Source organism: Microbacter sp. GSS18, assembly GCA_029319145.1.
Classification (GTDB): Bacteria; Actinomycetota; Actinomycetes; order Actinomycetales; family Microbacteriaceae; genus Microbacterium.
Genome location: CP119753.1, coordinates 3,278,491 through 3,739,863, shown reverse-complemented (window position 1 = coordinate 3,739,863; position 461,373 = coordinate 3,278,491). Strand labels below are relative to the sequence as shown.

General features: G+C 70.2%; 421 protein-coding genes, 7 tRNA genes, 3 rRNA genes and 1 pseudogene (1 of these 432 only partly in view). 167 read left to right on the top strand and 265 right to left on the bottom strand.

All coding sequences use genetic code 11. The features are described from left to right. Positions 1-669, top strand: partial view of a sulfotransferase gene (locus P0L94_17315; GenBank protein WES64210.1) — the 3' portion only. It extends 186 nt beyond the left edge of the window; 669 of the gene's 855 nt are visible here — the last part of the coding sequence; the start codon falls outside the window, past its left edge; its stop codon occupies positions 667-669. Positions 670-675: 6 nt separating this feature from the next. Here the strand turns inward: P0L94_17315 and P0L94_17310 are convergent, their stop codons facing one another. Together P0L94_17310 and sigJ are read right to left on the bottom strand one after the other, a co-directional pair. Then, positions 676-2,769 carry a S9 family peptidase gene (locus P0L94_17310; GenBank protein ID WES64209.1) on the bottom strand — a complete coding sequence of 698 codons (2,094 nt, stop codon included), beginning with the start codon at positions 2,767-2,769 and terminating at the stop codon, positions 676-678. Between the two features lie 42 nt (positions 2,770-2,811). Beyond that, a complete protein-coding gene (sigJ, locus tag P0L94_17305) occupies positions 2,812-3,696 on the bottom strand; it encodes an RNA polymerase sigma factor SigJ (protein ID WES64208.1) in 885 nt (294 codons plus the stop codon). Positions 3,697-3,807: 111 nt separating this feature from the next. Between sigJ and P0L94_17300 the strand changes: the two genes are divergently transcribed. Then, the gene (locus P0L94_17300) at positions 3,808-4,596 is read left to right on the top strand and encodes an SDR family oxidoreductase (GenBank protein WES64207.1); all 789 of its coding nucleotides are present in this window, start codon (positions 3,808-3,810) and stop codon (positions 4,594-4,596) included. Between the two features lie 15 nt (positions 4,597-4,611). On the opposite strand, the gene P0L94_17295 is transcribed toward P0L94_17300, so the two are convergent. From P0L94_17295 to P0L94_17285, 3 genes are all read right to left on the bottom strand, one after another. Beyond that, positions 4,612-5,445 carry an aldo/keto reductase gene (locus tag P0L94_17295; protein WES64206.1) on the bottom strand — a complete coding sequence of 278 codons (834 nt, stop codon included), beginning with the start codon at positions 5,443-5,445 and terminating at the stop codon, positions 4,612-4,614. 72 nt (positions 5,446-5,517) lie between these two features. Continuing rightward, the gene (locus P0L94_17290) at positions 5,518-6,789 is read right to left on the bottom strand and encodes a cation:proton antiporter (protein ID WES64205.1); all 1,272 of its coding nucleotides are present in this window, start codon (positions 6,787-6,789) and stop codon (positions 5,518-5,520) included. Positions 6,790-6,848: 59 nt separating this feature from the next. Continuing rightward, positions 6,849-7,469 (bottom strand): TetR family transcriptional regulator C-terminal domain-containing protein, encoded by a 621-nt coding sequence (locus P0L94_17285; GenBank protein ID WES64204.1) that lies wholly within the window; start codon positions 7,467-7,469, stop codon positions 6,849-6,851. 78 nt (positions 7,470-7,547) lie between these two features. Here P0L94_17285 and P0L94_17280 point away from each other — a divergent pair, with 78 nt between their 5' ends. Then, the gene (locus P0L94_17280; GenBank protein ID WES64203.1) at positions 7,548-8,576 is read left to right on the top strand and encodes an agmatine deiminase family protein; all 1,029 of its coding nucleotides are present in this window, start codon (positions 7,548-7,550) and stop codon (positions 8,574-8,576) included. Positions 8,577-8,736: 160 nt separating this feature from the next. After that, positions 8,737-10,449 (top strand): amidase, encoded by a 1,713-nt coding sequence (locus tag P0L94_17275; GenBank protein ID WES64202.1) that lies wholly within the window; start codon positions 8,737-8,739, stop codon positions 10,447-10,449. A gap of 290 nt (positions 10,450-10,739) precedes the next feature. Here the strand turns inward: P0L94_17275 and P0L94_17270 are convergent, their stop codons facing one another. Together P0L94_17270 and P0L94_17265 are read right to left on the bottom strand one after the other, a co-directional pair. Beyond that, positions 10,740-11,153 (bottom strand): hypothetical protein, encoded by a 414-nt coding sequence (locus P0L94_17270; protein ID WES64201.1) that lies wholly within the window; start codon positions 11,151-11,153, stop codon positions 10,740-10,742. Between the two features lie 524 nt (positions 11,154-11,677). Further along, positions 11,678-13,195: a SulP family inorganic anion transporter gene (locus P0L94_17265; protein WES64200.1), complete on the bottom strand. Its 1,518-nt coding sequence runs from the start codon at positions 13,193-13,195 to the stop codon at positions 11,678-11,680. A gap of 175 nt (positions 13,196-13,370) precedes the next feature. Between P0L94_17265 and P0L94_17260 the strand changes: the two genes are divergently transcribed. Then, complete coding sequence (locus tag P0L94_17260) at positions 13,371-14,159, top strand: hypothetical protein (GenBank protein ID WES64199.1); 789 nt, start codon at positions 13,371-13,373, stop codon at positions 14,157-14,159. Between the two features lie 18 nt (positions 14,160-14,177). After that, positions 14,178-16,451 (top strand): heavy metal translocating P-type ATPase, encoded by a 2,274-nt coding sequence (locus P0L94_17255; protein WES64198.1) that lies wholly within the window; start codon positions 14,178-14,180, stop codon positions 16,449-16,451. Positions 16,452-16,499: 48 nt separating this feature from the next. Here the strand turns inward: P0L94_17255 and P0L94_17250 are convergent, their stop codons facing one another. Beyond that, positions 16,500-17,309, bottom strand: a complete 810-nt coding sequence (locus tag P0L94_17250) for a Cof-type HAD-IIB family hydrolase (protein WES64197.1) — start codon at positions 17,307-17,309, stop codon at positions 16,500-16,502. A gap of 202 nt (positions 17,310-17,511) precedes the next feature. On the opposite strand from P0L94_17250, the gene P0L94_17245 reads away from it, so the two are divergent. Further along, a complete protein-coding gene (locus tag P0L94_17245; GenBank protein WES64196.1) occupies positions 17,512-18,405 on the top strand; it encodes a hypothetical protein in 894 nt (297 codons plus the stop codon). A 51-nt stretch (positions 18,406-18,456) separates the two neighbouring features. Here P0L94_17245 and P0L94_17240 read toward each other — a convergent pair whose 3' ends face one another. From P0L94_17240 to P0L94_17230, 3 genes are all read right to left on the bottom strand, one after another. Further along, on the bottom strand, positions 18,457-20,493 hold the full coding sequence (locus P0L94_17240; GenBank protein WES64195.1) for a glucose PTS transporter subunit IIA: 2,037 nt from the start codon (positions 20,491-20,493) through the stop codon (positions 18,457-18,459). A 135-nt stretch (positions 20,494-20,628) separates the two neighbouring features. Beyond that, positions 20,629-21,339, bottom strand: coding sequence for a tyrosine-protein phosphatase (locus P0L94_17235; protein ID WES64194.1), 711 nt, complete (start codon positions 21,337-21,339; stop codon positions 20,629-20,631). 363 nt (positions 21,340-21,702) lie between these two features. Beyond that, positions 21,703-23,520, bottom strand: a complete 1,818-nt coding sequence (locus tag P0L94_17230) for a DUF2207 domain-containing protein (GenBank protein WES64193.1) — start codon at positions 23,518-23,520, stop codon at positions 21,703-21,705. A gap of 98 nt (positions 23,521-23,618) precedes the next feature. On the opposite strand from P0L94_17230, the gene P0L94_17225 reads away from it, so the two are divergent. Then, positions 23,619-24,056 (top strand): MarR family winged helix-turn-helix transcriptional regulator, encoded by a 438-nt coding sequence (locus P0L94_17225; protein ID WES64192.1) that lies wholly within the window; start codon positions 23,619-23,621, stop codon positions 24,054-24,056. Positions 24,057-24,076: 20 nt separating this feature from the next. Here P0L94_17225 and P0L94_17220 read toward each other — a convergent pair whose 3' ends face one another. The 3 genes from P0L94_17220 to P0L94_17210 all read right to left on the bottom strand — a co-directional run bounded on the left by P0L94_17220 (position 24,077) and on the right by P0L94_17210 (position 25,840). Beyond that, the gene (locus P0L94_17220) at positions 24,077-24,625 is read right to left on the bottom strand and encodes a hypothetical protein (GenBank protein ID WES64191.1); all 549 of its coding nucleotides are present in this window, start codon (positions 24,623-24,625) and stop codon (positions 24,077-24,079) included. 48 nt (positions 24,626-24,673) lie between these two features. After that, complete coding sequence (locus P0L94_17215) at positions 24,674-25,249, bottom strand: hypothetical protein (protein ID WES64190.1); 576 nt, start codon at positions 25,247-25,249, stop codon at positions 24,674-24,676. 135 nt (positions 25,250-25,384) lie between these two features. Continuing rightward, entirely contained in the window at positions 25,385-25,840 is a 456-nt protein-coding gene (locus P0L94_17210; GenBank protein WES64189.1) for an Hsp20/alpha crystallin family protein, read from the bottom strand. Between the two features lie 420 nt (positions 25,841-26,260). Between P0L94_17210 and P0L94_17205 the strand changes: the two genes are divergently transcribed. Then, positions 26,261-27,295 carry a hypothetical protein gene (locus P0L94_17205; GenBank protein WES64188.1) on the top strand — a complete coding sequence of 345 codons (1,035 nt, stop codon included), beginning with the start codon at positions 26,261-26,263 and terminating at the stop codon, positions 27,293-27,295. A gap of 258 nt (positions 27,296-27,553) precedes the next feature. On the opposite strand, the gene P0L94_17200 is transcribed toward P0L94_17205, so the two are convergent. Beyond that, positions 27,554-27,913 carry a hypothetical protein gene (locus P0L94_17200; protein WES64187.1) on the bottom strand — a complete coding sequence of 120 codons (360 nt, stop codon included), beginning with the start codon at positions 27,911-27,913 and terminating at the stop codon, positions 27,554-27,556. 65 nt (positions 27,914-27,978) lie between these two features. On the opposite strand from P0L94_17200, the gene P0L94_17195 reads away from it, so the two are divergent. Beyond that, a complete protein-coding gene (locus P0L94_17195) occupies positions 27,979-29,883 on the top strand; it encodes an amylosucrase (protein ID WES64186.1) in 1,905 nt (634 codons plus the stop codon). Between the two features lie 63 nt (positions 29,884-29,946). Here P0L94_17195 and P0L94_17190 read toward each other — a convergent pair. Together P0L94_17190 and P0L94_17185 are read right to left on the bottom strand one after the other, a co-directional pair. Next, positions 29,947-30,019 (bottom strand) — tRNA-Arg (locus P0L94_17190). A gap of 84 nt (positions 30,020-30,103) precedes the next feature. Then, on the bottom strand, positions 30,104-30,733 hold the full coding sequence (locus P0L94_17185) for a hypothetical protein (protein WES64185.1): 630 nt from the start codon (positions 30,731-30,733) through the stop codon (positions 30,104-30,106). Positions 30,734-30,831: 98 nt separating this feature from the next. On the opposite strand from P0L94_17185, the gene P0L94_17180 reads away from it, so the two are divergent. Both P0L94_17180 and P0L94_17175 read left to right on the top strand, forming a co-directional pair. Then, complete coding sequence (locus P0L94_17180) at positions 30,832-31,695, top strand: SDR family NAD(P)-dependent oxidoreductase (protein ID WES64184.1); 864 nt, start codon at positions 30,832-30,834, stop codon at positions 31,693-31,695. An 86-nt stretch (positions 31,696-31,781) separates the two neighbouring features. Beyond that, positions 31,782-31,979: a hypothetical protein gene (locus P0L94_17175; protein ID WES64183.1), complete on the top strand. Its 198-nt coding sequence runs from the start codon at positions 31,782-31,784 to the stop codon at positions 31,977-31,979. A gap of 79 nt (positions 31,980-32,058) precedes the next feature. Here the strand turns inward: P0L94_17175 and P0L94_17170 are convergent, their stop codons facing one another. Further along, positions 32,059-33,042, bottom strand: a complete 984-nt coding sequence (locus tag P0L94_17170) for an aldose 1-epimerase family protein (protein WES64182.1) — start codon at positions 33,040-33,042, stop codon at positions 32,059-32,061. A gap of 112 nt (positions 33,043-33,154) precedes the next feature. Between P0L94_17170 and P0L94_17165 the strand changes: the two genes are divergently transcribed. From P0L94_17165 to P0L94_17145, 5 genes are all read left to right on the top strand, one after another. Continuing rightward, positions 33,155-33,472: a hypothetical protein gene (locus tag P0L94_17165; GenBank protein WES64181.1), complete on the top strand. Its 318-nt coding sequence runs from the start codon at positions 33,155-33,157 to the stop codon at positions 33,470-33,472. A gap of 142 nt (positions 33,473-33,614) precedes the next feature. Next, entirely contained in the window at positions 33,615-34,604 is a 990-nt protein-coding gene (locus tag P0L94_17160; protein ID WES64180.1) for an alpha/beta hydrolase, read from the top strand. A gap of 140 nt (positions 34,605-34,744) precedes the next feature. Next, positions 34,745-36,001 carry an MFS transporter gene (locus tag P0L94_17155; GenBank protein WES64179.1) on the top strand — a complete coding sequence of 419 codons (1,257 nt, stop codon included), beginning with the start codon at positions 34,745-34,747 and terminating at the stop codon, positions 35,999-36,001. Between the two features lie 60 nt (positions 36,002-36,061). Next, complete coding sequence (locus P0L94_17150) at positions 36,062-36,907, top strand: NAD(P)-dependent oxidoreductase (GenBank protein ID WES64178.1); 846 nt, start codon at positions 36,062-36,064, stop codon at positions 36,905-36,907. Positions 36,908-36,912: 5 nt separating this feature from the next. After that, the gene (locus P0L94_17145) at positions 36,913-37,542 is read left to right on the top strand and encodes a DUF1992 domain-containing protein (GenBank protein ID WES64177.1); all 630 of its coding nucleotides are present in this window, start codon (positions 36,913-36,915) and stop codon (positions 37,540-37,542) included. A gap of 7 nt (positions 37,543-37,549) precedes the next feature. On the opposite strand, the gene P0L94_17140 is transcribed toward P0L94_17145, so the two are convergent. The 3 genes from P0L94_17140 to P0L94_17130 all read right to left on the bottom strand — a co-directional run bounded on the left by P0L94_17140 (position 37,550) and on the right by P0L94_17130 (position 39,997). Further along, complete coding sequence (locus P0L94_17140) at positions 37,550-38,578, bottom strand: alcohol dehydrogenase catalytic domain-containing protein (GenBank protein ID WES64176.1); 1,029 nt, start codon at positions 38,576-38,578, stop codon at positions 37,550-37,552. Between the two features lie 53 nt (positions 38,579-38,631). Then, positions 38,632-39,123 carry a bifunctional nuclease family protein gene (locus P0L94_17135; GenBank protein ID WES64175.1) on the bottom strand — a complete coding sequence of 164 codons (492 nt, stop codon included), beginning with the start codon at positions 39,121-39,123 and terminating at the stop codon, positions 38,632-38,634. A gap of 118 nt (positions 39,124-39,241) precedes the next feature. Next, a complete protein-coding gene (locus P0L94_17130) occupies positions 39,242-39,997 on the bottom strand; it encodes a maleylpyruvate isomerase N-terminal domain-containing protein (GenBank protein ID WES64174.1) in 756 nt (251 codons plus the stop codon). Between the two features lie 88 nt (positions 39,998-40,085). On the opposite strand from P0L94_17130, the gene P0L94_17125 reads away from it, so the two are divergent. Further along, positions 40,086-40,439: a DUF2834 domain-containing protein gene (locus tag P0L94_17125; protein WES64173.1), complete on the top strand. Its 354-nt coding sequence runs from the start codon at positions 40,086-40,088 to the stop codon at positions 40,437-40,439. A gap of 22 nt (positions 40,440-40,461) precedes the next feature. Here the strand turns inward: P0L94_17125 and P0L94_17120 are convergent, their stop codons facing one another. Together P0L94_17120 and P0L94_17115 are read right to left on the bottom strand one after the other, a co-directional pair. Continuing rightward, positions 40,462-41,145, bottom strand: coding sequence for an aquaporin family protein (locus tag P0L94_17120; protein ID WES64172.1), 684 nt, complete (start codon positions 41,143-41,145; stop codon positions 40,462-40,464). Then, complete coding sequence (locus tag P0L94_17115; GenBank protein WES64171.1) at positions 41,142-41,492, bottom strand: metalloregulator ArsR/SmtB family transcription factor; 351 nt, start codon at positions 41,490-41,492, stop codon at positions 41,142-41,144. Before P0L94_17115 ends, P0L94_17120 begins: the two co-directional genes overlap by 4 nt. Before the next feature lie 84 nt (positions 41,493-41,576). On the opposite strand from P0L94_17115, the gene P0L94_17110 reads away from it, so the two are divergent. The 4 genes from P0L94_17110 to P0L94_17095 all read left to right on the top strand — a co-directional run bounded on the left by P0L94_17110 (position 41,577) and on the right by P0L94_17095 (position 44,837). Next, positions 41,577-42,887 carry an FAD-dependent oxidoreductase gene (locus tag P0L94_17110; protein ID WES64170.1) on the top strand — a complete coding sequence of 437 codons (1,311 nt, stop codon included), beginning with the start codon at positions 41,577-41,579 and terminating at the stop codon, positions 42,885-42,887. Then, the gene (locus P0L94_17105) at positions 42,878-43,396 is read left to right on the top strand and encodes a GNAT family N-acetyltransferase (protein ID WES64169.1); all 519 of its coding nucleotides are present in this window, start codon (positions 42,878-42,880) and stop codon (positions 43,394-43,396) included. The genes P0L94_17110 and P0L94_17105 overlap by 10 nt, the downstream gene beginning before the upstream one ends. 51 nt (positions 43,397-43,447) lie before the next feature. Then, a complete protein-coding gene (locus tag P0L94_17100) occupies positions 43,448-44,356 on the top strand; it encodes a metalloregulator ArsR/SmtB family transcription factor (GenBank protein WES64168.1) in 909 nt (302 codons plus the stop codon). Positions 44,357-44,420: 64 nt separating this feature from the next. Beyond that, complete coding sequence (locus tag P0L94_17095; GenBank protein ID WES64167.1) at positions 44,421-44,837, top strand: arsenate reductase ArsC; 417 nt, start codon at positions 44,421-44,423, stop codon at positions 44,835-44,837. Positions 44,838-44,953: 116 nt separating this feature from the next. Here P0L94_17095 and P0L94_17090 read toward each other — a convergent pair whose 3' ends face one another. Then, positions 44,954-46,339 carry an aminotransferase class V-fold PLP-dependent enzyme gene (locus tag P0L94_17090; protein WES64166.1) on the bottom strand — a complete coding sequence of 462 codons (1,386 nt, stop codon included), beginning with the start codon at positions 46,337-46,339 and terminating at the stop codon, positions 44,954-44,956. A gap of 85 nt (positions 46,340-46,424) precedes the next feature. Here P0L94_17090 and P0L94_17085 point away from each other — a divergent pair, with 85 nt between their 5' ends. Genes P0L94_17085 through P0L94_17075 form a run of 3 tightly spaced genes read left to right on the top strand, consistent with a single transcriptional unit; the run spans position 46,425 to position 47,679 of the window. Further along, positions 46,425-46,778 carry a DUF202 domain-containing protein gene (locus P0L94_17085; GenBank protein WES64165.1) on the top strand — a complete coding sequence of 118 codons (354 nt, stop codon included), beginning with the start codon at positions 46,425-46,427 and terminating at the stop codon, positions 46,776-46,778. Continuing rightward, complete coding sequence (locus P0L94_17080; protein ID WES64164.1) at positions 46,778-47,119, top strand: DUF202 domain-containing protein; 342 nt, start codon at positions 46,778-46,780, stop codon at positions 47,117-47,119. Before P0L94_17085 ends, P0L94_17080 begins: the two co-directional genes overlap by 1 nt. 41 nt (positions 47,120-47,160) lie before the next feature. Next, positions 47,161-47,679 carry a ribonuclease HI gene (locus tag P0L94_17075; GenBank protein ID WES64163.1) on the top strand — a complete coding sequence of 173 codons (519 nt, stop codon included), beginning with the start codon at positions 47,161-47,163 and terminating at the stop codon, positions 47,677-47,679. Between the two features lie 24 nt (positions 47,680-47,703). Here the strand turns inward: P0L94_17075 and P0L94_17070 are convergent, their stop codons facing one another. The 4 genes from P0L94_17070 to P0L94_17055 form a co-directional block, all read right to left on the bottom strand. After that, a complete protein-coding gene (locus P0L94_17070; GenBank protein WES64162.1) occupies positions 47,704-48,717 on the bottom strand; it encodes a tocopherol cyclase family protein in 1,014 nt (337 codons plus the stop codon). A 98-nt stretch (positions 48,718-48,815) separates the two neighbouring features. After that, complete coding sequence (locus P0L94_17065) at positions 48,816-50,198, bottom strand: hypothetical protein (protein WES64161.1); 1,383 nt, start codon at positions 50,196-50,198, stop codon at positions 48,816-48,818. A 62-nt stretch (positions 50,199-50,260) separates the two neighbouring features. Further along, complete coding sequence (locus P0L94_17060; protein WES64160.1) at positions 50,261-50,722, bottom strand: MarR family transcriptional regulator; 462 nt, start codon at positions 50,720-50,722, stop codon at positions 50,261-50,263. Between the two features lie 43 nt (positions 50,723-50,765). After that, positions 50,766-52,547, bottom strand: coding sequence for a hypothetical protein (locus P0L94_17055; protein ID WES64159.1), 1,782 nt, complete (start codon positions 52,545-52,547; stop codon positions 50,766-50,768). An 80-nt stretch (positions 52,548-52,627) separates the two neighbouring features. On the opposite strand from P0L94_17055, the gene P0L94_17050 reads away from it, so the two are divergent. Beyond that, positions 52,628-53,320, top strand: a complete 693-nt coding sequence (locus P0L94_17050; protein WES64158.1) for a response regulator transcription factor — start codon at positions 52,628-52,630, stop codon at positions 53,318-53,320. Continuing rightward, positions 53,317-54,333, top strand: a complete 1,017-nt coding sequence (locus tag P0L94_17045) for a HAMP domain-containing sensor histidine kinase (GenBank protein ID WES64157.1) — start codon at positions 53,317-53,319, stop codon at positions 54,331-54,333. The genes P0L94_17050 and P0L94_17045 overlap by 4 nt, the downstream gene beginning before the upstream one ends. On the opposite strand, the gene P0L94_17040 is transcribed toward P0L94_17045, so the two are convergent. Genes P0L94_17040 through P0L94_17030 form a run of 3 tightly spaced genes read right to left on the bottom strand, consistent with a single transcriptional unit; the run spans position 54,299 to position 57,122 of the window. Continuing rightward, the gene (locus P0L94_17040) at positions 54,299-55,111 is read right to left on the bottom strand and encodes an FAD:protein FMN transferase (GenBank protein ID WES64156.1); all 813 of its coding nucleotides are present in this window, start codon (positions 55,109-55,111) and stop codon (positions 54,299-54,301) included. The two genes, P0L94_17045 and P0L94_17040, sit on opposite strands and share 35 nt — an antisense overlap. Further along, positions 55,108-55,668 carry an FMN-binding protein gene (locus P0L94_17035; GenBank protein ID WES64155.1) on the bottom strand — a complete coding sequence of 187 codons (561 nt, stop codon included), beginning with the start codon at positions 55,666-55,668 and terminating at the stop codon, positions 55,108-55,110. The genes P0L94_17040 and P0L94_17035 overlap by 4 nt, the downstream gene beginning before the upstream one ends. Positions 55,669-55,682: 14 nt before the next feature. After that, positions 55,683-57,122, bottom strand: coding sequence for a ferric reductase-like transmembrane domain-containing protein (locus P0L94_17030; GenBank protein WES64154.1), 1,440 nt, complete (start codon positions 57,120-57,122; stop codon positions 55,683-55,685). Positions 57,123-57,260: 138 nt separating this feature from the next. Here P0L94_17030 and P0L94_17025 point away from each other — a divergent pair, with 138 nt between their 5' ends. Next, positions 57,261-58,169, top strand: a complete 909-nt coding sequence (locus P0L94_17025; protein ID WES64153.1) for an oxygenase MpaB family protein — start codon at positions 57,261-57,263, stop codon at positions 58,167-58,169. Between the two features lie 45 nt (positions 58,170-58,214). Here P0L94_17025 and rrf read toward each other — a convergent pair. From rrf to P0L94_16990, 7 genes are all read right to left on the bottom strand, one after another. Next, positions 58,215-58,331: ribosomal RNA gene (gene rrf, locus P0L94_17020) — 5S ribosomal RNA — on the bottom strand. 109 nt (positions 58,332-58,440) lie between these two features. Then, positions 58,441-61,547 (bottom strand): 23S ribosomal RNA (locus P0L94_17015). A 432-nt stretch (positions 61,548-61,979) separates the two neighbouring features. Beyond that, positions 61,980-63,502 (bottom strand): 16S ribosomal RNA (locus P0L94_17010). Together the 16S, 23S and 5S rRNA genes form the textbook arrangement of a ribosomal RNA operon. Before the next feature lie 605 nt (positions 63,503-64,107). Beyond that, positions 64,108-64,353: a hypothetical protein gene (locus P0L94_17005; protein WES64152.1), complete on the bottom strand. Its 246-nt coding sequence runs from the start codon at positions 64,351-64,353 to the stop codon at positions 64,108-64,110. Between the two features lie 53 nt (positions 64,354-64,406). Beyond that, positions 64,407-65,048: a DUF2461 domain-containing protein gene (locus P0L94_17000; protein WES64151.1), complete on the bottom strand. Its 642-nt coding sequence runs from the start codon at positions 65,046-65,048 to the stop codon at positions 64,407-64,409. A gap of 49 nt (positions 65,049-65,097) precedes the next feature. Continuing rightward, positions 65,098-65,622: a ferritin gene (locus tag P0L94_16995; GenBank protein WES64150.1), complete on the bottom strand. Its 525-nt coding sequence runs from the start codon at positions 65,620-65,622 to the stop codon at positions 65,098-65,100. 125 nt (positions 65,623-65,747) lie between these two features. Next, the gene (locus P0L94_16990) at positions 65,748-66,551 is read right to left on the bottom strand and encodes an SDR family NAD(P)-dependent oxidoreductase (protein ID WES64149.1); all 804 of its coding nucleotides are present in this window, start codon (positions 66,549-66,551) and stop codon (positions 65,748-65,750) included. A 129-nt stretch (positions 66,552-66,680) separates the two neighbouring features. Between P0L94_16990 and P0L94_16985 the strand changes: the two genes are divergently transcribed. Both P0L94_16985 and P0L94_16980 read left to right on the top strand, forming a co-directional pair. Beyond that, a complete protein-coding gene (locus P0L94_16985; GenBank protein ID WES64148.1) occupies positions 66,681-67,433 on the top strand; it encodes an ABC transporter ATP-binding protein in 753 nt (250 codons plus the stop codon). Further along, positions 67,415-68,992, top strand: coding sequence for a hypothetical protein (locus tag P0L94_16980; GenBank protein WES64147.1), 1,578 nt, complete (start codon positions 67,415-67,417; stop codon positions 68,990-68,992). Before P0L94_16985 ends, P0L94_16980 begins: the two co-directional genes overlap by 19 nt. Before the next feature lie 9 nt (positions 68,993-69,001). On the opposite strand, the gene ppk2 is transcribed toward P0L94_16980, so the two are convergent. Both ppk2 and P0L94_16970 read right to left on the bottom strand, forming a co-directional pair. Then, on the bottom strand, positions 69,002-69,907 hold the full coding sequence (gene ppk2, locus P0L94_16975; GenBank protein WES64146.1) for a polyphosphate kinase 2: 906 nt from the start codon (positions 69,905-69,907) through the stop codon (positions 69,002-69,004). An 85-nt stretch (positions 69,908-69,992) separates the two neighbouring features. After that, positions 69,993-70,616: a hypothetical protein gene (locus P0L94_16970; GenBank protein WES64145.1), complete on the bottom strand. Its 624-nt coding sequence runs from the start codon at positions 70,614-70,616 to the stop codon at positions 69,993-69,995. Between the two features lie 192 nt (positions 70,617-70,808). On the opposite strand from P0L94_16970, the gene P0L94_16965 reads away from it, so the two are divergent. Both P0L94_16965 and P0L94_16960 read left to right on the top strand, forming a co-directional pair. Then, on the top strand, positions 70,809-71,261 hold the full coding sequence (locus tag P0L94_16965) for a MarR family winged helix-turn-helix transcriptional regulator (protein ID WES64144.1): 453 nt from the start codon (positions 70,809-70,811) through the stop codon (positions 71,259-71,261). A 37-nt stretch (positions 71,262-71,298) separates the two neighbouring features. After that, positions 71,299-72,870: an MDR family MFS transporter gene (locus P0L94_16960; GenBank protein WES64143.1), complete on the top strand. Its 1,572-nt coding sequence runs from the start codon at positions 71,299-71,301 to the stop codon at positions 72,868-72,870. A gap of 71 nt (positions 72,871-72,941) precedes the next feature. Here the strand turns inward: P0L94_16960 and hutI are convergent, their stop codons facing one another. Genes hutI through hutH form a run of 5 tightly spaced genes read right to left on the bottom strand, consistent with a single transcriptional unit; the run spans position 72,942 to position 79,911 of the window. Further along, positions 72,942-74,120, bottom strand: a complete 1,179-nt coding sequence (gene hutI, locus P0L94_16955; protein ID WES64142.1) for an imidazolonepropionase — start codon at positions 74,118-74,120, stop codon at positions 72,942-72,944. 1 nt (position 74,121) lies between these two features. Next, positions 74,122-75,462, bottom strand: coding sequence for a formimidoylglutamate deiminase (locus tag P0L94_16950; protein WES64141.1), 1,341 nt, complete (start codon positions 75,460-75,462; stop codon positions 74,122-74,124). After that, entirely contained in the window at positions 75,459-76,670 is a 1,212-nt protein-coding gene (locus P0L94_16945) for an allantoate amidohydrolase (GenBank protein WES64140.1), read from the bottom strand. The genes P0L94_16950 and P0L94_16945 overlap by 4 nt, the downstream gene beginning before the upstream one ends. Further along, positions 76,667-78,331, bottom strand: coding sequence for a urocanate hydratase (locus P0L94_16940; protein ID WES64139.1), 1,665 nt, complete (start codon positions 78,329-78,331; stop codon positions 76,667-76,669). The genes P0L94_16945 and P0L94_16940 overlap by 4 nt, the downstream gene beginning before the upstream one ends. A gap of 23 nt (positions 78,332-78,354) precedes the next feature. Next, positions 78,355-79,911 carry a histidine ammonia-lyase gene (gene hutH / locus P0L94_16935; GenBank protein WES64138.1) on the bottom strand — a complete coding sequence of 519 codons (1,557 nt, stop codon included), beginning with the start codon at positions 79,909-79,911 and terminating at the stop codon, positions 78,355-78,357. 122 nt (positions 79,912-80,033) lie between these two features. Between hutH and P0L94_16930 the strand changes: the two genes are divergently transcribed. Further along, positions 80,034-80,864 carry an IclR family transcriptional regulator gene (locus tag P0L94_16930; GenBank protein WES64137.1) on the top strand — a complete coding sequence of 277 codons (831 nt, stop codon included), beginning with the start codon at positions 80,034-80,036 and terminating at the stop codon, positions 80,862-80,864. Between the two features lie 27 nt (positions 80,865-80,891). Here P0L94_16930 and P0L94_16925 read toward each other — a convergent pair whose 3' ends face one another. The 7 genes from P0L94_16925 to P0L94_16895 form a co-directional block, all read right to left on the bottom strand. Then, positions 80,892-81,173: a 2TM domain-containing protein gene (locus P0L94_16925; protein ID WES64136.1), complete on the bottom strand. Its 282-nt coding sequence runs from the start codon at positions 81,171-81,173 to the stop codon at positions 80,892-80,894. 38 nt (positions 81,174-81,211) lie between these two features. Further along, on the bottom strand, positions 81,212-81,454 hold the full coding sequence (locus P0L94_16920) for a phosphopantetheine-binding protein (GenBank protein ID WES64135.1): 243 nt from the start codon (positions 81,452-81,454) through the stop codon (positions 81,212-81,214). Next, positions 81,451-82,872, bottom strand: a complete 1,422-nt coding sequence (locus P0L94_16915; protein ID WES66337.1) for a 2-oxo acid dehydrogenase subunit E2 — start codon at positions 82,870-82,872, stop codon at positions 81,451-81,453. Before P0L94_16915 ends, P0L94_16920 begins: the two co-directional genes overlap by 4 nt. A 7-nt stretch (positions 82,873-82,879) precedes the next feature. Further along, positions 82,880-83,860 carry an alpha-ketoacid dehydrogenase subunit beta gene (locus P0L94_16910; GenBank protein ID WES64134.1) on the bottom strand — a complete coding sequence of 327 codons (981 nt, stop codon included), beginning with the start codon at positions 83,858-83,860 and terminating at the stop codon, positions 82,880-82,882. Further along, positions 83,857-84,858, bottom strand: coding sequence for a pyruvate dehydrogenase (acetyl-transferring) E1 component subunit alpha (gene pdhA / locus P0L94_16905; GenBank protein ID WES64133.1), 1,002 nt, complete (start codon positions 84,856-84,858; stop codon positions 83,857-83,859). Before pdhA ends, P0L94_16910 begins: the two co-directional genes overlap by 4 nt. Beyond that, positions 84,855-86,651, bottom strand: a complete 1,797-nt coding sequence (gene acsA, locus P0L94_16900) for an acetate--CoA ligase (protein WES64132.1) — start codon at positions 86,649-86,651, stop codon at positions 84,855-84,857. Before acsA ends, pdhA begins: the two co-directional genes overlap by 4 nt. Positions 86,652-86,743: 92 nt before the next feature. Further along, entirely contained in the window at positions 86,744-88,102 is a 1,359-nt protein-coding gene (locus P0L94_16895; GenBank protein WES64131.1) for a hypothetical protein, read from the bottom strand. Between the two features lie 145 nt (positions 88,103-88,247). On the opposite strand from P0L94_16895, the gene P0L94_16890 reads away from it, so the two are divergent. Next, on the top strand, positions 88,248-89,207 hold the full coding sequence (locus tag P0L94_16890; protein ID WES64130.1) for a LysR family transcriptional regulator: 960 nt from the start codon (positions 88,248-88,250) through the stop codon (positions 89,205-89,207). Between the two features lie 78 nt (positions 89,208-89,285). Then, positions 89,286-90,800, top strand: a complete 1,515-nt coding sequence (locus P0L94_16885) for a serine hydrolase (protein ID WES64129.1) — start codon at positions 89,286-89,288, stop codon at positions 90,798-90,800. On the opposite strand, the gene P0L94_16880 is transcribed toward P0L94_16885, so the two are convergent. After that, on the bottom strand, positions 90,749-91,747 hold the full coding sequence (locus P0L94_16880) for an AraC family transcriptional regulator ligand-binding domain-containing protein (protein ID WES64128.1): 999 nt from the start codon (positions 91,745-91,747) through the stop codon (positions 90,749-90,751). The two genes, P0L94_16885 and P0L94_16880, sit on opposite strands and share 52 nt — an antisense overlap. Before the next feature lie 258 nt (positions 91,748-92,005). Between P0L94_16880 and P0L94_16875 the strand changes: the two genes are divergently transcribed. Genes P0L94_16875 through P0L94_16865 form a run of 3 tightly spaced genes read left to right on the top strand, consistent with a single transcriptional unit; the run spans position 92,006 to position 94,097 of the window. After that, the gene (locus P0L94_16875; GenBank protein ID WES64127.1) at positions 92,006-92,773 is read left to right on the top strand and encodes a DUF4386 domain-containing protein; all 768 of its coding nucleotides are present in this window, start codon (positions 92,006-92,008) and stop codon (positions 92,771-92,773) included. 50 nt (positions 92,774-92,823) lie between these two features. Further along, the gene (locus tag P0L94_16870; GenBank protein ID WES64126.1) at positions 92,824-93,723 is read left to right on the top strand and encodes an NAD(P)-dependent alcohol dehydrogenase; all 900 of its coding nucleotides are present in this window, start codon (positions 92,824-92,826) and stop codon (positions 93,721-93,723) included. Next, positions 93,720-94,097: a hypothetical protein gene (locus tag P0L94_16865; GenBank protein WES64125.1), complete on the top strand. Its 378-nt coding sequence runs from the start codon at positions 93,720-93,722 to the stop codon at positions 94,095-94,097. Before P0L94_16870 ends, P0L94_16865 begins: the two co-directional genes overlap by 4 nt. A gap of 9 nt (positions 94,098-94,106) precedes the next feature. Here P0L94_16865 and P0L94_16860 read toward each other — a convergent pair whose 3' ends face one another. Together P0L94_16860 and P0L94_16855 are read right to left on the bottom strand one after the other, a co-directional pair. Beyond that, on the bottom strand, positions 94,107-94,964 hold the full coding sequence (locus P0L94_16860) for a CPBP family intramembrane metalloprotease (protein WES64124.1): 858 nt from the start codon (positions 94,962-94,964) through the stop codon (positions 94,107-94,109). Beyond that, on the bottom strand, positions 94,961-95,923 hold the full coding sequence (locus P0L94_16855) for an alpha/beta fold hydrolase (protein WES64123.1): 963 nt from the start codon (positions 95,921-95,923) through the stop codon (positions 94,961-94,963). Before P0L94_16855 ends, P0L94_16860 begins: the two co-directional genes overlap by 4 nt. A gap of 81 nt (positions 95,924-96,004) precedes the next feature. On the opposite strand from P0L94_16855, the gene P0L94_16850 reads away from it, so the two are divergent. From P0L94_16850 to P0L94_16840, 3 genes are all read left to right on the top strand, one after another. Continuing rightward, positions 96,005-96,550, top strand: coding sequence for a helix-turn-helix domain-containing protein (locus P0L94_16850; GenBank protein ID WES64122.1), 546 nt, complete (start codon positions 96,005-96,007; stop codon positions 96,548-96,550). Positions 96,551-96,755: 205 nt separating this feature from the next. Continuing rightward, complete coding sequence (locus P0L94_16845; protein ID WES64121.1) at positions 96,756-97,853, top strand: acyl-CoA desaturase; 1,098 nt, start codon at positions 96,756-96,758, stop codon at positions 97,851-97,853. 45 nt (positions 97,854-97,898) lie between these two features. Next, entirely contained in the window at positions 97,899-98,645 is a 747-nt protein-coding gene (locus P0L94_16840; GenBank protein WES64120.1) for a GAF and ANTAR domain-containing protein, read from the top strand. Between the two features lie 63 nt (positions 98,646-98,708). Here P0L94_16840 and arsA read toward each other — a convergent pair whose 3' ends face one another. Genes arsA through P0L94_16825 form a run of 3 tightly spaced genes read right to left on the bottom strand, consistent with a single transcriptional unit; the run spans position 98,709 to position 101,274 of the window. Beyond that, positions 98,709-100,472 (bottom strand): arsenical pump-driving ATPase, encoded by a 1,764-nt coding sequence (arsA, locus tag P0L94_16835; protein ID WES64119.1) that lies wholly within the window; start codon positions 100,470-100,472, stop codon positions 98,709-98,711. A 1-nt stretch (position 100,473) separates the two neighbouring features. Continuing rightward, a complete protein-coding gene (arsD, locus tag P0L94_16830; GenBank protein WES64118.1) occupies positions 100,474-100,866 on the bottom strand; it encodes an arsenite efflux transporter metallochaperone ArsD in 393 nt (130 codons plus the stop codon). 12 nt (positions 100,867-100,878) lie between these two features. Then, positions 100,879-101,274 carry a metalloregulator ArsR/SmtB family transcription factor gene (locus tag P0L94_16825; GenBank protein ID WES64117.1) on the bottom strand — a complete coding sequence of 132 codons (396 nt, stop codon included), beginning with the start codon at positions 101,272-101,274 and terminating at the stop codon, positions 100,879-100,881. 217 nt (positions 101,275-101,491) lie between these two features. On the opposite strand from P0L94_16825, the gene P0L94_16820 reads away from it, so the two are divergent. Continuing rightward, positions 101,492-102,847: an extracellular solute-binding protein gene (locus P0L94_16820; protein WES64116.1), complete on the top strand. Its 1,356-nt coding sequence runs from the start codon at positions 101,492-101,494 to the stop codon at positions 102,845-102,847. A 24-nt stretch (positions 102,848-102,871) separates the two neighbouring features. Then, on the top strand, positions 102,872-104,356 hold the full coding sequence (locus P0L94_16815) for an aminotransferase class V-fold PLP-dependent enzyme (GenBank protein WES64115.1): 1,485 nt from the start codon (positions 102,872-102,874) through the stop codon (positions 104,354-104,356). Here P0L94_16815 and P0L94_16810 read toward each other — a convergent pair. After that, entirely contained in the window at positions 104,351-105,028 is a 678-nt protein-coding gene (locus P0L94_16810) for a TIGR00266 family protein (GenBank protein ID WES66336.1), read from the bottom strand. The genes P0L94_16815 and P0L94_16810 overlap by 6 nt on opposite strands. Positions 105,029-105,171: 143 nt before the next feature. Here P0L94_16810 and P0L94_16805 point away from each other — a divergent pair, with 143 nt between their 5' ends. The 5 genes from P0L94_16805 (at position 105,172) to P0L94_16785 (ending at position 110,059) form a co-directional block, all read left to right on the top strand. Next, entirely contained in the window at positions 105,172-105,900 is a 729-nt protein-coding gene (locus P0L94_16805) for an ion channel (protein ID WES64114.1), read from the top strand. Between the two features lie 161 nt (positions 105,901-106,061). Next, positions 106,062-106,988: a PfkB family carbohydrate kinase gene (locus tag P0L94_16800; protein ID WES66335.1), complete on the top strand. Its 927-nt coding sequence runs from the start codon at positions 106,062-106,064 to the stop codon at positions 106,986-106,988. A gap of 99 nt (positions 106,989-107,087) precedes the next feature. Then, positions 107,088-108,221 (top strand): hypothetical protein, encoded by a 1,134-nt coding sequence (locus P0L94_16795; GenBank protein ID WES64113.1) that lies wholly within the window; start codon positions 107,088-107,090, stop codon positions 108,219-108,221. Positions 108,222-108,231: 10 nt separating this feature from the next. Then, a complete protein-coding gene (locus P0L94_16790) occupies positions 108,232-109,215 on the top strand; it encodes an ABC transporter ATP-binding protein (GenBank protein WES64112.1) in 984 nt (327 codons plus the stop codon). Beyond that, complete coding sequence (locus P0L94_16785) at positions 109,202-110,059, top strand: ABC transporter permease subunit (GenBank protein WES64111.1); 858 nt, start codon at positions 109,202-109,204, stop codon at positions 110,057-110,059. Before P0L94_16790 ends, P0L94_16785 begins: the two co-directional genes overlap by 14 nt. Before the next feature lie 24 nt (positions 110,060-110,083). On the opposite strand, the gene P0L94_16780 is transcribed toward P0L94_16785, so the two are convergent. Then, positions 110,084-111,214: an alcohol dehydrogenase catalytic domain-containing protein gene (locus P0L94_16780; GenBank protein ID WES64110.1), complete on the bottom strand. Its 1,131-nt coding sequence runs from the start codon at positions 111,212-111,214 to the stop codon at positions 110,084-110,086. Positions 111,215-111,354: 140 nt separating this feature from the next. On the opposite strand from P0L94_16780, the gene P0L94_16775 reads away from it, so the two are divergent. Further along, positions 111,355-112,143 (top strand): SDR family NAD(P)-dependent oxidoreductase, encoded by a 789-nt coding sequence (locus tag P0L94_16775; GenBank protein WES64109.1) that lies wholly within the window; start codon positions 111,355-111,357, stop codon positions 112,141-112,143. A 161-nt stretch (positions 112,144-112,304) separates the two neighbouring features. On the opposite strand, the gene P0L94_16770 is transcribed toward P0L94_16775, so the two are convergent. From P0L94_16770 to P0L94_16700, 15 genes are all read right to left on the bottom strand, one after another. Then, a complete protein-coding gene (locus P0L94_16770) occupies positions 112,305-112,913 on the bottom strand; it encodes a sarcosine oxidase subunit gamma family protein (protein WES64108.1) in 609 nt (202 codons plus the stop codon). Next, positions 112,906-115,764, bottom strand: coding sequence for a 2Fe-2S iron-sulfur cluster-binding protein (locus tag P0L94_16765; GenBank protein WES64107.1), 2,859 nt, complete (start codon positions 115,762-115,764; stop codon positions 112,906-112,908). The genes P0L94_16770 and P0L94_16765 overlap by 8 nt, the downstream gene beginning before the upstream one ends. Continuing rightward, positions 115,761-116,108, bottom strand: coding sequence for a sarcosine oxidase subunit delta (locus P0L94_16760; protein ID WES64106.1), 348 nt, complete (start codon positions 116,106-116,108; stop codon positions 115,761-115,763). The genes P0L94_16765 and P0L94_16760 overlap by 4 nt, the downstream gene beginning before the upstream one ends. Before the next feature lie 21 nt (positions 116,109-116,129). After that, entirely contained in the window at positions 116,130-117,371 is a 1,242-nt protein-coding gene (locus tag P0L94_16755; GenBank protein WES64105.1) for a sarcosine oxidase subunit beta family protein, read from the bottom strand. Further along, positions 117,368-118,675, bottom strand: a complete 1,308-nt coding sequence (locus tag P0L94_16750) for a serine hydroxymethyltransferase (GenBank protein ID WES64104.1) — start codon at positions 118,673-118,675, stop codon at positions 117,368-117,370. The genes P0L94_16755 and P0L94_16750 overlap by 4 nt, the downstream gene beginning before the upstream one ends. A 230-nt stretch (positions 118,676-118,905) precedes the next feature. After that, complete coding sequence (locus P0L94_16745; protein ID WES64103.1) at positions 118,906-119,589, bottom strand: GntR family transcriptional regulator; 684 nt, start codon at positions 119,587-119,589, stop codon at positions 118,906-118,908. 445 nt (positions 119,590-120,034) lie between these two features. Continuing rightward, a complete protein-coding gene (locus P0L94_16740; protein WES64102.1) occupies positions 120,035-122,479 on the bottom strand; it encodes a hypothetical protein in 2,445 nt (814 codons plus the stop codon). Beyond that, entirely contained in the window at positions 122,476-123,735 is a 1,260-nt protein-coding gene (locus P0L94_16735) for a hypothetical protein (GenBank protein WES64101.1), read from the bottom strand. The genes P0L94_16740 and P0L94_16735 overlap by 4 nt, the downstream gene beginning before the upstream one ends. 779 nt (positions 123,736-124,514) lie before the next feature. Next, positions 124,515-125,153, bottom strand: a complete 639-nt coding sequence (locus P0L94_16730; GenBank protein ID WES64100.1) for a deoxynucleoside kinase — start codon at positions 125,151-125,153, stop codon at positions 124,515-124,517. Continuing rightward, the gene (locus P0L94_16725; GenBank protein WES64099.1) at positions 125,150-125,626 is read right to left on the bottom strand and encodes a nucleoside 2-deoxyribosyltransferase; all 477 of its coding nucleotides are present in this window, start codon (positions 125,624-125,626) and stop codon (positions 125,150-125,152) included. The genes P0L94_16730 and P0L94_16725 overlap by 4 nt, the downstream gene beginning before the upstream one ends. A 19-nt stretch (positions 125,627-125,645) precedes the next feature. After that, positions 125,646-126,533, bottom strand: coding sequence for an ImmA/IrrE family metallo-endopeptidase (locus tag P0L94_16720; GenBank protein WES64098.1), 888 nt, complete (start codon positions 126,531-126,533; stop codon positions 125,646-125,648). Further along, positions 126,530-127,816 (bottom strand): thymidylate synthase, encoded by a 1,287-nt coding sequence (locus tag P0L94_16715; GenBank protein ID WES64097.1) that lies wholly within the window; start codon positions 127,814-127,816, stop codon positions 126,530-126,532. The genes P0L94_16720 and P0L94_16715 overlap by 4 nt, the downstream gene beginning before the upstream one ends. Before the next feature lie 260 nt (positions 127,817-128,076). Beyond that, positions 128,077-129,159, bottom strand: a complete 1,083-nt coding sequence (locus tag P0L94_16710; GenBank protein WES64096.1) for an alpha/beta fold hydrolase — start codon at positions 129,157-129,159, stop codon at positions 128,077-128,079. Positions 129,160-129,611: 452 nt separating this feature from the next. Further along, positions 129,612-129,700 (bottom strand) — tRNA-Ser (locus P0L94_16705). A 99-nt stretch (positions 129,701-129,799) separates the two neighbouring features. Next, positions 129,800-131,299: a DHA2 family efflux MFS transporter permease subunit gene (locus P0L94_16700; protein WES64095.1), complete on the bottom strand. Its 1,500-nt coding sequence runs from the start codon at positions 131,297-131,299 to the stop codon at positions 129,800-129,802. A gap of 98 nt (positions 131,300-131,397) precedes the next feature. Between P0L94_16700 and P0L94_16695 the strand changes: the two genes are divergently transcribed. Then, the gene (locus tag P0L94_16695) at positions 131,398-132,027 is read left to right on the top strand and encodes a TetR/AcrR family transcriptional regulator (GenBank protein ID WES64094.1); all 630 of its coding nucleotides are present in this window, start codon (positions 131,398-131,400) and stop codon (positions 132,025-132,027) included. Positions 132,028-132,069: 42 nt separating this feature from the next. Here the strand turns inward: P0L94_16695 and P0L94_16690 are convergent, their stop codons facing one another. The 6 genes from P0L94_16690 to serS all read right to left on the bottom strand — a co-directional run bounded on the left by P0L94_16690 (position 132,070) and on the right by serS (position 138,571). Beyond that, positions 132,070-133,380 carry an LCP family protein gene (locus P0L94_16690; protein ID WES64093.1) on the bottom strand — a complete coding sequence of 437 codons (1,311 nt, stop codon included), beginning with the start codon at positions 133,378-133,380 and terminating at the stop codon, positions 132,070-132,072. Further along, positions 133,380-134,663: an LCP family protein gene (locus P0L94_16685; protein ID WES64092.1), complete on the bottom strand. Its 1,284-nt coding sequence runs from the start codon at positions 134,661-134,663 to the stop codon at positions 133,380-133,382. The genes P0L94_16690 and P0L94_16685 overlap by 1 nt, the downstream gene beginning before the upstream one ends. Positions 134,664-134,718: 55 nt before the next feature. After that, a tRNA-Ser gene (locus P0L94_16680) sits at positions 134,719-134,803 on the bottom strand. A 126-nt stretch (positions 134,804-134,929) separates the two neighbouring features. Further along, positions 134,930-136,237, bottom strand: coding sequence for an LCP family protein (locus P0L94_16675; GenBank protein ID WES64091.1), 1,308 nt, complete (start codon positions 136,235-136,237; stop codon positions 134,930-134,932). 154 nt (positions 136,238-136,391) lie between these two features. Next, positions 136,392-137,300: an HAD family hydrolase gene (locus P0L94_16670; protein WES64090.1), complete on the bottom strand. Its 909-nt coding sequence runs from the start codon at positions 137,298-137,300 to the stop codon at positions 136,392-136,394. After that, positions 137,297-138,571 carry a serine--tRNA ligase gene (gene serS, locus P0L94_16665; protein ID WES64089.1) on the bottom strand — a complete coding sequence of 425 codons (1,275 nt, stop codon included), beginning with the start codon at positions 138,569-138,571 and terminating at the stop codon, positions 137,297-137,299. Before serS ends, P0L94_16670 begins: the two co-directional genes overlap by 4 nt. Positions 138,572-138,687: 116 nt before the next feature. Here serS and P0L94_16660 point away from each other — a divergent pair, with 116 nt between their 5' ends. Both P0L94_16660 and P0L94_16655 read left to right on the top strand, forming a co-directional pair. After that, entirely contained in the window at positions 138,688-139,704 is a 1,017-nt protein-coding gene (locus tag P0L94_16660; GenBank protein ID WES64088.1) for a diacylglycerol kinase family protein, read from the top strand. 130 nt (positions 139,705-139,834) lie between these two features. Further along, positions 139,835-141,238, top strand: a complete 1,404-nt coding sequence (locus P0L94_16655; protein WES64087.1) for an aspartate aminotransferase family protein — start codon at positions 139,835-139,837, stop codon at positions 141,236-141,238. Positions 141,239-141,265: 27 nt separating this feature from the next. On the opposite strand, the gene P0L94_16650 is transcribed toward P0L94_16655, so the two are convergent. After that, positions 141,266-142,360 carry an FUSC family protein gene (locus P0L94_16650; protein WES64086.1) on the bottom strand — a complete coding sequence of 365 codons (1,095 nt, stop codon included), beginning with the start codon at positions 142,358-142,360 and terminating at the stop codon, positions 141,266-141,268. Between the two features lie 69 nt (positions 142,361-142,429). Between P0L94_16650 and P0L94_16645 the strand changes: the two genes are divergently transcribed. Next, positions 142,430-142,891 carry a hypothetical protein gene (locus P0L94_16645; protein ID WES64085.1) on the top strand — a complete coding sequence of 154 codons (462 nt, stop codon included), beginning with the start codon at positions 142,430-142,432 and terminating at the stop codon, positions 142,889-142,891. Here the strand turns inward: P0L94_16645 and P0L94_16640 are convergent, their stop codons facing one another. From P0L94_16640 to P0L94_16615, 6 genes are all read right to left on the bottom strand, one after another. Then, entirely contained in the window at positions 142,892-143,215 is a 324-nt protein-coding gene (locus tag P0L94_16640) for a hypothetical protein (protein ID WES64084.1), read from the bottom strand. A 24-nt stretch (positions 143,216-143,239) separates the two neighbouring features. Next, complete coding sequence (locus P0L94_16635; protein ID WES64083.1) at positions 143,240-143,806, bottom strand: helix-turn-helix domain containing protein; 567 nt, start codon at positions 143,804-143,806, stop codon at positions 143,240-143,242. Positions 143,807-143,838: 32 nt separating this feature from the next. Further along, positions 143,839-145,401 carry an SLC13 family permease gene (locus P0L94_16630; protein WES64082.1) on the bottom strand — a complete coding sequence of 521 codons (1,563 nt, stop codon included), beginning with the start codon at positions 145,399-145,401 and terminating at the stop codon, positions 143,839-143,841. Between the two features lie 114 nt (positions 145,402-145,515). After that, complete coding sequence (gene manA / locus P0L94_16625; GenBank protein ID WES64081.1) at positions 145,516-146,673, bottom strand: mannose-6-phosphate isomerase, class I; 1,158 nt, start codon at positions 146,671-146,673, stop codon at positions 145,516-145,518. 52 nt (positions 146,674-146,725) lie between these two features. Beyond that, positions 146,726-148,510 (bottom strand): ATP-binding cassette domain-containing protein, encoded by a 1,785-nt coding sequence (locus P0L94_16620; GenBank protein ID WES64080.1) that lies wholly within the window; start codon positions 148,508-148,510, stop codon positions 146,726-146,728. Beyond that, entirely contained in the window at positions 148,507-149,586 is a 1,080-nt protein-coding gene (locus P0L94_16615; GenBank protein ID WES64079.1) for an ABC transporter permease, read from the bottom strand. Before P0L94_16615 ends, P0L94_16620 begins: the two co-directional genes overlap by 4 nt. A 64-nt stretch (positions 149,587-149,650) precedes the next feature. Between P0L94_16615 and P0L94_16610 the strand changes: the two genes are divergently transcribed. Then, on the top strand, positions 149,651-150,277 hold the full coding sequence (locus P0L94_16610; GenBank protein ID WES64078.1) for a TetR family transcriptional regulator: 627 nt from the start codon (positions 149,651-149,653) through the stop codon (positions 150,275-150,277). Here P0L94_16610 and P0L94_16605 read toward each other — a convergent pair. Next, on the bottom strand, positions 150,249-151,346 hold the full coding sequence (locus P0L94_16605) for a VanZ family protein (GenBank protein WES64077.1): 1,098 nt from the start codon (positions 151,344-151,346) through the stop codon (positions 150,249-150,251). The two genes, P0L94_16610 and P0L94_16605, sit on opposite strands and share 29 nt — an antisense overlap. Positions 151,347-152,304: 958 nt before the next feature. Between P0L94_16605 and P0L94_16600 the strand changes: the two genes are divergently transcribed. Both P0L94_16600 and P0L94_16595 read left to right on the top strand, forming a co-directional pair. After that, positions 152,305-152,496 (top strand): hypothetical protein, encoded by a 192-nt coding sequence (locus P0L94_16600; GenBank protein ID WES64076.1) that lies wholly within the window; start codon positions 152,305-152,307, stop codon positions 152,494-152,496. 105 nt (positions 152,497-152,601) lie between these two features. Continuing rightward, complete coding sequence (locus P0L94_16595) at positions 152,602-152,856, top strand: DUF4190 domain-containing protein (GenBank protein ID WES64075.1); 255 nt, start codon at positions 152,602-152,604, stop codon at positions 152,854-152,856. 93 nt (positions 152,857-152,949) lie between these two features. Here P0L94_16595 and P0L94_16590 read toward each other — a convergent pair whose 3' ends face one another. Genes P0L94_16590 through P0L94_16575 form a run of 4 tightly spaced genes read right to left on the bottom strand, consistent with a single transcriptional unit; the run spans position 152,950 to position 158,544 of the window. Beyond that, positions 152,950-153,933 (bottom strand): nitronate monooxygenase family protein, encoded by a 984-nt coding sequence (locus tag P0L94_16590; GenBank protein WES64074.1) that lies wholly within the window; start codon positions 153,931-153,933, stop codon positions 152,950-152,952. 11 nt (positions 153,934-153,944) lie between these two features. Beyond that, positions 153,945-156,122: a 3-hydroxyacyl-CoA dehydrogenase NAD-binding domain-containing protein gene (locus P0L94_16585; GenBank protein WES64073.1), complete on the bottom strand. Its 2,178-nt coding sequence runs from the start codon at positions 156,120-156,122 to the stop codon at positions 153,945-153,947. Between the two features lie 20 nt (positions 156,123-156,142). Beyond that, on the bottom strand, positions 156,143-157,351 hold the full coding sequence (locus P0L94_16580; protein WES64072.1) for an acetyl-CoA C-acetyltransferase: 1,209 nt from the start codon (positions 157,349-157,351) through the stop codon (positions 156,143-156,145). Positions 157,352-157,368: 17 nt separating this feature from the next. Beyond that, positions 157,369-158,544: an acyl-CoA dehydrogenase family protein gene (locus P0L94_16575; protein ID WES64071.1), complete on the bottom strand. Its 1,176-nt coding sequence runs from the start codon at positions 158,542-158,544 to the stop codon at positions 157,369-157,371. A 127-nt stretch (positions 158,545-158,671) separates the two neighbouring features. Here P0L94_16575 and P0L94_16570 point away from each other — a divergent pair, with 127 nt between their 5' ends. Genes P0L94_16570 through P0L94_16560 form a run of 3 tightly spaced genes read left to right on the top strand, consistent with a single transcriptional unit; the run spans position 158,672 to position 161,626 of the window. After that, positions 158,672-159,880, top strand: a complete 1,209-nt coding sequence (locus P0L94_16570; protein ID WES64070.1) for an acyl-CoA dehydrogenase family protein — start codon at positions 158,672-158,674, stop codon at positions 159,878-159,880. Continuing rightward, positions 159,864-160,886 (top strand): phosphotransferase family protein, encoded by a 1,023-nt coding sequence (locus P0L94_16565; protein WES64069.1) that lies wholly within the window; start codon positions 159,864-159,866, stop codon positions 160,884-160,886. Before P0L94_16570 ends, P0L94_16565 begins: the two co-directional genes overlap by 17 nt. Then, positions 160,883-161,626: an SDR family NAD(P)-dependent oxidoreductase gene (locus P0L94_16560; GenBank protein WES64068.1), complete on the top strand. Its 744-nt coding sequence runs from the start codon at positions 160,883-160,885 to the stop codon at positions 161,624-161,626. The genes P0L94_16565 and P0L94_16560 overlap by 4 nt, the downstream gene beginning before the upstream one ends. A 303-nt stretch (positions 161,627-161,929) precedes the next feature. On the opposite strand, the gene P0L94_16555 is transcribed toward P0L94_16560, so the two are convergent. Together P0L94_16555 and P0L94_16550 are read right to left on the bottom strand one after the other, a co-directional pair. Then, positions 161,930-163,546, bottom strand: coding sequence for an alcohol dehydrogenase catalytic domain-containing protein (locus tag P0L94_16555; protein ID WES64067.1), 1,617 nt, complete (start codon positions 163,544-163,546; stop codon positions 161,930-161,932). Further along, positions 163,546-165,123: a long-chain-fatty-acid--CoA ligase gene (locus tag P0L94_16550; GenBank protein WES64066.1), complete on the bottom strand. Its 1,578-nt coding sequence runs from the start codon at positions 165,121-165,123 to the stop codon at positions 163,546-163,548. Before P0L94_16550 ends, P0L94_16555 begins: the two co-directional genes overlap by 1 nt. 147 nt (positions 165,124-165,270) lie before the next feature. On the opposite strand from P0L94_16550, the gene P0L94_16545 reads away from it, so the two are divergent. After that, positions 165,271-166,482 carry a TetR/AcrR family transcriptional regulator gene (locus tag P0L94_16545; protein ID WES64065.1) on the top strand — a complete coding sequence of 404 codons (1,212 nt, stop codon included), beginning with the start codon at positions 165,271-165,273 and terminating at the stop codon, positions 166,480-166,482. An 8-nt stretch (positions 166,483-166,490) separates the two neighbouring features. Here P0L94_16545 and P0L94_16540 read toward each other — a convergent pair whose 3' ends face one another. Continuing rightward, positions 166,491-167,999 (bottom strand): aldehyde dehydrogenase family protein, encoded by a 1,509-nt coding sequence (locus P0L94_16540; GenBank protein ID WES64064.1) that lies wholly within the window; start codon positions 167,997-167,999, stop codon positions 166,491-166,493. 182 nt (positions 168,000-168,181) lie between these two features. On the opposite strand from P0L94_16540, the gene P0L94_16535 reads away from it, so the two are divergent. After that, positions 168,182-169,420 (top strand): alpha/beta fold hydrolase, encoded by a 1,239-nt coding sequence (locus P0L94_16535; GenBank protein ID WES64063.1) that lies wholly within the window; start codon positions 168,182-168,184, stop codon positions 169,418-169,420. On the opposite strand, the gene P0L94_16530 is transcribed toward P0L94_16535, so the two are convergent. From P0L94_16530 to P0L94_16465, 14 genes are all read right to left on the bottom strand, one after another. Further along, a complete protein-coding gene (locus P0L94_16530) occupies positions 169,388-169,645 on the bottom strand; it encodes a hypothetical protein (protein WES64062.1) in 258 nt (85 codons plus the stop codon). The genes P0L94_16535 and P0L94_16530 overlap by 33 nt on opposite strands. 20 nt (positions 169,646-169,665) lie before the next feature. Next, positions 169,666-171,093 (bottom strand): hypothetical protein, encoded by a 1,428-nt coding sequence (locus P0L94_16525; protein WES64061.1) that lies wholly within the window; start codon positions 171,091-171,093, stop codon positions 169,666-169,668. A gap of 149 nt (positions 171,094-171,242) precedes the next feature. Continuing rightward, the gene (locus P0L94_16520; GenBank protein ID WES64060.1) at positions 171,243-171,959 is read right to left on the bottom strand and encodes a phosphatase PAP2 family protein; all 717 of its coding nucleotides are present in this window, start codon (positions 171,957-171,959) and stop codon (positions 171,243-171,245) included. 177 nt (positions 171,960-172,136) lie between these two features. Beyond that, on the bottom strand, positions 172,137-173,198 hold the full coding sequence (locus tag P0L94_16515; protein ID WES64059.1) for a LacI family DNA-binding transcriptional regulator: 1,062 nt from the start codon (positions 173,196-173,198) through the stop codon (positions 172,137-172,139). Then, positions 173,191-173,715, bottom strand: coding sequence for a gluconokinase (locus P0L94_16510; protein WES64058.1), 525 nt, complete (start codon positions 173,713-173,715; stop codon positions 173,191-173,193). Before P0L94_16510 ends, P0L94_16515 begins: the two co-directional genes overlap by 8 nt. Before the next feature lies 1 nt (position 173,716). After that, positions 173,717-174,955 (bottom strand): D-galactonate dehydratase family protein, encoded by a 1,239-nt coding sequence (locus P0L94_16505; GenBank protein WES64057.1) that lies wholly within the window; start codon positions 174,953-174,955, stop codon positions 173,717-173,719. A gap of 51 nt (positions 174,956-175,006) precedes the next feature. Further along, on the bottom strand, positions 175,007-176,545 hold the full coding sequence (gene uidB, locus P0L94_16500; GenBank protein WES64056.1) for a glucuronide transporter: 1,539 nt from the start codon (positions 176,543-176,545) through the stop codon (positions 175,007-175,009). An 85-nt stretch (positions 176,546-176,630) separates the two neighbouring features. Continuing rightward, positions 176,631-178,415, bottom strand: coding sequence for a beta-glucuronidase (gene uidA, locus P0L94_16495; GenBank protein ID WES64055.1), 1,785 nt, complete (start codon positions 178,413-178,415; stop codon positions 176,631-176,633). 55 nt (positions 178,416-178,470) lie between these two features. Continuing rightward, a complete protein-coding gene (locus P0L94_16490; protein WES64054.1) occupies positions 178,471-179,883 on the bottom strand; it encodes a mannitol dehydrogenase family protein in 1,413 nt (470 codons plus the stop codon). Beyond that, a complete protein-coding gene (gene uxaC, locus P0L94_16485; protein ID WES64053.1) occupies positions 179,880-181,283 on the bottom strand; it encodes a glucuronate isomerase in 1,404 nt (467 codons plus the stop codon). The genes P0L94_16490 and uxaC overlap by 4 nt, the downstream gene beginning before the upstream one ends. A gap of 215 nt (positions 181,284-181,498) precedes the next feature. Beyond that, positions 181,499-182,551 (bottom strand): rhamnose ABC transporter substrate-binding protein, encoded by a 1,053-nt coding sequence (rhaS, locus tag P0L94_16480; GenBank protein WES64052.1) that lies wholly within the window; start codon positions 182,549-182,551, stop codon positions 181,499-181,501. 52 nt (positions 182,552-182,603) lie between these two features. Continuing rightward, the gene (locus P0L94_16475) at positions 182,604-183,671 is read right to left on the bottom strand and encodes an ABC transporter permease (GenBank protein WES64051.1); all 1,068 of its coding nucleotides are present in this window, start codon (positions 183,669-183,671) and stop codon (positions 182,604-182,606) included. After that, the gene (locus tag P0L94_16470) at positions 183,668-184,705 is read right to left on the bottom strand and encodes an ABC transporter permease (GenBank protein WES64050.1); all 1,038 of its coding nucleotides are present in this window, start codon (positions 184,703-184,705) and stop codon (positions 183,668-183,670) included. The genes P0L94_16475 and P0L94_16470 overlap by 4 nt, the downstream gene beginning before the upstream one ends. Then, positions 184,702-186,216, bottom strand: a complete 1,515-nt coding sequence (locus tag P0L94_16465) for a sugar ABC transporter ATP-binding protein (protein WES66334.1) — start codon at positions 186,214-186,216, stop codon at positions 184,702-184,704. Before P0L94_16465 ends, P0L94_16470 begins: the two co-directional genes overlap by 4 nt. A 163-nt stretch (positions 186,217-186,379) precedes the next feature. Between P0L94_16465 and P0L94_16460 the strand changes: the two genes are divergently transcribed. Further along, positions 186,380-187,384, top strand: a complete 1,005-nt coding sequence (locus P0L94_16460) for a LacI family DNA-binding transcriptional regulator (GenBank protein ID WES64049.1) — start codon at positions 186,380-186,382, stop codon at positions 187,382-187,384. Positions 187,385-187,447: 63 nt separating this feature from the next. Here P0L94_16460 and P0L94_16455 read toward each other — a convergent pair whose 3' ends face one another. From P0L94_16455 to P0L94_16440, 4 genes are all read right to left on the bottom strand, one after another. Further along, positions 187,448-188,272, bottom strand: coding sequence for a class II aldolase/adducin family protein (locus P0L94_16455; protein WES64048.1), 825 nt, complete (start codon positions 188,270-188,272; stop codon positions 187,448-187,450). Positions 188,273-188,445: 173 nt separating this feature from the next. Further along, entirely contained in the window at positions 188,446-188,886 is a 441-nt protein-coding gene (locus P0L94_16450) for a hypothetical protein (GenBank protein WES64047.1), read from the bottom strand. 21 nt (positions 188,887-188,907) lie between these two features. Beyond that, on the bottom strand, positions 188,908-189,432 hold the full coding sequence (locus P0L94_16445) for a DUF805 domain-containing protein (GenBank protein WES64046.1): 525 nt from the start codon (positions 189,430-189,432) through the stop codon (positions 188,908-188,910). 102 nt (positions 189,433-189,534) lie between these two features. Beyond that, positions 189,535-191,466: an AMP-binding protein gene (locus P0L94_16440; protein ID WES64045.1), complete on the bottom strand. Its 1,932-nt coding sequence runs from the start codon at positions 191,464-191,466 to the stop codon at positions 189,535-189,537. A gap of 125 nt (positions 191,467-191,591) precedes the next feature. Here P0L94_16440 and P0L94_16435 point away from each other — a divergent pair, with 125 nt between their 5' ends. Further along, positions 191,592-192,116: a GNAT family N-acetyltransferase gene (locus P0L94_16435; protein WES64044.1), complete on the top strand. Its 525-nt coding sequence runs from the start codon at positions 191,592-191,594 to the stop codon at positions 192,114-192,116. A gap of 84 nt (positions 192,117-192,200) precedes the next feature. On the opposite strand, the gene P0L94_16430 is transcribed toward P0L94_16435, so the two are convergent. Both P0L94_16430 and P0L94_16425 read right to left on the bottom strand, forming a co-directional pair. Continuing rightward, positions 192,201-192,434, bottom strand: coding sequence for a hypothetical protein (locus P0L94_16430; GenBank protein ID WES64043.1), 234 nt, complete (start codon positions 192,432-192,434; stop codon positions 192,201-192,203). A 38-nt stretch (positions 192,435-192,472) separates the two neighbouring features. Continuing rightward, positions 192,473-193,759: a S8 family serine peptidase gene (locus P0L94_16425; GenBank protein WES64042.1), complete on the bottom strand. Its 1,287-nt coding sequence runs from the start codon at positions 193,757-193,759 to the stop codon at positions 192,473-192,475. Between the two features lie 123 nt (positions 193,760-193,882). Here P0L94_16425 and P0L94_16420 point away from each other — a divergent pair, with 123 nt between their 5' ends. The 6 genes from P0L94_16420 to P0L94_16395 all read left to right on the top strand — a co-directional run bounded on the left by P0L94_16420 (position 193,883) and on the right by P0L94_16395 (position 199,192). Continuing rightward, entirely contained in the window at positions 193,883-195,637 is a 1,755-nt protein-coding gene (locus tag P0L94_16420; protein WES64041.1) for a SulP family inorganic anion transporter, read from the top strand. 108 nt (positions 195,638-195,745) lie between these two features. Then, positions 195,746-196,510 (top strand): DUF2520 domain-containing protein, encoded by a 765-nt coding sequence (locus tag P0L94_16415; GenBank protein WES64040.1) that lies wholly within the window; start codon positions 195,746-195,748, stop codon positions 196,508-196,510. A gap of 14 nt (positions 196,511-196,524) precedes the next feature. Next, positions 196,525-197,406, top strand: coding sequence for a pantoate--beta-alanine ligase (gene panC / locus P0L94_16410; GenBank protein WES64039.1), 882 nt, complete (start codon positions 196,525-196,527; stop codon positions 197,404-197,406). Continuing rightward, positions 197,403-198,290, top strand: a complete 888-nt coding sequence (gene panB, locus P0L94_16405) for a 3-methyl-2-oxobutanoate hydroxymethyltransferase (GenBank protein ID WES64038.1) — start codon at positions 197,403-197,405, stop codon at positions 198,288-198,290. Before panC ends, panB begins: the two co-directional genes overlap by 4 nt. Positions 198,291-198,410: 120 nt before the next feature. After that, entirely contained in the window at positions 198,411-198,836 is a 426-nt protein-coding gene (locus tag P0L94_16400; GenBank protein ID WES64037.1) for a DUF6325 family protein, read from the top strand. A 38-nt stretch (positions 198,837-198,874) separates the two neighbouring features. Further along, on the top strand, positions 198,875-199,192 hold the full coding sequence (locus tag P0L94_16395; protein WES64036.1) for a carboxymuconolactone decarboxylase family protein: 318 nt from the start codon (positions 198,875-198,877) through the stop codon (positions 199,190-199,192). Between the two features lie 3 nt (positions 199,193-199,195). Here P0L94_16395 and P0L94_16390 read toward each other — a convergent pair whose 3' ends face one another. Beyond that, the gene (locus tag P0L94_16390) at positions 199,196-201,439 is read right to left on the bottom strand and encodes a LuxR C-terminal-related transcriptional regulator (GenBank protein ID WES64035.1); all 2,244 of its coding nucleotides are present in this window, start codon (positions 201,437-201,439) and stop codon (positions 199,196-199,198) included. A gap of 24 nt (positions 201,440-201,463) precedes the next feature. On the opposite strand from P0L94_16390, the gene P0L94_16385 reads away from it, so the two are divergent. Beyond that, the gene (locus P0L94_16385) at positions 201,464-202,012 is read left to right on the top strand and encodes an SHOCT domain-containing protein (GenBank protein WES64034.1); all 549 of its coding nucleotides are present in this window, start codon (positions 201,464-201,466) and stop codon (positions 202,010-202,012) included. 61 nt (positions 202,013-202,073) lie between these two features. Here the strand turns inward: P0L94_16385 and P0L94_16380 are convergent, their stop codons facing one another. Next, the gene (locus P0L94_16380) at positions 202,074-202,436 is read right to left on the bottom strand and encodes an SHOCT domain-containing protein (GenBank protein ID WES64033.1); all 363 of its coding nucleotides are present in this window, start codon (positions 202,434-202,436) and stop codon (positions 202,074-202,076) included. 159 nt (positions 202,437-202,595) lie between these two features. Between P0L94_16380 and P0L94_16375 the strand changes: the two genes are divergently transcribed. Together P0L94_16375 and cls (P0L94_16370) are read left to right on the top strand one after the other, a co-directional pair. Next, entirely contained in the window at positions 202,596-203,735 is a 1,140-nt protein-coding gene (locus tag P0L94_16375; GenBank protein WES64032.1) for an AI-2E family transporter, read from the top strand. Between the two features lie 61 nt (positions 203,736-203,796). Further along, a complete protein-coding gene (gene cls / locus P0L94_16370; GenBank protein ID WES64031.1) occupies positions 203,797-205,269 on the top strand; it encodes a cardiolipin synthase in 1,473 nt (490 codons plus the stop codon). A gap of 11 nt (positions 205,270-205,280) precedes the next feature. On the opposite strand, the gene P0L94_16365 is transcribed toward cls (P0L94_16370), so the two are convergent. The 5 genes from P0L94_16365 to P0L94_16345 all read right to left on the bottom strand — a co-directional run bounded on the left by P0L94_16365 (position 205,281) and on the right by P0L94_16345 (position 210,514). Continuing rightward, complete coding sequence (locus tag P0L94_16365) at positions 205,281-206,132, bottom strand: LLM class F420-dependent oxidoreductase (GenBank protein ID WES64030.1); 852 nt, start codon at positions 206,130-206,132, stop codon at positions 205,281-205,283. A gap of 104 nt (positions 206,133-206,236) precedes the next feature. Continuing rightward, on the bottom strand, positions 206,237-207,811 hold the full coding sequence (locus tag P0L94_16360; GenBank protein WES64029.1) for a molybdopterin-dependent oxidoreductase: 1,575 nt from the start codon (positions 207,809-207,811) through the stop codon (positions 206,237-206,239). Positions 207,812-207,942: 131 nt separating this feature from the next. Further along, complete coding sequence (locus P0L94_16355; GenBank protein WES64028.1) at positions 207,943-208,611, bottom strand: fasciclin domain-containing protein; 669 nt, start codon at positions 208,609-208,611, stop codon at positions 207,943-207,945. A 196-nt stretch (positions 208,612-208,807) separates the two neighbouring features. Continuing rightward, complete coding sequence (locus tag P0L94_16350) at positions 208,808-209,599, bottom strand: alpha/beta hydrolase (GenBank protein ID WES64027.1); 792 nt, start codon at positions 209,597-209,599, stop codon at positions 208,808-208,810. A 57-nt stretch (positions 209,600-209,656) separates the two neighbouring features. Beyond that, a complete protein-coding gene (locus P0L94_16345; GenBank protein WES64026.1) occupies positions 209,657-210,514 on the bottom strand; it encodes an N-acyl homoserine lactonase family protein in 858 nt (285 codons plus the stop codon). Between the two features lie 223 nt (positions 210,515-210,737). On the opposite strand from P0L94_16345, the gene P0L94_16340 reads away from it, so the two are divergent. Beyond that, positions 210,738-211,568, top strand: a complete 831-nt coding sequence (locus P0L94_16340; protein WES64025.1) for a tryptophan-rich sensory protein — start codon at positions 210,738-210,740, stop codon at positions 211,566-211,568. Between the two features lie 32 nt (positions 211,569-211,600). Continuing rightward, complete coding sequence (locus tag P0L94_16335; GenBank protein WES64024.1) at positions 211,601-211,843, top strand: tail fiber protein; 243 nt, start codon at positions 211,601-211,603, stop codon at positions 211,841-211,843. 21 nt (positions 211,844-211,864) lie between these two features. On the opposite strand, the gene P0L94_16330 is transcribed toward P0L94_16335, so the two are convergent. Continuing rightward, positions 211,865-212,395 carry a MarR family winged helix-turn-helix transcriptional regulator gene (locus P0L94_16330; protein ID WES64023.1) on the bottom strand — a complete coding sequence of 177 codons (531 nt, stop codon included), beginning with the start codon at positions 212,393-212,395 and terminating at the stop codon, positions 211,865-211,867. A 32-nt stretch (positions 212,396-212,427) separates the two neighbouring features. Continuing rightward, positions 212,428-213,921 carry an aldehyde dehydrogenase family protein gene (locus P0L94_16325; protein WES64022.1) on the bottom strand — a complete coding sequence of 498 codons (1,494 nt, stop codon included), beginning with the start codon at positions 213,919-213,921 and terminating at the stop codon, positions 212,428-212,430. Positions 213,922-214,067: 146 nt separating this feature from the next. Here P0L94_16325 and P0L94_16320 point away from each other — a divergent pair, with 146 nt between their 5' ends. Genes P0L94_16320 through P0L94_16295 form a run of 6 tightly spaced genes read left to right on the top strand, consistent with a single transcriptional unit; the run spans position 214,068 to position 219,713 of the window. Next, positions 214,068-214,958: a transketolase gene (locus P0L94_16320; protein WES64021.1), complete on the top strand. Its 891-nt coding sequence runs from the start codon at positions 214,068-214,070 to the stop codon at positions 214,956-214,958. Further along, positions 214,955-215,923: a transketolase C-terminal domain-containing protein gene (locus P0L94_16315; GenBank protein ID WES64020.1), complete on the top strand. Its 969-nt coding sequence runs from the start codon at positions 214,955-214,957 to the stop codon at positions 215,921-215,923. The genes P0L94_16320 and P0L94_16315 overlap by 4 nt, the downstream gene beginning before the upstream one ends. Continuing rightward, positions 215,920-216,993: an alcohol dehydrogenase catalytic domain-containing protein gene (locus P0L94_16310; GenBank protein WES64019.1), complete on the top strand. Its 1,074-nt coding sequence runs from the start codon at positions 215,920-215,922 to the stop codon at positions 216,991-216,993. Before P0L94_16315 ends, P0L94_16310 begins: the two co-directional genes overlap by 4 nt. A gap of 16 nt (positions 216,994-217,009) precedes the next feature. Then, complete coding sequence (locus P0L94_16305) at positions 217,010-217,795, top strand: SDR family NAD(P)-dependent oxidoreductase (GenBank protein ID WES64018.1); 786 nt, start codon at positions 217,010-217,012, stop codon at positions 217,793-217,795. After that, complete coding sequence (locus tag P0L94_16300; protein ID WES64017.1) at positions 217,795-218,751, top strand: sugar phosphate isomerase/epimerase; 957 nt, start codon at positions 217,795-217,797, stop codon at positions 218,749-218,751. Before P0L94_16305 ends, P0L94_16300 begins: the two co-directional genes overlap by 1 nt. Before the next feature lie 23 nt (positions 218,752-218,774). Next, complete coding sequence (locus tag P0L94_16295) at positions 218,775-219,713, top strand: LysR family transcriptional regulator (protein ID WES64016.1); 939 nt, start codon at positions 218,775-218,777, stop codon at positions 219,711-219,713. Here the strand turns inward: P0L94_16295 and P0L94_16290 are convergent. The 5 genes from P0L94_16290 to P0L94_16270 all read right to left on the bottom strand — a co-directional run bounded on the left by P0L94_16290 (position 219,636) and on the right by P0L94_16270 (position 224,264). Beyond that, positions 219,636-220,700 carry an MBL fold metallo-hydrolase gene (locus P0L94_16290; protein WES64015.1) on the bottom strand — a complete coding sequence of 355 codons (1,065 nt, stop codon included), beginning with the start codon at positions 220,698-220,700 and terminating at the stop codon, positions 219,636-219,638. The genes P0L94_16295 and P0L94_16290 overlap by 78 nt on opposite strands. Then, positions 220,697-221,509: an ABC transporter ATP-binding protein gene (locus P0L94_16285; GenBank protein WES64014.1), complete on the bottom strand. Its 813-nt coding sequence runs from the start codon at positions 221,507-221,509 to the stop codon at positions 220,697-220,699. Before P0L94_16285 ends, P0L94_16290 begins: the two co-directional genes overlap by 4 nt. A gap of 30 nt (positions 221,510-221,539) precedes the next feature. Next, positions 221,540-222,334 (bottom strand): ABC transporter permease, encoded by a 795-nt coding sequence (locus P0L94_16280; protein WES64013.1) that lies wholly within the window; start codon positions 222,332-222,334, stop codon positions 221,540-221,542. Then, entirely contained in the window at positions 222,331-223,173 is an 843-nt protein-coding gene (locus P0L94_16275) for an ABC transporter permease (GenBank protein ID WES64012.1), read from the bottom strand. Before P0L94_16275 ends, P0L94_16280 begins: the two co-directional genes overlap by 4 nt. A gap of 80 nt (positions 223,174-223,253) precedes the next feature. After that, the gene (locus P0L94_16270; protein ID WES64011.1) at positions 223,254-224,264 is read right to left on the bottom strand and encodes an ABC transporter substrate-binding protein; all 1,011 of its coding nucleotides are present in this window, start codon (positions 224,262-224,264) and stop codon (positions 223,254-223,256) included. 202 nt (positions 224,265-224,466) lie between these two features. Here P0L94_16270 and P0L94_16265 point away from each other — a divergent pair, with 202 nt between their 5' ends. Next, positions 224,467-226,146, top strand: coding sequence for a DUF389 domain-containing protein (locus tag P0L94_16265; GenBank protein ID WES64010.1), 1,680 nt, complete (start codon positions 224,467-224,469; stop codon positions 226,144-226,146). A gap of 3 nt (positions 226,147-226,149) precedes the next feature. Here P0L94_16265 and deoD read toward each other — a convergent pair whose 3' ends face one another. Beyond that, positions 226,150-226,848, bottom strand: coding sequence for a purine-nucleoside phosphorylase (deoD, locus tag P0L94_16260; GenBank protein WES64009.1), 699 nt, complete (start codon positions 226,846-226,848; stop codon positions 226,150-226,152). 108 nt (positions 226,849-226,956) lie between these two features. On the opposite strand from deoD, the gene P0L94_16255 reads away from it, so the two are divergent. The 5 genes from P0L94_16255 to P0L94_16235 all read left to right on the top strand — a co-directional run bounded on the left by P0L94_16255 (position 226,957) and on the right by P0L94_16235 (position 232,081). Further along, positions 226,957-227,847 (top strand): aldo/keto reductase, encoded by an 891-nt coding sequence (locus tag P0L94_16255; GenBank protein ID WES64008.1) that lies wholly within the window; start codon positions 226,957-226,959, stop codon positions 227,845-227,847. 166 nt (positions 227,848-228,013) lie between these two features. Beyond that, positions 228,014-229,063, top strand: coding sequence for a homocysteine S-methyltransferase family protein (locus P0L94_16250; protein WES64007.1), 1,050 nt, complete (start codon positions 228,014-228,016; stop codon positions 229,061-229,063). A 42-nt stretch (positions 229,064-229,105) separates the two neighbouring features. Beyond that, positions 229,106-229,489, top strand: coding sequence for a TIGR03618 family F420-dependent PPOX class oxidoreductase (locus P0L94_16245; GenBank protein ID WES64006.1), 384 nt, complete (start codon positions 229,106-229,108; stop codon positions 229,487-229,489). 178 nt (positions 229,490-229,667) lie between these two features. Continuing rightward, positions 229,668-230,912 carry a serine hydrolase gene (locus P0L94_16240; GenBank protein ID WES64005.1) on the top strand — a complete coding sequence of 415 codons (1,245 nt, stop codon included), beginning with the start codon at positions 229,668-229,670 and terminating at the stop codon, positions 230,910-230,912. Continuing rightward, on the top strand, positions 230,909-232,081 hold the full coding sequence (locus P0L94_16235) for an AI-2E family transporter (protein WES64004.1): 1,173 nt from the start codon (positions 230,909-230,911) through the stop codon (positions 232,079-232,081). Before P0L94_16240 ends, P0L94_16235 begins: the two co-directional genes overlap by 4 nt. Before the next feature lie 27 nt (positions 232,082-232,108). Here the strand turns inward: P0L94_16235 and P0L94_16230 are convergent, their stop codons facing one another. The 3 genes from P0L94_16230 to ald form a co-directional block, all read right to left on the bottom strand. Next, the gene (locus P0L94_16230) at positions 232,109-232,870 is read right to left on the bottom strand and encodes a hypothetical protein (protein ID WES64003.1); all 762 of its coding nucleotides are present in this window, start codon (positions 232,868-232,870) and stop codon (positions 232,109-232,111) included. Between the two features lie 18 nt (positions 232,871-232,888). Next, positions 232,889-234,205 (bottom strand): C45 family autoproteolytic acyltransferase/hydrolase, encoded by a 1,317-nt coding sequence (locus P0L94_16225; protein ID WES64002.1) that lies wholly within the window; start codon positions 234,203-234,205, stop codon positions 232,889-232,891. Positions 234,206-234,362: 157 nt separating this feature from the next. Further along, a complete protein-coding gene (ald, locus tag P0L94_16220) occupies positions 234,363-235,448 on the bottom strand; it encodes an alanine dehydrogenase (GenBank protein ID WES64001.1) in 1,086 nt (361 codons plus the stop codon). Between the two features lie 174 nt (positions 235,449-235,622). Between ald and P0L94_16215 the strand changes: the two genes are divergently transcribed. The 9 genes from P0L94_16215 to P0L94_16175 all read left to right on the top strand — a co-directional run bounded on the left by P0L94_16215 (position 235,623) and on the right by P0L94_16175 (position 242,605). Continuing rightward, the gene (locus tag P0L94_16215) at positions 235,623-236,093 is read left to right on the top strand and encodes an Lrp/AsnC family transcriptional regulator (protein ID WES64000.1); all 471 of its coding nucleotides are present in this window, start codon (positions 235,623-235,625) and stop codon (positions 236,091-236,093) included. Between the two features lie 51 nt (positions 236,094-236,144). Next, entirely contained in the window at positions 236,145-236,792 is a 648-nt protein-coding gene (locus P0L94_16210) for a YigZ family protein (protein ID WES63999.1), read from the top strand. A gap of 265 nt (positions 236,793-237,057) precedes the next feature. Then, positions 237,058-237,360 carry an urease subunit gamma gene (locus tag P0L94_16205; GenBank protein WES63998.1) on the top strand — a complete coding sequence of 101 codons (303 nt, stop codon included), beginning with the start codon at positions 237,058-237,060 and terminating at the stop codon, positions 237,358-237,360. Positions 237,361-237,369: 9 nt separating this feature from the next. Beyond that, on the top strand, positions 237,370-237,705 hold the full coding sequence (gene ureB / locus P0L94_16200; protein WES63997.1) for an urease subunit beta: 336 nt from the start codon (positions 237,370-237,372) through the stop codon (positions 237,703-237,705). Continuing rightward, on the top strand, positions 237,705-239,408 hold the full coding sequence (locus P0L94_16195; GenBank protein WES63996.1) for an urease subunit alpha: 1,704 nt from the start codon (positions 237,705-237,707) through the stop codon (positions 239,406-239,408). The genes ureB and P0L94_16195 overlap by 1 nt, the downstream gene beginning before the upstream one ends. Next, entirely contained in the window at positions 239,408-240,082 is a 675-nt protein-coding gene (locus P0L94_16190; GenBank protein ID WES63995.1) for an urease accessory UreF family protein, read from the top strand. The genes P0L94_16195 and P0L94_16190 overlap by 1 nt, the downstream gene beginning before the upstream one ends. After that, on the top strand, positions 240,075-240,851 hold the full coding sequence (ureG, locus tag P0L94_16185; protein ID WES63994.1) for an urease accessory protein UreG: 777 nt from the start codon (positions 240,075-240,077) through the stop codon (positions 240,849-240,851). Before P0L94_16190 ends, ureG begins: the two co-directional genes overlap by 8 nt. Then, positions 240,848-241,582 (top strand): urease accessory protein UreD, encoded by a 735-nt coding sequence (locus P0L94_16180; protein WES63993.1) that lies wholly within the window; start codon positions 240,848-240,850, stop codon positions 241,580-241,582. Before ureG ends, P0L94_16180 begins: the two co-directional genes overlap by 4 nt. A 12-nt stretch (positions 241,583-241,594) precedes the next feature. Further along, the gene (locus P0L94_16175) at positions 241,595-242,605 is read left to right on the top strand and encodes a hypothetical protein (GenBank protein WES63992.1); all 1,011 of its coding nucleotides are present in this window, start codon (positions 241,595-241,597) and stop codon (positions 242,603-242,605) included. A 1-nt stretch (position 242,606) separates the two neighbouring features. Here the strand turns inward: P0L94_16175 and P0L94_16170 are convergent, their stop codons facing one another. From P0L94_16170 to urtA, 8 genes are all read right to left on the bottom strand, one after another. Beyond that, a complete protein-coding gene (locus tag P0L94_16170; GenBank protein WES63991.1) occupies positions 242,607-243,191 on the bottom strand; it encodes a helix-turn-helix domain containing protein in 585 nt (194 codons plus the stop codon). Continuing rightward, on the bottom strand, positions 243,188-243,760 hold the full coding sequence (locus P0L94_16165; GenBank protein ID WES63990.1) for a helix-turn-helix domain containing protein: 573 nt from the start codon (positions 243,758-243,760) through the stop codon (positions 243,188-243,190). The genes P0L94_16170 and P0L94_16165 overlap by 4 nt, the downstream gene beginning before the upstream one ends. Continuing rightward, complete coding sequence (locus P0L94_16160; protein ID WES63989.1) at positions 243,757-245,454, bottom strand: hypothetical protein; 1,698 nt, start codon at positions 245,452-245,454, stop codon at positions 243,757-243,759. The genes P0L94_16165 and P0L94_16160 overlap by 4 nt, the downstream gene beginning before the upstream one ends. Before the next feature lie 81 nt (positions 245,455-245,535). After that, positions 245,536-246,216: an urea ABC transporter ATP-binding subunit UrtE gene (gene urtE / locus P0L94_16155; protein WES63988.1), complete on the bottom strand. Its 681-nt coding sequence runs from the start codon at positions 246,214-246,216 to the stop codon at positions 245,536-245,538. Then, positions 246,216-247,028 carry an urea ABC transporter ATP-binding protein UrtD gene (gene urtD, locus P0L94_16150; GenBank protein WES63987.1) on the bottom strand — a complete coding sequence of 271 codons (813 nt, stop codon included), beginning with the start codon at positions 247,026-247,028 and terminating at the stop codon, positions 246,216-246,218. The genes urtE and urtD overlap by 1 nt, the downstream gene beginning before the upstream one ends. Then, the gene (gene urtC / locus P0L94_16145; protein ID WES63986.1) at positions 247,025-248,137 is read right to left on the bottom strand and encodes an urea ABC transporter permease subunit UrtC; all 1,113 of its coding nucleotides are present in this window, start codon (positions 248,135-248,137) and stop codon (positions 247,025-247,027) included. Before urtC ends, urtD begins: the two co-directional genes overlap by 4 nt. Continuing rightward, the gene (urtB, locus tag P0L94_16140) at positions 248,134-249,018 is read right to left on the bottom strand and encodes an urea ABC transporter permease subunit UrtB (GenBank protein WES63985.1); all 885 of its coding nucleotides are present in this window, start codon (positions 249,016-249,018) and stop codon (positions 248,134-248,136) included. The genes urtC and urtB overlap by 4 nt, the downstream gene beginning before the upstream one ends. Before the next feature lie 84 nt (positions 249,019-249,102). Next, positions 249,103-250,398, bottom strand: coding sequence for an urea ABC transporter substrate-binding protein (gene urtA, locus P0L94_16135; protein ID WES63984.1), 1,296 nt, complete (start codon positions 250,396-250,398; stop codon positions 249,103-249,105). 562 nt (positions 250,399-250,960) lie between these two features. Here urtA and P0L94_16130 point away from each other — a divergent pair. Further along, positions 250,961-251,698 carry a DUF2202 domain-containing protein gene (locus P0L94_16130; protein WES63983.1) on the top strand — a complete coding sequence of 246 codons (738 nt, stop codon included), beginning with the start codon at positions 250,961-250,963 and terminating at the stop codon, positions 251,696-251,698. Between the two features lie 94 nt (positions 251,699-251,792). Here P0L94_16130 and P0L94_16125 read toward each other — a convergent pair whose 3' ends face one another. From P0L94_16125 to P0L94_16025, 21 genes are all read right to left on the bottom strand, one after another. Then, positions 251,793-252,917 carry a HAMP domain-containing sensor histidine kinase gene (locus P0L94_16125; GenBank protein ID WES63982.1) on the bottom strand — a complete coding sequence of 375 codons (1,125 nt, stop codon included), beginning with the start codon at positions 252,915-252,917 and terminating at the stop codon, positions 251,793-251,795. Further along, positions 252,914-253,645 carry a response regulator transcription factor gene (locus tag P0L94_16120; GenBank protein WES63981.1) on the bottom strand — a complete coding sequence of 244 codons (732 nt, stop codon included), beginning with the start codon at positions 253,643-253,645 and terminating at the stop codon, positions 252,914-252,916. Before P0L94_16120 ends, P0L94_16125 begins: the two co-directional genes overlap by 4 nt. A gap of 127 nt (positions 253,646-253,772) precedes the next feature. Beyond that, on the bottom strand, positions 253,773-255,314 hold the full coding sequence (locus P0L94_16115) for an SPFH domain-containing protein (GenBank protein ID WES63980.1): 1,542 nt from the start codon (positions 255,312-255,314) through the stop codon (positions 253,773-253,775). A gap of 123 nt (positions 255,315-255,437) precedes the next feature. Beyond that, the gene (locus tag P0L94_16110; GenBank protein ID WES63979.1) at positions 255,438-256,826 is read right to left on the bottom strand and encodes an aldehyde dehydrogenase family protein; all 1,389 of its coding nucleotides are present in this window, start codon (positions 256,824-256,826) and stop codon (positions 255,438-255,440) included. A 191-nt stretch (positions 256,827-257,017) separates the two neighbouring features. Then, positions 257,018-257,308 carry a hypothetical protein gene (locus tag P0L94_16105; protein WES63978.1) on the bottom strand — a complete coding sequence of 97 codons (291 nt, stop codon included), beginning with the start codon at positions 257,306-257,308 and terminating at the stop codon, positions 257,018-257,020. Then, positions 257,305-257,649, bottom strand: coding sequence for a metalloregulator ArsR/SmtB family transcription factor (locus P0L94_16100; protein ID WES63977.1), 345 nt, complete (start codon positions 257,647-257,649; stop codon positions 257,305-257,307). Before P0L94_16100 ends, P0L94_16105 begins: the two co-directional genes overlap by 4 nt. 83 nt (positions 257,650-257,732) lie before the next feature. Beyond that, positions 257,733-258,350 (bottom strand): hypothetical protein, encoded by a 618-nt coding sequence (locus tag P0L94_16095; GenBank protein WES63976.1) that lies wholly within the window; start codon positions 258,348-258,350, stop codon positions 257,733-257,735. A 65-nt stretch (positions 258,351-258,415) separates the two neighbouring features. Next, positions 258,416-259,393 carry a zinc-binding dehydrogenase gene (locus tag P0L94_16090; GenBank protein ID WES63975.1) on the bottom strand — a complete coding sequence of 326 codons (978 nt, stop codon included), beginning with the start codon at positions 259,391-259,393 and terminating at the stop codon, positions 258,416-258,418. A 58-nt stretch (positions 259,394-259,451) separates the two neighbouring features. Next, positions 259,452-259,721: a hypothetical protein gene (locus tag P0L94_16085; protein WES63974.1), complete on the bottom strand. Its 270-nt coding sequence runs from the start codon at positions 259,719-259,721 to the stop codon at positions 259,452-259,454. 34 nt (positions 259,722-259,755) lie between these two features. Further along, on the bottom strand, positions 259,756-260,709 hold the full coding sequence (locus P0L94_16080; protein ID WES63973.1) for an NADPH:quinone reductase: 954 nt from the start codon (positions 260,707-260,709) through the stop codon (positions 259,756-259,758). A 113-nt stretch (positions 260,710-260,822) separates the two neighbouring features. Further along, positions 260,823-261,593, bottom strand: coding sequence for an enoyl-CoA hydratase-related protein (locus tag P0L94_16075; protein ID WES63972.1), 771 nt, complete (start codon positions 261,591-261,593; stop codon positions 260,823-260,825). Between the two features lie 9 nt (positions 261,594-261,602). Then, positions 261,603-262,790 (bottom strand): phenylacetate-CoA oxygenase/reductase subunit PaaK, encoded by a 1,188-nt coding sequence (gene paaK, locus P0L94_16070; protein ID WES63971.1) that lies wholly within the window; start codon positions 262,788-262,790, stop codon positions 261,603-261,605. 1 nt (position 262,791) lies between these two features. Continuing rightward, complete coding sequence (gene paaJ / locus P0L94_16065; protein ID WES63970.1) at positions 262,792-263,277, bottom strand: phenylacetate-CoA oxygenase subunit PaaJ; 486 nt, start codon at positions 263,275-263,277, stop codon at positions 262,792-262,794. Next, on the bottom strand, positions 263,274-264,116 hold the full coding sequence (gene paaC, locus P0L94_16060) for a phenylacetate-CoA oxygenase subunit PaaC (protein ID WES63969.1): 843 nt from the start codon (positions 264,114-264,116) through the stop codon (positions 263,274-263,276). The genes paaJ and paaC overlap by 4 nt, the downstream gene beginning before the upstream one ends. Then, a complete protein-coding gene (gene paaB, locus P0L94_16055) occupies positions 264,113-264,418 on the bottom strand; it encodes a 1,2-phenylacetyl-CoA epoxidase subunit B (protein WES63968.1) in 306 nt (101 codons plus the stop codon). The genes paaC and paaB overlap by 4 nt, the downstream gene beginning before the upstream one ends. After that, complete coding sequence (gene paaA, locus P0L94_16050; GenBank protein WES63967.1) at positions 264,415-265,383, bottom strand: 1,2-phenylacetyl-CoA epoxidase subunit A; 969 nt, start codon at positions 265,381-265,383, stop codon at positions 264,415-264,417. The genes paaB and paaA overlap by 4 nt, the downstream gene beginning before the upstream one ends. A gap of 36 nt (positions 265,384-265,419) precedes the next feature. Next, complete coding sequence (paaI, locus tag P0L94_16045; protein WES63966.1) at positions 265,420-265,854, bottom strand: hydroxyphenylacetyl-CoA thioesterase PaaI; 435 nt, start codon at positions 265,852-265,854, stop codon at positions 265,420-265,422. Beyond that, positions 265,851-267,956 (bottom strand): phenylacetic acid degradation bifunctional protein PaaZ, encoded by a 2,106-nt coding sequence (gene paaZ, locus P0L94_16040; protein ID WES63965.1) that lies wholly within the window; start codon positions 267,954-267,956, stop codon positions 265,851-265,853. The genes paaI and paaZ overlap by 4 nt, the downstream gene beginning before the upstream one ends. A gap of 1 nt (position 267,957) precedes the next feature. After that, positions 267,958-268,809, bottom strand: a complete 852-nt coding sequence (locus P0L94_16035; GenBank protein WES63964.1) for a 3-hydroxyacyl-CoA dehydrogenase family protein — start codon at positions 268,807-268,809, stop codon at positions 267,958-267,960. After that, positions 268,806-269,546, bottom strand: coding sequence for an enoyl-CoA hydratase/isomerase family protein (locus P0L94_16030; protein ID WES63963.1), 741 nt, complete (start codon positions 269,544-269,546; stop codon positions 268,806-268,808). Before P0L94_16030 ends, P0L94_16035 begins: the two co-directional genes overlap by 4 nt. Beyond that, positions 269,539-270,867, bottom strand: a complete 1,329-nt coding sequence (locus P0L94_16025; protein WES66333.1) for an acetyl-CoA C-acyltransferase — start codon at positions 270,865-270,867, stop codon at positions 269,539-269,541. The genes P0L94_16030 and P0L94_16025 overlap by 8 nt, the downstream gene beginning before the upstream one ends. Between P0L94_16025 and P0L94_16020 the strand changes: the two genes are divergently transcribed. Together P0L94_16020 and P0L94_16015 are read left to right on the top strand one after the other, a co-directional pair. After that, positions 270,866-271,507 (top strand): TetR/AcrR family transcriptional regulator, encoded by a 642-nt coding sequence (locus P0L94_16020; GenBank protein ID WES63962.1) that lies wholly within the window; start codon positions 270,866-270,868, stop codon positions 271,505-271,507. The genes P0L94_16025 and P0L94_16020 overlap by 2 nt on opposite strands. Beyond that, positions 271,504-271,902, top strand: coding sequence for a PaaI family thioesterase (locus tag P0L94_16015; protein WES63961.1), 399 nt, complete (start codon positions 271,504-271,506; stop codon positions 271,900-271,902). Before P0L94_16020 ends, P0L94_16015 begins: the two co-directional genes overlap by 4 nt. A gap of 370 nt (positions 271,903-272,272) precedes the next feature. On the opposite strand, the gene P0L94_16010 is transcribed toward P0L94_16015, so the two are convergent. Next, positions 272,273-272,464 carry a hypothetical protein gene (locus P0L94_16010; protein ID WES63960.1) on the bottom strand — a complete coding sequence of 64 codons (192 nt, stop codon included), beginning with the start codon at positions 272,462-272,464 and terminating at the stop codon, positions 272,273-272,275. A gap of 108 nt (positions 272,465-272,572) precedes the next feature. Further along, positions 272,573-273,016 carry a hypothetical protein gene (locus P0L94_16005; GenBank protein ID WES63959.1) on the bottom strand — a complete coding sequence of 148 codons (444 nt, stop codon included), beginning with the start codon at positions 273,014-273,016 and terminating at the stop codon, positions 272,573-272,575. A 305-nt stretch (positions 273,017-273,321) separates the two neighbouring features. Here P0L94_16005 and P0L94_16000 point away from each other — a divergent pair, with 305 nt between their 5' ends. Further along, positions 273,322-273,831, top strand: a complete 510-nt coding sequence (locus P0L94_16000; protein ID WES63958.1) for a DUF1990 domain-containing protein — start codon at positions 273,322-273,324, stop codon at positions 273,829-273,831. Between the two features lie 96 nt (positions 273,832-273,927). Here P0L94_16000 and P0L94_15995 read toward each other — a convergent pair whose 3' ends face one another. The 10 genes from P0L94_15995 to P0L94_15950 all read right to left on the bottom strand — a co-directional run bounded on the left by P0L94_15995 (position 273,928) and on the right by P0L94_15950 (position 281,595). Next, positions 273,928-274,281, bottom strand: a complete 354-nt coding sequence (locus P0L94_15995; GenBank protein ID WES63957.1) for a hypothetical protein — start codon at positions 274,279-274,281, stop codon at positions 273,928-273,930. Positions 274,282-274,605: 324 nt separating this feature from the next. After that, a complete protein-coding gene (locus P0L94_15990) occupies positions 274,606-275,043 on the bottom strand; it encodes a hypothetical protein (GenBank protein WES63956.1) in 438 nt (145 codons plus the stop codon). A 122-nt stretch (positions 275,044-275,165) separates the two neighbouring features. Further along, positions 275,166-275,981, bottom strand: a complete 816-nt coding sequence (locus P0L94_15985; protein WES63955.1) for a hypothetical protein — start codon at positions 275,979-275,981, stop codon at positions 275,166-275,168. Continuing rightward, the gene (locus P0L94_15980; GenBank protein ID WES63954.1) at positions 275,978-276,214 is read right to left on the bottom strand and encodes a helix-turn-helix transcriptional regulator; all 237 of its coding nucleotides are present in this window, start codon (positions 276,212-276,214) and stop codon (positions 275,978-275,980) included. Before P0L94_15980 ends, P0L94_15985 begins: the two co-directional genes overlap by 4 nt. Further along, a complete protein-coding gene (locus P0L94_15975) occupies positions 276,214-276,669 on the bottom strand; it encodes a DUF2975 domain-containing protein (protein WES63953.1) in 456 nt (151 codons plus the stop codon). The genes P0L94_15980 and P0L94_15975 overlap by 1 nt, the downstream gene beginning before the upstream one ends. A gap of 238 nt (positions 276,670-276,907) precedes the next feature. Next, positions 276,908-278,110: a hypothetical protein gene (locus tag P0L94_15970; protein ID WES63952.1), complete on the bottom strand. Its 1,203-nt coding sequence runs from the start codon at positions 278,108-278,110 to the stop codon at positions 276,908-276,910. A 259-nt stretch (positions 278,111-278,369) separates the two neighbouring features. After that, positions 278,370-278,807, bottom strand: coding sequence for a hypothetical protein (locus P0L94_15965; protein ID WES63951.1), 438 nt, complete (start codon positions 278,805-278,807; stop codon positions 278,370-278,372). A gap of 87 nt (positions 278,808-278,894) precedes the next feature. Then, positions 278,895-279,338, bottom strand: coding sequence for a hypothetical protein (locus P0L94_15960; protein ID WES63950.1), 444 nt, complete (start codon positions 279,336-279,338; stop codon positions 278,895-278,897). Between the two features lie 256 nt (positions 279,339-279,594). Then, entirely contained in the window at positions 279,595-280,278 is a 684-nt protein-coding gene (locus P0L94_15955; protein ID WES63949.1) for a response regulator transcription factor, read from the bottom strand. A gap of 9 nt (positions 280,279-280,287) precedes the next feature. Continuing rightward, positions 280,288-281,595 (bottom strand): histidine kinase, encoded by a 1,308-nt coding sequence (locus P0L94_15950; GenBank protein ID WES63948.1) that lies wholly within the window; start codon positions 281,593-281,595, stop codon positions 280,288-280,290. A gap of 197 nt (positions 281,596-281,792) precedes the next feature. Between P0L94_15950 and P0L94_15945 the strand changes: the two genes are divergently transcribed. Both P0L94_15945 and P0L94_15940 read left to right on the top strand, forming a co-directional pair. Then, positions 281,793-282,422 carry a hypothetical protein gene (locus tag P0L94_15945; protein ID WES63947.1) on the top strand — a complete coding sequence of 210 codons (630 nt, stop codon included), beginning with the start codon at positions 281,793-281,795 and terminating at the stop codon, positions 282,420-282,422. Further along, positions 282,419-283,087 (top strand): DUF4166 domain-containing protein, encoded by a 669-nt coding sequence (locus tag P0L94_15940; protein ID WES63946.1) that lies wholly within the window; start codon positions 282,419-282,421, stop codon positions 283,085-283,087. Before P0L94_15945 ends, P0L94_15940 begins: the two co-directional genes overlap by 4 nt. Positions 283,088-283,195: 108 nt before the next feature. On the opposite strand, the gene P0L94_15935 is transcribed toward P0L94_15940, so the two are convergent. Beyond that, positions 283,196-283,729 carry a hypothetical protein gene (locus tag P0L94_15935; GenBank protein WES63945.1) on the bottom strand — a complete coding sequence of 178 codons (534 nt, stop codon included), beginning with the start codon at positions 283,727-283,729 and terminating at the stop codon, positions 283,196-283,198. Positions 283,730-283,879: 150 nt separating this feature from the next. Between P0L94_15935 and P0L94_15930 the strand changes: the two genes are divergently transcribed. The 3 genes from P0L94_15930 (at position 283,880) to P0L94_15920 (ending at position 285,530) form a co-directional block, all read left to right on the top strand. After that, positions 283,880-284,143 carry a hypothetical protein gene (locus tag P0L94_15930; GenBank protein ID WES63944.1) on the top strand — a complete coding sequence of 88 codons (264 nt, stop codon included), beginning with the start codon at positions 283,880-283,882 and terminating at the stop codon, positions 284,141-284,143. A gap of 144 nt (positions 284,144-284,287) precedes the next feature. After that, positions 284,288-284,695 (top strand): hypothetical protein, encoded by a 408-nt coding sequence (locus tag P0L94_15925; protein WES63943.1) that lies wholly within the window; start codon positions 284,288-284,290, stop codon positions 284,693-284,695. 199 nt (positions 284,696-284,894) lie between these two features. After that, positions 284,895-285,530 (top strand): hypothetical protein, encoded by a 636-nt coding sequence (locus tag P0L94_15920; GenBank protein WES63942.1) that lies wholly within the window; start codon positions 284,895-284,897, stop codon positions 285,528-285,530. 121 nt (positions 285,531-285,651) lie between these two features. Here the strand turns inward: P0L94_15920 and P0L94_15915 are convergent, their stop codons facing one another. Further along, on the bottom strand, positions 285,652-286,050 hold the full coding sequence (locus tag P0L94_15915; protein ID WES63941.1) for a hypothetical protein: 399 nt from the start codon (positions 286,048-286,050) through the stop codon (positions 285,652-285,654). Positions 286,051-286,173: 123 nt separating this feature from the next. Here P0L94_15915 and P0L94_15910 point away from each other — a divergent pair, with 123 nt between their 5' ends. After that, a complete protein-coding gene (locus tag P0L94_15910; GenBank protein ID WES63940.1) occupies positions 286,174-286,773 on the top strand; it encodes an RNA polymerase sigma factor in 600 nt (199 codons plus the stop codon). Beyond that, complete coding sequence (locus P0L94_15905; GenBank protein WES63939.1) at positions 286,736-287,917, top strand: hypothetical protein; 1,182 nt, start codon at positions 286,736-286,738, stop codon at positions 287,915-287,917. Before P0L94_15910 ends, P0L94_15905 begins: the two co-directional genes overlap by 38 nt. 263 nt (positions 287,918-288,180) lie before the next feature. Here the strand turns inward: P0L94_15905 and P0L94_15900 are convergent, their stop codons facing one another. Both P0L94_15900 and P0L94_15895 read right to left on the bottom strand, forming a co-directional pair. Continuing rightward, a complete protein-coding gene (locus tag P0L94_15900) occupies positions 288,181-288,672 on the bottom strand; it encodes a hypothetical protein (protein ID WES63938.1) in 492 nt (163 codons plus the stop codon). Positions 288,673-288,751: 79 nt separating this feature from the next. Next, positions 288,752-289,069: a helix-turn-helix domain-containing protein gene (locus P0L94_15895; protein WES63937.1), complete on the bottom strand. Its 318-nt coding sequence runs from the start codon at positions 289,067-289,069 to the stop codon at positions 288,752-288,754. A 382-nt stretch (positions 289,070-289,451) separates the two neighbouring features. Here P0L94_15895 and P0L94_15890 point away from each other — a divergent pair, with 382 nt between their 5' ends. The 11 genes from P0L94_15890 to P0L94_15840 are packed head-to-tail and all read left to right on the top strand — an operon-like array spanning position 289,452 to position 300,222. Further along, complete coding sequence (locus P0L94_15890; protein WES63936.1) at positions 289,452-290,183, top strand: hypothetical protein; 732 nt, start codon at positions 289,452-289,454, stop codon at positions 290,181-290,183. Position 290,184: 1 nt separating this feature from the next. Beyond that, positions 290,185-290,799, top strand: a complete 615-nt coding sequence (locus tag P0L94_15885; protein ID WES63935.1) for a M23 family metallopeptidase — start codon at positions 290,185-290,187, stop codon at positions 290,797-290,799. A gap of 22 nt (positions 290,800-290,821) precedes the next feature. Next, on the top strand, positions 290,822-291,115 hold the full coding sequence (locus tag P0L94_15880) for a hypothetical protein (GenBank protein WES63934.1): 294 nt from the start codon (positions 290,822-290,824) through the stop codon (positions 291,113-291,115). Continuing rightward, complete coding sequence (locus tag P0L94_15875; GenBank protein WES63933.1) at positions 291,115-292,611, top strand: hypothetical protein; 1,497 nt, start codon at positions 291,115-291,117, stop codon at positions 292,609-292,611. The genes P0L94_15880 and P0L94_15875 overlap by 1 nt, the downstream gene beginning before the upstream one ends. Then, entirely contained in the window at positions 292,608-294,101 is a 1,494-nt protein-coding gene (locus P0L94_15870; GenBank protein WES63932.1) for a hypothetical protein, read from the top strand. The genes P0L94_15875 and P0L94_15870 overlap by 4 nt, the downstream gene beginning before the upstream one ends. Next, positions 294,101-295,699 (top strand): hypothetical protein, encoded by a 1,599-nt coding sequence (locus P0L94_15865; protein ID WES63931.1) that lies wholly within the window; start codon positions 294,101-294,103, stop codon positions 295,697-295,699. Before P0L94_15870 ends, P0L94_15865 begins: the two co-directional genes overlap by 1 nt. Beyond that, positions 295,696-297,018, top strand: a complete 1,323-nt coding sequence (locus P0L94_15860; GenBank protein ID WES63930.1) for a ParA family protein — start codon at positions 295,696-295,698, stop codon at positions 297,016-297,018. Before P0L94_15865 ends, P0L94_15860 begins: the two co-directional genes overlap by 4 nt. Positions 297,019-297,033: 15 nt before the next feature. Continuing rightward, the gene (locus P0L94_15855) at positions 297,034-298,887 is read left to right on the top strand and encodes a TraM recognition domain-containing protein (protein WES63929.1); all 1,854 of its coding nucleotides are present in this window, start codon (positions 297,034-297,036) and stop codon (positions 298,885-298,887) included. Beyond that, positions 298,880-299,272, top strand: a complete 393-nt coding sequence (locus P0L94_15850) for a hypothetical protein (protein WES63928.1) — start codon at positions 298,880-298,882, stop codon at positions 299,270-299,272. The genes P0L94_15855 and P0L94_15850 overlap by 8 nt, the downstream gene beginning before the upstream one ends. Continuing rightward, entirely contained in the window at positions 299,265-299,735 is a 471-nt protein-coding gene (locus P0L94_15845) for a hypothetical protein (GenBank protein ID WES63927.1), read from the top strand. The genes P0L94_15850 and P0L94_15845 overlap by 8 nt, the downstream gene beginning before the upstream one ends. 43 nt (positions 299,736-299,778) lie before the next feature. Then, entirely contained in the window at positions 299,779-300,222 is a 444-nt protein-coding gene (locus P0L94_15840; GenBank protein ID WES63926.1) for a single-stranded DNA-binding protein, read from the top strand. 112 nt (positions 300,223-300,334) lie between these two features. Here the strand turns inward: P0L94_15840 and P0L94_15835 are convergent, their stop codons facing one another. Then, the gene (locus P0L94_15835; GenBank protein ID WES63925.1) at positions 300,335-303,349 is read right to left on the bottom strand and encodes an AAA family ATPase; all 3,015 of its coding nucleotides are present in this window, start codon (positions 303,347-303,349) and stop codon (positions 300,335-300,337) included. 533 nt (positions 303,350-303,882) lie between these two features. Between P0L94_15835 and P0L94_15830 the strand changes: the two genes are divergently transcribed. The 5 genes from P0L94_15830 to P0L94_15810 all read left to right on the top strand — a co-directional run bounded on the left by P0L94_15830 (position 303,883) and on the right by P0L94_15810 (position 308,488). Continuing rightward, positions 303,883-304,686 carry a hypothetical protein gene (locus P0L94_15830; GenBank protein WES63924.1) on the top strand — a complete coding sequence of 268 codons (804 nt, stop codon included), beginning with the start codon at positions 303,883-303,885 and terminating at the stop codon, positions 304,684-304,686. 198 nt (positions 304,687-304,884) lie between these two features. Continuing rightward, a complete protein-coding gene (locus P0L94_15825) occupies positions 304,885-306,549 on the top strand; it encodes an FAD-dependent monooxygenase (GenBank protein ID WES63923.1) in 1,665 nt (554 codons plus the stop codon). Between the two features lie 590 nt (positions 306,550-307,139). Further along, positions 307,140-307,754 (top strand): GyrI-like domain-containing protein, encoded by a 615-nt coding sequence (locus P0L94_15820; protein ID WES63922.1) that lies wholly within the window; start codon positions 307,140-307,142, stop codon positions 307,752-307,754. Positions 307,755-307,988: 234 nt separating this feature from the next. Next, entirely contained in the window at positions 307,989-308,252 is a 264-nt protein-coding gene (locus tag P0L94_15815; GenBank protein WES63921.1) for a ribbon-helix-helix protein, CopG family, read from the top strand. After that, a complete protein-coding gene (locus tag P0L94_15810; GenBank protein WES63920.1) occupies positions 308,249-308,488 on the top strand; it encodes a hypothetical protein in 240 nt (79 codons plus the stop codon). The genes P0L94_15815 and P0L94_15810 overlap by 4 nt, the downstream gene beginning before the upstream one ends. 206 nt (positions 308,489-308,694) lie before the next feature. Here P0L94_15810 and P0L94_15805 read toward each other — a convergent pair whose 3' ends face one another. The 4 genes from P0L94_15805 to P0L94_15790 form a co-directional block, all read right to left on the bottom strand. Beyond that, positions 308,695-310,746 (bottom strand): hypothetical protein, encoded by a 2,052-nt coding sequence (locus P0L94_15805; protein ID WES63919.1) that lies wholly within the window; start codon positions 310,744-310,746, stop codon positions 308,695-308,697. A gap of 107 nt (positions 310,747-310,853) precedes the next feature. Next, a complete protein-coding gene (locus P0L94_15800) occupies positions 310,854-313,832 on the bottom strand; it encodes a type III restriction-modification system endonuclease (GenBank protein ID WES63918.1) in 2,979 nt (992 codons plus the stop codon). A gap of 1 nt (position 313,833) precedes the next feature. After that, on the bottom strand, positions 313,834-315,618 hold the full coding sequence (locus P0L94_15795) for a DNA methyltransferase (protein WES63917.1): 1,785 nt from the start codon (positions 315,616-315,618) through the stop codon (positions 313,834-313,836). Between the two features lie 345 nt (positions 315,619-315,963). Continuing rightward, positions 315,964-316,884 carry a hypothetical protein gene (locus P0L94_15790; GenBank protein ID WES63916.1) on the bottom strand — a complete coding sequence of 307 codons (921 nt, stop codon included), beginning with the start codon at positions 316,882-316,884 and terminating at the stop codon, positions 315,964-315,966. Between the two features lie 349 nt (positions 316,885-317,233). Between P0L94_15790 and P0L94_15785 the strand changes: the two genes are divergently transcribed. Next, the gene (locus P0L94_15785; GenBank protein ID WES63915.1) at positions 317,234-317,446 is read left to right on the top strand and encodes a hypothetical protein; all 213 of its coding nucleotides are present in this window, start codon (positions 317,234-317,236) and stop codon (positions 317,444-317,446) included. 54 nt (positions 317,447-317,500) lie between these two features. On the opposite strand, the gene P0L94_15780 is transcribed toward P0L94_15785, so the two are convergent. Continuing rightward, a complete protein-coding gene (locus tag P0L94_15780; protein WES63914.1) occupies positions 317,501-317,698 on the bottom strand; it encodes a hypothetical protein in 198 nt (65 codons plus the stop codon). 114 nt (positions 317,699-317,812) lie between these two features. On the opposite strand from P0L94_15780, the gene P0L94_15775 reads away from it, so the two are divergent. The 3 genes from P0L94_15775 to P0L94_15765 all read left to right on the top strand — a co-directional run bounded on the left by P0L94_15775 (position 317,813) and on the right by P0L94_15765 (position 319,828). Next, positions 317,813-317,995, top strand: a complete 183-nt coding sequence (locus P0L94_15775; GenBank protein WES63913.1) for a hypothetical protein — start codon at positions 317,813-317,815, stop codon at positions 317,993-317,995. A 292-nt stretch (positions 317,996-318,287) separates the two neighbouring features. Then, positions 318,288-319,286 carry a zeta toxin family protein gene (locus P0L94_15770; GenBank protein WES63912.1) on the top strand — a complete coding sequence of 333 codons (999 nt, stop codon included), beginning with the start codon at positions 318,288-318,290 and terminating at the stop codon, positions 319,284-319,286. Beyond that, positions 319,283-319,828 carry a recombinase family protein gene (locus P0L94_15765; GenBank protein ID WES63911.1) on the top strand — a complete coding sequence of 182 codons (546 nt, stop codon included), beginning with the start codon at positions 319,283-319,285 and terminating at the stop codon, positions 319,826-319,828. The genes P0L94_15770 and P0L94_15765 overlap by 4 nt, the downstream gene beginning before the upstream one ends. A gap of 170 nt (positions 319,829-319,998) precedes the next feature. On the opposite strand, the gene P0L94_15760 is transcribed toward P0L94_15765, so the two are convergent. Genes P0L94_15760 through P0L94_15740 form a run of 5 tightly spaced genes read right to left on the bottom strand, consistent with a single transcriptional unit; the run spans position 319,999 to position 322,332 of the window. After that, positions 319,999-320,280 (bottom strand): hypothetical protein, encoded by a 282-nt coding sequence (locus tag P0L94_15760; GenBank protein WES63910.1) that lies wholly within the window; start codon positions 320,278-320,280, stop codon positions 319,999-320,001. Next, on the bottom strand, positions 320,277-321,326 hold the full coding sequence (locus P0L94_15755; protein WES63909.1) for a hypothetical protein: 1,050 nt from the start codon (positions 321,324-321,326) through the stop codon (positions 320,277-320,279). The genes P0L94_15760 and P0L94_15755 overlap by 4 nt, the downstream gene beginning before the upstream one ends. 3 nt (positions 321,327-321,329) lie before the next feature. Then, the gene (locus tag P0L94_15750) at positions 321,330-321,788 is read right to left on the bottom strand and encodes a hypothetical protein (GenBank protein WES63908.1); all 459 of its coding nucleotides are present in this window, start codon (positions 321,786-321,788) and stop codon (positions 321,330-321,332) included. Next, positions 321,785-322,051 carry a glutaredoxin family protein gene (locus P0L94_15745; GenBank protein ID WES63907.1) on the bottom strand — a complete coding sequence of 89 codons (267 nt, stop codon included), beginning with the start codon at positions 322,049-322,051 and terminating at the stop codon, positions 321,785-321,787. Before P0L94_15745 ends, P0L94_15750 begins: the two co-directional genes overlap by 4 nt. Beyond that, the gene (locus P0L94_15740; GenBank protein ID WES63906.1) at positions 322,048-322,332 is read right to left on the bottom strand and encodes a helix-turn-helix domain-containing protein; all 285 of its coding nucleotides are present in this window, start codon (positions 322,330-322,332) and stop codon (positions 322,048-322,050) included. The genes P0L94_15745 and P0L94_15740 overlap by 4 nt, the downstream gene beginning before the upstream one ends. 111 nt (positions 322,333-322,443) lie before the next feature. Between P0L94_15740 and P0L94_15735 the strand changes: the two genes are divergently transcribed. Then, positions 322,444-323,046 (top strand): hypothetical protein, encoded by a 603-nt coding sequence (locus P0L94_15735; protein WES63905.1) that lies wholly within the window; start codon positions 322,444-322,446, stop codon positions 323,044-323,046. Then, positions 323,039-324,145: a tyrosine-type recombinase/integrase gene (locus P0L94_15730; protein WES63904.1), complete on the top strand. Its 1,107-nt coding sequence runs from the start codon at positions 323,039-323,041 to the stop codon at positions 324,143-324,145. Before P0L94_15735 ends, P0L94_15730 begins: the two co-directional genes overlap by 8 nt. A gap of 193 nt (positions 324,146-324,338) precedes the next feature. Here P0L94_15730 and P0L94_15725 read toward each other — a convergent pair. The 3 genes from P0L94_15725 to P0L94_15715 form a co-directional block, all read right to left on the bottom strand. After that, positions 324,339-324,429 (bottom strand) — tRNA-Ser (locus tag P0L94_15725). A gap of 54 nt (positions 324,430-324,483) precedes the next feature. Continuing rightward, positions 324,484-324,945: a pyridoxamine 5'-phosphate oxidase family protein gene (locus tag P0L94_15720; protein ID WES63903.1), complete on the bottom strand. Its 462-nt coding sequence runs from the start codon at positions 324,943-324,945 to the stop codon at positions 324,484-324,486. A gap of 34 nt (positions 324,946-324,979) precedes the next feature. Then, positions 324,980-325,729 carry an SDR family oxidoreductase gene (locus P0L94_15715; GenBank protein ID WES63902.1) on the bottom strand — a complete coding sequence of 250 codons (750 nt, stop codon included), beginning with the start codon at positions 325,727-325,729 and terminating at the stop codon, positions 324,980-324,982. A 180-nt stretch (positions 325,730-325,909) separates the two neighbouring features. Between P0L94_15715 and P0L94_15710 the strand changes: the two genes are divergently transcribed. From P0L94_15710 to radA, 6 genes are all read left to right on the top strand, one after another. Beyond that, the gene (locus P0L94_15710; GenBank protein WES63901.1) at positions 325,910-326,728 is read left to right on the top strand and encodes a universal stress protein; all 819 of its coding nucleotides are present in this window, start codon (positions 325,910-325,912) and stop codon (positions 326,726-326,728) included. A 72-nt stretch (positions 326,729-326,800) separates the two neighbouring features. Next, a complete protein-coding gene (locus P0L94_15705) occupies positions 326,801-328,426 on the top strand; it encodes a GAF domain-containing protein (protein ID WES63900.1) in 1,626 nt (541 codons plus the stop codon). Beyond that, positions 328,423-329,082, top strand: coding sequence for a response regulator transcription factor (locus P0L94_15700; protein WES63899.1), 660 nt, complete (start codon positions 328,423-328,425; stop codon positions 329,080-329,082). Before P0L94_15705 ends, P0L94_15700 begins: the two co-directional genes overlap by 4 nt. Before the next feature lie 109 nt (positions 329,083-329,191). Then, on the top strand, positions 329,192-330,568 hold the full coding sequence (locus P0L94_15695; protein ID WES63898.1) for an MFS transporter: 1,377 nt from the start codon (positions 329,192-329,194) through the stop codon (positions 330,566-330,568). A 334-nt stretch (positions 330,569-330,902) separates the two neighbouring features. Then, positions 330,903-331,853, top strand: a complete 951-nt coding sequence (locus tag P0L94_15690; protein WES63897.1) for an L-lactate dehydrogenase — start codon at positions 330,903-330,905, stop codon at positions 331,851-331,853. 311 nt (positions 331,854-332,164) lie between these two features. Further along, the gene (gene radA / locus P0L94_15685) at positions 332,165-333,547 is read left to right on the top strand and encodes a DNA repair protein RadA (protein WES63896.1); all 1,383 of its coding nucleotides are present in this window, start codon (positions 332,165-332,167) and stop codon (positions 333,545-333,547) included. 318 nt (positions 333,548-333,865) lie between these two features. Here the strand turns inward: radA and P0L94_15680 are convergent, their stop codons facing one another. The 8 genes from P0L94_15680 to P0L94_15645 form a co-directional block, all read right to left on the bottom strand. Continuing rightward, positions 333,866-334,270, bottom strand: coding sequence for a hypothetical protein (locus P0L94_15680; protein ID WES63895.1), 405 nt, complete (start codon positions 334,268-334,270; stop codon positions 333,866-333,868). Positions 334,271-334,503: 233 nt separating this feature from the next. Beyond that, entirely contained in the window at positions 334,504-335,205 is a 702-nt protein-coding gene (locus tag P0L94_15675) for a hypothetical protein (protein ID WES63894.1), read from the bottom strand. 67 nt (positions 335,206-335,272) lie between these two features. Next, complete coding sequence (locus P0L94_15670; GenBank protein ID WES63893.1) at positions 335,273-335,776, bottom strand: amino-acid N-acetyltransferase; 504 nt, start codon at positions 335,774-335,776, stop codon at positions 335,273-335,275. A 238-nt stretch (positions 335,777-336,014) separates the two neighbouring features. After that, positions 336,015-338,540, bottom strand: a complete 2,526-nt coding sequence (locus tag P0L94_15665; protein WES63892.1) for an ATP-dependent Clp protease ATP-binding subunit — start codon at positions 338,538-338,540, stop codon at positions 336,015-336,017. Positions 338,541-338,699: 159 nt separating this feature from the next. Further along, positions 338,700-339,416, bottom strand: coding sequence for a hypothetical protein (locus P0L94_15660; GenBank protein WES63891.1), 717 nt, complete (start codon positions 339,414-339,416; stop codon positions 338,700-338,702). A gap of 103 nt (positions 339,417-339,519) precedes the next feature. Next, positions 339,520-340,578 carry a MauE/DoxX family redox-associated membrane protein gene (locus P0L94_15655; protein ID WES63890.1) on the bottom strand — a complete coding sequence of 353 codons (1,059 nt, stop codon included), beginning with the start codon at positions 340,576-340,578 and terminating at the stop codon, positions 339,520-339,522. 29 nt (positions 340,579-340,607) lie between these two features. Beyond that, positions 340,608-341,777 (bottom strand): glycosyltransferase, encoded by a 1,170-nt coding sequence (locus P0L94_15650; protein WES63889.1) that lies wholly within the window; start codon positions 341,775-341,777, stop codon positions 340,608-340,610. Then, positions 341,774-342,433: a hypothetical protein gene (locus P0L94_15645; GenBank protein WES63888.1), complete on the bottom strand. Its 660-nt coding sequence runs from the start codon at positions 342,431-342,433 to the stop codon at positions 341,774-341,776. The genes P0L94_15650 and P0L94_15645 overlap by 4 nt, the downstream gene beginning before the upstream one ends. 115 nt (positions 342,434-342,548) lie before the next feature. Here P0L94_15645 and P0L94_15640 point away from each other — a divergent pair, with 115 nt between their 5' ends. The 4 genes from P0L94_15640 to P0L94_15625 are packed head-to-tail and all read left to right on the top strand — an operon-like array spanning position 342,549 to position 348,950. Beyond that, positions 342,549-344,519, top strand: coding sequence for a glycosyltransferase (locus P0L94_15640; protein WES66332.1), 1,971 nt, complete (start codon positions 342,549-342,551; stop codon positions 344,517-344,519). Beyond that, positions 344,516-345,658: a glycosyltransferase family 4 protein gene (locus tag P0L94_15635; protein WES63887.1), complete on the top strand. Its 1,143-nt coding sequence runs from the start codon at positions 344,516-344,518 to the stop codon at positions 345,656-345,658. Before P0L94_15640 ends, P0L94_15635 begins: the two co-directional genes overlap by 4 nt. Continuing rightward, positions 345,655-347,823 carry a glycosyltransferase family 4 protein gene (locus P0L94_15630; protein ID WES63886.1) on the top strand — a complete coding sequence of 723 codons (2,169 nt, stop codon included), beginning with the start codon at positions 345,655-345,657 and terminating at the stop codon, positions 347,821-347,823. Before P0L94_15635 ends, P0L94_15630 begins: the two co-directional genes overlap by 4 nt. Then, positions 347,820-348,950: a glycosyltransferase gene (locus P0L94_15625; GenBank protein WES63885.1), complete on the top strand. Its 1,131-nt coding sequence runs from the start codon at positions 347,820-347,822 to the stop codon at positions 348,948-348,950. Before P0L94_15630 ends, P0L94_15625 begins: the two co-directional genes overlap by 4 nt. Before the next feature lie 19 nt (positions 348,951-348,969). Here the strand turns inward: P0L94_15625 and P0L94_15620 are convergent, their stop codons facing one another. Next, complete coding sequence (locus tag P0L94_15620) at positions 348,970-349,593, bottom strand: hypothetical protein (protein WES63884.1); 624 nt, start codon at positions 349,591-349,593, stop codon at positions 348,970-348,972. 229 nt (positions 349,594-349,822) lie between these two features. Next, positions 349,823-350,401, bottom strand: coding sequence for a hypothetical protein (locus P0L94_15615; GenBank protein WES63883.1), 579 nt, complete (start codon positions 350,399-350,401; stop codon positions 349,823-349,825). 288 nt (positions 350,402-350,689) lie between these two features. On the opposite strand from P0L94_15615, the gene P0L94_15610 reads away from it, so the two are divergent. Further along, entirely contained in the window at positions 350,690-352,501 is a 1,812-nt protein-coding gene (locus P0L94_15610; GenBank protein WES63882.1) for an ABC transporter ATP-binding protein, read from the top strand. Here P0L94_15610 and P0L94_15605 read toward each other — a convergent pair. From P0L94_15605 to P0L94_15560, 10 genes are all read right to left on the bottom strand, one after another. Continuing rightward, positions 352,494-354,362: a glycosyltransferase gene (locus tag P0L94_15605; GenBank protein ID WES63881.1), complete on the bottom strand. Its 1,869-nt coding sequence runs from the start codon at positions 354,360-354,362 to the stop codon at positions 352,494-352,496. The genes P0L94_15610 and P0L94_15605 overlap by 8 nt on opposite strands. Continuing rightward, positions 354,359-355,306, bottom strand: coding sequence for a glycosyltransferase family A protein (locus P0L94_15600; GenBank protein WES63880.1), 948 nt, complete (start codon positions 355,304-355,306; stop codon positions 354,359-354,361). The genes P0L94_15605 and P0L94_15600 overlap by 4 nt, the downstream gene beginning before the upstream one ends. Further along, complete coding sequence (locus tag P0L94_15595; GenBank protein WES63879.1) at positions 355,303-356,412, bottom strand: glycosyltransferase family 4 protein; 1,110 nt, start codon at positions 356,410-356,412, stop codon at positions 355,303-355,305. The genes P0L94_15600 and P0L94_15595 overlap by 4 nt, the downstream gene beginning before the upstream one ends. After that, complete coding sequence (locus P0L94_15590) at positions 356,409-357,518, bottom strand: glycoside hydrolase family 99-like domain-containing protein (GenBank protein WES63878.1); 1,110 nt, start codon at positions 357,516-357,518, stop codon at positions 356,409-356,411. The genes P0L94_15595 and P0L94_15590 overlap by 4 nt, the downstream gene beginning before the upstream one ends. A gap of 106 nt (positions 357,519-357,624) precedes the next feature. Next, positions 357,625-359,145: a polysaccharide biosynthesis tyrosine autokinase gene (locus P0L94_15585; GenBank protein WES63877.1), complete on the bottom strand. Its 1,521-nt coding sequence runs from the start codon at positions 359,143-359,145 to the stop codon at positions 357,625-357,627. A 134-nt stretch (positions 359,146-359,279) separates the two neighbouring features. Continuing rightward, entirely contained in the window at positions 359,280-360,668 is a 1,389-nt protein-coding gene (locus P0L94_15580; protein WES63876.1) for an O-antigen ligase family protein, read from the bottom strand. 58 nt (positions 360,669-360,726) lie between these two features. Beyond that, complete coding sequence (locus P0L94_15575; GenBank protein WES63875.1) at positions 360,727-360,984, bottom strand: PqqD family protein; 258 nt, start codon at positions 360,982-360,984, stop codon at positions 360,727-360,729. Next, positions 360,981-361,841, bottom strand: a complete 861-nt coding sequence (locus P0L94_15570) for a hypothetical protein (GenBank protein WES63874.1) — start codon at positions 361,839-361,841, stop codon at positions 360,981-360,983. Before P0L94_15570 ends, P0L94_15575 begins: the two co-directional genes overlap by 4 nt. A gap of 56 nt (positions 361,842-361,897) precedes the next feature. Continuing rightward, positions 361,898-363,376: a cardiolipin synthase gene (gene cls / locus P0L94_15565; protein WES63873.1), complete on the bottom strand. Its 1,479-nt coding sequence runs from the start codon at positions 363,374-363,376 to the stop codon at positions 361,898-361,900. Between the two features lie 51 nt (positions 363,377-363,427). Beyond that, on the bottom strand, positions 363,428-363,640 hold the full coding sequence (locus P0L94_15560) for a hypothetical protein (GenBank protein WES63872.1): 213 nt from the start codon (positions 363,638-363,640) through the stop codon (positions 363,428-363,430). Positions 363,641-363,745: 105 nt separating this feature from the next. Between P0L94_15560 and P0L94_15555 the strand changes: the two genes are divergently transcribed. Beyond that, positions 363,746-364,930, top strand: coding sequence for a DUF4192 family protein (locus P0L94_15555; protein WES63871.1), 1,185 nt, complete (start codon positions 363,746-363,748; stop codon positions 364,928-364,930). A gap of 11 nt (positions 364,931-364,941) precedes the next feature. On the opposite strand, the gene P0L94_15550 is transcribed toward P0L94_15555, so the two are convergent. The 13 genes from P0L94_15550 to tilS form a co-directional block, all read right to left on the bottom strand. Further along, a complete protein-coding gene (locus P0L94_15550; protein WES63870.1) occupies positions 364,942-368,337 on the bottom strand; it encodes an ExeM/NucH family extracellular endonuclease in 3,396 nt (1,131 codons plus the stop codon). A 140-nt stretch (positions 368,338-368,477) separates the two neighbouring features. Then, positions 368,478-370,004: a lysine--tRNA ligase gene (lysS, locus tag P0L94_15545; protein WES63869.1), complete on the bottom strand. Its 1,527-nt coding sequence runs from the start codon at positions 370,002-370,004 to the stop codon at positions 368,478-368,480. A gap of 80 nt (positions 370,005-370,084) precedes the next feature. Beyond that, positions 370,085-370,795 (bottom strand): DUF2520 domain-containing protein, encoded by a 711-nt coding sequence (locus P0L94_15540; GenBank protein WES63868.1) that lies wholly within the window; start codon positions 370,793-370,795, stop codon positions 370,085-370,087. Between the two features lie 147 nt (positions 370,796-370,942). Continuing rightward, on the bottom strand, positions 370,943-372,562 hold the full coding sequence (locus P0L94_15535) for a PH domain-containing protein (protein ID WES63867.1): 1,620 nt from the start codon (positions 372,560-372,562) through the stop codon (positions 370,943-370,945). Further along, positions 372,559-373,155, bottom strand: a complete 597-nt coding sequence (locus tag P0L94_15530; GenBank protein ID WES63866.1) for a PH domain-containing protein — start codon at positions 373,153-373,155, stop codon at positions 372,559-372,561. The genes P0L94_15535 and P0L94_15530 overlap by 4 nt, the downstream gene beginning before the upstream one ends. After that, entirely contained in the window at positions 373,094-373,594 is a 501-nt protein-coding gene (locus tag P0L94_15525) for a DUF3180 family protein (GenBank protein WES63865.1), read from the bottom strand. The genes P0L94_15530 and P0L94_15525 overlap by 62 nt, the downstream gene beginning before the upstream one ends. Then, the gene (folK, locus tag P0L94_15520; protein ID WES63864.1) at positions 373,591-374,124 is read right to left on the bottom strand and encodes a 2-amino-4-hydroxy-6-hydroxymethyldihydropteridine diphosphokinase; all 534 of its coding nucleotides are present in this window, start codon (positions 374,122-374,124) and stop codon (positions 373,591-373,593) included. Before folK ends, P0L94_15525 begins: the two co-directional genes overlap by 4 nt. Further along, positions 374,121-374,504, bottom strand: coding sequence for a dihydroneopterin aldolase (gene folB / locus P0L94_15515; GenBank protein ID WES63863.1), 384 nt, complete (start codon positions 374,502-374,504; stop codon positions 374,121-374,123). The genes folK and folB overlap by 4 nt, the downstream gene beginning before the upstream one ends. Next, positions 374,480-375,301 (bottom strand): dihydropteroate synthase, encoded by an 822-nt coding sequence (gene folP / locus P0L94_15510; GenBank protein ID WES63862.1) that lies wholly within the window; start codon positions 375,299-375,301, stop codon positions 374,480-374,482. Before folP ends, folB begins: the two co-directional genes overlap by 25 nt. Positions 375,302-375,309: 8 nt before the next feature. Beyond that, on the bottom strand, positions 375,310-375,900 hold the full coding sequence (locus P0L94_15505; GenBank protein ID WES63861.1) for a GTP cyclohydrolase I: 591 nt from the start codon (positions 375,898-375,900) through the stop codon (positions 375,310-375,312). Positions 375,901-375,909: 9 nt separating this feature from the next. After that, positions 375,910-377,919 carry an ATP-dependent zinc metalloprotease FtsH gene (gene ftsH / locus P0L94_15500; protein WES63860.1) on the bottom strand — a complete coding sequence of 670 codons (2,010 nt, stop codon included), beginning with the start codon at positions 377,917-377,919 and terminating at the stop codon, positions 375,910-375,912. Between the two features lie 142 nt (positions 377,920-378,061). After that, positions 378,062-378,613, bottom strand: a complete 552-nt coding sequence (gene hpt, locus P0L94_15495) for a hypoxanthine phosphoribosyltransferase (protein WES63859.1) — start codon at positions 378,611-378,613, stop codon at positions 378,062-378,064. Between the two features lie 39 nt (positions 378,614-378,652). Then, positions 378,653-379,651 (bottom strand): tRNA lysidine(34) synthetase TilS, encoded by a 999-nt coding sequence (gene tilS, locus P0L94_15490; GenBank protein ID WES63858.1) that lies wholly within the window; start codon positions 379,649-379,651, stop codon positions 378,653-378,655. A 177-nt stretch (positions 379,652-379,828) separates the two neighbouring features. On the opposite strand from tilS, the pseudogene ppa reads away from it, so the two are divergent. Then, positions 379,829-380,293, top strand: a pseudogene (gene ppa / locus P0L94_15485) (inorganic diphosphatase). A 78-nt stretch (positions 380,294-380,371) separates the two neighbouring features. Then, complete coding sequence (locus P0L94_15480) at positions 380,372-381,721, top strand: DUF2254 domain-containing protein (GenBank protein WES63857.1); 1,350 nt, start codon at positions 380,372-380,374, stop codon at positions 381,719-381,721. A 16-nt stretch (positions 381,722-381,737) separates the two neighbouring features. On the opposite strand, the gene P0L94_15475 is transcribed toward P0L94_15480, so the two are convergent. Beyond that, on the bottom strand, positions 381,738-383,132 hold the full coding sequence (locus tag P0L94_15475) for a peptidoglycan DD-metalloendopeptidase family protein (GenBank protein WES63856.1): 1,395 nt from the start codon (positions 383,130-383,132) through the stop codon (positions 381,738-381,740). 220 nt (positions 383,133-383,352) lie between these two features. On the opposite strand from P0L94_15475, the gene P0L94_15470 reads away from it, so the two are divergent. The 4 genes from P0L94_15470 (at position 383,353) to P0L94_15455 (ending at position 384,450) form a co-directional block, all read left to right on the top strand. Further along, positions 383,353-383,428 (top strand) — tRNA-Glu (locus P0L94_15470). A 26-nt stretch (positions 383,429-383,454) separates the two neighbouring features. Then, positions 383,455-383,528, top strand: a tRNA-Asp gene (locus P0L94_15465). A 65-nt stretch (positions 383,529-383,593) separates the two neighbouring features. Next, positions 383,594-383,666 (top strand) — tRNA-Phe (locus P0L94_15460). Positions 383,667-384,234: 568 nt separating this feature from the next. Next, positions 384,235-384,450 carry a hypothetical protein gene (locus tag P0L94_15455; protein ID WES63855.1) on the top strand — a complete coding sequence of 72 codons (216 nt, stop codon included), beginning with the start codon at positions 384,235-384,237 and terminating at the stop codon, positions 384,448-384,450. Between the two features lie 160 nt (positions 384,451-384,610). Here the strand turns inward: P0L94_15455 and P0L94_15450 are convergent, their stop codons facing one another. The 12 genes from P0L94_15450 to P0L94_15395 all read right to left on the bottom strand — a co-directional run bounded on the left by P0L94_15450 (position 384,611) and on the right by P0L94_15395 (position 399,412). Then, a complete protein-coding gene (locus tag P0L94_15450; GenBank protein WES63854.1) occupies positions 384,611-386,356 on the bottom strand; it encodes a beta-galactosidase in 1,746 nt (581 codons plus the stop codon). Between the two features lies 1 nt (position 386,357). After that, a complete protein-coding gene (locus P0L94_15445; GenBank protein ID WES63853.1) occupies positions 386,358-386,975 on the bottom strand; it encodes a bifunctional 4-hydroxy-2-oxoglutarate aldolase/2-dehydro-3-deoxy-phosphogluconate aldolase in 618 nt (205 codons plus the stop codon). Continuing rightward, positions 386,972-387,862, bottom strand: coding sequence for a sugar kinase (locus P0L94_15440; GenBank protein ID WES63852.1), 891 nt, complete (start codon positions 387,860-387,862; stop codon positions 386,972-386,974). Before P0L94_15440 ends, P0L94_15445 begins: the two co-directional genes overlap by 4 nt. A gap of 10 nt (positions 387,863-387,872) precedes the next feature. Further along, the gene (gene kduI, locus P0L94_15435) at positions 387,873-388,592 is read right to left on the bottom strand and encodes a 5-dehydro-4-deoxy-D-glucuronate isomerase (protein ID WES66331.1); all 720 of its coding nucleotides are present in this window, start codon (positions 388,590-388,592) and stop codon (positions 387,873-387,875) included. A gap of 142 nt (positions 388,593-388,734) precedes the next feature. Beyond that, positions 388,735-390,705, bottom strand: coding sequence for an SDR family oxidoreductase (locus P0L94_15430; GenBank protein WES63851.1), 1,971 nt, complete (start codon positions 390,703-390,705; stop codon positions 388,735-388,737). Beyond that, on the bottom strand, positions 390,702-392,192 hold the full coding sequence (locus tag P0L94_15425) for a carbohydrate kinase (GenBank protein WES63850.1): 1,491 nt from the start codon (positions 392,190-392,192) through the stop codon (positions 390,702-390,704). The genes P0L94_15430 and P0L94_15425 overlap by 4 nt, the downstream gene beginning before the upstream one ends. Positions 392,193-392,215: 23 nt before the next feature. Continuing rightward, positions 392,216-393,868, bottom strand: a complete 1,653-nt coding sequence (locus tag P0L94_15420; GenBank protein ID WES63849.1) for a glycerol-3-phosphate dehydrogenase/oxidase — start codon at positions 393,866-393,868, stop codon at positions 392,216-392,218. Between the two features lie 51 nt (positions 393,869-393,919). After that, on the bottom strand, positions 393,920-394,792 hold the full coding sequence (gene lsrF, locus P0L94_15415; GenBank protein WES63848.1) for a 3-hydroxy-5-phosphonooxypentane-2,4-dione thiolase: 873 nt from the start codon (positions 394,790-394,792) through the stop codon (positions 393,920-393,922). Beyond that, positions 394,785-395,837, bottom strand: coding sequence for an ABC transporter permease (locus tag P0L94_15410; GenBank protein WES63847.1), 1,053 nt, complete (start codon positions 395,835-395,837; stop codon positions 394,785-394,787). Before P0L94_15410 ends, lsrF begins: the two co-directional genes overlap by 8 nt. Next, the gene (locus P0L94_15405) at positions 395,834-396,808 is read right to left on the bottom strand and encodes an ABC transporter permease (GenBank protein WES63846.1); all 975 of its coding nucleotides are present in this window, start codon (positions 396,806-396,808) and stop codon (positions 395,834-395,836) included. Before P0L94_15405 ends, P0L94_15410 begins: the two co-directional genes overlap by 4 nt. Then, entirely contained in the window at positions 396,805-398,241 is a 1,437-nt protein-coding gene (locus tag P0L94_15400) for a sugar ABC transporter ATP-binding protein (GenBank protein WES63845.1), read from the bottom strand. Before P0L94_15400 ends, P0L94_15405 begins: the two co-directional genes overlap by 4 nt. 88 nt (positions 398,242-398,329) lie before the next feature. Then, on the bottom strand, positions 398,330-399,412 hold the full coding sequence (locus P0L94_15395) for a substrate-binding domain-containing protein (protein WES63844.1): 1,083 nt from the start codon (positions 399,410-399,412) through the stop codon (positions 398,330-398,332). A gap of 203 nt (positions 399,413-399,615) precedes the next feature. Here P0L94_15395 and P0L94_15390 point away from each other — a divergent pair, with 203 nt between their 5' ends. Then, positions 399,616-400,359 (top strand): GntR family transcriptional regulator, encoded by a 744-nt coding sequence (locus P0L94_15390; GenBank protein WES63843.1) that lies wholly within the window; start codon positions 399,616-399,618, stop codon positions 400,357-400,359. A 336-nt stretch (positions 400,360-400,695) separates the two neighbouring features. Further along, positions 400,696-403,968: a carbohydrate binding domain-containing protein gene (locus P0L94_15385; GenBank protein ID WES63842.1), complete on the top strand. Its 3,273-nt coding sequence runs from the start codon at positions 400,696-400,698 to the stop codon at positions 403,966-403,968. A gap of 409 nt (positions 403,969-404,377) precedes the next feature. Here P0L94_15385 and P0L94_15380 read toward each other — a convergent pair whose 3' ends face one another. The 5 genes from P0L94_15380 to P0L94_15360 form a co-directional block, all read right to left on the bottom strand. Continuing rightward, the gene (locus P0L94_15380) at positions 404,378-405,358 is read right to left on the bottom strand and encodes an NAD-dependent epimerase/dehydratase family protein (protein WES63841.1); all 981 of its coding nucleotides are present in this window, start codon (positions 405,356-405,358) and stop codon (positions 404,378-404,380) included. 2 nt (positions 405,359-405,360) lie between these two features. After that, the gene (locus P0L94_15375) at positions 405,361-406,821 is read right to left on the bottom strand and encodes a four-carbon acid sugar kinase family protein (protein WES63840.1); all 1,461 of its coding nucleotides are present in this window, start codon (positions 406,819-406,821) and stop codon (positions 405,361-405,363) included. Then, positions 406,818-408,812, bottom strand: a complete 1,995-nt coding sequence (locus P0L94_15370; GenBank protein ID WES63839.1) for an FAD/NAD(P)-binding protein — start codon at positions 408,810-408,812, stop codon at positions 406,818-406,820. Before P0L94_15370 ends, P0L94_15375 begins: the two co-directional genes overlap by 4 nt. A gap of 114 nt (positions 408,813-408,926) precedes the next feature. After that, positions 408,927-409,553, bottom strand: coding sequence for a DapH/DapD/GlmU-related protein (locus P0L94_15365; GenBank protein WES63838.1), 627 nt, complete (start codon positions 409,551-409,553; stop codon positions 408,927-408,929). Between the two features lie 78 nt (positions 409,554-409,631). After that, a complete protein-coding gene (locus P0L94_15360; GenBank protein WES63837.1) occupies positions 409,632-410,120 on the bottom strand; it encodes an Lrp/AsnC family transcriptional regulator in 489 nt (162 codons plus the stop codon). A gap of 119 nt (positions 410,121-410,239) precedes the next feature. Between P0L94_15360 and P0L94_15355 the strand changes: the two genes are divergently transcribed. Further along, positions 410,240-411,457, top strand: a complete 1,218-nt coding sequence (locus P0L94_15355; GenBank protein ID WES63836.1) for an aminotransferase class I/II-fold pyridoxal phosphate-dependent enzyme — start codon at positions 410,240-410,242, stop codon at positions 411,455-411,457. Here P0L94_15355 and P0L94_15350 read toward each other — a convergent pair. Beyond that, entirely contained in the window at positions 411,429-413,396 is a 1,968-nt protein-coding gene (locus P0L94_15350) for an amidase (protein WES63835.1), read from the bottom strand. The two genes, P0L94_15355 and P0L94_15350, sit on opposite strands and share 29 nt — an antisense overlap. 183 nt (positions 413,397-413,579) lie before the next feature. Here P0L94_15350 and P0L94_15345 point away from each other — a divergent pair, with 183 nt between their 5' ends. Then, the gene (locus P0L94_15345) at positions 413,580-415,421 is read left to right on the top strand and encodes a phosphoenolpyruvate carboxykinase (GTP) (GenBank protein ID WES63834.1); all 1,842 of its coding nucleotides are present in this window, start codon (positions 413,580-413,582) and stop codon (positions 415,419-415,421) included. A gap of 54 nt (positions 415,422-415,475) precedes the next feature. Here P0L94_15345 and P0L94_15340 read toward each other — a convergent pair whose 3' ends face one another. Next, positions 415,476-416,699 carry an oxygenase MpaB family protein gene (locus P0L94_15340; protein WES63833.1) on the bottom strand — a complete coding sequence of 408 codons (1,224 nt, stop codon included), beginning with the start codon at positions 416,697-416,699 and terminating at the stop codon, positions 415,476-415,478. Positions 416,700-417,003: 304 nt separating this feature from the next. Between P0L94_15340 and P0L94_15335 the strand changes: the two genes are divergently transcribed. Beyond that, positions 417,004-417,948, top strand: coding sequence for a glycosyltransferase (locus tag P0L94_15335; GenBank protein WES63832.1), 945 nt, complete (start codon positions 417,004-417,006; stop codon positions 417,946-417,948). Between the two features lie 27 nt (positions 417,949-417,975). On the opposite strand, the gene P0L94_15330 is transcribed toward P0L94_15335, so the two are convergent. Further along, the gene (locus tag P0L94_15330) at positions 417,976-419,043 is read right to left on the bottom strand and encodes a polysaccharide pyruvyl transferase family protein (protein ID WES63831.1); all 1,068 of its coding nucleotides are present in this window, start codon (positions 419,041-419,043) and stop codon (positions 417,976-417,978) included. After that, positions 419,040-419,900: a hypothetical protein gene (locus P0L94_15325; GenBank protein WES63830.1), complete on the bottom strand. Its 861-nt coding sequence runs from the start codon at positions 419,898-419,900 to the stop codon at positions 419,040-419,042. Before P0L94_15325 ends, P0L94_15330 begins: the two co-directional genes overlap by 4 nt. A gap of 167 nt (positions 419,901-420,067) precedes the next feature. On the opposite strand from P0L94_15325, the gene P0L94_15320 reads away from it, so the two are divergent. After that, positions 420,068-421,681 carry a Na+/H+ antiporter NhaC family protein gene (locus P0L94_15320; GenBank protein ID WES63829.1) on the top strand — a complete coding sequence of 538 codons (1,614 nt, stop codon included), beginning with the start codon at positions 420,068-420,070 and terminating at the stop codon, positions 421,679-421,681. A gap of 16 nt (positions 421,682-421,697) precedes the next feature. Here the strand turns inward: P0L94_15320 and araA are convergent, their stop codons facing one another. The 6 genes from araA to P0L94_15290 form a co-directional block, all read right to left on the bottom strand. Then, positions 421,698-423,209 (bottom strand): L-arabinose isomerase, encoded by a 1,512-nt coding sequence (gene araA / locus P0L94_15315; protein ID WES63828.1) that lies wholly within the window; start codon positions 423,207-423,209, stop codon positions 421,698-421,700. A gap of 199 nt (positions 423,210-423,408) precedes the next feature. Further along, on the bottom strand, positions 423,409-424,995 hold the full coding sequence (locus P0L94_15310) for an FGGY-family carbohydrate kinase (protein WES63827.1): 1,587 nt from the start codon (positions 424,993-424,995) through the stop codon (positions 423,409-423,411). After that, positions 424,992-425,705: an L-ribulose-5-phosphate 4-epimerase gene (locus P0L94_15305; protein ID WES63826.1), complete on the bottom strand. Its 714-nt coding sequence runs from the start codon at positions 425,703-425,705 to the stop codon at positions 424,992-424,994. The genes P0L94_15310 and P0L94_15305 overlap by 4 nt, the downstream gene beginning before the upstream one ends. A gap of 94 nt (positions 425,706-425,799) precedes the next feature. After that, the gene (locus tag P0L94_15300) at positions 425,800-426,780 is read right to left on the bottom strand and encodes a substrate-binding domain-containing protein (protein WES63825.1); all 981 of its coding nucleotides are present in this window, start codon (positions 426,778-426,780) and stop codon (positions 425,800-425,802) included. 81 nt (positions 426,781-426,861) lie between these two features. Further along, a complete protein-coding gene (locus tag P0L94_15295) occupies positions 426,862-428,736 on the bottom strand; it encodes an alkyl sulfatase dimerization domain-containing protein (GenBank protein ID WES63824.1) in 1,875 nt (624 codons plus the stop codon). Positions 428,737-428,857: 121 nt separating this feature from the next. After that, positions 428,858-430,597: a hypothetical protein gene (locus P0L94_15290; protein WES63823.1), complete on the bottom strand. Its 1,740-nt coding sequence runs from the start codon at positions 430,595-430,597 to the stop codon at positions 428,858-428,860. Between the two features lie 166 nt (positions 430,598-430,763). On the opposite strand from P0L94_15290, the gene P0L94_15285 reads away from it, so the two are divergent. Next, a complete protein-coding gene (locus tag P0L94_15285) occupies positions 430,764-431,438 on the top strand; it encodes a GAP family protein (protein ID WES63822.1) in 675 nt (224 codons plus the stop codon). A 10-nt stretch (positions 431,439-431,448) separates the two neighbouring features. Here P0L94_15285 and P0L94_15280 read toward each other — a convergent pair whose 3' ends face one another. Both P0L94_15280 and P0L94_15275 read right to left on the bottom strand, forming a co-directional pair. Then, on the bottom strand, positions 431,449-433,149 hold the full coding sequence (locus P0L94_15280) for an AMP-binding protein (GenBank protein WES63821.1): 1,701 nt from the start codon (positions 433,147-433,149) through the stop codon (positions 431,449-431,451). Positions 433,150-433,279: 130 nt separating this feature from the next. Next, positions 433,280-434,767, bottom strand: coding sequence for a multicopper oxidase family protein (locus tag P0L94_15275; GenBank protein ID WES63820.1), 1,488 nt, complete (start codon positions 434,765-434,767; stop codon positions 433,280-433,282). A gap of 264 nt (positions 434,768-435,031) precedes the next feature. On the opposite strand from P0L94_15275, the gene P0L94_15270 reads away from it, so the two are divergent. Next, a complete protein-coding gene (locus P0L94_15270) occupies positions 435,032-436,168 on the top strand; it encodes an aminotransferase class I/II-fold pyridoxal phosphate-dependent enzyme (GenBank protein WES63819.1) in 1,137 nt (378 codons plus the stop codon). A gap of 87 nt (positions 436,169-436,255) precedes the next feature. Here the strand turns inward: P0L94_15270 and P0L94_15265 are convergent, their stop codons facing one another. Beyond that, positions 436,256-436,897: a dienelactone hydrolase family protein gene (locus P0L94_15265; GenBank protein ID WES63818.1), complete on the bottom strand. Its 642-nt coding sequence runs from the start codon at positions 436,895-436,897 to the stop codon at positions 436,256-436,258. Further along, positions 436,894-437,817 (bottom strand): VOC family protein, encoded by a 924-nt coding sequence (locus P0L94_15260; GenBank protein ID WES63817.1) that lies wholly within the window; start codon positions 437,815-437,817, stop codon positions 436,894-436,896. Before P0L94_15260 ends, P0L94_15265 begins: the two co-directional genes overlap by 4 nt. A 215-nt stretch (positions 437,818-438,032) precedes the next feature. Here P0L94_15260 and P0L94_15255 point away from each other — a divergent pair, with 215 nt between their 5' ends. The 4 genes from P0L94_15255 to pgi all read left to right on the top strand — a co-directional run bounded on the left by P0L94_15255 (position 438,033) and on the right by pgi (position 442,331). Then, complete coding sequence (locus P0L94_15255; GenBank protein ID WES63816.1) at positions 438,033-438,821, top strand: glucose 1-dehydrogenase; 789 nt, start codon at positions 438,033-438,035, stop codon at positions 438,819-438,821. A 69-nt stretch (positions 438,822-438,890) separates the two neighbouring features. After that, positions 438,891-439,418 carry a 2'-5' RNA ligase family protein gene (locus P0L94_15250; protein ID WES63815.1) on the top strand — a complete coding sequence of 176 codons (528 nt, stop codon included), beginning with the start codon at positions 438,891-438,893 and terminating at the stop codon, positions 439,416-439,418. A gap of 102 nt (positions 439,419-439,520) precedes the next feature. Then, positions 439,521-440,564 carry a hypothetical protein gene (locus tag P0L94_15245; GenBank protein ID WES63814.1) on the top strand — a complete coding sequence of 348 codons (1,044 nt, stop codon included), beginning with the start codon at positions 439,521-439,523 and terminating at the stop codon, positions 440,562-440,564. Positions 440,565-440,651: 87 nt separating this feature from the next. Continuing rightward, positions 440,652-442,331 (top strand): glucose-6-phosphate isomerase, encoded by a 1,680-nt coding sequence (gene pgi / locus P0L94_15240; protein ID WES63813.1) that lies wholly within the window; start codon positions 440,652-440,654, stop codon positions 442,329-442,331. Positions 442,332-442,375: 44 nt separating this feature from the next. On the opposite strand, the gene P0L94_15235 is transcribed toward pgi, so the two are convergent. After that, a complete protein-coding gene (locus P0L94_15235; GenBank protein WES63812.1) occupies positions 442,376-442,891 on the bottom strand; it encodes an ACT domain-containing protein in 516 nt (171 codons plus the stop codon). A 95-nt stretch (positions 442,892-442,986) separates the two neighbouring features. Between P0L94_15235 and P0L94_15230 the strand changes: the two genes are divergently transcribed. Then, on the top strand, positions 442,987-444,075 hold the full coding sequence (locus P0L94_15230) for an SDR family oxidoreductase (GenBank protein WES63811.1): 1,089 nt from the start codon (positions 442,987-442,989) through the stop codon (positions 444,073-444,075). Here the strand turns inward: P0L94_15230 and P0L94_15225 are convergent. Next, complete coding sequence (locus tag P0L94_15225; GenBank protein ID WES63810.1) at positions 443,982-445,127, bottom strand: glycosyltransferase family 2 protein; 1,146 nt, start codon at positions 445,125-445,127, stop codon at positions 443,982-443,984. The two genes, P0L94_15230 and P0L94_15225, sit on opposite strands and share 94 nt — an antisense overlap. Before the next feature lie 73 nt (positions 445,128-445,200). Between P0L94_15225 and P0L94_15220 the strand changes: the two genes are divergently transcribed. The 6 genes from P0L94_15220 (at position 445,201) to P0L94_15195 (ending at position 452,913) form a co-directional block, all read left to right on the top strand. Continuing rightward, positions 445,201-445,458 (top strand): glutaredoxin domain-containing protein, encoded by a 258-nt coding sequence (locus tag P0L94_15220; GenBank protein WES63809.1) that lies wholly within the window; start codon positions 445,201-445,203, stop codon positions 445,456-445,458. Between the two features lie 36 nt (positions 445,459-445,494). Continuing rightward, positions 445,495-446,466: a hypothetical protein gene (locus P0L94_15215; GenBank protein ID WES63808.1), complete on the top strand. Its 972-nt coding sequence runs from the start codon at positions 445,495-445,497 to the stop codon at positions 446,464-446,466. A gap of 86 nt (positions 446,467-446,552) precedes the next feature. Further along, entirely contained in the window at positions 446,553-448,019 is a 1,467-nt protein-coding gene (locus P0L94_15210) for a hypothetical protein (GenBank protein WES63807.1), read from the top strand. Positions 448,020-448,072: 53 nt separating this feature from the next. Beyond that, positions 448,073-449,488, top strand: coding sequence for an MFS transporter (locus P0L94_15205; GenBank protein WES63806.1), 1,416 nt, complete (start codon positions 448,073-448,075; stop codon positions 449,486-449,488). A 57-nt stretch (positions 449,489-449,545) separates the two neighbouring features. After that, positions 449,546-451,285, top strand: coding sequence for an aldehyde dehydrogenase family protein (locus P0L94_15200; protein ID WES63805.1), 1,740 nt, complete (start codon positions 449,546-449,548; stop codon positions 451,283-451,285). Then, positions 451,282-452,913 carry a GMC family oxidoreductase N-terminal domain-containing protein gene (locus P0L94_15195; GenBank protein WES63804.1) on the top strand — a complete coding sequence of 544 codons (1,632 nt, stop codon included), beginning with the start codon at positions 451,282-451,284 and terminating at the stop codon, positions 452,911-452,913. Before P0L94_15200 ends, P0L94_15195 begins: the two co-directional genes overlap by 4 nt. A gap of 509 nt (positions 452,914-453,422) precedes the next feature. Here the strand turns inward: P0L94_15195 and P0L94_15190 are convergent. After that, positions 453,423-454,919, bottom strand: coding sequence for a DEAD/DEAH box helicase (locus P0L94_15190; GenBank protein WES63803.1), 1,497 nt, complete (start codon positions 454,917-454,919; stop codon positions 453,423-453,425). A 277-nt stretch (positions 454,920-455,196) separates the two neighbouring features. Next, complete coding sequence (gene pip / locus P0L94_15185) at positions 455,197-456,171, bottom strand: prolyl aminopeptidase (GenBank protein ID WES63802.1); 975 nt, start codon at positions 456,169-456,171, stop codon at positions 455,197-455,199. Between the two features lie 196 nt (positions 456,172-456,367). Here pip and P0L94_15180 point away from each other — a divergent pair, with 196 nt between their 5' ends. Both P0L94_15180 and P0L94_15175 read left to right on the top strand, forming a co-directional pair. Further along, the gene (locus P0L94_15180; GenBank protein WES63801.1) at positions 456,368-457,381 is read left to right on the top strand and encodes a malate dehydrogenase; all 1,014 of its coding nucleotides are present in this window, start codon (positions 456,368-456,370) and stop codon (positions 457,379-457,381) included. A gap of 171 nt (positions 457,382-457,552) precedes the next feature. After that, complete coding sequence (locus tag P0L94_15175) at positions 457,553-457,996, top strand: hypothetical protein (GenBank protein WES63800.1); 444 nt, start codon at positions 457,553-457,555, stop codon at positions 457,994-457,996. A gap of 36 nt (positions 457,997-458,032) precedes the next feature. Here P0L94_15175 and P0L94_15170 read toward each other — a convergent pair whose 3' ends face one another. From P0L94_15170 to P0L94_15160, 3 genes are all read right to left on the bottom strand, one after another. Continuing rightward, on the bottom strand, positions 458,033-459,628 hold the full coding sequence (locus tag P0L94_15170) for an ATP-binding cassette domain-containing protein (GenBank protein ID WES63799.1): 1,596 nt from the start codon (positions 459,626-459,628) through the stop codon (positions 458,033-458,035). After that, positions 459,625-460,551 (bottom strand): hypothetical protein, encoded by a 927-nt coding sequence (locus tag P0L94_15165; protein ID WES63798.1) that lies wholly within the window; start codon positions 460,549-460,551, stop codon positions 459,625-459,627. The genes P0L94_15170 and P0L94_15165 overlap by 4 nt, the downstream gene beginning before the upstream one ends. Before the next feature lie 142 nt (positions 460,552-460,693). Further along, on the bottom strand, positions 460,694-461,266 hold the full coding sequence (locus P0L94_15160; GenBank protein WES63797.1) for a DNA-3-methyladenine glycosylase I: 573 nt from the start codon (positions 461,264-461,266) through the stop codon (positions 460,694-460,696). Positions 461,267-461,373: the final 107 nt, after the last annotated feature.

Sequence of the window (461,373 nt, the reverse complement as noted above, 5' to 3'; positions counted from 1 at the left end):
ACGATCCCCGGCGTCGTCGGGCTCGGCGGCAGCAGCGAAGGCCAGTGGCTGGTTCCCCCGCTTCGCGAGGCGGACCGGTGGTGGCCCGAGAAGTACGTCGACTACGCCGCGGTGGCGAGCACGTGGGCGCGCCGCATCGACGAGATCCGCGCCGAGCGGCCGGTGGAGTTCGTCCTGGAGAAGAGCCCGCCCAACATGGTCCGCTACCGCGACCTGCTCGGCATCCTCCCGAATGCGCGCGTCGTGGTGAACAACCGCGACCCCTACGCCAACGTCGCCTCCCAGATCAAGCGCTACCACGAGGCCCACTACCCGGGGGCGCCGCGGCTGGATGTGATCGCGCACCTGGCCGACCAATGGCGGTTCCGCAGCCGCATCCTGCGCCGCGCGCACCTCGAGGACGGCTTCCCGGTCGTGGGGTACGAGCGGTTCTGCGAGTCGCCGCGCGACATCCTGACGGCCTTCGGCCTCGAGGCCGGCGACGACTTCGCCGAGGACGCCGAGATCCGCGTGAAGGACTACGAGCCGCAGGCGATCCGGAACATGAACGCCGAGCAGACCGCGCGGCTGTCACCGGAAGAGCTCGACACCGTCTCACGACGACTCGAGGCCGAACCCGACCTGCTGGAGTTCTTCGGCTACGCGCTCGCCGATCCGGCTCGAGGCTGACCGGGCTCAGCCGAGCATCGCGGGCCGCGTCCACTCCTGGCCGCGGACGTGCTGGTCCAGGAACGCGAACACCGTCTCGTACCAGACCTTCGCGTGCTGGGGCCTCAGGATCCAGTGGTTCTCGTCGGGGTAGTACAGGAACCGGTGGGGCATCGTGCCGTCGCCTGCCGCATGGTGCTCCGCGAGGTCGCTCCACAGCCGCAGCGCCTCGCCGATCGGCACGCGGTAGTCCTTGTCGCCGTGGATGACGAGCAGCGGCGTGCGGATGCTCGCCACGTGCCGGTGCGGCGAGTTCTCGACCATCGCCTCGGGGGTGAAGATGCGCTGCCAGTACACGGAGTGATCCGTCGTCCCCTGGAACTGGTCGAGCGCCCACAGGCTCGCGTGGGTCACGATGGCCCGGAACCGGTCGGTGTGACCGGCGACCCAGTTCGCCATGTAGCCGCCGAACGATCCGCCCATCGCGGCCGTCCTGGTCTCGTCGATGTCGTCGCGAGCCTCGACGGCATCGGTGATCGCCATGAGGTCGGTGAACGGCTCGGCGCCCCACGCGTTCCAGCCGCGTGCGATGTGGTCGAGGCCATAGCCGGTCGAGAGCCCCGGGTCGGGAAGCAGCACGGCCCAGCCGCGTGCGACGGCGAGGGCCGGGTTCCAGCGCCAGCTCCACGCGTTCCAGCTCGCGATCGGGCCGCCATGGATCCACAGCAGCAGCGGCACGGGGTGCTCTGCCGACGCGCCGTCGGGCAGCATCAGCCAGCCGCGGATGCGGGCGCCGTCGGCAGCCGTCGCCTCGACGTCCGCGATGGCGCCGGGGATCGTCGGCAGCGGCGCGGGACTCGCCAGCGGCGTGACGGCCCCGTCGGGGGCGATGCGCACGGGATGCGGCGGCGCGATGTACGACGAGCGCAGCGCGACGTACCCGTCACCGGCGCGGTCCACAGCGACGTGGGTGTAGGTGAAGTCGTCGTGGGTGAGCTGCTCGACGTCGCCGCCGTCCAGCGGGAGGCGGAAGATCGGGCCGCGGCCGTCCTGGTCGGCGGTCACGATGAGGGCCGAGTCGTCGGCGGCGAACGCGGCCGAGGTCGCCCACCGATCCCAGTCCGTCGCGATGCGCCGTGCGCCGGCGCCGTCCAGCGCCGACACCCACACCTCGGCGTCTGCGGGTCCCGCCGGAGTGCTCCGCGCCGCACGGCCGAAGGCCAGTACGGTGCCGTCGTGGCTGATGACCGGCGAGCCGATGTCGAAGCCGGGCTCGTCGATGAGAATCGTCGACGCGCCGGAGACGGTGTCGATCGCGACGAGGATGCTGCGGCCGCCGCGCTCCTCGGGACGCGTGATCGCTGCGACGAGGGTGCGCCCGTCCGGAGTGACGGCCGCCTCGGCGTTGTCGACGGAGCGGCCGGGCTTCGGCGTGAGGTCGGTCGGGCGCGGCAGCGTGGCCGGGTAAGGCTTCGGCTCGCCGGCGTCGCCCTCGCCATCGGCATCCGTCGCCTTCTCATCCGTTGCCGGAATCACGTCTTCGAAGCCGTCGAGGTCCAGGCCCAGCAGATGGGGCTCGGCGGGGCCGAGGTCGTGGTCCCAGAACCGGATGGGATACGCCTCGTGCAGCATCGCCGCGACCTTGGCGTCCGCGCGCTTCTCGCGCAGCGCCGCGTCGGCCCCGAGCGAGTCGGCGGAAGGGAGCAGTGACGCGGTCACGACGACGCGGCCGCTCTGCTCCGCGACGGCGGCGATGCCGTCGACGCCGCCGGCCAGTCGCGTGACGGGCCGGGCCTCGCCGCCGGCGACCGGCAGCTGCCACAGCTGGGCCGACTCGTCCTTCTCGCTTCCCTCGGCATCCGCTCGCGATGACACGAACAGCACGTCTCCGTCGGGCGTGAACGCGGCGCCGGTTTCTCCCTTCGCCGAGCGCGTCAGCCGCTGCGGCGTTCCCGAGCCGTCGGCGGGCACCGCCCACAGGGCGCGCTCGTAGCCGGTGCCGTCCTTCTTGAGGGTGGCGATCGTCAGGACGGCTCGGGAGCCGTCGGGCGAGAGTGCGAGCGCCTCGACGCGGGGAAGGGCGAAGCAGTCGTCGAGCGAGGCGAACGGGGTGTGGGACATGGCCTCCACGCTAACCCGGGCGGGGCCGCGAGACGGCGTCGATCACTCCCACGCGGTCAGCTTGTCGGGATTGCGCATGATCCAGACATCCGTCACCGCGTCGCCGCCGACGCCGAGCGTGACGACGCCTTCGACGGCACCGGCGTCGTGGATGACGAAGCCGAGGCCGTCGGCGGTCTGCACCGGCGACAGCGTCGCGCTCGGGCGCATCCGGATGAGGCCGAGGAGGAACCGCGCGACGTCGTCGGCCCCCCGCACCGGCCGGCGGGCCGCCGAGACCTTGCCGCCGCCGTCCGACCGCAGCACGACGTCGGGGGCGAGCACCGCCGTGAGCGCGGCGAGGTCGCCGGTGGCGCACGCGTGGGCGAACGCCGTCACCAGCTCGTCGTGGGCGGCGCGGGATGCCCGGCCCTCACGCCCGGCGCGCACGCGGGCGCGCGCGGCCACCGCCAGCTGCCGGCACGCAGCCGGGGTCCGCCCCACGGCATCGGCGACCTCGTCGAAGGGCATGCCGAACACGTCGTGCAGGACGAACACCACACGCTGAGCCGGCGTGAGTGCCTCCAGCACGACCAGCAGCGCCGTGCTCACCGAGTCGTCGAGCGTGACGCGGTCCAGGGGGTCCGGCGGCACAGCGGCGGCCATCGGCGACGTCGCCGGCACCGGCTCGGGCAGCCACTCCCCCACGTAGTGCTCGCGCCGCACGCGCGCGCTGCCGAGGACGTCGAGGCACACGCGGCTCGCCACACGTGTGAGCCACGCGGCCGGGTTGTCGATCGTCTCGCGCTCGGCCTCGGACATCCGGTACCAGCGCATGTAGGTCTCCTGCACCGCGTCCTCGGCGTCGGCGACCGTGCCCAGCATCCGGTACGCGAGGGCCATCAGCCCGCTGCGCTCGCCGGCGAGGTCGGACAGCTGCTCCTTCATCGACACCCCCTCAGACACTCGACGACGCAGCGCACCGATTCGTGAGCCTCCTCACATTCTGACGGGCCGCGTCGTCGGTGATGCAGTGACAGGATGCACAGGAGGACCCTCATGAGGATCGCGATCACGGGCGGCACCGGAACACTCGGCCGCCATATCGTCCAGGCGGTGCGGGCGCGCGGGGACGAGCCGGTCGTGCTCGCCCGCGCGACGGGCGTCGACCTGACGACCGGGGGTGGCCTGGATGCCGCGCTCGACGGCGTCGACGCCGTCATCGACGCCGTCAACCTCTCTACCCTGTCGGCGGACGAGGCTGCGAGGTTCTTCACGACCACGACGGCGAACCTGACGGCCGCGGCGGCTCGTCGAGGGGTGGCGAACATCGTGGTGCCCTCGATCGTAGGCATCGACCGCGTGCCGCACGGCTACTACGCCGGCAAGCTCGCTCACGAGCGGGCGGTGCAGGCATCCGCGACGCCGTGGACGATCCAGCGCCTCACCCAGTTCCACGAGTTCGCCGGTCAGATCTTCGCCGCCGCGACGATCGGCCCGTTCCACGTCGCGCCCCGGGCGCGGATCCAGCCGATCGCGGCCGCCGACGCGGCCGCCCGCCTCGCGCTCCTCGCGGGCGCCCCCGCCGCGGGTCGCACGCGCGACGTCGCCGGCCCGCGGGAGGAGCGCCTGGACGACATGGTGCGCGACTACGCCCGTGCCGCCCGCCACCGCGGGTGGCTGCCGAGCGTGAGCGTGCCGGGCGCCCAGATGAAAGGCATGCGGGCCGGGCTCGTTCTGCCCGGCGCCGACGCCGAGCTCGTGGGTCCGCCGTTCGCCGAGTGGCTCGCCGCCCAGCCGGTCCGCGCTGTCGCGGCATCCGCTCCCCCGGCCCCGGCCGGGACGTGACGGCGTCGCCGGTCCCTACATCTCCTCGTGCGTCAGGGGATCCGCCCCGAACAGGCGACCGCGCTCGAGGCGCGAGATCGCGACCATGTGGTCCTCGGTGAGCGAGAAGTCGAACACGTCGGCGTTCTCACGCTGACGTGCAGGGTCAGCGGACTTCGGGATCGGCGTCGCGCCGAGCTGCACGTGCCACCGCAACACGAGCTGGGTGGGGCTGACCCCGTAGGTCTCGGCGAGGTCGGCGATGAGCGGTTCGCCGAGCAGCTCGCTGCGGCGCGCCAGCGGACTCCAGCTCTCGGTGCGGATGCCGTGGGCGTGGTGGAAGGCGCGCAGCGCCGCCTGCGTGAAGTACGGGTGCAGCTCGATCTGGTTGACCGCGGGCATGACGCCCGTCTCGCCCTCGAGTCGCGTCAGCATGTCCTCCGTGAAGTTCGACACGCCGATCGAACGGACCAGACCCTGCTCGCGCGCGTCGATGAGGCCGCGCCATGTGTCGAGCCACTTGCCGACACTCGGGTTCGGCCAGTGGATGAGCTGCAGATCGATGCGCTCCAGCCCCAGCCGCTCCAGCGACCCGCGGATGCTGGCGACCGCCTCCTCGCGGCCGTGGTGACGCCCGGGCACCTTCGAGGTCACCAGAAGCTCGTCCCGATCGACGTCGCTGCGGCGCACCGCCTCGCCGACCTCGGACTCGTTGCCGTAGTTGACCGCCGTGTCCAGCAGCCGATACCCCGAGCCGATGGCGGTGACGATGGCGGTGATGCCCTCCTCACCTGTGAGGTTGTACGTCCCGAGTCCGAGCTCGGGGAAGGAGGTGCCGTCGTTGAGGGTCACGGTGGGGATCGTCAGCATGGCTCCATCCTCCCCCCGGAGCGGGCCGAGCGGGCCCGCATTGCACGCGCGCCGCCGACGGTGGGGCGCCTGTCACCGCTCGTGGTTCTCGCCCGGTGCACCGGTGGGCGACGGGGCCTCGCCGCGGTGCGCCAGGTCATCGCGGTGGCCATCGAGCCACCGCGCGTAGCGCGCGGTCAGCCACGGCGCCGTGAGCCCGTGCGCGATGACGCTGAACAGCACGACGACGACGGCGGTCTGCATGATGACCGGGGCCTCGGACAGGTCCGACTCGTCGATGATGATCAGGGCGAACACGATCGTCGCGAGTCCGCGCGGGCCGAACCAGCCCGCGAAGAGCACCGTGGGCATCGAGGCGCCGCTGCCGAGCAGCGACACCGCGACGGGGAGCATCCGCACGACCGTGAGGCTGAGCACCGCGTAGACGACGACCCGCACGTCGAGCCCCGCGAGAGCCGGACCGACCATGACCGCACCGAACAGCAGGAAGGTCGCGGCGCTCAGCATCTGACCCACACGCTCGTCCAGGTGGATCGTGGCCGCGGCGCGCGGACCGAGTCCTCGGCCGTAGACGATCCCCGCCGTGAAGGCCGCGATGAAGCCGCTGCCGTGGAGATGATCGGTCGCCGTGTAGGCCAGAAGCGCGGTGGCCGCCGCGAGGATCATGGCCCAGTCGTCGCTGATCCACCCGCGACGATCGGCGACCCGGACGATCCCGACGGCCACGAGACCGATGGCGATCCCCACGGCGAGCGCGATCGAGAGCTCGCGGACCAGATCGACGAGGATCTGTCCTTCCAGGCTCGGGGCCTCTTCGACCTCGGCGAACGCGATCGCGGCGACGAGGATCGGAACGCAGATGCCGTCGTTCAGACCGCTCTCGGCGTTGAGGCCCTGGCGCAGCATCGTGGGCAGTCGCCGGTCCGACACGACCGCCTGACCCAGGGCGGCATCCGTCGGCGCGAGCATGACGGCGAGCGCCAGGGCGGAGAAGATCGACAGCTCGGGGAACAGGGGAAGCGCGAGCAGCGCGCCCAGCACGATCGTCAGCGGCAGGGCGATGAGCAGCAGCCGCGCGGGCAGCGTCGTCTGGCGCCGGAGGCGCCGGACATCGAGCGAGGCGGCATCCGAGAACAGCACGAGCGTGAGCGACAGCTCGGCGATGAGGCGCAGGCCCGACGAATCGATCGCCGGATCCAGCACGCTGAGCGCGGACGTGCCCAGCACGAACCCCACACCGGTGAACACGATGGCGGGCGTGATCGGCGTGCCCGCGAGCCGCTTCGAGAACGGCGCGAACGCGATCAGCGCCCCCAGGATGATGACGAGTCCCCAGCCCTCCACGTTCCCAGTTGTATGCCCGCGCGGCGGGTGCGCGCCACCTCGCGCGCGGATCGCCCGCTTCAGCCGTCCCCGCGCAGCGCTCCCTGCTTCGCCTCGACGAGCGCTTCCGCCGCGCGCGCGACGCGCTCGGCGAAGGCCGCGGCATCCGCGCCCCGCGCGAGCGACTGCGCGTTGATGCCGTCGATCATGCCGAGCAGCTGCCACGCGACGTCGCCGGGCTCGGGCGTCGAGAACGCACCGGAGCGGCATCCGTCGGCGACGAGATCGTGGACCATGTCCTGCCAGCGCGCCATCTCGGCGCGGACCGCATCGGCGAGCGCCGGGCTGCGCCGCGCCATCGCCCAGCCCTCGACCCACACCACCGTGATGTCGTCGCGGTCGCCGGCCACGAGCGTGTCGATGAGCAGGCGCAGCCGCGCGGCGGGGTCGGCGACCGCGGCGAGCGCGACCTCGACCTCGCGCAGCTCGGCTCCGACGAGGTCGAGGTAGACCTCGGCCACGAGCTGATCCATGGGCCGGTAGTGGGCGACGAGGCCGACGGCGACACCGGCGCGGGTGGCGACCGCGCGCTGTGTGAGGGCACTCAGTCCCTCCGCGCGCGCGAGCTCGGTGGCCGCCGCGACGATCTCGGCGGACCGCTCGGACGGCGCCTTGCGGGTGCGGGCCCGGGTGGTTGACATGATTCCCCTCCGCTGGCTACCTTAACCCTTATTGATCGACTGATCAATAAGTTTGCCCAGCCCCGACCGGAGACCTCGATGACCTGGATGATGCCGCCCGAGTGGGCGCCGCACGACCGCCTGTGGATGGCCTTCCCCCGCGTGGGCCAGACCCTCGGCGACGACCCCGCGTCCGCCGACGAGGCCCGCGACACGTGGGCGGCCGTGGCCAACGCGGCAGCCCGATTCGAGCCCGTCACGATGGTGGTCGACCCGTCGGCTGTCGGCGAGGCCCGCGCGCGCCTGGCGAGCGAGGTCGAGATCGTCGAAGCACCGCTCGACGACTTCTGGATGCGCGACATCGGCCCCACCTTCGTGCTCGACGAGGTCGGCGCCCTCGGCGCCGTCGACTGGACCTTCAACGGGTGGGGCGCGAACGCGTGGGCGACCTGGACGCGCGACGACCGCATCGCGTCGTTCGTCGGAGCGCACGCCGGCGCGCAGCATCTCGTCTCGGCGCTCGTTAACGAGGGCGGCGGCATCCACGTCGACGGCGAGGGCACCGTGCTGGTGACCGAGACGGTGCAGCTCGACCCGCGACGCAACCCGTACGCCACGAAGGAGCGCGTCGAGGCCGAGCTCGAGCGCACCATCGGCGCGACCCACGCGATCTGGCTGCCGAAGGGGCTGTGGCGCGACTACGCCGGCTGGGGCACCCGCGGGCACGTCGACATGGTCGCGACCTTCGCGAAGCCCGGCACGGTGCTGTTGCACTGGCAGGACGACCCGGCGCACCCCGACTACGCGGTGTCACGCGAGGTCCGCGCCGCGCTCGAGCGGGCGACGGATGCCGCGGGACGCTCGCTCGAGATCATCGAGCTGCCCGCGCCGGCGACGCTGACCGACGAGGACGGCTTCGTCGACTACAGCTACGTCAACCATGTCGTCGTCAACGACGGCGTCATCGCGTGCGGCTACGGTGAGCCCGAAGCTGACGAGCGCGCCGCGGCCATCCTGCGCGAGGCCTACGGCCGCGACGTCGTCACGATCGACGCGCGCCCGATCCTCGCGCGCGGCGGCGGCATCCACTGCATCACGCAGCAGCAGCCGGCGGCGGTCGCCCGATGAGCGCCTGGCACCCCGGCCCGCAGCCACGACGCGCCGGTGCGGAACGGCGGGAATCCTCCGCGACACGCGGGGTTGCGGCATCCGCCATCCGGCGTGTCCGGCACGATCCCCGCCGTTCCGCACGCGGGACAGCGGATGCGTCAGCCTGGGCGGTCGCCCGATGAGCGCGCACTTCCCCGTCGTCGAGGCGTCTATCGCCGACCTGCGCGCGGCGCTCGAAGCAGGTGCGGTGACCAGCGTCGGGCTGGTCGAGGCCTACCTCGCCCGCATCGACGCGTATGACGCGCCGGGCACCGAGACCGCCCTCAACGCCGTCGTCGTGCGCAACCCCGACGCTCTCGCCGAAGCGGCGGCGTCCGACGCGCGCCGAGCGGCGGGCGAGACCCTCGGCCCGCTGGACGGCATCCCGTACACCGCGAAGGACTCGTACATGGCAGCGGGCCTGACGGTCGCCTCCGGCTCCCCCGCGTTCGCCGACCTCATCGCCCAGCACGACGCGTTCTCGATCTCGCGGCTGCGTGGGGCAGGCTGCATCCTGCTCGGGCTCACCAACATGCCGCCCATGGCGAACGGCGGCATGCAGCGGGGCGTCTACGGGCGCGCCGAGAGCCCCTACAACGCCGACTACCTCACGTCGGCCTTCGGCTCGGGCTCGTCCAACGGCTCGGGTACCGCCACCGCCGCGTCCTTCTCGGCGTTCGGCCTCGGCGAGGAGACGTGGTCGAGCGGCCGCGCTCCGGCGTCCTGCAACGCGCTGTGCGCCTACACGCCCTCGCGCGGCGTCATCTCGGTGCGCGGCAACTGGCCGCTCGTCCCGACGATGGACGTCGTCGTGCCGCACACCCGCACCATGGCCGACATGCTCGAGATCCTCGACGTCATGGTCGCCGACGACCCCGAGACCCGCGGCGACTTCTGGCGCGCCCAGCCCTGGATCGAGGTGCCGTCGGCATCCGCCATGCGCGCCGCGCCGTTCGCTGCGCTTGCGGACGCGGCATCGGGCTCGCTGCGGGGGAAGCGCTTCGGCATCCCCCGCATGTACATCAACGCCGACCCGGATGCCGGCACCGGCACCACCATCGGCGGCTCGACGGGCGAGCGCATCGTGACGCGCGACTCGGTGATCGAGCTGTGGCGGGCGGCGCGCCGCGACCTCGAGGCCGCCGGCGCCGAGGTGGTCGAGGTCGACTTCCCCACCGTGACGAACTACGAGGGCGACCGGGCCGGAGCGCCGACGCTCATGACGCGGGGGCTCGTGAGCCCCGCGTTCCTGAAGTCCGAGATCGTGGACCTGTCGGCGTGGGCATGGGACGACTTCCTGCGCGCGAACGGCGACCCGAACCTCGACCGGCTCGACGGCGTGGACGGAACGAGGATCTTCCCGCAGCCCGAGGGCGCCCTGCCCGACCGGTACACCGGCTTCGACGACGACATCGTCACCTATCCGGCGCAGGTGCGCGAGCATCCGCACGCCTCGTTCGCCGACATCCCGCACCTCGAAGAAGGTCTGCGCGGGCTCGAGGAGACCCGCCGCCTCGACCTCGAGGACTGGATGGGAGAGCTCGCGCTCGATGCCGTGGTGTTCCCGGCGATGGCCGACGTGGGGCCCGCGGACGCCGACGTGAACGAGGCCTCGGCTGACGCCGCGTGGGCGAACGGCGTGTGGGTCGCCAACGGCAACCTCGCGATCCGGCACCTGGGCATCCCCACCGTGACGGTGCCGATGGGCACGATGGCCGACATCGGGATGCCGGTGGGCCTGACGTTCGCCGGCAGCGCCTACGCCGACCGCGACCTCCTCACGTGGGCGCTCGCTTTCGAATCCCTCCGGCCGCGCCGGACGGTGCCGCCCCGCACGCCCGAGCTCGGCTGAGCAAGGTTCAGGGGCCCGGAACGCGCCGGGCGTGGTGCCCGTTGCGACCGCAGCAGCGAGCCGATGCTGCCCGCTGACCCCGGGCGCCCCCGATCACGTGGCGTCCGATGCCGCAACCACGGACTCGTGCGACCACGACCGCCGACCGACTCGAGCCACCAGGAGCTTGCTTGGCTCCCGCTGCCGGAAGAGCCGCCCTCTGCGGCGTCCGCAGCCAAGCGATCGCGCGCGTGGGCGGGCGGGCGCGGACGATGCGCTCGACGGCCGTCGTGGTCGCGAATCCCCCGCCGTCAGACCGTGCAGTCGGGGTTGATGTGGGCCGCGAGGTCCACGCTGAGGGCCTGCTGCGCGGTTGCGCTCTGGTAGCGCCACAGCACCTCGCCGGTCGGCGCCGCGCAATCGGCCGCACCGGGGAACGAGACGTTCGCGCGCTGATTGGGTTCGAGGAGCCGCGGCGACGTCGGCGGCCAGATGCGCCCGGCGGCGTCGCGCCAGCCCTCGACGATGATCGCGTCGGGCGAGCACGGCATGTTCGACACCGACACCTCGAGGTAGCCAGGGTCGCAGCACAGCAGGCTGCCTTCGGCCTGCGGCGCACAGGGATCCTCCGAGGCCGCCGCCTGCGGAACGGCCGCCGCGATGGCGATCGCGGGTGTCGCCCAAGCGATGCCCTTGGCTACTGTGCGTCTCGAGATCTCGTTCATGTCACTCCGGTTCCGTATATGCGCAGGCGGCAATCCGACCCAAGCTAGCGGAACGCGCGACGGGCGGGCAAAGCATGCGGGACCGCTACGGCCGCCCCTTCGGTTGGCGCGCACTGTCGCCCGCAGGCTCCGTCGCGACCGGCAACGCCAACCGAACGCCCCGAGCCGACGCTTGCTTGGCGCCGGATGCCGCGATACGTGCCTCGGGCGGCATCCATCGCCGAGTGAAGCGGATGCCGGGGCGCGCCGACATCCGCGCGAACCTCACCGGCAACGCCGACCCGGCGACGCGAGCCCCCGCTCGCTTGGCGCCCGATGCCGCCATAACGCACCTCGGGCGGCATCCATCGCCGAGTGAAGCGGATGCCGGGGCGCGCCGACATCCGCGCGAACCTCACCGGCAACGCCGACCCGGCGACGCGAGCCCCCGCTCGCTTGGCGCCCGATGCCGCCATAACGCGCCTCGGGCGGCATTCATCGCCGAGTGAAGCGGATGCCGCGACGCGCCGACATCCGCGCGGACCTCAGTGGCCGCCGCCGAGGTTCCCCGAAAGGCGGCCGTGGAAGTCGATCGTGGCCTCGTTCATGCCCTGGATGTCGACGGTCTTGCCGCGGTGCGCGTACTTGGTGACGATCGCGTCGAGAGCGGCGACGGTCGAGGCGTCCCAGATGTGCGAGTTCGACATGTCGATCACGATGCTGTCGGGGTCGTGCGAGTACTCGAACTGGGTCGTCAGGTCGTTGCTCGATGCGAAGAACAGCTCGCCGTTGACCGTGTAGTGCGCGGTCTCGCCGTCCTTCGAGATCTCGCGCTTGACCGACGTGAAGTGCGCGACGCGGCGCGCGAACAGCACCATGGCGGTCAGCACGCCCAGCACGACGCCGATCGCGAGGTTGTGCGTCCAGACGGTCGCGATGACGGTGACGAGCATGACGCTGGTCTCGCTCCACGGCATCCGCTTGAGCGTGGAGGGGCGGATGCTGTGCCAGTCGAACGTCGCGACCGAGACCATGATCATGACGGCCACGAGCGCGGCCATCGGGATGATCGCGACGATGTCGCCGAGGACGACCACGAGGATCAGCAGGAACACGCCCGCGAGGAACGTCGAGATGCGCGTGCGCGCGCCCGAGACTTTCACGTTGATCATCGTCTGGCCGATCATGGCGCAGCCGCCCATGCCGCCGAACGCTCCCGAGAGGACGTTCGCGACGCCCTGACCCCACGCCTCGCGCGACTTGCGCGAGTGCGTGTCGGTGATGTCGTCGACGAGTTTCGCCGTCAGCAGCGACTCGATGAGGCCGACGAGGGCGACGCCGAGCGCGAACGGAGCGATGATGCCGAGCGTCTCGAGCGTGAGCGGCACGTTCGGGATGAACAGCTCGGGGAGGCTCTCGGGCAGCGCGCCCTGGTCGCCGACGGTCGGAACCGCCAGGCCGAACACGACGGCGGCGGCGGTGACGAGCACGATCGACACCAGCGGCGCCGGGACGATCTTGGTCAGTCGCGGCAGGAACACGATGATGACGAGGCCGACGGCGACCATGGGGTAGACCAGCCACGGCACGTCGATCAGCTGCGGCAGCTGAGACATGAAGATGAGGATCGCCAGCGCGTTGACGAAGCCCACCATGACGCTGCGCGGGATGAACCGCATGAGCTTGGCGACCCCGAGCGCGGCGAGCACGATCTGCAGGATGCCGCCGAGGATCACCGTCGCGATGAGGTAGTCCATTCCGTATTCGCGGGCGACCGGCGCCACGACGAGCGCGATCGCTCCGGTGGCGGCCGTGATCATGGCCGGGCGCCCGCCGACGAACGCGATGGCCACGGCCATGACGAACGACGAGAACAGGCCGACGCGCGGGTCGACGCCCGCGATGATCGAGAACGCGATCGCCTCGGGGATGAGCGCGAGCGCAACCACGAGGCCGGCCAGCACCTCGCGCGTGAGGATGCGGGGGCTGCGCAGCGCCTGCAGCACCGTGGGCTCGATGCGGTAGCGGGCGGCGGGGTCCTGGGTGGGGACGACGGCGGTCATGTGGCGCTCCGGGGTCTCGGGTCCGCCCGGGATCAGGCGGGCTCCGCGCGCACCGGTGCGCACGAAGTCGGGGCTTCGGTGTGGTGTGTGTGGGTGTGGCGGCCGAGGGGCCGTGCGCGTCAGTCTACCGGGCGTGAAAGACCTGATCGGATGCCCGAACCACTAGGGTGGCGGCGTGAACCCCGTCCGCCGCCTGCTGTGGTGGGCCGCCGACTACCTGTACGCGGGGCGGCATCAGCTCGCCGTCCTCTCGCTGCCGTGGACGGTGGGCCTGCCCCGGCCGACGCCGCCCCCGTGGCGCACCGGAGACCCGTCGCTGCCCGAGATCGTGCTGCTGCCCGGCGTGTACGAGCACTGGACGTTCCTCCGCCCGCTGGGCGACGCCATCGCCGCCGCCGGGTACCGGGTGAACGTCATCCACGGGCTCGGGATGAACCGCCGCAGCGTTCCCGACACCGCCATGCGCCTCACCCGCGCCCTCGCGAAGGACCCGGTTCCACCCGCGGGACGCGTGCTCGTCGCCCACAGCAAAGGCGGCCTGATCGGCAAGCGCGCGCTTCTGGACGCGGATGCCGCCACCGCGGCCGGCGCCGTGGACCAGGACCGGCTTCGGCCGGCGTCGCCCGCTGCGAACCTCGGCCTGCGCGGCCTCGTCGCGGTCGCGACGCCGTTCGCCGGTTCGTGGATGGCGCGCCTCCTGCCCCTGGACCCGAGCATCCGCGAGTTCCGACCCGATGACGCCACGATCGTCGCGCTCGCGCATGAGAGGGCCGTCAACGCGCGCATCGTGTCGATCTTCGGCCCGTACGACCCGCACATCCCCGAAGGCAGCCGCCTCGAGGGCGCGAGGAACATCGAGGTGCCCGCGCCGGGGCATTTCCGGCTGCTCGGGTCGTCGAGCACCCACGCCGCGGTGCTCGAGGGCATCCGACACCTGCAGGAGGTGGGAATAGATACCCCCTAGGGGTATGTTCGGATCATCATGAGCACCGGACACGGTCACGACGAGCACGCGGAACCGACCCACCCGCACAACCACCCCGGCCGCACGCAGAGCGCACACGACGACGTGTCGCGCGAGCACCACCGGCACACCGGGCATGACGCCCCTACCGACGTCGCCGCCCCCGCCGCGCAGGACGAGCACGCCGCACACGAGAACCGCGACGCGCGCGCCACCGCAGGCCACGACGCCCACACCGGCCACGCTGGGCACGACGCCCACGCCGGAAACGACGCACACGCCGGGCACGGTTCGCACGGCGGCGGGCACGACCACATGGGCCATGTGGCGCGCTTCCGCCGCCTGTTCTGGATCATGCTGGCGATCGCGCTGCCCGTCGTGGCGTTCTCGCCGATGTTCGCGATGCTGCTCGGGTACCCGCTGCCCGATGCCGCGTGGGCGTCGTGGATCTCTCCCGTCCTCGGGACGGTCATGTACGTGTGGGGCGGGAGCCCCTTCCTGACCGGCGCGGTGAGCGAACTGCGTGCGCGACAGCCCGGCATGATGCTGCTGGTCGGACTGGCCATCACGGTGGCGTTCCTCGCCTCGTGGGGCGCGACGCTCGGCATCCTGCACCACCAGCTCGAGTTCTGGTGGGAGCTGGCGCTGCTGATCGTCATCATGCTGCTCGGCCACTGGATCGAGATGCGCTCCCTGGCCCAGACGACCTCGGCGCTGGACTCGCTCGCCGCGCTCCTGCCCGACGAGGCCGAGCGCGTCGACGGCGACACGACGGTGACGGTCTCGCCCGCCGACCTCGCGGTCGACGACATCGTCGTGGTGCGGCCGGGCGGACGCGTCCCGGCCGACGGCACCGTCGTGCAGGGATCGGCGAGCGTGGACGAGTCCATGATCACGGGCGAGTCGCGCGCGGTGCGCCGCTCCGAGGGCGACACCGTCGTCGCGGGCACCGTCGCGACCGACTCGGGCCTGCGCGTGCGCATCACCGCCGTCGGCGACGAGACGGCTCTCGCGGGCATCCAGCGCATGGTGTCGGACGCGCAGGCGTCGTCATCGCGCGCGCAGCGGCTCGCCGACCGGGCGGCGGGGTGGCTGTTCTGGTTCGCGCTGGGCAGCGCCGCGATCACGGCGGCGGTGTGGAGCGCGATCGGGCTGCCGGACGAGGCGGTCGTCCGCACGATCACCGTCCTCGTGATCGCGTGCCCCCACGCGCTGGGCCTCGCGATCCCCCTCGTGGTCTCGATCGCGACCGAGCGCGCCGCCAAGGCCGGCGTGCTGGTGAAGGACCGGCTGGCGCTCGAGAGCATGCGCACCGTCGACACCGTGCTGTTCGACAAGACCGGCACCCTGACCAAGGGCGCACCGGCGGTGTCGGCCGTCGAGGTCGCCGGCGGCCGCGACGCCGACGAGGTGCTCGCCCTCGCGGCGGCGGCGGAGTCGGATTCCGAGCACCCGCTCGCGCGGGCCATCGTCGCGGCGGCGGCCGACCGCGGGATCCGCGTTCCGGCATCCGGCGACTTCTCGTCCTCCCCCGCCGTCGGGGTCACGGCCGCCGTCGACGGACGCACCGTGCGCGTCGGCGGACCGCACCTGCTCGCCGAGGAGGGCGCCGCCGAGCTGCCCGTCACACGGGCCTGGCACGACGAGGGCGCCATCGTGCTGCACGTGCTCGTCGACGGCGAGGTCGCGGGCGCGCTGCGCCTCGCCGACGAGATCCGACCGGAATCGCGCGAAGCCGTCGACGCCCTCCACGCCCGCGGCGTCCAGGTCGTCATGATCACCGGCGACGCCGAAGCGGTCGCCGCATCGGTCGCGGGCGAACTCGGCATCGACCGCTACTTCGCCGGCGTCCGCCCCGAGGACAAGGCGAACGCGGTGAAGGAGCTGCAGACCGAGGGCCGTCGCGTCGCCATGGTGGGCGACGGCGTCAACGACGCCCCCGCGCTCGCCCAGGCCGACGTCGGCCTCGCGATCGGCGCCGGCACGGATGTCGCCATCGCGTCGGCGGGCGTGATCCTCGCCGGCTCCGACCCGCGCGCCGTACTCTCGGTGATCGAGCTGTCGCACGCGTCGTATCGCAAGATGACGCAGAACCTGTGGTGGGCGGCCGGGTACAACCTCATCTCGGTGCCGCTGGCCGCCGGCATCCTCGCGCCCATCGGGTTCGTGCTGCCGATGTCGGTGGGGGCGATCATGATGTCGCTGTCCACGGTGGTCGTGGCCCTCAACGCGCAGCTGCTGCGGCGCCTCGACCTGTCGCCCGAGGCCGTCGTCGCCCGCGACCGGGGCTGACGACACCGCATCGCCGGCCGCGGCGCAGACGGCCGCGGCCGACGGCGGTCAGCCGAGCATCCGCTCCACCGTCGTGATGACGCCGTTCTCGGTGTTGGCGGGGGCGCGGTAGCGCGCCCGGGCGATCAGGTCGGGGTGGGCGTTGGCCATCGCGAACGACAGGTCCGCGGCTTCGAGCAGCTCGAGGTCGTTGAGATAGTCCCCGAACGCCGCGGACTGCGCGCGCGTCACACCCGCCGCCGTCTGCAGGCGCTCGAGGGCGACGCCCTTGTTGACGCCCTGGTTCATGACATCGATCCAGTGATGTCCCGACACCACGACCTGATGGGTCGCCGTCCAGTCCTCCAGCGCCGGGGCGGTGGCGGCCGCTTCGTCGAAGTCGAAGATCGCGAGCTTGAGGATCTGGTCGTCGACGGTGAGCAGGTCGTCGGTCTCTTCGAGCGCGGCGTAGTACCGGTCGGCCTCGGTCCGGAACGCGTCGCCGGTGCGCTCGATGTACGCCGAGCGCTTGCCGCACACGACGAGCCCGAGGTCCGAGCCCGCCGCTACGAGGTCGCGCACGCGACGGATGACGGTCTCGGCGAACGCCGGGTCCATGGCATCTGAACTGATCTCCTCGTCGCCGTGCACGACATAGGCGCCGTTCTCGGCGATGAAGACCATGTCGGCTTCGTGCCCCTCGAAGATGCGGCGAAGCGTCGCCAGCTGGCGGCCGCTGGACGGCACGAACAGGATGCCGAGCTCGGTCAGGCGCGCAAGCAGCGGCCACAGGGCCTCGGGGACATGCCCCTCGCCGTCGAGGAGTGTGCCGTCCATGTCGACGGCGATGAGCTTCAGATCGGGCGAGGGAAAGGGCATGCGGAACCTCCCCGACAAGCCTAGGCGGGCAGGAGATCCTGCGGATTCACCCACGAGACGTCCGGGCGGCTTTGACGGAATACCCAGTGGAACAGGGGATTTCGTCCAGACAGGCACGTGAGACTCGAGACTTCGCGCCCGACCCGAGGGTGCATCCGCCGCGCACCGCGGCCCTCCCCGACTCTAAGGACCTCCCCCGATCTTGCGCTCCACTTCGTCGCTCGCCCCTGCCCGCAATCGCCGCCGTCGCGTCCCCGCCGCGCTCGTCGCGGGTGGTGCCGCCCTCGGTATCCTCCTCACCACCGGCTTCGTCTCGGCGACGCCGCACCTGGCCGCAGCGGCCTCGTTCGCCCCGCAGGCGGGCTTCGCGCTGACCGCCGCGCCGAGCCCGACGGCCGCGCCCGAGACCGTCGAGACCATTGCGTCCGACGCCCACGGTGCACTGACGTCCGCTCGCGCGGCCGTCGAGGCCGCCGCCGCCCTGTCCTCGGACATCCGCTCCGAAGGGCTCGACCTCGGCGTCGACGACACCTCGATCGACACCGCCGACGTGCGCACCGCGATCGCGGGCCTGTCCGACCTCGACATCATGCCGGCGCTGCTGCTGCCCGAAGCGACCGCCCAGGCCGAGGATGCGGCAGCGGTCGTCAACGCCCGCGTCGCCGACCTCGCCGACCGCCTCGAGCAGGCGCGCGAGAAGAAGGCCGCCGAAGAGGAGGCCGCACGCAAGGCCGCCGAGGCCAAGCGCAAGGCCGAGGAGGCCGCGAAGGCGCTCGCCGCCGGCAACACCGTCGACGGCGCCAAGGCGACGGCGCGCAACCTCGCCGCGTCGCAGTACGGCTGGGGCGCCGACCAGTTCTCGTGCCTGGACTCGCTGTGGACCAAGGAGTCGGGCTGGAACTACCAGGCCTACAACCCCTCGAGCGGTGCGACCGGCATTCCGCAGTCGCTGCCCGGCAGCAAGATGGCCACCGCCGGCGCCGACTGGCAGACCAACGCCACGACGCAGATCCAGTGGGGCCTGGACTACATCGCCCGCGCCTACGGTTCGCCGTGCGCGGCATGGGGCCACTCGGTCGCAACCGACTGGTACTGATCGAGAGCGGGCCGGCCGGCATCGCCCCCACGGATGCCGGCCGCCCGAGACTCAGACCTTCGGCGCCTCCTGCTTGGCGATGACCTCGATGAGCGGAGCGCCGGGCGTGACCGCACCCTTGACCGCCGGACGCACGTCGCCGAACTGCTCGGCGTTGAGCACGATGACCGGCGTGATGAGCGGGTAGCCTGCCGCCTCGATGACCGACCGGTCGAAGGTCACCAGCGGCGTCCCCTCGTCGATCCGGTCTCCGTTCTTGACGTGGACGGTGAACCCCTCGCCCTTGAGGTTCACCGTGTCGATGCCGACGTGGATCAGCAGCTCGACGTCGCCGTCCAGCACGAGGCCGAACGCGTGCCCGGTCGGCTGGGCGGCGGCCACGAGTCCGGGGCCGGGGGCGTAGACCGTGTCGCCGCTCGGCTCGATCGCGGCGCCGGGGCCCATCGTGCCGCTGCCGAACACGGGGTCGGGCACCTCCGACAGCGGCACCACGGTGCCCGCGAGCGGCGACAGCACGTGCAGCGCGACGTCGGCGGGGTTGACGGTGCGGGGAGCGGCGGCCGCGATGAGCGTGTCCGAGCTCTCGCCGCCCTTGCGCGAAGCGATGTCGGCGACCGTGACGCCCGCCTCGGCGACCGCCTTGGCCTCCTTCGGCTTGTAGCCCGACAGCATCACCAGGACCATCGAGGTCGCGAAGGCCGCGCCGATCGCGATCGTGTACAGCAGGATGTTGTCGAACGCGGGGATCGTCAGCAGCGACGTGAACACGAACGCCTGCGTCTTCACTCCGCCGCCGACGCCGATGATGATTCCGCCGACGGCGCAGCCGACCAGCATCCGTGGATAGATGCGCTTGAAGCGCAGATGGATGCCGTACAGCGACGGTTCCGAGATGCCGCCGAACAGCCCCGCGGCGAGCGCGCCGGTCGCCGTCTGCCTCATCTGCTTGTCGCGTTCGCGCCAGGCCAGCACGAGCACGCCGGCGGTGGCGCCGAAGCACGCGAAGTTCCACGCGCCCATGGGCCCCTGGATGAAGTCGTAGCCGAGCGTCTGGATGTTCAGCAGCATGATCGCGTTGATCGGCCAGTGCAGGCCGAGCGGCACCATGAACGGGTAGGCGAGCGGGATGAGGATCGCGAAGACGAACGGCGACCATGTGTTGATGGCGGCCAGGCCCTGCGCGAGCCACGCGCCGACGTACACGCCGATCGGGCCGATGAGGAACGCGGTGAGCGGGATCATCACGAGCATCGCGAGGAACGGCACGAAGATCAGCTGCAGGTTGTCGGGGATGATCTTCTTCAACCCCCGGTAGAGCGGCCCGAGGACCGCGGCCATGAGCAGTGGCGGGAACACCTGCGAGCTGTAGTCGAAGATCGTCAGCGGCACGCCGAAGATCGGGATGACGGTGACCTCGCTGCCGAACGCGACGATCGTGCTCGCCTCGGGATTCGCGGCGAGGGCGGTGAACCCCGGGAGCATGACCACGGCCATGACGGCGAAGCCCACCCACGGGTCGGCACCGACCTTCTTGGCCGCGTTATAGGCGACCAGCAGCGGCAGGAACACGAACACCGACTGCCACATGAGGTTCACGAACTGCCAGGACGGCGGCAGCACGGTGCGCGGGTCGGCCCAGTTGCCGATGACGCCGAGCGTCGACATCAGGGCCATGAAGGTGATGAAGAAGGATGCCCCGAGCAGGGCGCCGAGGATGGGGCGGAACGAGTCCGACAGGAACTCGAACAGGCCGTCGATCCACGCGACCTTGCCGCGCGGACCCTTGGCGCGCTCGCGCGCCTTGATGTCTGCGGCGCTGTCGCCCCCGCCTCCGCCGCCGCCCATCCCGGGCAGCGCCATGATGTCGTTGTAGACGTTCTGGACGCCGCCGCCGATGACGACCTGGTATCGGTCGCCCGCCTGCGGCACGGCCCCCATGACGCCCGGTATCGCCTCGACCGCCCCCTTGTCGACGGCGGCCCCGTCGACGAGCTGGAACCTCAGTCTTGTCGCGCAGTGCGTCAGGCTCTGGATGTTGCCGGCGCCGCCGACCTTCTCGACGATGTCAGCGGCAGGACTTGCAGCCATGGACGTTGCTCCTTCGATGCAGCGTCGGCGACGGCCCGCGGGCCGTTCCGACAGCGCCGTCGTCTCCCCCTGGCCGCGAGCATATTGCAGCCCGGGCGCCGCGTCGATAGGTCCAAGGACCCACCGCGGGTCCCGCTAGGCCACCGCCCCACGCCACGTCCGCACGCCGGCGCGGGCGGCCGCGGAGACGTCCGCCGCGGCGAACCAGGCGTCCAGGTCGATGCCCTCGTAGACGGCGGTGAACGCGGACTCGGGCGTGTGCCCGTGCCGCTCGAGCACCGCCAGACGCTCGGTGACGTGAGATGAGCTGCCGCGCAGCGACTCCATCGCCTCCGCATTGCCGAACGAGGCCAGATAGTCGGCGGCGGCGGCTTCGGTCGTGACGTCGAGCGCTCGCAGCAGCACGGCCGATACGAACCCCGTGCGGTCCCATCCCGCGCCGCAGTGGAACAGGACGGCGCCCTCGCGGGCGGCGACGAGCGCATCCAGCACCGCCCGCATCCGCCCCGGCATCCGCTCGAGGTGGTCGAGGTAGTACAGCGGCGTCCCCCAGCGGCCGTCCGCCTCGAGCGGGTCCCAGAACCCCCGGTCCGTGCCGTCGAGGTCCACCACCACCCGGTCGATCCCGTCGGGCACGGCGGCGGTGCGCTCCTCGGGTCGGCGCAGATCGACGACGGTCGTCACCCCGAGAGCACACAGCGCGGCCCACCCGTCGTCGGTCACGCGGTCGAGCGCCTCCGAGCGGAAGAAGACCCCGGTCGGGGTCGTCGCGCCGCCCGTCCGCGCGAGCCCGCCGAGATCGCGCGCGTTGGCGAGTCCGTCGACGTCGAGATGCCGCAATGCCACGTGCTCAGTCTCCCAGGCCGGGTGACCGGGTCCGTTCAGCTCGGGTCCGGATCCCCGCGAACGGCGTCCTCTCGCGCGTTCGCGATGCCGCGCGGACCCGCCCCGCGACGCCCGATCCTGACCGCTTCCTATGAGCCGGAAAAGAATCACAGAAAGATAACGACAAACCCTTGCCGCCGTTACCTGTCCGTTATAGAGTGCTTGCACGGTAGTTGTTTTGCTGTGGCAGCTACCGGCATGTGATTGCAGGACACTCTTGGTGCAAGGGACAAGGGCCGGTCGGGAGCCTCTCCGACCGGCCCTTACTCTTGCCCCGCGACAGAGCACCCCCGGCGCGGCAACAGTGGCGCGGCAACAGTGCGGTCACACCCCGCCGCCGCCTCCGCCGCCGCCACCGCCGCCCGCCGACCCCCCGCCGCCCGAGCCGCCGGACGACGAGGCCGACGACGACGTGCTCGCCGACAGGTTCGAGATGCCCTGCGAGAACGCCGCGGCGTTGAACGCCCGTGTGCCCGAGTACCAGCCAGGGCTGTTGCCGGGCCCGTACATCACCGCCAGCTGCTCGGCCCACTCCTTCTCCTGCCCGAAGACCACCGCATACGGCAGCAGCGTCTCGTACAGCTTCAGCATCTGACGGGGATCGTCGACGTCGACCCGCACGCGCTCCGCGCCTTGCGGCGACTGCAGCATCCGGATGCGGTCGGCCTCGGCCCACTCGATGAACACCTTCAGCCCGGCGAGGTGGTCGCGCGTCTCGGCACCCTTCGCCGTCAGCGGTCGACGCGAGACCATGCCCACGACGATCAGCACCGCGACGGCCGCGCCCACGATGACGGCGAACGGCGCCAGCGGGTTCATCCCGCGCTCCATGCCCATGAAGCCGAGGAACGCCACCAGCGCTCCCGTCGCGACCACTCCGAGGACCGGCAGCGAGCGCGCCGCCCCCGGGACCCGCCGGCGCAGGCCCCGTCGCCGCAGCTCCTTGGTCGCGGTGGCCAGGATCCGTTGCGCCGCCGACGACAGCCGCTTGTCGCTCTTGCCGAACTCGTACGACTCGCCCGGGCGCCCGTACGGGAAGAGCGCGGCGAGCAGCATCCGCCCGTCGCCGTCCGCACGGGACGGATCGATGAGCTCGGCGGTCAGCCGCGTGCCGCCGAACCAGCGCGGTCGCCCCTCGACGATGCGGATGCTGCCCACGACCGCCTGCTCGAGCACCTCGGCGGGGATGGCCTTGCTCGTCTTGCTGAGCAGCACGGCGCTCTCGAGCGCGTCGATCGCCGGCGGCGGCGTGTACTCGGCGATGATCGTCGGGCGCCCCGGCTCGTCGCTGAGGAACCGGCGGCGCACCCAGATCGTCGCCGCGAGCACCGCCACGAGCGCCGCGGCGGCGAGCGCCTGCAGCCAGCCCCACACCGAGGCGAAGTACGACGTGTCGAAGGGAGTGAACGTCCCGGCTTCGAACGCGACCGCGATCGTCATCGTCTGGTATGGGCCGACATCCGACACGGATGCCGCGATGACCTGGGACCCGTCCTCCGCGGCATCCGCCGTGATCTCGCACTGGTCGGTCGACCCCGTGTACCCGGCGTAGCAGGCCCGGTCCCCGGTGAGCGCGCCCGCGAGCTCGGGCGGCACGATGAGCGCCACCGAGACGCGCCCGAATGGCTGCCGCCACTGGTCGCCGTTGACGTCCCAGTAGAACTCGTCGACGCCGGTGTCGTCGAAGAATCGCGTGACGTTCTCGAGCGTGTACGTGAACACGTAGGTCTGCGAGCCGAGCACGAAGTCGTCGGCGCGCGAGGTCATGGAGTAGTACCCGTCCGAGCTGTCGACCTCGGACGGCCGAGGATCACCCTCGCCGTCGGTGATCGACACCAGATGCGGGAAGAGCGGGATGCCCAGATACGAGTCGGGGATGCTGCGGCGCATGCCGCGGTTCTGGTCGAAGCCGGGGAACTGCGCGACGAACGTCTCGACGACCGTCAGAGTGCTCGTGCCGTCGTCGGCGCGGCCGAGCGTGTACTCGACGTCCATGCTCGCGAACGTGAAGTCGTCCACGCCGGCCGTGACGACGCCGGGCGCCGCAGTGTCGGACGTGGCGGCGGCGGCCGGCGCCGCGCCGGTCGCGAGCAGACCCGCGGCGAGCGCGAGTGCGACCAGGATGCCGGTGAGCACCGGCATCCGCCTCCCCCGCCACGGGCGTGCGCGATCCGGATTCCCCACAAACGTCCCCATGCTCAGAAGCCTACGGCGCGCCCGTTGGTTCTAGTCTTGTGAATATGACTGACCGCCGCCTCGCCGTCGATGCATGGGAGAGCCTGTTCCGGGCGCAGCACGAGGTGTTCGCCGAGATCAGCACCGACTTCGAGGGATCCGAGCTGTCTCAGGCCGAGTACGACGTGCTGCTGACGGTGACCCGCGGCGACGACATGACCGCGAAGCTGCGGGACGTCACGGCGCGGATGCTGATCAGCCAGCCGAGCGTGTCCCGCCTGGTCGACCGCATGGTCACCCGCGGGCTCCTCACCAAGTGCGCCGATCCCGGCGACGGCCGCGGCGCGCTCGTCACCGCCACCGAAGAGGGCGCGGCCGCCTTCCGCAAGGTCGCGTCGCAGCACGCCCGCTCCATCGCATCGCGCATGTCGAAGCTCACCACCGACGAGCTGACACAGCTGCGCGACCTCACCGCGAAGCTGCGCGACGGCGACGCGGACTGAGCCCGGGAGCCGACGGCGGGTCAGCCGCCGATCGGGGTGAGCTGGACGACGGCCCAGACGACCACGAGCGCGACCGCCGCGAGCGCCGCGACGGTGAAGGTGAGCGCGACCGCACGGGAAGCCGCGACGGCCGGCAGGAGGAACGCCGCGAGCAGGCCGGTCAGCGCCGAGGGGAGAATCAGCGCGAGCAGGGCGAATGCCGCCCCCGCGCCGACGTGGCCGCTGCCCAGCGCGATGAACACGCCCGGGATGACGGCGGCACCGGCGCCGATCACCGTGAAGACCGCGGCGGCCCTGCGCGGGTAACGCGCCGACGCTGCGAGCGGCCGCGCGAGGATCAGCGAGACGACCGGGACTCCGACCACGGCCGTGAAGACCGAGACGAGCGCCGTGGCGACCATGGTTCCGGCCAGCACGGTCGGATGCTCGACCTCGTCCGCGGCCATCGCGGTCCACGCGAGCGAGCCCAGCCACAGGCCGAGCGCCCCGAAGACGGTGTAGAGGGGGACGCCCACCGTGGCCGCAGCCCATCCCGACGCCGCCTTGACCGCCACCGCCTGCTCGCTCATCGCGTCCTCCTCCGTCGTTCGATGCCCGCTCATCATGCCCTACGGGGCTCAGCCGACGCTGCAGGCGAGGAGCATCCAGCGGTCGAGCGGCGCGAAAGAGAGCACCGCCCACAGCGCGACGAGCACGACGGAGAGCCACTTCGCCAGCCCCAACAGCCGCCGCAGCGACGGCGACTCCGCGACGGGTCGAAGCAGCGCGACGCCGACCGCGCCGGTGAGGGCGCTCGGGATAACGAGGCCGATCAGCGTCGCCGCCACCCCGGCGAGGACGTGGAGGCATCCGGTCACGATGAGCACGCTCGGGCCGACGGCGGCGAGCGCGCCGATGCCCGCACCCTCGAGGATGCCGCGCCCGGACGCGCCCGAGACCCCGCCCTGCACACGCTGCGCGATCGACGACACCCCCGCGACGCCGATGACCACGGCGACGGCGCTGGTGGCTCCGATCGCGGCGGTCGTCCCGCCGAGAACCGACGGGACGAGCACGTCGTCGCACACCAAGCGGTTCCACACCGCCGTCGCCATCCACAGTCCGATGCCGCCGAATATCGTGTAGAGCGGGATCCCGATCAGCGTCGCCAGCCGGGCACGCGTGGCGCCGACGGCGAGTACCTCGCTGGCCACGATCCCTCCCGGCTTCGCGATGCGCCGCTGCGCGCACCCTCACGTGCATTCTGCCTTCAAGACGGGGGATGGCGCACCCCCCTTTCGAGGGTGCGCCATCCGGTCGCGCTGCGAGCGCTGTCTAGGTCGCCGTCATCACTGGTCGACGGGCTGGGGTCCCTCGGCGGACTCGTGCGCCTTGATGACCGGAGAGCCCTCGTCGGTGGCCACCTCGATCTTGCGCGGCTTGGCCTTCTCGCTCACCGGGATCGTGACGCTGAGCACACCGTTGCTGTAGGTGGCCGCGATGCGTTCGGTGTCGATGCCCTGGCCGAGGTTCAGCTGGCGGATGAAGCTCGCCGCCTCGCGCTCGCGGGTGATCCACTTGACGCCCTCGCCGGTGGTGAGCGTGCGCTCGGCGCGGATCGTCAGCAGCTGGCCGTCGACGTCGATGTCGACCGAGCCCGGGTCGATGCCGGGCAGGTCGGCGGTGAGCACGTAGTGGTCACCGTCGCGGTACAGGTCCATCGGCATGCGGCGCGGGCCGCGACGCACGTCGAAGAAGCCCGAAGCCAGTCGGTCGAGGTCGCGGAACGGGTCATAGGTTGCCATGTCGTCTCCTTCTATCGTGAACGGACTGTGGTCTGTAAAGTTGAGCCCTCTCGGCTCAACTAGGACCAGATTAGCACTCTCTGCATGCGAGTGCTAATGCTTTCACCCCCATTCGCGCACGGCGAACGCGGGGCCTTGACGCCTCATCAGCGCGGCCCTCGAGGCGGTTCATCCCAGTTGTCGTTTGATGCCGCCCCCAGCACCCAAGCCGACAATCCGCGCCAAGTGAAGCCCTGCGACACGCGGCTTACTTGGCGGCGACTGCCGCTCCGCGCGGTCTCAGCGACAGCCAGCGCCAACTGTGCGCGGGCGCATAGCGCCCTTGTGGTCGGCTCCTCCCCAGCGACGGCGCGCGGGCCCTCCTCCCCAGCGCGACCCATGTGAGCACGATGACGCAGCCGACGGGCGAGCATGGCGACCATGCCCCCGCATCCGAAGCCCCTGCCCGACGAACTCGGACCGCAGTTCTCCGTGCGCGATGCGCGAACCGCCGGTGTCTCGCTGCGTCGGCTCCGGCACAAGGACCTCGAGCAGCCGTTCATCGGGGCCCGGATGCGCCGCACCGACGGCGTCCTGATCGCGGACTCCGGTCGTTCGTCGCACGCGATCGCCGCCGACGAAGCACGCAGCGACATCCGGCGACGTGCCCGCGCCTACGCGACGGTGATGCCCTCGCACGCGTTCTTCTTCGGGGTGACGGCTGCCGTCGTGTGGGACATCCCGCTTCCGCTTCGAGTGCTGCGCACGGCCACGAGCGTCGGCGGGCGGATGCCGCAGCACGCGCGGCGCTTGGATGTCGCGGTGCATCCCCCTCACCGGGCACCACGGGCGCGCGGTCTCACCTCGCGCCAGCTGAGCCCACGGCTGACGACGACGCGCGAACACGACGGTCTGCGGCTGGCGAGCCCGGCCACCGTCTGGGCTCAGCTCGCAACCGAGCTGTCCGTCGACGAACTGATCGCCGCGGGTGATGCCATCGTCCAGCCGCCACGCCGGCCGAACGGCGCGCGCGACGCGGCATCCGCCCTCGCCGACGTCGCGCAGCTCGAGGCGGCCATGACCGCGGGCCGGCGGACCGGCGCGGCGCGCCTGCGCGAGGCTGTCCCCCAGGTCCGCGTCGGCAGCGACTCGAGCGCCGAGACCGGCCTGCGGCTCGCGATCGAGCGCGCCGGGCTGCCGGACCCCGAGCTCGACTTCACCGTTCTCGACGCTCGGGGCCGGGTCATCGGATTCACCGAACTCGCCTATCCACGATGGCGTCTGCTGCTGGAGTACGAAGGGGATCATCACCGAACCGACCGTGCCCAGTGGCATCGAGATGTCGAGAAGCACGCCGCGTGTACAGATCTGGGCTGGACGGTGCTGCGTTTCACCTCCGCCCACGTCTACCCGTCGCCACGCCCGGCGATCGAGCGGATCCGGACCGCGCTCCGGCGCGCCGGATGGTCAGGCTGACTGCGTCTCCGCCCAGTTGGCGCCGGACGCCGCCCCTCACCCACCACGCGACACCCAGCGCCCACCGAAGCCCCTCCAACCCCGCTCACTTGGCGCCAGACGCCGCCGCCCAGCCACCACGCGACACCCAGCGCCCACTGAAGCCCCTCCGATCCCGCTCACTTGGCGCCAGACGCCGCGCCACCCTTCGCGGGCGACAGCCGGCGCCAACCATGCGGAAGGATGCGCGGAGTCCGGCGCAACAGCGCGGCGTGCGGTTCAGGGGCGCTGGAACGCCACCAGGCCGACGGGGTTGCCGTCGGGGTCGCCGACGAAGGCGTGCCACTCGTCGAATCCGGCCGGGCCGAGGGTGTCGTCGTCGTGGTGGAAGATCACATGCGGCTGGGCCAGCGCCTCTGCCGCGACCCGGTCGAGCGCTTCGTGGACGTTGTCGACCTGCAGATAGATCAGACCGGCCGGTGCGTTGCGGTTCAGCAGCAGCCGGGTCCCCTCGAGGTCGAAGAACACCAGGCCCGCGTGGTCGAAGCGGGCGGTGGGGCCCGCGCCGAGCAGTTCGGCGTAGAACGCCGCGGCCCGGTCGAGGTCCGTCGCGTGCTGAGCGACCTGAACGAGTCTCACATCGTCAGTCTCGCACCCTCGCCCCGTTCACGACAGCGCGCTAGCATCGCGACAGGAGGGGATCGATGACGATGCTCGACACGGATGCCGCCGCGGACGGCGCCCGCATTCTCGCGCGCCTCGAGGACGCGCATGGCACCGATGCCGACCTGCGGCGACGGATCGAGGAGCACCTGCCGACGCTGCACGGCCTGTTCGCGGAACTCTACGGCGACCGCGAGGACGCGTTCGAACAGCTCACGGCCGTCGTCGATGAAGCCGCGGCATCGTGGCGCGCGCGATCGCTCGAGCTGCGGGCCCGGGATCAGCAGCGCGAGGACGATCCGGAATGGTTCCGATCGCAGCGGATGCTGGGCGGGGTCTGCTACGTCGACCGCTACGCCGGCTCGCTCGCCGGCATCCGCGAGCAGATCCCCTACTTCCGCGAACTCGGGCTGACCTACCTGCACCTGATGCCGCTGTTCGAGTGCCCCGAAGGCAACAGCGACGGCGGGTACGCGGTCTCGAGCTACCGCCGGGTCGATCCCAGGCTCGGCACGATGGGCGATCTCGCGTCCCTCGCCGCGGACCTGCGCATGGCGGGCATCTCGCTGGTGGTCGACTTCATCTTCAACCACACCAGCGACGAACACGAGTGGGCCCGGAAGGCGGTGGAGGGCGTCGCCGGGTACGAGGACTTCTACCTGATCTTCCCCGACCGCTCGATGCCCGACGCGTACGAGCGCACCACCCGCGAGATCTTCCCCGACGACCACCCCGGATCCTTCATCCAGCTGCCGGACGGGCGGTGGATCTGGGCGACGTTCCACTCGTTCCAGTGGGATCTGAACTACGCCAACCCGGCGGTCTTCCGGGCCATGGCGGGCGAGATGCTGTTCCTGGCGAACCAGGGCATCGAGGTGCTGCGGATGGATGCCGTCGCGTTCATCTGGAAGCAGCTCGGCACGCCGTGCGAATCGCTGCCCGAGGCGCACCTGCTGCTGCGGGCGTTCAACGCCGTGCTGCGCATCGCGGCGCCGTCGCTGCTGTTCAAGTCGGAGGCGATCGTCCACCCCGACGAGGTGATCCAGTACATCTCTCCCGGCGAGTGCCAGCTGTCGTACAACCCGCTGCAGATGGCACTCACGTGGGAGGCGCTCGCGACCCGCCGGGCCGCGCTCCTCCAGCAGGCCCTGGACACCCGGCACGCTCTGCCCGAGGGCACGTCGTGGGTGAACTACGTCCGCAGCCACGACGACATCGGCTGGACCTTCTCGGACGAGGATGCCGCCCAGTACGGCATCGACGGCTTCGCCCACCGGCGGTTCCTCAACGACTTCTACGTCAAGGGCATCCAGGAGTCGTTCGCGCGCGGCGTGGCATTCCAGGAGAACCCGCGCACCGGCGATGCGCGCATCACGGGGACCACGGCGTCCCTCGCCGGCATCGAGGCGCACGATCGGGGCGGCGAGGACCGGGTCGTGCTCGCGCACGCGATCGCCCTGTCGACCGGCGGCATCCCGCTGCTGTATCTCGGCGACGAGGTGGGCCAGCTCAACGACTATTCGTATCGCGACGACCCGGCCGAAGCCGGCGACAGCCGGTGGGTGAACCGGCCGCGCCGGTCCGAGGAGCTCTATGCGCGGCGCAACGACCCGTCGACGGTCGCCGGACGCGTCTACGCACGGCTCTCGACGCTCATCGCCGCCCGCAAGGCGACACCCGAGTTCGCCGGCAACGCGCTCATCCCGTTCCACGCGCCGCATCCGTCGATCGTGGGCTACCAGCGTCCGGCACAGGATGACGGGATGCACCGCGTGCTCGTGCTGGCCAACATGGGCGACGACCCCGCCGTCGTCGATCCCGTGACGCTCTCGGGCTTCGAGCGGCGCGCGCGCGACGTGCTCACCGGAGCCGCGGTCGATCTCGACGACGGACTGCTGCTCGGCGCCCACAAGTTCGTGTGGCTGCGCGTCGACGCGCTGTGGTGACCGGCGCCGGAAAAGCGAAACGGCCCGCGATGCGGGCCGTTCGTCTACTGTCTCAACACAGTGCGCGCCTCGAGGGACTCGAACCCCCAACCTTCTGATCCGTAGTCAGATGCTCTATCCATTGAGCTAGAGGCGCCCGTGCGCTCACTCGCGCACAAGAGACCAGAATAGCCCATGCGCGGCCTCTGCGCGAATCGGGCGCGCCCTCCGGGCGCGCCGCTCACGAGTCGAGTTCGCTGAGGTCGATGCCGCCCGCGCGCCGGGCAGGCGGTGCGTCCTCGACGACCGGCGGCGCCGACGGCGTGGGGTTCTGGACATGACGTCGATGGGCGGCGAGCTTGGGCAGATCCACCAGCCGCAGCGACTGCATGCGGGCCGACCGCATCCGGTCGTAGTCGGGGTCGAGATCGGGCCGCATGGCCTCGACCTTGAGCCGGCGCTGCAGGTTCGCCTCGACGTCTCCCCATGCGGACTCGCGCGCCTGCTCGATGAGAACGCGCAGCGCCTCGAGGTCGTCGGCGAGGTGGCGCAGCTCACGGGCGACGCCACGGTACTGCTTCTGCCGTCGGCGCAGGTTGCGGGTATCGCGGTCCCGGTAGTCGTGCGTTCCGTCCGGGTCGCTGAACTTGCCCCACGCACGCCGCCGCTGCTGGCCGGTCAGGTCGGCGGCGGCATCCTGCTCATCGGCGAGCGCGACGATCGTCTGATGCGCCAGTCCCACGAACGCATCCGCGTCGAAGGGTGCATCATGCGCGATGACCTCGACCAGGATCTGATTGCGCAGCGTGAGACGCGCTGCGGCAGACGCGATCGAGACGCCTTCGGCAACGGCATCCGAGGTCTTGCCCATCCCCGCCTCCTCAGGTAAGAGGCTACCGGCAAGACGCCCGGCAGGACTGAGCGAGAATAGTCGGACGACCTGCGAAGAACGACGAGAGGCAGCATCCTGTGGCGAAGGCGCGACTGGACATCCACGGCAAGACGACGGTGATCACCGGCGCGGCGAGCGGAATGGGCGCCGAGGTCGCCCGGCAGCTGGCCCGGCGCGGGGCGCGGCTGGCGCTGATCGACCGCAACGCCGAGGGGCTCGACGCCCTCGTCGCAGGCCTCGAGGGGCGCGACCACACGGTGCACGCGGTCGACCTCACCGACGACGCCGCCGTCGCGTCGGCCGCCGAGGACATCATGGCGCGGCATCCGCACGTCCAGGCGCTGATCACGTGCGCCGGATCGTCCATGCTCGGCGGCATCGACCAGCTGACGATGGACGAGATGCGCTGGCTGATGGACGTCAATCTGTGGGGCACCGTCAACATCACGCAGGCGCTGCTGCCCGCCATGCGCCGCGAGCTGGCGGCCCACATCACCCACCTCGTCAGCATCTACGGCCTGGCGGCGCCCGCGGGCCGCATCCCCTACGCGATGAGCAAGTTCGCCGTGCGCGGCTTCACCGAGGCCCTGCGCCACGAGCTCGAGGACACGAACGTGACCGTCGGCGCGGTCTACCCGGCCGGCGTGAAGACCGGGATCATCCTGCACGGACGCTATGCCGCGGCCCTCGATCCGGCCATCGCCCAGCGCGCCGCCGCCGCCCAGGCGGCGATGTACCACACCGACCCCGTCGACGCCGGACGACGGATCGTCGAGGCGACGGTGCGGCGCCGTGCGCGCACGATGATCGGGCGCGAGGCACGGCTGGTCGACGTTCTCGCGCGGATCACGCCCACCCGCTACTGGGTTCCGATGCGCCGGCCGTTGCGCGAGGCCATCGACACGACGACCCCCGTCGCCGCAGTTCGCGGCACCGGCTAGCAACGCCGCCACCGCCGCGCAACCCCCTGGGCACGATGGCCGACGCGACGTACCGTCGGAGGACATCCATCGCGAAGGAGGACATCATGGGATTCCTGGACGACGCCAAGAAGACCGCCGCCGCTGTCGGCGAGTCGATCAAGGACACGTGGGATGACGCCGCCGACCGCATCGGCGACAAGGCCGACGAGGTCGAGGCCGAGGCCGAGGTCAAGAAGGCGGAGGCGGAGCGCGACTCGGTGAAGACGCGCAACGACATCAAGGAGAACCTCCGCGACAGCTGACGCCTCGCGGCTGCACCCCCGGACACGGAGGGCCTTGGAGCGTACTCCGGGGCCCTCTGTCATGCCCCGCCCGGCGGGGTCAGACGATCGCGGCGATGCGCCACGAGGCCGTCGACGACGCCCCCGGCTCGACGACGATCAGGCCGGCGTCGTAGTCGTACTTCGCGGCGTTGAACGCGTCGGGCGCGCACGTCATGGGCTCGACCGCGAGGCCGATGCGCGACGTCGCCGGATCCGGCTTGTCGGCGGTGTGCACCTGGACCCAGGGACACGCCGCATCCCACGACATCTCGACGCCGCGCCCGGCGTCGTCGGTCACGCGCACGGTCGCGACCCCGTCGGCGTCGCGCTCCAGTCCGGTGTAGGCGTGGTCGATCTCAGCGGCCCCGATGCGACGCGCGGCGCGGAAGTCGAACCGCTGCGGGTCGTCGGCGTCCACGTCGCGCAGCTCGATCGGGATGAGGCGCTCATCGGTCACCGTGAGCACCTGGGACGCCGGCAGCTCGAGGGTCCACGCGTCGACGAGCCCATCGCCCGCGACGAGGTAGGGGTGCGGCCCCGTGCCCCACGGCGCCGGGGTGGACGCGGTGTTGGTCACCGTGACCGACTGCGTCAGCCCGTCGGCGGTGAGCGAGAAGGTGGTCTCGATGTCGAGGCGCCACGGGTAGGCCGTCTGCGCGGGGATCGTGGCCGCGAGCGTCACGTGGCTGGGTCCCTTGTCGACGGCCTCGTAGTCGAGCCACACGGCGAGGCCGTGCAGCGCGTGGTGCCGGGCCGGCTCGGTGAGGGCCAGCCGCCGTTCGACACCGGCGAACGTGTACGTGCCGTCGACGACCCGGTTCGGCCAGGGTGCGAGGGTGACGCCTCGGTGGGAGGGCCGTACCTCGTCCGCTTCGAACGGGACGACCAGGTCGCGTCCGTCGTAGGTGAGCGTGCGCAGGGTCGCGCCGACGCTGGCGATGATCGCCTCGTAGTTCCCCGCGCGCAGGGCGTGCTGCGTGCCCGACGTCGTGTGCGGCATGCCGGTCTCCTTCTTCTGCACCGCTGCCGCGGAGGGCGACACGCGGTGCATCATCGGTCATCAGAGCGGATGCCCTGCGGCTCACAACCTTACTGACCGGGCGCCGACACGCCCTGCTTGACCGCAAGATACCCCCAGGGGTATGGTGGGGTCCATGCCCCTGACCGCGACCCCCACCGACGACGCGATCCTCGCCCGCGTCCTGGACGCCCAGCGCACGGCGCTGGAGTCCCTGCAGTCGGCCGCCGGGGACCAGTCGCTGTGCACGCTCAGCCACGAGAGGGTCAACGCCGCGAAGTACTTCGAAGGCGCGGTGACCGCGCTCGGCGACGCGGCCCGCGAGCTCCGCTCGGGGGCCGCCCTGCCCGCACCCGAGGACTGGGGCGGAATCGCGGCCGTGCGCGCCGAGACCGACGCCCGCTGGCGCTCGTATCTCGTGGGCGGTCGCGAAGCCCTCGCCGCCGTGCGCTGATCGGGTCCGGCGACGGACGTCCGCCGTCATGGATCCCGGGCCGACGGGTGCTCGGCGGTTCCGTGGCACGGGTGCACGCGAGCGCACCCCGCGATCGGCAGGCAGAATGGCAGGGCACCACATCCCCGTCGCAAGGAAGCCGATGACCTCGCCCGAACCCGCCCCGCAGCCGACATCCGATCGCCTGAAGGTGAGGCCCGCCGCGCGCCCGCTCGCGTGGATCGCGCGCCTCGTGGCGGTGGTCGCCGTCGGTGTGGTCGCGTGGGCGCTGATCACGTCGTGGGGCGCCGTCGTCTACGGCCACCCGGCCTACCTCGTCCTGCTGGCGGTCACGGCCGTCGGCGCGATCGCGACGCTCACCGTCAGCTTCGTGCGTCCGGCGCGTCCCGGTCGCTGGCGGGTCATCGGCCGGGTGGCGCTGGTCGTCGGGGGTTCGGCGTGGGTCGCCCTCACCGCGTGGCTTCGCCCGTACTCCGCCGTCGAGCCCGCGCTCGCGGCGATGATGTCGGATGCCGAGGTCACGGTGACCGCGTCCGCCACCGACATCGTGCTCGCGCCGACCGCCGGCGCGGGGACGACCGGAGTGTTCTTCCAGCCCGGAGCCCTGGTGGATCCGCGCGCGTACGCCGCCGTGCTGCGCCCCCTCGTCGAGGACGGCCACACCGTGGTGATCGCCAAGCAGCCGCTCGGGATCGCCTTCCTCGCCCTGGGCGCCTTCGACGCCGCGCGTGAGTCCAACCCCGAGATCGACGCCTGGATCGTCGGCGGGCATTCCCTCGGCGGCACCGTCGCGGCCATCGAGGCCGCCGACGACGCGGGCGCAGCTGCCCCCGCCGCGGGACTCATGTTCTTCGCGTCCTACCCGGCCGGCGACCTCAGCACGGAGCTGACGATCCCGGTGATCTCGATCTCGGGCACCGAGGACGGGCTGTCGACGCCCGCCGACATCGAGGCGTCGCGAGCGGATCTTCCGGCGGACGCGACCTTCACCGTCGTCGAGGGCGCATCGCACGCGCAGTTCGGCGACTACGGCCCGCAGTCCGGCGACGGCACGCCCACCATCTCCGACGCCCACGCCCGGTACGAGATCACGGCCGCCGCGCTCGGCTTCGTCGCGGCGAACTCCGACTGATCCGGCGAGCGGAGCCCGGCATCCGCTCTCAGGCGACGCTGATGTGCATCCGCTAGGCTCGTCGCCGATCTCTGTGCATCACCTGGCGCGTTCGGCGACAAGGCGGCACGGCACGCCCGTCCCGATTCCAGAACCACAGCATGCACAGCACCACCTCTTCTCTCGCCCAGCGTCCCGCGAGCCTCGTCCGCGCGACCGGCTTCTCGTACTTCCCCGTCGCGCTCATCGCGCGTCTTCCGTTCGCCATGATGGTCGTCGGCCTGCTCACGCTGGTCGTCTCGGCCCGCGGCTCGCTCGCCGTGGCCGGCATGACCTCGGCGATGACGGGCCTGGGCACCGCCGTCTTCGGCCCCCTGCTGGGCGCCGCGAGCGATCGCTTCGGACAGCGGCGCGTGCTGCTGATCGCCGGCATCGCCAACAGCCTGCTGCTGCTCGCGATCGCATGGCTCGCCTTCGCGCCGGTGCGCGACGCGGTCCTCCTCGCGATCGCCTTCGCGATCGGCGCGACGATGCCGCAGGTCGCGCCGCTCTCGCGCAGCCGCCTCGTGTCGATCATCGGACGCACCTTCTCACGCGAACGCCGCCCCAAGGTGCTCAGCGGAACGATGGCGTACGAGTCCGCCGCCGACGAGGTCGTGTTCGTCTTCGGTCCCGTCGTCGTCGGCCTGCTGGCCACCAGCCGCGGGCCGGCCGCACCTGTCATCGGAGCGGCGCTGCTCGCCCTGGTCTTCGTCACCGCGTTCGCGCTGCATCCCACGGCGCGGCCCTCCGCCGACGGCGCTGCTCGAGCGACCGCGGATGCCGCCGCGCCCGACCAGGCGCCGGCGCTCGAGCTGCTGAGCCCCCGCGTGCTCCTGCCGGTGGTCGGCGCGCTCGGCATGGGCCTGTTCTTCGGGTCGATGCTGACGTCGCTGACGGCGTTCATGGCCGACCGCGGCGCGGCCGAGCAGGCCGGCGTCGTGTACGGGGCGATGGGCATCGGCTCCGCGGCGCTCGCCCTGAGCGTCGCCGCGCTGCCCACGCGCTTCACCCTCTCGGCGCGCTGGCTCGTGTTCGGTGCGGTTCTGGTCGCCGGCGCCGCCGCGACGCCGCTCGCCACCGACGTCGCCGGCATGGCCGCGTGCCTTCTCGTGGTCGGCATGGGCATCGGCCCCACGCTCGTGACGCAGTACAGCCTCGCCGCCGATGCGAGCCCGCGGGGGCGCTCGGCGACGGTGATGACGATGCTCGGGTCCGCCGTCGTCGTCGGACAGGCGGCGGCCACCGCGCTCGTGGGCCTCGTCGCCGAGGAGGCGGGGACCGCGACCGCGATGTTCGCGCCGATGATCGCCGCCGGCGTCGTGCTGGCCGCGGCGATCGCGCACGGGGCGCTCGTGCGTCGCCCCGTCGCGGCCTGAGCCGGCCCCGCGGACGCGGTGCTGCGCGACGGGCCGGCCGCGGCGTGGCAGGCTGGAAGCATGCGCATCGCACTGACGGGATCCACGGGAAAACTCGGAGCCGTCGTGCTCCGCGAACTGCGCGCGAACGGGCATGACGTCGTCGCGTTCGATGTCGTCGGAGCGCGGGCACCCGGTTTCGTGCAGATCGACCTGACCGACTACGGCCAGGTCGCCGACGCTCTCGGCGGCGTCGACCGCAGTGACCCGTTCGACGCCGTCGTGCACCTCGCGGCGATCCCCGCGCCGGGTCTGCGCACCGACGTCGCCACCTTCCACAACAACATGGCGGCGACGTTCAACGTGTTCTGGGCGTCCGTGCGCCTCGGCATCCGTCGCATCGTGTACGCGTCGAGCGAGACCGTCCTCGGCCTGCCGTTCGACGTCCCGCCGCCCTACATCCCGGTCGACGAGGAGTATGCGCCCCGGCCCGAGTCGGTGTACTCGATCGTGAAGACCCTCGAGGAGCAGCTGGCCCGCGAGCTGGTGCGCTGGCACCCCGACCTGTCGATCACGGGGCTGCGGTTCTCGAACGTCATGGTTCCCGAGGACTATGCGGAGTTCCCGACGTTCGACGCCGATGCCCGGGCGCGCAAGTGGAACCTGTGGGGCTACATCGACGCACGCGACGGCGCCCAGGTGATCGAGAAGGCGCTCGAGGGTGCGCCGCTGGGCTTCGAGCCGTACATCATCGCCGCCGCCGACACCGTCATGTCTCGCCCCAACGCCGAGCTCATCGCCGAGGTCTTCCCCGACACCCCGGTCACGCGCGAGGTGTCGGACCACGAGACGCTCCTGGGCATCGACAAGGCCCGCCGCGTTCTCGGGTACGCCCCGCAGCACTCCTGGCGCGACCACGTGGAGTAGGCGGGATGCCCGAGGATCCGCGCGTCGCGGCCGCACGCTACCGCATCGAGCAGCTCGAGTCCGAGGCGGAGGACACCGCCGCGTCGGTCGGCTCCCAGCTCGAGGGCGACGCGGATGCCGACGCGACCGGCACCGCGCCCGCCGCGCAGCCGGACCCGACGCGTCAGCCGACGGCGACCGATCGCGCCGCGTACGTCGAGGTCGCGATCCAGCAGGCGATGCGCCGCGGCGAGTTCGACGACCTGCCCGGGTCGGGCAAGCCGATCCCGCATCTGGGCGACCACCACGACCCGGACTGGTGGATCCGCCGCAAGATCGAGTCCGAGCAGCTCACCGGGCTCGGCCCGCCCGCGCTGACGCTGCGCGTCGAGGACGCGCGGCTCGAGGAGCGACTCGACGAACTGTCGACCGAGGACGACGTGCGCGATGCGCTCGAGGACTTCAATGCCCGCGTGCGCCTGGCCCGCATGCAGCTGCTGGGCGGGCCGCCGGTGGTCACGCCTCTGCGCGAGGTCGACGACGAGATCGTCGCGTGGCGCGAGCGCCGCGAAGCGGCTCGACGAGCGGCGGCCGAGCACGAGCAGCCCGCTCCGCGTCGTCGCCGCGGACTGCGGGCGCGACGCGGCGGCCGATGACCACGCGTCAGGGACGCACGAGCACCTTGAGGGACTCGCGCTGGTCCATGCGCCGGTAGCCGTCGGCGATGTCCTCGAGCGGGACCTCGGCGTCGAACACGCGGCCGGGCTCGACGGTGCCGTCGAGGACCCACGGCAGGAGCGTCTCGATGTACGCGCGCACCGGGGCGATGCCGCCGGTGATCGTGACGTTCCGCGAGAACTGCGCGCGGCCGACCGGTCCGTCGGTGTACTGCGGCACGCCGACGCGGCTGATGACGCCGCCCGGGCGGACGATGCCGAGCGCCTGCTCATAGGCGTCGAGGTAGCCCACCGCTTCGAGCACGGCGTGCACGCCGCCGCCGGTGAGCTCCTTGACGCGCTCGATGCCCTCCTCGCCGCGCTCGGGCACGACGTCGGTGGCTCCGAACGCGACGCCGAGGTCGGTGCGCGTCGCGTGGCGACCCATCAGGATGATGCGCTCCGCCCCCAGCTGCGACGCCGAGAGCACCGCCAGCAGCCCCACCGCGCCGTCGCCGATGACGGCGACGGTCTGACCGCGGCCGACATGCGCGGTGTGTGCGGCGTGATAGCCCGTGCCGTACACGTCCGACAGCGTCAGCAGCGACGGCGTGAGGGCGGGGTCGATGCCGCCCGGCACGCTCACGAGGGTCCCGTCCGCGAACGGCACGCGCACGAACTCCCCCTGCGCGCCGCCGGTCGCGGCATCGTAGAACCCGCCGTGGAGGCATGAGGTCTGCAGGCCTTCGCGGCAGAACTCGCACGTGCCGTCCGACCAGACGAACGGTGCGATCACGTGGTCGCCGCGCCGAATCGTATCGACGTCGTCACCGACCTCCTCGACCACCCCGACGAACTCGTGGCCCTTCGGGACGCCGTCGGGATGCGGCTTCATCTTGCGGTACGGATGCAGGTCGCTGCCGCACACGCACGCGGCCGTCACCCGCACGAGCGCGTCGGTCGGCAGCTGGATCTGCGGCTCGGGGGCGTCGATGACCCGTACGTCACCGGCGCCGAACATGTACGCCGCTCTCATCGGCACTCCTTCGAATCGGGATGCCGCGGCGCGCCCGCGACCGGCGGCGCGGCTCAGCCGCGGAAGTCCTCGGGGTCGACGTGCTCGATGAAGTCCTTGAACTCCTCCACACGCTCCTCTTCGTCCTCGTCCGAGAGCATGTCGGGCGTCCCCGCCTCTTCGAGCACGGCGTCGGCGACGAAGATCGGGGACCCCGTGCGCGACGCGAGGGCCACAGCATCCGACGGCCGTGCGTCGATCGTGTAGACGGCTTCACCGACGGTCAGGGTGACGTCGGCGTAGAACGTGCCGTCTTCGATGCGCGCGACCTCGACGCGCGTCACCTCGGCGCCCAGGGTCTCGAGCATGGATCGCATGAGGTCGTGTGCGAGGGGCCGCGGCGTGGCGGCGTTCTCGACGGCGACGAGGATCGACGTGGCCTCCTGCGCGCCGATCCAGATCGGCAGGATGCTCCCCGCTCCGGGGAGCTCGGTGATGGGCTTGAGCAGGATCACGTGCTGGCCGCTCGAATCGAGCGCCACTCCGGCCACGCGCACCTGAACCATGGCGGGCCTCCCTTCGCGAGCTCGTGTCGGTCCTGCCATCGTATGACCGCGTCGCCCGCTCGTGGGCCGTGCGGCTGCCCGACCGACCACTCTCCCACCACTTCCCCATCCGCCCCGGTCAGGGGTGGACGGGAGCCGCGCCGAAGGCCCGCACGACCGCCGGGTCCGGTCCGTCGACGGCGAATCGCGCGGGCGCGGTCCACGGCGTCGCGCGCTCCCACGCGAAGAGGGCGAGATCGCCGGCGGTCGCGGTGACGCGGGCCGCGGCATCCGTCGCGGGCGTTCCTGCGACGGCCCAGTCCGGTGAGATCGACCACGCCCGGTCGATGTCCGACGCGGCGAGGACGAGCGTTCCCGGCAGCGGCTCGAGCGACGCGCGCGAGCGCGGAAGGAACTCCGCGAAGAGCTCGTCGATCCCGTCGGCGTAGTCCACCGGAGACAGTTCGGGCGCGGCCGTCCACTCCCCGCCGCCCGAGGCGCGGATGTCGATCAGGTGCTTCGTGGTCTCGTAGACCATGCGCCGAGCCCAGAACGCCGCGGTGCCGCCGTCGCGTCCGCCGACGACCCAGCAGGGCCGGTCCATCGGCGTCTCGGCGAGGGTCTCGAGCAGCTCGGCGCGGCACCCCTCGTACCACCCGCGCGGGTCCTCGGCCGACGCGCGCGGCAAGGTCTTCCGGTCGACGGGGCCACCCGACCGGACGATGCCCGCCGCCCACAGGTGGTTGCGGCCGAGGTGGTCGATGAGCGTCGCCACGTTCGGCCACAGGGGCCACGGGATCGCGGCATCCGCAGGATGCCGATCGATCTCGGCCGCGAACGCCGCGCCGGCGCGCGCCACCATCGAGGTGCGGATGTCGTCGACGTCACCGAGCATGCGCCCGAGGGTATCGCGTCCGCGGGTATCGCGTCCGCGGCCGGGTTGCGGGTGTCGGCGCCCTCCGATCTTCCGGGATGATCGAGGCATGTCACGCCACTGGAGCCCGCTCGCGATCGTCTACCTCGTCCTGTCCGTCGGCGGCCTCGTCGGGACGTGGTGGTTCAACGCCCTCGCGATCGTCCAGCTGCGCGACTTCGTCGGCGACCTCGTCACGAGCGGACCGGCGGTGTCGTCGATCACGGTGGATCTGCTCGTCGTCGCCGCGGCCGGAAGCGTGTTCCTCATCGTCGAAGCGCGCCGGCTCGGCATGCGCTTCGGCTGGCTGTACGTCGTCGGCTCGGGCCTCACGGCGTTCGCCTTCACGTTCCCGCTGTTCCTCGCGATGCGGCAGCGGCGCCTGAATCAGCTCGCGAGCGAGGTCGCCGCAGGTCCGGTGTGACCGCACATGCCGCGGCGGTCGGTCACACCTCGGCCGGGATCGCCGCCTCGGGCACCCGCACCGGGTAGAGGGTCCGGACGGTCAGCCACGCGATCGCGGCGCCGACCAGCTGCGCTCCGATGAAGGGCAGCACGGATGCCGGCGCGATGCCGGCGAAGGTGTCGCTGATGGCACGGCCGATCGTGATCGCCGGGTTCGCGAAGCTCGTCGACGACGTGAAGAAGTAGGCCGCCCCGATGTAGGCGCCCACGGCGGGCGCTGCCAGGTGACCCCGGCCGGTGCGCACGAGGGCGAAGATCACGAGCACGAGGCCGAAGGTCGCCACGACCTCGGCGAGCAGGTGCGGCCACGTGGCCCGGTCGGTCGTGCTGAAGGCGGTGGGAACGCCGAACATGGCGTTGGCGAGGGCGGCGCCGCCGAGGCATCCGACGATCTGCACAGGGATGTACACGGCGACCGTGCGCCACGGCCGGCCGCCCGTCGCCGCGTCGACCAGGGACACGACCGGGTTGAAGTGCGCGCCCGACACCGAGGCGAAGACGAGGATGAGCACGCCGAGCCCGAGGGCCGTCGCGAACGCGTTCTCGAACAGGGCGAGCCCGACGTCGGTGGGCGAGAGCGTCTGTGCGGCGATGCCCGATCCCACGACGACCGCCGCGAGCCCCGCGCTGCCGAGGAACTCGGCGACCGCTGCGCGCGGGTTCACGAGGTCGCCAGCAGCTGCGCGATGCGATCGAGGGCCCCCGGGACCAGCCGGAAGTACGCCCACGTGCCGCGCTTGCTGCGGGTGAGGAAGCCTGCTTCGGTGAGCACCTTCAGGTGGTGCGACACCGTGGGCTGGCTGAGCCCGATCGGCTCGGTCAGGTCGCACACGCACGCCTCGGCGCCCTCGGACGCCGCCACGATCGACAGCAGGCGCAGGCGCGCCGGGTCGGCGAGCGCCTTCATCGTGTGGGCGAGGTCGTCGGCCTCGGTGGCGGTCAGCGGCTCGCGCACGAGCGGCGAGCAGCACACGGCGGGCTCGGTCACGTCGGTCAGGTCGAGGGAGAGCACGCATCGATGATAATCGATATTGACAGGAATCGATGCACTCCGCACACTGTTATATCGACATCCATCGATATACGGGAGATCCTCGTGACACTCATCGACCTCATCCCCGCCGCGCCCCGGGCGGGCCACCTCGCCTCGCTTCCGATCGCGGTCATCGGCGCCGGCCCCATCGGGCTCGCCGCAGCGGCAAACCTGATCGAGCGCGACCTCGACGTCGTCGTCCTCGAAGCCGGCGACCACGTCGGCGCGAGCGTGCGCGAGTGGGGGCACACGCGTTTCTTCTCCCCGTGGCGCTACCTCGTCGACCCCGCGGCCCGGCGCCTGCTCGAGGGCGCGGGGTGGACGCCGCCGGCACCCGACGGCATGCCCACCGGCGACGAGCTGATTCACCGGTACCTCGCACCGCTGGCCGCCGTGCCGGCGATCGCCGCGAGCCTGCGCACCGGCGTGCGGGTGACCGACGTGTCGCGCGAGGGCATGGACCGCACGCGCACGCGCGGCCGGTCGGCCGCCCCGTTCGTCGTGCGCACCCGCCGCGCGGACGGGAGCGTCGAGCGCCTCGCCGCGCGCGCGGTCATCGACGCATCCGGCACGTGGACGACCCCCAACCCGCTCGCGAGCGACGGGCTCGAACTCGACGGATTCGACGAGATCGCGGACGCCGTCACCCACGCCCTCCCGGACGTGCTGGGACGGGACCGCGAGCGGTTCGCCGGGCGGCACACGACGGTGGTGGGCGCCGGGCACTCGGCGGCGAACACGCTGCTGGATCTGGTCGAGCTCGCCCGGCAGGTGCCGGGAACGCGAGCGACGTGGCTGATCCGCAACCCGCAGGCTGCGCGCGTCGCTGCATCCGCCGAGGACGACCTCGCCGGACGGGCCGCCCTGGGCAGCCGAGTCCACCGCGCCGTGACCGATGGACTCATCGACCTGCTCGACGGGTTCGAGATCCTGCGGGCGCACCGCCACGAAGACCGCGTCGCGCTCATCGGGCACCGACGCGGCGCGATCGCGACCCACGAGACGGACACGGTCGTGAACGCGACGGGTTTCCGCCCCGACCTCGCGCCGCTGCGCGAACTGCGCCTGGACCTCGACGACATCGTCGAGGCCCCGCGCAGGCTGGCACCTCTCATCGACCCCAACATCCACTCGTGCGGCACGGTCGAGGCGCACGGGTTCCGCGAGCTCGCGCATCCGGAGCAGGGGTTCTTCCTCGTCGGCATGAAGTCGTACGGCCGCGCGCCGACCTTCCTGCTCGCGACGGGCTACGAGCAGGTGCGGTCGGTCACCGCGTGGCTGGCCGGCGACGCCGCCGCGGCGGAGGCTGTCGACCTGTCGCTTCCCGCGACGGGCGTGTGCTCCACCGGCCTCGGTGGATCGGGATGCTGCTGACGGCCGTGCGCACCATGGTCGCCGCCGACTGGCCGGCCGTCGCCGAGATCTACCGGCAGGGCATCGAGGACGGCGAGGCGACCTTCGAGGCCGCGGTGCCGTCGTGGGAGACGTTCGACGCGGGCCGGCTGGCCGCTCCGCGGCTCGTGGCGATCGACGAGACGGACGCCGTGGCGGGCTGGGCCGCCGCGGCACCGGTCTCGTCGCGCGCGGTGTACCGCGGCGTCGTCGAGCACTCGGTGTACGTCCACCGCGAGGGCCGCGGCCGGGGCTTCGGACGGGCGCTGCTCGACGCGTTCATCGACGCGGCCGACGACGCCGGCGTCTGGACGATCCAGTCGAGCGTGTTCCCCGAGAACGCCGCGAGCATCCGGCTGCACGAGCGCGCCGGATTCCGCGTCGTCGGCCGGCGCGAGCGCATCGCGCGGTCGAGCGTCGGCCCGCACGCGGGGTCCTGGCGCGACACCGTGCTCATCGAGCGGCGCAGCCTGCGCAACGGGCTCGCCTGAGAAGACGGCCGGCCCGCGCCCCGTGGTGACGAGGCCAATAGACTGCCGTCTATGGATCGCGAGCCCGGAACCGCCGCCGTGACGGGCGCGCGCGGACTGGCATCCCTCGCCGACCCGACGCGCGTGCGGATCCTCCACGAGATCCGGCGGGCCCCGGACGGGCGCGCGATGGTGAGCCGCCTGGCCGAGACGGTCGGGCTGCGCCAGCCCACGGTCAGCCATCACATGCGGGTCCTGCTCGCCGAGGGCATCGTGACCCGCGAGCAGGACGGCCGGCGCGCGTGGTACGGCATCGCGCCCGGGCACGAGCAGCGCATCGCCGCGCTCCTCGACGCCGAGGCGACCCCGACGGCAGACCCCGACCTGGAGCGGATCGCCGGCGACCTCGCGGCGCGCTTCCGCGGCATCCTCTCACCCGAGACGGTCACGCGGTGCGTGCAGGAGTCACGTGATCTGCTGCTCGCCTCGTCGTCGGGCCCGCTGCTGACATCGCGCATCAGCGCGTTCGCCGCGAGCCGCCTCGACGCCATCGTGCGCGCCGAGGGCCGACGGACCGGCGATCGCCCCGATGTGCTGTTCGTGTGCGTCAAGAACGCCGGCCGCTCCCAGATGGCCGCCGGGATCCTGCGACACCTCGCGGGAGACCGCGTGGTCGTGCGCACGGCCGGCTCCGCGCCTGCGGCATCGCTGCCGTCGACGATCGTCGCGGCCCTCGACGAGATCGGGGTGCCCGTGGGCGGCGAGTTCCCCAAGCCCCTCACCGACGAGGCGGTCCGCGCGGCCGACGTCGTCGTGACGATGGGCTGCGGCGATGCGTGCCCCGTCTACGCCGGCCGCCGCTACCTCGACTGGGAGCTGGATGATCCGGCGGGCCTCCCGCTCGACGCCGTGCGCGGCATCCGCGACGACATCGCGATGCGCGTGCGCGCCCTGCTGTCGGAGCTGCTGCCGGCGACGTGAAGCCTCGGTGGACATTCCCATAGATGCTGATCTATGATTTGCTCGTCGAGAGAAGGAGTCCCCCATGGCCGACAAGCCGACCGTCCTGTTCGTCTGCGTCCACAACGCCGGACGCTCCCAGATGGCCGCGGGCTTCCTGCGCGAGCTGGGCGCGGGTCGCATCGAGGTGCTGTCGGCCGGCTCCGCGCCGAAGGATCAGATCAACCCCACCGCCGTCGAGGCCATGGCCGAAGAGGGCATCGACATCGCGGGCAACACCCCGAAGGTGCTCACGGTCGAGGCCGTGAAGGAGTCCGACGTCGTCATCACGATGGGCTGCGGCGACGCATGCCCGATCTTCCCCGGGAAGCGCTACGAGGACTGGGTCCTCGACGACCCGGCCGGTCAGGGCATCGAGACCGTGCGCCCCATCCGTGACGAGATCCGCCGCCGCGTCGAGGAGCTCGTCGCAGAACTCGTGCCCGCGGCATCCGCTTCCTGACACCCGCCGCGCGGCCCACGAGCCGCGGCGTTCGGATCCGCGCGGCCCACGAGCCGCGGCGTTCGGATCCGCGCGGCCAGGAGCTGCGGCGTTCGCGCAGGCGACCGCGCGCCCGGCTACGCCAGCGTGTCGAGGATGCCGGCGAGCAGCTCGAACGTCGTCAGCGGGCTGATGATCGCGAAGCGCAGCACCGGCTCGCCGCGATGCGAGCTCGGAACGACGAACCCGGCCTGCTCCTCGAGCAGCTGATCCGACCACGCGGCGTAGTCGGCCTGGCTCCACCCCTCGCGGCGGAACACCACGACGGACAGCTGCGGGTCGCGCACGAGGGACAGCCCCGGTCGCCGCTCGATCTCGTCGGCGATCTCGCGCGCGAGGTCGATGCCGTGCTCGATCGCCGCGCGGTACTCGTCGGTGCCGTGGGTGGCCAGCGAGAACCACAGCGGCAGGCCGCGGGCGCGGCGGGTGAGCTGGATACCCAGATCCGACGGGTTCCAGTCGGCGCCGCCGGTCAGGGTGTCGAGGTACTCGGCCTTCTGCGTGTGGGCGAGCAGCGCCTCGTTCGGGTCGCGGTAGATGAGAGCGCACGCGTCGAACGGGGCGAACAGCCACTTGTGGGGGTCGACGATGAGCGAATCGGCCTTCTCGACACCGGCGAACACCGGACGCATGCGATTGACGAGCATCGCCGCGAGGCCGTACGCGCCGTCGATGTGGAGCCACACGCCGCGCTCCTTCACGACCTCGGCGACCGACGCGATGTCGTCGACGATGCCGAAGTTCGTCGTTCCCCCCGTCGCGACGACCGCGAAGACGGCGTCGCCGTGCTCGTCGAGGGTGCGTGCGACGGCGTCGCCGTGGAGGCGCCCGTCGTCACCCGTCGGCACATCGACCACGTCGACGTCCATGACCGCGGCCGCCGACGCGATCGACGAGTGGGCCTCGGCGCTGCCGACGACCGCCCACCGGGCGGGGTCCGGCCGCCCGAGGTCTCGGTTCCGCCGCCGCGCGGCATCCCGCGCCGTCACGAGCGCCGACAGGTTGCCGATCGTGCCGCCCTGCATGAACACGCCTCCGGCGCCGGCGGGCAGGCCGAACTCGGCGGCCAGCCAGTGCAGCACCTCGTTCTCGGCGAAGACCGCTCCCGAGCCCTCCATCCACGAGCCGCCGTACACCGATGACGCCGACACCACGAGGTCGAACGCGATCGCGGCCTTCGTCGGCGCGGACGGGATGAACGACAGGTAGGCCGGGTGGTCGGTCGTCACGCACGCCGGGGCCAGCACGTTCTCGAACAGGGCGATCGCGCGACGCGCCCCGATCCCGTCGGCGCTGATCGAGCCCGACGCCAGCCGCGACAGGTCGCGCGGGGTCAGCGGCTTGTCCAGCGGGACGTTCTCGTACACGGCGCGGCGCCGCGCGTAGTCGAGCACGTCGTCGACGATCGCGCGGGTGTCGTCCGAGATCGCGTGCATCTTCTCGGGCGGGACGGATGCGGTCACTGCTGCTCCTTCGGGTCACCTCACAGTAGGGAGGGGAGGATGCGAGAATCAACATGCCCACCTCGCCCGATCCGAAGGAGCCCGGATGAGCCGCTTCCCCCGTTCCGTGTTCGACCATGGCACGGAGCCGGACATCCGGTTCACCCTCGCCAACGAGCGCACGTTCCTGGCGTGGATCCGCACGGCACTGGCGCTGCTCGCGGGCGGTGTGGCGCTCGAGGTCCTGGGGCTCGATCTCGTGCCCCACCTGCGGCTGGCGGCGTCGCTGACGCTCGTCATCTCGGGCGCGCTCACCCCGGGTCTGGCGTGGGTGAACTGGATGCGGACCGAGCGTGCGCTCCGCCTCGAACAGCCGCTGCCCGGTTCGCTGCTCGGACCGGTGCTGTCCGTGGCCGTCAGCGTCTCGGCTGTGCTCGTGCTGCTCGCGGTGCTGCTCTGATGGCGCTGTTCGACCCGGGCCTGCAACCGGAGCGCAACGAGCTCGCGTGGCGTCGGACGACGCTCGCGATCGCGGCGGGCTCCCTCGTCGCGCTGCGGCTGCTGCCCGAGGTGTTCGGCCACGCCCTGTGGGTGATTCCCGGCGCGGTCGGTCTCGTCGTCTCCGGCGGCGTGTGGATCGCGGCCCGCCGCCGCTACTCCACGGTCTCGGCGTCGGCGATCGCGCACGGCGACCGCGTCCCGCATCCCGACGGGCGGCTGCCGCTCGTCCTCGCGGTGTTCGCGACCTCGGTCGGCGCCCTCGGCCTCGCGATCGTGGTCGCGATCGCCCTCGCCGGCTGAGCCGCGGAAGTGCCCCGCCGTGAGAGGGTAGCCTTTCCCGAGTGACTGAAGACCGGCCTTACATCGTGGCAACAGACGGAGCGTGCAAAGGCAACCCCGGCCCGGCGGGCTGGGCGTGGGTCGGCGAGGACGGCCAATGGGCCGCCGGGTCCATCCCGAAGGGCACCAACAACATCGGCGAGCTGATGGGTCTGCTGCGCGCCATCGACGACCACCGGGACGTCCGCAACCTCGTCGTGCAGGCGGACTCCAAGTACGCCATCGACACGTACTCGTCGTGGATGGACGGCCACCGGCGCCGCGGCTGGAAGACCTCGACGGGGTCGCCCACCAAGAACCGCGAGCTGCTGGAGCAGCTGATCGCCGCTCGCGACGCGCGGCGGGCGGCGGGGATGCCGGACGTCGTGCTCGAACATGTGCGCGGGCACTCCGGGCACGTGCTGAACGAATGGGCCGACGAGCGCGCCGTGCGCGCCTCGACGCACGCCGCGAAGGGCGTCGAGAGCGCGTGGTCCTCGCTGTCCGGCCAGGACCGGCTCGACGTCACGGCCGCACCCTAGATCGCCGCCGCGGCGGCGTCCGCTCTAGGTCTTGAGCGAGAGCAGGCGCTCGGTGTCGCCGAAGACCTCGAGCCCGGCGACCTCGGCGACGCCCTCGAGGAGCGTACGGCCGTCGTGATCGCGATGGCGGAACGCGACGCTCGTGTCGAGCGTCTCTTCCACGCGCTGATGCATCGCGGTGCGCAGCGGCGCGTGCAGCAGTCCGCCCCGCGTCCGCTCGGCATCGAGCTCGAGCGTGCCGTCGGGCCCCTCCACGGCCCATCGGACGTGCGTGTCGGTGATCTGCAGCCGGCGTTCGCGTGATCGGTTGTAGGTGGTCCACTTGTGCAGGCGCCCGCTGTGGCGGAAGCCGATGATCGAGCCGCGGAACGACGACCCCAGCCACGGGATGATCGCCACCGATGCGATGAGCGAGGCATCCGCGCCGTCCCCGACCGCGGCGTCGACGTGGTTGCTCGCGAGCCACACGTAGCCCGAGGGGAACGCCTGTCCCCAGTCCTTCTCGATGTAGCCGCGGCCGCCCTCGAACGACGTCGGCGCTCCCTCGACCTCGACCGTTCCGCTCAGCCGGTGCCCGAATGAGACGATGCCGTGGAAGCACTCCATGAACGGCACGAGCCCGTACCACCCCATGATGCCCGGCTCGCGCAGCGTGACCGGCCACGGCTCGAAGGGGGACGTCACGTCGATGCGACCGCGCAGCTGCGGTACGTCGAGCGTGAAGCCGCCGGCGTCGAAGGTGTTGGGTCCGACGGCGACCTCGAACCGGTCATCGGCCGCACGGAAGGCCTCGACCGGGTACCGGTGGTACCAGGACCGGCCGGTCAGCCCGTCGAGCACCTGGACGAAGGCCTCGTCGTCCTGCGTCCCGGCGGCATCGAGGCCTTTGAAGACGCCGGGGATCACCGCCCACCGCTGCGCTCGATCGGCGCTGATGAGTTTGACGTACCACCCCTCGAAGAATCCCTTGTGCACGCCGCGGCCGTGGAAGGCCTCGGGATGCCGGACGCCTCGCAGCCATGCCGCCGGGGATCGCATGGTGCCCACTGTAGGGGGTGTGCGGCGGTGCGGACCTCGTCGGGCCGCACCGCCGCATCGGGCCGGGTGACGCGCGCCGGGCGTCCCCGGCCGTCACCTCACGGCTGGTAGCGGTCGGCGAGGAACTCCAGCGGAGGATCGCTCACGAACGCCGACCCGCTGTCGTCCAGCGAGGCGGCGAGCTTGTTGAGCTTGGGCACCGAGCTGCTCGCGCCGCTCCAGTGACCGGTGACGACGCGCTCTTCGAGCACGACGATGCCCGCGGCGACCTCGGCCGGCGTGAAGGCGCAGTGCCCGTCGCGCTCGACGAGCATCTGGCGCAGCAGGCCGTTGTCACCCTGGCCGCGCACGTCCTCGGCGTACTCCTGCTCGACCTGGACGGGGGCGAGGATGTCGACCGTGGTGTGCAGGCTCAGCACCGGCATCTGCAGGTCCCCGGTCAGCCCGGAGTGGCCGAACAGCGTCTCGAGCGAGCCCGGGTCGGCGGTGATGTCGGCGGTCTCGGTGAGGAGCTCGAGGTCGGCCTTCAGGTCGAGACCCGCCTCCTTGTAGAGCTTGGCGACGTTCTGACGGTCCGCGGACTTCTGGAACAGCTTCGCGTAGTCCACGCCGGCGTTCCACGTGGCATTGCCGCCCGCTGCCGTCTCGATGTCGTAGCGCCCCGCCGTCACGAAGCCGATGGTCTGCGTGAGCAGGTCGTACATCGACTCCTGCCACTGGTCGAGGTCGCCGGAGTCGTCGCCCGGCAGGTGGAACAGCGCAGCGGCGAGCGCGTTGCGCGCCTGCCCCTCGGGAGTCGCCTGCGCCGCACCGACCGCGCCGAGCAGCGCACCCGTCGCCGCGAAAGCGGAGCCGAGCCCGGTCGCGCCGTAGCCCTCGATCTGGATGTCGTGCTCGGGGTCGATGAGCTGGTTGATGGCGTGCGCCGCGTCGAGCTGATAGTTGTTCAGGTCGACGCCGCCCTCCATCAGCCCGCACGTCGGGAGCGCGCCCTCGATGATGTCTCCGGCCGTCTCGGCGATGCGCCCCGTGACAAGGCCGCCCATCGACGTGCCGTAGGCCATGATGTGCTCCGGCTCGATGCCGCTGGCCTCGAGCGCCGCGTCGAGCGAGCCGAGCTGGTCGTCCACCGCCGTCGGCAGCGCCCAGCCGCGCTCTGCATACCCCGAGCCGACCAGGGCGTAGCCCATGTCGAGGAGAAGATCCTCCGTCGCCCCGTTCGGCGCGATCTGCGCGGGGTTGGCGGAACCGGCGAACGACGGACGGTAGCCGTGGCTGTACAGCAGCACCGTGCCGTTCCAGTCGTCGGGGACGGCGAAGCTCCACTCGGTGCCGTTGGGCAGCGTTCCGCTGTAGTCGTCGGTCGCGGCGAGGGCGGGTGCGGCGGGGAGGGCGACGGCGAGCAGGGCGCCGGCGGCGACCGCGACTCCTGCCGTCCTCATTCGGGTGCGCCCGCGGGCGGGCGCGCTGGACTCGGGCATGCGAACTCCTTCGTTCGAAGCGGGATCTCCTGCACTCAATTAACAGGAAACTTGATGGTTGCTCAAGTCCCGCGTCGGAACCGCTCGAGTCCGTACCGCCCTTCGCCCAGCCAGTGGGCGAGCGTTGCGCGGTCCTGCGGACCGAGGGAGCCGAAAGCGGCAGTCTCGATGCGTGCGACGTCGGGTCGGATCTCGGCCAGCAGCGACCTCGCTGCGGGCGTGAGGGAGATCACGAGCCGGCGCCGATTGTCAGGATCACGGTGGCGCTCGATGAGCCCGGACGCCTCGAGCGCGCGGACCACCCCGTCCATGGCCTGGGCCGAGACGAACGAATGGCGCGCCAGCTGGGCCGCGCTCTGCTCGGGATGCTGCTCGAGCACAGTCAGCGCCGTGTACTGCGTCACCGTGATCCGTCGGGCCCGCAGCACCGCGTCCAGAAGCGCGCGGATCACCGCCTCGAGCTGCTTGACGAGATAGATCAGCCGCGGCCCCTCGGGCTCACGCCCGTCGGATTCATCCCCCATGTGCACTCACCCTATGGCGCGCGCCGCCGCGTGCACACCGCGGTCAGCCGTGGTGCTGGGACGCGTGGGCGTGCGAGGAGTGCTCGTGGACGTGATGGTCGCAATCGCATCCGTCGCCGGCCATCGGCAGGAGCGGACGTCCGGCGACCGGCGTATCGGCATCCGTCGTGTCGAGCCGGCAGAAGCACGACGCCTCGATCGGCACATCCGCCAGGGCCTTCGCGAGGGTCAGCTGTCCACCGACGATGCGCGCCTCGCCGTGCCGGCCGAGACGGCGCAGGCACTCGTGGTACCCGTGCAGACTCCACACGTTCGCGGGGTGCTGCAGGGCGCGGGGAATCGTGCCGTCCACCCCGAGGTCGGCCTCGTAGACGGCGCAGGCCTCTGCGACCCTTCCCTGCTCGAGCAGCAGGGCTCCGTAGGCGTGGCGCGTGGGCTGCATCCAGCCCCACGGCTCGTCGTAGGGCAGGTGGTCGTCGAGGTCGATCGCGCGGCGCAGGTGGTCGAATGCGGCGTCGATCTCGCCGCGCCGGTACGCCAGTTCCCCGGCCAGCATCTCCTCGGCGACGCCCAGGATGTCCCGGCAGGTGTTGTTGAACAGCATCCGCGATTCGGGCACCGCTTCGAGCGCGTCGGCGAACAGACGCTGCTCCTCCTCGGCGCGGACCACGTCCCCCGACGCCGCCGCGGCCACTCCCCTGCCGTAGCGGATCATCGCCGTCGTGACCGCGTACAGCTTCGGATCGGCCGGCAGGGGCAGCGCGAGCAGGTCGTCCCATCTCCCGAAGCGGACGAGCACGTGCACCCGCATCCCCACGAACCCTTCGAGCCAGTCCGCCATCGGGGGCGACTCCACCCGCAGCAGCTCCTCGGGGATCGAACGCTCGAGGCGCCCCGCGGTCTCGAGCGCGACGGCCGACTGGCCGAGGAAGAGCGCGCCGTACACGCAGAAGTGGTAGTCGTGCGACCGGTACAGGGTGTAGAAGTTCATCGGCCCGCGGCGCTCGAGGTAGCGCTCATCGACGGCGATCGCCTCGAGGTTGCCGGCGACCACGCGCCGGTAGTCGCCGCACAGCACGTCGAGATGCGTGGGCATGTGCTGCAGATGCCCCGCGTCGGGCACCAGACCGCGCAGCCGATCCGCGACGGTCAGGGCCTGCTCGGGGGTCGCCGACATCTCCATCAGGTGGATGTACATGTGCAGAACGCCCGGATGCCGCGTGCCGCCGGGCCGGGCGAGCGCCCTGTCGAGCACCGCCCGCGCCTCGATCGCCCGCGAACCCGGGGCCGGCTCGCCCGTGGCGAGATCCCACAGCTGCCACGGCGTGAGGTTCATGAGGGCGTCGGCGTAGAGCGTGGCCACGTCCGCGTCGTCGGCGTGGGCCTCGTACACGGCGCGCATCGCGTCGGCGTAGGGCGGGTCCCAGATCGAGCAGTCCTCGGCAGGGACCCCCGCGGGGTAGCGCGCCCGGAGAGCGGCGACGAGCGCTCGCTCGACGGGCGACGCGCCCTCGGCCAGTTCGCCGGCGCGCTCCACGGCGGCATGCGTGCGCTCCACGCTCGAGACGAGATCCTCCTCGTCGAACGCCTCCCACGGCTTGTTGTAGTTCGGTCCGAGCGCGTACGCGATGCCCCACCACGCCATCGAGCATTCGGGGTCGAGCTCGGCGCAGCGTTCGAAGCACCGTACGGCCTCTTCGTGGTTGAATCCGTACGTCCAGTTCAGTCCGCGATCGAACCACACCTGCGCCTCGGGCGACGACGTCGTCACCATTCGCGAATATCTCCCCAGGTCGAAGGGGTAGTCCTCGTCCGCAGCCGTCATGCCCCCGGCCTACCAGCGCGTTGCGGGAGGTTCAAGAGCTGCGGCGCGCGAACGGAGCCGTCTCCGGGAAGAATGGAGCCGTGACGCGCGACCTCCCCGGGGCGACCGGACCGGACCACCCCGCCCTGCTCTACGTCGAGGACGACGCCGAGATCGCCGAGATGACGATCGAGGTGCTCTCGGACGTGTACCGCGTCGACCACGCGACCGACGGGAGCGCGGCGCTGGATCTGGCGCTGCACCATCGATACGACGCCATGGTGGTCGACCGGCGGCTGCCCGGCATGGACGGGGCGGCGTTCATCGAAGCGGTGCGCACGGCCCGCATCACCACGCCGGTGCTCATGCTCACTGCGCTCGGCTCGGTCGCCGATCGCGTCAGCGGATTGGATGCGGGCGCGAACGACTACCTGGTCAAGCCGTTCGACTACGACGAGCTCCTCGCTCGTCTGCGCGCGCTCCGGCGCGGTTTCCAGGCGACCGGCCGCAGAAGGACGCTCGGTGCGTGGCTGTTCACCCCCGACTCCTTCGCGCTGTACAGCCCGACCGAGTCGCGGGTCGCCCTGACCGCCACCGAGGCGGCGCTGCTCGAGCTGCTCTCCGCGAGCCCCGAGCACGTCTTCAGCCGAGACGAGATCCTCAGCTCGGTCTTCGCGGCCGGGGATGCGCCGGGATCGGTCGACACGTACGTCCACTACATCCGCCGCAAGTCCACCCCCGAGATCATCGAGACCGTCCGGGGACGCGGGTACCGGGCGGGAGCGCCGACGTGAGCGACATCGACGACCGCCGGCGCGTCCGCTCGGCAGCAGTGCGGGTCGGGCTGTGGGTCGGCGCCGCCTCCGCCCTCATCATCGCCGCGGGTGTGGCGATCCTGGTCACGGTTATCCTCGTGCGCGCCCGCCCCGAGCGCGAAGAGGAGCACCACACGCTCCCCGCAGGCGGTGCAGGAGGCGGCGACGAGATCGTGGTGGATGTCGACCGCATCCTCCCCTGGGTCATCGCCCTGGGCGTCCTCGGCGTGCTGCTGCTGACCGTCGTGGCGTGGCTCGCCGCGCGCCGGTCGGTGCATCCGCTCGCCGAGGCGCTGCGCGCTCAGCGCGCCTTCGTGTCGGATGCCAGTCATGAGTTGCGCACGCCGCTCACCGCGCTCGACAGCCGGATCCAGATCGTCCAGCGCCGCTACGAGCGCGGCGATCCGATCGATGACGCCCTGGTGGATCTGCGTCGCAACGCCTCCGCGATGGACGACGTGCTCACCGACCTGCTTCTGACCGCCGAGTCGGATGCCGCCGGCGAGCTTGCCGTCTCGGATGCTGTGGCGTGCGCGCGCGATGCCGCCGCCGCGCTGGCTCCGGTCGCCGACGAGCACCACGTCTCGATCGTCGTCGACGCGCCGCCCCACGCCCCGGCGGCCATGGCATCCGTGACGCTGACGCGCCTGTGCATCGCGCTCGTCGACAACGCCGTGCAGCACTCCCCCGACGGCGCCAGTGTGCGCGTTCGCGTCGAGCGCGCCGACGGTCGTGTGCTCCTCCGCGTCGAGGACGAGGGGCCGGGGATCGAGGACGATCAGCGGGAGCTGATCTTCGAGCGGTTCGCACGGTCGGGCGAGAGCGGCCGCAGACGGGGATTCGGCTTGGGACTGGCGCTCGTCCGCGATGTCGCAGACCGACACGGCGGGGCGGTGAGCGTCGAACGGACCTCGCCCGCCGGGACGACGTTCCTGCTCGAGCTTCCCGCGGAGGACGCTACGCCGAAACGCCGGCGACGGTCTCGACGCTGACGGGGGTCGCGCCGGTCCATCGCCGTGTGCGACCGGCGTCGTCGACGAGGATCCCCATGCGTGTGCCGGCGCCCGCCAGCCACGTCAGGTCGTCGAACCCCGCGACGGTCGCCGCCGTCGCCCACACGTCGGCGGCGGTCAGCGCGTCCGCGACGACGGTGGCCGAGGCGACTCCGGTGACGGCGGCGCCGGTTCGCGGGTCCAGGATGTGGCTCCCCCGCTCGGCCGACCCGCTCGTGGCGACAGCGCCGGTGCGCACGTCGACGGTGGCGACGAGATCACCGGGCCGTGCGGGATCGGCGATGCCGACGTGCCACGTCCAGTCGGCACCCTCGGCGGTGAACAGCTGCATGTCGCCGCCGGCGTTGATGCCGACCGCGATGACGCCCGTCCGCGAGAGAAGAGGTTCGAGGTGTCGGCGCGCGGCGCGCTCCACCGCCCACCCCTTGACGTAGCCGGTCGGATCGAAACCGCCCTGCCAGCTCGCCGAGAACATGCCGTTCGTCGCGCGCTCCCACTGTGCGCATGCCGCGAACACCTCGGCGACGTCGGGCCCCGCGTCGGCGAGCGCCAGGTCGCCGCGTCGGATCCGCGAGATCTCGGAATCCTCCCGGTAGGGCGAGAATCGTCGGTCGACCGCGCGGAGATCCGCGAAGCACGCCTCCATCGCCGATCCGGCGTCGATCTCCGAACGCCGGTCGGTGAGCACGTGGATGCTGACCGCCGTGCCCATGATGTGGCGGACCTCGACCTGCCGCCCGGGTCCGATGTCCATCATTGCTGCGCCTGGTCGATCGCGCTCTGCAGCGACTCGATGTAGCCCCGGCTCGTGTACGTGGCGCCGGACACCATGCTGATGGAGGAGGACTGCGCGCTGACGGTCTCGTCGGCCAGGATCGGCAGCGAGTACTGACTGATCTGGAGGTCGCGCCCGTCTCGCGACGGGTACTGGGGGACGTCCACCGACGTGATCTTCCCGCCGGACACCGTGATGGCGACCTGGACCGCTCCGTAGCGCGTGCTCACGGCCGAGCCCGTGTACGTCCCATCGGCGAGGCTCGACGACGAGTCCGCCGAGGACGAGCTCGACGCGGAGCCGCTCGATCCCGACGTCGTCGATCCGTCGTCTTCGGCGGACTCGTCGTCCGCCGATGACTCGGAGCCCTCGTCGTCGCCCGACGACGAGGTGCTGTCCGCTGCGGTGCTCGATGTCGTGTCGCTGGAGATGGTCGCGGCGGATGCGTCGACGGCCGTCTCGTTCCACGACGTCTTGTAGCTGAACAGCAGGACGAGTCCGCTGAGGGTCGCGAGCACGCTGTAGATGATCTTCTTCACGGTGACTCCAGGGGCTAGACAGCGAACGCTTCGCTGTGGATGCGGTCGGGGGCGATGCCGGCGGCGCGCAGGTCGCGCGTGACCTCGTCCATCCACGGAACGGGCCCGCACAGGTAGACGTCGTACGCGGCGAGGTCGGGCGCGAGGCTCCGGATCACATCGGGGCCCTTCGATGTGATGCCGGCCGGCAGCCAGGCCGAGCCGCGGTGCGAGCGCGGCCCGTTGAGCGTGAAGTGGCGCACTCCGCGCTGGGCCACCAGCCGCCCGATCGCCTCGAGCCGGAGGGCATCGGCATCCGAGTGGTCCCGTGTGAGCAGCGTGGCGGATCCCGGGGCGAAGGCCGCCCCTTCGAGGATGGAGACGAGCGGTGCGACACCGGCGCCGGCGCCGATCATGAGCAGCTTGGTGCCCGTCCGCGCACTCTCGGTCATGTGGCCGTAGGGCCCCTCGAAGAGAACGCGCGTGCCGGGCTTGAGCTTGGTCATGCGTCGTGTGCCGTCACCGACGATGCGGGCCGAGATGGTCAGCTCGTCGGCGTCGGGAGCGGCGGCGAGCGAGAACGGGTGGCCGCGGGTCCACCCGGTCCCGTCGAGGAAGCGCCACACGAAGAACTGGCCCGGTTCGGCGCGGAGTCCCGAGACGTCGCGGCCGGTCATGCGCACCTCGATCCCGTTGCGGCCGTCGCGCCGCACGCCGGCGACCCGAAGTCCGTGGCGCCACGACCGTCCCAGCGGCACGCCCACACGCCAGACGAGCACGGCGGCCGCGGTCGTCGCCCACAGACCCCACCAGTAGGCCGTGGCGAGGGGCGAGGCCAGGAAGTCCGCGCCGGTCCAGAGCATGTGCGGGATCGCCAGCCCCACGCCGAGGTAGCCGTACAGGTGCAGCAGGTGCCACGACTCGTAGCGCAGCTTGCGTCGCGCTCGGCGGATCGATGTGATCACGATCATCACCAGCAGGATCGTGCCCGCCGTCGCGAGCAGCATTCCCGGGTACTCCCAGATGAACTGCCACAGCTGGACGAACGGATTGATGGCGGCCTGCGCGGCGTATCCCGCGACCAGGAGCACGATGTGCGCCATGAGAAGCCAGAACGACCAGAAGCCCACGAGGCGATGCATCCGCGTCATGCCGTCGTGCCCGAAGCCGCGCTCGAACAGCGGGATGCGGGCCATGAGGAGCACCTGGTACAGCAGCAGGTTCGCCGCGACGAGTCCGGTGACCCGCCCCAGCGTGTTCAAGGTCTCAGCCGACCCCGAGAGGAGGTCCTGCACGCCGCCTCCGGTCACCCACAGGGCGACGACGACGAGGCTCGTGAGCCAGATGACCGTCACGGCGAGTACGTTCCACGCCGTGCGGGACCGAGCCGATCGCCGGCCGACCGGGAACGGCGGCGCCGTCGGTGCGGTCCGCGCGCCGGGAGCCGCGATTCGAGGGGAGGTCAGGGTTGCCATGCCCTCATGCTGGAGCGCCGGCTCTGAGACGACGCCAAGAATCGACCGTTCTCGGCGATCTCATAGGACCGTCATAGGCTCCGCATCGGCCCAGCGGCGCGCTTTGCCTGCGGCGGGGGCGGATGCGATGCTGACAGCATGTCGCTGCGAGCTCGACTGCTCACGGCCCTGTCGGGAGACCCCGAGGGCGCACCGCCATGGGTGCTGCGCCTGGCGGAGGGCGACGACGAGGGCTACTTCGCCGAGGACGGGCCGGCGTGGACCGTCCACGCCGGCATGGGCACCCTCGTGGCCGGCATCCGGGCCCTGCTCGTGCAGGCGCTTCATCCCGGACCGCTCGCCGGCGTGCAGGACTGGTCACGCTACCGCGAGGACCCGCTGGGGCGGCTCGCAGGCACGGTGCGCTGGGTCATGTGCGTGACCTACGGCTCGCGTGGGCAGGCGGACAGCGAGACCCGGCGCATCGGCCGACTCCACCAGCACGTCCAGGGGACGTACACCGCCGGCGACGGCACGGAGCGGCCGTACGCCGCATCGGACCCGCGGATGCTCGAGTGGGTGCACTTGGCTTTCACGGACGCGTTCCTCACGTGCCACGAGAAGCTCGTGGGCGCCGTTCCAGGCGGCGCGGACGCCTACGTCGCCGACTGGGCGACGGCGGGTGCGCTGATGCGCGTCCCCTCTCCGCCGACGACGAAGGCCGCGCTGCACGCGCGCATGGACGAGTTCCTCGAGCGCGGCGACCTCGTCGGCGGCGCGGACGTCGACGAGGTGGTGCGGTTCCTGCGTCGTCCGACGTTCACGGGACCGATGATGAGCCTCGGCTACCGTGTGCTGTTCGCCGCGGCGGTCGCCACGATCCCGCGACGGTATCGATCGCTGCTGGGCCTGCGGCGATCGCCGCTGCCGGTGATCACCTTGTCGAGGATCCTTCTGCCGATCATCGGACGAGCGCTCGAAAGCGGCGGCCCGCGCGCGAACGACCGCGCACGCGAGCGTCTCGCTCGGCTGCGCGCAGAGCGCACGGACCTGAATTCGTCGTGTTAACGCCGAATGGCCACCCTGCGTTGGGTGGCCATTCGGTTAATGGAAGTCCGGCGGTGTCCTACTCTCCCACAGGGTCCCCCCTGCAGTACCATCGGCGCTGAGAGGCTTAGCTTCCGGGTTCGGAATGTGACCGGGCGTTTCCCTCTCGCTATGGCCGCCGAAACACTATTGATGTTTCAATCAGTCGCAATAGCGAACATGGTTCGTTGATTGCTGATCCCCGACCGTACATCGGGAACCACTCAGTGGACGCAAGCACCAGAAACGGTGTGTTATCAAGTCATCGGCTTATTAGTACCAGTCAGCTGCACGTGTTGCCACGCTTCCACATCTGGCCTATCAACCCAGTAATCTGGCTGGGAGCCTCTCACCCGAAGGTATGGAAGTCTCATCTTGAGGCCGGCTTCCCGCTTAGATGCTTTCAGCGGTTATCCATCCCGAACGTAGCTAATCAGCGGTGCTCCTGGCGGAACAACTGACACACCAGAGGTTCGTCCAACCCGGTCCTCTCGTACTAGGGTCAGATCCTCTCAAACTTCCTACGCGCGCAGCGGATAGGGACCGAACTGTCTCACGACGTTCTAAACCCAGCTCGCGTACCGCTTTAATGGGCGAACAGCCCAACCCTTGGGACCTACTCCAGCCCCAGGATGCGACGAGCCGACATCGAGGTGCCAAACCATGCCGTCGATATGGACTCTTGGGCAAGATCAGCCTGTTATCCCCGAGGTACCTTTTATCCGTTGAGCGACAGCGCTTCCACAAGCCACTGCCGGATCACTAGTCCCGACTTTCGTCCCTGCTCGACCTGTCAGTCTCACAGTCAAGCTCCCTTGTGCACTTACACTCGCCACCTGATTGCCAACCAGGTTGAGGGAACCTTTGGGCGCCTCCGTTACTTTTTGGGAGGCAACCGCCCCAGTTAAACTACCCACCAGGCACTGTCCCTGAACCGGATCACGGTTCGAAGTTAGACATCCAGAGTGACCAGAGTGGTATTTCAACAACGACTCCACGAACACTGGCGTGTCCGCTTCAAAGTCTCCCACCTATCCTACACAAGCCACACCGAACACCAATACCAAGCTGTAGTAAAGGTCACGGGGTCTTTCCGTCCTGCTGCGCGTAACGAGCATCTTTACTCGTAATGCAATTTCGCCGAGTTCGCGGTTGAGACAGTTGGGAAGTCGTTACGCCATTCGTGCAGGTCGGAACTTACCCGACAAGGAATTTCGCTACCTTAGGATGGTTATAGTTACCACCGCCGTTTACTGGGGCTTAAATTCTCAGCTTCGCCTTGCGGCTAACCGGTCCTCTTAACCTTCCAGCACCGGGCAGGCGTCAGTCCGTATACATCGTCTTGCGACTTGGCACGGACCTGTGTTTTTAGTAAACAGTCGCTACCCACTAGTCTCTGCGGCCTCCAAACGCTTTCGGAGCAAGTCCTAATACGTCGAAGGCCCCCCTTCTCCCGAAGTTACGGGGGCATTTTGCCGAGTTCCTTAACCACGATTCTCTCGATCTCCTTGGTATTCTCTACCTGACCACCTGAGTCGGTTTGGGGTACGGGCGGCTAGAACCTCGCGTCGATGCTTTTCTCGGCAGCATAGGATCACCCACTTTTCATCCGCATCGTGTCTCAGCCTGTATGAGTCACGGATTTGCCTATGACTCGGCCTACGCACTTGCCCCGGGACAACCATCGCCCGGGATGGGCTACCTTCCTGCGTCACACCTGTTAATACGCTAGCCGCACCAGCATGGGGTCGAGCGTTCGCTCAAGCGTCTTCACCCCGAAGGGATCCGTACATCCTGAGTTAGGACTCTTAGCACCACTGGATTAGCTTGGGCGGTTCTTCGCCGGTACGGGAATATCAACCCGTTGTCCATCGACTACGCCTGTCGGCCTCGCCTTAGGTCCCGACTTACCCAGGGAAGATTAGCTTGACCCTGGAACCCTTGGTCTTTCGGAGGACGTGTTTCTCACACGTCTTTCGCTACTCATGCCTGCATTCTCACTCGTGTAGGCTCCACGGCTGGTTCACACCGCCGCTTCACTGCCCACACGACGCTCTCCTACCCATCAACACGGCTGGACCACGAAGGCCTACCAATAATGTCAATGCCACAACTTCGGTGGCGTGCTTGAGCCCCGTTACATTGTCGGCGCGGAATCACTTGACCAGTGAGCTATTACGCACTCTTTCAAGGGTGGCTGCTTCTAAGCCAACCTCCTGGTTGTCTAAGCAACTCCACATCCTTTCCCACTTAGCACGCGCTTAGGGACCTTAGATGGTGGTCTGGGTTGTTTCCCTCTCGACTATGAAGCTTATCCCCCACAGTCTCACTGCTGCGCTCTCACTTACCGGCATTCGGAGTTTGGCTGACGTCAGTAACCTGGTGGGGCCCATCGGCCATCCAGTAGCTCTACCTCCGGCAAGAAACACGCAACGCTGCACCTAAATGCATTTCGGAGAGAACCAGCTATCACGAAGTTTGATTGGCCTTTCACCCCTATCCACAGCTCATCCCCTCAGTTTTCAACCTAAGTGGGTTCGGCCCTCCACGACGTCTTACCGTCGCTTCAGCCTGGCCATGGATAGATCACTTCGCTTCGGGTCTAGGACACGCGACTGAATCGCCCTATTCAGACTCGCTTTCGCTACGGCTACCCCACACGGGTTAACCTCGCCACGTATCGCTAACTCGCAGGCTCATTCTTCAAAAGGCACGCTGTCACACCTACCAGGGGTGCTCCAACGGTTTGTAAGCAAACGGTTTCAGGTACTATTTCACTCCCCTCCCGGGGTACTTTTCACCTTTCCCTCACGGTACTTGTCCGCTATCGGTCATCTGGGAGTATTTAGGCTTATCAGGTGGTCCTGACAGATTCACACGGGATTTCTCGGGCCCCGTGCTACTTGGGATACGCTCCACGCCAGAACACGCATTTCGACTACGGGGCTGGCACCCACTATGGCCCGCCTTTCAAGACGGTTCGTCTACACGCTTCTGTCACGCCGGCTGCTCGGCAGAACAACCAGGAACGTCCCACAACCCCCCACACGCAACCCCTGCCGGGTATCACACGCATGAGGTTTAGCCTGATCCGCGTTCGCTCGCCACTACTGACGGAATCACTGTTGTTTTCTCTTCCTGCGGGTACTGAGATGTTTCACTTCCCCGCGTTCCCTCTACCCGCCCTATATATTCAGGCGGGAGTCACCAGGTCGGCACGCCGCCTGGCGGGGTTTCCCCATTCGGACATCCTCGGATCAAAACTTGCTTATCAGTTCCCCGAGGCTTATCGCAGATTGCTACGTCCTTCTTCGGCTCCAGATGCCAAGGCATCCACCGTTTGCTCTTAAAGACTTGAAATCACATGAGTTTCATCAAGAATCGAACCCAGACCCCGAAAGGCCCAGGTCAGAAATTGACTAATGATCTTTAAGATCATCTATAACGAACCAGCCGAAAAGCCGGTTCGAAGATGCTCGCGTCCACTGTGTAGTTCTCAAAGTACGGGCGGTACCCACCCCGCTGCCGACAAACCCGCCGGCACCAAAGATGGGCCCTGAGGATTCAGTCACGCCACAACCCCGAAGGATCGCAGCGCACCCGGTCCCTCAGGACCCAACAGCGTGCATGCCCCCACCCGACGGGCCCAGACCGTTCCAGCCACCGAAGTGACGTACTAGCTCCAAACCCCTCACGATGAGGGCCTTGTCAAATGTTCCACCCATGAGCCCCGGTCGAGAACATTCGTCTCGAATCCGGCTCTGTCACTCCGAAGAGTGCAGTGCTCCTTAGAAAGGAGGTGATCCAGCCGCACCTTCCGGTACGGCTACCTTGTTACGACTTAGTCCTAATTACCGATCCCACCTTCGACGGCTCCCTCCACAAGGGTTAGGCCACCGGCTTCAGGTGTTACCGACTTTCATGACTTGACGGGCGGTGTGTACAAGACCCGGGAACGTATTCACCGCAGCGTTGCTGATCTGCGATTACTAGCGACTCCGACTTCATGAGGTCGAGTTGCAGACCTCAATCCGAACTGGGACCGGCTTTTTGGGATTCGCTCCACCTCGCGGTATTGCAGCCCTTTGTACCGGCCATTGTAGCATGCGTGAAGCCCAAGACATAAGGGGCATGATGATTTGACGTCATCCCCACCTTCCTCCGAGTTGACCCCGGCAGTATCCCATGAGTTCCCACCATTACGTGCTGGCAACATAGAACGAGGGTTGCGCTCGTTGCGGGACTTAACCCAACATCTCACGACACGAGCTGACGACAACCATGCACCACCTGTTCACGAGTGTCCAAAGAGTTCTACATTTCTGCAGCGTTCTCGTGTATGTCAAGCCTTGGTAAGGTTCTTCGCGTTGCATCGAATTAATCCGCATGCTCCGCCGCTTGTGCGGGTCCCCGTCAATTCCTTTGAGTTTTAGCCTTGCGGCCGTACTCCCCAGGCGGGGAACTTAATGCGTTAGCTGCGTCACGGAATCCGTGGAAAGGACCCCACAACTAGTTCCCAACGTTTACGGGGTGGACTACCAGGGTATCTAAGCCTGTTTGCTCCCCACCCTTTCGCTCCTCAGCGTCAGTTACGGCCCAGAGATCTGCCTTCGCCATCGGTGTTCCTCCTGATATCTGCGCATTCCACCGCTACACCAGGAATTCCAATCTCCCCTACCGCACTCTAGTCTGCCCGTACCCACTGCAGGCCCGAGGTTGAGCCTCGGGTTTTCACAGCAGACGCGACAGACCGCCTACGAGCTCTTTACGCCCAATAATTCCGGATAACGCTTGCGCCCTACGTATTACCGCGGCTGCTGGCACGTAGTTAGCCGGCGCTTTTTCTGCAGGTACCGTCACTTTCGCTTCTTCCCTGCTAAAAGAGGTTTACAACCCGAAGGCCGTCGTCCCTCACGCGGCGTTGCTGCATCAGGCTTCCGCCCATTGTGCAATATTCCCCACTGCTGCCTCCCGTAGGAGTCTGGGCCGTGTCTCAGTCCCAGTGTGGCCGGTCACCCTCTCAGGCCGGCTACCCGTCGACGCCTTGGTGAGCCATTACCTCACCAACAAGCTGATAGGCCGCGAGCCCATCCCAGACCGAAAAATCTTTCCAGACACTAACCATGCGGTTGCGTCTCGTATCCAGTATTAGACGCCGTTTCCAGCGCTTATCCCAGAGTCCGGGGCAGGTTGCTCACGTGTTACTCACCCGTTCGCCACTGATCCACAGAGCAAGCTCTGCTTCACCGTTCGACTTGCATGTGTTAAGCACGCCGCCAGCGTTCATCCTGAGCCAGGATCAAACTCTCCGTAAAGAAAAATTGCATACAACACCGGGAAAAACAGTGCCGCAGCGAGTTTGATCTGACCAAAGAGATGTCATTGCTGACTATCCGTTGCCAACCCCACAAAGGGAGTTGGTCTTTGATCCAAAAGGAATTCTCAACCAGCCGAAGCTGGACGAGGATTATTTGGCATTTGACAAGTGCACGCTGTTGAGTTCTCAAGGATCGGATGCTCCCACCACTGACCCCCTCACCAGGAGGAGACCAGCCCCGCGGGGCAACTTCACTATCTTATCCCATCCGCGCTCCGTGTCAAATCGACCGGCGGCGCGTCCTGCGCTGTTCTGCGGCTCGTCGAGCTGCTTCCCAGACAGGGGGAATCCCTCACCTCACGCCGGCCAGACGTGCGTCTGTCCTGCGGATTTCGGTGGGGGTTGGTCCGCTGCTTGAGGGGGCGGGGCCTTCCGGCCGCTCCGCTCTTCCCTTTGGGGCGAACAAGAAATACTTTACGTGCCGTGGGCCCCTCTGGCGAATCCACCCCGCATCCCGGGCGTGTCGCACCCGGAGGGCATCGAGAATGTCCTGGTCAGCACGGTTGACGGCACTGACTGGCCGTTTCCGGCGGTCCGGAGCGATCAGCGCTCCGGAGCGTCGTCGACCCCCGCGGGGAAGTCCTCCTCGAGCTCGTCATGGTTCATGTGAGCTCCCGGAACCGGTCTGCGGAACGGAGGCGGCGGCGCGGTCTCGTCGAACGACGGCCCTCCGGCCGACCCATCCTCCTCGTCGAAGATGACGTCCTCGTCGTGGTCGATGTCCACGTCGGTATACGGCTTCGGAGGCGGCGGCTCGTGCGCCGGCATGAAGGGTTCCGCGCTGGACATACGGCCAGTTTCCCATCCGCTCCCCGGCGGTGGTAGAGGTCGACACGCCCTGATCAGTCGGCGATCGCGTCACCGAGGTTGTCCGTGAGCCAGTCGCACCAGATCGACACCGTGCGCCACCGCTCGCGGACCTCATCCAGCGCCTGCGGCGTCCACATCCAGTCCGCCGGGGCCTCGCGTCGTCCGACCGCCAGGCGCTTGAGTCGCAGCAGCCCGATGTGCGGATGATCGGCCGTGAACCCGCGCGGGGCTGTGCGCAGCGCATCGCCGGACATCACGTCGAACCCCGACTCCCGGACCTCGTCCAGCGTCGCCTCGAGGTCGCCGACCAGCCGATTGTCGTCGACGATCGCGCGGAACCGCGCGAGCACGCCCGGCGAGACGTCGTACAGCCCGCCCCCGGTCATGAGCCCGTCCGCGGAGAGCTGCAGGTAGTGGGCCGGCGACGACCGCGACACCAGGCCGATGTGGAGCTTGTAGGGCGACTTGTCCGCGCTGAAGCGCACGTCGCGGTATGGGCGGAAGATCTTCACCGGCCCGAACTCGCCGGCCAGTTCGTCGCCGATCGCCTCGAACGGCGCTCGCACGTTCTCGTCGTAGCGCGCCTTGTTCGCCGTCCACCATTCCTTCGTGTTGTGCGCCCCGAGGTCGGCATAGAAGGCGAGCGCGTCGGGATTCATGCCGGAGAAGCTCACGGGGCGATGCTAGCCCCGACAGCGCAGGACGGCGAGGGGCGGTGCGCGGTCAGAGCGCGCCGCCGGCAGCGGGCGGGGCGTCCGCTTCGACAGCGGCGCCCGAGGGCATGTCGCGGGCCACGAAGTTCTCGATGTCGAACAGGTTCGTCGTGCGCTCGGCGATGTTGAGCAGCGTCGCCATCGACGCGACCTCCTCGACCTGCTCCTTGAGGAACCACAGCATCGCCTGCTCGCCGAGGCCGTCGCCCTCGGCGCGGGCCGCGGCGAACAGCGCCTGGATCTGCTCCGACACGCGCTTCTCCTGCTCGAGCGAGAGACGGATCGGCTCGGTGTGGTCGGAGAACTCGGTCTGCACGTCGGGGACGCCGGGGATCGTGACCCCCATGTCGCGATCGAGGCGGTACTGGACCAGCATCATCGCGTGGTTGCGCTCTTCGACGGACTGGCGGTAGAAGTGGCTCGCGAGCTGGGGGAGATCGTGGTCGTCGAACCACACCGCGATCGCGATGTACTGCTGGCTCGCGGCGAACTCGTGGCCGATCTGCTCGGTGAGAAGCTGGTCGAACGTGGTCATGGTGCTCCGATCTCGAGGGCTCACGTGCTCGGCATCCGCGGGGGACGCGGTGCCACCTGCAGGATATCGACCCCCTCCCGCGGGCGCCCCGCCGACAGGGACGGGCGCCCGCGGGCGCGGGGCGTTCAGTTCAGCAGGTCCGCCATCTGCTTGCCGATCATCTCGGTCGCCATCTTCGGGTTGAGCCGCGAAAGCCGGTCCATCATGGCGGCATCCGAACCGATCGTGGCGCGGAAGCGGCCCTTCTCGATCGCCTCGACGATGACGCGCGCAGCCTCGGTCGGGCTGGTCATCTTGCGCTTGCTCTCGGCGCCCGCCTCGGGGGCGGCCTGAAGCCGCGCGCCCGAGTTCGCGGCGATGTTGGTGTCGATCGCGCCGGGGTAGATCGCCGTGACGGCGACGTTCGTCCCGAGCAGCTCGGCGTAGAGCGCCTCGGAGAGCAGCGACACGGCCGCCTTCGACGCGCCGTACACGGCCTGGCCGGGGACCGGCGCGTAGGCGCCCATGCTGGCGACATTGAGCAGCGATGCCTCGGGCCGCTCGGTCAGCAGCGGGAGGAACGCCTTGACGGTGTTGATGACGCCCCAGAAGTTCACGTTCATGACCTTCTCGATCTCGGAGTAGTCCAGATCGATGACGCGCTCGAACTTCTGGATCACGCCGGCGATGTTCGCCAGGCCGTCCACGGTGCCGTGTGCGGCGACGACGGCTGCGGGAAGCGCCTCGACCGCGGCGCGGTCGGTGATGTTGACGGCGTGGGCGGTGAAGCGGTCGCCGGCCTGCGCGAGCTCGCCGGTCTCGGCCAGGCTCTGCTCGTTGAGGTCGACTCCGGCGACGGACGCCCCGCCCGAAAGAAGCCGAAGCGCGACGGCGCGTCCGATGCCGCTGCCGGCGCCCGTGACGACGAAGACCTTGCCTGCGATGTCCATGATCTGATTCCTCTCCGCGCGCGCCCTCCGCTGGGCGCGCGCCCAAACTCACGCAACCGGACATAGTCGTCCGGATATTTCCATGGTACGCCACGCAGGGCCCGGCGGGGCGGGAGTAGGTTGTGCGTCATGCCCGCGCTCGAGCTGAGAGGCCTCACGAAGCGGTTCGGCGCCCGCGCGGCTGTCGACGACGTCACGCTCGAGGTTCCGCGCGGATCGTTCTACGGGCTGGTCGGCCCGAACGGGGCGGGGAAGACCACCACCCTCGCGATGGCGACGGGGCTGCTCCGGCCCGATCAGGGGACGGCGCTGGTCGAGGGGATCGATGTGTGGCGCAGTCCTCTCGAGGCGAAGCGACTGATCGGCAACCTCGCGGACGGCGCGGATGTCTACGATCGGCTCACCGGCGAACAGCTGATCATCTTCTCCGGACTTCTCTTCGGACTCGACCGGGCGACCATCCGCCGGCGCGCCGCCGATCTGCTGCGTGTGCTCGATCTCGAGGATGCCGCCCGGACGATCGTGGCCGAGTACTCCGCGGGAATGGCCAAGAAGGCGTCTCTCGCCGCCGCCCTGGTCCACTCCCCCCGCGTGCTGGTGCTCGACGAGCCGTTCGAGTCCGTCGACCCGGTCTCGACCGCGGCCATCCGCGACCTCCTCCGTCAGTTCACGTCCGGCGGCGGCACCGTGGTCCTCTCGAGTCATTCGATGGATCTCGTGCAGCGCACGTGCGATCACGTCGCCGTCCTCGCCGACGGACGCGTCCTCGCCGCGGGACCGATCGACGACGTGCGCGGTGACGACGACCTCGAGTCCCGATTCCTGGAGCTGGTCGGCCGACGGGACCACGGGGAGAGCCCGGCGTGGTTGCTGCCCTCCTGAGCCTGCGGTTCCGCGTCCTCGCGAACACGCTGCGCCGCAACCCGGTGCAGCTGGCGGCGGTCATCCTGGGCGCCATCCCGCTCCTCGCGCTCCTCGCCGCGGAGATCGCGGGCTTCGCGCTGTCGTCTCAGGCTCCGCCCCACGCGCGTCAGCTGATCGCCGTCGCCGCCGGCGCGGCGATCGTCGCGGGATGGCTCATCGTTCCGCTCTTCCTCGACGGCGTCGACGACACGCTCTCGCCGCGGCGGCTCGCGCGGTTCCCGATACCGACGGGGCGGCTCATGACGGCGACCGTGGCGGCAGGGCTGACGTGGATTCCGGGCGCCGCCACACTGACGGCATCCGTGGCGATGGCGCTCGCCTGGATCGACGATCCCTGGGCGGCGACGGCCGCGGTGGCGGCCGGCGTGCTCGGCACTCTCACCTGCATCGCGGGATCGCGGGCTCTCACGGGGCTCGCCGACATGCTCCTGCGGGGACGGAGCGCGGCACGAGCCGCGGTGCTGGCGCTCCTGATCGGGGTGCTCGTCGTCCCCGCAGGGATCGCGCTCATGGCCGCCGCCGATCCACGGACCGACATGGTGGGCCCCGCCGTGGCGTTCATCGAGTCGACGGCATGGACGCCGCTGGGTGCGGCATGGTCGATCGCGGGGCACGTGTCGGCGCGGGACGCCGGAGGCGCCGTCGCCGCCACCCTGATCGCCGTGGCGACGGCGATCGCGCTTGCGGCCGTCTGGCGGGTCACGCTCGTCGCCACAGCCCGCGGCGGCAGCGCGTCGACCGGGCTCCGCGGTCGTGCCGGGCCGGGCATGCTCGGCCTCGCGCCGACCGGGGTCGCCGGCGCCGTGGCCGCGCGCTCGCTCATCTACTGGTTCCGCGATGCGCGCCGCGCCCGACAGCTGCTGCTGATCCCGGCGATCCCGGTCACGATGCTGCTGTGGTGGCGGCTGCTCGACAGCGATGCGGTCGCCCTGGCGATCGGCCCGGTCGTGGCCGCACTTCTGCCGCTGTCGGCCTTCGCCGAGCTGTCGTACGACGGCACCGCCTTCGCGGCTCAGGTCGCCGCCGGCATCCGCGGTCGCGCAGACCGGCTCGGCCGTGCCGTCGCGCTGCTGGTGATCGCCGCGCCGACCACGGTCGTCGTCCAGATCGGCGTCATCGCGATCACCGGCCGCTGGGCGGACCTCCCCGCGCTGCTCGGACTCTGCCTGGGTGTCCTGCTCACCGCGAGCGGGGTGGCCGCCGTCTCGTCCGCCGTCGTCGTGGTGCCGGTCCCGCGCGCAGGGCGCAACCCGTTCGCCGCTCCCGCCGGCGCCGCGACGCTGTCGATCGCCGCCTCGTACGCGGTCCTCGGCGCGACCGCGGTCATCGCCTCGCCGGTCATCGCCGTCTTCGTCGCGGCGGTCTGGACCGGTGCTCCGGCACTGGGCTGGATCACACTCGCGGCGGGCGTGCTCGTGGGATGCGCGGGGCTCGCAGGCGGGGTCCTGATCGGCGGCCGGATCCTCGATCGCACGGCTCCCGAGACGCTCGCCCGGCTGCACCTCATGCGTGAATAGCCGCTCGGGTCACTCGTCTGCCGTCTCGCGCTTGCCGCGCATCACCAGCAGCGGATCGGGCGTGCCGATGACCTCGTCGTCGCGGCCCTCGTAGTCGAACTGCGTCAGGAAGTAGCGCATCGCGTTCAGCCGCGCGCGCTTCTTGTCGTTGGAGCGGACGATGATCCACGGCGCGTCCTTCTTGTCGGTGCGGCGGAACATCTCCTCCTTGGCGGCGGTGTACGCCTCCCACTTGTCCAGCGACGCGATGTCCATCGGCGACAGCTTCCACCGCCGAACGGGGTCGAGCTGACGGATCGCGAACCGTGTGCGCTGCTCGGTGCGCGAGACCGAGAACCAGAATTTCGTGACATGGATGCCGGAGTCCACGAGCATCCGCTCGAACGCCGGAGCCTGATCCATGAAGGTCTCGTACTCCTCATCCGTGCAGAAGCCCATCACGCGCTCGACGCCGGCGCGGTTGTACCAGGAGCGGTCGAACATGACGATCTCGCCGACCGACGGGAAGTGCTGGATGTAGCGCTGGAAGTACCACTGCCCGCGCTCGCGGTCGCTCGGCTTCGTGAGCGCCACGACCCGGGCCGAGCGCGGATTCATGTGCTCGGTGAACCGCTTGATCGTGCCACCCTTGCCGGCCGCGTCGCGGCCCTCGAACAGGATGATGGCGCGCCGGCCGGAGTCCTCGAGCCAGTACTGGAACTTCAGCAGCTCCACCTGCAGCTTGTACTTCTCGAACTCGTACTCGTCGCGGCCCATGCGGTCGTCGTACGGATACCCCTCCTGCCACGTGTAGACGGGGTTCCCGTGGGGGTCGATCAGGTCGGGGTCGGGCGAGTGTCCATCGCGGACCGAGTAGCCCAGCTGACGCAGACGCTCGATGTACTCGCGCAGGCTCTCGACGTGCAGCTCTTCCATGCGTGTCCGCTCCTTCGCCGATCATGGCGCCTGTCGGCGCACTGGCATTATCGCGGCCGGTCGTCGCGCCGGCACGAGCCGCGCCTCACTCCGCGCAGGTGAGCGAGACGACGACCTCGCCGGATGCCGTGAACCACCGACTGTAGTGGTCCGGGTCGGCGTTGACCTGCACGAGGTGGATCGCGCGCGAGGCGTCCATGCGCTCCCATCCCTCGACCTGGGCGAGCGCGCGGAAGAAGAGCGTCGCCGCGTGTGTCGGGTCCATGCGCTGCTCGGGCGAGCCCCACCACTCCTGCTGCTGGAAGAGCCCGAGCGATGTGGTCGGCGTGCCGTCGGGATTGCGCACGCCCGAGGTCTCCCAGTCGCCGTAGTCGAGATTGCGCAGGCCCGATTCGCCCATGGCCGCCATCACGCCGAGGCGCTGACCGTCGAGGCCGAAGCCGAGCGCGTTGCCCGCGTCCATGATCGCGCGCGCGTTCTCGAGCTGCTCTCCGGCGTACCCTGCCACCGTGCCGCCGGATGCGGGCGCGACCTCCTCGCAGACCGGCAGGGCGGTCGTCTCGGGTTGATCGGCGAGGACCGAGACCCCCAGGATGCCACCCAGGACGACGGCGCCCACCGGGATGAGCGCGAGGGGAAGCGAGCCGGACCGTGATGGACGGGGGCGGCGCCGCGCGGCGCCCCGCGCGGTGCGGCGGCGTTCTGGCATGGGCACCCCTCACGGGCGACGGGCTGGGCGGGCGGCGGCGGGACGCACAGTCCATCGCACCAGCCTGAGAGCTTCCCGCAGAGATGCAGCCACCGGCGATCTCGGGCGCCGCCTGGAATATGGTTCGTGATACGAACTAGACTCGCCGGAACACGCCGACCGAGGCGGATGCCGAAGAACCGAGGAGCCCCCATGGCCGAAGTCCTGGGACTGACGGCCGCGCTGGTGCGCAGCGCGGGTCTGGTGTCCGACGTCTGCGCGCAGACGGCGGCCGAACACGGGCTGACCACGCAGCAGGCCCAGCTGCTGTGTGTCATCGCCGCGCACGACGTCACGATGGCGCAGCTGGGACCGATGCTGCGGATCGCGAAGTCGAGCACGACCGGACTCGTCGACCGCGCCGAGGAGGCCGGGCTCGTCAGGCGGGTCGCCGACTCGGACGACCGGCGGTCGCAGCGGGTTTGCCTCACACCGCAGGGCGATCGGCTCGGGGCGGCGTACCGCGCGTCCGTCAGCGAGCGGGTGGGCGTGCTGCTGGCCGGGATCCCTGCGGAGCAGCTCGAGACGCTCCAGTCCGCCCTGTCGAGGGTGGTGCTGGTCAACAGCGCCCGCGCGACCTGGCCCGGCACCGAGAGCGCGGCGTGACGCCGCCACGGCGAACAGACTTCGAGGGGACCTCTTCGTGACTTCTGAATCCACTCCCACTCCCGGCTCGGTCCTGCCCGATACCCAAGCGGTCGCCGCCGACCGGCGCCGCTTCGTTTGGACCTTCGTCGGACTGCTGCTGGCGATGCTGCTCGCGGCGCTCGACCAGACGATCGTGGCGACGGCGCTGCCGACGATCGTCGGTGAGCTCAACGGGCTCGAGCATCTGTCGTGGGTCGTCACGGCCTACATGCTCGCGGCGACCATCGGGCTGCCGATCTACGGGAAGGTCGGCGACCTCGTCGGCCGCAAGCCGGTTTTCGTCTTCGCGATCGCGGTGTTCCTGGTCGGCTCGGTGCTCTCGGGGCTCGCGCAGGACATGCCTCAGCTGATCGCCTTCCGCGCCCTCCAGGGACTCGGCGGCGGCGGACTCATGATCAGCGCCCAGGCGATCGTGGGCGACATCGTCTCGCCGCGCGAGCGCGGCAAGTACATGGGGCTGATCGGAGCCGTATGGGGACTGGCGAGCGTCGCCGGGCCTCTCCTCGGCGGGTACCTGACCGACGCCGTGGGATGGCGGTGGGTCTTCTTCATCAACATCCCGCTCGGCGTCGTCGCGCTGACCACCGTCGTGTTCACACTGCACCTGCACCGGCCGGCCGGCAGACGCCCGCGCCTGGACTATCTCGGCACCGCGCTGCTCGCCGGTGTGTCCACGGCGATCGTCCTGCTCTCGACATGGGCCGGCACGACCTACGCGTGGCTCAGTCCGCAGATCATCGGACTCGCGGCCGTCGCCGTCGCCGGCGGCGTGCTGTTCGTCTTCGTGGAGCGCCGGGCCGCCGAGCCGATCGTGCCGCTCAGCCTCTTCGCCGAGAGGAACTTCGTCCTGTCGGCGGGGGTGGCCGTCACCGTGGGGATCACGATGTTCGCGACCGTCGCGTACATGCCCACCTACCTCCAGATGGTGGAGCAGGTCGACGCGACCGCCTCCGGGCTGATGATGATCCCGATGACGGCCGGCATCCTCGTCGCGGCGATCACGACGGGGCGCCTGATCAGCGCGACCGGGCGCTACAAGATCTACCCGATCCTCGGATCGCTCATCAGCGGCGTGGGCCTCGTGATGCTCGGGATGATGACCGTCGACACCCCGTACCTCTACCTCGCGGCGGCGACGACGGTCGTGGGCCTCGGCGTGGGGTGCTCGATGCAGAACCTGACGCTCATCGTCCAGAACAGCGTCCCCTACCGGGATCTCGGCGCCGCCACGTCGGCTCAGAACTACTTCCGGCAGACCGGCGCCTCGCTGGGCATCGCGGTCTTCGGCGCCGTCTTCGTCACACGGCTCACCACGGCCTTCGCCGACAGCCCCACCGGGCCACCCGCGATCGGCGGCGAGGGGATCAGTTCGCTCACGCCCGAGATCCTCGCGTCGCTGCCCGCTCCGGCGCAGCAGGCGATCGCGAACGCGTTCGCCGAAGCGCTCCCGCCGATCTACCTCTACGGGCTGCCGCTGGTCCTCATCGGGTTCGTGCTCGCCCTCTTCATCGAGGAACGGCCCCTCAGCGACGTCCGCCCGTCCGAGGCCGCGCGCGAGGCCGCGTGAGGTCTTCGTCGCGGGGATGAGGACGCGGTCGCGCCGCTCGCCGTTGAACGACGCGACCGCGGATCAGGGGATCACAGGGCCGGGGGAACCGCCACCCGCTCGCCGGCGCGCCAGACGGCGGCGGTGAGCGGCACTCCGGGCCGGTACGCCAGGTGCGAGATCGACGGGGCGTCGAGGACCTGCAGATCGGCCCGTCCGCCGACGGTGAGTGTGCCCACGCCGTCGGGGTGATCCTGAACACCCAGGGCGATGGCGCCGCCGACCGTGGCCGCCCACACCGCCTCCTCGATGCTCAGGTGCATCTGCAGGACGGCCGTGGCGACGCAGTACTGCATCGAGGTCGTGTAGCTGGTGCCGGGGTTGCAGTTCGTCGCGATCGCGACGGTCGCCCCCGCGTCCCACAGCCGGCGGGCGGGCGCGAGCGGCTCGCGTGTCGACAGATCGCACGCGGGCAGCACGGTGGCGACGGTGGATGATCCGGCGAGTGCGTCGACATCGGCATCCGTGAGGGCGTTGCAGTGGTCCACGCTCGCCGCGCCCAGTTCGACGCCCAGTTCGACGCCGCCGCCGTGGCCGAGCTGGTTGCCGTGCACGCGCAGGCCGAGACCCGCGCGGCGGCCGGCCTCGAGCACTTCCCGGGACTGGTCGACGTCGAAGGCCCCGCGTTCGCAGAAGACGTCGATGAACTGCGCCCACGGCGCGACGGCGGCGAGCATGGGGCCGGTGACGAGGTCGATGTAGGAGCGCGCGTCCGTGTCCTCGGGCACGACGTGCGCTCCCAGGAACGTGACGACATCCGCGTATTCCGCGGCGATGCGGGCGGATGCCTCCTCGGATGCGACGTCGAGCCCGTAGCCGGTCTTGGTCTCGAGGAACGTCGTCCCCTGGCGCAGGGCCTCGGTGCGCAGCAGGGCGAGGTTCGCGGCGAGTTCGTCCTCAGCTGCTGCCCGCGTCGCCGCGACGGTGGTCGCGATACCGCCGGCGGCGTACTTCTGCCCGGCCATGCGCGCTTCGAACTCGGCCGAGCGGTCGCCGGCGAACACCATGTGGGTGTGGGAGTCGACCCAGCCCGGCAGCACCGCGCGCCCGGCGACCGACACCTTCTCATCGACCGCGGGAGCGTCTGCGGACGACCCGATCCATGCGATCCGGTCGCCTTCGACGACCAGCGCAGCATCGGTGATGCGCGCCTCGCCTGGCGCCTGGGTGGTCAGCTCGCCGATGTCGGTGATCAGCTGCGAACGGGGCATGTCACTCCTCCTCGGTTTCGACGGGGAAGGCTGCGAGCGCCGCGGTGAGGAGCCGAGCGGGCGTCGCGGCAGGTCCGGGGGGATCCGCGGCGAGGGCGCCCGAATCGGCGCGCACCAAGCCTCCGACCAGGACGCGCCGCACGTCTGTGGCGGTGGCGGCGAGCACGATCTGCGCGGGTTCGGTCCCGACGGTCCGCACCGATGCGGCGTCGAGCTCGACGAGGTCGCACCATGCGCCCTCGCGGACGCCGCCCGCCAGCCCCAGTGACGCGTAGCCGCCGACGGTGAGCGCCGCGGTGAGCTCGGCGGGTGCGAAGCGGCCGCGGCGCCCCGAGGCCAGACGCTCCCCCGCCTCCAGTCCACGCACCTCGAGGAACGGGTCGGTCACGGCGTTCTGGTCCGAGCCGAGGGCGATGCGCGCGCCGGCGTCGGCGAGCGCGCGCGCGGGACCGATGCCGTCGCCGAGGTCCGCTTCGGTGGTCGGACACATCACGATCGTGGCGCCCGCGCCTCCCAGCATCCGCACGTCGTCGTCGGTGAGGTGGGTGGCGTGCACGGCGCTGAGCCGCGGGCCGAGCGCGCCCGCCCGCTCGAGCACGCCGGTCGGCGTCAGCCCGTACGCGCGCACGCAGTCGTCGTTCTCCTGAGGCTGCTCCGACAGGTGCACGTGCAGCGGAACATCCGCGGGGAGCCCGCGGACGATCGCGGCGATGTCACGCGGTTCGACGGCGCGCACCGAGTGCACCGCGGCGCCGAGCGTCGTGCCCGCCGGCAGCACCTCGCGCAGCCGAGCCCAGCGATCGAGCCACCCGGCCGCCGTGTCATCGCCGAAGCGACGCTGCTCGGCCGAGAGCGGGCGCCCGATGCCGCCGGCGAGATAGCAGGTGTCCAGCAGCGTGAGACGGATGCCGACGCTGCGCGCCGCCTCGGCGAGCGCGAGTTCCATCGCGTGGGCCGGGTCATAAGGGGTCCCGCCGGGGCGGTGGTGGACGTAGTGGAACTCGCCCACGGCGGTCCAGCCCGCCGCCAGCATCTCGCCGAACACCCCGAGAGCGAGCGCGTGATAGCGGTCGGGATCCAGCCGCGCGGCCGCGGCGTACATCTGCTCGCGCCAGCGCCAGAAGTCTCCACCGCCGCCGTGCGTGCGACCGCGCAGCACGCGGTGGAACGCATGCGAGTGGGCGTTGCCCGCGCCGGGGATCACCAGCCCGAGCCGCAGATCCTCCGCGCCCGGCGCGACTCCGCGCTCGAGGCGCTCGATGCGGCCGTCGGCGGCGACGTGCAGCCGCACGCCGGTCTCGACGACGCCGTCGACGAGGGCGGTCTCGCAGTGGATCGTCACACGAGCCCCCGCAGCACCTGCGTCAGCGCGACGACGCCCTCGACGCAGTCCTCGAGCGTCGCGTGCTCTTCGGGCGCGTGCGAGACACCGCTGGGGTTGCGGACGAAGATCATCGCCGTCGGCACGTGCGCCGACAGGATGCCGGCGTCGTGGCCGGCGCCGGTGGGCAGCGCCGGGATGCCGCCCAAGCTCGCGGCGAGGCGGTCTCGGAGTCCGGCGTCGAAGACGACCTGCCCGCTCCAGGACTCCTCGGTGACGCGCGCCTCGCATCCCTCCGCCGCGGCCGCCTCACGCACGCGCGCGGTGATCTCGTTGACGAGCGAGCGCGCGTCGACGTCGAGGTCGCTGCGGGCGTCGAGCCAGGTCGTGACGCGGGAGGGGATGACGTTGGTGCCGCCGGGAACCGCCTCGATGCGCCCGACCGTCGCGCGGTCGCCGCCGCGAGCGGCGTCGCGGATCGCCATGATCCCGCGCGCTGCGGCGACCATGGGGTCGCGGCGGTCGCCCATGCGCGTCGCGCCGGCGTGGTTGCCCTCGCCGGTGACGTCGATGCGCCAGCGACCGTGCGCGAGGATGCTCGACGCCACCGCCAGGGGGCTGTCGAGGTCGATGAGACCGCGGCCCTGCTCGACGTGCAGCTCGATGAACACCCCGATGCGCCCGAGCGTCTCGGGGTCGTGGCCGATGTGGCGGGGATCGGTGCCGTTCGCGGCTGCCGCCTCGGCGAAGGTCACTCCGTCGGCGTCGGCGAGAGCGCGCACCCGATCGGCGGAGATCGCGCCGGTCAGGAGGCGCGACCCGAGGCACGCGACCCCGAAGCGCGATCCCTCCTCCTCGGCGAACACGACGACCGCGAACGGGCGCGAGGGCCGGATCCCCTCGGCCTGCAGCATCGCGACCGCGTCGAGGGCGCTGACCACGCCCAGCGGGCCGTCGAACTCACCGCCGCCGGGCACCGAATCCAGGTGGCTGCCGACGACGACGGCATCCGGTCCCGGCGCTCCCCACCAGGCCCACAGGTTGCCGTTGCGATCGGTCTCGACGTCGAGGCCCAGACTCGCCGCCCGGGTCAGGAACCACGAGCGCAGTTCGAGCTCGGAGTGGTCCCACACATGACGGGACCAGCCGCCGCGCACGCGGTCGCGGCCGACCCCGACGATCTCGTCGAGGCCGGTGAGGCGACCGTGGGCGACGGCGGGCCGGGTCACGCCTGCTCCTCCATGGGGATGCGCAGGCCACGCTCGCGGGCGACCTCGCGGGCGCGCTCGTAGCCGGCGTCGACATGGCGCATCACGCCCGTGCCGGGGTCGTTGACGAGCACGCGCTCGATCTTCTCCGCCGCCAGGGGTGTGCCGTCGGCGACCACGACCTGGCCGGCGTGGATCGACCGGCCGATGCCCACGCCGCCGCCGTGGTGCAGCGACACCCAGGTCGCGCCCGAGGCGGTGTTGAGCAGCGCGTTCAGCAGCGGCCAGTCGGCGATCGCGTCCGAGCCGTCGGCCATCGCCTCGGTCTCGCGGTAGGGCGAGGCGACCGAGCCCGAGTCGAGGTGGTCGCGGCCGATCACGACGGGGGCGCTCAGCTCGCCCGACGCGACCATCTCGTTGAACTTCAGGCCCGCGAGGTGGCGCTCCTTGTACCCGAGCCAGCAGATGCGCGCCGGCAGCCCCTCGAAGTGGACCTTCTCGGCGGCGCCCGTGATCCACCGGCGCAGCTTGTCGTTCTCGGGGAAGAGTTCGAGGATCGCGCGGTCGGTCGCGGCGATGTCCGCCGGGTCGCCGGACAGCGCCGCCCAGCGGAACGGCCCCAGACCCTCGGCGAAGAGAGGGCGGATGTAGGCCGGAACGAAGCCGGGGAACGCGAACGCGCGGTCATAGCCGCCCAGCTGCGCCTCGGCGCGGATCGAGTTGCCGTAGTCGAACACTTCGGCTCCCGCGTCCTGGAACCCGACCATCGCCTGGACGTGCTTGGCCATGGAGGCGCGGGATGCCGCCGTGAACGCCTCGGGGTCGGCCTCGGCCTTCGCGTGCCACTCCTCGACGCCGACGCCCTCGGGCAGGTAGCTCAGCGGGTCGTGCGCCGAAGTCTGGTCGGTCACGATGTCGATCGGCACGCCGCGCTCGAGCAGCTCGGGGAAGACGGTCGCGGCGTTGCCGACGAGGCCGACCGACAGGGCGCGACGCCCCGCCTTCGCCGCGAGCACGCGTGCGACCGCGTCGTCGAGGTCGTCGGTCATCTCGTCGAGATACCCGTGCTCGACGCGGCGCTGCAGGCGCGCGGGGTCGACGTCGACGATCAGGACGGCGCCTTCGTTCATCGTGACGGCGAGCGGCTGCGCGCCGCCCATGCCTCCCGCCCCGCCGGTCAGGGTGAGGGTGCCCGCGAGCGTGGCGCCGAACCGCTTGTCGGCGACCGCGGCGAAGGTCTCGTATGTGCCCTGGAGGATGCCCTGCGTGCCGATGTAGATCCAGGAGCCCGCCGTCATCTGGCCGTACATCGTCAGACCCGCCTGCTCGAGGCGGCGGAACTCGGGCCACGTCGCCCAGTCGCCGACGAGGTTGGAATTGGCGATCAGCACGCGCGGCGCCCACTCATGCGTGCGGAAGACGCCGACCGGCTTGCCGGACTGCACCAGCAGCGTCTCGTCGAGCTCGAGCGTCTCGAGGGTGCGAACGATCGCGTCGTACGCCTCCCAGCTGCGGGCGGCGCGACCCGTGCCTCCGTAGACGACGAGGTCGTCGGGACGCTCGGCGACCTCGGGGTCGAGGTTGTTCATCAGCATGCGCAGGGGAGCCTCGGTCGCCCACCCTTTCGTCGTGATCTCGGAGCCGCGCGCTGCGCGGACGGTGCGGGGCAGGTGCTCGGTCATGGCGGATCCTTCGGTGGGGCGGGTCAGGCGAGGGTGTCGACGACGGCTTCGGCGGCGGCGCGCAGGTCACCCGCGGCGACCTCCTCGACGACGGATTCGATCTCGGGGGCGAGGAAGCGGTCGGGGCCGGGGCCCTCGACGCGGGCGCGGATGCGAGCGACCACGGCGGCCGTGGCGGCGGCGGGTGCGAGAGGGGCGCGCATGTCGAGCGCTCGTGCGGCGGTGAGGGCCTCGATCGCGAGCACGCGCGTGAGGCCGTCGACGGCGCGGCGCAGCTTGCGCGCCGCGGCCCAGCCCATGGAGACGTGGTCCTCCTGCATCGCCGACGACGGGATCGAGTCGACCGAGGCGGGCGCGGCGAGGCGCTTGAGCTCGGACACGATGCCCGCAGCGGTGTACTGCGCGATCATCAGGCCGGAGTCGACGCCCGCGTCGTAGGCGAGGAACGCCGGCAGGCCGTGGCTGCGCGCCGGGTCGAGCATGCGGTCGGTGCGGCGCTCCGACATGCTCGCGACGTCGGCGGCGGCGATCGCGAGGAAGTCGAGGACGTAGGCCACGGGCGCACCGTGGAAGTTGCCGTTGGACTCGACGCGGTGGTCGAGGGTGACGACCGGATTGTCGATCGCCGACGCGAGCTCGCGCTCGGCGATGAGCGTCGCGTGGGCGATCGTGTCGCGGGCTGCGCCGTGCACCTGCGGCGCGCAGCGCAGCGAGTAGGCGTCCTGCACGCGCGTGCAGTCATCACTGCGATGACTGGCGACGACGGCGGAGCCCGCCAGCACGCGGAGCATGTTGTCGGCGGCATCGCGCTGACCGAGCTGCGGACGCAGCCGCTGCAGGTCGTCGGCGAAGACGGCGTCGGTGCCCAGCAGCGCCTCGACGCTCATCGCTGCCGTGATGTCGGCGGTCGTCGCCAGCATCCGCAGGTCGTGGATCGCCAGCACGAGCATCCCGAGCATGCCGTCGGTGCCGTTGACCAGCGCGAGGCCCTCCTTCTCGGCGAGCACGACGGGGGCGATGCCGGCTGCGGCGAGCGCCTCGGCGGCGGTCGTCAGGATGCCGTCGGCATCGCGCACCTCGCCTTCGCCCATGACCGCGAGCGCGCAGTGCGACAGCGGCGCGAGGTCGCCCGAGCAGCCGAGCGAGCCGTACTCGCGGACCACCGGGGTGATGCCGGCGTTCAGGATCGAGGCGTAGGCCTCGGCGGTCTCGAGCCGGACACCGGTGCGTCCGGTCAGCAGCGTCGACAGGCGCAGCAGCATGAGCGCGCGGACGACCTCGCGCTCCACCTCGCCGCCCGAGCCGGCGGCATGCGAGCGGATCAGGCTCTGCTGCAGCTGCGTGCGCTTGTCGGCCCCGATGAACGTGGTCGCCAGGGCCCCGAACCCGGTCGAGATGCCGTAGTGCGGCGCGGGATCGGTCGCGAGCTCTTCGATCGCCCGGCGGCTCGCCAGTACCGCGGCGCGGGCGTCCTCGCCGATCTCGACGGGCGCGTTGCGTCGCGCGACCGCGACGACGTCCTCCATCGAGACGGGACCGGTGCCGACGACGACGGTGCGGGCGTGGGCGGTAGTGAGCATGCATCCATCACACGTCACCGCCGCGTTCCCCGTCGGTCGCTGCACCTGGATTCTGTCTCATATATGAGACAGTGGCGGAAAGGCCGGCGTCGCCGCCGGTGCAGCCGGGAGGGAGCCCCGTCATGACCGCCGCCGAATCCTCGCCCGCCGCGCGCCACGCGCTGGCGATCCTGCGACACCTGTCGGCGCAGCGCGGACCCGTGACGGCGGCGAGCATCGCCGCCGAGCTCGAGCTGCCGCGCTCGACGGTGTACCGCCTGCTCGGGGCCCTCGAGGACTTCGGGTTCGCACTCCACCTTCCCGAGGAGCGGCGCTACGGCATCGGGCTCGCCGCGTTCGAGCTCAGCTCGGGGTTCTCGCGGCAGGAGCCGCTGACACGACTCGGCGGACCCGTGCTCGCCGCGCTCGTCGACCGGCTCGGCGAGAGCGGCCACCTCGCGGTGCTGCACGGCCGCGACGTCATCTACCTCATCGAGGAGCGGGCGCCACGGCGCCCCTCCCTCGTCTCGGACGTCGGCGTGCGCCTGCCCAGCCACCTGACCGCGAGCGGCCTGGCGATGCTGGCCGAACTGCCCAAGCCGCAGCTGCGGGCCCTGTTCCCCGACGCGACCGCGTTCGCGCGGCGGGGCGAGCAGGCGATCTCGAGCTACTCGGCGCTCTCGCGCCTGCTCGTGGACGTGCGGGCTCGCGGCCACGCGACCGAGAACGGCGAGATCACCGTGGGGCTGTCGTCGGTGGCGGTCGCGGTGCGCGACCACACGGGTTGGCCCATCGCGAGCATCGCGGTGACGTTCGCGTCCGACCTGGCACAGGAGACGGTCGCCGGGATCGTCGCGCAGGTCACCGCCGCGGCATCCGACTTGTCGCGGCGCGTCCAGGGTCGCCCGGCGGCGGCGAACCGGCTCGCCGCCGGCGCGCAGCCGGGCCGCCGTCTCGCACCGGCCCTCACATGAGAGGTCACCGGGCGACGGTGGCACGGCTCACGGCTTGGCCTGCCGCTCCTTCTCGAGGTAGTGCTGCGTGAGGCGACGCTCGAACTGACGACCGTCGAGGAACCAGGCGAGCACGTGGAACAGCAGCCCGATCCCCCACGAGATCGAGATCCAGAAAGCCCATTGGATCCCCTCGCCCGTCCACCAGTCGAGGAACCACATGAAGCCATTCACGATGATGTATGCGCCGAGGTGCCAGAGCAGGCCCACCAGGGCCTTGGCCCGACGCTCCGCCATCTGTTCGGCGGACATGCCGGTTGTGTCGGACATGGTCTTTCCCTTCTGTTCGTCGATTGCCGCGGAGCGTCTCAGCCGCGCCTCGCGATGTAGTCGATCAGCTGCTGGACGGTCGAGAGCGATGAGTAGTCCTCTTCGGGCGTGTCCACCCCGGTGGCCTCGGAGAGCACCTCCAGCAGCCGCAGGAAGTCGAGGGAGTCGATCTCGAGGTCCTGCCTGAGCCGCCACGACGTGTCGAGGTCCGACGTGTCGACGTCGGGCGCGACCTCGTCGAGCGCCGCGAAGACAGCGGCGCGGGCATCCTGTGCGTTCACAATTCCTCCGGATTCTGGAGCAGTTCGTCGATGAGGGCGAGGAAGCGCCCGCCCTCCATGCCGTCGCTGGCCCGGTGGTCCGCCGACAGCGTCGCGACGACCGTCGGATGCACGCCCAGCAGGCCGTCGCGCGCGACCGGCCGATCGATCACGCGGCCGAAGCCGACGAGAGCCACCTGCGGCGGGTAGATGACGCCGAAGATCGACTCGACGCCGAGATCGCCGAGGTTCGTCACGGTGATCGTCGGGTCGGCCATCTCGGCGCGGTGCAGGCGTCCGGCCTGAGCGCGCTTGGCGAGGTCGCGCAGCTGGGACATGAGGTCGTCGAGGCCGAGCGCGTCGGCGTCGTGGATCGCCGGAGCGACCAGTCCGCCGCCGCGCAGCGCCATCGCGACACCGAGGTTCACGGCCGGGCTCGCCTGGAAACCGCCGTCGACGAAGAAGCCGTTCATGCGCGGCGCACGCTTCGCGGCCTGAGCCGTGGCGGCCAGCAGCAGCGCCGAGGCGACCAGGCGCTTCGTGATCGGGCGGCCGGTGTTCGTCCGCTTCATCCAGTCCATCGCGGCGCGCAGGTCGATGGTCGTGCTCAGGTAGTAGTGCGGGATCTCCTGCTTCGAGCGCGACATGAGCGCGCCGACGGCGCGGTGGAGCTTCTCGGTGCGATCCTCGGGTTCCTCACGCGCGGCGGGGGGCTCGGCGACTGGGGCTGCGGGCGGCGTGACCGGCTCGGCGGCGGCCGGGACCCGCGGGGGTGCCGGCGCGCGGCGCACATCGTCGAGCGTGACCGCGCCGGCCGGCCCCGTGCCGTGGACGGCGGCGAGATCGACGCCGAGCTCGGCTGCGAGCCGGCGGGCCGCCGGCGACGACCGCACACGGTCGGTCCGAGCGGGTGTGTTCGCCGTCGCCGGCACGGGCATGGCGGCGACGGCGTGGTCTTCGGAGGCAGCGGCCTCGACGTCGGCGCGCGTGATGGCTCCGCCTCGTCCGCTGCCGTGGAGGTGCTCGAGATCGACGCCGAGTTCGTGGGCGAGGTGGCGCACGGGCGGCGTGGCGTGCGCGACCGGCTCGTGCGCGGCCGGCTCGGGCGCATGGCCGGAAGCCGCGACGGGCGCGGCCGCGGCCGCGGGCTCGGGCTCGGGCTCGGGCTCGGGCACGGCCTCGGCCTTGGGCGTGGGCGTGGGCGTCGGCGAACCGGCGTCGGCGGCGCCGATGCGCGCGATGGGCGTTCCGACGGGAACCGTCTCGCCTGGCTCGATCAGCAGCTCGGCGACGGTTCCGCCCTCGAAGGTCTCGACCTCCATGACGGTCTTCTCGGTGTCGACCTCGGCGATGATGTCGCCGCGGTCGACGTGGTCGCCGGGATGGACCAGCCACTCGACGAGCTTTCCCTCGGTCATGTCCGCACCGAGGGACGGCATCCGGAAGTCACCCATCGACGCCCACCGCCTCACGCGCCGCGGCCACGACGCCCTCGGCCGAGGGCAGGGCGGCCTGCTCGAGATGGTGCGCGTACGGCACCGGCACCTCGGCCCGGCAGACCCGTCCGACCGGTGCGTCCAGATCGTAGAACGCCGACTCGGTGATGCGCGCGCTGATCTCCGCCGACAGACTGCCGCTTCGCCATCCTTCGTCGACGATCACCGCGCGGTGGGTCTTGGCGACGGTCGCGAGGATCGCGGCATCGTCGAGCGGCCGCAGCACGCGCAGATCGAGCACTTCGGCGTCGATGCCCTGACCGGCGAGGGTGTCCGCCGCCTCGAGCGCGGTCGGCAGCGTGCCGCCGTACGTGATGATCGAGACATCCGCTCCCTCACGGCGCACCGCGGCACGGTCGATGTCGACGGGCCCGGCGTCGTCGGCGAGTTCTCCGGCGACGTTGTACAGCGACCCGTGCTCGTAGATCAGCACCGGATCGGGATCCTCGAGGGCCGTCCAGAGCATGCCCCGGGCGTCCTCGAGCGTCGCGGGTGCGAGCACGCGGATGCCGGGGATGTGCGTCATCCAGCCTTCGAGGCTGTGCGAGTGCTGCGCGGCCAGCTGCCGCCCGCCGCCGGTGGTCATGCGGATGACGAGCGGCACGTTGAACTGCCCGCCCGACATGTGCAGCAGCGCCGCGGCGTTGTTCACGATCTGGTCGAGCGCGAGCAGGCTGAAGTTGACCGTCATGATCTCGACGATCGGCCGCATGCCGCCCAGCGCCGCGCCGATGCCGGCGCCGGTGAAGCCGTTCTCCGACAGGGGGGTGTCGCGGATGCGCGTGGGCCCGAACTCCTCGAGCAGGCCCAGGCTCACGGCGAATCCACCGCCGTAGCGCCCGACGTCCTCACCCATCAGGAAGACGCGGTCGTCGCGCTGCATCGCGTCGCGGATCGCGGCGCGCATCGCTTCGCGGTAGGTGGTCTTCATGATGCGGTCCGTTCACTGTGGACGAAGCGCATGAGCTCCGAGACCGGTTCGAGCGTCCCGGCGTCGGCGAACGCCACGGCCGCCTGCACCTCGTCGTCGGCCTGCTTCTCGATCGCGGCCCAGTCCTCGTCGGTGAGCTCGCCGGCCGCTTCGAGCGCGGCGCGCAGATGCCGGATGGGCCCGCGCTCCATCCACTCCTCGACCTCGGCCTGCGACCGGTAGCGCTCGGGATCGAACATGGAGTGCGCCCGGAAGCGATAGGTGCGCAGCTCGAGGAAGTGAGGGCCCGCGCCCGCGCGGATCGCGTCGACGGCCCGCCGCACGGCGTCCTCGACGGCGAGCACGTCCATGCCGTCGACCGCCCACGAGGCCACCTCGTAGCCGGCGGCCTTCAGCGCCATGTCGGTCTGCGACTCCGAACGGTCCAGCGCCGTCCCCATCGCGTACAGGTTGTTCTCGCAGCAGAACAGCACCGGCAGGTCCCACAGGGCGGCGAGGTTGATGCTCTCGTGGAAGGCCCCCTCGGCCATCGCCCCCTCGCCGAAGAAGCAGACGGTCACGCGATCACGGCCCATCATCTTGTCGGCGAGCCCCAGACCCACGGCGATCGGCAGTCCGCCCGCGACGATCGCGTTGCCGCCGTAGAACCGCGTTTCGGCGTCGAACAGGTGCATCGAACCGCCGCGTCCGCGGCAGCATCCCTCGGCCTTGCCGTACATCTCGGCCATGATGGTGTTCGCCGGCACGCCGCGCATGAGCGCGTGCCCGTGCTCGCGGTAGGTGGCGACGACGGCGTCGTCGGGCCGGAGCACCTCCATCGCCCCCGCCGCGATCGCCTCCTCGCCGATCGAGACGTGGAGGAACCCGCGGATGTTGGTCGCGCTGTACTGCTCGACGCACGCCTCCTCGAAGCGGCGCACGCGCTCCATCTGCGTCAGCAGGTGCCTGGCGTGGTCGGGGTCCGCCGCGATGCGGGCGGCCGTGGTCTCATCGCTCATCGTCCCGACTCCAGCGTCGATGTGTCGCCCTCGGGCAGGCCCAGCTCGCGGGCCTTCAGCAGGCGGCGCAGGATCTTGCCGCTGCGGGTCTTGGGCAGGGCGTCGGTGAACTCCAGCTCACGTGGGGCGACGGCGGCGCCCAGGCGCTTGCGCGCGAACCCGATGAGCTCGCGCTTGAGCGATTCGGATGCCTCGAAGCCAGGCTTGAGTTCGACGAAAGCCATCACCACCTCGCCGGCGACCTCGTCGGGGACTCCGATGACTCCGACTTCGGCGACGGCCGGGTGCTCCATGAGGGAGCTCTCGACCTCGAACGGACCGATGAGGTGGCCGGACGACTTGATGACGTCGCCGGCGCGGCCGACGAACCAGAAGTAGCCGTCCTCGTCGCGTCGCGCGAGGTCGCCGGTCAGGTACCACCCGCCGACGAAGCTCTTCCGGTAGCGCTCCTCTTCGTTGAGGTAGCCGCGGAACATCGACGGCCAGCCCGGCCGCAGCGCGAGTTCGCCGCTCACGTTCGGATCGGTGACGAGGGCTGCCTCGCCGTCGTGCACGATCGGCTCGCCGTCGGCGTCCCGGGCGACGATCGCCGCCTCGATGCCCGGCAGCGGGCGGCCCATGGAGCCCGGACGGATGTCCATCGACGCGTAGTTGGCGATCATGATGCCGCCGGTCTCGGTCTGCCACCAGTTGTCGTGGATGGGAAGACCGAAAGCCTCCTCCCCCCAGACGACGGCCTCGGGGTTGAGCGGCTCGCCGACGCTCGCGATGAAGCGCAGGGACGACAGGTCGTACTGCTTCGCGCGTTCGGCGCCGGCCTTCATCAGCATCCGGATCGCCGTCGGCGCCGTGTACCAGACGGTCACCTTCTGCTCCGCGAGGATGCGGTACCAGCGCTCGGCGTCGAACTCGTCCTCATCGACCACGGCCGTGACGCCGTGGACGAGCGGCGCGATGATCCCGTACGAGGTCCCCGTCACCCACCCGGGGTCGGCCGTGCACCAGTAGATGTCGTCCGGGTGCAGATCGAGGGCGTAGCGGCCGGTCGCGGAGTGCGCGGTCACGGCGTCGTGGACGTGGATCGCCCCCTTCGGCCGCCCCGTCGTGCCGCTCGTGAAGTGCAGCAGCGCCATGTCCTCGGGCCCGGTCTCGGCGATGGGACCGTACTCGGGAACGTCGGCGATCGCCTCGGCGAGGTCGATCGTGTCGGGCTCGGGCTCGCCGTCGGCATCGATCAGCAGCACGTGCCGCAGCGATGGGAGGTCGGCGCGCTGACGGGCGACCTTCCTCTTGTAGAGGGCACGGGTGGTGACGAGCACCGCGCCCGAGCCGAGGTCGAGTCGCTGCCGGACCGGCTCGGGGCCGAAGGCCGAGAACAGCGGGCAGAACACCGCACCGTGCTTCATCGTCCCGAGCGCGGCGATGTACAGCTCGGGCACGCGGCCGAGCAGGGAGTAGACGCGCTCTCCGTGCTGCACGCCGAGGGTGCGCAGCAGGCTCGCGAAGCGATCCGTCTCGTGGGACAGCTGCGCGTAGGTCAGGGCGTGGATGCCGCCGTCCGCACGGACGAAGCGGAACGCGTCACGATGACCCTGATCGCCCTCGGCATGTCGGTCGACCGCCTCGTAGGCGATGTTCACGTGACCGCCCGGAAGACCCGTGAGCGTTCGGCGTTCCTCGTCCCAGCTGAATGCCTCTCGCGTGGCCTGATAGTCCGCGAGGTTGGGGGGAACGGCGCGATCGCTGGTGTCCTTGGCGATCGTCGGCCAGTGTGTCGGCGCCAATGCCTTCATGCCCGGAGGCTACGTCCGCAGCGCGCCCCTGCGAAGGGCCGTAGGTCCCGCGCCGGAGAGGCGGATGCCTCGGCATCCGCCCCTCCCCTCGTTCAGTTCTTGCGGTAGTTCTCGCGGGCGAAGGACGAGTACGGCGCCGGGTAGACCGTCGCCCGGATCTCGATCTGCCGGTGCGGCTCGACGGCGGGCTTGGTCGAGTTCGGCTCCTCGCCCCACACGACGACGACCTCGGTTCCGGGCTCGGCGTGGGCCGCGTCGAGGCTCGCGAGCGAGGCGAACACCTGCTCGCCGGTGATGTAGCCCGCGTCGTGCGAGATCCCCACGTCGACGCCGTCCGCGAGCACGCGGTCGACCTGGTACACGCCGTACCGCGCCTTCGGGAACTCGATGTACTTCGCGGGTGTCCCCGGCTCGTACAGCGATCGCTGCGCCGCCGAGAGGTCTTCGGGATCCCACACGAGGGTGACCTTCGTGCGCAGCTCGCCCGCGGCGTGCTGCTCGAGCGCGGCGCGCCCGATGAAGTCGTGGTCGAAGGCGACGCTGCGGCCGTACCCGAGGTCGTAGGGCGTGAGGTAGTAGTCCTCGATGTCGTCGGAGGTGTAGCTGCCGGCGAGCGATCCGACGCGGTTGGCGGGGAGCCACTGCAGGTACTCGGCGGCGCCCTCGCCGGTGAAGATCGCCGGGAGCGGCGACGGCACCCATGCCGACTCGAGGTTGGCCGAGGAGTACGCCTTCGCGCCGACGAGCACGAGGTCGAACTCCTCGCCGGCGGCGATGATCGCGTTGCGGACCTGCTCTCCCTCCTCCCACGGACCGAACAGCTCGAAGCCGGGCTGGCCGGCCATGCCGTGGCGGAGCGAGCGGACCTCGAGCCCGTCGATGGTGAACGTGGCCATGTGGAAGAACTTCGTCGGCGGAACCGGCGCACCGGTGAGCTTCTCCATCAGAGCGAGCGCGTGCGGGCCCTGCAGCTCATAGCGGTACAGCTTCGGGGGGACGCCGGACTCGCGCATGAGCGAGTTCGCGTCGCGCTCGAAGGTGACATCGTAGTCGCCGGTCTCGCCGATGTACTGCACCCAGTCGAGCACCATGAACCAGCCGACGAGGTCGAAGACCTGCTCCTCGAGGTGGAACAGGATGGCGTCGCCGATGAGGTAGCCCTCGTGGTTGACGGCGATGAACTGCTTCGCCTTGTCGACACCGAAGTTCGCGAAGCTGTTGACGCCGGTGTCGCTCAGGAGCCGCAGGGCGTCGGGGCCCGAGATGAACAGGTCGGTCATGTGATGCGACTGGTCGAGCAGGGCCACGCTCGTGCGCCACGAGAGCTGCTCCGACCGCCAGTTCGTGAACTCGGGCGTGACCGGGAAGATGGTGGGCCGGGCCTGGGCGTTGCGCAGCAGCTCGACGGGGCTGCCGACGCGGGCGATCGCTTCTGCGGCGGATTCGGGCATGAGAACTCCTTCGTTCGTCCGTGGGGGTGCCGGAGCATCCGTCATTCATGTTAGTTATCTGAAGTTCTTTTATGGACGCTTGCACATAAGCTCTGCTTATGCATTGCGAAGAAGTCCTTAGTCGTCGCGAGAGCGCGCGTCGCCGATGGACCTGAACCTCGTACGCGTCTTCGTCGCGGTGTACGAGACGCGCAGCCTCACCACCGCCGCAGCGCGCCTGTTCGTGACCCAGCCCGCGGTGAGCCAGGCGCTCGCTCGTCTGCGCCGCGAGCTCGACGACCCGCTGTTCGAACGCGTCGGCCGCACGATGCGGCCCACACCGCTCGCCGACAGCGTGTTCCCCGGGTTCCGCGACGCGATCGCGGGCATCGATCGCACGATCGACGAGGTGCACGCGTTCGACCCTTCCCAATCACGCCGACGCGTGCGCATCGCCCTGTCCGAGCTGGGAGAGATCGGGTGGCTGCCGTCGATCCTCTCGGCACTGCGCTCACGCGCTCCGCACCTCCGCCTCGAGGTCGTGCCGCTCGACGTCGAGGCGCTACCCGAGTGGCTGTCCAGAGGCACCGTCGATCTCGCGGTGACGACCGCCACCATTCCGGGCGGCTTCGAACGGCGCGTACTGAAGTCGCAGGGCTATGCGGTGGTGATGTCGGCGTCGAATCCGCTCGCAGGACAGCCGCTCGATGTCGACGCCTACGCGGCGGCCGAGCACGTGACCGCCTCCGGGGACTCCGGCGCTCCGCTGCTCGCCACGGCTCAGCGACGCGCCGGTCTCGCCATCGAGCCCGCGGTCGCGCTGCGCCATGTCACGACCCTGCCGGCGGTGCTCGCCGCCAGCCGCGACCTCATCGCGAGCGTGCCGGACACGATCGCCGAAGGGTGGGCGGCGACGTGGCCCCTCGCGGTGCGGCCGCTGCCCTTCGACATGCCTCCCGTGGAGGTATCGCTGTATCGACGGTCGACGACTCAGCACACCGCGGCGCTGGACTGGCTGTACGCGACCGTCGCCTACGCGATCGAGGGTTCGTCGGGCCGGTTCTTCGTCATCCACGGCGACACCGCGGGGGCGGGAGCGCCGCGGGCGACCGACCCCCGGGAGTGACGCTCCGACACTCTGCTCGAGCGGCGCATTGTCATTTTCGTACTTAGTACGATACGCTCGCCAGCGACATGATCGCCTGTGGATGCGCGCGTCCGCATGAGCCTGGGGGACAGTGACCACGTGCTGCGCTTTCTGACGATCCTCGCCATCGGCCTGGCCGCGACCGTGCCGGCGAGCGCTCCGGACGCGGCGATCGAGGAGTTCGTCGACGACGCGATGCCCGCATCCCTCGCGCCAGGCATCGCCTACGCCGTCGTGGCCGACGAGGAAGAGGCGACGGTCGGCGCGCGCGGGGTCCTCCGCAGCGGAGACGACGCCGAGATCACACCCGACACGCCCTTCCTGACCGGGTCGATCTCCAAGAGCTTCACGGCGCTGGCGGTGATGCAGCTGGTCGAGGCCGGCGAGGTCGCGTTGGACGAGGGGATCTCCCGATACCTCGACGGCTTCTCGGGCGCTCCCGCCGGCGACATCACCATCCGCCAGCTCCTGAGCCACACGAGCGGCTTCTCCACGCTGCAGGGGAACGCGTCGCACACGGACGAGGACGGCGGACCGGACGAACTGGCGCGCACCGTCGAGGCGCTCGAAGACGTCACCCCCGACCATGACCCCGGCGAGCGCTGGGAGTACTCGAACACGAACTACCAGATCCTCGGCCGCCTCATCGAGGTCGTCGGCGGGCAGCCGTTCGACGCCTACATCGAGTCGCGCATCCTCGAGCCGGTGGGCATGGAGAACAGCTTCGTCGCCGACGGCGAGGTCCATGAATCGATGGCGACCGGGCATGTTCCGTGGTTCTGGACGAAGCGGCCCGTGACCGACACCGCGACCCACCGGGGGACCGCGCCGCAGGGCGGCGTGATCGCGAGCGCCGCCGATCTCGCGCTGTACATGCAGATGATGCTGAACGGCGAAGACGATGTGCTGAGCGCGGAGGGCAAGGCGCTCATGATGCGCCCCGCGAGCGATGCGTCGCCGTTCTACGGCTTCGGCTGGTTCATCGACTCCGCCCAGGGGACGGTGCGGCACGCCGGCTCGTCCCCCGGGTTCGAGACGCTCGCGACGATGCGCCCGGCAGACGGCACGGGCGCGGTGGTGCTGGTCAACGGCGGCAGCGGAATCGGCTTCGGCGAGACGACCGAACTCCGCAACGGCATCACGGCCATCGCGCTCGGGCTCGACTACGGCGGCGAGGGATCCCGGTGGTCGCAGCAGGCCCTGTTCATCGGCCTCGCGCTGCTGCCCGTCTTCTACGTGATCAGCATGGTCTGGGCCTGGCATCACCGAGCGGCGATCCGGGCCAAGTCGGGGGTCGCCGGCCAGTTCAGCCTGTGGTTCCCGCTGCTGACCACGCTGGTCGCGGCGTGGGTCATGCTGAGCCTCGTGCCGACGATGATGGGGGCGCCGCTGGGCACCGTGACGCTTTTCCAGCCCGACATGGGGCTGGTGCTCATCGCGGGCGCCGTGACCGGGGTCGTCTGGGCGGTTCTCCGGCTCGTCATCGCCTTCACCGGCAGGTCCCGTCGGCCCGACACCGCTCAGGCGGATGCCGACGACAAACGGTACGCCAGCGGCGTCGCGCCGAAGTGAGAGCGGAACGCCCGTGAGAAGGCGCTCTGGTCCGAGAATCCGGTGAGGAACGCGATCTCGCCGAACGAGTTCCCGGTCTGCACGACCAGCGCCTCGGCTGCATCCAGCTGCGCTGCGCGGGCGATCGACTGGAACGACACGTCCTGCTCCGCGAGCCGCCGGTGCAGCGTCCGCTCGCTCATCCCGAGGCGCCGGGCGATCTGGGCGCGCCGCGGCACACCGTCGGGAAGGGCGTCGGTCACGGCCGTGTAGACCTGCGACTCGAGCGAGGCGTCGGGAGTGGCGCGCTTGAGGTTCTCCAACTCGGCCAGGAAGAAGGCCGACAGCCCCTCGTCGGCGAGCTGCGCCGGCATATCGATCGTCGCATGAGTGAAGCGGATCGCGTTGGCGTCGCTGTCGAAGTGCACCGGGCAGCCGAAGAACGCGACATGGTCGGCATCCGACCCGAGCCCGCGATGCGCGAACGTCACGAGCTCGGGCCGCAGCGGCTCCCCCGTGATCGTCCGCAGGACCGACACGACCGCGCCGAGTGCGCATTCGTTCGCGAGCTGGGCGCCGCGCCGGTGGCTCGGGCGCGACATCACGAGCGTCGGGTGGTCGCCCCGGCGAAGCTCGTACTCCAGCGTGTCGCTCAGCACGAGGATGTAGCGGCCGAGGCGCAGCAGGGCGTCGCCGACGGTCGCCGCCGTCTTGAGTCCGAGCCCGAGGGCTCCGAGGTCATCGGGCCGCAGCAGCGCCGCGTACCGCAGAGGCAGCGCACGATCCTCGGGCGGGGTGACGCGTTCCAGGAGGTCGTAGTAGGTCTCTGAGCTGACGACCTCCTTGGCCGCCTCGAGCGGTGTCGCTCCGGGCACCAGTCCGACGCTCGCGAGGAGCTCGTCGCGGGACTCCGGCACGCGCGCCGCGTCGATGACGCGCCGGATGACAGGTCCACGAACGACGCTCACCCGACCCCTCCCTCCCGTCCGGTTCGAAAGCGTAGCGGCGCGGCGCCCGTCAGGGGAAGGCGGCCGCGTGCGGGCGGGGGTGGCCTCGGATGTCAAGAAGCAGGCCGCCATCGGCAATACCCGGCGGCGGCCCCGTTCGTACGGTGAATCCATCCACATCGCGTCGCACAGGAAGGGGAGCACACCATGTCCGACCGCACGCACCCCCGCACCGCCACGAACCGATCCGCCCAGGGCGGATCCCCGACCGGAGGAATCATGTCCACCACGACCCCCACGACCCGCCCGCCGGCCAGGAGCACCGACAGTCGGCTTCGCCGGCTCACCCGCATCGCGGGAGTGCTGTACCTGGCGATCTTCGTCATTTATCCGCTCTCGACCGCCGTGCGCGCAACGCTCGTCATCCCCGGCGACGCCACCGCGACGGCGGAGGGCATCCGCGCCAACGAGACCCTGTTCCGCGTCGGGATGGCCGGGGAGGCATCGATCTTCCTCATCGAGATCGCGCTGGCGGCCGTGCTGTACGTGCTCTTCCGTCCTGTCAGCCGCGCAGGCTCGTTCGCGGCGGCGCTCGCCCGCGTGGCCGAAGGCGTCGTGATGGCCGCGGGCAACGTCTTCACGAGCATCGCGACGCTCGTCGCCGTGGGCGGCGCCGGCTACCTGGCGGTGTTCTCGGCTGGACAGGCCGACGCGCTCGCGCTGTTCTTCCAGGAGGCGAACGATTCGATCGTGCTGGTGTGGGGGCTGTTCTTCGCCCTGTCGCTGGTGCTGACCGGCTGGCTCGCCTACCGCTCGGGGTTCATGCCGAAGCTGCCCGGCATCCTGCTCGCCCTGGCCGGTCTGGGCTACTTCGTGCAGAGCTTCGGCGTCCTGATCGCACCGGCGCTGGCCGGCCCCCTCGAGATCGTCGTCATCGTGCTGGCCATCCCCGGCGAGCTGGTGTTCGCCCTGTGGCTGCTGATCAAGGGCGTCGACACGAGCGCCTGGATCAGCCGCGCGGACGAGGCGCGAGGAGCAGGGCTGTGACGGGCCGCGGGATCCACGCCCAGACGACGGCGCCGACGAGAGGATCGACCATGAAGGCGGTTCGCACGCTTCGTCCGGGGTCATCGGAGCGACTGTCGGTGACCGACGTCCCCATCCCGACCCCCGCGGCCGACGAGGTGCTGGTGCGCGTTCACGCCACGTCGGTGACCCGCGGCGACGTGGTGCTCCGGAAGATGCCCGGGTTCGTCGTCCGAGCCTTCGGCGAGACGCCCAAGCGGGTCCTCGGCCACGAGTTCGCCGGTGTGGTCGCGGCGGTCGGAGACGACGCCGTCGGCCTCGCCCCGGGCTCACGGGTCTTCGGGACGACCTCGGGAACCGAGCACGGCGCCCACGCCGAGTGCGTGGTCGTGGCGGCCGACGGCATGATCGTCGAGATCCCCGACCACATCTCGTTCGACCAGGCTGCGGCGGTCCCCGTCGGAGCGATGACCGCGCTGCATTTCCTCGAGCGGGCCGGCGTCGCGCCCGGGCGCGGCGTGCTGGTCAACGGGGCCTCGGGCAGCGTCGGCACGTTCGCCGTGCAGATCGCACGAGCTCGCGGCGCCCGCGTGACCGCGGTGTGCTCGGGCCGGAACGCCGACCTCGTCCTCGACCTCGGCGCCGACGACGTCATCGACCACACGCAGACGGATGTCACAACGCTCGACCGCACGTTCGACATCGTGCTCGACGCGGCCGGCAACCTGCGCGAGAGGTCCGCGCGCAGGCTGCTCGCCGACGGCGGGAGCTTCGTGACGACCCGCTCGCGCCGCGACGAGACGCTGACGGAGCTCATGGACGTCCGCGACCTCCTCGCTTCCGGCGCGCTGACCGCCGTCGTCGACCGCGAATACGATCTCGATGACATCGCCGATGCGCATGCCCATGTGGAAGGCGGCTGCAAGCGCGGCAACGTGCTCGTGCACGTGATCTCGAAGGAGAACCGATGACCGTGGCACTCGCATCCGTGCTCACCGCCGTGCTCGCTCTGCTCGCCGTCTTCCAGATCGCGCTGGTCTTCGGCGCCCCGCTCGGCCGCTTCGCATGGGGCGGTCAGCACCTGGTGCTGCCGGGGCGCCTGCGGATCGGGAGCGCGGTCACCGTCCTCGTCTACGCGCTCATCGCGCTGATCGCGTGGGATCGCGCCGGCGTCATCGACATCTTCGGCGATGCGTTCTCGCAGATCGCGATGTGGGTGATCTTCGCGTACTTCGCATTCGGCATCGTCGTCAACGCCGTATCGCGCAGCCGGCCCGAGCGGTTCACGATGGTGCCGGTGTCGATCGTGCTGGCGGCGGTCTCCTTCTTCATCGCGCTCGGATAGCGCGGTCGATCAGCCCGCGGGCGTCGGATCCGTCTGCGACGAGGAGGATGCTTCGCCGTCGGCCGATGCCCGCCTGCTCAGCCGCCGCGGGCCCCAGATGAAGACGATGGCGACGGCGAACGCCAGCTGCACGAGGAATCCGGTCCACCGCCCCTGCTCGGTGGTCCAGGTCGGCACAGCCGCCCCGACGACGTTCGCCACCGTGTGGAAGAGGATCGCGACCGACACGGCGCCGCGGGTGTTGGCGAACAGCCACGTGTAGAACACGGCCAGCACCATCTGCTGGAGGACGAACTGATAGATCGGGATGTTCTCCTGCACGGTTCCCGCGATGAAGTGCAGCGGCAGGTGCCACAGGCCCCACGCGGCGCCGAGCACGAGGCTCGCGCCGAGTGCGCCGAGCCGGTTCATCATCGGCTCGAGCGCGTAGCCCCGCCACCCGTACTCCTCGGGGGCGGCGTTCATCACCAGGATGAACAGCGCCATCGGCACGATCGCGACCGCCGACAGTCCGTACTCCCACGCGATCTGCTGTCCGGTGACGGCCATGACGCCGATGGTGACGGCTGCCATCCCCGGCGCGAGCAGCAGTGTCGGCACGAGCCACCGCTTGTCGAAATCGAAGCTCCAGCCGCGGCGCAGCAACTCCCAGATCGCTCCCGGACCGCGGCTTCGGCGCACCATCACGAGGGCTGCGATGAACGGGCCGAACGGCCCGACGATCCCCAGGATGCCGACGGGGTCGGGCATATCGAGCACGCCGGTGGAGTCCAGCACGGTCGGGAACCACGCGAGCCACGAGATCGCGAACGCGAGGACGAAGAACCACACCACGTGGCGGACGGGCACGGGTGCGGATGCGGTCATGACGCTGTGCTTCCTTCACCTTCGGCGGATGGCACCGTCGTGCGGGTCGAGCCGCTGAGCTTCGTGAGCCATTCGACGATGCGCGCCTCGACCTGAGGATCGATCGGGTTGCGGGCCTGCTTCTTATAGTGCTGCACGTTCGAGACCGGCGCGGACTCGGCGCGCAGGATGTGGTCGACGTCGGCCAGCAGGTGCGTCTCTGCCGTCGGGACCGCCGCCGCGATGGCGGTGAGGTCTGCCGGATCGACCTGGACGTCCTTGGACCCCGTCAGCGCGAGGACCGGGACCGAGATGTCGCGCAGCGCCGGCATCGGGTCGTAAGCCATGAACTCCCGCATCCACTTGGCGTTGACGCGAGCGCCCTGCATCCGCACGACGTCGTCGGTCGTTCCCGCGAGCTTGTCGAGCGCCTTGCGCTGCTGCGTCGCGACGTCGGTGCGCATCACACGAAGCACGAAACGGGCGAATGCGGGCAGAGTCTTCGCGATCTCCCGCGCCTGCCAGACCAGAGTGTCCTCTCCGGTCTTCGCGGTCGCCGCGAGCAGGACCGCGCCCACGACCTTCGCGTCGCCGCGCGCGAGCTCGGCAGCCATCGTTGCGCCCGCACTGTGTCCGACCGCGATCACCGGGCCGGTCTCGGGTCGCGCGCTCAGCCAGTCGAGGGCGGCCTCGACATCCGCGAGTTCATCCGAGAAACCCGTGGGCAGGTACTCACCGGTGGAGGCTCCCACACCGCGCTTGTCGAAGCGCAGAGTGGCCCAGCCGTGCGCGTCGAGCATCCGCGCGAGGTCGCGACTGGCGTTCAGCGCCACCCGCTTCGCGTTGCCGTCGCGGTCGAGCGGCCCCGAGCCGGCGATGATCAGCGCGGCAGGGTGCGGTCCGGGGCCGGAGGTCGGCGTCGTGAACGTGCCCGCGAGCGTCGCCCCGGCGGCCGGGATGGTGATGTCGGACTCTGGCACAGCGTTCTCCTCGCCAGTTCGTTATTGGTATCGGTAGTGAGAACATTATCGATTTCGATAACATTACGCTAGTCTGGATTCGTGACGACGAGCAGAAGCGATCTCATCCTCCACCCCGTGCGCCTGCGTCTCGTGCTGGAGTGCTCGTCGAACGATGTGACGGCGAGGGAATTGGCCGACCGCATGCCCGACGTGCCGCAGGCGACGCTGTACCGGCACATCTCCGCCCTGGTCGAGGCGGACGTTCTGCACGTCGTATCCGAACGCCGAGTGCGGGGCGGCATCGAACGCACCTTCCGCATGACCGCCGGTGCAGCCGGCATCGACTCCGCCGACGCGGCCACCATGACCGCGGACGAGCACCGCGAAGGGTTCGCGGTGTTCGCGGGTGCTCTCATCAGCGCCTTCTCCCGCTACCTCGATCAGCCCGGATCGCAGCCGGCCGACGATCCCGTCGGCTATCGCCAGGCGGCGCTGTGGCTTACGGACGACGAGGTGCGCGAGATGGCGGCAGCTCTGAACCAAGCACTCCGGCCCTATCTCGAGAACGAGCAGACACCGGAGCGCCGGCGCATCCTCCTCAGCACGATCCTCATGCCCGAGGCACCGGCCGCGCCCACTCCGTGACGATCACAGCCCGGACTGAGCGCAATGTCGAGCGCATCATCCCCCAGGACTTCCGGCGCTGAACCACACGCTCCGAAGCCGCCTGACAGTCCGCGGTGAATGCGGGCCCCGGCGGCGATCCCGGACGTACAGTGAAGGGGCACGTCCCGGACCCCGACGTGCACGGCACACGCGATGTGCGTAGCCGTGCAGAGCGGGGAATCCGATGACCACCGAACTCACCGCCGGCGATGTCCGGACCACGAGGCGCCCGCCGCGCGCGAACAACGACTTCACGCAGCTGGCGAAGGTCGTCGCCTCGTCGGGCCTCATGCGCCGCCGGTACGGCTACTACTGGGCGAAGCTCATCGCCGCTCCGCTCGCCCTCGCGGCGGTCCTCGCCCTCATGGTGGTCGTCGGAGACACCTGGTGGCAGCTGTTCATCGCCGCCGGGCTCGGGATCGTCTTCACGCAGATCGCGATGCTCGGGCACGACGCCGCCCACCGTCAGATCTTCCGCTCGGGCCGATGGAACGACTGGACCTCGATCCTCCTCGGCGACCTCCTCGTCGGAATGAGCTACGGGTGGTGGCAGCACAAGCACACGCGCCACCACGCCAACCCGAACAAGATCGGATCCGACCCCGACATCGAGCTGCCCGTGGTCGCGGTGACACCCGAGAAGGCCGCGAAGCGCGCGTCACGCCCGCCGAACATGGTGTCGTGGGTGACGGCGCACCAGGGGCTCTGGTTCTTCCCGATCCTGCTGCTCGAAGGGCTGTCGCTGCACGCGTCGAGCGTGCGCCGCGTGCTGTCGCGCGAGCCGATGCGGCACCGGCCCGCCGAGATCGCGTTTCTCGCGCTGCGTCTCGGCGGCTATGTCGCCCTCGTCTTCCTCGTCCTCTCCCCCGGGATCGCCGCGGCGTTCCTCGGTGTCCAGCTCGGGGTGTTCGGCGTCTACATGGGGGCTTCCTTCGCCCCGAACCACAAGGGGATGCCGCTGGTGCCGGCCCACGTCAAGCTCGACTTCCTGCGGCGGCAGGTGCTGATGAGCCGCAACATCCGCGGCTCTCGCCTGCTCGATGTCGCGATGGGCGGGCTCAACTACCAGATCGAGCACCACCTCTTCCCGTCGATGCCCCGACCGCACCTGCGGGCCGCCTCGGGGATCATCCGCGACTACTGCGAGCAGCACGGCATCCGCTACACGCAGACGACCCTGTGGGAGTCGTATCGGATCGTCGTGCGGTACATCAACCGCGTCGGCCTGGGCGAGCGCGACCCGTTCGAGTGCCCCCTGCTCCAGCAGCGCCAGACCGGCTGAGATCACCCCTGGTCGGCGCGTCCGCGCCGTCGTATTCTCACCGGCATGAGACAGAGCCGCGAGGCGAGGCTCGTGGACGCGTTCGTGAGCCTCGCCGACACCCTCGTCGACGACTACGACGTGATCGACCTCCTCAGCAGCCTGTCGCGACTCTCGTGCGATCTGTTCGAGGCGACGGATGCCGGCATCCTCCTCGCCGGCGCCGACGGCAGCCTGTCGGTCGCGGCCGCCTCCACGGAGCGCAGCCGGCTGATCAGCCTGATCCAGGTCGGAGCCGATGAGGGCCCGTGTCTCGAGGCATACCGCACCGGGAATGTGGTGGAGGTGCACGGGTGGGCGGCCGTCTACGCGCGGTGGCCGACGTTCGCGCCGCTGGCCAGCGAGCGCGGCTACGAATCGGTGCTCGCCGTGCCCCTGCGCCTGCGCGAGGACCGCATCGGCTCGCTCAATCTGTTCTTCGACCGCGATGTCGCGCCATCCGCGGCGGACGTGACGGCGGCGCGCGGGCTCGCCGACGTCGCGACCATCGGCATCCTGCAGGAACGGATGCTGAGCGAGACGACGCTGGCACGCGATCAGCTGCAGCGGGCCCTCGACTCCCGCGTGCTGATCGAGCAGGCGAAGGGCATCATCGCGCGCTCGGAGGACGTCGACATGGAAGAGGCCTTCCGGCGCCTGCGCGAGAGCGCCCGAGCCAGCCAGGCGCGCATCTCGGAGACCGCCCGCGAGCTCATCGCGCGGACACTCGGGCCGGGCGGCGGCTCCGGGCAGCCGGGGGCTCCGCTGACGTAGCGGCGGGGCGACGCTCGAGGGCGCCCGGCGGCCCGACCGCGTCGGCGTCCGGTGCCCGCGTGGTCAGGCCGGCTGCGGAACCTCGCTGAGCGCCAGCAGCCGCGGCACCCCGATGGGCTCGGTCGCCAGGAGCGGCACGATCGCGAACCGGTCCGCGCGCTCAGCGACGAGATCGAGCTGCGGTGCTTCGCTGCGCGCACGGGCGCGGAGGAACGGCGATGACGGATGCGCAGCGGCGATCGAGGTGTTCACCACCCACGCCCACGGATGGATGCCGGCGCGCTCGAGGTCGTCCTGGAGCACGGTCGCCTCGAGCACAGGAGTCGTCTCGGCGAGGGTGACGATGACGACCTTGGTCTGCTCGGGATCCTGAAGTCTCATGAGCGGGGTCGTGAATCCGAAGCCGGCCTCGCCCATCTGGCGGGCGATCTCACGGTGGTACGAGCCGGTGGCATCCAGCAGGAGCAGCGTGTGCCCGGTCGGCGCGGTGTCGACGATGACGAACCGCCGGCGCGACTGGTGCACGACGTGGGAGAACTGCTGGAAGACGGCGACCTCTTCGGTGCACGGCGACATGAGGTCTTCGGCCAGCGCCGTGCGACCGTCCTCGTCGAGACCCTTGCCCTTGGTCGCCATCACGTGGGCGCGGTACTGCTCGAGGGCCGCATCGGGGTCGATGCGCGACACGGTGAGGCCTTCGACCTCTCCGTCGAGCGTCGCCGTGAGGTGCGCGGCCGGGTCGGTGGTCGTCAGCAGCACGTCGTGGCCGCGCGCGGCGAGCGCCACCGCGACCGAGGCCGCAACGGTCGTCTTGCCCACTCCGCCCTTGCCCATGAACATCACGAGCCCGTGGCCGTCGGCCTCGATCTCGTCGACGAGCCTCGACAGGTCGGCATCCGGAACCGCGACCTCGCTCGCCCCGTCATCGACGCCGCGCCGGGCGTCCACCGCGAAGAGTTTCCGGAGCGCGTCCACGCCCACGATGTTGTGCGCGGTCAGGCCGATGACGTCGCGCGGCAACGCGGCGAGGCTGTCGGGCATGGCGGCGAGCGCGGCGGTCTCGCGCGCGCGGACGGCCGCGGCGAGCGGCTCGTCGCCGGCCGTCTCGGGCAGCACGCCGTTGACGACCATGCGGCAGTCGGTCATGCCGATGCCCGAGAGCTCACCCCACGTGCGGGCGGCCTCGTCGAGCGAGGAGGTCTGGGGCCGCGCGACCAGGATCAGTCGGGTGCGCGTCGGGTCGGTGAGGGCCGCGACGGCCGCCGCATAGGTGGCGCGGTGCTTGTCGAGTCCCGAGAGCGGCCCGAGGCACGAGGCGTCGCCGCCGGTCGCGAGGAATTCCGTCCACGATCCGGGCAGCTGCAGCAGCCGGATCGTGTGCCCGGTCGGCGCGGTGTCGAACACGATGTGGTCGTACGCGGCGTACGCGGGGTCATCGGTGAGAAGTGCGGTGAACTCGTCGAACGAGGCGATCTCGGTGGTGCAGGACCCCGAGAGGCTTTCGGCGATGCCCGCGAGCTCGACCTCGGGGAGCAGCCCGCGCACGGGGCCGATGATGCGCTCGCGGTAGGCATCCGCCGCCGCTTCGGGGTCGATCTCGAGCGCGTCCAGCCCGGGCACCTCGGCGATCGCGGTGACCGTGTTCCCGACGGCGATGTCGAAGACCTGCCCGATGTTGGATGCCGGGTCGGTGCTGACCAGCAGCACCCGCCTGCCCTGGGCTGCGAGCTCGACGGCGGCCGCGCACGCGACCGAGGTCTTCCCGACACCGCCCTTGCCGGTGAAGAACAGGAACCGCGGGGTCTGATCGAGGAAGCGCATGGCCATGTCAGCAGCAGCCGGAGCCGCCGCAGCAGCTCGAGGCTGCGGCATCCGTCAGTCCGAGCTCGGTGCGGCCCGGCGGCACGGCCGGTGTCGCACGGACACCGGCGACCTCGAGCAGCAGGTCGCGTGACGGATAGCCTCCGGCCGCGACCGTCACGCCGTCGACCACGGTGAGAGGAAGTCCCTTCGACCCCACGGTGTGCATGAAGCCGCGGACGGTCTCGTCGGTCGTGAACGCGACCGGGTCGCTCGCGAGGTTGTGCCGGCTGATGTCGACGCCGAGCTCCTGCAGGCGGCGCACATCGGCGGTGATCGTCACCAGCGCCTCGTCGACGTCGACACCGCACACGCCGGTGTCGCAGCACAGCGCAGCCTCATAGATGCGGATCGCGGTCATCTTCTTCCTCTCTCACGAACAGCACGTTGTCGCGCCGACGTCGGGCGCGGCGATGTCGTCGAACCGCAGGGCGTGACCCAGCGCGCGCAGGGCGTCGGGTTCGGCGGCGTAGTAGACGCTCATGCCGCGCCGCTCCTTCGAGACGAGCCCGGCGCGCTCGAGCGTCTTGAGGTGGTGGCTGACGGTCGGCTCCGAGAGCCCGAGCACCGGCGCGAGCTCGCACGTGCAGGCCTCGAGCGCCGGACGCCCGAGCATGAATGCGATCACGCGCAGCCGCACCGGGTCGGCGAGCGCCTTCAGCCGGACGGCGAGGCGCACGGCATCCGCTTCGGGGAAGTCCGGGGTCGATTCCAGCGGCGCACAGCACACCGGCGACACGTCGTCGAGGACGGGGAGCGCCTTGGGCATGCGACCAGTCTTCTCTTTGATTCGATGAATGTCAAAGAGGTGGTCGGCTTGGGACGAGGACATCGGCGGACTCGCCTCGAGCATGTGACCAACGACTCTGGCCGACGCCGACGCGCGCGCCTAGCGTCGAATGCGGGTCCGAGGGTTCTCTGCAGGCCGATGCCCAGGGGTGCGCAGGCTCCCGGTCTATCTCGAATCGACATCGAGGAGGACCGCAATGCGATCACACAGCGCTCCACGATCGATCCTCGTGACGATCGCGATGGTGGGCGTCGCCATCGCGGGTGCCGCGTGCGGGCCGGCGCCATCCGATCCCCCGGTCCCCACCAGCGACCCCGCCGGCGTCGCGGCGGCGCTCGAGGAGGGCGCACAGCTGACCGTCTGGTCGACCGATCCGCTGTTGGACGCGGCCGCCGAGCGGTTCGAGTCGGATCACCCGGCCGTCGAGATCGACATCCTCGGCCCCGGCGACATGAATGGTCCCGACGCGGGGCTCGAGCTCACCGTGGAGCTCGGGGAGAACATCCCGGATGTCATCGAGCTCTACAGCCCGGACCAAGCCGCGGATTACGTCCGCAACGGATTGCTCACCGACCTCGCGTCCTTCGGCGCGGAGGATCTGGAGTCTTCTTTCGTCGCCGCCGCGTGGGACAGCGTTTCGTTCGCGAACGGCATCTGGGCTCTGCCCGTCCACGCCGACCCGGCGGCCGTCGCCTACCGCGCGGATGTCCTCGGTGAAGCGGGAATCGACGGCTTCCCGGTCACGTGGGAGGAGTTCGCCGAGGCAGCGGCGACGGTGAAGGCCGAGACCGGGTTCTATCTCACCGCCATCGGCGCGGAGGAGGTCGACCTGCTCCTGCGCCAGGATGCGCCGCGTCTGGTGGATTGGGACGGCGGAGACGATGTGGCGGTCGACGTCGTCAACCCCTCCACACTGCGCACCACCGCGTACTGGGACGACCTGCTCGATGATCGTGTCGTACTGAAGAGCGACTTCCCCGACCCCTTCGCGACACTGACTCGGGGAGATGTGGCGAGCCTCATCGGCACCTCCGCCATGGTCGAAGGACTCGCGTACGCACCGCAGATCTTCGGTGCCGCGGGGGAAGTGTGGCGCGTCGCGTCGTTGCCGCAATGGGACGCGGATGCGCCGTCGGTGGTAGGGCGGGTCTTCGAGCAGTGGGCGGTTCCGACGGGTTCCGAGCATCCACTCGCCGCCTACGGGTTCCTGCGCTGGCTCGCGAGCGAACGTGCCGCTGCCGCCGCCGACGACGATCTCGTCTCGAGCGCACCGGCCTCGATCGACGTCCTCTCGGACGTCGGATGGCTCGATGACGAGCCGGCGTTCTTCGGGGGACAGCAGGTGAATCGCGTGTTCGCCGACGCGGCGCGGGAGATGACCTTCTCGGGGCACGATCCCGCGCAGTTCTGGGCGTGGCGGACCATCGGGTCGGCGACCAGCGCCCCGTCGCTGTCCGGCGCGCTGCGCGAAGTGGAGACGGCATGCATCGACTTCTACGTCCGCGAGGGGTACACGGTCACCACTGCCGGTGATGATGGTGGAGCCGGGTGAGGTGCGGCGCACTACCGTGGACGCGTGAGCGAGCACGATCCCCGCGGCCTCGCGCCGGACGCCCCGCTGCTGGCGGCCTGGGCGGGCTTCGTCGACGGCGTCGACGCCGGGTCCGTGACGCCCTTCACGATCCCGGGGCACAAGCAGCGCACGGACCTAGTGGGCGATGTCGTCCGCGGCGACGTGCCGCTGTTCGCCGGGCTCGACACGATGAAGCAGTCCGTCGGGCGGCTGGCGGATGCCGAGCGCCGCGCCGCGGAAGCGTGGGGCGTCGACTGGTGCCGGTTCTCGGTGGGCGGCGCGACCCACGCCAACCAGGCCGCGGTCCTCTCGATCGGCGCACCGGGCCGGCCCGTCGTGGTCTCGCGGACGCTCCACCGATCGGTGCTGCTCGGACTCGTGTACGCGGGACTCACGCCGGTGTGGGTGCGGCCCGAGCTCGATCCCTCGACCGGTCTGCCGGGCGCGGTGCGCCCGGAGGCTGTCGCCGACGCGCTCGCGGCGTATCCGGATGCGTGCGGGGTGCTGATCGGCGACCCCTCGTATGTGGGAACGCGTTCCGACATCCCGGCACTCGCCGGCGTCGCGCATGCAGCCGGAGTGCCGCTGGTGGTGGATGCTGCGTGGGCCGCGCACTTCGGCTTCTCCTCGAGCGTGCCGCAGCACGCCCTCGCACTCGGCGCGGACGTCCTCGTCACGAGCGCGCACAAGATGCTGCCGGCCTGGAGCCAGGGCGCGATCATCGCCGCGCGGACGACACGCGCCGGCGGCTTGGTCGACCCTGACCGGCTCGACCGCGCCTTCGAGGCGGGGAACACCACGAGCCCGTCCGGCGCGATCCTGGCCAGCATGGATGCCGCGCGCGCCCTCATGCAGCGCGACGGCGAGGACCTCATCCGAGGACTGGTCGGCCTCGTGACCCACGCCCGTCGCGCGCTGTCGGCCGTCCCCGGCATCCGCGTTCTGGAGACGACCTCGACGCTCGATGTCGACCCGGCGAAGCTGGTGGTCCTCGTGGCGGGGACCGGCGCGCACGGCCACGACGTCGAGGCCGATCTGCTCGAGCGAGGCGTTCCGCTCGAGATGGCCGACCGCGACGTCCTCATACCGGTGATCACCGTCGCGGACGATGCGGCTTCGGTGGCGCGCCTGATCGATGCGCTGACCGAGTCGATCGGCCGCAGGCGCGGCGCGCCCCGTGAAGTGCGCGGCTCGGCAGCCTGGTCGGTGCAGCCGGGCACCGCCGTCGATCCGCGGGCCGCCTTCTTCGCCGAGCATGAGACCGTCGATGCCGCCGAGGCGATCGGGAGGGTGAGCGCCGAGCTCATCGCGCCGTACCCGCCGGGAGTCCCCGTGCTGGCCCCGGGAGAGACGATCACCCGAGAGGCCCTCGCCGCGCTGACAGAGGCCCGCGCCGACGGCGGGCGGATCGCGTATGCCGCCGACCCGACCCTGCGCACGCTCCAGGTTCTCGCGACTCCGCCCGGCGAGCTCGGCTCGAGGCTATGAGTTCGAGCGCTGCTGCGGATTGACCTTCTTGATCCAGCCGATCAGGTCGAGGCTCGACCGCGTCTGCATCCACACCCGGCCCGGGCCGGTGAAGTCGGTGACGAGGCCCTCGCCGCCCAGCAGCGTCGACTTCCAGCTGCCGGCCTTGCGCACGGAGTACTGCACCGTCTCGTCGAACGCGACCACGTGCCCCGTGTCGAGGGTCAGGGTCTCACCGGGCGTCAGCTCAGTCGCGATGATCGCGCCATAGGACGCCAGCAGCAGGTCGCCGACGCCGCTGCAGCGCAGCAGGATGAGCCCCTCGCCGCTGAAGAACGACCTGCCGCCGCCCCACTTCGAGTCCACGTCGACCGACGGATCCGACGCGCTCCACGATCCCGATTGCACCATGAGTGCACTGTCGCCGAGCGACACCTTCGCCATGTCGCCGGGCAGAACGGCGGCGACGCCGACCTGGCCGCCGCTGTCCGAGTGGTAGTCGTTCACGAAGAAGCTCTCGCCGCCGAGCGCGCGACGGATGCCCTTGAAGAAGCCGCCCTGCGTGGACGTCTCGACCGAGATGTCGCCGCGGGTCATCGCCATCGCCCCGGCTTCCACCCTCACCGACCCGCCCGGCGGCACCGTGACCGTTCCCATCGCGAAGGCCGGTCCTGCCGAGATGTCCACGTCCATGCTCACGCTCCACGTCGTCGTCCGCTGAACGGGCCGAGGGGCGCCGTCGCGCAACACCCTAGCGATACCGCGGCTCAGGCGTGCCGGGACCCGGTCCAGCGGTGCCGTGGCGTCCCGCACGGCACCCGCCTAATGTGACCCTCGTGACGACCGATGACTCCTCCCGATCCCCGTCCGACGAGTACCACGACCTCGCGCGCGTCATGGCGTGGGAGGACCGATGGGCATGGCCCATGTTCGCCGGCTCCCTGCTCATGTTCGCGTGCTCCACATGGCTGCTGGCCGACCTGACACCATCGCCGTGGAGCGTCGCAATCGCTTCGCTCACGATCATCGTGCTCTGGGTGATCTTCATCGTCGACTACCTCGTGCGGCTCCGACTCGCCGGGTCCGCACGCGCGGCGTTCCTCCGTTCGCGTGCGTTCGACCTCGTATCGCTGGCGCTGCCGCTGCTCCGGCCCTTCCTCATCCTCGTCTTCCTGTGGCGACTGCCCTCGGTCCGCTACGGATCGGCGGCGATCCAGCGCTCCATGTTCATCGTGACGACGGTGTTGTTCACGGTGCTGTTCGTCTACACCTCGTCATGGGGCGTGTGGCTGGTCGAGCGGAACGCCGAGGGCGCCAGCATCACCACCTTCGGCGACGCGCTGTTCTGGGGTTTCACCACGATCACCACCGTCGGCTACGGCGACTACGTGCCCGTCACCCTCGTGGGCAGGGTGCTCGCCGTCGGACTGATGATGGGCGGGATCGGGGTCATCGGTGTGACCAGCGCGACGATCGTCTCGGCGCTGAACGATCGCATCCGCCGCGTCGCCGAAGCCGCGCGTCACGGTCGCCCGCCGCATGGAACCGGACCGGACGGTGCCTGACGCCATCGCCGCCGTCGACGCTTCGGGACGACGGACGTCGTCGGGCCCGTCTCGCAGTCCGGACGTCTCTTTCCCGCAACGCCCGCCGGTGCTAAACCGGGTGACGCAGGCCGGTGATTCATCGGCCACCACCGGTTCCGAGGAGGCTGACTGTGGGACGGATGCTGGTCGTCGGCGGGCTGAACATGGACATCCATCTGTTCGGCGTGCGCCAGGCATCCCCGCAGGCGACGCTGGTGGCCGAGAGTCATCTCGCCCAGCCCGGCGGCAAGGCGGGCAACGTCTCACGCGCTGCGGCGCGGATGGGTGTGGCTGCGACGCTGGTAGCCCGCGTCGGCTCGGACGACTTCGGGGAGCACTGCATACAGGCGGCTGCCGAGGACGGCGTCGACGTCGCGGGCGTGATCCGCACTCCGGATCACCACACGGGGTTCGTGGCCATCGATCTGAAGCACGGCAAGCACCGCTCGCTGGTGTTCTCACCCGGGGCGAACGAGCTGCTGACGTGGGAGGACGTCGCGCCGCACGTGGCGGAGCTGACCGCCGATGACATCGTGGTCGCCCAGGCGGAGCTTCCCCCGACCACGCTGAGCGAGCTCGCATCGGCCACGACGACGCGGGGGATCCCGCTGTTCCTCGATCCTGCGCCACCGGACCGCGTGCGCCGCGATCACGTGCTCGCGTCCACCGTCATCACCCCCGATCTCGAGGAGGCGGCGCGCCTCACCGGGCGCCGGGACTCGTCGCTGCTGTGGACCGAGGCCGCAGCCCGTGAGCTGAGAGCCGTCGGCGCACGGCGGGTGGTCCTCAAGACATCCGAGAGCGGCGCGCTGCTGCTCGACGACGACGGCCTGCTCGAGATCCCCACGGCGCGCGTCGACGTCATCGACGAGACGGGCGCCGGCGACGTCTTCCTCGCGGCGCTCGCGGTCAGCCGCCTCGACGGACGCGACTGGGTGGATTCGGTGCGCTTCGCCAACGCCGCCGCCGCCCTGTCGGTGAGCCGCATCGGCCTGGGACTTCCCGGCAGGGATGAAGCGGATGCCGTCCTGCGCGACCTTCCCGAGCCCACGATCCGGAGCGCGTGACGACATCCGGAGCATCGGGCGACGAACCTCAGCCGGCCCCGAACCTGAGTCTTGCCCCTGATCCGAGACGACGCGCCTCGACCGGCGTAGCCTGGTGGTATGAGCGTTCAGCGCCGTGTGCTCGACCGTCGCCTCATCATCGGGGCCTCGGCGATCGGGGCGTCGCTGGTGGTCGGCGCCGCGGTCCTCACCCCGATGGCCGCGAGCGGCGCGGTCGACCTGCCCGACAAGACCGTCGAAGAGCTGATCGAGTTCGCCGGCGCGAGCGACGTGGATGCCTTCAGCGGCACGATCGAGCAGACATCCGAACTGGGACTTCCCGACCTGGGCGCGCTGACCGGCCCCATGGGCGACTCGGGTGACGGATCGGATGCGGCCGACATCGACGACCTGGTCGCCCTGGTCACCGGCTCCCACACGGCGAAGATCTACGTCGACGGCGACCGGTCGCGCCTGCAGGTGCTCGATCAGCTCGCCGAGCGCAACGTCTACGTCGACGGTGCCACGGAGGAGGTCTGGTTCGTCGACAGCGAGTCGCAGACCGCCACCCGGCTGACCATGACCGGGCACTCCGAGCCGGGCACCCCCGACCCCGACGCGCTGGCGCCGAACCCCGACGACATGCTCGATACAGCGTTGGCGCGGCTCGACGAGACCACCGAGGTCACGGTCGGAACCGACGCTCGCGTCGCCGGGCGCGAGGTGTACGAGCTCATCCTCGAACCACGTACCGCCGACACCCTGATCGGCCAGGTGCGCTTCGCCATCGACGGACAGAACGGCGCGGCGCTCGCGATGTCGATCACCGCCCGCGGGGCACAGGCACCCGCCTTCGAGCTCGCGTTCACCGATGTCGACTTCTCGGCTCCCGACCCCGCCGTCTTCGCCTTCGAGCCCGGCGCCGGCATGACCGTCGCCGAGAAGGACCTCGCCCCGCCGGACGGTACGGAGCATGGTGGCGACGGAACGACTCCGGCGGCCACCCCTGTGGTGATCGGAGAGGGCTGGTCGACGGTCGTCGAGATGCAGGCGGCGCCCGCCGGCGAGCAGGGTGCTCTGACGGATCTCGCGCCGGAGCAGTTGGCGATGCTCGAGAGTGTGACGACGGAGGTCGACGGAGGACGGGCGCTGCAGACGTCGCTGATGAGCGTGCTGATCACCGACGACGGCCGGGTGCTGGCCGGATCGGTGCCGACCTCACGCCTGGTCGAAGCCGCGCAGACCGGCCGCTGACGGTCGATCCGTGACGGCCCCGACGCCCGCGCACCCGACGGCGGACCCGACGACGGCGATCGAGACTTTCGCGCTCACCAAGCGCTTCGGAGCGCAGGTGGCCGTCGACGCCGTAGACCTCGCCGTTCCCCGCGGCGCCGTCTACGGATTCCTGGGGCCGAACGGCTCGGGCAAGACGACGACGATCCGGATGCTGCTGGGGCTGATCAGTCCCACGGCCGGTGAGGCACGCGTGCTCGGTTCCCCGGTTCCGCGGGCGCTCGATGCGGTGCTCCCCCGCGTGGGCGCCCTCGTCGAGGGTCCGGCGTTCTCGCCGTTCCTGACCGGAGAGCAGAATCTGCAGCGCTTCGACGCCGCGGCCCGGCACTCCGACGGTCGCTCGCGAAGGGCGCGCGTCGCCGCAGCGCTCGAGCGCGTCGGCCTCGAGCACGCCGCCAGGAAGAAGGCCCACGCCTACTCGCTCGGCATGAAGCAGCGACTCGGCCTCGCCAATGCTCTGCTGATGCCGCGTGATCTGCTCGTGCTCGATGAGCCCACCAACGGACTCGACCCGCAGGGCACGCGCGAAGTGCGCTCGCTCATCCGATCGTTCGCCGCGGACGGCACGACGGTGTTCGTGTCGAGCCACCTGCTCGCCGAGATCGAGCAGCTGTGCACGCACGTCGGCGTGATGAGCGGCGGCCGGCTCGTCGCCCAGGGGACGCTGGACGACTTCCGCCGCGCGGGCGAACCCGCTCGCGCACGCATCCGCACGCCAGACCTCGAGACCGCCCGAGAGGTTCTCGGCTCGCTGAACGCCGTCACCGCGGAGGAGGCCGAGACCGCCGACCGCGAACTCGTCACCGGCGTCATGCCCGCCGGCCTCCCGCCGGAGGAGCTCGTGGCAGCCCTCGTGGCGGCGGGGGTGCGGGTCCGCGGGTTCGAAGTGGTCGGCGAGACGCTCGAGCAGCGGTTCGTGGAGCTGACCGGGGAGGGCTTCGATGTCGTCGCCTGATGCCACCGTGGCGACCTCACGCCCCGGCTCCGGAACCCTCGCGCTGCTCGCGAACGAGCTGGCCACGCAGTTCCGGCGGCAGCGCACGTGGGCAATGCTGGCGGCTCTCGCGCTGATCCCGATCCTGATGGGCGTCGCGATCCGGCTCGTCGGCGGGTCCAGTCCCGGTCGCGGTCCCGCGTTCCTCGACCAGGTCACGAACAACGGCTTCTTCCTGGCCCTCGCGGCGTTGACGGTCGCGATCCCCCTGTTCCTGCCCCTCACCGTGAGCGTCGCCGCCGGCGACGCGATCGCCGGCGAGGCGAGCCACGGCACGCTCCGCTATCTGCTGATCGCTCCCGCCGGCAGGCTCCGGCTCCTCGCGGTCAAGTTCGGCGCCGCCATCGCGTTCTGCGTCGCGGCGACGCTCACCGTGGTGGTGGCGGGCAGCATCACCGGGGGGATCCTGTTCGGGCTCGGCCCCGTCACCCTGCTCTCGGGGGCGCAGGTGTCCGTCGGCGAGGGTCTGCTTCGGCTGCTCGCCGTGGCCGCCTACGTCTCGGTGTCGCTCATCGGGCTGTCGGCGATCGGACTGTTCCTCTCGACGCTCACCTCGGTGCCGGTCGGGGCGATGGCGGCGACGGCGATCCTCGCGGTCGCCGCGCAGATCGTCGGCGCGATCCCCCAGCTCGACGCCGTGCACCCGTGGCTGTTCACCGATCAGTGGCTGGGCTTCGGCGACCTGCTGCGGTCGCCGATCGTGTGGGACTCCTTCGCCAGCAACGCCCTGCTCCAGGCGGGCTACGTCGTCGTCTTCGCCGTAGCCGCGATCGCGCGCTTCACGACCAAGGACGTCCTGTCATAGCGAGGCGGCTTCGGCCCGGCTCTCTCATCGAGGGGCGATCATCGTGATGCCCGCGGCATCCGATCGCTCGAAGCCGGGAAGAGCGGATGCGGCCTCCTCCAGCCCGATCGTGCGCCGGATGAGACGCTGCGGCGCGAGGGCACCGCTGTCGATCATCGCCATCATCGCGGGGTAGTCGGTCGCCGCCATCCCGTGGCTTCCGAGCACGTCGAGCTCCCACGCGATCACGCGGTCCATCGGCATCCGCGGGTGTCCGTCGATCGCCGGCAAGAGCCCGATCTGCACGTGCCTGCCGCGCCGGCGCAGGGAGTGGATGGCGGCTGCGGCCGTCTGCTCGGTGCCGACCGCGTCGATCGCGACATGACTGCCGCCTCCCGTCAGCTCGGCGATGACGTCCGGGGTGTCGTCGGCGGCGAGCACTGCGACCTCCGCGCCGACATCTTCGGCGATCGCCAGCGCGGCAGCGCTGCGATCGACCGCGATGACGCGGGCGTCGAGCGCTCGCGCGATCATGACCGCGCTCAGCCCCACCCCGCCGGCGCCGATGACCGTCACCCACTCGCCCGGCTGGACCCGGGCACGGCCGACGAGCGCCCGGAAGGCGGTCGCGAAGCGGCATCCGAGGCTGGCAGCCGTCTCGAAGCTCACCCCCTCGGGGATGGCGACGAGATTCGCGTCCGCCGCGTGGAGGGCGACGAGCTCGGCCCACGATCCCCAGTGGGTGAATCCCGGCTGCTGCTGGTTCGGGCACACCTGCGCGTTGCCGCTGCGGCACCACTCGCACACACCGCATCCGCAGACGAACGGCACCGTCACGCGTTCGCCGACGTTCCACCGGGTCACCGCAGGGCCTGCCGCCTCGATGACGCCGGCAAGTTCATGTCCCGGCACGTGCGGGAAGGCGATGTCGTCGTGCCCGGCCCAGCCATGCCAGTCGCTGCGGCAGATCCCCGTCGCCATGACACGGACGACGACGCCGTCGTCCGGGACGACCGGATCGGGGACCGATCGCACCTCGGGCGCACCTCGGACCTCGTCGACGACCATCGCTCGCACGAGCCCATTATTCTCCGGCGATGCCGCAGAATGCCGTCGTGGTGATGTCGTCACGCGCAGCGTTGCAGCGCCGCCGCGGCCATGGGCGCGAAGCAGCACCGTCAAACCCTAAGCGACCCCGTGCATTTCAGGTGTGGCGAAGTGCCGACCGTCCCGGCGCCGAGTCGGCGGCTACATTCAGGTGGTGATGGCCGACTCGGATCCGTGACGTCGGACGATCGGACAAGGAAGCCGCGCACATGATCGATTCGCACGACCGAACCGCGCTCGTCACCGGCGCTGGGAGCGCTGACGGGATCGGGTTCGCCGCCGCTCGCGCGCTCGGAGCAGCGGGCCGGAATGTCGTGGTGACATCGACCACGGACCGCGTCTTCGAACGAGCCGAGCAGCTGCGCGCCGATGGCATCGCCGCCGCCGGTGTCGTCGCCGACCTCACCAGCGACGCAGGAGTGGCCGCCGTGATGGCAGGTGCCGAAAGGGCATTCGGCCAGATCCACGTGCTCGTGAACAACGCCGGCATGACATCGGTCACCGACCCCGGACACCCCTCGCCCACCGGTGAGATCTCGCTTGCGGAGTGGAACGCGTCCTTGGAACGGAATCTGACCACGGCGTTCCGAATGATCCGCGCCGTGCTTCCGAAGATGCAGGCGGCGGGGTTCGGTCGCATCGTCAACGTGTCCTCTGTCTCCGGACCCATCGCGGCATATCCCGGGGACGTCGCCTATCACGCGGCGAAGGCTGGGATGGTCGGGCTGACCCGCGCGGCCGCGATCGACACCGCCGCGTCCGGGATCACGGTCAACGCCGTCGCTCCGGGCTGGATCGACACCGGATCCGCCTCGGACCACGAGCGTGAGATGGGACGATCCACACCGGTCGGCCGTTCCGGCACGCCGGAGGAAGTCGCCCACGCGATCGCCTTCCTCGCCGCGGATGGAGCCTCGTACATCACCGGGCAAGTCATCGTCGTAGACGGCGCCAACACCATCGCTGAGGAACGAGGCGCGCGAACGCCGTGGAGGTGACGCCCGCGGGCATCGAGCAAGACCGCAGGATTCGCCGCGCCGGCCCGGCGCTGACTGATCGCAAGGAGGCGACGATGGTCAAGGGATCTCTGCATCCCGATGGCGGCCGCGGCGTTGGCGGGCGCGCTACCCGAACAGATCGAAGACGCTGAGCGGCATCGTCAGAAGCTGGCCGGGTAGGCGAGCGGGTCGGAGGCGGCGTCGAGCACCCAGTCGGCGACATAGCGGGCGAAGGACGTGCGGACCAGCAGCTCGACGCGCGCGTCGTAGCCCTGCTCACGGCTGAGGAAGACCACGACCGCCTGGGCGAGGTGGCTCTGCTGCGCCGCGCCCACGGGGAACGCCGATGGCCCCAGGTCCAGCCCGGCCCCCTTCGCCAGCAGGCCGCGCGCGTCGCCGGAGATCACGAGCGAGATGCGCTGGCCGGACTGCTCGACGACGGCGCCGTCCACGCCGGCCGCGGCGCGCAGCTGTGCCTCGAGGTCCGGCGAGCCCGCCGGATCGATCACGAGCCACTCGTCGGGTCCGAGCCACACGACGGTCTGGCCGCCGGGCGTGCGCGACCACGAGAGCACGGCGGGCAGCGGGATGCCCAGGACCGCCTCGACGTCCGCGCTGGCCGGTCCTGCCGGGTTCAGCCGCAGGTCGTAGTGACGCTGCAGAGGAAGCACCTCGGCGGTCACCGGTCCGGCGATCGACGAGAGGCGTGCCGCGTGCGAGTCGAGCGCGCCGCGGGCGGTGAGGGTACGGTCGGCGCCGGTGTCAGCCATCGCGACGCGCTCCTTCCGGGTCGAGCAGCACGTGGCTGGTGATGGTGGCGGGGACGAGTCGGCCGCCGACGACGGCGTTGATCGTGTCGCCGATGCGGCTGTGGCCGCGGTCGACGAGCGCGAGAGCGAACGTCGTGCCGAGGGCGGCGCTGTCGTAGCTCGAGGTGACGAACCCGTCCATGGGGACCGGCACCGTGTCGATCGCGTCGACGGCGACCAGCTGCGTGCCCTCGGGAAGCTGGACTGTGGCGTCTTCGGGCAGCAGCCCGACGAGCTGGCGGCGATCCTCGCTCAGGTTCGCTTCGCGAGCGAATGAGCGCTTGCCGATGAAGTCCGGCTTCTTCTTGGACACGACCCAGGACATGCCGAGGTCCTGCGGCGTGATGGTGCCGTCGGTGTCCTGGCCGACGATCGGGTAGCCCTTCTCGGCACGCAGCACGTGCATCGTCTCGGTGCCGTAGGGCGTGATTCCGTACGGTTCACCGGCGGCGATGAGACGCTCCCACAGGTCCTTCCCGTACCAGCTGAGCGCGCTGACCTCGTAGGCGAGTTCGCCCGAGAAGCTCACCCGTGCCAGGCGCACCGCAATCCCGCCCAGCTCGGCGTCGCGCCACGTCATGAACGGGAACGCCTCGTTGGACACGTCGACCCCGGGGAACAGGTCGCCCACGACAGCGCGCGACAGCGGTCCGACGACGGGGAAGGTGACCCAGTGCTCGGTGACCGACGTGAGCCGGACCCGCAGCTCGGGCCACTCGGTCTGCAGCCACTCCTCCATCCAGTCGAGGATCTTCGCCGCCCCGCCGGTGGTGGTGTAGACGAGGAACCGCTCATCCTCCAGGCGGAGGACGGTGCCGTCGTCGATGACCATGCCGTCGGCGCCGCACATGACGCCGTACCGCACCGAGCCGACCTTGAGCGAGCTCATCAGGTTGGTGTAGATCCGGTCGAGGAACTCCGCGGCGTCCGGTCCCTGTACGTCGATCTTGCCGAGGGTCGAACCGTCCATGATGCCGACCGTCGTCCGCGCCGCGATGGTCTCGCGGCGCACCGCAGCGTGCATGTCCTCGCCCGGGAGCGGGTAGTACCAGGGACGCTTCCACTGTCCGACGTCCTCGAACCGGGCGCCGCGCTCCACGTGCCAGTCATGCACAGCGGTGACGCGCACGGGGTCGAAGAGGTCACCGCGGGCGCGACCTGCGAGCGCGGCGAACGCGACCGGGGTGTAGGGCGGGCGGAATTTCGTCGTGCCCACATCGTCGATGCGCTCGCCGAGCAGGGTCGCCGCGATGCCCGAGGCGATGATGCCCGACGTCTTGCCCTGGTCGTGCGCGGTGCCGATCGTCGTGAACCGCTTGATGTGCTCGATCGAGCGCAGCCCGGCCGTGATCGCGCGTGAGATGTCGGCGATGGTCGCGTCTCGCTGCAGGTCGACGAAGTGGTGGTCGAGCGTGTCGGCGGTGCCGCTCGCGACATACCAGAGCACCGCGCCGGGGTGGTGGTCGAGATCCTGATCCGCGTAGCTCGCGGGCGCCGCGGTCGGTGTGAGCCCGAGCTCGGCGAGCACGAGGTGGCCCGTTTCGCGCGCGTGAGCGAGTGCGTCGTTCAGTCCGAACCGGCCGGCGGCGGCGCCGGTCACCTCGAGCCCGGCGACAGCCTCACCCGGGACGAAGGCGCCGAGACGCTCGTCGTAGCGCAGGCGCCCACCGGCCTGGCTGTACAGGTGCACCGCGGGGTTCCAGCCGCCGCTGACCAGGAGGGCGTCGGCGTCGATCGTCTGCCGCACACCCAGATCTGCCGCTCCTGCCCGCGTGTACTGCACAGCGGAGACACGCGCGTCGCCGTCCGTGCCGGTGACGACGCAGGCGTGCTCGAGCAGGATGCCGCGCGCGCGGGCACCGCTGATCCAATGCTCACCGATGACATCTCGGCTGTCGATGATCGCTGCGACCTGGACGCCGGCGTCGTGGAGGTCGAACGCGGCGCTGTATGCGCTGTCATTGGTGGTGAAGACCGCGACGCGCTCGCCGACGGCGACTCCGTACCGGTGGAGGAAGGTGCGCGCCGAGCCCGCGAGCATGATTCCCGGACGGTCGTTGTCTTCGAAGACGACGGGGCGCTCGTGCGCGCCGGCCGCGATGACCGTGCGGGCGGCGCGGATGCGCCAAACACGCTGGCGGAGCGCATCCGGCGCAGCGTCGACGCCGAGATGGTCGGTGCGACGCTCCACGCCGAGCGCGAGGCCGTCGTCGTACACGCCGAAGACCGTGGTCCGCTGCAGGTGGGTCACGTCCAGGAGCGACAGCTCTTCGACCGTGTCGGCGATCCATTCGCGTGCGTCGGTCCCGTCGATCGTGCGGACCGTTCCGAGCAGGGATCCGCCGGCCGCGGCCTGATCATCGACGAGCGCCACGCGGGCGCCGGCGCGCGCGGCGGTGAGCGCGGCGACGAGCCCCGCTGGTCCTGCTCCGACGACCAGGACGTCGACGTGCAGGTGCGCGGTGTCGTAGCGGGCCGGGTCGGGCTCGGTGGCGAGCGCGCCCTGCCCGGGCACGCCGTGCGCGCGGATGCCGGGGGCGAGCTCGATGAGGGTGGCGAGCTGCATGGGGTCCGGGAACGGCGCATCGATCTGGATGACACTGCTTGGGTCCTCGGACCCGGCGGCCGCGATCCCCCGGGGACGGCCGAGCTTGATGCTCGTCGTCACCTGGTGCAGTCCGTTCGCCAGCAGGGCGGACGCCAGGGTGTCGCCGGCATAGCCGTCGACCCGGCGGCCGTCGAACTCGAACGAGAGGGGCTTGTCGCGATCGACGATCCCGAGACCGTCGATGCGGAACTTCTGAGCCGTCATGCGTCAGCGCTTTCGAGAGTGGGGATGGAGACGTCGGATGTCGCCGGGTCGGCCACCTCAGCAGCGGCGGACGCGATCGCCGGGCTGCTTCCCACCGGGTAGACGGCCAGGAACCGGTACGACAGCGTGTCGCGGAGCGCGTTGAACCAGCGCCGGCATCCCGCGGAGTGCACCCACCGTTCGGCGAACACCCCCTTCGGGTTGTCGCGGAAGAACAGGTAGTGCGCCCAGGCGACATCGTCCAGGGCGGCGGGGTCGGACGGATAGGCGACGTGCGCCTGTCCGCCGTACGAGAAGTCGATCTCTTCGCGAGGCCCGCACCAGGGGCATTCGATGAGCTGCATGAGGATGCCTTTCTTGCGTGCCTAGTGGGCGACCGCGGCGGCGCCGTGCTCGTCGACCAGACGGCCCGTGACGAAGCGGTCGAGTGCGAACGGTGCGGCGATCGGATGCGGGGTGCCGGTCGCGATGGTGTGGGCGTAGACGTCGCCGAGACCGGGGGTGGCCTTGAAGCCGCCGGTTCCCCAGCCGCACGTGAGGAAGAGGTTCTCGTACGGCGTGAGCCCGATGATCGGTGAGGCGTCGGGAGTGACGTCGACGATGCCCGCCCACGTGCGCAGAAGATGCGCGCGGGCGAAGACGGGGAACAGCTCGACCGCTGCCGCCATCTGGCGCTCGATGATGTGGAACGCGCCGCGCTGCCCGTACCCGTTGTACGCGTCGACGCCGGCGCCCATCACCAGCTCGCCCTTGTGCGCCTGCGAGACGTACACGTGCACGGCGTTGGACATCACCACCGTAGGGTGCACCGGCTCGAGGAGCTCGGAGACGAGCGCCTGCAGCGGGTGGCTCTGGATCGGGACGCGGATCCCGAGGATGTCGGTCAGCGTCGAGGTGTGACCAGCGGCGGCGAGGGCCACGCGTCCCGCGGCGATGTCGCCGCGGTTGGTCTGCACCCCGGTCACGCGGTCGCCGTCGGTGAGGAACCCCGTGACCTCGGTGTCCTGGATCAGATGGACGCCGGCTTCGGACAGCCGCCTGGCGTAGCCCCACGCGACGTAGTCGTGGCGGGCGATGCCGGCGCGGGGCTGATAGGTGGCGCCGAGGACGGGGTAGCGGATGTCCTCCGAGGTGTTGACGATCGGGCAGAGCTCCTTGACCTGCCCGGCGTCCACCCACTGCGCGTCGACGCCGTTGAGCGTGTTCGCCTCGACGCGGCGGCGCGAGTCGCGGACGTCCTGCATCGTGTGTGCCAGATTGAGCACGCCCCGCTGGCTGAAGAGGATGTGGTAGTCGAGGTCGTCCTCGAGACCCTCCCACAGTCCGAGCGCATGCTCGTAGATCGCCGCGCTCTCGTCCCACAGGTAATTGGAGCGGATGATCGTCGTGTTGCGGGCCATGTTGCCGCCCGCCAGCCATCCCCGCTCGACCACGGCGATGTCGGTGATCCCGTGGTTCTTGACGAGGTAGTACGCGGTGGCGAGCCCATGGCCGCCGCCGCCGACGATCACGACGTCATAGCTCTTCTTGGGCGTGGGGTTGTGCCACAGGAAGTCGGGGTGCTCGGGCAGCTCGGCGCCCGGGGTGCGGGGTGCGGCGGTGTTCATGCTCGCTCTTCCACTCCGTCGTAGAGGGGGAATGCGTCGGCGAGGTCGGCGACCTGCTCGGCCAGCGTCAGCATCGCGCCGGCATCGAGCCCCGGCTGCAGCACGGTGGCGATGAGGTCGGCGACGACACGGAACTCCTCGTCACCGAACCCGCGGGCGGCGAGCGCCGGCGTGCCGATGCGCACACCGGAACTGATCATCGGCGGCCGGGGATCGAACGGAACGGCGTTGCGGTTGACGGTGATGCCGATCTCGTGAAGCCGGTCCTCGGCCTGCTGTCCGTCGAGTTCCGAATGGCGCAGGTCGACGAGGACCAGGTGCACATCCGTTCCGCCCGAGACCACACCGATGCCGGCGGCCACCGCATCCGGCCGCTGCAGGCGCTCGGCGATGATCTTCGCGCCGCGAAGGGTGCGCTCCTGCCGTTCCCGGAACTCAGGACTCGCGGCGAGCTTGAACGCGACCGCTTTTGCGGCGATGACGTGCTCGAGGGGCCCGCCCTGCTGGCCGGGGAACACGGAGCTGTTGAGCCGCTTGGCGAGCTCGGAGGTCGCGAGTATGACACCGCCGCGGGGACCGCCGAGCGTCTTGTGCGTGGTCGAGGTGACGATGTGCGCGTGCGGCACCGGGTTCGGGTGCAGGCCGGCCGCGACGAGGCCGGCGAAGTGCGCCATGTCGACCATGAGATACGCCCCCACTCGGTCGGCGATGCTGCGGAATCGCGCGAAGTCGAGCTGGCGGGGGTAGGCGGACCAGCCGGCGACGATCAGCTTCGGTTCGTGCTCGAGGGCGAGACGCTCGATCTCGTCGTAGTCGATGAGGTGAGAGTCCTCGCGCACGCGATACGCCACGGCGTTGTAGAGCTTGCCCGAGAAGTTCAGGTGCATGCCGTGTGTGAGGTGGCCGCCGTGGGCGAGATCGAGTCCCAGGATCGTGTCGCCGGGAGTCAGCAGCGCGGCCATCGCGGCGGCGTTCGCCTGCGCACCGGAGTGGGGCTGGACATTCGCGTACTCGGCGCCGAAGAGCGCCTTGAGGCGGTCGACGGCGAGCCGCTCGATCACATCGACGTTCTCGCACCCGCCGTAGTACCGACGCCCCGGGTAGCCCTCGGCGTACTTGTTCGTGAGCACCGACCCCTGCGCCTGCATGACGGCGAGCGGAGCGAAGTTCTCGCTCGCGATCATCTCCAGTGTGCCGCGCTGCCGCGCCAACTCGGCGTCGATGGCGGCGTGGACTTCGGGGTCGACCTCGGCGAGGTCGGCGGCGAGGCTGATGCCGTCCCGGACTGCGCCGGCAAGTGTCATGAGCGGCTCCATCTCATCTGATCGACGATTGATATATCTACTGCTGATCACAAGGTACGAGGGCCGAACGGCTCTTGTCAACATCCGGGAAGGCCCACCCGGGCGCGCTCACACTCGTCGGCCGGGACGCCGGGGCGGTCACGCGAGCCCACGCGGCGTGTTGCCGCCGAGAACGCCGGACCACCACCGACGGGCGCTGCACCGTCGATGTCGAAGGACGCCGTCCGGCGTCAGAGCACCGTCCGGATCAGCCGCTCGAACTCGGTGACATGCTCGGCCGAATGCGCGGCCGCCACATCGGCGTCGCCATCGGCGATCGCCCGGAGCAGCTCGACGTGCTCGACGACGTTGCCGGCGATGTCGGGGATCCGATCGAGGGCCACGCACCAGATGCGCGTCGCCAGATTGTCGTAGCGCACGAGGACGTCCTCGAGGTGGCGGCTCCCGCAGCTGGCGTAGATCAGCCGATGGACCGCGAGGTCGTAGCGGATCAGGTCGGCAGGTGAGATCGAGGATGCGTCGAGAGCCTCGAGTTCGTCGGCGAGCTCGCGCATCCGGTCCCGCGCTGCGGCTGGGGCGAAGCGCGCGGCGCGCTCGGCGGCGAGCGGCTCGAGGTGCGCCCGGACGTCCGAGATCTCTGCCAGGTCGGTGATGTCCACGTTGGAGGCGAACGTGCCCCGGCGAGAGTACATGGTGACGAGATGCTCGGATTCCAGGCGCTTCAGCGCCTCACGGACAGGCGTTCGGCCGATTCCGAGCTCCTGCCCGATCAGCTCGTCGTTCAGCGGCGTACCCGGCGCGATGTCGAGCACCACCAGGCGGTCCCGCAGCACACGATAGGCACGCTCCGAGAACGACAGCCCCTCACCCTCGTCCGTCAGCGCTGCGCCGACCGTCGTCTGTGCATCCGCCATGCGCCGACCTCCCCGGTTCACGTGCCGCCGATGCTCGGATGATATATCAGCGGCCAACTTGCGGACTCGGCGACGATCTTCAGGCGGTAGATATATCTAATCAATATCAGAAGGATTTCAGTCAGGCAACATCTCGTCCCGGTCGGCGGCGACCGCGCGACCATGGATGTCCCAGTCCGACCCTTTCAGCGCACCAAATCGTCTCTGCTCATGGCTTCTTGCGTCGGAGACGGAGGGATCTTGAACCCCGCCGCTGCGCAGTCACTGGTGGACGGCCAGGGGTGTTCCGGGTGATTGGGCGGTGTTTCCAGCAGGGTACGTGGACGTTCGGAGACGTTCGAGTGCGTTGAGGTTTACGCGATTCTTACGCACGTTTGACCCGCAAACATACCCGCTGGGCTGGCAGGCTCGAGGGCCGCCGCAGCAGACCAACGAGATCCTCTACCTATTGAGCCGAACCCGCGCGGGACCAGATGGACTCGCCAACCGCGGGAGAGGCCGCGGCAGCCGTCAATGGTCCGTCGATCAAGGACGAAACGATGTAGTGCGCGAGGAGCCGAGCGACGGGAGGCAACTCGATGTTTAGCCTTTCCAGGAAGAGGTCAAGGTGGGCGGGGTGGAGCCTGAGTCTCCGCGACGCAATGGCAAGGAGATACTCAACAAGCGGAGACTCCGCCGGGCTTCGCTCGTACCTCTCCACTACGCCATCCAGCACTCCAAGCATGCTTGCGCTGAGACCCGGCGATGCTGAGTAGTCGAGCTCCCACGGGAGCGCACCACGCAGGAGTGCACAGTTGGTGACCGCATCGTTATAGCGGTCGAAGTTGAACGGATGGAGCGCGGTGAGATTGTGCTGGCGCTGCGTCGTGTCCGCATACCTCTCAATCTCCAGCTCGGCGTCTTGGAGGTGGTAGTCCGCAGGGTCCTTCCGCCCGCCCGGGCTTCGCGACCAGTCGAGAACCGCTGCGAAGGTCATGTATACCGCAGACTGTCGAACGCTCGAAGGATCGTAGCCAAACGACCAGAACGCGAAATTCGGATTGAGCCGGAGCGGTTGGGTGGTGTCGTTGATGTCTGATGAGGCCGACAGGAACAGATCGTCCCTGAGTCCACCCGACTCCAGACGATCGCGACGCACTGCGACTTGCTCAAGCGCGCTCGCGAAGTGTCCGCCTTTGCTGCCGTATTCGGAGACACGGGCAATCTTGTCCCAGAATGACAGTTCGTGGTCCCAAACGGACCCAAGGAGTGTCTTCTCGCTCGGAAGCCACGCCGAGATGACTGACTCCACATTCGTCGAACCGGCGGTGTGCTTGCCGACCATGAGGTTACTTCTCACGAAGTTCCAGACGGCGCCATCCTGCGTTCTAGCGAGGAAGACAAAATAGGACACTGATGAGCGCTCGACGAACGGCCGGATGTCCCTGCTAACTGAGTTGATGGCGCTCCCACTTGAAACCGCGGAGGCAACAATGAGGATGCGATTCTCGCGATGCGGGTCAATGCCGGATGTTCCGCTGAGCAGGGCTCGCGCCTCCAAGAGCGTCGGAGTCAGCCCGGACAATCGCTGCGCGCTCCTCGCCAACGCTTCGGACGAAGGATCGGAAAGGTACACGATATGAGTCGGGCGTAGCTTGTCAGTCATCCCCCTCAACTTGGCGACTGTTTCCTCCCGCAGAGTAGTGATTGAGTCGGGCTCGCCCTCGGACTTTGGCGCATCTAGATCGCCGAGAAACGCCTCAAACTCAAGGTAGATCGGTCGGCGGGTAGCATTCTTGCCGCGCGTCTTCGGAACGTAGTGCGCTTGAACTGCATCTAGCGCGACGATGGCTTCGAGATGCCGCGGCTCCCACGCCCGAGCCTGATCGCGAATGAGCAACCGCGAGTAGACGGAGGGGGTTAGCGGTAGCAGTTGCTCGCCATCGATCTTCACTACAGTCTCGTTGTAGTTGGTGCATCGGTGGCATGAGCGTCGGTCCTGAGCCTCGGCATCAACATCGTCGATGCCGTTCTCACTCCCGGCTCGCACGCCGGGCGAGTACATCGCACTTGAACCATGGATTGTTTCGCCGACTGCAACGAGCACGACGATGCGAGCCCCGTCGCGCTCGTCCAGAATGCGCCGGATGAGCGACCCCGTCGAGGATACAGAAACGAGAAATAGCGTAGACCGCGCTGGGTCCAGCGAGAGCCTTTGGTCAAACGCACGGTGGCCGCCGAACGAGCCAACCACCGCCGCCGGCTCGTCTGGGCAATAGACATCCTGAAGGCGACGAAGCTCGTACGCGAGCGCATTGATCGAGGATGTGTCGGTCGATACGTAGCGAATCGAGCCGAGCGAACCAATCTTGTCCAGGATGGAGCAAGCCGCGAACGCCGTGCGTGCCGAGTCAGTGAACATGCTGCCGGCGCGGACGAAAGTGCTCATGTGCTTGCCACCCGGTGCTTCAAAGTGGTACCCCGGCGCGGAACGGATGACAGTCGAACCGCTGTAGAACATCTCCTCAAGCCCGGCAACGAACAACTCATCGCAATATTCCTCGAGCCGTTTCTCGTCCAAGATGCCCTCCGGATTATCACCCCAAATCGTCAACCTACGGTCATGCGAGAGAAGAGCAGTCGCGATCTTGACATCGGGCGGCACCCAGTCCTCTAGGTCGCCCCGGATGTCGGAGAATGCCTCCGCATTCGGCTCAAGTCCCAGCACGAGCACGAGCGCGGGGTCATTTGGGAAGGCCACCGCGGCCTTTAGGCCCTCTCCCAGTCGCTGGCTGTCGAAATAGCGCTCAGCACAGAAGGCGACTGTCACTCCGGCACGGAGTGACTCATGCAATCTCAGATCCGTCTGAAAGTAGAAGAACTCGGAACGCTGGGAAACCGACCCGATCACAGGACATGCTCGCTACTGGCGTCTGGTATCAGCATCGTGATTCGACTCCCTACAACCCTAGATACCGCCGTCCGACGAACAGCTGTGTCGCCGTCCCAACCTCGGAGATCGGTCCAATTCTGCCGTTGCCCCTCGGGCAATGCCGAGTCCGCCGCCTCCCGGTTGCTCGGGTACGGATCGCGCTGGAAGTCACGGTAGACCGAGACCCCACCGGTACGAATCTGCACGATGCCGCCGAGTCGAGTCAGGTTGAGGAACGCGCGGTGGAACCCCATGCCCTTCGTCGGGTCGAGTGAAGTCGTCCTCCGCTTTGCGAGGCTCCAACGTACTAGCGACAGTTCTTCGGAGTCACTCAGGTCAGTCACACGACGGCGGAGGTCAGCCGCCCTCCATCCGGCGATTCCGGGGCCCATGTCCGAAATCGAGATCTCGAAGAACCGCGCGCGGGAGTCCGCGGAGGTGGACGATCGCGTGAGAAACGCCCCGAACTCCGGCGCCTGACCCTCAAGTCGGGCTGCGACCTCCCCCGGGAGGCTATGCCACCGCGCGAAGATGAAACGAGCTGACGGCGAGGACGTGAGGTCCGCTTCGTCGTTGCACGGCAACGACCGGGCCCACTGATCCGTGTTCTGAAAGAGCTCGAGAAGGGTCCAGCTCAAGCTGCTGACGTCTTTCGGGTCCTCGATCGAGCTCCGCCTAGTCTGGCTGAGGCCAATAATCCGGTCAGCGAGAGGTATGTAGTCTGCGTTGAGATCCAGCGGGTAACGCGCGTCCCCATGCCTGTACAGACCGTACGGCGCGAGTTCGGGGCTTTCATCGGACACCAACTCGAGCACACTTCGCATCGATCGCTTGTGCGCACCCCGCTGGCGACTGGAAAGCACCTTGCGAGCTGCACGCCGCACGTCATCAGTGATGTCATGCGACATCCCCTGAGAGAACACGCGAGGCGCGACGCACGCGGCAAACAGGAGGTGCTCCTCCTGATCGAGCAAGTCGACCAACTCACTCTCTGAGAGTCCGTCTCGCAAGTAGGTGCGTAGCGCTCCCGCCTTGCGAAAGAGGCGCGCCCAGGACCCGATCAGCTGCATTGCCGCCGCCTTTGCGCCCAGCGCATCCATGCGGAACCGAGTGGGTATCCGCAGGTCCGCTCCCCGGCCTTCAACATATGCACTCTGAAGGCGAGAGATTAGCTCCTCAACCCGCGCGACGGCGATCGTGCCTGGGACGTCCACCAGCATCACGCTGTCAGCCACCGTCATCTCCCCCCGAACGCCAGTGAGCTCGTTCGGTCAGACTAGTCGCTTCGAAACGCACTGAATGTCCCTCGACACTCTGCATCCACGGCGATCGCGATCCGATCACCCGCATCGCGATCCGTCCGCTGTGAAATGGCGATCGCCTGCGCGCGCGATCTACAGGCCACGCCGCGCCACGGCTTCAACCAGTTGGTCGCGGAACTGAACCGCCCCGCCAAAACTCGGGTGCCGGACAGCTACAGCACGCGTCCCTGCTGTCACACGATCTGGCGCACTCACTGAGATTGCGAGCACGTCTTCGACGCTCTCGACAGCCTTACCGCCGACGCAAACCACGAAGCGCCCGGCCATCGCCAATGAGAGCGCCAGTTTTCCTTCATTCAGTTCCGATTTCGTCGGCGCTCGGTTTGACCTCGGCACACCATGCTTGTGTGGATGCAGTGGGAATGCATTCCAGAGAAGCGCTCGATGTTCCAGCCTCACTTCGGCGAGCGCGCGATGCACGACAGTTGCGCTCGCTTCGCGGGTCCCGACAAGCCCGACAGACGCTGGAGATGTGAACGCCACCCCCGACTGCCGTGCGCCGCGCCAGCCTGCTGCTTCCCCAACAAGGACTACGCCTCCTGCGCTCACGGAACGAAGGTGCTCGGCCAAGCGATCGCGCCGATCGGCCGCTGTGGTCGCGAACCCTCCAGCAGTGTCACTCGAATCCAGATAGAAGTTGACCGCGCTCGCGCCCTCGCGCATTGCGAGCACTGCCTCGAGGAGTTGATGGCTCACCGCGTCGGCTGTCCCAGATGCTCGGCCAGCATTCCAAGTAGGGTCCGCTCGCCGTCAGCGCTTAGAACGTCTACGCTCGCGGGGATTCGCACAACGGGCGTCTTGTCCCAGCTCGCGATGAAAGCCTCGAATGCGCGGTGGATCGCGCCGAGTCGCTCAGCGTCCGCCGACTCCCCATCGCGACCGCGGTTGACGACGCGCTCGACAAGCTGCTCAGAAGTCATCTCGCGGTAGATGAGCAGGTCCGGAAGCAAGTATTGCTTCTCGATCTCGCGCGCTAGGTCATTCAGCAACCCGTACTCGCGGTCACTGATGTAGCCAAGCTCATGCGACGAGGACGCGTAGGCCCCGTTATGCTCAAAGGGCGTGCGATCCTCGATGACGAAGTCCGATTCACTCGCCTCAAGTATCGTCGACAGTTCCGCGTGGCGGACTGCCGATGCGGCCAGGAAATGCGCTTGACTCGCGAATGCCCATCGGTGAGGATCCGCTTGCGCGTCCTTGAAGAACGGGTTGTTCTCCTCGATTTGCCCCTCGAGCAGTGCGTCCGCCTGCCACCGGGTGAGCAACAGGTTTGCCACGGTAGTCGCGCCCGCACCAACGGATCCGGTAACGACTACATACTTGGCCGTCACGCGACAACCCTGCGGTGCGGCGCGATGGAACTCGGGCTCCCAAACCACGCGGGCGGCATCGATAGCCACCGTGCGACGGCACTCCTAAGTTCGTCTTGATGGCCGAATGCGACCACTTCTCCCCCCGTGTCTGAGATGAGGCCCTCGGCAAACCGCGAACCGCGCTCGGAGCTTCGTTTCACACCCAGAACCCGGCGTCCTGACGCCGATGCGAGCGCAATCTCCGCCCCCACGCCCGTTGAAGGTAGGCCGACGTGGGCGATGACCGCGTCTGCCCGGTTGAGAGCTTCAATATCGGCGGTGAACACGGCGTTGGCGGACATGCCGCCCGCCGACTCCGGGTCCGTGAAGTGGTGCGGAACGTAGGCCTCGTGTCCCAGGTCGGCGACCATCACAGCGAGAGCGTCATAGAAACGACGCGCGCTGTCCAGGTCGCCGGCTCCCTGCAACGGTCCAGAAATGTAGACACGCATAGGTATCTCCCCCAAGTGGTCAGTGATCGTCAGCTTTGTAGAACAAGAACACGCGTTCCTCCCGATGCCGGGCGCGATCATCCGCGACCTCCAGCAGTTCGTGCCGGGCGCGAGGGACGTACCACGCTGATACATCTCTCATTGTGGCAACGACACCCTCCAGATTCGCAAGCACTTTGGCAGCAGATGCTTCTCCACGCAGCGCAGCCTCGGCGACCACATCTGGCTGCAGCCGCCTAGATGAGGACTGTCCGGGCGGCAAGTACGGGGCATCATCACGCTGATGCTGGCCCGAGGTTCGCCATGCTTGGCCGCGGGGGTGCGTCGTCGAGAGCTCCCAAAAGATCACGGACCACTCGGGCGACACCTCGACGATTCGTCGCGCAGCTGCTTCGAGTGACACGCGAAAGCGCGTAGCCAAGGCCTCGACACTCTTGCCGGTCGGTGGGAGGAGGGTGCGCAAGGTCTCGGCAACGACGCCTGTGGGCATCAGTACGTGTGCTGCGCCGAGATTGCATAGACGTTCGACATCGGCGAACGTGGCCTTCCCCCGCAGTTGTCGAACCAACGTTGGCTGATCGGCAACCGCCGAGAAGAGGAGGATGTGCCCAATCTCGTGGGCAACGGAAAACCGCCGCCGCTCGATCGAAAGCTCCTTCGGAACACGAATGTGCCAGCGTGATTCGCGCACAGTCAGCTGGCCGTGGTCAGCGAGGCTCCCATCAGCACGTCGCTGCCCTGGAGCGACAGATACTGAAGCCCCGAACCGGGCTGCGACAGCCCCCGGGTCGATTGGGGGAAATCTTGAGAAGTCAGCGGCGGCATGTTCCGCGGCCGCAATCATCGCCGCCTCAGGCGAACTCGCCGACCAGTGGTCGCTGAATACCTCAAGAGCGCTCGAGGTCACGAGCCTCCGCTTTCGCGAACACGGGCCAACGCGTCCGCAACATCCTGAGGCTTGTCCCCAAGTCTTGCCGCGAGGGCGACGTCATCCTGGCGGAGGACCTCTCGAACAGAGACTAGCTCGTCCAGTGTCACAGGTCTTTCTGGGGTGGAGAGGTCGCCAAGAGCTGAGAGAAGCCAGTCGACGTCATCGGCTTTCGACGCTCCCATCGCCACCTGAGCAGCGCCGTGGCCAGCCGTCAGGGGTTCGATTACGTCGAGCGAGAACAGCGCGTCTGTGGAACTGGTGTCGAGCGGTTCAGGCCCAAGAACCTTCTCGATAGCGCCCTTCGCACCGAGCTGAAAATAGCTCGGAATTCGCTCGAACTCCTCCCAAGCCTCTGCTCTCATCCCGCGCTTTGCGAGTCCGTGAACGTAGAGGACGTTGAAGAACCCGGCCCAGTACTCACCCAAGACGTCCCTGGCTTCGTTGGCGAGCTCGACGAGTTCTTCAGCAGTCCCCGCATGCCTAAGCCGTGCCTCATACGCCGCGAGCGAGTTCGCCATCTCGAGCGCCCCTCCCCTGGGCATCTCAGGCATCGTGATTGCCCTCGGCTCCGAAATCGCCAGCACCTGATCTCGCAGTTCATTCTGCGCGTCGATCGTGTGCATCGAGGCAGCCCAGTGAATGTAGCGTTCGAAGGGCACATCGAGTTCTGCGGCGACCATCTCTCCGATCATCGAGAACTCGAAGAAGTTGTACGGCACAAGCGTCACTGCGTTGTTCGATCGCATGACCGTGGTCATCGTCAACGCTCCCGCGCGAACATGGAAGAACAGCCCAAAAGTGCACGGGATGTCGTTCGACGTACGCACTGCATCCTCGGGGAGCCAAACGACCGCTGCAGCTCGGCGACTGTCGGGGTTTGCCTTGAGCTCGTCCACGACGCCGCGCATCTGGTTCGTCCCGGGAGACGCGTTGAAGATTCGCTTGCCGTACGACGAACCCGGCACAGTGAGGCCGTCATCCGTGTAGGTACGTACTCGACTCTCGTAGTAGGCGATGTCCTCGAGCCGGTCGGAACCAGAAACGAGCCACACGAATCGAGCTACAGCGCCAACTGTCGGCAGCGGTCGTTGGCCCGCCCCAATCCTCGCGAGGGGGTTGCTCATGCCGGTCGTGTAACCGAGCAACTCGACGAACCCCCTCCCATCACCGGCCGAATCCACGGCAGAGCCGGTGTCACGCACGTCCTTAACGGTCTTGATCAGCGCCTCAGCGACGTTGGTCGGCAACTCGGTCCCCATCGGTTCCCCTTCCCCCTGTCGATGCATGATAGCGGTCAGGCCGCCATCGATCCGGGCTGCAAATCCACGATCGACTGACCTGGCACCTGCTCAGGCTCCTGGGTGGACAAGATCAGGTGCCATCGCGGAGGTGTGCACGCAGGCTAGCCCACCCGGCGGACACGGGCTTGAAGCCGGGCTTGGGCACATCGGGCCGCAGGATCGGGCGCCATCTCGACCCGAGATCGGCGGGGAACGATACCCGCTGATTGCGCCTGGCCCTATTCGCGCGTCTCAGCGCAGCGACTACGCGCCGCCGCCAGAAAGTCCGTGGCGAGCCGCTTCCACCGAGCTGGATCTGAGTTCCAGACAAGCGTGTGGTCCGCGGCGACCGTCTCAAGCCGTACCGAGCCACGGCGGTCTTCCGCGAGCCGGCGCGCGACCTCGTATGGAGATGACCTGTCGAAGGTTCCCTGCAGGATCAGAGTCGGTACGAGCAGTTCCTCGGCGCGGTCCATCCAGTTGAATCGGTCGAGCGGAACCTCTGCGGCCATCCCGGTCAGGCGCGCGAGGAGACGAGTCCCAAGCCACGGACTCGCGAGTACTCCGACCCGACGCGGGAGTCCTGCTCGGACGCAATTCGCGTCGATCGTTGCCACCCAGTCGAGCACAGGCGAGTCGAGAGCGAGCCTGTCAATTGTGGCGCAGAACTCGTCGTCAGCCGCAATCTGTAGCGCGATCGCTCCGCCCATTGACCATCCGAACAGCACGATCCGCTCGGCGCCGTGCGCGATCGCGTACCTCACGGCAGCGCGAACATCGTCGGTCTCTGTTGCACCGAGCGTGGAGCGACCAGTTCCCACCGTGGGGCCCTCGCCATCGTTGCGATAAGTGACGACGAGTGAGACGAGGCCCGCGTCGGCCGCGACCTTCACTCCACGGAGCGTGCCCGCGCGCGGGCTCGCCAGTCCATGGATGTGGATCGCCCAGTTGTTCGTCGCGTTCCCGGACGGGCGGATCAGCCAGGCGGGCGCGGGGCCGACCGGGGTCTCCACAATCACGTCCTGGGCGACGAGACCAGCGTCGGCGGGATCGCGATAATAGATGCCGCTCCACGACGCGCGCTTGCCAACTGCCAGCGCGTCCGCCGGCTCGGCCGACTCAACCAGCCGCGTCACCGTTCGGGCGTCCTCGCCGACGATCGGGCCGAGCCGAACCCACCCGCCGTCCTCGAGCCACAGGTTGTAGACGCCCGTCGCCACCGTCGATGCGTTGCGGTCAAGGACGACCGCGTCGTGGCCCTCATGGCGCAGGATACCCCGGACGGTGAGATCGTAGACCCTGCCCGACGGCGGTGCCGTCAACCTCCGCGCGATCGCGAACCCGAGGCCTGCCGCGCTGGCGACAAGGGCCAGGCCGATTCCGGCAGCGGCCGCGACTCCTGCACCCGCCCTCAATGAGTCGCCCTCGTCGCGAGGCCGCTGCTCGAGGGACCCGTGCCAGCACCGCGCCCGAGCAGGTGCTCCTCCGCTGCCTCGACGACCACGCCCTCAGCATCACTCAACTCGAACGAAACGCGTGGATCGACAGCGGCATCTCGGATCTCCACGAGTTGGCGGTGCAGCCGCGTCTCCGCATCCGCCGCGCTGAACCCCGCCGCATCCTGTTGGCTCATGTCCGGCCGGGTTCAATCACCGGAGCCCGGGTAGGCAACTTCCCGCGACTTTACGCAATCCTTACGCAAATCGCGTTCCTATGAGAAACCTATGGCCCGCGATCCCAGTGTTTTCAAGGGATTGCGGGCCAGGAAGTTCTGCGGAGACGGAGGGATTTGAACCCTCGGTCCCCTTGCGAGGACTCCACCTTAGCAGGGTGGTGCACTAGGCCTGACTATGCGACGTCTCCAGGTGATCACGGCCGAAGCCGCAGAACACACCAGGTAATCATAACCGGTCGCGGGGCGAGCACCGAACCGGCAGCGCCCGCCCCGCACCGACAGCGCAGTCAGTGTGCGGCCACGGGCTCGCGGTCCTCCTCCGCCGCCGGCGGTGCCGCGTGCGAGAGCGAGAGACCGTGTCCGCGGCGCCGGAACAGCAGCGCCGACATCACGGCGCCGGCCGCGAAGAAGATCGCCGCCCACAGGTACGCGGTGCTGTAGCTCGCGAGCGCGGCGTCCACCCCGACCTCGGGCGTGACAGGCGTGTTCGCGGCGAGGTAGTCCGCGGCAGCTGTCGCGGCGAGGGTGTTCAGCAGCGCGGTGCCGATCGAGCCGCCGACCTGCTGGCTGGTGTTCACCATCGCCGAGGCGACGCCGGCGAACTCGCGGTCGACGCCGAGCGTCGCGGTCTGCATCGAAGCCGGCATGATCGTGCCCATCGCGAAGCCCATCACCATGAGCGGCGGCAGGACGTGAGCGGCGTACGTGCTCGACGCGTCCAGGAAGGTGAGCCACATCATCGCGATCGCCCCGAGGGTCATGCCGATGGGCACCATGATCTTCGGCCCGAGGCGCGGCACTAACAGGTTGGTGCCCAGCTGCGCCGCGAGCACGAGCATCGCGATCATGGGCAGGAATGCCAGGCCGGTCTGGATCGGCGAGTACCCGAGGGTCGTCTGCAGGTAGTAGGTGACGAACAGGAAGATGCCGAACATCCCGGCGCCCGCGATCAGCACCGACAGGTAGGCGGCGGCTCGGTTGCGGTCGAGCACGATGCGCAGCGGCAGAAGCGGATGCGACGCGCGCGTCTGCCAGGCCACGAACGCCACCAGCAGGGCCCCGGCGATCGCGAGCACGCCCCAGGTCAGTGGCGAGTCCCAGCCATCGGTCTCAGCATTCGAGAACCCGTACACGAGCCCGAACAGAGCTCCCGAGACGAGCAGGGTGCCGGGCACATCGAGCTTCGGGCGCCGCCCCGACCGCTCCACGTGGGGCACGAACATCATGGCTCCGACCAGCGCGAAGGCGGCGATGAAGACGTTGATGTACAGGTTCCAGCGCCAGTCGAGCGCTTCGGTGAGGACGCCGCCCAGCAGCAGGCCGACGGCGCCGCCGGCACCCGCGATCGCGCCGAAGACACCGAACGCGCGAGCGCGCTCCTTCGGGATCACGAACGCCGTGGTGAGCACCGCGAGGGCGGTCGGGGCCAGCAGCGCACCGAATGCGCCCTGCAGCGCCCGAGCCAGAACGAGGAGCTCGAACGTTGCGGCCGCACCCCCGAGGGCGGATGCGGCGGCGAAGCCGATAAGCCCGGCGACGAACGTGAGCTTGCGGCCCATGAGGTCCGAGAGACGCCCCCCGAGCAGCAGCAGGCTGCCGAACGCGAGCGAGTATGCGGTGATGATCCACTGGCGCTGGCCGTCGCTGAAGCCGAGGTCGGCCTGCGCCGACGGCAGCGCGATGTTCACGACGGTGGCGTCGAGCACGACCATGAGCTGGGCGAGCCCGACCACGACGAGGGTGATCCAGCGACGACGGTCGGTCGCGGGCAGGGTGGATGAGGTCATGTCGGGTACTCTATACGGTACTGAGCAGTTCCGGATATGGATTGTTCAGGAATTCACCCGCCGGTAACATCGACACGAGCGGAAGGGAGGCGGGTGCGATGACGCAGGTCGAACCCGACGCCAAGCCGCGCCTGGGCCGCAAGCGCGACCACACGCGCGATCCCGAGATCCTCGAAGCCGCGCTCGATGTACTCGCCGAGACCGGCTACGACGGCATGACCATCGACATGGTCGCGGCACGCGCCAAGGCCGGCAAGGCCACGCTCTACCGCCGCTGGGCCTCGAAGCCCGACCTCGTGCTCGACGCCGTGGCATGCATGAAGGCATCCGACATCGACTTCGCCTCACCACCCGACACCGGCACGCTGCGCGGGGATCTCGTCGCTCTCGTGGGAACGCCATCGATCCGTGACGCGGAGCGGAAGCTCAAGGTCATGGCGGGCATCGTCTCGATGATCGCCCGCTCCCCCGAACTCGCCGAGGCCGCGCGCGCCGCGCTCGTCGAGCCGCGCGCCGAAGCCAACCGCATCGCCCTCCGCCGCGCCATCGCGCGCGGCGAGATCTCCCCGGAATGCGACGTCGAGCACCTCGCGCTGGTGGGACCGGCGATGGTGGCGTATCGCGTGCTCATGCTGGGACAGCCGGTACAGCGCGAGGTCATCATCGAGATCATCGACCGCATCATCCTGCCGGCCGCGGGCATTCGCCCCGGCCGCCCGGAGGACTGACCAGGAGCGGATGCCGTTCGCACGCCGCTCCTCGTCACCCCGCTACCCCTCCGGAACCGTGCAGGTGACCTGCGCGGCGGTGGTGCCGGTGATCTGCGAGGGCAGTTCCACCCGCTCCTCGGCGGGCGCGGCGCTCTCGGTCGGCGCGGGAGTCGCGGTCGGCGACGCCGTCTCGCCGGATCCGGCATCCGCATCCGCGGTCGGGGTGGGCGTCGGCTTCTCGGCCTCACCCGTGACCTCGACGCCGTAGCCTCCGCTCGCCTCGCCGGTGAGCGTCAGCGCCTGGTTGTCGCGCAGCGCCTGGAACAGAACGTCGGCGGCATCCGTCACCGGAAGCACGTGGACGAAGTCGCTCGAATACACCGTCGGGTACTGCACGAAGACGATGTCCTCGTACGCGACGTCCTTCACGGCCATGGCGATCTGCACCATCAGCGTCGGGTTCGTCAACGTCGAGCTCAGCACGAGCTGACCCTGCGTCACCTGGCTCACCGCGGTCGTGGCCAGGTTGAACAGCACCGACGGATTCGCCAGCACCGACTCCGACTGGAGCTTGCGCACCATCGACGACATGAACTGCTGCTGGTTCGAGATGCGACCGAGGTCCGACCCGTCGCCGATGCCGTGACGGATCCGCAGGAACTGCAGCGCCTCGGCCCCCACCAGGGTGTGGTTGCCGGCCGTCAGGTTCAGACCCGTGTGGCTGTCCGAGATGTCACCGGCGACACACACGTCGACGCCCCCGATGGCATCGGACATGTTGATGACGCCCGTCCAGCGGATGGCCGCCGCGAACTGGATGTCTTCGCCGGTGAGCTCCTCGACGGTGCGCACGGTGCACGCCAGGCCGCCGTACATGTACGACGCGTTGATCATCTGGGCGCTCATGGCCGAGTACGACCCGCCCTCGCCGTCCGAGCACGACGGGATCGGCACGATCATGTCGCGCGGGAAGGAGACCACGGTCACGCGGCGGGGGTTGTCGCTGATGTGCACGAGCATCGTGACGTCATTGCGCTCACCGCCGTCGTCGTGCGCGCACCGCGGGAAGAGCTCGAGATCCTGGCCCTCGCACGAGTCGGTGCCCACGACGAGGACGTTGACGCCGCCCTCGATCGCACCCAGCGACGGCGGGATCTCCTCGTCCTCATCCAGCACGACGGCGTTGTCGCCGATGGCGGATGCCGCACTCCACACGTTCACGGTGCCGATGCCGACGACGCTGACCGCGACGACGGCGACGAAGACGCCGATCATCGACAGCACGCGCATGATCGGCGCGCGCTCGTCGAGCTGCGCGTGGCGCGCGAGCGGCTTGCGCCCGTTGCGCGGGCGTCCGGTGAATCCTGTCATCAGCCCCTCAAGTTCCCTGCTGAGCATGTCTCGTCGGCGGCGGTCGTCCCCGGGATCGTGCTCGGCAGCTCGACGACCTCATCGGCCGGCGCGGGCGCCTCGGTGGCGCCGGGTGTCGGTGTGCCGGTGGGTGACGGCTGCGGCCTCGGGGTCTCGGTCGGCGTGACCGTGACGACGCCGCCGGTGTTGTTCGGGTCGCTCGTGACCGCGAGCTGGCTGTTGGCGCGGAGCGCCGCCCACAGCTGCTTCGCCGCGTCATAGTTCGGGGCCACGCGGTTCGGGTCCGGCGCGTACTCGACGACCGGATACTGCACGAACACGATCTCGTCGAACGGCACGTCCTTGACCGCGAGCGCGACCTGCACGAGCGTCATCGGGTTGGTCAGGCTCTGGCTCGGCGTCACGTTCTGCACCGCGGTCGTCGCGAGCCGCAGCAGCGTCGTCGGGCTCGAGAGGACCTCTTCGCTGACGAGCTTGCGCGACAGGCGCGACATGTACTGCTGCTGGTTCGAGATGCGCGCCAGGTCGCTGCCGTTCTGCAGCCCGTGGCGGGTGCGCAGGAACTGCAGCGCCTCGAACCCCTTGACGGTGCGCATGCCCGCCGGCCAGTTGATGCCGGTGTGGCTGTCACGGATGCCGCCGTTGCCGATGCACACCTCGACGCCGCCGATGGCGTCGGTGATGGCGATGACGTTGCCGAAGCTGACCTTGGCCGCGAACGGAATGTTCTCGCCGCTGAGCTGCGAGACGGTCTTCACGACGCAGTTCAGGCCGCCGTAGCCCCACGCCGCGTTGATCTGCGAGACGCTGATCGCCGAGGACGGCGTGCCGTCCTCGCTCGTGCACGAGGGGATCGGCACCATCAGATCGCGCGGGAACGAGATCACCGTGACGCGACGGGGCTCGTCCGAGATGTGGACCAGCAGGTTGACGTCGTTGAGCTGGCCGGTCGCCGTGGCGCCCGAGCAGCGGGTCGGGAAGTACTTCGCGTACTTCTCCTCGCACTCGTCGGTGCCGACCACGAGCAGGTTCACGCCGCCTTCGATGGCGCCGATGTCGGGCGGGACCGACTCCTGCCCCTCGAGGGCGACGGCGTCCTCGGTGAACGACGAGGTCAGGTCGTAGGCCGCGAAGGAGACGATGCCCATGACCGAGACGACTCCGACGGCAGCCACGATCGCCGCGACCTTCATGACGATCCCGACCGGGCTCGGAGACGACAGGACCGCGTGGCCGGCGACGGGACGTCGTCGGCGCCTCGGGGGCCGGATCGTCTGGCTCACGGGGTCCTCTCGGGCGGGATTCGGGTGGGGATCTCCCCCCGACGCAGCCCTTGAGCGGAGGGTGTGGGATTCGAACCCACGGGACATTGCTGCCCACTGGTTTTCAAGACCAGCTCCATCGGCCGCTCGGACAACCCTCCCGGCGGATGCCGGAGCACCCGTCGAACGGCGTCGAGTCTAGCCGACACGCTTGTCTCGCCCATTCTGGCAAGGCGATCTGTGGAGGGGCTGTAAGGCGCGCGAACCCCTGTCCACCCGGAGCGGGCTCAGCGCTGGGGCACGGTGCACGTGGTCTGCGCCGCCGTCTGCCCCGCGATCTCCGAGGGCAGCTCGACCCGCTCCTCGGCCACCGGCGTCGCGGTCGGACTCGCGGATGCTTCGCCAGCGGCATCCGTCCCCGGCTCGGGCGACGCGCTGGGGATCGGCGCCGGCGCCGCGGCCTCGCCGGTCACCTCGACACCGTAGCCCTGGCTGGCCTCGCCGGTCAGCGTGAGGGGCCGGTTCTCCTGCAGCGCGGCGAACAGGGCGTCCGCCGCGTACGTCACCGGCATCACGCGGCTCGCGCCCACGCCCGCGACGTAGGCGGTCGGGTACTGCACGAAGACGATGTCTTCATACGGCACATCCTTCACGGCCATGGCGATCTGCACCATCAGGGTCGGGTTGGTCAGCCCCGAGCTGAGCACGAGCTGACCCTGCGTCACCTGGCTGACCGCGGTGGTGGCCAGCGTGAGCAGCCGCCCCGGGTCGGCGAGCACCGCGTCGGACTGGAGCTTGCGCACCATCGACGACATGAACTGCTGCTGGTTCGAGATGCGACCGAGGTCCGACCCGTCGCCGATGCCGTGACGGATCCGCAGGAACTGCAGCGCCTCGGCGCCCACCAGGGTGTGGTTGCCGGCGGCCAGGCTCAGACCGGTGTGGCGATCCGAGATGTCTCCCGCGACGCAGACGTCGACCCCGCCGATGGCGTCCGACATGTTGATGACCCCGGTCCAGCGGATCGCGGCCGCGAAGTCGATGTCGTCGCCGATCAGCTGCTCGACGGTGCGGGCCGTGCAGGCGAGCCCGCCGTAGAAGTACGACGCGTTGATCTGCTGCGCGGTCATGGCGGAGTGGGTGACCCCGTCGCCGTCGGTGCACGACGGGATCGCGACGTTCATGTCGCGGGGGATCGAGACCACGGTGACGCGGCGCGGCGGGTCCGAGATGTGCACGAGCATCGTCACGTCGTTGCGCTCGCCCGGGGAGTCGCCGTTGGCGCACCGCGGGAAGAGCTCGAGGTCCTGCCCCTCGCACGAGTCGGTGCCGACGACGAGCACATTCACCCCGCCCTCGATCGCTCCCAGCGACGGCGGCAGGTCCTCATCGGGGTCGAGATCGACGGCCTGATCGGTGATCGTGGACGCAGCATCCCACACGGCGTACGCACCCACGGCCGTGGCGCTGAGCGACAGCACGACCGCGCCGACGGCGATCAGCGTGAGGATGAGCGACACCGGGTGGGGCGTCGACAGGCGGCCGTGTCGGGCCAGCGTCGGGCGGCCGCGCCTGACCTGGTGGGGTTCTCTCATCCGCGTCCTCCTGGGGGCCTGGGTCGACGTCCCCCCGGACGCTCGTCGAACGGATCCGATTTTACCGGACGGCACCATCCGGACAGACCCATCCGGATCGCGGCCGCGACGCGACCCCGCGGATGGTGCGGCCGATCAGGATCGGGACGCCGCCTCAGAGGTGGCGGAGGACCTCGGCGACGCCGCCCTCGTCGACGGATGCCGTGACCTCGGTCGCGGCATCCCGCACCTCCTGCGGACCCTGGGCCATCGCGACGGCGCGGCCGCCGTTGCGCCGAGCCCACTGGAACATGCCGACATCGTTGCGCCCGTCGCCGATCACGAGGACGTGGGCGGGGTCGATGCCCAGCTCCTCGCGCACGCGCTCGAGCCCCGTGCTCTTGTCGACGCCGAGCGGGGCGATGTCGAGCCACGCCGTCCAGCCGACGGCGTACGAGACCTGGTGCAGGCCGATGCGCTCGACGAGTTCGAGGAAGTCGTCGGACGCCTGCTCGGGCGCGACCACGACGACGCGGCACACCGGGTGCGCCGACAGTTCGGGGAACTCCACGCGGCGCGCCTCGAAGAGGTTCCAGTCGTCGAGGTACTCGGTGTACAGGCGCTCGCCGTCGGGCAGTTCCACGAGGTACCGCGCGTCGGGCAGGTGCCCGTGCAGGTGCGCGAGCACCTCGGCTGCGTCGAACGTCTCGATGTGCCAGCGCTGGTAGCGGAGCTCATCGGCATCCTCGCGCTTGAGGACGACCGCGCCGTTGGAGCACACGATGTACTCGGGCGCGATCTGGAGCACCCGCAGCACTCCGCGCGTCCCCTCCCAGCTGCGGCCCGTCGCGAGCATCACCTGGTGACCGGCGCGGTGCGCGTGCTCGACGGCTTCGACCACGCCGGGGCTGAGCGACTCGTCCTCGAGCAGCACCGTGCCGTCGATATCGAGCACGATCAGCAGGCGCTCGGCGTGCTTGTGCGGATCCTCGGTGTCGCGCGCCACGCGCTCGACGAGACGGGCCGCGCGCCTCGGGCGCACGACCTTCACTTCGCCCGTCGGCGGCAGGTGCGCTTCGGTCACGCGATCGGCTCCATGACCTCGAGTCCGCCCAAGTACGGGCGCAGCACCTCGGGAACGAGGACCGAGCCGTCCGCGCGCTGGTGCGTCTCGAGCAGCGCCACGATCCAGCGCGTGGTGGCGAGGGTGCCGTTCAGCGTCGCGACGTGCTGCGTCTTGCCGCCCTGGTCCGCGGGCAGGCGGTGACGGATGTTGAGACGCCGCGCCTGGTACGTCGTGCAGTTCGAGGTCGACGTCAGCTCACGGTAGGCGCCCTGCGTGGGCACCCACGCCTCGACGTCGTACTTGCGGGCGGCGCTCGAGCCGAGGTCGCCGGCGGCGACGTCGATCACGCGATAGCTCAGACCCAGGTCCTGCAGCATGCCCTCCTGCATCGCGACGAGACGCAGGTGCTCGGCCTCGGCCTCTTCGGGCGTCGTGTAGACGAACATCTCGAGCTTGTTGAACTGGTGCACACGAATGATGCCGCGGGTGTCCTTGCCGTACGACCCCGCCTCGCTCCGGTAGCACGTCGACCAGCCGGCGTAGCGCTTGGCACCGCGGTCGAAGTCGATGATCTCGTCCATGTGGTAGCCGGCGAGGGGCACCTCGCTCGTGCCCACGAGGTACAGGTCGTCGGCGTCGAGATGGTAGACCTCGTCGGCGTGCTGACCGAGGAACCCGGTTCCCCGCATCACCTCGGGGCGCACGAGCGTCGGCGGGATGAGTGGCGTGAAGCCGGCCTGCAGTGCGCGGTCGAGGCCCAGCGACATGAGCGCGAGCTCGAGGCGCGCGCCGATGCCCTTGAGGAAGTAGAAGCGCGCGCCCGACACCTTGGTGCCGCGCTCCATGTCGATCGCGTCGAGCATCTCGCCGAGCTCGAGGTGGTCGCGCGGCTCGAAGTCGTACACGGGCGGCTCGCCGTGCGTGCGCAGCGTGATGAAGTCCTCTTCGCCGCCGGCGGGAACACCCTCGATGATGATGTTCTCGAGCACCGAGAATGCCGTTTCGGCCTCTTCCTCGGCGACGGTCACGGCACGCTGCGCCTCCTTGACCTTCTCGCTGAGCTCCTTGGCCTCGGCCACGAGTGCGGCCTTCTCGTCCTTGGGGGCTTTCGCGACCTTCTTGCCGTGGGCGTTCTGCGCCGCGCGCAGCTCCTCGAACGCCGTGATCGCGGCGCGACGGGCCTGGTCGGCGGCGACCGCGGCGTCCACGGTCTCGGGCGATTCCCCGCGGGCCTCCTGCGAGCGCTTGATCAGCTCGGGGTTGTCGCGGAGCAGCACGGGATCGATCATCCGTTCAGTCTAATCGGGGGTTTTCTCCGTATGCCGCGCGCCGGGGCTGCCGGCGCATGCACATCCGGTATCCGGCTGAGACGGCATCCGATCCCGTCCGGCCCTACTCTGTACCCATGGCGAGCGACTCCGACCGCGCAGGCGAACCCGGCTCGCCCCGGCGCGCGGCCCTGGTCTACAACCCCACCAAGGTCGCCACCCCCGCGATCCGCGCCTCAGTCGAGAAGGCGTCTGCCGCCGCGGGCTGGGGGCCGCCGCTCTTCTACGAGACGACGCCCGAGGACCTCGGCGACGGCGTGGCGCGCACCGCGCTCGACGACGGGGCGGATGCCGTCCTCGTGGCCGGCGGCGACGGAACCGTGCGTGCGGTCTCCGAGGCGATGTGCGGCAGCGGAGTGCCCCTGACGATCGTCCCCAGCGGCACCGGCAATCTGCTCGCACGCAATCTGCGGCTGCCGCTCGAGAACCGCGACAAGATGATCCGCGCGACCTTCGACGGAGACAAGGTCGCGATGGACGTCGGCTTCGCCGCCATGCGGCGCGCCGACGGCACCCATGAGGAGCGCGCGTTCGTGGTGATGGGGGGCATGGGCCTGGATGCCGCCATGATCGCCAACACGAGCCCCCAGCTGAAGAAGACGGTCGGCTGGGTCGCGTACGTCGACGGCGCCGCCCGTTCGCTCGTGAACGCCAAGCCCTTCCGCGTGATGTACCAGATCGTGGGTCACCGGCTGCACGCCGCGAAGGTGCAGAGCATCCTGTTCGCCAACTGCGGGTCGCTGCCGGGAGGGCTCTCGCTCATCCCCGAGGCGTCGGTGGCGGACGGCGAGCTGGACATCGTCGTGTTCGAGCCCAAGGGCCCGCTCGGCTGGATCTTCGTGTGGCGTCGCGTGGCGTGGGACAACAGCGTGCTGCGCAAGTTCCGCGCCGGCCGCGAAGTGCTCAAGCTCCGCACCGAGGACAGCTCCGTGCGGTACTCGCGCGGCGAAGGCCTCGACATCGGCTCCACAGAGGGTCCGCAGGCGGTGCAGCTCGACGGCGACGAGTTCGGCCTCGCCGTCCACGTGACGGTGCGGATCGAGCCGGCATCCCTTGTCCTGGCGCTCCCGAAGGGCCACGCGCTCCCCACCTGACCCCGATGCCGGGCCCCGCAGCGGGCCGGACGGACCGCCGCGGGACGCGACGAGAACGATACGAACCGTCGCCGGTCGCCCCGGGGGCGCGCGGGTATCGTCGATCGGGACACGCCACAGGAGGCCCCGCATGTCCACGACCACCGACCGCCACGCCCGCACCGAGGCAGAGCTGCAGGGGATGGCGCGCGACCACCTCTGGATGCATTTCGCCCGCCAGTCGGTGATGACCGAGGGCCCCGGCGTCCCGATCATCGTCAAGGGCGAGGGCCACCACATCTGGGACTCGCAGGGCAAGAAGTACATCGACGGCCTCGCCGGCCTCTTCGTCGTCAACGCCGGCCACGGCCGCCGCCGGCTCGCCGAGGCCTCCGCCAAGCAGGCCGAGCAGCTCGCTTTCTTCCCGATCTGGTCGTACGCCCACCCGGCCGCGATCGAGCTCGCCGACCGCATCGCCGGCTACGCGCCCGGCGACCTCAACCACGTCTTCTTCTCCACCGGGGGCGGCGAGGCCGTCGAGACTGCGTTCAAGCTCGCCAAGCAGTACTGGAAGCTCGTCGGCCGGCCGATGAAGCACAAGGTCATCTCGCGCGCCATCGCCTACCACGGCACGCCGCAGGGCGCCCTCGCGATCACGGGCCTTCCCGGCATGAAGCAGATGTTCGAGCCGATCACGCCGGGCGGCTTCCGCGTGCCCAACACGAACTTCTACCGCGCCGCGGAGCAGGGCTTCCCCGGCGGCACGGAGGAGGAGTTCGGCAAGTGGGCCGCCGACCGCATCGAGGAGATGATCCAGTTCGAGGGCCCCGAGACCGTCGCGGCGGTCTTCCTCGAGCCCGTGCAGAACTCGGGCGGATGCTTCCCGCCCCCGCCCGGCTACTTCCAGCGCGTCCGCGAGATCTGCGACAAGTACGACGTGCTGCTGGTCTCGGACGAGGTCATCTGCGCGTTCGGGCGCATCGGCGAGTTCTTCGCCGCCGACGCGTACGGCTACCAGCCCGACATGATCACCTTCGCCAAGGGCGCCACGAGCGGCTACTCGCCGCTGGGCGGCACCGTCGTCAGCGACCGCATCTACGAGCCGTTCTCGACGGGGAACGCCTCGTTCGCCCACGGCTACACCTTCGCCGGGCACCCGGTGTCGGCCGCGGTGGCGCTGGAGAACCTCGATATCTTCGAGGAGGAGGGGCTCAACGAGCGCGTGCGCGAGAACTCCCCGATCTTCCGCCGCACGCTCGAGAAGCTCACCGACCTGCCGATCGTGGGCGACGTGCGCGGCGACGGCTACTTCTTCGGCATCGAGCTGGTCAAGGACAAGACCACCAAGGAGACCTTCGACGACGACGAGTCCGAGCGCCTGCTGCGCGGCTTCATGTCGAAGGCGCTGTTCGACGCCGGGCTGTACTGCCGCGCCGACGACCGCGGCGACCCCGTCATCCAGCTCGCCCCGCCGCTGACGATCGGCCCGAGCGAGTTCGTCGAGATCGAGCAGATCCTGCGCGGCGTCCTCACCGAGGCCTGGGCCCGGCTGTAGCCAGGGCGCCCGGACCCGTCCCGGCGCTCAGCCCGCGGCCGGCTTGCGGGCGCGGAGCCCGGGCACGAGGGCCACGAGCATCCCCAGCGCCGAGCCGACGAGCGTGTCGATCACGCGCTCGTCGGCGACCGCGATCGAGCCGATGGAGCCGGTCGCGGCTCCCGTCAGCAGCAGCACCAGCGGCGTGATGAACAGCAGCGCGAGCGCATAGTTGCGCACCACGAGCAGCTCGATCACGAACTGCAGCGTGCCCAGCAGCGCCGCGAGGGCATAGCCCGCCCACGGCACGAGGATGAGCAGGAAGTACAGGCCCGCCCCGGCGACCGTGCCGATCGCACGGTGCAGGCCGCGGCTGATGGCGATGCGGCGCTCGAGCGCGACGACGCCGGCAGCCACGGCGATGCCCGACGTGACGATCCAGTACGCGCGGTCGGGATCCACCCAGATGCCCACCACGGCGCCCACCGCCGCGACGGCCACGGCCCGGAGGATCATCGTGACGGTCGGGGCGTCCCACACCGGCCGCGCCATCAGCTCGGCGACGGGGCGAGCCGGCTCGCGACGGACGCGCGGCAGCACGAGCGGGGTCACGGCGAGCAGGTACGAGAACACGCAGCCGCCCGACAGTGCCAGCAGGAACTCCCCCGCAGAGAACGACGGGGCGACCGCCGAGACGTGGGCCGAGACGCCGAAGACGAGCACGAAGAAGATGGGACCCGGGGGGCCCAGCCGGAACCCGAACGTGAACGCGCTCGCGAGCGCCGTGAGGACGACGAGGCCGACGAGCGTGGCCGCGATCGACGGTCCGACCAGCACGCCCAGGGCGCTGCTCGCGATGAGGGCTGCGGCGACGAACGGGAGCAGCCTCGCGCGCTCGCCCGGGCGGAGCTGACCGACGTGCAGGGCCGTGAAGGCGCCGGTGGCGGCCTGGTACCCGAGCTCGGGGCGCCCGACGAGCGTCATCACCGCGATCGGGACGGCGACCGACAGCGCCGCCTGCAGCGCCAGGGGCCAGCGCGGTCCCGGCGACGGCCGCAGCGTGTAGAGGCTCCGCACCGTCGCGACGGTCGCCGTGGGCCACGGCATCCGCCCCGCACGCCGACGGCCTTCCTCGTCGCTCATGGGCACCTCCCCGATGACGCTACCTCCGGATCGCACCGAAGACCCCGGTCACGCTCTAGTGTTTCCTGCGTGGGCACCATCTATTACGGCGGGTCGGACACCCCGATCCACATCGAGGATCGAGCGCTGGCGCACCTCAAGGTCGTCATCGTGACCAAGCTGCGCCGCAACGAGACCTTCACGCTCTCGTGGCGCCACCCCGACGACGAGCCTCGCGGACGCAGCACGATCTGGCTGCATCCGTCGATCCCGCTCCGCTTCGTCTTCGACGACCCCGAGCCGACCGAGCTCAGCCGCGAGTGGATCGCGGATCTGGCCAATTCGGTGTCCTCGACCGGCGGCATCGTGCTCGTCGCCGAGCACATCGACACCGATCCGTCCGAGGACGGCGCCGGCGGTCAGCCCACTCCCGAGTCGGGGGATGTCATCCTCGGCAGCGTCGAAGTCGAGAACCTCGAGGTCGACCGGCTCCAGGTGTCGGATGCACGCGTGTCCCGGTCTCCGAAGAAGCGAGGCGAGATCTCCGGGTGATCACTCGTCGGTGAGCGGCGCCGCCGTCTCCTCGGCAGGCTCCGGCATGATCGACAGCCCGTTGGGGCCACCCGCCGCGAGCATCATCTCCTCGACCCAGACGCGGTTGATGCGCGGCTGCCGGCTGCCGTAGAAGTGGAACTGCAGGGGCACCGAGGAGTGCATCCAGAAGCTGCGTCGCCCGCTGCCGTCGCCCACCTCGACGTCGAACATGAACGACTCGCCGCGGCGCAGCTTGTTCATCACGACGATGCGCAGATGCGCGAGAGTACGGTCTTCGATGTCGACGCCGTTCGCGACGGTGTCGTAGATGAACCTGCCCACGACAGGAGCATAGATCCCTCGGGCTCACCGCGGGGCGAAAGCCGCCGCGAAGAGAGCCTGCGCGCGCGCCGCGACCCGGGGCCTGTCCGGTTCGGGGGTGTGGGCGAGCTCGCTCGCGAGCATCCCGACGGCCATCGCGACGTCCGCGTCCTCGACGTGTGCGCCGATGCGTCCGGCTGTCCGATCGTTCTCGACGAGGCGCGCGACGACCCGCTGGAACCGCTCGCCCAGAGGCGTCACGCGCGGATCCTCCAGGTCCGATGTGACGAGTCCGATCAGGGCGGTCGAGGCCATCGCCTGGTCGGCCACGCGGGCGAGCAGATCTGCCACCCCCGCGTCCGGGCCGGCGAGCTGCGCGTCGAGCTCGGCGATGTTGTCCTCGAAGACCGCCACGGCCATCGCGATGCGATCCGGGAAATGGCGGTACAGGCTGCCCTGGCCGACACCGGCGCGCTTGGCGATCGCGCTGAACGGCGCCGACGGGCCCTCGGTGGCGTAGATCTCGCGCGCGGCCGCGATGAGCGCACGCCGGTTCTCGGGCCCGGCGGCTCGTCCGCGGTTGGGGCGCGGCGTGGCCGTGTCGTTCGTCACGTCTCCACACTACGCACCGAGGTTCGCGGATGTCAGAAGGGCCAGATCACGGGGACGTAGAGCACCGCCATGACGATGAAGAACAGCGTCAGGGGGATGCCGAGCTTCCAGTAGTCGCCGAACTTGTAGCCGCCGGGATCCATGACCATGAGGTTGGCAGGCGTCGCGATCGGGGTCAGGAATGCCGCGGCGCCCGCGACCGTGAGCGCCATCATGAACGGCAGCACCGAGACCTCCATCGTCGCCGAGATCGCGATGGCGATGGGGGCGATGATCAGGACCGTCGCGGTGTTGCTGATCAGCTGGCTGAGCACGACCGTGACGACGACGAGGACGAGAAGCGCGAGATGCGGACTCGAATCGCCGAGCACACCGAGCAGGTACTCGGCGACGAGGTCGGCGGCGCCGGTCTTGGTGAAGGCCGTCGAAAGCGGGATCATGCCCGCGATGAGGACGATCGTCGTCCACGAGATCGAACGGTAGGCGCGGGTCGGCGTGACGGTGCCGGTGACCACGAGAGCGCCGGCGGCCAGCAGCGCGGCGACGGCCGCCGGCACGAGACCGGTCGACAGCAGCACGACCATGAGCCCCAGGATCACCAGCGCCCGCTTCGCGCCGCTGCCGAGAGGGACGGAGCGCCGCATCATCTCGGGAGCGTCGACGGCCAGCACGCCGGGGGCGGCGGCGTGGCGGCTCAGCTCATCCCACGTTCCCTGCAGCAGCAGCACGTCCCCCATCTGCACGGCGATGTCGGGGCCCTTCAGCAGATCGTCGCCGCGGCGCACCGCCAGGACGACGAGGTCGCCCGACGGGGTCTTCATCCCCGGCGACACCGATTCACCGATCAACGGCGAGCGCGGCGCGACCACGATCTCGCTGACCCCGCTCGAGGCGCCCAGGATCACACCCGTCTCGAGGCTCAGGGAGTACTGGTCGCGCAGCAGCCTCGCGTGCCGGATGAGATCCATCGGCATGATCGCGCCGGTGCGCTCGGGCAGCAGCCGCTTGCTGAAGATCACCAGCAGGATCACCGCGCCGACGACCACGGGGACGCCGACGAGGGCGAACTCCCAGTAGCCGAACGCCCGCGCGCCGCTGCTCGCGGCGAGGTCCGACACGATGATGTTCACCGGTGTCCCGGTCAGCAGCAGCAGAGAGCCCGCGGATGCCGCGAAGGCCAGCGGCATGAGCATCTGCGAGGCCGGCAGGGCGGCCCGCGCGGCCACCACGACCACGAGCGGCAGCAGCGCCGCGGTGGCTCCGTTGACGCTGATGATCGCCGACACCAGGGCCGCCAGCAGCGCGATCACGATGATGAGGGTCGTGCGCTTCGTGCCCGCGCGCCCGATGACCTTCTGCCCCGCCCACGCCATGACCCCCGACGCGTCGAGTGACTCGCTCACCACGAACAGGGCCGCGATGAAGAGCACCGTCGGGTCGCCGAATCCGGCGAGCGCCTCGTTGAGGGTCAGCACGCCCGTGAAGTACAGCGCCAGAGCGACGCCGATCGCCACGATGCCGAGCGGAACGCGGTTGCTCACGAACGCGACGATCGCGAGCACCAGGATCACGAGTGTTGCCACGACCGGGTCCACGCGCCCACTGTATCCAGTCGCCCGCGCCGGACACACGCGCATTCGCGGATCCGGCCGGATCCGGCTCTCCCGGCGCAGCCGCCGTACGGTTCGCGGACGCGGGCGCGGACCGGCTCAGGCGGCGGCGACGAAGAGGCGACCGTGGCCGCGGACGCCGAGGCTCGCGGCATCCGTCACGAACAGCGTCGCTCCTCGGCCCGCCTCGGCCGTCGCGTCCCCGGCCGACACCGTGAACGCGCCGTCGGCCACCAGCACGATCGCCGGGCCCGACGTCGTCACGACGTCGTCGCCGGTGACCTCGAACAACTCGAACGGCACGTCGCGGCCCGACGGCAGCGACGCGGGCCGGTAAGTGACGGTGCGCTCCGAGACCTGGAGGGCCGGCAGGTGGGGCGGCTCACCGGTGGAGAAGTCGAGCACGCGGCTCAGCTCGGGGATGTCGACGTGCTTGGGTGTCAGGCCTCCGCGCAGGACGTTGTCGCTCGGCCCCATGAGCTCCATGCCGGTCCCCCGCAGATACGCGTGGATGTTGCCCGCGGGCAGCCACAGCGCCTCCCCCGCGGCCAGCGTGACGTGGTTCAGCATGAGCGCGATCGCGATCCCCGGGTCGCCGGCGAAGGCGCCGGCGAGCCGCCCCGGCAGCTCGAAGCGCTCGGGGTCGGCGGCGGCCGCGGCCGCCACCTGGGCGATGAGCGAGCTCACGGCGGGACCGCCCGACAGCAGCCAGTCGAACGCGTCACGGACGCCGTCGGGCGCACGCAGCATCCGCTCCCACTCGGCGAACGGCGACGGATCCTCGGCGACGGCCGCGAGCGCTGCGACCGTGGCGAGCGTCTCGGGCAGCGGCCGGAAGCCGCACAGGGCCTCGAAGCCGTCGTCCAGCGCCACGATCAGCTCGGGCTTGGCGTGGGGGTCCTTGTAGTTGCGCTCCCGCGCGCCGGGGGCGATGCCGGCGGCCTCCTCTGCGGCGAACCCGACCCGCGCCTGGTCGGGCGTCGGGTGCGCCTGGAGCGACAGCGGCGACGCCGCCGACAGCAGCTTGAGCAGGAAGGGCACCGTCGCGCCGCTCGCCTGCTCCCACGCCGCCAGGTCGCGAGCACCGGCGGCATCCGCATCGACGAATCGGCTCGGAGCGGACGGGTGCGCGCCCAGCCACAGCTCGGCTTCGATCGCATCGGTGTCGCCGCGACCGAGCGCACGCGAGACCCCGCCGGGCATCCCCCAGGCGTAGTCGCGGACGTCGCCGGTGATCTCGAAGAGCTGAGCGGTCATGCGGGGTTCCTCCGGTGCGTCCATGGTCGTTCAGCACGCCCAGGAAAGCATGTCACGACTCCAGCAGGACCATCGCCTCCTCGAGCGTGGGGGCGACGTCGGCGACCGCCGCGTCGATGCCTCCCAGGGCGTCGCGGACACGGTCGGTGTCGACCCCGGCGACCCGCACGGTGCGGCCGGCGAGCATCGTCGGCAGGCCCGCCTCGCCGAGGGCGGCGAACGCGTCCTGCCATCGCGCCGACCGGACCTCGACGGCGCTGACGCCCGCGATCAGATCGTCGACCGAGCCCATCCCCAGCAGCTTCCCCTGCGACATCAGCGCCAGCCGCGTGCACTGCTCGGCCTCCTGCAGGTAGTGGGTGGTGACCAGCACCCCGCGCCCGGCATCCGCCTGCGCATGGATGATGTCCCACAGCCGCGCCCGCGAGAGCGGGTCCACGCCCGATGTCGGCTCGTCGAGGATCAGCAGATCGGGATCGTGGCCCAGGGCGAGGGCGAAGGCGAGCTGGCGTTCGCGACCGAGCCCGATCTCGCCGACGACGTCCTTGGTCACGGCCGCGAGCGACGCCGGCAGCTGAGCGGGCGGCGTGCCGTACACGCGCGAGAAGAACTCGACGTTCTCGCGCACACTGATCGTGCGGTAGAGCCCCAACCCCTGCGGCACGTAGCCGAGGCGCCGACGCGAAGCGGCGTCGGGCGGGGCGCCGAACAGCTCCGCGTCGCCGGAGTCGGGCCGGTCGAGCCCGATGAGCGCCCGCAGGAACGTGGTCTTCCCCGCCCCGTTCGCGCCGATGAGCCCGACCACCTCGCCGGCGGCCACCTCCAGGCTCACGTCGTCGACGGCGACCTGGTGCCCGAACCGGCGCGTCACGTGCGCACCGGCCGCGAGCGTGGTGCCCTTCTCGAGACCCGACGGCCGCGCATCCGGCATGTCGACGGGCACGTACTCTCGGTGGTGCGTGCGGGCGATGCGGCGGGCGTGCGCCGCGCGGCGCGGGTGCTGCTCGGCGTCCACGCCGTCCACGCGGCGAGACAGCGTCAGCGCGATGAGCGCGTCCTCGAGGTCGGGCTCGGCGATGGGAGCGGAGCCGGCCGGTGCCGTCGCACCGCCGAACCACACGTGCCGGGCCGCGCCCCGCCGCCACGAGTCCGCGACGGCGCGCTCGGGCTCGGGGAGCGTGGCGATGCGCCCGGGCACTCCCGCGATGATCGCGTCCGGCACGCCCGCGGCGATCACCCGTCCCTGATCGAGGGCGGCGACAGATGCCGCGCGCTGCGCCTCGTCGAGGTAGGTCGTCGCCATCAGCACGGCGGTGTCGCCGGCGGCCACAGCCGACACCAGCCGCCACAGCTCGACGCGGCTGACGGGGTCCACGCCCGTGCTCGGCTCGTCCAGCAGCACGAGCGCCGGGCGGTGGAGGATCGCGAGCACGAATCCGAGCTTCTGCCGCATGCCGCCCGACAGCCTCGACCCCAGCCGCGACCGCGCCTCCACGAGCCCTGCGCGCTCGAGCAGCTCGTCGCCGCGCGAGCGGATCGCCGCGCGCGACATCCCGTACGACTGCCCGACGAACTCGACGTTCTCGGCGACGCTGAGGTTGCCCCACACGCCGCTCGTCGCGGGCTGATAGCCGATGTCGGCCTTGCCGAGCGTGTGCACCGTCCCGGCCGAGACCCCGACGCGGCCGGCGAACACCTTGAGCAGCGTGGACTTGCCGGCGCCATCGCCGCCGACCACGCCCGTGACCTCGCCCACGGGCACCTCGAGCGAAACGTCGTCGAGGGCGAGGGTGTCGCCGAACGAGACCCGGATGCCCGAGACGCCGAGCTCGGTCACGTCGCGTCCTTGGCCGCGCGCGGCTTCGCCGGGGCGATGCTCCGGTGCAGGCGAACGACGGCGAGGCCGAAGATGACCACGGCCATGATCGCCAGCACCGTCAGCGGCAGCCACAGCGAGTCCCACGGCGCGTCGCGAAGCATGACGCCCTGAGACAGCATCGTGAAGTACGTCAGCGGCAGCAGATAGCCGATCCAGCGGACCCCGGGCGCCATCGCGTCGAGCGGGAAGATCATTCCCGAGAGCAGGATCTGCGGCAGCAGCGTCATCATCGCCAGCTGGATCGCCTGCCCCGACGTCTGCGACACAGACGAGATGAGCACGCCGATGCCGAGCACAGCGAAGAGGAACAGCGCCGCACCGACGACGAAGATCCACGGATTGCCGTTGAACGGCACGCCGAACAGCCAGATGCCGATGAGCGCGATGAGGGCCATGTCGAACGACGCCAGCAGGAAGTACGGCATGATCTTGCCCAGGATCACCGCCGGCGCCTTCAACGGCATGACGGCGAGCTGTTCGAGGGTGCCCGCCTCGCGTTCGCGGACCAGCCCGATGCTCGTGATGATCGTGCCGATGAACGTCAGGATCAGGCCGATGATCGCCGGGATCATCACCCAGGACGTCTTCAGGTCGGGGTTGAAGAGGATCTCGACCTCCATCGCCGGCGCCTGAGGGTTCTGCGCCAGCTGCTGCTGCACCTGCGCGAAGAGCACCTGCGCGCCCTGCGCGGCGAACAGGTTCGAGCCGTCGATGTAGACCGTGACGCTGTCGCCGTCCGCGAGCATCGCGACGTCGGCCTTGTCCTCGCGAAGCTCTGTCACGGCATCCGTCTTCGTCCCGTCGGTGTCGACCGTGAGGATGTCGAAATGGTCGGCCAGATCGGCGTTGTCCTCGATCTGGGACTGGACGTCGTCGGCGGCGCTGCCGTAGATCGACAGCGTGAACGTGTCGACGGTGAAATTCGCGGCGTAGCCGAAGATCACCAGCAGCAGCAACGGCATGACGATGAGCATCCCCAGCGTCCTGCGGTCGCGGCGCAGCTCTTGGAACTCCTTGAGGAAGACAGCCCGCATGGCCGCATTATTCAACGACTGATGAAATCTTGGCAAGGCCCTTCGCCGCACGTAGCCTGTGCACATGCCCGAGCACCTCGCCCCGACCCCGAGGCGTCGCCGCGGACGCCCGCGCGGAGGCGATTCGGGCGCCCGTGGACGGATCGTCGAGGCAGCCGTGGCCGAGTTCGGCGAGCGCGGCTACGACGCCGCCACGATCCGCTCGATCGCCGCCCGCGCAGGTGTCGATCCGGCCCTGGTCCACCACTACTTCGGGACGAAGGCAGACCTGTTCAGCGCGGCGCTCGACGCACCGCTCACTCCTGCGCTGGCCGTGCCGGGCATGCTCGACGGCGACCTGGAGCATGCCGGCGAACGCATCGCGCGCCACGTGCTCGAGACGTGGGAGGATCCGGCGTTCCGCCGTCGCGGCGTCGCGATCCTGCGGGCGATCGTCGGCAGCCGCCGATCGACGTCCCTGCTCGTGGGATTCATCTCGCGCGAAGTGCTCGGCCGCATCGCCCACCGTCTCTCGGGACCGGACGCCGAGCGGCGCGCCGCACTGGTGGGCAGTCAGCTGGTCGGCGTGCTGATGACGCGCTACGTGCTGGAGCTGCCGCCGATGGCCGCGGCATCCGTCGACGAGCTCGTCGCCGCCGTGGGACCCACACTCCAGCGGTACCTCACCGGGCCGCTCGATCCTCCGTCATAGCGACGTCGGGATCCGCGCGGACGGCCTCCCGCGAATCGACCAGGTGGGAGCGGGAGAGCACGCCGGGAAGCCCCCGCGCCCCGCGTGTCGTGAACACCATGACGACCGCCACCGCCGCGAAGAGCGGGGTCGCCCAGCCCGAGATCGCGGGGATGGCGCTGATCACCTGATAGCCGCCGATGCCGCCGCCGTAGACGAGCAGTCCCGCGAGGACCCGCGGGTACGGCGAGCCGACGTAGCGCAGCTGAACGGCCGCCTGGCCGATCGTTCGGCCCGTCACGAGGAAGAACCCGGTGCTCAGCACGAAGGGGACGAGCGCCACCGTCCACGTCACCCACGCGGCGGACGGGTCGAGGACGTGATCGCCGACGGTGAGTGCCGCGCCGAGGGCGATCACCACCGCCGTGGCGACGGCGGTGAGGGTGACGCTGAGGAAGTCCGACAGCGACGCGACGAGGCGGCGCACGCGGGTCACCGGATGCGGCAGCAGCGCGGCCTCGAGGCGATCGGGCCGCACCCGCAGGCGCGGCGCGATCAGCAGCGACAGCAGCGATCCGACGACCGCGCCGAGCGTGTTCGTCAGCAGATCATCGACGTCGAACAGACGGTACGCGCAGGGGTACAGCCCCCAGACGCCCGTCACCTGCGTGGTCTCGATCAGCAGCGACAGCAGCACCCCCGCGACGAGCGAGACGACGATGCCCCGGCGCCAGATGAGGCGGATGAGGATCCCGAGGGGGACGAACAGCAGCACGTTCAGAGCGAGCTGCAGGAACCCGGCATCGGTCAGGAAGCTCCCGCTCGCCGCGGCGCCGCGCAGGTCGTCGACGAAGGCGAACGGGTCGAGCTGCGGATGCGTGCAGACGATCGCGCCCGGCTCGGGCATGGGAAGCAGCGTGTAGACCCACACGGCCATGAAGTACACCAGCGCCGCGGCCCACAGGGCGAGCGTGGACAGGGCGAGCCGTCCGTGGCGACGATACGAGACCGCGACGGCGGGGACGAACAGGAGCAACCCCGCCATGACTCCGAAGACCACGGCGATCACACCCAGCAGCACCTGTGACATCAGGCGTCCCCTTCCCGGCGCGTTCGGAGCGCTCCCCCATGATGTCGGCGCGCGTCCACCGGCGCCAGCCTCGCTCGCTTGCGGTCAGTGGGCGCCCCTGGCCGCATCCGCGTCCTCCCCCGACAATCAACGCCAAGCAAGCAGGCCGAGACAGCCATCACTTGGCGCTCACGGCCGCATCCGCGCCCTCCCAAGACAACCAGCGCCAAGCAAGCACCAAGCAAGCGCGCCGAGACGCCCATCACTTGGCACCCCTGCCCGCATCCGCGCCCTCCCCCGACAACCAGCGCCGAGCAAGCGCGAAGCAAGCACCAAGCAAGCGCACCGAGACGCCCGTCACTTGGCGCCCCTGGCCGCAACCGCACGCCCACGCGACACCCAACGCCAAGCAACCGCGCCGAGGCGCCCATCACTTGGCGCCCCTGGCCGCAACCGCACATCCCACGACACCCAACGCCAAGCAACCGCACCAAGGCACCCATCACTTGGCGCCCCTGGCCGCAACTGCACATCCACACGACACCCAACGCCAAGCAACCACACCAAGGCACCCATCACTTGGCGCTCACGGCCGCATCCGCGCCCTCCCACGACAACCAGCGCCCAGCAAGCACCAAGCAAGCGCGCCGAGACGCCCATCACTTGGCGCCCCCTGCCCGCAACCGCACGCCCACGCGACACCCAACGCCAAGCAACCGCACCAAGGCACCCATCACTTGGCGCTCCTGCCCGCAACCGCACATCCACACGACACCCAACGCCAAGCAAGCGCCAAGCAAGCGCGCCGAGACGCCCGTCACCTGGCGCTCGTGGCCGCGACCGCACGCCCACACGACGACCAACGCCAAGCAAGCCGGCGCGGTGGGCGCTGGTGGGCGCTCGTGGCCGGTTCGCGGCGCCGGATGCCGCAACGGCCGCCACCTTCATGCGCGGTGCCGCGAAACATAGGCGGATCGAGGTGCCGATCGCCGGCTTCGGCCCGTCCGCCCACCAGGAGACGCAGACCCATGTCTTCGGGGACACGACCCTCGAGCTGGACCTGTGCATCGTGGTCGACGAACCCGCCGGCGGCGGATTCGACCTCGCGGCGGGTGTCCAGGACGAGGCCCGCGACCGGTGCGCGGAGGTGAGCGTCGCCGCGGGCGGCTGAACGGATGCGCGCGGGACGCGGCGCACCCGGACGCTGAGGAAACACTTGGTGGACGCTGTGGAGAAATCCTCGATCAGAGACTCCCGGAGCCGCTAGCGTTCAGCCATGACCTCGCAGACTCCCGCCTCGCAGCCCGGCTTCAACATCTTCGCGATCCTGTCGATCATCTTCGTGTGGTTCGCCGGCGTCCTCGGCCTCATCTTCGGCTACATCGCCCTCTCGCAGATCAAGAAGACCGGCGAGCGCGGACGCGGCCTCGCCCTGGCCTCGGTGATCCTCGGCTGGATCGCGATCGGCTTCGCGGTGATCATCACGATCTTCGTCCTCATCGCCGCCGGAGCGGCCGTCACCCAGGCCTGACGCGCACAACGTTCCCGCACGCACGAAGCGGCGGTGGCACCCGAGGACGTGGGTGCCACCGCCGCTTCGGCGCTTGGTGCCAGGCGGCCGGCTCTAGGCGGCCACGGGCTCGGCGAACAGGGCGAGCCGCTCACGCAGCACGGTCTCGGCCTGGGCCACCGTCCGGCGCACGACGTCGCCGGCGGGCGGCACGTCGTTGATGAGGCCCTGGACCTGACCGACCGTCCAGATGCCGGCATCGAGGTCGCCCTCCTCGAACACCTTGCGGCCGCGGGCTCCGGCGACCAGGTGACGGACGTCGGGGAACTGTCCGCCCTGGGCGAGGATGTCGACGACCTCGTCGCTCACGGCGTTCTTCGCCACACGGGCGGTATTGCCGAGGCTGCGGAAGATGAGGTTCGTGTCCAGCTCGCACGCCTCGACGATCCGGTCCTTCACCGTCTGCGACACCGGGGACTCCTGCGTGCACATGAAGCGCGACCCCATGTTGACGCCGTCGGCGCCCAGCACGAGCGCGGCGGCGAGCCCGCGCCCGTCGGCGAAGCCGCCCGAGGCGATGAACGGGATCGACAGCTGGTCCGCCGTCGCCGGGATGAGGATCAGCCCGGGAACATCGTCCTCACCGGGGTGACCGGCGCACTCGAACCCGTCGATCGAGACCGCCGTCACACCGACCTTCTCGGCCTTGAGCGCGTGACGCACACTCGTGCACTTGTGGATGACCTTCACGCCGTGCTCGCCGAACATCTCCATGTGCGGCTCGGGGCTGGATCCCGCCGTCTCGACGATGGTCACGCCCGCGTCCACGATCGCGCGCCGGTACTCGTCGTACGGCGGCGGGCTGATCGACGGCAGGATCGTGAGGTTCACGCCGAACGGCTTGTCGGTGAGCGCGCGCGCACGCTCGATCTCCTTGACCAGATCGGCCGGGGTCGGCTGCGTGAGCGCCGTGATCATCCCGAGGCCGCCGGCCTCGGAGACGGCCGCGGCGAGCTCGGCGCGGCCGACCCACATCATGCCGCCCTGGACGATCGGATGCTCGATGCCGAGCGCCTCGGTGAAACGGGTGCGAAGCATTCGTGCTCCTCCTACTCGTAGGTCTCGCCGGCGTCGGCCTTGGCGACGAGGGATGCCGGGGGCAGGAACCGGTCGCCGTAGGCCGCGGCGAGCTCGTTGCAGCGCTCGACGAAGCCCGGCAGACCGCCGTCGTACTGGTTCACGTACTGCAGCACGCCACCGGTCCACGCGGGGAAGCCGATGCCGTAGATCGAGCCGATGTTCGCGTCGGGCACGCTCGTGAGCACGCCCGTGTCGAGGCACTTGATCGTGTCGATCGCCTCGGCGAACAGCATCCGCTCCTGCAGGTCCTTCAGCGGCAGCACGGTGCTGCCCGAGTCGTACTTCTCGCGCAGGCCCGGCCAGATGCCGATGCGCTTGCCGTTCTCGTCGTAGTCGTAGAAGCCCTGACCGGCCCGGCGCCCGGGGCGCTCGACGTCGTCGACCATGTAGTCGATGACGGCGTGCGACGGATGCGTGCGGACCTCGCCGCCCTCGGCGAGCACGGCCGCCTCGGTCTCGTGGCGGATCTTCTGCGTCAGCGACAGCGTCAGCTCGTCGAACAGCTGCAGCGCGCCGGCGGGGTAGCCGGCCTGCAGCGCGGCCTGCTCGACCGACGTCGGCTCGACGCCCTCGCCGACCGCGGCGACGGCCTCGGCCATGAACTCGCCGATGACACGAGAGGTGAAGAAGCCGCGCTGGTCGTTGACGACGATCGGCGTCTTGCGGATCTGCATGACGTAGTCGAACGTCTTCGCCAGCACCTCGTCGCTCGTGTTCTTGCCGCGGACGATCTCGACCAGCGGCATCTTGTCGACCGGCGAGAAGAAGTGGATGCCGATGAAGTCCGGCGTCCGGGTCACACCCTCGGCGAGCTCGGTGATCGGCAGCGTCGAGGTGTTCGACCCGAGGACCGCGTCCGGTTCGACGATGTCCTGGATCTCCTGGAAGACCTTCTGCTTGACCGGCACCGACTCGAACACCGCCTCGATGACGAAGTCGACGCCGGCGAAGTCCGCCGGGTCGGCCGTCGGGGTGATGCGCGCGAGCAGCGCGTCGGACTTCTCCTGCGTCGTCTTGCCGCGTGCGAGCGCCTTCTGCTCGAGGCTGCGCGAGTAGTCCTTGCCCTTCTCGGCCGCCTCGATCGTGACATCCTTGAGCACGACCTCGATGCCGGCCTTCGCCGACACGTACGCGATCGCGGCGCCCATCATGCCGGCGCCGATGACGCCGACCTTGGTCGCGGTGAACGTCGGGTACCCGTCGGGGCGACTGCCGCCGGAGTTGATGTGCTGCAGGTCGAAGAAGAACGCCTTGATCATGTTCTTCGCGACCTGGCCGTGGGTGAGCGACACGAGATAGCGGGTCTCGACCTTCGACGCGGTGTCGAAGTCGACGTATGCGCCCTCGACGGCTGCGGCCATCGCCGCGCGCGGCGCCGGCAGCGGCGCGCCCTTGAGCTGCTTGCGCAGCATCGCGGGCATGACGCCGAGGAGTCCTGCGACCCCGGGCGAGGTGGGTGCACCGCCCGGCAAGCGGAAGCCCTTCTCGTCCCACGGCTTGACCGGGGCGGGGTTCGCCGCGATCCACGCGCGGGCGGCGCTGTCGAGGTCGGCCGCTGGGACGACCTCGTCGACGATACCGACGGCGAGCGCGTCCTCGGCCGAGAACTTCGTCGCGGGCAGGATCACGTCGCTCAGCGCGCGCTGCAGCCCCAGCATCCGCACCAGGCGCGTGATGCCGCCGCCGCCGGGGAGCAGCCCCAGCGACACCTCGGGAACACCGAACTGGGCGCGGGGGGCGTTCGTGGCGATCCGGTGGTGGGTCGCGAGCGCGACCTCGAGGCCGCCGCCGAGCGCGGTGCCGTTCATGGCGGCCACGACCGGCTTGCCGAGCTGCTCGAGGCGGCGCAGCAGGTCCTTGACGCCGTCGATGTGCGCGGTCTCCTCCGCCGCCTTCGACGGGTCGGCCGCGCGCAGCTGGTTGAGGTCGCCGCCGGCGAACCAGCTCTTCTTCGCCGAGGCGAGGATCACACCGGCGATCTCGTCGCGCTCGACCTCGAGGCGGTCCACGGTGGCGCCGAGCGCCGCCGTGAAGTGCGCGTTCATGGTGTTGACGGCGCTGTCGGGGTCGTCCATCGTCACCGTGACGATGCCGTCGGCATCCTTCTGCCACGCGTAGCCGGTGTAGACCGCGGTCTCTTCGATCATGCTCATTCTCGTGTCTCCCCTCAGACCCGCTCGATGACGGTGGCGATGCCCATGCCGGCCCCGACGCACAGCGTCGCGAGCCCGCGCTTCTGGTCACGGCGCTCCAGCTCGTCGAGCAGGGTGCCGAGGATCATGGCGCCGGTGGCGCCAAGCGGGTGGCCCATCGCGATGGCCCCGCCGTTGACGTTGACCTTGTCGTGCGGGATGTCGAGGTCCTTCATCCACTTCATGACGACCGAGGCGAAGGCCTCGTTCAGCTCGAACAGGTCGATGTCCTCCGGGGTCAGCCCGGCCTTCTTGAGCGCCTTCTCGGTCGCGGGCGTGGGCCCGGTCAGCATGATCGTCGGCTCCGAGCCGGTCACGGCCGCCGAGACGATGCGCGCGCGGGGCGTCAGGCCCAGCTTCTCGCCGACCTCTTTGCTGCCGATGATCATGAGGGCGGCGCCGTCGACGATGCCCGACGAGTTGCCGGCCGTGTGGACGTGGTTCACCCGCTCGACGGCGTGGTACTTCTGCAGCGCCACCGCGTCGTAGCCGGCCTGGTCGCCGACGCCGGCGAAGGCGGCGTTGAGCCCGCCGAGGGACTCGGCCGTCGTGCCCGCGCGCATGTGCTCGTCGCGCTCGAGGAGCGTCACGCCGTTCATGTCCTTGACCGGCACGATCGAGCCGTCGAAGTAGCCCGCCTGCCACGCGGCGGCGGCGCGACGCTGCGACTCGGCGGCGTACGCGTCGACATCCTCGCGCGAGAAGCCCTCCATCGTGGCGATGAGGTCTGCTCCGATGCCCTGCGGCACGAAGTACAGGTCGTAGTTCGTGCTGGGATCCTGCACGTACGCGCCGCCGTCCGAGCCGATCGGCACGCGCGACATCGCCTCGACGCCGCCCGCGAGGATGAGGTCGTCGAAGCCCGAGGCGACCTTCTGCGCCGCGGTGTTGACCGCCTCGAGGCCCGAGGCGCAGAAGCGGTTCAGCTGCACACCAGCGACACTCTCGGGAAGGCCCGCGACGAGCGCGGCCGTGCGGGCGATGTCGCCGCCCTGCTCGCCGATCGGCGACACGACGCCGAGGACGATGTCGTCGATCAGCTCGGTGTCGAGGCTCGGGTTGCGCTCTTTGAGCGCGTCGATGAGACCGACGACGAGGTCGACCGGCTTGGTGCCGTGGAGCGATCCCCCGCGGTTCTTGCCGCGCGGGGTGCGCACGGCGTCGTAGATGTATGCGTCTGCCATGTGAGTCTCCTGGTGCTTCAGAGTCCGAGGCTCCGGCCGACGATCTCTTTCATGATCTCGGTCGTGCCGCCGTAGATGGTGGTGATGCGCGCGTCCTCGTAGTCGCGTGCGATGCGGTACTCGCGCATGTAGCCGTACCCGCCGTGCAGCTGCAGGCAGCGGTTGACGACGTTCACGTACTGCTCGGTGGTCCAGAACTTCGCCGCCGCGGCGTCCTCAGCGCTCAGCTCGCCCGCGGTGTGGCGCACGATGCACTGGTCGATGTACGCCCGGCTCACCTGGGCGCCGGTGACCATCTCGGCCAGCTCGAACCGCGTGTTCTGGAACGTGCCGATCGGCTTGCCGAACGCCTTGCGGTCCTTGACGTAGGTCAGGGTGCGCTCGAGCACGCCTTCGATGCTCGCGACAGCGGCGGCCGCGATCGACAGGCGCTCCTGCGGGAGGTTCTTCATGAGCCCCAGGAACCCCTGCCCCTCGACGCCGAGCACATTGGCGGCGGGGACCCGGACGTCCTCGAAGATCAGCTCGCTGGTGTCCTGTGCGTGCAGCCCGATCTTCTCGAGGTTCTTGCCGCGCGAGAAGCCGTCGGCATCCGTCTCGATCACGATGAGGCTGATGCCGCGGTGCGGGTCGTCGCCGGTGCGCACGGCCGTGACGACCAGGTCGGCGTTCTGCCCGTTCGAGATGAAGATCTTCGTGCCGTTGACGATGTAGTCGTCGCCGTCGCGCACGGCGGTGGTGCGGATGCCGGCCAGATCGCTGCCGGTGCCCGGCTCGGTCATGGCGACCGCGACGATCAGTTCGCCGGCGGCGATGCCGGGCAGCCACCGCTGCTTCTGCTCGTCATTGGTGAGGTCGGTGAAGTAGGGGATGACGATGTCGTTCGACAGCGCGATGCCGGCCATGCCGTCCGACACCGGGTTGCGAGCGAGCTCCTCGCCCATGATCGCGTTGAAGCGGAAGTCCTCGGCGCCGCCGCCGCCGTACTCCTCGGGGATGCCGAAGCCGAGGATTCCCGCTTCGGCGGCCTTGGTGAACAGCCAACGGTCCACTTTGCCCTCGGCTTCCCAGCGCTCGGTGTTGGGGCGGGCGTACTGCTCGACGAACTCCCGGACGATGTCGCGGAACTGCTCGTGCTCCTCTTCGTAGAGTCCGCGGACCTTCTCCGCGGTGACGGGTGACATCAACGTCATGTTCCTCGATCTCCCTCGATCTGCCAGGGCCGGCGGACGGCAGGGTGCCATCCGCCTGTGATACGGTTATGTTAACCACGATTCACATCGGATCGCAACTTCCGAATCACTCGACACAAGGATGTGCATGAGCGTTCCCGTCCCTTCCGCGCTGACCGAACGAGTCCGGGATTTCATCCGCGACGAGGTGATCCCCGTCGAGGAGCAGGTCGCGGGCGTGGTGCACGGCAACGGCCACGAGGCCGATGAGGCCCTGCGGGCCCGCCTGCAGTCCGCCGCGCGGGCGGCCGGACTGCTCGCACCGCAGCTGCCGACCGAGTGGGGCGGCCACGGCATCACCGCTCTCGAGCAGGCCGACGTCTTCGAGGCGGCCGGCTACTCGCTGCTGGGGCCGATCGCCCTGAACATCGCCGCCCCCGACGAGGGCAACATGCACATGATCGAGCGCGTGGCATCGGTCGAGCAGAAGGAGCAGTGGCTCCGCCCCCTCGCCGCAGGCGACATCCGCTCGGCCTTCGCGATGACCGAACCGCCGCCCGGAACCGGCAGTGACCCGCGCGCCCTGAACACGCGCGCCGAGCGCGTCGCCGGCGGCTGGCGCATCTCGGGCGAGAAGTGGTTCATCACGGGCGCGCGCGGCGCGGACGTCGTCATCTGCATGGCCCGGACCTCCGGCGAGCGCGGCGACGCCGGCGGCGCCACGATGTTCCTGGTCCCCGGCGGCACGCCGGGCATGAGCATCGTGCGCGACATGGAGACCGTCGATGCCGGCTTCTTCGGCGGCCACAGCGTGATGAGCTTCGACGACTGCGTCGTCACCGACTCCGCCGTCCTCGGCGAGGTCGACGAGGGCTTCCGCTACGCGCAGGTGCGCCTCGCGCCGGCGCGGTTGACCCACTGCATGCGCTGGCTCGGCCTCGCCGGCCGCGCGCACGACATCGCCCTCGGCCACGCGACCGCGCGCGAGGGCTTCGGCGCCCGCATCGCCGACCTGGGCCTGGCCCAGCAGCACATCGCCGACAACGAGATCGACATCGCCGCCTCCCGCGCGCTCATCCGTGAGACCGCTCGCCTGCTCGATGCGGGGGCGGATGCCGGCACGGCCTCGTCGATCGCCAAGACGTTCGTCGCCGAAGCGGTCGGCCGTGTCGTAGACCGCAGCGTCCAACTCGCCGGCGGCCAGGGCGTGTCGGGCGAGCTGCTCCTGTCCCGCTACTGGCGCGAGGTGCGCCCGTTCCGCATCTACGACGGTTCGAGCGAGACGCACCGGTGGTCGATCGCGAAGCGCGCCATCAGCCGCTTCCGGAAGGGAGAGCGCCATGACCTCGCTCGCTGACACGACACCCCCCGGCATCCTGCGCGACGAGCTCGAGGCATGGCTGCGCGAGCACACCGCGATCGACACCGATCGGATGCGGATCCGCACGATCTCGGGCGGCAAGTCGAATCTGACCTACGAGCTCGCCGACGGAGCCGTGCGGTGGGTGCTCCGGCGCCCGCCGCTCGGTCCGCTGACGCCGAGCGCGCACGACATGCTCCGTGAGCACCGGGTGATCGCCGCCCTGGGCGACACCGCCGTGCCGGTGGCGCGAGCGATCGCCGCGTGCGAGGACGACGCGGTGCTGGGTGTGCCGTTCGCGATCTACGAGTACGTCGAGGGCCGCACGGTGCGCTCGGCGGATGAGGCCCGCGCCCTCCCGTCTGCGGCGCGGTCACGTGTGGTGGGCGAACTCGTGTCCACCCTCGCAGAGCTCCATCGCGTCGATCGGGCCGCAGTGGGTCTGGGGACCCTCGGCCGGCCGGCGGGCTTCGCAGCCCGCCAGGTGACGCGATGGCGAGGGCAGTGGGAGCGCGTCGCGACTCGCGACGGCGCTTCCGCTGTTCTCCTGGCCGACCGTCTCGCCGACGCCGTCCCCCCCGGCGCCGGCGAGGCGGTCGTCCACGGCGACTACCGGCTCGACAACGTTCTCGTCGCCGAGGACGGCGGCATCGCCGCGGTCGTCGACTGGGAGATGGCCACCCTCGGCGACCCGCTCACCGACCTCGGTCTGCTGCTGGTGTACGCCGACCCGCTCAGCGAGCCGGTGCTCGGCGTCGAACACGTCAGTCGGGCGGGCCTGCCCGACTTCGAGCGCATGGCCGAGCTGTACGCGGATGCCTCGGGACGCGACCTCGGCGATCTCGACTTCTACCTCGCGCTGGCCTACTTCAAGCTCGCGGTGATCGCCGAGGGGATCCACCAGCGGTTCCTCGCGGGCAAGACCGTCGGAGAAGGCTTCGCCTCGATCGGCGAGGCCGTGGACCCCCTGCTGCAGGCGGGGCTGGAAAGGATCGGACGATGACGGATGCTTCAGCTCCCGCTGCCCTGATCACCGGCGGATCGCGCGGCATCGGCCTCGCGATCGCGCGGGCCCTCGCCGCCGAGGGGTACGCCCTGACGCTGTCGGCGCGCACGCCCGAGTCCCTCGCGGCCGCCGCCGAGGACCTGCGCTCCCGCGATGCGGTCGTCGAAACGGTCGCGGCGGATGCCTCGGACGAGGAGGACATCGCCCGACTCGTCGCGGCCCACGACGAGCGGTACGGCCGCCTCGACGCGCTCGTGCTCAACGCCGGTATGGGGCACGGCAGTCCCATCGCCGAGACTCCGCTGCGCCGCGTCGACAAGCACTACAGCCTCAACGTCCGCGGGACCTTCTCGCTCATGGCGACCGCGATCCCGCTCCTGCGGGCCACGGCGGCCGGCAGCGAGCGGGGAGCGCGCGTGATCGCGATCGCGTCGCTGGCGGGGCTCGTGCCCGAGCCGAACCTCGCCGCCTACAGCGCCACGAAGGCGGCCGTCGTGTCGCTGTGCGAGGCGCTGTGCATCGAGGAGTCCGGCAACGGCGTCTCGGCAACCGCGGTGTGCCCCGGGTACGTCGACACCGACATGGCCGCGTGGAAGCACGGCGAGATCCCACCCGAGCAGATGATCCGCGCCGACGACATCGCCGAGCTCGCAGTGAGCATCACGCGCCTGTCGCGGAACGCCGTCGTCCCGCAGCTGGCGGTCTACCGGGCCGGCGACGGCCTGCGCGGCGCCTGACCCCGGGTGCGCGGGTAGGGCCACCCGCGCACCCGGTTCCTCCTCGCGAAGGTGGCAGCAGTCGCCGCATCCGCACGCCCCAGGCGACCCGTAGCGCCACCTACTCAGCGCGCACTCGAGCCTGGCCGCCAGAGGTGGCAGCACATGCCACATCCCCAGCAGCCAGGCGACCACACGCGCCACCTTCACAGGATGGACTCGACCCTCACTCCCCAGAAGTGGCAGCACCCGCCGCATCCCCAGCGATCAGGCGACCACACGCGCCACCTTCGCTGCGACGGGGCCGGCGCCTGGCGCGCGGGGTCAGGCGCCGCGCTCGGGGAGGGCGCCGAACTCGCCGGGCTCGCGCTCGAGGACGAAGTAGTACGGCAGCCCGTGGTCGAGCGTGCCGCGGCCGGCCATCACGCCGAGCAGCGTGTGCTCGTCGACGCGCACGAAGTGATCGTGGATGGGCTTGTTGTCGTACGCCATCGTCGCGGTGACCTTGCCGCGGTGTGAGGCGTCGGCGAGCCATGCTCCCGCATCGCCGGCGAGCCGGACATCGGCGTACAGCTCACCGGCGTCGTCGCGGCACACGATCGGCTGCACGTGCTCGGCGTCGACGAAGTTCTTGCCGAACCAGCCGGACCGCTCGAGCACCTGCTGCGTGGGGTGGCCGGTGTCGATGCCGGTCCCCCGCCACAGTCCGGTCAGGTCCGCTGCGCGAACGGCCGGGAGGATGTCCCACAGCGTCGCGAGCTCCTCGGCGTCTCCGCTGCGCTCGGCGAGGATCGTCCGCACGCGTTCGACCGCCGAGCCCGCGGTCGTCGCGACCGGTTCGGCCGGCCCACGCGAGTCCGGCCCCATGACGAGGACGGCCTTGACCGCCGCTCCGGTCCGCGCCGCCCGCACGGCCTCGTCGAGATCGGCGAACGGGTACAACGTCACGAGCTTCTCGAGCGGGAACAGCCCGGCGCGCCACAGCGCGATCAGCTGCGGGATGCCGGTTGCCGGCACCGCATCGCCCTCGATGACACCGGTCAGCGTGCGCCCCCACAGCATGGCGGTCTGGCTGATCGTCACCGGGTTGGCCCCGCGGCGCAGCGCCACGGTGGCGCACGTTCCGGGGGTCCGGAGCGAGCCCAGCGCGGCATCCAATGCGCGCTGGGTGCCGACCGTGTCGATCGCCAGGTCGTGCCGGACGTCATCGGGAACGAAGTCGTCGGGAGTCACGACCTTCTCGGCGCCGAGCCCCAAGGCGAGCCGGCGCCGCGCCGGATCCGGCTCCACGACGGTCACGCCCGCGCAGCCGACGGCACGCGCGGCCATGAGCGCCGAGAGCCCGACGGTGCCGGCGCCGATGACGAGCAGACGGTCCTCGGCGGTCGGCCTCAGGACGTTCAGGACCGTTCCGGCGCCCGTGAGCACACCGCATCCGAGCGGGGCTGCGAGCGCGAACGGGATGTCGTCGCCGATGGGGACGACGTTCGTCGCACGCGCGATCGCCCGCGTCGCCCACGAGGACTGCGCCATCCACGAGGCTCCGATCGGGGCGCCGGCGGTATCGCGTACCGTGCTGGAACCGTCGGGGCGGGTTCCCCGGTAGTTGCGGCTCGCGAAGTCCCGGCAGTAGGCGGGGTGGCCCTCCCGGCACGACCGGCAGCGGCCGCACGCGTCGAACGTGAGCACCACGCGATCGCCGCGTGCGACATGGTCGACGTTCGCGCCGACCGCGGTCACCGTCCCCGCACCTTCGTGTCCGAACACCGCCGGGTAGGCGAACGGCACGCCGCCGTCGATCGCTGTGAGATCGGTGTGGCACACGCCCGACGCGGCGATCTCGACGAGGACCTCGTCGTCCCGCAGCGCATCGAGGTGCACGCGGGCGCGCACGGGCGCTCGGCCGCGGCCGTCGACGACCGCGGCCAGCGCATCCGGCATCAGACGCTCGCGGGAACGGGGTCGTCCTGGCGCAGCGCGACCTTGTTGACCTTGCCGGCGGCGTTGCGCGGCAGCGCCTCGAGGATGACGACGTCCTTGGGCTGCTTGAACCGCGCGAGGGAGCCGTCGAGGAACTCCGACAGCCCGGCGCTGGTGAGGTGATGCCCCGGCACCAGCGAGACCGCTGCCACGGGAACCTCGCCCCACTTCTCGTCGGCACGACCGTAGATCGCGACCTCGAGCACCGACGGGTGCGCCGCCACGGCGTTCTCGACCTCGGCGCAGTAGATGTTCTCGCCGCCCGAGATGATCATGTCCTTCTTGCGGTCGACGACCCACACGAAGCCCTGCGCGTCCTGGCGCACCAGATCGCCGGAGTGGAACCAGCCGCCCTCGAACGCCTTGGCCGTCTCTTCGGGCTTGCGCCAGTAGCCGCTCATCATCGTCGGCCCGCGGTAGATGATCTCGCCGACCTGGCCGACGGCGACGTCGTTCATATCGTCGTCGACGACGCGGTACATGATGTTCGGGATGGGCCGGCCCACCGATCCGAGCTTGCGCAGCGAGTCCTCGCCGCGCAGGACGCATGTGATGGGCGACATCTCGGTCTGCCCGAACACGGCCACGTTCATGGCGTCGGGGAAGGTGTCCTCCATCGTGCGCAGGAGCGTGTCGGTGGCGGGAGCGGCTCCCCAGCTGATGATGCGCAGGTCGAGGTCGCGGTCCTTGATGCCCGGCAGGGCGCAGATCGCCTGCCACTGCTGCGGGACGTTGAAGACGATGGTCGCCCGCTCGGCCTCCCACGCGTCGACGAGCGCCGCAGGATCGAAGGCGCCGAGCGGATGGAAGACGGTCTTGATGCCGAGCACGAAGTTGGGGGCGATCGAGCCGAGCCCGGCGATGTGGAACAGCGGTGCCGTCAGATACGCGATGTCGGTCTCGTCGACGATGCCGTTCGCGCGGATGCACGTGACCGCCTGCGCGAGCATGTTGTTGTGGTCGAGCATCGCACCCTTGGGGCGCCCGGTCGTGCCCGACGTGTACATGATGAGTGCCGTGGTCTCCTCGGGCACGTCCGGCGCCTCGAAGCCGTCCGGGTCCTCGGCGATGAGCGCCTCGGTGGCCTCCTGACCCTCGCCGGCGGCCTCACCGAGGACGAGGACGCGCTCGACGCGCGAAGTGAACTGCGAAACCGCCCCCACCAGCGGCGCGAGCGGCGCATCCACGATGAGGATGTCGGCATCGGCGTCGTCGACGATGTAGGCGATCTCGGGCGGCGTGAGGCGGATGTTGATCGGGACGGCCATCGCGCCGAGCGTGTTGATGGCGAACACCGACTCCACGACGGCGGGGCTGTTGAGCGTGAGCATGAGCACGCGGTCTCCGAAGCCCACGCCACGACGCGCGAGCGCCGCGGCCAGCGACGTGACGCGGTCCTGGAGCTGCCCCCACGTCGTGTCGGCGCCCAGGTGGCGGAACGCCACGGCGTCGGGCTTGTTCACGGCATGGGTGGCGATCTGGGCCATCCAGTGGTTGCGGCGGGAGGCCGCCGGGATGATCGGGGTGTCGAGACTCATCGGTCTTCCCTTCGTACAACGCTGTATCGCACCGACCGTTGGTGCGCGGGGGTTCTTCGATTATGACCCGCGACCGGGCGGATGTCACGACTTTTGTTAATTTCAATTCACAAGCCCGCAGAGGCGGGACGGGAGTACGCTGATCGAATGGCACCGACAAGCGCGCAGTCTGCGCCGGCCGCCCCGACCCGAACGCGACCGAAGGATCGACGCCAGCAGATCGCCATGGCGGCGGCGCTGGCCTTCTCGGAGCGCGGCTATCACCAGGTCAGCCTGAGCGACGTCGCCGACGCCGTGGGGATCTCGGCACCGGCCCTGTACCGCCATTTCCCGAACAAGTACGCCCTGTTCGTCGACGCGACCCAGCGATTGGCGCAGGGACTGCTCGAGGCGACCGAAGCCGTCGAGGTGCCCGAGGAGCCCGACACGGCGCGCGAGCGCCTCGACGCCCTGTTCGCCGCGATCATCGCCAAGACGAACGAGAACCGGCTCACCGGCGGCCTGTACCGGTGGGAGGGCCGCTACCTCGAACGCCCCGAACGCGACCGCCTGCGCGCCGAGTTCTCGGAGCTGCGGGCCCGCGTTCGCCGACCGCTGCAGATGCTGCGTCCCGAGCTCGACGAGGCGGATGCCGACATGCTCGCGAGCGCCGCACTGAGCGCGATCGCGAGCATCACGGCTCATCACACGACGATGGCGCAGAAGCCGATGACCGAGCTGCTCATCGCCAGCGCCGACCGCATCCTCGAGGTCACCCTGCCGCCGGCGGCGTCGAGCCCGTTCGTCCCCGAGACCGGGCTGACGAGCTCCGCCAAGCGCGAGACGATGATCCGCGAGTCGATCTCGCTGTTCTACCACCGCGGCTACCACGAGACCTCGGTCGAGGACATCAGCGCCGCCGTCGGCATCACCGCCTCGGGGTTCTACCGTCACTTCGCCAGCAAGTCCGAGATCCTCCTCGAGGCGTGCGTGCGCGCCGCAGAGCGGCTCAGCGCCACTACGGCCGGCGCGCTGGCCTCGGCGGCATCAGCGGACGAGGCCCTGCGAAGCCTGGTGGATGCGTACGTCGACTACAGCTTCGTGCACCACGAACTGGTGAGCGTCTACTTCTCGGACGTGGGTGCCCTCGACAAGGTCGACCGGACGCGCCTCCAGGCGATCCAGCGCGACCACGTCGACGAGTGGGTGGGGCTGCTGCAGGCCGTGCGCCCGACGCTCACGCCGAGCGCGGCCCGCTTCCTGGTCCACGCCGGACTCACGATCGTGGTGGACGTGGGACGCACGGTTCGCTTCGACGGCGCACCGAAGACGCGCGCACGGGTGAGCACCCTGGTGCGCGCGTCCCTCGGTGTGGACTGAGAAGCGCCTCAGCTCTTCTTCTTGCCGCCGTGCAGCATGGCGAGCATCTTCTCGGACATGTGCATGTCGCGCTCGGACCGGTCGATCGTCAGAAGGTCGAGCATGGGCTTGCTGGTCTGCACGGCGACCGACTTCGCGACGCTGAACTCGCGCAGCCCGTCGGCACCGTGGATGCGGCCGAACCCGCTGTCGCCGCGCCCGCCGAACGGCAGTCCCGGGATGCCGGCGAACCCGAGCACCGAGTTGACGGTGACCGCGCCGGCGCGCAGCCGCTCGGCGACCGCACGACCCCGGGCGAGGTTCCTGGTGAAGACCGAGGCCCCCAGCCCGTACGACGTGGCATTCGCCCGCTCGATGGCCTCGTCGATCCCCGAGACCCGGTTGACCACCAGGACGGGCCCGAACGTCTCCTCGCGCACCGCCGCGGCGTCCTCGGGCACCTCGCAGATGACGACGGGGTGGACGTAGCCGTCGCCGACCGACTCCGGCCCGCCGAGGACCGCCGTGCCGCCGCGCGCGATGGCGTCCTCGATGTGACCCGAGATGATCGCGCCCTGCTTGTCGAGCGTCATCGGCCCGTAGCTGGAGGTCGCATCCGGTCCGGGCACGAGCTTCTGCGCGGCCGCGACGAGCTTGGCGGTGAAGTCGTCGGCGATCTTCTCGTCGACGTACACGCGCTCCACGCCCACGCACGTCTGCCCGGCGTTGCCCATGCCGCCGAAGACGGCGAACGACACGGCGGCGTCGATGTCGGCATCCGCCGCGACGATCATCGCGTCCTTGCCGCCGGCCTCGACGACGATCGGCGTGAGGTTCTGGGCGCACGCGGCCATGACGCGGCGGGCCGTGCCCGGCGACCCGGTGAACGCGATCTTGTCGACGCCCGAGAGCGCCAGGGCGTGACCGGTCGACCCGTCGCCGATCAGCGCCTGGAACACGGGCTGCTCGGGAACGGCGCGGCTCCACGCATCCGCCATCCACTGCGCCGTCGCGGGCGTGAGCTCGCTCGGCTTGAACACCACCGCGTTGCCGGCCGACAGCGCGTACGAGATCGAGCCCATGGGAGTGTAAAAGGGGTAGTTCCACGGCCCGATCACACCCACGACGCCGTACGGCTCGTAGCCGACCGACGCCGACTGGTTGTAGCTGGCCAGGCCCGACTTCACCTTGCGGCGCTTGAGCACCTTGTGGGCGTTCTTGGACGCCCAGTCGAGGTGGGTGAGCGTGAGGATGACCTCGAGCAGCCCGTCGTCCGGGGTCTTGCCGGTCTCGCGCGAGATGACGGCGGCGAACTCGCGGGCTCCGTTCGCGATCTCGGTCTTCCAGGCCTGCAGATGGCGCTTGCGCCCCGCGAAGCCCTGCGCGTGCCACCACGCGGCGGCCTCTCGGGCGCGGGCGACGGTGGCGTCGACGTCTGCTTCCGACGCGATGGGGTAGGTCGCGATGACCGCACCGTCGCGCGGGTCGCGGGTTTCGAGCAGGGAGGCGGCCTGTGTGCCGTCGGCGATGAGTGTCATGTCCGTGTCCTTCGACGTTGACGGATTCGAACCAGGGGACGAATTCGGGTGTAAGTGAATTCCGATTCACAGTAGGCCGAGCGGCGGAGAAAGGCAATACTGCAGGCGGAGGATGTGAACGCGCTGTCACAGTGTCCTGTGAGTCCGCCCCGCGACCACGCGCCAGCGGCTAGGCTCCCCGCGTGGACGAACCCACCTACCGCTTCGGCGACTACACCCTCGACGGCGCGGGATACCGGCTCGTCCGCTCGGGGGAGCACGTCCACCTCGAGCCGCGGGTTTTCGATGTCCTGCTCCACCTGGTGATCCACCGCGAGCGCGTCGTCCCCAAGGAAGAGCTCATCGACAGCATCTGGGGCAGCCGCTTCGTGAGCGAGGCGTCGCTGACGACCGCGCTGCGGGCCGCGCGGGCCGCGCTCGGCGACAGCGGGGACCGACAGCGGATGATCCGCACCGTCCACGGTCGCGGATACCAGTTCATCGCGTCGACGACGGTCCACGACGGCGAACCCGATGGCGCGGATGCCGACCGGCCGACCGACACCTCACCCGAGACGCCCGACGACGTGACCGTCGCGCCGGAGCGACAGAGCATCCGCGTCTGCCGCGCCGCCGACGACGCGCGCATCGCGTGGGCGTCTGTCGGATCGGGGCCGGTGCTCATGAAGGCGGCGAACTGGATCAGCCACCTCGACCTGGAGTGGCAGACGCCGATCTGGTCGCACTGGCTGCACGGGCTGGCGCGAGGACGCCGTCTCGTCCGCTACGACGAGCGCGGCTGCGGCCTCAGCGACTGGGACGTCGACGGCTTCACGTTCGACGACTGGGTGAGCGACCTCGAGACGGTCGTCGACGCCGCGGGGCTGGACACGTTCCCGCTGCTGGGGGTGTCACAGGGCGGCGCCGTGGCGATCGCCTACGCCGTCCGCCACCCCGAACGCGTCAGCAAGCTGATCCTCGCCGGCGCGTACGCCCAGGGCCGGCATGTTCGCGCACAGGGCGAGGCCGAGCGGGCAGCCGCCGCGCTCGACCTCGACCTCGCCCGGGTGGGGTGGGCTCGTCAGGATCCGAGCTTCCTCCGGGTTTTCGCTTCGCAGTTCCTCCCGACAGGAACCCACGAAGACTGGGAGGAGTTCGTCCGCTTCCAGCGCGAGACCGCCTCCCCCGAGAATGGTGTGCGCTTCCTCGAGCAGTTCGCCGTGATCGACGTCGCCGACCTCGCCCCCCGCGTCGCCTGCCCGACGCTGATCCTGCATTCGCGCGGCGACGTGCGCGTGCCGGCATCCCAGGCCGGAGAACTCGCCGCGGCGATCCCCGACAGCAGCCTGGTGCTGCTCGACAGCGCCAACCACCTGCTGCGCGCGGATGAGCCGGCGTGGCCCGAGTTCCTAGCCCACATCGACGACTTCCTCGCGGAGTGATCCGCTGTCCTCGCCCCGACCCCAGGCCGGGCGCACGAGGTACCACGAGTTCACCGCCACGAGGATGAGGTTCAGCGCCACCATCGACCCGATGCCGAGCACGGCGTTGAAGACGATCAGCACGATGCAGGCGACGATGTTGATGATGCGCAGGCGCTTCAGGTCACGCTGCACCAGGGACAGCACGATGAGCCCCGAGCCCACCCAGCCGAGCAGTTCGATCATGTGCGCGCCCATCGGCCCGGTCACCGCGTCGCCCGGCTGAGCGCACCGGCCGACAGCACGTCGGCGTGCAGCGCGGCCATGCCGCGCACGGAAACCCGCTGCCCCCGCGCCGGCGCCGCGTACGCGCCGGCTGCCGCCCGGTCCGACGCGCGCCGTGACGCCGCCAGCACGCGCACGAGCATCGCCGGCGTCGCCAGCGAGACCGGCGATGCCAGCAGGTTCTGCACGAGCATCATCTGGCGCGAGACCGCGGGCGACGTCGTGCACGCGCGCAGCACGCGCTCGAGGTAGCGGCCGGCGATGCCGGTGCCCGCCGGTCTGTCCCCGGTCGTCTTCGGATGCAGGAAGTCGCCTGCCGCGGCCATGCGCCAGGGCACGTCGACGATGCGCGCCACGCCCCTGTTGTAGGCGCGGACGAACCGTGCGGAGCCCAGTGAGTGCCGTTCGGCGACGACGCCGAGCAGGCGCGCCTCGAGGGCGGCGACGGCCATGCCCTGCCCGTAGATCGGGTTGAAGGCGCACAGGGCGTCGCCGAGGGCGACGAACCCGGCGGGCACGTGCGCCGCGTTCTCGACGCGGCGGCGACGGCTGCCGCGGATCGCGTGCCGCTCGACGCTCCCGCGCGCTGCGGCGGCCACGACGCTCGCGATCTCGTGGGACGGCAGCGAATAGGCGAATCGCTCGAAGGCGATGTCGTCGAAGGGGGCGGTGTCGCCGTGAACCGAGGCTGTCGTCACGATCCACCGATCGCCCTCGACGGGCACCATGGTGCCCACACGACGATGAGGCCCGTCCCCCACGAGCACGACGCTCGTCTCGTCGAAGGTCGCGGCGCGGCGGGGAAGCACCCGCGTACGGTAGGCGACATCGACCCGCAGCGCGTCCTGCGCCGGTTCCCGATACCCCGCTCGGGCGAGGTGGGAGAAGGCGCGGGTGCTGCGCCCGGAGCAGTCCACGACGAGGTCCGCCTGGATGAGCCGGCCGGCCGCCCTCACGCCGACGACGGCGGCACCGTCGACGACGATGTCGTCCACGCGCGTGCCGTCGAGGATCTCGACCGTCGGGCGCTGCGCCAGCAGCCGCCGACGCAGCGCGTGCTCGAGCGCTGGACGCGACATCGACATCGCGACGAAACCGACGTCGGCCGGACGGCGGTGACCGCCGCCCTGGTGCCACACCATCTCGTCGCCGTAGAGCGCGACGGCGCCCTTGAGCTTCAGCTCCTCGGAGAAGCCGGGGAACCACCCCTCGAGCAGGTTCTGGCCGGCGCCGAGCATGACGTGGGCGTGCCGTCCCTGGGGGACTCCCCGCCGAGCGACCGGCTCGCTCGGCAGATGGTCGCGCTCGACGACGATCACCTTCTCGACGTGCGGCGACACGGCGCGCGCGGCCATGAGTCCGGCCATCGACGCTCCGATGATGATCACTGTTCCCGTGGGGGTCTGCATGAGTTCGTCCTCCGATTCGAGCGCGCCCTTGTGGAGCGCCTCGACGATGCTTCCGAATCGGCGGATCGAGTACGTGGCGGAGATCTGAGGGAGTTCTGAGGAACGTGGCGGCGCCGGAGGGGAAGGGCCTCACGCCGGACGCGCCGACGTCAGCGCGTGATGGTCGGCGGCTCGCCGGGCCGGTCGGGGTCCTCGAGGTGCACGCGCGCGCGTCGGTCTCGCAGCGCCTCGACGGCAACCCACACGAGACACGCCACGGCGATCCCCTCGAGCAGCCCGCCGACGACGTCGGTGAGCCAGTGCGCACTGAGATATGTGCGGCTCCACGCCATGAGGAGCGCCCAGAACACCGCGGCCGCCCACACGTACCACCGGCGCAGCAGCAGTGCGAGTGTCAGCATCACGGTGGTGGCCACGGCGGTGTGCCCGGACGGGAACGACGTGTCGACGACCTCGGCCAGCGAGTCCGTGGGCCGCTCACGACCGATGACCGAGGCCATGGGCGCGCCGATCGCGACGACGATCACGATCGCGGCGCCGACGTTGATCGCGTCCCACTTCCGGTGCAGCACCGAGAAGACGACGATCAGCAGCGTGCCCACGAGGATCATGCCGATGGTGCCTCCGCCGACCGCCGGGACATGCGCGACCGCGACGAGCACGTCGCTGCGCCCGTCGACGATCAGATCGTGCCACCACTGGTCGACGGCGAGCGGCTCTTCGCCCTCCAGCGCGATCGTCACGCGGAGCAGGACGAACAGGACGGCCGCGGCGACGCCGGTGACGAGAGCGACGACGCGCCTGTGATCGGGGTGGGGCGCGGCGGGATCCACCACCGGGACTGGGGCGTCGTCGCTTCGGGACATCCCCCAGAGCCTAGACGAGGCCGTCACCGCGGGTCCCGGGGGCTTGCGCGCTCGCTGACAAGCGTGTAGCGGAACCCGATGGCCTCCTCACCGCCCACATCGGAGGCATCGAGTCTCTCTCCCCTTGGGGCTTGACTGCGTCGTGACCGGCAGCAGATGCGACGCCGTCGCGTCCGCTCAGCTCTGCGCGGGCCCCGTGGATCCCCGGACGATGAGCCCGGTCCGGAGCGGCTCGTCGTCCTCGGGCCCGCTCACCGGCACGTCGAGTCGTCGCAGAACACGGCGGACGGCGCGCTCGCCCGCCTCGACGAGCTGCGTGCGCACGGTCGTCAGGGGAGGGACGATGAGCTCGCTGCCGAAGATGTCGTCGAAGCCGGCGACGCTGAGCGCGTCGGGCACCGACACGGCGCGCGCCGCTGCGGCCTGCATCAGTCCGATGGCGAGCAGGTCGTTGAAGGCGACCACCGCGGTCGGACGCGCGGCGAGCACCCGCCGCAGAGCATCACGCCCGCCGTCGATCGTCGGCGAGTTCGGGCCGATCTCCACGAGCGCGATGCCGCGCGATTCGGCGGCGTCCAGCATCCGCTCCCATCGTCGTGTGCTGATCCACGACGATTCGGGACCCGACAGGTACGCGATGGAGCGGTGCCCGAGACCGCTCAGGTGATCCATGAGCTCCAGGACCCCGCGATCGACGTCGGGGAGGACACCCTCGACCCCGTCAACGGCCCTGTTGATGAGCACGAGCGGCTTGCGCGCCGCGATGTCGGCGATCCGGTCGTCCGCCAGACGCGTGGTCGCGAGGATCACGCCGTCGACGCTCGGGATCAGCCTCTCGACCGCCTCGGCCTCCGCCTCGCCGGACTCCTGCGATTCCGCGATGACGAGCGTGTAGCCGGCGGCGCTGGCCGCGTGCTCGGCTCCGCGCACGATCCCGAACACGACCGGGTTGGTGATGTCGGCGACGACCAGCGCCAGGGTGTGACTGCGACCGGTGTGCAGAGCCCGCGCGATCGGGTTGACGCGGAAGTTCAGCTGCGCGGCCGCATCGCGGATGCGCTGCTCGGTCTTCGCGCTGATGCGCCCCGGTTTGGACAGCGCCCGCGACACCGTCGAGGGGCTGACACCGGCCAGTTCGGCGATGTCGTAGATCGTCGCCGCGCCGCCGCGGTCGCGGATGCGGGCGGCGAGGTGCTCGGGCAGGTCGCCGCCGCCGACCGCCCGCGACGGCTCAGGCATGCTCTGCAACCCAGCGCGCGGCGTCTTCGGCGATGTCGTCGACCGACGCCTCGACGTCGATCACCACGCCGCGCTCAGCCGATTCGAGCGGCTCGAGGGTGGCGATCTGGGAGTCCAGCAGCGCGGGAGGCATGAAGTGATCCTCCCGCGCGCCGGCCCGCGCGGCCAGGAGGGCGCGCGGGCCGTCGAGGTGGACGAAGACGGTGGCCGGGCACTCGGCGCGCAGCTGATCCCGGTAGACGCGCTTGAGCGCCGAGCAGGCCATCACGATGCCGCCCGCCGCCGCGCCATCGGCCAGGCGCGCGCCCACGGCGGCGAGCCAGGGGCGGCGATCGTCGTCGTCGAGCGGGATCCCCGACGACATCTTCCTGACGTTGGCCGCGGGGTGCAGATCGTCGGCATCGGCCCACGCCACGCCCAGTCGCGCGGCGAGCGCGGCTGCGACGGAGGACTTCCCGGAGGCCGAGACCCCCATCACCACGACGGCGGGTCCCGGGTCGGCGTTCCGCGTGCTCATCTCACCAATCATGCACCGTGCCGTCGGCGAGGCGGTTGTACGGCAGGTAGGCCTGCTCGTACGGATACTTCCCCGCCTCATCGAGGTTCAGCTCCACGCCCAGCCCCGGCTCGTCGCCCGGGTGCAGGAGGCCACCGGACCAGGTGAACGACTGCTCGAACACCTCGTCGGTCCTGCGCCCGTGCTTCATGTACTCCTGAATGCCGAAGTTGTGGATCGACAGACCCAGGTGCATCGCGGCGGCCATCCCGACCGGCGAGATGTCGGTGGGACCGTGCATGCCCGACTTGATCTGGTACATCGCGGCGTACTCGAGGGTCTTCTTCAGCGGGCTGATGCCGCCCATGTGGGTGACGGCGCCGCGGACGTAGTCGATGAGCTGGTCGCGGATGATGTCCTTGAAGTCCCACACCGTGTTGAAGATCTCGCCGATCGCCAGCGGCGTCGTGGTGTGCTGCCGAACCAGCCGCAGCGCCTCGGCGTTCTCGGCCGGCGTGCAGTCCTCGAGCCAGAACAGGTCGTACGGCTCCAGGGACTTCCCGAGCTTCGCCGCCTGGATCGGCGTCATCCGGTGATGGCCGTCGTGGAGGAGCGGGATGTCGGGACCGAACTCGTTGCGGACCGCCTCGAAGACCCCGGGCAGATGGTTCAGGTAGGCGCGGGTGTCCCAGTCCTCCTGCACCGGCTTCGCGCCGCGGCGCGCCGGCTCGTGGTCGTAGCGCGCTTCGCCGCCGCCGGTGTCGGACGACTGCGACGCGATGCCGTAGATCGCCTTCAGCCCGGGCACACCGGTCTGAATGCGGATCGCGCGGTAGCCCTGCTCGAGGTGCGAACGCACACTGTCGAACAGCTCGGGCAGCTCCTTGCCCGACGCGTGACCGTACGCGAGCAGCCCGGAGCGGGACGCGCCGCCCAGCAGCTGGTACACCGGCATCCCGGCGGCCTTGCCCTTGATGTCCCACAGCGCCATGTCCACCGCGGCGATCGACGCCATCGTCACCGGACCACGGCGCCAGTACGCCGACCGATAGAGGAACTGCCACGTGTCCTCGATCTTCGACGCGTCACTGCCGATCAGCAACGGCACCACATGCTCGGTCAGGTACGCCACGACGGCGAGCTCGCGCCCGTTGAGGGTCGCGTCGCCCAGACCCGTGAGCCCGTCGGCGGTCGTGAGCTTGAGCGTCACGAAGTTGCGGTCGGGGCTGGTGACGATCACCTCGGCCTTGTCGATGATCATGGCGTTCCTCCTTCGTGGTGGGCGAGGTCCGGCCCCGCCCACCGTCTCGTGCTAGTCCTTCTTGCTGCGGCGCCCGAACAGGTGCGGGCGCGCCTTGCCCGTGCGCAGGGCGGCGGTCGAGAGCGAGACATCGCTCGCGGGCTTGGTCATCGCCTCGTCGGCGCCCTCCGGGTGCTCCTCGGCGGCGATGTCGACGACGCCGCCGTGCCCGGCGATCTCGGCTTCTTCGTCGCGGTGGGCCTCGATCTCGGCGACGATCTGCGCGTGGATCCTGTCGGTGAGCGGGTAGAACACCATGATCGCGCCGGACAGGAACACCAGCACGGCCGGGATCAGCGCCGCACCGGTGCGGATGCCCCACTCGGCCGGCGTGCCGACGACCTGCTCGCCCACGGAGTATCCGCCGATGCCGATCGCGTACGCGGCGAGCGCGCCGCCGACGGCCTGGCCGGCCTTGCGCGTGAACGAGAACACCGCATACGTGATGCCCTCGGTGCGCACGCCGGTCTTCCACTCGCCGTACTCGACGGTGTCGGCCTCGAGCGCCCACACCAGCATCGAGACGAACATGATGCCGGGCAGGCCGATCATGCTGCCGGCGAGCGCGACCCACTCGTTCGGGGCGAAGAACGTGATCAGCTGTCCCACCGCGCCGACGACGGCGCCGGCGATGTAGGCGTTGCGCTTGCCGAAGCGGCGCACGACCATCGGGACGAACGGGGCGACGACGAAGATGAGCACCAGCTGCGCGAGCGAGACGACCGGCACCAGGTACAGCGCGTCGAAGACGTCCCGCATCAGGTAGATCTGCGCGGTCGTCGAGGCGATCATGCCCGACAGCAGCAGCAGCGACGCGATGCACAGCATCAGCAGCGGCTTGTTGCCCTTCAGCGTCGCGAACGACTGCTTCATCGACACCTTCGGCACCGCCCGGTACACGCGCTCCTTGGCGGTGAAGAAGGTGAACAGGTACAGCGCCATGCCGATGAAGAAGAACGTGATGGTGACGGTCGTGAAGATCTGCTGCAGGTCGTTGTCGGGCGACAGCAGCGGCGAGATCACGATGCCCAGCGCCGCACCCGTCACCGCCGCACCCATGGTGCGGAAGGTCGCGAGGCGGGCCCGCTCGGCGGGCACCTGGGTCATCGCGGCGGCGAGCGAGCCGTACGGGATGTTGACGAGCGTGTAAGCGATGCCGAGCAGACCGTAGGTCAGGTAGGCGTACAGCAGCATGCCGGTCTCGCCGATCTGCGGCACGTGGAACGTCGCGATCGACAGCAGAAGAAGCGGCGCCGAACCGAAGAGCAGGTACGGCCGGAACTTGCCCCATCGCTTGTTGTACGTATTGTCGACCAGGCGCCCCGCGATGATGTCGGTGAACGCGTCGAAGATGCGCAGCACGAGGAACAGCGTTCCGACCGCGGCGGCGGAGATGCCGGCGACATCGGTGTAGTAGACGAGCAGGAACATCGACGCGAGCGTGAACGACAGGTTGTTGGCCATGTCGCCCGCGCCGTAGCCGACGTAGCTGATCTTGGGGAGCTTCCCCAGTGCCGGGGTCTTCGCCTCGACGCTCTCGGTGGTGGTCACTTCGGCTCCTTTGCCGTGGGGGATGTCGGGAGGGGTCGCGGGGAGGAGACCCGGCGGCGCCTCCCCGCGCCGCCGGGTGGTCGGGTCAGGCCTGGCCGTCGCGGATCGCCGTCCAGCGGGCGCGCAGCGAGTGGGCGGATGCCTTCGGCTTGCGGTCCCGCGTGAAGACGCCCTTCTTGTTCCCGTCGACGCGGAAGATGCCGTTCGAGGTCTGGAAGTCGGCGAAGTTCCAGACCTGCTCGCCGACCATGGTGTCCACGCGGTCGAAGACGCGGTGGTACATGTCGAGCATCTTGGCCTGGTACTCCTCGCTCCACGGCTGGTCCCACACCGAGTGCAGGCCCGCCACGGTGTCGGCGCCGTACTCGGTCATGATCATCGGCTTGCCGTACATCTGCTCCCACCCGCGCAGCTCCTGCTCGAGGTGGATCTCGGCGGTCGCGATGTCGCCGGTGTCGATGTACCAGCCGTAGTAGCGGTTGAGGCACAGCACATCGGCGAACTTCGACACGCGGCACACGTTCGGCGGCGCCATCATGACGTTCACGAACGTGACCGGACGCGTCGGGTCGAGCTCGCGGGTGAGGGCGAACAGCGGCTCGAAGTAGTCGTCGGTGCCCTCCGCCATCGTGTCGGGCTCGTTGGCGATCGACCACATCACCACCGACGGGTGGTTCTTGTCGCGCCCGATGAGCTCGCGGATCTCGCGCCGGTGGGCCTCCTGCATCTTGGGGCCGAAGCCCTCTTCGCCGGCTGTGGTGTTGCCCGACATGAGGTCGGCGATGCCGCCGGAGATGCGCTTGTTCAGCCCCACCGCCGCGGTCTCGTCGATCACCACGATGCCGTGGCGGTCGGCGTAGTCCATGACCTCCTCGGCATACGGGTAGTGCGCCGTGCGGAAGGAGTTCGCACCGATCCAGTCGATCAGCTGGAAGTCGTGGACCAGGTAGGCGTTGTCGTGCCCCTTGCCCTTGACGGCGATGTCCTCGTGCTTGCCGAAGCCGGTGAAGTAGAACGGCTCGCCGTTGATGAGGAACTCGCCACCGCGCACCTCGACGGTGCGGACGCCCACGTTCAGCGCGTACGCGTCGACGACACCGCCGTCTGCGACGAGCTCGATCTCGAGCCGGTAGAGGTACGCGGCGCCGGGCTGCCACAGCCGCACGTCCTCGACGGCGAGGGTGCCGGTCGCGCCCGTGCCGGTGGCGACGACCGCGCCGTCCTCGTCGCGCAGTGTCACCCGCACCTCGGCGTCCCCGGTCGCCTCGACGGTGTAAGCGACCTCGCCGGCCGAGCCGTCGAAGCCGGTCACGACGGTGACGTCCGACACGTGAACCGCGGGGCGGCTCAGGAGCCAGACCGAGCGGTGCAGACCCGAGTAGTTGTAGAAGTCGTGCATGTAGGTCTGCTGCTTGCGGCCGTCCGGCAGGTCCTTGACGAGCCCCGGCGGGATCGTGTGCGGCGTGAGGACGTTGTTGACGCCGATCGTGAGGCGGAACTCCTCGCCCGCGGTCACGTGGTCGGTGATGTCGGCCTCGAACGGCAGGTAGCCGCCCTCGTGCTGCGTCACGCGCTCGTCATTCACGTAGACGACGCCCTCGTGGGTGGCGGCGTCGACGCGGATCACGATGCGCTCGCCGGCCCAGCCGCGCGGCACGCGCACCGAGCGCTGGTACCAGACCCAGCCGACGTGGTCGCGGATCGCTGCGTCGGTGAACAGATCGTTGTAGCTGGCCGGCACGGGAGCCTGGAGCGGGGTGTCGAGGGTTCCGGTCCAGGGCTCGGCGACCTCGGCGGAGTCGAGGGCGAAGTCCCACAGGCCGTCGAGGGAGACGAGCTCGCGGGTGGCGGAGGTCTGGGGCTTGAGCATCGGGTGCCTTTCTGCGCTTCGACGCGCGGGGGTGTGCGCTTCGGTGCGCGGTGGGTCAGTGGGCGCGCGCGACGAGCGCCGGGTCGGGTGTCGGGTCGGTGGCCGAGAGCGCCGCGCAGGCCGACCGGACCCGGTCGACGAACTCGGGCGAGCGGGCGAGGCTTCTCGAGACGAGGCTCAGGAGACTGTAGACCGGGTCGCTGGATGCGGCCGCATCGGCGACCTCGCCGGCGCGGGCGTCGGCTGCCCCGGGTCCGGCCAGCACCCATCGGATCCAGGTCGCGAGGGCGAGGACGGACCCTTCGGGGTCGCGCCCTGCGGCGACGGTGCGCTCGGCGACGGCGGCGAAGCGGAACTGCACCTTCACGGTCGATTCCGCGGCGATCTGGGCGAGCCGGTGGACGATCCGGGGGTTCGCGAACCGCTCGAGGAGCTGCTCGCGGTAGCGATCGTGCTCGGTGCCCGCGGGCAGGCACTGGACGGCCTCGGCCCAGAACGCCTCGACGGCGCCGCGGCACGCGGCATCCGCCACTGCCTCGGCGACGGTCTCGAGACCGCGCAGCTGACCGGCGAAGGTGAGGATGCTGTGCGCTCCGTTGAGCAGCCAGAGCTTGCGATGCTCCCACGGCTCGATGTCGTCGACGAAGCGGGCACCGGCGCTCTCCCAGCGGGGACGGCCTGCCGGGAAGTCTCCCGCGAGCACCCAGTCGGCGAACGGCTCGGCGACCACGGGGGCGCGATCGATCCAGCCCGCTTCTGCGACGGCCGGAGCGTCGTCGGTGTGGGGGGTGATGCGGTCGACGGATGTGCTGACGAACGACACGTTCGCGGCGATCCAGTCCGCCAGCCGCGGATCGACCTGCGCGGCGAGCGTCGTGATGCCGTGCCGGACGAAGGCGCCGTTGCCGGGGATGTTGTCGCACGGGACGATCGCGATGGGGCCCGCATCCGCTCGCCGGCGGCCGTCGAGGGCGGCGAGGAGTCGTCCGGGAACGGTGACCGGTTCGCCGGCGCCGCGGCGCAGCGCCTCGACGTCGCGGCTCAGCTCAGGGTCGTCGGGGTCGGGGGTGCCGTCCGGGCGCAGCCGGTAGCCGCTCTCGGTGACGGTGAGGGTGATGACCGCGACGTCCGCATGCGAGACCAATTCGATCAGGCGCGCGACGTCGGTGCCGGGCACCGCCTCGACGACGCTCGTGACGATCTCGACACGGTCGGCCTCAGGGCCGCGCTCGACGAGAGCGAAGAGTCCGTCCTGCGCGTCGAGCGCCTCGGCCATGTGCGTGCTGCGCCCCGTGACGGCCGCGATGCCCCACTCGGCGGCGTCGGATGCCCGACCGGTGAACCAGGCCTGGTGAGCGCGGAAGAAGTGCCCGAGGCCCACGTGGACGATGCGGACGGGGGCGGGCGCGGCGACGACGCTGTCGTCGCGCCCTGCCAGGGCGGCGCGGGTGAGGGGTACGGCGGTCACAGCTTGAACACCTCGCGGGGGATGGCGTCGACGAGGTCTCGCGCGATGCGGCGGGCCGTCGGCAGACTCGCGCGGCCCTCGACGACGAGACGCGCGAGGAACGCGGCGTCCAGGCGCCGCGCGGTGTCATGCCGGGCCGGGATCGACAGGAACGCGCGCGTGTCGTCGATGAAGCCGCTCGAACGGTAGAACCCGGCCGTCTCGGTGACCGCGGAACGCCAGCGCAGGATGGCGTCGGGTGCGTCCAGGAACCACCACGGCGCTCCGATGTACACGCTCGGGTAGAAGCCGGCCAGGGGCGCGACTTCGCGGGAGTACACCGTCTCGTCGACGGAGAACAGCACGAGGTGGAAGCCGGGCTCGGTGCCGAAGGCCTCGAGGAGCGGCCTCAGGTTCTCGGTGTACTCGGTTCGCACCGGGATGTCGTGTCCCGTGTCAGGGCCGTAGGTGCGCAGCGTGCGCGAGTGGTGGTTGCGCCGCACGCCGGGGTGCAGCGTCATCACGAGCCCGTCATCGACGCTCATGCGCGCCATCTGGAAGAGCAGGTGGCCGCGGAGCATCCGCGCGTCGGCGTCGCCGAGGTCGCCGGCGAGCGCGCGGCGGAACAGATCCTCGGCCGCCGAGGCGCCGAGGTCGGTCGTGAACGGCTCGTACACGCCGTGGTCGGCCGACACGGCACCGTGCTCGATGAAGTAGGCGCGCCGCTCCGCCAGAGCCGACAGGTAGCCGGCGAAGCTCGCGGGCGCCGACGCCGTGGCCAGCATCCTCTCGACGCGCGTGGTGAAGCTCGGGTCCTGAGGGTCGAGATACGGGTCGGGGCGGAAGGTCGGCAGCACGCGGCCGGCGAACGACGGATCCGCGGCGAGCCGGTCATGAGCGGCGAGGTCATCGAGCGGGTCGTCGGTAGTGGCCAGCACCGAGATGCCGAACCGGTCGAAGAGCGCACGCGGTCGGAATGCCGGCTCGGCCAGTTCCGCGGCGATGCGGTCGTAGATTCGGTCCGCGTTCGCCTCGGAGAGCTCTTCGGTGACGCCGAACAGCGTTTCGAGCTCGTGGGTGAGCCAGTACGCGCTCGCGGTTCCCGTGAACCGGTGCCAGTGGGAGGCCAGCAGCCGCCAGGCATCGCGCGGGTCCGCGGGCCGGGCGGGGTCGAGGCCGAGCGCACCGAGAGGCACACCCGCCGCGTGCAGCAGGCGGGTGACGTAGTGGTCGCGGGTGATCAGCAGATCGGCGGGGTCCGTGAAGGCCACGTCGTCAGCGAGGACAGCGGGATCGACATGGCCGTGCGGCGAGATGATCGGCGCTTCCGCGACCTCGGCGTAAAGGTCCTGGGCGATCTCATGCGCCGGCCCCGAGGTGGGGAGGAGGCGTGTCGCCTGAAGGAGGGTCGTCGTCGACATGTCCACCAGTGTGCACGACCGAAGAGAGATTGTCAATCGGTTGCCACATGGGTCCCCTGTCGTTCTTCATCTTAGGTATTTGGGGACTCCAGGTGGGACAACCGATTGCAGGATTGCCGCTTCACGCGGGTCGCTGCAACGGTGGGCGTCGGGCGGGAACGACGGAGCGCCCCGCCGAACTCGTCGGCGGGGCGCTCGCGGGATGCGGCTTCGGCTTAGAAGTCGAAGTCGGCGATGTTGTCGGCGTCGAACACGTACGGGTCGCCGAGCAGGACGGTGGCGTCCGCGTCGACGGTGTACGAGCCCAGCTCGCCGGCCTCGAAGGTGTCGCCCTCGGCGCCGGTGATCTCACCGGTCGCGAGCGCCTGTGCCGCGTAGGCGGCCAGGTAGCCGAGGTCGGCCGGGTTCCACAGCGCGAACGCGGTGACGGTGCCGTCCTCGACGTACTCGCGCATCTGGTTCGGGGTGCCGAGGCCGGTCAGCGCGACCTGGCCCTTGTACTCCGAGGTCGACAGGTAGCGCGCAGCGGCCGAGATGCCGACCGTGGTGGGCGAGACGATGCCCTTCAGGTCGGGGTAGGTCTGCAGAAGCGCCGCGGTCTTGTCGAACGAGATCTGGTCGTCGTCGTCGCCGTACGCGATCTCGACGAGCTCGACGTTCGGGTGGTTCGCCGCGAGCTCCTCCTCCATCATCGCGATCCACGCGTTCTGGTTGGTCGCGTTCGCCGATGCCGACAGCACCGCGATCTGGCCCTCGTCGCCGATCTGCTCGGTGATCAGGTCGACCTGGATCTGGGCGATGCCCTCGGAGGTGGCCTGGTTGATGAACAGGTCACGGCAGTCGGGGTTGGTGTCGGAGTCGAACGTCACGATGGCGACACCCGCGCCGCGGGCCTCGTCCAGCGCGTCGCACAGCGCCTCGGGGTCGTTCGCCGACACGATCAGCGCGCTCGCGCCCTGCTGCGCGGCCGTCTGGATGTACGGCACCTGCGCGGTCGGCGACGCCTCGGTCGGGCCGACCTCCTCGAAGGTCCCACCGAACTCGGCCACCGCGGCCTCGGCACCCCCGGTCGAGGTGTCGAAGTACGGGTTGCCCAGGTTCTTCGGCAGCATCGTGATCGACACGTCTCCGCCGGCGTCACCGCCCGCGTCGCCCGAGTCGCCGGAACCACCGGAGCTCGAGCAGCCGGTCAGCGCCAGCGCGGAGGCTGCCACGAGTGCGGCCAGCCCCATGCCGACGCGCGAGGACTTGCGTCCGAGATTGAACATCGTTGTTTCCTTCCTTGGTGCCGTTTCCGGACCGTGATTGACAGGCGAGTGGTCAGGCGGTGTCGCTGCTGGAGCCCGACCGACCCTTCTTCCTCCCGATCGCCGCGACGCGCTTGGTGCGCATCCAGGCGAGGAAGCTTGCGGACACCACCGACAGGATCAGCAGGATGCCGGTGATGATGTTGATGATGTCGCTGGTGACCCCGGCCAGGCGCAGGGCGCTGGCGAGGGTTCCGATGAGGAACACACCGGCGATGACGCCGTGCATGGCCCCGCGACCGCCGAAGATCGACACGCCGCCGAGGAGCACGGCCGCGATGATCTGCAGTTCCATGCCGATCGCGTTGTCGCCGCGGGCGTTGCTGTACAGCAGCGTGAAGTACACGCCCGCGAAGCCTGCGACCGAGCCGCTCATGACGAACAGCCAGAACTTCGTCATGCCGACGTCGATGCCCGAGAAGGCCGCGGCCTCCTTGTTCAGCCCGATCGCGTAGAGCGTGCGGCCGAAGGGCGTGAAGTGCAGCAGGACGGAGAAGACCAGCGCGAGGACCAGGAACGGGATGATGATCACCGGAACGGGCGTTCCGGGGATGTTCGCCCGCGCGAGATCCGTCCAGAACTCGGGGAAGTCGCTGATCGCGGTGGTGCCGAGAAGACCCACGGCGACGCCGCGGAACAGCGCCAGGGTGCCGATCGTGACGGCGAGCGACGGCAGGCCGACGAAGGTCACGAGCGCGCCGTTGATGGCGCCCGCCACGGTGCCGACCAGGATGGCCAGGAGCGCCGCGACCGGCAGCGGCCACCCCGCCTGCACGCCGAGGCCGGTGACGACGCTCGACAGGCCGAGTGTGCTCGCGACCGAGAGGTCGATCTCCTCGGTGATGATGATCAGCGTCATCGGCAGCGCGATGAGCAGGATCGGCGCGATCTCGCGGATGAGATAGGTCAGCGTGAGGGGGCTGTCGAAGTTCGGCACCACCACGGTGGCGACCACGATCACGAGGGCGAGCAGCCCGATGATGGCGGCCTCGCGGTTCACGATCACGCGGCGCCACAGCGGGTGCTGGTACGCCTTGTATTCGCGGGCGGGCTTCTGAGTCAGAACGGTCACGGTGCTCATGACTTCGTTCCCTCCCTCGCTGCGATGAGTCGTCGATGCTGGCGGACCGCGAGGACGCGGTCGAGGACGATGGCGCCGATGATGAGGATGCCGACCACGGCGCGCTGCCAGAAGTCCTCGATGCCGATGATCGGAAGGGCGCGGTTGATCGTCAGCAGCAGGTAGGCGCCGATCGCGGCGCCCCACACGGTGCCGACGCCGCCCGAGATCGCGACGCCGCCGATGACGGCCGCACCGATCGCCTGCAGCTCCCAGCCGTAGCCGGCGTTGGAGCTGACCGTGCCGTAGCGCGCGGCGTACAGGACGCCCGCGAGGCCGGCGAGTGCTCCGCCGACGATGAACGCGCCGAGAACGCGACGGGTCACGCGCAGTCCGTACAGGTGCGCGGCGTCGGGGTCCGAGCCGATGGCGTAGAGCTCGCGGCCGCTGCGCAGGTTGCGCAGGTACCAGGCCGCGATCACGAGGACGACCACCGCGAGGATCGTCAGCAGCGGGATGCCGAGGAAGTCTCCCGTGCCGAGGGCGCGGAAGCCGGCCGGCATGTCGGAGGCGTTGATCCGGTCGCTGCCGGCCCACGCCACGTTGATGCCGCGGTAGATGTACATCGTTCCGAGCGTGATCACCAGCGCGGGCACCTTGCCGAACGCCACGAGTGCGCCGTTGATGAGGCCGAGCAGGGCGCCGAGCGCGATGCCGGCCACGAAGACGAGGCTCGGGTGGATGCCGGGCACGTCGATGAAGAGGCGGCCGGTGAGGTAGGCGGTCAGTCCCACCGTCGAGCCGACCGACAGGTCGACGTTGCGCGTGATGATGATGACAGCCGAACCGACGGCGACCACCATGAGCAGCGACGGCGTCAGGAGCAGGTCGCGGAAGCCATCCGACGAGAACAGGAAGGTCGGGTTGATGGCGGTCGCGACGACGACGACGAGGACCAGCGCGATGCCGATGCCCGTCTCGCGCGCCTTGAGGATGTGGCCGGTGGCGGAGACCAGGGGGTGCTGCTTGGGCTCTGCCTCTGTGGTGAGCGTCATCGCGCCACCTCCTCTTCTGCCGTCGCGGCGTACATGACGGACTCGGGCGTGGCTTCGGCCCGGTCGAACTCACCGGTGAGCCGGCCCTCGCGCATCACCAGGACGCGGTCGGCCATGCCGAGCACCTCGGGGAGCTCCGACGAGATCATGATGATTCCGAGGCCCTCCTGGGCGAGCTGCGAGATCAGGCGGTGCACCTCGGCCTTGGTTCCGACGTCGATGCCGCGGGTGGGCTCGTCGACGATGAGGACCTTGGGGTGCGTCGCCAGCCATTTGCCGAGAACGACCTTCTGCTGGTTGCCACCTGAGAGGGTTCCGGTCTCGGCGTCCAGCGCCGCGGTCTTGACCTCGAGGCGGCTCGCCCAGACCTTCGCGGACTCGTTCTCGAGCGCGCCCCAGATCAGGCCCATCTTCGCCAGGCGACCGCGGATCGCCAGCGTGATGTTGCGGGTCACCGATGTGTCCAGCACGAGGCCCTGCTTGCGGCGGTCCTCGGGGACGAGGGCGATGCCGCGCGCCATAGCCGCCTTGGGCTTGCCCTTCGGGAGGAGTTCGCCGCCGATCCGCACCGAGCCGGACTCGTAGGGGTCGACGCCGAAGATCGCGCGCACCACCTCGCTGCGCCCCGCGCCGACGAGGCCCGCGAGGCCGACGATCTCGCCCGAGCGCACGGTGAACGAGATGTCGTCGAACACGCCCTTCTGGGTGAGGCCCTCGACGACCAGCAGGTCGTCGCCGACCTCGGCCTCGAGCTTCGGGAACATCTCGGTGACGTCGCGGCCGACCATCTGGCGGACGAGGTCGTCGACCGTGGTCTCGGCGATCGGCATGGAGTCGACGTATGCCCCGTCGCGCATGACCGTGACGGTGTCGCACAGGTCGAACACCTCGTCGAAGCGATGCGAGATGAAGACCAGGGCTCGGCCCTCGTCGCGGAGACTCCGCGCGACGGCGAACAGGCGCTCGACCTCGACGCCGCTGAGGGCCGCGGTCGGCTCGTCCATGATCAGCACCCGCGCGTCGAGCGAGATGGCCTTGGCGATCTCGATGATCTGCTGGTCGGCGATCGAGAGCCCCTCGGTGAGGCGGTCCGGATCGATCCGGACGCCGAGGCGCTCGAAGATCGCCGTCGCCTCCTCCTTCATCGCCTTGCGGTCGATGCGGCCGACGCGGTTCGTGGGCTGGCGGCCCATGAAGATGTTCTCTGTCACCGACAGGTCGGGGAAGAGCGTGGGCTCCTGGTAGATGACCGCGATGCCCGCGGCCTTGGACTGGGCGGTGCTGTGGAAGTCGACCGGCTCGCCCTCGAGGAAGAAGTCGCCGGCGTCGCGGCGATACAGCCCGGCGATGATCTTGACGAGGGTGGACTTGCCGGCGCCGTTCTCACCGATGAGCGCGTGGATCGAGCCCTTCTCGAGGCGGATGCTGCCCGAGCGGAGGGCGACGACGGCGCCGAAGGACTTCACCACCCGAGACAGTTCGAGTGCGGGGGCGGCCTCGCTGTGCGGCATCTCCGACACGGCTACCTCCTCCTTGAGGGATTGCGGGTTTGAAAAGATATGAATCGATTCACGTACGATTCAGGCATACTCTATGGAGCGTCTCGGCAACGGTCAAGTCCGATCTGCCGAACGGTGCCGAATCGATGTGGAGGTAGCACCAGCGATGGCGAGTGTGAGCATTCGTGACGTTGCCCTGCGGGCAGGCGTGTCCGTGGGGACGGTGTCGAACGTGCTCAATCGCCCCGATGAGGTGTCGGCCGAATCGGTGCTCAAGGTGCAGGAGGCCATCGACGCACTCGGCTATGTGCGCAACGAGGCCGCGCGCAAGCTGCGCGCCGGCGTCAGCGCGACCGTCGGCTTCATCGTCCTCGACGGCCAGAATCCGTTCTTCTACGACGTCATGCGCGGCGCCGAGGACGAGGGCACCAAGCAGGGCATCGCGATCCTGTACGGCAGCACCGACGAGAACCCGCTCCGCGAGAAGATGTACCTCGACCTTTTCGAAGAACACCAGGTCAGAGGGCTCCTCATCGCTCCTTACGGCGATGTCCACACACGTCTCGAACGGCTGCGCGCGCGGGGCATCCCGGCCGTGCTGATCGATCGCCACAGCGGGGGGAGCCGCTTCAGCTCAGTGTCGGTGGACAACGTCGTCGGGGGCCGCATGGCCGTCGAGCACCTCATCGCGACGGGCCGCCGACGCATCGCCTTCGTCGGCGGGTCGTTCGAGATCCGGCAGGTGAGCGACCGCCTGGCCGGTGCGCGGGTGGCGGCCGAGAACGCGACGGAGGTGAGCCTCGAGGTGATCGCGACGAGCGCGATGAGCGTGGCGGAGGGCGCGGCCGCGGGCGCGAAGCTGCTCGCCCGTCCGCGGAACGACCGTCCGGATGCCGTGTTCGCCGCGAATGACCTCGTCGCCCTCGGACTGCTGCAGTCTCTGCTCGCCGACGGCACACTGCGCGTCCCCGACGAGATCGCGATCATCGGCTTCGACGACATCGCATTCGCGGGCGCCGCCGCCGTTCCCCTGTCGTCCATGCGCCAGCCCAGCACGACCATCGGCAAGACCGGACTGCGGATCCTCCTCGAAGAGGCGGCCGACCCGGAGTTGATCCCGCGCCAGACCGTCTTCCACCCCGAACTCGTGGTCAGGCGCTCGACTCAGACCTCCTCCTGACGCCGCAACGGCGCGACCGACCGGAGACCGGTCCGGCCGCGCCGGAGGCGCTCACGGGCGCCTTCAGCCGAGCCAGGGCGACGAGACGCCGAACGCCTCTGCCACGGCGCGGATCTCCGCCTTGCTGAGCCCCTCGCCGACCCCGCCCGCACTGAGGTTCATGTGCTCGTACTTCGCGCCCGTCTCGGCGTATTCGATGCGATCCACCGCGCGCGTCACCGACAGATCGGAGCGGGCCATCACGCCGTGCTTGCTCCACAGGACGATCTGGTACTCGCGCAGGCCGGCGACGTTCGCGGCCATCAGCTCGGCCGACCCGGGGACCATGAACTCCAGCACGCCGATGCCTTCCGACAGCGCGACGATGGACTCGGGCTCCCAGCGCAGGATCGCGCCGTTCATCGCCGCATCGGTGCGGTACTTCTCGATGTGGCTCAGGAACGTCAGGTGCGGCGGCTGTGCGTGCACCGTCGCGTGGAACCACAGGTCGCGCGTGCCGATCTGATCGTTGTGGACCGCGAGATGCGAGTTGAACTCGCTCGTCAGCTTCGCGAACTCCCGCCGCGGCGATGTGAGCAGCTCGCCGTGCAGGCCGTCGGCCTCGACGATCACCGCGCCGATGTTCGCCGCCGGGTCGTTCTTGATCTGGCGCAGCCGCCGTCCCGAGCCGGTGACGAGCAGGGTGCGGCCGGCGAGTGCGGGAGCCGGGAGCGGCAGCTCGATCCGCTCGGAGATCGGGAAGACCTCCCGCACGCGGGGCAGCTCGTCGAGGCAGATCGAGATGTTGCCGGCGCCGGCCTCGCTCGCGTCGATCTCGCAGATGCGGCTTCCGGCGACGCCCATGTTCGCAAGGTACTCGTCGATGGTGGGCCTGACGTTATCTCTCATCTCAGTCGTCTCGGCCCCTCTCGATCCGGTCGGAACGTGTCACTCCGACTCCTTTCCGCGGGCCGCCTCTCGAGATCCAGAGTAGCGCTGAATCGTTTCATTATCAATGTGGTCTGACCACATTTTCCGGCGGCCCGTCAGCGCGACCGACGCCCCGTCCCGGGACGACGACGTCAGAGCCGGCGGGCGCTCTGCCCGACGCCCAGACGAATCAGGACCGCGACGTTTCCGACGATGCCCAGGACGATGAGACCCATCAGCACGCCGAGGAGGATCCGCACACCGGATTCCGCCCCGGACTCGGCGGGAAACGCGAAGGGGAAGACATCCCACACCCGCCATACGACGACGAAGCTCAGGATCGACGTGGCGATGTCGCCGACCGCGTGCAGAGCACGACTGTCGAGGACGGCGTTCAGGGTGTTCACCACCGCGCCGAGGATCAGCGAGGCGACGACGAGCGGAATGACGGCGGCGGCTTCGACGGTGACATACGGAATCGCATCCCAGCCCGGCCACACCAGGACGAGCCACAGCAGCACCAGGTTGACGACGACCGCGATCACGTACCCGACGCGCCGCACGGCGGGAGGGGTGCGCCTGCGCTCCGTCATCGCTCCTCCTTCACCGGGCCCTCAGGGCGCGGTCGGCGGCGTCGTCCCCGGGCTCGGCGCGGGGGGCTGCTGACCGGCGGCGGCCGGCGGCGGGGCATACCCCTGCTGCGGCACGTAGCCCTGCGGCGGGGCATACCCCTGCTGGGGCGTGTAGCTCTGCGGTGCACCGTACCCCTGCGGGGGCGCGTACGTCGGCGCGACCTGCGTCGGCTTGGCGCACAGCACGATGAGCACGATCAGGCCGGCGAAGGGCAGCAGCACCCAGAACACGTTCGCCCAGCGGTAGCCGGCATCGCGCAGCCGCCGAACCGTCACCGCCAGGCTCGGCAGCAGCGTCGCGAGGGCCCACAGCCCCGACAGCGTCGTCGTCGTGAGCGCGAGCTGCCCCGAGTCGTCGACCGTGATCGACGGCAGCTGGATCGCTCCGAGTGCGGCCGACACGAGGAAGGTGAAGAGCACCCACCACCAGAACTCCGGGCGTGTCGCCCGACCCGTGAACTCCGCGTACTTGGTGAAGACCGTCTTGATGGACTCGCCGAATGACATGATCCGCCTCCTCGGCCGGACGTCTGATCGGGTGCCGTCGTGGCATCCGTCTGCGACCCTGCTCCCTGAAGCGATACCTCGACAGTGCCAGAGGTCCCGTCGTCACCCCACCTTCTGCGGCGAGCGGCCGACGATCTCGACGAGCGCATCGAGGACGGTCGGGTCCTCGATCGTGGCCGGGATCCGGTAGGTCTCCCCGTCGACGATCTGCCGCATGGTCTTGCGCAGGATCTTCCCGGACCGCGTCTTGGGCAGCCGGTCGAGGATCGTCACGTCGCGGAACGCCGCGACCGGTCCGATGTGCTCGCGCACGAGGGCGACGAGTTCTGCCTCGAGCCGATCGTGATCGACGTGCTCGTGCGCCTTGAGGGTGACGAACCCCGCGGCGCGCTGGCCCTTGAGGTGATCGTGGACGCCGATGACGGCGCACTCGGCGACGGCGTGGTGCATCGTCAGCACCTCCTCGAGCGACCCGGTCGAGAGGCGGTGCCCGGCGACGTTGATGACGTCGTCGGTCCGGCCCATGACGAAGACGTAGCCGTCGGCATCGATGTGGCCGGCGTCACCGGTCGCGTAGAACCCCGGGAAGGCCGTGAGGTAGCTGTCGCGGAAACGCCGCTCGTCGCCCCAGATGCCGGTGAGGGTGCCGGGCGGCAGCGGCAGCGTCAGCGCGATGTTCCCCTCGGGCGACGACCCGCCGGGGCCGGTGCCGGTGAGGTCGCGGCCCGAGGAGTCGAGGATGCGCACGTCGTACCCCGGCATCGGGACCGCGGTGGACCCGGCACGGGTCTCGAGGCGATGAAGGCCCACGGGAACGGAGCAGATCGGCCACCCTGTCTCGGTCTGCCACCAGTGGTCCACGATGGGCACGCCCAGGCCGTCGTTCGCCCAGTGCCACGTCTCGGGGTCGAGACGCTCGCCGGCGAGGAACAGCGTCTCGAGGGATGCCAGAGCGCCCTCGGGCAGCTCCTCCAGGTCGGGGTCGACGCGGCGGATCGCGCGCAGCGCGGTCGGCGCGGTGAACATCGTCTTCACGCGGTAGTCGCGCACGATGCGCCAGAACTCCCCGGCATCCGGCGTGCCGACGGGTTTGCCCTCGAACAGGACGGTCGTCGCGCCGGCGATCAGCGGTCCGTAGACGATGAACGAGTGACCGACGACCCATCCCACATCGGATGCCGTGAACATCGTGTCGCCCGGCCCGATGTCGTAGATGCTGCGCATCGCCCACGCCAGGGCGACGGCGTATCCGCCGGTGTCGCGGACCACCCCCTTGGGGTTCCCCGTCGTCCCGGACGTGTAGAGGATGTACAGCGGATCGTGGGACACGACCGGAACGGGCTCCACCGGCGCCGCCTGAGCCACCCGCTCGTCCCAGTCGAGCCACTGGACGCCCTCGACGGCGCCGGCCATGTCTGCGGCGGATCCCGGCACCGCGGCGCGGTCGCGCACCACGACGGTGCGGACGATCCCCGGCGCCGCCTCGAGCGCCTTGCGCACGATCGGCAGGTACTCCACGGTGCGGCCCGGCTCGAGGCCGCCGGACGCCGTGACGATGACCGAGGGTCGCGCATCGGCGATGCGGACGGCGAGCTCGGAGGCGGCGAACCCGCCGAACACGACCGAGTGGATGGCCCCGAGACGGGCGCACGCGAGCATCGCCATGACGGCCTCGGGCGTCATGGGCAGGTAGATGAGCACGCGGTCGCCGCGCGCGACCCCGAGGTCGCTCAGCATGCCGGCCACCTCGGCAACACGGTCGCGCAGTTCCCGGTAGGTGTAGTGCTTGGCGGTGCCGGTCATGGCCGAGTGGTAGCGCAGCGCGATGCTGTCTCCGCGCCCCGCGTCCACGTGACGGTCGAGAGCGTTGGCGCTCATGTTGAGCCCGGCGTCGGGGAACCATCGTCCGTCCTCACCTCCGGCGTGGGCGGTGCGCGGCGGCGTCGTCCACGTCACGGCATCCGCGGCCTCCAGCCAGAACCCCTGCGGGTCGTCGATGCTGCGTCGCCACAGCGTCGCGTAGTCCTCGGCCATGCTTCCCCCTCGAAACAGTTGTGCGGTCGGCATCGACCGCGTGGGCGTGGCACGACGGTAGTCCGGGCGGCGAACGGCGCGGCACCGCCGAAAGTAGGGAGCCGATGACCGCTATCCTCGGCCGGGTGAGGATCGTGGACGCCGAAGCCGCGGACGCATCCGCGCTCGCCGAACTGGCCGCTCTGACCTTCCCGCTCGCGTGTCCGCCCCACATCACCGAGGAGGCGATCGCCTCGTTCGTCGCGGCGCACCTGACGACAGCCTCCTTCGAGGACTACGTCGGCAGCCCGGCGTACGACGTCCTGGTCGCACGGGAGCCGGACGGGGCCCTCGCCGGGTACGCGCTCGCGGCGCGGCGCGAGCCGCCGGCCGACATCGCGCCGCTCGTGCCCCCGGGGCCGATCACGGAGCTCAGCAAGCTGTACGTCCGCGCCGACCGGCAGGGCGGCGGCGCCGCGGCGGAGCTGCTCACCGCGGTGATGGAGCGCGCGCGTGCGGCCGGAGCGCCGACCGTGTGGCTCGGGACGAATCACCAGAACACCCGGGCGCGACGCTTCTACGAGCGCGAGGGCTTCAGCCTCGCGGGCTCGCGACGGTTCCTGGTCGGCGACCGCTGGGAGGACGACGTCGTCTACGTCCGGACCGCGTGACGCCCGCCCACGCGGTCGGGCTCTGGACGCGCGTGCACACGCGGGCCATCCTGGCTGACGCGACGCCGCGAGAGACGCAGGCGGTCACTGGATGTCGTCGCCCGGCGGGGGCAGACGAACGCTGCGCTCCGCCACCGGAGGATGGATGCCGACGACGTCGCGCAGGGCGCCGGGGTCCTCGATCGTCCCGGTGACCATCCCGAGCGACGGCAGCACCTTCTCGACGGTCATCCCGCACGCCTCGAGCCGCGCGACGACGGCGTCGACGTCGTCGACGTGCTCGTCGTCGACGGAGACGGTGATCCTGGTCCCGGCCACGATCCCGATCCTACGCTCGCGGGTCCCGGTGCCGGCGGTCAGGGCGCCAGCATCAGGCCGGACCCGACGTCGACCGACGGCGCGAGCAGTCGCCTGCTCTCCTGGGTCAGGATCGACCACAGCTGACCACCCCGGTACCCGGTGGCCTCGGCCCACAGTGCCGCGAGTCCGGCGACGTGGGGCGTCGCCATGCTCGTGCCGCTGATCGACCGGTAGCGGGTGGGCATCGGCCACGACGAGTAGACCTGGTAGCCGGGACCGGCGAGGTCGACCTGCCCGCCGCGGGCGTCGGGCAGGGTGCGGGCCGAGAAGAACGCGACGTCGAGCTGCTGGTTCAGCGCCGCGACGGCGACGATGTGCGGGCTGTTGGCCGGGGCGCCGACGAAGCCGAAGTTCAGATCGGTCCGCATCGCGTTGTTGCCGGCGGCGGCGATGATGAGGCTCCCCTTCTCGAGCGCGCGACGGCCGGCGACCGTGTACGGCGGGTGGACGCGCGGGACGTCGGCGCCGAGCGACATCGAGATGACCGCGCATCCCTCGGAGATCGCCCAGTCGATGCCGGCGAGGATGCCGGCGTCGCTCCCCGACCCGGAGTTGCCGAGCACCTTGCCCGAGAAGACCTCGGCACCGTACGCGACCCCGTACCGCGGACCCTCACCGGGGCTCTGGGGACCGCACGACGTGCCGATGCAGTGCGTACCGTGCCCATGCCCGTCCTCGGGCCCTTCGCCGTCGACGAACGACGCCGCCGTGACGCCTCGCGTGGCGAAGTCCGGATGCCCGACGTCGAAGCCGGTGTCGAGGACGGCGACCTTGACACCCGCGCCCGAGTAGCCGGATCGGTCGGCGCCCGTGGCCTGGATGCCCCATGTCAGCGATTCGCTGTCTCGGAAGAACGTCGCCTCGGCGGTGGGCGCCTTGCCTCCGGGCGCGGCCGGCGGCGCGCTCACGCCGAGTCGACCGGCGAGATCCTGCACCCCGTCGGCGTAGCCGCGGACGTAGTCGCCGTCGAGGACGTGATGCACGAGCTCGGGCGAGACCGACACGACGCCCTCGCGCACCGACCGCGCGCCGAGCTGCCCCGGGTCGCTGACGACGGCCATTCCGAGCTCCTCGAACACGGTGTCGGTCTTCGACACGGCCGCTTCGTCCCCGCGCAGATCGCGCGAGCGCGCGAAACCGCGGATGCCGGCGCCGCCGAGGATGCCGGGAGCGTCGGCGCCCTCGTCGAACACGACGATGTAGCGCCCCGTCGTCTCGGGCATCGCCGGCATGGGCGGCCCGCCCGGGGTCGAGAACTGAGGAGCGGATTCGGATTCGATCATGACGTCCTCCCGAACGCGATTGTCTCCCCGGCATCCCAGTCAACACCTGAGGCGTCGCCAGGGCAACGCCACGGCTCCGACGACGAGCTCGGGCGTTCCGATCGGAGACGCCAACCTGCCACCATGATGGGAGCGGAGGTGGCGATGGCTGCGGCGACCGGAATCGGCCGGTGGATCCCCGGCATCGCTGTCGCGCGCGAGTACAAGCGCGCGTGGCTGTGGCCCGACATCCGTGCGGGCATCGTGCTGACGACACTCCTCATCCCCGCGGGCATGGGGTACGCGCAGGTCGCCGGTCTGCCGCCCGAGACGGGCCTGTACGCGACCATCATCCCGCTGCTGGCCTACGCGCTGTTCGGCCCGTCCCGGATCCTCGTGCTGGGGCCCGACTCCGCTCTCGTCCCGATCATCGGCGCCTCGATCCTGCCGCTCGCCGCCGGCGACCAGCAGCGCGCCATCGCCCTCGCGGGTCTGCTCGGCATCATGGTCGGCATCCTCATGGTGCTCGGCGGCATCCTCCGGCTCGGGTTCGTCACCGACCTGCTGTCGAAGCCGATCCGCGTCGGATACCTGAACGCCATCGCGCTGCTGGTGATCGTCTCGCAGATCCCCGGGCTGATGGGGTTCTCGGTCGACGGCGACGGCATCGTCGACGAGGCCGTCGCGGTCGTGCGGGCCATCGTCGGAGGCGAGGCGGAACCGATCGCGGTGGCCTTCGGGCTCGGCTCGATCGTGGTCATCGCGGTGCTCGCGCGCCTGCGCTCCCCCGTGCCGGGCGTCCTCGTCGTCGTCGTGGTGGGGATGGTGCTGACGTGGCTGCTCGGCCTCGGCGATCGGCTGGAGGTGGTGGGCGCCCTTCCCGAGGGCCTCCCGGCCCCGGCGCTCGGGGGTCTGCGTCCCGACGACGTGCTGCTCCTGCTGGCGCCGGCGGCGGGCATCGCCCTCGTGGCGTTCACCGACAGCGCCGTCCTCTCGCGCACCCTCGCGGCGCGGCGCGGCGAGGTCGTCAGCGGCAGCCAGGAACTGTGGGGCATCGGCGTCGCCAACGTCGCCGGCGGGATCTTCGGCGGGTTCGCCGTCTCGGCGTCGTCGTCGCGCACTCCGGTCGCCGAGCAGGCGGGCTCGCGTACGCAGCTGACCGGGGTCGTCGGGGCCCTGCTGATCGTCGTGTTCATCCTCGTCGTGCCGGGGCTGACCTCGGTCCTCCCCCAGGCCACGCTCGCCGCCGTCGTCGTCATGGCGGTCGTGAGCCTGATCGACCTGCGCGGGCTGCTGTCGCTGTGGCGCATGAACCGGCTGGACGCCGTGCTGTCGATCGCGGCGTTCCTCGGCGTCCTCGTCTTCGGGGTCCTCCAGGGGATCGTGGTGGCGATCATGCTGTCCCTGCTGGCGTTCATCGCACGATCGTGGCGTCCCTACCGGACCGAGCTCGGCCGGGTGCCGGGCATCCGCGGCTACCACGACCTGTCCCGCTACCCCGAGACCGGCGAGCGCATCCCGGGAGCGGTGATCGTGCGGTTCGACGCTCCCCTCTTCTTCGCCAACGGCGGCACCTTCGACGACTGGGTCCGTGCGCGCGTGGATGCCGCCGGCCCCGGCATCCGCACCGTCATCCTGGCCGCCGAGCCGATCACCGACATCGACACGACGGCGATCGACGAGCTCGTCGAGCTCGACGAGTATCTGGAGGTGCACGGCATCCGGCTCGTCTTCGCCGAGATGAAGGACCCGGTCCGCGACGTGCTGGAGCGATACGGGGTCACCGACCGGTTCACGCCCGACCGGTTCGCCCCCACCGTCGGTGCCGCCGTCGACGACGTCACCGGAACGCTGCGCGGCGACCTCGAGGGCACCGAATGGGACGAGGATGACCGCTGAGCCCGCCGGGAATACGGCGTAATGGTGAGGGCGTTTTTTGAATCAGGTGCACCAATGGGCGATACTCGACACGCATCCGCACCGACGTCGCCCGGGTGCGCTCCCCCGATGAACACATCCCTGCTGTCCGAGAACCGCGCCGTCGCCACCGTGTCACTCGTCGGCCCCGGCCGCGTCGGCCGCGTCCTGGCCAGAGCGCTGACGGCGGCCGACTACGCGGTGTCGGGACCCACCGGCCGGGACGAGCCGATCGCGGTCGCCGACGTCGTGCTGCTGTGCGTGCCCGATGCCGCGATCGCCACCGCCGCCGGGCGCGCACGAGGGCACAGCCGCTTCGTCGGCCACGTCTCCGGCGCCACGCCGATCGCGGCCTCGGGCGTGGACTTCGGGCTGCATCCCCTCGGCACCTTCGTCGGTGACGAGGCGCCCGACGCGCTGATCGGGGTGGGGTGCGCCATCGGCGCGACGACCCCGGAAGCGCTCGAGATCGCCCGCGAACTGGCGACGAGCCTCGGGGGCCGCCCGTTCGCCATCGCCGACGAGGGCCGTGCCGGCTACCACGCGGCGGCGTCGATGGCTTCGAACTTCGTCGTCACGCTCCTGGGCGCCGCGGAGGACGCCGCCGCGGCGGCGGGACTCGCCGAGGACGACGCGCGCGCCCTGCTCGCGCCGCTGGTGCGCGCCACGGTCGAGAACTGGGTCGCCCACGGCGCCGCGGCGGCCCTGACCGGCCCCATCGCCCGCGGCGACCTCGAGACCGTGCAGCGGCAGCGCGCGGCCCTGACCGCATCCGCCCCGCACCTGGTCGCCCTCTTCGACGAGCTGTGCGTGAGCACCCTCGCCCTCGCCCGGAAAGACGAGACACCATCATGAGAATCGTGCGCAGCGTGACCGAGGTCCGCGCCGCCCTGCGGGACGCCCGCGCCGGGGTCCGGAGCGTGGGACTGGTCCCCACCATGGGCGCCCTGCACGACGGGCATCTGTCGCTCGTCCGCGAGGCGCGGGCCGAGACCGACGTCGTCGTGATGTCGCTGTTCGTGAACCCGACGCAATTCGGCAAGAACGAGGATCTCTCGGCGTACCCTCGCAGCGAGGAGCGCGACGCGGCGCTGGCCGAGGCCGCCGGCGTCGACATCCTGTTCGCCCCGACCGTCGACGAGATGTATCCCGACGGGTTCTCGACGACCATCCACGTCTCGGGCATCACAGAGGTGCTGTGCGGCGCGACGCGCGGCCCCGGGCACTTCGACGGCGTCGCGACGGTCGTGACGAAGCTGCTGCAGATCGTCGGGCCCGACGCCGCGTACTTCGGCCAGAAGGACGCGCAGCAGGTGCTCGTCATCCGTCGTGTCGTGCGCGACCTCGACATTCCGGTCCGGATCGTCGCCTGCCCCACCGTCCGCGAGGCGGACGGGCTGGCGATGAGCTCGCGCAACGCCTACCTCGACCCCGAGTCCCGGGTGCGGGCGCGGGCGATCAACCGCGCGCTGGACGCCGCCGAGACCGCGGTCCGGCGCGGACGCACCAATGCGGCCGGTGTGCTCTCGGCCGCCCGCGCCGTCCTCACCGCCGCGGGCATCGAACCGGAGTACCTGGAGCTGCGCTCGCCTGACGACCTGCGCGAGCTGGACGAGGTCGGCGACGCCGCGCTGCTGGCCGTCGCCGCGCGCGTGGGGCCCGCACGCCTCATCGACAACCGGATCCTGCAGGCGATCGGCGCCGACGGGTCGACGGCGTCGCTCGAGCGTTCGCCGGAACCGGCGACGTGAGCGCCCACACCGGGTCGGCTCCCGCGGACGGCCCCCGCGCCAAGACCACCTTCGCCGGCCTTTCGGCGAAGAAGGCCGCAGGCGAGCCGATCGTCATGGTCACCGCCTACGACTACCCCAGCGCCCAGATCGCCGACGCGGCGGGCGTCGACCTCGTCCTGGTCGGCGACTCGGCCGCGATGACGGTCCTCGGCTACGAAAGCACCATCCCGGTGACGGTCGACGAGATGCTGATGCTCACCGCCGCGGTGCGACGCGGGCTCTCGGGCCCGCTGCTGGTCGCCGACCTGCCGTTCGGCTCGTACGAGACCTCGGATCAGCAGGCCGTCACCACGGCGATCCGGTTCGTCAAGGAAGCCGGCGCCGATGCCGTGAAGATCGAACGCGGTGGATCGTCGGTCGACCGCGCCCGCGCGCTCGTGGCCGCCGGCATCCCTGTCATGGGCCACGTCGGCCTCACTCCGCAGACCGCGGCGAGCATCGGCGGCTACCGGTCGCAGGGCCGCACCGCGTCGGACGCCCTGGCGATCCGCGACAGCGCCGCGGCGCTGCAGGAGGCCGGGTGCTTCTCGATCGTGTTCGAGGCGATCCCGACGCCGGCGACCGACGCGATCATGCCGTACCTCGACGTTCCCGTCATCGGCATCGGCGCGGGGCCCGGCACGGACGGGCAGGTCCTCGTCTTCCACGACCTGCTCGGCATCTACGACGGCCACGCCGCCCGGTTCGTCAAGCGCTACGCCGAGCTGCGCGCGCCGATGGTCGAGGCGGTCGCCGCCTACGCCGCGGACGTCCGCGAGCGCCGGTACCCCGAGCCCCGCCACGGGTATGGAATGCCCGCGGACCAGGTCGCGCACCTCACGGAGCTCCTCAGCGACTACTGACGCGCCATCGCGATCCGGTGAGCGGGTGGCCGTCGGAGCCTCACGTGATCTGGGTGATGTGCCCCGATGCGGCGCGACCTACGTTTGCCTTGACACAGCGGTCACGCGAAAGGCAGAGAGATGGCTGACTACGAGTACGGACCAGTGGAACTGATCCTCGCCGCGTTCGACGGGGACACCCCGAGCCCCGAAGTGATCGATGCCGTCCTGAGCCTCGACGACGCCGGCACGATCCGCGTGCTCGATCTGCTCGAAGTGTCGCGTTCCACGGACGGCGAGCTGACGATCCTCGAGATCGACGCTTTCGCGCCCGACCCCGACGCGATCGATCTGCCCGAGAGCGGCCTGGCCTCCGAAGAGGACGTCGCCGAGCTCGCCGCCGCGCTGGAGCCGGGGACCTCGGCCCTGCTGCTGGTCGCCGAGCACCGGTGGGCCACGCACCTGGCGAGCCGGCTGGCGGAGGCCAACGGCACGGTCGTGGAGTCCGTGCGCATCCCGGCGCCCATCGTCAACGAGGTCGTGGCGGCCGCCGCGGCGGTCGAGTAGGGCCCGCAGCGGCCAGACCCTCGGTTCGGGGGACGACCATGGCGAACTATCGCGAGCTCCTGCGACGACTGGCGGCGAACGAGCCCGGCATCATCGACGCCGAAGGCCCGGGGTCCCTGCGCGCGGCCGGCCTCGACGATCAATCGCGGGCGCTCATCCGGCTCGCGGGGCTCGTGGCCGTCGGCGGGTCGGACGCGTCATACGCCGAACAGGTGGACGCGGCGGTGAGCGCCGGCCTGACCGCAGACGCGATCGTCGCGGTGCTGTTCGAACTCGGGCCGACGGTCGGCGTGCCACGCACCGTCACCGCCGCATCCTCGGTGGCGCGGGGCCTCGGCTACGACCTCGAGGAGTAGCCCTCACGAACCGCCGAGCAGCCCCACCACGGTGGCGCGCTCCACCGCCTCGCCGCGCGACGACACCCCGAGCTTGCGGTAGATCGAGCCGACCTGCGTGCTGACGGTGTTGCGCGAGACGAACAGGCGCGAGGCGATCTCGGGGATCGTGAGATACGTCTGGAGGTAGGGAAGCAGCCTCAGCTCCGCGGGCGTCAGCGGCGGCGGCCCGCCGCTCGCGACGTGGGGATCGGTCACGGTGGCCCGCAGGCGCGCGAACTCCTCGACGAGGACCCCCAGGTCCGGGCGCCGGAGCAGGATGTCCTCCGTCTCGCGCACGAGCTGGCGGGCCGTCGCCGCATCCCCCATCGCCCAGCACGTTGCACCGAGATGGAGCCGCAGCCGGACCGCCACGGTGGGCATCGCGCCGCTCGTGCCGGCGCGCTCGCGCATCGCGTGCGCCACGTCGCGCTCGGCGGCGTGGAGGTCACCGCGGTGCAGGGCGATGCGGGCGGCTGAGGCGTAGACGCCGAGCGACGTCGAATAGGCGTGAAGCCGGTGGGCGTCGATGATCCGGCGCGCTTCGCCGACGAGCCGATCCGCGTCCTCCCACCGTCCGGCCTCGATGGCGATCATCGCCCGCAGCGACGCGTTCCGGACCTCGACGTTGTGGTTCCCCACCTCGGCGGCGCGGGCGCCCGCCTGCGCGAACAGCGCATCGGCCGCATCGACCTGGCCGCCGATCAGCAGCGCGTCTCCCGCGAGCGTCAGCGCCTGATCGCGCCACACGCTCCAGGCGGGTTCGGCGGCGAGCGCACGCGCCGCGTCATCGCGCATGGCCGCGGGGCCGTGGGCGCACATGACCGCCCGCAGCATGGCGCGCGCCGACTCGTACGACGCCGTGCCGTCGGCGGGCACCCGTGCGAACGACAGCGACTCGGCGCAGGCCGCCCACTTCTCGGCGTCGGCCTCGTGGGCCGTGAGGGCTGCGATCCACCCGGCGAGCACCGCGAGCGGCGGGTACGCCCGCACGCTGTCCTCACCCACGGTCTCCACCCACCGGCGAACCGTCGTCAGCCCGCCGGCCTGGTAGGTCGCGTAGCCGATGGCATCGATCAGGCGCGCGGCGCGATCGCGGTCGGGCGTCTGGAGCAGGTGTTCGATCGCCATCGCCGGCTGCTCGTGCGCTTCGTACCAGTCGGCGGCGCTGCGATGGAGGTCGACGACGGCGCCGGCATCCTCGTGGCGCAGCTCGCCGAGGAGGAACTCGCGGTACAGCTGGTGATAGCGGTACAGATCACGCGTGCGATCCAGCGGGATGAGGAAGACGTTCGACTCCTCCAGTTCGCTCAGCCGGTGAGCCCCGCCGGGATCGTCGGCGACGGCGGCGCACACCGCATCCGACATGACGTCCAGAACCGCCGACCGGATGAGGAACCGCCGCGTCCGCGCGGGCAGGGCGGACAGCGACTCGCGGTAGAGGTAGTCGGTGACGAAGCGATCATCGCCCGAGATGTCGAGCACCTCGCCCCGTGCCGCCGAGACCGAGGCGGCGAGGTGGATGCCGACAGGCCAGCCTTCGGCGTGCGCGAGGATCGCGTCGGCGTCGCCGGCCGCGAGATCGATGCCGGCACGGCGGAAGACGGCCCGCACACCGGCGGCGTCGAGCGACAGCTCCTCGGGGCCGATCTCGAAGACCTCCCCGTCCACGCGCCGACTCGCCGCGTACAGCTGGGGGGAGCGACTGGCGGCGACGAACTGCGATCCCGCCGGCACGCCGTCCATGATCACGGAGAGCACGTCGTCGCACGCTCGGGACTCGAGCCACTGCAGATCGTCGATCATGACCACGAACGGAACCGGCGCGGAGCGCAGAGCGGCCGCGAGCAACGGGGCGGCGCGCCCCAGTGCCGCCTCCGGAGGAACGCGCATCCGGTCCGCGAGATCGTCGCCGCCCCCGGTGGCTCGTGAGAACGCGGTCGCGACAAGTGCCAGCACGGTCACGGGGTCGTCATCGAAACGGTCGAGCGACACCCACGCGACGGGGCGGTCCTCGACGGCCGCCCACTCCGCGAGCATGCTCGACTTGCCGTAGCCGGCGGATGCGCTGATGCAGACGAAGCGCTTCGCGTCGCGCCGGGCGGCGTCGATGATCGCACGCCGGCTCACGAACGCCGCTCGCGGCGCGGGCGCGACGAGCTTGGCGTCCAGCGGCACCGGGCCGGCTGCTCGCGCGCTCATCGACGAGCCCCCCGGGCCTGCGCTCACAGGTCCGAGGGTAGCGGCGCGCCGATGATGACGCTGGGCCGAACGTCCCGGAGCCACGGCATGCGCCGGCGGACGCGCGCCCGTCCCGGTTCGTGCGATCAGCATGATGCGCCGGGTGCGGGCGGCGGTTACCGTGAGGCCATCATCAGCCGCGACTGGCGCGGCTCTGGGAGGAAAAAGGGCTGGTCACATGAACTTCTGGGAATTCCTGTTGTGGATGTTCTGGATCTACATCGCCGTGGCGTGCATCTGGATCTACATCACGATCCTCATCGACATCTTCCGGGATCACACGATGGGCGGATGGGGGAAGGCGCTGTGGGTGATCTTCCTCGTCTTCCTGCCTCTGCTCGGCGCGCTGGTCTACCTCATCGCGCGCGGGCGCAGCATGTCGGAGCGCCGGGTGGCCGAGGCACAGCAGGCGCAGCAGGCGACGAACGACTACATCCGAAGCGTCGCCGGGGCGGCAAGTCGCCGACGGCCGAGATCGAGTCGGCCAAGGCGCTGCTCGACGCCGGCACGATCACGCAGGCTGACTTCGACGCGATCAAGACGAAGGCTCTGCACGGCTGACACACCGGAACGACGAAGGCGGGGGACGGCAGTCCGGCCCCCGCCTTCGTCGTGTGGTCTCTCAGCCCAGCAGCTTCGCCTTCGCGGCGGCGAACTCCGCGTCGCTGAGGACGCCGGCGTCCTTGAGGGCTCCGAGCTTCTGGAGCTCGGCGACGATGTCCGTTCCGCCGGCCGGAGCCGCTGCCGGTGCGGGTGCGGGTGCGGGTGCGGGTGCGGCGTACTGGGCCGCGGCGGCCTGGGCGGCTGCATCGATCTGCGCCTGCTGCTGAGCAGCCTCGTACTGCTGCTGCTCATGCTGCGACTGGGCTCTCGCCTGCTGACGTCGGGCGACGCCGCCGGAGACCGCGGTCGCCGTGCCGGCGACCACCGCCGTTCGCGCCGCCATTCCGACCAGGCCCGGCCGGCCCATTCTGCGGAGGGGCATGATGTTCTCCTTGTCGATGGTCCACTGCGGCGCACCGCCGCGATCGTCACGGTAGCCCGCACGGCGTCCGCGCGCGTCATGCCGGTTGCATGAAACAGCTCTCGGATATCGCGCGGATCAGGTGACGCGCACCGCGGATCGCGCCGCCATGCTGAGGCCATGTGGAAGAAGAGCGCACCACGGCCACCCGAGACCGCAGACGTCCCCGACACGGCACGGTCGCCCGGGGCACCCTCGGGTGCGCGCGGCGTCCTGGCGGCGCTCGACCATCCGTTCGGCACCGCGGTCGTCGTCACCTTCGGCGTGCTGTTCTCGATCGTGATGGGGCTCGCGATCGGATCGCTCTCCACGATCCTCATCTACATCACGCTGGCGCTGTTCGTCGCGATCGGGCTCGACCCGGTGGTCCGCCGCCTCGAGCGCGGCGGCGTCGCGCGGCCGTGGGGCATCACGATCGTGTTCGGCTCGTTCGCCCTGCTGCTGGTCGTGATCGTGGTGTTCGTGCTGCCCGCGGTCGTCCGCCAACTCATCGAGTTCGCCAAGGCGATCCCGCAGGGGATCACGGATCTCGAGTCCTCGGACTGGTACGCCGGCATCGAGGCGGACTACGGCGATGTGATCGGGAACGCTCTGGACCAGCTGAAGACCTTCCTCTCGGACCCGTCGACGCTCGCGAACCTGGGAGGCGGCGTCCTGAGCTTCGCGATCGGGCTCACGACGGCGATCTCGGGCGGGCTCATCGTCGTGGTGCTCTCGCTGTACTTCCTCGGCTCGCTGCAGCCGATGAAGAACGCGATGTACCAGCTCGCGCCCGCCCGCAACCGTACGAAGTTCGCCGAACTCACCGACCGCATCACCGACTCCATGGGCGGTTATCTCATGGGCATGGTGGTGCTCGCCGGGATGAACGCCGTGGTCGCGACGGCGCTGCACCTGATCCTCGGGCTGCCGTTCCCCGCGCTCATGGGCCTGATGGCGTTCCTGATCACGCTCATCCCGCTCATCGGCTCGGTGCTGTACTGGATCACCGCCTCGGTCATCGCGCTGTTCACCAGCCCCGTGACGGCGCTGATCTTCGCGATCTGCTACCTGATCTACATCCAGGTCGAGGCGTACGTGCTGACGCCGAAGGTCATGAACCGCACGATCTCGGTCCCCGGCTCGCTCGTCGTGATCGGTGCGCTGGTCGGAGGCACGCTGCTCGGGCTGCTCGGCGCCCTGGTGGCGATCCCGGTCACCGCCGCGATCCTGCTGATCATCAAAGAGGTCTTCATCCCTCGGCAGGACGCGAAGACGTGACCCGGCTCGGGCGCCGGCGCCGGGCGGTGGCAGACTCTGCCCTGACAGAAGGAGCAGACGAGTGCTGACTGCAGTCGCGACAACGAATCTCGGATGGCTGATCGCCCTCGCCGGGACGCTCACGATCGATATCGCGGCGCTGATCATCATCCCCCGACGCCGCAAGCCCACGGCCGCGATGGCGTGGCTGCTGACGATCTTCCTGCTCCCCGTCGTCGGCATCGCGCTGTACCTGCTGATCGGCAATGTGCGGCTGCCGGCCTCGCGGCGCGACGAGCAGGCGCGCATCGACACCGTCATCGCCGCGCGCGTCCGGGAATCGCAGCTGGCGGCGGACCCTTCGGGGTGGCCGCGGTGGTTCCAGCGGGTCGTCGAGCAGAACGAGCGGCTCACGAGCATCCCCGCGGTGAGCGGGAATCGCGCCGTCCTCGAGGCGGACTACACGACGTCGGTCGACACGATGGCTCGCGCCATGGACACGGCCCAGCGCTACGTGCACGTGGAGTTCTACATCGTCTCGTGGGACGACACAACCCGGCGGTTCTTCTCTGCGATGGAAGCCGCCGTCGCCCGCGGCGTCACCGTGCGTCTGCTCGCCGACTACGTCGCCTCGCGCCGCACCGCGCACTGGCAGGAGACCTTCGCCGAACTGGACCGCATCGGCGTGACGTGGGCGTGGATGCTTCCGGTGCAGCCGTTCCAGGGGAAGTTCCAGCGGCCCGACCTGCGCAACCACCGCAAGCTGGTCGTCGTCGACGGCCGCATCGCGTTCGTCGGGTCGCAGAACCTCATCGACCGCAGCTACAACGCCCCGAAGAACATCAAGCGCGGCCTGCAGTGGCAGGAGCTCATGACCTCGCTCGAAGGCCCCGCCGTCGCCGAGGTGGGCGCGGTGTTCCTCTCGGACTGGCTCATCGAGACCGGCGAACAGCTCGACGACCAGGTCGCGGCGACCGAGATCGCCGCGTTCGACGGCGGCGACGCCCTCGTGTGCCAGATCGTGCCCAGCGGCCCCGGCTACACGACCGAGAACAACCTGCGGCTGTTCCTCTCGCTCATCCACGGCGCCACGGAGAAGGTCATCCTGACGAGCCCCTACTTCGTCCCCGACGAAGCCATGGTCTACGCCATCACCACGGCCTGCCAGCGGGGCCTGGACGTGCAGCTGTTCGTGTCCGAGATCGGCGACCAGTGGCTCGTGTACCACGCACAGCGGTCCTACTACGAGGCGCTGCTCGAGGCCGGCGTGCGGATCTTCCTGTACCCGGCGCCGTACATCCTGCACGCCAAGCACTTCTCGATCGACGACGACATCGCCGTCATCGGGTCCAGCAACATGGACATCCGCTCGTTCAGCCTCAACATGGAGGTCTCCACCCTCGTGCGCGGCCGCTCCTTCGTCGCCGCCATGCGCGAGGTCGAGCAGGACTACCGCGACGCCGGACGCGAGCTCACTCCCGAGGAGTGGCGAAACGAGCCGAGAAGCGCCACCTTCATGGACGGCGTCGCCCGACTCATGTCGGCGCTCACCTGACGCGGCGAGCGCTACACCTGCTTCGCGACGTCGGCGATCAGATCGACCACCCGAGCCGGCTCTTTGATGCCGACCGAGAAAACGTACGTCGCGGTGAAGCCGAGCTCGCCGAGCTGCCGCACCTGATCGGCGACGCCCTCGACGCTCGACGCGGGCGAGACCCCGATCATTGCGGTCTTCTCGATGTCGTCGTAGTCGCGGCCGACGTCGTCGCAATGCGCGCGCAGGACGTCCAGCTTGTGCGCGGGCATTCCGGCCAGGGCGCTCAGGTTGCACGCGTCGGCGTACTGGGCAACGAGCTTCAGGGTCTTCTTCTCTCCGCCGCCGCCGATCATGAGCATGGGCTTGGTGAGGTTCTGCGGCGAGTTGAGCGTCCGCTCGAGCTGCCAGATCGCACCGTCGAAGGGCTCGTCGGAATCCGACCACATCTGGAGGCAGATCTGGATGGTCTCCTCGAGCTCGCGGAACCGCTGCGCGACCGGGGCGAACGCGAAGCCGAGTCCGCGGCATTCCTGCTCGTTCCACCCGGCGCCGATGCCCAGGCCGAAGCGTCCGCCCGACAGCACGTTGAGCGTGCTCACCTGCTTGGCGAGCAGGGACGGATGCCGATACAGCACGCCCGTGACGAGGACGTGCAGCATCGCCTTCTCGGTGTGCGCGGCGAGGAAGCCCATCGTGGCGTACGCCTCGAGCATCTCGTTCTCGACCGGCCCGATGCCCGGCAGCTGCCAGAAGTGGTCCATGACCGTGATGCGCTGGATGCCGGCATCCTCGGCGTGCTGAACGTGGCGTGCGAGCGCCGGGCCGAGGTCGGCCGGCCCGCCGTCGAAGGTGAAGTCCGCGATGTGCAGCCCGAATTCCATGACCTCTCCGTCCCGGGTCGGATGCCGCATCCGGCCGCTCGCCCAGGCTACGGCCCTCACCGGCGCTCCGGGCCGGCGAGGGAGATCCTCGATCGTCCCCGGCGTCACACCACGGTGAGCAGCGTGCGTTGCCAGCCGGTGGAGCCGTCCGGGGCGATAGGGGAGCGCTCCTCGATCTGCACCTGCCCGTTGCGGTCGACCGCCCGCACGGACACGTAGTGCGTTCCCGGCTCGGCGTCCCACGGGATCGTCCACTGCACCCACGTGTCGGCGTTGACCGGCGCGGACAGTTCAGCCGCCGTCCACGGGCCGTCGTCGATGCTGACCTCCACCCGTTCGATCCCCACCGTCTGCGCCCACGCGACGCCGGCGAGCGCGACCCGGCCCGCTGCCACCCGGGACCCGGGTCGGGGCGTGTCCATCCGCGAGGAGAGCTTGACGGGAGCTCGCGCCGCATACCCCCGCGGCGTCCAGTACGCCTCGTCCTCCGCGAAGGTGGTCACGGTCAGCCGCGTGAGCCACTTCGTCGCCGACACGTAGCCGTACAGCCCGGGCACGACCATGCGCACAGGAAAACCGTGCTCGAGGGGCAGCGGCTCGCCGTTCATGGCGACCGCGAGGATGGCGTCGATCCCGTCGTCGGTGAGCGCTTCGAGCGGCGTGCTCGCCGTGAAGCCGTCGACGCTCCGCGAGAGCACCATGTCGGCACCGTCCTGAGGACGCGCCATGCGAAGGATGTCGCGCACCGGAACGCCCCACCATCTGGCCGTGCCGACGAGGTCGCCGCCCACCTCGTTCGACACGCACGTGAGGGTGATCGAGTACTCCTGCAGCCCCTTGCCGATCATTTCGTCGAAGCTCAGATCGAGCGGCTCATCGACGAGCCCGTCCACGACGAGGCGCCACGCGGCGGGATCGACGACGGGCACCTCGAGCGCGGTGTCGACGCGGTAGAACGCGTCGTTGGGCGTGTACAGCAGCGAGAGCCCCCGGATGCCGAGCTCCGCACCAGCCGGCACCTCGACGGCGGGAGGCGTCGGCAGGCGAAGGGCCCCGCGAACCGCCTCGACCGAGGTCCGTGCGCCGTCGGCGAGGCGCGCGCCCAGCCCGATCGCGGCCGCCGACACCGCGGCCGCCGCGGTCAGGACGAAGAACGCCCGGCGATCGACCGCCGCGCGCCCGCGGCCGCTGCTGCCCGCGGGCTCGCCTGTCTCGTCGCGACCGGGGAGCCCGAGCCACGCTCGCAGGCGCGCGACGAGCACGGCCAGCACGAAGCATCCGGCGAGCGTCCCGGCCGCGGGTGCCAGGGGCGTGAGCATCGCGGCGCCCGGGCGCGTGACGACAGCAGCCAGCGCTGCCGCGGCCCCCAGCCCCAGCACCGCCACCCCCCACGGCGGGCGTCGCAGCTGGAGTACGCCGGCCACTGCGGCACCGATGAACGCCGCGACGCCCACCGAAGCGACCAGGACCGGCTTGTCGGCCGTACCGAACGCGGAGATCGCGAACTCCTTGACCGGTCGCGGCACGACATCGATGATGGAGCCGGCCACGTCGAGCACCGGGTTCGCACCGGGAGCCACGAGCAGGGCGACAGCCTCGCAGACGGCGAGGTAGACCCCCGCGCCCACGACGCCGGCCACCGCCGCCCACAGCATTCCCTTGGGTCTGCGCGTGGACATGTCGTCCTCCTTCCCTCCCCGCGCCGCTGCTCGCGCGGTCGTCCGCGCGGCCCGGACGATGGCCGGCCCGCCGGCGCCCCCCCCCGTAGGCCGGCGGGCCCGCTCCGGGTCGGCCGCGAGGGCCGACCGGCTCAGGACGCGGGCGGCAGGAGCACCGTGTCGATGAGATAGACGGTCGCGTTCGCCGTCTGCACACCACCGCAGATGACCGCCGCGTCGTTCACCATCAGGTCGTCGCCGCTGCCGGTCACCTCGACCTCGGCGCCGTTGAGGGTGACCTGGGTCCCCTCGATCGCATCGGGCCCGATCTGGCCGGCCACGACGTGGTAGGTGAGGATCGAGGTCAGCAGCCCGGCATCGGTCGACAGTGCTTCGATCGTGTCGGCGTCGATCTGCGCGAAAGCGTCGTCCACCGGCGCGAAGACGGTGAACTCGTCGCCATTGAGCGTGTCGACCAGGTCGACATCGGAGTTCAGCCCACCGCTCACCGCGGCAGTGAGCGTGGTCAGCAGCGGGTTGTTGGATGCGGCGGTGGCGACCGGGTCCTCGGCCATGCCGGCCACCGATCCCGCACCGTCCGGCACCATCGCGGCGTAGTCGGTGCAGCCGGGGCCGACGAGCGCGGCCGCGGGGTCCATGTCGTCCATGGCCCCGTCGTCCATCGCCTCGGCCGTCTCCTCCGTCGCGGGAGCATCGGCGTCGTCGGACGTGCCGGAGGCCCCCATCGAGCAGCCCGCGAGCACGATCGATGAGGCGAAGGCGAGCGCGAGTCCGGCGGTGAGCGTCTTCTTGGTGAGCATGTCTTCCTCCTGATTGGTGAGCCGCATGGAGGGCTCGTGCAGGACGGACCCCGGTGCCGAGGGCCGTACACGTCGCGGAGGCGGCGTGCATGGAGTGTTCGGCGCCCGACGCGAATCGGATTGGACATTCGCCGGAATCGGCCGCGACGTCCGGTCGCGTCCTCTCACCTGCCGAGGACGAAGGCATCCGCCGCTGTCACTGCTGCGGCTGAGTCTCGAGTCGGTCGGCGATGATCCGCGCCGTCGCGTCGGGATCGACGCGGTGTCCGCGGGACTCGGGGACGATCACGAGATCGGCCGACGGCATCGCCGCGGCGAGCCGTCGGGCCGCGACCTCCAGGAACGGGAACGTCTCCACGCCGCACAGCACGGTGGTGGGGATCGCCACGGCGCGCAGGTCGGGCCCCGGATCGTCGTGCGCGCGCGAGAGCGTGGCGTCGTAGACCACCGACTGCGCGAGGGGCACGAGCCCGGAGAACATCGGGCTCGAGCGGATCTGCTCGATCACCTGGTCGGGAAGTCCGACGGCCTCGCGCTGGAAGGTCACCACCGCCTCCTCGGCGTCCCCCTCGTCGACCATCTGCTGCAATCGCTCGGGCAGGTCCGCGGGGACTCCGCGCTCTCCGAATCCGAGCGGAGGCTCCGACAGGAACAGGCGCGTCGCCGGGACACCGCGAGCCGCGGCGAGGAGCGAGAGGATCGCACCCGACGAATGGCCGAGGAGCACCCCCGAGCCTCCGACGGCCTCCAGCACCGCGGCGAGGTCCTCGACCTCCCGATGGGGCGCGTACGGCGACGTGTCACCGCTCTCGCCGCGGGCTCGGCGGTCGATCGTCACGGCGCGCAAGCCGGCCGCCACCAGCGCGGCGGCGATCTCGTCCGCATCCGCGGCTCGCGAGAAGGCGCCCCCGACGATGAGGACCGGGGTGCCGCTCCCCGACTCCCGGTACGCGATGCGCGTGCCGTCGACCGACGTGGTGTGCTCCATGCCGCCGCACGCTATCCGTCGTGGCCGGGAGCGGCAAGGGGCTGCGCCGATGCGGCGTCACGCGCGGCCCCCGACGGCGTCGGCGAGCCTCGCCGCCGCGCCCGGATCGTGAGCGGGCAGCACGACGAGGTCCGGCATGCTGCGCCGCAGCTCCTGCACCATCGCCGTCGTCGACCGCAGCAGACCCGCGTCGCCCACGCCGGGGATGCGTCCGTCCTCGAGCAGGTCGAGACGGTAGGTCAGGTCACCGACGAACAGCATCGGCGGGAACCCCTCGTCGCGCAGCAGCATCGACAGCGACCCGGGCGTGTGCCCGGGAGTGGGCAGCAGCAGCAGGCTCCCGTCGTCGAAGAGGTCGACGGCGTGCGTGAACGGCGCGATCGCCGGGTCGGAGCTGACGCCCGGTGTCACCCGTCGCCACCGGATCCCCGGCAGGTCGATGTGCCGAGTCAGGATCCCGTTGATCTCGGAGCCGGGCCGCCCGACCGTCGCCCATTCGGCTTCGCTCACGATGATCTCGGCCCCCTCGAGCTCGCGGAGTCCGCCGATGTGGTCCTGGTGCAGATGGGACAGAACCGCGAAGCGGACGTCGGCGACGTCGAGCCCGATGCCCGCCAGTCGCGCTGTCAGCGTGTCATCGGGCCCGATCTCGAATCGGGCGAGGCGACGGTAGATCAGTCGCGCGAGCCCGCCGGGGAAGTAGTCGGGGTCGGTGACCGAACGCCGATCCTGTCCGGTGTCGAACAGCACCAGGCCTTGATCGTGCTCGATCGCGAAGAGGCTGATCGGAAGCGGTTCGGTCCACCGGCGGGACGTCGCCAGCCACCACGCGATGGGCGATCCGTGCGACGCCGCGTGCTGCGGATGAATCCACACCGTCCCGGTGCTCAGCGCCGAGACCCGCTTGATCGCCATCGCTCCCCCGTACGTGTCTTTTCATTGAATGACACGACACGTGCGGGTCGAGGTCAAGAGGCCCGCGAAGCGCGCGTCGCGACGGCTGATGCCCGGGACGCGTGACTCGGACACGCCAGGGATCGAAGATGCATTCATCTGCATCCGAATGCGCCCCTGCGACGGAACGAACCAGTGGGTGACGAACGGCGCCCGATGGAGCAGACTCGAACCGGGAGACGCAATGACCGCTGATACCACGACCTCATCCACGCGAGACGGCCTGGACGCGCGCGACACCGTCAGGCAGTGGCTCGTCCTCGTGAGCTCGGTGCTCGCGATCGTCGCCGCCTTCATCGGGTCGGGCGTCATCGTGGGAACCCCGATCCAGGAGGCCGCGGGCGGCTATCTCGACGCGGACTCGACGCTCATCGCGCCAGGGACCGGCGCGTTCCGCATCTGGAGCGTCATCTACACCGGCATGCTCGCCTACGCCGTCTGGCAGGTCCTCCCGAGCCAGCGCCACGACGAGCGCCAGCGCCGCATCGGCTGGTGGGTGCTGGCCTCGCTCGTGCTGAACGCGGTGTGGATCTTCAGCGTCCAGGCCGACCTCCTCTACGCGAGCCTGCCGATCATCGTCGCCCTGCTGGCGGTGCTCGCCCGCATCTTCGTCATCCTGCGCGAGACGGCACCCAAGAACCTCGTCGAGACCGTCGTCGCCGACGGCGCGATCGGCCTCTACCTCGGCTGGGTGATCATCGCAACCGCGGCCAACACCACGGCCGTCCTGGTCGCCGCCGGCTTCGACGGATTCGGCATCTCGCCCGAGATCTGGGCCGGGATCGTCCTCGGCGCCGCGGCCGTCGTCGGCATCGCGCTCGCCCTGTGGGGCGGCGGACGCATCGCGCCCGCCCTCTCGCTGTGCTGGGGAATCTGCTGGGTCGCGGTCGCCCGCATCACCGACGAGCCGTACTCGGTGGCGACGGGCGCCATGGCGATCATCGCCGCGGCACTGATCCTCGCCGCGACCGCGTTCGCCCGTGTACGGCACGATCGCGCGAAGACGGCGTCGTAATCGCGACGACGGAGCCGGAAAGGGAGCTCACCATGGAACCGTTCCTCGGACAGATCCAGGCCTTCGGGTTCGGCTTCGCCCCGCGGGGCTGGGTGGCGGCCGAAGGCCAGCTGCTGGACATCATGTCGAACCAGGCGCTGTTCAGCCTGCTGGGCACGACCTACGGCGGAGACGGGAGAACCACGTTCGGGCTCCCCGACCTGAGGAAGCAGAGCAAGGCCGACGATCTCAATTACTGCATCGCCGTGCAGGGGATCTTCCCGAGCCGCAGCTGACGTTCCGGGCGCGGCCCGGGACTAGGATCGGTCCGCCCCACCGACGCCTCCGTCCCGGGCGCGCGCGAGAAGCCGACGCAGGATGGCGTTCAGAGCCCGAACGTCGTCCTCGCCGAGTTCGGCGGTGATGAGGTCCTGGCCGCGCTGCGCGATCGGGGCCAGCAGATCGTGGACCCGCACGCCGTCCGGCGTCAGGTACATCGGACGCGAGCCGCGAGGCCCGCCGACGAGGACGATGAGCCCCTCCTCGGCGAGACGGTTGACGGTGGGCGAGATCAGCGACTTGTTGATCGACAGCGATTCGGCGATCTCGGACGCCGACTGCCCGGGGGTGGCAGCCACGGCCGCGAGGATCCGCCACTCGTTGGTCGAGCGTCCGGTCTCGGTGCGGAAACCCTGAGCCTGCGCGCTGACCAGGACGTTCGACAGGAGCGTCAGCAGGCGCGGCGTGAACTCCTCGGGCGGGAGCGCGGTCGGCAGCGGTTCGGTCGCCACGCCTTCCAGGCCGCCCGGGTGCTGGAGCACCGTGGCCCGTGGCAGCTCATCCGCCATCGCCCGCCTCCTCAACGCTGTGTCCTCTCACGCTAGCGAGACATCGCCGCGAGCGCCTCGCGGTCCAGTCGAGCAATGGCCCGCGTGTCCTGGAACGCACGGATGCCTTCGATGCCCTGCTCGCGCCCCATGCCGGACTGCTTCATTCCGCCGAACGGCGCGCGGATGTCCAGTCGCGGCGCCCCGTGGTCGTTGATCCACACGTAGCCGCACTCGAGCCGGGCGCCGAGGCGCGCCGCGCGGTCCTCATCGGCCGACCACACCGAGCCGCCGAGCCCCGCCCAGCTGTCATTGGCGAGCTCGACAGCCGTCTCGTCGTCGTCGAACGCGATGAGGGGCACCACGGGACCGAACGGCTCCTCGTGGACGACGCGCAACGACGCGTCGGGATCGACGACGAGGGCGGGGCGGATGAAATGGCCGTCTCGCAGCTCGGGCGCCTCGGGCAGCTCCCCGAACTCGAGGACCGTGGCGCCGGCATCGCGCGCCTCGGCGATGATCTCTCCGACGAACTCCTTCTGTCGCTCCGTGTGCAGCGGTCCCATCGTGGTGGACGGGTCCAGCCCCTCGCCCAGCACGGTGCGCGAGAGCCGATCCGACAGGCCCTGCACCACCTCGTCGAGGCGCGCTCGGTGCACGTAGATCCGCTTGGCGTTCATGCAGATCTGCCCGGTCGAGGAGAAGACCGCGGCGAACAGCCGGTCCAGGTGGTCGTCATCGAGGGGCGCGTCGTCGAGGAGGATCGCGGCGTCGTTCCCGCCGAGCTCTAGCGTGACGCGCGTGAGGCTCTCGGCCGCGAGCGCCATGATGCGCTTGCCGCCGCCGACCGAGCCGGTGAAGCACACCTTCGCGACGTCGGTGTTGCGCACGAGGGCCGTCATGTTCTCATCGACGCCCGTGACGACGTTGAGCACCCCCGGCGGCAGGTGAGCCGCCACGCGCTCGACGATCCGCGTCGTCGCGAGCGGAGCCGTGGGCGGCGGCTTCACCACGACGGTGTTGCCGGCGAGCAGGGCGTAGGGCAGCGCCGTCGAAAGGATGCCGACAGGCCAGTTGAAGGGGACGATGATCGTGACGACCCCCAGGGGCTGGTACCCGATCTCGGTGTTCGTGGGCACGGCCCGCTCGCTCGGCATCGAGCGTGTCGCGTCGACGATGTCGGCGAGCCGCGTGACCTGCCGAGTGCGGCGTTGCAGCATCGAGGTGTCGCGCACGCATTCGGCGAGGATCTTGCCGTTCTCGCGCGACAGGAGCACCGCGTCGTCCCGGGCGTCGGCCTCATCGCGCACGACCGCGGCCTCGAGCAGGTCTGCGCGGGCCTTCGGCGACAGCGCCGCCCAGCCCGGGAACGCCTGCTTCGCTGCGGCGACGGCAGCCGCCACATCCTGGGGCGTCGCCGATGCAGCATGCCCCACCGTCGTCCCGCGTGCGGGGTCCACCACCGGTACGGATGCGTCGGTCGTGCGGTGTTCGCCGCCGATGTAGAGATCGGTGACGACGGTGTCGTCCACGGTGAGCATTGCCATTCCTGCACCTCTCTGTGCTGCGCGACGCCGGCGGATGCGGCGTGCGTCGAGTCTAGATCAGAATCAGTTCAGTATCAATCCAGTTCAGTTTTGAACCAGATTCTGCTACCGTCGATCCATCGAGCCATTCGAGGAGGAGTGAGCACATGAGTCGCGAGGCGCTTTTGACCGCACGGGCCCACACCGTGCCGCAGCTGGAAGAGACGGCGTGGGAACTGCGCCGACTGCTGATGCAGCTGAGCCACAGCTACAACGGGCCCATCCATGTCGGCGGGGATCTGTCCGCAGCCGATGTCTTCACCGCGCTGTTCCACTACGGACTCGCGGTCGATCCCACGGACCTCGCGAACCCGGCGCGCGACCGCTTCGTCCTGAGCAAGGGCCACGCCGCGGTGTGCATGTACCTGACGATGGCTCAGCGCGGCTTCTTCACGGTCGATTCGATCTTCGACACCTACGGCCAGCTCGACAGCGCCTACGGCATGCACCCGTGCAAGGTGCAGCTGCCCGGCGTCGAGGCGTCGACGGGCTCGCTCGGTCACGGGCTGCCCCTCGCCGTCGGCATGGCCCTTGCGGCGCGGCAGGGCCGTAAGCCGCATCGCGTCTTCACGCTGCTCGGCGACGGCGAGACCGGCGAAGGCTCGGTGTGGGAGGCCGCCATGGCCGCCCGCAGCAACCGCCTCGGGAACCTCGTCGCCGTCGTCGACCGCAACCGACAGCTCATGACCACCCACGACGAGGAACTGGTCGTCCTCGAGCCGTACACCGACAAATGGGCCGCGTTCGGCTGGAACGTCGTCCACGTCGACGGCCACGACATGCAGGCCCTCGTCGACGCGATCGACGCGCTCCCGGCACCCGACTCCCAGACCCCGACCGTTCTCGTGTGCGAAACGGTGAAGGGCAAGGGCGTCGACTTCATGGAGGGGCAGATCGCCTGGCACGCCGGTTCGCTCGGCGACGCAGACCTCGAGCGAGCGCTCGCATCGCTCGACGCCCACCGACCCGAACTGGCAACCGAAGGGATCCGCTCATGACGACCGCAGTGACCGGAGACATGGTCTCCGCACGTTCCGTGATCGGCTCGACGCTGGCCGAGCTCGGCGAGGACAACCCCGACCTCTGGGTCCTCACGCCGGACATCGGCGGCTCGCTCGGCGCGTTCCGCTCGCAGTTCCCCGACCGCTTCGTCGACGTCGGGCTCGCCGAGCAGGCGTGCGTCGGCGTCGCCGCCGGACTCGCCTACGACGGCAAGACCCCGGTCGTGTTCGGGATGCTTCCCTTTCTGAGCATGCGCGCGCTCGAGCAGGTGCGCACCGACGTCTGCTACCCGAACCTGCCGGTCAAGATCGTCGGCTCGCACGGCGGCCTCGTCGGCAACGGCGGCTCCACCCACTACGCCGTCGAGGACATCGCCCTGATGTCGGCGCTGACCAACATGACGGTGACCTCCGTCGCCGACCCGCTGATGGCCGGCGAGGTGCTGCGCGCCTCCATGGACCTCGACGGGCCGCTGTACCTGCGGATGGGCGTCGGCAAGTCGGACCCGGTGCTCTACGAGCCCGGCAGCGTGGACGTCACGATCGGCAAGGGGATCGTCGCCCGCGAGGGCACGGACCTGACGATCCTGGCGCATGGCACGACGGTGCGCCAGGCGCTCGACGCCGCCGACGTCCTCGCGGGCGAGGGCATCGAGTCACGCGTGGTCGACATGTTCACCATCAAGCCGCTCGATGAGGAGCTCGTCCTCGCCAGCGCGGCCGAGACCGGCCGCATCCTCGTCGTCGAGGACCACCTCGCCTACGGGGGCCTGGGGTCGCGCGTGGCGGATCTGCTGATGGACCGGGGCGCGGGCGGCGTGGCGTTCGAGCGCCTCGGCATCCCCCAGGTCTACGCGGGATTCGGCCCGGACGAGGCCCTCCGCGAGAAGCACGGCTACGGACCGACCGAGACGCTCGCCGCCGCGCGCCGCCTCGTCCGAGGCGAGGGGAGCAGCCGATGAAGACGGTCGCCGTCACCAAGGTGGGACGTCTCGCCGACCCCGACGAGAACGCGCGCGGGACGGTCGAGGTCATCGACTTCCCCCGGCAGGACGTCGGGCCCGAGGACGTCCGCATCCGGATCGCCTACTCCTCCATCTGCGGCTCCGACCCGCACGTCGCCGAAGGCTTCTTCCGGCGCGACGTGCCGTTCGGGCTGGGGCACGAGGTGTCGGGCGTCATCGTCGAGCTCGGCGAGCGCGCGACGCGGTCGGGTCTCGCCGTTGGGGACCGCGTCGCCTGCAACTTCCTGAAGTTCTGCGGCGTGTGCCGCCCCTGTCTCGACGGCCGCCAGCAGTTCTGCGAGAACCTGCGCAACGAGTACCGCCGCCCGGGCATGAGCGAGGAGGTCGTGTGGCACGAGTCTCAGGTGTACCGCCTCCCCGACAGCGTGTCGCTGCTGGAGGGCTGCCTGCTCGAACCGACGTCGATCGCGGTGCGTATCGCCGACAAGGCGCGCATCCGCGTCGGGGACCGCGTCGCGGTCTGCGGCGGCGGCCCCATCGGTCAGCTGGCGCTCCAGGTCCTGAAGATGGCGGGAGCGACCAGCCTGACCCTCATCGAGCCGATCGCCGAGCGACGCGAGATCGCGCTCGCCACCGGCGCGGAGCACGTCATCGACCCGATCGCCGAGGACCAGGCCGCGCGCGCGGACGAGATCACCGACGGACGCGGGTACGACCTCGTCGTCGACGCCTCCGGCTCGCCGCGCGCCGTCCGCGGGCTGCTCGACCTCGCAGTCAAGGGCGGCACCGTCCTGTACGGCGCCATGTACCCGCACGACTACGAGCTGCCGCTCAACCTCGCCGAGTACCTCTACCAGCGCGAGCTGACGCTCACGGGTGTCTTCGTGGCGCCGTACGCGTTCCCGCGCGCGCTCCAGATCCTGCCGCACCTCGAGCTGACGGAGCTCACGCGCGCCGTGTTCCCGCTCGAGGACGCGGCCGAGGCTTTCCAGGTCCACCTCAGCGGGCGCCACCCCAAGGTCGTCCTGCAGTGCAACGACCTCGACGAGTACGACCTTCACGACTGACGACAGGAGAATCACCATGCGACTCGAAGGCAGAGTGGCCATCATCACGGGCGGTGCGGGCGGCATCGGCCACGCGACCGTGCGGAAGTTCCTGCGCGAGGGCGCCAAGGTCGTCGTCGCCGACCTCGACCTCGAGCGGGCGCAGGCCGTCGTGGACGAGGCGGATGCCGACGGCTTCGCCGGATCCGCCCTCGCCGCGCGTGTCGACGTGTCGAGCTACCCCGACGTCGTGGCGCTCGTCGCCCGCACCGTCGAGGCGTTCGGGCGGCTCGACGTCATGTTCAACAACGCCGGCATCGCCGGTGGCCGCCCCCTTCTCGAGCAGAATCCCGAGAAGGACTACTACCCGATGATCCGCATCGACCAGGACAGCGTGTACTTCGGCATCCTGGCCGCCGCGCACCAGTTCGTCGCGCAGGAGTCCCCCGGCGTCATCATCAGCACGTCGTCGATCTACGGGGAGTCCGCGGCCGAGAACGCCATGGTCTACGGCGCCGCCAAGGCGGCGGTCATCTCGTTCACGCGGTCGGCAGCGTACGAGCTCGGCCCGCGCGGCATCCGCGCCGTCGCCATCACGCCGGGGCGCGTCAACACCCACATGATCCAGCGCCTGGGCACCGAGCTCGGCGAGCTGTTCAAGTCGCAGCAGGTCAGCGGCAAGCTCACCGAGCCCGAGGAGATCGCCAACACCGTCGCCTTCCTGGCCTCGGACGACGCCTCGGCGATCAACGGCACGGTCGTGCACGTCGACGAGGGCTACTCCGCCTTCAAGCAGCGGTTCGCGCCGCCCCGGTTCGACTGATGTCCGCGATGATCGACACGCCGCTCGACGTCGCGTGCCAGCTCGGCATCGTCGGGCCGGGGCTGGACGTCGCGCTGCTCGAGCACGCGCTGCCGCGGCTCGCGGAAGCCGGATTCCGGCGCGTCGTGCTCCCCCGCATCGCACCCGACGCACCTGTCGACGTCGCGCGGATCCGCGGCCTGCTCGCCGACAGCGGCCTGGCGCCGATCGGCATGGCGGGGCAGACGCCCGACGCGGACGTCGGTTCGGCGGATGCCGACGTGCATGCGCGTGGGCTCGCCCTGCTGAGGCACGCGCTCGAGACGACCGTGGGCCTCGGCGGCGACCAGCTCAATGGCGTCCCCTACGGCCCGTACGGCAAGGCCGCGCAGCCGCCCGCACCAGGGGCGTTCGAGCGTGCGGCGAGCGCCGCTGGACTCATCGCCGACGAGGCCCGCGAGCGGGGCATCACGATGACCTTCGAGGTGCTCAACCGGTACGAGACCGCGATGGTCAACACGGCCGCCCAGGCGGTGGACTTCGTCGCCGCCAGTGGCTCGTCGCACCTGCGCATCCATCTCGACGCATTCCACATGTCGATCGAGGAGCCCGGCATCCGGGCCGCGGTCCGCACCGCGCTCCCCCACCTCGCGTACGTCGAGCTCGGCCAATCGGGGCGCGGTGCTCTCGGCGAGGGCGTGATCGACATGGAGGCGACGATCGCCGCCGTCCTCGACGAAGGGTACGACGGACGCTGGGGCATCGAGGCGTTCACCCGCACCCTGCTGCCGGCGCCGGTCGCCGACCGGCTGGCCATCTGGCGGGAGCCCTACACGGACGGACTCGCCCTCGCCGTCGATGCGCAGCGGGTCATCCGCAACGGCTGGGCCCACAGCTCGGCCGGCCGCAAGGCGCTGCGCGAGCAGCGCGCGGCCGAGGCACGCCAAGGGGCGGCGGCGGCGCGACCCGTGCGGTAGCGTCCGAGTATGCGGGCGGAACGATGACGCTGGAGCTCCGACAGCTCACGTACGTGCTGGCGACGGCTCGCGCCGGATCCTTCTCGAAGGCCGCCGCCGACCTCGGCCTCGCCCAGCCGTCGCTGAGCGCGGCCGTCTTGCAGCTCGAGACCGAGCTGGGCGTGCGCATCTTCGAGCGCAGCTCGCGGGGAGTGGTCCCCACGGCCGTCGGCGCCTACGTGGTGCGCCAGGCGCAGCGGGTGCTGCGCGATGTCGACGATCTGCGCTCCACGGTCCGCTCCATGGCGAGCGGCGCGACCGGCGCCATCACGTTCGGCGTGGTCCCCGTGCTGGCGTGGCAGTCGGCTCCCGCGATCATGCGCGCGTTCACCGCCGCGTGGCCGGATGCCGAGCTGTCGATCCGGGAGCGCAACGCCTCCGAGATCATCGAGCTGCTGATCGAGGGGGCGATCGACGTCGGCATGGTGGCGACAGCCTCGAGCTCGCACCTGAAGGAGTTCCACCGCGGCGTGCTCGTCGTCGAATCGCTCGGATCGGTCAACCTCATCGCGGCACTGCCCTCGACCTACGCGGAGAGCCCGGACCCGATCCCGCTCTCCGCCTTCGCGGACGAGGCGATCGCGATCCCGCCGCCCTCGACCCGCACCTTCGGCTTGCGGTCGGGCATGCTGCGGGCATTCGACCAGGCGAATCTGCCCGAGCCGAAGGTGAGGGACGTGCCGTCGCTCTTCGAAGCGATCCCGCTGGCGATGGCCGGCATCGCGGTGGCCATCATCCCCGAGGGGATGCGCGGCGCGATCACGTCGCCGGATCTCGTGCTGCGGTCGATCCTCAACGGGCCGGCACCGCTCGAGATCTCGCTGCTGCGCCGCACCCGCAACACGTCACCGGCTGTCAGCCGCTTCGCGCGCGTCGCCCGCGACACCATGCGCGGCAGCGCGAAGCGCTCCGCCCCGCAGTGAGATGACCTCGAGGTCCTCGGGAACCAGGAACCGTCGCGGGAACGACTCTCCGCTGCGCAGCCACAGCTCGCGTGGCGCTCCGCGCGGAACGAGGTGGTGGAGGGCGAGCTGCCGCGCCCCAGCCGCCTCGGCGATGCGCATCGCATCCTCGGGGGAGGTGTGGGCCGAGTAGTGGTGATCGCGCACCGCGCGGGCCGAGTCGTCCCGCGTCTGCTCGTACTGCTCCTCCACCCACGCGAAGTCGAGCGCCTCGTGCAGCAGAAGATCGGCGTCCCGGGCGAGCCGGATCATGTTGTCGGTCGGGCCGGTGTCGCCCGAGATCGCCACGACGCCGCCCTCGGTCTCGAACCGGAAGCCGAACGCCGGCGCCATCGGCGCATGCTTGACCAGTACCGCCGACACGCGCACCGCGTCGTCCTCGAACACCACGAACGGGTCCATCTCGGGCGTGGGGTTGTCATTGGCGTGGAAGCCCGCCGACGCGGGGATCTGGATCTCCTGCGGGGTGAACCAGTCCAGCGGCGTCGGCTTGAGCGAATCGAGCAGCCGGTCGTTGATGTCGGTCGCGAACCCGCGCAGAAGCTGGTCGACGGTGTCGATCATGCCGGGGGTCGGGTTCTCGGGGAACACCGGCTGCAGGGTCGCTGAGGCGCGGGGGCTCAGACGCGGCAGGACGCCGCGGGGGCCCGGGCCGATGACCGGGATGCGGTGGGTCGGCGGGATCGGCATCCGCATGATCCCGAAGACCATGAGGGCGCCGAGATCCACGATGTGATCCGAGTGCAGGTGCGTGATGAAAACGCCGCGGAGGCTCCCGAAGGGCAGGCCCGCGCGCACCATCTGCCGGCCGACGCCGGAGCCGGCGTCGACGAGGTAGGTGCGATCGCCGACGACGACCGCGGTGGCGATCCCGGTGCGCTGACCATCGGCGCCCCACACGGGTCCGCCGGCGGTGCCGAGGGTGATGACGTGGGGTTCGGCGGTCATGCGCGAACCGCCCGGACGTTCTGCGTCACCGGCTTCTTCGCCTGCTGGATGAGGTCGAAGACCTCTGCCCGCAGCTCGCCGAACCGCGGCAGGTTCTTCGTCTCGACCTGGTGCCGCTCGACGGGCAGGTCGACGGAGATGTCGCGCGCGACCTGCGCCGGCGCGCCCGAGAGCACGATGACGCGGTCGCCGAGGTAGACGGCCTCGTCGATGTCGTGCGTGACGAACAGCACCGTCATGCCCAGGCGCCGGCTCATGTCGAGCACGAGGTCCTCGAGCTCGATGCGCGTCTGCGCGTCGACGGCGGCGAAGGGCTCGTCCATGAGCAGGACGTCGGGCTGGTACGCGAGCCCGCGCGCGATCGCCGCGCGCTGCTGCATGCCGCCGGACATCTCCCACGGGTAGAGCTTGCCCTTGCCGGCGAGTCCGACGTTGGCGAGCGCCTCCTCCACGAGCGCGGCGCGCTCGGCCTTGGGGAACTTCGCCTTGTGCAGCGGCATCTCGACGTTCTTCTCCACCGTCATCCACGGCAGGAGGCTCCGGGAGTAGTCCTGGAAGATGACCGCGAGCTTGGCGGGCGGCTCGGTGACCGTCTCGCCTTCGAACACGACCCGTCCCGACGTCGGACGGGTCAGGCCCGCGATGCACTTCAGGAGCGTGGTCTTGCCCGAGCCCGAGGGCCCGACGACGCAGACGAACTGGCCGTTGTCCACGGCGAAGTCGACGCCGTTGAGGATCTGCGCCCGGGATTCGCCCGAGACGTATGCCTTGCCGAGGTCTTCCACGGCGAGGACGTGTTGCTGAGACATCAGTGAACTCTCTTTCGCTAGGACCCGGGGCTACGCCGCCCCGGTCGCTTCCCGCATCCGGATCTGCCAGCGGAGGACGCGGCGCTCGATGACGACGAACACCGACGTGAGGAGGTAGCCGAGCAGGCCGAGCATGATCGTGCCCGCCCAGGTCTGGGCCACCTGGAACAGCTGCTGCGACTCGAGGACGAAGTATCCGAGCCCGCGTGTGGCTCCGACCATCTCGCTGACGACGATGAGGATGATCGAGATCTGCAGCGAGATGCGGTACCCCGCCACGATCTGCGGGCCCGCGCTCGGCAGCACCACCTGAGATATGGTCTGCCACGGCGTCAGCCGGTAGGACCGGGCCATGTCGCGTACCTGCGTGTCGACGCTGCGCACGCCGTCGATGGTGTTCAGCAGCGTCGGCCATACCGCGCCGATCGCGATCAGCGCGATGCTCATGGAGTTGCCGAGGCCGAACAGCGCCAGCACGATCGGGATGAGCGCCGGTGACGGGAGCGACCGGAAGAAGTTGATGATCGGCGCGAGGAACGCCCGCAGGACGGGGCTGCGCCCGAGGATCACACCCAGGACCGTGCCGGTCACGAGCGCGATCGTCAGGCCCGCGACGAAGTTCGCCAGCGTCGGGAGCAGGTCCTCGACGAGGCGCGGACCGAAGATCCACTGGCCGACGATCTCGTCGACGATCTCCGACAGCGGCGGGAAGTAGAGCGACGGGTTCGTCTCGCTCGTGAACCACCACAGCGCGATGATCGCGATGGGGAGCCACGCCCGCAGCAGGAAGATGTGCAGGTGGTGACGGAGGTCGATGCCGTTCATGCCGACACCCGCTCTCGCTGCGACGCATGCCAGAACAGCAGCGGACCGTTCAGAGCCGCGATGCCCGCGTTGAGCGCGAGTCCGAGCAGGCCCATCGCGACGATGAGGGCGTACATCCGGTCGAGCAGGCCGTTGACCTGCGCCGTCGAGAGCATGGCGCCCAGCCCGGGGATGCCGATGATGTACTCCGTGACGATCGCGGTGACCAGCGCCATCGTGATCGAGATGCGCAGGCCCGTCATGGCGAAGGGCGTGAGGCTCGGGATGACGATGCGGAACGTCCGCTGCAGCGGGCTGAACCGGTAGACCCGGGCCATGTCGAGCGCGACGCCCGAGACCTCGCGCAGACCGTAGACGAGCTGCGTCAGCATCGGCCACAGCGCCGCGAAGACGACGAGGAACAGCTCCACGGACTTCGTCGGACCCCAGATGAGGATCGTCAGCGGGATGAGGGCGACCGGCGGGATGGGCTTGAGGAACTCGATCACGAACCAGGTCGACTCGCGGAAGTACATGCTCCGGTGGATGGCCATCGCCAGTGGGATCGCGATGGCGATGACGAGCACGACACCCAGCAGGGCGACGGTGACGGTGGCGAGCACCGCGCCCCAGAAGGTCGTGTTGATCAGCAGCGCCGCGAATCCGGCCGCGACGTCCAGCGGCGGGGGAACGGCACGCGGGGACAGTGCGCCCGTCATGCTCGCGATCTGCCAGATGGCGATGATGGAGGCCAGTCCCGCGGCTCCGAGTCCGAGCTCGGCGCGGCGCGACAATGTGCGCGGTCCGCTCGGGCGCGGGCCGGCGGTGCGCGGTGCACTCGGCGATATTGCGGTGACCATGTCGACGCCCCTTCTCTGCGTTGGTGGTTTCTGTGGTGCGGTGGCGGGCGACACGTGCGTCGCCCGCCACCGAGCCGTGGTCAGGGCAGCCAGACCATCGCGGATGCTTCGGGCTCGTTCGCGATCAGACCCATCTCGAGCATCGCGTCGGCCATCGCCTGCACATCGGCGGGCTCCACCTCGCCGCGGAAGCCGGGCAGGTAGATGGTGTCGGCGACGGCCTGGTCCAGATCGAGCTCCTGGACGAGCAGCGCACGCACCGCGTCGGGGTTGTTCTGCGCATAGTCGTTGGCGTCGATCATGGCGTTTCGCATGGCGTCGGCGATGTCGGCGTTGTTCGAGAGGTACTCCGTGCTGGCGACGAGGACCGCGTCCGTGAACTCGGCGGGGATCACGTCGATACCGGGAGCACGGTAGGCGTTGAAGGCCGCGACGAAGCCGGCGTCGGCCGCTGCCGCCCGGAACGGCTCGGACGCGATGATGGCGTCGACCTGGCCGTCCTCGAGGGCCGGGATCTGCTCGTTGAGGTTCATGACGACCCAGTTGATGCCGTCGGGGGCGCCACCGTCGGCGAGGTAGTTGGCCATGACCCCTACATACGGACCCGAACCGACGGCGTTGACGGCGACGGTCTTGCCCTCGAGGTCGGCGGGGCGACTGATGTCACTGCCCTGCTGCACCATCACCTGGTCGTCTCCGAGCGTCGGATCGGCGGGCTCGGCTTGGACGCCGGCGACGATCTGGATCGGGAGGTCGTTGTCGATCGCGGTGATGATCGGCGCGGTGGCCGCGTTGGCGAACTGCATCTGACCGTTCAGGAGCGAGGGTGCGGATGCGGCGAAGTTGGGCGACTGGGTGATCGTCACGTCGAGGCCGTACTCCTCGAAGATCCCCTGGTCGTCGGCGATCCACAGCGGGACGGCGGCGGTCGTGAACACCGCCCCGACCGTGATGGGCGTGAGCCCCTCCGTGGATGATGCGGCGGCGACGTCTCCCGTCGGGTCGTCCGAGGTGCACCCGGCGAGGGTGACGGCGAGCGCTGCTGCGCTGACGATGAGAGCCGCGCGACGGATTCGTGCCGCTGCGTTCATGGCGAACTCCTCTTTGTGTTCGTTGCGTCGGTCGGCTGTGACCGGGTACGCATCTGTGCGTGTATCCAGCGTGCGGGGCCCGGACCGCAGGCGGAAGCCGTCGATTCCCTGGCCCGGCCATAGGCCGCGGCTATGGCTCGGTCTCGCCCCGTCGCGCCGATCCCTGCCCGAGACGGACTCCCCGCGGCCCTAGGATGAGCGCATGGCGACGGAAGGGCCGGGGGCGGAGCTCGACGACAAGGCCGACTGGGTCGACCCGAGCGCCGACTCGCACCTGCGCGATCAGCTGAGCGCCTTGACCGGCGCGCTGTCGAACACGGTGGCGCTTCGCGGCCTGGTCGCGATGGGCGCCGGGACCATCGTGCTGCTGCTGCCGGGCGCGACCACGACTCTCGTCACAGCGATCGTCATCGCGCTGCTGGCGTTCACCGGGCTCCAGGACATCTTCTACGCGCTGACCGGCAAGCGCTGGTTCGGCCGACCGATCAACCGATGGCTCGCGGCGCCGCGCGGCCTCGCCGCCATCGCCTTCGCCGCCGCGATGGGCTTCCTCGCATACGCCGGGGCGGGCGAGCTCACGCTCGCCCTCCTCGTCGGGCTCGTCGGAATCTACATCGGCATCCGGGGAGTGATCTCGGTCCTCTCGGCGCTGCTCAAGCGCCGAGAGCGCGACCCCCTTCCGGGCATCGCCGGCGGCTCGCTCGCCGTCATCGCGGGGATCCTGGCGTACGCCGTGCCGCAGACCATCGTCTCGACCGTCATCATCACGACCGCGGCCGCCTCGCTGCTGCTCGGGCTGCTGCTGATCTCATGGAGCCTGCGCCGAGCAGCGCGGGGCTCGGGCCTGAATCCGTCGACGGCCTCGATCCCGGATGTGGTGTGGGACTGGATCGACGGGTCGGACATCGGTCGCAAGGTGCGGGCGGACCAGGCCGGCGGACTCTACTTCGAGCAGCCCCAGCGCCTCACCAAGCTCGGCACGTGGTGGGTCATGCTCGTGCTCTCGGTCGCCATCGCGACGTTCGCCGTGCTCGCCGACTCCACCGCGGTCGTCATCGGCGCCATGCTCGTCGCGCCGCTGATGACACCGATTCTGGGCCTCGCGGGTGCCCTCGTGAACGGGTGGGGACGACGCGCCGCCAACTCCGCCGCCCTCGTCGCCGCGGGGGCGATCGCCTCGATCACCCTCGCGTACGGCATCACCGCGTGGGCCCCCGTGGCCGTCTCGTTCTCCTCGAACACGCAGATCGTCTCGCGGGTGAGCCCGAACACGATCGACATGCTCATCGCGCTCGCGGCGGGCGCCGCCGGCGCGTTCGCCACGGTCAACGCACGCGTCGCCAGCGGAATCGCCGGCGTGGCGATCGCGGTCGCCCTCGTTCCGCCGCTCGCCGTGGTCGGCGTCACCCTCAACGGCGGTCGCTTCGGTGAAGCGGGCGGGGCGGCACTGCTGTTCCTGACCAACTTCGTCGCGATCGTGCTCTCTGCCGCGATGGTGTTCGTCCTGACCGGCTTCGCCCGACCCTTCGCACTGCGCAATCGTCCGCGGCAGATCATCAAGACCGTGACGCCCTTCATCGCCCTCGCGGGCGTCATCCTGCTGCCGCTCATGCTCACGTCCGAAGGAACGCTGCAGACGGAGACCCGTGAGCGGGATGCTCAGCGCACCGTGGAGGAGTGGCTGGGCGAGGCGACGGCGTTCCAGATCACCGATGTCTCGGCCTCCGCCTCTCTCGTCGAAGTGACGATCACGGGGCCCGGGGATCCCCCGGAGGCGAGCGATCTGCTCGCGGCCCTCCAGGACGACTTCATCGGTCCCGTCGGGCTCCAGCTCGTCGTCGTGCCGGTGGACGTCACCGAGCTCCCGCCGCCCGGCTCATAGCGGTCAGCGCAGGGCGCCGAGCGCCACGGCCACCATGTTGCGGAACAGCGTCTCGCGCTCGGCGGCCGTCATCTCCTGACCCGGCTTGTCGCTGACGGTGCCGAGCATGAGCGCCTCGAAACCTTCCTTCGCCGCGACCGCGTACAGCCCCGCGGCCTCCATCTCCACGGCGAGCGTTCCGTAGCGGATGAGGGACTCGACGATCTCGGGATTCGGGCTGTAGAACGAGTCGCTCGTGAAGACCGGCCCGACGTGGATCGTGCGCTCGGTGTCCTTCGCGAACGCGACCGCCCGGCTGAGCAGCGCGAAGCTGGGCGCGTGGCTCAGCGTCACCGTGGGGACCCACCCGCTCGTCATGGCGGAATCGGTGTGGGCCGCCGAAGCGGCCACGACGTCGCCGAGCTGCAGGCGATCCTGCAGCGCCCCCATCGTCCCGACGCGGATGATGCGCTTCACCCCGAAGAAGCGGGCGAGCTCGGTCGCGTAGATCGCGATCGACGGCGTGCCCATGCCCGAGGCGAGCACCGAGATCGGGCGCCCCTCGTAGGTCCCGGTGTAGCCGAGGATGCCGCGCACCTCGGTCACGAGCCGGGGCTGGTCGAAGAACGTCTCGGCGATGAGCCGGGCGCGGCGCGGATCGCCGGGCATCAGCACGTCAGGGGCGAAGTCGCCCGGTTCTGCCGAGATGTGGGGGGTGGCCATGGTCTTCCTTCCGGAGGTGGGACGCAACGAAGACTACGCCGGAGCGCGCGCTCGCGGAGAGTCCACGTGGCAGGCTGAGACCATCCGCCCCCTCCCCAGGAGTTCGCCATGCAGACACGCACCATCGGTCCCTTCACCGTCTCGGCGATCGGCCTCGGCGCCATGCCGGTGTCGATGAACATCGAGAAGGAGTACCCGTCGCGGGAGGACGCGATCGCCACGGTCCACGCCGCCCTCGACGCCGGCGTCACGCTCATCGACACCGCGGACATCTACGCGCCGAGCTGGGACCTGATGGGCCACAACGAGCAGATCGTGCGCGACGCGCTGCGCTCGTGGGGCGGCGACACCTCCGGTGTGCTGGTGACGACGAAGGGCGGCATCACCCGTGGCGAGGGCGAGACGTGGGGACGCGACGGGTCGCTGGAATACCTCCGCAGCGCCGTGCAGGCGTCGTTGCGCAACCTCGACGTCGAGGTCATCGACCTGTACCAGTACCACCGGCCGGACCGCTGGATGGTCTACGGCGAGATCATGGAGAACCTCAGGACGCTTCAGGCCGAGGGGCTCATCCGCACGATCGGCATCTCGAACGCGAGCGTCGAGGAGATCGAGATCGCACGCCAGGTGCTCGGCGAGGGCAACCTCACCAGCGTGCAGAACGAGTTCTCACCGCGCCACCCCGGCAGCTACGACGAGCTGCGCTACTGCGAAGAGCACGGCATCGCCTTCCTGCCGTGGAGCCCACTGGGCGGCACCGGCGGGCGCGGGCGCAGCATCGGCGACCGGTTCGGCGTTTTCCGCGAGATCGGCGAGGACCACGGCGTCAGCCCGCAGCAGGTCGTCCTCGCGTGGGAGCTCTCGCTCAGCCCGGTGATCGTCCCGATCCCGGGCGCCCGGCGGGCGGCATCGATCGCCGATTCGGCGCGCGCCGCCGATCTGAGCCTGAGCGAGGACGACCTCGCCCGCTGCGACGCCGCCGTCGGCATCGAGCGCTGAGGGCTGACGACGCCCCAGGATCCGTCGCTCCCCGCCGCGTCACGTGTGGCGCGCGATGTCACCGGAGGAAAAGATCGCGACAAGCGCGTCGCGGAGGCCTACTCTCGCAGTGTCCGCTCGACGTCCGCCGTCCCCGGACGCCCGAAGCAACGCAGGAGGTCCGGACATGTCGTCATCGAAGTCATTCACCGAGCGCCTTGACGCCGGCCCCGTCATCTGTGCGGAGGGCTTCCTGTTCGAACTCGAGCGCCGCGGCTACCTGACCGCGGGCGAGTTCGTGCCCGAGGTCGCGCTCGAGAACCCCGAGGCGCTCGAAGCGCTGCACACCGACTTCCAGCGTGCCGGGTCCGACGTCGTCGAGGCCTTCACCTACAACGGCCATCGCGAGAAGATGCGCGTGATCGGCAAGGAGGAGCTGCTCGAGCCGCTGAACCGCTCGGCGCTGCAGATCGCCCGGCAGGTCGCCGACCGCGTTCCCGGCAACCTGGTCGCCGGGAACATCTCGAACTCGAACATCTGGGACCCGTCGGATGCGTCGGCTCAGGCCGAGGTGCGGCGCATGTTCGAGGAGATGGTCGGCTGGGCCGTCGAGGAGGGCGCCGACATCATCATCGCCGAGACGTTCTACTACGCCGGCGAGGCGCTCGCGGCGCTCGAGGTCGCGAAGGCGAGCGGGCTGCCGGTGGTGACCACGCTCGCGCCGATGGCCATCGACCGCATGGCTGACGACGTCGACATCGTCGAGACCGCGGTCCGGCTCGAGCAGGGGGGCGCCGACGTCGTCGGGCTCAACTGCTTCCGCGGGCCCGAGACGATGATGCCGTGGCTGAAGAAGATCCGCGCGGCCGTCTCGACGCACGTCGGAGCCCTTCCCGTGCCGTACCGCACGACGTCCGAGGAGCCGACCTTCTTCAACCTGTCGGACCCGCATGCACACGTCCCGTCCCCGCACGGCCGGACCTTCCCCACCGCGCTCGACCCGCTGTTCGCCAATCGGTACGAGGTGCGCTCGTTCGCCGAGGAGGCCCTCGCGCTCGACATCCGCTACCTCGGCGTGTGCTGCGGGGCCGCGCCGATCCACATCCGCGAAGTGGCGGAGGCGGCCGGGCGCACCCCGCCGGCGAGCCGCTTCCACGAGCGCATGGAGAACCACTTCATGTACGGCTCGAACGAGCGCCTGCCCGAGCACATCCAGGCGCTCGGCGGCGACGCATGAGGATCGGGCCCCGGGCCGTCTCGCATCATGCAGGATGAGGTCATGCAGCTGACCGAGGCGGGCACCGCCTTCGTGACCGACCGACACCTCGCGACCCTCTCCACGATCGCGCCGTCGGGCCTCATCCACGCCGTCGCCGTGGGGTTCACCATCGACGACGGCATCGTGCGGATCATCACGAGCGACGGCTCGCAGAAGGTGCGCAATGTCGAGCGCGACGGTCGGGCGACCGTCGCCCAGGTGTCGGGGCCGGCATGGCTGAGCATCGCGGGACACGCGGTGATCGAGCGGGGCGCGGATGCCGTCGCCCTCGCGGAGGCGCTGTACACCGCCCGCTACCGCCCGCCGCGTGTGAACCCCCGGCGCGTGGTCATCCGGCTGACGCCCGGACGCGTCCTGGCGTCGGCGGGGCTCGTCGCCCGCTGACGGTCCGCCGCCCCCGCCCCGCGGGCACGCTGGACCGGCGAAACGGGAGCCGATCGCCACCGGCGGACCAGCCCGCTGCGCTAGCGTGACTGTCGTCAGTGGAGGTTTCGTCCACGGCCTCGACCGACAGGGCGCGGAGCATCGGCACGCGTCCGGACGCACGCAGGAGGAGTCGAGGATGCCCACGGACCCGTACGCCACCGCCGCCGACCTCGGGCTGATGCAGGGCTTCCCGCCCGCGCCCGAGAGGCGCGTCACGAGGACCAACGCGCTCATGACCCCGCCGTTCAACCGGTGGTCGTACCAGCACATGCGCACGATCTACCCGTCCGCCCCGATCCGCCGCGGCGACGTGCCGATCCCGCTCGCCGTGTCGATCGACGATCGCATCGGCGACCTGGCGGTCCGCGGGGTGGACGGCGAGGCGGCCGATCTCGTCGAGGTGCTGCGGACGACGTACACGGATGCCCTGGTGGTCGTCACGCGCGATCACATCGTGCACGAGAGCTATATGAACGGGATGACCGCCGACCAGCCCCACCAGATGATGTCGGTGACGAAGTCGTTCGCGGGGCTCCTCGGCCTGATGGCCGTCGACGACGGCGCCCTGCGCGAGGACGAGGCGATGACCGCGGTCGTGCCCGAACTGGCGTCTGCATCGGCGTTCGCCGACGCGACGTTCGGGCATGTGCTCGACATGGTCAACTCCATGGACTTCGATGAGGACTACGCCGATCCGCATTCGGCGATCATCCGATACGGGCAGACCCTCGGATGGCTCCAGGCCCCCGCCGACGCGTACCCCGCCGACAGCGTCTACGACTTCCTCGTCTCACTGGAGCACGATCCGGCGCACGCGCACGGCGACGTCTTCCACTACCAGACGCCGAAGACGGATGCCCTGAACTGGGCGACCAACCGGGCGACCGGAACCTCGTTCCAGGATCACCTCTCGGATGCCCTGTGGTCGCGGCTCGGAACCGACGGCGACACGTACGTGCTGCTGGACCGCAACGGCACGCTCGTGGCCGGCGGCGGTCTCAACGCCGGCCCGCGGAACCTCGCGCGCTTCGCGATGATGATGCTCAACGGCGGCGCGGTCGACGGGGACCAGATCGTCCCGCGCCGTGTGATCGACACGATCGCCGCCGGCGCCAGCCGGGAGGCGTTCGCGGCCGGCCCCGATGCGACGGGACCGCTCTCGGGGGGCGACTGGAGCTACCGCGCCCAGTGGTGGGTGCGCCACACACCCGGACGCGAGGCGTTCACCGCGATGGGCATCCACGGGCAGTGGATCTACATCGACATCACCCGGGGTGTCGCGGTCGTCAAGCAGTCCTCGCAGCCGGTGTCCCTCGACCTCGCCATGGACCAGGTCAACCTGGACCTCATCGACGCGATCATCGATCTGGTGGCGTCATGACCGCATCGCCCGTGGCAGGCTCGTCGCAGACGCCGGGCGGAGCAGACGCCTCGCGGTCGCGCGCCGATGCCGACGCGATGCGCGGGCGCCGGCGCTCCGCCCTTCTGCGGACGCTGCCGAGCCATCCCCTCCGGACCGGGTTCGCCGTGACCATCGGAGTCGTCCTGGCGATCGCGCTGGCGATCGCCTTCGCGTCGATGTCGACAGTCGTCATGTCGGTGACGCTGGCGATGTTCCTCGCGCTCGGGATGGAGCCGGCGGTGCAGGTACTCGGCCGGCGGGGCGTGCCGCGCCCGTGGGGGATCACGATCGTCACGCTGGCGTTCCTCGTCCTGGTCGCAGCGATCGTGCTGACGGTGGTGCCCGCGCTGATCGACCAGATCGTCGAGCTGATCGAGTCGGCGCCCGCCGCCCTCGCCGCGATCGAGCGCACCGAGTGGTTCCGCTCTCTCGACGATCGCACGCTCATCGATCTGGGTCGCACGCTCGACAGCGCCTGGAACTCGCTGACGAGCCTCTCGGCCTTCCTGGCCATCGCCGGGGGCGTGGCCGAGGCCGGAGTCGGCATCGTCGGCGTCATCTCGAGCAGCATGATCGTCGTCGTGCTGACGCTGTACTTCGTGGCCTCGCTGCCCGCGATGAAGACGGCTGCAGCCTCGCTCCTGCCTTCGTATCGCCGCCCAGGATTCCTGACGCTCACCGAGGAGATCACGGCGTCGGTGGGCGGTGTCGTCGCGGGTGGCATCACGCTGGCGACGCTCAACGCGATCGTCGTGCTGATCCTGCAGCTCCTGGTGGGGTCGCCCGTCGCCGCGCTCCTGGCGATCGGAGCGTTCTTCATCACGCTGGTCCCGCTCATCGGGTCGGTGCTGTTCCTCATCGTCGGAACGATCGCGTCGCTGTTCCTGGGTCCGACAGCCGCTCTCGTGTTCGGCATCGGGTATCTCATCTACATGCAGTTCGAGGCGTACTGGATCACGCCGCGCATCATGGGTCGCGCGGTGGCCGTCCCCGGCGTGCTCGTGATCATCGGCGCGATGGTCGGCGCCACCCTCTTCGGGCTCCTCGGCGCGCTCGTGGCCATCCCCGTCACGGCCTCGATCCTGATCATCATCCGGCGCGTGGTGGTCCCGGCCCAGGACCGACGGACCGAGCCGGACGAGGACTGACGCGGCCCGCGTGACCGGGCCGCGCCCTCACTCCTCGCTGAACGCCGACTCGCAGGCGGGTGCGACGGTGGTCAGAAGCGCGTTCGCACCGTCGACGTCTCCGTCTGCGACGAGGGAGAGCGCCCCGATCGAGCCGCCGGCGCACAGCCGCGCCTGCTCGGCGAGCGCGAGGGCCTGGTCGCGCTCGGCCTGAGCGACGGCCAGATCGCCCTGTGCCTGCTCGAGCGCGGTGTTCGCCGCCTCGAGCGCCGCTGCGGCGTCGGTGACCTGCTGGTCCGATACGTTCAGCCGGTCCGCCGCGACACCGAGGGCTTCGACGGCCTGCGTGAGGGCGGTCGAGGCCTCCTCGCTCAGCTGCCCGACCTGCTCCTGGAGCTGCGCGTTCTGGTCTTCGAGTTCGGCGACCTGTGCGGTGAGGTCGTCGCGCTCCTGCTCGACCGCGGCGAGCGCGGCCGCTGCCGAATCACTGTCCTGCTGCGATCCCTGCAGCAGAACGACGGCCCAGATGGCGAATCCGAGCGTGGTGACCGCGAAGACGGCCGTGAGCACCTTCCACACCGTCGACGGGTCGCGGTTCGACGCGGGCACGAAGACCGGCTCCCCGGCGGGCGGCGCCGGGGCGGTGCCCGCCGGAGCCTGCTCAGGAGGAGTGGGCGGGCTCGGCGCCGCGCCCCCGGAGGGCGCGGCCGCGGGCGCAGCACCCGCGGGTGACGCGGTCGCGGGGGAGGTCGCGTCGGGCGCAGCGCCCGAATCGTCGGCGGGCGGCGTGGGCTGCTCGGGTGTGGACATGGCGCTTCCCCCTCGAACTCATGGTGCTCCGGATCGACGACCGCTCACGCGCAACGCAGGCGGGCGGCCGTTGCGCGAGACCTTATCGGCGCCGGGACATGTCAACAAGGGGGTGCGCGCGTGGCCGGAGCTCTCGGAAACGCACGCGGACGCGAGTTCTGTTCCGCGGTGGATGCCGCCGAGCGCCCGCGTGTGCGCCGCTCCCTGCGCGCCGGTCACACCGCGCCGGCGAGAAGACCGTCCAGCTCGTACGGGGCCAGTCGCCCCCGGCACGGCGACCCGTGAGAGAGGTGGAGGGCGCGGTCCTCGAGGTCCATCACGAGCCCCACCACCGTGGTCCACTGCGACGCGGGATCCGAACGGGGGTCCGGGTGACAGCAGATCGCGCTGGGCCCGTCGGTGTGGTCCGAAAGGGCCTGATGGACGTCGCCGATCGAGAGCACCGGGTGAGCGTCGAGGTGATCGCGCATCCGCTGGAGGCGCACATAGGTGTCCCCGAGCTCCAGGGGGGGCGAGGTCCACGCCGCGCGTGGCCGCGACGAAGTGGTTGGTGTGGGCGATGCGACCGCGCACCGGCGCGATCGGATGGACGCCGGCGACACCACCCGGCTCGCATTCGATGTCGAGCACGGCTCCGCCCGCCGCGCCCACGAGGTAGTTGCCGGAGGAGGCCCGACGGACTCCCGCCAGCAGCTCCACGGCGTCGGAGACATGCTCGATGTCGGCGAGCATCCGCAGCACGACGTGGAATGGCACCCCGCGGGTGTCACGGTCGCGGTCGGTGATGAGCGTGTTGACGGCGATCCCGATCCCCGCGGCGTTCAGCGTGGCCTTGCCGAGAAGGCCTGCCTCCACCAGCGTGAGGTAGTTCGGGGCGTTGTCCCGCTCGACCTCGAGGACGACGATGCTGTCTGTGGCGTGGACGAGCCAGTCCCAGTTCTGCCCGACCCAGGTGTGGCCGTTCTCGGTCGCCTCGGGAGCCAGACCGAACGACGTGCATTCGCCACGCAGGCTCAACGAGCGGCGCTGCGCGAGATCCCACATGATCTCGGTGCGGCAGTTCATCGCGAGGACGTCGTCGAACGGCAGCCCGGCTCCGGCGGCGATCCCCTCCATCTCGGAGATCGCCTCGGGGAACGCGGAGGCGATCGCGTCGCCATACCGGCGGGCGTACTCGACGGCTTCGCGCCAGGGCATTCCCGAGCGCGCGAAGGCCCGTTCATACCCCTCCCGGCTCGCGTTCACCTGGCGCCGCGCCGCCTCGCCGTACGCGCGTCCGCGCTCGGCCGGTCCGCCCGACACCCGCACTCGCGGAAGCGTGTCGTGATGGGCCATCTCGCCCTCCTCTCCGTGGCGTCACGTCCCCGTCGAGACCGATCCGCCCTCGACCCCGCAGCTCGCGAGCGACGAGCCTCGACAGTTCATCCTCCGCGACGGCGGTCGTCCTGCCAACACCGCAGGGGACGGGGGTGGGCATTCCGGAGAGGAGGCCTCAGAACCCGAAGGCCGCGCGCACCCCGTCGTTCACGACGCGACCCGCGCGGACGTTCAGCCCACGGGCGAGTGCCTCGTCGGCGGCGGCCGCGGCGTCCCAGCCCTTGTCGGCGATCGCCGTGACGTAGGGCAGCGTGGCGTTGCCGAGCGCTCGCGTGGAGGTGTGCGGTGCGGCACCGGGCATGTTGGCCACGCAGTAATAGAGCGACTGGTGCACCGCGAACGTCGGGTCGTCGTGCGTCGTCGGGCGCGAGCCCTCGAAGCATCCGCCCTGGTCGATCGCGATGTCCACGAGCACGGATCCCGGCTTCATCGCGGCGACCATGTCGTCGGTCACGAGCTTGGGCGCCGCGGCCCCCGGGATCAGCACCGACCCGACGACGAGATCGGCGTCGGCGAGCTGGTCCGCGATCTCGTACGGGGTCGAGTAGCGCGTCTGGATGGCGCCGCCGAAGCGCGCCTCGAGCGCGCGGAGCTTCGGCACCGAGATGTCGATGATCGTCACGTTCGCGCCGAGCCCGAGCGCGTTCGCCGCGGCGTGCTCGCCGGCGACGCCCCCGCCGATCACCACGACCTTGGCCTTCGGCGTCCCGGGAACCCCGCCCAGCAGCATCCCGCGACCGCCGGCAGGACTCAGCAGGGCGTTCGCGCCGACCGCGATCGACAGGCGCCCAGCGACCTCGCTCATCGGCGCCAGCAGGGGCAGCGCCCGATCCGGTGTCTGGACCGTCTCGTAGGCGATCGCCGTCGTGCCGCCCGCGATGAGCGCATCCGTCAGGGGCCGGTCGGCGGCGAGGTGGAGATACGTGAACAGCGTGAGGTCATCACGCAGGAAGCCGTACTCGGCGGCGATCGGCTCCTTCACCTTCACGACCATCTCGGATTCCGCCCAGGTCTCCTCGGCGGAATCCGCCAGGCGCGCGCCGGCGAGCACGTAGGCGTCATCGGAGAACGCGCTCCCGGTGCCGGCGCCTGTCTGCACCGTCACCACGTGCCCGCGACGCACCAGCGCGTCGACGGCGGCCGGGGTCATCGAGACCCGGTTCTCGTTGTTCTTGATCTCGGTGGGGATGCCGATCCGCATGGCTCTTCCTTCGCTTCGGTCACCTGGCGGCACGCCAGCACGACAGAGAGATTCGCAGATCATGCATCGGATTCTGTTTCACGCCGAATGATCATCGACAGCTCACGCCTTCGTGATGAACAATGTCTGCAGGAGAGCGAATTCCGGTGCCGAGCGCAGAAGGATCTTCAGCCGATGGAAGACAGCCTGGACCCTGTGGACGAACGCATCGTCGACCTGCTCTCGCGCGACGGGCGGATGACCAACGCCGCGCTGGCCGACACCCTCGGGGTTGCCCCGTCCACGGCGCATGCGCGCGTCCGCTCGCTGGTCGACCGCGGCGTCATCACCGGCTTCCACGCCGCGCTCGATCAGCGCGCGCTCGGCCGTGGGCTTCAGGCGGTGATCGGCGTGACGCTCCGCCCCGGAGCCCGGCAGGAGAGCATCCGCTCGTTCACCCACGACATGCGGAGCGTCCCCGAGGTGATCCAGGTGTTCTTCCTCGGCGGTGCGGACGACTTCCTCGTGCACATCGCCGTCGAGGACTCCACCGGCGTGCGCAAGTTCGTCGTCGACCACCTCTCCGCGCGCACGAGCGTCGCCTCGACCCGCACGAGCCTCATCTTCGAATACCACCACAACGTCGTCGTCGCCGACTTCGATTAGCGCGCCCGCCGCGACGAGCGGGCGTCAGGATGAGGAGGCTATCGTCGAGAGGTGAGCCGCTCGTACCCCGCCACCATCGCCGGCGGCGTGGAACGCGAACTCATCGTGCGCAAGTCGCGGTTCATCGCCCGGATCGAGCATGTCGGCTCGGTGGAGGAGGCGGATGCCGTCATCACCGCCGTGCGCAAGCAGCACTGGGACGCCAACCACAACTGCACCGCGATGGTCACCGGTCTGCAGGCCGACCAGGCCCGCTCATCCGACGACGGCGAACCGTCGGGCACCGCCGGCATCCCCATGCTCGAAGTGCTGCGGCGGCGCGAGGTGACGGATGTCGTCGCCGTCGTGACGCGCTACTTCGGGGGCGTCAAGCTCGGCGCCGGGGGACTCGTCCGGGCCTATTCGACGGCCGTGTCGGATGCGCTCGACGAAGCGCGGCTCGTGCACCGTCTCGCCTTGACGCAGGTGCGGGTGGACGTCCCGCACGCCGACGCCGGCCGATTCGACAACCTCCTGCGCGACTGGGCGCACCGCTCCGGCGCGACGATGGGCGAGCCCGCGTACGGCGCATCGGCGACCCTCGAGGTCTGGGCCCCGGCCGAGGCGGTCCCTGCGCTGCGCGGCGAGGTCGCGGCCGCATCGGGCGGAGCCGTCGGCATCGTCGTGGGCGGCGAGCGCGTCGTCGACGTCGCCGACTGAAGCGACGGCCGCCCACGGATCCGCGGCGTGCCGGACCGGCGCGGTCGAAGGCATTACATTGCCATTGCTCGAACGTATCGGGTGTGTAAAAAGTGCGCGCGACTCGCGGCCCTCTTCCGCAGAAAGACGCGAATCTCAGGGAGAACTGTGCGCCGAGACGACGTGCGTTCACCGCCGGGTTGATGACAGAATCCTGACACCCGAGCGCAGCGACGACCTACGCGTCTTCGCCCGGGGGCGGCCACCGACGAGGGGAGGAACGCGGATGCACCTGTCACCCGCCGACACCGAGAAGCTGCTGCTGGCGGTCGCAGGCATGGTCGCGCGCGACCGGCGGGACCGCGGCGTCAAGCTCAACCACCCCGAGGCGGTCGCCCTGCTGTCCACGTGGGTCATCGAGCGCGCGCGCGACGGCGCCGATGTCGCCCACCTGATGACCGAGGGCCGCACCGTCCTGGGGCGCGACGACGTGATGGACGGCGTCGCCGACATGCTCGCCGACGTCCAGGTCGAGGCGACGTTCCCGGACGGACGCAAGCTGGTCACCCTCCACCACCCGATCGACTGAGGAGTCGCCATGGCATCTGGATCATCGTCAGGACCCGGTGCCATCCGGGTCAGACCCGGATGGATCGAGCTGAACGCCGACCGCACCGACGACGAACGCGTGGAGCTGGTGATCCTCAACACGGGTGACCGGCCGGTGCAGATCGGCTCGCACATCCATCTGCCCGACGTGAACGCGGCGCTGCAGTTCGATCGCGAGGCGGCCATCGGCGCCCGGCTCGACATCCCCTCGGGCACGTCGGAGCGCTTCGAGCCCGGTGTCTCCAAGCGCGTCGCCGCGGTGTCGCTGCGCGGTCGCCGCCGCGTCCCGGGCATCCAGGTCCGCACGACGGGGGAGGGCAGCTGATGGTGCGCATCGACCGCGAGCGCTACGCCGCGATCTACGGCCCGACCACCGGTGATCAGATCCGCCTCGGCGACACCGATCTCTGGATCGAGGTCGAGGACGACCTGACCGTCGGCGGAGAGGAGGCCGTGTTCGGCGGCGGCAAGTCCATCCGCGAATCGATGGCCCAGAGCACCGCCTCCCGCGCCGACGGGGCGCTCGACACCGTCATCACGAACGCCGTGATCCTCGACTGGTGGGGGATCGTACGCGCCGACGTCGGCATCCGCGACGGCCGCATCGCCGGCATCGGGCGCGCCGGCAACCCGGACATCGCCGACGGGGTCGACCCGCGGCTCGTGATCGGACCGTCCACCGACGTGATCTCGGGCGAGGGCAAGATCCTGACGGCGGGAGCCATCGACTCCCACGTCCACCTCCTCTCGCCCTCGCAGATCCACGAAGCGCTCGCCACCGGCATCACCACGATCGCCGGCGGCGGGACGGGACCGTCCGAGGGCTCCAAGGCGACGACGGTGACCCCCGGCGCATGGCACCTCGAGCAGATGCATCGGTCGCTCGACCCGCTCCCGGTCAACGTCCTGCTGCTCGGCAAGGGGAACACCGTGTCGGCGGCCGCGTTCGCGGAGCAGGCGCTCGCCGGCGCCGCGGGCTACAAGGTGCACGAGGACTGGGGGTCGACGCCCGCGGCGATCGACGCCAGCCTGAGCGCCGCCGAGGAGTGGGGGCTGCAGGTCGCGCTGCACAGCGACTCGCTCAACGAGGCGGGATTCGTCGAATCCAGCATCGCCGCGATGGCCGGACGCAGCATCCACGCCTTCCACGTCGAGGGCGCCGGCGGCGGCCACGCACCCGACATCCTGTCGATCGCGGGCCTGCCCTACGTCATCCCCGGCTCGACCAACCCGACACTGCCCCACACCGTCAACACCGTCGCCGAGCACCTCGACATGCTCATGGTGTGTCACCACCTCAATCCGGGCGTCCCCGAGGACCTCGCCTTCGCCGAATCCCGCATCCGCGCCACCACGATCGCCGCCGAGGACATCCTCCACGACATGGGCGCGATCTCGATCACGTCGTCCGACGCCCAGGCGATGGGTCGGATCGGCGAGGTGGTCACACGCACGTGGCAGGTCGCCCACGTCATGAAGCACCGGCGCGGACCGCTCGGCGGCGGGCTTCCCGCCGACAACGAGCGCGCCCGCCGGTACGTGGCGAAGTACACGGTCAATCCGGCCGTGGCGCACGGCATCGACGGCGAGGTGGGATCGGTCGAGGCCGGCAAGCTCGCGGACCTCGTGCTGTGGGACCCGCGCTTCTTCGGATTCCGTCCGAGCGTGGTCGTCAAGGGCGGCGGACTGGTGTGGGGTGCGCTCGGGGACCCCAACGCCTCGATCCCGACGCCCCAGCCGGTGCTCATGCGCCCCGCGTTCGCCGACGCGATCGGCGGGCAGCTGTCGGTTTCGTTCGTGGCGCCGGCGGCACTGGACGCCGGCATCGAGGAGCGCCTCGGCCTCACGCGACGCCTGCTCCCGGTCCAGCCCACGCGGCACATCGGCAAAGCCGACATGCGCAACAACGACGCCCTGCCCGACATCGACATCCGTCCCGACACCTTCGACATCTCGATCGACGGCGAGCAGGTGGAGCCGGCGCCCGCCGCGACGCTCCCGCTGGCCCAGCTCTATCAGCTCTTCTGATGCCCCCGCTCGCCCCCTCGACGGCCGCCCTGCTGCTCGCCGATGCTCGACTGCCGTCGGGCGGTCACGCGCACTCGGCCGGCGTCGAGCCTGCGCTGATGGCGGGCGTCGCGGCCCACGAGCTGCCTGCGTTCCTGAGAGGCAGAGCGTCGACGACGACGCTCGTCGAAGCGGGGACCGCGGTTGCGGCGCGGCACGCGCACACCGTCGGCGGGGACCTCGACGCGGTCGAGGCGGCGTGGGCGGCGCGCACGCCGAGCCGCGCGCAGCGCGATGCCGCCCGGCTCCTGGCGCGCGGCTACCTGCGCGTCGGCACCGAACTGCTCCCGGGGGATGCGGTCATCGCGCAGTGGCGCGAGCGCCCGACCCCGCCGCCTCGGCCGTGCGTGCTGGGCGTCCTCGCCGCCGGCCTGGCGATGCCGCCGCTGGAGCTCGCGCGCCTCGTCGTCTACGAGGACATGCAGGCCGCGGCGGCGGCGGTCCTCAAGCTCGAGCCCCGCGATCCGCTCGATCTCGTCGGTCTCGTCGTCACCCTGTGCGCCGAGGTCGAGGACGATCTGATCGCGATCTCGGCGATCACCGACCCCGCCGACATCCCCTCGTTCACCGCGCCGCAGTCCGAAATGTGGGCAGAAGCCCACGCCCGATCCTCCAGGAGGCTCTTCCGTGCCTGACATCACACCATCCCGCGCCCTGCGTCTCGGCGTCGCCGGCCCCGTGGGCACCGGCAAGTCCTCACTCATCGCGACGATCTGCCGCGCCCTCGCCGCCGAGATCCGCATCGGGGTGATCACGAACGACATCTACACCGACGAGGACGCGCGCTTCCTGCGGTCCGCGGGCGTGCTCGAGCCCGAGCGCATCGTGGCGGTCGAGACGGGTGCGTGCCCGCACACCGCGATCCGCGACGACGTCACCGCCAACCTGCTGGCCGCGGAAGACCTCGAGCGCGCCCACGCGCCCCTCGACATGGTCGTGATCGAGTCGGGCGGCGACAACCTGACGGCGACCTTCTCCCCCGCGCTCGTCGACGCGCAGATCTTCGTGCTCGATGTCGCCGGCGGCGGCGACGTCGCCCGCAAGGGAGGGCCGGGGATCGGTCGCGCCGATCTGCTGGTGGTCAACAAGACCGACCTCGCCCCCTACGTCGGCGTCGACGTCCCGCAGATGGTCGCCGACGCGACGGCGGCACGCGACGGACGCCCGGTGCTGGCGCTCTCGCGCACCGATGCGGCATCCGTGGCCTCGCTGCGCGAATGGGTCCTGACGGTGCTGGCCGCCCACCGCGCGGGATCCCACGTGCCGCAGGACCCGGGCCCGATGGCACCGCACTTCCACGCCGACGAGGACGGCACCGGGTACCTCCACACGCATGAGGGCAGCGAGGATGCGCACGCCCACGCCGCGGATGCCCACGAGCACGCGGACCACGTCCACCCGTGAGGCCGACGGTCGTCGAGGTCGCGCCGCGCGGTGACGGCGTGACGTGCTCCCTCGAGGGCGACCTCGTCATCCCGCGCCTGATCCGTCGCCGCGGGCGGAGCGTCGACGTCGCCCTCGTGGCCGGCCGCGCGATGCTGCTGCCCGGCGACGATGTGCGGATGCGGATCAGCGTCGGCGAGGGCTGCACCCTCGGGTTGGTCGACATCGGCGGGCTGGTCGTGTACGGGCGGGACGGCGAGCCGGGCGACGCATCGCAATGGCACGCCGGAGTCGACCTCGGCACCGACGCCCATCTCGTGTGGGACAGCCTGCCGACGGTCATCACCGACGCCGGCGTCCTGACCCGATCGCTCACCGTCCGCCTCGCGGCCGGCGCATCGGCGCGCGTCCGCGAGACCCTCGTCCTCGGGCGGACGGATGAACGCGGTGGACGACTGCGGGCCGACACCGACGTCGCCGATGCGGACGGGCCCCTGCTGCGCGAGACCCTCGAGGTCGGGGGCCGCGACCATGTCCCCGGCGTCCTCGGCGCCGCACGCGTCATGGACGGCATCATCTCCATCGGAGACCACGCGGCCATCGGCGATGCACCCGGGGCGGCGCGCCTCGATCTCGAACGCGGGGGAACGGTGCTCCGCTATCTGGGCGCCGACGCGCACAGCAGCCCGCTGGGAGGCGTCTTCGCCGAGGCGGCGATCGAGCACGAGACGGGGGCCCCGCATGTCGTCTGAGTGGAGCGCCGGGTGCTGGTGCTGACCCCGGCCGCGCGCGGCGTCCTGATCACCGCCGCGTCTCTCCTCGTGGTCAGCTGGACCCTGTTCGCCGCGGTGGTCCTCCCCGGCGACTACCAGGCGGGCACGACCACGTTCGGCATCGGGCTGGCCGCGACCGCCTTCGTCCTGGGCATGCGCCACGCGTTCGACGCAGACCACATCGCGGCCATCGACAACACCAGCCGAAAGCTCATCGGCGACGATCGAGACCCGTCGGGCGTCGGCCTGTGGTTCGCGCTGGGCCACTCCACGGTGGTCGTCGCGGCCGTCGGTCTCGCGACGGCCGGGGTCGGCGCTCTCACCTCCCAGCTCGGCGTGGACGACTCTCCGCTCGCCGCCTTCACGGGCGTGTGGGGACCTGCTGTGTCGAGTCTGTTCCTGCTCACCATGGCGGCGGTCAACCTCGCGATCCTCGTCCGGCTCTTCCGCGGCCGACGCATGGCGCCGGGCACCGACCACGAGCCTGCCCCGGCCGGAGGCGTGATCTCGCTCGCCATCGCGCGGACCTCGGCGCGGCTGGACCGGCCGTGGAAGATGTTCGTGGTCGGCCTGCTGTTCGGTCTCGGGTTCGACACGGCATCGACGATCACCCTGCTTCTGATCGCCGGCGGCGCGGGGATCGTCATGCCCTGGTACGCCGCGATGGTGCTGCCGCTGCTCTTCACCGCCGGAATGGTGGCGTGCGACGGGCTCAACAGCATCGTCACCGCGAGGATCTATCGCTGGTCGGCGGACCGCCCCGAACGGCGACGCCACTACAACGCCACACTCATCTCCCTGTCCGTGGCGGTGGCCTTCATCGTCGGCACGGTCGGCCTGTGCGGTGTGCTGGTCGACTCGATCGGCGTGCGATGGGAACCGGTCAGCGCGGTGGCGGCGACCGACCTCGACGCGTTCGGACTCATCATCGTCGGCGTGCTCCTGCTCGCGGGAGTCGCCGGCTGGGCCTTCGGCCGCAACCCGCGCGGTGCGCCCGCGTGACCTACGCGCCCCGGTCGCCGAGATCCCGGATCGGATCCAGGATGGCCTCGGCGGCCCAGGTCGCGGCGTCGGCGATGTCACGGCCGCTCATGCCGAACTCGCGCCGCATCGTCACCCATGTCGCCGAAGAGTCCAGGTGCGACAGCGCCGCGACGATCTCGCGCTGCTGCTGCTCGTCGAGCGAGGGGGCCTCCCGCTTCAGCATCTCTTCGAAGTGCGCGCGCTGCGGCGCGGGCTCCGAGCCGTTCACCCCGCGCATCGCCGTCTCGGCGACGACGTGGGCCAGTTCGGGTCGACGGTCATACGCCTCGATCGCCTCGCGGATCGCGATCGGCACGTCGAAGATCGACTCGGATTCCTGGCGGGTGAAGATGGTGCGCTCGATCCAGCTCGATGTCGCGAGCAGCAGGTCGACGCGCGTCGGATAGTGACGGAAGACCGTGCGCTCCCCCACTCCCGCGCGCAGGGCGATGAGCCGGAACGACACGTCGTCGGTGCCCACCTCTTCGATGAGCTCGGCGTATGCGGCGAGGATCGCCGCCTGGGTGCCCGAGAGCTCCGGGGCCGACGCGGCGGCCACCGTCATGCCGCCCAGGTCGCCGTCGGCGTCGCTGCGGGAAGGACGCGCTGCATCGAGCGGTCGAACACGCCGAAGATCTCGTCGGCGCTCATGTCGAACCCGGTCCGCATGCGAGCCCAGAACATGGGCGAGGCGAAGTACCGAGCCGTCGCCGCGGCGCGCATCGCGTCGCGTCGGTTGAGGTTGGGCGCCGCAGCCTCGAGCATTCCGACGATAGCCGTGGTGATCGGGGACGGGACGTCGTCGCCTGTCGGCGACAGCGCGGCTCCGCGTGCGGCGACGAACGCGAACGCCGGCTCGGCGTCGAACGCACGGAACCGCAGCAGGACCGCGTCGCGGAACTCGGCCGGAGTGCGGAAGTCGGAGATCGCGAAGTGCTCGGCATCGATCCAGCGCGCCAGGGCCTCGAGCAGGTGCGAGCGCGTCGGGAACCGGCGATAGATGGTGCGCTCGGACACCTGGGCGACCTCCGCGACATCGAGGTAGGAGACATCCTCGAAGGTGCGCTGACGCAGCAGCCGAGCGGCGCTGGCGAGGATCGCGGAGTTCGTGTCGACGACGGGCTCGTCGGTCACCGCTTCCCTCCCCTCCCGTCTCGATCGCGTGACGCCGGCTCGGGAGGAAGGACGTATTGGTCCGAGTCATCGAGCGCCAGAGCCAGGGATGAGACGTACTGCATCTCGCCGTTCGGACCTGGTTCGGCCGACGCGAGCATATCCGGTCGTTCGAAAGTGTACCCGGTGACGTGGCAGCGCAGCCGTTCGCCGGACGGGTTGCCGTCACGATCGAGGATCGGCGTCGGGATCCCGTCCGTCGCCCGCCGCAGGTAGTACCGGCCGCGGGTCGCCACGGCCATCACCGGGGTGACGACGGCGGCGACGCCGATCGCCACGAGCACCGAGAACGGCTGCATCGCGGGACCGAACGCCCCGGCGAAGCAGGCCAGTGACAGCAGCGACGCCAGCCCGACCGAGACGAGGCCGACCGGGTTCCAGTCGTGGAGCATCCCGCGCCGGAACTCGGGGAAGCGCGGCGAGATCCTCAGCAGGAGCTTGTTGACCACGATGTCGGCCGAAATCGTGACCAGCCACGCCATGACGACGTTCGCGTACAGGCTGAGCACGAACGAGATGATGCTGAAGACGTCCAGCAGCATGAGCGCGAGCGCGATCACCAGGTTGAACAGCACGAAGACCGTGCGGCCCGGGTACCGCTTCTTCACGCGCGTGTAGACGTTCGACCACGCCAGCGATCCGGAGTAGGCGTTCGTCACGTTGATCTTCACCTGCGCGATGACGATGAGGATGAGGGCGAGCACGAGCGCCACCCAGTCCGGCAGCAGCGACTGGTACATGCCGAGCAGCTGCTTGACCGGCTCCACGGCGCGGTCGCCGATCGTCGGATCCACCTTCGTCACCAGGTAGACGGCGAGGAAGAGCCCGATCACCTGCTTCGTTCCGCTGAAGATCACCCACCCGGGGCCGCTGAACACGAACGAGGTCCACCAGGACGTGGAGTTCGCCGCCGTGCGTGGCGGCATGACGCGGATGTAGTCGATCTGCTCTGCCAGCTGCGGGATCAGCGCGAAGCACACGGCTGCGCTCGCGACGACGGCGCTGAAGCTCACGGTCCCGTCCGATGCGCCGGTGAACCCGATGAAGCTGGTCACCGCGTCGGGCTGTGTGAACACGATCCAGATGAGCGGAAGCAGCGCCAGAGCCAGCCACAGCGGCGTCGTCCAGAATTGCAGGCGCTCGAGCGCCCGCATCCCGTAGATCACGATCGGGATCACCACCACGGTGGAGATGACGTAGCCGAACGGCAGGGGTATCCCCACAGCGGCCTCGAGGCCCTGGGCCATGATCGCGCCCTCGAGCGCGAAGAAGATGCACGTGAAGCCGGCGAACACCACGGTCGTGATGATCGAGCCGTAGTACCCGAATCCCGACCCGCGCGCGATGAGGTCGAGGTCCATGTTGTAGCGCGCCGCGTAGTACGCCACCGGGAAGCCGACGACGAAGATGATGACCGACGCGAGCAGGATGCCCAGCACGGCGTTGGACGTGCCGTGCTCGAGTCCGATGCTGGCACCGATCGAGAGGTCGGCCAGGAACGCGATCGACCCGAGGGCCGTGCCGCCCACCGACAGGGCGCTCCAGCGACGGAACGAGCGGGGCACGTAGCGGAAGGCGTAGTCCTCCAGGCTGTCCTCGGCGGCGGCGCGCGCGTCACCGGAGCGGGCCCCGGCGCGCACGCGCAGCGTATCCACTTCGACCTCCCGCGCATCCCAGATGTCAGGATTCTGCCGAGAGCGTGTTTCGACCGCGTTGCCGCGAGGAATCGATCTGATTCAGATCGACATGGCTTCGCGGACGGAGTCGAGGGCCGCGGCCCCGCCGTCGCCGGTCATCGTGATCCGCCCCGACTGCAGCACGTAGTAGGTGCTGGTGGATCGCAGGGCGAACCCCACGTGCTGCTCGACGAGCAGCACCGACAGGTCTCCGCGTCGTGTGAGGTCGATGATGACCCGCTCGATGTCGGCGACGATGTTGGGCTGGATGCCCTCCGTCGGCTCGTCGAGCACCAGGAGTCTCGGCTTGGTCAGCAGGGTGCGGGCGATGGCGAGCTGCTGACGCTGACCGCCCGAGAGGAGACCCGCCCGGCGGCCCAGCAGCTCTTTGAGCACCGGGAAGAGGTCGAACACCTCGTCGATGTCGGACTGACGCTTGGCCACCAGCTGGAGGTTCTCGAGCGTCGTCATCTGCGGAAAGGACTGCTGTCCCTGAGGCACATAGCCCAAACCCCGCTTGACGCGCTTCGATGGCGGCATCTTCGTGACATCCTCACCGTCGATGAGCACCTGACCGCTCATGACGGGGAGGAGCCCCGTGGCCACGCGCAGCAGGGTCGTCTTGCCGGCGCCGTTGTGTCCCATGACCGAAACCGCCTGACCGGACGGAATCCGGATGGAGACGTCGTGCAGCACCTTGGTGCGGCCGTAGCCGGCGGTCACTCCCGTGATCTCGAGCATCAGTGCCCACCCTCCCCTTCGACGGCGGCATCCGCCGCGGATCCCAGATAGACCTCCTGCACGCGCTTGTCGGCCTGGACCTGCTCCACGGTCCCGGCCGTGAGCAGCTTGCCGGTGTGCATGACGGTGACCCACTCCGCGTAATTGCGGACGAAGTCCATGTCGTGCTCGATCACGATGATCGTGCGCTCATCTCCGATGCGTCGCAGCAGCTGACCGGTCTCGTCGCGTTCGTCGGCGTTCATGCCCGCGACAGGCTCGTCGAGGAACATCACCTTCGCGTCCTGCACCAGCAGCATCCCGATCTCGAGCCATTGCTTCTGCCCGTGTGCCAGGGTCCCGGCCGGCTTGTCGCGCAGACCGCTCAGCCCGATCGTCTCGAGCGCCGATTCGACGTACTCCGGTACGCCCCGGCGCGTGAACGGCAGTCGCCACGCCTTGCGGTGCATGCCGCCGGCGATGTCGAGGTTCTGCAGCACCGACAGCTCCTCGAAGACGGTCGCGGTCTGGAAGGTGCGTCCCACCCCCGCCCGGACGATCTTGTTCGCCTTCATGGCCACCAGATCCATACCGTTGTAGGTCGCAGTGCCGGTGGAGGGGACGAGGCCGGTCAGGGCGTCGACGAGCGTCGTCTTTCCGGCCCCGTTCGGGCCGATGAGGAAGTGCACCTGCCCCTTGAGCATCAGCAGGCTGACGTCGTCGACGGCCTTGAACCCGTCGAAGCTCACCGTGAGGTTCGACACGTTCACGCTCGTCGCGTCGTCGGGCGTCAGCGTCTCGGCGACCGACGTCGCCTCGGCATTCCCGCTCATGCGGACACCTTCTCCTTCTCGACCGGCGCGGGCAGGTCGGGTCCGGGCTTGTCGGCTCGGGTCCGCTGCAGGAGCGTCTTCGCCCTCGCGTACAGCGAGGCAAGGCCGTTGGGGAGGAAGAGTGTCACCACGATGAAGAGCAGACCCAGGATGTAGATCCAGCCCTCGGGCCAGCTCGAGGCCAGGCTCGACTGGCCCCAGCCGATCGCCATCGCCCCCAGCACGGGGCCGAACAGCGACGCGCGGCCGCCCAGTGCGACGCCGGCGATCATGAGGATGGACGCGGACGCTCCGATCTCGGCCGGCGTGATGATGCCCACGATCGGCACGAACATCGCACCGCCGATGCTCGCCATCACAGCCGCGATCACGAAGGCGGTCAGCTTGATGTTGGCGGGGTCGTAGCCGAGGAACCGCACGCGCTCCTCGGCGTCGCGCGTGGCCAGCAGCAGCTCGCCGAACCGGCTGCGGTACAGCTGCCACACGACGACCATGCAGACGATCAGCAGCCCCACCGTGATCATGTAGATCATCAGCTTGTTCGCATCGTCGTTCAGGACATAGCCGAAGAAGTAGCGGAAGCCGCTCAGGCCCGTGTCACCGCCGGTCTCGCGGATCGTCGAGCTGACCAGGACGGCCATCGCGACGGCGAGCGCCTGGGTCAGGATCGCGAAATAGGCGCCCTTGACCCGCCTCTTGAAGAGCGCGTAGCCGAGGATGCCCGCGACGATCACGGGCAGCAGCACGATCGCCAGCACCGTGAAGCCCGCGCTGCGGAACGGCTCCCAGAACAGCGGGACCGGCGCCAGCGGGTCGTACAGGATCATGAACGTGGGGGTCGCGTCGGGTCCCGTGGTCTCGAGGGTGAGGTGCATCGCCATGGCGTACGCGCCGAGCCCGAAGAAGACGCCCTGACCCATGACGAGCATTCCGCCCCGGCCCCAGGCGAGCCCGATGCCGACCGCGACGATCGCCCACGCGCTGTACTTGCCGATGTTGTTGATCCAGTGCATCGAGAACACCGCCGGGACGACGGCGAGCAGGATGATCGCGAACACCCCGATGCCGATGAGCGACGCCCACGGCTTGAGCTTGGTCAGCATGGTCATGCCAGCCCCCTTGTGCGCACGGTGAACAGGCCCTGCGGGCGGATCTGCAGGAAGATGACGACGAGGACGAAGGCCAGCACCTGCGCGAGGCTGCCGGTCGTCCAGTCGGCGAACAGCGCCATCGCGACGCCGATCACGAGCGCCGCGATGACGGTGCCCTTGATCTGGCCGATGCCGCCGGCGACGACGACGAGGAACGCCGGGATGATGTACTGCGTCCCCATCTGGGAGTTGGTCCCGCCGATGAGGGATGCCGCCACACCGGCGACGCCCGCCAGGCCCGAGCCGACGAAGAACGTGATGCGGTCGACGCTGCGGGTGCGGACGCCCACGGTCTCGGCGAGGTCGCGGTTCTGGACCGTCGCGCGGATCCGGCGGCCGAAGGACGTGTACTTCAGCCACGCGGCGAGAGCGGCGACGCACACGGCCGCGAGCAGGATCGTGAAGGCCTGGCGGTAGGGCCACGCGTATCCGAAGACGTCGATCTGACCCTGCAGCCATCCGGGGTTCTCGACCGGGACGCCCTGGGCGGGGAAGATCTGGAGCGCTGCCTGCTGCAGGATCAGCGCGACGCCGACCGTGACGAGCAGCGTGTCGAGCGGCCTGCGGTACATCCACTGGATGATGCCGATCTCGAGCAGGAGCCCGAGCAGGCCGGCGACGACGAAGGCGACGGGCAGCGCCACCGGGATCGAGATGTCGCTGGAAGGGATGACCTGCTGGGTCAGGTAGGCGACGAAGGCGCCGGCCATGATGAACTCGCCGTGCGCCATGTTGATCACCCCCATCTGCCCGAAGGTCAGCGTGAGGCCGAGGGCCGAGAGCAGCAGCAGCGCACCCAGAGCGGTGCCGTTGAGCAGGGGCGGTATGAGCGCATCCATGTGCGGGTCACTCCCTTCTGTCGGGGATCTTGGGGTGCGGGGCCGCGCGCCGTTCCCGGCACGCGACCCCGCACCCGCAGGGGATCAGCCCGCGGCGGCCACGAGGGACTCGCGGATGTCCTCGGGGAACCAGTCGTACTCGTAGAGGTACGGGTCGGGCTCGATGAACCCGTCGGACTCCCACACGATGTCGAACTGGTTGTCGGCGTTGATGCGGCCGATGTGGCCCGGCTTCGAGATGTGGTGGTTCTCGCCGTCGAGCGTCACGACGCCCTCGGGCGCGTCGACGGTGATCCCGCCGGCGGCAGCCGCGGCGTTGACCTCGTCGACGTCGAACGACCCTGCGGCCTCGACGAGCTCCTTGTAGAGGTACAGCGAGATGTACGCGGCCTCCATCGGGTCGCTCGTCACGCCGCTGGAGCCCGGGTAGGCCTGCCACGCTTCGATGAACGCCGGGTTGTTGGGGGTGTCGAGCGACTGGAAGTAGTTCCACGACGCGTAGTTGCCAGTGACCTCGTGGCCCATCGCCGGGGCCTCCTCCTCGGCGATCGACACCGAGATGATCGGGGTCGTCTCGGGCGAGAGACCGGAGTCGTAGTACGCCTTGATGAAGCCGACGTTCGACGAGCCGTTGATCGTGTTGAAGATGAAGTCCGGCTCCGCCTCGACGATCTTCGCGACCTGCGTGGTCCAGTCGTCCTTGTCGAGCGGCACGTACTCCTCACCGACGATCTCGATGCCGAGCTCGGCCGCGTACAGCTTGATGATCGCGTTCGCCGTGCGCGGGAAGACGTAGTCGGAGCCCGCGAGGAAGAGGGTCTCGACGCCCTCCGCGGCGAGGAAGTCCATCGCCGGGATGATCTGCTGGTTGGTCGTCGCGCCGGTGTAGTAGATGTTCGGCGACGCCTCGAGGCCCTCGTACTGCACGGGGTAGAAGAACAGGCCGTTGTGCTCCTCGACGACGGGCTTGACCGCCTTGCGGGACGACGAGGTCCAGCCGCCGAAGATCGCCGCGACGCAATCCTGCGTGAGCAGCTTCTCGGTCTTCTCCGCGAAGGTGGGCCAGTCGGTGGCACCGTCCTCCTGGATGTACTCGATCTGCTTGCCGAGGATGCCGCCGTCGGCGTTGATCTCGTCGGCCGCCATGTGCAGCACGTTCGAGACCGTCGTCTCGGAAATCGCCATGCCGCCCGTGAGCGAGTTGAGGAAGCCGAGCTTGATGGTGTCGCCCGATGTGTCGACGCAGCTGGCGGAGGCCGACTCGGTCGCCGGGGTGTCGCCGGCGCGAGCGCCGCAGCCGGAGAGGACCAGGGCGGCGCTCGCGGCGAACGCGCCCGTTGCCAGGATCGCCTTGAGGCGCTTCCTGCTCGTGGTGATCATGCTGTGCTCCGTTTCATGTGATGCGGATGCGATCTCCCGAGCGGATGGACGAATCGCCGACGTGGCGCACGCCTGTCACCGCCCGCGATGCGCATCCGTTCGGATGCGCCGATCGCCGGTCAGGAATTGCTCGTGGTGCTCCCGGGGGATCGTCGGTTGCCCTTGCGGATCCGACCCGGCTCCTCGTCGGTGGCAGTAAAACGCCGACTGCTGCAGGTGTTCCCACGATGGGGGTGCGGCATTACACTGCCATTGCTCGAACGTGTCGCGTATGTAAACAGTCATCTTGCCGCTGTCGCTCGATGGCTTGGAAAAACGGGGAACAGGCGCGATCGATCAGCGTGGGGCACCGCGAATCACGACTGGCAGATGACAGCATCCTGACACCTTGCCAATTCGTATGGCAGGAAACTGACGTCAGTGAACCGGCACCGATGCCTCTGATGCGCATCCTGCCGCCGGCCGCCATCTTCATGAACGCTTCACATTCACCGCGCCAGAGCCTTCACCGCGTGCGGGTTCTCTTGAACGTGCAAGCAGACAACCCACAGAGGTGAGAACCATGAACACCACCACACGGACCGCCACTGCTCTCGGGCTCAGCGCCCTCGCAGCTCTCGGTCTCGCCACAGGAGGCGCCGTCGCAGCCTCCGCCGCCCCGACAGGGACGACGGTGACGGCGACCGTGACCGCCGATGATGAACTCGCGGACATGCTCGTCTTCATGCGTGAAGAAGAGCGCCTGGCGCGTGACATCTACGCCGAGATCGCCGAACTGTACGACGGGGCTCGTCCGTTCAGCATGATCACGAACAGCGAGGACAACCACTACGACGCCGTCGGAGTCCTCCTCGACCGGTACGGCATCGACGACCCGTCCGAGGGTCTCGCCGCCGGCACGTACGCCGACGAGGACCTGCAGGTGCTCTACGACGACCTGATGACCGAAGCCGAGACGTCGCTCGCCGCGGCCTACGGCGTCGGGATCACGATCGAAGAGACCGACATCGCGGATCTCGAAGCCGCCATCGCCGCCGACTACCCGGCCGACGTGGACAACGTGCTCGGGAACCTGCTCGACGGCTCGGAGAACCACCTCGCCGCCTTCACCGCCGCGGCCGACGGAACCCTCGGCGCACAGGCCGGGGGCAACGGCCCCGCCGCGGACCGCGGAGAGCGGGGTGCGGGCATGATGGCCGGACAGGGCAACGGCAACGCCAACGGCAACGGCAACGGACGGGGAGCCGCGAACGGCGACCGCGTCCAGCAGTCCGACGGCACCTGCCTGCTGCCGAGCTGATCCACTCCATCACACACGAGGCCGGTCAGGACCATCGCGGTCCGGCCGGCCTCTTTCGCGCGCCGAGGACGGTGATCTGAGACCGCCTCCGGGCTCAGCGAGCCGGGGTCCCGCCGCCGGCGGCCTCCAGCGGCAGGCGCGCGGCGAAGATCGCGCCCCGGCCCGGTCCCGCCGACTGCGCGGTCAGATCGCCGCCGTGTGCGGTCGCGATCCCCCGAGCGATGGTCAGTCCGATGCCCGATCCCGTACTCCCGCCGCGCCGCCCGGGGACGCGGTAGAACCGCTCGAAGATCCGCTCCAGGTCGTCCGGGTCGAGCCCTTCGCCGGTGTCGGCGACGGTGACGGTGGCCCAGTCCCCCGCCGCTTCGACGCGAACGTCGATCGACCCGCCCGGCGCCGTGGCACGGACGGCGTTTCCGATGAGATTGGTGACCACCTCGGCGATCCGGTCGGCGTCCACCTGCACCGGGACGACGTCGCTCCCGATCTGCACGTCGAGCGCGATGCCGCCATCCTCGACCTGCGAGCGCAGGCGCTCCGCGGCGGCCGAGACCACCGATCGCAGATCCGCGGATGCCGGGTGGAGCACGAGCCGCCCCTCTTCGGCACGTGACAGCGCCGAAAGGTCGTCGGAGAGCCGCCGGAGGCGGCGCACTTCGTCGCTGACCTTGCCCAGCTCCTCGGGGCTCGCCGGGAGGATGCCGTCGATCATGCCCTCGACGTAGCCGTCGATGATCGTCAGGGGCGTGCGCATCTCGTGGGCGACCTCGCCGAGCAGACGCGTGCGGCGGCCCTCGGTCTCTTCGAGCGCGCGCCCGAGCGTGTTCACGTCGTCGGCCAGCGCGGCGAGTTCGGTCTCGCGCGGCGGCGTGACCCGCGCGTCGTAGCGCCCCGCGGCGATGCGACGTGTCGCCGCGGACATCTCCCGCAGCGGGCGGGCCACGCGGGACGCGGCGAAGACGCCCGCGGCGGTGGCGGCGAGGACGCCGACGATGAGGCCGACGGCGAGCGCCTGGGTCACGGCCGCGGTGACCTCGGCGTTCAGCTGCTCCCGATACCCCTGCCCTCCGGTGCCGGGGCCCATCGGCCCGCCGCCGGAGCCCATCTGCCGGTCGAAGATGACCGGGGTGAGGATCCAGACGACGACGAAGGTCGCCAGCCCACCGAGCAGCGCGACGACGAGGTGCGAGAGGACGAGGCGCGTCCGCAGGCGCGTCATGAGCTCTCCTCGGGGCGCAGCAGGAACTTGTACCCCACGCCGCGCACGGTCCCGATCATCCGCGGATCGGCGGCATCGTCGCCGAGCGCGCGCCGCAGGCTCCGGATGTGGACGTCGACGACCCGCTCGTCGCCGTAGAAGTCGTACCCCCACACCTCCTCGAGCAGCTGCGCGCGTGAGAAGACGCGTCCGGGCGAAGCGGCGAGCGCGTGCAGCAGGTCGAACTCGAGGGTGGACAGCTCCGTGTCGCGCCCGTTCACGACGAGCTCGCGGCGCTGGTCGTCGAGCGTGAGCCCGGGGAAGCGCAGGACATGCTCGTCGGCCGCGGCCGCGGCTCGCGCCGGGCCGCCGTCGTCGCGCATGCGCCGCAGCACGGTGCGCACGCGCGCCGCCACCTCGCGCGGACTGAACGGCTTGGTGATGTAGTCGTCGGCGCCGGTCGCGAGGCCGATCAGCGTGTCGGCCTCCTCTGCGCGGGCCGTGACGAGGATGACGTAGACGTCCGAGGTCCGGCGCAGGGTCCGCAGCACCTCGAGTCCGTCCAGATCGGGCAGCCGGATGTCGAGCAGCACGAGATCGGGCGCGGTGCCGTCCGTCGCGAGGATGCGGTCGAGGGCGTCGGCACCCGTCGCGGCTTCGGACACCGCGTTGCCGTCCGCCTCGAGGTACGCCCTCAGCACGGCGCGGATCTCACGCTCGTCGTCGACCACGAGCACCCGGCGAGCCATCCGATGACCTCCTCCGCGTGCGAGCCGATTCCTACGCTACCGGCGGCGCGTCGTCGGCGCCGGAACACGCGGATGCCGCGCCCCACGGGACGCGGCATCCGGATTCGGCAACGGGGTCAGTGATGGATCACTTCTTCTTCCCCGGCGCGTTCTCTGCGATGCCCGCACCGAGACCGCGTCCGACCGCCTGGCCCTGGATGATCGCCGCGAGGTCGATTCCGGTGGCCGCCTCGACGCTGTCGAACACCGAGCGCATGGCCTTCGCGCTGTCGCCGCCGACCACGGTGGAGGCGCCGTCCTCGCCGGCGCCGCCGATGATCGACACGCTGCCGATCGTCGAGTACCCCTTGGCGAACTCGGCCATGACCGACGGCAGCACGTCGAGCACCCGCTGGGCGAGGAACGCCTCCTGATTCGAGGCGATCGCCTCGGTCTCGGCCTCGACCGCTGCGGCGCGGGCCTCTCCCTCGGCGCGGATCGCGTCGGCGTCCGCCTGCGCGCGCAGGCGTCGGGCGGCCGCCTCGGCATCCGCGAGAGCGCGCAGGGCGCCGGCCTCACCGGCGGCCTTCGCCTCGGCCGCGGTCGCCTCTCCGGCGGCGCGGGCCTTGTCGGCCTCGGCCTGCTGCTCGGCGATGCGCGTGCGCGCCTCGGCCTGCTTGACCTGCTCGATGGCCGCGGCCTCGGCCGAGCGCTCGCGCGTGTAGAGGTCGGCCTGCGCCCGGGTCTCGGCCTCGTACCGCTGCGCGTCGGCGACGCGCTTGACGTCGGCGTCCAGCTGGGCCTGCTTGTTCTCGGCCTGCTGCTGCAGGACCGCCTGCTCGGCCTTCGCGCGGGCGAGGTTCTCGGCCTGCTCCGCCTCGGCGCGGGCGCGGCCGACGCCGGCGTTCGCGTTGGCGGTGTTGGTGTCCAGCGCCGTCTGCTCGACGAGGTTCGCCTCCTGGTTGGCGATGACCTTCTGGTTGATGGCGCGGTCGGCGTTCGTCTGCGCGATCTCGGCCGCCTGCCGCTTGGCCTGGATCTCGGGCGCACCCAGCGACTGGATGTAGCCCATCTCGTCGGTGATGCCCTTGATCTGGAAGGAGTCGAGGATGAGGCCCTGCTCGGCGAGTTCTTGCGAGACGTCGGCCGCGATCTGGTCGGAGAACTTCTTGCGCTCGCGCATCAGCTCGACGACCGACAGCGTGGCGACGATGCCGCGAAGGGCGCCTTCGAGCTGCTCGGTCGTGAACTGCTCGATCGCCTTGTCCTGCGAGGCGAAGCGCTCGGCGGCGCGACGGACGAACAGCGGGTCGGAGCCGATCTTGACGATCGCGACGCCGTCGACGTTCAGCGTGACGTTGTCGAGCGACTGGGCCTCGGCGTTCAGCGACACCTGACGCGAGCGCAGCGAGATGATCTCGTGCCGCTGGGTGATGGGGTTGACCAGCGACTTGCCGTTGACGATGACGGTGACCGGCGACTCGGTCATCTCCGAGCGGCTCGAGCCGTCGGCGTCGAGGACGGTGCGCTGCACCTTCTGCTTGCGGCCCGAGATGACCAGCGCCTCGTCGGCCCGCGCGACCTTGATCCAGCTGCGCGCGAACAGCAGGGCGATCAGCCCGATGATGATCGCCGCGATGACGGCGATGCCGACGATGATCAGAATGCCGACGAATCCGGCGACTTCCATGGACGACTCCCTCGCAGTGCACGGCGACCGGCGGAGTGCACGGCGGCCCGAAGACCCACCCTGCCAGGTTTCGCGAGGGCGGTCTCGCGCTTGGGGATGGAAGCTCCGCGAGGGAGTGCGGCCTCAGGCCGTGCGGATCATGCGCTGGTTGAGGAACTCCTCCATGCCCCAGCGGCCGTGCGTCCGCCCGAAACCGGAGGACTTGACCCCGCCGAAGCAGACGGGAGCCGTGACGTCCGGCCCCCGGTTGATGAAGCACATGCCCGACTCGAGGCGCTCCGCCACACGTGCGGCGTGATCGGGGTCGCTCGCGAAGACGTACGCGCCGAGTCCGTAGGGCGTCTGGTTGGCTATCGAAACGGCCTCGTCGTCGTCGCGGGCACGGTACGCGATGCCGATCGGACCGAAGAGCTCCTCGTCGTGCACGTCGGCCTCCGCGGGCACGTCCACGAGCAGCCCCGGAGCGAAGACGTTGCCCGCACGCGTGCCCCCGAGGAGCGTCGCGCCCTGGCCGACGGCACGGTCGAGCTGATCCTGAAGGCGATCGGCGGCGACGCGCGAGGAGAGCGTCCAGGTCGCGTCGTCCGGAGCCGCCGGATCGCGCGGGCCGATGGTGTCGCCCTGCGCGATGTACCGCTCCACGAAGTCCTCGTAGAGGGCATCGGCGATGATGAACCTCTTCGCGCAGATGCAGGCCTGCCCGCCGACGAGAAGCCGCAGACCGACAGCCTCGGCCGCCGTCGCGTCCAGATCGTCGCTGGACAGGACGACGAAGGGATCCGAGCCCCCCAGCTCCAGAGAGACCCGGGTGAGATGCCGGCCGGCGATCTCCGCCACGGCGGCGCCTCCCGCCGCCGACCCGGTGAACGAGACAGCATGGACCCGCGGATCCGCGACGATGCGCTCGGTCTGGTCGTGCGTCGAGTACATCACCGTGAACGCGCTCTCGGGGAGGCCGGCGTCGCGGGCGATCTGCTCCATCGCGGCTGCGCTCTCGGGGCACTGCGGCGGCGGCTTGACCAGGACGGTGTTCCCGGCCATCAGGTTCGGGGCCGCGAAGCGCGCGGTGAGCAGGACGAGCGCGTTCCACGGCACGATCCCGAGGACCACGCCCAGCGGGCGCTTGACGACGACGCCTCGGCCGTCGGGCAGGTCGAGCGGTTCGTCGGCCAGGAACTCAGGCCCGTGGTCGGCGTAGTACCGGTACATCGAGACGTCGACGTCCAGCCCCCAGTCAACGCTCTCGGGAGGCGCGCCCATCTCGAGGATCGACAGGCGGCGCAGCTCCCGCGCGTTCTCCTCGTGCAGGTCTGCGATGCGGTGCAGGACCTCCGCGCGCTCCGCGAGATCTGTCTCGCGCCACTCCCGGAAGGCGGCGTCCGCCCGCTCGATCGCAGCCGTCACCTCGGCATCCGTGAACGCCGACCGCGTCGAGATCTGGGTGTCGGTGCGCGGATCGATCACCGAGAATTCGCGATCGCGGGGCGCACTGGTCATCGTCTTCGCGTGCACGGTCCCTCCTCTGGGCCGGCGGAGCGAGCGTCGGCGCGACGTTCCCCAGCGTCGTGCGCCGCCCCACAGTGCGGTTGCCGCCCACAGTAGCGACGGTATCCGCCCGGCTCAAGGCATCCGCCGGGAAGCCGATGCGGCATTCCCGACCTCGATGCCGCCCGGCATCCGCCGACCGTCCCATCGAGCGCGGGTCACATGGGCACGGCTTCGTACACCCACATATCCATGGGGCATCCGGCGAGGAGCGCCACTGCCTCGTCCCACGACTCGGCCTCGATGAGGGAGTACCCGAGGGCGGGATCGCTCGCGGGGCCGAGCGCGGCGACCTCGCCCGCCCGAGTGACGTCGCGACCGTTTATCAGGGGGTTGCCCGAATCGATGACGTGACCCCGCATCGACTCCCACCACGCCTGGTGGGCCTGCCGACCCTCGGGGGTGCTGTCCATCTCGCCGTGGGCGAGGAGGATGAACTTCTTCTTCATTTCGGCTCCTTCGTCGGGGTGACCTGGTGCAGGAAGTGGTCGGCATAGTTGTCGAGGCCTTCGTCGTCTGTTCCCCAGTCGGGGTGGAACCGGCCGACCCATGCCTGGAGCCGGCGCAGCGGGGCCCGTTGCAGGGCGAGGATGGTCGTGCGTCCGACCTTGCGACGTCGGACCATCTCGGAATCCTCGAGGACGGCGATGTGCTTGTGGATCGCCGGCAGCGAGAGCCCCCGCAGCTCCGCGAGCTCACTGATCGAGTGGGGGCGGAGCGCAAGGGCGAGGACGATCTGGCGTCGATGCTCATTGGCCAGCGCCGCGAACACCGAGCTCAGCTCATCCATGGCGAACCTCTAACACTTAACCTGCAGGTTAACCATAGTCAGCTGTGGCGCGCCGTCAAGGGGGTGGAACCGCTGGGCGGGGATCAACCGGGGCAGGCCGCATAGGCCGCCCGGGTGATGTCGACGTGGAGCTGCGCGTGGCCCGCGTACTCGCGGGCGTCGTCGAGAGAGTCCGTTCCGAGTGTCAGCGTCGCCCACCCGACGACGCGCTGCGGATGACTCGGCAGCCGGGGCATCGTGTTGTTGCCGGGCGCCCACTCGGCGAGGGTTGCGGAGAACTCGTCCCAGCGCGCCTCCGGGTCGTCCCATCCGCCGCCGAGGACGTCGCGCTCGACGCAGGGATTCACCGGCGGCTGGGCGAGGCCCGGTTCACCGCCGAGACCGGGCAGCAGCCCGATGTCGCTCGCGCCCTCGATCGCACCATCGCCATCCTCGTCACCGTAGAAGGGCCCGTCCGGCCCGACGATCAGGTTGCGCGCCGCCTCGGCATGCCGCTGCGCCTCGGTCAGGTCCTGCGCGATCCGCCACCCGGCGACCGCTTCGTCCATCGCCTCGAGGCGTGACGCGACGTCGACCGGAATCGGGGTCGACCCGGCATCCGCCCCGCCGCCGGACGCGCAGCCCGCCGCCGTGGACAACACGGCACCGGCGAGCGCCGTCGCGAGCATCGCGCGGTGGCGCATTCGGGGTCTCGCCGTCATGCGGACAGCCTACGGTCCCTCGAGGATGCCGCCGGGGCCGGCGGATCTCCCCCGATCGCCGAGGGCTAGGGGCGGAGCAGGATCTTTCCCGCGCGCCCCGGGCGGAAGCCGGCACGCGCGGCATCCGCGATTCCGGCGAGCGGGTACGTCGCCTCGACGGGCAGGGTGATGGTCCCGTCCTTCACGCGGGCCAGGAGTTCGCCCATGAGGCGGGCGCGGTCCTCCGGCGGCATCGCTGCGCTCACCTTGCTGGCCCAGAAGCCGCGCACGATGGCCTGCTTGAAGATGACGTCGCCCGACGAGATCTCCATCGTCGGTGACGCCATCGCGCCGAACGCCACGAGCGTTCCGTTCTCGGCGAGCTGCGACAGGACGTCTCCGCTGGCCCGACCGCCCACCGAGTCGACGCCCGTCACGATGGGAGCTCCGCCGGTGATCTCGGCGACGCGTGCCTGCCAGTCATCCGAGTCGGTGGCGACGATGCGGCTGATGCCCTGAGCCTCGAGCTCATCGACGGCTTCCGCGCGGCGCACGAGACCGACGACGTTGATGCCGCGCGGGACCGCGAGCTGAGCCACAAGACGCCCGACCGCGCCGTTCGCGGCATTCTGGATGAGCCAGTCGCCTTCGCCGAGGTCGAGCGAGTCGAGAAGGCTGATCGCCGAGAACGGCATCGACACGAGTTGCGCGGCGACCTCGTCGGGGAGGTCGTCGGGGACCGGGATGAGCGCTGCCGCCTTCGCGATGAACTGCTCGGCCCAGACGCCGAACGTGCCGCCCGTCGCGACGCGCTGCCCGAGCGCAAGGTGCTCGACCCCGGCGCCGAGAGCATCGACGACGCCGACCGCCTCGGTGCCGGCACGCGCGGGCAGGGCGGGCTTGAACCCGTAGGTGCCGCGCACCGTCCAGAGGTCGTGGTTGTGGATGGCGGAGAGCGTCAGCCGAACCCGCACCTCGCCCGCGCTCGGCTCCGGAGTGGGAACGTCCTCGACGGCGAGGACGTCGGCGGGATCGCCGAACGCGTGATGAATCAGAGCCTTCATGGCGTGCCTTCCTTCTGCGAGGACCCGAGGCTGGACGCGCGAAGCGCCCTGGGCACGGTCACCAGACGATGCCGCCGCCGATCGAGATGCCGCCCCACGTGAGCAGGATGAAGATGCCGGCGAACACGACCGGCGCGATGCCCTTGCCACTGCGCGCGAGGCCCTTCAGCAGGGCGATGACGGCGAACACCGCGGCGACGATCGACAGGCCGCCACCGAGGATCAGCCCGATGAACAGCGGGATGGGCATGAGGATGAGACCGGCGAGCCCGAGCCAGAAGGCGATCCAGGCTGACGAGTTCGATTGAGGTGCCGAGGCGTTTGACATGGCATCGATCCTCTCAGACGTCGTTCGCTTCGGCTCAAAGGTCGCCGACGCGGATGAGCACCTTCCCGACCGCACCGCTCTGCACCGCGTCGTGCGCGGCAGCGGTCTCGGCGAGCGGGTACCAGTGCAGCGGCAGCCCGGCGTCCTCTCCCACGGGGAGTGCGCCGTCGGCGACGGCCGCGGCGACGTCTGCTGCGGCGGCCTCCAGCGCGGCGTCGCCGATCGTGTAGAGGAGCAGTCCCTGCACACGCACGTTCTTCGCGAAGCTCGACCGGATCGGCATCGCGAAGCTCTGTCCGCCGTCGTCGGCGTAATACGCGACGGACGCGTGGTTGGCGGCGATCTCCGCATCCAGCTCAGCGTTGACCGCCAGGGAGACCTCGACGATCTGGTCGACGCCATCCGGAGCGATCTCGCGCACCCGGGCGGCGACATCCTCGCGCTTGTAGTCGATGACGTGGTCGGCTCCCGCAGCCCGCGCCAGCTCAGCCTTCTCGTCCGAGCTGACGGTCGTGAGGACGGTCGCACCCGCCCAGCGCGCGAGCTGAATCGCGGCGTGGCCCACCGCACCGGCGCCGCCGGCCACCAGCACCACGCGGCCTTCCAGCGCTCCGGGCGCGAGCCGGCTCGGGCCGAACTCGTGGACGGTGAGGGCGCGATGAGCCGTCATCGTCGGGACGCCGAGGCTCGCGCCCAGCGAGAAGTCGGCGTCATCGGCGAGCGGAACGACCCGGGATGCGGGCAGGACCGTGGCCTCCTGCGCGGTCCCTGTGGGCCTGCGGTGGGCGGCCATGTAGACCCACACGCGGTCACCGGGACGGAGCGTCGAGACCCCGTCACCGACGGCGTCGACGACTCCCGCACCGTCCTGGTTCGGCACGATCTCGCCACGCACGGTCGGATTGCCGGCGCGGGCCTTCCAGTCGGTCGGGTTCACTCCCGACACCGCGATCCGAACGCGCACCTCACCGGGGCCGGGTTCCGGCAAGGGCCTGTCCACCGCAGACAGGACAGAGGAGTCACCGGGCTGGGAGTACACGACCGCCTTCACGTTCGGCGCAACCGAGCTGAGATGCGCACTATTCCTCCCTGGGCACGCGCTCACATGCCGCGAAACGCGGGCGTGCGCTTCGCCTGGAAAGCCGCGAAGCCCTCGCGATAGTCCTCCGTCGCACACAGCGCCGCCTGCGCGGTGCTCTCGTTCGCGAGCGACTCCCACAGCCCGAGACGCTCGTCGCGCAGCTGAGAGATCAGTCGCTTGCTCGCCCGGAACGCCTCGGTCGCCCCCAGCGCGGCCTGCCGCGCTGCCTGAGCGGTGTGCTTCGCCACCTCGCCGGCCGGCAGGACCTGCGAGAAGAGACCCGACTCCACAGCCTCGGTGCCGCTCATGAGCCGGCCCGTGTAGATCAGGTCCAGGGTCTTGTGCGCGCCGAGACGCTCGAAGAAGAGGGCGTGACCTCCGGAGTCCAGCGTCGCGCCGAGCGCCGCGAAGGGCGAGCCGATCTTTGCGCTGTCCGCAACGTAGACGACGTCGGTCGCGATCAGCAGTCCGAGCCCGACGCCGAGGCAGGCCCCGTGGGCGACGGCGAAGGTCGGCGCGGGGAAAGCCGACATGCGGCGGAGCACGGGCGTCACGGTGTCGCCGAGATAGCCGATGACGTCGTCGGCGGCGGGATCCACGCCCGAGATGTCGCGGCCGGCGCAGAACGCGCGCCCCTCCCCCTGCAGCAGCAGGGAGCGGACGCCGGCGCTCTCGGCATCCGCGTACGCCTCCCCGAGGTCGCGCACGGCCTGCTCGTCGAGGGCGTTGAGCTTGTCGGGGTTGCGGAGGGTGACGAAGGCGACGCCCTCATCGATGCGCAGGTCGATCACGGTGCTCTCCTAGGCGTCGTAGTCGACGGTGATGTGCTCCGTCGTGGGGTGGGACTGGCAGGTGAGGACGTACCCGCGTTCGAGCTCGTCCGGCTCCAGCGCGTAGTTCTCCGTCATGTTCACAGCACCCTCGACCACGCGCGCGCGGCACGTGCCGCAGACGCCGCCGGCACAGGCGAAGGGAACGTCGGGACGGACGCGCAGCGCGGCGTTGAGGATGCTCTCGTGAGCACTGACGGGACTCTGAACCGTCGCTGACTGACCGTCGAGGGTGAAGTCGACCGAGTAGACGGGGTCGTCCGTGCGCACGACGACGGGTCGCCCGTCGTTTCCCGCGGGACGTGCTTCGTCGCCGGTCGTGAACAGCTCGTACCGGACGTGCTCGCGTGAGACGCCGATGCTCTCCAGGGTGTCGCGACACAGCTGCACGAGGTCGAACGGCCCACACAGGAACCACTCGTCGACGGTCTCCGGCAGCACGAGCGCGTCGAGGATCGTGCGCAGCTTCTCTTCGTCGATGCGCCCGGACAGAACGGGGGCGGAACGCTGCTCGCGGGAGAGCACGTGGTGCAGCGCCAGCCGGGTCGGATACCGGTCCTTGAGGTCGGCGAGATCGTCGAGGAACATGACGTCGGTCGTCGACCGGTTCGTGTACACCAGGGTGACCCGCGATGTCTGCGATCGTGCGAGCACCGTCGACGCGAGGGCCATCAGGGGTGTGATGCCGGAACCGGCTGCGATGCCGCCCACGTGTGCGCCGTCGAGGTCGGAGAGGGTCGATGTGAACGTCCCCTGCGGGCTCATGACGTCGATGCGGTCGCCGGGGCGCAGCTCGGTCTGCGCCCAGGTGGAGAACAGGCCGCCCAGATCGCGCTTGATCGCGACGCTGATCGATCCGCCCTGCGGCGAGCGGCAGAGGGAGTAGGAACGTCGCAGTTCGTGACCCTCGATCGTCGCCCGCAGCGCGACGTACTGACCGGGCAGGTAGTCGTACTCGCTGTGCAGCTCCTCGGGGACCGCGAAGCTCACCTCGACGGAGTCTTCGGTGAGCGCCCGGACGGCCGAAACCGCAAGCGAGTGGAAGCGCGCGCGCTTGCGTTCGGTGGCCGAGGGCCCTCCGACGGCGCTGTGGAGGAACGCCTCGGCGACCTGCTCGGCCTCGGGCGCTTGGGTCCGGGGGACGTTGATCGCCGCCACGTCAGTGCACCTTGAAGTAGTCGAAAGGCTCGAGACAGGCGCTGCACTCGTAGAGGGCCTTGCAGGAGGTGGAGCCGAACCGCGAGACCTCGCGGGTGGCGAGGGAACCGCACCGGGGGCAGGGCACGCTCAGCGCGATTCGGATCGGCCCGGCGGGCCGCGTGCCGGTCGGCGGTGCGATGCCGTACTCGGCGAGCTTTCGCCTTCCCTCCTCCGACATCCACTCCGTCGTCCACGCCGGCGTGAGAGTGGTGCGAATGTCGACGTCGTCGTAGCCCGCGGCCGCCAGTGCGAGTGTCAGGTCGTCCCGGATCGTCTCCATCGCAGGACACCCGGAGTATGTCGGCGTGATGGTGACGGTGACGCGGCCGCCGTCGCAGTCGACGTCGCGGAGCACACCGAGGTCCTCGATCGTCAGCACGGGAACCTCGGGATCGCGCACACCGGCCGCGCTCTGCCAGAGATGCTCCTGTTCGGTCGTGGTCACCATGTCGCTCCCGGATGCCGGCGGGCCAGCACCTGCATCTCCGCAAGCAGATGGCCCAGAGTCGAGAAGTGGCGCCCCTGGCGGCCCCCGGCGGCGGATGGTTCGACCTCGGGAACCGCGAGATCCGCCTCGGCGAACACCGCGTCGATCACCGCACCGAAGCCGTCCCGCAGCGAGGACGGCGCAACGGCGACGCCGGGGAGCGCGTCCACGGGGCGGGAGTCCCGGAAGAGCTCGTCGACGTAGGGCCAGGTGTCGTGGAGCCCCCGGACCATGCGCCGACGCGACTCGTCGGTTCCTCCCGCGAGGCGCAGAGTCCACTGCACGGCATGGTCTCGGTGGTAGTCGATCTCCTTGACGGCCTTCGCGGCGATCGCCGCGAGCGATGCATCGGAGGACGACGACAGCGCGCGGTAGAGCTCGTACATGTACACCGACGCCACGAGTTGGCGGGCGATCGTGCGGGCGAAGTCCCCATTGGGCTGCTCGAACAGCCAGGCGCTGCGGAACTCGGGCTCGTCGCGGAAGTAGGCCAGATCGTCCTCCGTGCGATCGTCGAACGTTCCGGCGTATCTGAGCAGCGAGCGCGCGTGGCCCAGCAGGTCGAGGGCGATGTTCGCGAGCGCGACATCCTCTTCGAGCTCGGGCGCGTGCGCGATCCACGCGCCGAGCTGCTGCGAGAGGATGAGTGCGTCGTCACCGAGCCACAGCGCGTATTGCGCGATCTCCGCGCTGGACGCGCGTCCTTCGCTTCCCGCGAGTTCGGCGGACAGCTCGACGCGGTCGACCGTGACCTCTCCGTGGGGATCGATCTCGTCAGGGGTGGTGGTTTCGATCACAGGTGCGGCACCCCCTCGGACGCCGTGTAGTACACGGCGTGGCGGTAGTTCTTGCCCGCGGGCGACTCGAAGAACGCGCCCTTCGCGTCGGGGTCGCTCGTCGTGATGGCATCGGCCGGCACGACCCACACCGAGGTGCCCTCGCCGCGCCGGGTGTAGAGGTCGCGCGCATTGCGAAGGGCCATCTCGGGATCCGGCGCGTGCAGCGATCCCGCGTGCACGTGCGACAGTCCGCGCCCGGCGCGGACGAACACCTCGAACAGGGGCCAGGTCTCGCGGTCTGAGCCGCCCGGGGTCGTCATTCCGCCACCGCCTTCTCGGTCTGCTTGCGGGCGTATTCGGCTGCCGCCTCGCGCACCCATGCGCCGTCCTCGTGCGCGTCGCGGCGGTTCTGCAGGCGCACGGCGTTCATCGGACCGCGCCCCGCGATCACCTCGTGGAACTCGTTCCAGTCGATCGGGCCGGTGTGCCAGCGCTGCTCCTGCTCGTCCCACCGCAGCTCCGGGTCGGGCAGCGTCACCCCGAGGATCTCGGCCTGCGGGACGAGCATCCCGATGAACCGCTGGCGCAGCACGTCGTTCGAGAAGCGCTTGATCTTCCAGGCCGTGGACTGCGCCGAGTTCGGCGATTCGTCGTCGGGCGGGCCGAACATCATGAGGCTCGGCCAGTACCAGCGGTCCACCGACTCCTGCGCCATCTGCCGCTGCGCGGGCGTCCCCTGCATGAGGGTGAGGAGGATCTCGAAGCCCTGGCGCTGATGGAACGACTCCTCCTTGCAGATGCGCACCATGGCCCGGCCGTAGGGGCCGTACGAGGCCCGGCACAGCGGAACCTGATTGCAGATCGCCGCACCGTCGACGAGCCAGCCGATCGCGCCCATGTCCGCCCACGTGGGCGTCGGGTAGTTGAAGATCGACGAGTACTTCGCCCGGCCTTCGATGAGCTGCTCGGTCATCTCATCGCGGGTGATCCCCAGGGTCTGGGCCGCCGAGTAGAGGTAGAGCCCGTGGCCCGCCTCGTCCTGCACCTTGGCCATCAGGATCGCCTTGCGCTTGAGGCTCGGCGCCCGCGTGATCCAGTTGCCCTCGGGTTGCATTCCGATGATCTCGGAGTGCGCGTGCTGGGAGATCTGGCGGATGAGCGTCTTGCGGTACGCCGCCGGCATCCAGTCCCGCGGTTCGATGCGCGAATCGGCTTCGATGATGGCGTCGAACGCCGCCTGTCCTTCCTCGTCCGTGATCGCGCGCGTCGCGGTCGTTGCGGTCATCGTCGACTCCTTTTACAGAACGCTCGGTCAGTAAGTCTATCGAGGCGCTTCCGACGACACAACGGCGGGCTCCGTCGGCGGTCGGCGATCGGTGGTCAGCGAGCGGCCTCGGACCTCGGCCACCACGTCGCCGGCGTCGTCGGTCACGGTGATGTCGTACAGGCCGCTGCGGCCACGGCGAACGCGGCGGACCGCGTGGGCCGTCAGCGTCTGCCCCGCCGTCGTCGACTTGAGGAAGGCGACGTCGGCACCGCCGGCCACCGTGACCCGGTCGTCCTCGTTGCACGCGATCGCGAAGGCCGTGTCGGCGAGCGCGAAGACCAGCCCGCCGTGGGTGATGTGGAACCCGTTCGTCATGTCCTCGCGGACGGCCATCGACACGACGGCTTCGCCCGGAACGTCCCGCTCCACCACCATGCCGAGCATGTGCGATGCCCTGTCGCGCTGCACCATGGGCCGCTGCGTGGTCACGCCGGCACCTGTGCGCGGCTCGGCGCCGACGCGGAAGCGCCGCCCGGCGTCCACGCCTTCGCGACGAGCGTGAGCACGTCGTACTCCGCCACGACCTCGTCGCGGTTGTTGCGGATGACGGCATCCCAGCGCACTTCGCCGTACTCGTCGGTCTCACGGGGCGTGATCTGCTTCGCGGTGAGGGCGACGCGGATGCGGTCGCCCGGTGACACCGGAGTGACGAACCGGAGGTTCTCCAGGCCGTAATTGGCGAGGACGGGGCCCGGGTCAGGGTCGACGAAGAGCCCCGCCGCCCACGACACCAGCAGGTAGCCGTGGGCGACCCGCCCCGGGAAGAACGGGTTGGCGGCGGCTGCCTCTTCGTCCATGTGCGCGTAGAAGGTGTCGCCGGTGAAGTGCGCGAACGTCTCGATGTCGTCGAGCGTCACTTCGCGCTCGGCGGACTCGACGCGATCGCCGATCCGCAGATCGGCGAGCGGCTTGCGGAACGGGTGCACGCCGCTCGCATCGGCGTCCGCGCCCGGATGCCACACGCCGGTGAGAGCGGTGAGCATGCGCGGCGACCCCTGGACGGCGGTGCGCTGCATGCAGTGGAGCACCGCACGGATTCCGCCCAGCTCCTCGCCCCCGCCCGCGCGGCCGGGGCCACCGTGGACGAGGTGGGGAACGGGGGACCCGTGGCCCGTCGAGGTGCGGGCGTCGTCACGGTCGAGGAAGAGCACTCGGCCGTTGTATGCGCCGATGCGCGTGAGCAGGTCCACCGCGATGTCGGGATCGTGCGTCGCAACACTCGTGACGAGCGACCCGCCGCCACGGCCGACGAGATCGGCGGCTTCAGTGACCGACGAGTAGGTGATCAGGCTCGTGACCGGGCCGAACGCCTCGATCTCGTGGACGGGCGCCGCCGACGCGTCATCGAACCGGACCACGATCGGCGAGAGGAAGGCGCCGTCCGGCGCCGGTCCGGCGCTGCCGTCGGCGCGCACGACCTCGGGGGCATCGGTCGAGCCGACCACGACGCGGCCCCCCGCCGCCTCGAGCACTCCGACCTGGCGCAGCACCTCGTCGCGCTGCGCGAGCGAGACGAGGGGCCCCATCGTGACACCCTCGGCATGCGGGTCGCCGACGACGACGCGCTCGCCGATCTTCTCGGCGAGCGCCTCCGCGACGGCATCCGCCGCCTCGGCCGGCACGATCGCCCGCCGGATGGCGGTGCACTTCTGACCGGCCTTCGTCGTGAGCTCAATCAGGAGCTGCCGGATGTAGGCGTCGAACTCGGGGGTTCCCGGCCGGGCGTCAGGACCGAGGACCGAGGCGTTGATCGAGTCGGTCTCGCTCGTGAAGCGCACGCCGGGCTTCGCCTGCGCGCGGAGCCGCTCGGCTGTCGAGGCACTTCCCGTGAACCCCACCGCGTCGCCGAGGTCCAGCAGGTCGAAGAGCCCCGGAACGCTCCCGCTGACCAGCTGGAGCGCACCCTCGGGCAGGAGCCCGGTCTCGTCGAGCATCCGCACCCACGCCTCGGCGATGTAGGCGGTCGGGGTCGCCGGTTTCACCAGCGTCGGGACGCCGGCGAGGAACGCGGGCGCGAACTTCTCCAGCGCCCCCCAGACGGGGAAGTTGAAGGCGTTGATCTGCACCGCGAGGCCGGGCAGGCGCGTGTACACGTGGCGCCCGAGGAACGATCCGTCCTTGGACAGCGGCTCGGCCGGGCCGTCGAGGACGACCTGGCCGTTCGGCAGCTCACGCCGGCCCTTCGACGAGTAGGTGAAGAGCACGCCGATGCCGCCGTCGACGTCGCTCAGGGAGTCACGACGGGTTGCGCCGGCGCGCAGCGACAGCTCGTAGAGCTCCTCCTTGCGGGCGGAGAGCGCCTGGGCGAACTGCTTGAGCAGCACAGCCCGCTGGTGGAAGGTGAGGGCGCCGAGACGGCGCTGGCCGGCGTCCCGCGCGAACGCGAGAGCGCCGGCGAGGTCGATGCCGCGCGTGCTCACGCTCGTCACGGGTTCACCCGTGGACGCGTCTCGCACGACGACGGCGTCGGGGTCGGATTCCGGGGACCACCACGTTCCCTGCAGGTAGCTCTCGAGGATCATGTCGCTCATCTCAGTCACTCCATTCGTAGAATCCCCGGCCGGTCTTCCGGCCGAGATGTCCATCCGCCACCAGCTGTCGCAGGAGCTCCGGCGGCGCGAACCGTTCTCCCAGCTCCGCGGCCAGCTCCTCGGCGATGCCCAGGCGCACATCGAGGCCGACGAGGTCCGTCGTGCGCAGTGGCCCCATCGGATGCCGATACCCCAGTTCCATCGCCGCGTCGATGTCCACCGCCGAGGCGACACCCTCCTCGAGCATCCGGATCGCCTCGAGCCCGAGCATCACCCCGAGCCTGCTCGAGGCGAAGCCCGGAGAGTCGCGGACGACCACCGGCGTCTTGCCGATGTCCGACACCCAGCCGCGTGCTGCCTCGGCGACGCTCTCGTCGGTGTCGGGCCCGACCACGACCTCGACCAGCGACGAGGCAGGAACCGGATTGAAGAAGTGCAGCCCGAGGAATCGACCCGGGCGCCGCAGCGATCCGGCGAGCGCGCCGATCGAGATCGACGAGGTGTTCGAAGCGAGAACGGCATCCGGGCCGATGACGCTCTCGATGCGGGCCAGGGCATCTTCCTTGAGCGGCCGGTCCTCGGGAACCGCCTCGACGACGAGACCGGCTGGCGCGAAGTCGGATGCGTCAATCCCTGCCGTCAACGCGCCGGCGAGGTCATCGACTGACCGCGGGATGACGCCCTTCTGGGCGGAGCGGTGCAGACTCTGCTCCACACGCCTCCGCGCCGCCTCCGCGGCGGCGGCGTCGCGCTCGACGACGTGAACGCGGGCACCTGCCAGCAGGAACGCGTGCGCGATGCCGGCACCCATGCGGCCGCCGCCGAGGACGCCGACGGTCTCGGGAAGGCTCACCTGGTCTTCTTCCTCTCCAGGAACGCCGTCATGCGGCGATGCTTCTCATCGCTCTCGAACAGCTCGGCCTGCAGCTCGAGCTCGATCGCCGGATGCGCATCCGTCGGGGCTCGCAGCGCCGTCTTGGTCAGCTCGGTCGCGCGCGCACCGTTCGCGGTGATGCGGTCGACCAGCGCATCCGCTGCGGCCATGAGCTCGTCGGGTTCGTGCACCGATGTCAGCAGGCCCCAGTCCAGTGCCTCCTCCGCGCCGAGCACCCGGCCGGTCAGGAGCAGCTCGGTCGCGCGCGCGTGGCCGACGATCTCGGGCAGCCGCCAGGTCGCACCGGCGGCGGCGATGATGCCGAGTCCCGTCTCGGGGTTCCCGATCTTCACGCGCGTCGTCCCGATGCGGATGTCGGCGGCGTACGCGAGTTCGGCACCGCCGCCGAGAGCGTAGCCGTCGACCGCGGCGATCACCGGCATCGGCAGCGCGCGGATGCGGCGGAAAACCGTGGTGTTGATGCCGCGGCGGGCGTCGGATGCGTTGCGCTGCCGAAGCTGTGCGATATCGGCGCCCGAAGCGAAGACCCCGCCCGCTCCGGTGATCACGAGCACACGGGGACGATCCTCGAGTCGCGCGCACAGTCCATGCAGTTCGTCGACGGTGTCCTGATCGATCGCGTTGCGCACGTCGGGACGGTCCAGCATCGCTACGACCCGGTCGTCGCGCTCTTCGACGCGCACGCTCTCAGCCATCGATCCGCTCCACGATCATGGCGGTTCCCTGGCCGACGCCGACGCACATCGTGGCCAGCCCGAATCTCGTGCGCTCGCGCTCCAGGCGACCGAGAAGGGTGACCAGCAGGCGGCTGCCGCTCGACCCCAGAGGATGCCCGAGCGCGATCGCGCCGCCGTCGGCATTCACGATCTCGTGGTCGAGCCCGAGGCGGCGGATGGAAGCGATGGACTGCGTCGCGAATGCCTCGTTCAGCTCGACGGCACCGAGATCTCCCACCTGCAGTCCGGCCTTCTCGAGAGCCTTGCGCGTCGCCGGGACCGGGCCGAGCCCCATGATCTCGGGAGCCAGCGCCGCCGAGGCAGCGGACACGATCCGGGCACGCGGGCGCAGCCCATGCCGCTCCACCGCGGCGGCGCTCGCCACGACGAGTGCCGAGGCGCCGTCATTGAGCGAGCTGGAGTTCCCGGCCGTGACGACCGATCCGCCGGCGACGACCGGACGAAGCTTCGCGAGGGCGCCGATCGAGGTCTCTCGCCGTGGGCCCTCGTCCGTGTCCACCACGGCGCCACGCGCGGTGGGGACCGGCACGATCTCCGGAGCCAGGCGCCCCGCATCGATGGCGGCTATGGCGCGCATGTGACTGCGCAGCGCGAACTCGTCGGCATCCTCGCGCGTTATGCCGTCGACTCGACCTACCTCCTCCGCGGTCTCCGGCATCGAGAACGTCGCCTTGTCACGCGCCGCCATCGCGGGATTCGTGAACCGCCATCCGATCGATGTGTCGTAGGCATCCCCGGGTTTCGCCCAGGCGCGGGATGGCTTGGCCTGCACCCACGGTGCGCGCGTCATCGACTCGACGCCACCGGCGACGATCACATCCATGTCGCCTGCCCGCACCGCGTTGGCGGCGAGAGCGACCGCCGACATACCGGATGCGCACAGCCGGTTCACCGTCAGACCCGGCACGTCGTCGGGGAGGCCGGCAAGGAGAACGGCCATGCGCGCGACGTTGCGGTTGTCTTCTCCCGCCTGGTTGGCCGCACCCAGATACACCTCGTCGATCGCCCCCGGCTCGACGGCGGCGCGCTCCACCGCCGCCCGCACGACCATGGCGGCCAGGTCGTCCGGACGGACATCCGCGAGCGCGCCGCCGTAGCGCCCGACAGGCGTGCGAACTCCCCCGACAAGGTATGCCTCGGACATCGTCGTCCTCTCGAACGCGCGACTTCGCGCTTTTCCGACCGATCGGTCAGTAATAATGCCAGACGACGCGCCCGTCGGGCAAGCCCGGCGGACACGACCGGTTCGGACGGACGGGCGGTGGGAGACTGGCGGCATGGCACTCACCGATTCCCCGTCGCCGCCGGCGCGGAGAGGCAGGCCGGGCTACGACCGCGATCAGGTCCTCTCGGTCGCCGTTCGGGTGTTCAATCAACGCGGCTACGACGCGACATCGATCTCGGATCTCGCCGGCGAGCTGGGGGTGACCAAGTCGGCCGTCTATCACCACTTCGAATCCAAGTCGGCCATCCTCGCCGTCGCTCTGGACGACGCGCTGGGTGCGCTCGAGTCGGCGCTCGACGAGGCGGTCACCCGCAACACGCAGGCATCCGACCAACTGCGGAGCATCGTTCGCGGCGCCGTCGAGGTGCTCATCGCCAAGCTTCCCTCCGTCACGCTGCTCCTGCGCGTGCGTGGCAACAGCGATGTCGAGACGGCCGCGCTCGCACGCCGACGAGCCTTCGATCAGCGCGTGACCACAATCGTTCGGGACGCTCAGACCGAAGGGCTCGTGCGGGGCGACATCGACGCCGCCGTCGCCACCCGCCTGGTCTTCGGCATGATCAACTCGCTCGTCGAGTGGTACCGTCCCGACGGCACGGTCGACCCCGACGAGCTCGCCGAGGATGTCCTGCGCGTCACACTCGATGGCCTGCAAGCCGCGCCGCCCTCGGAAGGAGCAGCAGTCACGACATGACTTCCCCTGTTTGGCGCATCGAGCCAGGCGCACTGGACGAGAAGCTCGGCATCACCGTCGAGGAGCAGTCGGCCGAACGCGTGGTGGCGACCATGCCGGTCAGCGGCAACACCCAGTCCCTCGGCAGACTCCACGGCGGCGCGAGCGCGGCCCTCGCCGAGGCCGTGGGATCCTGGTCTGCCCTCATCCATGCCAGCTCGATGGGCAAGGTCTGCGTGGGCGTCGACCTGAACATCACCCACCACCGGGGGACGCGGGGAACCCTCATCCGAGCGACGTCGACCGCGCTTCACCTCGGCAAGCGCACCGCTACGCACGAGATCCGCATCGAGGACGACCTCGAGGCGCACCTCGCCACAGCGCGCATCACCAATCTGATCATCGATCCGGAGTGAGATCGGCGATCGTCGCTCACCCAGCCTGCGATGGGCGGCTCCACCGCCGGTCTCCCAGCCTCCGATGACACTCGGCCGCGGGCAATTCCCGGAAATGGAAAAACCCCCGATAAACGGGGGTTTTTCTGGCGGTGACGGTGGGATTTGAACCCATAGCCGATCGCATTTCGTCGATGTGCGGGACCGGGTCTTCGTTGATCTTCCGCGGAATTCGACCTTTCGTCGATGTGCCCGTTTGACCCAGGTTCGCCACGATTGTTCTCACGGTTTACTCGGCGATCAGCCGGTTAATGAGGTCTCTTAGCTCCGCTGTCGAGTCCTTGGGCGAGCGTACCTCGGCACTCCTGCGTGCGATCTGCTCGACTGGGGATCAGGGGACGTAGTGGGGAGTTGCGATGAGCTGACCGCCGGACAACATCAGCGTCACGACCAGTCCGACGATCGAAGCGACGAACACTGCCGCTACGCCGAGCCAGAATCCGCGCCGGCGATCGTAGCGGCCCTGGACGCCGACCGCGCAAAGGATCAGCAGACCCGCCACTTGCGCGATCATCAGAGGCACGACGCCGAAGAAGAGCGTTGTGCCAGCCGTGGTCGTGCCGGAAGCGACCGCCGAGACCGATCGCAGGCAAAGTCAGCCCAGGACGTCCGCTGATGAGGCCTACCCTTCTCAGTCCGTTCCGATGCGGTAGACGTTCTCGGATAGCGCCGTGGCGTCGTCGGGCGGTGTCGCACTGTCAGGAATTGCGAGGTAGTTCCCGCCTGGGGCGTTCTCGTCGACCCTCACCCCGCCAGCGGAGGTATCGCAACTCGTAGTCGCCGTGTTCGATCCATTCGCCGATGCGAAGAGGATGAGGCAGACCGAATCGGGTTCGGAGCCGGACGCGATCCATATGGACCAGTCGCCGTCGGTGGTCACGAAACGGATCGTGTCGGGGTCCACCATGTCCGATGGTTGCGTCTCAGCGGGCAGCGCATCCTGGTCGGTTGATGCGCGGTCGAGGTCCGAGTAGCCCGTGCTCTGAGCCGCGCATCCGGCGAGCGTGAACGCCACCGCACCGAGAAGAAGCGGGCGCAGAACGGTGCTGAGCCGCAGTTTGTCCGAGCGCGTCATCTACTCCAGTTCCTCCTGGACTTCGTAGCTTTTCGCTTCTCCTGCGTCCAACGGTCTACTGGACAAGGAGGAGCGCGTGAGAGTGAGACTGCCGGATCTCCCGCGCCGACCCCAACTGAACACGCCGGACCGAGAGCACCCGAAGAAAGTCGCACGCTCGCCGGTCCGTGTGCGCGCGGAGTTGGGCGTGAGTTCTGTCGTGTCCGACCGCTCCAGTGCGAACGCGTCCCGAAACGCCGACGACGATACGCACGCAACCCGCACCTCCGCGGGCGACAGGAGAGACATCGATGGGAGCATCAGGTGTGGTCGACATCGGATCTGGTTCTCTCACGCAGGTCAGCGAAGTTGCCTGGCGAGAGCGGCCTGCCGGGTACCGCGCGTGGGAACGGTCCACCGACATCGGCGCTGGAGAGCAACTCTGGGACTGGGCCACGCTTGAGGTGCTCCGGTGGGGCGTCAAGACCCGCAGCGGCTTCACCGTCACCCCTGATCGGCGAGTCTCGCCTGGTGATCGTCCCGTCATCACCGCCCATCCCTTCGGGCTGTCGATTCGAGAACCAGTAGAGGTGGTCGACGTCATCGAAACCGACACTCGAGTCGGTTTCGCCTCCCGGACACTTCCGCAGCATCCTGTCTCCGGAGAAGAGGCGTTCATCATCGAACGCGCTGGCGACAAGGTCACGCTCACCATCCGCTCTCTCACCCGCGCGAGCGAGACCTGGCGGTGGCGGGTTGTCTACCCGCTCCTGCTCGCGGCGCAAGTGTTCGCCCGCCGCCGATACCTGCACGCCCTCCTCGATGCCGCGCAGTAACCGGTCGGACTGCGGGCATCGCGCGATGGTGGTAGGTCCTGAACGGGCGGTAGCGCGTTCGGTGGCGGTGGGCTGTGCGTGCGTCGCGACCGCTCCTCAGCGCTGGGGAGGGATCGTGAAGCCCTCGGGTAGGGCGTTGTCGTAAACGACGCCGTTCTGATCGCCAACGCTGAGGATGGTGTGTGCGTCGAGGTTGAGCGTGTCGCCGGCGTAGAGGGCATCTCCGTCTCGGCGAACGTAGTTGACCCAGAAGAGCCATTGCTCTCCGACGCAGAACCGCGCACCGATGACCGAGATGACGTCGTTCTGGGCAACTGTGTACGCGACGGGGACGTTCGCGGCGTCGAGGATCGCGTCGCCTGCGGCGTGGGGCATGGGTCCGCGGTCGATGGGCGTGATGAGGGTTACGCCACCAAGTTGCTCAACCTCGGATTCGTCGTCGACGGGCACGGCGGGATCGACGTCATCGCAGGGTCCCGGGTCATCCGCTGGCAGCGCGTCGGGCGTCGGAGTCCGTGAGGCCGTGGGCGCCGCAGGCGATGGCTGGGCAGGGAGTGTTGTGGTGGCGTCGGATGTCTGTGGTGTGGCCGTGCACGCGACCAGGGTCGTCGCCAGGACCCCTACGATCGCGAGATGCAACCACCGTCGAATGCGCACGCGTCGGACACTACCGTGTGGTGGCGCCGGATCAGCGCGACCTGCGTTCGCATTGAGCTGTAGGGGCATTCGTGGCGGCGGGGTGATCGAGGGGACGGTGTGTCTGCGCCGTGATCCTCAGTTCGCGAACCAACCTTCGTTGCTTAGAGTGGCGCTGGTGGGGTGATCGCCGACGTTGGGCGGGCAGTCCAGCGATGTCGAGGTCACGTCGTGTTCGCCGACCGTGTAGATGCGGCAGGCTCGGCCATAGTATGGACGGTTCCAGGCGCCCGAGAACGACTTGTCTTCCCAGTAGGAGAAGACGACGACCGGGAACCTTGCGCCTTGGCGCTCGCCAACGCTGAGGGACTCGTACGAGCCGGGTACGGACGCGCCAGCGACAGACCGCAGCCACACACTGACGCGCTCGGCGCGACCGCTGACCGCGGGATCAGGGGCGTCCGCGACGGCGTTCAATGTCACGAGCAGGTAATCGTCCGCGAAGCCCGCCGCCACACGATCCGCTGGTCGCGGGATGTCGGCGCCGGGTTCGTTGCCCCGTCCGACGACGAACAAGATGACCCCTAATGCCAAGACAGCAGGGCAGAGGGCGACAAGCCTCCGCTTCAAGGTCGCCGCACGTGGCGGCGAATCCGCCTCCCCCGCGTCCCGACCGGCGCGGCGGCTCTCACTTGTCGTCACCGGTCTGCCATCGCGCACGCACTGGCGATGCCCATGTGGATGTACCCGTCGATCGTGGTCTTGTCGCGGATGCTCATCCGTTCCAGCGGGAGGGTTGTGCTGTAGCGGACGTCTTCCTGCATGGCACGGTCGGGGAGGTATCCGGCGCGGTCCCACGCCCCGAGGATCGATGCGAGGGAGCCCGCGTTGTCACCTGTGGTGAGGGTCAGCGCGGCCCAGAGCTTCGCGCCCTGCTCGTCGCACGCGGTGGCACGGATCTCGATGTCGTCGATGATGATCGGGTCGCCGTTCTCGCCGACGACGGGCGGCACCGCGGCGTTGAGGGTGGCTTCCAGCATCCGGGTCATCTCGTCCCGCGCATCCTGCAAGGTGATCGGTTCCGGTTCCGGCTCCGCCGGGGGTTGCGGTTCGATCGCGACGGTGTTGCCGACGGCGGCGATGGCACGGTTCGCGAGGGCGTCGAACTCCGTCTTCGCATAGATGACCCCGATCTGCGCGGCGGCGAGGAGGATGCCGCAGAGCCCGCCGATGATGATCCACACCGTTCGCCTGAGAAGCGCCGCACCGACAGCGACGGCGCACGCGACGATCAGCGCCACGGCGAGGATCGCGGAGAGGGTGAGCAGGTTGCCGGCCGATTGGGCGATCTCGTCGATCCACCCCGCGGCGGTGGTCGGCTCGTTGTAAGTCGTGTCGCCGGTCAGCGCGGCGAACAGCAGGGCGCCGCCGCATAGCGCGAGTGTGACGCCGACCGCTGCGACTGCGGCGAGGACGTTCAGGATCTGCAGCGTGATCCGGACCGCGCGGTTCACGCGGTGGTGTCCGCTCGTGCGTCGGCGCTGTCGGGCACCCAGCGGAGGATGTCGCCCGGCTGGCACTCGAGAACCCGGCAGATCGCGTCGAGGGTCGAGAATCGCACCGCCTTCGCGCGGCCGTTCTTGAGCACCGAGACGTTGACCGGTGTGATGTCGATCGCTGCGGCGAGTTCCGACACGCTCATCTTCTTCTTCGCCAGTTCGACATCGAGGTCGATCACGATGGGCATCACACCACCTCGGCCATCTCCTGCCGCAGCAGCGTCGCCTGCCGCAGCAGCCCCCGCATCACCACGACCACCAGCGCCAACCCGGCGACGGTGATCAGCGCGATGATGCCGGTGATCAGGATGAACGGGCTTCCCGCCTGGGCACGATCGATGACGACCATGCCCGCCACGATCAGGACTCCGGCGATCACGACGGTCGCGATGATCGCGTCCACCCACCGGAACGCGGCAGCGTCGAAGATGCTCTCCCGCGCGGCGAGCGTGAGCAGCCGCCACACGCACACCAGCACCACCTGCACGCACAGCAGCAACGCACCGACCATTAGCACGCCGGGCAGCTCGAGCGCCGCGAACTCCGGCGCCGCCGCCGCGAACCCCGCGGCTATCTGCGGCACCACCCACAGCTGGCAGGCAGCAACAGCGGCGAACAACAGCACGATCAGAGCCTTCGTCACCAGAATCACTACACCGCGCATCCGCCAACCCATCGTTCAACAATCGGTATCTATCGAAAAACGATAGCATCGATGCGCGCACGCAAGACGAAGGGTGGGGGACCAGCCGTGGCGCCGACATCTCCCCAACCAACCATCGCCGCCACCACTGCTGCGAACGGCCTCATGGTGCACGAATCCGGGTCCTCAACCGCTCCTCTCTGGTCGGAGCCAACCAGGTGGCCGCGGGAGCGGACCCTCAATCCCACAGGTGGGTGGGGTTGGTGAGCCGCCACCATCCGGTGGGTGGTTGGATTCCGCCGTCGATGCGGACGTCGGCGGTCGTCGTGTGGGGGCCTGCGGTCCAGGTGATCGTTCCGACGGCCTCGCCGTCGGTGTAGGTGTCGGGAGTTCCGAGGTCCATGGTCATGGTGATGGGCGTGTCAGACCAGGTGTAGATCGATGCGGGGGCGTCGATCACCATGGTGGCGGTGGAGCCCCATGCCGTGGCGATCGTGCCGACCTCCTGCCGGGCTTTCGCGAGCGGGACGGTCTGGAATCCGTAGATGATGCCGTCGAGCAGGAGCTTCACGTCGCGGGCCACGCCCTCGCGGGTGGCGCCGCCGAGTCGGACCCCGAAGACGCGGAGGGGCTCGCCGATGCCGACGTCGATGGCTGCGGTGAACAGCAGACTGTAGGTGCCCTGCCCGAGGTTCCCGGTCTTGAGCCCGTTGATGCCCTGGCTGCCGAGCAAGTTGTTGGTGTTTACCATCGGGCCCGGGCCAGGTAGCGTCAGCGCCCTTGTCGAGGTGATCTGCGCGATCGCGGGGTTCGCGGCGGCGAGCTTCGCGATCGCGATGAGGTCGGCGGGCGTGCTCGTGTTGCGGGGATCGATCCCGGTCGGCTCGTAGATGGTGGTGTCCGTCAGGCCGTGCTCGTCCAGCCAGATCCGCGTCGCCTGGAGGAACGCCCACTGCGACCCGAACGCCCAGGTCGAGATCGCTTCGGCGTAGTTGCTCGCGGACGGGATGAGCATTGTGGCGAGCGCGTCGTGCAGAGACATCGAACTACCCGTCGGCATCGCGGCGATCGTCGCGCCCATCACGTAGTACTTGTCGTACAGATCGTGGGCCGCCTTGGTGAAGGTGATCGTCGGGCCGGGGTCGTCCGCTCCTGTCAGCGGGTGCGCGTCGAGGATGACCAGCGCGGTGATCAGCTTGCTGATGCTCGCGATCGGACGTGGCTCGCCGCTGCCGCTGGTGACCCACATCCCCTCGGCCTCCGGGCCGAAGTACTCCTCGCCTCCTGACACGCTGAGCGCGGCCGCGCCGTCCGTAGGGAGCATGAACGGCGCCGGGTTCATCGCCGGTACTCGCGGCTCCTGCGACGTGATGACCGGCTCCGGCAGCGGCGCCGTCAGCGCCCAGCCGACATAGCCGCCGGTTCCTGCGAGCAGCGCCACGACAACGATCGCGGTGACGATCCATGCCCGGCGTCGGCTGGCCCGCCGTTGCGGGGAGACCATCCGGCGGGCAGGGGTGCCGGCTCGTAGGAGCCGCGCATCAGCTCGTCGAGATCAGCAAACTCGTCCGTCGTCGATTCCGGCGTCACGGCATCCCTCTCATAGGCCGATCCTCATCATCCCTGCAGCGTGCGCCATTCGGTTCCCGATGCAGCGCTCAGTCGCGTTGACAGTCGCAGTCGCCCCCCGCACGCCATCGTCATGGCGTGATGATGTCTGCGGAGTCTCGGAGGTACACCAGTCGTATCTCGACGCCGTCCTGCACCGGTCTGCTGTACACCCAGACGGGACGCCAATCCAATGGGCTCGGACCGATCTGGGTCGGTTGCTCGGACAGCCCCATGTCCTCAATGAGCTGATGAGCCTTCTGGCCGTCTGCCGGTCGAACCTTTACATAGGTGGTGGCACGGTACGGCTGGCGGTCGATATGGGGTTCACCCACGATCGTTGCGTCCGCAGGCACGGTGATCAGCCATGCCGGCGGTGCGACGTCTTTCGCGGTGGCCACACCGAGCAGCTGCACGAGCACGTAACCGCCGAGGATGATTAGCGCGATCGTCCATGCGATGACACGCCGGTCTTTGCCACTAAGCGGTCGCGGCGCGTCGTCGATACCGGCGTCACGTCCCTCCACCATCGTGCTCTCCTCGCCATCGAATGTGTTCCGACCGAGCCACCACCATCCCTCGTCGCTGAGATCGGGTGGCTGAACTCGGACTGCGCGTCAGCCCTGCCCGGGTGCCCCGTACGTCGCGCCGTCGGGAAGGGGCGGGCAGACGGCGGATTCGGTCTGAGCGGCGATCTCCGCTCTTACGGCAACGCCATCACTTCTCCTCAGGATCGTATAGACGATGCCCTCCTGCGAATCCGGGGCCGGAAGGTAGCCGACGGTCGTCGAGTCAATGGCAGGGTCGTCCGCGACAGGCGCGAACGCCGTCGTGACGAGGTCGGCGGTCGGATGCTCGATCAGCCAGTTGGCCGTCTCGCTCACCGTCGCGCCGGGGATCGTCCAGTACGCGCGGAGCTCTTCCACGGGACCGCACGGCCAGCCGGTGTAGGAGTAGAAGCCACTGATCGCCGTATCGGAACGAACGGAGCCCGGCGGGAGGGTGGCGGCGTCGAGCCACGCCTGTGCTTGTTCCCGGGCCGCAGCGACCTCGCTGTCCACTGGCTCCTCGAACGTCGGCGAGGGGGTGGATTCGCTGCTTGAGTCGGGCGCAGCCGGCCCCGCTCCAGCCACGGGAGTCGCACAGCTGGTCAGGGCGAAGGCGAGGACTACTGGGCCGAGTGCGAGAGCTGGGCGAAAGCGCATAGCGACACCGTAAGGTCAGGAACTGCTTCGACGCGGCGGTCTCACCCCTCGAGAGCGCCGGACTCCGGCTTGCGCGCGGCAGGTTCGTGAGATCTCCGCTCGTGAAAATCGCTCAAATGAGTGAGTCCGCGTCGCGGTCGAGGTGATTTCGAGCCCCCCAGAGCGCGAGCTGGGTGCGATCGTCAAGGCCGAGCTTTTTCAAGGCCGACTGCATCTGCGAGCGGACGGTATGCACGGACAGCCGGAGTCGTTCAGCGATCTGCTCGTTGCTGGTGGTGCCGCTGGAGAGCACGGCGACGACTCGACACTCGGCCGCCGACAGGCGCATGACCATCTCGGGATCGGCTGCGCCACGTCGGGCGAACTCGCGCACCAGCGGGGTGCTGACGCGCTGCGACATGTGCGCCTCGCCACGTGTCGCAGCGTGAATCGCCGCGAGAAGCTGGTCCGAGTCGTGGCTCTTGAGGAGGTAGCCGATCGCCCCCGCGTCGAGGGCGTCCGTGACGTACCCATCGATCGCGTAGCTCGTCATCACGATGACAGCGACGGGCGGCCCGCTCATCGACCTCGTGAGTTCGCGCGTGGCGTCGATTCCACTCATCCCGGGCATCTGCAGATCCATGAGCACCACGTCGGCTCGTTCGCGACGCGCGACCGTAACAGCGTCCGACCCGCTGGAGACCTCGCCGAGGACATGGATGCCGCGCGCTGCCTCCAGTTGAAGGCGCAGGCCTTTGCGTACAGAGCGATTGTCGTCGGCGATCAGCACGCGGATGGGGTGGGCGCTGGCGGTCATGACGTGCTCTCAGTCGGTGGTCGCAATGGGGATACCGAACCGCACGATCCAGCCGCCGTCCGGTGTCGCTCCGAAGACGAGTGTGCCCCGCAGCAGGTCGATTCGGTCTCGGATTCCGCTGAGTCCCCAGCCGAGGCCCAGCCCGGAGACGGCCGGCGTCGCCGAAGACGTGGATCCGTTGGCGATCAGCACGCTGAGGCGGTCGGCTGCCGCTGTGATCTCGACGTCGACCCTCGCGCCGGGAGCGTGCTTGGCGGCGTTGGTGATCGCTTCCTGCGCGCACCGGTACGCGGTCGCGGAGACCACTGTGGGGAGTTCCTCGACGGGTCCCGTCGCGGCGAGGGTGATGTTCATCCCGCGCTTCCGCCAGAACTCGATGAGTTCGCCTGCCTGCCGCAGATCACGGGTCAGCTCCCGTGGCTCCGTTCCCACCGCCCGGAGGTCTGCGAGAGCGCCTGCGAGGCTCGCGGCCGCGAAGCGACCCTCGTTGCGGACTTCCTCGACAAGGAGCAACGCGTCACCGGGGCGGTCGGGAGCGATCGCCAGCGCGGCGTCGGCGAGCGTGATCAGGCCGGCGAGATGCTGCCCCGCGACATCGTGCAACTCCTGCGCGATTCGTGTGCGCTCTCGCTGCTGCGCCTCCTCGACACGCCATTCTTGCTCCAGCTTGGCGGACTCAGCCTCCGCACGGGCGACGGCAACGCGACGCATCTGCACACCCCACCACGCGCCGAGCGCGGTGCCGGCGGTCGCGGGCACAGCCAACTGAATCCCCTCCGCCGTCACGAAGCCGACCACCGTCGCAAGGGGCAGCCCTGTCGTCGAGACCCAGAGAGACAGCGCGCCCAGGGTGACAACCACAACCCCCGCCAGCCACGCGATCGAAACGGCAAGGGGCCTTCGCGTCGCGAGCAGGAACAACGCCAACGCGATAACGAGATACATGCCGATCAGCCATCTCGGTACCGACAGCCCGACCGCGAGCCCAATGTAGACAGCGGTCACGATGACGACGGTGGCCTCGGGCGACCGGTCGCTCAACAGGATCGAGGCAGCCTGAACAGCGCACCCAAGCAGGAGCAGCGACAACAGCACCGGAGGCGGGAAGATGAGTGTCCACTCCACCCCACCTTGGATGAGCGCTGCGAGCGGTTGCACAAGAACCTGAACCGTCAAAGTCACGAACACTGTGACCGCGACACTCACCGCGGATCGCGGCGTACTCAGAACCCCGGCATGTCCCGCCCGAGGTTCAGCCCAGCGGGTGGCGGAGGCCACGTCAAACGGCCGGGCGGCGGCAGGTGCAGAAGCAGTCACGCCCACGACCCTAATTGGCCGGTCCCGGACCGCGTTGAACGAGTCGCGCGCAGGCCGGTCGATCTGCGGGCTTTGCGCGTGAAGGGGCCGTCGGGTACAAGGGTTGCGGCACTCGATTGAGGAGCCGGTTGCGAGCGGTCGGGGGTCAGGCCGGGTCGACACGCGGTCAGGCCAGTGGGGTGCCGTAGGTTCGTTCTGTGCGAAGTCGGGCCATCTACGTCGAGGCTTCGATCCGTGCCGACGTGGATGCCGTGTGGGATGCCACGCAGGACCCTGCCCAGCACGTGCGCTGGGATGTGCGGTTCTCGAGCATCTCGCCCGTCGGGGTGACCGCGGCTGGCGCCTCGACGTTCACCTATGAACGGCGTGTCCCGTTCCACACCGTGCGGGGAAGCGGGATCAGCCTGGGCGAGAAGACCGGTCTCGACGGGGCACGGACCTCGGCGTTGCGGTTCCAGACGGAGGATCGACTGTCTCCCATCGCCGCCGGTCGCGGCTACTGGCGGTACGTCGCCGCTGGGCAGCGGGCCACGGTCTTTGTCACGGGCTACGACTACACCCCGGGGTGGGGTGTGCTGGACGTGGTCGTGCGCCCGCTGCTCGGGTGGGCGACGGCGTGGAGCTTCGACCGGTTGCGGATCTGGTTGGAGACCGGTGTCCCGCCCGAGCGTTGGCCGCTGCGGAGCGTGTTCTGGTGGTGGCGGCCGGACCGTCCGCGTGCCGCCCGTTGTCTGCGAGGACCGCGGGGGAGATCCCGGCGCGACGACCATCTCGCCGACGCGCCACCCTCCCTGGCGGCCCTGCCAGACCCGGAGGTGATCCGGTGACATCGATCTTCGAGGTGGCGCTCGGGGCTGATTTCGATCGGCTGCACCCCATGATGCGACGACGGTTCAGCGTGGGGCTGGACTCCGGTGAAGCATGCGTCGGGCGCGGGGTGATGACCAGCATCCGGCGCGGGCCGTGGTGGACGATCCCGTTCCTCCAGATCGGCCGCCTGCGCAACATCCTCATCCCCGACACCGGCACCGACGTGGCGTTCGTGATCGAGAACTTCCCGTACCGCGATCCGCTCGGTCGGGAGACCGTCACGTTCGTGCGCGAGTACACCATCGGAGCGAAGCACCACCGGTTCGACGCCACCATGATCCTCGACGACGGCCGGATCGTCGACTACCTCGGCACCCACCAGCACCTTGCCGTCGACCTCGACCTGCGCGTCGACGACCGTGGAGGGCTCGTTCTCACCTCGGACGCGCAACGCTTCTACGAAGGCCCCTTCGGCTTCCGCTTCCCCATGCTGTTCAGCGGCCGCGCCCGCCTCCACGAGTACTACGACGACAGCGACCAGTCCTTCCACATCGACCTCGAGGTCCATAACCGCCGCTTCGGGTTCCTCTTCGGCTACCGCGGCACCTTCCAGGCAGAATGGATACCCGCCACCGACGCACCCGCCCGGCTCAAGCCCCACCGTCACGAAGCCAGAACCTGACATCAGGCGCTCGCTGCCCGGTCGCTCAGCGAAACGATCGGTGAGGCCCTAAGCGGACCACGCGCGGTCTCGGGGACGCGGGCGATGCCTGCCGAGGGCGAGCCGGCCTCACGTTCCGATCCGCTCGATCCGGCTCGCATCGGGCTCGACTCTCTTCCGCCACAGGGCGGGCCGGGACTCCGCCAGGACCGCCCCCGTGTCCACGAAGGTCCACCCTGATCGCGGGTGACGGCCATTCCAGTCGTCTCGACGCACGACGCGACCGGCCTGCGCTCGTATCCAGTTCGCTGCAGTCGCCGCCATCTCCTCCGGCGTGGCATCCGGCTCGGGCTTCGACGCGTGCAAATTGCCGTCGATAGGGCCCCAATCGTTGAAGCGGGTGTCGTCGCCCCACTCACAGTCCACCGCCAGCCCGTCGGGCGTCTCGAGGAACAGAATCCAGAGCCACCGCAGAGGTGCGGAGAGGTGCGGAAGTTCGACGCCGACGAACGGTTTCGGAACCGGCACGCTCGTTGACAACCCGGCGTCGAGCCCGAGTTCGGTCCAATCCATCGCGAGCTGGCGAAGGCGAGCAAGGAACCGCCCGCCGGCAGTCGTGCCTGCGAGCGCATCAGGGAACCAATCGTCTGGGGCATCACTCACTCAGCCATTCTGGATGAGGCGCCACGCAGCCGTGACCGAGCACGGCCAACGGGGCAACGGACTCGACGTCGGAGCCCGATCACCGGTCGGTGAACGGTCGCGAGACGGCAGCGCATCCGCGGTCACGCGCCGATGCGCTAGCTTCTGGTTGTGAACGCGAAGCAGCACCGCACTGCTGTCATCCTGATTGGCGCGCTGCTCACTGCGTTCCTTGCCTCCCTGTTGCTCGCTCCGCTGGTTTCGGTCCGTGGTTGCGCAGCCTCCGAGGACTCGCTCGACCCGCTGTGTAAGGACTTTTCGCCGCAGTCGGTGTTCGGGTTCGATACGAATATCTGGGTCTGGGCGGCATCATTGATCGCGATCGCAGTCGCCGCCGGATGGCTGATCTGGCGATCCGATCGACCAGGTAGATAGACGCGTCGGCGAGGTTGTCGGCGCTCAACCCATGAATCCGATCACGGTCGGCGGGTGAGCACCCATGGGTTTGAGAACGCGGCCGCTGACCCGATGGTCGCCGAAAGAACGAGCGTGGACGAGACAGCGTGCGATACTCGCCACGTGAACCGCCTCGCCGCTGTCCCGCTCACCTTGGCGACTATCTCCCTGCTCGTCGTCGGGTGCTCTGGCGAGAGTCCCGTTCAGCAAGCAGGCGGAGTCACGGCGATGGTGGCTCAGGAGCGATCAGACGCTGGGATGGCTGCGCAGATCTCAGGAACACTGACGACTACTGACTCGGGATGCTTGGCCGTAGCGATCGAGGATGTCACCTACCCCTTGCAGTTCCCTTTTGGGACTCGGCTCAGCGACGATGGTGCTGAAGTGGTGGTTCCGGGATTGTCCCCGCTTCACGTCGGCGACCATATCGAGGGTGGCGGAGGATACATCCACCTCACCGACGTCCCTGATGAGTGCATCGCGGACAACGAGTACGCCGAGTACGCGATCTGGCAGAGTCTGAGCGGCTAGAAGCAGCGCCGTGGGTCCATAGGACTTCCCCGGTCCACGGCATGCGGTGCCGAACTCACGCGGCGTAGGCGATCGTTCGACTGACGGTCGGTCTTCGTGCGTTGCACGCAGCGCGAAGGTCGCGGGCGGGCTCTATCGGCTTCGGTCGGGGTCCCACGCCGGGCTCCGAGTGCGCGCGGCGGATCGATAGTCTGGGCCGGTGCGGCAGGTGACGAGGACGTGGATCGCGGGTGGCACGGGATTGCTCTTGTGCGGGGTGATCGGGATGCTCCGCACGAGTCTTATGGGCACGCCCGGCGCACAGTTCCTCAATGTGGCGGGGGACGCGTTCTACGCGGCTGGCGTGCTGGTTCTGGCGATCGGCCTGGTGCGTGAAGCGAGCCTCGTTACACGACGGCCGCTCGGAGTGCTGGCGATGGCCGTGGTCGCGGTGTGGCCGCTCCTTACGGGTCTGGCAACGGTACCGCTGGGCATGGTCGAGCCAGAGGGGTATGGCGCCGCGTGGACGGTGTTCGGGTACGTCGGCCTGGTCGTCCCGGCGGCCGCAGGGCTGATCGCTGCCTTGCAGATCTCGCGTGCTGGCGTTGTGGCCCCGCCGTGGAAGTGGGCGCCACTGTGGGTCCTTGGTCTGTACGCACTCGCGTGGTCGGTCCCGCAGCTGGTGATCGCGTCGATCGGTGGCGCGGACGCGCAGCTATACGTGGGCTTGTTCGCGATGCTCAGCACTCTGGCATTCCTCGCGGGGACTCTCGGCCTCGGCACGCTGGCTCTCCTGCTCGCCGCGCGACACCGACCCGCGAGCGTCGATGTGTTCCGATCCACCCCCGAGACCTAGGCAGTCGCCCCCGGTTGCTGCGAGCAGCGGGTCGTACCTCGAGCCGGCCCGCTGTGTGCGCGTGGAAATCGATAGTTGCATTCCCGCAGGCGAACGCCGTGTGCGGTGCGGGTCGTGAGGGTCAACCCTCGGTGACGAGGGTTGACCATGCGATGTCGATCACGCATAGGCCCTCATCAGTCTCTCGGTAGAAGACATCACCCGGGAAGGTGGAACCGGGCGTCAGCCCCTTGGGCAGACCCTCGAGGTTGATGTTCCACTGCGGATCGAGCGGCACCTGCTCGTCCCAATAGTCAGCGAAGAAGTGCTCGGGCTCGCCTGCCGAGAGACCGACCCAATCGCTCGGTTCGCCGAGCTCCGCTACGGAGTCCGCGCAGACGAGATCAGTCGTATCGTCCTCCACCATGGCGTCGATGAGCTCCTCGGTCGTCTGGATCACGCGAGCGCCGTCCGCTCCCCAGATCACCGAGTCGATCGAGCAGCCAGTCAGCGCCACTGACAGCACCAGCGCGACGAACACGAACGCTGCGCCCCGAACACTACCCACGACACGAATCTAGCGATGGATGGACGTAACCCGGGCATCGCCGAGCACATCGGAAGTTGGCGTGAACTCGAGTGGCTGGATCGGACAATACCTAGTGTGACCACCCCTGACGGCGAGATCATCCGCCGCTCGCTTGAGCAGCCGGCGGCGTTCGCTGAGGTGTACGACCGGCATGAGCGAGTTGTCTTCCGTTACGCGGCCCGCCGGCTGGGCGCGTCCCTGGCGGACGACATTGCTTCGGAGACGTTCCTCGTTGCGTTCACCCGCCGCCGTGATTTCACGGGGGGCGGGGATGCGCGACCGTGGCTGCTCGGGATCGCGACGACCCTGATGCGCCAGCACGCACGGACGGAAGCGAGAGCGTGGCGGGGCATGCTCGCGTCGGATCTGGCCCGCGTCGACGTCGATGAGATCGACGCCGCGGACGCTCGCCTCGATGCGAAGCGCCTCGCGCGTCGTCTCGGCCGCGCACTCGCCCGCCTACCTACCGGCGACCGCGACACACTCCTGCTGTACACGTTCGGAGATCTCGACTACGAGGGCATCAGCCAAGCGCTGAACATCCCGGTCGGGACCGTCCGCTCACGACTGAACCGCGCCCGCCGCAAACTGCGCGCCGCAATCGAACTGACCACGAGCCAAGAGAAGGAACAGAGCCATGGACGAGATCTCGCTCCTGCGCCGAGCGCGGACTGACATCCCCGAGCGCACGCCGGCGAATGTTGCTCGCGGACGCGCCGAGCTGTTCGCCCAGATCGAAGCGGAAACACCGTACGCGCCGTTCGCGGCCCTCGGGAACGACACCTCGTTCACCCCGCAACCGTTGCGTCGACGTCGACGCCGCACCTTCGCGTGGACCGGATTCTCTGCCCTCGGGGCCACCGCCCTGACGGTCGCGCTCGTCAGCGGCAATCTGTTCGGGATCGGTGGGTGGCACGGCGGAGCCGATCCGGCCGCCGCCGACGTCCTCAACGCAGCCGCTCTCGCCGCCCTTGAAGTGAGCGACCCCCAGCTCGCGCCCGGGCAGTACCTTCGCGTGCGCACCGACGGGTCGCATCTGACGGAGAGACGGCTCGAGGAGGACGTGGACGCCGCCCGCGTGAACGGCGTCGTGGAGGACCTCGGAACGATTGAACCTCAGTACTACATGCAGGGAGAGCAGTACGAGGTGTTCTTGCCCGCGGATCGCAGTGACTCCTGGTGGTGGATCCAGTGTCGCGTAACGCTCGACCAGACCTTCGGTCCGGAATCCGAGCTGGCGGCACAGCAAGACCCTTCATTCACGGGCGAGGCCGCCGGCCACCTTCAAGAAGCGCCCGGCGGCCTCCGCAAGTACGACCTGCCCGACGGCGAATCCGCGATCGGCGGCCCGGTCGCCGAATACACAACGCTCGACGGCAGCAGCGACGACTACTCACAGCTTCCCTTGGAGCCCCGCGAGCTGCTCAACGAGATCTACCGATTCAACGGAGACTCAGGCCAGTCTCGCGACGGTCAAGCACTCGGCTGGATCATGGACACGCTGCGGATGGGCACCGTGCCCGCCGAGTACCGCGCCGCCATGTATCAAGCGGCCGCGCTGATCCCGGGCGTCACCATCACCGACAACCAAGCGACCCTGAACGGAACCACCGGCATCGCCTTCGGCCGTGATGAGGCGAACAGCAACGTTCGCGAAGAAATGATCATCGACCCCGCAACCGGGCAGTTCATCGGCGAGCGACGCATAGCGCTCGAAAGCTACGGTCCCCTAGCCGCTGGCAGCCCCCTCGGCTGGACAGCTGTGACGACCGAGATCGTGGATACCGCGCCGACCGACGTGTCCACCTGCAGCCAGTGACCGAGCCGCCCACCAAGCAGGAGTGCCCGAACCAGTGAGCTACATCGATCTCGCTATCCCTGCACTCCTCCTCCTCGCAAGCGTGACCGGCGCGATCCTCGCACTACGAGAAGCAATTCGATTCCGCGGGCGATAGCCGGTCGATCACGGGACGGGCGCGACTCGCGGAAGTCAGTACGCCTCGCTATCCACGGATTCGCATCGTATGACCCGCGCGTGGATGAGAACGCTCGGGGTTGGTCGTGCGCGCCGCGAGTCGAGGCTCATGCCCTCGTCGTGACGATTGTCTCTGTCGCGACGGCAAACAGAATTTCCAGCTCTCCTTTGGTCCGCATGAGCGCGAGCGCCCCGCGCGTCGGGACCCGGCCTGCGGGCAACCGGAGGGAAAGCCACAGCACCACATGGTCGCCCGGATTGAGCTCCGTCGCAGAACGCTCAACGACGACCGAACCTGCATAGCTCGCATTCCCCGCGCGCACCACTCCACGCGCACCGATCGCCGGCATCGGCGCCGGCTGCTTCGTCACGTTCGTAAGCAGGAACGTCACCTGCCAGTCCTGCTCGACCACCATGTCGTCGACGACGCGCACATCCTGGCACTCGAACCGGATCCCATCGATGACCGCGGGCATCCGACGCCGGCGCCGACGCGTTCGGACGACGATCGCGAGAGCTACAGCGGCGAGGACGACCGCTACGACGAGGACCAGCCAGAAGTTCGCTGCCACAAGCTGACCGAAGCTGATCTCGCCCATCGCGCTCACCTCGTCACCTGTTCAGTCCCGACCTAGTCTGCGCCGCTTCCCCGCACGGTACCGCGAACGGAAGACACCGTCAGACCTCTCCCAGCGCCTGCCCGAGCTGCAGATACAGCTCGGCGACGGCCTGCTGGTTGATCCGGTATCGCACGCGCTGCCCGCGCTCCCACTGCGAGAGGGGTGGGTCGGAGATGAGCAGCTCTGCGGCGAGCAGCTTCTCGAGCGCGTTGAAGACGGTCGGCGACGGCACGTCGAGGGCAGCGGCGATCTCAGCGCGCGTCTGGTTCGGATGCGCCCTCAGGTGTCCGATGATGCCGGCTCGGAGCCGGTTGCCGAACGCTTCGATGGGATCCTCCGCGCGATCGCTGTTCGCGGGGCGGGCGTATTTGGGCACGCCCCATTCTCTCGGACCTCGCCCTACCGCGTCCAGAGGACAGTATGAAAAAGTCCTTTACTCTTGCGAGTATAGCTATGTATCATGCAGTCATGTCAATGGCATCGAGGACTCAGACCGCAGCGGAACCCCGCCCCAGCTTCCTGCATGTCCCCCGAAATGCCGACATGCGTGCGGAAGTCGACTCGGTTAGGCTTCGCTCGCGACGTGGTACGTGCACGGTCCTCATGACTGTCGCGCCCGCTTTCTCATCTCGCTTTAATCTCCACCGAAATTCTTCGACATCGGCCGTCGGCCTGCGTAGGATCTCGCCACGGCGACGTGCGGTGGGGTCGCTACTGTCCCACTCGATCGCCATTCCGGCAAGCACGGAGGGTGGGCGATGATGGTGGATCGACGTCGGCGAACAGGCCTGGTGTGGGCGATCGTGGGCGGTGGCGTCCTGGTCATCGGAGTCGTCGCGCTCATCATCGGAAGCGTCCTCAACTCCCCGACGCCGGCACCGACGGCATCCGCCGCTCCCACCCCGACGGAGCCGAGTCCCGATCCGACCAGTCCGGACTCGACCGTGGTGGACCCGGGCGCATCGGATCAGGGCTGGGTGCCAGAGCCGATCACGACGGATGCCCAGGTGTACGTGCGCACCGCGCTCTCCGCGGCCGGCAGCTTCGACACCACGAAGTCGTCGTACGAGGAATGGATCGCGTACCTCGGCACCTGGTTCACCCCCGACATCCGGTACACAAGCGAGGAGGACCGGCAGGCGGAACTCGACGCGGCGAAGCTCGAGATGCGCCAGGGGGTGGTGCTGCCCGAGCAGGAGTGGGACTCGCTCGCGAGCGAAGACGGCCGCATGAGCTCGGTCACGACCGGCGAGGTCGTGTTCGTGCCCGTGCCGCAGGACGACAGCGGTGAGATGTCGATCGGCACCGCTGACGTCACCATCACGTTCACCCGCTCCGATGGCTCCGGCGGCGAGACCTCGTACGACGAGTCGACACGCGTGAGCGTGCAGGTGTTGTGCGGCCCGGACTCGGTCCCCGTGCCGGATTCGTCACAGCAGGCCGGGGACTGCAAGGTGGTCCGGTTCTTCACGGAGACAGTGGAGCCCTGACATGGGAGCCCCGATCGTCGCCCTCGCAGCCCTCAGAACGAGGGCCGGGCGCCGGGTCGCGATCGGGGCGGTGAGCGTGCTCGCGCTCCTTGTTGCGTTCGCGCTCACCCCGCTGATCGCGATCCCGTTCATCGTCGCGGGCAGTCAGGTCAGCGCGGCAGCGGTCGAGCCTGAGGCGGCACCGGCGGCGGTCGTGGGCGATTGGGCGTACCCCCTCGCGGGCAGCTACAACAAGGGCCGCGGGTTCGGATACAACCCGGTGATCGGATGCCCGTACTGCTCGACGAATCACATGGGCTACGACATGGCGCAGGGATGCGGCAGCACGATCTACGCCGCCGGCCCGGGCGAGGTGATCACCGCCGGCTCGTATCAGGGCTACGGGAACACCGTCCGCATCGACCACGGCGACGGGCTCGTCTCGCTCTACGGCCACATGGAGTGGGGATCGCTGCGCGTCTCTGCCGGTCAGTCGATCACCGCGGGCATACCCGTGGGTGCCGAGGGCAATACGGGCCGCTCGTTCGGCTGCCACCTCCACTTCGAACTGCAGCGCCACGGCGTCCCCATCGACCCCCAACCGTTCATGGCCGCGCACGGCCTTCCCCTCGTGTGAACCACCAGTGAAGGAGCACAGCATGTCGTACACCGCCCCCACCGAGGTCGACATCCCCGAGATCGAGCCGGACTTCACGGCACCGTTCTTCGCCGGCTTTCAGGTCGTCGCGTCCTACATCCTCGCCGGAGCGATGCTCGTGGTGCTGATCATGCTGATCATCGCCGGAGCCTCGCTCGCGTTCCGCGGCCTGGCGTCCGACCGGATGCGCACCTGGGCGGGCGAGAACATCCTCTGGATCTTCATCGCCGCCGCCATCCTCGGCGCCGCGTCCGGCCTGTTCGCCTGGTTCGTGAACTTCGACTTCGGATTCTGATGTTCCCCGTCCGGACCCTCGCGACAGGACTCGCCCTCGCGGGCATCCTGCTGCTGACCGCCGCCCCGGCGAGCGCAGCCGAGCCCGGCGCTGGAGTCGTCCGCACCGAAGCGTCGACCACGGTGACCGGTGAGCCGTGGTCGGCGCCGGACTACCCGGTGACGTGCGTCGCGGCGGGCGGGCAGGTCTCGTGCACGCCGGATGATCCGACGCTCGTCAAGCCGCAGCAGTGCTACCTCGGCGTCTTCTACGCGGGCGCACGCGCGACCGTCTGCACGACGTACGAGGGGCATGCCGAGGCGCTCCGCGGCGCGGGCGGCAAGGTGGTCCTCGTCGAGTACGGATGCAGCATCGGCGACCTCGTGTGCATCACGTTCGAGAACGCCGGCCGTGGCATGGCGATGAACGCGACCGCCGCGATGTACCTGGTCGCGTCCAACATGCGCTTCGACACCACGACTCTGCTGTGGGATGCCGCCGCGGGCGAATGGTCGTTCTGGCAGTGGGCGGTGCTCATGGTCCTATTCGGGTCGATGGTGTGGGCGATCGGCGCCGCCGTCGTCTCGGGCGACCGCGAGCAGCTCGTCGGGGGGATCATCCGCACGTTCATTGCGATCCCCGCGGTCCCGATCACCCTGTGGCTGACCGGGCATCTGCTCAACGCGATCGACGACATGACCTGGTACATCCTCAACCGCAGCGGGCCGACCGAGTTATTCGCGACGCTGCAGAGCGTGATGTGGGCGGGCGGGCAGGCGAACTACTTCTTCGCGTTCCTGATCCATGGGCTGATCTTGATCGGAATGCTGCTGCTCGGGCTCGTCTTCGCGTTCCGCAACATCGTCCTCGCGGCCCTCATCGCCGTGGGACCGGTCGCGTGGATGCTGTTCCCCGTGCGCGGGATCGGGCCGCAGTGGGTCGTCCGCTACGTCTCGGCCGTGGTGGTGCTGCTCCTGACGGGGCCGCTCACGGTCGGGTTCGTCACTCTCATCATCAACGGACTCGCGAGTGTGAAGACGATCTGGGATCCCCAGTCGTGGCCGCTGCTGGTCGGCCTCGTCCTCGTCGCCTTCGCACCATTCGCGATCTTCGGCCTGTTCAGCTTCGTCGGCGCGGTCGCCGCCGACAGCGTCGGCTCGCGGCTCGGGTCCGGCGCCGGCCGCATGGCGTCGGGCGCCGCCCGCACCGCCGTCCGCGTTCCTACCCGATTGGGGGCCTCCCCCGCGGGCGTCGTCCCCGGCCGCGGCAGTGCCGCGCCATCCGCATCCGCGCCGGGCAGATCGACATTCCAGACCGCACCGGTCGGCTCGTCTGGCCCAACTGGGGCAGCCGGCGCCGCCGGCTCCGCAGGTCGCCCCGGCGCCGGCGCGTCGTCGTCGGCGGCATCCGCTCCCCCGCGCAACGCCCCGGCACCACCGGCACCCGCGCCGAACTCACGACCCGCGGCCGCCCCGCAGCCCCCTGCTCCCGTCCGACCGGAGAGGACACCGAAATGACCGCCACTCCTGACCTCACCCGCCCCGTGCGGCTCCCCCGCCGCTCGAGGCAGGGCGTCGTCCTCGGCATGGACGGCTGGCAGCTCGCGTTCATCGCCGCGGCCGCCATCGTGATCCTGATCAGCGTCAACCGGTTCGGGCCTCCGGGTCTGCTCTACGCGGCACCGATCTACCTGATCCTCGCAGTCACCGCGCTGACGACGATCCACGGGATCTCGGCACCGCGCATGGCGGGCCTGTGGGTCCTCAAGCGCGTGCGGCACGCGATGGGCGCGACCACGCAGGTGTACCGGCCCGAGAAGCCGCGGTTGGCGGGGACCTTGAACCTGCCGGGCACGCGCGCGTCGATCCAGCTCTGGGAGGTCGAGGGCATCGCGTGCGTCTACAACCCGCACGACCGCACCGCGTCGGTGACCGCCGAGCTCGAGGTGCAGGGCTTCCTGATGCACGACAACCCTGAGCGGTTCGATCTCGCCCAGCAGTGGGCGCGCGTCCTGGCATCGTTCACGCAGCGTCCCGGCATCAAGCGCCTCACCCTGCAGGAGCGCACGATCCCCACCACCATCCGCTCTGCGCGAGACCACTATGACGAGATCGTCTCCAAGCGGAAGCTCGACGCGACCTCGCCGGTGGCAGACAACTACTCCGAGGTGATGAACCAGTCCGAGCGCTTCGCGGTCGCGCACCGGAACTACCTCACGTTCACCCTCGACCTGGTGGTGATGGGCCCGCAGCTGAAGTCGCTCGGCGGTGGGAAGGATGCCGTGCAGGCGCTCGCGCGCATCGAGGCGGCCAACCTCGCCGACGCGCTGGGCGCGGCGAAGGTCAAGGTCCGCAAGTGGCTCACGCCGCGCGACATCTCGGCACTGACGCGCATCACCATGGACCCTGAGTTCGCGAGCAACGTGCAGAACCGACCCCCGAAGGATGCCGGTGTCGACTCTGCGGCGATCGGCCCGATGTACCTCGAGGAGCCGAAGGACCGGCACGGGATCGTCCGCACCGACTCCGCCGTGCACACCACGATGTGGATCCACGAGTGGCCGCGCTCCGATGCCCCGATCGGGTTCGTCTCCCCGCTCGTGTACGCCCGGCATCCGAACACCGGCGAAGCAGTGACGCACGTGTTCTCGCTCGTGCTCACCCCCGTGCCGGTGTCGAAGGCGCTGCGGCGCATCCGCGATGAGAAGAAGGTGTGGCGCGGCAACGAGAAGCTGCGCGCCAAGCGCGGCGCCGACGGATCGGCAGCGGATGCCGCGGACTGGGACGCCCTCGAGAAGCAGGAGGAGGAGATCATCGCCGGTCACGGCGAGTTCCGCTACGGCGGATACCTCACCATCAGCGCCGCCGACGAGGCCCGCCTCGACCAAGCCGTCGCCGGCATGCGCAATGCGCTCGCCCGCGCCGGCATGGAAGCGCAGGTCCTCTACTGCCAGCAGGCCGAAGCGCTCATGGTCAACGCGCTGCCCGTCGGGCTGGGGATGAAGTGATGACACGCCACGCCGTCGTCTTCGAACCGGGGGATCTTCCGCGCAAGGAACGCCGCGACCTTCGCCGCGCCATCGCGGATGCCGAACGTGCCGAGCGCCCGCAGCGCACCCGCCGCCGCGACCGGTCACTGCCCGAGGCGGTCGTCCCGGGTCCCTTCGGGCCGGCACTCGTCGACGGCGGCTACTGGAACCTGGCGCGCCCGGACCTGCCGCCGCACCAGGCGACGTCGCAGCACATCGCAGGCATCTACCCGTTCGTCGCGGACGCCGGTCTGGGTGACCGCGGGCCCATCGTCGGGGTCGACATGAACGCGGACGCGCTGTGGCACTTCTCGCCGTGGGAGTCGTACGTCGACCGATCCGACCGCCAGTCGCTGTCGACGAACATCCTCGTCCTCGGCGCGTACCGCGCCGGCAAGTCCGCCGCGGTGAAGACGCTCGTGACCCGGTCGATCGCGTTCGGTCATCAGGCGGTCGTCCCGTCCGATGCGAAGGGCGAATGGGTCGTGGTCGCCGAAGCGATCCCGAAGGGCACCGTTATCCGGCTCGGCGGCGGCACCTCCGCACGGCTCAACCCGCTCGACCGAGGCCCGCGCCGCAGCGACGCCACCGACGACCAGGACGAGCAGATGGTCCGCCAGCGCCGCATCACCACGCTGATCTCGATCGTCGAGATGGCGCTCGGCGGCGGGCGACTGACCGCGGTCGAGCACGCCGCCCTCCACGAAGCGCTCCAGCGCAGCATCCGCAGCACCGCCGACCGACCGACGCTGCGGAGCATCTACGATCACCTGGGCACGATCGTCGAGGACGGCGGCACCGACTTCCGCCTCGCCGACGGCGCGGTGCAACCGCGGTTCGTGCTCCGCCGGTTCGTCGACGGCGACCTGTCGGGTCTGTTCGAGGACGAGTCGACTGTCGCGTTCGACGCCGAGTCGCCGATCGTGGTGGTCGACACCTCGGAGCTGTTCGCGCGTGGCGAGCTCGTCGCGCAGATCACCCAGGTGTGCACGACCGCGTGGATCCAAGCCGTCGTATCGGACCGCTCCGCCAAGCGCACCCGCTACGTCATCCGCGAGGAAGGCTGGCGCGACATGACGTCGCTGGCGAGCCTGCAGATGTACCAGCAGTGGCTCAAACTCTCGCGCCACTACGGCATCAGCAACATCGTCATCCTGCACAAGATGGGCGACCTGGATGCTGTCGGCGACGCAGACTCGCAGGAGCGCAACCTCGCCTACTCGATCGTCGGCGACATCGAGAACAAGTTCATCTTCCGGGTCAACCACCAGGAGCAGACCAGCCTGCGGCAGCGGCTGAACATGCCGGCCCCACACGTCGAGATGGCCCGCCAGCTGCGCAAGGGCGAGTTCATCGCCTACGTCGGCCAGTACTCCTACCTCGTCGACTGCTTCGCGACGTCGACCGGGTGGGAGTACGAGCTGTTCAAGACCGACGACGCGGTCGAAGCATCCGACCGCGAAGACACCGTCTTGTCGCCCGCGTTCGGCACCGCCGAACTCGACGAGATCTGGCCGGACGCCCCCGACGACAGCCTCGACGGCTGGCTCGCCGCCTCGGAGAGGAGCACACCATGACCATCGCCGCCAACCTGCGGGTCTACGCCACCGTCACCGGCCCCACCGCGACCTTCGTCGGCCACGACGGCCAGCGCGAGTCGCTCGTCGCGACCACCGCCGAAGACATCCGCAGCACCGTGATGCGGCGCGCCACGGACGAAGCCCGCAAGGTCGGCGCCCCACTCGAGCTCGTGACCGACGGCGACCGCGGCGAGCACCGGCTCGTCATCGCCGCCGACGGCGCGATCACCCGCCCCGCGCTCCGCGCACTCGAAGCCATCGAGGAGGGCGACGACCTCAGCGACATCGACGATGTGGAGGATCTCGACGACATCGCCGACCCTGACCTGATCGAGACTCCGCCGCCGGTGCACGCGTCGACCACAGCGCCCGCGCCCGAGGAATCGGCGGATGCCGCACCCCGAGCAACCTTCATCGCCGCTGGCCCCGCGCCAACGGCCGCAGAGAGGCGAACCGGCTTCCGCGGCCTGATGCTGCGGCTTGGGTTCCTGCCCACGACCTCGGATGTCGAGACCGCGCGCGCCGAAGCGGTCCGCACCGTCTCCCAGCACTGGGCCGGATGCCGCAGCATCGCCGTCGTCAACGGCAAGGGCGGCGTCGGCAAGACGATCACCACAGCGATGCTCGCCGCCGTCTACGGTCGTTCCGGCGGGGGCAACGTGCTCGCGTGGGACAACAACGACACCCGCGGCACCCTCGGCTGGCGCACCGAGACCGGCCGCTACGACACCACCATCCGCGATCTGCTCCCCCAGGCCGACGAGCTGCTCGCCTCAGGCGCATCGGTCTCGGACATCGCGGCGTTCGTCCATCACCAGTCGGCGGACCGCTACGACGTCCTCCGCTCCAACCCCGAGCTGCTCGCGGTCCATCAGCGGATCGCCCAGGCCGAGTTCGACCGGCTCCTGCAGGTCGTCGCTCGCTACTACCGGCTCGTGATCTTCGACTCCGGCAACGACGAGTCCGCCGACCGCTGGCTGCGGATGGTCGACTCGTCCGCTCAGCTGGTGATCCCCACCCTCACCGCGCCCGAGTCGGCGGAGTCCGCAGCGCTGCTGCTCGACGCGCTCCACGCCCGCGATCACCGCTCGTCGGCACTCGCCGCGAACGCCGTGGTCGTCGTGACGCAGTCCGAACGCTCCAGCATGCGGGACGTGCGGGCGATCGCCGACCGGTTCGCTCCGCTCGTTCGCGCGGTCGAGATCGTGCCGTTCGACCCGGCGCTGAAGTCCGGCCCACTCCGGCATGACGCGCTGCGCCCCGCCACACGTGAAGCCTGGCTGCGGGTCGCGGCGGCCGCGGCATCCGAGCTCTGAGGAAGGGAAGCCATCATGCAGGCTCTGCTGGGCAAGGCCATCGCGATCGGCATCGCCGTCGCGTTCGTCCTCAGCCTCATCTTCGGGTTCGTCGCCGAAGCGACCACCCAGCTACTCTGTGGGGCGCGACCGACGCCCGAGAACATGTTCTCGGGGCTCTGGCTCGCGATCTCCGGTCAGGCGAACGCATATGAACCGCCCGCGGGCTGCGCACTGCCCGTGGTGCCGATCCGCATCGCGGACATCGCCCTCGTGGTGCTCGTCGCAGCTGCCGCGGTGTTCGGTCTGGTGAAGTGGCGGAAGTACCGGGAGTCCAGCCGCTACTTCCTTGCCGAGCTGCGGTCGCGCCCGGGCTTCGCGCATGCGCGCGACCTGCAGGAGTTCCTGTCCGCCAAAGCCGTCTTGCGCCGCGCGAGCCAGCTGCGGCCCGACGTCCCCAACCCGAAGCCGACCGACGTCGGGTGGCGCGTCGGCCGCTCACGCGGGACGGACGTGTATGTGTCGATCGAGGACTCCGTGGCCCTCGAGGGACCACCCCGGTCGGGGAAGGGGTACCGGGTGCTGATCTCGGCGATCCTCGACTGGTCGGGTCCGCTCATCACGACGTCGACGACGAACGACAACCTGACCGCGACGATGCGGATGCGCCAGCGCCGCGGCGACGTCCACGTGTTCGACCCGCAGGGTCTCAGCGGCGTCCGGCATCCGATCCGGATCAGCCCGATCGCCGGGTGCGAGAACCCGCTGGTCGCCACCCAGCGCGGCACCGCCATCATCACCGGCACCGCACTCGGGACCTCAACGACGAACGCCGAGTGGGCACAGGCATCCGGGCTCGTCCTCGGCCGGTTGCTGCACGCCTGCGCTCTCGGCGGCCACGGGGTCGACAAGCTGTACGAGTGGGGTTCGAACCCCATGGTCGCTCGCGACGCGCTTCCGATCCTCGCCGACAACGGCGCACGAACCTGGGCTTCGAGCCTGGACGCGACGCTGTCCGGCGACGAGAAGCTGCTCTCCTCCATCTGGTTCGGCGTCGCGCAGGCCGTCGCGCCGCTCGCAGTGCCGCAGATCCGCGACACCCTCATGCCCCGCCCGGGCGACCCCGTGTTCGACCCGCGCGAGTTCCTCCGCGCCCCGAACACGCTCTACCTGATCGGCTCCGCCTCCGGGGCATCGGCGATGGGCGGGTTCTTGGGCGCCCTCGTCGACGACATCGTCGAGGTCGCCCGCAAAGAGGCGCTCTCGTCCCCCAATGCGCGCCTCACCCACCCGCTCGGACTCATCCTCGACGAGATCGTGAACATGTTCCGATGGGGCAATCTACCCAGGATCATGGCCGACGGCGGCGGACGCGGCATCTGCACCTTCGTCGTCCTGCAGGCCCTCTCGCAGGCCGAGACCTCATGGTCCCGCGCTGAAGCCGACACCATCTGGGCTGCAGCGACCGCGAAGCTGCTCCTCGGCGGCGCATCACACGTCGAACACCTACGGGACGTCGAAACGATGCTCGGCGACCGCGACTTCCGGCGCACGCAGCGATCCTGGAGCAACGACAGCTCCCGCTACAACACCAGCGAGCACCACGAGCGCCGGCCGATCATGTCGGTCGACGAGATCAGGCGGATGCCAGCAGACACCGGACTGCTCGCCTTCCGCAATCTCAGCCCGGTGCTCCTCGAACTCGCTGGCTGGGACGACCGCCGCGACGCCCGCGACATCCAGGCCGGCAAGCGCGAAACCGAGCGCGAACAACGCGAGGTGTTCGCCGAGGCGAACGAGCAAGACATCCGACAGTGGCCCACCACGGTCAAGGCCGACGATGAGGACGCCCGGGAGAGGGTCGCCGCGACGGAGGCCGACGATGAGTAACCGGCGTCGACCCACGTTCAACAGCGGCTACCGGGCAGGGTTCCTGAGGTCTCCGGCGTGGTTCGCGCGCCGCGACCGCTGGTTCCGTGCTCGGGCTGCGACCGGACACCCGATCGTGTGCGCGCTGTGTGATGCCGCAGGCGACCAACGCTCACTCGAGCTGCATCATCTCGACTATGCCGGTGTCGTGAAGGGCGCGCGGGGGTGGCGGTCGCTTGAGCGTGACGAGGACCTCGTCCCGTTGCATCCCGCGTGCCACGAGGTGTTACACCGGCTCATCGACCGCGACACCGTGCTGTCGCGGCAGCGCACCCGCCGCGACGCCACCATGGTCGCGCTCGCCCTGTTGAAGAACGCCATGACCCAGGAGGACTCGCATGCCTGACTCGGACGCCCGCAGCCAAGCCCAACAGGCACTCGTGGACGACATGACACGTCCCAGCCCACCGCCCTCGCCGCCCTCGATCGGGGGCGCGACGAGCTGGCGCACGATGCAGGACCAGCAGGCGCGCGACGAATGGCGCGCGCTGCGCGACTGGGTCGAATGGGTCACCGTCCGCTACGAGATCTCGGTCTCGCTGATCCCGGAGTGCTGGTGGAAGCACGGCGCGCTCGTGGAGGAGCTCTCCGCATTGCACAGCGCGCACCGCGCCGCGTTCCACCCGACCGACAGCGGCAACGGGCCCATCACGTGGCACCAGCACTTCGCCAACGCCATGCCCCGGCTGCGGAACGCCTACAACGGCGGATGCAGCGAGGGCCACTCGTCACGCCGACCCCGCCGATGGAAGGGCGTGACGGACGAGGAGGAGTGGGAGACGTGGACCAACCAGAGCCACGCCCACTGAGGCATCCGCCCGGATGTCTCTCACCGATAGGAAGGAAAGCAGGATGACGACCAGGATCCCGGTCACCCTCGAGGGCAACCTCACCGGTGACCCCGAACACGGCGCCAGCGAGTCGGGCAACGAGTACGCCCGGTTCACCGTCGCCGTCAACGACCGCCGCCTCAACGAGTCGACCGGACGCTGGGAGGACGCAGGCACGGTGTTCCACCGCGTCGTCGTGTTCAACCAGCAGGCCCGTCACGTCGCCGAATCGCTGCACAAGGGCGACTCGGTGCTGCTGGCCGGCGACCTCCGCTTCAGCACCTACACCGACAAGGAGACCGGCCAGACCCGGGAGACCCGCGACGTGGTCGCGGACAACGTCGCCGCGTCGCTGAAGTTCACGAGCGTCGACGTGGCCCGCGCCCCAAAAGCTAACGGCCCCGAGTACGCCTCGGGGCCGGAAGTGGCACCGGTCTCGACCACCGGTGCGGGGCTCGCGCGCTGACCCATCAGATCAAGGTGCGGGCGGGAGTCATCGTACTCCCGCCCGCTTCTTGTGCTCCACCCCTGCGTCCGTTCATCCACCCCGAGCGCTGCCTGACGCCGACCTACGGGATTCAGCTGAGCCCGATCCCGCTTCGCCGGTCGACTGTGCCCGTGGCGGCCGCGGCCAGTGCGCGGTCGCGCTCCTCCCTCGCCCGACCTGCCGGGTCAACGCTGTGGCGCAGCTCGCGCTCCGCGACGACCCGGGCGAGGGTCGCCTCGGCTTCGGCCAGGCCCGCCTCGGCCGTGGCGAGCTCGGCGGCCCGGGCGATGCGTCGCTCCCGCAGTGCCGCGGCGGTGTCGTCGGCCTCGATCTCGATGAGACTTCGGCCGTGGGTATCTGCGACGGTCGTCGCATCTTCGGCCTCGAGCTGGGCGACGAGCATCTCGGTGCCGGCGAGCCACTCCTGGATGGGGTCCGCGTGCGCGCGTCGGCGTGCGATGTCTTCGCGCATCATCGCCTCGAGCCGGTCGATGCCGTCTACCGCACCGTACGGCCGGGCGTCACGATCGCTCCACGCGGCCGCCTCTTCGGGCGGCAGGGCGGCGCGGCGAAGTTCCGTCAGTGCCGCTCGGCGCGCGTCGTCGATCGTGACCTCGATCGTTCCGCGCATCATGCTGTCGGCGATCGCGTCCCGGGCGAGGGCATCGGTGCGCGCGACCGCGATCACCTCGTTGCGGACGCGGCCTCGCGTCATCCCGACGTACAGCCCGGATGCGTCGACGCCCGGCCCGACGATCGATGCATCCGTCGTCTCGCCCTGGATGCCGTGCACCGTCGACGCGTACGCGAGGTGGACGTGATCTGCGACGTAGTCCGCCGACACCGTCCGCACATCGGCGGAGTCGGCGACGCTCGCGAGCACGACTCCCGAAGACGTGATGCTGCGGACCGTCCACAGGGCCCGGTTCTCGACATCCGCCGCGCGATCGTTGCGTCGCGTCTGCACGACGTCGCCCTCGAGGATCCGCTGCTCCCCCTGGCCTACGGCAATGCGCTCCATCCTCAGCTGGCCGAGCTCGAGACGCCGCTCCTGGATCGCGTCGTTGATCGCATCCGCTTCGTCGTTGGTGCCAGTGACCAAAGCCACCCGCTTGTGGTCGGAGCTCCACCGGAAGTAGCCCTCGACCATCGCATCACGAGCGGCGAGCGAGTCCGAAACACGGGTGACCAGCCCCCGTGCGGCGAGGTCGTCGGCCACCGCGAGCGCCGCCTCGCGTGAACCCGGTTCGCGCAGTCGCAGTGTGAGTTCGGCGTACTCGGGGTCGCGGAAGCGATGGACCGCGGTCAGTTCGACGACGGCGCTGCTGCGTCTGGCCATGCACGCCATCGCGCCCGAGTGTCCGACGGGCATCGCCTGCAGGTGGTCTCCGACCATGGCGATCCCCGCTCCGGTCTCGCCGGCGAGCGTCGCGAGGGCCGTCGCGGTGTGGAGGTCGACCATTCCGGCCTCGTCGACCACGATCCGGTCGTCGGCCGCGAGTGGGTACTTCGTTGGCCCGCGGTACTGCATGCCTGTCGCGGCATCCGTCTCGCCGACCTGCAGTCGCTCCCACCGCTCGGCGCCGGCCGCGTCGCGGCTCCACCGCCATCCGTGGTCGGCCAGCAGCGCGTGAAGGCTCGACGCCGTCGCGCCGACCTCTCGCGCTGCGACCGACGCCGCCTTCTTCGTCGGCGCCACCACGACCATCTGTCGTCCCTGGAGCGCGAGCGCGTGCCGAGCGACTCGCAGTGTCGTCGTCTTGCCCGTGCCCGCAGGGCCCGTGACCGTGACGAGACGGTCGCTGCCGGCGATCGCGCCCGCAGCGCTCGCCTGCCCCGCCTCGAGCACAAGATCACCGCCGAGCGCCGATCCCGCGACGAGCTGCATCGCCTCGGGCGACAGCGCCCCTCCGGCACAGTGCAGGGCGTCGAAGCGCGCAGCGAGTTCGACCTTGAGCGATGCGGTCGATGCGGCCATGTGGCCCTTCACGTGCGCGGGGCGGTCGCCGTCGATGAGGTCGACCGTGTGCGCCATCGCACGTTCGACGATGTGGTCGATGTGGTCTTGGAGCTGCTCCCGCGTCGCCACGATCCCCGATGCGGCGAGCGCGCGCGTCGCGCCGGCGCGCACGTCGAACATACTGAAGCGTCCCCCCGAGGCCGCCGCCCGTGCATCGGCGTCGACGATCGCACGCGCCGCGAAAAGGTCGACGTCCACATCGCGCTGCGCCGTTGCGAGCATCGGCGGACGGGGCGCGGTGAGAGCCGGGTCGATATCTGCGAGCTCGTCGAGCACGAGCTGCTCCCACGCGTCCTCGTCGAAGTGCGTGGGCTTCGCGGGCCTCCCCTGCGCCCACGCCTTTCGGTCGATCTGTTGCAGGACGTCTCGCCCCGGCTCCTGGCCCGGATGCTCCTGGCGCCACCGCGCGAGCAGCACCGCACGGTTCTTCTCGATCTGGTTGGACCGCCGCGACAGCGGCCGCACGGCGTGCGCGACCTCGACGACCTCGCCGGACTCGTTGAGGCTGTACCCGTGGCGGGCGAGCGCCGCGATCCACTCGGGATCGGTGCGCGCGGCCAGCTCGCCCTCGGCATTGATGAGCGTGTGCATCTTCATCGCCACGCGCGAGTCGACGTTCGACCATTGCCCGTCCCGCCCCTGCACGCGCACGTTCAGCCACAGGTGCCGATGGATGTGTGGGTCGAGTGCGCGGGACCGCCGGTGCTTGAGCTCGACGACCTCGACCTGCACCAGGTCCTCTCGAATGCGGCCGCCCGCGCCGCGTCGAGCATTCAGCTCCCGCTGCCACATGATGATCACTCGGTCGCGGAGCCGGTCCTGCAGCGCTTCGAACTCTCGTGCAAGTTCCGGGTGGAGGAGCGTCACGAGGCTGTATGACTTCGGGGCGTTGATCGTTCCGTCGAGCACCAGATCCGCGTCCGGCGAGGCGAGCAGCCGTCCACGCCGGTCGCCTGTCAGCGGATCGCATCCGTCGACCCAGCTGCAGAGCTGATCGCGGTCCAGTTCATCCGACGCGATCTGCCCGTCCCGAACCGTGAAGCGCGTGACGGTCGGGCTACCGGCCGAGTAGTCGGCGAGCGCCACCGTCCCACTCGAGAGACGTGATGCCGCGTCACACTCACCATCGAGCGCATACGCGATCGCGGCGCGAACGCCGTGAGATTCGACTCCACGCTTCCACCGCTCAAGACCCCCGCGCATAGCGCCGAGGATACTCGCTCTTACCTATCTATGGTTTGCATTCACAGAAAGTGCCTGCGTGCGTCGTTGATCTTGACTTCCTTGGCCGACGTCATGGGTCAAATCGGGCGAGGTCGCGTGCCGCTCTTGGCGTCTGCGGTGGCGATGCCGCGATCGCCTAACTGGTCCGTCGGGGCATGCGCGCGGTGGACTCGGATGAGGAACCTGCTCTGCACTCTGGAGCGGCCGGGTTCTACGAAGTCCGGGGCTGCGTCGAGTCCACGGTCGCGTAGCGCGGGTGTCGGACCGCGCGCTCAAGGACCGACTTTCGGGCGCGTTCGGATGGACGTGAGGTCCGCCAGCATCCAGGTCACGCGACCCCGACCCCCCACGCCTCGAGCCAGAGCGATCGAACCAGTCGGTGCGAGAATCCGGGGGTGGACAATGCAGCGATACGCCTTCAGGAGATCTCGAAATACTGGCTTGACCTGCGCGACTCGTTCCGCGGAGTGATCACTGCAGGCCTTCCACCCGAGGGATCGGACTTCGAAGCCGATCTGAAGTTGGTACGGCGGACGGTCAGCACGCTTCCACACGCAGCCTTCATGCTCAACAGCACATTCGACTCCGCCGAAGTCCTCGAAATGGCATGGCACGTACCAAGTCATCATGTGCCATCTGACTACATGCTCATGCGTGCAATGCTCGACAACGCGCTGAGGACGATCTGGCTACTGGAGCCCGACGAAGTAGAGGAGCGATTGGTGCGGGCCTGGCTACTCGCCCGGGACGCACCAAACAGAAGCAAGACCCGCGCAACGAAGATGCTAAAGGCAAGCCCCCAGCGTCCCAGCGCTGAGTCATTGAAGGCGACCGCGTCGAACGCGAAGCGATACATAGCCGACCTCGACGAAACGTTCAAGAAGGCGGTCGGCACACTGCCCGCACCTACGACTCTCCAAGCTGAGGACTTCATCACGGCGGCCGAGCGCCAGGACCTCGAACAGGGTGAAGACGGCGGCATCGCGCGGCTGTGGAGCCAACTTAGCGAGCTCGCGCATGGCTCAATGGTGCCGACCGAGCACCGTCGAGTCGCTGACACCCCGACCGGCCACCTGCGCCCAACCCGCCCAAATGTGGAGGACATTGCTCTCTCCGCTGGCCTCATTACGCGGATGCTGAACGGCGCCCTGAACCTCTTCTACGCGCGCTTCGATCCAGGCGATGCACAACGACCGTGACCTTCAGTCGTCGACCCTGTTTCGGACGTGTTTCAGACCTCTCTCGCGCTCCATCGAACGCGAGAGGTCAGAGTTACCTCGCAGTCACGACGGGCGAGGGGCGCAGAAACATGCCTAGCCTATCGTCGCTGAGGATCCCGATGCCGCGCGCGGGATCCCCCGCGCGACGCTCCGACATCCAAGTAAGGAATGCCCGAAATGGACCTCGACATCCCAACCCGTACTAGCGTGCTCATCGTGGGCGGCGGCCCGGTCGGCTGCGCGCTAGCCATCGAACTCGCCCATCGCGGAGTCGACGCGGTCGTCGTCGAGAAGGAGCTCGTAACTCCGGCAGTGCCGGTCAAGGCGATGCTGCTGAACGCGCGCACGCTCGAGCACATGGCGCGCTGGGGCATCGCCGACGACATTCGCGCCGCCGCCGTGACGCCTCAGGGTTGGCTGCAGGGCGTCACTTTCGGTACTTCGCTCACTGGTCGCGATCTCGGGCACTTCCGTGAGGGCTTCGACTTCCACACCGAGCAGGAGTCCGACGACCTGCGCGAGCGCGCCCAGGTCGTGATGCAGCCCGACACGCTCCGGGTGCTGCGTGCGGCGATTCAGCGCAGCGGCGCCACATACGCAGCAGGCTGGGAGGTACTAGAGCTGGCACAGGACGATGAGGTCGTGGCTCGCATGCGCCACGTCGAGACGGGCGAAGAGCGCCGGATCGTCGCTGAGTATGCGGTGGGCGCCGACGGCCCGCAAAGCATCGTGCGCACCACTGCCGGGATCACCCGTTCGGGGCGCGGCGGCATCAGCGCGAACTTGCTGCTGCACTTCCGGGCGCCCGGCGTTCTCGACGACTACCGTCTGACCCCCGCTGCATTCTCGAACCTCACCCACCCCGAGGGCGGGGCACTGGTCGTCCCGATCGGAGGCGATCTCTTCTGCGCGCATGTGCCGGGATACCCGGTCGACGTCGACATCGACGACATCGACCTCCAAGAACTCGGTCGTCGCATCATTGGTCGCGACGAAGAAGAGGTCGAGTTCGTATACGCGGGCGTATACAAGGTGCACGAGCGTATCGCCGATGCATATCGCGCCGGACGCCTGTTCCTCGCCGGCGACGCCGCTCATCTCTACGCCCCGTTCGGAGGCCACAATCTCAACTCCGGCTTCGGCGACGCCGTCGACCTTGGTTGGAAGCTCGCTGCGGTCCTGAACGGCTGGGGCGGCGACGGGCTGCTGGACAGCTACGAGCACGAGCGGCGCCCCATCGCGGTACGCAACGCATCCGAGGCGTCCGGCAATGTCGCCCGTTTCGTCGGCGAGGCGAAGGCGATCATGACGGAGATGAGCGAGACCGACTACCTCGCGCCGGGCGTAGAGGCGGAAGCGCGCCGGCGTGCGTGGGGTGAGCGACTGTGGAGCGCCACGCGTCAGCAGTACATCTCCCGTGGCATCGTCCTCGACCAGCGCTATGCAAGCGACATCATCGTGCCCGACGACGCGACGGTACCCCCGTGGTCTTCGCTGCGATATGACGCCGTCGCGAAGCCCGGCCACCGCGCCCCGCACGTACGCCTGGCCGACGGCACCTCGCTGTACGCCGCCTTCGGCCCGGATTTCACCCTGGTCGTCGCACCAGGTGCGGAGGCAGCGGCCGCACGTGCGCACGCGACAGCTGTCGAGTGGGGCGTGCCGATGAGCTCGGTAGTCGTCGACGACGAGCGTGCACGCGCTCTCTACGGCGCGCCTCTGGTGCTCGTGCGCCCTGATCATCACGTCGCGTGGCGCGGCGACGACGAGGTCGAGTTCGCCGAAGTGCTGGATGTCGCGACCGGGCGTCAGGCCGCCCCACCCGTGGTTGCCGCAGCCTGAGTGAGGTGTACGTGCCCGGTTGAGCCGAACCGGGCACGTACACCTTCCCCCAAACTCGCGTGTGGGACCCGGCATGCGCTCTGCTCGGGCACCGCAACCGACGTCCCGCCGCCCGCTCGACGCATAGCCTGCGGCTCAGATGACAGATACCGATGTCGTGCGCCTGACATTCCTGATGGAGGCGCCGCGTCACGGCGACGAGCGGGCGGAGCACCGATCGCCGCTGCCATGGACTCGACCTCCTTCGGTCTTCCTCGTATCGCATAGCGAAGCGGCTCTACGATCGCGGCTTGATCGGTCAGGGGAGCTCCGCTCTGACGGACGTCCTCATGACCCGCTCGAGCTGGCCGGACGCACGGACCGCGGGTGGCCTGCCCGCCCTCGGCGCGTTCGCGGCCTTTGGTGATCAACACCCCCGCGATCTGTTTCGCTGCGAGCGCAGGCGGTCATCGAACTGGGCGAGGCGCAACGCGTAGGACGCGACGCCACGCCAAGTCCGATCGGACGAGCGATCGTCGAGATCGACATCGCCCGCCACCAAGCCTGAGTGGCCACTGGGGTTCACTCCCACGAGAGCAAGGAGCACGGCAATGAGACATGACTTGAAGCGGGATCTCGGGGACGTTTACAAGCCACCGTTAGGTCGATTCGTCGAGGTGGATGTACCGAAGATGCAGTATCTGAGCATCGACGGACACGGCGATCCCCACAAGGAATCTAGCTGCCGGCGCGCGATCGAGTCTTTGTACGTGTGCGCCTATCAGATCCGTGCCGGGTTCAAGAGGCGGACTGGCTCGGACTTCGTCGTGGGGCCGATCGAGGGGCTCTGGCCCAGCGACGAGTCAGCAGCACACTCCGAGGGCCGGAAGGGACACCGGGACTGGACCATGCTGATTCCTCTGCCCGAGGAGGTGGACGCACAGGATGTGGCGGACGGGCTTTCACCCGCGGCGAGGAAGAAGCCTGATCTCCCGATTGCTCTCGTGCGCCCCGTCACGATCACGGAGGGACGCTGTCTGCAGACGCTCAACATCGGCTCCATAGACGATGAGGCCCGTGTGCTCGCGCGCCTTCATCACGAAATCATGCCGCGTCTCGGGCTCACCCGGATCGGGCGACATCATGAGGTCTACCTCGGCGACCCCCGACGCACCTGTCCAGACAAGCGTAGGACGATCTTGAGACAGCCGGTCTCGGCTGCGTGAGCCTCGCAGACGCACAACCGCGCAGTGCCGTCCGCGCCTTGGCCAGCTGGGCGAAGGTACCGCTAGAAATCTGCCGTCCTCGTAGCGAGGAGAACGTCGCGGTCAGAGTCCCTCCAAAGCCCGCGCCCGCCAAGGCAACGTCGATCGAGTGGACCGCGAAGCGCGAGCGCTCGCCCGTGGACCCGGCTTCGGTCAGCCGTAGTCCAGTCCGCATTTTCGTATTACGATGTCGCCATGGGTGGTGAGGAGACGATCAACGGCGTTCCGGTGACGGAAGAGCAGATCGCCGCGTGGGCGGAGGAGGCCGAGGCCGGCTTCGATGTCGAGGCTCTCAAGCGGCGTGGACGGGGACGTCCCGGGCGCGGAGCTGAGCCCGCGCAGGTGGTCGCGCTCCGGCTCACGTCCGAGGAACTGGCCGCTCTCGACGCTCGCGCCGCGCGCGAGCACAAGACCCGCTCGGAGCTCATTCGCGAAGCGATCGCTGCGTACGCGGCGTGAAGGTCCACGACTCTGCGCTGAAGCACGGCATCGCACCCGAAGACATCATCCGGGCTGCATCGTGGCCGCTATGGATCGACGATCTCGACGACGACTCGCCCGCACGCCAACTTCGGCTCGGGTTCGACAGGCAGGGACGGCTACTCGAACTCGTGGTGCTCGTCATCGACAGCGGCAACGAGCTCGTGATCCACGCCATGAAGGCCAGGCCGCAGATGCTCGACCTGCTGCCATAGCTCGGGCTGAGCCAGGCGACCGCTCGCGGGGCGCTATGCGCACGGGGCGGGTCTCGACACCGCGGGGTGACGCGAGAGCCAGCGAACGCGCGCGTTCCGCGCCCGGATGCGTTCGCTCAACGACCGGGTTGCGGGCGCTCAAGAGTCGGCATTCGCACTTGGGGTTGGCCGGTCGCGACGCACGGGCTTCGGGCTTCGCGCCTCACTCAACTCGACGGCAGGCCGAGCTTGTCGAAGAACGCCCTGTTCCGCTCCGTGGCCGCGTTGACGAGGCCATCGAAGCTGATGACTTCGACGTAGGCCTTGTACGGCTCGACGTAGCCGAAGTACCCGAGCCCGTCATGCGTCTTGGTCAGGTTCGACAGCTTGCACATGCGCTCCATCGTCGGCGTCAGATCGGCGATGACGTAGCAGAAAGCAGGGGGCTCCTGCGCACTCGACGGGATCGGTCGACCGTTTGCAGTCGTCACCTTGCCTTCGCGGACGCGTGCGACGTAGTCGAGGCACTGTGCGATGGGGTTCTTGTCCTCCGTCGTCGCGTCGTTGCGCATGGGGCGCTTGAGCTCGACCACGACGACCGACTGCAGCGGAAACTTCTGCCCTGCGGCTGCGAGCACGGGAAGCCCCGGCTCGAGCACACGGGTCGCCAGAATGTCCGGCCTGTTCGGCGACTCGTCGTCCGTGACGGGCATGCTCTTCAGCGTCTTGTCGGACGCGAGGTAGTCGTGGAAGACCAGCCGCTCGTCGAGGATCCACAGGTTCGACGCTTCGACTTCGACCTCGTTCGAGTCCTTGCGCATCGGGAAGAGCAGCTCGTGGATGCGGTCCTCACGCGTGTACTTGCCGTCGCCGTCCGATTCGATGAGTTTCGCGAGGATGTCGAGCGTTGTCCGTCGCCTGGCGACGTAATTGGCCAGATCCGACCGGTTGAGATCTGTCAGCGTCTCGAGGTACTTGGCGAGGCGCTCGTCGTAGTCTTCGGGCTTCTGGCCGCTCGAGGACGCGAACACGGCCTGACCCTCGGCCAGCAGCTCGGTCTCGATCTTCTGGACCTGCTTGTGCAACTCCAGCTCGAGATCGGAGTCCTTCACCGACGGGTCCACGACGATCCCGGCCGATTCGATGCGCTTCATGAGCGATCGGTACTTCGGCCCCTTCGTGCTCACGAAATGGTTGATCCGCTCCTTGCTCGCGACCTGCGCCGACGCCAGCGGCTCGGCCAGCGCGTTCGAGACCTCGTACAGGACGCCTGCACGGATGTCGTCGAGCGTCGGCTCGTCGAGCAGGGCCTCACCCGGCATGCGATCTGGCAGGTCGAAGTCCGTGCGATCGGCCCTGACATGGTCGTCGAGAAAGGTCGAGGAAAGATAGCAGACGTACGTGAACTCCGCGGAGGCGCGGTCCTTCATGCGGGCGTATAGCCCGGGAAGCTTCCCAGCGATGCTCTCGTCCTTGACGACGCGGTTCGCGGCGCACCAGTGCAGGCGGGGCGTCGCGTTGCGGGCCGAAGCCTTCAGCCGGAGGTTCAGCATCTCGAACGTCTGGCCCTTGACCTCGAACGACGCCGTGGTCTCAGTGTGTCCGAGCTCTTCGACGAAGTCTTTGAGCGAGAACGTCTCGTCGTCGTCCGACACGAACACGTCGGGAGCACCGCCGACGCGGAGGAAGTACCAGATGCAGTGTTCGAAGATCTCTCGCGCGATGAGCTCGGCAGACTTCGCCGCGCTCTGTTGGTACGCCTTCTTGAAGCCGTCCAGACGCACGGTTGTGCCGGCGTCGGTCAGACCTTCGGGTGAGACGTCCTGCACGACGTCCTGGCTGACAGAGAACCTGAACTGACGCCCCGCGAGCGAGTCACCGTCGTAGTATGCGCTGCGCACCTCGACCCGATCGAACGCCACGAGCCAGAGGAGCCTACCCACGCCGCGGCAACCGATGCCGGCCTTGTAGTCGCTGTCGAGCGTCTCGAACGACGCCATGTTCTCGGGAGTGAACCCGATGCCGTTGTCCTCGACGCTGAAGCCGGTGATGATCTTGAGCGGCACGCGGCCAGGGGCGCCCGCGCCGAGATCGAAGGCACCTTGGGCCTCACGGTGGATTCGGACGATGAGGCGGCCTCGGCCGTCAGCGTCTTCGGGGAATCGCGCATCGATCGCCTGGATGCCGTTGACGACGGCCTCGTGGAGCGGGAGGAGTGCGTGGGTCTTAGGCAGCGTCGTGTTCCGCACGCGCCCCGACAGCGACGTCTTCAGCGCCATGTATCAGCCTCCGCTTGTTCATTGTCACGGACAGTAGCTCCGACCGCTGACGTGGCTCGTCGCGCCGGGAACCTCGTCGAGAAGAGCACCGACGTGTTCCTGTCCTACTAGCCGGACATCGCCAGCAGCTGCTTGATCATTGCGGCGATCTCGTCCCGCTTGACCTGCGGCTGGAAGGTGACGTCGAACGACTCCGAGCTCATGGATTCGAAGAACCGCTTCGCCGCCGTCATTTTGAGTTGCTCGCTCTCGCGCATGTCCGAGGTCTTCTCGACGTCCTTCGTCTCGACGACGAAGTTCAGCGAGAGCCTGCCGTCCTCGCGCTTGAGCACGTACATGAAGTCCGGGCTCGTGGTGCCGCCGAAGTAGAGCGGGACCTTGACCGACTTGCGGGGGATCTTGCCGAACACGATCACCTCGGTGAGCTTCGAGTCGCGAATCGTGTCGTGTTCCTTGGGCGAGTCGTAGACGAACGCGTCGTAGAGGAACTTGTCCGGGACAGCTGCCTTGTCATCTCGGTGGATACCGATGTTGCCCTGGACGATGCTCTCGAGCGGTGCGCCGTCGGCGTCCGTGAGCGGGGTGCTGCCGAGCACGCCGTCGATGCGCAAGTAGGAGAACCGCTCGAGGAAGGTCTTCTCCATCCACTCCGTGAACTGGGCGACGAACTCGCCGAGTGTCGCCCTGTTGAAGAAATCACTCGGAAGCGGCTTCTTCACGTTCCTGCGCACAAGGCCGGCGTGTACCCGGTCGATCGGAAGGGCGGTCTGCGAATGAACGAGCTTGAGCCACTCGCCATAGGGGACCGTCTCAGTCGCGTCGAAGACGTCCTTCGTCTCCGTGTGGACCTCGAGTGCGGACTCCTCACCCTGGACGACGACGTCCTGCGCGAAACGCCCAAACGTCTGTCGGTACACATCGGCCTCGAGCACAGCGTGGACGCAGGAGTCGATCTCCTCCCGCGAAAGGTCATCGAGCCGGAGGTAGTACTTCGCGTTGATCGTCTCCCAGAGCTCCTTGAGCTCGGCATACCGCTCGGGGCGGATCCCGACCTTGATCTTCTGGTCGCCCTTCACGATCTTGTCCGGCTTCAGACCGGTCGTGTTGAACGCGGGGTAGGCGGCGTAGAGGTCGTCGTCGCGACCGGGCGCGACGTTCTTGTCGGTGTCGATCAGGCCAGCCTGCAAGAGCTCGATGAAAAGCTCGGTTTCGGTCTTCCCCAACTCAACGGCGACCCTAGGCAGCAGCTCCTTGACCGGAGCGGGGCCCGTGGCCGCGTCGGAGTTGATCTCGTCGACGAGCTTGTCGGCGAACGAGCGCTCGGTGTAGTCGATCAGGTAGGTCAGGTAGAACTGTTCGCCGGACAGGCGGGAGCCCTTCGCGTCGACCGGCAGGCGCAGTCCGCGACCGACCTCCTGGAGTTTCGAGATCTCAGAGCCCGAGGAGCGCAGCTTCACGATCTGGAAGACATTTGGGTTGTCCCAGCCCTCGCGGAGGGTCCACTTCGAGAAGAGGAAGCGCCGCGTATTCGCGGAGCCATCGGCGCCGTTGAATGAGAGCAACGCCTCCTTGTTGCGGAGGATGTCGTCGACCTCAGCCTGGATCGCGTCGTCGGCCGTTGAGTTGTCCGCCGCGAAGTAACCGCCGTTCGTTCCCGGGACGTCTGCGAGAGACGCCTGGAGATAGGCGATGTACTCCTGAGCCACGGGCGAATGGTCGTCCTTTCGCTTGTCGATCTCGGCGGCGAGACGCGAAGCGAGCAGCTCCTCGAAGCGCAGGCGCAGGTGCCCGCTGGTGTCGTCGCTTCCGCGGTAGGACTCGATCGAATCGATGAAGAACAGCGTCAGCGTCTTCACCTTGGTCGCGCGGCGGAAGTTCTCCCACTCGACCTCGAAATGGTTCTTCAGCGCCTGGTCCATCATCAGGGTCTGATACGTGTCCGAATAGACCTTGGCCGCGAGGATGTCGCCGGTCGCGAGGACCTGACCGTTCGAGAGCGTGACGCCGGACTTGATGACCGGATGGTCAGGCTTGCCGATCGACTCGACTGTGATGCCAGCGAACCCCCCGTCCGCGATCGAGAGCGACTCGCCCAGGTCGAGGGTCAGGGGCTTGCCCGTGTCGAGGTTCTGGAAGGTCGCCTGCTTGGGCTTTCGTGCCGACAGGCTCGTCAGCTTCAGGCGAGTGGTCTCGCCGGTCGCATCCACCGGGTACTGGAGCTGGACGCCCTTGACGAGCTGCTCGTTGAACGCCTCGACAGCGCCAAGGTTGAAGACGAGGTTGTTGTAGTCCGTCCTTCCGGTCTTGTCGATCTTCGGGAAGGTCGCGCCGAAGCGGAAGATGGCCAGGGGTTGGAGCTCGTCGACGATCGCCTGGTACGCCTTGTTCTCGCGACGGAAGCGGTGGGGCTCGTCCATGATCACAATGGGACGGGTCGCCCGCAGAGCCTCGTACGGCACGCTCGCCGTGCCGAGCACCGTCTGGTCGTAGTCCGTGGACATTGTTGCCCTAGACAGCAGCATGCCGTCGGTCATTAGCAACGCAGAGATCCGACCCCGCGCGAGGCGCGAACCGTGGGCGAAACTGGCGATGGCACTCGGGAACATCTTGCGCCCCTTGGAGCGCTTCTGGGGGTCGAGCACATCCAACTGGAGGCTCAGGCGACCTTTGTACGCATCGGCGAAGTACTTGCGTGCGTACTCTGACTGCATGAATGCTCTGGTGCCCTCTTTGATCGGCGTCGAAGGCACCAGGACAATGAACTTCGTGAAGCCGTAGAGCCGATTGAGCTCGTACATCAGCTGCGTGTAGACCAGCGTCTTTCCTGTACCGGTCTCCATCTTGGCGTCGACGCCGAGCACACCGTCGTCGACGCGGCCTCGCCAACCGCGCGGGATCGCGTCGATGCCATCAAGGACGCCGGACTGGATCTCGGCGACGTTCTGGGCGATCAGAGGATCAGCCAGGTCAAATGAGATGTTGGCCTCGGGTGGCGTGCTGGGGTCCAGCTCGACGTCGTGAAGTACGCGGGTGAGGGCTGCGAGAGCGCGCTGCTGGTGTTCCAGCGTCTGGAGGCGGATCTGCATGTCAGAACCGCTCGATCACGGTGAGGTTGCGTCCCGACTTGAGCGACTTCAGGTTCTGCTTCAGTTCGTGCATCACAGAGAACGTCACCGAGTAGCCGAAGACCACCAGGCGGCCCAGGTCGAGCTCGTCCTTCTCGAGCTTGGTCACGAGAGCGAGGAGATCATCGCTCGTCAGTCCGGGCTGAATGACGTAGCCGGAGTCGCCGCAGACGCGGAGCTCGTATGTGTTGAGCTGGACGGCCCGGACGTCGGGCGTCAGACCGAAGCCGTCCTGGAGGAGCCAGGTCGAGAGGGCGACCTCGTCGCCGGGCGTCCCGTTGAGGTCGAACTTCGACACGAAGTCACCGGCGAACAGCGCATCGTTCGCACTCGGGTCGAAGGACTGCAGCTCGTCAAGTGTCTTCTCGCTCGGCTCTTCGAGGCGGAAGAGACGGAACCCGTAGTCGATGTCGGCGCTCGTCGTCTTCTCGATGCGCGCGGCCGCCTTGGCGGCTCGGGCGCGGCCGATCTCGTCGATGTGCTTGTAGCCTGCGGCGTACGCAGCCTTCGAGTACCGGTTCGATGACGGATCGACCGGCTCGTGGAGCTGGACGAGGATCATGCGGCGCGAGCCACCGTCCTCGGCATTGACTGCCATCACGGCTTCGGCAGTGGTCGCGGAGCCGGAAAAGAAGTCCAGCACCAGGGAATCCGGGCGGGTCGAGACTCGGACCAGATGCGAGATGAGCTTTACCGGCTTGGGGTTCTTGAAGAAGGTCTTGCCGTCGAACAGGCTGGCCATGTCCGTGCTGCCGGTACGCGAGCGGCCGAACCGCTCATCTACAAGCAGGGACCGAGGCTTGCCGGCGTCCTTTTCGTAGTTCTTCGTGTAGGCGTGGCCATTCTCGAAGACGAGCTCAGACATGCGCTCCGCCACGGTGTCCTTCGACCACCGCCAGATGGCGTTAGGGCTCTCCGGGTCCTTGTGTTCGAGGTAGTACTCCGCGCCGTCAGGGCCGACGAGCACGTAATCCATCGACTCCGAATAGGTGAGATTCTGCTTGTCAAGCCGCTCGAGCGAGTAGCGGCCATTCTCGTCGGAGCGGTTGTAGGAAGTGGTGGCCGATGCGAGCGGGTCCATACCAAGAGCCGCAGCTTCGGCATTCCGCGCATACGCGAGCACGTACTCGTGATCAACCGCCACCTGACCCGAGTCATTGGCCCCGCCCGACTTGCTCTTCCAGATCAGGTTCGCGATCACGTTCTGCTCGCCGAAGACTTCATCGCAGAGCGCCTTCAGGTTCGGCTGCTCGTTGTCATCGATGCTGATGAAGATCACTCCGTCGTCCGCGAGCAGCAGCTTCGCGAGTTCGAGGCGCGGGTACATGAATGTCAGCCATGCGGAGTGCGACGACTTGCCCTGCAAGTCGATGATCCTCTTCGCTTCGTCCTCACCGAGGCCGATCTTCTCGACGAGCTGCTTGGCGGTGAACCCGAAGTCGTCGACGTAGACGAAGCCATCCGACCCGGTGTTGTAGGGCGGGTCGATGTAGATGCACTTCACCTGCCCGCCGTATGACCCGATCAAGTGCTTCAACGCGTCGAGGTTGTCGCCGACGATGTAGAGGTTCTCGGACGAGGCGTTCGCAGGTTCAGTGTTGTGCTTGAGGTCAGGCACCACGACTGTCTCGGTCTTCGTCGAGGTCAGGTACTTGGCGTACGACTTCCCGAGGAACTTGAGCTCGTATCCCTCGCGCGTCAGGCTCACCTCGCCAGCGCGGAGCGCAGTCTGAAGGCGATCGAGCATGAAGCCGCCGTCCTTATCGAAGTACTCCGGCAGGGCGGCGCGGAGCCGCGTGATCTCGAAGTCGTTCGGGGTCGTGGTCTCGTTCGCCTCGTGAGCGTCCCTGATCATAAACAGTTCTTTCCTTGCTAGAAGCCATACGACTTTCGACCGACTTCACGACTGCTTCGAGCGCGACAACGGCGTCCCTCATCCTAGTGAGGAGGTGCAACTGCGAGACCCAGATCCACCGGGTCGTAGTTGTCGCCAAGGTTTGAAGGCGGCAGCGACAATCACCGCAGCACCCACCCGTGCGACAGCGCGCCACGCCCGCTTGGCCGCGCGGGCCGCATCAGGGATCGGTGAGAGTCATCCACCCAGCAGCGGAATCAGCGCAACAGCTTGCGCGCTGAGTAGCCCGCCAAGGGCACCCGAAGCCGTATCGCCGAGGAAAGAACCGAGCGCGGTGAGCGCCCGCTTGGCCCGCGAAGGAGAATCAGTCTCGACCGCATTACGTGCATCCGCAACGAGAGCCGCGACCGCCGTGCTCATGTCAGCGGGCAGTGTTGCGAGTGCCTGTTCAATCGCATCGAGCACCGCCGTCGATTTGGCAGCCCACTCGCTGTCAACGATGAGTACCTGGCTGGATCCATGACTGGCATTCGCGACATTCGCATTGCCGTGCACCGTGGTGTTGAAATACTGCAACGCTGGCTGATCCGGCTCATCGTGAACCGACCGATCCTTCTCGATGACCAACCTCCCGCGTGCGGTGAGCCGCGGCTGTGCGGGCGCCGGGTACGAGAAACGTCCTTCGCCCTCGATGAAGCCGCCGTCCTTCAGCCGTACGCCGGCTTTGAGCAACTCCTGATCTGTATAGGGCACGCCGTGGAAGCCCGGCGACGTCGCCATGAAATCGCTGACGGTCGGATTCAGGCCCCGCTGTTCTGTCTGCACATAGAGCCACCTGAGGTACGCGTCCTGGAGCTCCCGAATCCGCAGCACTGGCTCCGAGCGCATCAGATCGAACTGCATCGCCACATCCTTGCCGCTCGGCTCGAGGAACACAGTGTTCAGCCCGTCGCCGCCTCGGAAGCCGATGACAAAGTGCCGATCGCACAGGATCTGCAATTCGTCCTCGAGGGAGTCTCGATCGATGTTCAGGACACCCTCAAGATGCCGCTCGAGGTCATCGGTGGCCACCCCCTCTCCAGTCTTGCCGTCGGCAACCTGGTAGACGGCCAGGAGGACGCGCATGCGGCGAGCGTCGCTGAGGGTGAGTTCGGTCACGGAATCAGCGTACGAGCGAGCGCCGACATGAGCCCGCTCGGCGATGACCGTTCGATCGAACTGGTCGGTCGAGCGATGGTAAGGCCTGCCGCCCGCACGCCGCGGACCCTCAACGCGCACCGCCCGGATACGGATCGGCTGAGCGTAGACAACCACGCTCGGGTCCGCCCGACCCGAGATCGCACACCGCGCTCCGATGTCGGGGGGAGCAGCGCGCAGCCCAGGGTCCACGTCCCCCGCGCCCGCTACGGTTGAGGTACGGCCGGAGAGAGGGATTCTGGCTGTGGAGAACAGGCGTGAGTGGCATCCGATACTTGCCGCCGTCGAGGGACCGCCTGGGGTGTGGCGGATGGTCGACCCGCAGGGCCACGAGTACGGGCGCGTCGAGATTCGGCGGGTCATGAACGGCGCCGACGTCCGCTACAAGGCAATCTGGCGCGGCGACGTGCTCGGATGGGCGACAACACTCCGGGAGGCCTGCGAACGCATCCATATGGCGTTCATCAGGTCCCACGGCCCGCAGGGCGGGGCGGTCGCGAACTGGGGCAAGCCCGGCGGCTAGAGTCGCTTCGTCGAGCCTGACTGGCGCGGCGAGCGCTAGCGATCCGCAGATCCGTCACGGCGTGGGTCCGACACTTGTAGCGGCCGGGCCGTTGTCCCTGAACTGTCCGAGGTTATCGATGGCCCACTCGCGAGGGGCGAATAGGACACAGCCTCCGTCGTCGATGATGCGCGCTGCTTCGAGAGCTTCCTCACCCCTGAGCCCGTGCGCGACAACGTAGCCGAGCGCGTCGAAGTCGGCTTCGCGGGTCATGATGCAACTGTGGCACCGGCCGCCGACGAGACAAGGGGTGCGTCGTCGGCGTTTGGTGCGGGCGCCGGTCACTAGGCTTGGGGAACTTGACCGAGCGACACGGGGGATATCGCGTTGGACAATGACTACGGCTGGGTGGCGGGATTCGGCATTGCGGGGATCCTGATCGCCTTCGTCCTCTACGTGGGGGTGATCGCGCTCACCCTCTGGGTGTTCTATCTGATCATCCGGACGGCAGTGAAGAACGGGATTCTGAAGGCCGACGAAGAGCGCGCCCGGCGCAGGTACCCGAGCTGACAGCGGCACCTCTCGCGGCTGACCCTCGCTCGGTACACTCGCCATGGGAGGCCGGAATGACTGGGAGGGCCGCCGCGTGGCACGCGTCTGATGTCGCGTCGTTCGACGTGGCTGTGGAGTTGTCCCATGCCCTGACGGCTCATCTGCTGAAGCACGCTGCCGGCTCTGGAGTCGACCCGACAGACGAGATCATCGCGCGTCGCAGAGCGGTTGAGACAGCGGACCCTCGCGACTCGGCGGCGGTGCAGGCTCTCACTGCGTCGATCGCCGATCGCATCGCGGAGCTCGAGTCGTGAGCTCCTCAACGGCGATCGACCTGACATTCGATCAGCGTGTCGCCCCGATCGTCTTCGCGTCGTCGACAGCCAGCGAGGAGGCACCTGCGATCACGGTTGTGGCCGGCCAGCCCGGAGCAGGCAAGTCAGCTGCCGTCCCCGCCCTCGTGCGCGAAGCCGCAGATCCGCCGGCGGTCGTCAGCGCCGAGGGTCTGGCGGCGTTTCACCCGGACTACCTCGAGCAGCGACGATGGCGGCCACTCGAAGCGCAGAGCGCGATGGCCCCACTCGTCGCCGAGTGGCTCTCGCAGTCCTTGGACTTCGCTCGTGAGCATCGCCGCTCGCTCGTCCTCGAGGGCTCGTTCAGCAACCCGGCGGGGGTGTTCGGCACGGTCGATGCCTTCGCTGCCGAAGGCTTCTCGACCCGCGTCGTCGTGGTCTCCGCCCGTCGTTCCGAGAGCCTTCTGACCTCGGCATCCCGCTATTTTGAAGCGCGTCGGCGCGGTGCGCCAGCGTTGTTCACCGATCGCGACTCTCACGAGCGCGGCTGGGTGGGCGCGCAGGATCTCGTCCGGGAGGCGGAAGCGACCACACCGGTCGACCAGCTGACGATTCTCGGACGCGGAGGTCAGGTGCTGTTCGACGCGATCCGCAGCGAGGGCTTCGCCGGCGCGGCCGCGGCCATCGCCGCGTCGGAGAGCGCACCGGTGACGACGTTGCAGGCGGCGGAGTGGTTCGGTGAGCTGCGACGCGTCACCGAGTACGCGCGCGACGCACGCGAGCTCACCCCACCCGTTGCGAACGTGCTCGTGGACTTACACGAACTCGCACTGAATGAAGTGCTGCCCCACATGCAGGTGCGGCGACAGTCGTCGTTCTACATCGAGCAGGAGGCTCGCCTGAGCCGCGAGCTGGTGAGTCTGCGCCGCGACGCGGCTGTCGCCGTCGCACCGTCGATGCAGCCGGCGCCGGTCTTCGTGCCGCCCGCCCCGTCGCCGCGCGGTCCATCGCTGTGAGCGACATCGTCGGCTACTCCCGCCTGAGCTCTGCCCCCGCGCGCGACGAGATCGAGGCACAACTCCACGCCGCCGGGGCGGCTCAGGTGCTCTGGGAGCAGCCCGCCCCGTCCGCAACGGTTCTCGAGTCCGTGATCGCATCAGCTTCGCGAGGGGACACGATCGTCGTCGTCGCGAGCGATCACCTGTCGCCGAGCGTGGACCACTTCGTCCGGACGATCGGGGTGCTGGACGAGAGCGGCATCCGCTTACGTTCTCTCGCTGAGCCGGCTCTCAGCACGGACAGCGCGCCTGCACCTCCTGGTGAGGTCCTGCGCGCGCTCGAGGGCCTCCGTCGTCGCCTGATCGCAGCTCAGACGGCGACGCTCACGAAGGCGGCATCCGCTCCGCGACGACCGGGGCGGCCCTCGGTGATGACCGATGAGAAGCTCGCGATGGCGCTCGAGCTGCGACGTCAGAATCGGTCGATCGCACAGATCGCCCGCGTCGTCGGTGTCAGCGCGAGTGCTGTGCGTCGCGCCATCGGGCCCCCGCGGTCTTGATCCCACTCCTCCGCTTCCCGAACAATCAGCGGCCCGTGCGCACGGAGGCTGCGCAGTGCCGGGGTCGCCGGCGTAGCGGAGCGAGCGCAGAGAGTGAGCATGCGCCGGCGATCCGGAACGGAGCAGACGGAGTGCGCGACAATCGGGCTGGTCGGGAGCGGGCTACCGCGTCAGGTGCGTGCGAGCGTGGTGACCTCACGAATGAACGCCTGACGGTCGATCGTGGGGTCGGTGATGGCTGCACGAACGCGCTCTCGGAGCGCGGCGAGTTCGAGCGGGTCGAGGCCGTGCACTGGCTGGATGGCCCAGTCGATGTCTTCGTCGACGCGATAGCCCGGTTCGACGTCCGCCTTGTCGGCGTAGTACGTGAAGGCGGCGACGGCGACCCGATAGATGACCTCGTCGGTCTGACGCTCGTCGATCCCCGGCTCCGTGCTGTCCATGCTGGTCATCTTGATACACCTTTCATCTCGGGTTCTGAAGCCGGTGGCACGACAGCGGCCGGGGTGTTGTTCCCGCGTCGCGGCTCGTACCGGAGTTGGTCGTTGATCGCGCGGGCGATGGCATCCAGGCGCGCCTCTTCCTCGGCATCCGCCCTGCGGCGCTCCTCAGCGGCGATGGCGCGGTCCCGTTCACGTCGCCTGCTCGCAGAGAGCGGCCGGTTCGGGTTATCGGACGTCCGGTAGGTCGCCGCGGCACGGGCCCGTGCGCTCGCGCGTGCCCACCGGGCGAGGTCTGCTCGACTCGTCTTGACGTTGTGCCGGATCGCGTCCAGTTCCTCGCCGGTGCGTGGGCGGGTGAAGAACGCGTCGGCGGCGCGCATGTTGGCCGCTCGTTCGCCCGCTTTCACCCGGTGGATGCGCTGGGGTGGGAGTCCGACTTCCTTGCGGCGCTTCTCTCTCGCTCGCCACTGCCGCTGCTTCTCGAGCTGCTTCTCGCGATTGGCCCAGTAGTACGCGCGCCGGCGCTCGCGGACCTCGTCTCCGTGCTCGGCATAGTACCGTTCTGCGGCGGCACGCTTGGGTTCGGGGTTGTCGCGGTGCTTGGCGCGAAGCTTCGCGTTCTGTTCTTCCTTGTGCGAATCCCGCCAGCGCTTGTTACGCTGCTTCTTCGCCTCGCGGTACCCCTCGGGGTCTGCGGCCCGCTGGGCTGCGCGACGCTCGCGCTGATAGTCGCGATGAGTCTCCGGATCGGCGGCGTATCGCTCGCGTCCCTTCACCCGACGCCGCTCCGCCGCTGCCGCGGCCCGACGCACCCTTGCCGCCTTCGCCCGCTCGCGCTCTCGATTCTCCTTGCGGACTTGCTCGAGGTGCGCGGCGCGGAAACGGTCGCGGTACTCCTTGACCTTCTCGGGATGCTCCGCCTTCCAGCGCCGGTTCCGCTCGCGCACCTTCTCCGGGTGCTTCTCCCGGTACCGCCTGCGACGCTCGCGTTCCCGCTCGCGCCGCTCCTCGTCGCTCAGTCGCGGCCTCTTGGGCTGGGCGTCGTCGTCGGCCATGGCTCAGCCCAACCCGAGTCCAGGCTCACGTCCGGGAATGTAGAGGTCGTCGAGAAGGGACGCGGCCGGCGCGAATCGATCTCGCGGCGTGCGCGGCGGCGCGAGTGGGAAGTGCATGTTCGTGGCTCGCGAGCGCCCCGCCGGACGGTACTCGTCGAGCACACGGCAGTCGGGATCATCGACCACCCAATGGCAGCGACTCCCCCACCAGATCGTGAGCTCGAGCTCGGCTTCCTCACGAGATCCGGCGAAGACGCCGACCACATGCCCATCGACAAGCTGAGCCGTGCGCCACGCGTGCGCACCGGGCTGCACACCCCGCCGCCCGAGTTCTTCATCGACCAGCTCGCGCCGTCTCGCGCACTCGTCGTCAGTCGCGCGGTCGCCGACGATCGGCACCTCGTGGCGGATCCGCTCGGCCGCCTCTCCGAGCGACACTTCGACCTCGTGCGCGTCGCTCATGATGCCGCCTCGAGCCGGGAGGCCAGCCTCGCTACGAGATCGGGACGGAATCCGGCCCAGTGGTGCTGGGGCTCGTCGTCGACGACCACGACGGGGGCTTCGGTGTACCCGAGCTCTTCGGTGAGGTAGTCGCGCACCGCCGATGCGCGCGCTTCCGTGACGTCGACGACCGAGAAGCGGATGCCGGCAGCCGCGAGGCTCCGGCACGTGAGCCGGCAGCGCTGACAGGTCGGCCCCGTGGAGTACACGGTGACGGAGGTCATCGCCGTTCACTCCCCAGCCCGGCGATGGTCGGATTGCACTGGTGTTCGCACGCCTTCTTGAAGTCCTCGATGGACTGGCGCCGGTAGCGAACCTGCCGACCGATCTTGAGGAAGTTCGGGCCACGGTCGTAGTAGCGCCAGATCGCGAGCGTGTTCGGCGTGACGCCGAGGTCTTTCGCGACCTGCGCGGGCCTCAGCAGCTCGTTCGGATCGACGTGCTCGTCGAGCTCGTGCTCGTCGTCGGCAGTCAACACGGCCGGTTTCGTCAGTTCGCCCATCATGTTCCTCCTTTGCGTGTCCACACCAGGGTTTGACATGAGTAGAGCATTTATTCATACTTATCGTCAAGAGGCATTCTGCGAATGCGTGACGCGGTCTGACACACTGAGGAGGTGAAGGTCGACGTGAAAACCCTCGACGGGCAGGACATGTCGTGGCAGCACGCCACGACCCCGGTGGGATCCGCGTTGCGCATCGCGCCATCGTTCGTCGCCACAGCGGTCGACGATGAAGCCGGTCTCGAGACTGCGGTCGAGGCGCACTACGTTGCCGAGCACGGCCGCTACATCGTCTCTGCCGTCACGAACCGCGCGACGCGGCCCGACGTCGAAGTGAACAACCTCGCGCTCCGCCAGGTGCCGATCCAGGCGATCATGCAGGGAGCTGCAGTCCAGTGCATCGCCCTGACGCTGGATGACGAGGCCGACCCGACGGCGACGTGGACGACGGTGTCCGCCCTGAGCAGCGCGGAGGGCCGCATCATCCCGACGTGGCTCGCGGACGAGGTCGTGAAGCGGGGCAACAAGGCCGAACGCATGGAAGCGATCGAGATCCTCTACGGGAGCGCGGCTCTGGCGGGGCTCCCGCCGGTCAAAGCGGTCCAGCATGAGCTGGGCGTGCCGCACCGCACAGCATCCGATTGGATCAAGAAGGCACGCGCAGAAGGGCGCCTGGAGGGGATGACCTACATCGTCGGCCGCCAGGCGGATGGGTAGCGTCCACACCTACTCCACAGCCGAAGGGAAGCGCTACCTCGTCCGATATCGCAAGCCCGACAACAGCCAAGCAGCGAAGCGCGGCTTCCGGACGAAGCGCGAAGCGGAGGAGTATCTCGCCTCCATCAGCGTGTCCATCACGTCGGGCGCCTATGTCGACCCAACGGATGCCAGGATCACAGTCTCTCAGCTTGGGCAGGATTGGCTCCTCGAACAGAAGGCAGTGCTCAAGCCGTCGTCAATGCACCCACTCGAATCCGCTTGGCGCGTGCGAGTCCAGCCGAAATGGGGCGACTGGCCGGTTGGCGAGATCCGCCACAGCGATGTGAGGCGATGGATCGTCGATCTCTCATCGGACCTCGGCCCAACCTCTGTGATTCGCGCACACGGCATCCTGGCAGGCATCCTCGATGTCGCACTCCGCGACCGGCGACTGTCGGACAACCCTGCTCGAGGAATCCGCCTGCCCAAGAAGCGGCCGAAGAACCGCGTCTACCTGAGTCATACGGAAGTCCGCGAACTCGCCGACAGATCGATATACCCGGAGCTGATCTACGTCCTCGCCTACACCGGCCTCCGGTGGGGAGAGGCAACCGCGCTCCGCGTCCGCGACGTCCAGCCGGATCGCCGGCGACTCACGGTCTACGAGAACGCCGTGATTGTGAACGGCACAATTCATGTCGGCTCACCGAAGACGCACCGAAGTCGATCAGTGCCATACCCGGAGTTCCTCGACGGGATGTTCCGCAGCCTTGCCAGCGGCAAGTCCATCGATGAGCTGCTCTTCGGCAACGGCACCGAACACATGAAGCTCCCCAACTCGAAGGCGGGCTGGTTCGCGGGCGCGGTTCGCCGCACCCGCGCGGACTTCCCGGAGTTCCCTCACGTCACGCCGCACGACCTTCGCCACACGGCGGCCAGCCTCGCCATCAGCGCCGGCGCCAACGTCAAGGCCGTGCAGCGGATGCTCGGCCACGCCTCGGCCGTGATGACGCTTGACACCTACGCTGACCTGTTCGACGACGACCTGAACGCGGTGTCGACGGCGATGCACAAGGCGCGCATCAAGTCCTTGAAGAAGCAGCGCGACCGCGACTGATCAGGGCCGCCCGACACAGGGCCCCAGGGCGTGTCTGCCCGACCGGTAGGAAGCCGGCGTCGGCGCGCTCGCGGCCGTCGAAGAGGAGGCGTGGGAACACCCCCGTTCCCAATCTGTTCCCACGAGGCCCTTCCGAGCATGACGAAAGCCCCCGACTTCCGCGTGATTCCGCGGGTTTCGGGGGCTTCCAGGCTGGCGGTGACGGTGGGATTTGAACCCACGGTAGGGGGTTACCCTACACAACTTTTCGAGAGTTGCACCTTCGGCCGCTCGGACACGTCACCGCCGTCCAGTTTACGACAGACGGTGCTGAGCGCGAAATCGGGCCGGCTGCGCCCCTACAGGTCGCTGCTGCGCCCGTAGACCTCCGACCGTTCAGCCGGCTCGGGGAAGTCCGTGCGGAACCGGCGCCCTGAAATCCGCAGCGGCGTCACGACGCAGAAGTCGTTCTTGGGCGACGGTGCCAGGGTGACGAGATCGAGGACCCCGGATGCCTCGATCTCGTCGTCACTGTCGAGTCGGCGCGCGGTGCCGCGGATGACGACGCTCCAGCGCCAGGGAGGGTCCGCACCGTCCATCTCGAACGCGACGCGATCGTCGGCGGCGACCTCCTTCATCTTGGCGCCGCCGCCCGACCGGAAGTAGATCCTCCCGTCATGGACGAGCGTGTTGACCGGGAAGATGTCCGGGCCGCCGTCCGCACCGATCACCGCCAGCCGTCCGACCGGGCGCTCCCCCAGCAGCCGCCAGCATTCGTCCTCGCGCAACGGCTCGATGCTGTGCGCAGGGAGTTCATGCATCGGCTGCGCCGGTTCGGGGGCTGCGGCGCACATGTCACACCGCCGCCCACCCGCCGTCCACGGGAAGAATCGCTCCGGACACGTTCGAGGCGTCGTCGCTCAGCAGCCACACGATGGCGGCGGCCAGCTCCTCGGGTTGCGCGGTCCGCGGCAGGATGCCGGGCGCGAAGAACGGCCCAAGCCGCTCCATGCCGTACACCGTGTGCGGCGTCGCGTCGACGTTCGTGGCGACACCGCCCGGAGAGACCGCGTTGCAGCGGATCCCCTTCGGCGTGTAGAAGAAGGCGGTGCTTTTGGTGAATCCGTTCACCGCGTGCTTCGAGGTCGTGTAGGCCGTGCCGGCCGCCGATGCGCGATGCCCCGCTTCGGAGCTCACATTGACGATCGAGCCCTTTCCGGCTGCGAGCATCGGTGCGAGCACGGCACGTGTGAGCCTCATCATGGCGGTGAGATTCACTCCCATGACCCGCTCCCACATGTCGTCCTGGAGTTCGGCGGTCGGCACGAAGCCGTCCATGATGCCGGCGACGTTCGCCAGTCCGTCGATCGTGTCCCCGGCCGCTTCGACGGCGGCCGTGACGACGGCGCTGTCCGTGAGGTCCCCCGTGACCGTCACGACAGCGCCGCCTAGCTCTGCGGCGAGCGCGTCAAGCCGCTCCTGCGAGATGTCGACCGCGACGACGCGGCCGCCCTCTTCGACGATCCGTTCCACCGTCGCGCGGCCGATGCCCGAGCCTCCGCCGGTGACGATGACGGTGCGGCCGTCGAAGCGCTTGCTGCTCATGGTGAGTCCTTTCTCACTGTCTCGATTCCACGCCGGGGGCACCCCCGGCACAAGGGCACAAGGTCCCACGCACGCGTATTCGCGCACGCGTCCGCCCGTGCGGGACCTTCGGCCCTGAAGTCGCGGTCCCGGCATCCGTACCTTCGAATCACACGCAGGAATCCCGGAAGAGGAGGAGCCATGACCCACATCGTCCTCGGCTACGACGGCAGCACCGGTTCGCGCACGGCACTCGACTGGGTCGCGGTGCGGGCGGCGCGTGACAACGCCCGCGTCGAGCTGATCACGGTGACGAACATGGTCACCTCGCACTACGAGAACACCGAGCGCGAGTTGGCGCGGGCCGAGCGCCTGCTGCACGATCTCGCGCCGAACGTGCACGTCGAATCGCACCGCATCGACGGACGGATGCCGACCACGCTGCTCAAGGACGCGCGCAGCGCCGACCTGCTCGTGGTCGGTCTGCACCAGCAGCGCCCGCTGCGCGCTGCGCTGACCGGCTGGATGCCGCAACGATTGAGCGCCCGCGCCCACGGTCCGGTCGCCCTGATCCCCGAAGGCTGGACACTTGTCGACGGCCCGGTCGTGGTGGGCGTCGACGACGACCCGTCGTCGGACGAGGCGCTGATGTTCGCCGCCGGCGAGGCGCAGGCGACCCTCAGCCCGCTGCGCATCGTGCACGCGTGGTCGATGCCGGTGCCGACGCTCGAAGGCTCCAGCGCGCTGCTGGCCTCCCCGCTCCAGGTCAAGGAGAACCACCGCAAGATCCTGCGCGACGCCCTGCACCGGGTGCAGGACGCCTACCCGACCCTCACGATCGAAGAGGCCCTCGTCGCCGACAACCCACCGGCCGCGCTGCTGCACCGGTCGATGGACGCATCGCTGGTCGTGATCGGCACGCACCGGCGCGGCGTGATGGCCGGCGGCTTCTTCGGATCGGTGGCGCAGGACGTGCTCGGCCAGATCCGCTGCCCCGTCGCGATCGTGCCGAACGACTGAGCACGCCGGGCGCCCGCCCCCGGCATCCGCCCCCTCTCGCCTAGAATCGCGGCAGACGGGAGGCGTTCTGTCATGGACACCGCGGGCGAGACCCTGCCGCAACGGCGCATCGACGATCTGCTGAACGCGAGCACGGCCGTCGTCGAGCACCTCGAGCTCGAGGAGGTGCTCGGGCGCATCGTCGAAGCGGCCATGTCGCTCGTCGACGCGCGCTACGGCGCCCTCGGCGTGCTCGGTTCCGACGGCCTGCTCGACCGGTTCATCCACCGGGGCGTGGATCCCCGAACGGCCGCGCGCATCGGCGACCTGCCCCGCGGCCGCGGCATCCTCGGCGCCGTGATCGCCGCCGACGGCCCGGTGCGCCTGGCGCACCTGTCGGAGGATCCGCGCTCGACCGGCTTCCCCGCCCACCATCCGCCGATGGACTCGTTCCTGGGGGTGCCGATCCGGGTGCGCGATGCCGTGTACGGCGACCTCTATCTCGCGGACGCCGCATCCGGCGCCTTCACCGCCGACGACGAGGCACTGATGGTGTCGCTCGCGGCGACGGCCGGTGTCGCGATCGAGAACGCGCGCCTGTTCGAAGAGGCACGCGCCCGACAGCAGTGGAGCGAGGCGATCGCCGACGTCATGGGCGCCCTGCTCGACGTCGACAGCGACGACGCCCTGGACGTCATCGTGGAGCGGATCGTGCCCCTGGTCACGGCCGACGTCGCCACCGTCGCGATCCCGTGGGCCGACGACGAGATGAAGATCATCGCGTCGAAGGGGGCGGATGCCGTGCACCTGCGCGGTCGCACGTTCTCCCGTGCGGGAACGCCCGCCGACCGGGCCCTCGCGACAGGGCGCGCGGTCAGCACGCCCGAGCAGCCGGCGGGCGCCCTCTTCGAGGACCAGCCGCCGATCGGGCCGTCGGTCGCGGTGCCCCTCATGGCCGGCGCCGAGCCGCTCGGCGTCCTCACGATCTCACGCGAACCCGGCAGCCCCGGCTTCACCGACGCCGAGCTCGAGATGGCGTTCGTCTTCGCCGGGCAGGCGGGCGTCGCCATCGAGGTCGTGCGAGCCCGCGAGGACCGCCGACGCACCGAACGCAGCCAGGACCGGTCGCGCATCGCCCGGGATCTCCACGACCACGTCATCCAGCGTCTGTTCGGCGCAGGGCTGGCGCTGCAGGCGGTCGCCATGACCGCGGGCGACGCCGCGGCGGCGGCGCTCGGCGAGCAGGTCGACGCCCTCGACGACGCCATCAAAGAGATCCGCACGATCATCTACGCCCTCAGCCAAACGCCCGGCGCCTCGCGCGGCACCCGCGATCGGCTGCTGTCGGTCACGTCCGAGACCCTCGCATCCCTGCCCTCGGCACCGCGTCTGCGGTTCAGCGGCCCGATCGACAGCCTCATCACCGCCGATCTCGCCGACGATCTCGCTGCCGTGCTGCGGGAGTGCCTCGCCAACATCGTCAAGCACGCCGGCGCCCACGTCGTGGACGCGTCCCTCGTCGTCGACGACGAGTGCGTGACGCTGACGGTGCGGGACGACGGCCGCGGCATCCCCTCCGACGCGGGCAGGCGAGGGCTGGCGAACCTCGCCGAACGCGCGCGCCTGCGCGGCGGAGAGTGCATGATCGATTCGACGACGGATGCCGGCACCACCGTGACCTGGACCGTTCCGCTCCCCGACGAGGAGGACACCCCATGACCCGCGTGTTCCTGGTCGACGATCACGAGATCGTCCGCCGCGGCATCGCCCAGCTCATCGACGCGGCCCCCGGCCTCGAGGTCGCCGGCGAGGCCGGATCGGTCAGCGAGGCGCTCCGTCGCGTCGAGGCGGTGTCGCCCGACGTCGCGGTGCTCGACGTGCGCCTGCCCGACGGCGACGGCATCGACCTGTGCCGCGAGATCCGCTCGCGGCATCCGCACATCCGCTGCCTCATCCTGACCGCCTACGACGACGACGCCGCGCTGCGCTCGGCCGCCCTCGCCGGCGCGAGCGGGTACGTGCTGAAGGACGTTCGCTCCAGCGCCCTGCTCGACGCCATCCGCGCCGCCGCCGACGGACGCACGGTGCAGTCGTCGAAATCGCTGCGCGCCGCCGCGCAGTCCCTGGCCAAGCCGGCGGCCCCCGCCCCCGGAGAAGGCATCGACACAACGGATGCCGAGCTGTCGTACCGCGAGCGGCAGGTGCTCGACCTCATCGCGGAAGGCATGACCAACCGCGAGATCGGCGAGCGCCTCGGCCTGGCGGAGAAGACCGTCAAGAACTACGTCTCGGGCCTGCTGGCCAAGCTCGGCATGGAGCGCCGCACGCAGGCCGCCGTCTACGGCGCCGAGCACCGGCACGGCCCGGGGCACTGACGCCCCGCGGCGGGTGCGAGCGCGCGGCATCGGTCCCTGTCCCGACGGGCGTCCGCTCGCGGCATCCGTCCCCCTCCCGGTGCGCGGGGCGGAGCGGTAGGTTTGCGCCATGGCCGAGACGATGACGCCGCAGCAGCGCCTCGTGCTGGTCATCGCGATCATCGCGTCCTTCATCGCGTTCCTCGACGGCACCGTCGTCAACGTCGCGCTTCCGGCGATCCGCGACGAGTTCGGCGGCGGACTCGCGACCCAGCAGTGGGTCGTCGACGCGTACTACATCACCCTGGCCGCGCTCATTCTGCTCGCGGGCTCGGTCAGCGATGCGTTCGGCCGCATCCTGATCCTTCGGATCGGACTCATCGGATTCGGCATCACGTCGATCGTGATCGCGCTCTCGCCGGACGCGATCGTGCTGTTCGGCGCCCGCGCGCTGCAGGGGGCGTCGGGGGCCCTGCTCGTGCCGAGTTCGCTCGCGCTCATCACCTCGGCGATGCGGGGGCCGCTGCAAGGCCGTGCGATCGGGATCTGGACCGCGTGGACCACCGTCGCCTTCATCATCGGGCCGATCCTCGGCGGCGTGTTCGTCGACCTGGTGTCGTGGCGGTGGGTGTTCGTGATCAACATCCTGCCGATCGCCGTGGCCCTGTGGCTGACGACGCGACTCGAGCAGCGCGACGTCCGCCGGCCCGACGCCCGCATCGACTGGCTCGGCGCCGTGCTGTGCACGCTGGGCCTCGGCGGCACGGTGTACGCGCTCATCGAGCAGCCGCAGCTGGGCTGGACGCCCGTCATCTGGATCACGCTCGTCGGCGGCATCCTGCTGTTCGGCGCCTTCCTGTGGCGCCAGGCCGTGACGACAGCCCCGATCCTGCCGCTCGGGCTCTTCCGAGTGCGCAACTTCTGGACCGGGAACGTCGCCACGGTCTTCATCTACGCCGGCATCTACCTCGTCGACCTCGTCGCGATCATCTACCTGCAGCAGGGAGCGGGGTTCTCGGCGACGCTCGCGGGCCTCGGCATCCTGCCTTGGATCATCATGCTCACGGTGCTGAGCCCGTTCGCCGGGACCTGGGCGGGCCGGTACGGTCCCCGGCTGTTCATGACCGTCGGACCGGTCGTCATGGCCATCGGCACCGCGATGCTGCTGTTCGTCTCGGCGGACTTCAACTACTGGTGGCAGGTCCTGCCCGCCCTCACCGTGTTCGGGATCGGGCTGGGTCTGATGGTCTCGCCGCTGACTGCGACCATCCTGGGCGCGATCGAACCCGAGCGCGCCGGCATCGCGTCGGCGACGAACAATGCCATCTCGCGCGTCGGGGGCCTGCTCGGCATCGCGCTGCTGGCCACGATCACCGGCGGGGCGCTCGACCTCGACGGGCTCCACCGCGCCGCGATCGTGATGGCGGTGCTGCTGCTCGTGGGCGGCGTGGTCGCCTTCCTCGGCATCCGCAATCCCGCGCGCGAGTCCGTCGACAGCGCGAGCTGATCCCGGCCCGATCGGGTTGCAGGAGACAAGGTCCTGCGCGCCCACCCCGCCCTGCGAAGGTGACGTGCCGTGCCGTGCCGGGCCGGGCCGGCGGTGGCGGTCCCGAGCCAGCGCCCCGCCTCGCGCAGGTGGCACCTGCTGCTGCCTCGAGGGACGCGTGGCGACCACTCGCGCCACCTTCGCGATGCCGGCCGCCGAGAAGGTGTCAGCGGATGCTGCATCCGGGCGCGTGCTGCCGACGAAAGCGCCACCTTCGCGCGGGCAGGCACAGGGGTGCCGCAGCGGCGACCACGTCGATCTGGCACGGCGCACCCCACCCTGCAAGACTGAGCGCATGGCTGTCATCGAGAACTCGAAAGTCACCGTCGTCGGCGCGGGAAGCGTCGGCTCGAGTGTCGCCTACGCCGCGCTGATCCGCGGCTCGGCCCGTCACGTCGCCCTCTACGACATCAACGCCTCGAAGGCCGAGGCCGAAGTCCTCGACCTCGCCCACGGCACCCAGTTCACCGGCTCGAGCGACATCATCGGCGGGGCAGACATCTCGTGCGTCGAGGGGTCCCATGTCGTCGTCATCACCGCCGGCGCGAAGCAGAATCCGGGACAGACCCGCATCGAGCTCGCGGGCGTCAACGCCGGGATCATGAAGAAGATGATGCCGCAGCTGCTCGAGGTCGCCCCCGACGCCATCTACGTCATCGTGACCAATCCGTGCGACGTGCTGACGGTGCTGTCGCAGGAGGCCACCGGGCTGCCCCCGGAGCGGCTCTTCGCCTCGGGCACCGTGCTCGACACGTCGCGCCTGCGGTGGAAGCTCGGGCAGCGCGCGGGCGTCTCGCCATCGAGCGTTCACGCCTACATCGTCGGCGAGCACGGCGACACCGAGTTCCCCCTGTGGTCGCACGCGACCATCGGCACCGTGCCGATCCTGGACTGGATCACGCCCGCCGGCGACAAGATGACGGTCGAGGAGCTCGACCAGATCGCCGTGGACGTGCGCGATGCGGCCTACAAGGTGATCCAGGGCAAGGGCGCGACCAACTACGCGATCGGCCTGTCGAGCGCCCGCATCGTCGAGGCGATCCTCGGCGACCAGAACGCTGTGCTGCCGGTGTCGCCGCTGCTGCAGGACTTCCACGGGATCAGCGGGGTCGCGCTGTCGGTGCCCTCGATCGTCAACTCCGCCGGGGCCCACCCGATCCACCAGACCACGTTCTCGCCGAGCGAGATGGGACTGCTGCGTCGCTCCGCCGACGCGCTGCGCGACGTCGCCAACTCCCTGCGCTGACACGCTCCGGCGCACGCCGGGGCAGGAGAACTCGCGCGAACAGGACGCTGCGGCCGTGGTGGCGGGCTGAGACCCGATCGGACGGCCCACGACCAGTCGGTGTCCTCGGCACCACGTGTGCCACGTCTCAGGCAGAACCACGCGACACGCCGACACGGCGGGCGTGTCGCTGCGATTCGGCCTGAGTTGCCACACGTACGAGGGACGAAGCACGCGATCCTTGGAGTCGGCGGAACGGACGCCGTCCGCCTCCCGGACCGGCGCCGCCGCGCCACGGACGCGTTGTCGGCGGCGGCGCCTACGCTGATCACATGGCTTCGAAGCGCACCGCGACCTCTGCGCCGTTCCGCTGCACGGAGTGCGGGTGGACCACCGTCCGCTGGGTCGGCCGGTGCGGCGAATGCCAGCAGTGGGGCACCGTCGTCGAGGCCGCCGAGCAGACCGGCATCGTCAAGACCGTCTCCGCCGTCGCCCCGGGTGCCGCGCGGGCGGCGCGGCCGATCACGCGCATCGACACCGCCGAGGTGCCCCGACGCGACACCGGCGTCGCCGAGTTCGATCGGGTGCTCGGCGGCGGTCTCGTTCCCGGCGCTGCGATCCTGCTGTCGGGCGAGCCGGGCGTCGGCAAGTCGACGCTGCTGCTCGAGGTCGCGGCGCAGACCGCGCGGTCGGGCCGGCGCGTGCTGTACGCGAGCGCCGAGGAGTCCGCGGCCCAGGTGCGGCTGCGCGCCGAGCGCACCGGCGCCCTGCACGACGAGCTGTACCTGGCCAGCGAGACCGATCTCGCCACGGTCCTCGGCCACATCGACGAGGTGCGGCCCGACCTGCTGATCGTCGATTCGGTGCAGACCGTGTCCTCGGCGATGTCCGAGGGGGCTGCCGGCCACCCGTCGCAGGTGCGCGAGGTCGCGTCGACCCTCATCCGGGTCGCCAAGGACCGCGATCTGCCGACGATCATCGTCGGGCATGTCACGAAGGACGGCACGATCGCCGGACCCCGCATCCTCGAGCACCTGGTCGATGTCGTGTGTCACTTCGAAGGCGACCGCCAGACGTCGCTGCGGTTCGTGCGAGCCCTCAAGAACCGCTTCGGCCCGACGGACGAGGTCGGATGCTTCGACATGGCCGGCGACGGCATCGCCGAGGTCCCCGACCCCTCGGCCCTGTTCCTCGGCCACGGCGACCCCGTCTCGGGGACGTGCGTCACGATCGCGCTCGAGGGCCGTCGCGCGCTGCCGGTCGAGGTCCAGGCACTGACCATCGAGACCCAGGCCCCGAACCCGCGCCGCATCGTCAGCGGCGTCGACAGCGCCCGCGTGGCGATGGTGCTCGCCGTCGTCGAGAAGCGCCTGAAGCTGCCCCTGTCGAAGCACGACGTGTACGTGTCGACGGTGGGCGGCGTGCGCCTGATCGAGCCGGCCGCCGACCTCGCCATCGCCGTCGCCGTCGCGAACTCGCTGCGCGGCCACGCGCTGGCGCCGGGGATCGCCGCCATCGGCGAACTGACCCTCGCCGGCGAGGTGCGACCGGTGACTCAGGCCGCGCAGCGGCGATCCGAGGCCGGCCGCCTCGGCTACCGCACCGTGGTCGACGCGGGCGCGCGGACCCTCCACGGCGCGATGGACGAACTCGCCCTGCATCGCCGGCGGCCGGGGCGTGATTCGGCGGGCCGGGGCGAGGTTCCCGACTTCTGATCAGTCGAACGGCGCCGTCGGCCGTCAGGCCCGCTCGCTCCGCTCGGCGCACCACGGAACCGAGCGCTCTCGGGCAGCGCCTTCTCCGAGTCCCGGCGGGTGCACGCCTCCGAGCCGACGCGCGTCGGTCACCTCACGTGGCGCGATGGGCGGCCATGCCGATCGGCGCCATGCCTAGCGCGGTAGAAGCCAGGCCTCGAGCGCAGCGCCTCGCGGTGGGGCCTCACACGAGGCGATCGGGGCCTCACGCGCGGTGATCCCCGCCTCGAGCGCGGCGATCAGGCCTCGAGCGCGGCGATCAGGCCTCGAGCGCGGCGATCAGGCCTCGAGCGCGGCGATCAGGTCGGCCGGAGCCGCCTGCAGCGGGTGGGGTCCGGCGATATCGAAGAACACGGTCTTGATCTGCGATTCGTACGTCGTCAGGAACGCCTTGAGCCACTCCGGCGACTGCAACGCGACCCCCGGCGGAAGCGTCTCGGGCTTGTGCTTGGCGTCGCTGAACAGCAGCAGGGCTACATCGCCGTTGTTCGGGTCGCGGTAGGTCCAGACCTCACCGACATCCAGGGGGTTGTCGCGCTGCCCGGGCCGCATGAGCGGGACGACCGTCGGGCCGTGGCGCAGCGCGAAGGCGACCGCCGCCATGTCCTGCGTCTGCAGCGCGTCGGCCAGCTGGGTATTGCGGAAATCGAGGGACCCCTGCTTCGCGCGCTTCTTTCCGGCCATCCCTCCAGGGTAGTCGGCGAGGCACAGCCGACGAACAGAGAAGGCCCTCTCGTCATCCGGATCAGACAGGATGAGGCGAGAGGGCCTATGCTCACCGGGCGGATGAAGACAAGCTCGCTGGGGACGAGCAGTGCCGCTGGGGACGGCACCTGACCACCGCGGCGGGAGCTGATATCAGAATACGCCCCACAGCCCCGTTTGGACCCGATATCGGGCGATACTCAGCAAGCGGATCAGTACAGCAGGAACGACACCGGCTCGATGGCCGGGAAGCCCCCGATCTCGACATCGAGCCAGTATGTCGCGCCGTTGCCCGACGCGCGCGGCCGGTCGCTGCTGTCGCACGTTCCGACGGCCGATCGCGTGCGATCCCACTCCAGCGGTGACGCGCTCTCGACGGTCTGCCCCGCGGCGAGCGTCACGACCATGTCGCTCGGCTCGGTCTGGCAGTCGGTGGAGCGCCACCACGTGTCGGACCCGCTGCTCACCATGAACACCTGGGTGCTCGTGCCGACGTTGAGCGTGCAGTCGGCCTCGCCGTCATTCGTGAGCCGGATCGAGAACCTGGGGTTCTCGTCCGAAGCGTAGGACCCCTGGTCGGCGACCGCTTCGATCGTGAGGTCGGTCTCGATGCACGGCTGCGCCACGGGGGTCGCCTGCGGCGACGGCGTGCCCGACGGGGTCGCCGCCGCGGCCGTCGGTCCGGGCGTCGGCGTCGGAGTCGCGCTGCCCGGGACGGGAAGCGCCGTCGCGGTCTGGTCGGCGGCCGCCGGAACCGGGGCTCCCCCGGCATCCGAAGCCGCGCTCCGCCACGGCTGGGCGATCAGCAGCCAGACCCCCACCGCGATGACCACGATCACCAGCAGCAGGGTGAGGCGGCGTCGACGGTAGACCGCCGGCGAGTGCCGCCTGCGCCTGGTCGCTTCGCCGCTCATACCTCCACGGTAAGCTCGCCCGCCCGTTCGGCGTGTTCGGCACGCCCGCTTGGGCGCGCGCCGCGCCTCACAGGCGCTTGAGCATCCGGGTGTTGCCGAGGGTGTTCGGCTTGACGTGCGCGAGATCGAGGAACTCGGCGACGCCCTCGTCGGGGCTGCGGATGAGCTGCGAGTACACGTCCGGGTCGACGACCTGCTCGCCGATCGGCGAGAATCCCCGCCGGCCGAAGAAGTCCACCTCGAAGGTGAGGCAGAACAGGCGTGTCAGCCCGAGCTGCCTGGCGTTGGCCTCGAGCGCCTCGACGATCGCGCGCCCGACACCGTGCTTCAGCCACTCGTCGGCGACGATCAGGGTGCGGATCTCGCCGAGGTCCTCCCACATGCAGTGCAGGGCGCCGCATCCGATCAGCCGGCCGTGCGTGTCCTCGGCCACGACGAACTGCTGCACCGCCTCGTAGAGGACGACGAGGTCCTTGCCGAGCAGGATGCGCCGCTGGACGTAGGGCTCGAGCATCCGCTGGATGCTCTGAACATCACCCGCCCGCGCCGCGCGCACCTGGAAATCTGCCACCCGCCCAGCCTACGCGGCGCACCTGGCTGCCCGCCGAGCCACCCCGTTCTCGCCCATCCAGCCGCGATCCCTGCGGTCGACGAGGTGCAGGGCCGCAGGAAAGGGGATCGGACGGCGATGGGGGCGGACGGCGAAGGGCATCGGTCCGCGATGGGGGTCGGTCGGCGACGGGTGCCGGGCAGGAAGACGACGAAGAGGCGGATGCCGCAGCACCCGCCCCCTTCGTTCGCGATCCGGGTCAGTCCGAGCCGATGACGAGGTCGGGGCTCGCGGTGATCTCGCCGCCGCCGACGACGCCGACCGCGACCTTCTCGCCGCGCGGCCCGCTCTCGAACGTGAACTCGCCGTTCACGGCGTCCACCTTGACGTGGTCGCCCGAGTCGAGCTCGCCGTGCAGGATCTGCTCGCTCAGCCGGTCCTCGACCTCGTGCTGCATCGCGCGGCGCAGGGGCCGGGCGCCGAGGGCCGGGTCGAACCCGATCTCGATGAGGCGCTCCTTGGCTGCCAGCGACAGCTCGATCGTCATGTCGCGGTCGAGCAGGCGCTCCGACAGACGCTTCGTGAACAGGTCGACGATCTGGATCAGCTCGGGCTTGCTCAGCTGCGGGAAGACGATGATGTCGTCGACGCGGTTGAGGAACTCGGGCTTGAAGTGACGCTTCAGCTCCTCGTTGACCTTGCCCTTCATGCGGTCGTACGACGTCGCGGTGTCGCCCTCGACCTGGAACCCGACCGGGCCGCCGGCGATGTCGCGCGCACCCAGGTTGGTGGTCATGATGATGACCGTGTTCTTGAAGTCCACCACGCGCCCCTGACCGTCGGTCAGGCGACCCTCTTCGAGGATCTGCAGCAGCGAGTTGAAGATGTCGGGGTGGGCCTTCTCGATCTCGTCGAAGAGCACGACCGAGAACGGCTTGCGGCGCACCTTCTCGGTGAGCTGGCCGCCCTCTTCGAACCCGACGAATCCGGGAGGCGCTCCGAACAGACGCGAGACGGTGTGCTTCTCGCCGAACTCCGACATGTCGAGGGAGATCAGTGCGCCCTCGTCGTCGAACAGGAACTCCGCGAGCGCCTTGGCGAGCTCGGTCTTTCCGACACCGGTGGGGCCGGCGAAGATGAACGAGCCCGACGGGCGCTTGGGGTCCTTCAGACCCGCGCGCTGGCGGCGGATCGTCTTCGACAGGGCCGAGATGGCCTCTTCCTGGCCGATGACGCGCTGGTGCAGCGCCTTCTCCATGAAGACCAGGCGGCTGGACTCCTCCTCGGTGAGCTTGAACACCGGGATGCCGGTCGCCTGCGCGAGCACCTCGGCGATCAGGCCCTCGTCGACCACGGCGTGCGATGCGACGTCACCCGAGCGCCACTGCTTCTCGAGGCGCAGGCGCTCGGCCAGGAGCGACTTCTCCTCGTCGCGCAGCGACGCGGCCTTCTCGAAGTCCTGGTCCTCGGACGCCTTCTCCTTGTCCTCGCGGACCTTGGCGATCTTCTCGTCGAACTCGCGAAGCTCCGGCGGGCTGGACAGGATCGACAGGCGCAGGCGGGCCCCTGCCTCGTCGATCAGGTCGATCGCCTTGTCGGGCAGGTAGCGGTCCGAGATGTAGCGGTCGGCGAGGTTCGCCGCCGCGACGATCGCGCCGTCGGTGATCTGAACCTTGTGGTGCGCCTCGTAGCGGTCGCGCAGCCCCTTGAGGATGTTGATCGCGTGCGGGAGCGACGGCTCGGCCACCTGGATCGGCTGGAAGCGGCGCTCGAGCGCGGCGTCCTTCTCGAAGTGCTTGCGGTACTCGTCGAGCGTCGTGGCGCCGATCGTCTGCAGCTCACCGCGGGCCAGCAGCGGCTTCAGGATCGAGGCGGCGTCGATCGCGCCCTCGGCGGCACCGGCACCCACGAGGGTGTGGATCTCGTCGATGAAGACGATGATGTCGCCGCGCGTGCGGATCTCCTTGGTGACCTTCTTCAGGCGCTCCTCGAAGTCACCCCGGTAGCGCGAACCGGCGATGAGCGAGCCGAGGTCGAGCGAGTACAGCTGCTTGTCCTTCAGCGTCTCGGGGACGTCGCCCTTCACGATCGCCTGGGCGAGGCCCTCGACCACGGCGGTCTTGCCGACGCCGGGCTCGCCGATGAGGACCGGGTTGTTCTTGGAGCGGCGCGAGAGGATCTGCATCACGCGCTCGATCTCCTTCTCGCGCCCGATGACCGGGTCGAGCTTGTTGTCGCGCGCCGCCTGCGTGAGGTTCCGACCGAACTGGTCGAGCACCTGCGAGCCGCCCTGTGCGCCCGAGGGGGCCTCCTGCGCGGCACCGGACACCGCGGCCGGCTCCTTGCCCTGGTAGCCCGAAAGCAGCTGGATGACCTGCTGGCGCACCTTGTTGAGGTCGGCGCCGAGCTTGACCAGCACCTGGGCGGCGACGCCCTCGCCCTCGCGGATGAGGCCGAGGAGGATGTGCTCGGTGCCGATGTAGTTGTGGCCCAGCTGCAGCGCCTCGCGCAGCGACAGCTCCAGCACCTTCTTCGCGCGCGGCGTGAAGGGGATGTGGCCGGTCGGCTGCTGCTGGCCCTGACCGATGATGTCCTGGACCTGCTCGCGGACGGCGTCCAGCGAGATGCCGAGGGACTCGAGGGCCTTCGCGGCGACACCCTCGCCCTCGTGGATCAGACCGAGCAGGATGTGCTCGGTGCCGATGTAGTTGTGGTTGAGCATCTTCGCCTCTTCTTGGGCGAGGACGACAACCCGACGGGCACGGTCGGTGAATCTCTCGAACATCGGTCTTTCCCTCCGGCTCGGGGCACGGGTCCCACTGCGGGCGCTTTACAAGAAGGGTAACGAGCGGCGGATGCCGAAATGCCCGTGTTCGCCAGGGGCATACGGGCAAGCGGATGCCGCCCGACCTCGGGTGCCGTGCGGCGGAGTGCGGGCCGCGCCTCAGGGCGTGCCGGCGATCGGGACCGGCACGGCGTCGAACTCGCCGCCCGTGAGCACCGCCGTCGCGCCGACCGGCTCATCAGGACCGTCGACCGTCGCGATGGTCACCCGCGGAGCCATGTCCATCGTGCAGACCTGGTCGGCCGCCGGCGTCTCGAACGTGACGGTGACCTCGCTGTCCCCGGTGACCTCGGCCCCCTCGACCACGGGCGCGCAACTCGAGGACCCCCACGTGAGGATGACGATCGTGCCCTCACCCGCCCACCCCGCGCTGGGCGCGTACTCGGTCATGTCGCCCGGCATTCCGGCGAGCGAGGGGTCGCCGGCGAGGATCACGTCGCCGGCGTAGTCGCCGGTCACCGCCACCGCGAGATCATCCGCGGGACTCATCCCCTCGGGCAGGGCCACGTACACCGCGCGCGGGACGTAGTCCATCGTGCAGGCCTGGTCCTCGGGGTCGGCGAGCTCGACGCTCAGCACTCCGTCCACGCCCTCGACGCCCGCCACCGACGGGACGCACGACGAACTGCCGTACGTGACGACCCCGACGCCGCGCCCGTCGTCGAGCCATGCCGCGGCGACCTCGCTCCCCGGGGTCGGATCCGGCTCGTCGGGCGTCGCCCCGCCCGTCGTCGACCCCGACGAGCAGCCCGCGAGGGCGAGCAGAGCGCACGCGGCTCCGGCTCCGATCACGATCGCGCGCGCACGAGAGAACATCTCCGCCCCTTTCGGCCTCTGCGCCGTGGCGCCCCGGCCGGTTCCATGATCGCGCGGATGACGAGCGGGGTCCATGCCCCGCGCCGACGCGGCATCCGGCCGGTCAGGACTGCTCGGCGCGCGCCGCGGCGACGCTCGCGACGACCTCGGCGACCTCGTCGAGCGAGTCGCGGATCTCGGTGACGAAGGCCTCGATGTCGCGATAGCCGACCTCCGGCCCGCCCGCGAGCATGCCGTCGATGCCGAACAGCACCGCGGTGGGCGTCAGCCAGTGGTCCTCGAGGGTGCGCCCCAGGTTCCCCTGCGGGTCGTGCAGCGACTGCGGCTCGGTCGTCTCGACGAGCATGCCGGCATCGTGCGGATGCTGGAACAGCAGCCGGATGTCGACCTCGGGGAGAAGCGCCCGCCATTCGTCGACGCGCTCGAGGACGGGCTCGCAGCCGCCGCACCCCTGTGCGACCGCGAAGACGAGCATCGGACGCGTCCGGGGCAGGTCACGGAGATTCACGGGGGAGCCGTCGCCCAGGGTGAGGGGGACCGCGGGCGTCCGCAGACGGACGTACTCCCCTGCCTCCTCGCCGTCGGGGGTCGGCGACGGCACGCCGGCCTCGGCACGGGCGTCCCCGGCCGCGACCTCGGCCACCGTCTCGGGTTCGGGCCACAGCACGAGAGCGACCGTGAGCGCTGCGACCGCGGCCATGCCGATCCACAGCCACGCATCGGCGTCGGCGGCGATCACGGCGCCGCCGAGCAGCGGGTTCGCCCAGATGACGCCGGCGGTGGCCGCCGCGACGAGGACGAGCCACGCGTTGCGCACGACGGTGAGACCCGTGACCCGCTTCTTCTCGCCGAAGCACGCGCACGACGCGTCCTCGGGCCGTCGCTGGACGCTCCAGACGAGCCACAGGTAGGCGACCATGATCACCAGCGCGATCACGGCGGCGATCAGGCCCAGCAGCCCGCCGAGCACGAGGAGCGCGAGCCCGAGCGCCATCTCACCCCACGGGTGCAGCCGCACCAGCCACGCGCGCCGGAACACCGCGGGAACACCCAGCTCGGCCCAGCCGGCGAGGTCGTCCGGGCGACGCAGCTTCGCGATCCCGCTGGCGATGAGCACCGCGGCGAGCACGATCGGAAGCGTGATCGGGATGGCTTCGGGCATACGAGGATGCTAGCGGGTGCGTGCGACCGTCAGGCCGGACCCGAGAGCACGGCCGCGTAGAGGTCGGCATGGGCGCGGGCGACCTCGGCGTCCGACAGGAGACCGGGAGTGCGAACGGCGGATGCCCCGAGCCGCGCTCTCAGATCGGCGTCTTCGGCGAGTCTGCGCAGCGCGCCGGCCAGCGAGACCCGATCGCGCGGCGTGAACCGCAGACCGTTGTCGCCGTCGACGACCCACTCCGTCGGGCCGCCCTCGTCGGCGACGACCGTGGCGCACCCGGCGGCGAGGTACTGCAGCACGTTCTGCCCGAGCGGTTCGGGCCGAAGCGAGGCCTGCACGGCCACGTCCCATCGGGCGAGCGCGGCCGCCGTGTCCTCGACATGGCCGAGGAAGGCGACCTGTTCGGCGACGCCGAGTTCGACGGCCCGCGATCGCAGCGAGTCGAGGTGACCCTCATGGCCGAACGGGGCGCCGCCGGCGATCTCGAGGCGGGCGCCCGTTCCCGCGCACGCGTCGGCGAACGCCTCGAGCAGCAGCAGCTGGCCCTTCCACGGGTCGACGCGGGCGAGCATGCCCACCGTCACGGGCCGGGCGTCCGCCCGGCGCGGCTCGGAGGCGCGGATCAGCCCCGACGCCGACGGGATGACCGCCGTCACGGCATCCGGCCTCAGGAACGGCCGCGCGGACTCGAGCGTGGCCCGCGAGTTCGCGATGACGCCGTCGGCACGGCGCAGGGCGACCCGGCTCATGAGGGCGAAGCCGAACCCGCCGAGCGCCTCCGGCTCCACCATGTCGCGCAGGTGCACGACGAGGGGTCGTCGCGACGTCAGCGCGGCCAGCGAGCCGTAGGCCGCCGCCCGGGCGGTGTTGGCGTCCACGATGTCGGCAGTCCGGAAGCCCGGGTGCAGCCGCGTGACGACGGCCTGTGCGAGAAGGCGTCCGAGAGCCGCCAGCGCCGGGAGCGCGCCCCCGGCGCTGACCCCGGCCCGCTGGGCCACACCGGCGACGCGCACCGGTGCGCGACCGGGCAGGTCGGCGTACACGCCGCCGCGGCCGCTCGGCGGCACCAGCAGCAGTGGCTGCCAGGGCGGGCCTGTGACCAGCATGCGCTTCAGGGCATATTCCGCGCCGCCCGCCGCCGAGGTGTGGTCGAGGTGCAGGACGCGCATCCGCCGTCCGTCCGCGGCGGAGCCGGTCACCGCGCCGTCGCCTCCGCCAGCTGAGCGCGCACGCCATCCGCGTCCTGGGCGGCCGCGATGTAGGCGTCGCGGTCGGCCGCTGACATCCCCAGCAGTCCGGCGGCGAGATGGGCGAGCGGAACGATCTCCTCGCCCACCATCCGCAGATACGCCGCGTCGTCCTTCCCCTGCGGGTCGACGATGTCATCCTCGCCGACATCGGCGGGTCCCCCGCGCGCATCCGCGAGCCGGCTCACGGTGCGGACGAGGTCTCGCACGACGAGCGGGCGGGATGAGGGAGCGACGGCCGCGGCGAGGCGACCGGCCTGGCGGATCGTGAAGGTCTTGCGCAGCGCCGCGGGGGCCCGCTGGATCACCTCGTCCCGATGGCGTGACGATGCCGCCAGCACGAGGTCGGCGCGCGCGAGCATGTCGTCGGTGATCTGCGTCGCGCGATGATCGGAGCCGTCCGCCCCCAGCCCCTGCGCGAGCGCGCGCGCCCGGTTCCCCATGTGCATCCCGACGGCGGCGTGGGTGCCTGCGCTGCTGACCGTGACCTGACCCGACAGCGGGGCGGGCAGGTACCAGCCCACCCACGTGCGCAGGAGCGCCTCGGCCAGCGGCGATCGGTGCACGTTGCCCGTGCACACGGTCAGGATCGAGAACTGCGCGGTCATGCTGCCTTTCGCGCCGACGACGTTTCCCCGGCCGTACGCGTGCGGCACTAGGGTTACTGCGAAAGCATAGTCGGGAGGTGCGGTGCGGGTACTGCGGATCTCGCACAGCGCGACGGTGTCCGCGTGGCGCGGACGCGAGCGAGCGCTTCGAGCGCGGGGCGCGGACGTGACCCTGCTCGCGGCTCGTCGCTGGCACGCCGGCGGCGTCGACGTCTCGCTCTCGCCGGGTGAGGAGCCCGGGACGCTTCCGGTCGCGACGTGGGGTCGGCATCCGGCCCTCTTCCTGTACGACCCGCGCCCGCTGTGGCGTGCGCTGGGCGAGGAGTGGGACGTCGTCGACATCCACGAGGAGCCGTTCGCGCTGGCGACGGCGGAGATCCTCGCGATCAAGGCGCTCCGGCGCTGCCGCGCCCCGTACATCCTGTATACGGCGCAGAACCTGCTCAAGCGCTACCCGGCGCCCTTCCGATGGCTCGAGCGCGCGGCGCTGCGGGGCGCCGCGGGCATCTCGGCCTGCAATGCGGACGCCGCCCGGATCGCCCAGGACAAGGGCTTCGCCGGAGATGCGCGCGTCATCCCTCTCGGCGTCGACGTGGCGGAGTTCGCGGACGTCGAGACGACCTCTCAGTCCGCGGACGGGCGGATGCCGGATGCCGGGCAGACGCCCTCCGTCGAGCCCGGCACGGTGACGGTCGGCTACCTCGGCCGCCTCGTCCCCGAGAAGGGGCTCGGTGTGCTGCTGGACGCCGTGAGCCGCTCGCCGCGTCTGCAAGCGCGCATCGCCGGCGCCGGTCCGCTCGCTCAGACGCTGGCCGACGACGCGGCGGCCCGCGGCATCGCCGATCGCGTGCAGCTGGTGGGGGCCGTCGCACCGGCCGACGTCCCGGCCTTCTATCGATCGGTCGACGTGCTCGCAGTGCCGTCGCTGCCCACGCCGACGTGGACCGAGCAGTTCGGCCGCGTCGCGGTCGAGGCGATGGCGGCCGGCGTCCCGGTGGTCGCGAGCGACGCGGGCGCGCTCCCGGACGTCGTCGGCGGAGCGGGCATCGTCGTGCCGCGCGGGGATGCGGCGGCCCTCGCCGAGGCCCTGGTGTCGGCCGCGGGACCCCGCGCCGACGAGCTGCGCGCCGCCGGTGCGGCGCGGGCCGCGGAGTGCACGTGGGAGGCCGTTGCGCGAGACTACGAGGCGCTGTACCGCTCGGCCGCCCACGGCGGCGCGGAGGACGAACCCGCGGCCGGTCTCGAGATCGTCACCGTCGCCTACGGGGCGCCCGAGCTGCTCCGCGACGCCCTCACGCCCGTGGCCGATCTGCCCGTGACGGTCGTCGACAATTCGTCTCTCCCCGAGATCGCCCGGCTCTGTCGCGACCTGGACGTGCGCTACATCGATGCGGGGGCGAATCTCGGATTCGGAGCGGCGGTCAACATCGCCCTCTCGGATCGGCTCATCCCCGGCGCCGACGTCCTGCTGCTCAATCCCGATGCGCGCGTCTCACCGGACGACATCGCGCGCCTCCAGTCGGCGCTTCGCGCGCAGCCGGACCTTGCGAGCGTCGGCCCCGCGCAGGTCGACGACGACGGTCACAGCGCCCGCGTCGAGTGGCCCTTCCCCTCCCCGTCGGGAGCGTGGCTCGATGCGGTGGGCCTGTCGCGCCTGCGCCGCGGAGCGCGGTTCGTGATCGGCTCGGTGCTGCTGCTGCGCGCCGAGGCGCTCGCCCAGGTGGGCGGGTTCGACGAGCGGTTCTTCCTCTATGCCGAAGAGACCGACTGGGCCTACCGCGCACACCTGCTCGGCTGGCGGCACAGCGCCGTGCCCGAGGCGCACGCCGTGCACGTCGGCGCCGGCACCAGCTCCGACAGCGCGCGGCGCGAAGCGCACTTCCATGCCTCGCAGGAGCGCTATCTGCGCAAGCACTTCGGGGCGGGTGGATGGCGGTTCGCACGCGCCGGCATCTGGGTGGGAGCTGCCGCCCGGACCCTGGCCCTGCGCGGCGATCGCCGCCTCGCCGCGCGTCGTCGCGCCGCGATCTACCGGGCCGGCCCCGTGCGCATCGAGGGCATGCTGACGGCGAGGGAAGCCGCATGACCCGCATCGTGCAGATCGTGCCGTTCATCGCCCCCGGATCGGGCGTGTCGGGCGTCGCGTGGAACCTCGACCGGGAGCTGCGGGCGCTCGGCGCCGACGTCGAGAGCTTCACCTACACGACGGCGCTGCGCGGACGCCCGATGACCACGGGCAGCACGCCGCGCCGTGAGCGGATGCTGCAGGCGTGGCGCGTCGTGTGGTTCAGCACCGTCGGCACGCTGCGGGCGAAGCGGTTCCTCGCCGAGCGTCCCGACGCCGTCGTGCTCTGCCACAACAACGTGATGACCGGCGACGTGTACATCAACCACGGCGTGCTCGCCGCGTCGATGCGGGCCCGCGGGGGCGCGGCGTGGCGGATGGTGCGCAACCCGACCCACCTGTTCACGTACGTGCGCGATCTCATCCGCTACCGCACGCGGATCCACCGGGCCGTGGTGGCGCTGACGGATGCCGAGGTGGGCACGATGGAGCGGACCTACGGCCGCATCCGCCCCCGGACCGTCGTCATCTCGAACGGCGTGGATCTCGACCGCTTCAGCCCGCCGACGCCCGACGAGCGGGCCACGGCCCGCGCGCAGTTCCAGCTCGACGACGAGGACCGCGTGGCCCTGTTCGTCGGCCACGACTTCGACCGCAAGGGCCTGCCGGTCGCGATCGAGGCGCTGCGGCACGCGCCGACCGTGCTGCTGCTGGTGATCGGCGGGAACGCCGGCATGGTGGCATCCGCGCGGGCGATCGCGGAGCAGCACGGCGTCGCCGATCGCGTTCTGCTCCTCGGAGAGCAGCGCAACCTCGCCCCGTACCTCGCCGCGGCCGACATGTTCGTCTTCCCGAGCGCCTACGAGTCCAGCGGCCTGGTGTTCCTCGAAGCGCTCGCGAGCGGTCTGCCGGTCGTCGCCACCCCCGTCGGCGTTGCGCCGCACGTCGTGCACGACGGCGTCAGCGGCTTTCTCGTCGCGCGCGATCCGGTCGAGATCGGCGACCGCATGGAGCGCATCGCCGCGACCGACCGGTCGGAGTGGCGCGAGCGCGCGCGCGCCGCGGTGCAGGACTACTCCTGGAACGCCATCGCCCGGCAGTACCTCGAGCTCGTCCACGAGCTCGAGCGGGAGCGCGAGACCGAGCGGAGCAGATCGTGAACGCCCCGACGCCCCGCATCGTCCAGATCGCGCCCGAGATCTCGCCGGGCTCGGGCATCGCGGGTGTCGCATACGAGCTGGAGCGCCGGTTCGCGGCCGCGGGTGTCACGGTCGAGCGCTTCACGATGGCGGATGCGCGCCCGACGGGGCCGCCGGCGGCGCCGCGATCACGCCTCGGGCACGCGTGGGACGTCGTGTGGTTCAGCACGATCGGAACGGCACGCGCGAAGCGATTCCTCGCCGCACGCCCCGACGCGATCTCGATCTGCCACAACGACGCGATGACGGGGGACGTCTACGTCAACCACGGCAACCTGCAGGCGTCGATGCGCGCCCGCGGCGGGTACTGGTGGCGCATGGTGCGCAACCCCGTGCATCTGTTCACGGCCGCCCGCGACCGGGTCCGATACCGCGGCGACACCCACCGTGCGGTCGTGACGCTCAGCGCTGAGGAGACCGACCGACTCGTCGAGACCGCCGGCGGTGTGCGCCCCCCGATCACCGTCATCCCGAACGGCGTCGACCTCGAACGCTTCCGACCGCCGACCCCCGAGGAGCGGCAGTCGGCGCGCGCGGCGGCCGGAATCGCCGACGACGTGCCGCTCGCGGCGTTCATCGGCCACGAGTTCGATCGCAAGGGCCTGCCGCTCGTCCTCGAGGCGCTGCGTGAGCTTCCGGCCGTGCACCTGCTGGTCATCGGCGGGACGCCCGACGAAGTGCAGCGCGGGCGGCGTCTCGCCGAGCACCGCGGCGTGGCCGACCGCGTCGTGTTCACCGGGATCGACCCGGATCCGGTGAAACGCCTGTGGGCGGCGGACCTGTTCGTCCTCCCCAGCGCCTACGAGTCCAGCGGCCTGGTGTTCCTGGAGGCCCTGGCGACCGGTCTGCCGGTGGTGGCCACCCGCGTCGGGGTGGCGCCCGAGCGGATCGACGGCCGCAACGGACGGCTCACCGACCGGACCGCCGCGGATGTCGCGCGCGGAATACGCGAGGTCCTCGCGGAATCTCCCGCAGGGGTCCGCGCCCGCGCCCGTGCGAGCGTCGAAGACCTCGGCTGGGACGGCGTCGCGGGGCGATACCTCGACCTGGTTCGGCGTCTCGACGACGAACGGCCGGGCCGAGGACCGCTGCGGATCGTCCACGCCATCCGCTCGGACGGGTTCTCCGGCGTCGAGCGGTTCGTCCTGCAGCTGGCGCGGATCCAGGCCGCGGCCGGCGACCACGTGCGGATCGTGGGCGGCGACCCCGCGCGCATGCGCGCAGCTCTCGCCGGCACCGGCATCCCGCATCGCGCGGCACGCACGACAGCCGAGGTCGCCCGCGCCCTCCGCGACGTCCGCGCCGATGCCGACGTGGTCAACACCCACATGACCGCCGCCGACCTCGGCGCGGTCCTCGCCTACTCGGGCCGTCGCCGGCCCGCCGTGGTCTCGACGCGGCACTTCGCGCGACGGCGCGGCACGGTCGGCCCCGTTCCCCTGGATGCGCTGATGCGCGGCGTGGTCGACGGGGAGCTCGCGATCTCCGACGCCGTTGCGGCGGCCACGGGTCTGCCCGCCACCGTCGTTCACACGGGCCTCGACGACGACGCCCCGCCGGTGCGTCCCCGCGAGCGGACGGTGCTCATGGCCCAGCGCCTGCAGCCCGAGAAGGGGACGGATGTCGGCCTGCGCGCGTTCGCCGCGTCCGGCCTCGCGGCCGAGGGCTGGCAGCTCCTCATCGCCGGAGACGGCATCGAACGGGCGACGCTCGAGTCCGAGGCCCGCGAGTCGGGCGTCGGGGACGCCGTGCGGTTCCTCGGCTTCCGCACGGACGTGCCCGACCTCATGGCGGCTGCGTCCCTGCTGCTCGCCCCGTGTCCGAACGAAGGACTCGGGCTGTCGGTGCTCGAGGCGATGCGCGCGGGCCTGCCGGTCGTCGCCGCCCGCGGCGGCGGGCACGTCGACCTGCTGACCGGACTCGACCCGGCGGCGCTGTTCGCGCCCAGGGACGCCGACGCCGCCGGTGCCGCGCTGCGACAGCTCGCCGAGGATGCGGAGCGCCGTGACCGTCTCGCGCGGTCCGCGCGCGAGCGCCAGGAGCGCGACTACTCGCTCGAGGCGCAGAGGGCCGGCACGGATGCCGTCTACCGCGCGGCGATCGCGGCCCGGGGCTCGACACGATGACGGATCTCGTGGTCGTCTCGCTCGAGCGCTGGGACGACGTGTGGCGCCGCAACCAGCACCTGCTGTGGCGACTGCTGCACACCGACCCCGCGCTGCGCGTGCTCTTCGTCGAGCCGCCGGCCGACCCGACGCACGACGTGCGCTCGAAGCGGCGACCCCAGCTCGGGCACCGGCCGAGCGACGAGCTCCTTGCGGGGAGGCTCTGGCGGATGCGGCCGGTCAAGCCGCTGCCGCGGCGCCTCGACCCGCGGGCCGACGACCGGCTCGCCCTTCAGATCGAGCGCGCTGCCCAGCGACTCGGCTTCGACGCGCCCCTGCTGTGGGTGAACGATCCGGGCGGCGCCGTGCTCTCGCGCCGCACCGGCTGGCCGACCCTGTACGACATGACCGACGACTGGCTCGCCGCCGAACGCCCGGGCGCCGAGCTCGAGCGCATCGCCGCCCACGAGCGCTACCTGTTCGCGCATGCGGCCGAGGTCGTCGCCTGCTCACCCGAGCTGCAGCGGCGGAAGGCGCCCGAACGGCCCGCGTCGATGCCCGCGATCACCGTGGTGCGCAACGCCGTCGACGTAGCCGCCTACCGGCGCCCGCGCCCGCGCCCGGCCGACCTGCCGACGGGCGCCGTCGTGCTCTACGTCGGCACGCTGCACGGCGATCGCCTCGACGTCGACCTGTGCGCCGAGCTCGCGGCGACGCTCACGGGCGCGGCGGCGGTCGTCTTCGTCGGCCCGGACGCACTGACCCCGGCGCAGAGCTCGCGGCTCCGCGCATCGGGTGCTCGGCTGCTCGGGCCGCGGGGTCACGACGAGGTCGTCGCCTATCTGCAACACGCCGACGTGCTGATCGTGCCCCACGTCGTGACGTCGTTCACCGAGAGCCTGGATCCGATCAAGCTGTACGAGTATCTCGCCGTCGATCGCCCCGTCGTCTCGACGGCGGTCGCGGGCTTCCGCGACGCCGCGGACCCCCGTGTCGCGATCGCCGCGCGCGAGGACGTGATCCGGGTCGTTCAGGAGGCGCTCACCACGGCTGCGCCGCCGGAGTGGTCCGCGGCGGACGTCGCCGACTGGGACGAGCGCGCGTCGGCGATGCGCGCCGTCCTCGACCGGATGCCGGCGCCCGCGTGACGCGGACGCCGGCGGACGATCACGCGTCGAGCGCCTGGTAGAACGGCGGGGTGCAGGTCGGCGACCCCGTCGGGAACGGAATCTGCGACGAGCACGGCGGGAACGACGGCGCGTACAGATCCGGGATGAAGATCGGCTGGTGGTCGTCGTCGGCGCAGTCGTGACCCCACGGCACGGTCAGGTCGGCGTACACGTCGTCGTTCGCGGAGTTGTTCGAGTTCGCGAAGATGAGGATGTCCACCGACTCACCCGGCAGGATGTCGGTGCAGTAGTCCGGGTAGATGCCGAGCACGTCGAACGGCAGCGTCGGGTTGCCGTCACCGTCACGCACATTCGTCACGGTGATGCTCGGCTTCAGCACGATCGGCTTGGACGTGTTGTTCGTCACCTGGATCGGCAGCGCGAACGCCTTGCTGAAGTCGCCGGCGAAGATCCCCTGCGAGATCTCGGCGGGGCAGCGGCTCTGGCTCGCGCCAGGCAGCTTGCACGCCACGCCCACGAGGACGGTCGGGGGCGGACCGGATGCCGCGAACGCCGGCACGGGCGCCGCCACGGCCACCGCGGGCACCGCCCACGCCATCGCCTTCGTCACGGTACGACGGCTCATGCCCTTCTGTTCGGGCACGGAGTTCTCTTCGGTCACGGTGAACCTCTCTGTTCTCTCGGTCTGGCAGCGACGAGCGCGACCGACGGAAGGCCTCTGTGGATCGGTCTGTGGGTCTCCGCGGGCTCGGAGACTATCACGATGCTAGCCACGCTGCTCGCCATCGTCTAGAGTCTGCCGCGCGTTCGACGGCGTGTGACACCGCGCAGGGGACGACGAAGGCCCGCTGCCTGAGCAGCGGGCCTTCGTGCGACGTCGGTCGCGCAGATCAGTTCTGGTAGAACGGCGGGGTGCAGGTCGGCGACCCCGTCGGGAACGGAATCTGCGACGAGCACGGCGGGAACGACGGCGCGTACAGATCCGGGATGAAGATCGGCTGGTGGTCGTCGTCGGCGCAGTCGTGACCCCACGGCACGGTCAGGTCGGCGTACACGTCGTCGTTCGCGGAGTTGTTCGAGTTCGCGAAGATGAGGATGTCCACCGACTCACCCGGCAGGATGTCGGTGCAGTAGTCCGGGTAGATGCCGAGCACGTCGAACGGCAGCGTCGGGTTGCCGTCACCGTCACGCACATTCGTCACGGTGATGCTCGGCTTCAGCACGATCGGCTTGGACGTGTTGTTCGTCACCTGGATCGGCAGCGCGAACGCCTTGCTGAAGTCGCCGGCGAAGATCCCCTGCGAGATCTCGGCGGGGCAGCGGCTCTGGCTCGCGCCAGGCAGCTTGCACGCCACGCCCACGAGGACGGTCGGGGGCGGACCGGATGCCGCGAACGCCGGCACGGGCGCCGCCACGGCCACCGCGGGCACCGCCCACGCCATCGCCTTCGTCACGGTACGACGGCTCATGCCCTTCTGTTCGGGCTGGTCCTTGTCAAAGTCTGTCACTGTCGGTTTCCCTCCGGGTCTGAGTACTGCGAGGGTTTGTCTGAGACGCCGGTTGCTGTGTGGTCATCCCGGGCTCGCGATACACCCCAGTCCGAGCCCTCCCTGTTTCTGGGGGAGACAATCAGGATGATACCGTAAGGCGACCTGCCCGCAAGGGCTGGTAACGCAACCGAAACAGACGGTGCCCGAAACCGACGCGTACGAGCCCGACCAGGCGTTTTCCTGCGCCGGAGCCTCCCGAGGAGAACGATGCCACGCTCGTCGGACGAGCCGGGCCTGATCGCCCAGCTCCGCTCGATGCTCGAGATGGCCGGAGCCCGCCCGCTTCCGTGGGTCTCGGGGATCATCGCCGTCTCGCTCATCCTCGCCGCGCTCGACACCCTGGGCGTCGCCGCCATGGTGCCGCTGACGCAGCTGATGACCGGCGCGAGCACCGACAGCGGCGCGCTGAAGATCCTCGCCGACACGTTCGGGACGTCGGACCCCGCCGAGCTGATCCCGATCGTCGCGCTCTTCGTCGCGGGCTTCTTCATCGCCAAGAGCATCGCCGCGATCGTCTTCCGGTGGTGGCTGCTCGGGCGCACGTCCAAGATCGCCGCGCTGTCGTCCACCGAGCTGCTGCGCCGCTACGTCCTCGCCCCGTATGCCGATCACCGCGCGCGCCGCATGAGCGAGGTCTACCGCTCGATCAACGAGGCGACGAACCAGTCGGCCTCGGTGCTGCTGGCGATCGTGGGCCTCGCGACGGACATCCTCGTGCTCATCGCCATCGGCGCGGTGCTCGCCGTGGCCGCGTCGAGCGTCACGATGCTGACGATCCTCCTGTTCGCGATCACGGTGGTCGGGATCCAGCGCCTGCTGCGTCGGCGGCAGTCGCGCATCGGCGAGGAGATGGCCGCGGCGAGCCTCGAGGCCTGGTCGTTCCTGATCCCCGGCCTCGACGGCTTCCGCGAGGCACGCCTGACCTCGAGCGCATCGGCGTTCGTCGAGGGCTTCCGCAAGGCCCGCCTGCGCAGCGCACACGCGGCGCGGCAGATGGGCATCGTCGCCGAGGCGCCGCGCTATGTGCTCGAGATCGGCTTCGTCGTGGCGATCCTCGTGATCTCCATGGTGCTGTTCACGACCTCCGACGCCGCCACGGCCTTCACGGTCCTCGGCGTCTTCGCCGCCGCCTCGGTACGCGCGATCCCGACGCTCAATCGCGTGACCGGCAACCTCACCACGATGCGCGTCGGCCGCGTGGGCCTGGGCATCTTCACCCGTGCCGCGTCGGAGCTCGCCGCCGGGGGCACGCACGACGAGACGCCCCTCAGCGATGAGCGCTACCACGGCGACATCGCCATCCGCGACGTGACGTTCGCCTACCGCGACTCCGACGATCCCGTGCTGCGGAATCTCAGCCTCACGATCGCGGCGAACCACACGACGGCGTTCGTGGGCTCCAGCGGCGCCGGCAAGTCCACCCTGGTCGACCTCGTGCTGGGTCTGCTGGAACCGACGTCGGGCACCATCGAGTGCGGGGGTCGATCCATCCTCGACGATCGCGCCGCGTGGTACTCCGGCCTCGGCGTCGTCCCGCAAGACGTGTTCCTGATCAACGACACACTGCTGGCCAACATCGCGTTCGGGGTTCCCGCCGCCGACGCCGACCTGGAGCGCGTTCACGAGGTCATCCGCATGGCCCAGCTCGAGGACGTCGTCGCCGGTCTCCCCGAGGGTCTCGACACGAAGGTCGGCGACCGCGGCGTGCGGCTGTCGGGCGGCCAGCGGCAGCGCGTCGGCCTGGCGCGCGCGCTGTACCGCCGCCCGTCCGTCCTGGTGCTCGACGAGGCGACGTCGGCGCTCGACAACCTCACCGAGCACGAGATCGCCACGACGCTCGAGGAGCTCAAGGGGACCCTGACGATCGTCATCGTCGCGCACCGCCTGTCGACGGTGCGCAACGCCGACACGCTGGTGTTCCTGCAGGACGGGCAGATCTCGGCGAAGGGCCGGTTCGACGAGGTGCGGCGCGCGAACGAGGACTTCGCACGACTCGTGAAGCTCGGCGAGCTCAACTGACCGCCGGGAGCTCCTCCGCGGTGAAGGTCACGACCGGCGGCTCGCCCCCGGGAGGCTCGGGAATCGACGCGAGCCGGTACCAGCCCTTGCGGCGAAGCGGCGTCGTCGCCGCGGTGAGCCACGGATGCCGCGTGCGCCACGCCCACGCCCGGTAGATCGGCGGGGGCGACATCTCGACGGTGTGCCCCGACCAGCCCGACTTGCGCTTCATCCCCTCGGGATCGCGCACGCGCGAGAAGTGGGCGACACCGGACTCGGGGCCGACGACCTCGTCGATCGGCGCGTCCTTCGGGTGGTAGCGATCGGTGTTGCGCGCACGGAAGTCCACGCGGTACAGCGGACCCTCGCTCTGACGCGCGAGCTTCAGTCGCGAGCCGGCGCGGACGGCGAGGGGCCCCGGGAATCCACCCGCGATACGCCAGAACCGCGTCGAGCTCTCGAGGTAGCGGCCGGGGCTCGGCCGCGTGTACAGCCACCGGGCGGGGAAATCGAGGCCGGCCGCGCCCCGCGCATCCGCCCGCGCGAGGGCGGTGAAGAACGCCTCGGGGTCGAGCATGACCTCGTCGGTGTCGAGCTGGAGGACCCAGTCCGCGCCCTCGGATGCGGCGTCGAGCGCGTGCTGGCGCTGCGCGGTGTCGTTGTCGAGCGGGTCCTGGTCGAGGTGCGAGAAGTCGCCCGGAACCTCGACGCACTTGCCGTCGACGTCGACCTCGCGCACGAGCTCGCGGCACTGCGCGATCGGCAGCGGTGTGCCCGTCCACGAACGGGCGTTCTCGTCGAACGACAGCACGATCTTCGACACGTGCGGGTAGTAGGCGGCGAGGCTCTCGCGCAGGAAGCTCGGGTCGGCCAGCATGACGTACGCGTGGATCCTCAGGGCCCCCGGGGGCGCGGCATCCGTCAGCGTCTCGTCACGCAGGCTCGTGCGGATCCGCTCGGCTGCGCCGCCGCGGCGCGCCGGCGGCAGGGGGCCCCACCCGGCGTCGCGCAGCATGGCGGCGGCGCCCCAGCCGATGCCGACCGTCGTGACGGCGAGCCGCTTCGCCTTGCCCGCGGCGCCGGCCGCATCCGCGACGCCGCGGTACTGTCCCGCGATCCATCGCCGCAGGCGCGGGGAGCGGATGCCGCCCGCTCGAGCGAGCAGCACCATGTGGTTCCGGCGCGCGTAGAGCTTGTAGCGCGTGTCGAATCGGGCCCCGTGGACATGCGGCGCCGGAAGGTGGTCGACCGCGGCGGCGGGGTCGAAGACCACGCGCCCTCCGAGAGCACGGACTCGCAGGAACATGTCGGTGTCCTCGCGCAGCGCCGTGCCGGGGTAGTCGTCGCGGAAGCCCCCGAGCTCGGCCATCACGTCCCGGCGGAACGACATGTTGGCGCCGATGCCGTGGTCGACCTCGACGCGGGCGTCGCCGTCGGTGGCGAAGCCCTCGGTCAGCGACCCATCCTCGCGCAGCCGGCCGATGGGAAGGTCGTACTGCTCCTCGCCGGGGAGCCCGTTGCACGTGCGTCCCGCGACGGCGGCGACGGAGGGGTCCTCGAAGGCCGCGAGGAGCGCCCGGTCCCAGCCGGGGCGGATCACGACGTCGTCATCGAGGAACGACACCACCCGGCCGCGGGCGGCGAGCAGGGCGACGTTGCGCGCACGCGTCATCCAGCCGGCCACCGACCGGTCGTGGATGTACCGGATCGACGGGCCGATCGCCGCCACCGCCTCGCGCGCGCTGACGCGCGAGGCGTCGACCACGACGATCTGGACGTCGTCGGCGATGCTCGCGACGAGCGCCTCGAGGCATCGTCGCAGGAAGTCGGGTCGCTCGTATGTCACGATGCAGACGCTCAGCGGCGGCTCGGTCGTCGTCATGTGGCTTTTCCTCGCAGCTTGCGGAAGGGCGCCGACGCGGCTGACGCCAGGAAGGCCGTCGGGGCGTGCCGCAGCGCCCACGCGACATCGCGCCCGGCATCCGCGACCTGACCGCGGCGCAGCTGCCGATACACGCCCACGCCGATCCCCGCGGCCTGGTCGCGGCGGAAGCGGCGCTGACGGCGGCGGAACAACTCAGCCGTGGCGGGCTGCCGGCGACCCGCGGCCGCCCATGCCTGACGGTCGATCATGGCGTCCATGACCGCGCGCCGCAGCCGCACGTTGGCGGGCGCGGTCGAGGTCATGTTCGTCGTGTGGCGCCGGTAGTCGACGAGCGGCTCGTCGATGTAGCGCAGGTCGCCCCGCAGCGCGAGCCGCAGCGCGAGCTCGAAGTCGACCAGGATCGGGATCTCGGGGCTGAATCCGCCGATCGCGAGGTAATCGTCGCGGCGCATGACCAGGGTCGGGCCGAGTGGCGTCTCGGCGGCTCCCTCGAGGATGTCGGATGCCGGTGTCTGCCGCGACCGCCAGTCGACGCCGAACGGGCGTCCCTCGGCATCCATGTGCCGGTACGCGGAGAACGAGGCGGGAGCCGTCGGATGCGCCGTGTGCTCGGCGACGTGGCGCTCGAGGCGGTCCGCCCGCCACATGTCGTCGTCGTCGAGGATCGTGACCAGCTCGCCGGTCACGCGTGCGACGCCGACGTTGCGGGACTGCCCCGCGGTGGCCGCCGGATCCGTCGCGATCATCGACATCCGCGGGTCGTCGTCGATGCTCGCGGCCACGGCCGCCGGGTCGGGGATGCCGTTGTCGACGATGAGCAGATCCCAGTGCGGGTAGGTCTGGTCGCGCACGCTCTGCAGGGCCGGTTCGAGATAGGGGGAGTTGCGGTTCGTGGCGAGCACGATGCTCACGTGGACGGGGGCGTCGGGGGCGGGGGTCATGCCACGGCCCCCCGCGGCTGCCCGGCCGGCAGGTCGGCCCCGACGTAGAGCCGCTCGTAGCGGGCGGCGACATCCTCGAGGTCGAACTCGGGCGCACGTCCTTCGGACAGGGCCGCATACCGTGCACGGATCCCGCCGTCGGAGAGCAGCTCGGTCAGGCTCGCGCCGATGTCGGGCAGCTCGGCGACGACGCCGCACTGTCCCTCGTCGGTCACATAGCGCGCGCCGACGTTGGGCGTCGCGACGACGGGGAGCCCGGCCGCCATGGCCTCGGCGTACGGGATGCCGAAGCCCTCGTACGAGGAGGGCAGGCAGAACACCCACGCCCGGCGGTACTCGTCGGCGAGCTCCTCGTCCGTGAGCCGGCCGAGGGCGACGATCCCCTCGGGCAGATCGTCGGGCGCGTCCTGGGTCACCATGCGCAGCGTCGCGTCGGGCACCCGCGGGCGCACCTCCTCGGCGAAGATGCGGGCGAGGTCTGCACCGTGCTTGCGGCCGCGCCAGGTGCCGACGAACAGCACCGTGGGCGTCTCGCTGCGGGGGGTGTCACCGGGAGCGAACCGCCGCAGATCGACGCCGTTGGGGATCACGTTCTTCACCCAGGGTGTCCAGCGGCGCGTCTGCGGGGAGATCAGCACCGTGGTGTCGGCCACGATGCTCGCGAGCACCTCGGTGAAGCCGAGCATGACCATGCGCAGCCTCTCCTTGGCGCCGCGGATGCGCAGGGCCTCCTCGAAGCACGAGCCGTGGAGCGTCCGCACGTGCATCGGCACACGCCGCCGCCACATCCAGTAGTCCTCGCCGTGCGCGTGCAGAACGTCGTACGACGACAGATCCCGGCGCCGCATCTCGGTGCCGAACCGGAACGTGCGCAACGCGCCGGTGAGCGGAACATGGACGTGTCCGTACAGCGCTCCCTCGACCGGAGCGCAGGGGCTGAAGACGTCGACGGTGTGGCCGCGGCGCACCAGCTCGTTCGCCAGCGCGTGCACCTGGTGGCCGACACCGATCTTGCTCTCGCTCGGAAGATAGTACGAGATCATCGCGATCCGCAGCGGTCGGTTGGCCATGCCGGCCAGCGCGGCTTCACGCTCCGCCCGCTTCACGTCAGGCCCTCTCGCAGCGCCTCGAGCCAGCCGTGGCCCTCGCGCAAGTCGGGCTCGAGGTGGTTCCCCTCCGCCCACTCGTTCCACGACTTGACCCACAGCAGCCGCTCCTGCGGCGGTCGGTCGGCGAGCAGCTCGACGGCATCCGCCACGTTCCGCCGGAACCGCTCGGGCGTGGCATCCGTGACCGCCAGGCCTCGCCGGCCCGCCCGGGGCGTGTTGTCCCAATTCGGGTAGACGCACGGCTGGACGTGCGGATCGGCGGGGAACGTCTCGGCGATGTGATCGGAGTACGGCCACACCTCGGGGCCGCCCAGCAGCTTGCGACGCGCCCGCATCTGCAGCGTCGTGCGGCGATTCACCTCGACGGGAATGCGCATGTAGACGCTGGCGTCGAACCCGTCGGCCTCGCCGTTCGCGTAGCGCGCGCCGCCGCCGAGCAGGTCGCTCATCTCGGCGACGAGGTAGAGGCCGCCGAGTCCGGCGTCGCGGGCCATCGCCTGCCAGCGGTCGACGAACGCCGCCGGGTCCGGGAGCTCCTCCGGCCGGAAGACGTAGAACACCGGCTTCCCGTCGACGCGCAGATAGCGTTCGTCGCGGAAGGCGGGGAGGATCGTCGCGAAATGGGCCGCGTCGTCCTCGGGTCCGGGGTAGCGCTGCTGCTTGAGAATGCGATCGGGCGCACCGTGCCACGTGCCGGTCCAGGTCTGATTCGCCCACGCGAGGCAGAACGAGATGCCCGGTTCGCCGAGCTCGAGCACCTCCCGGAACGGACGCTCCAGGATCCGCTCTCCCTCACCGAACCAGTAGTGCCAGTACGCGAACGCCTCGACGCCGTAGCGCTGCGCGAGGTCGCTCTGCGCCTGGCGAGTCTCGGGCACGCGCAGGTCGTAGAAGCCGAGGTCGGCCGGCAGCGTCGGCTGCACGTGGCCGGGGAACAGCCGCCGGGCGCGCGCGGTGTTGGTCCACTCGGTGAAGCCGGGCCCCCACCACTGGTCGTTCTCGGGTATCGGGAAGAACTGCGGAAGGTAGAAGCTGATCGCCCGCGCGCGCAGCGCGCCCTCCGAGGTGCCTTCCGCGCTCGGGTCGCGCGGACTCACGCTCACTCGCGTCTCCCTCCTGGAGTGGGCTCGACCGGTCCGACCCTATCAGCGCGGACGGGCCGCCCCGATCGCAGCCGCAGCGGGGACCGCGCCCCGGGCCGCGGTCCGGTCACTCCGCGCGCGAACGCCGTCCGCCCGCACCCACCGGGCTCTCGGGCTCGGTCGGGGTCGCGGCCTCCGCGGCCGCCTCGGCCGTCGTGTCGGGCTCGGTCTCCTCTACCGGGGCCTCGCCGGACACCGGCGCCCCGTAGGACCGCCGGTACTCGTACGAGTAGTGCGAGGCGTCGGCGCCGCGGATCGGAGCGCGGTTGAGGACGAGTCCCAGCGCGCGACCGCTGGACTTGCGCAGCGCATCCAGCGAGCGGTCGAGCAGCTCGTAGGTCGTCTTGCCGATCGTCAGCACGAGCAGCGCGCCGTCGGCCTGGTGCGTCAGCACAGCGCCGTCGGTCACGGGCAGCAGCGGCGGCGCGTCGACGATCACGAACGCGTGCTGGGACAGGTCATCGAGGACCTGGCGCATGCGCTCCGAGCCGAGGACCTCGCTCGGGTTGGGCGGAGCGCTCCCCGACGTGAGAATGAAGAGGTTGGGTGAGCGCGGCGTTCGCTGCAGGACGTCCGTCAGCTTGGCGCGTCCGGCCAGGGCGTCGCTGAGCCCGGCGCCGCCGGGCAGGCCCATGGTCTTCGCCACGGTCGAGCGCCGCAGGTCGCCGTCGACGAGCACGACCGAGCGGCCGCTCGCGGCGAGCGTGAGCGCGAGGTTGGCGGCGATGGTCGACTTGCCGTCGCTGGGGAGGGGGCTCGTGACCACGAGGACGCGCGGCGGGTTGTCGACGTCCATGAACTGGAGGTTCGTGCGCAGCGAACGCAGCGCCTCCGACACGGCGAAGCTGCTGTCCTTGCCCTTGGTCACGGCGGTCGGGTCGAACAGCCGGCTGTCGCCGCCGAGCGCATCGCTGATCGGGATGGTTCCCACGACCGGGATCTGCGTGTGGGTCTCGACATCGGCGATGGAGCGGATGCGGCGGTCCGAGACCGTGCGGATGAGGGCGAACGCGATGCCGAACCCGAGCCCGAGCACACCGCCGACGATCAGCGCCGTCTGCGGGTCGGGATAGATGGGATCGCTCGGCGGCACCGCGGGCGACGCGATGTTGACGGTGAGGGTCGCCGAGCCGGGTGCGCCGTCGCCCTCGAACTCGTCGATCGTCCGCGCCAGGGCCTCGATCCAGGCATCCGCGAGCGCGGCCGCCGCCGCAGGGTCCGACCCGCGGGCGGTGACGCGCAGGACGGCGGTTCCCGAGGGGTTCTCGACATTGACGCGGGAATTGGCGGCGCCGGGCGAGATATTCAGTCCGGAGATCTCGACGGCTGCCTCGGCCGTGGGCTCCCACGTCGCCATCTCGAGGTAGGTCGCGACCTTCCCGCGCGCCAGGCTGTCGCTCATGATCGCGTTCGTCGCGACGCTTTCCGAGGTGGGCTCGACCAGCTCGATCAGGCCGCTCGCCGTCGCCCGGTACACAGGCGTCTGCAACGCCGTCCATCCCACCGCCGCCGCGAGGCCGACGACCGTCATGAGGAGGATCGCGATCCAATGGCGGCGAAGACCGCGGAAGTAGTCGCGCAGCTCCATCTGGTCTCCGTCGGTTCAGGCGCCACCGCGTGGTGCTCGCTCGGTTCGTAGGGACCATCGTATGGCACGCGGGCGGCGATGCGTGCGGGCGGCTGTGCGCACCGGGTTCCGGGGGACGCGCGCGCCGTTCCCGGTCAGGGCCTCGCGGGCGCGCGCGTCGCCGGCTCGCCGGGGGGTGGCGCCGCGATCGCAGCCGCGTCGTCTCCGCGCAGGGCAGAGCCCTCCCGTTCGTACCGCGCCAACGCCCCGAGACACAGCCCCGCGACCACGAACGGCACCGAGACGCCGACAGCCGTCCAGAACAGGTCGAACTGCGACTGGGCGATGCGGCTGAGCGTGATCGCGAGCGCGAGCGTGCCGAAGAGCGGGTTCACGCGGGCCAGGACGATGAGGATGCCGACCCACATCACCACGAAGCCGAGGAGGCCGACGAGGCCCGCGCTGGCGAGGACCTCGAGCTCGGCCTGCGGCGGCTGGTAGGGCAGCGTGCGGTCGTAGTACCAGAACCGCAGTCCATGACCGAAGAAGGGCGCGTGCTTCCAGTACGCGTACACCTCACGCAGCCAGTCGACGCGCTGGAAGAACGAGTTGTGCTGGTTCTGCGACTCGATCTGCTCGATGATCATGGTCACGACCATCCAGACCGCGGGGATCACCAGCAGGAGCGCGAGGCGCTGGCGCCTCGAGGCGCCCTTGCGGACGGCCACGACGATGATCGCCGCGATGAGGCTGACCATCGCCTGACGCGACTGCGTCATGATGATCGCCGCGACCAGGAGCCAGAACGACAGTCCGATCCAGCGCTGCGGCAGGCGCGCCCACGGCGGATTGATGTAGACGATGATGACCGCGAAGGCCATCGTCGTCCCGGCGAAGTTCTTGTGCATCGACCACGGCCAGTTCGGGTAGACCGGGCCGAAGTTCCCGCCGGCGAATTGCATAGCGGCGGTCGCGACGGTTCCGAGGGCGATGACGACAGCCCCCGCGATGAGCAGCAGCAGGGCCGTGCGCGCGAAGCCGGCGCGTCCGAGGGCCCAGCCGACGATGAGGGCGCCCGAGATGAGCAGCCACGCGTGGACCCACTCGAGGGTGTTCTGCGCCTGCGGATTGACGATGACCGTGAAGAGCGTGGCGAACTGATAGACGAGGTTCAGCCAGAGCAGCTGGCGCATGGGCTTGCTGTAGTGGCGGTCGCCGAGCAGGATCGCGGTTCCGAACGCCGCGAACAGGGCGGCATCGGATACCGACAGATTGGTGCCGCCCATGCCGACGCGTTCGACGATGAGCAGCAGCGGCATCGCCATGAGCGCCATCGCCATCGGCTGGGACCACGTGGCGATCGCCGCGATCAGGAGCGCTGCGATCGCGATCGCGGTGGTCACCCCGTGCCGGCCGGCGTTCTCGAGGACGAGGAACGCCGACGCGAACGCCGCGGCGGCCAGGAGGACCCACCGCCAGACCCCGGCCCACCAGTCCGCCAGGCGCGCACGCCAGACGGCGGCACGGGCGCTCGTGGTGGTCATCGCGGTCCCCTTCCGGAATCGCTCCAGTATCGCAGGCGACCGGAGCGATCCGGTCGGATCACTCAACCGTGAGAAGTCCCCGCGCCGTCAGGTCGTCGACGAACGCCTCGACGCTCGTCGCGACCTCGCTCTCCTCCGCGCCGGTGCGCTCGGCGATCGCCGCCGCGAGTTGGGCGCGTGGGACGGTGCAGGCGGCCTCCCAGATCACCGCAGCGACACCCTCGAGGACGAAGATCGGCCCATCGGGCAGCGGTGCGGCATAGACCGTGCCGTCGAGGGTCTCGACGGCCACGCCGGCAGCCGGTGCGAGCCTCATCGTGTTCTCCTTCGGAAGAGCTCGCGGATGCCGCGGGCGGGTCGCGCGAAGAACTCGCGCACGATCTCGGCCGCAGTCGGCGCGCGGCCGAGCTCGTGCGCAAGGTGCTCGATGTTCACGCGCGGCGCGCGCAGCAGCACCGAGACGGCTGCGCGGGGCGTCGGCGCCGCCCGCACCCGCCCCCACCACTCCTGCGCTCGCGTGCCGTCGCTCGAAACGGCCTTCCACAGCAGATAGTCCCGCTTCTCGCGGTGACGGTCGAGTTCTCCGATCGCGGCGGCGAACGCCGTCTCGGCGTCGAAGTCGCCTGCGAGCGAGCGCAGCGCGGCGCGCTCGTCGTCACCGGCGCCCTCCCACGCGGCAGGCATGTCGTAGGCCGCGCCCTGCGGAGCGCGTGCCGCGTTGAGGATGAGGATCAGCGCCTGTCCGGTCGTATTCGGGGTGGCGCATGCGACGCCGCCGAAGTCGGCGCTCGTCCGGTCGCGCCACAGCGCCTCGAACGCCGCTGCCGGGTCGAGCCCGATGCCCGGGAAGGAGCGGTGGACGTCGAGGTAGCCCCAGTCTGCATGCGTGTAGGTCTGCGCGTGGCCGAAGGGCGACCCGTTGCGGAACGTGCTGTAGACGGACCAGCCATGACCGGTCAGCGCCTCGTCGAGCGACCGCAGGTGCCCAGGTCTCACGAGGACGTCGATGTCGGTGCCCGTGGAGCCCTCCGGACGCAGCCGCCGATCGACGGCGTCGCCCTTGATGTGGAGCAGATCGACGCCCGCGCCCGCGGCGAGGACCTGCACGGCGGCGCGGCCCAGACGCAGCCGGACGCGCAGCGGCACGGCAATCGCCCCTGTCGTCGCGCTCACGCGTCTTCTCTCGCCACGTCGCCAGCCTAGCCACGAGGCACGGTCCGGCGACGCTTCTACTGCAGCGCCGACGTGAGCCGGGCGAGGTTGTCGAGCACGGTCGATCGCAGCGGCTGCTTCATCCACTCGTCGAGCGTGAGCTCGCGGCTGAGGCCGCGGTACGTCGCCTCGACCTGGCGCATGTCGGTGACGAACTCGCCGCCGCGCACGAGCATCGAGATCTCGAGGTTCAGACCGAACGACCGCATGTCCATGTTGCTGGATCCGATGATGGCGACCTCGTCGTCGATCGTCATGGACTTCGAGTGCAGGATGAAGGGGCGGCGGTACATCCAGATCCGCACGCCCGCGCGCAGCAGGCCCTCGTAGTAGCTGCGCTGGGCGTGGTAGACCATCGCCTGGTCGCCTTCCTCGGACACGAAGAGCTCGACCTGGACGCCTCGCTGACATGCCGTCGTCACGGCGAGCAGCAGGGACTCCTCGGGGACGAAGTACGGGCTGACGATGATGACCCGCTTCTGCGCGGCGTAGATCAGACCGCAGAACAGCTTCAGGTTGTTCTGGAAAGCGAACCCCGGACCGGACGGGACGACCTGGCAGTCGAGATCGCCGGTCCCCGACGACACCTCGAACAACTGCGTCTCGTCGGTGAGCACCTCGCCGGTCTCGCTGTACCAGTCCGAGAGGAACACCGCGTTGATCGACGCGACCACCGGGCCGTCGAAGCGCGCCATCAGGTCGACCCAGTGCAGCCCGCGCTTGATGTTCTTCTTGAGGTTGTAGGTGGAGTCGGTGACGTTCTGCGAGCCGGTGAACGCCACGCGACCGTCGACGACCAGAAGCTTGCGGTGGTTGCGCAGGTCGGGACGCTGATACTTGCCCTTGAACGGCTGCACAGGGAGCATCAGGTGCCAGTGGGCCCCCATCGCGTCGAGACGCTTGAGGGTGCGCTTGTAGAAGGGCTTGCCGCGATTGGCCCAGTGGTCCAGCAGCACCCTCACGACGACTCCGCGCGCCGCGGCCTCCTCCATCGCCCGGAAGAAGTTTTCGGTAGACGCGTCCGTCTGCAGGATGTAGAACTCCACATGGACGTAGCGCTCTGCCGCGCGGATGGCGTCAGCCATGGTGTCCAGGCTCGCCTGGTAGTCCGAGATGAGCGTGGCGCCGTTGTCGCCCGCCAGCGGCATCGCTCCGAGAGTGCGGTTCATCCGGACCAGCGAGGTGAACGCCTCAGGCGCCTCGGGACGCAGCGTTCCCAGATCGAGGCCGTCGCTGGTCTCACGGATGTACTCGTTGATGCGCTCCTGCATACGACGGCGCTTGCGCGGAAGGCGCGGGTTGCCGATCAGCAGGAAGAGGAAGACGCCGATGAGCGGAATGAAGTAGATCGCCAGAAGCCATGCCATCGCGGCGGTAGGGCGCCGGTTGCGCGGGACGACGATGACCGCGGTGACGCGCACGACGATGTCGAAGACGAAGACCGCCAGGAGCGTCCAGCTCGTCACGGTCAGCTCCAACGCACCCCCGTCGTCCACGATCGCCTCCCCCCGAATGCCCGGCTGAGCCCAGCGTAGTGGGAGAGGGTGTCAGTTCTCGGCGCTGACCGGCGTCGTGTCGGATGCCGCAGCGCCCACGGGCGGGAGTCCGCGCTTGGCGCGCTCCGCGGCCTCGATCTTGGCGTAGGCACGGCGCTCGTTCCGGTCGGCGCGCACGACACTGCGCAGCACGTACCAGAAGAGCAGACTCACCACGACGGTCGGCAGGAGCGACCACACGACGGCGAGCCAGTATTCATCCACGGCTCCATGATACGCGGGCCCGCAGGGTCTCCTCCCCACCCCGGCCGTCATCCCCATTCCGCGGAACGACGGTCTCGGCCCCGGCGAGTCGACCAGAGTCCTGCCATGACCACGATCGTGAAGGCCGCGAGTGCGGCGGAGTTCCTGTCCCTCGTCCCGCGACTGCTCGGGTTCCATGCCTCGCAGAGCGCGGTCCTCGTGCCCTTCGAGGGCAAGCGCACGCTGGGCGCGCTCCGCGTCGACCTGCCGGCCGCCGACGTCGACGTCGACCGGTTCGCCGCGACACTGGTCGGCATGGTGTGCAGGCTGCCGACGGCAGACGGGGTCGCCCTGGTCGCCTACGCCTCGGGATCCGCCGAGGGCGGTCTGCCCCACCGGTCGCTGGCCGATGCGGTCGCGCGCCGCACCGCGTCGAGCGGCCTGCGCCTCGTCGACGCGCTGTGCGTCGCCGACGACGGGTGGGGCTCCTACTCGGACGCGGATGTCGCGCGTCCGCTGACGGAGCTGGGGGATGCCGTGCCGCACGGGCTCGAACGGCTGCCGGAGCCGGCCGACGGTCTGGAGGACGGGCTTCGGCTGGCCGAGGTCGATGCGTCGGAGATGGCGGATGCCGAGCAGGCGATGGCCGCCCTCGAGCGCGCCGTCGACGTCGTGTGCGGTCCAGGCGACGGCGACGACCGCGGATCCTTCGGGGAGCGTCGCCCCGGTGACGAGCGCATCGATCCGCGTGCCCTCGTCGCATCGCTGCTGCTCGACGACCTGCCCCAGCTCTACGAGGACGCCCTGGAGTGGGATGCGGAGCACATCGACCCGCACGAGGGCGCCGCGCTCATCTGGTGCCTGCGCCGGCCCGCGCTGCGCGACATCGCTCTGGTCGGGTGGAGCGGCCACGTCCGCGACGCCGACGAGGCGCTCCAGGCGCAGCTGCGGTGGGAGCAGGGCGCCGAGTACCCGGCCCATCTCGCGATGCGGATGTGGGGCGACGGAGCACGGCCCGAACCCGCCCGGCTGATCGCCGCGCTTTCCGTCGTGCGCGCGCTGGCGTCACGCACACGGCCGCGCGATCGCGCGCCGTTGCTGGCCATGTGCGGGTGGCTGTCGTGGACCCTCGGCCGGTCCACCCACGCCGCGCACTATGCGGACCAGGCCCGCCGGATCGAGCCCGAGCACGGCCTCGCCGAGATCGTGCTCTCGTTCGTCGGCGCCGGCCATCTGCCGGAGTGGGCCTTCGACCGGCGGCCGGAGTCCGCGTCCCACCCGCCGACGCCGTTCGACGGCGCCGGCGGGTGAGCACGGTCTGCCTACAGCGCGCGACCGCGACCGCGGCCGCGGTCGTGGGAGACCACGACCTCGACGTCGTCGAGGACGACCTGCGTCCCGTCGGTGACGGCGGCCGTGATCGTGTAGGTGCGCCCCTCCTTGGCGTAGCGCTCGGCCCGGACCGCGATCTCGCCGTCGCTGATGGCGATGTCGTTCGGCACGTCGTTCTCGTCGAGGCAGCAGTCGGCCTCGGACGACACCGCCGAGATCGCCGTCACGGCCAGGTCGTCGGGGTCCACCGTCAGCGTGATGTCACGCATCCGGTGGTTGGGCGGGAAGATCTCGCCCGGGTCCGCCTCGATGGCGAACGAGCCGAGTCCGCCGTCGAGGTCGAGCCCGATCAGCGCCGCATCGTGGTCGGACGCGCGGAACGGCGTGCTCGCGTCGAAGAACGTCTGCTGGGTCGACGACCTGAAGCTCGTGTCGTAGTCCAGGATGTCGGGCTCGTCGGCATTGATGTGCCACTCGGTCGCGCCGGTCACCTGGCCGGTCAGCGTCTGGCTCGACATGACGTAGTCGAGGTAGCCGACCTCGCCGTCGAACACGTAGCTGTAGGCGTACTCGCCCTGGTAGTCCCCGATCAGGTCGGCGAACCCGGCGTCCTGCAGGGCCACGATCGGTTCCTCCTTGTCGTAGGAGTTCAGGTCGCCCAGGATCAGCCAGTCAGCGTCGCCGCTGCCGGTCGGGTCTCCGGCGATCCAGTCCGCCAGCACGCCCGCCGCGGCGGTTCGCGTGTCGTTGCAGCTGCCGGTGAGGCCGCCCTCGCCCGGCTCGTCGCACTCCGATCCCTTCGACTTCAGGTGGTTCACGGCGACCGAGAACACCTCGCCGGACGCGTTCTCGACGAACGACTGCGCGACGGCGGCGCGGTTCTTGTCGGTGTCCGCGCCGAGCGGGTTGAGGAACTCGGGGGTATCGAGCACGGCCGACGCGCCGTACGGCGTCACGGCACCGGTGCGGTAGATGACGCCCGTCTTGATCGCGTCGGTCCCGACCACCGAGTCGGTGCCGGCGGCGATGTAGCCGTACGTGCCCTCGCCGAGGACGTCGTTCAGGCCTGCCAGCCCGCTGCCGTCGCCATCCGGGCCGTCCTCGCCGTCGACGATCGTGGCGAGCGCCTCCACGCCCGGCGTGTTCTCGATCTCGACGAGGCCGACCACGTCCGCGTCGAGGCCGACGAGGGCGTTCATGAGCTTCGCGTGCTGACGCTCGAACTCCTCACGGTCGTCGGCTCCACGGCAGTCCTGGTCCTGGGTGGGACCGCACGTGTCTGCGGTGTCGAGCGACACGAAGTAGTTCAGAGCGTTGAGCGACGCGACCCGCAGGTCGCCGCCGACGGCTTCCGGCTCGGCCGGCGCCTCGGTCTGCGAGTACTCCGTGTACCCGGCCCCGTCGCCGTACGGCAGGATCCGGTACAGGTCGAACGAGAAGAAGATCGGCCCCGTGAGACCCGTCACGGAGTCCCCGCCGCGGAACGAGTTGTCCAGGCTGAACGGCTCCCGGTTGATGGGGTGGACGTTGACGTCGGGATTCGACGCCGTGCTGCCGTCGTCGATCGTGATCCGGCTGCGCAGGTTGACGTCGCGAAGCTCGGCGGCCTCGGGGCTGTCGGGCGCGTACACCGCCGTCGGGTTCATGACGCGGTCGGTGCCCTCCAGCGAGGGCAGCGCGACGACGACGTCGCCGAAGCGGTCGTAGTTGAAGTACTCCGACACGACCAGCTCCTGCGGCAGCGTGCCGATCATGCCCTCGTACGCCTCGAGGGCGTCGACCGACGAGAGCGGGAACTCGATGGTGGCGGGGGTGGGCAGCTCGACGCCCGAGTCGAGCACCTCGATCTCGCTCGCGCTGATCTGCGTCATGCCGAAGTACTCCGAGACGACGCCGGTGACCTTCACCTGATCGCCCAGCGACACCGAGTCGCTGCTGCCGTTGAAGACGAACACGCCCTCGGACGTGGCCGGGTCGCCGTCGGCGTCGGCGTCCTCCTCCTGCAGGAAGAACCCGCGCAGAGTCGGCGACGACCCCTCGTGGTCGCCGACGACGACGGCCTCGACGGTCACGGCCTCGCCCACGAGCGGCGACGACGCACCCGCGCCCTGCACCTCGTGGATGGAGACCTCGGCCGGCGCGCCGGTGTCGCCGGTGCCCGCGGTGGGGGTGTTGATCTCGGCGTCGGCCGGGTTGAAGACGAGGATGTCCCAGTCGGCGACCGTGTCGGTGTCGACGCCGTCGCTCACACGGCGGACTCCGGCGGGCAGGAACGAGCCGTCGGGGCCGACGACCGGAGCGCCGAGGAAGAACGAGTCGCTCGCGCCGCCGTCGGTGATGCCGACCGCATCGAGCGCGGCCACACCGCTCGGCAGGGCGTCGCCGGCATCGGCGCCGCCCAGGTCCGCGACCGAGACGATCCCGAGTGTGAGCGAGGAGTTCTCGAGGCCGTTCTGCGGGATCGACTGGTTCGGCAGGATGCCGAACGTGCCGCCGACGAGGTCGTTGCCGAGCAGGTAGAAGCCGTTCTCGCCGATCTTCGCGTACGAGGGGAACGGGTAGTAGTGGTCGATGATCCCGTTGCTCGCGCCCGCATCGCTCTCGATGCCGACCACGGCGAGACCGTCGAGGCTCGTGCCGGGCTCGCCGAACAGCTCGATGTACTCGGGGTCGCTGCCGACGGTCGAGACGAGCGCCGCGTTGATGACGAGCGGCGAGGCCGGAGCCGCGAACGTCCCCGCGGTCGGGTCGTTCGGGGATCCCAGGGTGAAGTTCAGCAGCGTCCAGTCGCCGGCGGTGTCGGTGTCGACGCCGGCCGTCGTCCGCCCCCACCCGGCGGGGAAGAAGCCCCCATCCGGCCCGAGGACGGGAACACCGAAGTACGTCGTGCTGGCAGTGGCGTCGACGCTCGCGAAGCCGTCGCGGACGACGATCGCCGCGTCCCCGACGACCGAGTCGCCGACGTCCTTGCCGCCGAGGGAGGTCGTCTCGACGAGCGCGACGGTCGAGCTGCTGTTCTCGAAGAAGTCTCCGGCCAGACCGAGATCGGGCGTGACGCCGTACTGGGCCGCCACGCTGGCGTTGCCGAGCAGGTAGTAGCCGTTGTCGCCGAGGACCGCGTCCGAGGGAAGATCGAGCCGACGATCGATCTCACCCTGCGAGGTGCCCGCGTTGCCCTCGACCACCAGGATGCTCAGTCCCGCGAGCGACGCGCCCGGCGTGCCGTACAGCTCGAGATACTCGACGTCCGACCCCGTCGTGCTCATCAGGGCTTCGTTGATGAGGACCGGATCCCCGGTGGCCGCGTGGGCTGGTGGGGCGCCGATGAGTCCGATCGAGACGATGGCGGCTGCGGCGACTGCGGTGGCACGGCGTTTCACGGGCACGAACACTCCTCGGTAGTGGCTCGGGCCGACGCTATCGGACCCCGCCCCCCTTGCGGAGGATTCGATCCGAACGAGAGGTAAATTCTGGATTTCCCGGTCCCGGTGCAGGAATTCTTCCCGCCGGACGCGCATCCGCCCGCCTACTTGACGAGCGGGAAGAGGATCGTCTCGCGGATGCCCAGGCCCGTGATCGCCATCAGCAGTCGGTCGATCCCCATGCCCATGCCGCCCGTCGGCGGCATGCCGTGCTCGAGGGCCCGCAGGAACTCCTCATCGATGCGCATGGCCTCGACGTCGCCGCGGGCGGCGAGCTTCGCCTGCTCGACGAAGCGCTCGCGCTGGATGACCGGGTCGACCAGCTCGGAGTAGCCGGTGGCCAGTTCGAAGCCGCGGACGTAGAGGTCCCACTTCTCGACGACGCCCGGGATCGAGCGGTGCTCGCGCACGAGCGGGCTGGTGTCCAGCGGGAAGTCCATCACGAAGGTCGGGCGCGTCAGGCCGCCCTTGACGAAGTGCTCCCACAGCTCTTCGACCAGCTTGCCGTGGATGACGTGCGGCGGCTCTTCGACGCCCTCGGCCGCGGCGATGGCGCGCAGCTCGTCGAGCGGTGTCTCGGGCGTGATCTCGCGACCGGCCGCAGCCGACAGCGACTCGTACATCGACAGGCGGTCCCAGTCGCCGCCCAGGTCGTACTCGGTGCCGTCGGCCCAGGTGACCGTGGTGGATCCGGCGACGGCCACGGCGGCATCCTGGATCAGCGCCTGCGTGAGGTCGGCGATGCCGTTGTAGTCGGTGTAGGCCTGGTACGCCTCGAGCATCGCGAACTCGGGGCTGTGGGTCGAGTCGGCGCCTTCGTTGCGGAAGTTGCGGTTGATCTCGAACACGCGGTCGATGCCGCCGACGACAGCGCGCTTGAGGTAGAGCTCGGGGGCGATGCGCAGGTAGAGGTCGGCGTCGAAGGCGTTCGAGCGCGTGATGAAGGGCCGAGCGGATGCCCCGCCGTGCTGCACCTGCAGCATCGGGGTCTCGACCTCGGTGAAGTCCCGCGACGCGAACGTGGCGCGCAGGCTCGCGTTGACCTTCGCGCGGGCGACGACGGTCTCGCGGGCCTGATCGCGGACGATGAGGTCGAGGAAGCGAGAGCGCACGCGGCTCTCCTCGCTGAGCTCGGCGTACATGTTCGGCAGCGGGAGCACCGCCTTCGAAGCGATCTGCCACTCCGACACCATGATCGACAGCTCGCCGCGGCGGCTCGAGATGACCTCGCCCGTGACGAACACGTGGTCGCCGAGGTCGACGAGGTCCTTCCATGCCTGCAGCGACTCGTCGCCGACGTTCGCCAGCGACACCATCGCCTGGATGCGGCTGCCGTCGCCGGACTGCAGGCTCGCGAAGCACAGCTTGCCGGTGTTGCGGCTGAAGACCACACGGCCCGCGACGGCGGCGGTCACGCCGGTCTCGGCCCCCGCCTCGAGGTCGCCGTACGTCTCACGCAGCGCCGGGATCGTGTCGGTGATCGGGAGCGCGACCGGGTAGGCGCCGCCGGCGGCGTCCGCGCGCTCCGCGATCAGTCGCTCGCGCTTGGCCAGACGGACGGCCTTCTGCTCGAAGACCTCGTCTTCGGTCGGCTCGTTGTCGGCGGGGGCGGGCGCGGCGGAATCGGTCATCGTGTCAGGGCTCCTCGGGACAGACCGACCAAGTCTACCGGCGAGCGGACCCGCGAAACCGAGAGCGGCTCAGCCGTCGGTCACTCGTCGTCCGACGGCGGCAGCTCGACCGTCGCGCCGCTGGCTTCTGCCAAGGCATGGTCGATCGTCGAATGAACCAGGGACGACAGGTAGAGCCCGGGTTCGGGCACGCCCGCTCGTGCGAGCAGATCGGTCGCCTGGCCCACGATCGATCGCGAGAACGCCGTCGCGGTCGAGATCGCCTCGGCGTAGGCCGCGCGGTCCTCCTCGGCGACGACGATCGGCTCGCACCCGAGTTCGACCGCCAGCGCCTGGGCGATCGGCAGGACGGGTCCCGGCGCGGTCACGGCCGCGAAGGCGTTCGTGAGCTGCCGCAGGTCCATGCTCGTTCCCGTGAACGCGATCGCCGGATGGATCGCCAGCGGGATGGCCCCGCGCGCCGCGGCGGGCGCGAGCACACCGGCCCCGAAGGCGGCGTCCGTGTGCAGGACGAGCTGGCCGGGCTGCCACGCGCCGAGGTCGGCCAGGCCCGCGACGAGTCCCTCGAGCCGGGCGGTCGGGACGGCGATGACGACGAGCTCGCTGCGTCGCAGGATCTCGTCTGCGGCGAGCACCGGGACACCGGGCAGGACCGCCTCGACACGATCGGGATCGGACCCCGCGGTGATGCCGGTCAGTGCGTGCCCCGCCCCGGCGAGGGCGGCGCCGATGACGGGGCCGACGCGTCCGGCGCCGATGATCCCGACACCGAGGCGGGCGGAGCGAAGCATCCGACGATGCTACCGGCCGCCCGGCCCGGCGTCCTCAGGGATGCATCACACGCCCTCCGATGCGGCGTGTTCCGCACTCGCACGATGACTCCACCGCGGCCGCCGCCGCATGGGTGGGAACACCCGTCTTCGGGCGATCTCCCGCGCTCAGCCCTGGTCGTGTCCGCTGTCTTCCCCCGCCCAGCGGTGGGTGCGATCGGATGCCGCGGCCGCGAGCACGCCCGACTCCACGTCGTCGAACACGCCCAGCGCGGCATCCCGGTCGATCGCCCCGAGCGAGGTCGAGACGCGTCCGGTGATGGTGTGCGCGCGGATGCCGGCGACGGACAGTGCGCGGGCGAGCGGCCCCTGCGACACCCCGATCGACTGCAGCCGCGCCAGCGGCAGGATGCTGAGCCGGCGCCAGACGATGCCGCGACGCAGGAGCAGGACGTCGGGCTTGGTCAGGACTCCGTTCCGGCGCCACGAAAGCGGCCGGAGCAGGCGCGCGCGTCCGGGGGTGTTGGTGTACGGGTCGTCGGCCTGGGGCCCGAGAATCCCGTGACGGAACACCTCGGGCCACGTGCTCTCCGGCAGATCCGGCAGCAGCAGGCGCAGCACCTGCTCGACGTCATCGCGCGTGCCGACCGGCAGCACGGTGGCGAATTGCTCGGCGTTGCCGTCGCCCGAGCTCGATCCGGAGAGGCGATTGACGGTCACGGTCCACCAGCCCGCGGGGCGCCAGAGGATCGACTGCGACACCTCGATCGCGTGCACGCGGCCGGGCGGGACGATCTCGGTCACCGTCGTGAGGAGCCCGAACGTGATGCGCACCCCGTCCGGTGTCGGTGCGATGGCGTACCGCATCGACCGGGTGATCGACCGCACCCAGTACACGCCGAAGCCGATGAGGGCCGGGAGGAAGCCGACCAGGAGCCACGGCGTGCTGTTGACGACGCCGACGATGATCGCGGTCAGCGCGGCGAGGAGCCACACCGTGCCGGGGCTGATCACATGCGACGCGATCAGGCGCCCGAGAGGGATGTGGACGACCGACTCGGGCTCGTCGACCTCGGGCTCGTCGCCTTGGATCAAGCCGGTGACGCCTCGCCCGACGGTCTGACCGAGGGCCGCCACCGGCGAGGTGGCCGGCGTGCGCGCGCCGTCGGCGGTGGACGTGCCGAGCTGTCGTCCCGATGCCAGGCGCAGGATGTCGGCGCGCACCGCCTCGGCGTTGGCCGTCGAGAGGTACTCCAGCTTCACGTTCGCGTCGGCGCCTGCGCCGACCACCTCGAGCTTGGCCATCCCGAACAGCCGCGCGATCATCGGCCGCGTGAGGTTCACGCCCTGCACGCGGTCCAGCGGCGCGCGCCGCTGCGTGCGGTTGAGGATGCCCCGCCGCACCTCGACGTCGTCGCCCGTGATGCGGAACGAGTGGAAGCGCCACGACAGGTAGAAGCCGCCGACCAGCACCGTCAGGACGGCCAGCACCACCAGCAGGGCGACGAGGTAGAGGTTGTTGGCGATGACGAAGTCGATGGGATCGCCGCCTCCGCCGAAGTCGGGGATCTCGTCTTCGGGCGAATCCGGCAGCATCCACGGCACGAAGACGGCCATGAGGCGATCCCGCATGTTCGCCACGACGAAGCCGCCGATCACCAGCAGGAACAGCCCACCGCGCATCAGGGGCGTGAGCGGATGCATCCGGTGCCACTCGCCGTCGCTGAGCGGCGAGCGCACGAGCGTCGGCGGCGGCGCCGGCGGTCCGGGGGCGTCGGCCTCGCTCACAGGCCCGTCCGGCGAGTCTCGGCGACATCGACGAGGTGGTCGCGGAGCGCCTCGGCGGTCGCCTGCGGCAGCCCGGGGATCGTCACGCCGGTCGCGGCGGCGGCCGTGACGAACTTCAGCTGCGCGATCCCGAAGCCCCGGTCGAGGGGTCCGTGCGTGATGTCGACGAGCTGCATGCGCCCGTACGGCACCGCGACGATCCGCTGCCACAGGATGCCCCGGCGGAAGACCAGGTCGTCGTCGCGCAGCCGGTACCCGATGGATCGGGCCTGCCGGGGCGTGATCGCGATGGTCCACAGGAGCACCACGCTGATGATGCCGCCGACCATCAGGGCCCACCACTGGTGCCACAGCAGCCACAGCACGAGCGTGACGGCGACGACGATGAGGAGCACGGTGCCGCTGGAGATGAGCTGAACCCACACGTACTTCGGCGAGATCTGGTGCCACGCGCCCGGCTCGAGGGCGAGACGGGCCGACGACCGCGGCTCGATCAGGCGCGAGAACGTCTCGGGGCCGGCAGCGTCGGGCTCAGTCGTGGAGCTGGGGCTCGGGCCCGGACCCGGGTCCGGCGGCTCCGGGGTGTTCGTCATCGTCGTCCTTCCGGATCGTGCACAGGTGCTCCGCGACCAGCCCGGCGGCGATCAGCAGGCCGCCCGCGCCGGCGGTGGCGAGCACCGCTCCCAACGAGCCTACCGACGGCGGCACCGGACGACTCAGCAGGAACAGCGCGAGCCCGAGGCCGAGGCCTCCGACGCCCGCTCCGACGATGCTGGAGGCCTTGGCGAGCATCGCGACGCGGACGGCACGGAACGGATCGATGCGAGCCGGAGCGGAGCCGCGCGCCGCGCGGTAGATCGGCAGTGCGAGAGCCACCACGGCCACCGCGAGCACGAGCAGCAGCACCGGCAGCGTGATCGCCGGCGTGAACGTGGGGCGGCCGGAGGCCGTCAGCACCTGGTCGAAGGCGAAGCCGGCCGCCACGCCGATGAGCGCCGCGACGATGAGGACGCCCGGTCCGGTGCGCTTCACGAGTCGCTCCCGAGCCTCGCCAGCAGCTCGTCGACGCGTCCCGCCCCCGGCAGCACCGCATCGGGGTCGAGGGCGAGCCAGGGCGCGAGGACGAAGTCGCGCTCGGCGGCGCGCGGATGCGGCAGCAGCAGGCGCGGGTCGTCGCTGCGGGCGTCACCGTAGACGATGAGGTCGAGATCGAGCGTCCGATCGCCCCACCGCACCGTCCGCTCGCGCCCGTGCCGCGCCTCGATGGCGTGCAGGTAGCCGAGCAGCACCGACGGCGCGAGGCGGGTGGTCATCACGGCCACCGAGTTCAGGTAGGCGGGCGCGTCGGCATCCGCTCCCTCGAGGGTGATCGCGACCGACTCGATGGGCTCGGCCACGCGGACGTCCGTCGTCAGCGGCAGTCGCGAGAGCTCGTCCACGGCCGCCGCGAAGGTGGCGCGCCGATCCCCCTGATTGGCCCCGAGGGCGACGACGGCCTGCACGGCCGGACGGTCTGCCGGAGCCGGCGGTGCACCGATTCCGTCGGCGAGGCGTCGACTCACCTCGCCGCCTCGCCGGACCGCTTCGCGCGCTCGACCGTCACCGTCACGTCGTCGAAGTGCAGCGGGATCGGCGCGTGCGGCTTGTGCACCGTCACACGCACCGAGTCGATGAGCGGCTCGGCGAGCACGGCGTCGGCGATGCGCGTCGCGAGCGTCTCGATGAGCGCGACCGGCCGCCCGCCGATCACAGCGGCCACCTTCGAGGCGAGCTCGCCGTAGTGGACGGTGTCGGCGACGTCGTCGGTCTCGGCCGCGCGACGCATGTCGAGGCGCATCACGACGTCGACGACGAACTCCTGGCCGTCGCGCCGCTCATGCTCGTAGACCCCGTGGCGCCCGAAGACCGTGAGGCCCGTCAGCGCGATCTCGTCGGTGCCCACCGGCTCTCCCCCTCCCATGCGTGCTGGATCGCGAGCGCGTCCCGCGATCCGGCGACATCGTGCACGCGCACCGCCCACACGCCGGCCCGCGCGGCGAGCACGGTGGTGACGGCCGTGGCGAGATCGCGGCGGTGCTGGTCGATGGCCGCGGGGTCCTCAGGATCGAGGATCTCGGTGAGGAAGCGCTTGCGGCTGGTGCCGACCAGCACGCGCACGCCGAGCTGGCCGAGCCGGTCCAGACGTCGCAGCAGCGACCAGTTCTGCTGACCGCGCTTGCCGAAGCCGATGCCCGGATCGATGATGACCCGCGCGGGCGCGATGCCGGCGGCGCCCGCCGCCTCGACACGGGCCGACAGCTCGGTGGCGACGTCGCACACGATGTCGGAGTACGTCGCACGCGCGTACATGTCGGCGGAGTGCCCGCGCCAGTGCGACAGCACCACATCAGCGCCGGTGGGTGCGACGGCGCGGAGCATGTCGGGGTCGGCCAGCCCGCCGGAGACGTCGTTGACGAGGCGGGCGCCCGCCTCGACCGCGGCCACGGCGGTGGACGCGTTCATGGTGTCGATGCTCACGGCCGCGCCCGCCTCGGCCAGCGCGCGCACCACCGGCAGAACGCGCTCCCGCTCGACCGCGGGCGCGACGCGATCGGCGCCCGGCCGCGTCGACTCCCCGCCGACGTCGAGGATGTGCGCACCCTCGAGGCGCAGGCGGAGGCCGTGTGCGATCGCGGCGTCGTGATCGAGGTACCGCCCCCCGTCGCTGAACGAGTCGGGCGTGACGTTGACAATGCCCATGAGAAGAGTCATGTGCTCGGACCTCCCAGCAAGGCGATGAGCTCGGCGCGCGCGGCCGGCTCGGCGAGCTCGGCGCGCGCGGCGATCGTGACGGTGGTCGCGTCGGGCTGACGCCCGCCGCGCATCGTGAGGCATTCGTGTGAGGCGTCGAGCACCACGAGCACACCCCGCGTGTCGAGCGTCCCGGCGATCACATCGGCGATCTGCTCGCCCAGGCGCTCCTGAACCTGCGGGCGCGACGCCAGCGCGTCGACGACCTTGGCCAGGGCGCCGAGCCCCACGACCTGCTCCCCCGGCAGGTAGGCGATGTGGGCGCGCCCGCGGAACGGCAGCAGATGATGCTCGCACACGGACCGGAAGGCGATGTCGCGCAGCATCACGGCACCGGACGGCAGCGTGTCGGGCGCCGGACCCCGCGAGACCGAGATGGTCGAGCGCAGGGGGACTGCGGCATCCGTCCCGACCCCGGCGAAGAACTCCGCGTACGCGTCCGCGACGCGCTCGGGCGTCTGACGGAGCCCGACGCGATCGGGGTCCTCCCCGATCGCGTCCAGGAGTTCGCGCACCAGTGCGGCGACGCGCTCGCGATCAACGGCCACAGGCCGAGCCTACGCGGTCGCGGGACGCGCCTGCCCTGTGGGACGCCGGTGCGGCGCCTTCTCGGCCGCCGCCTGCTCGGCCTCGACCGACGCGGCGATGCCGGCGGGCTGGTCGGCCGGGCGCGGCACGTCGATGGGGGGCAGCGTCGAGACCGGGCGATGCTCGCTCGAGAGCCACTGCGGGCGCGGCGGCAGCTTCTTGACGTCGCTGAAGATCTCGGCGAGCTCGTTGTGATCCAGCGTCTCCTTCTCGAGCAGCGCGAGCGCCAGCTTGTCGAGGATGTCGCGGTTGTCGCTGATCACCTGATAGGCCTCGTCGTGCGCCTGCTCGATGAGCGTGCGCATCTGAGTGTCGACGCGCTCGGCGACGCGCTCCGAGAAGTCGCGGCCGTGGCCCATGTCGCGGCCCATGAAGACCTCGCCCGAGGACTGCCCGAGCTTCACCGGGCCGACGTCGGTGGTCATGCCGTACTCGGTGACCATCTTGCGGGCGATGCTCGTCGCCTTCTCGATGTCGTTGGACGCGCCGGTCGTGGGATCGTGGAAGACGATCTCCTCGGCCACTCGGCCGCCCATGGCGTACGTGAGCTGGTCCTGCAGCTCATTGCGGGTGATCGAGTACTTGTCGTCCAGCGGCAGGACCATCGTGTAGCCGAGCGCCTTGCCGCGCGGCAGGATCGTCACCTTGGTGACCGGGTCGGTGTGGTTCATCGCCGCCGCCGCGAGAGCGTGTCCGCCCTCGTGGTAGGCGGTGATGAGCTTCTCCTTGTCCTTCATGACGCGCGTGCGACGCTGGGGCCCGGCGATGACGCGGTCGATGGCCTCGTCGAGGGCGCGGTTGTCGATCAGCTGGGCGTTCGAACGCGCCGTCAGAAGGGCCGCCTCGTTGAGCACGTTCGCCAGATCCGCACCGGTGAAGCCCGGGGTCTTGCGCGCGACGACCTCGAGGTCGACGCTGTCCGCGAGCGGCTTGCCGCGGCCGTGCACCTCGAGGATCTTCTGGCGGCCCTTGAGGTCGGGCGCGTCGACGCCGATCTGGCGGTCGAACCGGCCCGGGCGCAGCAGAGCCGGGTCGAGGATGTCTGGGCGGTTGGTCGCCGCGATCACGATGACGTTCGCCTTGGGGTCGAAGCCGTCCATCTCGACGAGCATCTGGTTGAGGGTCTGCTCGCGCTCGTCGTGGCCGCCGCCGAGGCCGGCGCCGCGGTGGCGGCCGACGGCGTCGATCTCGTCGATGAAGATGATGGCGGGAGCGGACTCCTTGGCCTGATTGAACAGGTCGCGCACGCGGCTCGCGCCGACGCCGACGAACATCTCGACGAAGTCCGAACCGGAGATCGAGTAGAAGGGCGTCCCCGCCTCACCCGCGACGGCGCGGGCCAGCAGGGTCTTTCCGGTGCCGGGAGGGCCGTACAGCAGCACGCCCTTGGGGATGCGGGCGCCGACGGCCTGGAACTTGGCCGGGTCCTTGAGGAAGTCCTTGATCTCCTCGAGCTCTTCGATCGCCTCGTCGGAGCCGGCGACGTCCTGGAACGTGACCTGCGGCATCTCCTTGGTCACGAGCTTGGCGCGGGACTTGCCGAACTGCATGACCTTGCTTCCGCCGCCCTGCACGTTCGACAGCAGGAACCAGAACAGCAGACCCAGCAGCAGGATCGGCAGCATGAGCGACAGGAAGCCGTCGAACCACGTCGCGCGCGGCACGGCGTCGTCGAAGCCGTCCGCGGGCGCGGCGGCCGTCACGGCGTCGACCACTTCGGAGGCCCGCGCATCGACGTAGTAGAACTGCACCTCGGTCGCACCGTCGTAGGGCTCGGACAGCGTCATGTCGACGCGCTGGTCGCCGTCGGTGTTGAGCACCTCGGTCACGGTGCCGCCCTTGAGCAGCTCGAGTCCCTCCTGCGTGGAGATCTGCCTGGCGCCGTTCAGGCTCGAGATGAGCATGAATCCCACGATGAGGAAGACCGCGATCAGCAGCACGTAGAGCAGCGGATTGCGGGTGATCTTCTTGACGTCCATTGTGTGGGCGCGAACGCCCCGTCCCTTCGTCGGCGGCACCGCGGCGATCCAGCCGGCCGGCGGTGGGTTTCAGGGTATACCGCGCAACCTCGGCGCCCCCTGTGCATTCGCCCACGGCGTACAGGGGGTTCTGGGCGGCGCGTCAGGAGTAGACGTGCGGCGCGAGCACGGCGACGTCGCGCAGGTTCCGGTACTTCTCGGCGTAGTCCAGGCCGTAGCCGACGACGAAGTCGGTGGGGATGTCGAAGCCCACGTACCTGCACGGCACGACGACCTTCGCAGCCTCGGGCTTGCGCAGCAGCGCGAAGACCTCGACGGATTCGGCACCGCGGGAGGCGAAGTTCTCCAGCAGCCAGCTGAGGGTCAGCCCCGAGTCGATGATGTCCTCGACGATGAGCACGTGCTTGCCGGTGAGGTCGGTGTCGAGGTCCTTGCGGATCTGCACCACACCGCTCGACCGGGTCCCGGCGCCGTACGACGACACCGCCATCCAGTCCATCGGGACGAGGTCCTTCAGCGCGCGCGAGAAGTCGGCCATGACCATGATCGCGCCCTTGAGGACGCCGACCAGCAGCAGGTCCTTGCCGGCGTAGTCGGCTTCGACCAGCGCGGCGATCTCGTCGAGCTTGTCGCGGATCTGCTCCTCGGTGACGAGGACCTCGGTGATGTCGCCTTCGATGTCGGTCGCGCGCATGCTCCCGAGTCTATTCAGGTCACCGCCCCGAGCGCGGGTTCAGCCGCGCGCCGTGAACTCGATGCGCCCGCCGATGCGACCCGCCCGGCATCCGGGAAGGTCGATCGGGCCCTGACCGGTCCAGTCGGTGGCCAGGCGCGCCACTTCGAGCGTCTGAACGCGCGTGAGGCTCTGGCCGAACTCGGCCGCCACGACGTGCCGGATGATGCGGTTGCGCAGCGCCGCCGGATTCGCCGACAGGGCCGCCGCCGACACCGAGATCCCCGCCTCGGCGTGCTCCACGATGTCCTCGATCGTCTCCTCGATCATGTCGTCGAACGCCTCGGCGTCCTCGCGCAGCTGCGCGGCGGTGCGCGCGAGCGCCTCGGCGATGCCCGGCCCCAGTTCGCTCTCGAGAACCGGCAGCACCCGTTCGCGCACCCGCACGCGCGCGTAGGCGGGATCGGTGTTGTGCGGATCGTTCCAGGGCCGTAGCCCCTCGGCGACGCACGCCGCGCGGGTCGTGGCGCGACGCACCGACAGCAGCGGGCGCAGCAGCGCGACGCCGTCGAGGTCGGCGCGGTCCGCCATCCCCTGCAGGCTCGCGGCGCCCGAGCCGCGAGCGAGACCGAGCAGCACGGTCTCGGCCTGATCGTCGAGAGTGTGCGCGAGGAGCACCGCGCCGGCGCCCGCCCGCGCGGCGGCGTCCCGGAGCGCCGCATACCGGGCTTCGCGCGCGGCGGCCTCGGGACCGCCGGCGCCCCCGACCTCGACCGGCACGACCGTCGCATCCATCCCGAGGCGGCGCGCGGCCTCGGCCGCTGCGGCCGCGACACGGTCGGAGCCGGGCTGCAGCCCGTGGTCGACGACGACCGCCGTCGCCCTCACACCGGCCTTCGGCCCCTCGAAGGCGCACGCGGCGGCGAGCGCGAGCGAATCCGCGCCGCCCGAGAGACCCACGACGACCGCTTCCCCCGCCTCGACGCCGCCCAGCACAGCGCGCACGGCGCGCCGCACCTCGGCGACGGAGGGGTTCAGCCCCGGTCTGTGCGCGTTCACGCCCTCAAGCTACCCGCCCGCGGCGAGCGGGCTCGTGCAGAACTTCACGGATACGCGCGCAACGGGGCCGCACGGGGGCTCGAGGGCCGGTTTCCACGCCGGATCTGCGGAGTTCTGCGCGGCGGCGCCCGGCTAGGCTGGTGGGCGGCATCCCACAGACTTCGAAGGAGCACCATCATGGGCGCGTACGACGCCGTCATCGAGATCCCGCGCGGCAGCCGAGTCAAGTACGAGGTCGACCACGGCACCGGCCGCGTCTTCCTCGACCGCATCCTCTACACGCCGATGGGCTACCCCGCCAACTACGGGTTCTTCGAGAACACCCTCGGTGAGGACGGCGACCCGCTCGACGTGCTCGTGCTGCTCGACCACGACATCGCCCCCGGCGTCATCGTCAAGGTGCGGCCCGTCGGTGTGCTGAAGATGAGCGACGAGGCCGGCGGCGACGACAAGCTGGTCGCCGTGCTCGCGAAGGACCCGCGCTGGGCGCACATCCAGGACGTCGGCGACATCGCCGAGTACACGCAGAAGGAGATCGCGCACTTCTTCGAGCACTACAAGGACCTCGAGCCCGGCAAGTGGGTCAAGGTCGACGAGTGGGCGGACGCCGCCGAGGCCGAGCGCCTCGTCGCCGAGTCGTTCACGCGCTTCGAGGAGCACGAGGGCCAGACCGAGACGCAGGGCGAGGGCGAGGCCCCCACCACGCGGTAGCCTTCGGGCATGACCCGGCCCGGCAGCGCCGTCAGGCGGCGGCTCGCCTCGATCAGCGAGGCGATCGCGTCGCGCCTGTGGCCGCTGCCGCTGGTGGCCGTCGTCGCCGGCGTGATCCTCGGGGTCGCGCTGCCGGTGATCGACCGGGCCGTCGACGCGTCCCTGCCCTCGTGGGTGGAGACGTTCGTCTTCTCCGGCGGGGTCGACGCCGCCCGCGCCGTGCTGTCGGCGATCGCGGGATCGCTCATCACCGCGGCGTCGCTGACGTTCTCGCTGACGGTCGTCGCGCTTCAGCTCGCTTCGAGCCAGGCCTCGCCACGGCTGCTGCGCATGTTCGCGTCGGACCGCATGGTCCATGCGACGCTGGCGATGTTCCTCGGCACCTTCGCCTACGCGCTGACGGTGCTGCGCACCGTCGAGGACGCGACCCCGGATGCGGATGCGTTCGTCCCGCGGATCGCGCTGACGACGGCATCCGTCCTGACGCTTTCGAGCGTCGTCGTGCTGACCTTCTTCCTCGCCCATCTGGCGCGGCAGCTGCGGGTCGAGACGATGATGCGCGACGTCCACCGCGAAGCGTCCGAGACGATCGCCCGCATGGCCGACGACTCTCCCGGGGATCCCGCGCCCGCGCCCCCGCGACCCGAGTACGCCCGTGTCATCGCGTCACCGGCATCGGGGTTCATCACGGGCGTCGATCGCACGCGGCTGGTCGAGATCGCCGCGGACGCCGACGTCGTCGTGCGAGAGCTGCGCACGGTCGGAGAGACCGTCATCGAGGGGACCCCGCTGGTGGAGTGGTGGCCGGCGGACCCGATGGTGCGGCCCACGGCCGCGAGCGCCGAGCACCTCGCCGAGCGGATCACTTCGTGCTTCTCGGCGGCGTACGAGCGCACGCCGCCGCAGGACGTCGGGTTCGGCCTCCGGCAGCTCGCCGACGTGGCGGCGAAGGCCCTGTCACCCGGCGTGAACGACCCGACCACCGCGGTCCATGCACTCGGGCACATCGCCGCGGTGCTGGCCGACCTCGCAGAACGCGACGAGCAGCCCGCGGCATGGGCGGATGCCGACGGCGCCGCGCGCCTGCTCCCCGCAGGCGACGGCTTCGCGGACTTCGCCGAGGTCGGGCTGGAGCAGATCCGGCGCTACGGCGCCGGCGACCCCGATGTCGCGGCGCGCCTGTTCGGCGTCCTCGACGATGTGGCGTGGCGGACGCGACGACCCGCGCAGCGGGACGTGCTGCGATCGCAACTGGAGCGACTCGAGGCGTCGGTGGCGCGCGAGGACTACGACGAGGTCGAGCGTGCGCGGTTCACCGAGCTCGGCACGCGCGTGCGCGCCACGCTGGTCCGACCCTGACGACAGGCGTTCGGCGTCAGACCGAGACGCCTCGCTGGGCCATGAAGGTCGACGGGTTCACCGGGTAGCCATTGACGTAGACCTCGTAGTGCAGGTGGCACCCGAACGAGTTGCCGGTGCGCCCCTCTGCCGCGATCAGCTGACCGGCGCTCACACGCTGCCCGTACCGGACGTAGATGCCGCCCCACTGGATGTGGGCGTACCCGGTGGCGACGCCGTTGCCGTGGTCGATCTTGATGTAGTTGCCGTACCCGCCGTTCCCCCCGGCGTACACGACGGTCCCGGCGTGCGCGGCGTAGATGCCCGATCCGCAGCCGGCGGCGAGGTCGACGCCGTAGTGGTATCCGCTCGCACAGTAGCTCGAGCCGCACTGGACACTGCGGGGGCCGTAGCCCGACGTGTGCCGGCCCCACGAGGGCCGAGCCCAGCCCGACGAGACCGTGCTCCCCCCGCCACCGCTCGAACCTCCGCCGGAGCCTCCGCTCGAACCGCCGGCTGCCGCGGCCGCCGCAGCCTCCCGCGCGAGCCGCTCGGCCTCCTCGCGTGCTCGGCGCGCGGCTTCCTCGCGCGCTCGGCGGGCCGCCTCCTCGCGCACACGCACGCCCTCTTCGTAGTCGGCGATGGTGCGGGCGGTGGTGTCCTGCAGCGCGGCGAGCTGGGCCTCGAGGGTGGCGAGGTTGGCGTTCTGCGCGTCGAGCGCGGCCTGGGCCTCGTCAGCTGCGCGCTGCGCCGCCTGCATCTTCTCCTCGGCGATCCGCTGCAGGCGGTCGCGCTCGTCACGGGCGACGGATGCCTGGTCGCTGAGGCTCTGCGCGGAGTCGCGGGCCGTGATGGCCTCGGCGTAGATGTCCTGGTTCCGCTCGAGGAGGCGGTCCATCGTTCCCAGGCGTGCCAGCAGGTCGTCGGCCGACGCGGCGCTGCCTGCGAAGAAGAGCTCGAGCGACGTGTCGTCCCCGCCGTTGCGGTAGAGCTGGGCTGCCACCCGGCCGGCCTTGTTGGCGGCATCCACCGCGAGGGTGGCCTGTTCATCGGCCTGCGCCTGCAGCTGCTCGGCGCGGGACGCCGCGTCGAAGTACGCCTGCTGAGCCTCGTAGAACTCGTCGGACGCCTTCTCGGCCGCGGCCTGCTTGGCGGCCACGTCGGCCTTGAGCGACTCGATGAGCCCCTGGATCCTGGTGACCTCGCCGGCCTTGGCCGCCTGATTCGCCCTGGCCCGCTCGACGTCGTCCCATGTGGGGTAGTCGTCGGCAAAGGCCGCGGGGACGAGCGGGCTCGCGATGGCCGCGGTGGCGGCGACGCCGAGCACGCCGAGACCGATGGCCGAGCGGCGCGAGATGCGCGGGCGCGTCGTCACGCGGCTGCTCGTCGCCGGAGCGCAATTGCACGCGTCGAGGTCGGGTTCGTCACTCACGCACCCCTCCCTTCGCGCGACAACGTCTTTCACACTAGCAACACAGGTCGCATCTGCAACGGATTGGGCCGCGCGCGCTGCCACCCCAGTCACGGGCGCACACCGACCAGTGTCCGCCCTTTCCGGCCCGGGCACCAGTGCTTTCGGGCCTCGATTTGGTATGGCGCCGGATATCTCTTATGCTTGATCGTCGGCAGGCGAGAGCCCACCGGGTTCATCCGGCCCCATCGTTTAGCGGCCTAGGACGCCGCCCTTTCACGGCGGTAGCACGGGTTCGAATCCCGTTGGGGTCACCACGCCGACAGCATAATTTCACAAGCATGGCCCTGTAGCGCAGTTGGTTAGCGTGCCGCCCTGTCACGGCGGAGGTCGCGGGTTCAAGTCCCGTCAGGGTCGCTCCGAGCGACAAGCCCTTCTCGGAGGGCTTTTCGTTTAGGACGCGGCAGTTTCGAGTGCCGCGCGGCTCTGTAGCTCAGTTGGTAGAGCGTTCGACTGAAAATCGAAAGGTCACCGGATCGATGCCGGTCGGAGCCACACGGGTGATCGTTACAGTCACCCCAGGAACCCTCGCGTAGCTTCTACATCGCGGGGGTTTCGTCTTTTTCCCGGGAAGCACTGGGATGGCGGCGGGCATCCCAGTCTGCACAGGCTGTGCTCCTCCGACCCGCCCGTAGTCGCATCGAGTCGCGGGCCCGGCCCCCGGGGGGGGGAGCGATGATGACAGCTGGCACGGATCGGCCTGAGGTCTCCTGCCTGCAGTCGCTGCGAGCGACGGGTCCTCGCGAATCACTCCGTCGTTGCGCGTGTACTTCGTTTGGACCGTGCGGGTCGGTTCCGTTGGACGACGACAGGGATGCATGCCCCGGCAATGCTGGTGGATGACCTGACCACCGACATTCCGCACGGAGTTTGACTTGCGACAGTTGTCCCCCACTCGGCCCCGAGTCGTGCAGCACGCGTCCCCATTGCGACCAGACGATCCGGCGTACTTCGCTCTGATCGCGGTCGACGGAGATCTGAGGCAGGTGGGGACGCGGCCAACGGCCTACGTCAGCACCCTCGCTCTGTCCCGCAGCCGCGCGGGAAGGGCGGACCGGAGCCAATGAGCGCCGGGATTCTGCTGAAGCACATCGGCGCTCGCGCGCTGGAAGCTGTATTCAGTGTCGCCGAAGCCGCCGCGCTGGTCCTCAGCGCGGCGATCATGGTCGTGCTGGTGGTCGCATCATACGTGGTGCTGCTGACCAAGTCAGTGGCCGAGTCTGGCCCGCATCATCGGCGCATCGACGCCGGGCACGGTCGAAGCCTCGGCGGCGCGTAGGCTGCGATCTCTTGCGGAGTGAGCGTGAGGACCCTCCCTCCCGCTCCTGACGCCCACGCTGTGCCGGCAGCCGGCACATGAGCCGCACCGATCGCCATCTGCGCATGTCCGGGGCCTCGACCGAACGACTTGATCGGCTCGTCGCGAGCATGATGCGGGGTCAGTCCTCGGTGGGGCCGAGCGCGGGCTCGGCGACGAAGCGGGCGACGCGCTCGGCGGCATCCGCCAGCTCGACGACCACGACGGCGTTCGCCCCCGCCCGCACGACCGGCCCAGGCACACGCAGCGTCCGCTGCGGCCCGGCGCTCGCATAGCGACCGAGCACGAATCCGTTGACGATCGCGACGCCGCTGCCCCACGCACCCGTATCGAGGATCAGATCGGCTGCCGCATCGAGTGTGAAGGACCCGCGCAGGGCCACGCGGCCGGCCGCCGGCCCGTTGACGGCGTCGGCGTCGCGCACCCAGGCGTCCACGGCCGCGACATCGATCGGCGTGGCCGTCCAGTCCGAGAGGACCTCGCCATCGAGCGTCACGGGCCCGACGATGCCCTTGGGCTCGCCGATCCGCACGCCGTAGTTGACACGACCCTCCTCTTCGACGACGACCGTCAGCCGCCCGCCCGGAGGCACCGCCAGCGACCGCTCGCCCCGCGTGCGACTGAGCGCGCCGACCGGCACGCCGTCCACCTCGACCCAGGCGCGGTCGCGAACCTCACCGAAGACGAGACTGCGCAACCCGTCGCCGGGTGGCAGGGCGGTCTCGTACCGCACGATCGCGACCGTCGGGTCGACATCCTCGAACACCGGCGGCTGCGCTGCCACCGTCGTGGGCCCGTCCGCCGCTCGAGCCCAGTCGCCGACGGGCTCCAGAGCGACCTCGAACGCGGGTGCGGGCGTCGCGGCGTCGGGGACGTCGTCGGGCACCGGGGCATGCCGCGCGATGACCTCGCGGAACGCCCAGTACTTCTCGGTCGGGTGTCCCGCCTCGTCGAGCGGCGCGTCATAGTCGTACGACGTCGCGATGGGAAGGTAGCGGCCCTTGTGGTTCGCTCCGGTGGTGAGCCCGAAGTTGGTGCCGCCGTGGAACATGTACAGGTTCACCGAGGCGCCCGCTGCGAGCATCGTCTCGAGTTCGGCGGCCGACTCCGCCGGACTCGTGGTGTGGTGGACGCTCCCCCACCAGTCGAACCATCCGTCCCAGAACTCCGAGCACATGAGCGGACCGGTGGGCTGGTGCTCGCGAAGGGTCGCGAGGCGTTCGCTCGCACGCGACCCGAAAGAGCCCGTCAGATGCACGCCGGGCAGGCTGCCGTCCCGCAGCATGTCGGGCTGCGGCTGGTCGACGGTCGTGAGCGGCACGGTGATGCCCGCGTCCTTCGTGATGCGCACGAGCTCGGCGAGATAGTCCTTGTCCGACCCGTAGGCGCCGTACTCGTTCTCGATCTGCACCAGGATGACCGACCCTCCCGCATCGAGCTGGCGCGGTGCGACGATGTCGTAGACCCGACGCAGGAAGACCTCGACCTCGGCCATGTACTGCGGTTCGCTGCGGCGCAGGCCGATCCCGGGCATCGCGGTGAGCCAGACCGGCAGACCGCCGTTGTGCCACTCGGCGCAGATGTACGGGCCCGGGCGCACGATCGCGTGCATGCCCTCGGCCGCGACGAGGTCGAGGAACCGGCCGAGGTCGTTGGCCCCTGTCACGTCCCATTCGCCGCGGCGCGGCTCGTGCGCGTTCCACGCCACGTACGTCTCGACCGCGTTCAGCCCCAGCAGTCGCGCCTTGCGGATGCGGTCGGCCCACTCGTCCGGGTGGACGCGGAAGTAGTGCAGGGCTCCGGACAGGATGCGGTGGGGGCGGCCGTCCAGCAGGAAGTCGGTCGCGCCGATCTCGAATCTCGACATGTCAGTCCTCTCGGGCGGCCAGCAGCGCCGCCAGGTTCGTCAGCTGCGCGTCATCCTCGAGGGCGGATCCGACCGCCACCACGCGAACGCCCGCGTCGAGGAACTCCGCTGCGTTGGATGCGTCCATGCCCCCGGTCGCGATGAACCGCGCCTGCGGGAACGGGCCGCGGATGTGGCGGAACCAGTCCGCTCCCAGCCACTGCGCGGGGAACGCCTTGAGCCACGTGAGCCCCAGGGCGAGGGCGTGCTGCACCTCGGTCGGCGTCGCGACCCCGGGCAGGATCGCGACGCCGAGGTCGGCCGCGGCACGCACGACGGCGGGATCGAGCCCCGGGGAGACGAGATAGCCGGCACCCGCCTCGACGGCGACCGGCACCTGGGCGGGGTCGACGATCGTGCCGGCACCGACGACGACGCCGCGTTCACGGCCCCGCTTCGCGATCTCGCGCAGCGCGTCGACGTCCTGCGGGGACTGGATCGTCACCTCGACCGAGTCCAGCCCCAGGTCCCACGCGGTCGTGGCGAGGCGGACCGATCGCTCGACGCCCATGCTCCGCAGGATCGCCATGAGGGGTGCCCCGGCGAACACATCGTCGAAGAAGGCCGCGGTGTCGGTCATGAGGTCTCGCTCTCGTCGGGGAAGTCTGCGGTGGTCAGGAGGGTGAGCGCCGCCCGCTCGTGGCCCGAGGTGAGCCGCGCCGTGGGATCGTCGCCGCGCAGGAGCGCAGCCAGATAGCCGCCGGCGAACGCGTCGCCCGCACCCACGGGCTCGACGACGTGCACGCGGTGCGAGGGGACGAACACGCGTCCGGTGGCGGTGAAGGCGGTCGCGCCGACCTCGCCGTCCTTGACGACGAGCTCGGCCACACCCGGGAATCGAGCACGGACATCGGCGGCGGTGGGCGTCCGCCACAGCGCTTCGGCCTCGTCCCGGCCGACGAACACGACGTCGGCGCGACGCACGAGCGTATCGAGCACGGGTGCCGCGGTCGCGGCATCCCACAGCGCGGCACGGTGGTTGACGTCGAAGCTGACCGGGATGCCCGCCGACGCCGCGCGCGCGATCAGGCGGTCCAGGAACGCGGGCGCGCTGCCGGACAGGGCGGCGGTGATGCCCGACACATGGATGAGCTCGACGTCCGACAGGTCCAGGCCATCGGCATCCGCGCCACCGAGATGCGATGCCGCCGAATCGTCGCGGTAGTAGTGCACGCCGCGGCCGGGGTTCTTGACGTAGAGCCCGGTGCGGTGCTCTCCGTCGAAGACGACGCCGGACACGTCGATGCCACGGCGCGCGAGGCGCAGGGCGATGCGACGCCCGAGCGGATCGGCCCCGAGCCGGCTGAACCAGCGCGCCCGGCCGCCGAGCGCCGCCACGTGGCCGGCCACGTTGGATTCGGCGCCGCCCGCGTCGATGCGGAACGACTCCGCCGATTCGAGGGGCGACTCGGTGGCGGGCGCGACCATCGCCATGGTCTCGCCGGCCGTGAGCAGGACTCCGGTCACGTCGGGCAGATCACTTCAGGTCGGTGACAGGGGCGGCATCCATGTCGTCGAACGCCTGGTTCTCGCCCGCCATCGCCCACACGAACGAGTATGCCGCAGTGCCGACTCCGGAGTGGAGCGACCAGCTGGGCGAGATGATCGCCTGACGATCGGCCACCACGAGGTGCCGGGTCTCTTCACGCTCGCCCATGAAGTGCATGACGCGGGCGTCCTCGGGAATGTCGAAGTACAGGTAGCACTCGGTGCGGCGATCGTGGGTGTGCGCCGTCACGCCCATCACGATCTGGCAGCTCTTGACGCCGTTCTCGCGGATGTACTGGTCGAGGGTGCGGCGGTTGCTCGTGACCTGGTCTCCGAGTTCGCGGACCGTGCCCTCGCCCGGAGAGACGAGCGCGGCCGGGTACGAGGTGTGCGCGGGCGCCGAGAACACGTAGAACTGCGCGCCGTCGCTTCCATCGGCGTCGGCGAACACGACATCGCGGATGCCGCGGCCGAGGTACAGGCACGCGCCCTTGACGAGCGCGTAGACCTCGCCGTCTGCGGTGACCGTGCCGGTGTCGCCGACGTTGACGATGCCGAGCTCGCGGTGCTCGGGGAAGTGGTCGCTGCGGATCTCGGGGTAGCCGGTGAGGGGCAGCGCGGTGCCCGCCGGCACCGCCCCGCCGAGCACGATGCGGTCGTGGTGCGTGTAGACGAGTCTCACCTCGCCGGGGACGAAGACGTCGGGGATGAGGCCGCCCTTTCACGGCGGCAGCACGGGTTCGAATCCCGTTGGGGTCACCACGCCGACAGCATGATTTCACAAGCATGGCCAAGCAGACGTCGAGCCCATGCCGTCGACGCAGAACGACGGCACGAGCTCCGTCCTTGCCTCAGATCACCCGGTCGTTCCCGCCGTCGACGCTGATGTGCGCGCCGGTCGTCGCCGGGAAGTCAGAGCACAGCGCGACGACCGCGTGGGCGACGTCGGCGCTGCGCACCTCCACCCCGAGCAGGTTTCGGGTTCGATACTCCTCCACGCTCAGGCCGTAGTGGGCGGCGCGCGCGGCGAGAAGCTCCGGTGTCCAGATGGCCGTGTCGAAGACGGCATCCGGGTCGACCTGATTCACGCGGATGCCGTCGCTGGCCCATTCGAGCGCGGCGACGCGGGCGAGCTGTGCCGCTGCCGCCTTGCTCACCGAGTATGCGGCCACGCCCGGGCCCGGTGCCGTGACGTTCTTGGTGGACACGAGTACGACCCGGCCCCCGCGCACGGCGCGACGCAGACACGGGTGGGCTGCGCGGAGCATGCGGGCCACGCCCGTGGCGTTGATCCTCATGGCACGCTCCCACACGTCGTCGTCCAGTTCCGCGATCGGCTGGCTCGGCGGGAAGATCCCCGCCGCGACGACGAGCATGTCCACTCCCCCGAACCGGCGCACGGCGGTCTCGACGGCGCGGTCGATGACGTCCGCGCTCGCCGCGTCTCCCGCGATCCCGACCCACGCGGGGTCGTCGAAGACCGAAGCGACGTCGGTGTTGAGATCCACGCCGACGACGGCGGCTCCATCGGCGAGGAGGGCCTGCGCGATCGCCCGTCCGATCCCGGAGGCGGCGCCGGTGACGAGCGCGACTTCGCCGGTGAGCGGACGGCGGATGCGCCCCGTGAGCTTGGCCTGCTCCAGCGACCAGTACTCGATGTCGAAAGTGAGGTCCTCGCCGAGCGAGCGATAGCCGCCCAGGCGGTCGGCGGCGTCGATGACGTCCATCGTGTGCAGCGCGACATCGTGCGCGACGCCCGCAGCGGCCACCGTCTCACCGACGACGAGCATCCCCAGATCGGCATCGAAGACCACGCGGGGAGCCGGGTCCAGTTCGACGACGGGCTGCGGGGTGCGACCGCGATGCCGCGCGACATATGAGCGGTAGCGCCGCACGTAGGCGTCGACGTCGCGTCCGATCATCGGCTCCCGCTTCGTGTAGAGCACGTGCTCGGGCGTCGCGGTCCCGCGGCGCGTCGCCTGCTCGAGGCCGGTGCGCGACGCGAACGCCGCCGCCCTGCCGCTCACGGACTGCGCCACGATCATGGGTCGTCCGGCCGCGCGCGAGATGTCGGCACGCAGACTGACGATGTCATCGCGTGCACCGGATGACGCGATCCCGTCACCGGGGGCTCCCCACTCACCGCCCGCGACTCCGGCCACGGCAGAGGCGCGCGCCACCAGTTCGCGGTGGCGGTCCAGCACGGCATCCGGATCGTCGCCGAACGTGAACAGTCCGTGGTTGCTCAGCACCAGCGCATCCGCTCCGGTGGTGTCTGTGTCGGCGACCAGCCGCGCCAGCGGGAAGCCGGGCATGACATAGGGGAGTACGCGGACACCGGCACCGAGTGCATCGGCGATCGATTCAGGTGCGACCTCGCGATTGGTCAGCGCGACGATCGCGTCCGCATGCGAATGGAGCACGACGCGACCGGGCAGCGAGGAGTGCAGCAGCGCTTCGATCGAGGCCGTGGGAGCGGACGCGTCCATCGACGCCTGACGCAGTTCGTTCACCATCGTCGGGTCGTCGAGCTCGGCGAGTTCGAGCAGCTCGCGAAGCCGGTCGCGGCGCAGCGGCGCGAAGCCCTCGGGTTCGATGGTGCCGAGGTTCCAGCCGCTTCCCTTCACGAACACCAGGTCGACGGCCCGTCCGGTGACATCCCGCCCCGTCGCCTTGATCGACGTGTTGCCGCCGCCGTGGAGCACGAACGAGGGGTCGGCGCCCAGGGCCCGGCTCACGCGCACGATGTCGTCGAGCGCCCGGACGGCCTCGACGCCGTATGTCGAACCAACCGAATCCGTCAGGACCTCGCCACCGCTCACGCGCACACCTCCCACACCGACTGCATGCTCTCGAGCACGCGGTCGAACCGCCCGGCCTGCTCCGCGTACGCTGCACGGCAGCCCCCCGGCTCGACGACCAGCCGGGGATCCGGCGCGGTGTTCCACCCGCCGGTGTCGATCCCGATCGCGTGCGCGGCGAGCGAGGCGACTCCTCGCGCCCCCAGTTCGGTTCCGAGCTGTCGACGCATCGCGTGCCCGACGACATCGGCGAACATCTGCGCCCACACGTGGTTCTTCGCGCCGCCTCCCGCGAGCGTCCAGGGCTGGTCCGACACGACGGCGCCGCTGTCGATCACCTTGTCCAGCTGCACGCGGTGATACTGCGTGATCCCCTCCGCGACGGCACGCGCGACATGGGCGTAGCCATGGCTGCCCTTGATCCCGATCAACGTCCCGGATGCGCCGAGGTGCTCGGGCGCGCCGTGGATGAACGGGAGGAACAGCAGCCCGTCGGCCAGCGGCGGTGCATCCTGGCCGGCGTCGAGCAGGTCCCGCGGGGTGATGGGGATCGTGGCGCACGCTCCGAGCAGCGACGAGGCCCACTCGATGCTCGCTGCGGACGTCGGGGCGACCTCCATGGCGAGCATGAGCCCGTCCTCGGGAAGCAGCGCGTTGATGGTGACGTGCGGCGGGGCTTCGGAGGTCGGGACGACGACGCTGTTGATCGCCCAGGTCCCCACGATGACGGTCACGTCGCCGAGAGCGGCCGATCCGGCACCCAGCGGACTGGCGACGCAGTCCATGCATCCGGCGGCGACCGGCGTGCCCTCGGGCAGTCCGGTCAGCGCGGCCGCCTCAGCGGTGACGACGCCGACTGCTTCGTCGGATGCCGACAGCGGCGGCAGCAGCGACATGACCTCTCGCGGAAGTCCGAGCAGGTCGAACACGGCCGGCTCGTAGTCGCGCGTGAGCAGGTCGACCAGCCCGCACCCTGACGAGTCCGAGAAGTCGGCGCTGGCGATGCCCGTCAGGCAGGCCGTGATCCAGTCCTTGCAGGTGAGCGCCCAGCGCGCCTGGGTGAGGACGTCGGGGTCGTTCTCGTGGAGCCAGCGCAGCAGCACCCCGGGCTGAGCCGCCCACGGGACCGAACCTGTGATCCGCTGCACCTCGTCGATCCGATCCCGATCCAAGCCGGCGACGATGGCCTCCGCGCGGCTGTCGGTGGAGGCGATGGCGGGACGGATCGGCCGCAGGTGCCCGTCGACGAGATACAGGCCGTTGCCGTGGCCCGTGGCTGCGACGCCGCCGATGCGCCAGCCGTCGCGCGTGAGGACACCGGTGAGGTCGCGCAGAACGTCTGCGACGACCTCCCAGAGGGCCGTCATGTCTATCTCCTGCCGCTCGCGCGACACGGCGACGCGGGGATTGGGGGCGGCGACCGTGTGGAGTTCGCGGCCGTGCTCGTCGAACGCCGCCGCCTTCGCGGAGGTGAGGCCGACATCGATGCCGATGACGCAGGTCTTCATTGATCCCTCGTTCTTCCTTGTGCTCAGGCGACGTCGCCGGCAGTCGCCGCCACCCGCAGCGCCTTCGGCGCGAAGCGGCGGACCGATTCACGGTAGCGCGCGATCTCCTCGTCGGCGCGCGCGGGGTCCCACCCGGCATGCTCGACGAGTACGCGTGCGGCGACCGGCGCACACGACAGGCCGACATCCGATCCCAGGGCGATGACGGTCCGGCGGACCAGCACATCCTCGAGGGTCAGGGCGCCCTCCTCGACCACCGCGTAGACGACTTCGGCGGCGATCGCCCCGGTGCCTTCGTCGATCACAGAGGCCAGGTCCGGCGTCGACGCCGCCAGACGCTCGACGTGCTCGGCGAGCGCGCCGTACACGCGGGCCAGGCGCCGCGCCGTCGCCTCGGGCAGGCCGCTGCGACGGACGAACGCGGTCTCGAACTGATCCGTCGGCAGCATCGGCGCGCCGGGGAAGCGTCGCGTACGTGTGCGCGACCGGGCCCGCGGCAGACTCAGCGCCTCCTCGATGCGGTGCACGGCCTCTTCGCCCAGTGCGCGGTGCGTCGTGTACTTCCCCCCGATGACGGTGAGCAGGCCGCGGTCGTGGTCGTCGTGGACGACGATCTCGGAGTCACGGCTGACCGATGCCGGATTCGTCACCTCACCGACGTACGGGAGCGGGCGCACACCCGAGTACGACCACAGGACGGCGTCAGGAGTGAGGCACGCCTCGGGGATGAGTTCGTTCGCCGCGGACAGCAGGTACCGGATCTCGTCGTCGTCCGCGATGATCTCGGCGAGGCCGCCGTCGTACGGCAGATCCGTCGTGCCGATCATGTACTTGCCGTCCCACCAGGGGAGGACGAACATCGGCCGCTGGTCCTCAGGGGACTCGAAGAAGATGCAGGTGTCGGGCGCGCCGGGGAAGGCATCCACCACGAGGTGGCTCCCCTTCGTCGGGCCGATGCGGCGATCATGGGGTCCGACGAAGTCGAGCACGTCGTCCACCCAGGGCCCGGCCGCGTTGACGACGATCCGCGCGGTCAGACGCCGCTCAGCGCCGGTGGCCCGGTCCCGGTAGACGACACCGCGGATGCCGTCGTGCCCGCGGATCACCGACAGCACGGGCGAGTGGGTCACGATCCTCGCCCCGTTCCGCGCTGCGTCGATGGCCAGTTCGATGGCGAAGCGCTCGGTCACCGGGACGTGGGCGTCCTGGAACAGTCCGCCCCAGCGCACGCCGCCCGCTGCGATCGACGGCCACTCGCGCCGCAGCCGGCGCCCGAGCACGATGCGGTTCAGCGGCAGCCGCTTGCCCAGCGACAGCACGTCGTGGAGCACGAGCCCGCACGACAGCAGCCAGCCCGGACGAGACGCGGTGCGCGAGAACGGGATCAGCATGGGGTACGGCCGCACGAGGTGCGGAGCGGTGTCCAGAAGGATGTCGCGCTCGCGGATCGACTCGAACACGAGCGGGACTTCGAGCCTCTCGAGGTACTTCAGCCCGCCGTGGATCAGGCGGGTCGAGATCGCCGAGGTTCGTGCGGCGATGTCGTCCTGGTCGATCAGGACCACCGACAGTCCTCGGGTTGCGGCTTCGCGAGCGATCGCTAGTCCGTTGATTCCGGCGCCGATGACGACGACGTCGGTGTCGTCCGGTGTGGCGTAGGTGCTCAGTTCAGGCATGGGGGTACTCCGGGGCGTGAAGGGCGCCGCCTGCGCGGCGCCCTTCAGCGGTCAGTGGGCGAGGGACTGGAACAGCTCGAACGCGTCGTCGGGGGTGAGCCCGTCATGCACGACGCCGCGCACCGCGGAGAGCATCGCGGCGGGGTGCTCCGACTGGAAGACGTTGCGTCCCATGTCGACGCCGGCTGCACCCTCCTGCATGGCCCGGTAGGCGACGCGAAGCGCCTCCTTCTCCTCGACCTTCTTTCCGCCGGCGATGACGATGGGCACGGGGCAGGCGCTCGTCACCGTCTCGAACCCCTCCTCGACGTAGTAGGTCTTCACGAAGGCCGCACCCAGCTCGGCGCTGATGCGCGTGGCGAGGCGGAAGTAGCGCGCGTCGCGCACCATGTCGCGGCCGACGGCGGTGACCGCCAGCACGGGGATGCCCGCTGCCTGCCCCTGGTCGACCAGCGTGGTCATGTTCTTCACGGACTTCGTCTCGTTGTCCCCGCCGATGAAGACCTGCACGGCGAGCGCCGCGGCATCGAGCCGCACGGCGTCGTCGATCGACACGGCGAGCTCTTCGTCCGACAGCTCCTTGAGGATGCTGGGGCCGCCCGAGGCGCGCAGCACCACGCCCTTCCCGGAATCCGCGGGGATCGTGGTCCGCAGGGCACCGCGCGTGCACATCAGCGCGTCCGCCTGAGGCACCAGCGGCAGGATGGATCGATCGAGCCGCTCGAGCCCGGATGTCGGCCCCTGGAAGTAGCCGTGGTCGAATGCGAGCATCACGGTCTTGCCGTCCTCGGGCGCGAAAACACGCGACATACGGGACCGCAGCCCCCAGTCCTGACCGGACAGGCCCTTGAGGCGGGGGGCGCCGTCCGACGCGGCGGCCCCCGAGTAGTCGGTTCCCTCGCGGAGGTCGTCGAGGTCAGCCATGGATGGTCTCCTTCTTGTCAGAGGTGCGGGGCGTCGACGCCGTCGAGCCCGGGGTGAACTGAGCCCGCAACCGGGCCCAGGTGGATCGGCCGGTGCCGGTCGCCGCGGACGCGACGATGACGACGAGGACGACGAGGACGCCCTTGAGGACGTTCTGGGCGCCGACGGACCAGCCGACGAGATTGAGCAGTCCCGACAGCAGGACGAAGAACAGCGCGCCGGTCCACGCGCCGACGGGCACGGGACGGCCACCGGCGATCAGCGTGCCGCCGATGACGACGACCGCGATGGAGTCGAGCATGTAGGAGCTGCCGAGCACCGTGCTCGGCGAGATGTAGGCCGCCAGCAGTCCGCCGACCAGGCCGGCGAACCCGGCGCACGCGAGGTAGGCGGTGGCGGTCACAGCGGCGACGCGCAACCCCGCGCGCTCGGCGGCGGGAGCGCTCTGGCCGACCGCGATGATCGACAGCCCCAGGCGCGTGTGCCGGAGCACGAACCAGATTCCGACCGTCGCGACGGCGACCACCACCGCCATGAGCGGAATGCCCAGCACCTTGGCGTTCACGAACGCGCGCAGCGCGGGATCGGCGCCCGCGCGAGCGGAGTCGGTGAGCAGCAGGGTGATGGAGGTCACGATCAGGCTCGTCGCGAGCGTGGCGATGATCGGCGGCACGCGCAGGAGCAGGATCGCGCACGCACTGACCAGCCCCGCCGCGAGGCCGGCGCCCGCCGCGGCGAGCAGCCCCACCACGGGACCGGCGGATGCGCCGACGGCCACCGACACGTACGACGTCATGGAGATGACCGTTCCCACCGAGACATCGATGTTGCCCGGTCCCAGGGTGATGACGAGCATCTGCCCCAGGGCGACCAGAACGAGGAAGGGGGCCAGCGAAAGGGCCTGCACGAGGGGGTCGAAGGGCGCGCCGGGTCGCACTGCGACGATGAGGGCCCACACGACGGCCGTCCCGATGAGCGACCAGCCCCAGGCGGGCCAGGCGAGTTCGAGCCGCGCGGTGCGCGGCGCGCTGTGGATGGCGGTCATCGGGCGAGCCTCTCTGTGATGATGCGGCCTGCGAGGACCGCGAGGACGATCAGCCCCTGCGCGGCCGACTGCAGGCTCGATGGCAGGTTGACCAGGCTGAGCAGGACGGTGATCAGGCCCAGCGTGACGGCTCCGAGCGTCGCGCCGATGGGCAGCGCCCGGCCGCCCGCGAATGTGCCGCCGCCGAGGATCACGGCGGCGATGGTCATGAGCGTGTAGTCGGTCGCCGAGTTGATGTCACCGGACCACGTCTGCGACGCGAGCAGGAGTCCCGCGGCGATCATCAGCGCCGCGGCGCACAGGTAGGCCACGACGCGGGTGGCGGCGAGCGAGATGCCGGCCTTCTCGAGCGTGGCAGCGTGCGAACCCAGCGCACGCATCCGCACGCCCAGTCGTGAGCGCCGGGTCAGATACCAGCCGAGCAGCGTCGCCAGCGCGATGAAGACCAGCGGGGCGGGGAACCACACCGGCCGCCACTGCGAGAGCGCCGACAGCCACTCCGGGGTCGCGCCGCCCGGAGTGGGCCGGATCTGGAGGCCGATCCCGAGCCAGACGAACGACAGCCCGAGGGTGATGATGATCGACGGCACGCCGCGTCGCTGCACGACCCACGCGACGAGTGCGTAGACGGCCAGGATGCCGACGATCAGCGCGAGCGCGACCACGGGCGCGTCGATGAAGAGGGTCGCCGCAATGACAGTGACCAGGCCGACGAGGTAGCCGACGCTCAGGTCGATGTCTCCGACGCTCATGATGATCATCTGCGCCTGAGTGGCGAACACGAGGGGCACGGAAGACATCAGCATCAGCGTGAGCCCCGGAACGCTGAGGATGCCGGGCTGCAGGATCGCGGTCGCCGTGAAGATCGCGATCAGTGCGACCAGTGCCAGGAGGGCGGGCGAGCTGCTCGTCGCGGACGCGCGGACCCGTTCTGTGGCGGATGGCAGCGATGCGGTGGTTGCGGTGCTCATCGGTCCCCCTCGACGTCGTCGCCGAAGGAGTCGGCGATGATGCGCTCCTCGGTGATCTCCTCGCCCGACAGCTCGCTGACGATGGCACCCGCACGGAAGACGAACACGCGGTCGCAGTGCGCCATCTCGCCGTTCTCGGTCGAGTACCAGACGATCGAGCGACCGCGGGATGCCTCCACGCGCATGAGCGCGTAGAGCTCGTTCTTGGTCTTGACATCGACTCCGCGGAACGGGTCGTCGAGCAGGACGATCTGGGCATCGGTCGCGAAGGCGCGCGCGACGAGCACCTTCTGCTGATTGCCGCCGGACAGCGACGTGATCGGCGCACGCGCGCCGCCCTTGACGCTGAGGCGGTCCACCCACTCGGCGGCGATCGCCCGCTTGCGCGCGGCGTTGACGACCCCGGCGGCCGAGAAGCGCCGAAGGGCGGAGATCGTCAGGTTCTCGCCGACGCTCCAGAGCGGGAAGATCCCGCTCACCTGGCGGTCGCCGGGGACGTAGGCCCGTCGGCGCGCGATGGTGACCCCGCGGCCCGCACCCCACAGACGTCGCAGCAGCGCGTCCTGTCCGTGACCGGCGAGTCCGGCCAGTCCCACGATCTCGCCGGCCAGCAGGCTGAACTCCGCGCCGCGACCGTCGACGCGTGCGACGACCCCGTCTGCGGCGGCCGGCGGCCGCTTGCGGTCGGTCGTCACGCGGCGCATCGTGGCGGTGTCCGCGTGCACTTCACCGCCCATCCCCGACAGCAGCGCCCCTTCGCTGGTCGCAGCGGCGGCGACGAGGTCGACGATGCGCCCGTCGCGCATCACCGCGATGCGGTCGGCGTTGGCCAGCACCTCCTGCATGCGGTGGGAGATGAGCACCATACTCACGCCGCGCTCGGCGAGTTCGCGCAGGTGGGAGTACAGCTGCCGGGTCGCGTCGACGCTGAGGGACTCTGTCGGCTCGTCGAGGATGAGCACGCTCAGCGCGGGCGTGCACAGGGCGCGGGCGATCTCGACCATCTGTCGCTGGGCCATGGAGAGCTCTCCGGTCCGCCGGACGACGCTCACGCCGTGACCGGGGAACACGCGGTCGAGCATGCTCGCCACCTGGACCTCGGCCTTGCCTCGCCAGCCCCACCCGCGGGACCGATCATCCGAGAGGGCGATGTTCTCGGCGACGGTGAGATCCGGGCACAGGGCCAGCTCCTGGTAGACCATGCGGACTCCGGCAGCGGCGGCGGCGCGCTGGTTCCATGCACCGCCGCCCTGCCAGCGCACGGCGCCGGAGTCTGGCCGTTCGCGACCGGCGAGCATGCGCATGAGCGTGCTCTTGCCGGCGCCGTTATGGCCCACCAGTCCGAGGATCTCCCCCTTCGCGACCGAGAGCTCGATCTCGGCGAGCGCTCGGGTGTTGCCGTAGTGCTTCGACACGCTCTCTGCCGTGAGCACGGCGGAGCCTGCATCAGGCGGGGCCGCGGCCGTGCTCGGTGACACTGCTGACATCAGACGTTCTCCTTCGAACCGGTGGGCGGTGAGGCTACGGAAGGGCCGGGACCTCGACCTGGTCGCCGGCGAGGATCGCGGCGATCGCGGCGTCGGTGGACTCCTCGTCCCAGGCGTTGGCGGCGTACTCGTCGGCGTTCAGCGCGTCGACCCAGTAGTCGAGGTTGTCCTGGGTGACCTGCACGAGCGGGAGGACGACCTGACCGGGCACCTCGTCTCCGCTCTCCTTGACGAGCGCGACATAGAGCGCCGCGACGACCTGGCCCGGGTCGGTCAGCGCCGCGAACGAACCGTTGTCGATGCCGCTCTCCTGCCAGAACGCGAGCGACTTGCCGTCGGTGTCGAACACGACGACCGGGATCTCGCGATCGGCCGACTCGAAGGCCTGCACGATGCCCATTCCGCCGATGCACCCGGGGACCGCGGCGATCTCGGGCAGCGATCCGATGATCGCGACGATCTCCTTCTGCGCCGTCGCGGAGTCGCAGTAGCCGTTCACCTCGGCGACCACATCCACGTCGGGATAGTCGGCGAGGATCTCCTGCTGCCGGGCGTAGAACGCCTCGTCGGGCTGCGAGCCGATGACACCGCGATTGAGCACGATGTCGCCTTGGCCGCCGATCGCGTCGAGTGCGGGAAGGAGCGAGTCGGCACCCCACTGCCCGTAGTCGTTGCGCACGACCGTGCCGCAGCTCGTGTCCATGTCGGCGTCCAGGATGATCACGTTGATCCCGGCGGAGCATGCCTCTTCCACGGCGGGGATGAGCGCGGTGGAGGATGCCGGGATCACCATCAGCACGTCCGGGTTCTGGAGCATCAGGCTGCGGATCTGCGAGGCCTGCTCGGTCGCGCTGTTCTCGCCCGGCGCGTTCACGACGGTGTAGTCGGAGACGATGCCCTCGTCCTTGAGCTTCTCGGCCTCGGTCTCGAACTTGTCGATGAGGGTCAGCCGCCAGCCGTTGACGAATCCGTTGGACAGCGCGATCGACAGCCCTTCCGGCTCGGCGGCCCCGTCGGAGCCCGCCTGGGGACTGCCGGCACAGCCGGCCAGCAGCAGGGCGGCGGCGGCTGTGGCCGCCAGGGCCGATGCGATGCGGCCGCTCTTGAACAACTTCATTGTGTTTGCCTCCTGTGTTCGCTTCTTCGCGATCTGCGGGATGTGGGCATCTGATGCGTCGATGCGCCATCCAACCTGTCACAACCAACCTGTCATTACAAGTCAGTGATGACTAAGATAGGGACGAGCGCTCCGGCTTGTCAACAACGAGCGTTGATACGCTCTGATCAGCTCGCCGCCGATCCGAGGGGAGGAATATTCCGATGCACGCATCTACCGGCACCCTGGATCGCGACGCGGATACGCCGCTGTGGCAGCAGCTGGCGCGTCGACTGCGCGACGAGATCGAATCGGGGCGCCTGCGGGCCGATCAGGCACTGCCGTCGGAGTCGGAGCTGATCGATCGGTATCGCGTCTCGCGCACGGTCGTCCGCGAGGCGCTCGCGGATCTCGTCCGCGCCGGCCTGATCTACAAGGTGCGGGCACGCGGATCCTTCGTAGCCCCGCAGCGATCCGAACTCAGCTTCATCGGGTCCAACACGGGGTCATCGGACGACCTGACCGCGACGGGCCGAAGCGTCATGACCCGCGTCCTCGACTTCGAGATCGGGGTCGCCGACGCCGGCGACGCGCGCGCGCTGCACATCGATGAGGGCGGCCGCGTGATCAGATTGCGACGACTGAGGCATGTCGACGGCACACCCTGGCTGCTCGTGGACACCGTGCTCCCCTACGAACGGTTCCCGGGCCTGGTGCGCGCGAATCTCGAGAACCGCTCCCTGTACGAGCACCTCAGGCGACACTTCGGTGTTCAGCCCCACGGCGCCGACCGTTGGATCAGCGCCGTCGTCCCGAGCCCTGAGGACGCCGAGCTGCTCGAGCTCGAGCCCGGACAGCCGGTGCTCGCAATCGAGTCCGTCGCGTGGGATGCCGACGGGACCCCGTTCGAGCGGTACAGCGCACTGCACCGCACCGACCAGTCCCGGTTCTACGTGGGCATTCGCTGATCGACTCCGCAGGCGGAGCGGGAGTCCCGGTCGCGGGCAACGTCCGTCGGCCACGGATGCGCGGGAGTCGCATCGCCGAGTTCGCTCATGCGGCTCGCCCGTCCACGTCCGGCCGGCGAGCCGGCGATCGCCGGGATGCTCGCCATCGCAAGCCGGGCGTGATCGCGGCAGCCCGGGCACTGCGGGCGCTCGCTCCGACATCTTGTCGTTGACATCACCCTTCTGCGGTGTCTAGCATTACCGGAATCCCGTGAGAGCGCTCCCACGGATTCCTCGCCTAGTCATGGGAGCGCTCCCATAGGTCACCGATGATGATGACACCAGACGAGGAAGTCCGTGAGAAAAGCACCACCGCTCCGCCGATCCGCAGCGATCGCCGCCACAGCCGCACTGGCGGCGACCGCCCTGACCACCACTGCCGCGAGCGCGGCCGAGACCGAGACCGTGCTGTTCGACTTCGAAGGCGGGACATCCAGCCACATCCAGTGGGGTGATGCCGGAGCCGGCGTCCAGACCTACGCGGATGCCGGCATCCCGACACCCGACGCCGACGCCAACACCCACCTGCTCTCGTACGGCTTCGACCTGGCGGGCCCCAACGGCTACGGCGGGATCGGCTTCGAGTACGCCGGCGGCCAGCCCGCGCAGGACTGGTCGGCGTACGACGGGGTCCAGTTCTGGGTCTACGGCGACGGCCAGGGTGGCACCGTCCAGATCGAGCTGCTCGACGCGATCAGCGCCGACCCGGGAGTCACCGACCGCTACGACACGGTGATCCCCGTGGGCGATGCCGGCTGGCGCCTGGTCCAGGTGCCGTTCGGGGACTTCACGCGCGCCACCGACTACCAGGACGCCGGCGCCCCCGACGACGGCAGCCTCGACCTGACGTTCGTGCGCGGCATCCTCTTCCCCGCGAACAGCGGCGCGGGCGTGCTCAAGCTCGACGACATCGGCCTCTACGCCGGCGCCGAGGTCGCACCCTCTGTAGGTGTGCAGGCCACCGAGGTCAACGCGACCGAAGGGTCGGATGCCGTCATCCCGGTGGCGCTCAACCGCGCGGCGGCCGCTGACGTGACCGTCGACTTCACCACGTCCGATGGGACCGCCGCGTCGGGCACGGACTACGACGCCACGTCGGGCACGGCCACGATCCCGGCCGGCGACACGAGCGTCGACATCGTCGTGCCCACGATCGGCAACGACGTCGCCGACGGCAACCGCACGTTCTCGGTGACGCTGTCCGCGCCCTCCGGCGCGAACCTCGGCGCCGCCACCGCGACCGTCACGATCCGCGACGACGACGCCGGCGACCCGACCGGTCCGAGCGAGCCCGGTGTCGTGATCGAGGACTTCGAGTCCGAGCTCATCCTGGGCGACCCCGCCGACGTGCCTGCGCTCGGATGGTTCGCCGTCGCAGGGGCCGGCAACATCCCCACGTTCGGCCGCGTCGCCGACGACACCGTCCCCGAGACCGCCGCCGGCAACGACGCCCTCGAGATCGGCCTCGACACCTCCTCGTGGGCAGTCGTGATCGACGACTTCACGTCGGACGGCGAGACATGGGAGACGCAGGACTGGAGCGCGCACAACGCATTCGGGTTCTGGATGCGCGGCTCCAACTCCGGCGCCCCGATGTTCGTCGACGTGCTCGACAACCGCGCGCCGGGCTCCACCGTCGACGACGCCGAGCGGTTCTCGGCGCGCTTCGCCGACGACTTCACCGGATGGAAGTTCATCGAGCTGCCGTTCGACTCGTTCTTCCGCAAGAACATCGGCAACGGCGCGCCCGACGACGGGTTCACCCTCACCGAGGTGCACGGGTTCGGCATCGGGGTCGAGCAGACCTCGACGCGCGTGACGCCCACGATCCGCATCGACGACCTCATGCTGATCGGCGAGGCCGAGGTGCGTCCCGTGACGATCAACGTGGCGCGGTCGACCTTCACGGTCGGCGAGGGCGACACCGCCGAGGTGCAGCTGCTTCTGACGCGTGCCGCCGAGACCGACGTCACGGTCGCGTACCGCACGGACGTGGCCGTGGACCGCACCTCGACCGAGGACCCCGCCGCGACGCCCGACCGGGACTACATCCCGACCTCGGGCACGGCGACGATCCCGGCCGGCGAGCGCAGCGCGATCATCGAGATTCAGACGATCGACGACGCCAAGCCCGAGGTCGACGAGACCTTCCTCGTGCGGCTGAGCGACCCGGTCGGCGCCGAGCTGAACCCGCTCGCGCTGGCACGCGTGAGCATTCTGGACGACGACGAGGCGGATGCCGCCATGCTCGAGGACTTCGAGAACGGCATCGGGCTGCTGCGTCCCGTCGGCGGCGCTCGGCTGGACGACCGCGAGATCGCGGCATCCGACCCGGACGCCTACGCGGCGCAGGACTCGTTCGAGAACGTGCTGGACATCGCCGGTGGCGGCGGTTTCGAGCGCTCGCTCGCGCAGCCGCAGGACTGGTCGAGCGCCGACGGCCTCGGCATGTGGTTCCACGGCCGCGGCAACGACAGCCCCGTCACGGTCACGGTGCACGACAACGGTGCGGCAGACCCCGGCCCCTCGGGCTGGGAGCTGGCGTGGTCCGACGAGTTCGATGCTCCGGCGGGCACGCCCGCCGACCCCCGCTTCTGGACCTACGAGACCGGCGGCTGGGGCTGGGGCAACGACGAGCTGCAGTACTACAGCGACTCGACCGACAACGCCGCGCACGACGGCGAGGGCAACATGGTGATCACGACCCGCGCGGTCGAGGACCCCGAGGCTGCCGGGCTCGAGTGCTGGTACGGACCCTGCGAGTACACGTCGGCTCGGCTGATCACCGAGGGCAAGGTCGAGTTCGAGCACGGACGGCTCGAGGCCCGCGCCAAGATGCCGGACGGCGAGCCCGGCATCTGGCCGGCGATCTGGACGCTGGGCAACGACTTCCGCGACGTCGGCTGGCCGCACACGGGTGAGATCGACGTCATGGAGTACGTCGGCAAGCTGCCCGACGAGATCTTCGGCACCATCCACGGCCCGGGCTACAGCGGCGGGCAGGCCTACGGCGGCACCGAGGACTTCGGCGAGGACCTCAGCGGCGAGTGGCTGACGTTCGCGATCGAGTGGGAGGAGGGCGAGATCCGCTGGTACGTGCAGCGCGACGGCGGACCCGAGATCCTGTTCCACACCGCGACGCCGGCTGACGTGGCGCCGAACGAGTGGGTCTTCGAGCACCCGTTCACGGTGCTGATGAACATGGCCGTCGGCGGCAACTTCGGCGGTCCGCTCGGAGCGGACCTGGAGTTCCCGCAGCAGCTGCTGGTGGACTACATCCGGGTCTACCAGGCGCCGGACACGGCCGAGCGGTTCACGGCGACGTTCGTCGACGACACCGCCGGTTGGCGGTTCGTCGAGCTGCCCTTCGACGCATTCGATCGGACGAAGGCGAAGGAGCAGCCGGCGGGAGCGCCGAATGACGGTCTGACCCTGACAGCCGTGAACGGATACTCGGTGAGCGTCAAGGGCCCGTCCGCACGGGCGCTGGAGCACGCGGCCGTCGTACCCGCGGGCACGGTCTCGCTGGATCGGCTGCAGCTGCTCACCGGCAGCGACCCGATCCGCTGACGCCGAGCTATCGCGCCCGCCCGGCCAGGTCTCCGCACCTGGCCGGGCGGGCGACCCTGCGGCGTCGGCGGCCGACCCGGGTCCACCTCGAAGAGGTGCCCGTCGGCGAGCGCGGCCCCCGTACTCGCCGCCTACCTTCGCCAGTCGGCCCGTCGCGGCGGCGAGGGGTCGGCGCGGACGCAGGCCAGGACGTACTTCGGGCTCGAGAGAACGGCGGGACCGGCGGACTTCGCCGCCATCGCGGAGCGCTACCCCGTCTTCCGCGTGCACCGGGACTGATCTCCGGACGAGCCCGCGCTGTCCCGGCCCGCAGGCCCGGGGCATGGACGACGGGCGCTCCGCAGAGTCTCTGCGCGGCCTCCGACGGCGCCGAGCCGTCGCACGCGGGCGCCGGCTCCACCCGCCCCGCTCAGTGGCGCGGCGTGAGCGTGGCGATGTACTCCTGGACGATCTCGTCGACGTCGGCGTCCGGGCCGAGTCCGAGCGACGTCGCACGGTCGGTGACGAACTCCGCCGGCCAGCTGCGGACGATCGCGGCGACATCCGGCTGCTCGTCCCAGTCCACGAGGCTGCTCAGATCGCGGCCGGCGACCCGGTCGAGCGCGGCGAGCATCTTCGCCGGCGTGGTGGTGATGGCCGGGAGGTTCATGGCCGTCCTGCTGCCCCAGTCCGCGTCGCTCGCCTCGGCGGCCCGGATGATCCCCGCGATCGTGCGCGTGGGCGAGGACAGCGCGACCGCGGTGCCGGCCGGCACCGGGCAATTGGCCCGCTCGCCGGCGAGGGGCTCGCGGATGATGCCCGACAAGAAGCTCGACGCCGCTGCGTTGGGGCGCCCGGGGCGCACCGAGACCGTCATCAGGCGAACGCTCCGGCCCTGCACGAAGCCGACGCGGGTGTAGTCCGCCACGAGCTGTTCACCGATGAACTTCTGGGTGCCGTAGCTGGACTGCGGACGCGGGAGCGTGTCGTCGGTGACGACCCCCACGGCGCCGATGGCAGGGTCGGCGCCGAAGACGGCGAGCGAACTGGTGAAGACGAGCACGGGGGTGTTCTCGCCGTGCCGCGCCCACTCCAGCAGCGCGCGCGTCCCGTCGAGGTTCGTGCGCAGTCCGAGATCGAAGTCCGCTTCCGCCGCGCTGGACACCACGCCAGCGAGGTGGAACACCACATCGACGGGGCCGGCATCGGCGAGCGTCCCCTCCAGCTCACCGGTGAGCGCGGTGACGCGCGGCTCGTCCGCAAGCGACGCGTGCGGGGGGAACAGGTCCGCGAGCAGCAGCTCATCGACCGCCCGACGGTCGGAGCCGGCCGGACCGAGTCCATCCCGCAGCAGCTGTCGCGCGAGGAGGGTGCCCAGGAAGCCTGCGCCTCCGGTGATCAGGACTCTCATGCTCAGCCTTCCTTCGTGAGGCCGGCGCCGCCTGGGGCCGGCTCGAGGCGCTCGACGACGTCGGTCAGCCCGGTATCCGAGCCGACGTTGCCGGCGAACACGATGTATGCCAGCCCGGATGCCGGGCCCGCGGCCTCCCACAGCGAGACGATGCCGGGCAGGAGCGGACCGCGCACGAACGCGCGGCGGATGCCGAGCGCATCGGTGGCGATGTCGGAGGAGGTGATGCCGCCCTTGGCGAGCACGAAGGCGGGTCGCTGCCGGGCCACGATCGCGCGGACCGTGTGCACCAGGGCGGCGCTGACCTTCGTGGCGATCGCCAGGCTCTCGGCGGCATCGGCGCCGGTGCGCAGCGCGCGGCTCGTGCGCACGACGACCAGACTCGTCCTCAGCGCATCCGCCGCCCGAATGGCCACGTCGTCGAGGTAGGCCTCCCCGGCGTCGGAGAGGACCCGCTCGACATCGAGCTCGAAGAGCGCGTGCTCGCGGGCGCCGAGCAGGTCGTCCAGCTGCCGGGTGGTCATGGGCACGTGCGACCCCACGGCGACCAGGCCGTGCGCCGAGCCGTGCGGCGCGATGCGGGCCAGCTTCTCGTCGGGGATCGGTGCGCACGAGTCCTGGCCGAGTCCGGCCCGCGCGAAGGACGGCCCGACGCGGTAGACGATCTCGGTGCCGGCCGCCTCCGCCGCCAGCGCTGCCACCGCGACGGCGCGCTGGTCGCTGTCGGCCACGGCATCGACGACCACGACCCGGCCGTCCGCCGATTCCTGAAGCACGCCCGTGAGGGACGTGTCCGCTCCCCGGATCTCGTCGAGGGAGATCACGCGCACCGAGCCGGCGGGGATGCGCCCGTCGCTCTTCTCCTCGACCCACGCGGCGAGACTCGAGGAGCGGTATCCGAAGGTCGCGTCCCGCGCGAATTCGCTCCGGGCTGCCGGGAGCAGCGAGCCGTCCTTCTGTCGCAGCCAGTGGATGCCGTCGAGGGTCACACGGCCGGCTTCGATGTAGGCGGGCGTCATGACCACGGCGTCGACGACGCGACCGGCGTCTCGCAGTGCGTCCGTGATGACATCCGTCTCGAGCGGGAAGTGTCCGCGCAGCGTCGAGTCGCCTCGGCTGGCGAACACGAGCCGGATACCGCGCTGCTGCGCGACCCGAAGACCGGCGGTGACGATCTCGCGGATCCGGGCCGCCGCCGCGTCGGGCTGCAGCGCGCGGGTGTTCGTGAGGATGAAGAACCCCGGCGAGTCCTGGTCCAGAGCCCACGCGATGTCATCGTCCTCCCACGCCGTCAGCACCGGGACGTCGCGCACCGTCTGCGTGCCCGTCGGGTCGTCGTCGAGCAGGACGAAACGGCGGGAGCGGGGCGTCGCGGCGGCCACGTCATCGGCAACGGTGGTGGTCTCGGCGGGTAGGCCCGCCTCCCACCCCGCAGCCAGAGCCCGGTTCGCGTCGAGCGTCATACGCGTGCCCCCGCGCTCCCGCACACGTCGACGGGCTCGGACGAGAGGGCGATGCCGAGCGCGCTGCGCGCGACGCGGTCGGTCTCGCGGAGCATCGTCGCGTCGGCCCGGGGCATCGGGCTGATGATCGTGTCGTGCAGCACGTCGTCGACGGGGATGCCGGCCACGTGCACGGCCGGATCGAGGCCGCCGTCCGTCCCGATGAGCCGGCCGGTGGCGGGGTCGACGTCGAAGCCCGCGGTCGGCGCGTCTCCCCCGCCCCTGCGCGGAACTCGGAAGACCCTCGCGCGTCCGGCTCTCGACAGCGATGCCGCGAGCGGGTCGACCGTCTCGCGCAGATCGTGGGGGCGCATGAACGCGTCGATGAGCACGTCCGCCCAGACGACCGAGGCGGCGACGTCGGGCGAGGTCGCGCGGAACCGGCCGCGCTCGACGCTCACGGTCGCCGAGGGCCCGATGAACCGGACGAGTCCGGCATCCATGAGGGCGAGCAGCTGCCGATTGCGGAACGCCGGCGGACCCGAGCCGAACATGCCGCCGGCGCCGCGCAGCCGCGCGAATCCGGCGGCCCGCGACTCGGCGTCGTAGCCGCCGAAGGCGCCCAGGACGCTCGCGGGCTGTCGCGCGGACGCGATCGACCACAGGCCCGCCTTGAGCGGGCTGTCGGCGCCGCGCTCCGCTTCGGCGAGGTCGTCCGCGACGAACGCACGCACGAAGGCGTCGAACGTGTCGCGATCGGCGAAGCGCTCCCGGACGGGTTCGATCGCCGCCCGCAGGTCGAAGCGGTCCCGGGGATCGGGGACGAAGGGCTCCACCGCCGCGGCGAGCGCGTCGACATCGCCCGTCGCGGCATCCAGAATCCGCGCGAGCTCGGGGACGGGAACGGTCACGGCACCCGGACGGACGCGCGCGAGCGTGTCGTAGTAGGCCTCGACGGCGTCCCGCAGGATCAGCGGCCACAGTTCGGCGTCGAAGTCGATGGGGCGCGGCAGCCGATCGATGTCGCGCCCCCGCAGACGGCGCTGCGGCGCGCGGGGCGGAAGCGACCCGTACAGGGACTTCGCGCGGAACGGCACTCCGCGCCGCGACGTCGCGTGCAGGACCGGCTCGTCGCCGGACGGCTCGTATCGCAGTGCGCCGGCGGCGTCCTCGACGAACCTGCCTCCGCGTCCGATCGTCAGCAGCGCCATCGTGTCGAAGAAGCCCATGCCGAGGCCCCGCACGATGACGTCCGCTCCCGCGGGCACGGCGGCCACGTCCTGGTCGAGAGGACTGTCGGCGCGGACCCACAGCAGTCCATGCTCGGCCGCGGCGGCGTGCAGCTCGGACTCGGTCGGGGTCTCCGCCCGCGGCATCCACCCGGTCGCCGCCACGACCGCGTCGGCGACGATCTCCCTGCCGTCCGCGAGGCGGAGGCGCTCGCGGCCGTCCGCGCGCTCGATGCCGACGACCCGGCCGAGATGCTCGCACACCCGGACACCGCCGGGCAGCACGGCCACGGCGCGGGCGTGGCACCATCGCAGGTATTCGCCGTAGAGGGCTCGGCTCGGGTGGGAGTGCGGAGCGAGTGCCGCCAGCTCGTCGGCGTAGTCCTCGGCGAACCCGGGGCGCACCGGCGCGTCGGCGAACGCCACGGAGCGCGCAACCGGGATGTCGGCGATCCGCGCAGCCGTGGACGGGCTCGGCTGCTGCGCGTGGCGGGCGAGCAGGCACCACTCGAACATCGTGGGGCCCTCGACCACGGGCCCGTCCATCGTCACGGCGTCGTCGGTGAAGAGCGTGACGGCATCGGCGAGCGTGTTCATGCACAGCTCGCGCACCTGGTCGGTGCGCCAGATCCGGCCCGCGCCGACCTGGGTGTCGTCGATGATGTGGACCTCGAGCTCGATCTCGTCCATGCCGCGCAGCCGCGCACCGATCCGCTCGATCAGCGACACTCCACGCGGGCCTCCGCCGATGAGCGCGATCGACGCCGGGTGAGGGGATTCCATCCCTCCTGTTATACGTCCCCATCGGGCCGCGGGAGAATCGGGCCGCCGATGTGACGCCGGGACGGATGCCCGCGGGCGAGTGGCCGCGTGCGGCGCGCTATCCGGAGGCTCGGCTCAGTCCGCCCCGTCGACTCTCCGGATCACCCGTGCGGGAACGCCCGCCACGACCACCCCGGCCGGGACGTCCTTCGTGACGACCGCCGCAGCGGCGACCACGGCACCGTCTCCCACCGTGACACCGGGCAGGATGACGGCGTTCGAGCCGATCCAGACCTTGTCGCCGATCACGACGGGCGACGGCACGTTGTCGGCCCGGCGGTCCGGGTCGAGCGGATGGTTGATCGTGGCGATGACCACGTTGTGCCCGATGAGGGCGCCGTCGCCGATCGTGATGCCGCCCTGGTCCTGGAACTTGCAGCCCATGTTCACGAAGACTCCGCGGCCGAACGTGGTGTTCTTGCCGAAGTCGGTGTGGAACGGCGGGAAGACCGTGAGCGTGTCGTCGACCGGGCGACCGGCCAGCTGCGACAGCAGCGCGCGCACCCCGGCGTCGTCGTGGTAGCCGCCGTTGATCTCGGCGGTGATGCGCAGCGCCTCCTGGGCCGCGGTATGCATGACGCCGTGCAGCGGCGAGCCGCCGGTGATCGTCTCGCCCGCGCGCAGCGCCTCGAGCAGGTCGGCGATCGTCGCGCCGCCGCCGGCCGGAGCGGCCGGGGATGAGTTCGTGGAGGTGTCAGCCATCCCTTGTACTCTCTCATCCCCGGCGCCGCACCGGACTCGCCGTGACGATGCCCCGACCCTGCGCAGTGACGGATGCGATCAGTCCGCGCCTGCGAGCATGCCCGCGCCGTCGCGCAGCTCGAACACGAGCTGCGTCTCGGTGGCCCGCACGATCGGGTGGACCGTGATGTGCCGCAGCACGATGTCGCGGAGGTCTTCGGCGTTCTCGACGGCGACATGGACGAGGAAGTCGTCGACCCCGGCGACGTGGAAGACCTGAAGCACCTTCGGAGTCGCGACGAGCGCGTCGAAGAGCGCGTGGACGCCCTCGGGCGTGTGCGAGCCGAGTCGCACACGGATGATCCCCTGCAGCGGCAGACCGAGCGCGGCACCGTCGAGGCGCACGCGCGTGTCGCGGATGACGCCCCGGGCGCGCAGCGCCCGGACGCGGTGCGCGCACGTCGATTCGGCGAGCCGCAGCTGCTGCGCCAGCGCCTTGTTGCTCATCTCGGCGTTCCGCGTCAGCGCCCGCAGGATCGCGACGTCGACGGCGTCCAGTCCACCCGGGTTCTGCTCCGTCCGCTCCATCCCCAATGTTCCGCCTCCTGACTCAACGGTGATTGCACGGAATTCGTCCACGATGCACTTTCGGCACGGATTCTGCCGAGTCCTCGTCGAATCATCGCATCCTCGCTGAGAATCGCGGCATGGATCTGCCTTCGCCTCTGCACCCCGACACACTCGCCGTCCATGCCGGTCGCGAGGACCTGGCCGCACTGGGCGTCCACGCACTCCCGATCGACCTGAGCACGACCCACCCCCTGCCGGACGTCGACCTCGGCGGCTTCTCGTACGAGTCGATGGCGCGCGGCGGGCGGCCCCTCGAGGCGGGCGGCTACGTCTATGCACGCCTGTGGAACCCGACGGTCGCACGGTTCGAGTCGGCCCTGGCGGACCTGGAGCACGCGGAGGCCGCCGTCGCGTTCTCGTCGGGGATGGCGGCGATGACCGCGGTCGTGCTCGCGCACGCCGCCGCGACCGGCAGGCGCCACGTCGTCGCCGTCCGCCCGCTCTACGGCGGCACGGATCACCTGCTCGGATCCGGGCTGCTGGGCGTCGAGACCACGTTCTGCGACGAGGACGGCGTTGAAGGAGCCATCCGGCCGGACACCGGGCTCGTCGTGCTCGAGACCCCCGCGAACCCGACGCTCGATCTCGTCGACATCGCGGCGGTCGCAGCCCAGGCGCACGGCGTCCCGGTGGTCGTCGACAACACCTTCGCCACTCCGGTGCTGCAGAATCCCCTCGATCTCGGCGCCGCCATGTCGCTCCACAGCGCCACGAAGTACCTGGGCGGCCACGGGGACGTCATCGCCGGGGTCGTCGCGTGCGACGAGACCACGGCCGAGGCGCTGCGACGTGTCCGCGCCATCACCGGCGGCATCCTGCATCCGCTCGGCGCCTACCTCCTGCACCGGGGCCTGGCGACGCTGCCGATGCGCATCCGGCGCCAGCAGACGACCGCAGCGCGCGTCGCCCGCGCACTCGCCGAGCACCCCGACGTCGTCGAGGTCTTCCACCCGGGCACAGGCGCCGATCCGCGAGGGCTCATCGGGCGGCAGATGCGCGGCACGGGTGCCATGCTCGCTTTCCGGGTGCGCGGCGGGTACGCCGCGGCGAGCGCGGTGCTGTCGGCGACACGCCTGTTCACCCATGCGGTCTCGCTGGGCGGGGTGGACTCGCTGATCCAGCACCCCGCGGCCCTCACGCACCGGCCGGTGCCGCCCGAGGCCCGCCCGTCGGCGGACCTCGTCCGACTCTCCATCGGGCTCGAGGATCCGGCCGACCTCATCGGCGACCTCGCGGCAGCCCTGGATGCCGCGCGCACCGCGACGGCTACGGCGACGGCAGCGGCGCGAAGCTGAGCGCCGCCCCGTGCGGCCCGTGCTTGACGAGGACCATGACCTCGTCGAACAGCCGTGCCCTCGCGAGAGACACGGCGCCGGCGTAGGTCCCGCGCTCGCCGGCGACCGGACGGAGGATGTGCCCGTCGGCCCATACCTCGGCGTCGGGGGCGTCCGGGCGGCCGGCGACGCGCACGGTGATGTCCCACGAGCGTGCGCCCCTGGCGATCTCGACCTCGTGGGCGACCTCCGCCGGCTCGCCGGCCGAGGCGTCCCGCGACTCGATCTGGTTGCTCGGGAGCGTCGGGGTCAGGAACGCCGCGACACGCTCCCGCGTGGCGCCCTCGTAGGCGGAGGCGTAGTCCAGCAGTCGGTCGTCGCTGTAGGCGGGACCGGCGAAGGTGAGCCCCACCGGCATCTGCGTGTCGGCCATGCATCCCATCGGAACCGTGACGGTGGGGATGCCGAGATGGCGGATGACGCGGTTGCCGTTCGAGTACACGACGCCGTTGCGCGACGCCGCCTCCCTGCTCTCGACGCGCGTGAAGAGGTCATCGCGGCCGACGTCGCCGGCCGCCGGGAACACGACGAGATCCAGTCCCGTCCGGCTCATCCACTGCTCGAAGTCCTGGACGCGGGCCTGCTCCAGCCCTTCGAGGAGATGGCTCAGCCCGGGAACGTCGCCGTACGCGGCGGGGAGCCCCTGCTTGACGAGCTCCGCCAGGCGCTGCCAGTCGAATCCGCCGCGCGCCCGCGTGATCCACACCGGGATGGGCGCGTCCGCGATGGGGAAGACCGTGTCGCCGTCGACGTCGGCCCATGAGCTCAGCGCCGGATCGCCGTTCACCCGCAGGAACTCGTCGAGCGCCATCGCGGTGACCGGGCCTCCTTCGATCAGGCGCCAGGTCGGGGGCACGAGCCCGCGGGCGGCCAGACCCTCGGCGTCGGGCCGGTCCTCCTCGTAGTTCGACACGACAGGGAAGTCGACCTCGACGACCTCGGCGCCCAGCGCACGCAGGTGCTCGGCCGCGCGGTCCCACAGCGCCCGGACGCTGGGACGGATCGCCGGCGGATCCTGCGGCACCGGGTCCTCGCCGATGTAGAGCTTCGGCACGCCGATCCGCAGGCCCTCCAGCCGCTCCGGGCGCGGCCTGACGAGCGGCCGCGGGAGGACCTCCTCCGGCACCGGCAGCGCGACGGTCGTCTGCTGCCGCCAGAAGTCTCCCGTGCGATCGGGGTCCTCGGCCGCGAGCACCTCGAGGACGGCGAGCAGGTCGCCGACGGTGCGCGTGTGAGGGACGACGACGTCGCACGTCGGACGCAGCGGCCAGTTGCCGCGGATCGAGATCACGCCGCGCGACGGCGTGTACGCGACGAGCGCGTTGTTGGACGCCGGGGACCGCCCCGACGACACGGTCTCCTCGGCCATGCCGAACGCGCACATGCTGGCGGCGGTGGCGGTGCCCGACCCGTTCGAGGAGCCGGACCCGTAGGCGGCGGTCAGGTAGTCGGGGTTGTACGGGCTGCGCGCGTAGTCGTAGAGCCCGGGCTGCACGCCCCCGGCCGCCATCGGCGGCATGTTGGTCTTCCCCAGCAGCACGGCTCCCGCCGCGCGGAGCAGGGCCACGCTCGCGGCGTCCTCGGTCGCGACCAGCTCGGCGAGCGCGGGGCTTCCGGAGGCGACCGTCATGCCCTTCACCTTGTAGCTGTCCTTGACGGTGAACGGGACCCCCTCGAGCGGCCCGGCCTCACCGTCGCGGCGACGCCGGTCGGATTCGGCGGCCTCGGCGAGGCAGTCCGGGTTCAGCACGGCGATCGCGTGCAGGCACAGTCCGGTGCGGTCGTAGTAGGCGATGCGGTTCAGGTAGGCGCACACGAGATCGACGCTCGTCACCGCCCCCGTCTCGAGCGCAGCGCGCATGTCCTGGATGCTCATCTCGACGACGTCGATCCGGTTCACGGTGCGGGTACCTCCTGGTTCGCGCGGCAGCTGGCTCCATCATGGTCCCGTCCGGCGCGGGATGCCGCACCCACCGGCATCCGCGGTTCTGCGTCTCTCTTCCGCGGCGAACGCGACGGCCCCGCTACCACCCAGCGGGAACGGACCATGGTGCGCCCGACCCCGATTCGGCATGCTGGGTCCATGACCGCACCAGAGTGGATGCGACACGAGGGACTTCGATCCTGGGTCGCCGAGATGACAGAGCTGTGCACACCGGACGACATCCACTGGTGCGACGGCTCGCAGGAGGAGTACGACCGGCTGTGCGAGGAGCTGGTCGACGCGGGGACCTTCATCCGCCTCAATCCCGAGAAGCGGCCGAACAGCTTCCTCGCGCGAAGCGACCCCGACGACGTGGCACGTGTCGAGGAGCGGACCTACATCTGCTCGCGCACCGAGGAGGACGCCGGCCCCACCAACAACTGGGTGGACCCGAAGGAGATGCTGGCCACCCTGCGCGAGAAGTTCGCGGGGAGCATGGCCGGCCGCACGATGTACGTCGTGCCGTTCAGCATGGGGCCCCTCGGGTCGCCCATCGCCCAGCTCGGCGTGCAGATCACCGACTCGCCGTACGCCGTCGTGAACATGCGGATCATGACGCGCATGGGCCGCGACGCCCTGCACGAGCTCGGCACCCACGGCGAGTTCGTGCCGTGCATGCACACCGTCGGCGCGCCGCTCGCCCCGGGCGAGCAGGATGTCGCGTGGCCCTGCAACCCCGAGAAGTACATCGTGCACTTCCCCGAGACCCTCGAGATCTGGTCGTACGGCTCGGGCTACGGCGGCAATGCGCTGCTGGGCAAGAAGTGCCTCGCTCTGCGTATCGCCTCGAAGATGGCCCGCGACGACGGGTGGCTCGCCGAGCACATGCTGATTCTCGGCGTCACCGACCCCGAGGGCGAGAAGACGTACGTCGCGGCGGCGTTCCCGAGCGCGTGCGGCAAGACCAACTTCGCGATGCTCGTGCCCCCGAAGAACTTCTCCGACGACGGCTGGGAGGTCACGACGGTCGGCGACGACATCGCGTGGATCAAGCCCGACGGGGAAGGGCGCCTTCGAGCCATCAACCCCGAAGCCGGCTACTTCGGCGTCGCGCCGGGCACGTCGTACTCGACCAACCCGAGCGCGATGGAGTCGGTGCGCTCCGACACCATCTTCACCAACGTCGCCCTCACCGACGACGGCGACGTGTGGTGGGAGGGGATGGACGGCCCGAAGCCCGACCACCTCATCGACTGGCAGGGCAACGACTGGACGCCGGATGCCGACCGCAAGGCCGCGCACCCCAACTCGCGCTTCACCGCGCCGGCGACCCTCAACCCCGCCCTCGACGAGGCCTGGGACGACCCGAAGGGCGTGCCGATCAAGGCGTTCGTGTTCGGGGGCCGGCGCGCCGGGACGATCCCGCTCATCACCCAGAGCTTCAACTGGGCCTACGGCGTGTACATGGCGGCCACGATGGGGTCCGAGACCACGGCCGCCGCGGCCGGTCAGCAGGGCGTCGTGCGCCGCGACCCGTTCGCGATGCTGCCGTTCGCCGGGTACCACATGGGCGACTACATCAACCATTGGCTCGCGTTCGGCCGCAAGATCCCGAACCCGCCGCGCATCTTCCAGGTCAACTGGTTCCGGCGCGACGAGCACGGCAAGTTCCTGTGGCCGGGCTTCGGCGAGAACATGCGCGTGCTCCAGTGGATCGTCGCGCGCTCGCGCGGCCGAGCCCTCGCCGTCGAGAGCCCGCTGGGCTGGATGCCGCGCTACGAGGATCTGACGTGGGACGGCCTGGACTTCTCGGAGCAGGACTTCTTCAAGTGCATGGCGATCAACCGGCGCGACTGGACGAACGAGCTGCTGGACGTCGAAGAGCTGTTCATGAAGCTCTACAACCGGCTGCCGAAGGAGATGGAGATGATCCGGTCGCTCACCACGAGCGCCCTGTGGCGGTCGCCGAAGAACTGGGAGATGAACTCCGACCCGACCTGATCCGATTCGGCGGTGCGGGTCCGCAGAGCGCGCGGACCCGCACCGCCGGGTGCCTCAGTAGCTGTAGTCCGGATTGTTGATCGTCGGGATGTCGATGTTGATCGTCCGGAACGGCTCGAGGTAGAACAGCGCGAACTTCCGCAGCAGCTCGTCGAAGGCCCAGTACAGCGCCGGCGATCCGGGGACCAGGAGCCCCAGTTCGCGGGCGCGCACGAACGGGATCCACAGCTCCTCGACCGCCGCGTCGAGCACGGGGTTGGTCCCGAGCTCGAGGTACTCGGTGACCTGGTCGCCGAGCATGTACCGCGTGACGGACTCGAACGCCGGCTGGGTCAGGATCGAGAAGTCGATCCGCTCGCCCAGGTGGACGAGCTTGTCGGCGATCAGGACACCCTCGGGCGTCGGCGCGAGCAGCGGCACGAGCACCTGCTCGCGCTGGGCGAGCGCCTCGTCCCACGATGCCGGGATGTACTCGTCGAGAACGCCGAGCATCGACGCCGTGACCTGCCACAGGTGCAGGTACGCATCCGCCTCCCACGAAGGGATGTAGATCTTCCACTCCATGAGCTTCTGCCACACCGACGAGGCCAGGCTGTGCCACGTCACGAGGATGTCGTACTGGCTGATCGGCACCTGCTCGTCCGCCACCGCCGACCAGTGCGGCGACTGCGGGAGCAGATGGCGGACGGCGGCGTGGACCATACGCGTCTTCACGCACGTGACGATCATCTTCCCGTCCGGGCGGTAGGCGTGATAGTCGCCGATGTCGTAGCCGAGCTTGGCCGTCTTCGCGATGCGGTCCGTGATGTCGGCACCGCCCTTCGAGTACCAGACGGCGCGCGCCTCGCGCGGGATCGCCGCGCTCATCATGCCGCTGTTCATGCCGTACAGCACGCCGAGGTACAGGCCGCGCTTCTTCGCGAACCGGAACGCGGTGTCGAGCTTGCGCAGATCCGCCCACGCCGGCAGGACGCGAGCCTGCTCGACGAACGCCTTCACGTCGGCGGGGAGGTCCGAAGGAAGGCTCTGCCCGTTATACCGCCACGGCTCGAGGAGCCGGTTCACCTCGGGCACGCCGCCCCGCTCGAGCAGGTCGACCAGGAGCGGGTCGGCGAGATCGTCCCACACGAACCGGGGGTCCCGGCCGGTGCCCGTCCCCGCGATCGAACCGGTCGAGGCCCACGTCCACGCGTGCGCGGGCGCTGCGGTCCCGAGCGCTCCCATCGCTCCGAGAGCGCCGCCGGCGCGCAAGAGGTTCCTTCTGCTGAGATCTGGCATGGTGGACTCCTTCGTCCTGCTGTCTGCCCCGGGGCGACCGTCGACCCGGCGGTCTCTCTCTGCGCGACGGCATCCGAGAGATGTGAATCACGCATAACTTACCTACCAGGATGACCGTGGGACAAGATCCTTGATGTTTGAAATCACGCGGATCTTCACACGGTGCCCCGATCGGCCTGCGAGCGAACTCGCAGGAACTTGACATCCGCGAGCCGGACATCGGCCGCACCCTCTCCCGCTCGGAGCAGGGCTACGCTGATCGTGGCGGACGTCCACCGACGACGCCCACCGGGAGGAGTCGTCCATGCCACCAGCGCGGGTGAGCGTGGTGATCGCCACCAATCGCGGCGGCCCCTACCTGCGCGAGGCCATCACGTCCGTGCGGGCGCAGACGACCCCGGTCGTCGAGATCGTGATCGTCGACGACGGATCACCGGATCCCGACGAGGTCCGCGCGCTGGGAGCCGACCTCGGCGCCCGCGTCCTGCGGCATCCGCCGGCGGGCGTCTCGGCGGCGCGGAACCACGGCGCCCGACACACGAGCGGAGAGTGGATCGCCTTCCTCGACGACGACGACGTGTGGCACCCCCACAAGATCGAGGCGCAGCTCGCCGCCATCGACGGCGCTCCGGATGCCGTCGCATGCGCGGCCGGCATCTGGATCATCGATCAGGCCGGCGCGCCGTCGGGGCAGGAGTGGGGCGCGCCCGTGCACGACCGTGTCGACATGCTGCGCGGCGTCGCGGCACTGCCCCGCATCGCTGGTCTGCTCGTCAGGCGTGCCGCCTTCGATGAGGTCGGCGGCTTCGACACGCGCTTCGCCCACGCCGAGGACATCGAGCTGATGCTCCGTCTGCTCCAGGTGGGCCGGTTCACGGCCGTCGATCGGGCGCTGACGGGTTACCGCCGCCATGATGCGAACACGTCCGGCGGGCCGGAGGACATCTCCGGGCACCTGCGCGCACTGCGGCACCAGGTCGGCCACACGAAGCGCCGCAGGGATGCCGCGCACGCCGATCTCCTCCGCGAGAACCTCGCGCGCTTCCGCGCGGCCATCGCCGAGGGCCTGGCCTCGTCCGTGCTGGCGGGACTGCGTCGGGGCCACTGGCACCGAGCCGCCGTCGAGGCGGGACGGGGGCTCCGCTGGGCGCCCGCCGACTTCCTGCGCGCCACGGCGAGACGCGCCGCGAGGTTCGCCGCGCGCGGCCCGCAGCCGATCGAGAACGCGGCGGCGTCCGAGCGCGGCTAGGACTCAGCAGGACCAGACGCCGACGAGTCACCGGCGACGTACGCGCCGCACGGCCCGCTTTGCCAGGCCCATCCCGCGCTGCAGCAGCGGCTGCTCGGCCTCACGTCGCAGCGAGTCCTCGAGGCGCTGCCCGGCACGCGCCTTCATGATCTGATCGCCGAAGAGCTCCGCGATGTCGGCGAGGTTCTCGGGCGCCGTGAGCGTCTGCAGCACGGGGGCGGGTGCCGGCGCCGATCCCGTGAAAGCGCCGGCCCGGTCGATCAGCGCCTCCCGCAGCGCGAGGTGCCGTCCGGGATTCGGCGCGGGATCGTCCGGGTCGAAGTCGACGTCGCCGCGTGCGAACTCCTCCTGCGAGCACATGCGCGCGAGGTCGGCGAGGCCGTCGAAACGACGCGGATCGTACGTCGCGGGAGTCGTGACCAGGAGCGCCGGGGTCTCGAGCGCGAGCGACGGGAGCAGGGCGTGGAGCCGCGTCGTGATCACGGCCGCGGCCGACTGGTAGAAGAGCAGGTACAGCTCGGCGAGGCGGAAGCGCGCCTCGGTGTCCAGTCGTGGCTCGTGATAGGTCGAGAGCGCGACCACCCGGCGCGCCGTGCTGCTCCGGAGCTGCTGCAGCAGGTCGTCGGGCAGATCGACCGCGAGCACGAAGTCCTGCACGGCGACCAGGGGGTCGCGTTGCAGTGTCAGCGTCAGGCATCCCGAGAAGTACGCGTCGAACCCGCTCTCCTCGAGGAACGCCAGCGTCGCGTGGTCGCGGGCTCCGACGGGACCGTGCTGCTCGAAGAACGTGCGCCCGGCTGGGCTCAGCAGCGCCTCGCGCGCGCGGGGGTGGTTGGCGTCGAGGAACATCGAGATCAGCAGCGGGTCGAGTGCGTCGGCATCCGGCGGCCAGTCGTTCCCGTGCAGCCACCACCCGTTCATGATGAGCTTCGTCGACGTCGACAGCCGTGCGCTCTGCGAGCGGATGCGGTCGCGGTCGAGGTAGTGGTCGACGCGGGGCAGGAACTGGCGCGCGGCCAGGCTCTGGATCTCGTCGCCGATGTTCCACGTCGAGTACCGGAGCAGGGCGTACTCGACCGCCGCGGGCGCCGTCATCGGTACTCCGCCTGCGTGTCCCACCCGATCGACGTGTCGTACAGCATCCGGTCCTGGTACTTCAGGCACAGCGGCTGCAGCACGCTCCCCTGCAGTCCCATCCACCGCACCGGGTAGCCGGGGTTGCGGCCCCACATGTCGCCGGGGGCCTCGCGGAGGGCGGGCTCGTGATAATCGAGCAGGCGCTCGACCTCGCGCAGCCACTCCGCGGTGAGGGGCGTGTGCGACTTGCCGATCAGGACGGCACCGAAGACGATGAGCCGGTAGTACCGCTGCAGGTGCAGCTGGAGCCGCCCCCACGCCGGTCCCGCCCACTTGGGGTCGCTGAGGGGACGACCGAGCAGCCAGGCATCCGACGCGTCGAGCCGCTCGAACGCCGGCTCCCACGAACCGGTGAGGGGCTTGATGTCGGAGTAACCGCCGCCGTAGTGATGGAGGAAGTAGGCCCGCAGGTAGTCGGACCGGTGGTTGAACGAGAGCAGCTCGTAGGCCGGATGCAGCGGGTGCTCGGGGAGGATGAAGTCCGACAGCCGGTCGGGCGTGATCAGCTCGACGGGGATGCCCGGATTGACCTCGCGCATCTTCTCGAGACCCGCCTTGCGCGCGGGGGTCAGCGGATTGTCGCCGACCCAGAAGCTCCAGATCCGACGGGGCAGCTCGCTCGGCCCGCCGAGGTCGGCGGGAGGATGCCGCTCGAGGAATGTGAACTGGTATCGGCCATAGGAGAACTCCGGCGACGAGAGCCGGCTGCCGACCCACGACGTCGTGCGCAGGCGCGCGTTGTGCAGAACCCCCCGCACTCCCGTCCGGTCGATCCAGCGCAGCGTCGACTTGGCGGCAGACGTCGGGCTCAGCATGCGCACATGCTATCGAGCCTGCGGGTGGAGTCGATCCACTCCCGGTCGCCTCTCGACCCTGATGGGCGGCGTCTTGGGCAGGAGTCCAGCGCCGCGCAGCCGCGCCGCGTCGTTGACGACCCGCGCGCGAGCCCGATAGCTTCGGGCGCGAGGCGAGGGGGTAGATCGTGCTCGAAGCCGCACCGTGGCTGACGCTCATTCCGCCCGTCGTGGCGATCGTGCTGGCGATCATCACGAAGAAGGTGATCCCGAGCCTCGGGGCGGGCGTCATCGCAGCCGCACTGCTCATCGCCGGGTTCGCACCGCTCGAGACGGTGCGCCTCGTCTGGGAATCGTTCGCGGTGCTCTTCTGGGACGACGGAGCACTGAACACCTGGTACATCTACATCCTGCTGTTCATCGTGCTGCTCGGCGTCTTCGCTGCGTTCATCATGATGTCGGGCGGCACCAAGGCGTTCGCCGACTGGGCCGTCCAGCGCATCCGAACCCGCCGGGGCGGTCAGATCCTGCCCGCCGTTCTCGGCATCGTCATCTTCATCGACGACTACTTCAACGCCCTCGCGGTGGGTCAGATCAGCCGCCCGGTCACGGACGCCCATCGGGTGTCGCGCGCGAAGCTCGCCTACATCGTCGACTCGACATCCGCGCCCGTCGCGGTGCTCGCTCCGTTCTCGAGCTGGGGCGCGTACATCATCGGCATCCTGGCGCCGATCGTGGCGGCATCGACGCTCGGCGTCAGCACCGTCGAGGCGTTCCTCGGGGCGGCTGCGTCGAACTACTATTCGATCGCCGCGGCACTCGCGGTGTGGCTCGTCATCCTCCTCGGCACCGACCTCGGCGCGATGCGACGCGAGGAGCGCCGCGCCGTCGTCGAGGGTCGTCCCTTCGCCGAAGGCGAGGTCGTGCCCGGCCAGCTCAGCGAGGACCTCCCCGTCCACGAAGCCGGCGCGAAACGCGCCGTCATCATCCCCTTCGTCGCGCTGGTGCTCGGGGTGCTCGCGGGGATCGTCTGGACGGGCGTGACAGCATCCGGGTCGTGGGGTCCGGTCGACATCCTCGCGTCGACCGACACGAGCCTCGCCCTCATCCTCGGCGGCGTCGTCGGGCTCACGTGTGCGATCTACTACTACGCGCGCTACACGGCTGCGAGCCCGGTCTTCGGCTGGCGGACGTTCGGGCGCGGCTGGCTGGGCGGCATCAGATCGATGCTGCCCGCTATCGGCATCCTCGTGCTCGCCTGGATGCTCGGCGGGCTCATCGACGCGCTCGGCACGGGCGCGTACCTGGGTCAGCTGGTCGAGTCATCGAGCCTGGCGCCCGTCTGGCTCGTGCCGATCGTCTTCGTCGTCGCGGCGGCGATGGCCTTCTCGACGGGGACCTCGTGGGGGTCGTTCGGCCTGCTGCTGCCCATCGCGGGGGGCATCATCAACGCCGTCGACGCCCCCGAGCTGCTCATGCCGGTCTTCGGCGCCGTGCTGGCGGGCGCGGTCGCGGGCGACCACAGCTCCCCGATCTCGGACACGACGATCCTGTCGGCGACCGGAGCCGGCTGCAACGTCATCACGCACGTCATCACGCAGCTGCCCATGGTCGGGATCGCGGGCGGATCCGCTCTGATCGGCTACATCGCGCTCGCGGCGACGCAGCAGATCTGGATCGGCCTGGTGGCGACGCTCGCCGTGCTCGCTGCGTGCATGGTGGTCGCGCGGGTCGCGCTGCGGCCCGTCGACGCCGAGGTCATGCCCGACGTCGACGCGCCTCCCGCCGAGGGCGCGGCGTAGCCCGCGTCACCTGGGTTCAGAAGCCCTGCGCGAGCCGGTAGTACGCCTGGTTCCACCGCAGCTCGTGCTGGAATCCGCGCACCGTGGTGCCGTCCTCGATCACGACGAGTTCGGTCGCGGCGATGTCGGCGAAGTCGCGGAACACCTCGATGCCCACCGCGGTGGTCATCACGGTGTGGTGGGCGGCGCCCGCGGCCAGCCAGCAGGCCGCCGAGGTGGCGAAGTCGGGCTGCGGCTTCCACACGGCGCGTCCCACGGGGAGTTTGGGGAGATCCGGCGCCTCGACGTTCTCGACCACGTTCGCCGTCAGGCGGAACCGGTCGCGCATGTCGCTCATCGCGACGACGAGGGCGGGGCCGGGGTCGGCCGTGAACACGAGGCGCACCGGGTCCTCCTTGCCGCCGATCCCGAGCGGGTGCACCTCGAGGCGCGGCTTCGCGCTCGTCAGCGACGGCGACACCTCGAGCATGTGCGCGCCGAGGATCCGCTCGTTCCCGGGCACCAGATCGTAGGTGTAGTCCTCCATGAGGCTCGCGCCGCCGGGCAGGCCCGCACCCATGACGTTCGCGACGCGCACGAGGATCGCCGTCTTCCAGTCGCCCTCGGCGCCGAAGCCGTAGCCCTCGGCCATGAGGCGCTGCACCGCGAGGCCCGGGAGCTGCTTCAGCGCCCCGAGGTCCTCGAACGAGGTCGTGAACGCGCCGAAGCCGCCCTCCTCGAGGAACGAGCGCAGCCCGAGCTCGATCGCCGCGCCGTCGCGCAGCGACTGGTGGCGCTCCGCGCCGGGCAGCAGCTCGGGGGCGACGTCGTAGAGGTCGAGGTACTCGGCCACGAGCGCGTCGACCTCGGCATCCGTCGCCTGCTCGACGGCCTCGACCAGCTCGTTGACGCCCCACGTGTTGACCTGCACGCCGAAGCGCAGCTCGGCCTCGGTCTTGTCGCCCTCGGTGACGGCGACGTAGCGCATGTTGTCGCCGAAGCGCGCGAGCTTGAGGGTGCGCACCGCGGCCCATCCGGCGGCCGCGCGCTGCCAGTCCTCGACCTGCGCCAGGACGGCCGGGTTCGACACGTGGCCCACGACGGTCTTGCGCGCGACGCCCAGTCGCGTCTGGATGTACCCGAACTCACGGTCGCCGTGCGCGGCCTGGTTGAGGTTCATGAAGTCGAAGTCGATGTCGGCCCACGGCAGCTCGACGTTCGCCTGCGTGTGGAGGTGCAGCAGCGGCTTGCGCAGCGCATCGAGTCCCGAGATCCACATCTTGGCGGGGCTGAAGGTGTGCATCCACGCGATGACGCCGATCACGTCGTCGCGGGCGTTGACCTCGAGCGCGAGGCGGCGGATCGAGTCCGCGTCCTTCAGCACGGGCTTCCAGACGACCTTCACCGGCAGACCGCCGAGGCCGTCGGCGACGGCCTGGGACTGCTCGGCGACCTGACGGAGGGTCTCCTCGCCGTACAGGGTCTGGCTGCCGGTGACGAACCAGATCTCGTAGCCGTCGAGTGAGGTGGAAAGGGGTGTGCGGGTCATGATGGGTCCTTCGTCAGAGGTGTCACGGCATCCGTGTCCCACTTTTAGCCGCCCAGCACATGCTGTGGCGGCCGAAAGTGGGACACGGTACGGAGGGTGGGAGAGAGCGGAGTCCGCCGCTCGGCAGTGTGTCCCACTTCTGGCCGCTCAAGCGCCGCCGGAGCGGCGAGAAGTGGGACATGATGAGACGGTTTCGGGATCAGAGGGCTTCGACGGCGGCGCGCTCGGCGGCGAGGCCGGCGCGGTAGCGGTCGAGGTACGTCGCGAAGCCCGCGACGTCGGCGGGGTCGGGGTCCCGGACCTCGATCGCGGCTTCCGCGAACACGCTCCGGTCCAGGTAGGCGCTGAGGTCGGTGTCGACGGCCTTCGGGAGGTACGCGGCGAGCACCGCGATGCCCCACGCGCCGCCTTCGCCGGCGGTGTCGCCGACCGCGACCGGCGCCCCGAGGGCTCCGGCGAGGAAGCGCTGTGCGACCCCGGCGGTGCGGAACATGCCGCCGTGCGCGAACATGCGATCCAGGGCCACGCCCTCGCCGTCCAGCACGCGCATGCCGAGGGCGAGGGTGCCGAACACCCCGTACAGCTGCGCGCGCATGACGTTGGCGAGGGTGAACGCGCTGTCGGGGGTGCGGACGAACAGCGGCCGCCCCTCGTCCAGGCCCGCGATGGGCTCGCCCGCGAGGTGGTTGTAGGCGAGCAGGCCGCCGGCGTCGGCGTCTCCGGCGAGCGCCTCGCGGAAGAGGACGTCGAAGACGGCGTCCGAGCTCATCGCCGTGCCCGCGGCGGCCGAGAAGCGCGTGAACATGCCGGCCCATGCGGCCAGCTCGCTCGCGCCGTTGTTGCAGTGCACCATCGCGACGGGGTCCCCCGCGGGCGTGGTGACGAGGTCGAGTTCGTGGTGCACGCTCGCGAGAGGCCGCTCGAGCACGACCATCGCGAAGATGCTGGTGCCTGCGCTGACGTTGCCGGTGCGAGGGGCGACCGCGCCTGTCGCGACCATGCCGGTGCCGGCGTCGCCCTCGGGCGGACACAGCGGGATGCCGGAAGCCAGCGCTCCCGTCGGATCCAGCAGCGCGGCGCCCTCGGGGGTGAGGGATCCGGCCGGCGCGCCAGCGGACAGCACCTCGGGCAGCAGGTCGCGCAGGCCCTCCGCGAGCGGGCTCACGGCGACGAGGTCGTCGAAGCGCCGGATCAGCTCGTCGTCGTAGTCGCGCGCCGTGGAGTCGATCGGGAACATGCCCGACGCATCGCCGACGCCGAGGACCTTGCGCCCCGTCAGCTTCCAGTGCACGTAGCCGGCGAGCGTCGTGAAGAAGCGGATGCCGGGGACGTGCGGTTCGTCGTCGAGGATCGCCTGGTGCAGGTGCGCGATCGACCAGCGCAGCGGGATGTTCACGCCGAACAGGCCGCTGAGCTCCGTCGCCGCCGCGCCCGTGGTGGTGTTGCGCCACGTGCGGAACGGGACGAGCAGCTCGTCGTCCGCGTCGAACGCGAGATAGCCGTGCATCATCGCCGAGACGCCGATCGCGCCGAACGTGGTCGGGCGCACACCGTGCCGCTTCTCGGCATCCTCGACGAGGTCGGCGTACGCCGCCTGAAGCCCCGACCACACGTCATCGAGCGCGTAGGTCCACATCCGGTCCTCGAAGCGGTTCTCCCATTCGTGGCCGCCCACGGCGAGCACGACGGTGGGATCGTCCGCGTCCACCAGGCACGCCTTGATGCGGGTGGAGCCGAGCTCGATGCCGAGCGCCGTGCGTCCGGCGGCGATCGCGTCGGCGCTCATCCGGCCGTCTCCTCGTCGCGGCGGGCGTCGCTCGACTGGCCGTACACGTTCTGGTAGCGGTTGTAGAGCGCGTCGATCTTCTCCTGCGGGATCGGGATGAGCGGCCCCGCCTCCCGCGCGATGTGCACCGAGCGTGCGGCGTCCTCGCACATCACCGCCGCCTTCACGGCGTCCTTCGCATCCACGCCGATCGTGAACGGCCCGTGGTTCTGCATCAGCACCGCCCGGGACCGGTGCCCCGACAGCGTCTCGACGATCCCGCGACCGATCGAGTCGTCGCCGATGACCGCGAACGGGCCGATCGGGATCGGGCCGCCGAACTCATCGGCCATGCCCGTGATGACGCACGGGATCTCCTCGCCCCGCGCCGCCCACGCCACCGCGTACGTCGAATGCGTGTGGACCACACCGCCCACCTCGGGCATGTTCCGGTACACATACGCGTGCGCGGCGGTGTCGCTGGACGGGCTGCGCTCGCTGCCCGGCGTCCCCGGCACGACGTTGCCGTCCAGATCGCACAGGATCATGTTCTCCGGCGCCAGGTCGTCGTACGACACACCGGACGGTTTGATCACGAACAGATCCGCACCCGGCACACGACCCGACACGTTCCCGCCGGTCCACACCACCAGGCCGTACCGGACCAGCTCACCGTGCAGACGCGCGACATCGGACCGGACCTGGGCGATCGCCTCGTCGAGATCGGACATGGGTGACTCCTCATGGCGACATCGGCGCCGCCTCCAAAGATGTTACCGGTAACACTCACGTAGCGCCACCCCGGCCCGCGCGCGGGCTCACGGATCAGATCGCGGCGGCGGATGCGCGCGCGACGAGCACAGCCGGCGATGCGGGCGACGTCGGCGTCGCGGCGAGCGCGGCCGCGACGCAGCGGCGCGCCTCGCCCGCGATGTCGACCCGCACCGTGGTGAGCCCCGGTCGGTAGAACGCCGCGTCGGGGTTGTCGTCGAAGCCGACGATGCTGACGTCGCGCGGGACGTCCACGCCATCGTCGGACAGCCCGGCGATCAGGCCCAGTGCCATCTGGTCGTTGGCAACGGCCACGGCGGTGGGCCCGTCCGGCGCCCCTACGGCAGAGGCGATGTCCGCGGCCGCGTCGAACCCCGACTGGGCGGACCAGTCGCCGCCGAACTGCGGCCCCGGCTCGAGCCCGGCGCGCTCCAGCGCCTCGGTGAAGCCCGCGGCGCGTGCGGTCTCCTCGATCCAGTCGCGGGCGCCGCCGAGTCGAGCGATGCGCCGATGGCCCAGTCCGACCAGGTGCTCCACCGCCAGCGCCGCACCGGCGGTCTGCGCCGCCGCGCCCTGCCCGCTGTGCATCGCGACGAGCGGGACGTCGCTGACCCGACCGGCGAAGGCGCTCATCGTCGGCTCGTGTGCGGCGACGAGGATCATCCCGTCCACGCCCTGCGACAGCAGGTGCTCGGCCGCGGCGTCCACGGACGCGGGGTCCGAGGCATCCGCGTACGCCGTCGCGATCCACCGTCCGTGGGTGCGGGCCGCCGCCTCGAGCGCCGCTATCGCGGTCGCGGGGCCGTAGAGGTCCGCGTCGCTGGCGACGACGCCGATCGTGCGGGTCGTGCGCGTGCCGAGCGAGCGGGCGGCGTTGTTGACCCGGTAGCCGAGCTCGGCCATCGCGGCCAGCACGCGCTCCCGGGTCTCCGGACGCACGCTGGCGGCGTTGTTGATGACGCGCGACACGGTCTGGGTGGATACGCCGGCGACCTGCGCGACCTCGCGCACTCCGACGCGACCGCTCATGGACATGGAGGTCACACTAGGGCACCGACCGCGTGCGGAGCGCTCCGAGCCCATGCGAGCGCCCGGCCGAGGGGCCGGGCACGCGAGTCACGGCACGACGATCTCGAACGCATCGTCACCGGCGACCAGAACACCGAGCAGCGCGTACAGGACCGAGGGGTCGCCGCTGATCTCGATGCCGGGACTGACCGCATCGCCGGCGAGCAGCGCCAGCAGCCGCATCTTGTCCAGGGCCACCGTCACCTGTGCGGTGGCGGGGTCCGCGGGCTTCTCGATCGAGACGAGGACCCCGTTGTGCAGCGTGACCCGGAAGGACCGCCCCGCCTCGATGAACACCACGTCCAGCGCCAGGTCGAGATCCCAGGCCGCCGGCCCATCCACCGAGATGGCGATGGAGTCGAGCACCTGCTCGATGCTCAGCTGGGCCACGATGTCCGGTGCCGCGGTCTTGGTCGGGGTGCCGAAGTTCGCGCCGCGCAGCTCGGTCGCGCCCGACAGGTAGAAGTTCCGCCACGTGCCGTTCTCGGCGCCGTAGGCGAGCTGCTCCAGCGTGTCGGCGTACAGGGCCCGCGCCGCGGCGTGATCGGGGTCGGTGAACACGGCGTGGTCCAGCAGCGTCGCGGCCCACCGGAAGTCCCCGTCCGAGAAGGCGCCCTCGGCGAGCGCGACGACCCGGTCGATGCCGCCCATCGCGGCGACGTAGCGCTCCGCGAGGGCCTTGGGCGGATGCGGCCACAGCCGCGCCGGGTTGCCGTCGAACCACCCCATGTAGCGCTGGTAGATCGCTTTGACGTTGTGGCTCACGCTGCCGTAGTAGCCGTGCGTATGCCACGCGTCCTCCAGCGCCGGCGGCAGCTGGATCTCCTCGGCGATCTCGGCTCCGGTCATGCCCTGGTTCAGCATCCGCAGCGTCTGGTCGTGCAGGTACGCGTACAGGTCGCGCTGGATGCCGAGGAACTCGCGCAGCTCGGCGTTGCCCCACGTCGGCCAGTGGTGCGACGCGAAGACGACGTCGCTGCGGTCCGCGAACCGCTCGACCGCCTCGGTGAGGTACCCCGCCCACACGTGCGGGTCACGCACCAGAGCGCCGCGCAGGGTGAGCAGGTTGTGGAGGTTGTGGGTGGCGTTCTCGGCCATGCACAGCGCCCGGTACGCCGGGAAGTAGAAGTGCATCTCCGCGGGCGCCTCGGTGCCCGGAGCCATCTGGAACTCGATCTCGACACCGTCGATCGTGAGCGTCTGTCCGGTCGCGGTGACCTCGACGGTCGGCGCGGCGATGCCCGCGTGTCCCGTGGAGGTCGTCTGGCCGAGTCCGGCGCCGACCGATCCCTTCGGCCCCTTCGCCAGTGCGGCACCGTACATGTAGCCGGCACGGCGGGCCATCGCGGTGCCCGCGTACACGTTCTCGGCGACCGCCTCGCGCACGAACTCCGCCGGCGCGACGACGGGGATGCCCCTCGCGGCGAGCTCCTCACGGTCTGCGATGCCGGAGACGCCGCCGAAGTGATCGAGGTGGCTGTGCGTGAAGATGATCCCGGTCACCGGTCGGTCGCCGCGATGCTCGCGGTACAGCGCCAGGGCAGCCGCCGCGGTCTCCTTCGAGATGAGCGGATCGATGACGATGACACCCGTGTCGCCCTCGACGAAGGACACGTTCGAGAGGTCGAGGCCGCGCACCTGGTACAGACCCTCGACGACCTCGAACAGCCCGTGCCTGCGCACGAGCGACGACTGCCGCCACAGGCTCGGGTTCACCGTGTCGGGGGCGTCCCCGTCGATGAAGTCGTAGGCCGCGGCGTCCCAGACGGCATTCCCCTCCGCGTCGTGGATGACCGGGTCGGCGAGGGTGCCGAGAAAGCCCCGCTCGACGGCCGCGACATCGCGGGTGTCGTCGAAGGGGAGGCGATCGCGCAGTTCCTGCTGCTGGCGCGCGATGGCTGCGGAGGCATCGTTGCTGCTCATGTGGCCGATGCTACGACCGCGATCGGGACAGGACCCGGGTCCTTCGACCCCCCGGTCACCGCCGCTGCGACCGCGTCCGACCGCCGGGCGCTGAAGCCCGGCGGCGCGGCTCACGTCGAGTTCACTCCTGAGGGAAGAAGCCGAGGATCCTCGGTGTGAGCTGCAGGGTGGGGTCCGGCCCACGGCCGTGCGGGTTGCTCGGGTCGACGTACGAGCGCAGGGACGTGCTGAACTGGCCGTGCAGGCTCCGGTCGCCCGGCGCCGCGGGGTCTGCGGACAGGGGGATGACGTCTTCGGTGATCGCGGTGCACGCTCCGCTCGTCAGATCCTCGATGGCCGAGCAGTCGCGGGCGAAGAACCGGACGAACAGCTTCGAGAAGTCCTGGCCCGCCTCCTGCTCGAAGGGAACGGCCGATCCCGTGAGGTCGTCGTCCGACAGGTTTGCCGCACCCTTCAGCATGGAGGCGTCGTTGACACCCAGCCCCACGTAGGTGGCGTTCCCGGTCTCGGTCGCCAGGGTCCCGACGGCGGCGTACACCTGGCCGTCGTCGAGCGGCCGGGGCCCGGCGATGAAGTAGCTGGCATCCTGGCCGTCGGCCTCGCAGTCCATCCCCACATACCGGCAATACGGCCCGTCCTGCCCGAGGTCGGTGAGGATGTCCTTCATCTCCGACTTCGTCACGGCGTCGTCGTCGGCGCTGTCGCAGCCGCCGCCCTCGAGGTCGAGGTCGTGCGCGTCCGCCCGAGCGCAGACCGCGGCGACCAGATCGTCGAGGGCCTGGGTCAACCCCAGGTCGGGGGCGTGCTCGTCGACGCCGCCGCGCTCATCGGCGGTGAACGTGTCGAACGGCACCGGCTCCCGGTCCGAGCTCGGGGCCTCCCGGACGCGCAGCACCGTCAGCGGGAGCGAGCTGCGCCACGTGTCCGCCGCCCGCTCGTCCTCCGGCATCGCGTACCGCAGCGCGGTGAGGAAGTCGTTCGCCGACTTGTCGAGGCCGATCGGCCCGATGGGCTGGGGCCCGATGGGCTGGGCCTCGTCGTCGGGCGGCGTCGCCGGCTGGGGGAACTCCACCACGGCGTCCGGGGGAATGGGTTCGGTGAAGATGTCGTCGCCGGGCATCCCCGCGTTCTCCAGGGCGGCTCTGACGACCCCGTCCATCGTCTGATCCGGCGTGATGACGAAGGTCCGCACCTGGCCGAAGGGCGCTTCGTCCGACTGCGCGGTCATGACGACGTCGTTGATGTTGTTGCTCAGGCTGGAGAAGCTCAGCAGGCGGCTCGAATCGCGCGGAACCGTGCCGAACAGGTACTGGGAGAGGAACGGGACCTGGTGATTGATGAGGTCCTCCCAGACGGTGTCCCACAGCGGCGGGGCATCGAGCCTCTCCTGCGAGAACACCCACGACTGCAGACCCATGTAGCGGCCCTCGGGAGGCATCTCGCCGAGGATCACGATCGCTTCGCGCTCATCGAGGCGGTAGGTGGCGCTGTAGCCCGGGCGGGTCTTGCCGAACCCGTTCACGGTGCTGGGATCGACGTACTCGTCGGGCCACGACTTCACCACCGGGATGACGTACGGGGATGCCGGATTGTTCGCGAAGCAGTTGTGGAAGGTCTCGTAGGTGTACCTGTCGCACAGGTCCTGGGTGTACAGCAGCGGATACCCGACCGAGACCTCGTACCCCTGCTTCTCGAGGTCGCGGATGACGCTTTGGGCCTGACCCGCGACGGACGACGGCATGGCCCGGCTCGCGTCGACGTGCCCGACGCCGCTCGCGGCGAGCGAGGGACCGGTCGCCAATCCCCCCAGAGTGGCCGTCACGGCCACGGCCAGCGCTATACGTGCGGCAATCCTGAACATGGCAGCGCTCCCCACTGATGGCACCGATGCACTGCGCTCCTGCCGGCGCGCGATCGCAATGGACGCATCGTCGCCGTCCACGGTCAGGACGCTAGCCACGCCCGACCCGCCCGCCATAGGCCTTTCGTCCCGCGCGCGTCCCTGCGCCGGGACTACCGTGAGCACCATGATGAGCCAGGCGATCGGCGACATCCTCCCTCTGGCGCTCGGCGTCGCGATCAGCCCGATCCCGATCGTCGCGGCGATCCTGATGCTCCTCTCGCCGAAGGCGCGGGTCACGAGCGTCGGCTTCCTCCTGGGCTGGGTCGGCGGGATCGTCGTCGCCTCGGCCCTGTTCACGCTGCTGTCGTCGCTGCTTCCGGAGCAGGAGACGGATGCATCACAGCCGATACGGGCTGTGATCAAGATCGTGCTGGGCGCGCTTCTGCTCCTCCTCGCGCTCCGTCAGTGGCGGGGGCGGCCGAAGGACGGTGAGGAGCCGCCGCTGCCGAAGTGGATGCGGGCGATCGACACGATCTCGTTCGGCGGCGCGCTCGGCCTGGGCTTCCTGCTGTCGGCGGTGAACCCGAAGAACCTCATCCTGGCCGCCGGCGCGGGACTCGTGATCGGCGGCGCGGGCCTCTCGGTCGGCGAGTCCGCGCTCGTGATCGGGATCTTCACCGTCATCGCCGCCCTCACGGTGGCGGTCCCCGTGATCGGCTACCTCATCGCCGCAGACCGTCTGCGTGGCCCGCTCGACAGCCTGCGCGGCTGGCTCGTACACCAGAACGCGACGATCATGGCGGTGCTCCTCGCCGTCATCGGGGTCGTGATGATCGGCAAGGGCATCGGGGGCTTCTGAGGATCGCGCCTCACCCCTTGAGGTCGGGGAAGTCGGCCTCGCGGAACTCCGTCGGGATGCGCGCGCCGGTCAGCAGCTCCTCGCGCTCGCGCAGCTCGACGCGCCGGATCTTGCCCGAGATGGTCTTGGGCAGATCGAAGAACTCCACGCGGCGCACCCGCATGTACGGAGGCATGTGCTCGCGCGCGTGGGCGAGGATGCTGCGTGCGGTCGCGGCATCCGCTTCAGCGCCGCCGGCGAGGTGCACGTACGCTTTCACGACGTTCAGCCGCAGGTCGTCCGGCGCCCCCACGACGCCGGCCTCGGCGACCGCCGGATGCTCGAGCAGGATCGACTCGACCTCGAACGGCGACACCTTGAAGTCACTCGCCTTGAAGACGTCGTCGGTGCGGCCGACGAAGGTCAGGAACCCCTCGGCGTCCCGCGTCGCGACATCGCTGGTGTGGTAGTACCCGTCGTGCTCGACCTTCGCCGTCCGGTCGGGCTCGCCCACGTATCCGGTCATCAGATTGAGCGGGCGCTCGGGCGACGTCGGCAGGCAGATCTCGCCCTCGTCGGCGCGTTCGCCGGTGACGGGGTCGACGAGCACGATGTCGACGCCCGGAAGGGCCCTGCCCATCGAGCCCGGCTTGAGCGGCACGCCCGGGGTGTTGCCGATGACCGCCGTCAACTCGGTCTGCCCGTAGCCGTCGCGGATCTGGATGCCCCACCAGCGCTCGATCGTGGCGATCACCTCGGGGTTGAGCGGCTCGCCGGCCGACAGCAGCTCGCGCATCCCCGCCGGCTTGTTCTCCAGGTCGGCCTGGATCAGCATCCGCCACACCGTCGGGGGCGCGCAGAACGTGTTGACGCCGGCCCGGTCGAGCTGCTCGACGAGGGCGACGGCGTCGAACCGACGGTAGTTGTAGACGACGACGGTCGCCTCGGCGATCCACGGCGCGAAGAACAGGCTCCACGCGTGCTTGCCCCACCCGGGCGCGCTGATGGTCATGTGGACGTCGCCGGGCCGCACGCCGATCCAGTACATCGTCGAGAGGTGCCCGACCGGGTACGACAGGTGCGTGTGCTCGACCATCTTGGGCCGCGAGGTGGTCCCGCTGGTGAAGTAGACGATCGAGGCGTCGGTGGAGTCCACGACGACGCCGGGAGCGTCCGGGGACGCACCCTCGGAGTCGGCGAACGCGTGCCACCCCTCACGCCGCGCGCCCACGACGATCCGCACCATGTCGCGGTCGAACTCGTCGAATTTCGCCGCATCGGCACCATCGGCGATGACGGCGCGCACGTCGGCGCGGTCGAGCCGCTCGGCGAGGTCCTCGGCCGACAGCACGACCGAGGTCGGCAGGATCACGGCGCCGACCTTCATGATCGCCAGCATCGCCTCCCACAGCTCGACGCGGTTGTCGATCATGAGCATGACCGGGTCACCGCGGCGCACACCGATCGACGTGAGCCAGTTCGCGACCTGGTTCGAGCGGCGCCGCATGTGGTCGAACGTGCGCTGCGCCTCGCTGCCGTCCTCCTCGATCACGCGCAGCGCGAGCGTGTCGTTGCCCTCCGCGACGGCGTCGAACCAGTCCACCGCCCAGTTGAATTGGGGGCCGACAGCCGGCCATGAGAACGCGGCGCGCGCCGCCTGGGGGTCTCGGGAGTGGGCGAGCAGAGTGTCCCGCGCCTCGCGGAACGCGAGACCGGCGGCGGTATGGGGCATGAGGACTTCGTTCTTCGATGACGGATGCGGCCGGCCGCGCGGATCCTGGCCGGACGCCCGGCCAGTCTAGGAGCGGTCACGTGCCGCGGACGGCATGGGGTGTGGTGAGCCGGGTTCGCGCGGCCGCGCACTATCCGGCCTCGACGACAGCCATCATCCCGAGGTCCTCGTGGTCGAGGATGTGGCAGTGGTAGACCGTCCGGCCCGGGAAGGCGTCGAAGGCGATGCGCACCGTCGCGCTGGACCCCGCCGGCACGTCCACGACGTCGCGCACGTCCGTTCCCGCCACCTCGACACCGTCGAGCGCGACGACCTGCATGGGCCACACGTGCAGGTGGAACGGGTGCGACATCGGCGAGGAGTTCACGATGGTCCACTCCTCGACCGTGCCGATCCGGACCGACTGGTCGACGCGGCCGGGGGCGAACGATCGGCCGTCGAGGAGGAACCGCATGCCGGCGCCGCCACCCATGCCCATCGTCATCGTGACGGTGCGTGCCGCGTCGATCGAGGCGCCGCGCAGGTCCGCCCACGCTCCCGGCGCGACCGGGGCGAGCGCAGGTGCCGGCGCCGCGGCGTCCGGCTGGAGCACGAGCACGACCGCCTCGGGCGAGACGGCGGACCCTCCGCCCATCATGCCGCCGCCCGCGCGCCCCCGAGCGTGCTCGGCGGCGATCAGTTCCGCGGGGGCCGCCGGCATCGTGACGACGATGTCGGCCCTGTTGCCCGGTGCGAGGAGGAGCCGGTCGCTCGACGCCGGCGCCTCCCAGCGCGCGGAGTCCACGCCCCGCACGAGGGCGTCGAGGCCCTCCATGCGCAGGTCGAGGTAGCGGCTCGCGCATGCATTGACGACGAGCAGACGCTGCGGCTCGCCCGCCGGACCTCGCAGCACCGGCGATGGCACCCCGTTCGTCAGCAGGATCTCGCCGGTTCGGCCCAGCATCCGGTCGGCACGGGTCACGGCGGCGACGGCACCGCCGTCGATGGACACGTCCGAGACGACGGCCACGCGCGGGGACGCCGCCGACCAGTCCTCGTCATCGACGACGATCGCGCCGTACAGCCCAGCGAACAGCTGGTCGGCGACCGTTCCGTGGTGATGCGGGTGGTACCAGAACACCCCCGAGGGATGGTCGGGAGGGAGCTCGATCTCGTACGAGAACGCCTCGCCGGGGGCGATGTTCACGAAGGGGTTGTCGCTGTTGCCGTCGGCCGAGACGTGCAGGCCGTGCGTGTGGAGGTTGGTGGGGGAGCCGAGCCCGTTCTCGAGCCGGACGCGCAGCCGGTCGCCGGCCCGCAGATGCAGGGTCGGGCCCGGCACCGTGCCGTTGTAGGTCATCATGCGCACCGTCGCGCCGCCGACGACCACATCCGTCTCGGCCACCGCCAGATCGAGATCCAGGACGCCGTCGCTCGAGGTCAGCACTTCGGGCTCCTTCCAGGACGCGACGGTGTCCGCCGGCCCGGATGCGTCGCCCCCGCCGCCCTCGCCGGCGTCGTCCGGGTCCGCCGCCGGCAGGCCCGTGAGCGCGAAGCCCGCGCCACCCACGACGACGGCGCCGACGCCGAGGGAGCCGAGGACGATCGCCTGGCGCCGGGTGATCCCGTCGCCGGTCATCGGCCACGCCACATCATCGCGACACCCTTCTCGGCGCCCGATCGGGAGCGGCAGCCGGTCCGCATACTCCAGGGGGGTATGCCGTGGCCCCGATGCTACGCCCGAGAGACCACCTCGGCGAGGGGAGAAGCCGATGGATCCGCTGGGAATCGGGCCGCCGCGAGCCCTTGACCGCCGCTCCGCGGCGCGACATGCTGGCCGAACCCGAAGCGAGAGGTGATCGGCATGGCCCTGTCGACACGAGCAGCAGGCGCGCATGCGTCTGTGGACAAGGTGATCTCGTTCCTGCAGCGCATGAGCGCCCTCGCGTCCGACGAGGACGCTCTGGACTTCACGTTCGGCAACCCGCATGAAATGGCCCTGCCCGGGCTCGTCGACGCGATGCGCGGAAGGCTCGAGCCGCGTTCGGTCGACTGGTACGCCTACAAGACCAATGAGCCCGCCGCACGGGAGGCGATCGCCTCCGGCCTGCGCGACGAGCTCGGCCTCGACATCGAACCGGACGACATCGCCATGACGCAGGGCGCGTTCGGAGCGATCTCGCTCGCTCTGGCGCTGATCGCCGACGTCGGAGACGAGGTCGTCATCCCGACGCCGGGCTGGTTCTGCTACACGCCGATGCTGTACGCCACGAACCTGACCCCGGTGGAGGCGCCGCTGGATCCCGACACCTTCGACCTCGACATCGCGGCTGTGGCCCGCGCGATCACCCCGCGCACGCGGGTCGTGATCGTCAACTCTCCCTCCAACCCCACCGGACGGGTCTTCCCGAAGCAGACGTGCGACGAGCTCGCGGAGCTCCTCGAGGAGATGTCGCGACGGCACGGACGCCGCATCTGGATCCTCTCGGATGAGCCGTACCGTCGGATCCGCTTCGACGGGATCGGGTTCGACAGCCCGGCCGCGTCCTACCCATGGACGATGATCGACTACAGCTACGGCAAGGTGCTGCTCGCCCCGGGACAGCGGATCGGCTATCTCGCCCTGTCGCCACTGCTGCCGCGCGCCGACCGCGAAGAGCTGCGCGGCGCCTTCATGACGACGCAGCTGGCGATCGGGTGGGGCTTCCCGAACGCGCTCATGCAGTACAGCGCCCCGGCTCTCGAATCGGTCTCGATCGACATGGACGAACTCACGCGCAAGCGCGACCGCATGGTCGCGGCGATGGAGGACGCCGGGTTCGCGCTGACCCGCCCCGAGGGCACCTTCTACCTGTGGGGCCGCGCGCCCGGGGGCGATGGCGCGGCGTTCTGCGACGCGCTCTCGGCTCGAGGAGTGCACCTGATGCCGGGCACGATGTTCGACCAGCCGGCGCACTTCCGCGTCGCGCTGACCGCGACGATGGAGACCATCGACCGCGCGCTGCCGACGATCAGCGAGGTCGGCGCGTCGTTCAGCTGAGCGCCCTGCGCACGGCGGGCGCGCCTGGACCCGATGATCCCGATCGAGCGCGGCCTCCGTGTCGGGCGGGTTCGGGCGGCCCTCCGCCTAGGAGGAGGAGGAGCCCGCGAGAGCGGCTACGCGGTCCTGCACGTGCGCGGACGCGTCGGCGAGTTCCGCGGCGCTGATCCCGTGCGCGAGGCCGGGATAGAGGCGCACGTCGGCGGTCGCGTGCTCTGCGAGCCACGACTCGGTGCGCGAGACGGCGGCGGGATGGATGACGCCGTCGGCATCACCGCGTCCCCAGAAGACCGCAGGGCGCGTCCGGCGCAGATCCTCGTCGGCGGGCTGCGGCGCCGCCTGCACGAAGCCCGCGAGCACGACCGTCGCGGCGATGCGCTCGGGACGCGTCCGCAGCAGCTGGGTGGCCATCAGCCCGCCCTGCGAGAAGCCGATCGGCACGAGTGGCGCATCAGCCGGGAGGTTGTCCTCGACCCACCTCCAGATGGCCTCCGTGGCCGCGGCGACCAGCTCGGGGTCGGGGTTGCCGGGCGTCGTGATGGCGAACCACGCCGCGCCGCCGCCCGGCATCTCGAGCGGGGCGCGCAACGAGGCGAAGGGCAGACCGAAGTGCGGCCCGAGGCCGACGAGGTCCCGTTCGTGCGACCCGTATCCGTGCAGGAGCAGCGCCACGGCGGGCGCGCCCGCTTCGGCCGTCCCGGAGGAGACGGCCGCGCGCGAGATCATCATCGGGCGAGCAGCTCGTCGGTCGTGGTGCCCGGCAGCGCCACGGTCACCTGCGTGCCCCACGGGTCGCGCGTGACGATCGAGCGGCCGTCGTCGCCGAACTCGAGACCCTTCCCGCGCAGACGCGCGGCCAGCGCGTCGAGGTCGGCGCGGGCCGGAACCGTCACAGCGACGTCGCCGAGTCCGAGCCGCGACGCACGCGGGCCGGCTCCCCGGCTGTTCCAGATGTTCATCGCGACGTGGTGGTGGTAGCCGCCCGCCGAGGCGAACAGCGCGCCGGGGTAGCTGCCGACGGTCGTCTCGAAGCCGATGGTGTCGATGTAGAAGTCGCGTGCCGTGGGCACGTCGCCGACCTGCAGATGGACGTGGCCGACGCGACCGGCGAGCGCGGGACCGGCATCGACCGCCTCCTGCGTGAGGTGGCGGCGCAGGTAGTCGTTCGGGTCGAGGTAGAGCGTGGCCATCTGCAGCTCGCCGCCGACGTGCTGCCACTGCTCGCGCGGGCGGTCGGTGTACAGCTCGATGCCGTTGCCCTCGGGGTCGGTGAAGTAGAACGCCTCGCTGACGAGGTGGTCGCTCGAGCCGGTGAACCGCGTGCGCGCGTCCTGCGCGGCGCGGTAGACGGTCGCGGCCAGGCTCGCGGCATCGTCGAAGAGGAAGGCCGTGTGGTACAGCCCCGCCTCGCGCGGGTCGACGGCGGGCAGCCCCGGCGTGTGGATGAGGCGCACCATGGGCACGCCGCCCCGCCCGAGGACGCGGTGCACCTCGCGCCCGCGCGTGCGCTCCTCGATCGGAGTCAGTGCGAGGGCGTCGCCGTAGTAGGTCGACATCAGCTCGAGGTCGCCGACGCGGAGGCTGACGGCGTCCATGGCGGTGTCGGGGTTGAGGATGCGCTCATCGGTCGGCGCGGTGGTCGTGGTCATGTCGGGCCTGCTCGTTCTGGTCTGCGGATGATTCGAGAGTATCTCAATTTAGTTGTACCTGCAACCAAAATTGATGCACTCGGTCAAACTTGTATTCACCGGCATATATTCCGATGCATGGGTGTTCCCCGCTTTCGACGGTCCGACATCGGACGACCGTCCGACCCGCGGACACCCCGCGAGCCGATCCCTCGAGAACACGCAGGAGGCTCCCCATGACAGACGCACGATTCGACGGCCGCACCATCCTCATCACCGGCGGCGGCTCCGGTCTCGGCCGCGCGACCGCGGTTCGGCTCGCATCCGAGGGCGCGAAGCTCAGCCTGGTCGACGTGTCCGAGGCGGGCCTCGCCGCCACCGCGGAGGCCGTTCGCGAAGCGGCGCCCGACGCCGAGCTGATCACCGTGACGGCCGATGTCTCGCAGGAGGCCGACGTCCAGCGCTACGTCGACGAGACCGTGGCCGCCTTCGGCCGCATCGACGGCTTCTTCAACAACGCCGGCATCGAGGGCAAGCAGAACCTCACGGAGGACTTCACCGCGAGCGAGTTCGACCGCGTCGTCGCCATCAACCTGCGCGGCGTCTTCCTCGGCCTCGAGAAGGTCCTCGGCATCATGCGGACGCAGGGCGGCGGCGCCGTGGTGAACACCGCGAGCGTCGGCGGCATCCGCGGCGTCGGCAACCAGTCCGGCTATGCCGCCGCCAAGCACGGCGTCGTCGGGCTCACCCGCAACTCGGCCGTCGAGTACGGCGCGGACGGCGTGCGCGTCAACGCGATCGCCCCGGGCGCGATCTGGACCCCCATGGTCGAGAACTCCATGAAGCAGCTCGACGCCGAGAACCCGCGCAAGGCCGCGGAGCAGTTCATCCAGGCCAACCCCACCAAGCGGTACGGCGAAGGCCAGGAGATCGCGGCGGTCGTCGCCTTCCTCCTGTCCGACGACGCGTCCTACGTCAACGCCGCCGTCGTGCCGATCGACGGCGGCCAGTCGGCCAAGTACTGATCGTCCGGCGGGGTGCCGCCCGGCGGCGCCCCGCCCATCGGGCCCGGTCTCATGCGCCATGCTGGGGCCATGGGCGCGCGCGCGATCGTGAGCATCGAGCTTCTGCTCGACAGTTCCGCCGAAGAACGCGTCCGCGCCGAGTGGGACGCCCTCGCCGCAGCCGGCCTGCCCAGCATGGCCGGCCACACCGCCCCGAGCAACCGCCCGCACGTGACCCTCATGGTCCGCCCGCAGATCGCCGACCTCCCGGTCGACGCGCTCGAGGACCGCCTGCCCCTGCCCGCCACCCTCGGGCCACCGCTCGTCTTCGGCACGGAGCAGCGCCGCATCCTCGCCCGCTCGGTGATCTGCTCTCCGGAGCTGATCGCCTTCCATCACGACCTGCACCGCATCGTCGGCTCGGGAGACGACGCCGCCCACACGCGGCCCCGCGAATGGACCCCGCACGTCACGCTGGCCCGCCGTCTTCGAAGCGCCGACCTGCCCGCAGCCCTCGACGTCGTCGGCGGGACGATCCCTGCCCGTGCGGTCGGCCTGAGACGGTGGGACGCCGCCACCGCCACGGTCACGATGCTCGCCACCGCCGGCGATCGCTGACCGGCCCCCGGCTCCCGGCCTGCGGGCATCGCTTCGCTCCCGGACAGCCGCACGCTTAGGATCGTGGGACGAATCCCCACCCGAAGGACACGGAGCGCGGTGATGACTGACCGATCCACCCCGAGATCGAACGGCGCCGAATCCGGCGTGCGTCTGCGGCGGGCCGTGCCCGAGTTCACCGGCTGGGCCCTCATCGCCGTCGGCGTCCTGCTCGCGATCATCGCGACGGCGGTCGGCACAGGCGGCATCGGTGCCGCGGCGCTCCTCGCCGCCGGAGTGGCCCTCATCATCGTGGCGCGCTTCGACGGCCTGTTCGGCCGCGTGAGGGATCTGCTCGACGACACGGTGCTGTCCTCGCGGGCCGCGGGCATGCAGCCGCCGCGCGCCGCGTCCACCGTGCCCCATCACCGGGCCACCCGCGCACTGCTCGGCGAGACGGTTTCGGCGCTCAACGCAGCCGACCCGTCGGCGCCGTGGACGATCGAGCGGGACGGCTCGTGGTCGACCGCCCAGGTGTTCGACTATGCGATCTACCGACGGCACGAGGGCGCTCCCCCGGAGCGCGTCGCCGTCGAAGTCGATCCGACACCGGCATCGGACATGGCCGCCACCGCGCTGCGCATCGCCTCGTCGTTCGGCGCCGGCGGCGGACTCTACGACGCGATCCTGATCGTCGCCGCGGACCTCGACCACGCCACGGCGGACCGCCTGGAGCGACTGGTCTCGCGCATGTGCGGCGCACCATGCGTCGCCGTCGCCGTCCAGGGCGTCGCGGGCCCGGCCGGCACCGACGACGGCGGCGCCGAGATCCTCCTGCTGGCCGAAGCGCTCGAGCACGTCACGAGCGCCCAGCGCGCCAGCGCGCCGCGCGCGACCGCGGCGCCGGCTCCCTCGCGGCCGGCCCCGGAGCGCGTCGTCGCACCGGCGACCCCGCCCGCCGAGCCGGAGCGACGCGAGCCCGCCGCGTGGCGCATGCCCGAAGCGGCCCCCACAGCACCCGAGCCGCGCACCGCAGCACCCCAGCCACGCACCCCAGCACCCGAGCCCGCCGCATCCGAAGCCGCAGCGGCTGACGACTTCGCCGCTCTTCTGCAGCAGGCCGCGACCGAACCGCCACCCTCGCGTCGGTCACGCAGCCAGCGCTGAGCGCGTGGCCGCCCCGCGGCGTCACATCGCTTCACCTCGGGGGACACATGCCTCCACCCGGGCGCGACGGCGGAGTAGCGTGAAGGCGTGACCGCTCCGATCGACGCCACCACCACGTCCGCCTGGGCCGAGCTGTCTTCGCTCCGCGACAGCTTCACCCCCGATCTCCGCGCCTGGTTCGCGCTCGACCCGGACCGGGTCGGAAGGCTGAGCTTCACGCTCGCCGACCTTCACGTGGATCTGTCGAAGAACCTCGTCACCGACGAGATCGTGGCGACGCTGGTGCGGCTGGCCGAGCAGACCGGCGTGGCCGAGCGCTATGCGGCGATGCTCGCGGGCGAGCACATCAACACGACCGAGGACCGCGCGGTGCTGCACACCGCGCTGCGCCGTCCCGCGGACGCCTCACCCCCGCTGGTCGTCGACGGCCAGGACGTGGACGCCGACGTCCAGCAGGTGCTCGCCCGGGTCGACGCCTTCGCGGACCGCGTCCGCTCGGGCGCCTGGACGGGCGTCACCGGCAAGAAGGTCACCCACGTCGTCAACATCGGCATCGGCGGCTCGGACCTCGGACCCGTGATGATCTACGAGGCCCTCGCGCCGTACGCCGATGCCGGCATCGAGGCCCGATTCGTGTCGAACATCGACCCGACCGACATCGCGCAGAAGACCGCCGACCTCGACCCCGAGACCACGCTGTTCATCGTCGCGTCCAAGACCTTCACGACCCTCGAGACGCTCACGAACGCGCGCCTTGCGCGCGACTGGCTGTGGACGAAGCTCGCCGAGGCCGGCGTGATCGGCGACGACGAGGCCTCGCGGACGGATGCCGTCGCCCACCACTTCATCGCCGTCTCGACCGCGCTCGACAAGGTCGCCGCCTTCGGGATCGACACCGACAACGCGTTCGGCTTCTGGGACTGGGTGGGCGGGCGCTACTCCGTCGACTCCGCCATCGGCACGTCGCTGGCGATCGCGCTCGGACCCGACGTCTTCCGCGAGCTGCTGGCGGGATTCCACGCCGTCGACGAGCACGTGCGCACGACGCCGCTCGCCGAGAACGTGCCGGTGCTGATGGGCCTGCTCAACGTCTGGTACTCGAACTTCCTCGGATCGCAGTCGCACGCGGTTCTGCCCTACGCCCAGCAGCTGCACCGCTTCGCCGCGTACCTGCAGCAGCTCACGATGGAGTCCAACGGCAAGTCCGTGCGCTGGGACGGGTCGCCGGTCACCACCGACACGGGAGAGGTCTTCTGGGGCGAGCCGGGCACGAACGGGCAGCACGCCTTCTACCAGCTGATCCACCAGGGCACGCGGCTGATCCCGGCCGACTTCATCGCCTTCGTCAACCCCGCCTATCCTCTCGAGGACGGCGGACGCGACGTGCACGGGCTGTTCCTGGCGAACTTCCTGGCCCAGACGAAGGCGCTCGCGTTCGGCAAGACGGCCGCCGAGGTCGAGGCCGAGGGGACCACCGGCCCGCTCGTGGCCGCGCGTACGTTCGCCGGCAACCGCCCGACGACGTCGATCTTCGCGCCGTCGCTGACCCCGTCGGTCCTCGGTCAGCTCGTGGCGCTTTACGAGCACATCACCTTCACGCAGGGTGTGATCTGGGGCATCAACTCGTTCGACCAGTGGGGCGTCGAGCTCGGCAAGCAGCTCGCGCTGCAGATCGCCCCCGCCATCGAGGGTGACGACGACGCGCTGGCCGCGCAGGACGCCTCGACGCGCGCGCTGCTGGAGTACTACCGCACGCACCGCGGCTGACGCCTCGCGCGCGGCGGCCGACGGGTCGCCGCGCGGCGACGCCGTCAGTCCGCGACGGCGACGTCGACCTGGATCTCGTTCGCGAGGTGCTCCAGCTCGGCGGTCACGTCGGCGGGATCCACGGATGCCGGCACCCGCACGATCACGTCGGCCTCGAAGAGCCGTCCGCCGAACATCGCGGCCTCGCGCGTCCGGGTGGTCATCTTCTCGATGCTGAGGTCGTGGTCGCGCAGCACGGCCGAGATGTCGCGCACGATCCCGGGATGGTCGTTCCCGAGCACGTGGAACGTCAGCTGGCGCGCGCTGTCGGCATCCGCTGCGGCGTCGGCCCCGGTGTGGATGCTGACGGCCAGCAGTCCGTCGAGCGCCGCGAGCGCCGACCGCAGCTCCTCGCTGCGGTCGTCGTCGACCGAGACCTCGATGACGCCCGCGAAAGCGCCGGCGAGCTCAGCCAGCTGGCTGCGCTCCCAGTTGCCGCCGTGCGCTCCGACGATCTCGGCGACCGAGGCGACAAGGCCGGCGCGATCGTCGCCGACGACGGTGAGGACGAGAGAAGTCACTGCTCCAGCGTACTCAGCACGCGACGGATGTCTCAGCGCATGGGGTGGCGCCCGTCCGCGCGCTGGTGGAGGATCGACCCCGGACAGGAGGCACCATGCCGGATGCCGCAGCCACGACGCGCCCGCCGCGGTGGAGCGTCGATGTGAGGGATCTGACCGGTCGCCGCGCCCTCGTCACCGGTGCGAGCGACGGCGTCGGCGTCGAGATCGCGCGTGGGCTCGCGCGCGCCGGCGCCGAGGTCGTCATGCCGGTGCGCTCGAAGGCGAAGGGCGTGCGCGCCCGCGACCTGATACGCGAGGACGCGGGCGCGGGCTCGGTGACGCTGCGGTCCCTCGACCTGTCGTCGCTCGCATCGACGCGCGCCCTGGGGCGGCAGCTGATCGCCGAGGGTGCGGCGGTCGACATCGTGGTCCTCAATGCCGGCATCGTCCTGCTGAACGACCCCGTGCGTCATCTGAGCGTCGACGGCATCGAGCTGCACCTGCAGACGAACATGCTGTCCCACGCTCTGCTGATCGCCGACATCCTGCCGCTGCTGCGCGCCCGCGGTGCGCGCGTGGTGCTGCAGTGCAGCCTCGCGGCGCGATACGGCGCGATCGCGTGGGACGATCCGAACCTCGATCGACGGTACCGGCCGCTTCGTGCCTATGCGGCTTCGAAGGTCGCCCTCGGCCTGTTCGGCGTCGAGCTCGGGCGTCGCAGCGAGGATCTCGGGTGGGGCGTGGAGTCGGTGCTGTGCCATCCCGGCACGGCGATGACGCACATCGCGCCCGCGTCGATGCGCGAGCGGCGGACAGCGGTCTCGCGCATCGTGGGCGGCCTCTACGACCGCGGCGTCGGCCTGCAGAGTCCCGCCGAGGCCGCCCTCCCGGCGCTGTACGCCGCGACGAGCCCGGGGGTCCGCTCCGGCGACTTCGTGGCGCCGTCCGGTCTCCTCGAGCTCGCGGGACCGCCCGCTCTGCGCCCCCTCTACCGGCGGCTGACGGGGCGTGCCGACGCATCGCGGGCATGGGACCTCGTGGGCGAGCTGACCGGCGCACGCTTCCCCGGCGGGCCGCCCGCGCCTGCGCACGGCGACCGAGAGGGCGACTACAGCTCGCCGGGCGACGTCGCCTGGGCGTCGAGCTCGTCGACGATGCGGCGGGCGGGCGTCGCAGCGGCGCCGGGGGAACGGGGCGCGTAGACCACGAGGGAGTGGAACACGAAGCGCACGATGAAGGCGACCGCCAGCGTGATCCCGGTCGCCAGCACCGCCGAGATGTGCCACGTCTCGACGAGGAGGGCCATGATCGGGATGCGCACCAGGGCCTCGACGTTGTTGAACGCGAAGGACTTGCCGAATCTGACCCAGCCCGCCGAGGCCGCCGCCCGCATGTCGTGGAAGACGAAGCGCTCCAGCAGCAGGAAGTTGCCGATGATGGTCACCTCGGCACCGACGACGGCGGCGAAGACGTAGCCGACGCCCAGCTGCGTCAGCGCCCACACGATCGCCAGGTTCGCGATCGCGCCGAGCCCGCCGATCAGGGCGAACACGGACATCTTGCCGAAGCGCAGAGCCGTCAACTGGGTCAGGAAGTGTATGCCCTGGCGCACGCTCGCCTTCGAGTCCCCGGCATGACGCGGCGCGAAATCGAACGGCACTTCGGCCACGCGCACCGAGCGCCGGGCGAGGATCTCGAGGAGGATCTTGAACCCGCGCGGCTGCAGGAGGGCCTGGTCGACGGTGCGCCGGTCCACGAGGAAGAACCCCGTCATCGGGTCGGACACGTCGCGCAGCCGGATCGGGAACATCGCGCGGGTGATCGCGGTCGCCGCCCGCGACACCAGCACGCGGGTGCGGTCGGCGAGGCCTCCGGAGGTGCCGCCGCCGACGTATCTCGACGCGACGACGATGTCGACGTCGCCGCGCACGAAGCGCTCCCACAGCTCCGGGATGGTCTCGGGCGGATGCTGGAGGTCGCCGTCCATCACGATGCAGGCGTCGGCGGCTGCGACGACGAAGCCCTCGAGCACGGCTCCGCCGAGGCCGCCCGCGGGGTTGTCGCGGTGGACGAGCCGCACCGGAAGCGGTGCGGTCGCGGCCGCCTCGAGGACGGCCGCTGGGGTGTCGTCGGTGCTGTCGTCGACGACGACGATCTCGGCCTCGATACCTGCCACGGCGCCGCCGATGCGCGAGACGAGCTCCGCGATGTTCGGGGCCTCGTTGAAGGTCGGAACGATGATCGACAGCTGCACAGTCCCTATCGTCGCATGCGCGATCCGTGGCGCTTCCGGCCGTCACCCAGGAAGCATCCGCCAGAATGGACCTATGACCTCCCCCTCCACCATCACGATGTTCGGCGCCGACTGGTGCCGCGACTGCGTCCGCACCAAGACCCAGCTCGACGGCCTCGGCGTCTCTTACACGTACGTCGACCTCGTGGCGGACCCCGACGCCGCCGATGTCGCGCGCGAGATCTCGGGTCGCACCAACATCCCGGTGGTCGTCTACCCCGACTCGTCCCACCACGTCGAGCCCTCGAACGCCGACGTCGAGGCGAAGCTGCGGGAGCTCTCGCTGATCTGAGCCGCACTCCGGCCCTCGGGTCACTAGCCTGGAGGCGTGGAGAGCGACACGTCGCTGAACGGGATCCTCGGACCCCGCGCTCGCCTGTGCCGGCGGGCGCTCACCGGCGAGCACGGCGTCTCGCTGCCGCCGATCGTCGACCACCACGTGCATCTGCACCTCTTCGACGAACAGCGGCTGGCGGCACGCGGCGTCGCGGCCGTGCTCGACCTCGGCGGCGACCCGGAGCTGCTGGCACGGCGCGACCGGGACACTCTGCCGCACGCGGCATACGCCGGCGCCTTCCTCACGGCGCCGGGCGGCTACCCGTCGGGTCGCAGCTGGGCGCCGGCGGGCATCGTGCGCGAGGTACGCGATCCCTCCCTGCATCCGGGCGTCCCCGCGGGAGCCGCGACGGCCGTCGACGAGCAGGTCGAGTGCTCCGCATCCGTCGTCAAGGTCGCGCTCAACGCCGACGCCGGTCCCGTCTTCGACGCGCAGACCCTCGAGGCGATCGTCGCGTCCGCGCACGAACACCGACTGCCGGTCGTCGCGCACGTGCAGGGCGCGGGGATGCTCGACCTCGCGCTCGACGCCCGCGTCGATGCCCTCGCGCACGCGCCCTTCAGCGAGTGGGTCGACGGCAGGGCGATCGCGCGGGCGATCGCGCTTCGTCAGCGGTGGATCTCGACCCTGTCGATCCACGACGGCGCCGATCGCGAACGAGCCCGGATGAATCTCGAGGTCTTCGCCCACGCGGGCGGGCACGTGCTCTACGGCACCGATCTCGGAAATGGCGAGCGGCCCGTCGGCGTCGACGCCGACGAGCTCGCGGCCCTGGACGCCGCAGGCATCCGCGGAGCTGACCTCGTCGCGATGCTCACGGAGCCGTGGCTCCCTTCCCTGCGGACCACGGCCGTGGCGACGTTCGTCCCGGGCCCCCCGCCCACCGCGCTCGCCGCCGTGCCGGATTGGCTGTCGGCGGCGACCGTCGTCCCGGCGGAGGATCTCGTTCACGACGAGGAGTGAGTCTGCCTCTAGGCTGGCCGCATGCCACGACGCCGCGTGTGCCACACCCCGATCGGGCTCGCGTGCGCGCGTGAGGCGGTCGCCGCGTGATCGCGCAGCTGTGGACCGCTCTCCTGCTGAGCATCGCCGTCGTCGGCGCCGGCGGCCCGCTCGCCCGCTGGGCCGCCCGCGGGCTCGAGCTCCCGGCCGCCACGCGCGTCGCGCTCATCCCGCTCGCCGGCCTGAGCTTCGTGGGCGTGACGACGCTCATCGTGGGACACCTGCACCTGCTCGGCCCGTGGCTGCCGTACGCGCTCGCCGTGGCGGGAATCGCGCTGGCACTCGTCGGCTTCCGCGACAATGCCGAGCCCGTGCTCCGCGGCTGGGCCGGCGTCGTGCGCCACGTCCGATCGCATCCGGTGGCGCTCATCGCGACGTCCCTCGCCCTCGTCCTCGCGCTGATCTGCACGGCCGCAGCCCCGTTCCGCACCGACGAGATCGCCTACCACTGGGCGGCGCCGGTGGCCTGGGCCGAGGTCGGCGGCTGGAACGACAGCCCGTTCCGTCACGTCGACGGCTTCCCGATGATGGAGATCATCTACACCGCTGCCGCGACACAGGGGTCCTACGTCGCCGCGCACCTGCTCCACTTCATCTCGTTCCTCGCCCTCGGCTTCGCGCTCGCCGGGCTGGCGGGAAGCCTGGGCGTGCGGGGAACCGGCGTGACCGCCGCGGCAGGCCTCGCGATGCCGGTGGTGTGGGACTCCTCATACGTCGCCTACAACGACGTTCCGGTCGCGGCCACGACGATCGCCGCGGCCGCCGTGGTGATGGGAGCGGCGCACGAGAGGCGGATGCACGCCGCCTGGCTCGCCGGCGCGATCATCGCGTTCGGCGTCTCGGTCAAGCCGAACGGCATCGTCGGCGTCGGCGTCGTCGGGCTCATGATGCTGATGCGGTACGTCTTCGAGCGCCGGGATGCCGCGTCGTCGACCGCGGGCGCGCCGGCGCCGCGGCTCGCCGCGCTCGTGCGCGACGGCGTCGTCCTGGTGGTCCTGCCGGTGGCGGCGCTCGTCTTCTGGCTCGCCCGCCAATACGCCATCACGGGGGTCCTCTTCGCCCCCCGCGGCACCCCGAGCGAAGACGTGCTGTCACGGATGCCGTCGACGCTGCAGCGGGTGCTCGCTCCCCTGCTCCCGTTCGTCGGCAGCGTCATCGGAGGATCCGAGCCCTGGGGCGGTCGCCTCGGCATCGTGCTGCTGCTGCTCATCCCCGCGATCGTCTACGCGATCTGGCGCCGCGGCGACGTGCTGCGGCGGTTCTCCCTGGCGATCGTGCCCGCCTTCGCGCACTGGATCGTGCTGGGCGTGCGCATCGTCCGCACCCGGTTCCACATCGCAGCGTGGGGGCTGATGGTCATCGCCATCCGCATCCCGCTCGAGGACGCGATGACCCGGCGACCACGCCTGCGCTTCTGGCTGGAGGCGGGATGGACGCTGTGCATCCTGCTCAGCCTCGTCGACGTTTCGATCGAGATGGTCCGCCGCATCGCGACGCTCGTCCCGCTCGGCTGATCACTGTCCACCGGTGATCCGGAGGCCGCGCGGCGGACGCCTACACTGGCCCGATGAGCTCCGACGCCCCCGACGCCGGCGCCGCCCCGGTCACGGTCGACCCCGCGCGCGCACGCCTGTCCCCCGGCACGATCGTCCGCTACGCGACCGGATCGCTCGGCACCGGCGGGTTCGCGACGCTCCCCGGCCTCGTGCTGGCGTACTACCTCACCGACTCGCTCGGCGTCGCCGCGCTCGCGGCGGGCGCCGTGATCGCCGCGTCCAAGATCTGGGACGTCCTGATCGATCCCGTGATCGGCGCGCTCACCGACCGCGATCTCGCGCACCACGGCACGCGCCGCCGGCTGATGCTGGTGGGCGCCGTCGGACTGCCGGTGTTCTTCGCGCTCACCTTCGCCGTTCCACCCGCCCTGGGTCCCGTCATCGGGGCCCTGTGGGTGCTCGTCTCGTTCACGCTGACCGCGACGGCCTACAGCCTGTTCCAGGTGCCCTACATCGCGCTGCCCGCCGAGCTGACCCGCAGCTACGACGAGCGCACGCGACTGCTGTCGTGGCGCGTCGTCGTGCTGACCTTCGCGATCCTCGCCTTCGGCGCCGGTGGCCCCGCGCTGCGCCGCGTCACCGACGATCCGGTCCTGGGCTACCTCGTGATGGGCGTCGTGGCGGGCGCCGTCATCGCCGTCGGGATGCTGGTCGCCACGACCGTCGCCCGCCGCCCCGTCGCCGCGCCGGTCACACCCGCCGGCGCACCGCGGCCGGCGGCCGGGCTCGGCATCCGCGAGCACTACGCGGCGGGTCTGCGCGCCCTGCGCCGCAGCCGCCCGTTCCGCGCGCTGCTGGCCACGTTCGTGCTGCAGGCCCTGGCCACCGGCCTGATGCTCGCGGGCGCCCAGTACGTCGCGACGTGGGTGCTGCACTCCGAAGCCGCGGTCGAGCTGCTGTTCGTGGCGCTCATCGCGCCGGCGCTGCTCGCGGCGCCCGCGTGGGGCGCCGTCGCCGGCCGCATCGGCAAGGAGCGCGCGTTCGCCGGGGCGAGCGTCGTCTTCGCCGTCGCCGCCCTCTCGATCGCGGGCGTCGCGTGGGCGCCCGGGGCATGGATCTACGTTCCCGTGGGCATCGCCGGCATCGCCTACGCGGGGATGCAGTCGCTGCCGATGGCGATGCTCCCGGACGTCATCTCGCACGACGAGCGCACCCACGGACCCGGGCAGGCCGGTGCGTTCAGCGGACTGTGGACGGCCGGCGAGACCGTCGGGTTCGCGCTCGGCGCGGCCGCGCTGTCGGTGATCCTCGCGGTGACCGGATACGTCTCGTCGACGGCGGGCGCGAGCGTCACCCAGCCGGACGCGGCAGTGACGGGCATCGTCATCAGCTTCAGCGTGGCCCCGGCGATGCTGCTCGCGGTCAGCCTCATCACCCTGGCGCGCTACGGCCTGCGGCGGCACGACATCGAGTCGCACACGGAGTGAGACCGCGTACCGGTCCGCGATCTAGAATGTGATCGAACCCGCGCGAAGGAGCGTTCCATGCCGGCAGCAGCCAGACGCGGCACACCCGACGCCGACGCGTCGCGCGACACCGACGCGCTCGACGCCGCGATCGCGGACCTCCACGACGGCGCGCGGGCCTGGGCGGCGCTGACCCTCGCCCAGCGGGCCCGGCTCCTGCGCAGCATCCGCTCGACGGTCGCCGCCGCGGCCGGCGACTGGGCCGATGTCGCCTCGACGTCGAAGGGCCTCGAACCCGGTCACCCCCATCGCGGCGAGGAGTGGCTCGGCGGCCCCTACCACGCGCTCACCCTCGTGGATGGCATGGCCGCCGCGATGGACCGGCTCGCGGCCGGCGGCAGCACGCTCGACGGCATCCGCATCGACTCCGCGTCCGGCGGACGGGTCCGGGCGCACACGTTCCCGCTGACCGGCACGGACCGGGTGCTGCTGTCGGGGTTCCGCGGCGAAGTGTGGTTCCAGCCGGGGGTCACTCCGGTCCAAGCACGGCGCGAAGCCGGGCTGGGCCAGCGGAATCCGGAGGTGTCGGGCGGCGTCGGGCTCGTCCTCGGCGCCGGCAACATCTCGTCCATCCCGGTGGCCGACGTGCTGTACGAGCTGTTCGCCCACAACCGGGTGTCGCTGCTGAAGGTCAATCCGACCCAGAACGACCTCGTGCCGGTGTTCGAGAGGGCGCTCGCGCCCTTGATCGGACCCGGATTCCTGCGCATCGTCACCGGCGGCCCCGAGGTCGGCGAATACCTCACGGCGCACGGCGGCTTCGCACACGTGCACATCACCGGGTCGGCGACGACCTTCGACGCGATCGTGTGGGGCACGGGTGAGGACGCCGAGGCGCGCCGTGCGGCGGACGACCCGCGCCTGACCATCCCGATCTCCGCAGAGCTCGGCGGGGTGTCTCCCATGATCGTCGTGCCGGGCGAGTGGTCCGAGGCCGACCTGGCGTACCAGGCCGAGCACATCGCCACGATGCGCCTGGTCAACTCCGGCCACAACTGCATCGCCGGCCAGGTCGTGATCGTGAGCCCCGACTGGCCGCAGCGCGATGCGTTCCTCAAGGCGCTGCGCGCCGCCTACGCCGCGACCCCCGAGCGGCCCGTCTGGTATCCGCGCAGCGACGAGCGGCTGCGCGCCTTCGACGCCGCCCATCCCGACGCGGAGTGGTTCGCGGCGCGCACCCGCGCCCTCGTCGAGGTCCCGGCCGGGACGGGACCGGCGGCGGTGGAGACCACCGAGCAGTTCGCCCCCGTGCTGGGGATCGTCGACGTCCCGGGCCTCGGCCAGGAGTTCCTCGACGCCGCCGTCGCGCACGCCAACGACACCCTCGCCGGCACCCTCGGCGCGAACATCCTCATCGACCCGGCGACCGAGGCCGCGCTCGGCGACGGGTTCGAGCGGGCCATCGCCGACCTCCGCTACGGCGACATCGCGATCAACACGTGGACGGCGTTCAACTTCCTCGCCGCGGGACTGACGTGGGGCGGCTACCCGGGCGGCACGATCGCCGATGTCTCCAGCGGCATCGGGGTCGTGCACAACGCGCTGCTGCTCGACCGCGTCGAGCGCTCGGTGGCGCGCGGCCCGTTCCGCCCGTTCCCGCGTTCGCTGGGGCGCGGCGTCTTCACCGTCCTGCCCACCCCGCCCTGGTTCGTCACGTCGCGCACCGGCGCCGAGGTGTGCGAGGGACTGACGCGCTATCTCGCGTCCGGAAGCCTTCCGGGGCTCGCGCGGACGCTCGCGAAGGCGATGCGGGCATGAGGAGGCTTCGCGGCGATGCCCTCACGGCCGACTACGTGGTCGTCGGTGCGGGCTCGGCCGGGGCCGCGCTGGCCGCGCGGCTCTCGGAGGACCCATCGGTCACCGTGCTGCTGCTCGAGGCCGGCGCACCCGACACCAAGGCCGAACTGCACGTGCCGGCGGCCTTCTCGAAGCTCTTCCGCGGCCCGTACGACTGGAACTACGACACCGTCCCCCAGCCGCGGCTCGAAGGGCGCTCCGTCTACTGGCCGCGAGGCAAGACGCTCGGCGGGTCGTCGTCGCTCAACGCCATGATGTGGGTGCGGGGCTTCGCGGCCGACTACGACGAATGGGCGGATGCGGCCGGGCCCGCGTGGTCATGGGACGCGGTCGCACCCTACTTCCATCGCATCGAGCGGACCGACGCCCCGGCCGACGACAGCCAGGGGACCGGCGGCGCCCAGCCGGTCGAGACGGCACGGGACCCGCGACCGCACACCGGGGCGTTTCTCGCGGCGGCCGCCGAGCTGGGGTACCCGGTGACGGCGGCGAACCGCCCGGGCGCCCAGGGGTTCTCGCAGACGATGCTCACACAGCACCGCGGCGCGCGCTCCTCGACCGCCGACGCCTACCTGCGCCCGGCCCGCCGGCGCCCGAACCTGCGGATCGTCACGGGAGCGCACGTGCGCCGCGTCACATTCCGGGACCGCCGGGCGACCGGCGTGTACGTCGAGATCGACGGCATCCCCCGCCATGCCCTCGCCCATCGCGAGGTCGTGCTATGCGGCGGCGCCGTGAACACCCCGCAGCTGCTGATGCTCTCGGGCATCGGTCCCGCGAGCCACCTCGCCGAGCACGGCATCGCGGTCGTCGCCGACGCGCCCGACGTGGGGGCGAACCTGCAGGACCACCTCGTCGCGGGCCTCGCCCCCGAGGCGGCCGGCGGCACGCTCTACGGCGCCGAGCGTCTGCCCGAGCTCGCGCGGTACCTCACGCGGCGCACCGGGATGCTCACGTCGAACGTCGCCGAGGCCTACGGATTCGTGCGCACCGAGGTCGCTGACACCACGGCCGCGCCGGAGGGCCTCCCCGACATCGAGATCATCTTCGCGCCGGTGCCCTATGTCGGCGAGGGACTCGTGCCGACGCCCGGCGAGGGCCTGACGGTGGGTGCCATCCTGCTGCGGCCGCGCAGCCGCGGCAGCATCCGTCTCGCGTCGGCCGACCCGATGCAGGCGCCCGTGATCGACCCGGCGTACCTCACCGACACGGACGGCCTCGACGAGCGCACGATGCTGGCGGGGCTCGCGGTGTGCGACCGGCTCGTGGCGACCGACGCGCTCGGCGCCGTCACCACGGGCCGGTGGATCCAGCCCCCCGGCGCCGAGTCGATGACTCCCGAAGAGCGCTCACGCGTCGCGCTGCACCGCTACTCCCACACGCTCTACCACCCGTGCGGCACGGCGCGCATGGGGTCGGACGCGGCATCCGTCGTCGATCCCGAGCTGCGCGTGCGCGGCGTCGAAGGACTGCGCGTGGCGGACGCATCGGTGTTCCCGACGATCATCCACGGGCACACCAGCGCACCCGCGATCCTGGTCGGGGAGGTGGCCGCCGACCTGATCCGGGGCGTGCGCGCAGCGCCGTGAGCCGCGAGCGCGCCGCGGGCTGAGCCGCGAGCGCGCGGTCGGCCGACCTGCCCGCCGCGGCATGGGTCGGCGCCGGATGCCGCATCCCGCAGCCCTAGCGACAGGCAACGCCAAGTGACGGCGCGGGGCCGACCCTCGCTTGGCGCCGGATGCCGCGTCACGCGCCCCTACCGGCGCGCAGCGCCAAGTGAGGACTCAGGGCCGACCCTCGCCGGCGCCGGATGCCGCGTCACGCGCCCCTACCGGCGCGCAGCGCCAAGTGAGGACTCAGGGCCGACCCTCGCTTGGCGCCGGATGCCGCGTCACGCGCCCCTACCGGCGCGCAGCGCCAAGTGAGGGCTCTGGGCCGACCATCGCTTGGCACCGGACGACGCTTCCCGGCCCGCAGCCGACACCGCCGCCAACTGACCGCGCGGACGGATCACGCGTCGCGCGCGACGCAAACCGTCCGCGCGAGCCGGACCCGCACGGTGAGCCCGACGCGACTCTCCGGCGTCGGCGAATGCCGGTCAGCGGCCGCCGGGAGCGGCCGCGTCGCGGCTCGCGCGACGGTTGGTGCGGCGGCCAGGATGAGCCGGCGCAGGAGTCGACGTCGAGAAGGCGGGAGCCGCAGTGGAGCGGGACGCGCCGTGCGCCCGGCCGCCGGCGGGCTGGCCGTCGGCGTGGTGCCGGCCCCGGGTCTGGCCCTGGCCCTGGCGCTGCCCTCCACCCTGGCGCTTCGCCTGACCGCCGCCCTGGCCCTGACGGGCGTCGCGGGCGGCGCGCTTGCGCTGGGCGTTCGCGCCCTGGCTCTTGCCGGGCTCGGGCGCGACCTTCGGCGCGGGCGCGACGTACGCCGCGACCTCGCCGACGAGGCTCGTGACCTCCGCGGACGAGGCGTCGACGGCGACCGGCGCAGCCGAGATGGCGGCCTTGCGCAGCAGCGCCGTCACATCGCGGCGCTGCTCGGGCAGCACGATCGTCACGACCGAGCCCTCGGCGCCGGCACGGGCGGTGCGGCCCGAGCGGTGCAGGTACGCCTTGTGCTCCATGGGCGGGTCGACGTGGACGACGAGCTCGACCTCGTCGACGTGGACGCCGCGCGCGGCGACATCCGTGGCCACGAGCACTCGAGCCGTGCCGGCCGAGAACGCCGCGAGGTTGCGGTCGCGGGCGTTCTGCGACAGGTTGCCGTGCAGGTCGACCGACGGGATGCCGCGGGCGGTGAGCTGCTGGGCGAGCTTCTTGGCCTGGTGCTTCGTGCGCATGAACAGGATGCGGCGGCCGGTGCCCGACGCCAGCGTGCGCACGAGCTCCTTCTTGGCGTCGGTGTCGGCGACCGTGAACACGTGATGGGTCATCGCCGCGACGTGCGAGGTCGCCTCGTCGACGGAGTGCAGCACCTCGTCGCGCAGGAAGCGCTTGACGAGCTTGTCCACGCCGTTGTCGAGCGTCGCGCTGAAGAGCAGGCGCTGCCCGCCGGCGGGCGTTGCGGCGAGGATGCGGGTCACGACCGGCAGGAATCCGAGGTCAGCCATGTGGTCGGCCTCGTCGATGACGGTGACCTCGACCGCGTCGAGGTGCAGGAACCCCTGCCCCTTGAGGTCCTCGAGGCGGCCGGGGGTGGCCACGACGATGTCGACGCCCGCGGCGAGCGCCTGGACCTGGCGGTTCTGGTTCACACCGCCGAAGATCGTGGTGGTCACCAGGCCCGCGGCCTTCGCGAGAGGCTCGAGCACGGCGTTGATCTGCGTCGCGAGCTCGCGAGTCGGGGCGAGCACGAGTCCCCGAGGGCGACGGCCGCGACGCGTGGAGCGCTCCTGCGCTCCCAGCCGGGCCGCGAGCGGAATCGAGAAGGCGAGCGTCTTGCCCGAGCCGGTCTTGCCGCGGCCGAGCACGTCGCGGCCCGCGAGCGTGTCGCCCAGGGTGTCGGCCTGGATCGGGAACGGGGTGGTCTTGCCCTCTGACGCGAGGACGTCGACGAGGGGCTGAGGCACGCCGAGCGCGCCGAAGGTGATGTCGGTCATGTGTCTCCGGGCACGCGTGTGCCCCGTCGGTGCCGGGTCGGATCTCGACCGCGGGTCGCCGTGCGAAAGATGTCAGCCGGCTTCGTCCGGAGACGGCGGCGAGGGAAGCGTTCTACGACGCAAGAAGCGCGTCGGAGCGCTGCCAGTGGGTTCAGGCTACCAGTGCGCGGCTGGGCGTTCGCCCGCAAGGCGCTCCGTCTCGCCGCACTCGTTCAGCGACGGGCCTCCGGCCGGCGGCCCATGGGCGAGGAGCGACGTGACGCGTCGAGGCGAAGGGTCAGCCCGCCGCGAAGCGGTCCGTCGCTTCGCGCAGGGCGCGCGCGATGCCCGGTTCGGATGCCGCGTGCGAGGCATCCGGCACCACGACGAGGTCGGCCTCGGGCCATGCGCGGTGCAGGTCCCATGCCGTCATCATGGGCGTGCACACGTCGTAGCGACCCTGCACGATCACGCCCGGGATGTCCTTCAGGATCGCGGCGGCGGTGATCAGCTGGTCGGGCTCGAACCATCCCCCGTGGATGAAGAAGTGATTCTCGATGCGGGCGAACGCCGTCGCGGCGGCGTCCTGGGTCATCCCCGCCACGAGCTCCTCGTCGGGCAGGAGCGTGAGGGTCGCCGCCTCCCACCGCGTCCACGCGACCGCCGCGGGAACGTGGACCGCAGGGTCGGGGTCGCCGAGCCGGCGGTGGTACGCCTCGATCATGCGATTGCGCTCGAGCACCGGGATGGGGGCGATGTAGTCCTCCCACAGGTCGGGGAAGAGCGCCGACGCACCGCCCTCGTAGAACCACTCCAGCTCGTGACGGCGCAGCGTGAAGATCCCGCGCAGCACGATCTCGCTCACGGCATCCGGGTGCGATTCGGCGTAGGCCAGGGCGAGCGCGCTTCCCCACGACCCACCGAAGACCTGCCACTTCTCGATGCCGAAGTTGCGGCGCAGCAACTCGATGTCGGCGACCAGGTGCCACGTGGTGATGTGTCGCAGGTCGGCGTCGGGCTCGCTCATGTGCGGCGTCGAGCGACCGCATCCGCGCTGGTCGAACAGGATGATCCGGTACTTCTCGGGATCGAAGAACCGCCGGTGCCACGGCGAGCATCCGGCACCCGGGCCGCCGTGCAGGAACACCGCCGGCTTCCCCTCGGGGTTGCCGCACTGCTCCCAGTACATGCGGTGGCCGTCGCCGACGAGCAGTTCGCCGGTCTCATACGGCTCGATCGGCGGATACAGGATCTCTTCGAGCTGTGGATTCACAGGCTTCCCCCCGGAATGCCTCGCGCGCCGCGGGGTGCGACGCGCGCGCGTTCGCGCCGTGCCCTCATCCCCCCGACGCAGGCGTTCGTCTCGAACGTCATCCCCACACGGTACTCCGCGCCCGCCCATCCGACGCTGAGGCGCTCCCGCGACCTCCGTCACCCGCAGGCACCGGTGCGGGTCTAGGCTCGTGCCCATGGATCTGGCACCACTGACCGTGACCATCACCGGGGCGGGAGGCCAGATCGGCTACGCGCTGCTGTTCCGCATCGCCGCCGGGGACATGCTCGGCGACCGCGCCGTGCGGCTGCGGCTGCTCGAGATCCCGCAGGGGATGCGCGCGGCGGAGGGCGCCGCGCTCGAGCTGCAGGACTGCGCCTTCCCGCTGCTGCGGGACGTCGAGATCACCGATGACCCCGGCACGGCCTTCGACGGCTGCAACATCGCCCTCCTCGTCGGCTCGAGGCCGCGGGGGCCGGGCATGGAGCGCGCCGACCTGCTCGCCGCCAACGCGGGCATCTTCGGTCCCCAGGGGGCAGCGATCCAGGCGAACGCCGATGACGACGTGCGCGCGGTCGTCGTGGGGAACCCCGCGAACACGAACGCGCTGATCGCGGCGGCGTCCGCCCCCGACATCCCCCGCGACCGCTTCACGGCGCTCACGCGCCTGGACCACAACCGCGCGGTCGGGCAGCTGACCGCCATGCTCGACGCCGGCGCCGGCGATGTGCGCGACGTCACGATCTGGGGCAACCACTCGGCGACGCAGTTCCCCGACGTCGCCCACGCCACCGTCGACGGCCGCCCGGTGATGGCGGCGCTGACCGAACTGCTCGGCTCCGCCGAGGAGGCCATGGCGTGGCTCGACGACGAGTTCGTGCCGCGCGTCGCGCGCCGCGGCGCCGAGATCATCGAGGTGCGCGGGTCGTCGTCGGTCGCCTCGGCCGCGAACGCGACGATCGACCACGTCCGCGACTGGGTGCAGGGACGCGAGCCGGGGGCCGGGTGGACGTCGGTCGCCCTGCCGTCCCGCGGCGAGTACGGAGTGCCCGAGGGCCTGGTGTGCTCGTTCCCGGCGATGTCCGACGGCTCGGGCTACCGCGTGGTCGAGGGCCTGGAACTGGACGAGCGCGCCCGCGCGCGGTTCGACGCCTCGGTCGCCGAGCTCACCGCCGAACGCGACGCCGTCGCCGCCCTCGGCATCCTCTGACGCCCGGCGCCGCACTGCCGCGCATCCGGAACAGGAGATCGCCGGAACAGGAGGAACCGACCCGGATCCTCCTGTCTCCGCGAGATCGCCTGCGCCCGATGTGCGGCCCCGGCAGGCGCGGCGTCGAGGGTGCGCGGCATGGGCGAGAATGGTCATGACACAGGGGGCGACATGACAGACACCACGGGCACGACGAATGCCGCGGCGGCCGCACACCCGCACTCGGCGGCGGCGTGCCCGGAGTGCTTCACCGAGCTGCAGTCCGACCGCAACTGGTGGCTGGCGCGGCCGGCCGGCTCGCGCCTGGTGGGCCTGGTCGTCTCGCGCGAGGACATGCCCTCTGTCGTCGACCAGCGCAATGCGCTGGCGCGGTTCGGTGTGCCGATCGAGGGCTTCCGCCACCCGGCGCCCGAGACGCTCGAGTCCTGGGAGGACCGCCTCGTGCGCCTGTTCGGCACGCTCACGAGCGGTGACGTGCTCGCCGTGGCGAACGTGCACGCCCTCGGCCGCGACATCGACGAAGAGGCCCGCACCTTCGCGGCCCTGCGGCAGCGCGGCGTGATGGTCAAGGTCATCAACCACGGCGCCGCACACCTGGCCGACCCCGACCGCTGACCCCCGGCGCCCGCCGGCGAGACGGGCCGGTGCCGCTCAGCCCTGCACGTACGCGCGCAGGTGTCGTGCCGTGAGCGTGTCGGCATCGGCGACGAGGTCCGCGGGGGTCCCCTCGAACACCACCCGCCCGCCGTCGTGGCCGGCGCCGGGTCCGAGGTCGATGATCCAGTCGGCGTGCGCCATCACCGCCTGGTGGTGCTCGATGACGATGACGCTGTTGCCGGCCTCGACGAGCCGGTCGAGCATCCCGAGCATGTTGTCCACGTCGGCGAGGTGGAGCCCCGTCGTCGGCTCGTCGAGGACGTAGACCGCGCCCTTCTTGGCCATCGAGATCGCGAGTTTCAGGCGCTGACGCTCGCCGCCGGACAGCGTGCTGAGCGCCTGCCCGAGGGCGATGTAGGCGAGCCCGACGTCCACGAGCCGGTCGAGAACGGCCCGGGCGGGCTTGGAGCCGGCGAAGAAGTCGGATGCCTCGGCCACCGACATCTGCATGACCTCGTGGATGTTCCTGCCGTCGAGGGTGTACTCGAGCACCTCGTCCGAGAACCCCGAGCCCTCGCAGATCTCGCACGTCGTCTCGACCGTCGAGGTGTAGCCGAGCTCGGTGATGATGACGCCGAGACCCTTGCAGACCGGGCAGGCCCCCTTCGAGTTCGCGCTGAAGAGCGCCGGCTTCACACCGTTGGCCTTCGCGAAGGCGCTCCGGATGACATCCAGGAGCCCCGTGTATGTGGCCGGATTGCTGCGCCGGGACCCCCGGATGGCGGACTGGTCCACCACGATGACGTCGTCGAACGCCGGCACGTTCCCGTGGATGAGCGACGACTTGCCCGACCCCGCGACGCCCGTGACGACGGCGAGCACGCCGAGGGGCACGTCGACGTCGACGTCGACGAGGTTGTGCTGCGACGCGCCGCGGATCTCGAGCGTGCCCTTCGGGGCCCGCACCGAGGGCTTGAGCCGCGCGCGGTGCCCGACGTGGCGGCCGGTGAGCGTGTCCGAGGCGGTCAGCCCCGCGAGGTCGCCCTGATAGGTGATCTCGCCGCCGGCCGTCCCTGCTCCCGGACCCAGGTCGACGACGTGGTCGGCGATCGCCATGACCTCGGGCTTGTGCTCGACGACGAGCACCGTGTTGCCCTTGTCGCGAAGCCGCAGCAGCAGCGCGTTCATCCGTTCGATGTCATGGGGGTGGAGCCCCGCGGTCGGCTCGTCGAAGACGTAGGTGATGTCGGTCAGGCTGGACCCGAGGTGTCGGATCATCTTCGTCCGCTGCGCCTCGCCGCCCGACAGCGTTCCGCTCGAGCGATCCAGCGACAGGTAGCCGAGACCGATCTCGACGAACGAATCGATCGTCTGCTGGAGCCCCTGCAGCAGCGGGGCGACCGACGGATCGTCGATCGTGCGCAGCCACGAGGCGAGGTCGGTGATCTGCATCGCGGCGACATCGGCGATGCTGAGACCCGCGATCTTCGACGAGCGCGCGGCCTCGCTCAGCCGCGTCCCGCCGCACCCGGGGCACGCCGTGAACGTCACCGCGCGGTCGACGAAGGCCCGGATGTGCGGCTGCAGCGAGTCGCGGTCCTTCTGCAGCATCGACTTCGTGATCTTGGGGACCAGCCCCTCGTACGTCATGTTGATGCGGCGACCTTGACCTTCGTCGGCTCCTTGTAGAGGAAGTCCTGCAGTTCCTGCTCGGTGTAATCGCGGATGGGGGTGGCGGGGTCGACGAAGCCCGACTCGGTGTATGCCTTCACCATCCAGCCGTCGGCGGTGTAGCCCGGGATCGTGACGGCGCCGTCGGCGAGCGACTTGTCCCGGTCGTACAGCGCGTCCAGATCGACGTCGCTCACTTCGCCGAGGCCCTCGCACTGCGGGCACATGCCGCCGGTGATCGAGAACGACCGCCGCTCCTTCCTGCCGCTGGGCAGCGTGATCGCACCCGCGCCGCTCACCGACGGGACGTTGAACGAGAAGGCCTGGGTGCCGCCGACGTGCGGTTCACCGAGCCGGGCGAACAGCATCCGCAGCATCGCGTGGACGTCGGTGACGGTGCCGACGGTCGAGCGGGCGTTGGCGCCCATGCGCTCCTGGTCGACGAGGATCGCGGGGCTGAGGTTCTCGAGCGCGTCGACCTCGGGTCGTGCGAGCGACCCCATGAACTGCTGCACGAACGTCGAATAGGTCTCGTTGATGAGCCGCTGGGACTCGGCGGCGATCGTGTCGAACACCAGCGAGGACTTGCCCGAGCCGCTCACGCCCGTGAACACCGTCAGCCGGCGCTTCGGGATCTCGACCGAGACGTCCTTGAGGTTGTTCACGCGTGCGCCGACGACGCGGATGACCTCGTGCGCGTCGGCGAGAGGGACGGATGCGTCGGCCATGCGGTGCTCCTTTTCGGCGGGAAGTCCGTGCTCAGTCTGGCCCATGCGGGCGACATCCCGGCGGTCAGTACGCCCGCCGTCGGCGTGGAGCAGCTGCCCGGAGACCCAACGGCCCTCGTCCGACAGCAGGACGTCGGCCGGGCCCTCGGGCGTGGGCAGGTCGCGGGACGTCACCCCCGTCGAGATCGCTGGTCGCGACCTGTCAGCCGTCGGCGACCAGCCTCGTGACGATGCCGGCGGCGATGCTGTTCGCGCGCGCCGCCCCGGTGACCAGTGCGAGCGGCATGCGGGGAGCCTATCGCCGAATCGGCGCCGATCAGCCCGCGCGCCAGCACCCCTCGACGTGATCGTCGACGAGCCCTGCCGACTGCATGAGCGCGTACATCGTCGTGGAGCCGACGAACCGGAAGCCCTTCTTGCGCAGCGCCTTGCTCAGCGCATCCGACTCGGGTGTCGTCGCGGGCACCTCGGCGAAGGAGGCGGGCCGCGGCCGATCAACCGGGGCGAACGACCACACGAACGCGTCGAGCTCCCCCGGTTCCATATCGACGACGAGGCGCGCATTCGAGATCGTCGCCTCGATCTTCGCGCGATTGCGCACGATGCCGGCGTCGGCCATCAGGCGTTCGACGTCGGCGTCGCCGTAGGCGGAGACGACCGACGGCTCGAAGCCGTCGAACACCTCGCGGAACCGGGGCCGCTTGCGCAGGATCGTGATCCACGACAGCCCGGCCTGGAAGCCCTCGAGGCTCATCTTCTCGAACAGGGCGCGGTCGCCGTGGAGCGGATGCCCCCACTCCTCGTCGTGATAGCGGCGATACTCGGCGTCGTCGCCCACCCACGCGCAGCGGGCGATGCCGTCGGGGCCGGTGCGCACATCGGTGGTCACCGGTCCAGCCTAGGCGGGGCCGGGGACAGCGGCGGGCACGGGGACGACGACGCGGAAGCGGTCGTGCGGCGCCGAGGCGCCGGAGGCGACGGCATCCTCCTCGCCGA

Bases quoted from the DNA above. Each gene is read 5' to 3' on its own strand.
- P0L94_15360 (WES63837.1), bottom strand. From the start codon at position 410,120: ATGGAGCGGACGGAGCAGAACCCGGGTGGACTGGACGCCGTCGACGTC.
- P0L94_16560 (WES64068.1), top strand. From the start codon at position 160,883: ATGACGGATGCTTCAGCTCCCGCTGCCCTGATCACCGGCGGATCGCGC.
- P0L94_15615 (WES63883.1), bottom strand. From the start codon at position 350,401: ATGAGCCGTCGTACCGTGACGAAGGCGATGGCGTGGGCGGTGCCCGCG.
- ureB (WES63997.1), top strand. From the start codon at position 237,370: ATGGCATCTGGATCATCGTCAGGACCCGGTGCCATCCGGGTCAGACCC.
- P0L94_16365 (WES64030.1), bottom strand. From the start codon at position 206,132: ATGGAATTCGGGCTGCACATCGCGGACTTCACCTTCGACGGCGGGCCG.
- P0L94_16420 (WES64041.1), top strand. From the start codon at position 193,883: ATGATGGGAGCGGAGGTGGCGATGGCTGCGGCGACCGGAATCGGCCGG.
- P0L94_16610 (WES64078.1), top strand. From the start codon at position 149,651: ATGCCCGAGCACCTCGCCCCGACCCCGAGGCGTCGCCGCGGACGCCCG.
- P0L94_16750 (WES64104.1), bottom strand. From the start codon at position 118,675: ATGACACTTGCCGGCGCAGTCCGGGACGGCATCAGCCTCGCCGCCGAC.
- P0L94_15220 (WES63809.1), top strand. From the start codon at position 445,201: ATGACCTCCCCCTCCACCATCACGATGTTCGGCGCCGACTGGTGCCGC.
- P0L94_15780 (WES63914.1), bottom strand. From the start codon at position 317,698: ATGACCCGCGAAGCCGACTTCGACGCGCTCGGCTACGTTGTCGCGCAC.
- P0L94_15335 (WES63832.1), top strand. From the start codon at position 417,004: ATGCCACCAGCGCGGGTGAGCGTGGTGATCGCCACCAATCGCGGCGGC.
- araA (WES63828.1), bottom strand. From the start codon at position 423,209: ATGACCCGCACACCCCTTTCCACCTCACTCGACGGCTACGAGATCTGG.
- P0L94_17160 (WES64180.1), top strand. From the start codon at position 33,615: ATGACCTCGCCCGAACCCGCCCCGCAGCCGACATCCGATCGCCTGAAG.
- P0L94_15660 (WES63891.1), bottom strand. From the start codon at position 339,416: ATGTTCTCTCGTGCGCGCGCGATCGTGATCGGAGCCGGAGCCGCGTGC.
- P0L94_16575 (WES64071.1), bottom strand. From the start codon at position 158,544: ATGACGTTGATGTCACCCGTCACCGCGGAGAAGGTCCGCGGACTCTAC.
- P0L94_16375 (WES64032.1), top strand. From the start codon at position 202,596: ATGTGGAAGAAGAGCGCACCACGGCCACCCGAGACCGCAGACGTCCCC.
- P0L94_16440 (WES64045.1), bottom strand. From the start codon at position 191,466: ATGGCCGAGGACTACGCGACGCTGTGGCGACGCAGCATCGACGACCCG.
- P0L94_15760 (WES63910.1), bottom strand. From the start codon at position 320,280: ATGACCAGCATGGACAGCACGGAGCCGGGGATCGACGAGCGTCAGACC.
- P0L94_15840 (WES63926.1), top strand. From the start codon at position 299,779: ATGACGACCAGGATCCCGGTCACCCTCGAGGGCAACCTCACCGGTGAC.
- P0L94_15695 (WES63898.1), top strand. From the start codon at position 329,192: ATGGCCGAGACGATGACGCCGCAGCAGCGCCTCGTGCTGGTCATCGCG.
- P0L94_16230 (WES64003.1), bottom strand. From the start codon at position 232,870: ATGTCCACACCCGAGCAGCCCACGCCGCCCGCCGACGATTCGGGCGCT.
- P0L94_16725 (WES64099.1), bottom strand. From the start codon at position 125,626: ATGCGTGTCTACATTTCTGGACCGTTGCAGGGAGCCGGCGACCTGGAC.
- P0L94_17085 (WES64165.1), top strand. From the start codon at position 46,425: ATGAGCCGCTTCCCCCGTTCCGTGTTCGACCATGGCACGGAGCCGGAC.
- P0L94_16775 (WES64109.1), top strand. From the start codon at position 111,355: ATGATCGATTCGCACGACCGAACCGCGCTCGTCACCGGCGCTGGGAGC.
- P0L94_16940 (WES64139.1), bottom strand. From the start codon at position 78,331: ATGACCGAGCACCTGCCCCGCACCGTCCGCGCAGCGCGCGGCTCCGAG.
- P0L94_16550 (WES64066.1), bottom strand. From the start codon at position 165,123: ATGAGTCTCGACACCCCGATCATCCCGGCGGCCTCCCGCCGCAACCAC.
- P0L94_15425 (WES63850.1), bottom strand. From the start codon at position 392,192: ATGAAGACCTGCGTCATCGGCATCGATGTCGGCCTCACCTCCGCGAAG.
- P0L94_16320 (WES64021.1), top strand. From the start codon at position 214,068: ATGAGTCGCGAGGCGCTTTTGACCGCACGGGCCCACACCGTGCCGCAG.
- P0L94_15310 (WES63827.1), bottom strand. From the start codon at position 424,995: ATGAGCGCCGACGCGATCGCCGCCGGACGCACGGCGCTCGGCATCGAG.
- P0L94_17025 (WES64153.1), top strand. From the start codon at position 57,261: ATGTCGCTGCGAGCTCGACTGCTCACGGCCCTGTCGGGAGACCCCGAG.
- P0L94_15845 (WES63927.1), top strand. From the start codon at position 299,265: ATGCCTGACTCGGACGCCCGCAGCCAAGCCCAACAGGCACTCGTGGAC.
- P0L94_17195 (WES64186.1), top strand. From the start codon at position 27,979: ATGACGATGCTCGACACGGATGCCGCCGCGGACGGCGCCCGCATTCTC.
- P0L94_17165 (WES64181.1), top strand. From the start codon at position 33,155: ATGCCCCTGACCGCGACCCCCACCGACGACGCGATCCTCGCCCGCGTC.
- P0L94_16545 (WES64065.1), top strand. From the start codon at position 165,271: ATGGCACCGACAAGCGCGCAGTCTGCGCCGGCCGCCCCGACCCGAACG.
- P0L94_17070 (WES64162.1), bottom strand. From the start codon at position 48,717: ATGCGATCCCCGGCGGCATGGCTGCGAGGCGTCCGGCATCCCGAGGCC.
- P0L94_15330 (WES63831.1), bottom strand. From the start codon at position 419,043: ATGACGGCGCCCGCGGCGGTCGAGTACGCCCTGCTCCGGTACTCGACG.
- P0L94_15370 (WES63839.1), bottom strand. From the start codon at position 408,812: ATGGAATCCCCTCACCCGGCGTCGATCGCGCTCATCGGCGGAGGCCCG.
- ftsH (WES63860.1), bottom strand. From the start codon at position 377,919: ATGGACGTCAAGAAGATCACCCGCAATCCGCTGCTCTACGTGCTGCTG.
- P0L94_16415 (WES64040.1), top strand. From the start codon at position 195,746: ATGAACACATCCCTGCTGTCCGAGAACCGCGCCGTCGCCACCGTGTCA.
- P0L94_16450 (WES64047.1), bottom strand. From the start codon at position 188,886: ATGACGGAGCGCAGGCGCACCCCTCCCGCCGTGCGGCGCGTCGGGTAC.
- P0L94_15800 (WES63918.1), bottom strand. From the start codon at position 313,832: ATGCAGATCCGCCTCCAGACGCTGGAACACCAGCAGCGCGCTCTCGCA.
- pdhA (WES64133.1), bottom strand. From the start codon at position 84,858: ATGAGCGATGAGACCACGGCCGCCCGCATCGCGGCGGACCCCGACCAC.
- P0L94_15540 (WES63868.1), bottom strand. From the start codon at position 370,795: ATGCTTCGCTCCGCCCGCCTCGGTGTCGGGATCATCGGCGCCGGACGC.
- P0L94_17040 (WES64156.1), bottom strand. From the start codon at position 55,111: ATGATGGACATCGGACCCGGGCGGCAGGTCGAGGTCCGCCACATCATG.
- P0L94_15875 (WES63933.1), top strand. From the start codon at position 291,115: ATGTTCCCCGTCCGGACCCTCGCGACAGGACTCGCCCTCGCGGGCATC.
- serS (WES64089.1), bottom strand. From the start codon at position 138,571: ATGATCGATCCCGTGCTGCTCCGCGACAACCCCGAGCTGATCAAGCGC.
- P0L94_16820 (WES64116.1), top strand. From the start codon at position 101,492: ATGCGATCACACAGCGCTCCACGATCGATCCTCGTGACGATCGCGATG.
- P0L94_15890 (WES63936.1), top strand. From the start codon at position 289,452: ATGATGGTGGATCGACGTCGGCGAACAGGCCTGGTGTGGGCGATCGTG.
- P0L94_15580 (WES63876.1), bottom strand. From the start codon at position 360,668: ATGACCACCACGAGCGCCCGTGCCGCCGTCTGGCGTGCGCGCCTGGCG.
- acsA (WES64132.1), bottom strand. From the start codon at position 86,651: ATGAAGGCATTGGCGCCGACACACTGGCCGACGATCGCCAAGGACACC.
- P0L94_17220 (WES64191.1), bottom strand. From the start codon at position 24,625: ATGAGCGAGCAGGCGGTGGCGGTCAAGGCGGCGTCGGGATGGGCTGCG.
- P0L94_16930 (WES64137.1), top strand. From the start codon at position 80,034: ATGACCGCCGCCGAATCCTCGCCCGCCGCGCGCCACGCGCTGGCGATC.
- P0L94_16445 (WES64046.1), bottom strand. From the start codon at position 189,432: ATGTCATTCGGCGAGTCCATCAAGACGGTCTTCACCAAGTACGCGGAG.
- P0L94_15230 (WES63811.1), top strand. From the start codon at position 442,987: ATGCCGGATGCCGCAGCCACGACGCGCCCGCCGCGGTGGAGCGTCGAT.
- P0L94_16190 (WES63995.1), top strand. From the start codon at position 239,408: ATGCCCCCGCTCGCCCCCTCGACGGCCGCCCTGCTGCTCGCCGATGCT.
- P0L94_16605 (WES64077.1), bottom strand. From the start codon at position 151,346: ATGTCACAGGTGCTGCTGGGTGTGATCGCCGTGGTCTTCGGAGTCATG.
- P0L94_17005 (WES64152.1), bottom strand. From the start codon at position 64,353: ATGTCCAGCGCGGAACCCTTCATGCCGGCGCACGAGCCGCCGCCTCCG.
- P0L94_16290 (WES64015.1), bottom strand. From the start codon at position 220,700: ATGACCGCCGAACCCCACGTCATCACCCTCGGCACCGCCGGCGGACCC.
- P0L94_16470 (WES64050.1), bottom strand. From the start codon at position 184,705: ATGACGCTCACCACAGAGGCAGAGCCCAAGCAGCACCCCCTGGTCTCC.
- P0L94_17300 (WES64207.1), top strand. From the start codon at position 3,808: ATGAGGATCGCGATCACGGGCGGCACCGGAACACTCGGCCGCCATATC.
- P0L94_15295 (WES63824.1), bottom strand. From the start codon at position 428,736: ATGAGCAGCAACGATGCCTCCGCAGCCATCGCGCGCCAGCAGCAGGAA.
- P0L94_16015 (WES63961.1), top strand. From the start codon at position 271,504: ATGACTTCCCCTGTTTGGCGCATCGAGCCAGGCGCACTGGACGAGAAG.
- P0L94_15410 (WES63847.1), bottom strand. From the start codon at position 395,837: ATGACCGCCATCCACAGCGCGCCGCGCACCGCGCGGCTCGAACTCGCC.
- P0L94_16130 (WES63983.1), top strand. From the start codon at position 250,961: ATGAACACCACCACACGGACCGCCACTGCTCTCGGGCTCAGCGCCCTC.
- P0L94_16215 (WES64000.1), top strand. From the start codon at position 235,623: ATGGAAGACAGCCTGGACCCTGTGGACGAACGCATCGTCGACCTGCTC.
- P0L94_15290 (WES63823.1), bottom strand. From the start codon at position 430,597: ATGTTCAGGATTGCCGCACGTATAGCGCTGGCCGTGGCCGTGACGGCC.
- P0L94_15855 (WES63929.1), top strand. From the start codon at position 297,034: ATGCAGGCTCTGCTGGGCAAGGCCATCGCGATCGGCATCGCCGTCGCG.
- P0L94_15750 (WES63908.1), bottom strand. From the start codon at position 321,788: ATGAGCGACGCGCACGAGGTCGAAGTGTCGCTCGGAGAGGCGGCCGAG.
- P0L94_16235 (WES64004.1), top strand. From the start codon at position 230,909: ATGACCGCATCGCCCGTGGCAGGCTCGTCGCAGACGCCGGGCGGAGCA.
- P0L94_16115 (WES63980.1), bottom strand. From the start codon at position 255,314: ATGGAAGTCGCCGGATTCGTCGGCATTCTGATCATCGTCGGCATCGCC.
- P0L94_17265 (WES64200.1), bottom strand. From the start codon at position 13,195: ATGACCGCCGTCGTCCCCACCCAGGACCCCGCCGCCCGCTACCGCATC.
- P0L94_15555 (WES63871.1), top strand. From the start codon at position 363,746: ATGACCACGATCGTGAAGGCCGCGAGTGCGGCGGAGTTCCTGTCCCTC.
- P0L94_17295 (WES64206.1), bottom strand. From the start codon at position 5,445: ATGCTGACGATCCCCACCGTGACCCTCAACGACGGCACCTCCTTCCCC.
- P0L94_15885 (WES63935.1), top strand. From the start codon at position 290,185: ATGGGAGCCCCGATCGTCGCCCTCGCAGCCCTCAGAACGAGGGCCGGG.
- P0L94_15635 (WES63887.1), top strand. From the start codon at position 344,516: ATGACCCGCATCGTGCAGATCGTGCCGTTCATCGCCCCCGGATCGGGC.
- P0L94_15655 (WES63890.1), bottom strand. From the start codon at position 340,578: ATGCCCGAAGCCATCCCGATCACGCTTCCGATCGTGCTCGCCGCGGTG.
- P0L94_16970 (WES64145.1), bottom strand. From the start codon at position 70,616: ATGCCAGAACGCCGCCGCACCGCGCGGGGCGCCGCGCGGCGCCGCCCC.
- P0L94_16090 (WES63975.1), bottom strand. From the start codon at position 259,393: ATGAAGGCTCTGATTCATCACGCGTTCGGCGATCCCGCCGACGTCCTC.
- P0L94_15575 (WES63875.1), bottom strand. From the start codon at position 360,984: ATGAGGCTCGCACCGGCTGCCGGCGTGGCCGTCGAGACCCTCGACGGC.
- P0L94_15610 (WES63882.1), top strand. From the start codon at position 350,690: ATGCCACGCTCGTCGGACGAGCCGGGCCTGATCGCCCAGCTCCGCTCG.
- P0L94_16300 (WES64017.1), top strand. From the start codon at position 217,795: ATGTCCGCGATGATCGACACGCCGCTCGACGTCGCGTGCCAGCTCGGC.
- P0L94_15860 (WES63930.1), top strand. From the start codon at position 295,696: ATGACCATCGCCGCCAACCTGCGGGTCTACGCCACCGTCACCGGCCCC.
- paaA (WES63967.1), bottom strand. From the start codon at position 265,383: ATGACCGCAACGACCGCGACGCGCGCGATCACGGACGAGGAAGGACAG.
- P0L94_16615 (WES64079.1), bottom strand. From the start codon at position 149,586: ATGCGGGCTGTCTTCCTCAAGGAGTTCCAAGAGCTGCGCCGCGACCGC.
- P0L94_16335 (WES64024.1), top strand. From the start codon at position 211,601: ATGGAACCGTTCCTCGGACAGATCCAGGCCTTCGGGTTCGGCTTCGCC.
- P0L94_17230 (WES64193.1), bottom strand. From the start codon at position 23,520: ATGCCGGTGCTCACCGGCATCCTGGTCGCACTCGCGCTCGCCGCGGGT.
- P0L94_15600 (WES63880.1), bottom strand. From the start codon at position 355,306: ATGACCCCCGCCCCCGACGCCCCCGTCCACGTGAGCATCGTGCTCGCC.
- P0L94_15700 (WES63899.1), top strand. From the start codon at position 328,423: ATGACCCGCGTGTTCCTGGTCGACGATCACGAGATCGTCCGCCGCGGC.
- P0L94_16475 (WES64051.1), bottom strand. From the start codon at position 183,671: ATGAGCACCGTGACCGTTCTGACTCAGAAGCCCGCCCGCGAATACAAG.
- P0L94_16525 (WES64061.1), bottom strand. From the start codon at position 171,093: ATGCAGACCCCCACGGGAACAGTGATCATCATCGGAGCGTCGATGGCC.
- P0L94_16020 (WES63962.1), top strand. From the start codon at position 270,866: ATGGCACTCACCGATTCCCCGTCGCCGCCGGCGCGGAGAGGCAGGCCG.
- P0L94_15480 (WES63857.1), top strand. From the start codon at position 380,372: ATGACCCGGCCCGGCAGCGCCGTCAGGCGGCGGCTCGCCTCGATCAGC.
- P0L94_15325 (WES63830.1), bottom strand. From the start codon at position 419,900: ATGCTGAGCCCGACGTCTGCCGCCAAGTCGACGCTGCGCTGGATCGAC.
- P0L94_16690 (WES64093.1), bottom strand. From the start codon at position 133,380: ATGACAGGATTCACCGGACGCCCGCGCAACGGGCGCAAGCCGCTCGCG.
- P0L94_15395 (WES63844.1), bottom strand. From the start codon at position 399,412: ATGAAGTTGTTCAAGAGCGGCCGCATCGCATCGGCCCTGGCGGCCACA.
- folP (WES63862.1), bottom strand. From the start codon at position 375,301: ATGGGCATTGTCAACGTCACGCCCGACTCGTTCAGCGACGGGGGGCGG.
- P0L94_16510 (WES64058.1), bottom strand. From the start codon at position 173,715: ATGAGCACGCGGAACGCCGACCCGGGACCCGCCGTCGTGGTGATGGGG.
- urtD (WES63987.1), bottom strand. From the start codon at position 247,028: ATGAGCGGGAATGCCGAGGCGACGTCGGTCGCCGAGACGCTGACGCCC.
- paaB (WES63968.1), bottom strand. From the start codon at position 264,418: ATGACGACCCCGGGCGGCTCAGACCGCGAGACCTGGCCCCTGTTCGAG.
- P0L94_15645 (WES63888.1), bottom strand. From the start codon at position 342,433: ATGACCGCGCAGTTCTCGATCCTGACCGTGTGCACGGGCAACGTGCAC.
- P0L94_16195 (WES63996.1), top strand. From the start codon at position 237,705: ATGGTGCGCATCGACCGCGAGCGCTACGCCGCGATCTACGGCCCGACC.
- P0L94_15355 (WES63836.1), top strand. From the start codon at position 410,240: ATGGATCTGCCTTCGCCTCTGCACCCCGACACACTCGCCGTCCATGCC.
- P0L94_16995 (WES64150.1), bottom strand. From the start codon at position 65,622: ATGACCACGTTCGACCAGCTTCTCACCGAGCAGATCGGCCACGAGTTC.
- P0L94_15905 (WES63939.1), top strand. From the start codon at position 286,736: ATGGACGAGATCTCGCTCCTGCGCCGAGCGCGGACTGACATCCCCGAG.
- P0L94_17270 (WES64201.1), bottom strand. From the start codon at position 11,153: ATGAACGAGATCTCGAGACGCACAGTAGCCAAGGGCATCGCTTGGGCG.
- P0L94_16515 (WES64059.1), bottom strand. From the start codon at position 173,198: ATGCCTGAGCCGTCGCGGGCGGTCGGCGGCGGCGACCTGCCCGAGCAC.
- P0L94_15825 (WES63923.1), top strand. From the start codon at position 304,885: ATGGACCTCGACATCCCAACCCGTACTAGCGTGCTCATCGTGGGCGGC.
- P0L94_15455 (WES63855.1), top strand. From the start codon at position 384,235: ATGAGCGCCGGGATTCTGCTGAAGCACATCGGCGCTCGCGCGCTGGAA.
- P0L94_16840 (WES64120.1), top strand. From the start codon at position 97,899: ATGAGACAGAGCCGCGAGGCGAGGCTCGTGGACGCGTTCGTGAGCCTC.
- P0L94_15795 (WES63917.1), bottom strand. From the start codon at position 315,618: ATGCTCGATCGCCTTCAGACTGCGCTCCGCGCTGGCGAGGTGAGCCTG.
- P0L94_16270 (WES64011.1), bottom strand. From the start codon at position 224,264: ATGAACGCAGCGGCACGAATCCGTCGCGCGGCTCTCATCGTCAGCGCA.
- P0L94_15745 (WES63907.1), bottom strand. From the start codon at position 322,051: ATGACCTCCGTCACCGTGTACTCCACGGGGCCGACCTGTCAGCGCTGC.
- deoD (WES64009.1), bottom strand. From the start codon at position 226,848: ATGGCCACCCCCCACATCTCGGCAGAACCGGGCGACTTCGCCCCTGAC.
- P0L94_16280 (WES64013.1), bottom strand. From the start codon at position 222,334: ATGAACGGCATCGACCTCCGTCACCACCTGCACATCTTCCTGCTGCGG.
- P0L94_16745 (WES64103.1), bottom strand. From the start codon at position 119,589: ATGGCGGATGCACAGACGACGGTCGGCGCAGCGCTGACGGACGAGGGT.
- P0L94_16530 (WES64062.1), bottom strand. From the start codon at position 169,645: ATGATCGAACTGCTCGGCTGGGTGGGCTCGGGGCTCATCGTGCTGTCC.
- P0L94_16395 (WES64036.1), top strand. From the start codon at position 198,875: ATGGCGAACTATCGCGAGCTCCTGCGACGACTGGCGGCGAACGAGCCC.
- arsD (WES64118.1), bottom strand. From the start codon at position 100,866: ATGACCGCGATCCGCATCTATGAGGCTGCGCTGTGCTGCGACACCGGC.
- P0L94_17055 (WES64159.1), bottom strand. From the start codon at position 52,547: ATGACGGCTGCGGACGAGGACTACCCCTTCGACCTGGGGAGATATTCG.
- P0L94_16765 (WES64107.1), bottom strand. From the start codon at position 115,764: ATGACGGCTCAGAAGTTCCGCATCGACGGTCTCGGGATCGTCGATCGC.
- P0L94_16700 (WES64095.1), bottom strand. From the start codon at position 131,299: ATGACCTCATCCACCCTGCCCGCGACCGACCGTCGTCGCTGGATCACC.
- P0L94_16760 (WES64106.1), bottom strand. From the start codon at position 116,108: ATGCAGCTCATCGAATGCCCCTGGTGCGGGCCTCGCGAAGAGATCGAC.
- radA (WES63896.1), top strand. From the start codon at position 332,165: ATGGCTTCGAAGCGCACCGCGACCTCTGCGCCGTTCCGCTGCACGGAG.
- P0L94_16005 (WES63959.1), bottom strand. From the start codon at position 273,016: ATGACGCGCTCGGACAAACTGCGGCTCAGCACCGTTCTGCGCCCGCTT.
- arsA (WES64119.1), bottom strand. From the start codon at position 100,472: ATGGCCATGCGCTTCCTCGATCAGACCCCGCGGTTCCTGTTCTTCACC.
- P0L94_15705 (WES63900.1), top strand. From the start codon at position 326,801: ATGGACACCGCGGGCGAGACCCTGCCGCAACGGCGCATCGACGATCTG.
- sigJ (WES64208.1), bottom strand. From the start codon at position 3,696: ATGAAGGAGCAGCTGTCCGACCTCGCCGGCGAGCGCAGCGGGCTGATG.
- P0L94_17105 (WES64169.1), top strand. From the start codon at position 42,878: ATGCTGCTGACGGCCGTGCGCACCATGGTCGCCGCCGACTGGCCGGCC.
- P0L94_15205 (WES63806.1), top strand. From the start codon at position 448,073: ATGAGCTCCGACGCCCCCGACGCCGGCGCCGCCCCGGTCACGGTCGAC.
- P0L94_16355 (WES64028.1), bottom strand. From the start codon at position 208,611: ATGCTCACCAAGAAGACGCTCACCGCCGGACTCGCGCTCGCCTTCGCC.
- P0L94_16275 (WES64012.1), bottom strand. From the start codon at position 223,173: ATGGTCACCGCAATATCGCCGAGTGCACCGCGCACCGCCGGCCCGCGC.
- urtE (WES63988.1), bottom strand. From the start codon at position 246,216: ATGCTCGAGATCACGGGAGTGACCGCCGGCTACGGCCGCACCAAGGTG.
- P0L94_16455 (WES64048.1), bottom strand. From the start codon at position 188,272: ATGAGAGATAACGTCAGGCCCACCATCGACGAGTACCTTGCGAACATG.
- P0L94_15260 (WES63817.1), bottom strand. From the start codon at position 437,817: ATGACCACGACCACCGCGCCGACCGATGAGCGCATCCTCAACCCCGAC.
- P0L94_15880 (WES63934.1), top strand. From the start codon at position 290,822: ATGTCGTACACCGCCCCCACCGAGGTCGACATCCCCGAGATCGAGCCG.
- P0L94_15275 (WES63820.1), bottom strand. From the start codon at position 434,767: ATGACCGGCGACGGGATCACCCGGCGCCAGGCGATCGTCCTCGGCTCC.
- P0L94_16985 (WES64148.1), top strand. From the start codon at position 66,681: ATGCCCGCGCTCGAGCTGAGAGGCCTCACGAAGCGGTTCGGCGCCCGC.
- P0L94_15755 (WES63909.1), bottom strand. From the start codon at position 321,326: ATGGCCGACGACGACGCCCAGCCCAAGAGGCCGCGACTGAGCGACGAG.
- P0L94_15955 (WES63949.1), bottom strand. From the start codon at position 280,278: ATGACCGCCAGCGCCCACCCCATCCGCGTGCTGATCGCCGACGACAAT.
- P0L94_16895 (WES64131.1), bottom strand. From the start codon at position 88,102: ATGCCCGAATCCGCCGCAGAAGCGATCGCCCGCGTCGGCAGCCCCGTC.
- P0L94_16295 (WES64016.1), top strand. From the start codon at position 218,775: ATGACGCTGGAGCTCCGACAGCTCACGTACGTGCTGGCGACGGCTCGC.
- P0L94_15680 (WES63895.1), bottom strand. From the start codon at position 334,270: ATGGCCGGAAAGAAGCGCGCGAAGCAGGGGTCCCTCGATTTCCGCAAT.
- P0L94_17150 (WES64178.1), top strand. From the start codon at position 36,062: ATGCGCATCGCACTGACGGGATCCACGGGAAAACTCGGAGCCGTCGTG.
- P0L94_16350 (WES64027.1), bottom strand. From the start codon at position 209,599: ATGGAGCACACCACGTCGGTCGACGGCACGCGCATCGCGTACCGGGAG.
- P0L94_16585 (WES64073.1), bottom strand. From the start codon at position 156,122: ATGATCGAAGAGACCGCGGTCTACACCGGCTACGCGTGGCAGAAGGAT.
- urtB (WES63985.1), bottom strand. From the start codon at position 249,018: ATGGATGCGCTCATACCGCCCCTGCTCAACGGCACCGCTCTGGGTGCG.
- P0L94_15195 (WES63804.1), top strand. From the start codon at position 451,282: ATGAGGAGGCTTCGCGGCGATGCCCTCACGGCCGACTACGTGGTCGTC.
- P0L94_17095 (WES64167.1), top strand. From the start codon at position 44,421: ATGGCCGACAAGCCGACCGTCCTGTTCGTCTGCGTCCACAACGCCGGA.
- P0L94_15720 (WES63903.1), bottom strand. From the start codon at position 324,945: ATGCATGAACTCCCTGCGCACAGCATCGAGCCGTTGCGCGAGGACGAA.
- lysS (WES63869.1), bottom strand. From the start codon at position 370,004: ATGACCGATTCCGCCGCGCCCGCCCCCGCCGACAACGAGCCGACCGAA.
- P0L94_15690 (WES63897.1), top strand. From the start codon at position 330,903: ATGGCTGTCATCGAGAACTCGAAAGTCACCGTCGTCGGCGCGGGAAGC.
- P0L94_15785 (WES63915.1), top strand. From the start codon at position 317,234: ATGGTCGACCCGCAGGGCCACGAGTACGGGCGCGTCGAGATTCGGCGG.
- P0L94_16520 (WES64060.1), bottom strand. From the start codon at position 171,959: ATGTCCCGAAGCGACGACGCCCCAGTCCCGGTGGTGGATCCCGCCGCG.
- P0L94_15980 (WES63954.1), bottom strand. From the start codon at position 276,214: ATGCCCATCGTGATCGACCTCGATGTCGAACTGGCGAAGAAGAAGATG.
- P0L94_16965 (WES64144.1), top strand. From the start codon at position 70,809: ATGGCCGAAGTCCTGGGACTGACGGCCGCGCTGGTGCGCAGCGCGGGT.
- P0L94_15245 (WES63814.1), top strand. From the start codon at position 439,521: ATGACTGACCGATCCACCCCGAGATCGAACGGCGCCGAATCCGGCGTG.
- P0L94_16555 (WES64067.1), bottom strand. From the start codon at position 163,546: ATGCCGGATGCGCTGGCCGCGGTCGTCGACGGCCGCGGCCGAGCGCCC.
- ald (WES64001.1), bottom strand. From the start codon at position 235,448: ATGCGGATCGGCATCCCCACCGAGATCAAGAACAACGAGAACCGGGTC.
- P0L94_17135 (WES64175.1), bottom strand. From the start codon at position 39,123: ATGGTTCAGGTGCGCGTGGCCGGAGTGGCGCTCGATTCGAGCGGCCAG.
- P0L94_16565 (WES64069.1), top strand. From the start codon at position 159,864: ATGACCTCGCTCGCTGACACGACACCCCCCGGCATCCTGCGCGACGAG.
- P0L94_16770 (WES64108.1), bottom strand. From the start codon at position 112,913: ATGGCTGACACCGGCGCCGACCGTACCCTCACCGCCCGCGGCGCGCTC.
- P0L94_15740 (WES63906.1), bottom strand. From the start codon at position 322,332: ATGATGGGCGAACTGACGAAACCGGCCGTGTTGACTGCCGACGACGAG.
- P0L94_16715 (WES64097.1), bottom strand. From the start codon at position 127,816: ATGGGGACCGAGTTGCCGACCAACGTCGCTGAGGCGCTGATCAAGACC.
- P0L94_15190 (WES63803.1), bottom strand. From the start codon at position 454,919: ATGACCGACATCACCTTCGGCGCGCTCGGCGTGCCTCAGCCCCTCGTC.
- P0L94_16285 (WES64014.1), bottom strand. From the start codon at position 221,509: ATGTCTCAGCAACACGTCCTCGCCGTGGAAGACCTCGGCAAGGCATAC.
- P0L94_16255 (WES64008.1), top strand. From the start codon at position 226,957: ATGCAGACACGCACCATCGGTCCCTTCACCGTCTCGGCGATCGGCCTC.
- P0L94_17185 (WES64185.1), bottom strand. From the start codon at position 30,733: ATGGGCAAGACCTCGGATGCCGTTGCCGAAGGCGTCTCGATCGCGTCT.
- uidA (WES64055.1), bottom strand. From the start codon at position 178,415: ATGCTCAAGCCCCAGACCTCCGCCACCCGCGAGCTCGTCTCCCTCGAC.
- P0L94_16795 (WES64113.1), top strand. From the start codon at position 107,088: ATGAGCGTTCAGCGCCGTGTGCTCGACCGTCGCCTCATCATCGGGGCC.
- P0L94_16250 (WES64007.1), top strand. From the start codon at position 228,014: ATGTCGTCATCGAAGTCATTCACCGAGCGCCTTGACGCCGGCCCCGTC.
- P0L94_16860 (WES64124.1), bottom strand. From the start codon at position 94,964: ATGACCGCATCCGCACCCGTGCCCGTCCGCCACGTGGTGTGGTTCTTC.
- P0L94_17155 (WES64179.1), top strand. From the start codon at position 34,745: ATGCACAGCACCACCTCTTCTCTCGCCCAGCGTCCCGCGAGCCTCGTC.
- P0L94_17225 (WES64192.1), top strand. From the start codon at position 23,619: ATGACTGACCGCCGCCTCGCCGTCGATGCATGGGAGAGCCTGTTCCGG.
- P0L94_16340 (WES64025.1), top strand. From the start codon at position 210,738: ATGACCGCTGATACCACGACCTCATCCACGCGAGACGGCCTGGACGCG.
- P0L94_17125 (WES64173.1), top strand. From the start codon at position 40,086: ATGTCACGCCACTGGAGCCCGCTCGCGATCGTCTACCTCGTCCTGTCC.
- P0L94_16590 (WES64074.1), bottom strand. From the start codon at position 153,933: ATGCTTCGCACCCGTTTCACCGAGGCGCTCGGCATCGAGCATCCGATC.
- P0L94_16225 (WES64002.1), bottom strand. From the start codon at position 234,205: ATGGCCCATCACGACACGCTTCCGCGAGTGCGGGTGTCGGGCGGACCG.
- P0L94_16360 (WES64029.1), bottom strand. From the start codon at position 207,811: ATGTCCACGCGCAGACCCAAGGGAATGCTGTGGGCGGCGGTGGCCGGC.
- P0L94_16085 (WES63974.1), bottom strand. From the start codon at position 259,721: ATGTCAAACGCCTCGGCACCTCAATCGAACTCGTCAGCCTGGATCGCC.
- P0L94_16310 (WES64019.1), top strand. From the start codon at position 215,920: ATGAAGACGGTCGCCGTCACCAAGGTGGGACGTCTCGCCGACCCCGAC.
- P0L94_16465 (WES66334.1), bottom strand. From the start codon at position 186,216: ATGCCGCACAGCGAGGCCGCCCCCGCACTCGAACTGTCTCGGGTGGTG.
- P0L94_15300 (WES63825.1), bottom strand. From the start codon at position 426,780: ATGTCCATGAGCGGTCGCGTCGGAGTGCGCGAGGTCGCGCAGGTCGCC.
- P0L94_15730 (WES63904.1), top strand. From the start codon at position 323,039: ATGGGTAGCGTCCACACCTACTCCACAGCCGAAGGGAAGCGCTACCTC.
- P0L94_15805 (WES63919.1), bottom strand. From the start codon at position 310,746: ATGGCGCTGAAGACGTCGCTGTCGGGGCGCGTGCGGAACACGACGCTG.
- P0L94_16650 (WES64086.1), bottom strand. From the start codon at position 142,360: ATGAGCGACGAGGAAGGCCGTCGGCGTGCGGGGCGGATGCCGTGGCCC.
- P0L94_16330 (WES64023.1), bottom strand. From the start codon at position 212,395: ATGGCGGATGAGCTGCCACGGGCCACGGTGCTCCAGCACCCGGGCGGC.
- P0L94_15250 (WES63815.1), top strand. From the start codon at position 438,891: ATGGGCGCGCGCGCGATCGTGAGCATCGAGCTTCTGCTCGACAGTTCC.
- P0L94_17175 (WES64183.1), top strand. From the start codon at position 31,782: ATGGGATTCCTGGACGACGCCAAGAAGACCGCCGCCGCTGTCGGCGAG.
- P0L94_17205 (WES64188.1), top strand. From the start codon at position 26,261: ATGCCCCCGCATCCGAAGCCCCTGCCCGACGAACTCGGACCGCAGTTC.
- P0L94_15450 (WES63854.1), bottom strand. From the start codon at position 386,356: ATGTCGAGATTCGAGATCGGCGCGACCGACTTCCTGCTGGACGGCCGC.
- P0L94_15345 (WES63834.1), top strand. From the start codon at position 413,580: ATGACCGCACCAGAGTGGATGCGACACGAGGGACTTCGATCCTGGGTC.
- P0L94_16890 (WES64130.1), top strand. From the start codon at position 88,248: ATGGACCTGAACCTCGTACGCGTCTTCGTCGCGGTGTACGAGACGCGC.
- P0L94_16915 (WES66337.1), bottom strand. From the start codon at position 82,872: ATGCCGTCCCTCGGTGCGGACATGACCGAGGGAAAGCTCGTCGAGTGG.
- P0L94_15265 (WES63818.1), bottom strand. From the start codon at position 436,897: ATGATGATCTCGCGCGCGGCCGTCTCCTCCGGGACGGCCGAAGCGGGC.
- P0L94_16810 (WES66336.1), bottom strand. From the start codon at position 105,028: ATGGACGTGGACATCTCGGCAGGACCGGCCTTCGCGATGGGAACGGTC.
- P0L94_17285 (WES64204.1), bottom strand. From the start codon at position 7,469: ATGTCAACCACCCGGGCCCGCACCCGCAAGGCGCCGTCCGAGCGGTCC.
- hpt (WES63859.1), bottom strand. From the start codon at position 378,613: ATGCGCGCGACCGACATCGAAGGCGACATCACCGAGGTCCTCGTCACC.
- P0L94_15675 (WES63894.1), bottom strand. From the start codon at position 335,205: ATGAGCGGCGAAGCGACCAGGCGCAGGCGGCACTCGCCGGCGGTCTAC.
- P0L94_16100 (WES63977.1), bottom strand. From the start codon at position 257,649: ATGGATGAGCTGAGCTCGGTGTTCGCGGCGCTGGCCAATGAGCATCGA.
- P0L94_16800 (WES66335.1), top strand. From the start codon at position 106,062: ATGCTGGTCGTCGGCGGGCTGAACATGGACATCCATCTGTTCGGCGTG.
- P0L94_15380 (WES63841.1), bottom strand. From the start codon at position 405,358: ATGAGAGTCCTGATCACCGGAGGCGCAGGCTTCCTGGGCACCCTCCTC.
- P0L94_15200 (WES63805.1), top strand. From the start codon at position 449,546: ATGCCGGCAGCAGCCAGACGCGGCACACCCGACGCCGACGCGTCGCGC.
- P0L94_16580 (WES64072.1), bottom strand. From the start codon at position 157,351: ATGGCAGACGCATACATCTACGACGCCGTGCGCACCCCGCGCGGCAAG.
- P0L94_15665 (WES63892.1), bottom strand. From the start codon at position 338,540: ATGTTCGAGAGATTCACCGACCGTGCCCGTCGGGTTGTCGTCCTCGCC.
- P0L94_16205 (WES63998.1), top strand. From the start codon at position 237,058: ATGCACCTGTCACCCGCCGACACCGAGAAGCTGCTGCTGGCGGTCGCA.
- P0L94_16660 (WES64088.1), top strand. From the start codon at position 138,688: ATGGCGAGCGACTCCGACCGCGCAGGCGAACCCGGCTCGCCCCGGCGC.
- P0L94_16120 (WES63981.1), bottom strand. From the start codon at position 253,645: ATGGCTCGCCGGGTGCTCGTGGTCGACGACGAGCGTGAGATCCGCGCC.
- urtC (WES63986.1), bottom strand. From the start codon at position 248,137: ATGACCATGCTGACCAAGCTCAAGCCGTGGGCGTCGCTCATCGGCATC.
- P0L94_15870 (WES63932.1), top strand. From the start codon at position 292,608: ATGACCGCCACTCCTGACCTCACCCGCCCCGTGCGGCTCCCCCGCCGC.
- P0L94_17275 (WES64202.1), top strand. From the start codon at position 8,737: ATGAGCGCGCACTTCCCCGTCGTCGAGGCGTCTATCGCCGACCTGCGC.
- P0L94_16170 (WES63991.1), bottom strand. From the start codon at position 243,191: ATGACGGTGGCCGCCGCGTCGGCCCCGGAGCTCTCGGGCACCCAGGCG.
- P0L94_17280 (WES64203.1), top strand. From the start codon at position 7,548: ATGACCTGGATGATGCCGCCCGAGTGGGCGCCGCACGACCGCCTGTGG.
- P0L94_15625 (WES63885.1), top strand. From the start codon at position 347,820: ATGACGGATCTCGTGGTCGTCTCGCTCGAGCGCTGGGACGACGTGTGG.
- P0L94_16870 (WES64126.1), top strand. From the start codon at position 92,824: ATGAAGGCGGTTCGCACGCTTCGTCCGGGGTCATCGGAGCGACTGTCG.
- P0L94_16240 (WES64005.1), top strand. From the start codon at position 229,668: ATGCCCACGGACCCGTACGCCACCGCCGCCGACCTCGGGCTGATGCAG.
- P0L94_15180 (WES63801.1), top strand. From the start codon at position 456,368: ATGGATCTGGCACCACTGACCGTGACCATCACCGGGGCGGGAGGCCAG.
- P0L94_15530 (WES63866.1), bottom strand. From the start codon at position 373,155: ATGACGAACACCCCGGAGCCGCCGGACCCGGGTCCGGGCCCGAGCCCC.
- P0L94_17080 (WES64164.1), top strand. From the start codon at position 46,778: ATGGCGCTGTTCGACCCGGGCCTGCAACCGGAGCGCAACGAGCTCGCG.
- P0L94_15900 (WES63938.1), bottom strand. From the start codon at position 288,672: ATGGGCGAGATCAGCTTCGGTCAGCTTGTGGCAGCGAACTTCTGGCTG.
- manA (WES64081.1), bottom strand. From the start codon at position 146,673: ATGACCGCTCAGCTCTTCGAGATCACCGGCGACGTCCGCGACTACGCC.
- P0L94_17210 (WES64189.1), bottom strand. From the start codon at position 25,840: ATGGCAACCTATGACCCGTTCCGCGACCTCGACCGACTGGCTTCGGGC.
- P0L94_16990 (WES64149.1), bottom strand. From the start codon at position 66,551: ATGGACATCGCAGGCAAGGTCTTCGTCGTCACGGGCGCCGGCAGCGGC.
- P0L94_16315 (WES64020.1), top strand. From the start codon at position 214,955: ATGACGACCGCAGTGACCGGAGACATGGTCTCCGCACGTTCCGTGATC.
- P0L94_15965 (WES63951.1), bottom strand. From the start codon at position 278,807: ATGGTGGAGGGACGTGACGCCGGTATCGACGACGCGCCGCGACCGCTT.
- P0L94_15445 (WES63853.1), bottom strand. From the start codon at position 386,975: ATGACCGACACCGCGGCCTTCTTCGACGATGTGTTCGCCGGGGCACCC.
- P0L94_15405 (WES63846.1), bottom strand. From the start codon at position 396,808: ATGAGCACCGCAACCACCGCATCGCTGCCATCCGCCACAGAACGGGTC.
- lsrF (WES63848.1), bottom strand. From the start codon at position 394,792: ATGGCTGACCTCGACGACCTCCGCGAGGGAACCGACTACTCGGGGGCC.
- P0L94_16675 (WES64091.1), bottom strand. From the start codon at position 136,237: ATGAGAGAACCCCACCAGGTCAGGCGCGGCCGCCCGACGCTGGCCCGA.
- uxaC (WES64053.1), bottom strand. From the start codon at position 181,283: ATGTCGACGACGACCCTCCTTCAGGCGACACGCCTCCTCCCCACCTCG.
- P0L94_15420 (WES63849.1), bottom strand. From the start codon at position 393,868: ATGCCTGAACTGAGCACCTACGCCACACCGGACGACACCGACGTCGTC.
- P0L94_16245 (WES64006.1), top strand. From the start codon at position 229,106: ATGCAGCTGACCGAGGCGGGCACCGCCTTCGTGACCGACCGACACCTC.
- P0L94_16505 (WES64057.1), bottom strand. From the start codon at position 174,955: ATGATCATCGACAAGGCCGAGGTGATCGTCACCAGCCCCGACCGCAAC.
- P0L94_17310 (WES64209.1), bottom strand. From the start codon at position 2,769: ATGTCCCACACCCCGTTCGCCTCGCTCGACGACTGCTTCGCCCTTCCC.
- P0L94_15280 (WES63821.1), bottom strand. From the start codon at position 433,149: ATGCCCCATACCGCCGCCGGTCTCGCGTTCCGCGAGGCGCGGGACACT.
- P0L94_16425 (WES64042.1), bottom strand. From the start codon at position 193,759: ATGATCGAATCCGAATCCGCTCCTCAGTTCTCGACCCCGGGCGGGCCG.
- P0L94_15285 (WES63822.1), top strand. From the start codon at position 430,764: ATGATGAGCCAGGCGATCGGCGACATCCTCCCTCTGGCGCTCGGCGTC.
- P0L94_15585 (WES63877.1), bottom strand. From the start codon at position 359,145: ATGGAGCTGCGCGACTACTTCCGCGGTCTTCGCCGCCATTGGATCGCG.
- P0L94_15175 (WES63800.1), top strand. From the start codon at position 457,553: ATGACAGACACCACGGGCACGACGAATGCCGCGGCGGCCGCACACCCG.
- P0L94_16825 (WES64117.1), bottom strand. From the start codon at position 101,274: ATGCCCAAGGCGCTCCCCGTCCTCGACGACGTGTCGCCGGTGTGCTGT.
- P0L94_15815 (WES63921.1), top strand. From the start codon at position 307,989: ATGGGTGGTGAGGAGACGATCAACGGCGTTCCGGTGACGGAAGAGCAG.
- P0L94_15820 (WES63922.1), top strand. From the start codon at position 307,140: ATGAGACATGACTTGAAGCGGGATCTCGGGGACGTTTACAAGCCACCG.
- hutI (WES64142.1), bottom strand. From the start codon at position 74,120: ATGCCCCGTTCGCAGCTGATCACCGACATCGGCGAGCTGACCACCCAG.
- P0L94_16695 (WES64094.1), top strand. From the start codon at position 131,398: ATGACGCAGGTCGAACCCGACGCCAAGCCGCGCCTGGGCCGCAAGCGC.
- P0L94_15715 (WES63902.1), bottom strand. From the start codon at position 325,729: ATGAGCAGCAAGCGCTTCGACGGCCGCACCGTCATCGTCACCGGCGGA.
- P0L94_17140 (WES64176.1), bottom strand. From the start codon at position 38,578: ATGAGAGCGGCGTACATGTTCGGCGCCGGTGACGTACGGGTCATCGAC.
- P0L94_16265 (WES64010.1), top strand. From the start codon at position 224,467: ATGGCGACGGAAGGGCCGGGGGCGGAGCTCGACGACAAGGCCGACTGG.
- P0L94_15305 (WES63826.1), bottom strand. From the start codon at position 425,705: ATGTCCGATCTCGACGAGGCGATCGCCCAGGTCCGGTCCGATGTCGCG.
- P0L94_16385 (WES64034.1), top strand. From the start codon at position 201,464: ATGATGACGCTGGGCCGAACGTCCCGGAGCCACGGCATGCGCCGGCGG.
- P0L94_17065 (WES64161.1), bottom strand. From the start codon at position 50,198: ATGCCCGAGTCCAGCGCGCCCGCCCGCGGGCGCACCCGAATGAGGACG.
- P0L94_16655 (WES64087.1), top strand. From the start codon at position 139,835: ATGTCCACGACCACCGACCGCCACGCCCGCACCGAGGCAGAGCTGCAG.
- P0L94_16105 (WES63978.1), bottom strand. From the start codon at position 257,308: ATGAAGAAGAAGTTCATCCTCCTCGCCCACGGCGAGATGGACAGCACC.
- P0L94_15340 (WES63833.1), bottom strand. From the start codon at position 416,699: ATGCCAGATCTCAGCAGAAGGAACCTCTTGCGCGCCGGCGGCGCTCTC.
- P0L94_16875 (WES64127.1), top strand. From the start codon at position 92,006: ATGTCCACCACGACCCCCACGACCCGCCCGCCGGCCAGGAGCACCGAC.
- P0L94_16305 (WES64018.1), top strand. From the start codon at position 217,010: ATGCGACTCGAAGGCAGAGTGGCCATCATCACGGGCGGTGCGGGCGGC.
- P0L94_16030 (WES63963.1), bottom strand. From the start codon at position 269,546: ATGGCTGAGAGCGTGCGCGTCGAAGAGCGCGACGACCGGGTCGTAGCG.
- P0L94_15255 (WES63816.1), top strand. From the start codon at position 438,033: ATGACAGACGCACGATTCGACGGCCGCACCATCCTCATCACCGGCGGC.
- P0L94_17130 (WES64174.1), bottom strand. From the start codon at position 39,997: ATGCTCGGTGACGTCGACGACATCCGCACCTCGATGGTGGCGCGCGCC.
- P0L94_15365 (WES63838.1), bottom strand. From the start codon at position 409,553: ATGGCTGACACCTCCACGAACTCATCCCCGGCCGCTCCGGCCGGCGGC.
- P0L94_16400 (WES64037.1), top strand. From the start codon at position 198,411: ATGGCTGACTACGAGTACGGACCAGTGGAACTGATCCTCGCCGCGTTC.
- P0L94_15375 (WES63840.1), bottom strand. From the start codon at position 406,821: ATGACGCTCGACGCGAACCGGGCTCTGGCTGCGGGGTGGGAGGCGGGC.
- P0L94_16755 (WES64105.1), bottom strand. From the start codon at position 117,371: ATGAACACCGCCGCACCCCGCACCCCGGGCGCCGAGCTGCCCGAGCAC.
- P0L94_17240 (WES64195.1), bottom strand. From the start codon at position 20,493: ATGGCTGCAAGTCCTGCCGCTGACATCGTCGAGAAGGTCGGCGGCGCC.
- P0L94_15170 (WES63799.1), bottom strand. From the start codon at position 459,628: ATGACGTACGAGGGGCTGGTCCCCAAGATCACGAAGTCGATGCTGCAG.
- P0L94_17255 (WES64198.1), top strand. From the start codon at position 14,178: ATGAGCACCGGACACGGTCACGACGAGCACGCGGAACCGACCCACCCG.
- P0L94_16380 (WES64033.1), bottom strand. From the start codon at position 202,436: ATGCCCCTCCGCAGAATGGGCCGGCCGGGCCTGGTCGGAATGGCGGCG.
- P0L94_17060 (WES64160.1), bottom strand. From the start codon at position 50,722: ATGGGGGATGAATCCGACGGGCGTGAGCCCGAGGGGCCGCGGCTGATC.
- P0L94_16540 (WES64064.1), bottom strand. From the start codon at position 167,999: ATGACACTCATCGCCGACGGCACACAGGCCGCCTCCCTGCTCGAAACC.
- P0L94_15850 (WES63928.1), top strand. From the start codon at position 298,880: ATGAGTAACCGGCGTCGACCCACGTTCAACAGCGGCTACCGGGCAGGG.
- paaZ (WES63965.1), bottom strand. From the start codon at position 267,956: ATGAGCGACATGATCCTCGAGAGCTACCTGCAGGGAACGTGGTGGTCC.
- P0L94_17145 (WES64177.1), top strand. From the start codon at position 36,913: ATGCCCGAGGATCCGCGCGTCGCGGCCGCACGCTACCGCATCGAGCAG.
- P0L94_17250 (WES64197.1), bottom strand. From the start codon at position 17,309: ATGCCCTTTCCCTCGCCCGATCTGAAGCTCATCGCCGTCGACATGGAC.
- P0L94_16595 (WES64075.1), top strand. From the start codon at position 152,602: ATGACCTCGCAGACTCCCGCCTCGCAGCCCGGCTTCAACATCTTCGCG.
- rhaS (WES64052.1), bottom strand. From the start codon at position 182,551: ATGTTCAATCTCGGACGCAAGTCCTCGCGCGTCGGCATGGGGCTGGCC.
- P0L94_16910 (WES64134.1), bottom strand. From the start codon at position 83,860: ATGAAGACCACCTACCGCGAAGCGATGCGCGCCGCGATCCGCGACGCG.
- P0L94_16095 (WES63976.1), bottom strand. From the start codon at position 258,350: ATGACGGCGAGACCCCGAATGCGCCACCGCGCGATGCTCGCGACGGCG.
- P0L94_16345 (WES64026.1), bottom strand. From the start codon at position 210,514: ATGGCGATCAAGCGGGTCTCGGCGCTGAGCACCGGGACGGTGTGGATT.
- P0L94_16785 (WES64111.1), top strand. From the start codon at position 109,202: ATGTCGTCGCCTGATGCCACCGTGGCGACCTCACGCCCCGGCTCCGGA.
- P0L94_17030 (WES64154.1), bottom strand. From the start codon at position 57,122: ATGGCAACCCTGACCTCCCCTCGAATCGCGGCTCCCGGCGCGCGGACC.
- urtA (WES63984.1), bottom strand. From the start codon at position 250,398: ATGATCACCACGAGCAGGAAGCGCCTCAAGGCGATCCTGGCAACGGGC.
- P0L94_15865 (WES63931.1), top strand. From the start codon at position 294,101: ATGACACGCCACGCCGTCGTCTTCGAACCGGGGGATCTTCCGCGCAAG.
- P0L94_17100 (WES64168.1), top strand. From the start codon at position 43,448: ATGGATCGCGAGCCCGGAACCGCCGCCGTGACGGGCGCGCGCGGACTG.
- P0L94_16570 (WES64070.1), top strand. From the start codon at position 158,672: ATGAGCGTTCCCGTCCCTTCCGCGCTGACCGAACGAGTCCGGGATTTC.
- P0L94_15390 (WES63843.1), top strand. From the start codon at position 399,616: ATGCACGCATCTACCGGCACCCTGGATCGCGACGCGGATACGCCGCTG.
- P0L94_16325 (WES64022.1), bottom strand. From the start codon at position 213,921: ATGGCAATGCTCACCGTGGACGACACCGTCGTCACCGATCTCTACATC.
- P0L94_15605 (WES63881.1), bottom strand. From the start codon at position 354,362: ATGACGACGACCGAGCCGCCGCTGAGCGTCTGCATCGTGACATACGAG.
- ppk2 (WES64146.1), bottom strand. From the start codon at position 69,907: ATGGAAGAGCTGCACGTCGAGAGCCTGCGCGAGTACATCGAGCGTCTG.
- P0L94_15710 (WES63901.1), top strand. From the start codon at position 325,910: ATGACCCACATCGTCCTCGGCTACGACGGCAGCACCGGTTCGCGCACG.
- P0L94_16925 (WES64136.1), bottom strand. From the start codon at position 81,173: ATGTCCGACACAACCGGCATGTCCGCCGAACAGATGGCGGAGCGTCGG.
- P0L94_16125 (WES63982.1), bottom strand. From the start codon at position 252,917: ATGACGCGCCTGCGGACGCGCCTCGTCCTCTCGCACCTCGTCGTCGCG.
- P0L94_16865 (WES64125.1), top strand. From the start codon at position 93,720: ATGACCGTGGCACTCGCATCCGTGCTCACCGCCGTGCTCGCTCTGCTC.
- hutH (WES64138.1), bottom strand. From the start codon at position 79,911: ATGCTCACTACCGCCCACGCCCGCACCGTCGTCGTCGGCACCGGTCCC.
- P0L94_16025 (WES66333.1), bottom strand. From the start codon at position 270,867: ATGCCGCCAGTCTCCCACCGCCCGTCCGTCCGAACCGGTCGTGTCCGC.
- P0L94_16845 (WES64121.1), top strand. From the start codon at position 96,756: ATGACCACCGAACTCACCGCCGGCGATGTCCGGACCACGAGGCGCCCG.